Consider the following 444,823-nt stretch of genomic DNA (forward strand, 5'->3'; position numbering starts at 1 on the left):
CGCGGCCTCATCGACGGCGGTTTCCTCGACCCCTACAAGGCACGGGTGCTGCTGCGGTTGCTGCTGGCAACAGGTGAGGGACAGGACGAGATCATCGGCGCTTTCGCGCAGCATCACTGACCTGCGCCGCCTTGGTGGTCAGGTAGTTCTGCTCCGGGGTGCTGGTGGTCCGCCGGGCCGCCGCGGTGAAGTGGGTCGCGGCGGTCTCGTACTCCCCGAGCATCTCGTACAGGTGCCCCCGTACTGCGTCCAGCCGGTAGTGCCCGTCCAGCTTGACGTCCAGCGGGCGCAGCAGCTCCAGCCCTGCCTCCGGGCCGGACACCATCGCCTGGGCGACCGCACGGTTCAGCGTGACCATCGGGTTGCCCGACAGGTCCTCGAGCAGTCCGTAGAGCCCGAGGATCTGCGGCCAGTCTGTGTCCTCCGGCCGGGCCGCCTCGTCATGCAGGGCAGCGATCGCAGCCTGCAGCTGGTACTCCCCCAGTGGCGGCTGGTTGAACGCCTCCACCGCCAGCGTGACCCCTTCGTCGATGAACTCCTTGTTCCACAACGTCCGGTCCTGCTCGGTCAACGGGATCAGCTCGCCCGCCGTGCCGGTCCGGGCCAGCCGCCGGGCGTCGTTGAGCAGCATGAGCGCCAGCAGGGCGGTGACCTGGGCACTGTCGGGCAGTAGCTGATGCACCATCCGAGTGAGCCGGATCGCCTCGCCGGACAGGTCAGTGCGGTGGAGGTCAGCGCCGCTACTCGTGGTGTAGCCCTCGTTGAACACCAGGTAGAGCACGTGCAGCACCTGCGCCAGACGCTCCTCGTCCTGCGACAGCTCGAACGGCAGCCCCTTGAGCTTCTGCTTCGCCCGGCTGATCCGCTGCGCCATCGTTGCCTCAGGCACCAAGTACGCGGTCGCGATCTCCGCCGTCGTCAGGCCGCCGACCGCGCGCAGCGTCAGCGCGATCGCGGAGGCCGCGGTGAGCGCCGGATGGCAGCACAGGAACAGCAACCGCAGCGTGTCGTCGTGCTCCTCGACCTCTTCGGCCGGCACCTCCCGGTGCGCCGCCAGCTCCTCGCGCTTGCGCCGCGCCTGCTCCTGCCGGATCTCGTCGATGAACCGCCGCGACGCCGCCTGGATCAACCACCCGCGCGGATTGTCCGGTACCCCGTCCTGCGGCCAGGTCCGGGCCGCTGCGATTAGCGCCTCCTGCACGGCGTCCTCAGCCGCGGTGAAGTCCCCGGTACGCCGTACCACCGCGCCGAGCACCTGCGGCGTCAGCTCCCGCAACAGGTCCTCGAGTCTGGTCTCCTGGGCAGTCATCTCTCTCCGGATATGCTCGCGGGCATGGCTGGGGACAAGGTACGCGCATTGACGTTCGGCGAGGTCGCTGAAGAGTACGACCGAGTGCGGCCAGGCTATCCAGCAGAGCTGTTCGAGGACGTCCTCGGTTACTCCTCGCCGGCCACGGCACTGGAGATCGGGGCCGGCACCGGCAAGGCGACCCGCGTGTTCGCGTCCCGCGGCCTGCACGTCATCGCCCTGGAACCGGACCCCGGCATGGCCCTCGTGCTGCGGCAGCACGTGGCTGAGCTGCCGGTGACGATCGCCATGGGTTCGCTGGAGTCGTACGAGCCGGAGAAGCCGGTCGATCTCGTTTACAGCGCGCAGGCGTTCCATTGGACGGACCCGGAGACCCGTTGGACCCGCACCGCGGCGGCCCTGCGCCCCGGCGGTTCACTGGCGCTCTTCTGGAACATCGAGAGGCTGGTCGACTCAGAGTTACGCCGGCAGACCGAGACGATCCTGAGCGAGTACGAGTTGAAGTCGCCCGGCGAGTGGCCTGAGTCGGACCAGCCGGAGCCACACGCGGAGATGGTGGAGCTATCCGAGTTCAGCGAGCTCAGGCAGGAGCTCTACCGGTGGGAGCGCACCCTGGCGACGGCTGACTACCTGGCACACCTGGGCACCCAGTCGGCGTACCTGATGCTGGAGGACGAGGAGCGCGACGAACTGCTCGACCGCCTGCGCGCAGTACTGCCTGAGCCGGTCACCCTGGAGATGGCGACCATCCTGTACCTCGCCAAGCGGGTCTAGTCGAGGAGGGCGTCGACGAACTGTTCGGCGTCGAAGGGGGCCAGGTCGTCGGCACCTTCGCCGAGGCCGACCAGCTTGACCGGGACACCGAGCTCACGCTGGACGGCGATCACGATGCCGCCCTTCGCCGTACCGTCCAGCTTGGTCAGCACCAGGCCAGTCACGTTGATCACCTCGGCGAACACCCGCGCCTGGGTCAGCCCGTTCTGCCCGGTGGTGGCGTCGATGACGAGCAGCACCTCGTCCACCTCGGCGGTCTTCTCGATCACCCGCTTGACCTTGCCCAGCTCGTCCATCAGGCCGGTCTTGGTGTGCAGGCGACCGGCAGTGTCGATCAGGACGACGTCGGCGTGCTCCTCGATGCCTTGCTTGACCGCGTCGAACGCGATGCTGGCCGGGTCGCCGCCCTCGGGTCCACGGACCGTACGGGCGCCTACGCGCTCGCCCCAGGTCTGCAGCTGGTCGGCGGCCGCTGCGCGGAACGTGTCAGCCGCGCCTAGTACGACGTGCTTGTCCTCGGCGATCAGCACCCGGGCGAGCCGGCCGACCGTGGTGGTCTTGCCGGTGCCGTTGACGCCGACCATCAGGACGACGGCAGGCTGGTCGTCCGTGCGGTCGACCTTCAGCGAGCGGTCGAGGGTCGGGTCGACGAGCGCGATCAGCTCCTCGCGCAGGATGGTTCGGGCCTGGTCGGCGGTGACGCCCTCGACGCGGACGCGGGTGCGAAGCTTCTCGACCAGCTCCTGGGTCGGTGCGACGCCGACGTCGGCGGTGATCAGGGTGGTCTCGATGTCCTCCCACGCCTCGTCGTCCAGCTTGTCGCGGGACAGCAGCGCGAGCAGGCCCTTGCCCAGCGAGCCCTGGGACCGGGCCAGCCGCGCACGGAGCCGGACGAGCCGGCCCTGCGCTGACTCGGGCTTTTCCAGCGTCCCGGTCGCTGCCCCGGTGGTGGGCTCAGGCAGCTCGGTGTCTTCCAGCGTGCGGGTCGGCGTGTCCCGTGGCTCCTCGGCGTCGTCACCGACCTTGGGCTCGGTCAGCTCCGGGGCCGGCTGTGCGGCGGGCAGTTCCGCCTGGCGGCGCCTGGAGACGACCAGACCGGCCGTACCGGCGACCAGGACGACGGCGATCACGGCGATGATCGCGATCAGGGCCTGGTCGGTGAGCAGGGTGACTAGCTGAGGGGTCGACACGATCACCCATCTTCGCAGACGCACGGACCGATCACGGGAGCGCCAGCACAGGTTGCGTTGCGTGAGGAGCCAGTTCCGGACGGTGGGTCAGCAAGATGACGGTCCGTTGGCCTGCTGCGGCGTACAGGTCGTGGAGCAGTCTGCGGGCCGTCTCCTCGTCCAGGTGCTCGGTGGGCTCGTCCAGGACCAGTACGTCGTGGTTGGCGAGCATCAGCCGGGCGAAGGCGAGTCGCTGTCGCTCGCCGCCGGACAGTCTCGCCCCGTGCTCTCCGACCATGGTGTCGAGGCCGTCGGGGAGGCTGGAGACGAATTCGCCCAGGCGGGCCTGGTAGAGGGCCCGCCAGAGTCGGAGGTCGCTGGCGCCGGGCTGGGCGAGCAGGAGGTTCTCGCGGATGCTCGTGTCGAACACGTGGCTCTCCTGGGTCAGGAGGCCGATCGTCTCCCGCACGTCGTCGCCTCTGAGGTCGGTGAGGCTGACGCCGCCCAGTGCTACCTCACCTTTCGTGGGCTCGAGGAAGCGGAGCAGTACGGAGGCCAGGGTGCTCTTGCCGGAGCCACTCGGGCCGGTCACCACTACTCGGCTCCCGGCGGCGACGGTTAGCGCGACGTCTCGTAGTACGGGGTGGTCGTCGTATCCGGCGTCCAGGTGGCTGATGACGAGGTCGCGGCCCACCGGTAGCCCGGACGGAGCGCTGGGCTCCGTGACCGGGGTAGGGGTGTTGAGGAGGTCCTGCACTCTCACCAGCGAGGCCTTGACCCGAGTAGCGATCTGGGCCGTCGCCGGGATGCCGCCAAGCGCGTCCGCAAGAGCCAGTGGAGTCAGTACAAGCACCGCGAACACCGGCCCCGAGATGTCGGCCCGGCTGCCCAGTACCAGTCCCGCAATGCTCGCCCCGCCGACACACAGCACCAGCAACGCATTCCCCAGCCCCGCACTCCAAGCGGACCGCCGCTCCGCCGCCGCAAGCCGCGCATCCGCCGCCTCGAACTCGGCCAGTACTACCTCAGTCGCGTTGAAAGCCACCACGTCCGCAGCCGTCAGCAACGTCTCAGTCGCCCCAGCCGCAACCTCTCCCCTGTCCGCCGCGATCGCCTGCTCAGCCCGCCGAGCACTACGAGCCGTCACCCAAGGCACCACCAGGCATGCAACCGCCACAGCAACACCCACCGCCGCCCCCGCCACCGGCAGCAACACCACCAACAACCCCACCGTCACCGCAGCGGTCACCGCCGCCACCAACACCGGCAACACCACCCGCAACCACAGGTCCAGCACCGCATCCACATCAAGCACCAACCGAGCCAGCAAGTCCCCCCGACGCACAGCCCCAAGCCCAGCCGGCGCCACCTCCTCCAACCGCCCAGTCATCCGAGCCCGGGTAACCCCCAACACCCGATAGGCCGCATCGTGCGCCGCCAACCGCTCCACATACCGAAAGAAACCCCGCCCCACCCCAAACGCCCGCACAGCCACAATCGCCACCAGCAACACCAGCACCGGAGGCTGAGCCGCCGCCTCCGTAATCAACCACGCAGAGGTAGCCAACAACCCCACAGCCGCCCCAGAAGCCAACACCCCAGCCCCCACAGCCAACCCAAGCCGCCACCGAGCCCCCCGCTCGGGCTTCACCAACCCCACCAAGCTCACTCCCCCACCACCCCGCCACATCCGCTCCGCCAGGCCGCTCATCCCGCCACCCCCGCACGTGATCTGAGGCTCGGCCGAAGGCCGAGCGAGGTCTGGCCTACCTCGACCACCCGATCGGCGGCAGCGAGGAGGGCTGGTCTGTGAGCGACCAGTAGGACTGTGCGACCTGAGCGGCGCAGATGGCTGACTACCTCCGCCTCAGCTTCGGCGTCCAGCCCTGCGGTGGGCTCATCCAGCAACAGGACTGGGGCTTCTGTGACGAGCGCTCTGGCGAGGGCTACCCGGCGGCGCTGGCCGCCCGAGAGTAGTTGGCCGGATTCGCCTACCTGTTGGGTTGGAGCCAGTTCGGCGGCACCTGCGTCGGCTAGTGCGCGTAGTACGTCAGCATCTGTGGCGTCGGGGCGGCCTAGGCGGATGTTGTCGGCGATGGTGCCGGTGCGGAGACCAGGTCGCTGCGGCACCCAAGCGAACTGGCGACGCCAGTGCTCGGGGGTGAACTCGTCGGCGGCGCTACCACCCGCGATGACCATCCCGCGCTCGGGTAGTACGAAGCCAAGCACCGCGGCAAGGACAGTCGACTTGCCGGCGCCACTTGGGCCGGCCAGAGCGACCACCTCGCCTGGCCAGAGGTCCAGGTCGAAGCCATCCAGAGCAGGTTCGTCTCGCCCCGGATACCGCACGGTGACGTCGTGCAGGTGCAGTGGAGTCACCCGCAAGTCCGGTACGTCGGTACGCTCGCCCCTCTCCGGCAGCGGCGTCTCCAGCACCCGGAACACCTCTTCGCTCGCCGCCACCCCATCCGCGCTCGCATGGAAGTGCGCACCCACCTGCCGCAAAGGCAGGTAGGCCTCCGGCGCCAGGATCAGCACCAGCAACGCCGTCTCCAGCCCGAGCTTCCCGTCGATCAGCCGCAGCCCGACACCGACCGCGACGAGCGCCACCGAGATGCTCGCGAGCAGTTCCAGTACGAACGACGACAGGAACGCCAGCCGCAGACTCTTCATCGACGCCACCCGATGCCGGTCCGTCACCTCCCGGACTGCCCGCACCTGCCCCTTCGCCCGCCCGAACAGCTTCAGCGTCGGCAACCCGGCAACAACGTCAGAGAAGTGATGAGCCAATACGGCGAGCGCATGCTGCCGCCGACGACTATGCGCCTGCGTAGCCCACCCAACCAACGCCATGAACACCGGAATGAGCGGCAACGTCACCACCACCGTCCCGGCCGCGATCAGGTCGCCAGTAGCCATCCACCCGACCACTCCGGCCGGCACCGTCGCGGCAAGCACCAACTGCGGGAGGTAGCGCGCGAAGTACGGATCCAGATCGTCCAGACCCTTGGTGAGCAAGGTGGTCAGCGCGCTGCTCCGCTCACCGCTCAACCAAGCCGGCCCCAGCTTCAGCGAGTGTTCCAGCACCTGCCGCCGCAGCGTCGACTTCACCGCAGCCGCCGCCCGCTGAGCCACCACCTCCTGCACCCACACCAGCACCGCCCGGGCGACCACCACCCCCACCAACAACCACGCAACCCGCCCGACCCCGTCGCCCCGCAGCACCACTCCCGCGATCGCATGAGCCAACAACACCGCCTGCACCACGATGAAGAAGCCGGTAGCCACCCCGATTACCACCGACCCGACCAAGAACACCCGAGCAGCCTTGGCCCGCCGCAACAACCGCGGATCCAACGGCTTCACGACACCACGACCGGCTCGACCGTGACCCGCTTCTTGAACACCCAGTAGGTCCACCCCTGATACAGCATCACCAACGGCAGGAAGATCGCCGCGATCACCGTCAAAACCTTCAACGTGTACGGCGTAGAACTGGCATTCGTCACCGTCAGACTCCACGCCGGATCAAGCGTCGAGGGCATCACGTTCGGGAACAAAGCCACGAAGAGTGAGACAACCCCCAAGGCCACGGCGACGGCTGTCCCCAGGAAGGCCCATCCCTCCCGCGCGAGCCGGTTGGCAACCAAGCCGGCGACCAGAGCGGCGGCTGCCAGCGCAGCGACCACCACCGACGCCCCGGTGCCGTACTGCAAATGCGCCCAAGCCAGGAAGCCCACCACCAACACCGCCGCTGCCAGCCCCGTCGCCGCCGCAAACCGGTTCGCGCGCTCTCGTAGGTCGCCGGTGGTTTTCAGGGACAGGAAGATCGCGCCGTGGGCTACGAAGAGGGCGGTGAAGGCCACGCCGCCTAGTAGGGCGAAGGGGTTGAGGAGCGTGCCCAGGTTGCCGACGAACTCGTGGGAGGCGTCCAGGGGCAGGCCCCGGACGAGGTTCGCGAACGCGATGCCCCACAGCAGCGGCAGCACCAACGAGCTGACCGCGATGATCGTGTCCATCCGGCTTCGCCACACCAAGTCGTCTCGTTTGCCGCGGTACTCCAACGCGACCCCGCGCAGGATGAGAGCGACCAGGATGAAGAACAGCGGTAGGTAGAAGGCGCTGAAGAGGGTCGCGTACCACTCGGGGAACGCCGCGAACGTCATCGCGCCGGCGACGATCAGCCAGACCTCGTTGCCGTCCCAGACCGGCCCGATCGTGGTGATCACCGCGCGCCGCTCCGGCTCGTCGCGGCCGAGCACCCGCAACAGGATGCCCACCCCGAAGTCGAAGCCCTCGAGGACGAAGTACCCGATCCAGAGACCCGCGATGACGAGGAACCAGAGCGTCGTGAGTTCCATGAAGACCAACCCCTAGTACGCGAAGGAGAGCGGTTTGGCGGCATCGTCCGGCGCATCATCGGGTGGATCACCCGGCAGCGGCGACGCACCGGCCAGCCCGGCCCGGATCGACTTGAGCATCAGCTTCACCTCGACCACAGCCAGTACGCCGTACAGCGCGGTGAACCCGATCAGCGAGATCAGCACCTCCGACATCGTCGTCCCCGGCGACACCCCGGCCGATGTCGGCAGCAACCCGAACACCAGCCATGGCTGCCGGCCCGTCTCGGTGAACACCCACCCGAAGACATTCGCCAGCAACGGCAGCAGTGGCAACGGCACCGCCAGCCAGAGCAGCAGCCGATGCGGCGCCCGGCCCTTCCGAGTTGCCCAGAGCAACAAGACGGCCAGCCCGGCCGCGGTCATCCCGACCCCGATCATCAGCCGGAAGGTCCAGTACGTGAGCGGCACGTTCGGCTTGTACGAGCCCGGCCCGTACAGCTTCTCGTAGGACTCCTGCAGATTGTTGATGCCCTTGACCTCACCGTCGAAGTGCCCGGTGGCGAGGAAGGAGAGCAGATACGGAACCTTGACCGAGTAAATTTCGCGAGAGCCATCCAAAGTTCCCACGGTAAAGATCGAGAACGAGGCAGGTTTCTCCGACTCGTAGAGCGCCTCGGCCGCGGCCATCTTCATCGGCTGCACCTCGGTCATCACCTTGCCCTGCTGGTCACCACTCAGAGCGACCCCGGCGCCGGCCACGATCAGCATCACGGCACCGAGCCGCAGCGCAGTACGGAAGGCACCGGTATCGACGCCAGGCCGGCGGATCAGGTGCCACAGCGCCACCGCCGCGACGAACGCGCCGCCGACCATGAAGGCCGCGAAGATCGTGTGCGGGTAGGTGACGAGCACGACCTTGTTGGTCAGCACCGCCCCGATGTCGGTCAGCTCGGCGCGGCCGCGCTCGGCGTTGTACCGGAAGCCGACCGGGTTCTGCATCCACGAGTTGGCGGCCAGGATGAAGTACGCCGACAACTGGGTGCCGAGCACCACCATCCAGATGCAGGCCAGGTGTACCTTCTTCGGCAGCCGGTCCCAGCCGAAGATCCACAACCCGATGAAGGTCGACTCGAGGAAGAACGCGAGCAGCCCCTCGAGCGCCAGCGGCGCCCCGAAGACATCGCCGACGAACCGCGAGTAGTCGCTCCAGTTCATCCCGAACTGGAACTCCTGGACCAGCCCGGTGACGACCCCCATCGCGATGTTGATCAGGAACAACTTGCCGTAGAACTTGGTCAGCCGCAGGTACTTCTCCTTGCCGGTCCGGTACCACGCGGTCTGCAGGCCGGCCGTGACGGCGACCAGGGACAGCGTCACCGGGACGAAGAAGAAGTGGTAGACAGTGGTGATCGCGAACTGCCAGCGAGCCAGGTCGAGCGTGTCCATCGGAGCCCTCCCGGGCGATCTACGACGTTACGTAGTAGATGCTAGCGCAGATCTACTACAACGCGTAGTTATACTGGCCACATGTCCGCCGACGACAAGGCTCCCCGCCCCCTTGGAGACCTCGAGCGGCTGGTGATGGAGCAGCTCTGGGCCGCCGACGGCGCGCTCACCGTGCGCGAGGTGCACGAACGGCTGTCAGGGACCCGTGAGCTCGCCTACACCACCGTGATGACCGTGCTGGACCGGCTGGCGAAGAAGCGGCTGACCGAGCGCGAGCGCGACGGCAGGGCCTGGCGCTACAAGGCGGCCGCACCCCGGGAGGAACTGGCCGCCGACCTCATGCGAGACGCACTCGACCGGGCGGGTGACCGGCGCGAGGCCCTGGTCCGGTTCGTCGGACAGGTCAGTGATGAGGAGGCAGCGCTGCTTCGGGACGCGCTGGCCCGGCTGGAGGAGCGGGAGGGGTGACTGCCCCGTTCGTGCTTGCGGCGCTGGCCCTGGTACTGACCGGGCCGGTCCCGGCGTTCATGGCGCGCGCCGGTTGGCCATACCGGATCCCCCGGGCTGCGGTCGTTCTCTGGCAGGCGATCGCGCTAGCCGCAGTACTGGCTGCCTTCGGGGCTGGGATCGCACTGTCGTACTCGACGGCGGGCGAGCCTGGTGAGCCGCGGTTCGATCCGTCGTCCCCACGAGACCTCGCTGCGGCCCTGGTACTCGCTCTAACGGCCCTGGTCGGCATCCGGCTGCTCTGGGCGGTCGGACGCGTCGCTGTCGGCACCAGAGCGCGCAGGAAGCGTCACCGCGACCTGGTCGACGTACTGGCGACACCGGACGGGCTCATCCCGGGCCTGCGGGTCCTGGCCGAGGAGACGCCGCTGGCCTACTGCCTGCCGGCCCTACGAGGCGCCCGGGTCGTCGTATCGGTCGGCGCGCTCGACAGGCTCGACGACGGTGAGTTGCGGGCGGTACTGGCCCACGAGCAAGCGCACCTGCGGGCGCGACACGACCTCGTACTCGAGGCCTTCACCGCACTCCACATGGCGTTCCCCCGCTTCGTCCGGAGCGACGTAGCCCTGGACCAGGCACGCACGCTGGTCGAGTTGCTCGCAGACGACGACGCCCGCCGCCGCAACGGTCCCCTGCCGCTCGCCCGGGCACTGGTCGCTCTAGCGGGCTCCCCAGCACCAGAGGCCGGCCTAGCCGCCGCCAAGTCGTCGACCGTGCTCAGGGTGCAGCGACTGGCCGACCCAGCGCCGAACGCGACCCTGCTGTCGGTCGCCGCCTACACCACGGCCGCACTCCTACTGGTTGTCCCCACCTTCACCGTCGCAGCACCGATCGTGAAGGCCGTCGTCCACGCAGTCAGCTAGCTGCGTACCGAAGCAGGACACCGTTGGTCGCCCACGGCACAGCCTCGATCAGCTCCAGCGAGAACTGCCCACTGGGGAACACGCTCTTACCGCCGCCGAGCACCACAGGGCAGACCCGCAACTGGACCTCATCGACGAGTCCGGCCGTCAGCAAGCTGTGGAAGAGCGAGATGCTCCCCCACAACACGATGTCCTTCCCTTCCTCCGCCTTCAGCGCAGTGACGGCGGCCACGGCATCGGCGACGACCTCACCCGGCTCCCACTCGCCCCAAGGGGCGCTCGAGAGGGTCGACGAAGCGACCACCTTGCGCAGCCCGTTCAGCCGCGGTGCGAGCCGATCTGTTGCCGTCGGCCAGTAATCGACGAAGATCCGGTAGGTGGTCGCACCGAGCAGCATGGTGTCGACGCTCTCGAGCAGCGCCAGGTTGTCATCGTCGGTCTGGCCGGTGACGGTGGAGAAGAAGTCGAGCGAGTCGTCCGGCCCGGCGGCGTACCCGTCGAGCGTGACGAATTCCTGAAAGATGAGACGTCTCATCAGGCCAATCTAGAGGCCGATCTTCTTACCTTCACCTCGGGCGACCGCCAGCAGGACGAGTCCTGACAGGACCAGCAGGATGACCATGGTGAAAACGAACGTCAGCACTGAGCTACTTCTCCCCGTTGTGTTGCGATTCCCGAACCCTCACACCAGGTGGACGTCCCTACCCGCCGAGAAGTTCCCCGAAACCCTTACCGACTTCATCAATTCGCCACTGCAGAGTTCCAGGCGTCACGACGAGCTCGACCCAAGACCATCCCGGTACGTCGGCCGCCCGCCACGTATACGACAACGACTCCCGAGTCGCCTCCATCCGCAGCACTGCCGCCAGCTCCATCTCCGCAGCCGGCCGTGGCGCATAGACCCGGAACGAGTTCGTGTGCGGCGGCTCCGGGAACACCCGGAATCCCGTTCCCTGCAAGGCCTCCGCCAACTCGACAGCCCTCTGGTGGAGGTCACCCATCTGCGGCAGCACCGTCCGCAAACCCTCGCGCGCGGACACGGCGTACGGGAAGAGCGTGTAGACATTCCCACCGAGACGGCGCTGCCAGCGGCGTACCTCTGCGATCACGTCTTCGGGCCCGGCGAGCGCTGCTCCGCTCAAGCCACCCAGTCCCTTGTAGAAGGAGACATAGACGGTAGTGGCGAGTGCAGCGACCTCTGCCAGGCTGTGCTCCAGGTACGGCGTGCTCTCCCAGAGGCGAGCTCCATCCAAATGCAGTGGCACGCCACGCTCCGAGCAAGCCGCAGCGAACACCACCAGCTCGTCCCAGGTCGGCAGTACGAACCCACCGTCGCGCAGCGGCAGCTCCACCGTCACCGCAGCCAGCTTCCCCGGGATGGCGGCCAGCTCATCCGGCCGAGGCTGCCGCGGCTCCGACGTCATCCGCTCCATCCGGAGGTGGTGCACCTCCTCCAGCGCGTTCAACTCATGCAGCAGCAGATGGGACAACCCATGTACTGCGATACGCCGCGTCCCCGCCCGATCCGCGAACACCCGGAGCACGCTCTGCTGGGCGAGGATCCCACTCGGCAGGAAGACCGCAGCCGGCTTGCCGAGCAGCTCAGCAACCTCCTGCTCGAGCAACTCGACCTCGCCGCCGGTGCCGTACCCGTCCCGCTCATCCGAGGTCGCCACGTCCGCCAGCCCCCGCAGCGCGTCGGCGGGCGGGACCCGGCGGCCCGACAGCCAACGGGTGCACTCGGCGGCCGCTGCCTTGCGCCGCGCCTGGAGATCCTCGGATGCATCGGTGGTCGCGTAGTTCACGCTATCCATCCTCCCGGACGAGGCAACCGAATTCAGACCGGTGTGGTGGCTACGTGCTCGCCCTGGACGGTCTTGATCTCCACCGACTTCACCTGGTCGATCGGCACCAGCACGCCACCGCCGAAGCGGCTGCCTTCCTTGGCTGCCTTCTCCGAGATGACCCAGCTGCCGGCCACGTAGGTCTTGCCCGCCTTGTCGGTGACGAGCATCTCGCACTGGTCACCGGCCTTCAGGTTCGTGAGATTGACGTTGATCCAGCTCCAGCCGGCCCGCGGCTCGACAGTGGTCGCCATCTTCACCTTGGTGGCCGCATCGGTCACAGTGACCTGCTTGGAGCCGGCAGGCGTAGTACCGGCGACATCGTCGGTGTCTGCCGTCTGGCGCCCGATCAGTACGCCGCCACCCAGCGCTCCGGCCACCACTACGACCGCAGCAGCGACCAGTAGCCACGGGCCCCGCTTGCGTGACCCGCCAGCAGCATGCTCAGCGACGTGATGCCCAGGAGCTTCAGAGGCCTCGGAGGCGCGCACCTGGCGCAGCGTGCGCTGCAGCAGCAGGTCGCCGTCCTCCGGCGGGCCGTCCAGGAAAGCCTCAGGCGGTACCTCGCCGAGGAACTCCTTCATCTCCTCGAACCCGGCCAGCTCGTCGCGCGCCTCGGCACAGCCGGCCAGGTGCTCGTCGACCTCGCGGATCTCGTCCGGCTCCAGCCCGCCCAGCACGTAGGCGCCGAGCTGCGAGTGATCGTGCTCGCTCATCGGGCCACCTCCGCTTCCGGTCCTGCCATCACCGCGCGCAGTGCTCGGAGGGCGTAATACGATCTCGATTTCACGGTACCCGGCGGTACGCCCAGTTCCTTCGCGGCCTCCGTCACAGACCGGCCGCGGTAGTACAGCTGGACCAGTACTTCGCGATGCTCCGGCGACACCTGGTCGAGGGCGTCCATCACCACCATGGTGTTCACCACCGACTCGGAGTGATCACCCTCCACCGGCGGCCGGTCCTCGACCTCGGCCACCTCGGCGGGCCGGACAGCCCGCGCCCTGGCCCGATCGGTGACCAGGTTGCGCGCCACTGTCAGCAGCCAGCCCCGCACCGACCCCTTGCCGTCCAGCAGGTCGTCAGCGTGCTTCCACGCCCGGACCAGAGTCTCCTGTACGACGTCCTCCGCGGCTGCCCGATCACCGGTCAGCCGGGTCGCGTAAGCCAGCAGGCTGCGGCCGTGTTCGGCGTACAGCGTGCGGATCAGCGCCTCGGCCGTCTCCGGACGGCGGTCCGTGTCGCCCACCGCTGTCCTCCCGGCCTCGATCGACTTGGTCGATCGTACGATAGGGGATCGCGCCGCAGGACCCCATGCGGGGCCCTGCAGTACGCAGCAGTCGGCGGTGGCCATCGTGGTGGAGGTCAGTAGCCGTAGCCCGCGCCGGAGTCCGACGAGGCCTGCGTGGTGATCTTCTTGCCGTCCGCGCCGACGACCCACCAGGTACCACCGAAGGCCTGGCCCTTGGCCTCTCCGGCCTTGGAGTCCTTGGCGTACTCGTACACCGGGTGCCCGGCCAGCGTGACCTGCTTGCTGCCATCGCTGCGCGCTACGGTCCCGACCAGGGAGGCGTCCACGCCGTCGACCTGCGGAGTACCGGACCCGGCCAGCACCGGCGGCCACAGCGCCGCGCAGCCGCCGTCGCAGTTCGACTTCGACGGGTCGGCGGTGTCGTTGTCGAACACGTACAGCGTCCGGCCGGTGCCGTCGACGACGACCTTGCCGAAGTCGCCGACGTCGGCGGTGGCCAGCTTGGCCGCCGCGCCTGCACTGGACGCGTTGTTCGGAGCCGCCGCGGGCTTGTCGTAGCCGCCACCGCACGCGGTGAGGGCGGACAGTCCGAGGACCGTCGTTCCGACGACGATGGCAAAGCGCTTCATGATCCTGCTCCCTTGGATTGTGTGTCTGTTCGACACCATCCACACGGACAGGTGCGCCAACCGGTTCAGCCGGAAAGCCTGGTTATCTTTACGTTATGAGCACTCAGGAGAACCTGCCGGCCGCTGTCCGGCGCGTACTGGCCGCGGTCGACGCCCTCGACGCGGACGCCTTCGTCGCGGCCTTCGCACCGGACGGATTCGTCGACGACTGGGGCCGGCAGTTCCGCGGCCCGGAGCGGATCCGGTCCTGGAGCGACGGCGAGTTCATCGGCAAGTTCGTCACCTTCACCGGCACGGAGGTGTCCACGCCCGGAAACCCGGTCACCGTCGCCACCCAAGTAGGTGGCGACGGCTTCAACGGGCCCTCACACTTCACGTTCGACGTACAAGACGATCAGATCGCGTCGATGACGATCACGGCTTGAAGACGATCTTCCCGGTACGACCGCCCCGCCGGTGGTGGTCGAGTGCCTTGCGGTACTCGGCCACCGGGTAGCTCGCCTCGACCTCGGCGCGGAGCACGCCCTGGGCAACCAGTTCGGCGAGCTCCCCGTACGTCGAGGCGATCTGTTCCGGCGTGGAGTTCTGCAGCCAGTTGACGATCCAGATCCCCCGCAACTTCAGTTGCCGGTAGAGCGAGTCTCGCCGCCCGACCGGTACCGGCTGGCCGGTGACGGACGAGTAGCTGACCACGGTGCCCTCGAACTCCAGCGCCGATCCCAGCGCGCCGACGGTCGCGTCGCCGGCCCCGTCGAGTACCAGCTTGAGCTGCTGCCCACCGAGCTCGGCCTTGATCCGCTCCGCCAGGTCGTTGCCATCGACAACTACCAGGCCGGCGCCCTGGCGGCGGAGCCGATCGGCCGCCTCTTCGCTCCGTACCACGCTGAGCACCTTCAGGCCCGCCCGCTTGGCCAGGGCGAGCGCGTACTGGCCGACGGCCGAGCTGCCCAGGTTCTGCCCGATCCAGTCGCCCGGCTGGAGGTCGACGTACTCGGTGAGCATGAGATGCGCGGTCAACGGATTGATGGCGACCATCGCGAGTTGCTCCGGGTCGCCCTCATCGGTCACCGGTACTACGTTCCGCGCGGCCACCACCACTTGGTCGGCCCAGGTCCCCTGCTCGTAGTTCGGCAGGATGACCACCCGGCGGCCGACCAGCGCCTGGTCGACCGACGCTCCCGCCGCGGTCACCCGGCCGACACCCTCGGTGCCGAGCGCGAACGGCGGCTTGGCCTGGAACCCATAGGTGCCGGCGGCAATCATCAGGTCGACCGGGTTGATCACCGCGGCCTCGATCGCGACCAGCACCTGATCGGCGCCGACGGTCAGGTCAGGATCGGTGACGAGCGTGATGTCCTTGTCGATGTCACCGATCGCGTTCAGAATCAACTGGCTCATAGCTGTTCCCCTCTTGGATTTTTGTCAGCGTTCGAGGTCGAGGACCATCCGGAAGCGGGCAGCGCCGGACATCATCCGGGCGTACGCCTCCGCGGCGTCCTCGATCCCGACCGGCTCGACCATCGGCCGGACGTCGTGGGCGAGGCTGAACGCGAGGTTCTCCTCGTTCTCGAGCGGGGTGCCGGTGAGCGACCCCTCGATGCTCTTGTTGCCGAACAGCAGTTGGACGGTGGGCACCTCGATCGGGTCCGGCGCGGCGCCGACGACGATCAACCGGCCGCCCCGGGCGAGTCCGTCGAGCAGCGGTGACATCGACGCGCCGCTGGAGGCGGTCGGGATGATCACCTTGGCGCCGCCGAGCGCTTGCAGGGCCGCGGCTTGGTCGACGGCGGTGCTGTCGATGTACTCGGTCGCGCCGAGCTTCAGCGCCAATTCACGCTTGTCCCCGCCCCGCGCGACGGCGACGACGCGGAGGCCGAGCTTGGCGGCGTACTGGATGGCCAGGTGGCCGAGTCCGCCGATGCCCTGGACGGCGACCAGATCGCCGGGCCAGAGGCTCGCCTTGCGCAGCGCGTTGTAGACGGTGATACCGGCGCACAGCAGCGGAGCGGCCTCCACGGCGTCGAACTCCTCCGGTACTGCGACCAGCCCGGTCGCCCGAGTCGTCACGTACTCCGCATAGCCGCCGTCGATCGAGTCGCCGAGGATCGCCTGGTCGGTGCAGTAGACGAACTCACCCCGCCGGCAGGACTCGCAGACGCCGCAGTGGCCGCCGAAATACCCGACGCCGACCCGCTGGCCGACGGTCCAGCTGGTGACGCCGGCGCCGAGGGCGTCGACCCGGCCGACCACCTCGTGGCCGGGGATGATCGGCGTACCGGCCTCGTGGTGGTGGTAGAGGTTCTCGACCCCGACGACGTCGCTGTGGCAGATGCCGCAGGCCTCGACGGCGATCCGGACCTGGCCCGGTCCCGGGTCGGTCAGCTCACGCTCGACCAGGCTGAAGACGCCCTCGGTGGCGTGCACAGCGCGGTAGGTGGTCATGATCCTTGCTCCTAAGACGGTCGGTCATCTTGGACTGGTCAAAAGAGAACCCCTCGGCGGTCGAGGGGTTCGGCGTCAGCCCTTGAACAGGCTGCCGAAGGTGATGCCGAAGAAGATCTCGAAAGGCTCTGCCGACTTGAAAGCACGCGCCTGGATCAGCGTCCCCTCCCAGGCGCTCAGCAAGTAGCGCGCCGTTTGATCCGCATTGAGCTCCCGAGGAATGCCGCCGGCCTCCTGCCCCTCGGCGATCGCCCCTGCGAGCAGCCCACTCCAGCGCTCCAACCCGGCCCGTACGCCGGCCCGGATCGGCTCACTGTGGTCGACGATCTCGGCCCCGAAGTTGCCCAGCAGGCACCCACGGGTGATCCCGGAGCTGATCATGTCATCCCGCATGCCCTCGAAATGCGCACGAATCCGCGCCACCGGCTCGACCGAGCTGTCGGCCAGCTCCGTCAGCCGGCCCCCATTCCCGTACCGCTCCAGCGCCACGATCGCCAGCGCTTCCTTGCTCTCGAAGTGGTTGTAGAACGACCCCTTCGGAACCCCGGCCCGATCCGTGATGTCCTTCACCGCCGCCGCGTTGAACCCCCGCTCATGAAACTGAGCCAGCGCCGCCTCGACGATCTCTTCCCGCATACTCCGCCGCGCCATGCCACCAATATGACCGCCCGTCTTAATCATGTCAAGCGGGTACCACCACGATGCTGACGCAGCCCAGCGATCAGATCGCCACGACGGACAACACGTCCTCGAGACCCTTGAAGCCCTTGGCGTTGCGCATGTACAGCGGCAACCCTCTGGTCGAAGCGATGGCGCCGATCATCAGATCCATCCGCCGCGGCCGCGGGTCTCGCCCGGCCGAGATCGCCAATGCAACCAGCGTGCCGTAACGGGCAGCACTCCGGGAGACGATTGGCGTCCAACAAGCCGAGATCGATAAATGCGAGGTGTCCAGCACGCCTGTGTCCAGCGAATCAGTGACGGTCGCGCATCCAAGGGTCACCTGCCGGATCGTCGCCGACCCGGTCGTCGCCGCCGAAGAACTCGTCGGCCTCCTGGCGTAGCAGCCCGGAGTCCACCCGCGGCAACCGCCGATGCCGTGCGACCAACTCTTCGGCGGTCAACCGTCGCCGCGCGAGACAGGCGGCGCTACGCGGGCTCGGCTTCCCGGATCCGCTGGGAGATCACTGCGGAGACGCCGTCGCCTCGCATGGTGACGCCGTAGAGGGCGTCGGCTACCTCCATGGTGCGCTTCTGGTGGGTGATGACCAGGAGCTGGCTGTTCTCGCGGAGCTCTTCGTAGATCTCCAGGAGGCGGCCGAGGTTGGTGTCGTCGAGGGCTGCTTCGACCTCGTCGAGGATGTAGAAGGGCGAGGGGCGGGCCTTGAAGAGGGCGACCAGGAAGGCGACCGCGACCAGGGAGCGCTCACCACCGGACAGCAGCGAGAGGCGCTTGACCTTCTTGCCGGGTGGGCGGGCCTCGACGTCGATACCGGTGTTGAGCATGTCGTCGGGGTCGGTCAGCACGAGCCGGCCCTCACCGCCGGGGAACAGCCGGCTGAAGACATGTTCGAAGGCGACCTCGACGTCGCGGTAGGCCTCGGTGAAGACCTGCTCGACCCGGTCGTCGACCTCCTTGACGATGTCCATCAGGTCGCGACGGGACTTCTTCAGGTCCTCGAGCTGCTCGGCGAGGAAGCGGTGCCGCTCCTCCATCGCGTCGAACTCCTCCAGCGCGAGCGGGTTGATCCGCCCCAGCTGGCCGAGCGCGCGCTCCGCCGTCTTGAGCCGCTTCTGCACCTTGGCCCGGTCGAACGGCTCACCCTCGAGCTCGAGGGTGTTCTCGTCGCCGTCCTTCACCAGCGGCGGTACCAGCTGGTCCGGCCCGTACTCCGCGACCAGCGCCTCCACCTCGGTGCCCAGCTCGCTCAGCGCCTTCTCGTACAGGGCCTCCAAGCGCATCTTCTGCTCGGCCCGGGCCAGCGCGTCGCGGTGGACGGTGTTGGTGAGCTGCTCAAGCTCACTGCTCAGGTTGCGAGTCGCGGACCGGGCCTGGGCCAGCGCAGTCTCCCGCTCGGCCCGTTGAGCCTGGATGGCCGACCGCTCGGTCGCCGCAAGCTTCAGTGAGTTCTCCAGGCGGGCCAGTACGTGACCAGCGGCCAAGTGGACCGCCTGGGCGGCCTGGGACTGCCGGGCCCGCCGGGTCGCCCTGGCGATCGCCCGAGCCCGGGCCTCGCGCTCCTGGCGAGCCGCACGCTCCAGTGAGTCGGCCCGGCCGGACAGGGCCCGCGCACGCTCCTCAGTAGTCCGCAGTGCGAGCCGTGCTTCCATCTCGGCCGCACGGCCGGCCTTCGCCGCTTCGGCGAGCCGGTCACGCTCGGTCGGGTCGGGCTCGTCGCCGTCTTCGTCGCCGTACTGCTCGACGTCGCTGAGTCGCTTCTCCAGGTCAGCGAGGCCGGACAGGTTCTTGTCCCGCTCCTCCGCCGCCGCAGCGATCGCCTCAGCCATCCGCTGGGCCTCACCGCGGGATGCCTTCGCCAGCGACCCGAACTGGGCCAGCTGCTCGGCCACCGCGGCCATCGACGCGTCCGACTCGTGCAGCCGGGCCAGCGCGATCTCGACGGACTCCTTCTGGCTCCCCCGCTCGCGCTCCATCGCGGCCAGCTCGAACCGCAGCCGCTCGCTCCGGGCAGTCGCCTCGGTCAGCTTCTCGGCCGCCTCGTCGACGGCCGACTGCACCTCGATCAGGCTCGGCGCCGCGTCAGACCCGCCGTACGCGAAGTGCGCACCCAGTACGTCGCCCGCGCGGGTGGCGGTCGTGACGTCGGGCAGATGCTGCACCAGCGAGCGCGCAGCCGGTACATCCTCGACGACAGCCACCTTGCGGAGCAGGCGGCGGAGTGCCGGGCGCAATGTCTCGGGGCAGTCGACCACATCGACTGCGTACGTCGCGCCGTACGGCAGCGAGGGCCAGCTGGAGTAGTCGTCAGCCGGGGCGTCTCCGAGGAGCAGCCCGGCGCGGCCGAGGTCGTGCTCCTTGAGGTGCCCGACAGCGTTCAGCGCGGCCTGCGTGTGGGTCACCGCGACGGCGTCGGCCGCCTCGCCCAGCGCTGCGGCGATAGCGGTCTCGTAGCCGGGTCGGACGCTCAGCAGGGCCGCCACGGAGCCCATCAGGCCGGTGATCTGCTCGGAGGCGGCCAGCAAAGCGCCGGCGCCGTCCTTGCGGTTGAGGCCCATCTCCAGGGCGTCCTTGCGGGCGGTCAGCCCGGCGCGCTCCCGCTCGGCGTCGCGCTCCTCGGCGCGGAGCTTGGTGAGGCGCTCGTCCAGCTCGTCCAGGACGCTCTGGGCCGCCTCGTACTCCTCGTCCAGACCGCGCTCACCGGCGTCAAGACCGGCGACCTGGGTCTCCAGGGCGGTGAAGTCGTGCTGCGCCTTGGCAGCCCGCGCCTCGGCCTCGCGCTGGTTGGTGGCGAGCCGGCCGATCTCGGACTCGGCTGCGGCCGCGCGGCTCTTCAGCGCGTTCACCTGGCCGGTCAGCCGGGCCAGGCCCTCGCGGCGGTCAGCGGCAGCCCGGATCAGCGCCGCGATCCGGCGCTCCTCCTCCGCGTGCTGTGCTTCCAACTGCTGCCGGTGCTCGATCGCCTGCTGCAACAGCTCGGAATGCGCCTCGACCTCGGCCTCGATCTGCGCCTCGGTCTCGCGGACCCGGGCCGCTTCCAGCTCGAGCTCTTCGGGGTCGCGCCCGCTGCGGGACTCCTCGGCCTCGTCGTTGAGCGAGCGGATCCGGTCGGCGGCGATCCGGGCGGTGCCCTTGATCTTCTCGCCGAAGCCGGACAGCGAGTACCAGGTGTCCTGGGCGGCCTGCAGGGCCGGCGCGTCGGTACGCAGCGCGTCCTCCAGCTCGGCTTCCATCTCCCGCGCCTCGCGCAGGGCAGCCTCGATCTGGGAACGCTTCTCGGTCAGTGCCGCCTCGTCCTTCAGCTCCGCCTCGAGCGCGGACTGGGCCTGCACGATGTCGTCGGCGAGCAGCCGGGAGCGGCCGTCACGGACCTCGGCCTGGATCGTCACCGCCCGCCGCGCCACCTCCGCCTGGCGCCCGAGCGGCTTCAGCTGGCGACGGATCTCGGCGATCAGGTCGCCGAGGCGGTGCACGTTGCCCTCGGTCGACTCCAGCTTGCGGAGCGCCTTCTCCTTGCGCTTGCGGTGCTTCAGGACGCCGGCGGCCTCCTCGACGAAGCCGCGGCGGCCCTCAGGGGTGGCACGCAGGATCGAGTCGAGCTGTCCCTGGCCGACGATGACGTGCATCTCGCGGCCGATACCGGAGTCGCTGAGCAGTTCCTGGACGTCCAGCAGGCGGCAGTTCTGGCCGTTGATCTGGTAGTCCGAGCCGCCGTTGCGGAACATCGTCCGCGAGATGGTGACCTCGGTGTAGTCGATCGGCAGCGCGCCGTCGGTGTTGTCGATGGTCAGCACCACCTCGGCGCGGCCCAGCGGGGCACGGCCCGAGGTGCCGGCGAAGATGACGTCCTCCATCTTGCCGCCACGCAGCGACTTGACGCCCTGCTCACCCATCACCCAGGCGAGACCGTCGACGACGTTGGACTTGCCGGAACCGTTGGGCCCGACGATGCAGGTGATCCCCGGTTCGAAGTTCATCGTCGTGGCCGACGCGAACGACTTGAAGCCTCGGAGCGTCATGCTCTTGAGGTACAAAGCGATTGCTCCCAACCCGTGAAAGGACAGACGATACCGAAAGGAACCGTCATAACCGCAATCGCGCCACTTGACGCCCTGTGACGCTGCCGCTACCGGGGGAAGTAGTTCCAGTAATCACTGTACCTACAGGACACATGAAACCGGCGGAGGCCCGGACGGGGGCCGCCGCCGTGTGTGGTGCGGTCGGTAAGGGTGGTGCGGCTTCGGTAGGTCAGACCGAAGCAGGCTCGCGCAGAGCCTCGTCTACCGTGAGCAGACGCCCGTCGTGTACGGCTGCGACCAGGTGGTCGTTCTCAGCCTGCAGGCGCATCACGTGCGCCTCCAGATCGGCGACACGCCGGTTGAGCAGACGTACCTGCTCGAGCATGCGCGGGTCAGTGCCTCCAAGGTGCCCTAAAAGAGCCTTGGCCATTGTGCTGTCCTCCGGAAGGGTTCTGGCAGTGGGCGCCCCTGGGGTCCGCGGAGCGCAGAATTGTGTGCCGTCTTTCAGGGTGACACCGGGATCGGGTTGGGTCAACCTGGGCTACTGGAATTAACCATTTCCCGCTCACCACCGGGCGTGTCGCGGTACCGGCTGGCACTTCGGGCAGCGGAACGAGGAACGGTTCATGAACGGTTCGCGACGGATCGGGCGGCCGTCGCGGGGGCACGGCGAATCCTCTTGGCCGTAGACCGCGAGACCCCGCTCGAAATAGCCGGATTCCCCGTTCACGTTGACATACAGGGCATCGAAGCTGGTCCCGCCGACGGCCAGCGCCTCCCCCATCACCGCCTTGGCGTGACCGAGGATTTCCCTTGCCTGCAAGGGTTTCATCGTCTCGGTCGCCTTGGCGTAATGCAGCTTCGCGCGCCACAAAGCCTCGTCCGCATAGATATTCCCGATCCCGCTGACCAGCGTCTGGTCGAGCAACGCCCGTTTCAAACCGGTCTTCTTCCGGCGCAGCGAGCTGACGAAAAGGGTTTCGTCGAACAAAGGATCGAACGGGTCCCGGGCGATGTGCGCGATCTCCGCGGGCAGTTCGGCGCCGCCCTCGGAGTAGGAAAGACCACCGAACATCCGCTGGTCCAGAAAACGGACCTCTCCGCCGTCGTCGGCGAACCGGAAACGGATCCGCAGGTGCTTCTCGTCCGGCGCCCCGACCGGCTGCACCCGGAACTGCCCGCTCATCCCCAGGTGCGCCAGGACGGCGTCCCCGGACTCCAGCGGGAGCCACAGGTACTTCCCGCGCCTGGCCGGGGTCGCGAACGTCTGCCCCTTGAGCAGGGCGGCGAAATCGTCCGGCCCGGCGAGGTGCCGCCGTACCGGCCTCGGATGCAGTACTTCGACGGCGTCGATCGTTCGCCCGGCAGTGAAATCCGTGAGTCCGCGGCGAACGACCTCTACCTCTGGAAGCTCAGGCACCGGTGTCCTGCCTTGGGGAGTCGTGCGATGGCTCCGGTGTCCGGGTGGGTGCATCGCAAGGCGGAGGAAGTCCTCGATGCGGTGTTCATCGTGGACTTCCGACAACGCAGCGAGGTGCCCGCCCGGGCGCCGGAGACGGCGTGCGAATCCCCAAGGCAGGACACTAGGGTTGCTGGGAGGGGTCTGTGCTGTCCGGGTGGGCTGCTCTGAGCGCCTTCCAGGCGGTCTCGGCAGCTTGCTGCTCGGCTTCCTTCTTGCTCCGGCCGATGCCGTGCCCGTAGGTGTCCGACCCGATCCGCACCCGCGCCTCGAAGGTCTTGGCGTGGTCGGGACCGGACTCGGCGATCACGTACTCCGGTACGCCGACCCCCAGCTGGGCCACCAACTCTTGCAGGCTGGTCTTCCAGTCCAGGCCCGCGCCCAGCCGCGCCGACGACTCCATCAGCTCGTCGAACAACGTGTGCACGACCCCGCCGGCCACCTCGAAACCACGATCGAGGTAGACCGCCCCGATCAGTGCCTCGACGCAGTCGGCCAGGATCGACGACTTGTCCCGCCCACCGGTGGCTTCCTCGCCACGGCCGAGCCGAAGGTACTTCCCCAGCTTCAGCTCACGGGCGACGCCCGCCAGCGCGCGCATGTTGACGACCGCCGCGCGCAGCTTGGCGAGCCGGCCCTCGGACAGGTCCGGATGGTTGCGGAACAGCGACTCCGTGACGATGACGCCGAGCACGGAGTCCCCGAGGAACTCCAGCCGCTCATTGGTCGGCAACCCACCGTTCTCGTACGCGAACGAACGGTGGGTGAAGGCGTGCTCCAGTAGTGGGTCAGCCAGCGATACGCCGAGCCGCTGGTTCAGCTCGGCGTAGAGCCCCGATTCGTTGGCAGAGTTCACTGTGAAGGTGGCCGTTTAGCTCTCGACGACCTGGCGACGCTCACCCTTGGCGCCGTACTGGCCGCAGGTGGGGCACACGGTGTGCTGCAGGTGCTTCGCGCGGCAGGCGGGGTTCACGCAGGTGACCAGCGAAGGCGCGGTGGCCTTCCACTGGGCCCGGCGGTTCCGGGTGTTGCTGCGCGACATCTTCCGCTTCGGAACGGCCACGGTTATGACTCCTCGGTTCGGCCGGGGGCTTGCGACCCGGCCGGCTGGCTGGTGACTTGGAAAAGCTTTCAGGAACTGCTGGTACTACTTCTTCTCATCCTGCCCGAGCAGGCCCTGCAGAGCGGTCCAGCGGGGATCGACACCGTCCTCGTGCTTGTGGCCGGGCTCGTCCTCCAGTCGCACCCCACACTCGGGGCACAGACCAAGGCAGTCGTCCGAACACAAGGGCTGGAACGGCAGCGCGAGCACCACCTGGTCCCTCAACGCCGGCTCGAGGTCGATCAGATCGCCCTCCATCCGGCTGGCCTCGTCCGGCTCGGCGTCGCTCTCCGGGTAGACGTACAGCTCCTGGACGTCGGCGAGGAACTCGTCCTCGACATCGACCAGGCACCGCGCGCACTCCCCGACCAGCCGGCCACTGGCCGAACCGGACACGAGCACCCCTTCGACCACCGCTTCCAGTCGCAGATCGAACTGGATCGGGTCGCCTTCGGGAACACCGATCACGTCGATTCCGAGGTCGGCCGGTGCCGGTGCCGTGAAGGAGACTTCGCGCTGGGACCCGGCGCGGCGTGACAGCTCGTGGGTATCGATCACGAGTGGGGACCGCGGGTCCAAGGCGCTCAGGACATCCCTTTCAGGCGTAGGCAGGCAGAATCTCGGTCTCAACAAGACCAGTGGACAACATTACCAACTTCAGTCCGTCTGACCCAATCCGGGGCTCGCTAGAGCGTGGCGAGCAACTTCGCGTGAACGCTGGGCGGCACGAAGTCGGCCACCGGACCGCCGAGTTTCGCAATCTCCTTGACCAGGCTGGAGGAGATGAAAGCGTTCTCCGGCGCGGCCGGCACGAAGAGGGTGTCCACGCCGGACAGCCGCCGGTTCATCTGGGCCATCGGCAGCTCGTAGTCGTAGTCGGACCCGGTCCGCAGCCCCTTGACGATCACACCGGCGTTCTCGGCCCGGCAGTAGTCGACCACCAGCCCGTCGAAGGTGCCGACCCGGACGTTGCCGAACGGCGCGGCGATCTCGGTCAGCATCGCCACCCGGTCCTCGACCGTGAACAGCCGCTGCTTGGACTGGTTCACGCCGGTCGCGACGATCACCTCGTCGAAGGCGGCCGACGCCCGGGCGATCACGTCCAGGTGGCCGTTGGTGGGCGGGTCGAAGGTACCGGGGAACACAGCCCTACTCATGGCGGTGACCGTACCAAAGCCTGGCCTCGCCGTACTTGCGATCCCGCAGCGCGGCGAACCCCGCCGGCCACTCCCATGGCTCACGCTTGCCCCGCTCGACCACGACCACCGCGTCCTCGGCCAGCCACCCGCGCGCCGCCAGTGTGGTCAGGACCTCCTGCAATTCAAGGGTGTCCAGCTTGTACGGCGGGTCGGCGAAGACCAGGTCGATCGGGTCACCCGAATTGGGGCTGGCGGCAACCTTCTCGACCGGCCTGGTCAGCAGCGTCGCACCTGGCATCGACACCACCTTGATGTTCGCGGCGATCACCTCGGCCGCCTGACGATCGGCCTCGACCAGGACGACCCGCTTGGCGCCACGGGACAGCGCCTCCAGGCCGACTGCTCCCGATCCGGCGTACAGGTCGAGGACGTGCAGGCCGTCGAAGCCACCGAATTCGGCTTCCAGCGAGGAGAAAAGCGCCTCCCTGGTGCGATCCGTGGTCGGCCGGGTGCCGTCACCAGGGGGTACGGCGATCCGACGACCGCCCGCTACTCCCCCAACGATCCTGGTCATGGGGCCTCCCGTTCTAGACTGAGGAGCGAAGCGACGAGGGAAGCGACGAGGGAAGAACGGGAGTTCAGCCCCATGACCCGCCGAGCCGGAGGCGAGGCCGAAAGCAGAGTCACGTTTTCTCCAGGTAGTCGGTGGCTTCGGACTCCAGCGCGCTGCGCACGAAGGAACGTAGTACGGGGTACTCCGCGAGCTCGGCGTCGACCGAGATCAGCGAGTTCGCGACGTGCCGGGCGGTCAGGATGATGTCCTCGTCGCGGAGCACGCTGAGCAGTTTGAGGCTGCTCCGGCGACCCGACTGAGCGACCCCGAGCACGTCGCCCTCACGCCTGGTCTCCAGGTCGATCCGGGACAGCTCGAACCCGTCCGTCGTCGCCGCGACCGCCTCCAGCCGTTGCATGGACGCCGAGCCCGGCCAGGTGTAAGTGACCAGCAGGCAGAGCCCCGGCACCTTGCCCCGGCCGACCCGCCCGCGGAGCTGATGCAGCTGCGAGATGCCGAACCGGTCCGCGTCCATCACCACCATCGTCGACGCGTTCGGCACGTCGACGCCGACCTCAATGACGGTGGTCGCGATCAGTACGTCGATCTCGCCGGCCGCGAACCGGGTCATCACCGAGTCCTTCTCGTCGGCCGGCAGCCGCCCGTGCAGGATCTCGACCCGCAACCCGTCCAGCGCCGTCTCGAGCACCTCGGCCACCTGGAGCACCGAGATGGCCGGCCGGGTCTTGGCCTTGGACTCGTTGCGCCCGTCGTCGCCGTCGTTGAGCTCTCCCTGGGCGAAGTCGCCTTCCTCGTCTGCGGCGTTCTTCACGTCGTCGCCGATCCGCGGGCAGACGACATACGCCTGATGGCCCTTGCCGACTTCCTCCCGGACCCGCTGCCAGGCCCGCTCGAGCCAGTCCGGCTTCTGCAGCGCCGGCACCACATTGCTCGCGATCGGCGACCGGCCGGCCGGCAACTCGGTCAGCGTCGACACCGAGAGATCGCCGAAGACCGTCATCGCGACCGTCCGCGGGATCGGGGTCGCCGTCATCACCAGCGTGTGCGGGGTCGCGTCGCCCGACTTCGTGCTCAGTGCTGCCCGCTGCTCGACACCGAACCGGTGCTGCTCGTCGACCACGACCAGCCCGAGATCGGCGAACTGCACCTTGTCCTCGAGCAGCGCGTGCGTACCGACCACGATCCCCGCGGCGCCACTGGCCGCGTCCAGCATCGCCGTACGCCGCGCTGCCGCGTTCAACGACCCCGTCAGGAGCCCCACCCGGGTCGCCTGCTCGGCCCCGCCGAGCATGCCCTGCTCGGCGAGCTCACCGAGCATCTTGGTCAGCGTCTTGTGGTGCTGGGTCGCGAGGACCTCCGTCGGGGCCAGCAGTACCGCCTGGCCGCCGGCGTCGACCACCGAGAGCATCGCCCGGAGCGCCACCACCGTCTTGCCGGAGCCGACCTCACCCTGCAGCAGCCGGTGCATCGGATGCGGCCGGGCGATGTCGGCGAAGATCTCGTCGCAGACCTCGGTCTGCCCGTCGGTCAGCGTGAACGGCAGCCGCTTGTCGAACTCGTCCAGCAGACCGCCCTCGGTGCGCTCTCGTGGCACGGCCTTCAGCGCGTCCGTGACGGCCCGGCGCTGCGCGAGGATCGTCTGCATCACCAGCGCTTCCTCGAACCGGAACCGCTTCTGCGCGACCTCGATGTCCTTCTCGGTCTCCGGCAGGTGCACCTTCTGCAGCGCCTCGCGCAGGCCGATCAGCCGCTCCTTGCGCAGGATCAGCTCGGGGATCGGGTCGTCGACCTCCTCGAGGTTGTCCAGCACGATCTTGATGCTGCGCTCGATCGTCGCGGTCGGCAGCTTCGCGCTGGCCGGGTAGAGCGGCCGGAACGGCTTGGCCCGGCGCTCGATCTCCTCCTCGGTCAGGTCCTCCTCGTCGAGGATCTCGGTGCCGGGGCCCTTGAGCTGCATGGTCTCGCGGAACATCGTCACCTCGCCCCAGAACAGGGCGGCCGTGCCCGCGACCAGTTTGTTCGCCAGCCAGGGCTGGTTGAAGAAGGCCAGCTCGAGGTCGTTGCGGCCGTCGGTGACGACCACCTTGGTGATCGTCTTGTGCCGGCGGAACTTCTGCACGTCGTCGGGGCGGATCTCCTGCTTGGAATCCAGCGAGCGGACGGTGACCTTCTTGACCCGCCCGCTGACCGTCGCCTGGTCGCCGACCTGCAGCTCGTCGAACGGGGTCAGCTCGCCCTTCTTCAGGTACCGCCGCGGGTAGTGCCGCAGCAGCTCCCCGACGGTCTCGATGCCGAGCACCTCGGAGAAACTCTTGGCCGTCTTCGCCCCGACGAAGTCGCGGAGCTTGCGGTCGATGTCGGTCTTCATTCCACCCCGATCAGCAACGGGTACCTTTCCTGTCCTCCGTCGTACACCACGACATCGACATCCCGGCGAATCCGCCGCACGTGCCGCACCACCGCGTCGACCAGCCCGGCCTCCACCTCGCTGCCGGTGACGACCGTCATCAGCTCGCCACCACCGCCCAGGAGCCGGTCGACGACGCCGGTCGCGGCGGTCTCCAGATCGTCGGTGATGAGGCTGAAGTCGCCGTCCACGACGCCGAGCGCGTCGCCGATCCTGCAGGTGCCGGCCATTGTCCACGCGTCCTTGACGGCGATCGTCACCGCGCCGTGTCGTGTCTGACCAGCGGCTGCTGACAGCTGGACCACGGCGTCGTCGAAGCTCCGCTCGGGGTCGTGGACCGCGATGGCCGCTAGTCCTTGCACCTGGGCTCTGGTCGGGATCACTGCTACGCGGATGCCGTCCTGCCGGGCTGCGGCCGCCGCTGCTTCGGCTACTGCGATGGAGTCGCTGTCGTTCGGCAGTATGACGATCTCCGGCGCGCCTGACCGCTCAATAGCCTTCAGCAGCTCACCAGTCGAGCACCTGCGCCCCGGACCACCCCGGACGACCACTGCCCCCGACCCTTCGAACAACTCCGCCAGCCCGTCCCCTGCGGCGACGGCGATCACAGCCCTGTTCGGAACGGGCACCCGGTGAGCCATGTCCGCGAAGTGGGTCACCCTGATCCGGTACGGCCGCCCGATCCCGATCCCAAGCTCAATCGTCGCCCCGACGTCATCCGTGTGCACATGGACGTTCCACAGCTCATCCCCACCAACCACCACCACGGAGTCCCCCAACCCCGCCAACTGCTTCCGGAAGTCGCCGATCTGCTCGTCGGCAGCCTCCAGCAGATACATGACCTCGTACGACGGTCCGTCCGGGTCCAGGTCGGTCCCAGCCGCCCCAGGCAACTCCTGAGGCGCGACCCGAGCCGGTACGCCGCTGGTAGCCGCCGGAGCCCGCCCCGACAGCACCGACTCCATGGCCCCGAGGATGACCACCAACCCGGCCCCACCCGCGTCCACCACACCTGCGCGGCGCAGTACCTCCAACTGCTCAGTCGTCTTGGTCAGCGCGACGCGGGCCGCCGCCACAGCCGCCAGACACACCTCAGCGACGCTCTTCCCCGCATTAGCCGCCTCCAGAGCCGCATCCGCGGCCTTGCGCGCGACAGTCAGCATCGTCCCCTCGACCGGCTGAGCCACCGCGCTGTAGGCCGCATCCGCCGCAAACACCAGGGCATCTGCAAACGCAGCGGCCTCGCTCATCCGAGCATCCGCGAGCACAGCTCGCGTCTCGCCAGCGCGAGCCGCCTCCCCCAATGCGGAGTCCGCCGGATCTGATGGCACGGGCGGAAGGTTTTCCGCCAACCGGAGTCCGCATGCCCGGACCAGCTGGGAGGTGATGACGCCGGAGTTGCCTCGTGCGCCCAGGAGGGCGCCTCGGCCGAAGGCCTGGACTGCTTCGGCGAAGGTTAGGTCGCCGGCCGGGAGGGCGTCGCAGGCGGCTTCCCAGGTGAGGTACAGGTTGGTGCCGGTGTCGCCGTCGGGGACCGGGTAGACGTTGAGTTCGTCGATCTCGGCCCGGGCGCGCCCGAGCTCGGACAGCGCGGTACGGGCCCAAGCTCGCAGTACCGCCGTCGTCAGCACCTCTCCACGCACATCCACGCCCGGAAGGCTAACCGGTCCGGCCCCACGCGGTGGACGTCCTACCATGTGGCGTGCTCTCAACCCTGTTCTCGGTGGCTACCGACAGCTATGACCTGGCGGTCCGCGAGATCCGGGACGAGTTCGGCCCCCGGGTGAGGGTCGAGCGGGTCAGCGGCGACCTCGGCCGGATCACCGAGAACGGCCCCTCGATCGAGGAGCTCGCCGCCGCCTGCAACGACGGGCGGATCGTCTTCGTCCGCCATCTGACCTCCGAGATCGCCGGCTTCGGAGTCAGCGAGGTGCCGCCGGGACACGAACTGGCGGAACTGATCCTGGCCGAGCTGCCGCGCCATCCGCAGGCCCTCGCAGTACAGACGTGGACGGACGGACCAAGCAGCGGCGGCTCGTACTACCACCTGCTCGAGCCTGCGCTGGCCGAGCGCGGGATCGAGGTCAGCCGCGCCGGCCAGGAGCTCGTCGTCTCCTGCTTCGCCTCGAAGAAGCAGGTGCTGATCGGTCTCAACCGCCTCGAGCACAGCCTCTCCGACTGGCCGGGCGGCCGGATGCGGCTGGCCCGCTCGGACGACCGGGTGTCGCGCTCGGAGTTCAAGCTCGAAGAGGCGATCCAGACCTTCGACCTGCAACTCCCCCACGGCGGCAAGGCACTCGACCTGGGCGCCAGCCCCGGCGGCTGGACCCGCATCCTGCGCCGGTACGACCAAGAGGTCTGGTCCGTCGACCCCGGCGACCTGGAGCGCCGGGTCGCCGCCGACCGTGGCGTCCATCACGTAGCCACCACAGCCGGCGAGTTCTTCCGCCGCAACCAGCTCCGCTTCGACGTCGTGGTCAACGACATGCGGATGGACCAGCTCATGAGCGCCCGCGTCATGCTCGACGCCATCCCCCACCTCCGCCGCGGCGCCCTCGCGATCGTCACCCTCAAAGGCGGCGCCCGAAACCCCCTCGACGCCGCCCGCCGGGCCATGGACATCCTGCGCAAGAACTACGACATCCAGACAGCCCGCCAGCTCCACCACAACCGCAACGAACTGACAGTCATCGCCCGAGCCAGGTAGTCGGCTACCCCCGGTCACGCCGCAGTAACTCGGACCGCGACCGGCTGTGGCGCGACGTCCTACTCGCCCGTGCGCCGTTCTTCGCGAAGTACGAGGCAAAGGCCGGCCGGGTCATCCCGGTGACTGTGCTCGAGCACGCCGCGCCTTTGCCCTGACCGGATACAGCAGTAGGCGCCCGGGATGTACCCGGGCGCCTCTGGGGCCCTACACGGAGGACGGCCTGGTGCGGCCGGTCGTACTAGCCGACTACGCGCTGAACCTTGCCCGCCTTGATGCAGGACGTGCAGACCTTCAGCTTCACGGGCGTGCCCTTGATGACCGCGCGGATCGGCTGGATGTTGGGGTTGAAGCGACGGTTCGTGCGCGCCTTGACCCGACGGATCATCGCGCCCTTGCCCAGCCGGGCAACGCTCTTGCCGAACATCGGCTTCTTGTCGCAAATATCGCAAACTTTAGACATGATTCTCCGTGATTAGGGTCGAGACACCGACAGACCATGTTACACAGCTGCTGATGCGTCCACCAATTCGGCATCAGCCCAGGTCAGCGGCTGTCAGCCAGGTCACATCCTGGGCCGACAACTCCACCGACAAGCCGGGCAACGAGGTCCGCGTCTCGCTCAGCTGACGCGGTCCGATCAACGGGAACACCGGGTACGGCTGATGGAGCAGCCAGGCCAGCGCGATCGCCGTCGCACCCACACCATACTTGTCCGCCAGTTCCTCCGCGCGCCGGAGTCGCTCGAAGTTGCCGTCGGAGTAGAAGCAGCGCACCAGCTCCTCGTCCGACCGGTCCTCCGGCTTCGCCCGCCCGGTGAAGAATCCACGCGCCTGACTCGACCACGGGAACAGCGCGACCTGCCGCTCCCGCAGCCACGCCTGCGACTCGTCGTCGCTGACATGGCGGCAGCCGGCCCACGGTACGTCGTACGCCCGCGCCAGACTCAAGTGATTGCTCAGCAACGTGAAGGGCTGCTTCCCCTGAGCCGCCGCGTACGCATTGGCCTCGTCGAACCGGGCCGTCGTCCAGTTCGACCCGCCGTACGCCTTGATCCGACCCGCCTGGAAGTGCGAGTCGAGCACGTCGACGAACTCCCCCACCGGGATCGACTCGTTGTCGCGATGCATCAGGTACAGGTCGACATGGTCGGTCTGCAGCCGCTCCAGCGACTCGAACAGCTGCCGGGTGATCGACTCCGGATCGCAGTACGGCGTGTGCGCGCCCTTCCCGATGACGACGATCTCGTCCCGGTTGCCCCGCGACTTCACCCACTGCCCGAGCAGCTTCTCGCCGCGTCCGCCGCCGTAGATGTACGCCGTGTCGAAGGTCGTCCCACCCCGCTCGACGAAGTCGTCGAACATCGTCGCCGCGTGCGGCAGCGTCAACTGGTTGTCGACGCCCATCACCAGCCGCGACACCTGCTTGCCGAGGCCGGGCACCTCGCCGTACGTCATCGGCGCGTCGTCACGCCGGGCCAGCGGCCGCCCGGTCACCGTCGGGATCAGGATGTCGTCGCGCTCGCTGTCGTACTGCTGCCCGATCAGCTTGCGCCACTCGTCCTGTACTTCGAGATTGCCCAGCGTGTCAGCCCACGACATCTCCGGCGCCTGCCTGGCCTCGATCGCCGCCGCGACCGCATCGGCCTCGGCCGTGTAGATGAACGCGGGCTCGGCGGAGATGTCGCGCGGCTCCTCCCCCACCTTGTGCAGCGTCACGTGGGTGGGCTTGCCGTCGCCGCCGAACCACGGGTCCTCGATCACGAGGTACCCCTCGCTGCCGAGCACCCGCACCCGGTTCTCGTCGTTGAGGCGGACCCCGGTGCTCACCTGAGCAGTCATCCCGCTGTCGAAGAACAGCGTCGCGACCGCCCATTCGTCCACCCCGGTCTCACCGACCTGGCCGACCGCGGTGACCGCCGCCGGATCGGCGTACGGGGCTCCGATGGCCGCGCCGGCGATCAGGCGCGCGTACGAGACCGGGTAGCCGCCGACGTCGAGGATGCCGCCGCCGGCCAGCTCGTTGGCGAAGATCCGGCTCTCGGCGTTGAACGACGCCTGGAACCCGAACGACGCCTGGATCTGGTGCACCTTGCCGACCGCCCCGTCGCGGACCAGCTGGGCGACCAGCTTGGTCTGCGGCAGGCAGCGGTACATGAACGCCTCCATCAAGAAGACGTCGTTGCGGATCGCGGCCTCGATCATCGCCGCCGCCCACGACCGGTTGATCGCGAGCGGCTTCTCGCAGAGCACGTGCTTGCCGGCCTCGGCGGCCTTGATCGCCCACTCCGGGTGCAGCGGGTGCGGAGTGGCGATGTAGACGGCGTCGACGGTGTCGTCGGCGAGCAGTTCGGCGTACGAGGCGTGCCGGTGCGGGATGTCGTACTTGTCGCCGAACGCGTCGGCCGACGCCTGGCTGCGGCTGCCGACCGCGGCCAGCTCGCCGGTCGAGGACGCGGGGATCTGGCCGGCGAACCGGGAGGCGATGTTTCCAGTACCCAGAATTCCCCAGCGGAGTTTGCTGTTCTGCACAGAGGTTCCCCTCATCGAGGTGCGGTCAATAGGGTCAGAACTTCATGGCGCCGGCGGCGATGTCGGCGATGAAGTGGCGTCCTCCGATCAGGAAGACGCCGATCAACGGAATCACACTCATCAGGGCACCCGCCATGACCATGCTGTAATCGGTGCCATAGACGCCGTTCAGTTGCTGCAGCGCGACCTGCAGGGTGAGCTTGTTCGGGTCCGTCATCACGATCAACGGCCACAGATAATCGTTCCAGACGTTGATGAACGTGAAGATGCCCAGGAACGCCAGCCCGGGCCGCAGGACCGGCAGCCCGACGGTCAGGTACTGCCGGAAGAAGCCGGCGCCGTCGACCTTCGCGGCCGAGATCAGCTCGTCGGGGATCGCTCCCTTGGCGTACTGGCGCATCCAGAAGATGCCGAACGCGTTCGCGGCGCCCGGGATGATCAGCGCCTTCAGCGACCCGATCCAGCCGAACTCGGCCAGCGTCACGAACTGCGGGACGAGCGCCAGCTGGGACGGGATCATGAAGGTCGCGAGCAGCAGCCCGAAGAGCAGGTTGCGGCCGGGGAACTCGTACTTCGCGAAGGCGAACGCGGCCAGCGAGTCGAAGAACAGCACCAGCACGGTGACGCCGAGGCTGGCGATCAAGGTGATCAGCATCGAGCCGAAGAAGTCGATGTTGTCGAGCACGTGGCCCATGTTCTCGAACAGGTGCGAGCCGACGAACAGCTTCGGCGGGTAGGTGAAGATGTCGCTCGTGGTGTTCGAGGCCATCACGAGCATCCAGTAGAAGGGGAAGATCGAGACCAGCACGCCGAACATCAAGACGACGTGGCCGACGACGGTACGGACTGTCTCAGTGCGCATCGGTCAGCTCCTTCTCCCGGGCGATCTTGGCGTCGATCCGGCGGGCCGCCCGCTTGGTGATCCGTTCGTCGTCGTTGCCGCCGATCAGCCGCCAGTTGATGATCGAGAACAAGACGATCAGGATGAACAGCGCCCAGCCGATCGCGGCGCCGTAGCCGAACTGGTGCTTGCCGAACGCGCTGTCGTACAGGTACGAGACGATCGTCAGACCGCCGTCACCCGGCCCGCCGATCGCCCCGCTGCTGCCGAACAGCACCTGCGACTCGGTGAAGATCTGCAACCCGCCGATGGTGCTGGTGACCGCGGTGAACAGGATCACCGGTCGCAGCAGCGGCACCGTGATCCGCCAGAACGTCTGCCGTGGTGACGCGCCGTCCATCTTGGCCGCCTCGTAGACATCCGCCGAGATCGCCTGCAGCCCGGCCAGGAAGATGATCGCGTTGTACCCGGTCCAGCGCCACAAGACGATGCTCGCGATCGCCACCTTGATCCCCCACGGCGCGCTCAGCCACTCGATCTTCTGCAGCCCGACCGACTGCAGGAACGCGTTCAGCAGGCCGAAGTTGTTGCTGAAGACGGAGCCGAAGACCATCGTGACGGCGACCACCGAGGTGATGTTCGGGACGAAGTACGCGATCCGGTAGAAGCTGCGGAACCGCGTCGCGTTGTGCAACGCGTTCGCGATCACCAGGGCCAGCAGCAGCATCGGAACGGTCGAGATCACCCAGATGACCAAGGTGTTGGTGATGGACTTCCAGAAGCTCGGATCGGTGAGCAGATAGCTGTACTGCTCCAGCCCGACCCATTTCATCTGGCCGATCCCGTCCCAGGAGTGGAACGACAGCCAGATCGAGAACAGGATCGGGAACGCGCCGAAGACCGCGAACAGGATGAAGAACGGCGACACCGCGGCGTACTGCGGAAGCGCGCGCCGGTACTTGCCCGGCGGCCGGTCCGGCGCTGTCTCCGCCGTGGTGACCGCAGAGGTGCTGATCGCGTTGCTGACCGCCATCTCAGATCGCCCCCGCCCGGGTGAGTTCGCGCTCGACCTGCTTCTGCCCGTCCTTCCACGCCTGGTCGGACGACTTGCCGCCGACCTCGACGTTGACCAGCTCGGCCGCGAGTGGATCGCGGATGATGGTGTCGTACGGGCTGAAGTACGCGCCCGGGTACTTCTTGGCCGACTCGGCGAAGACGTCGACGATCCGCTGGCCGCCGAAGAAGGGGTCGGGCTCGGTCAGTCGCGGGTCGGTGTAGCTCGCGGGCGTGGACGGGAAAAGTACCGGGTCCTTGAACGCCTCGGCCTGGTTCCTGGACGACTCCAGCCAGCTGATGAAGGCGAACGCGGCGGCCGGATCCTTGCAGTACTTCGTGATGGCGAGGAACGACCCACCACGGTTGCCGGCGCCGCCCGGGGTGGCGCACACCCGCCACTGCCCCTTCGTCTTGGGGGCGGCGTTCTTCGGCCCGAGCTGCGCCCACCAGACCGCACCCACGAACGCGACGAGCTTGCCGTTGGTGACGACCGCGTTGGCATCGGTACTGCCCGACTGGGCGTTGGCCGACAGGCCTTCCTTGACCACCCGGACCGACAGGTCCCAGGCCTGCCGGATGTGGTCGCCGTCGCCGATGTACTGACCGTCGGGGGTCATGTAGCGCTTGGTGAGCTGGGCGATCGCGTAGTCGAAGACCGAGGTGATGTTGTCGGTGATCGACGATCCCGGCACGGCCTGCTTGACCTTCTTGCCGAGCTGGATGAAGCCGTCCCAGTCGGGCGCCGCGGCCTGCACGTCAGCCGGTTCGGTGGGTACGCCGGCCTTGGCGAAGATGTCGTGCCGGTAGAACAGCGCGGTCGGGCCGGTGTCCATCGGGTAGGCCATCATCTTGCCCTGCGGGGTGATGCCGAGCTTCCACTTCCAGTCGAGGAAGTCGCCCTTGAGCTTGTCCGCGCCGAGCTCGTTGAGGTCGTGGAACTGGTCCGCGTTCGGGAAGTACGTCGCGACGTCGTCGTTGATCGCCATGATGTCCGGGACCAGCGACTTGCCGGCCAGCGCGGTCAGCACCTTGGTCTTGTAGTCACCGCCGATCCGCGTCATCGAGAGCTGCTTGGAGGTCCCGGGGATGGTCTTCTCGGCCTCGCTGATCAGCGAGTCGTTGACGGAGCCGACCCAGGTCCACATGCTCAGCTGGTCGGCGGCTCCGAGCGAACTTCGTGATCCGCAACCGGTCAGCCCGGCTGCCGCGGCCCCTGTCCCGGCGCCGAGCACCAGGAACTGCCTGCGTGTCACTGTCATGAACCGCCTCACCTGCACCTTCGTCACCGACCGGTTGGGGAGTACTCGTGTTCATTTTCGCCAGAACTTGTCCACAAATGTTCGGACATGCTTAAGGTAAGCGCATACCAACTGAACCGGTCAAGGGCTCGCCCTGAGCCCGCCCACGCCTTGGCCCGCTCAGTCTCGGCCGACCGGGCGGCTGACAGGATGGACGGCATGCCGCTTGCAGAGATCGACACCGTCCTGTTCGACGCCGATGGAGTGATCCAGCGCCCGACCATCGACTGGCGGGGCACCCTGGCCGGCTTCGTCCCACCCGAGGCAGCCGACGAGTTCGTGCTCGATCTGATGGTGTCCGAGCGGCCGTCGATCGCCGGCAAGGGCGACTTCCGGGAGGCGGTGGCCGAAGTACTGGACCGCTGGTCCTCGACTGCCTCGGTGGACGAGGTGATGCAGTTGTGGCACCGGTTCGAGGCCGATCCGGTCGTGGTCGGCTGGATCCAGGAGCTGCGGGCGGCTGGGGTCGGGTGTCATCTCGCTACCAACCAGCAGTCGTACCGGCGGGCGATCATGAACGACGAGCGGCACTACGGCGACTGGTTCGACCAGAGCTTCTACTCCTGCGACCTAGGCCTGGCCAAGCCGGATCCGGCGTACTTCAAGGCGATCCTGACCGCGGTGGACCGGCCGGGTGCGACGACGTTGTTCATCGACGACAACCAGCCCAACATCGACGGCGCCCGCCAGGCTGGGTTGCATGCCGAGCTGTACGACCTCTCCGAAGGCCTCGAGGTGTTGCGCTCGCTGTTGGAGCGCTACGGGCTGACGGTGTCTTCGAGTTCGTGACCACGGCTCAGCGGGCGGCTGGCGAGGAAGAGTGCGGCCAGTAGCGGCAGGGTGATGAGGAAGGCTGTCCGGAGGTCGACCACGCCTGCTAGTGCGGCGAGGACAGCCGGTGCCAGCAGGATGGCGACACCGGATGCTGAGGCGCCAAGTGCGGCAAGTCGGGCAGAGCTGAGTCCGGGGGTGGCGACCAGGGCTGCCAGGGTCACTGGGTAGAGCGGCGCGACGCCTATACCTGCCACGACGAGGCCTGCTGTGACCACTGCCGGAGTACCGAACAAGCTGACCAACAGTGTCCCGGCGACCGCCAGCAGGCCGCCCGGCACGATCGGGGACCAGCCGCGGACATGTACCGGCCCGATGGCCCGCCCTACCGCCATACCGATCGGAAAGGCGCTCCCCAGCAGCGCAGCGCCGGCAATGCTCAGCCCCGAATCCAGCAGCCGAGCCACCGCCCAGATCACAAAGCAAAACTCCACCGCAACCGCCAGCACAACCCGAGCCCAACCCCGCCCCACCTGCACCCACACCCGCCGCTCCAACTGCTGCGGCACCACCGCTACTTGCTGATGAGTCACCCCCGGCCGAGCAATCACAGCCAGCAGCACCAACGGCGGCACCGCCAAGAGCATCGCCAACCGCCCGGTGGACACCACCTTGTCCGCCGCCCCAATAGCCAACGGAGCCAAAATCCCGCACGCGCTGGAGAACGCGTTGACCCTGGTCAGCCGCGCAGCCGCAGTCGGCCCACTCAACAACAACGGCGCAATCAAAATCAGCAACGCCCCACCCAGCCCGACTCCCAATCCCCCCGCGATCGCCACCCCATAGCTAGGCGCCACCGCGATCAACACTCCACCAGCCGCACAGACGACCGCCCCGATCCGCAACACCACCCCGATCGCAAGCACCTTCAGCACGCGCGGCCCCACCACGGCAATCACCAGCAACCCCACCGCGAACGCCGACGACAACAACCCCAACCGCTCAGCCGCCACCCCCAAGTCCCGAGCCAGCACCGCCACACAGGCCCCCAACCCCGCCAGCAAGAACCCCAACGCCGAAAGCGCCACCCCGATCTCAACCCCAGCCGAAACCCCCACCCACCGGCCAGACCAGCCCCGGCCAGATCCCCGCCAACCAGCCCCCTGCTCCTGCTCCTGCTCCTGCTCCTGCTCCTGCTCCTGCTCCTGCTCAACCACACCACCGGCCCCAACCAACCCGCCCACCGCCGAAGTCCCGGCCGGTCCCTGCCGACTCGCGCCACCAGCCCGCCCGGTTTCACCCGTGGACACGGCCGGTGCCGCCTTCACGTCGCGGGCCCCATCTCCGTGGATCGCCGGTGCGCTGGGGGTTGCGTCTTGTTGGCGGGTCACTCCCCTGGCCGGTTCAGCGAGTCGGCCAGTTGGTGCAGATTGTCGAGGCGGAGGTCGCCAGCCAGGCCCTTGAGGGCGGCTGTCATCGCGCCCGCGGCGCGGCCCGCGGCCAGACCGACCTCGGCGTCTTCGACCACCAGGCAGTAGCGCGGATCGATACCGAGCAACTCGGCGGCGCGGAGGTAGCCCTCGGGGTTGGGCTTGCCGTGGGTGATGTCTTCGATGGTGACCAGGAGGGGTGGCTCGATGCCGGCCGCTCCGAGGCGCGCCTTGGCGAGCTGGTGGTCGGCGCTGGTGACGACCGCCCAGGGGAGGCCGAGGCGGTCGAGAACAGCGAGGACCTCGAAGGCTCCAGGGGCCGCTTCGATGTCGGAGAGATCGTCGTACTGGAGCTCCATCTGGCGAAGCGCAGCCGCCGCCCGCGCCGCCCCGTCCAGCTGCGGCAGCATCCGGTCGGCCGTCGACTCCGCCGGCGCGCCGTGCGCCTGCGACAGCACCTCGACCGGATCAACGCCGTACTCCCCCGCCCACGTCGTCCACGCGCGCTCGACAGACGCGTCCGAGGTGACCAAAGTGCCGTCCATGTCGAACAACACGGCCCGCAGTTGCCCCAGCTCCATCGACGCCTCCATTAAACTCGTACTCCGAGCATAAGCCAGGAAGGTCCCATGACGGCAAGAGGCGACGTGAAACCGGCAGCCCGGCGCGGCCAGTGGCAGACGGCCACTGACGTCCTCGCCCTCATCGCACGTCAGCCCGGCATCACCCGCGCAGCCGTGGCCCGCGAGCTCCGCTTGAGCACCAGTTCGACCACCGAGGTCACCGCCCGCCTCCGCGACCTCCACCTACTCACCGAGACCCCTGCCCCGACCCAAGGCCGCGGACGGCCGACGACCGTACTACGCCCGCATCCGCGGGGCCCGGTCGTACTCGCCATGGAACTACGCCAAGCAGGCTGGCGCAGCGCGGCAGCGACCCTCGACGGTGTACTACTCAACCAGCAGTCCACCCGCCACCGCAGCCGCCGGCCGGACGCAGTACTGGCTGCCCTCCGAGCAGGAGTCGACAGCGCCAAGGCCGAGTATGGGGATCGTCTACTAGCGGTCAGCCTGGCCGTAGCGGGCACCGTCCGCGAAGACCACCTCATGCAAGCCCCGACCCTCGGCTGGAACACCATCGACCTGAGCCCAGTAGTAGCGACCACTGAACTCCCCCTGCTCGTCGGCAACGACGCAACCCTCAGCGGCGTCGCCGAAGCACGCACTGGCGCCGCAGCAGGCGCAGGGACCGCTCTGCACCTCATCGTCGAGGTAGGCATCGGCGGCACCCTGATCATCGACGGCAGCCCGGCCAGCGGAGCCACGGGAGCCGGCGGCGAGTACGGACACATCCCCTTCGGCGACCGGCGCCGCACCTGCCCATGCGGCGCCCGCGGCTGCTGGGACCTGGAGATCGACGGACGGGCGCTGGCCGAGCACCTCCACGAGCCCCAACCCGACGACCCCTACAGCTACGCCGAGGCCGTACTCCAACGAACCAACGAAGCACCCGTACGCCGTGCCGTCGCCAAGGTGACCGCTGCGCTCGCTACCGGGATCGCCGGGCTCGTCAACGCCCACGACCCCGAGGTGGTGACGCTGGGCGGCCTGGCCGTCCCTCTCCGAGCTGCCGCCCCCACCGTCTTCGGCACTGCCTACTCGGACGGCCTGATGACCTTCCACCGTGCCAACCCACCCGCAGTGCTCGACTCGACCCACCAGCAAACCGGCGCCCTCCGAGGCGCCGCCGCCGTCGGCCTCGACCAGATCACCACCGAGACCGCCCTCGCCAACTGGGCTGACCGCACAATCCTCTGAAGTCTGATCGGATCAGGCAAGAGTCGAAGAGGATGGATCTACCGTCCCGATGGGCTGGAACGAAAGACTCCAGTCATGAACATCACCCACGGATTCCACGCCACCATGACCGCCCACCCCGGCAAGGCGGACGAGCTGATCGCCGCCCTGCTGACCGCCCCCAGCTTGCCCGATGACGACTGCGTCGTCTTCCTGGTAGGCCGCTCGGCCGGCACCCCCGACGTCGTCCACGTCACCGAAGGCTGGACCACCGAAGAGGCCCACACCCGCTTCTTCAACTCCGCCGAAGCCCAAGCCTTCACCGCCGGCATCCAGCAACTCGTCGCCGATTCGCACTACACCGACGAGATCCCCGTCGGCGGCAAGTCCGCGTTCTGATTCCTCCCTCAAGCCAAAGGACCTGAATGATGACGCTGCCGCGCCCTGCGCTCGACCCCGAACTGAGCGACCTCCTCACCACCATGCCGCTCACCACCACGCTCACTCCCGACCTGCTGGCCCAGATCCGGCAGTATCCGTCGACCCCGCCTGAGACCTTCTACGGCCGCCGTACCGTCCAACGCCGTGAGCTCACCATCCCCACCCCCGACGGCACCCACCTCCCACTCTCAATCTTCAGCCCGGCCGCCAGCGATGCCGCGGCGCCCTGCATCTACTGGCTGCATGGCGGTGGGATGGTGATGGGTGATCGGCTGTCGCAGATCGACATCCCGTTGGAGTGGCTCGAGGAGTTCGGCGCCGTCGTCGTCTCGATCGACTACCGCCTCGCCCCCGAGGCCAACGGCTCAACGCTCGTCGACGACTGCTACCTCGGCCTGCGATGGATCGCCGACCACGCCGACGAACTCGGCATCGACCCAACCCGCATTATCGTCGCCGGCACCAGTGCAGGCGGTGGCCTCGCAGCCGGCATCACCCTGATGGCCCGAGACCACCACGGCCCAGCGATCGCCGCCCAGATTCTCATCTGCCCCATGCTCGACCACCGCAACACCACAGTCTCCAGCCATCAGTACGCCGGCGACCCCGGCATCTGGACCCGCGAGAAGAACCAGTTCGCCTGGCAGTCGGTGCTCGGCCAGGCCACCCCGAACCCCTACCTCTCCCCCGCCCTGGCCGACGACCTCTCCGGCCTCCCCGCCACCTACATCGACGCCGGCACCGCCGAAGTCTTCCGCGACGAAGACGTCACCTACGCAACCCGCATCTGGTCAGCCGGCGGCCAAGCCGCCCTCCACATCTGGCCCGGCGCCTTCCACGGCTTCGACGCCGTCTTCCCCCAGGCCCAGCTGTCACGAGAAGCCCGCCACACCAGAACCACCTGGCTAGCCCGCACCCTGGACCAGCTGTCGCCCGCCCGCAGCGCAGCTCCGCTAGTCAGCTAGCCCCTCAGCCAGCACAACCCAGCCGCCCCCGGACCAGCCCCGCCTGCCCGGCCGGGCCCGGTCGGCTCGAGCGATTCGCTCGGTCCGGTCAGTCCCGCTCGGCCGCGCGCTGGTCCTCGATGTCGCTCGTCTCAGCAGGCGTACCGGACTCGACCTGAGCATCCTCACCGGACTCGCCCTCGACGACGGGATCGGCTTCGGCTGCGTCTTCGGTGACCTCGGGGTCGGGTTTCGGAGCGGGGATGATCGGGGGTTCGAGGACGGCGAGGATCTTGATGATGTCGTGGCGGTGGTGCTGGATCTCGTGGGCGGTGTGGCGGATGATCCAGCCGAGGGTGCGGGGCGCTCGTACCGGGTAGTTGTAGAGGCCGAGCTTGCCGAGCTGCGGCGGCGTCAGCACCCGTGCGGCCGCACCGAACTCACGCGCGAACCGCATCAGCGCGGCCGCCACCTCCATCGGGTCCTGGTCCTCGTACTTCTCCTGCTTGACCCGCCCGGTCCGATCCATCGGCGCGTACACCGGCCGGTCCTCGGCCAGGCACTGCGCGATCCGGAAGCGCTGCGTCTCCAGTACGTCGCGCACGTGGCAGGCGTACTCGATCGCCGACCAGACCTCCGGCTCCGGCCGCACCCGCACGACACCTGGGTCCTTGCTCGCAGCAGCCTTGGTCAACGCCATGCTGCTCTCGGCCGACTGCCGGATCAGCGTCGTCACCGTGCCCTGCAGGTCACCCGTGTCGTAGTTGAAGCCGCATTCGTCGCACAGTCCGTCCACCGGGGGGCGGCTCTTGGTCACTGATCACTCCTGTTTCGAAACTGCCACGCATGGTCCACCGGCCCGATCCCACCACCGAGCGCGAAACCGGCCGCCACCGCCCCACTGATGTAGTCCTTCGCGGCGCCGACCGCAGCCGGTACGTCGTACCCGCGGGCCAGGTACGACGCGATGGTGCTCGCCAGTGTGCACCCGGTCCCATGCGTGTGCCGGTTATCGGCACGCGGAGCACTGAACTCCATCCGTACGCCGTCCCCGTGAAGCACATCAACAGCCAGCGACCCGCTGTCGTGCCCGCCCTTCACCAGCACCCAGGACGCGCCGGCGTCGAGCAGCACCTTCGCCGCCAACTCCCGATCCTCGACACTCCGCAACTCGACCCCGGCCACCGGGCCCAGCTCGGTCAGATTGGGCGTGAGCACGGTCGCCAACGGCACGATCTCCTCCCGCACCGCCACCATCGCGTCCTCCGCCAGCAACGCGTCCCCATGCTTGGACACCGACACCGGATCGACAACCACCGGTACGCCGGCCGGCAACGTCCGCAACAACCCCGCCACCACCCGAACCATCCCCGCGGACGCCAGCATCCCCGTCTTCACCGCGTCCACCCCGATGTCATCCACCACACTCCGGAACTGCCCCACCACCTGCTCAGCCGGCAGCTCCCAAGCCCCCTGCACGCCGATGCTGTTCTGAGCCGTGATCGCAGTAACCACGCTCATCCCATGCACCCCGTTGGCCAGCATCGCCTTGAGGTCAGCCTGAATCCCCGCCCCACCCCCGGAGTCGGACCCGGCAATCGTCAGCACTCTGGGCGGGGCCGCATTCATGGCATCTCCTCGAACAGAACAACACGCAGCCCGCCCGCGCCTCGCGCCGGCAGGCGGCGCGTGGGGTGTGTGCAGCGCACGCTGTGTGCGGTGGTGGCGGGCATTGGCTAGCTCCGGAAGTGGGTGTGGCCGGTGGGGCCGGCGTACGGCTGGCCGTCGACGGTAACTGTGCCGGAGGGGTGGGTCTGGTTGCCTACGGCAACTGCGCCGATGACGGTCCAGGTATCGGGGACGTCGGCTGGTTCGAAAGTGGCGACCAGGGCGTGATCTTCGCCGCCTGTCAGGACGAAGGTCAGGGCGTCGGCGCCGGTCGCCGAGGCGACCGCCTGGAGTGGCTCGGGGATGGTCAACGCGGCTGAGCGGATGTCGATGAGAACCTCGCTGGCCACCGCGATGTGGGTGAGGTCGGCGAGCAGTCCGTCGCTGACGTCGCACATGGAGGAGGCGCCGGCCAGGGCGGCTCGGACGCCTTCGGCGTACGGGGGTGCGGGGCGGCGGTGTGCTTCGACGACCGTTCGAGGGGAACGGAAACCACGGTTGAGGACGGCGAAGCCTGCCTCGGCCCACCCCAGCCGCCCAGCGACAGCGACCTCATCGCCGGGGCGCGCGCCTGAGCGTAGTACCGGAGAGCGGCCGTCCAGCGATCCGAAGGCGGTGACCGAGACGATGATCTTGTCCGACTGCACCGTGTCTCCACCCACGATGCTCACGCCGAGCAGCTCGCACTCGTCACCAAGCCCCTGCTGCAGCTCCAGCGCCCAGGCAGTCGGCAGATCGGCCGGCCCGCCGAAGCCGACCACGATCGAGGTCGGCCGCGCCCCCATCGCCACGATGTCGGCCAGATTCTGCGCGGCGGCCTTGCGCCCCACGTCGTACGCCGACGACCAGTCCTGGCGGAAGTGGCGGCCCTCCACCAGCAGGTCGGTCGTGATCACCATCCGGCCGTCCGGCACGGCCACCACGGCCGCGTCGTCGCCCGGTCCGACCAGGACGTCCTCACCTTGGGGAAGGCTCTTGGTGGCGGCTTCGATGAAGCCGAACTCACCCGTGCTTCCCAACGTCTCTGTCACGTCAACAGACCTCCCATATGCCAGGGGCGAGTCTAGGCGGTACGGTGACCAGGCAACGACGAGTACGCCGGACCCTTGCGCAGTACTGTGGTCCCGACCAGCTGAGGACGACTGAGTGGAGAACGACGTGGTGGTCCAGGCCTACATCCTGATCCAGACCGAGGTCGGCAAGGCGGCCGACGTCGCAGCGCAGATCGCCGAGGTCCAGGGCGTCACCCTGGCCGAGGACGTGACCGGTCCGTACGACGTGATCGTCCGTGCCGAGGCCCGCAACGTCGACGAACTGGGCAAGCTGGTCGTGGCCAAGGTGCAGAACGTGCCCGGTATCACCCGCACGCTGACGTGCCCCGTCGTCCACATCTGACCCCGATCGCCGCCGTACCCGGCCGGCGCGTCCGCCCACGAGTCGCGCTGGCCGCCATCACGGTCGGGCTCACCACGCTGACCGGCTGCTCCCCCGGGCCGGTCGAGATCGCCGTACCGTCACCCGCTCCAGAGGTCGCCGACGCCTGTACTGCGCTCATCCAGGCGATGCCGGCGAAGGTGCTCGACGCCAAACGCCGCAAGGCCGAGCCGGCGAGCGCCCTCACGACGGCATACGGGGACCCGGCGATCGAGGTGACCTGTGGCGTCGCCCCGCCGGCGGGGATGGCGCAGGCCCAGTCCCAGTGCTTCGAGGTCAACGGCGTCGGCTGGTACGCCGAACAGGTCACCAACGGCTACCTCTTCACAACGATCGGCCGCAAGGTCTACCTCGAACTGGCCGTCCCCGACAAGTACGCCCCCGAAGCCAACGCCCTCACCGACGTCTCCGACGCCGTCAAGGCCCACAACACGCTCATCACTCCCTGCACCTGAGCCCGCGCGAAAGTTCCGTGCGAGTGCACGTCCGGTTCCTGTCGAGGGCATCGACGTAACTGGTGAGAGGCACCAGAGTTGGTGCCAGGAGACGGGAGACACCGATGAAATACATGATCCTCACCTACGCCTCGCAGCAGGACTACGACGGCATGGCCGGCAAGGACACCGGCAAACCGGCCTGGACGGGCGAGGACTTCGCCGCGATGGGCGCGTTCATGGAGAAGTTCAACGCCGACCTGGCCGAGTCGGGCGAACTCGTCGAGACGCGTGCGCTCGCCGCGCCCGTGCTGACGAGAAGGCTCGGCTCGAAGGGGGGCGCGTCCGTGGTGACCGACGGCCCGTACGCCGAGACCCAAGAAGTCCTGGCCGGCTACTGGATCGTCGAGTGCGAGAGCTTCGACCGGGCCACCGAGATCGCCGCGCGGCTGGCCGACACCCCCGCGCCGGAGTTCGTCCGGGCCACCGCGTACGCCGATATCCGGCCGATCGCGGAAGGCCAGGAGGACTTGGCCGGCTGATGGCCGAGCCGGTGCCGGAGGAGTTGCTGCGGGAACTGGCGCCGCAGGTCCTGGGGGCGCTCGTCCGGCGGTACGGGCACTTCGACACCGCGGAGGATGCCGTGCAGGAGGCCCTGCTGACGGCCGCGCGCCAGTGGCCGGAGCAGGGCCGCCCGGACAATCCGCGGGCCTGGCTGATCACCGTCGCGTCCCGGCGGCTGACCGACTTGCTCCGGAGCGAGCAGGCGCGGCAGCGGCGGGAGGACACTGTCTCGCAGTGGGTGCTTCCCGATGACTGGCTCGCGCCGCCTGCGGACAAGCCGGTCGAGGCGTCCGACGACACCTTGATCCTGCTCTTCCTCTGTTGCCACCCATCGCTGTCGCCAGCCTCGCAGATCGCGCTCACCCTGCGCGCGGTCGGCGGGCTGACAACGACCGAGATCGCCCGTGCTTTCCTCGTTCCCGAGGCGACGATGACGCGGCGGATCACTCGGGCCAAGCAGAGCGTGAAGAACGCCGGGGCCCGCTTCTCGCTGCCACCGGACCGCGATGAGCGCCTGGAGGCCGTGCTGAAGGTCATCTACCTGATCTTCAACGAGGGCTACGCCAGTACTACGGGGCCGCACCTGCAGCGGGTCGAGTTGGCGGCGGAAGGGATCCGGCTGGCCAGGATGGTGCATGCGTTGCTCCCCGACGACAGCGAGGTGACCGGTCTGCTCGCCCTGATGTTGCTCACCGACGCTCGGCGCCCGGCCAGGACGGGTGCGAACGGCGAGCTGATTCCGATGGCCGAGCAGGACCGCTCGCTCTGGTTCCGCGCCGGTCTTGACGAAGGTGTCGCGCTCATCACTGATGCGCTGCCCCGCGGACCGGTCGGCGCCTATCAGCTGCAGGCTGCGATCGCTGCCGTTCACGGTGAGGCAGCATCTTGGAGCGATACCGACTGGCCGCAGATCGTCGCGCTGTACGAGGTACTGCTCCAGCTGAGTGACAACCCGATGGTCGCGCTGAACCACGTTGTCGCGGTGGCGATGGCACAAGGCCCGGAGCGTGGACTGGAGTTGCTCGGCGAGATCGAGGGCGATGAGCGGATCGCCCACGATCACCGGCTCCATGCCGTGCGGGCGCATCTACTGGAGATGTCGGGCGACACGGTCGGCGCGCGGACGGCGTACGAGCTGGCGGCGACGCTGACCACCAGCGTGCCGCAGCAGCGCTACCTCAACGGGAAGGCCGCCGGAGCCGGTCCGGGGTGACGGTCCAGCCAGCGCGCGGGCGGGTCAGGTCGGCGCGCGGACGTGTTAGGTCGGCGCGCAGTCGCGTCAACGCGGCCCGCGCCTCCTCCCGCGCCGCCTCCGACGTCGGATGCGCGGAGTACCGGGCCTCGCGGTAGAGCCCAGCCAGCACGGCAAGCTCCGGAGCCGAAACACCCTCCACCGCAAGCACTCGCACGGTGAACTCAGCCGGAGTCTCCGCCTCGTCCCGCGGTACTCCGGCCGCTGCCGCGGCATCCTCCAAACCCACCCAGCAAGCGATCACGGCGTCGGCCGGCGTCCCCCGTTCAACCACCCGAAGCCCGCGCTCAACCGCCTCTGCCAGCCGCTCAGCCTTGGTCGGCACGACCTTCTCCGCACGAGTCTTCTTCGAGCGAGGCGCGGTAGCGACCTGGTAGATCAACCGGATCAGCACCAGCACGACCAGCGCCACCACGAGGTAAAGCAACGCGGTCCAGAACGGCCCCCACCACGACTCGATATCGCCACCGGTAGGCGGGCTGACGTCGACCGTCTTGCGTGGCGGATGTGGCTCGAGACTCCACTGGTTCTTCCGCCCGTCGAACGGCCGCACACTGCCGGCCGCCGAAGCAACAACAACCAGCACCAGAACACCCGCCCCCAGTGCCAGTACCCCCGCCAGTACCCCAGCGCCTCGCCCCCGCGGCCTCATCCCCGAAGGCTAGGCACCCCACAGCCCATCTCACCCCGCTACGACCACCACCGACCTGAGGTGTGCCCTTCAGGGCAACCCTCAGCGCAGACCGGTCGGCCTGGTCAGCGCAAGAGCGAGCAAACGATCGACAAGCTCCTTGTAGTCGACACCGGACGCCGCCCACACCTGCGGGAACATGCTCTTCGGCGTGAACCCCGGCATGGTGTTGATCTCGTTGATGATCACCCGCTGGTCCTCGTCGAGGAAGAAGTCGACCCGCGCCAGCCCCTCCGCCTCGATCGCGTCGAAGGCGGTCAGCGCCTGCGCCCGGATCTCGGCCGCGATCGCCTCGGGCAGGTCGGCCGGGATCGACAGCTCAGCGAACTCGTCGCCCTCGGGCAGGTACTTGGTCTCGAAGTCGTAGAACTCGTGCCCACCACCCGAGACCGCGATCTCACCGCACACACTGGCGGTCGGAGACGCACCGTCCAGCCCGCCCAGGACCCCGACCTCGATCTCGCGCGGGTGCTTGGCGGCCGCCTCGACGAGCACCTTCGGGTCATGCGCTCGCGCCTCGGCGACCGCGTCGTCCAGCTCGTCCAGGCTGTTCACCTTGCTGATGCCCAGGCTCGACCCGCCACGGGCCGGCTTCACGAACACCGGATACCCGAGCTTGTCGACGGCCGCACGGCAGGACTCCGGGTCGCGGCTCCAGTCGCGCTCGCGGATCACGACGTACGGCGTGACCTCGAGCCCGGCGGCCGCGAAGACGACCTTCATGTAGTGCTTGTCCATCCCGACGGCGCTGGCGAGCACGCCCGAGCCGACGTACCGGATGTCCGACATCTCCAGCAGGCCCTGGATCGTGCCGTCCTCGCCCCACGGCCCGTGCAGCAGCGGGAAGACGACGTCGACCTCACCGAGCGTGTTCGGCACCTCGCCCGGTTCGTGGACGACCAGTTCGCGGTCCCCGCTGAACACGACGGGCATCGCGGTCACGTCGACCTCGGGCAGCTTGCCGTCGGTGATCGACAGGTGCTCGGGGTCGCCGCTCTCCAGCACCCAGTGGCCGCTGGTGGTGATACCGACCGGTACGACGTCGTACTTGTCCCGGTCGATCACTTGCAGCACGTTGGCCGCGGTGATGCAGGAGATCGCGTGTTCGCTCGACCGCCCGCCGAAGACGACGGCGATCCGGGGCTTGCGTGTTTCGTTCGAGTACTGACTCACCGACTCGACGATAGCGCCAGCTCAGCGGTCCCAGGTGACGGGTAGGGCGGTCACGCCGTACACGAGGGTGTTGTCCTTGTACGTGATCTCCTCGAACGGGACGGCCAGCCGCAGGGTCGGGATGCGGGCGTACAGGCGGGTGTAGACCTCCTGCAGCTCGACCCGGGCAAGTTGTTGCCCAAGGCACTGATGTGCGCCGAAGCCGAAGGCCAGATGGCGGGAGGCCTTGCGGGCCAGGTCGATCCGGTCCGGGTCGGGGAAGATCTTCTCGTCCCGGTTGCCCGACTGGATCGCGGCGATCAGGTACTCGCCGGCCCTGATCGTCTCGTCGCCGATCTCGATGTCCTCCAGCACATGCCGGAACAGGCCGAACTGGATGACGGTCAGGTAGCGCAGCATCTCCTCCACGGCACTGGGCGCAAGCTCAGGGTCGGCGCGCAGGGCGTTGAGCTGCTCGGGGTCGCGGAGCAGGGCGAGGGTGCTCAGGCCGATCATGTTCGCGGTGGTCTCGTGGCCGGCGATCAGCAGGGTGACGGCGAGCGTGACGAGTTCGGGCACGGTCAGCGGCCTGCCCTGCTCCTCGGCCCGGGTGATCAGGCGGGACAGCAGGTCGTCCTCGCGGTTCTCGAGCTTGGCCAGCACGAGGGAGGCCATGTACTCGTTGATCTCGTCGCTGGCCCGCATGATCTCGTCCTCGGGCAGGTCGACGGAGACGAGGATCGCACTCCGGGCCTGGAACTCGCCGCGGTCGGCGTACGGGACACCGAGCAGTTCGCAGATCACCAGCGACGGGATCGGCAGCGCGAACGCCTGCACCAGGTCGACCGGTCCGTCGCTGGCGAGCATGGCGTCGATGTGCTCCTCGACCAGCTCGACGATCCGCGGCCGCAGCGCTTGCACCCGGCGTACGGTGAACTCGCTGGTCAGCAGGCGGCGCAGGTACGCATGCCGCTCACCGTCGGTCTGCAGGATCGACCCCGACTCGACCTCCCGCTCCAGATCGGCCCCCGGTACCACGTGAGCCGACGGCGCGGACCTCGAGCTCAACCGTGCGTCGGGCAGCACTGCGCGCACATCGTCGTACCGGCTGACGAGCCAGGCGTCGACACCGGCGACGGTGGAGACCTTCGTCGGCCCGGCGCTCTCGCGCAGCTTGGCGAAATCGCCGGCCGGATCGAACGGACACCCGCTCGGCCGGGTTGACGGAAAGGACGTCTGGGCTGTCTCGGCAGTGTCGGTCATCGGCAGGATCCTCGCTTGGGGTTTGAACAGCGTGAGAATTTGGTAGTAACTACCATATGACTGCGCTAGTCATTTGAACTCAGCTGTCGGCGTGTTCGGATCCGTTACGCTGCCCGCACGTAACTAGCAAGGGGCACGGGCATGGGGCTTCGGGAGCTGAAGCGGGAACGCACCCGCCGGCTGATCTCGGACAAGGCGTTCGAACTGTTCACCGACCACGGCTTCGGCCGGACGACGGTCGAGCAGATCGCCGCGGCCGCGGAGGTCGGGCCGAGCACGCTCTACCGGTACTACCCGACCAAGGAGACGCTGGTCCTGGAGTTCGTCGAGGACAGCATGTTCGGGGCGCTGAACTGGTTCCGCGAACAGCCCGCCGAGCTGGACCTGCCGGACGGCCTGCAGAGCGTCATCGAGCTCGTGCTCGACCAGTTGGAGCGCAATCCCGACCGGGTCCGGGCCGTGTACGAGCTGGCCGGGCAGACGCCGTCGGTGAGCGCGCACCTGGCCGAGGTGACGTGGCGCTGGCGCAACGAGCTGACCGTGGAGCTGGCCGGGCGGCTTGCCGGCGACTCGGTGGAGTTCACGGCGGCGCTGGCTGCTGGTGCGGTCATGAACATCATCGAGGTCGTCGTGCAGACCTGGGTGGACAACCCGGACGGTACCGAGGTCAAGGACCTGGCGCACGAAGCGATGGGCCTGCTCCGCGGCGGTGGGATCCCGCTGCCTACAGTGCAGCCATGACACCTGACCTGGACCGCTCAACCGACCCAGCCCCGTCGACCGACCCCGCTCAGTCGACTACCCCGGCCCCGTCGACCGACCCGGCCCAGTCGACCACCCCGGCCCCGTCGACCGACCCGGTCCCGTCGACCGAACTGCACTCGTCGACTGTTGTCGTCCACGCCGGCCGCCCTCCGCGGGTGCCGGACGCACCGCTGGGTGAATCGCCGGTTTTCAGCTCGACGTACATCGCCGGTGGAGATCGGGGGTACGGACGGTTCGACAACTCAGCGTGGGCTGCTTTGGAGCAGACGCTCGGGGCGCTCGAGGGTGGGCGCGGTCTGAGCTTCGCCTCCGGTATGGCGGCCGCCGCGGCTGTTTGCGACCTGGTCCCGGTTGGCGGGCGGGTGGTTGCGCCGCAGCACGCTTACAGCGGCGTACTGGCTCTGCTGGACCAGCAGGCGGCTACTGGACGGTTGACCGTCACACGGGTGTCGATCACTGATGCTGCGGCGGTGTCGGCGGCTGTGATCGGGGCGGACCTGCTGTGGATCGAGTCGCCGACCAACCCGGCCATGGAGGTCGCCGACATCCCACTGCTGGCCGCTGCCGGGCGGGCCGCCGGGGCGACGGTCGTCGTCGACAACACCTTCGCCACACCGCTCTTGCAGCAGCCGCTGTCGATGGGTGCCGACATCGTGATGCACTCGGCCACCAAGTTCATCGCTGGGCACTCGGACGTAGTACTAGGAGCTCTAGTCACCGCATCCGACGACCTCTGGACCGCCCTGGAGTCACGCCGCCGAGGCTTGGGCGCGATCCCTGGCCCCATGGAAGCGTTCCTTGCCCTCCGCGGCCTCCGCACCCTGGCCCTGCGCCTGGAGCGAGCCCAATCCAACGCAGCCTTCCTAGCCGAGCGTCTGTTGGAGCACCCCCGAGTAAGCCGAGTCCGCTACCCCGGCCTCCCCGATGACCCCGGCCACGCTCTCGCCTCAACCCAGATGTCCGGCTTCGGCGCCATCCTCGCCATCGAACTCGGCGGCGACGCGGCCTACGCCCAGAAGGTCTGCGAATCCACCACCCTCTGGGTTCACGCCACCAGCCTAGGAGGCGTCGAATCCATGCTCGAACGCCGCCACCGCTGGCCCTCCGAAGCCCCCACCATCCCCCAAGACCTCATCCGCCTCTCAGTAGGCATAGAACACCCCACCGACCTCTGGACCGACCTCTCCCAAGCCCTCGGCTAATCCCCACGCGACCTCCACTTCCGCTCCTCGGTCGCTCCAGTCCGCCCGCTCCCACGGTCCCAGGCCCAAGGCTGCTCATCGCAGCGCGGGCGAGCGGGCACGGAGGTGGTTAGCGCTTCATCACCGACGCTGAGGCGACTGTGATGGCGCAGAGGGCTACGGGGAGGATGAAGGCAAGGTTCAGCGGCATCCAGTGGGCTAGGGCGCCGATGAGGGCGGGGCCGGCTAGGAGGCCTACGTAGCCTAGGCCTACTACCTTTGCCATCAGGGCTCCTGAGGCGCGGGGGTCTAGGTTGCCTGCTGCGGTGAAGAGTTGCGGGACTCCGCCGGAGAGGCCCAGGCCGAAGAGGGCCCAGCCGACCAGGGCTACCGGCACCCAGGGGACCACGATGACAGTCGTGAGACCGATGGCGGCCAGTAGGGCGCCGTAGCGGACGATGGCGGCCGGGCCGACGACAGCGGCGACTCGGTCCGTGCAGAAGCGGCCGACTGTCATGGCGACGGCGAAGGCGCCATACGCGTACGCCGCGGTGCTGGTCGACGTACCGAGGACGTCCCGGAATTGAAGGGCTGCCCAGTCATTGGCGACACCCTCAGCGAGCATCAAAGCGAACGCCAACGCGCCAAGCTTCCAAACCAGCTTGCGCGGTGGCGCAACCCGCTCGGGCTCGTCGGCGGCGGGCGAAGGCTCAGCGGGGGCCTCGATCAGGAAACGTCCGGCCAAGAGCGACACGACGATGACGACCACCCCGGACACGCTCAACGACACAGCAGTCGGTACGTCGGCCTTCAACGCCGCCGCCCCGATCAGCGCCGCAAAAGCGCCACCGATCGACCACATCGCATGGAACGCTGCCATGATCGGCCGCGGATAGGCCCGCTCGACAACCACCGCCTGCGAGTTCATCGCGACATCGATCGACCCGTTCCCGAAGCCGACCGCGAGCAACGCCAGCGCCAGCGTCCACCAGTTGGTCGCAAACCCCGGCGCGAACAACGACACACCGATCAGTACGCCGGCAGCCGGCACCAACCGCCGTTGCCCCAACCGGTCGGCCAGCGGCCCCGCCACCTGCATCCCGATGAACGCCGCGCCACCCAAAACCAACAGCAACAACCCGAGGGTGCTGTGCGAGATCCCGGTCGCGTGCTCGACGTTCGGGATGTGCACGACCCACATCCCGACCGCGAAGCCGTTCAGCCCGAAGTAGATCCAAGTGGCCACCCGGGCCGCACGTGGTGGCGCGGCGGTGACGGTGTCGACGCTCAAGACAGCCCTTCCGAAGGGGAAGCAACCTCAACGAGTACTCCGCGCTGCGCGAGCAACGTGCGGGACTCCTCGGGCGCGGTGGAATCGGTGATGATCAGATCGGGACGGTCGGCCGGGCAGATGTAGGCGAGCGCAGCCCGATCCCATTTGGCGCCGTCTGCCAGCACCATCGATCGCGTGGCCACCGCCATCGCCTGCTGCTTCACCTCGGCATCACCGAGATCGAAGGCGGTCATCCCAGCGTCGAGACTGAACGCACAAGGACTCAGCACGGCAACGTCGAACCGCAACGCCCGCAGTGAAGCCAGCGTGAGCGGCCCGACCATCGCCAACTCCCCCGGCCGGGGCTCACCACCAGGCATCAGCAGCCGCACCCTCGGCGCATCGATCAACTCCTGCGCCACATGCAGCGACAGCGGCATCACCGTCACCGCACGCTCGCGAAGCAGCTTGGCGACCTCGAGCGCCGTCGTACCGCTGTCCAGCACGATCGTCTCGCCATCGCGAAGATGCTCGACCGCGGCCCGCGCGATCGCCTGCTTCGGCCCCAGGTCCGCGGTCACCCGCGCCGCGAACGGCGGCTCGACCCCGGTCGGCATCGCGGCGATCGCACCGCCGTGGACGCGCTTCAGCACACCCTGCGCCGCCAGGTAGTCGAGATCGCGCCGGACCGTCATGTCCGAGGCGCCCGTGGCCGTCACCAGTTCGGCAACGCCGACCCGGGTGCCGGCCCTGAGACGCTCGACGATGACCCGCTGCCGTTCCGTACTCTTCACTGGGTAAAACTATCATCCACTTGTTCATTCAAACAACGAAGATGTTTGAATGGTGGGATCCCGATGTGAGGTTGACGCGCTGATGAGCGAACTCCGCCAGGCCCGGTACGCCGTCGCCGCGGTCTTCTGCGTGCACGGCTCGGTGACGGGGTCGTTCGCGACCCGGGTGCCGTGGATCCAGGACCACGCGTCGGTGAGCCCGGGCCAACTCGGCCTCGCGCTCGCGTTCCCGGCGATCGGCGCCTCGCTGTCGATGCCGCTCGCCGCGCGGATCAGTCACCGCTTCGGCAGCCGCGCCGCCCTGCGCGGGCTGCTGGCTCTCTGGACCCTTGCCCTCGTACTGCCCTCGCTCGCGCCGAACCTCTTGACGCTGTGCGCCGCACTGTTCGTGTACGGGGCCACTGCGGGCATGGCCGACGTAGCGATGAACGCGATCGGCGTCGAGGTCGAGCAGCGGCTCGGCAAGTCGATCATGTCCGGCTTGCACGGCATGTGGAGCGTAGGAACGCTTGTTGGCTCCGGGATCGGCACATTGGCGGCCCACCTCGATGTAAGCGCGCAGGTACACCATGCGGTCGCGGCCGCGGTGCTTACGGTGGCCGGTGCTATCGCATGCCGCTGGGTGCTCAATCTGGTTCCGGCAGAGGACGAGGAGGCGCCACCACGCTTCGCCTTGCCACCCAAGTCCGCATGGTTGATCGGTGCAGTGGGCTTCTGCGCAGTCTTCGCCGAGGGCGCGAGCCTGGACTGGTCTGCGGTCTACCTGCGCGATGTACTGACCACCTCCGCCGGTGTGGCCGCAGCAGCCACCACTGGCTTCGCGCTGACGATGGCCGCCGCCCGGATCGCCGGTGATGCAGTAGTCGACCGCTGGGGCGCAGTACGGACGGTACGAATCAGCGGAGCCGTCGCCACGCTCGGCGGCGTACTAGTGATACTGGCCGGCCACCCACTGGTCGCTATAGCCGGCTTTGGCCTGCTGGGCTTGGGCGTAGCGGTCGTAGTACCGCTCGCGTTCGCTGCAGCCGGTCGTACCGGCCCCAACGCCAGCCAGGCGATCGCCGGAGTCGCCACGGTCACCTACACCGCGGGCCTGATCGCCCCGTCGGTCATCGGCGGCGTTGCCCAAGCCAGCAACCTCACTGTCTCCTTCATCCTGGTGACGCTGCTGGCAACGGGTATCGCCGTCTTCTCCGCCGTACTACGGCCTGCCGGCGTGCGGGACGCTCACCTCGACAGTTGAGACCAGCCCGGTACGGTCCGGGCTCAACATGTGCTCGAACCCACGCCACTGCGCGCTGAGCATGTACAGCGTGGTGCCGTCACGCCCACCGAGCATGCAGGAGAAGGCGCCTCGATCGAGGTCGACCGTCTCGAGCACCTCGCCGCCCTCCCGCACCCGGACGCATCGCTGCGCGGGCACATCGGCGTACCAGACGGCGCCCTCCGCATCGAGGCAGATGCCGTCGGGATGACCGTCGGGGAGGTCGGCCCAGACGCGACGGTTGGCGAGGCTGCCATCAGAAGCGATGTCGAAGGCGGCCAGCCGGCACGCGTGCGACTCGGCGACGATCAGCGTCGAGTCGTCGGCCGTGATCGCCATCCCGTTCCCGAACCTGATGCCGTCAGCAACGGGTCGCGCCTTCCCGTCGGGTGTCACGACGACGACCACGCCGGGCTTGCCAAAGTCGTACCAGCCGCCGTTGACGAAGACGTTGCCGCGGCTGTCGACGACGATCTCGTTGAACAGGTCGGCCAGCCCGCTCAGATCGGCGTACGGGACCAGCTCGTCGCCGCTCTGCCGCAACAGCGTCGCGTCGGCGATCACCAGCAAGGTGCCGTCGGGCGTCCAGTCGATCGAGAACGGGATCGTCTCCGGCGGCACGGTGACGACCACCTCGCGCTCACCGTCGCCGCCGATCGCGAGCACCTCACCGGTCCCCCAGTTCGCCAGCCACAGCCGCCCGTCGTGCCAGCGCGCCGATTCGCCGTACGCGAGGCCGTCCACCAGAATCCTTGTCATATCTCTGGTACGAAATCAGCCGGCTCGTTTCGACATCACCCGCGCCGGGCTGTCACGATCGCGTACTCGTTGGAGACCTTGAAGGCAGCCGGATCCTCGTTGATCTCCTGTACTGCGGCCAGCAACCGCCGCTCCAACCCGGCCTGCAACTGGGCGCCGTCAGGACGCGAAGCCAACGCCTGCGCCGCACTCACCGCCATCGGATGCTGCGCCGACTTCTCCAGGTACACCTCGGCCGAGGTCCCGGTGAGGTTCATCAACCGCCGCTCGACCTCCACCCCGAATCCGTACTTCCCGAACGCCGCCCGCAACGCGTCCTCGTCATGCCAGGCAAGCGGCTTGGGCGCGTCCGGATCAGCCTTGGGAGCGCCGAACACCTCGGCCATGAACTTCCCCGCGGTGTTGTTGATCGCCATCATCGAGCCACCCGGAACCCATGAGGTCACCCGGATCAGCCCGTCCGGCCCCACCACCCGCGTCATCTCCGCGATCGCCGCGTCGGCATCCGGCGCGAAGATCACCGCAAAGACCGACAGCAACAGCTCAGCCCCACCGTCCGCCACCGGAATCGAAGCCGCATCCCCGACAACGAACTCAGCCTGCAACCCCCGCTCGGCAGCTCGCTTCCGCGCCACCTCCACCAGCCGCGCCGCCGGATCAACCCCAGTCACCACCGCACCACGCTCAGCAGCCAGCAGCGCCGCGTTCCCCGTCCCGGTCCCCAGATCGACCACCCGCTTGCCGGCCAACGGCTCCGACATCCCCACCACAACCTCGGAGATCGGCAGCAACGCCTCCCCTGTCGGTTCGTACTGCCCCAAACCCCAGTCGAGCTCCACAGCCCACTCCCTCTACCCCGAAGACTTTGTCGGCTCCAGTAGACCACCACGCCCCGCACCCGCCTCGCACCCGAAACCGGCCTTGCAGTTGACACTGTGTGAAGCCGCAGAGTGAAAGGGCCATGATGAACATCGGAGAATTCGCCCGCCTCGGCGGCATCACCACCCGCATGCTGCGTCACTACGACGCCCTCGGCCTGCTCGTCCCCGCCCACGTCGACCCGCTCACGAGCCGCCGCTCGTACGACCTGGCGCAACTGCCGACACTCAACCGCCTGCTGGCCCTCAAAGGCCTTGGCCTGAGGCTGGACGAGATCGGCCCACTGCTGTCCGAAGGCGTCGACCCAGCTGAGCTACACGGCATGCTCCGCCTACGCGAGGCCGAACTGGAACGTCAGGTACGCCGGCAACGGCACACCCTCGACCGGGTGCGGGCAAGACTCCGACTGATCGACCAGGAGACTCAGTTGACCGTCGAAACCAAGCACCTGGAACCCATCACCCTCGCAGCCCTCTCAGCAGACGCCCTAGACGCCAGCCGCCAGCAAACCGGCGCCGTCGTCCAAACCCTGTTCGACCAGGTCATCGACCGCATGGAAGCCGCCAGCGCAGATCGGACGACACCGATCGCGCGCTACCAATCCCACCCGCCTTCCAACGAGGGCACGAGCACTCGGCCGCAGCCCGACGACGGCACGGGCACCGGCCCGCAGGCCGACGCGGGCGCCCCTGGCGCGGCGGTGCGGGTTGTTGCCGGCTACGCGCTCTCAGGAGACCCAGTGCCCGGCCTCGAGAGCTACACGCTTCCGCCCACCGAGGTTGCCGCAGTCATCCACCGTGGGCCGATGAACGCCATCTCGACCGCGTACCAAGAGCTCGCGCGGTGGGCGGATTCCACCGGGCGAGCTCCTGGGACGTTCAGCTGGCGGGAGTACTACCTCGAAGCCGCCGGCGACGATCAGAGTGACTGGATCATCGAAGTACAGCTGGAAATCTGAGAGAACCTACTTGTCGGTGGCGAAGGCATCGTCGAAGGAGCCTTCGGGCTTGTCGAAGGCCAGCGCGCGGATCGTGTTAACCGCTTCGGCGGCGCCGACCTTGCGCTCCATCCCGGCGTCTTCCCACTCGACGGAGATCGGCCCTTCGTAGCCGATCGAGTTGAGCACCCGGAAGCAGTCCTCCCAGTTCACGTCGCCGTGACCGGTCGAGTAGAAGTCCCAGCCGCGCCGCGGGTCGCCCCACGGCAGGTGCGAGCCGAGCCGCCCGTTGCGTCCGCCGCCGACCCGCATCCGGGTGTCCTTGCAGTCGACGTGGTAGATCCGGTCCTTGAAGTCCCACAGGAACGCGGCCGGGTCGATGTCCTGCCAGACCATGTGGCTCGGGTCCCAGTTCAGCCCGAACGCCTCGCGGTGCCCGATCGCCTCCAGCGTCAGCGTCGTGGTCCAGTAGTCGTACGCGATCTCCGACGGGTGCACCTCGTGCGCGAACCGCACCCCGACCTCGTCGAAGACGTCCAGAATCGGGTTCCACCGATCCGCGAAGTCCTGGTACCCCGCCTCGATCCGCTCGGCCGGTACCGGCGGGAACATCGCGACGTACTGCCAGATCGACGACCCGGTGAAGCCGATCACCGTCTTGACGCCGAGCTTCGCCGCGGCGCGTGCGGTGTTCTTCATGTCCTCGGCCGCCCGCTGCCGGACGCCTTCGGGGTCGCCGTCGCCCCAGACCCGCGACGGCAGGATCGCCTGGTGCCGGAAGTCGATCGGGTCGTCGCAGATCGCCTGGCCGACCAGGTGGTTGGAGATCGCGAAGACCTGCAGCCCGTGCCGCTTCAGGATCTCGTGCCGGCCGGCGATGTAGTTCTCGTCGTCGATCGCCTGCTGGACGTCGAAGTGGTCACCGGAACAGGCGATCTCGACGCCGTCGTATCCCCAGGAGGCGGCCAGGCTGCAGACCTCCTCGAAGGGCAGGTCGGCCCACTGACCGGTGAACAGAGTGATCGGGCGTGGCATGTGCTGGCTCCTTGATGAGCAGTAGTTGTTCAGTTCTCGACTGTGGTCCAGGCGCCGTCCGCGGCAGCGGACCGGAGTACGGCGTCGACGAGGTGCGCGGAGCGGGCGCCCGCAGCGAAGTCGGGCAATCCGTCCGGGTGGTCGCCGTCGAGCGCGGCCGCGTAGGTGTCGGCGACAAACGAGTCGAAGGCGTCTTGGTAGCCCTGCGCGTGCCCGGCCGGCAGCCGGTTGATCCGCGCGGCGGGCGGGCTGAGCGTGTCCGGATCGCGCGTCAGCAACTGACTCGCCGCGCGCCGCCCGACCCACAGCCGATCCGGATCCTCCTGGTCGAAGCCGAAGCTCGACTCGGTCCCGGACACCTCCAGATACAAGCGGTTCTTCCGCCCGGCCGCGACCTGACTGACGACAACCGTCCCGACAACACCGGCCGCGGTACGGAACTGCGCGGTCGCCAGATCTTCGGTCCGTACTTCGGCCCCGCCGCGATTCGCCCGAATCGTCCGGGTCTGCGCACTGACGTCAGCGATCCGGTCACCCGTGACGAACTCGGTCAGATCGCACCAGTGCGAGCCGATGTCCGCGAACGCCCGCGACGGCCCGCCGGCGGCGTCATCCACCCGCCAGTTCTGATCGTTCTCACCCGCCAGCCAGTCCTGCAGGTAACTCCCGTGCAGGCTGGTGATCTGACCGGCCTCGCCCTCGGCGATCCTGGTCCGCAACTCGCGCACCATCGGGTGGTACCGGTAGACAAACGGCACCGTGGCGACCCGGCCGGCCTCCAATGCGGCCGCAAGCAGCCCGGTCGCGTCCTTCGCGGACGTCGCCAGCGGCTTCTCGCAGATCACGTGCTTACCGGCTTCGAGCGCTTGCAAGGTCACCGGCAGGTGCGTGTTGTTCGGCGTACAGACGTGGACGAGATCGATGTCGGCGGCAAGCAGCTCGTCGAGCGTCGCGAACCCGCGCTCGGCGCCGGATGCCTCCGCCGCGGCCTCGGCCCGCTCCGGACTCGATCCGACCGCGCCGACGATCTGCGCGCCCGCGACCAATGCGGACCGCCCGTGCACCCGGCCCATGAACCCGCCACCGACGATCCCGACCCTGAGCTTGCGCGCTGTGGTGGACATGACGGCGACGCTATGTTGAACTTTTGTTCCCCGTCAAGCAAAAGCCTGACGGTCCGCGACGAAAGTGCTGGCGATGAGCGAGTTCGGTCCCGCGCACGGAGTACTGCGGCTGCTGCTCGACGGGCAGCCGCGGACCCGTGCCGAGCTGATCGACCTGAGCGGCCTCGGGCGATCGACGGTCACCGGCCGGCTCGAGGAGCTGGTCGCGGCGGGCTTCGTCGTACCGTCCGGCGAGGCGGCGTCGAGCGGTGGCCGGCCGCCGGCCCGGTTCGCGTTCAACCCGTCGGCCCGGTTGGTGCTCGCGGCCGATGTCGGCGCGACCCACCTCTCGGTGGCGCTGACCGACCTGAGCGGCACGATCCTCGACAGCACCACCACGGTCCTCAACATCGCCGAAGGCCCTGAGACCGTCCTGGCCGCCCTCGCCACCACCGGCCGCGCCCTACTCAAGAACGCCAAGCGCTCGGTCAACGATCTGGCGGGCGTCGGCGTCGGACTGCCCGGCCCGGTCGAGCACAGCACGGGCCGCCCGAACCACCCACCGATCATGCCCGGCTGGGATTCGTACGACGTCGTCGGCCGGCTCACCAAGGAGTTCGGCTGCCCGGTCCTCGTCGACAACGACGTCAACCTGATGGCCCTGGGCGAGCACACCACTCAGTACGCCGATGTCGAACACCTACTGTTCGTGAAGGTCGCCACCGGCATCGGCGCCGGCCTGATCAGCGGCGGCCGGCTCCACCGCGGCGCCCAAGGCGCAGCCGGCGACATCGGCCACATCCAAGCCGCCGGCCACACCGAACTCTGCCGCTGCGGCAACACCGGCTGTCTGGAAGCCGTCGCCTCCGCCGCAGCGATCGCCACCCACCTCAGAGCCTCCGGCCTACGCCCCAAAACCAGTCAACAGGTAGTAGACCTGGTCCGCGCCGGCAACCCCGTCGCCACCCAAGCAGTCCGCCAGGCGGGCAGAGAAATCGGCACCGTCCTGGCCGCCTGCGTCAGCCTCATCAACCCATCGGTCCTGGTGATCGGCGGCTCCCTCTCCCAAGCAGGCGACCACCTCCTGGCCGGCATCCGCGAAACCATCTACGCCAGATCGTTGCCCCTAGCCACCACCCACCTGAAGGTAGTCCCCTCCCACACCGCCCACCAAGCAGCCCTCCACGGAGCCGCCGCCATGCTCCTCCAGCACACGCTGGGCCTGCAGCCCAGAGCTCAGGCGTCAAGCTCCTCCGCCACGTTGAATCGAGCTCCACAAGCCGGGCAACTGCCGGTCCCGAAGACGTAGCGCAGCATCTCGGCCACCTCTACCTGGCCATCGCCGATCGCCAGCTCGCGAAGCCGAACCCCCAGCTCATCCAACCGCCCTCGCCCGTCAACCTCGAGCGAGCCTCGCTCGCCCTCCTCATCGTCAACCAGGGCGGTGAAGAACCCGCGCCCATCGACGACGATCGCCACCTCGACCTCGCAGCCAGGGCAAGCCAGCTCGAACTGCCCGTTCGAGAACCCCCAGGCCAGCTCGTCGCTCCAGCCGGCCATGCCTTCCAGCGCGAGCATCGCCCCGAGCAGATACAAGTAGTCCAGCCGATCGCCAACCGTCCGTCCCAGCTCGGGCGCCTTCGCGAGCAGGAGTGCGATCTCTCCGGCGTACCGCGTCAACACGTCCCCCGCACCGTGAGCCTGCCCTGCACCCTCGACGATCGATGCGCCCAGCATCACCGCGTTGACCGCCTGCTCGGGATCCGCGTCGCCGGCCATGCTCGCCAGCCAGGGCAGAGCGGCGAAGCTGGCTGGGTAGACGGTGCTCTGGTGGCAGAGCCTCGACCACAATTCGTCCCAGTCCTCTTGGCGCTGGTGCGTCGCCACTTGGTCCAGCAAAGCGGGTATGTCGACTGCTGGACCGTAGGCGTGGTGGAGCTTCGACCAGTCAGTCATCCGGCTATCCCCAGCGTTCTGACTTGGCTGAGCGGGAGACGAGGCTGAAGAGCATGTCCTTGGGGGTCATTTCGCCCGCGACCACCTTGGTGACGTGCTCCGCAATCGGCATTTCCACGTCGTGGTGGTGAGCCAGTTCGGTGATGGAGGCGCAGGACTTGACGCCCTCGGCGACCTGACGAGTGGCGCCCGCGATCTCGGCGACAGTCATGCCCTGGCCCAGTTTTTCGCCGAAGGTCCGGTTGCGGGACAGCGGGGACGAGCAGGTGGCTACCAGGTCGCCTAGGCCGGCTAGGCCGGAGAAGGTGTGTTCGTCGGCACCCAGCGCCGTGCCGAGCCGGGCGGTTTCGACGAGGCCCCGGGTGATGACGGAGGCTCGGGCGTTGTCGCCGAAGCCGAGACCTACCGCCATGCCGACGGCCAGGGCGATGACGTTCTTGGTAGCGCCGCCCAGTTCACAACCGATGACGTCGTTGTTCGTGTACGGACGGAAGGTCGGCGAGTGGCAGAGCTTCTGCAGACGGGCGGCGGTGCCTTCGTCGGTGCAGGCGACAACTGCGGCGGCCGGCTGGCCTTCGGCGATCTCGCGGGCGAGGTTCGGGCCGGAGACGACGGCGATCCGCTCGGGACCGGCGCCGGTCAGCTCTGCGATCACCTCGCTCATGCGCTTCGTCGTACCGACCTCGACGCCCTTCATCAGCGAGACCAGCGGTACCGCCGCCGGAAGCACGTCGGCCCAGTCGCGCAGGTTGTCCCGCAGCGACTGCGACGGAACGGCGAGCACGATCGCCTCCGCTCCGTCGGCGGCCTGCGCCGGGTCATGCGTTGCGGTGATGGCGTCCGGGAGTTGCAGGCCCGGCAGGTAGTCGGGGTTCTCGTGCCGCGTGTTGATCGCCTCGCAGAGCGATTCGCGGCGGCCCCAGACGGACACCTGATTGCCGGCCTGGGCCAAGACGATGGCGAAGGCTGTCCCCCAGGACCCCGCACCGAACACCGCAACCTTGGTCATCGACTCTCCCCATCCTCACCGTTGTCATCAGTCGCCTGGGCCTCACCGGTTGCCTTCGGCTCGGCGGCCTTGTGCTTGCGCAGGTCGTAGAGCTCCTTGGGTGGCGTCTCGCCGCGCAGTACGCCGAGCTCGCCGGCCACCCGCTGCATGATCACCTCGGTTGCCTCGTGCAACAGCTCGTTGGTGATCGGCTTGCCCTGGAAAGCGCTCAGATCGACCGGCTCCCCCGCGATCACCCGCATCGTCTTGCGCGGCAGCAACCGGACCCGCAGGCTGCCGTACGACGCGAACACCTCCTGCGCACCCCAGTTCGCGATCGGGATCACCGGACATCCGGTCATCAACGCGATCCGGGCAGCGCCGGTCTTCCCGGTCATCGGCCAATGGTCGGGATCCCGCGTGATCGTGCCCTCGGGATAAACCCCGACGCATTCACCCTTCTCCACCGCGGCCACCGCGGCCCGGAACGCATCCGCCGCCTCGACCGAATCGCGATAGACCGGGATCTGCCCGGCGCTGGTGATGATCCGGCCGGCGATCGGCAGTTTGAACAGCGACGCCTTGCCGAGCAGCCGCGGAATCCGCCGGCATTCCCAGATATAGAGCCCGAGCACGAACGGGTCGAAGTGCGAGATGTGGTTCGTCACGAACACCATGCCACCGGTCCGCGGCACGTTCTCGCGGCCGCGGAAGTCCCGTTTGGTCCAGGTCAGCATGAACGGTTTGACGATGGCCACCACCAGGCCGAACCAGAACCCCCGCCGTGGCCGGGGTACCTCGGTGGTGCGCTGGCCGTTCACTACTGCCTCCTGGTGGCTGTTGTCGCCCTCGGTCATGGGAGAATCCTGCCTGATGGCAGACCTACAGGTCGCTCCCTGGACCCTGGTGATCCCGGTGAAGCGTACGGCGATCGCTAAGAGCCGGCTTGCTTCCGCCTACCCGCAGCACCGTCCAGAGCTCGCTCGTGCCTTCGCAGTCGACACTACTGCGGCCGCACTCGAGTCTCCTCTGGTCCGCGCCGTTCTGGTCGTCACGGATGACCCAGTGGTCGCAGCGGACGTCACGGCGATCGGCGCGCGCGTAGTACCGGACCTGGCGGGTGCAGGGCTCAATGGGGCTCTGGAGCACGGTGCGGCGTTCGCTGCAGCCGAATACCCAGGCGCCGGAGTGGTGGCGCTCTCTGCCGACCTACCAGCTCTCAGGGCTTCCGAGCTGACCGCTGCATTGGCAGCCTGCACAGCAGACCGGTCCTTCGTCATAGACGAACCAGGGACCGGTACTACGATGCTCGCCGCCGCCCCTGGCGTTCCCCTCGACCCCCGCTTCGGTGTGGGCTCCGCACAAGCCCATGAAGGCTCTGGCGCCGTGCCGATCGCGCTGGCCACCATCGGGTCGGTGCGACGCGACGTGGACACAGCAGCGGACCTGGCACACGCAGTACAGCTAGGTGTCGGTCCCCGAACCGCGGACGTGATGTCGCTCGTGATGGGAGCTGCGACAGGCACTGAGGGCCTGGCCTGCTGAAAGGCCGCTACCGTAAAGGCATGCAAGCAACAGTCAGCCGTTACGACGCTGCGACGGCATCCGGCGCAGTGTTGACCGACACCGGCATCGAGCTGCCCTTCGACGCCGAAGCCCTCACCGGTACTCCGGTGCGCCTGCTCCGCCTCGGCCAGCGGGTCCGCCTGACCACCACCGGCACCGGCGCGGGCCTGGCGATCTCCGAGGTCCACTTCATCACTTTGCCGTAGGCAAAAGACGGCGCCGTAAAAGACAGGCAACGGCGAAGGCCGGTCGCCCCTGGTGTAGGGAGACCGGCCTTCGCTAGTACAGCGGGTACTACGAGGTGCTGACGGGTCAGCGGGCGGCAGCGCGCTTCGCCGGAGCCTTCTTGGCGGGGGCCTTCTTGGCCGGCGCCTTCTTGGCAACGGTCTTGGCCGGGGCCTTCTTCGCGACCGGGGCCGTCTTCTTGGCGGCGGCCTTGACCGGGGCCTTCTTGGCCGGGGCCTTCTTCGCAACCGTCTTGGTGGCAACGGCCTTGGCCGGGGCCTTCTTGGCGGCGGCCTTGACCGGAGCGGCCTTCTTGGCCGGCGCAGCCGTCTTGGCGGGCGCGGCCTTGACGGCCGGGGCCGCCTTCGGTGCAACCAGCTTCGGCAGCTTCTTCGCACCGGAGACAACGGCCTTCAGCTCCGCACCGGCGCGGAACTTCGGAACCACGGTCTTCTTGGCGCGCTTGGTCTCGCCGGTCCGCGGGTTGCGGACCATGCGCGCACCGCGCTCGATGGCCTCGAAGGCCCCGAACCCGGTGATGGCGACCTTGCCGCCCTTCTTGGTCAGCTCGCGCTGGACGGTGTCGATCACCGACTCCAGGGCGTGCTGGGCCGAACGGCGATTTCCGTCGAAGTGCACTGCGAGCGCTTCGACCAACTGGCTCTTGTTCACTGTCTTCCCTCCGTGAACTCCTGCGTCGAGCACAGCGCTCGATCTTCCGTGAACGTTATGGACTCTTCGGCGTGTTCACAAACACCAACGCGGCAATTCGGCCTTGTTTCAGGCGATTTGGGCAAAATTTTCCCTGGAATCGCCTCTGACCCGGCTTCCGAATCCCTTCAGAGCAACGAACCGGCATCAGACGGTGACGTCGGCCACAGCGCGAAAGGCTGCCCGCAAAGGGCTCTAAAGCCAGCCGCGGCGCTTGAAGATCAGGTGTAGACCACCACACACCATCGCCATCAGACCGACCGCGAAGGGATAGCCGAACTGCCAGTGCAGCTCCGGCATCGAGTCGAAGTTCATCCCGTAGACGGTGCCGATCAAGGTCGGCGCGAACAGGATCGCTGCCCATGCAGAGATCCGCTTCACCTCTTCGTTCTGGTCGTTGCTGGCGACGGTGAGGCTCTTCATCTCCTCGTTCTGCTGCTGGGCGACCAGGGTCGCGTTCACCGTCAGGATGTCGCGCAGCAGTTCGCGGAACGCGTCCACCCGCTCGACCACCTGGGTGACGTGGTCGGCCACGTCCCGCAGCGAACGTTGCAGTTCCTCATCGACGCCGTACTTGTCGAAACCGGCACGCAGCGAATCCAGCATGCCGACCAGCGGCCGGGTCGCGCGCTGGAACTCGATCACCTCACGGGACAGCTCGTAGATGCGCCGCGACACCTTCGGGTCGCCGCGGAACACCTCGGTCTCGATCTCGTCGATGTCGTTCTCGAGGCCGGCCACCACCGGCGCGTAGCCGTCGACGACCTTGTCCATGATCGCGTAGAGAACAGCCTCGGTACCGCGCCGCAGCAACTCCGGATCGCGTTCGACCCGGCGGCGGACCGCCGCCAGGTTGGGCGCCTCGGCATGCCGGACCGTCACCACGAAGTCCGGGCCGACGAACACGTGCACCTCGCCGAACTCGACCTCCTCGGTCGCGTCCCGGTAACGAGCGGCCTTCAGGACGACGAACAACGTGTCGCCGTAGCGCTCGAGCTTCGGCCGCTGATGGGCCTGGATGGCGTCCTCGATCGCCAGCTCGTGCAGATCGAACTCCTGCGCCAGCGAGGTCAGCTCGCGCCGGTCAGGGCGGTACAGGCCGATCCAGGCAAGGCTTTTCGGCGACTCGTGCAGCACCTGGTACGTGTCGGCCAGAGACTCCGGCGACGCGACCCGCGAGCCGTCGCAGTAGATCGCGCTGTCGACGACGCTGTGCCCTTTGGGCTTCGGGCCGGCCGCAGGCGTGGCCTTCTGCTCCAGGGCAGCGGGCTCGGCGGCGGTACCGGCGTACCGGCGGGCGGCGGCGCGCAGCGACGGGGTGCGGCTGAACGCACGCAGGGTGCGCAGGCGGATGTCGGACATGACAAGTCCTCCAGGTGCGAGGTGTGGGATCGATGGAAGGAACACATCGCCCAGCCCCGCGCCGCAGGTCACCCCGCGCTGGTACGCGACGGGGTGACCTGACCTGTCAGAAGAGGATTCAGCGCCTCAAGGCCGGACGAGATCCGTATGTCTGGAGGGTTCGCTGCTCATGGCGCCCCACCTCCAAGATCTCGTCGTGCCCGTGCTGACAACTTCAGAAGGATAACACCGGAGTTATCGGTATCACTGTGCGATGCGTTACGCCTTGGCAGGCAGGGTGACCGGCTTGAAGGCCGGCCGGGTCGCCTCGTACGCCGTGATGTCGGCCTCGTGGGACAAGGTGATGCCGACGTCGTCGAGCCCGTTCAGCAACCGGTATCGGGTGTAGTCGTCGATCTCGAACGGCGCGGAGACGTCCCCGGCCGAGATCGTCTTGTTCTCCAGGTCGACGGTCACCTTGGTACCGGGGTCCTGCTCGATCGCGACCCAGAGCTGGTCGACGACCTCCTGCTCGACGAGGGCCGCGAGCAACCCGGCCTTGCCCGAGTTGCCCCGGAAGATGTCGCCGAACCGCGAGGCGACGACGACCCGGAACCCGTAGTCCATCAAGGCCCAGACGGCGTGCTCACGCGACGACCCGGTGCCGAAGTCCGGTCCGGCGACGAGCACCGAGACCCCTTCGTACTCGGGCTGGTTCAGGACGAAGGTGGGATCGTTGCGCCAGGCAGCGAACAGCCCGTCCTCGAAGCCGGTCCGGGTGACCCGCTTGAGGTAGACCGCCGGGATGATCTGGTCGGTGTCGACGTTGCTGCGCCGCAGCGGAACCGCGGTGCCGATGTGCTGGGTGAAGGCTTCCATGATTCCTTTGTCCTCAGACGTTCTCGGGTACGGCGATCTCGAGCGGCGGCAGGTCGGCCGGCGCCGCGAGAGTGCCCGTGACGGCGGTTGCGGCGGCGACCAGCGGCGAGACCAGGTGCGTCCGGCCGCCCTTGCCCTGGCGTCCTTCGAAGTTGCGGTTGGAGGTCGAGGCGCTGCGCTCGCCCGGGGCCAGCTGGTCCGGGTTCATCCCCAGGCACATCGAGCAACCCGCTCCACGCCACTCGGCGCCGGCGTTCTTGAAGATCACGTCCAGGCCCTCGGCCTCGGCCTGCAACAGCACCCGGCCCGACCCCGGTACGACGAGCATCCGGGTGCCGTCGGCAACCTTCCGCCCGGCCAGTACGCCGGCCGCCGCGCGCAGGTCCTCGATCCGGCCGTTGGTGCAGGAGCCGAGGAAGACGGTGTCGACGTGTACTTCGCGCAACGGCGTACCGGCGGTGAGGCCCATGTACTCCAGGGCGCGCTCGGCGGCGATCTTCTCGTTCGGCTCGTCGAAGTCGTCCGGCGACGGCACGTTGGCCGACAGCGGAGCGCCCTGGCCCGGGTTGGTGCCCCAGGTGACGAACGGCGCGATGTCCTCGGCGCGCAGCGAGATCTCCTTGTCGAAGGTCGCGTCCTCGTCGGTGGCCAGGCTGTTCCAGTACTCGACCGCGGCTTCCCAGTCGAGGCCCTGCGGCGCGTGCGGCTTGTCCTTCAGGTATTCGTAGGTCGTCTCGTCCGGCGCGATCATGCCGGCCTTGGCGCCCCACTCGATCGACATGTTGCAGATCGTCATCCGGGCTTCCATCGACAGCGCGCGGATCGCTTCGCCGCGGTACTCGACGATGTAGCCCTGGCCGCCGCCGGTGCCGACCTGGGTGATCAGCGCGAGCACCAGGTCCTTGGCCGAGACGCCGTCCGGCAGTACGCCGTCGACGGTGACCGCCATCGTCTTGGGGCGGGCCTGCATCAGCGTCTGGGTGGCGAGCACGTGCTCGACCTCGCTGGTACCGATGCCGAAGGCAATCGCGCCGAAAGCGCCGTGGGTGGAGGTGTGGCTGTCACCGCAGACCACCGTCATACCGGGCTGGGTCAGGCCGAGCTGCGGGCCGATCACGTGCACGACGCCCTGGTCCGGGTCGCCGAGGGTGTGGATCCGGACGCCGAACTCCTTGGCGTTCTTGCGCAGCGTGTCCACCTGGGTCCGCGACGTCAGGTCGGCGATCGGCTTGTCGACGTCGAGCGTCGGCACGTTGTGGTCCTCGGTGGCGATCGTCAGATCGGGCCGGCGAACCTGCCGGCCGGCCAGCCGGAGCCCGTCGAAAGCCTGCGGACTCGTCACCTCGTGCACGAGATGGAGATCGATGTAGAGGAGGTCGGGCTCTCCGTCGGCATGGCGCACGACGTGCGCATCCCAGACCTTTTCCGACAACGTCCTACCCATCAGACACTCCTCCGTGGTTTTGTAATGACTGTTCTCTCGCTCACAGTGCGCCCAGATAGGCGGCACAAGCGACTTGCGTTCCACGATTCGAGACGGCAATATCGTCTCATGGACAACTCTAGCGGAGTCGGCGTTCTCGACAAAGCAGCTCTCGTTCTGTCCGCACTCGAGTCCGGACCGGCGACCCTGGCCGGACTCGTGGCGGCGACGGGACTGGCCCGGCCGACGGCACACAGGCTCGCTGTCGCTCTGGAGCACCACCGGTTGGTGGGTCGCGACATGCAGGGCCGCTTCGTGCTCGGGCCGCGCCTGAGCGAGTTGGCCTCCGCTGCCGGTGAGGACCGACTGCTGGCGACGGCCGGTCCGGTGCTGGCGCGACTGCGCGACATCACTGGTGAGTCGGCGCAGTTGTTCCGCCGCCAGGGTGAGTACAGAGTCTGTGTCGCGGCTGCCGAGCGCCCGTCCGGTCTGCGCGACACCGTGCCGGTCGGTAGCCAGCTGACGATGGCCGCTGGATCCGCCGCTCAAATACTGCTTGCCTGGGAGGACCCGGAGCGCATGCACCGCGGTCTCCACAACGCCACCTTCAATGCAGCCGCTCTGGCCGGCGTACGCCGTCGTGGCTGGGCCCACTCGGTCGGCGAGCGCGAGCAAGGCGTCGCCTCCGTCTCCGCGCCCGTCCGCTCTCCTTCCGGCAAGGTGATCGCAGCCGTGTCCGTCTCCGGCCCGATCGAGCGCCTCTCCCGCCAGCCCGGCCGCATGCACGCCCCCGCCGTGATGGCCGCCGCCGAACGCCTCTCCGAAGCCCTCCGGCGAGCCTCCGAGTAGTCCACCGACACAGCCCTCCACCGCGCTTCCGAGTAGCCCACCGGTACTCCGAACAGCCCGTCGCCTCCCGCGGCGGGCTGTTTTCCCTTCCCCCCGCTCCCCCGAGCCCGCCCGCCCGCCTACCCACCTGCCCACCCACTGCCCACGTGCCCGCCGGCTGCCCACCTGCGCACCCGCCCGCCCGCCCGCGCACCTGCGCACCAGCCCGCCTGCCTGCGCACCTGCCCGCCCGCCTGCCTGCCTGCCGCGCACCATTTCGGGGGTTAACCCCTCAGTTGGTGGGTTGCCTAGCGTGTTTCTGGGGTGGCAACCCACCATCTGAGGGGTTAACCCCTGAGATGGTGGAGGGCGAGGGCGGGGGTTTCGGTTGGGTTCGGTGGGCGTGGGGTGCTTGCTGGTGGGGGTGGGCGGGATCACGATGAGTTGAGGGGGCACTGCTCTTCGGGAGGTACTTGCGATGGTGCGGGACTGGATGACTGTTGGCTGGAAGATGCTGATCGTCCGCGGGGTGATCGGCATCGTGTTCGGGGTGCTGGCGATCGTCTGGCCGATCTCGACGGCGATCGCGCTGGCGTTGCTGTGGGGCTTCTGGGCGTTGATGGACGGGATCGGGTCGCTGACCCAGGCACTTCGACCCGAGGCGAAGGGCAGCCGGCTCTGGCTGATCGTGCTCGGCGTGATCGCGTTGGTCGCGGCCTTCTTCGCCATCTTCAGTCCGGCGGTGACGGCGGTGACGCTGACCTGGATCCTCGGCATCTGGCTGATCGTCCGGGGCGTGTTCGAGGCGGTCGGCGCGTTCACGACCAACCACGTGACACCGAGATGGTTCCTGCTCCTCGGCGCAGCGTTCTCGATCCTGCTGGGAATCCTGTTCGCCGCCAACCCCGGCGCGGGCGCGGTGGGGATCGCGGTCTTCCTCGGAGTGGTCGCGCTGCTGTGGGGCGCCACGTTCCTGGTGGCCGGCCTGTCGATGCGCCGGCTGATGGCGGCCGGCCCCGAGGCCAAGGTGTGACGCTCGCCTCACCGGCGTACCAGGACAAAAACAAGCGCCCCTCACCTGGTGGTGAGGGGCGCTTTCTCTGGTAGCCCCGACGGGATTCGAACCCGCGCTACCGCCTTGAGAGGGCGGCGTGCTAGGCCGCTACACAACGGGGCCAGAGCGCTTGTCAGCCGGTTCCGGAGAGCCGACCAACGAGGATGAACTGTACCTAACTTCCAGCGATACGGTCCAATCGCTGGGGTACTAGGACTCGAACCTAGACTAACTGGACCAGAACCAGTCGGGCTGCCAATTACCCCATACCCCAAAGCTTGTTACTGCGATTGTCAGTGCGTTTCCGCCCTCACAACCTGGCCCGCTGAGCCTATCGCAGCATGCCGCCAGAAACCAAAACGAGTTCAGCGTCCCCAACTGTCACACCCGTCACAGGAGTCGCCGGCCCGGACCGCGATCCGCCACGAGCGAAGTCGCCAGTGGCAATTCGCAGCGGGTGGCCATTCCCTGCTTGCGGGTGAGCAGCAACGCGATCGCACCGAAGGCGGCGAACTTCACCACGTCGACCGCAACGAGCGACCAGGGCGCGTCGGAGGCTCCCAGGCTGTCGCCGACGGTGTTGGTCAAAGCCGCGTAGATGAAGGTGATCACGTTGTTCGCCGCGTGCGCCGCGATCGGCGCCTCCAGCCCGCCGGTACGAACCGCGAGCAGCCCCGCCACCAGCCCGAACGCGAACCGGTCGAGGAACAGCGCCGGGCTCTCCCACGGCCAGATCCCGTGCGCCATCGTGAACAGCACGGTCGTCACCAGTACTGCGACCAGCGAGCTGCGCACCAGCGCGCCGACCGCCTGCAACAGGTAGCCGCGGAAGAAGTACTCCTCCCCCGCCGCCTGGAACGTCGACGTCAGCAACGTCACCGCGATCACGCCGGCCGCGTCGGAGGCGACGCCGTTGGATCCGCTGCCCAGCACGTCGACACTGCCGAGCTCGACGATGCCCAGCATCACCAGCTCGAGCACCACGGCCGCGACGCCGAACACTGCCAGCGGCCGCCAGCGCAGCTTGCCGGTCACCGAGGACAGCAGCCCGGGCGTCTGCTTGTTCAGCCTGGTCGCGACCAGCATCGTCAGCGGGATCAGCACGATCAGCGACAGGTTCGTCGCCAGCAGGCCGAGCCACGACACGGTCCCCTTGGGGTCGGTCCGGATCGACTGCTGGATCGACAGCACCAGCACACTCCAGAACATCCAGCCGACCAGCACGGTCAGTGCCCCGAGGAGCACGAACGCGGACGGCGTGACGTTGTTGCGCAGCAGCCGGTGGTACGGCTGCGGACCGGCGTCCCGGGGGTCGATCGCCGCCCCGGGTCCCGGCGTACCGTCGGCGGCCATCAGTCGGCCGGCAGGCTCGCGCGGGCCTGCTCGATCCGGCGGAGCGAACTCTCCCGCCCGAGCAGTTCCAGCGACTCGAACAACGGCGGCGAGATCCGGCGGCCGGAGATCGCGACCCGGACCGGGCCGAACGCGTTCTTCGGCTTCAGCCCCAGACCCTCGATCAGCGACGCCCGCAACGCGGCCTCGATCGGCTCGGTCTTCCACTCGCCGACCCCGGCCAGCGCCTTGCCGGTCGCCTCCAGCACCGCGCCGGCGTCACCGGTCAGCACCTTCGCGGCCGAATCGGGGTCGATCGAGAAGTCCTGGTCGGAGACGAACAGGAAGCCGAGCATCTCCGGCGCCTCGGAGAACGTGTTCATCCGCTCCTGCACGTGCGGCACAGCCGCGGTCAGCAGCGCGAGTTGCGCATCCGACGGCTCGGCCGGCAGGACGCCCGCCTTCGCCAGGAACGGCACCGCGCGGCCGGCCCAGTCGGCCGGCTCCAGCAGCCGCATGTGCGAGGCGTTGATGGCCTCGCACTTCTTCGGGTCGAACCGGGCCGCGTTCGCGTTCACCTTGCGGATGTCGAACGCCTTGATCATCTCGTCCATGGTGAAGACGTCGCGGTCGTCGGCGATCGACCAGCCCAGCAGGGCCAGGTAGTTCAGCAGTCCCTCGGGCAGGAAGCCGCGCTCCATGTACTCGCCGAGGCCGGCGCCCGGGTCGCGCTTGGACAGCTTCTTGTTGCCCTCGCCCATCACGAACGGCAAGTGCCCGAAGCGCGGCGTCCGGCCGGAGCCGATGCCGATCTCGGCAAGCGCCTCGTACAGGGCGATCTGCCGCGGCGTCGACGGCAGCAGGTCCTCGCCGCGCAGTACGTGGGTGATCTCCATCAGCGCGTCGTCGACCGGGTTCACCAGCGGGTAGAGCGGGTAGCCGTTCGCCCGGACGAGCACGTAGTCGCCCAGGTTCTCCGGCAGGAAGGTGATCTCGCCACGGACCAGGTCGTCGAAGGTGATCGGGCGATCGGGCATCCGCAGCCGTACTACGGGACGCCGGCCCTCCTCGATGTACGCCTGCACCTGCTCGGGCGTCAGCGCGCGGCAGTGACCGTCGTACCCGCTGTGCTGCCCCGCGGTACGTGCGGCCTCGCGGCGCTGGTCGAGCTCCTCCTGCGAGCAGTAGCAGTGGTACGCCCGGCCCGCCGCGAGCAGCTTCGCCACGACGTCGGCGTACGTGTCCATCCGCTCGGACTGCAGGTACGGGCCGAAGTCGCCGCCGACCTCCGGGCCCTCGTCCCAGTTCAGGCCGAGCCAGGTGAGCGAGTCCAGCGTGTACTGCAGCGCCTCTGGGGTGTTGCGGGACTTGTCGGTGTCCTCGATCCGCAGGACGAGCTTGCCGCCGTAGTGGTGCGCGAAGGCCCAGTTGAACAGTGCGCTACGGATGTTGCCGACCGTGAGCAGACCGGTCGGCGACGGTGGGAAGCGCACCCGCACCTGGTTCGGTTCCAAGCCACCGAGGACGTCTTCGTCGGTCGGGGCGGGCCTTTCAGTCACGCACGATCACCTTGTTCGTCAGAGTTCCGAGTCCTTCGACGCTGACCGCGACCTCGTCGCCGGGCAGCATCGGGCCGACACCCGCGGGGGTGCCGGTGAGCACGACGTCGCCGGGCAGCAGCGTCGTGAACGAGGTGATGTAGGCCAGCACCTCGGGGATGTCGAAGATGAACTGCGAGGTCCGGCCGTCCTGCTTCGGCTCGCCGTTCAGCGTGGTGGTGACCCGCAGGTCGGCCACGTCCAGGTCGGTGCTGATCCACGGGCCGAGCGGGCAGAACGTGTCGTACCCCTTCGCCCGCGCCCATTGCCCGTCCGACTTCTGCAGGTCCCGGGCCGTCACGTCGTTGGCGATCGTGTACCCGAAGATGACTTCTTCGGCCCGCTCGCGGGGCAGGTCGCGGCAGATCCGGCCGATCACGATCGCCAGCTCGCCCTCGAAGTGCAGGTCGTTGGTCTGCTCGGGGTAGACGATGCCGTCCCGCGGGCCGACCACGCTGGTGTTCGGCTTGAAGAAGATCAGCGGCTCGGTCGGCACCTCGTTGCCGAGCTCCTCGGCGTGCGCGCGGTAGTTGCGCCCGACGCAGACCACCTTGCTGCGCGGGATCACCGGGGCCAGCAGCCGGACATCGGCCAGTTGCAGCTGCTCGCCGGTGAACTGCACCGGCCGGTAGAGCGGATCCGAGTCGAGCACTGCGACGGTACCGGTGAGCCCCTCGGGGTCGTCGGTCTCGACGATGCCGTACTTCGGCTCGTCATCAACGGAGAATCTGGCGATACGCACGGGCCTGAGCCTACCGTCGTGCCAGGGTGAGACAGTTACACGGTGACGACTGACATCCGGCTGGCCAGGCCCGCGGAGTACGAGGACGTGGGTTCGCTGACCGTGGACGCCTACGACGCGGACGGCTTCATCCCCAAGGGATCCGACTACGGGCTGACCCTGCGCAACGCGGCCGACCGCGCCGCGAAGGCGGAGTTGTGGGTGGCTGTGGACGGTACAGATCTGTTGGGCACGGTGACTTTCTGTGTACCCGGCTCGGTCTACGGCGAGATCGGGCGGGACGGGGAGGGCGAGTTCCGGATGCTCGGCGTCTCCGCTGCGGCCCGTGGGCGCGGCATCGGTACCGCTCTATCTGTGCACTGCGTGGATCGCAGCCGCGAGTTGGGCTTTCACCGTGTCGTCTTGTCGAGCGCCAGCTACATGACCACAGCCCACCGCATGTACGGCCGCCTCGGCTTCACCCGCCTCCCCGAACGCGACTGGTCCCCCCGCCCCGGTGTCGACCTGTACGCCTTCTCCCTGGACCTATGACCGTCGTACTGGACCCTGCTGACTGGCAGCCGCTGCAGGAAGCACATGCAAGTCGGGTGGATGCCTTGCTGGCCGATCACCTGGACCGCCGGCGCCGCGGCGAGAAGCACCCGGTCGAGGACTTCCTCTTCACCTACTACCCCACCCGCCCCAAGCAATTGCGGGTTTGGCACCCCGGCCCCGGCGTCGGCCTGCGCGGCGCCCAGTCCTACGAGGCCAAACGCGGCTACCTGTACGCCGACGACGTCGCGCGACTGGATCCGGCCGAGGTCACGCGGCGCGCCGACAGCATCGCCTGGATCGGAAAGTTGCTGTCAGCAACCGCTTCCCGCCAGCCCCAGTTCGGCTGTTTCGGCCTGCACGAATGGGCCATGGTCTTTCGCTCCGACGAGATCCGCCACGACTGGCCGTTGCGGCTGGGCGCCGAGGGCACCGACCAGGTCGTGAAGTCGAGCAAGATCGCCTGCTCCCATTTCGACGCCTTCCGCTTCTTCACCACCCCGGCCCGGCCGTTGAACATCCTGCAACCAACACGCGAGTCCCAACCCGCCCTCGAGCAGGGCGGCTGCCTCCACGCCAACATGGACCTCTACAAGTGGTCCACCAAACTGATGCCCTTCACCCCCAGCTCTCTGCTACTGGACTGCTTCGAACTGGCCAAGGACATCCGCACCCTCGACATGCGCGCGTCCCCGTATGACTTCGCCACTTTGGGCTACTCCCCCGTCGAGATCGAAACCCCAGCCGGCAAAGCGCAGTACGCAGCGGCCCAACGCACCTTCGCCGACCGCGCCCGCCCACTCCGCCAACAACTCGCAGACCTCTGCGACCAACTGCTTCAGGGCGTGTAGGGCGTCCCGCCGAACAGCGCGTTGAACTTGGTGGCTGTGGACGGCTTGAGCTTGCCGTTGACGCGAAGCAGGGCGGAGTCGAACGTGTAGTCGTACTCCGTGCCCAGCATCGGGATCTCCTTCAGATTCTTCTGGATGTAGGCGGCGCGATCGGTCGCATCCTTCGCCGACGGCCAGATCTCGATCGTCGCCCCACAGTCGGCGCTGGGCTCGTCGCAGGTCAGCGCCGAGTCGTAGAGCACGGCCGCGTCCAGATAACCGGTAGGCCGGCCGATCAAGTTGTTCGGATTCCCGATGCTCGGCCCGGCCTTCTTCCCCGACCTCCACCAGACAGCCTTGACCAGCCCCGCGATCCCATGGAGCGAGTACCTAGACGGCCTTCGACCAACACCGAACCCCAGTACCGGCCTTGGGGACCGAGCGGAGCCGAGCATGAGTGCATCGCAAGCGCAGCAGTGGAACGGCTTCCTCACCGCACTCGACCTCGTCGGCCGGCTCTCCTTTCCCACCGGAAGCTCGGCTAGCAAGCTGGTGTGAGCTCTTGTTCAAGGTTGTTGGATAAGCTTGAATAAGGGTGTGGCCAGGGTTGAGTTGCATCGGTGGCCGGGGCACCCGGATGGGTTCACCCGGGCTGAGCGGCTGGGTGGGTCGTATGAGTTGTATTTTCCGGATCCGTTGGTTGGGCGGGAGTTCGATCTCAGTGATGAGGTGCTGGCTGCGTTGGAGGACGCGGCTGGGGATCTGGGGCGGTTGGATGCGACTGCCGCCGTACTGACGAACAGTGAGGCGTTGGCTCGGTTGTTGTTGCGGGCTGAGGCTGTGGGGTCTTCGCAGATCGAGGGACTGGTGGTGGGGGCTCGGCGGCTGCTCAAGGCTGAGGCGTTGCGGGACAGTGGGCGGCATCATGATGTGACGGCCGAAGAAGTGTTGGGGGCCGTCGACGCGATGGTGTGGGTGACCGAGTCGGTGCGGATCGGGGACAAGCTCGAGGTCGAGCATGTGCTGGAGGCGCATCGGCGGTTGATGGCGCATTCGCCGAATCCGGAGTTCGGGGGTGAGGTGCGTTATCTGCAGAACTGGATCGGTGGGCGATCTCCGGCCGAGGCGTACTACGTGCCGCCGCCGGCGCATCTGGTTCCCGAACTACTCGCGGACCTGATGACCTTCATCCGCGAGTCACCGCTGCCGGTGCTGGCCAAGACCGGCATCGCGCACGCACAGTTCGAGACGATCCATCCCTTTGCCGACGGCAACGGTCGCACTGGGCGCGCACTGATCCACCTGGTACTACGAGCCGAGGGTCTCGTCGAACGCAGCGTGCCTCCGGTGTCGCTATCGCTTGCCACACACGCAACCCAGTACGTCGAAGCGCTCACCGCCTTCCGCCACACCGGCAAGGCGACCAACGCCCGCGCCCGGAGTGCCGCGAACGAATGGCTGCTCATGTTCGCCACCGCCTGCAGTCATGCGACCGCCGAGGCCGCCCGCTTCGAACGCACCGCCGCGGACCTCAAGACCGCCTGGCGCGAGCGAGCCGCCCCGGTCCGCGCCGGCTCGGCCGTCGACCTGCTGATCGAAACCCTGCCCGCGGCCCCCGTCCTCACCCTCGCAGCCGCCGCCGAACTCATCGGCCGCTCCCAACAGGCAGCCAACCAGGCTCTCGCCCGCCTGACCGAGTGCGCAGTACTCCGCGAACTCACCGACGGTCGGCGGAACCGCGTGTACGAGGCGCCCGAACTGATAGACGCCTTCACCCTCCTGGAACGCCGCTTCGCCAGCCCCGCCTCCGACACCCGGGTCGAGTCGCCGAACCGACCGGTCCCGTCCGCCCCGGCGAGACCGGCCGACTGACCTGGTCAACCCCGCTGTCCCGCTCAACCCCAATCTCCTACTCAACCCCACTCTCCCGCTCGTCCCAGGACAAGTCGGGTCGCGGGAAGAGTCTGTCGGCCCCGTCCCCGACGGGGCCGACAACCAACGATCAGCGACATGTCTTTCACCTCCCTCTCACCAGCGCTTCACGCCGGGCGGCTAGCAGATCGCTACCAGTGACACCAGCACCAACACGCTGTCCTGGTTGACTTTCTGGCTCCCGGCGTTGAACAATTCGAACACATGTTCGAGCGTTGGACCAAATCGGGGAGTGTGAGGATCTGTGATGCCGGAGCCGTTCGACTGGGAGATCTTGCAGCGGCCGTCTGCGATGGCGATGGTGCGCGGGCAGCTCGGCTTCAGCTGGATGGTGTTGTCCGGGCGGTTGGCGGCGCTGACCGACGAGGAGTACTTCTGGCGGCCGAGCAGTGAGGCGCTGACCGTCGTCCGCCGGCAGTACGCGGGGCGGTTCAGGTCGCTCGGGTCGGGCGAATGGGTGGCGCAATGGCCGGACGAGCCGGACCATCGCGGACCGCGGACGATCGCCTGGCTGATCGCACACCTGACCGAGACGTTCTTCGAGCGCTGGGAGTGGACCTTCGGCGCGAGCCGACAAGGCCGCGCCGACATCACCCTCCACGGCAACGCCCAGGACGCCGTCGCCTGGCTCACCCACTGGGTCGAAGCCTGGCAAGACTCCATCGCCAACCTCGACGAGGACCAAGCCATGACCGTCGGCCTGAGCCAGGCGACAGAACTGGACGCCGCCGAACCCTTCGGCCACGTGGTCCTGCGCCTCAACCGCGAGCTGATCCACCACGGCTCCGAGATCATGACCCTCCAAGACCTCCATGCCTTGGCGGCCTGACCGCACACCCCCGATCCCTGGTCGTCGAGGCGGAGGCCGCTCCATCCACCGCTCAGGAGCGCGCCTCGGCGACCAGGCCAACCGTCACACCGCCCACCCGATCCGCTCCCAAACCCTCGGGCGGCCAGAGGGTCGGCTGTCAGGAGAGCAGTTTGGTGGCGAGGTCCCAGACCTGGTCGAAGGCGTTGATTTCGGTGGGGTTGAAGCGGTTCTTGGTGACGGCTACCGAGATCCCGGTGGCGGTGTCCGCGTAGGCGGCAGAGCCACCGATGCCGACCATGCCGAAGACAGTCGGTGGAGCAGGGCGCATGCCGAGCTGGCCGATCGTGTAGCCGAGGCCGTACTGCGCCGGGCCGCCGGTCATCTCGTCCAGGCCGGTGGTGGAGAGGGCTGAGATCTCCTGCAGACGGGAAGGCGACAGCAGACGTACGCCATCGACTTCGGACATCAGCGCGGCGTACATGCGAGCCATACCTCGAGCGGTGACCGTCCCCCAGGCCGGGATGTCGGCCATCGTCACGGCGGTGTTGTTGGCCAGAGCCGCATTGGGGAACAGCGATCGCGGGCCCGACTTGAAGAGCGGAAAGTCCGGCGGCAACGAAGCGAACATGGCCGCGCCGGCCGGGTCGTCCTCGAAGTGCGCCACCCGCTTGAGTTCAGAGGCCGGTACGCCGAAGTACAACTCCCCCGCGATCCCCAGCGGCTCGCCAACCAAAGATGCCAGCGCCGAAGAGATCGGTGAGCCGGTCGCTCGTCGGACGACCTCGCCGAGGATGAAGCCGAAGGTGACCGCGTGATACCCCACCCGCTCCCCCGGCACCCACCAAGGCTCCAGCGAAGCGATCACCGAACACATCGCCTCCCAATCGCAGAACCGCGACAACGTCAGATCCGCAGGCACCGCCGGTACGCCGGCCGAGTGCGTCAGCACATGCCGGATCGTCGTCCCCTCCTTGCCATGAGCCCCGAACTCCGGCCACACCGAAGCCACCAATGTGTCGTACGACAACACCCCCTCCTCCACCAGCACATGGACGACGGTCGACGTCACCCCCTTCACCGTCGACGCGGCATAGAACAGCGTGTCCGACGCAACCGGCCGACCGGGAGCGGCCATCCCCGCCACGGCATCCACGATCAACTCGCCCCGGCGATAGACAGCGGCCTGCACGCCGTTCTCCGCACCCGACGCCACCAGACCCTCGATCGCGTCCACAACCTGCTCCTGCAATAACTCGTTCATACCAGCTCCTCGTTGACGACTCCCGGTACCGGGTCGGAGCCGCTGCGCCAAACTTGACATCGCACCCGAGATGCGTTTTTCACACAAGATGTGCGACACGCGGCGCGTCGAGACACTAGATGTGGGGTTCAGCGGGTTAAGGTCACATCACTGGTCGACAGGGGAACCCGGTGGAAATCCGGGGCTGCCCCGCAGCGGTAAGCGGATGAAGCAGTCCCGTGAGCCCGAATACCTGCGACCGGTGCGCGTGCCGCCGGCACGCGCTGTCCGAGACCTCGAGGGCGGGTCGCAGGGCGAGCAAGCGACAGGTCGTGCAACGCCGGTGTACCGCACCGGCGAGGAAGTCCCAGCAACTCGGTGCACCACCGGCCGGTCGGCGCAGCACAGTGGGTCGGTGCGATGGCGCCGCGCCGCGGGTGGCGCCGGGTAGAGCGGGCTGCGCGGCTCTGGTGCGGGAACTCGTCGTGCGCTTCCCCGGGGTCCCGGTCGTCAAGAGACTCGCGTGGAGAGAGCGCTTGTGACCATCGTTTCTGCGGGCAAGGCGGCCCAGGCCGCACCCCCGAACCAGCTCACCGTCGTCCGCCGGGACGGCAACAGCACCGCCTTCGACCCGACCAAGATCTCGGTCGCCCTCAGCAAGGCGTTCCTCGCCGTCGAGGGCAGCGAGGCCGGCGCCAGCCACCGCGTCCGCGACCTGATCGCCGACCTCACCGCCAAGGTGGTCGACGCGCTGACCGGCCGCGGCCGGCACAGCGTGCAGGTCGAGGACATCCAGGACCAGGTCGAGCTGGCGCTGATGCGGGCCGGCGAGCACCAGGTCGCGCGCGCCTATGTCCTGTACCGCGAAGAGCGCGCCAAAGCCCGTACGCCGGAGAACGCGGCCGAGCTGAGCACCAGCGACAGCACGAACAACACACCCGCCCGGCCCGTGATCAACGTCCGCGCCGCCGACGGCAGCACCACTCCCCTGGACGTCGACCGGCTCCGCGTCATCGTCGCCGAGGCAGCGGCGGGCCTCGACGCCGTGGATGCCGAGCTGATCCTCGACGAGACGCTCGGCTCCTGCTACGACGGCATCGCGCAGCATGAGGTCGAGCTCGCCCTGGTGATGGCGGCTCGCGGGTACGTCGAGACGGAACCGGAGTACAGCTACGCCGCTGCACGCCTCCTGCTCGACCAGATCCGTCGCGAGACGCTCGGCCGGGTGCACGGTGAAGCGCGGCAGGCGAGCCAGGCCGACATGGCCACGGCGTACGTCGACTACTTCCCTCAGTACATCCAGACCGGTATCGACGCGGGCCTACTCGACCCCGAGCTGGCCACGTTCGACCTGGCCAAGCTGGCTGCCGCGATCAAGCCCGAGCGCGACCTCAACTTCGCCTTCCTCGGCCTGCAGACCCTGTACGACCGGTACCTGCTGCACATCGACAAAACAAGGTTCGAGCTGCCGCAAGCGTTCTTCCTGCGAGTAGCGATGGGCATCTCGCTGAAGGAGGAGCACCGCGAGGACCGCGCGATCGAGTTCTACGAGCTGCTCAGCTCGATGCGGTTCATGTCGAGCACGCCGACCCTGTTCAACTCCGGTACGACCCGCCCGCAGCTGTCGAGCTGCTTCCTCACCACGGTCGACGACGACCTGTCCGGCATCTTCGCCGGCATCCGCAACAACGCGCTGCTGGCGAAGTACTCGGGTGGTCTGGGCAACGACTGGACCCCGGTCCGCGGGATCGGCGCCAAGATCCGCGGCACCAACGGCGAGTCGCAGGGCGTCGTACCGTTCCTGAAGATCGCCAACGACACCGCCGTCGCGGTCAACCAGGGTGGCAAGCGCAAGGGCGCGGTCTGCGCGTACCTCGAGACCTGGCACATGGACGTCGAGGAGTTCCTCGATCTGCGCAAGAACACCGGTGACGAGCGTCGCCGCACGCACGACATGAACACGGCCAACTGGGTGCCCGACCTGTTCCTGCAGCGGGTCGAATCCGGTGGCGACTGGACGCTGTTCTCGCCCGACGAGGTGCCGGATCTGCACGACCTGTACGGGACAGCGTTCCAGACGGCGTACGAGAGCTACGAGCGCAAGGCCGACCAGGGTGAGATCCGGGTGTTCCGCCGGGTCAAGGCCGTCGACCTGTGGCGCCGGATGCTGACCGTGCTGTTCGAGACCGGTCACCCGTGGATCACCTTCAAGGACGCGTGCAACCTGCGCTCGCCGCAGCAGCACGACGGTGTCGTGCACTCGTCGAACCTGTGCACCGAGATCACCCTGAACACCACCGTCGACGAGACCGCGGTCTGCAACCTGGGATCGGTCAACCTGGTCGCCCACCTGACGGACACCGGTCTCGACGCCGAGCTTCTGAAGCGCACCGTCAAGACGGCCGTCCGGATGCTCGACAACGTGATCGACGTGAACTTCTACACCACACCTGAGTCGGAGCGCGCGAACCAGCGGCACCGCCCGGTCGGCCTCGGCCTGATGGGCTTCGCCGACGCGCTCTTCGCACTGCGCATCCCGTACAGCTCCGACGCCGCCGTCGCGTTCGCCGACAGCTCGATGGAGCAGATCAGCTACCACGCGATCGAGGCGTCGAGCGACCTCGCGGCCGAGCGCGGCCGGTACCAGACGTACGAGGGTTCGCTGTGGAGCCAGGGCATCCTGCCGATCGACTCGCTCGAGCTGCTGCGCCAGGCGCGCAACGGCGATCTGACCGTCGACACGAGCAAGCAGCTCGACTGGGACGCGCTGCGCGGCAAGGTACTCCGCGACGGCATGCGCAACTCCAACGTGCTGGCGATCGCGCCGACCGCGACGATCTCCAACATCTGTGGGGTCAGCCAGTCGATCGAGCCGATCTACCGCAACCTGTTCGTGAAGTCGAACATGTCCGGCGAGTTCACCGTCGCCAACCCGTACCTGGTCGCCGACCTCAAGGCGCGCGGGCTGTGGGACCAGGTGATGGTCTCCGACCTCAAGTACCACGACGGCATCCTGTCCCAGATCGACCGGGTCCCGGCCGACCTGCAGGAGCTGTACGCGACCGCGTTCGAGATGGACCCGCTGTGGCTGGTCAAGGCCGCGTCGCGCCGGCAGAAGTGGCTCGACCAGGCACAGTCGCTCAACCTCTACATGACGGCGCCGTCGGGCAAGGCGCTCGACGAGCTGTACCGGTCGGCCTGGCGGTACGGGCTCAAGACCACGTACTACCTGCGCTCCCAGTCGGCCACGCACGTCGAGAAGTCCACGCTGCAAGGCACGGACGGCCGGCTCAACGCAGTACCAGTCGCGCTACCTGAACCCACAGGTGCCGTTTGCTCAATCGAAGACCCTGACTGCGAGGCCTGCCAGTGACGACCACAGGATTGGGTGAGATCACCCTCGGAGCGGCCCGGATCGACGTCACCGACAAGGCGATGATCAACGCCCGGGCGGACGTGAACCAGCTGCTGCCGCTGAAGTACCAGTGGGCCTGGGACAAGTACCTTGCCGGGTGCAACAACCACTGGATGCCGACCGAGGTCTCGATGCAGGCCGACATCGCGCTGTGGAAGTCGAAGGACGGGTTGACCGAGGACGAGCGGCTGATGCTGAAGCGCAACCTCGGCTTCTTCGCCACCGCGGAGTCGCTGGTCGCGAACAACATCGTGCTCGCGGTCTACCGCCAGCTGACCAACCCCGAGTGCCGGCAGTACCTGCTGCGCCAGGCGTTCGAGGAGGCCGTGCACACGCACACCTTCCAGTACATCTGCACGTCGCTCGGGCTGGACGAGGGCGAGCTGTTCAACATGTACCGCGAGGTGCCGTCGATCTCCGACAAGGACGCGTGGGCGCTCAAGTACACACAGCACTTGGAGGACCCCGACTTCAAGACCGGTACGCCGGAATCGGACACGGACTTCCTGCGCGACCTGATCGCGTTCTACGTGGTCTTCGAGGGCATGTGGTTCTACACCGGGTTCGCGCAGATCCTGTCGCTGGGCCGGCGCAACAAGATGGTCGGCATCGCCGAGCAGTACCAGTACATCCTGCGCGACGAGTCGATCCATCTGAACTTCGGCATCGACTGCATCAACCAGATCAAGCAGGAGAACCCGCACCTGTGGACCCCGCAGTTCCAGGCCGAGGTCCGTCAGATGCTGACCGAGGCATGTGAGCTCGAGGTCGCGTACGGCCGTGCCACCATGCCCAACGGCATGCTCGGCCTCACCGCGGACCTGTGCGAGCAGTACATGCATTTCGTCACCGACCGTCGCGCCGAACAGATCGGCATCGCCCCGATCTTCGGCGAGACCCGCAACCCGTTCGGCTGGATGTCGGAAATGATGGACCTGAAGAAGGAGAAGAACTTCTTCGAATCCCGAGTCATCGAGTACCAATCGGGCGGCGGCCTGAGCTGGGACTGAGCCTCGAGCGTCCGGGGAACCGCCTCCCGTGGTTCCCCGGACCTCCCGGTTTGGCATGCTTGCGGTCCCACACATCGCCCAGTGAGGACCAAAATGCCCAAGCGAACCGCGGCACTCGTCGTTCTCGCGGTGGCCGTAGCCGCCGCGGCCCTGACGATCGTCCTCGACTGGGGTTGGTCCGCCTGGATCGCCACCCTGGCGATCGCTGCCGTCGCGCTGATCGTTGCCACCTGGCGGTCCAGGCCGGTACTGCGAACTGCCGCGGTGGTTGCCGCCGTAGCCGTCGTCGCGGCCGGAATCCTCGTGGTCCGCGTCCCGCCGATCAGATCGGCGGGCTGGGAGTCCGGATCGGACACACGCCTGATCGCGGCGGACGACCAGCTCGCGGTCCTGCTGAACCAGAAGACTCACGCGGTGCAGGGTCGTGCGATCTCCGATGGCCGCGAAGTGTGGAAGAACAGTTTCGGCAGCTCAGGCACGGTCCGGTCGCAGCAGCTGGGAACGGATGCTGTCCTTCTGTATGGCGACAACCAGGCCTCGGTCGTTTCGCTCGCCGATGGCAAGACCCGCTGGCAGCAGGACGTCGGGCAGCAGGAGCCGTTCACCACGAACGGCGATGTCGTCGTGTTCAGCGGCGACAAGACGACGACTGGCGTCGAGGTACAGACCGGCAAGAAACTCTGGACCTACTCCGGTGAGGCGACCGCCGGGTCAGGTGGACAGAGCTCCTACAACCCGAGGCGTTGGGTACCCCGATCCGACTGGATCGTTATCCGCGGTGACTCCGAATCGGCGCCGGTCACCGTGCTCGACGCGCGCACCGGCCAGGTGGCGGCCACCGTACAGGTCAAGAGCAACGACTTCGTTGTCGCCGGCAAGAGCTTCGTCGAGTTCGGCTACACCAAGCTCGGCCGTCGGCTGGCCAAGGGAACTCCGCTCGCGGGCGGGCAACCGTGGCAGACCGAGTTCGGCCGCTCCAACGGCCAGGAGTCGCTGGACGTCGTCGACGGCAAGGCGCGAGCTCTCTACGACACCAAGGCCGTCTACCTCGACCCCGGGAGCGGCACCGTACGCGAGGTCCCCATCGAGGACGACTGGTCCGTGAACTGGTTCAACGGCGGCTTCGGCGGCCGGTACGTCGCGGTCGAGCAGCGCGACCGCGATCGATCGGTCGACGCCTGGGCAGTGGCCGACACGGTCACCGGCAAGCTGGTGAACCTCGCCGGACGCGGACAGACAGTCGATCTGAGCATCGAACAGTTCTCGAACGACACAGCGATCTCACGCACCACCGTGGTCGACGCGGTGGGCGCCAAGAGCGACCGCTACGCCTGGATCACCGACGGCGCCGAACACGGCCGGCTCTCGACCCCCGGGTCCCGCCAGCGCGTCGAGTCCGCCGCCGGCGTCGTCCAGCTAGGCCAACGAATCCTGGTACTCCGCAAGGACTGAAGTAGTCACCTTGATCTGGCTCAGCTGTGGGTTTCGGCCAGCAGGTTCAGTACTTCGGTGGTGGTGCCGGATTCGCCTAGGCGGGGGAAGATCCAGTCGAGGCTGTTGCGGTGAGCGGTCTCGTTGAGGTCGGTCATGGCGTCGGTGGCGAGGGTGATGTTGTAGCCGTGTTCGTAGGCGGCGCGGGCGGTGGATTCGACGCCGATGCTGGTGGCTACGCCGGTGAGGACGATCTGGGTGATGCCCCGGCGGCGAAGGTGGAGGTCGAGGTCGGTGCCGTAGAAGGCGCCCCAGTTGCGCTTCACCACGACGATGTCCTCGGGGTGGCCGGCCAGGTCATCGACGATTTGGGCTGCGTTTTCGGCCGGTGTGCCGCCGGACCGACGGACGCGTTCGGTGCGGCCGGGGAGGCTGTCGGCAGGAGTGGTGTCGACGCGGACCAGTACTACGGGGAGCTGTCTGGCGCGGAAGGCGTTGGCCAGTTCGACCGAACGGGCGACCACCTCGGCGGTGGACAACGGCGTACCGGGGAGTGCGACGACGGCGTTCTGCAGGTCGATGACGACGAGCGCGGTCTTCGGGTCGAGGGTGGTGAGCGCCACGAGAGGCCTTTCAGGTGGGTTGGCCGATCCGGCGGAGGGAGCGGTCCAAGGCGGTGATGAGCAGCAGCAGAGAGCTGGTGATCAGGAGGAAGAACGACAAGTGATGGAGGCCGGTGGTCGAGGCGCCGGTCTTGAAGAAGGTGGCGTTGGCAGCGGCGGCGATGAGCGCGCCGAGGTAGGTGCCAGTACGGAGCAGGCCGGCCGACGAGCCCATCCGGGCCGGATCCGCCTGGTGGTAGAGCGCGTTCTGGTTGGCGAGACCGTTGAGTCCTTGCGGAAAGCCGGCCGTGACGCCGAGGGCGACGAGCAGCCAGAGAGCGCTCCCCGCATCGGCCAGCTGGAGGCCGGCGGCGGCGAGCAGCAAGATGATGCTCCCGGCAACGAGTTTGCCCCGTACCTGGGCCCGCCGGCCCGTGATCGCGGTGATCACGATCGCGGCACCTGACATCGGCAACAGCACCAGCCCGGCCGCGGAGGCGCTCAGCGAGCGCGCCTCCTCCAGCCATTGGGCGAACCCGTACAGGAACGAATAGCTGACCACGAACGACAGCACCTGCCGCGCATACGTCGCCAGCAAAGGCGCGTTGCCGCCCAGCACACGCAAGTCGATGAACGGTTCCAGCGTACGAAGCTCCCGCCGGGAAAAGGCCGCGCCGAAGCCAATCGCCAGCACTGGCAGGTACAAGCGGGACACGGCAGGCAGCATCAAGAAGACCATCAGCGACACCAGCATCGCCGCGAACAACACGATCCCCGCATAGTCCAACCGCTGCCCAGCCCGTACGCCGGTAGCGCGCCGAGGCAGCCAAAACCAACCGAGCAAGACGCAAGCAATCGACAGCGGCACGTTGATCGTGAAGATCAGATGCCAGCCACCCACCCCGATCAGTACGCCGCCGAGCGTCGGGCCGATCACCGCGATCACCTGGTTGGCGATCGACAAGGCGCTCAGCACGCCGGTCGGGCTCTCCTGGCCGGTACGGTCGGCCTCGCTCCGGATCAGCGACATCGAGGCCGGGTACGCCGCCGAAGTACCGAAGCCGAGCAGTACCCGCGAGGCGATCAGGAAGCCGAGATTGGGGGCCAGCGCGCCCATCAGCCCGGCGATCCCAACCAATGCGGTGCCGATCAGGTAGAGCCGGCGCGGTCCGTACGTGTCGACGAGCTTGCCCATCACTGGCTGGCCGACCGCCGTCGCCAGGTACAGGCCCGTGACCAGCCAGGCCGTCTGGGACGGCGGGATGCCGAAAGCAGCGCCGATCGGGATCAGCGCGACCGCCAGCATCGACGAGTTGATCGGGTTGAGGATCGAGCCGAGCATCATCGGCGCGATCAACTTCCGATCGAAACCCGCAGAGCTCACGCCTGGGTCACTTCATCCAACAGTGCGAGCGCCTGGATGATGGTCTGCCGCTGCTCCTCGGTGCACTTCTCCTGCAAGGTCGCGGCCAGCCATTCCTGCCGGACCTGTCGATCGCCCTGCAACCGCTCGACACCCGCCGTGGTCAGCGAGATCAGCTGCTTGCGACCGTCGTCGGGATCGGGGGTCCGCTGGACGAAGCCCAGCTCCACCAGGACCGCGACGGTGGCCGCCATCGACTGCGGGCGGACGCGCTCGGCAGCAGCGAGATCGCTGGCAGAGGCCACGCCGTGCTTGTCGAGCCGGCTCAGCACCGCCTCCTGCGAAGGCGTCAGATCATCGGACGCCGCCAGGGCCCTCAGCCGCCGGCGAAGGCGCCCGAAGGTCACCCGCACCTCGCTGGCCGCGAGCGCGGCGGACTCCGAGATCTCCATGCCTTCGACTCTAAACTCTTCAGTTCAGACTGTCCAGTTCAGCCTGTCTATATTTATTGTTGGCGCGACCAACAATTGCGAGCTATCGTTGGTCGCACCAACAAAGGAGAGCATGATGATCGAGCCGTTCACCATCGACGTACCGCAGGCCGACCTCGACGACCTGACCCAGCGCCTGAAGCACACCCGCTGGCCCGACGAGCTACCCGGCGTGGGCTGGGACTACGGGATCCCGCTCGCCAGAGTGAAGGAGCTGGCCGAGTACTGGGCGACCGGCTTCGAGTGGCGCAAACACGAGGCGCGGCTCAACGAGCTGCCGCAGTACACCACCGAGATCGACGGGCAACGGATTCATTTCGTGCATGTGAGATCAGCCCGAGAAGATGCGTTGCCGCTGATCCTGACCCACGGCTGGCCGGGCTCGTTCCTCGAGTTCGAGCAGCTCATCGAGCCACTCAGCGAGAACTTCCACCTGGTGATCCCCTCCATCCCAGGCTTCGGATTCTCCGGCCCGACGCACGAGAAGGGCTGGGGCGTCCCCCGGGTCGCCGAGGCCTGGGCAGAGCTGATGAACCGCCTCGGCTACGACCGGTACGGTGCCCACGGCGGCGACTTCGGGTCCGGGATCTCCCGCGCGCTGGCCGGCATCGCACCCGACAACGTGGTCGGCGTCCACCTCACCTACTTGCCCGGCCCGCCGCCGGCCGGCGTGACCTTCGACCTCGACGAGGAGGACACCCGGCGGCTGGACCGGATCAAGCAGCTGATCGCCAACCGCCCGGCGTACCAGTCCCTGCAGGCGACCCGTCCGCAGACGATCTCGTACGCCCTGACCGACTCCCCCGTCGGCCAGCTCGCCTGGATCGCCGAGAAGTACACCGAGTGGACCGACCCGGAGTCGGAGATCTCCCCGGACGAGATCCTGACCAACATCTCGCTCTACTGGCTCACCGGCACGGCCGGCTCAGCCGCCAGACTCACCAAGGAAACCGCCGGCATCGCGCCACCGATCTGCAAAGCACCGATCGCCGTCGCGGTAATGCCGCATGACATCACCCTGGCCGTCCGGGCTCACGTCGAGTACTTGTTCGACGTCCACCAATGGACCGAATTCGACCACGGCGGCCATTTCTCCGCCATGGAGGTCCCCGAAGCACTGGCCGCCGACATCACGACCTTCTTCGCAAGCCTCAGCAGTAGCTGACCTCGAGGACGCCGATGATCTTGTCGAGGCGGGCGGCGACCCGGCCGGCGTCGAAGCCGTTGCCTTCGACAACGATGCGCAGGGTGCTGGTCTCCAGGCACAGCTGGAGTTCGCGGACGTCGTACGGGTTGAGCTGGACCGCGATCCGGGCGAGCAGGCCGCGGGTCTCGACCACCTGCGCGGTGAAGGTGGTGAGGATCCGTTCCGGTACTACGTAGCCGACCGGTTCCAGGGTTGCCAGCGTGGTCATCGCACGACCTCCTTGTGACGAAGCAGACCGTAGGTGACGCCGTCGACCAGCGCCTCCCACGAAGCCTCGATGATGTTGTGGCCGACCCCGACGGTGAGCCACGAACCCTCACCGTCAGCCGTCTCGATCAGAACTCTGATCACCGCGTCCGTGCCATGCCCCTGGTCGAGGATGCGGACCTTGTAGTCGACCAGGTCGAACTTGTTGACCACCGGATAGGCGCGCTCGATCGCCGCCCGCAAGGCGTGGTCGAGCGCGTTCACCGGGCCGTTGCCCTCGCCGGTGACGATCTCGCGATCGCCACCGGCGACGAGCTTGACCGTCGCCTCCGAGACCGCTTCACCGTCGGCGCGCGATTCGGTGATCACCCGCCACGACTCGACGTCGAAGAAGCTGACCCGTTCGCCCGCGACCTCTTCGGTCAGCAGCAGCTCGAACGACGCGTCCGCGGCCTCGAACGTGTAGCCGCGCGACTCCATCTCCTTCACCCGGTCCGTCACCCGGCTGACCAGGTCGCGGTCGTTGCCGAGGTCGAAGCCGAGCTCGCGGCCCTTCAGCTCGACGCTCGCCCGGCCGGCCATCTCCGAGACGAGCATCCTCATGTCGTTGCCCACCAGGGCCGGATCCGTGTGCTGGTAGAGATCGGGATCCACCTTGATGGCACTGGCGTGCAGTCCCGCCTTGTGGGCGAAGGCTGACACCCCGACGTACGGCTGCCGGGTCGACGGCGGCACGTTCGTCACTTCGGCGATCGCGTGCGCGATCCGGTACGACTCGGCGAGCCGTCCGGGCGGGAGCAGTTCCATCCCGCGCTTGAGTTCGAGATTGGCCACGACCGCGAGCAGATCGGCGTTGCCGGTCCGCTCGCCGTAGCCGTTGATGGTGCCCTGTACGTGCGTGCAGCCCGCCTCGACCGCGGCGATCGAGTTGGCGACCGCGCAGCCGCCGTCGTTGTGGGCGTGGATGCCCAGGCGGGCGCCGGTGTTCTCGAGGACGTCGCGGACGACGTCCTGCAGTTCGCGCGGAAGCGTTCCACCGTTGGTGTCGCAGAGCGCGACCACGTCGGCGCCGGCCTCGGCCGACACCCGGACCACCTCCAGCGCGTAGGCCCGGTTGGCGCGGTAGCCGTCGAAGAAGTGCTCGGTGTCGAGGAAGACCCGCTGGCCGTGCTCACGCAGGTGCCGGACGGTGTCGGCGATCATCCGCAGGTTCTCGTCGAGGGTCGTCCGCAAGGCCCGCTCGACGTGCGCGTCGTGGCTCTTGGCAACCAACGTGACGACGGCCGCGCCGGACTCGCGGAGGGCGGCGACTTGCTGGTCGTCGGCTGCCGGCGTACCGGGCTTGCAGGTGGCGCCGAACGCGGCGAAGGTCGCGTGCCGCAGGTGCAGCTCGGTCCGCGCCCGCTGGAAGAACTCGGTGTCCTTGGGCACCGCGCCCGGCCAGCCGCCCTCGATGAAGCCCACACCCAGGTCGTCCAGGTGCTGGGCGATGGCGATCTTGTCGGCCACTGACAACGCCAGACCCTCCTGCTGCGCGCCGTCGCGCAGGGTGGTGTCGTAGACGTGGAACTCGTCGGTTGTGCTCACGGAATCGCCTTCCGGTGGGGGCTTCAGGCAAACAAAAAACCTCCCGCAAAGTGCGAGAGGTCTGCGCGCTCAGGTGCTGCTTGGCTGAGCGCGCTAGTCGATAATGATCTGGTAGCTCTTCATGACATTTGGCAGTCTGCCATAGGAATTCCGGCGCGCGGCCGATTGTCTCGAAAAGCGAACATCCAGTACGTCAGCCTGTACTACGTCGCTCACCGGAGTACTGAATTACGCGGTCAGCGACCACCCCGGGTCGTCCCAGGCCGCGTAGAAGTCTTCCCGGCTGAGCGGGCGAAGACCCCATTCGTCGCGGTTCAGCCCTTCCTCGGTGAGCGCTCCGTCCTCGTCCTCGAGCCGCTGCCACCAGTACCGCAAGACGTTGCCGTCCTCGCCGACCTGCAACTGCCGGACGATGACCCACTCACGCTCGTGCCAGACCGCCTCGAACAGCCAGTCCGTGCCGTACTCGTCCGCGCGCGCCCCGAAGGTGCGGGCACCGGTCCCCCGGTCGAGGTCGCGGATCAGCTCCACAGACGCCCGATAGGCCCGCACGGTGTCCGGCTGCCAGCCGCGTTGTTCGGCCAGCTCCGCGTAGTACGCCTCAACCTCATCCGGAAAGCCGCTCATACCCTCGCCTTCGACTGGCTGCCAGTCCTTCGACCCTACCGGGCCGGCCCCGGCCGGGGCCTGAGAGGATCCTGATGAAATCCGCTGGGTCGAGAGGACACGATGAAGCAATCCCCGTTCCGGCTGGCATCGGTTGCCTGCGGCATCGCCGCGCTCCTGGTGCTGGCGCCGACCTGGTTCACCTTCCAGGGATCGCCCGGGCACGAGGCCTACAAGGCCAGTGGCTTCGGGCTGACCGGGGTGATTCCCGGTCAGGATCATTCGCCGACCGGAGGCGCCGGCGTTCTGATGGTGTTCCTCTGCGTGGTGGCCGCGATCGCCCTGCTGGTGATCCCGCCCGACGACAAGGCCGCCATGGTGCTGGCCGTCGCCGGCCTGATCGCCACCGGCGTCATCCTCGCTGATCGGGGCCCCAAGATGGTCGGGGTCTCGGCGACCTGGGCCCCCTACGTCGCTGCAGCCGTCTGGCTGGTCGCGGTCGTCGTCTGCCGCCGGGCGCAGCCGCCCAGCAAGAAGCCCCGGCGACTCTGAGGTTCGCCGGGGCTCCTGCGCTGGCTTTCAGCAGACCTTGGTCATCCAGCCGTGGGTGTCGGTGGCGCGACCGTACTGCAGGTCGAGCAGGGCCGAGCGGACGGCTGCGGTGACCTTGCCACCCTCACCGTCGGCCACCTGGACCTCGCCGCCGTTCCACTTCAGCGAGGCGACCGGGGTGATCACCGCGGCGGTACCGCAGGCGAACACCTCCTGGATCCGGCCGGACGCCGCCCCGTCGCGCCACTCGTCGATCGAGATCTTGCGCTCGGTGACGGTGTAGCCGAGATCCGTGACCAGCTTCAGGATCGAGTCCCTGGTGATGCCCTCGAGGATGGTGCCGGACAGTTCCGGCGTGACGACGGTGCTGTCGTCGAGGACGAAGTACAGGTTCATCCCGCCGAGCTCTTCGACCCACTTCTTCTCGACCGCGTCGAGGAAGGCGACCTGGTCACAGCCCTGCTCGATGGCCTCGGCCTGGGCGAGCAGCGACGAGGCGTAGTTGCCACCCGTCTTGGCTGCGCCCGTACCGCCCGGGGCGGCTCGCGTGTACTCCTCGCTGAGCCAGATCCGGACCGGCTTCACGCCCTTGGCGAAGTACGAGCCGGCCGGTGAGGCGATCGCGCAGTACGTGACCTGGGCCGACGGACGGACGCCGAGGAACGGGTCCGAGCCGAACATGAACGGCCGCAGGTACAGCGAGGTCTCGCCGCCGGTGGGGACCCAGGCCTTGTCGATCTCGATCAGCTTGCGCAGCGAGTCGAGGAAGGCCTCCTCGGGCAGCTCCGGCAGCGCGAGCCGCTTCGCGGAGCGGTTGAACCGCGCCGCGTTCGCCTCGGGCCGGAACATGTGGATCGAGTCGTCAGGGTGCCGGTAGGCCTTCATCCCTTCGAAGATGGTCTGGGCGTAGTGGAACACCGAGGTCGCCGGAGAGAGCTCCAGCGGTCCGAAGGCGGTGATCCTCGCGTCGTGCCAGCCGTTGTCCCGGGTCCAGGTGGCGATCGCCATGTGGTCGGTGAAGTACTGCCCGAACCCTGGGTTCGCCAGGATCTGGGCGCGCTGGTCGTCGCTGGCCGGTTGGGTGTTTGGCTCAACGGTGAACTGCAAATCCGCGCTCATAAGCGCACCGTACCTGTTGAGGAAGTGGTCATGCGAGCCTCCGTTGTCAGCCCGCGGCGCGCTTCGCGATGGCGTCACCGATCTCGGAAGTCGTCCGGGCGGCGCCGGTCCGCTCCTCGATGTCGGCCGTGACGGCCGCCTCGATCGCCGCGGCCGCCTCGGTCAGGCCGAGGTGGTCGCAGAGCAGGGCGGTGGACAGGATCGCTGCCGTCGGGTCCGCCTTCTGCTGGCCGGCGATGTCCGGCGCGGAGCCGTGCACCGGCTCGAACATGCTCGGCGCGGTCTTGTCCGGGTTGATGTTGCCGCTCGCGGCCAGCCCGATGCCACCGCTGATCGCGGCGGCCAGGTCGGTGATGATGTCGCCGAACAGGTTGTCGGTGACGATCACGTCGAAGCGGGCCGGGTCGGTGACCAGGAAGATGGTCGCCGCGTCCACGTGCAGGTAGTCGACGGTGATGTCGGGGAACTCGGTCGCGACCGCGTCGACGGTCCGCTTCCAGAGGTGACCGGCGTACACGAGGACGTTGTTCTTGTGGACGAGCGTGAGCTTCTTGCGCGGCCGCGCCTGCGCCCGGGCGAACGCGTCCCGGACGACCCGCTCCACGCCGTACGCCGTGTTGACGGAGACCTCGGTGGCGATCTCGGCCGGCGTGCCCACCCGGAGCGCGCCGCCGTTGCCGGTGTACGGGCCTTCGGTGCCTTCGCGGACGACGACGAAGTCGACCTCGCCCGGGTTGGCCAGCGGCGAGCCGACACTCGGGTAGACCTTCGACGGGCGCAGGTTCACGTAGTGGTCCAGTGCGAAACGGAGCTTGAGGAGCAGGCCGCGCTCAAGCACCCCGGACGGCACGGTCGGGTCGCCGACCGCGCCGAGCAGGATCGCGTCGTGGCCGCGGATCTCCTCGAGCTCGGCGTCCTGCAGCGTCTCGCCGGTCTCGTGCCAGCGCTTCGCGCCGAGGTCGTACTCCGTGCGCTCGAACGTGACGCCGTAGTTCGCGCTGACCGCGTCGAGGACCTTGAGCGCCTCGGCGGTGACCTCGGGACCGATCCCGTCGCCACCGACAACGGCCAGCTTGAACGACTTGTTGGTGCTCACTTCTTGGGTTCTCCCCCGTTGTCGCGGCGGTTCATGGCCTCTTGGACTGGTTGGGTCTCAGGCGTGCGTGGGGCGGGACGGCGACGGCGGGCAGCCTTGCGCTCGCGTCCGTCGACGACCTTCCAGTTGGCCGGATACATGTCGTACATGCTGCTCTCCCGTTTGGTCTGGTGCTGTCACAAACGGCCGACGACTGGCACTACCGGGCGGGAGGTACGCCGAAACCCGCGCCGGGGAGGTCGGCCTTAGCGGACCCCGGCGCGGCAGCGAATAAGGCGTACCACGAACTGCATGATGGGTCCGAAGATACTCTGGCGTCCGACTATTTCGCCACAATGCGGGCATCCTGTCCCGATATGTGAGATACCAGTGACACAACTGGACCAATGCTGTGCAACTCTCAACCGGTGAGTGCTCCCCCAGAACTGCCGCCGCTGGTTTCAGCGGCCCTCAGCCTGTCCGGACGCCGTGGATTCGTCAGCGCGACGCGCAACGAGACCGGCCGATTGCTCGCCACCCTGGCGGCTTCCCGGACCGGAACGCTCGGCGAGGTCGGTACCGGCTGCGGCGTCGGCTCGGCCTGGCTGCGGCACGGCGCCACCGACGACACCAAGATCGTCACCGCCGAGAGCGATCCGCAGCTGGCCCAGGTGGTCAAGGAACTGTTCGCCGACGACGGCCGGATCGAGGTTCTCTCGGCCGACTGGACCGCCCTGATCGAGCGCGGCCCCTTCTCCCTGCTCTTCGTCGACGCCCGCGAGGCCAAGCTCTCCGCCCGCGACGTGATCGCCGAAGCAGTAGAGCCCGGCGGCTTCGTAGTCCTCGACGACTTCACCCCGTCCGCGGTCTGGCCCCCCATGTACGAAGGCCGGGTCGACACGCTGCGCCAGGAATGGCTCCAGGACAAACGCTTCACCACCGTCGAAATCATGGTCGCCACCGACGCCGCAGTCCTCCTCGCCACCAAGCGGTAGGTACACCTCCGAGGGGCAATACTCCGCCCACGCCGGCTCGTACCTCGCCTGCTCCCCACCCCCCAGCTACTCGTAGAGGTTGCATGATGGGTGCGCTGGACCGCTCATCTGAACTTTGGAGTAGACATGCAGACATCGCTGAAGCTTTCGAACGGCACTGAGATCCCCGCCCTCGGTCTGGGGGTCTGGCAGGTGCCGGACGGGCCGGTCACCGAGCGGGCGGTGGCCGCGGCGCTCGAGGCGGGGTACCGGCTGATCGACACGGCCCAGGCCTATGGGAACGAGTCGAGCGTCGGCCGGGCGATCCGGAGCAGCGGCGTACCGCGGGAGGAGATCTTCCTGACGACGAAGTTCCTTCCCAGCCGCCGCGACCCGCTGGCCGAGATGGAGAAGAGCCTGCAGCGGCTCGACACCGACTACGTCGACCTGTACCTGGTCCACTGGCCCCAGGGCGGCCCGACGGCGGCATGGCCCGGCATGGAAGCCGCCCACGCTGCCGGCCTGGCCAAGGCGATCGGCGTCTCCAACTTCAGCGCCGCCGAACTCGCCGAAGTGTCACGGACTGCCGAGGTCGCACCGATGGCCAACCAGTTCCAGTACAGCCCGTTCCTGGACCGTCGAGCCCTGGTCGACGCCTGTGTAGCCGCAGGCGTAGTCCCCCAGGGCTACAGCCCGCTGGGCACCGGCGAACACCTGGACGACCCGGTCGTAGCCAAAATCGCCTCCACCACCGGTCGCACCGCCGCCCAGGTCCTCATCCGCTGGTCCCTCCAACGAGGCGTCTCAGTAATCCCCAAGTCCTCCACCCCATCCCGCATCCAGGAGAACTTCGGAGCCCTCGACTTCGAACTGGACGAGGACGCGATGTCAGCCCTGGACGCCCTGGACACCACCGGCCACACCCCCGACGCGAAAGCCCCTGGCCAGAAGTGGTGGTCCTGACCGGGCCGACGTTGCCGGCCACGAAGATCGTCAAGGCGGTCCAGATCAGCAGGAATCCGGCCAAGCGTTCGGCGGGCATCGGTTCGCCGAACGCGAAGACGGCCAGCAGGAACTGCACGGTCGGCGTGAGGTACTGCAGTAGTCCGAGGTAGGTCAGCGGGATCCGGCGGACGGCCCCGGCGAAGAACAACAGCGGAATCGCCGTGGCCGGGCCGGCGGCCGCCAGGAGGAGCGACGTCGACCAGCCCGCGTGCCCGAACCCGGCACGTCCGGCGTACTCGAGCCAGACCAGATACCCCACCATGAACGGCAGCATGACCGTCGCCTCGACCGCGAGTCCCTCGACCGCGGGTGTCGCCGCTTTCTTCTTCAGTACGCCGTACGCCGCGAAGCTGAGCGCCAACCCGGCCGCCACCCAAGGCACGCGACCGTAATCGATCGCCAGCCACGCCACTCCAGCAGCCGCCAGACCGAGCGCGAGCCATTGCCCTCGCCGGAGCCGTTCGCGAAACAGAACCACCCCGAACAGGACTGTGATCAGCGGGCTGATGAAGTAGCCGAGCGAGGTCTCCACCACCCGCCCGTGATTCACGCCCCAGATGTAGAGGTACCAGTTGAACGCGATCACCGTCGCGGCAGCGGCCAGGTACCGCAGCGCGGCAGGCCGCTGCCTCAGCGCCCGCCACCAACCGGACTGCGGGCGCAGCCACAGCAGCAACGCGATGAACACGAGGGTCCAGACGAACCGGTGAGCCAGCACCTCCACCGCACCGGCGCCGTCGAGAAGCCGCCAGTAGAGCGGCAGCAGTCCCCAGATCCCGTACGTCGAAGCGCCGTACAGGAGGCCGCGCTTCATTTCAGGACGCGGTACTTGAGGTGGGTGACACCGGGCGCCTCGACGGAGCGGATCTGTTCCAGCCGGACATCCCCGGTGGCGCCGAAGATGCGAGCTCCACCGCCCAGCAGGATCGGTACGACGTGCAGCTCGAGCTCGTCCAGCAGTCCCGCGGCCAGGTACTGCCCGATGATGTCGCCGCCACCCCAGAGCATCACATCCTTCCCGCCGGCGGCCTCCTTCGCCTGGTCGAGGGCCGACTCGATCCCCTCGGTGACGAACCGGTACGTCGTACCCCCGGCCATCTCGACCGGCTCGCGCGGGAAGTGGGTCACCACGAACACGGGGTAGTGGTACGGCGGGTTGTCGCCCCACCAGCCCTTCCAGTCCTCGTCCACCCACGGGCCACCGCCGATCGGGCCGAACATGTTCCGGCCCATCACTGCGGCACCGATGTTCTCCCGCACCTCCTCGGCGACCCGGTCACTCGCGTTGACCTCGCCGCCTTCCTTGTCGTGGCCCTCGCGCCAGCTCGCCAGCGGTACCACCCAGTCGTGCAGCCGCTCGCCACCCTCGCCGAGCGGGTTCTCCACGCTCTGGTTCGGGCCCGCGACAAAACCGTCCAGCGAGATCGAGATGTGGCACCTGAGCTTGCTCATCGTTCCTCCTCGGTTGTGGTTGTGATCCGAGCATGGAGGAGCGGAGAGATGACGTCTAATGCCAATATTCTGGCCGATCCATTGATATTCTCTATCAATGCTCAATCCGGTCCATCTCCAGATCCTGGCCTCGGTGGCGCGCCACGGCTCCGTGACCGAGGCGGCCAAGGAGCTGCACTACTCGCAACCGACGGTGAGCCACCACCTGGCCCGCCTCGAAGCGTCGACCGGCGTCAAGCTCCTGCAGCGGGTCGGCCGAGGGATCCGGCTGACCCCTGAAGGTCGGCTGCTGGCCAACCGGGCCGCCGAGATCATCGGACGGATGGACGCGGCGGCCAACGAGCTGGCGGCGCAGGTCGGGCTACAGGCCGGCAAGGTCCGGCTGGCCGGCAACTCGTCCGTCCTGAGCACGATCGCGCCCAGAGCGGCCGGCATCCTGACCCGGACGTACCCGGGACTCGAGCTGAGCCTGATCGAGCGCCACCCCGTCGAAGCGTTGCAGCTGCTGCGTCACGGCGAGATCGACGTCGCCCTCATCTTCCGGTATGCCGACGCGCCCGCCGAGGACGAAGGGTTTCGCCTGGTCCGCATCGGCGACGATCCGGTCTATCTGATCAGCCAACGCCCGGACGACACTCTGGAGAGCCATCGCGACTCCGCCTGGATCGGCGGCTGCGAGCGATGCCAGGAGGAGCTCGTCACCGTCTGCCGGCGAGCAGGCTTCACGCCACGGATCGGGTCACTCAGCGACGACATGACCGTCGTACAAGCCTTCGTGGCCGCAGGCATCGGCGTCACCACCCTCCCCGGCCTCGCCCTCGAGGCCCACCGCCACCCCGACATCCACGCCACCAAGATCCCCAACCACACCCGCCAACTCCACGCGGCGACCTACGGCGATCCCCCGGACCCCCCAGCCGTCACCGCCCTACTGAAAGCCCTGAAAGCCGCGGCTGGATAGCCGGCCCCGCTCAAGGGCTGTGTCCCGATCGACAGGACATAGTCCTCCCACCACCCGTCCGTCCCGCCTGATCAGCGGCCCGGGTGAGCCAAGACAACGACTATGTCCTGTCGCTCGGGACACTCCCCGCCAACGGGTCCACCTTCCCGCCTGGGCGGTGGGGAGCAGGAGAGGTACGAGCCGGCGTGGGCGGAGTGCTAGCCATCGAAGGAGCATCTACCCGGAGTACCCCGTAAAGCAGGTGGGCCCAGGTGCTCCCGGTGGGAGGACCTGGGCCCTGGCCGGCCGCCATGCGCCTGCGGGCGGCAGGCCGGACCTGTTCACACAGTTTGCCCTTCCCCCGGGGCCCTAAGCGACCCCAGGGGTGTTTTAACTTCTCAGACCTCGAGGTCGACCGCGCGGGCGGTGTCGGCCTGTACTGCGGTCGCGATCTCGTCCAGGACCGCCGTCGGGATGCTGGAGTCGACGCTCAGTGCGACGAGTGCCTTGCCGCCCTTGCGGTCGCGGCTGACCTGCATGCCGGCGATGTTGATCTCGGACTTGCCGAGGATGCCGCCGACCTGGCCGACGATGCCGGGACGGTCCTCGTAGCTCAGGAACGCGAGGTGCGCCGCCAGCTCGACCTCGAGGTCGAAGCCGTCGATCTCGACCAGCCGCTCGGACTGCTTGACGCCGACCAGCGTGCCGGAGACGGACACCTGGCCACCGTCGGCGAGCGTGCCGCGCAGGGTGATCAGGTTGCGGTGCTCCGGGCTGTCGTGGTCGGTGACGAGCCGGACCTCGAGCCCACGCTCGGCCGCGAGCAGCGGCGCGTTCACGTACGACACGTTGTCCTCGACCACATCGGCGAACACGCCCTTCAGCGCCGCCAGCTCGAGCACCTTCACGTCGTACTGCGTGATCTCACCGCGCACCTCGACATCCAGCTGCTGGGCGACGCCACCGGCCAGAGCGGTAAAGATCCGCCCCAACTTCTCAGTCAGCGCGATCCCCGGCCGGACGTCCTCGGCGATGACCCCGCCCTGGACGTTGACCGCGTCCGGCACGAGCTCACCCGACAGCGCCAGCCGCACGGACTTGGCGACGGCGATACCGGCCTTCTCCTGCGCTTCCTCGGTGGAGGCGCCCAGGTGCGGGGTGGCGACGACGTTCTCGAACTCGAACAACGGCGAGTCGGTGCACGGCTCCTTGGCGAAGACATCCAGCCCGGCCGCGGCCACCCGGCCTTCCTTCAAAGCACTGTAGAGAGCGGCCTCGTCGACGATGCCACCGCGGGCGGCGTTGACGATGATCACCTCGGGCTTGACCTTGTGCAGCTGCTCGTCGCCGATCAGCCCGATCGTCTCGGGCGTCTTCGGCAGGTGCACGGAGATGAAGTCGGACGCGGCCAGCAGCTCGTCCAGCGACGCGAGCCGGACACCCATCTGGGCCGCGCGGCCGGCCTGCACGTACGGGTCGTAGGCGATCACGTTCATGCCGAAGGCGGCCAGCCGCTGGGCGACCAGGACGCCGATCTTGCCCAGGCCGACGATGCCGACGGTCTTCTCGAACAGCTCGACGCCGGAGAACTTCGACCGCTTCCACTCGCCGTTCTTCAGCGACAGGTCGGCGGCCGGCACCCGGCGGGCGGCGGCCAGCAGCAGCGCGACGGCGAGCTCGGCGGCGCTGACGATGTTGGAGGTCGGCGCGTTGACGACCATCACGCCGGCCTGGGTGGCGGCCTTCACGTCGACGTTGTCGAGGCCGACGCCGGCGCGGGCGACCACCTTGAGCTTCTTGGCGGCGGCGAGCGCCTCGGCGTCCACCTTGGTGGCGGACCGGATCAAGATGGCGTCGACGTCGGCGATGGCCGGGATCAGCTCGGCGCGGTCGGCGCCGTTCGCGTGCCGGATCTCGAAGTCGGGGCCGAGTGCCTCGACGGTGGCCGGGGACAGTTCTTCGGCGATCAGGACGACGGGCCGTTGAGCGTCAGTCATGAGAGATGTCTCCTGCAGAAGCGGTTGGGGGCTCGAAGAGTCAGAGCACCGCGCTGTGCCCGCTGAACACGATGCTACCTGGTCCCCGATCCGGCCGCCCGGAGGGTCTCATCTCAGTCGCAGGGCTGCGGAGCCCGTACTGCGACCGCCCGGTCGACCAGCAGCCGGCCCTTCTCGCGGACCAACTGGTACCTGTTGTCGAGCCGGTTGCAGCTCTGGCCGAGCGCTCCGACGCTGTTCGGCGAGAACAGCACGCTGTAGTTCACCCGGGCGTTCACCGTCTCCCCCACCTGGGTCACCTCGATGATCCGGGGACCGAACAGGTACGTCGTCTGGTGGTGCTCGGTGTCTTCCGCCAAGGTGAGGCTCTTGGCGAGTCGCGCCGAGTAGAGCGCCCGTAGGCCCACGAAGTCGTGCCGGTTCGTGGTGGTCATGTAGGTGCCGATCAAGGTCTGTACCTCAGCCGCGAGCGGCGTGTTGGCAACGGTCAGCTCGGGCACGATCGCGGCCGACGGTCCGCGCGAGCGGACGCAGGTCCCACCGGGTTCCGGGGTGATGCCGGGTTGGCCCGTACCGGCGTACTGGCGCAGTTTTGCGAGCGGGACGATGGTGGCCTTGGGCACCGTGTCGCCGGTGATCAGGCCGACCACCCGGCCGGAGCGGTCCAGGGCGGGCCCGCCGAGTTTGGTTGCGTTGAGCACCGAGGTCAGCGGTGCCGGGTCCTTCGCCGAGCCGAGCGACAGGACGCTCAGCAGCCCGTTGGCGATGTAGGCGACGACAGCCCGGTCGGCGCCCCGCGGTGGCTCCTTCGACGCCAGCTGAGCCGTCGGGTTGGGGAGCTGGCCGATCATTCGCAGTACCGCGACGCCGTCCGCGCTGCTGCCGAGCACGTTGGCCCGGCGTACGTCACCGGTCGACGTCACCAGCGCGACGGACATCGGCTGCTTGATCGCCGAGGACGCGGTCAGTACCAGCCCGTTGTCGAGCAGTACGCCGCTGGCGATGCCGGTGCCCTCGCAGGTGGTGGCGAGGATCTTGACCACACTAGGACCGGACTTCCGGAGCACCTCGGCCGTGTCCAGGGTCAGGCTGTCCTCGCGGATCAGCCAGCCGGCGCCCGCGCCCAGGACGAGTACGAAGACGATCAGCGGGACGACGAACCGCGGCCGGAACTTCGGCGGCAACGGCGGCTGGGTGGTCACCTCTGGCAACCGCGGCGGCGTCTCGATCGAGGTCAGCGGAGTCAGCACTCCGGCGGGGATGCGCCGAGGCGGCTTCGGCAGCTCACGCCTGCCGCTGTCCATCCGCTACCCCCTGATCACCCGCTCCGGCCCGTTGCGTCACTGATTGTGCCAAAGAAAAAGCCGACGCCCGGCCACCTGGGCGGCCGGGCGTCGGCGTACAGCCAAAGCGGGTCAGCGAGCGGCGCTGCCCTCGACGTAGTCGTCGTCGTGCGACTTGACCCACGCCATCAGACCGCGCAGCTCCTTGCCGACCGCCTCGATCGGGTGCTCGGCGCTCTTCTTGCGGAACTCGGCGAACTCCGGCGCGCCGGCGTCCTGGTCGGCGATGAAGCGGGCCGCGAAGGTGCCGTCGGTGATGTCGCCGAGGACCTCCTTCATCCGCTGCTTCACCGACGCGTCGATGATCCGCGGGCCGGAGACGTAGTCGCCGTACTCGGCGGTGTCGGAGACCGACCAGCGCTGCTTGGCGATGCCGCCTTCGTAGATCAGGTCGACGATCAGCTTGAGCTCGTGCAGGCACTCGAAGTACGCGACCTCGGGCTGGTAGCCGGCCTCGGTCAGCACCTCGAAGCCGGACTGGATCAGCTGCGAGACGCCACCGCAGAGGACCGCCTGCTCACCGAACAGGTCGGTCTCGGTCTCCTCGGTGAAGGTGGTCTTGATACCGCCGGCGCGGAGGCCGCCGATGCCCTTGGCGTAGGACAGCGCGAGGTCCCAGGCCTTGCCGGACGCGTCCTGCTCGACGGCGACGAGCACCGGTACGCCGCGCCCCTCGGAGAACTCACGACGGACCAGGTGGCCGGGGCCCTTCGGCGCGACCATGAAGACGTCGACGCCGGCCGGGGGCTTGATGTAGCCGAACCGGATGTTGAAGCCGTGCCCGAAGACCAGCGCGTCGCCGTCGACCAGGTTCGGCTCGATGGCCTCCTTGTACAGCGACCGCTGCGCCGGGTCCGGGGCGAGCACGACGATCACGTCGGCCTCCTCGCACGCCTCGAACGGGGTGAGCACCCGCAGGCCCTGGGCCTCGGCCTTGGCGCGGCTCTTCGAGCCCTCCGGCAGGCCGACCCGGACGTCGACGCCGGAGTCGCGCAGCGACAGCGCGTGGGCGTGGCCCTGGCTGCCGAAGCCGAGCACGGCCACGTTGCGGCCCTGGATCACCGACAGGTCGGCGTTGTCGTCATAGAACATTTCTGCTGCCACTTGGAGCTCGTCTCCTTGATTTCTTTTGATGAGGGTGTTGGCTCAGGCCTGTCGGGCGGGAGCGGGACGGTGACCCGGCGGCGGGTGCGGCACCGGGTGGGTCGGGTTGGCCGAGGCCGCCGGGGCGGCGCTGCTCGTCGTACCGGCCGGGCGGGCCTGCAGCGTCGGGGATCCGGACGCCACGTGTGGTGGCGGCACCGGGACCGGGCGCAGCGTGCGGTCGGAGATGGAGCGGCTGCCCCGGCCGATCGCGACCATGCCGGACTGGACCAGCTCACGGACGCCGAAGGGTTCCAGCACCCGGAGCATGGCTTCGAGCTTCTCGGGGTTACCGGTGGCCTCGATGGTGATCGCGTCCGGAGCGACGTCCACCACTTTCGCACGGAACAGCTGGACGGTCTCCAGCACCTGCCCGCGGCTGAGGGTGTCCGCCTTGACCTTCACCAGCAGCAGTTCACGCTGCACGGTGGCGGTCGGCTCGAGTTCGACGATCTTGATCACGTTGATCAGCTTGTTCAGCTGCTTGGTGATCTGCTCCAAAGGCTGCTCGTCCACGCTGACCGCGATGGTCATCCGGGAAACCTCTGGGTGCTCGGTCGGGCCAACCGCGAGTGAGTCGATGTTGAATCCGCGGCGCGAGATCAGCGCGGCGACGCGGGCGAGAACACCGTGCTTGTTCTCCACCAGGATCGACAAGGTGTGCTTGGACATTTACAGCTCCTCCCCGTCCCACTGCGGGGCCAGGTCGCGGGCGAACTGGATGTCGTCGTTGCTGCTGCCGGCCGCGACCATCGGCCAGACCATCGCGTCGCGGTGCACGACGAAGTCGACGACGACCGGCTGGTCGGTGACCGACATCGCCTTGTCGATGGTGGCGTCGACCGACTCCTTGTCGGAGCAGCGCAGCCCGACGCCGCCCATCGCCTCGGCCAGCTTGGCGAAGTCCGGGATCCGGGCCGAGTGCAGGTCGGTGTTGGAGTAGCGCTTGTCGTAGAACAGCGTCTGCCACTGCCGGACCATGCCCAGCGACTGGTTGTTGATCACCGCGACCTTGATCGGGATCCCCTCCAGCGCGCAGGTGACGAGCTCCTGGTTCGTCATCTGGAAGCAGCCGTCGCCGTCGATCGCCCAGACGGTCTTGTCCGGCCGGGCCACCTTGGCGCCCATCGCGGCGGGCACGGAGTACCCCATGGTGCCGAGACCACCCGAGTTCAGCCAGTGCATCGGCTTCTCGAACGGCAGGTAGTGCGCGGCCCACATCTGGTGCTGGCCGACGCCGCTGGTGTAGATCGCGTCCGGTCCGGCGATCTGGCCGATCCGCTGGATCACGTACTGCGGTGACAGGCTGCCGTCCTCCGGCTCGTCGAAACCGACCGGGTACTTCGCCCGGACCGCCTCGAGCTGCGCGCGCCAGGTCGAGTAGTCGGGGGTCTTGCCGTTGCTCGCGATCTCGCTGTTCAGCGCCGCGATCAGATCGACGACGACCTCCTTGCAGTCACCCACGATCGGTACGTCGGCGTGCCGGTTCTTGCCGATCTCGGCCGGGTCGATGTCCGCGTGGATCACCTTGGCCTCGGGCGCGAACGAGCTGAGCTTGCCGGTCACCCGGTCATCGAAGCGGGCGCCCAGACAGATCAGCAGATCGGACCGCTGCAGCGCGCCGACGGCGGAGACCGAACCGTGCATGCCGGGCATGCCGAAGTGCAGCTCATGCGTGTCGGGCAGCGCGCCCCGGGCCATCAGCGTGGTGACGACGGGGATGCCGTGCTGCTCGGCCAGTTCCTTCAGCTCGGCGTGTGCCTTGGCACGGATCACGCCTCCGCCGACGTACAGGACCGGCTTCTCGGCGGCGGCGATCAGACGGGCGGCCTCGCGCACCTGCTTGGGGTGTGGGCGGGTCACCGGGCGGTAGCCGGGCAGGGAGAGCTCGGTCGGCCAGCGGAAGTCGACCATCGCCTGCATGGCGTCCTTGGTCACGTCGACCAGGACCGGGCCGGGACGGCCGGTGCTCGCGATGTGGAAGGCCTCGGCGATCGTACTGGCGATCTCGTTCGGGTCGTTGACCAGGAAGTTGTGCTTGGTGATCGGCATCGTGATGCCGCGGATGTCCGCCTCCTGGAAGGCGTCCGTGCCGATCGCGGCGCTGGCCACCTGGCCGGTGATCGCGACCATCGGCACCGAGTCCATGTACGCGTCGGCGATCGGGGTCACCAGGTTGGTCGCGCCCGGACCCGAGGTCGCCATGCAGACGCCGGTCTTGCCGGTCGCCGAGGCGTAGCCCTGGGCCGCGTGGCCGGCGCCCTGCTCGTGACGTACCAGGATGTGGCGGATCTGGGTCGAGTCGAGCATCGGGTCGTACGCCGGGAGGATCGCGCCACCCGGGATGCCGAAGACGGTGTCCACACCGGCATGTTCCAGTGCGCGGATCAGAGCCTGTGCCCCGGTCAGCTGCTCACTCATGGTGCCTTCCCTTGGTCGTCACTGCTGCTTTGCTACTGCCAGACAAAAGAAAACGCCCCCTCCGCCGGGTGGGCTGAAGGGGGCGCGCTCGACTCGAAGGTCGCGTCAGTCGGCGCGCCGCACAAGTACGAGAAGAATCGATCGCATGCAGTCACCTTCGCCGACTCCTCTCGATCCGGTCAAGCCTGGCACTCATCCATCTCAATGGATGAGATGCGTGTCTTACGTTTAAGCCAGTTTAGGAGATGCAGACAGCCCCCTGGGAGGCGGAGGTGACCAGACGCCGGTACTTCCCGAGCACGCCCCTGGTGATCGCGGGCTCTTTCGGGGTCCAGCCCTGGCGGCGTTTCTCGAGTTCTTCGGGCTCGACGTGCAGGTCGAGGGTCCGGTTCTTGACGTCCAGGGTGATCCGGTCGCCGTCGCGGACGAACGCGATCGGGCCGCCGTCGACCGCCTCGGGCGCGACGTGGCCGACGCAGAGCCCCGTCGTACCGCCGGAGAACCGTCCGTCGGTCAGCAGGAGCACGTCCTTGCCGAGACCGGCCCCCTTGATGGCGCCGGTGACGGCGAGCATCTCGCGCATCCCCGGGCCGCCCTTCGGGCCCTCGTAGCGGATCACCACGACGTCGCCGGCCTTGAGCGTGCCGTCTTCCACCGCGTCCATCGCGCCGCGCTCGCCGTCGAACACGCGCGCAGTGCCTTCGAAGACGTCCTCGTCGAAGCCGGCGCTCTTCACCACGGCGCCGTCCGGGGCCAGGCTGCCCTTGAGGATGGTGATCCCGCCGGTGCCGTGGATCGGCTTGTCCAGCGCGCGGATGATCGTGCCGTCGACGTCCGGCGGGGCGATGTCGGCGAGGTTCTCGGCCATCGTCTTGCCGGTCACGGTCAGGCAGTCGCCGTGCAGCAGGCCGGCGTCGAGCAGCGCGCGCATGACGACCGGGATGCCGCCGACGCGGTCGACGTCGGTCATCACGTAGCGGCCGAACGGCTTGAGGTCACCCAGGTGCGGGACCTTGTCGCCGACCCGGTTGAAGTCGTCGAGGGTGAGGTCGACCTCGGCCTCGCGGGCGATCGCGAGCAGGTGAAGGACGGCGTTGGTCGAACCGCCGAGCGCCATCACGACGGCGATCGCGTTCTCGAACGCCTCCTTGGTGAGGATCTGTCGTGCGGTGATCCCCTTGCTGAGCAGATTGACGACAGCCTCGCCAGACCGGCGGGCGAAGCCGTCCCTGCGTCGGTCCACGGCGGGCGGCGCCGCCGAGCCGGGCAGCGACATGCCGAGTGCCTCGGACGCGGAGGCCATCGTGTTGGCGGTGTACATGCCACCGCAGGCGCCCTCGCCCGGGCAGATCGCGCGCTCGACAGCGTCGACCTCGTCTCTCGTGATCAGACCACGCACACACGCGCCGACCGCCTCGAAGGCGTCGATGATCGTGACGTCCTTGTCGCCGAGCTTGCCGGGCATGATCGATCCGGCGTACAGGAAGACTGACGCCAGATCGAGCCGGGCGGCCGCCATCAGCATGCCCGGCAGCGACTTGTCACAGCCTGCCAGCAGTACCGATCCGTCCAGCCGCTCGGCCTCCATCACCGTCTCGACCGAGTCGGCGATGATCTCGCGGCTGACCAGCGAATAGTGCATGCCGACATGGCCCATCGAGATCCCGTCGGACACGCTGATCGTGCCGAACTCGAGCGGATACCCCTGAGCTGCGTGCACGCCGTCCTTGACCGCCTTGGCGAGCCGGTCGAGCGACAGGTTGCAGGGGGTGATCTCGTTCCAGCTCGAGGCGACGCCGATCTGCGGCTTGACCCAGTCGTCGTCACCCATCCCAACAGCCCGCAACATCCCCCGCGAGGCCGTCGCCTCCAGCCCATCGGTGACCGTACGACTCCGCGGCTTGATATCAGGCGTGTTCGACATACCGCTCACTGTAAGAGCGAACCCCGAACAAGACTCCCGACCCCCTCCCCAGTACTACCCCATCTGCTTGGCCACCGCCGTCGCGAAGCCGGCCACGCCTCCGGCCTACGCCCAGCGCACTCCGGTGTACGACAGCGCCGGGTTTGCGGCTTGGCGTAAAGCCCACATTCCGTAGTAAATGAATTACCAAGGGTTGCGAAGGTTGGTAGCTATGTTACACAGTGGCAGCTGTCCACTACCGACCGTGAAGGAGTTTCCATGCTTTCCAAGCTAGCTCCGGTGCTTCTGCTGACCAGCACCTTGCTGTCCCCCGGCGCCGTAACAGCTGCGGCCGCACCTGCCGCCGACACCCGTACTGCGATCGTCGACGCCGCCAACGGTGAGCTCGGGCAGGGCGAGACACCGCCCGGCAGCAACTGCACCCCGTACGGTCCATGCGAGGCCTGGTGCGCGCACTTCGCCACCTGGACCTGGCGGCAGGCCGGCATCAACATCCCCAACTACGGCTTCACCGGCGACATCTACACGTGGGGCCAAGGCAAAGGCCGGGCCCACTCCACCAACACCGGCATGCAGCCCGGCGACATCGTGCTCTACGGCACCGGCCCGCAGAACACCGACACCAGCGTGCACACCGGCGTAGTAGTTGCGGTCGGCAACGGCAAGATCACCACCGTCGAAGGCAACGCCAGCAACGCGGTCCGAAAGTTCGGCCCCTTCGACCCGACCCACGCCAAAGCAGCCGGCCGCCCCGGCAACATCTATGGCTGGGTAGCCGCGCAGTAATCCACCGGCAGCCATCCAACGTGCCTGGATGGCCGCCCGAACACTCAGCCGCCGGCGACGCTGGGGAGGATGAGGAGTTCGTCGCCTTCTGACAGTAAGGTGTCGAGGGCGTTGAGGTCGCGGATGTTGTCGTTGCCGAGGAAGACGTTGACGTGACGGCGTAGAGCGCCTTGGTCGTCGGTCAGGCGGCGGCGTAGAGCGGGATGCTCGGCCTCCAGCGCAGCGAAGACCGAGGCGACGGTCGGCTCGCCGGAGACGTCGACCTCCACCCGTTCCGCTCCCCCGGCGAACGGTCTCAGCACCGTCGGGAGTTTGACCGCGACGGACATCAGCCCACCACCGCCGCGCGCACGGTCAGTACGTCGGGGAGATGCCGCGCCACCTCGATCCACGAGTCCCCCGCATCGGCACTCGCGTAGACGCAGCCGTCGCGCGTACCGACGTAAACCCCGGCCGGGTCCGCCTGATCGACGCACAGTGCGTCTCGTAGTACGGGTGCATAGGACGGGACGTCAGGCAGACCGTTCGTGAGCGCCTCCCACGTCGAGCCGGCATCGCGGGAGCGATAGACCCGGCATTTCGCATCCGTCGGGATCCGGTTGCCGTCGGCAATCAACGGGAAGACGTAGACGGTCGACGGCTCGTGCGGATGCACCACGATCGGGAAGCCGAAGTCCGACGGCAGCCCGTCCGCGATCGACTTCCAGATCGCGCCACCGTCGTCGGAGCGATAGACCCCGTGATGGTTCTGGGCGAACAACCGCTCCGGTACGTCGGGATGCCCCGCAAGCTTGTGCACACACTGACCGAACTCCGGATCCGGGTCAGGCATGAAGTACGCCTTGATCCCGTGATTCGCCGGCTCCCACGACTCGCCGCCGTCCGCGGTCTGGTAGACCCCACCCGTCGACATCGCGACGCTCATCCGTTGTGGATCGGTCGGATGCGGCAGCACGGTATGAATCGCCTGACCGCCGAACCCGGCGCCCCAGTCCTTGCGATGCGGGTGATCCCAGAGCCCGCGCACCAGCTCGAACCGGACGCCGCCGTCGGTCGACCTCCACAACGAGGACGGTTGCGCACCGGCGTACACGACTCCCGGTTGGTCCCCCGGCGCCAGCTGGATCTGCCAGACGCGCTCGAGCGACGCGTCCTCGCCCGCCGGGAACCCGATCGACCCCTCCGGTGGCTCGTCCCACGTCCGGCCGAGGTCGTCGGAGTGGAAGACGGCCGGTCCCCAGTGCTCGCTGGTGCCGCCCGCGAAGAGCCGCGGCCGATCGCCGCGTGTGTCGATGCCGACCGAGTAGATCCCTTGCATCTCGAACATCGGCCCGTCGAGCGTCCACTCGCGGCGCTCGGTGTCGCTGCGGCCGATCCACAGGCCCTTCTTGGTACCGATCAGCAGTACGGTCTCGGACATCGTCGTCCATCTCCATCGGTCTGCGCGGCGGCCCGCGCGGTCGGTCAGCGCAGCGGTGGCAGCCGCGCAACGGTTCAGGTCAGCGCGGCGGCCCCGCGACGACGTTGATCAGCGGTACGCCGGTGACGTACCGCTCGAGTTGAGCGCGTACGAGCCGGGCGACGCGTGGCGCGAAGGCCGTCGAAGCGCCTCCACGATGCGGGTTGATCAGGATGTTCGGCGCCGACCAGAGCGGGTGTCCGGCGGGCAACGGCTCGGGATCGGTCACGTCGACGGCGGCACTGATCCGCTCGGTGGCCAGCTCGGCGAGCAACGCGTCCGTGTCGACCACGACGCCGCGAGCGACGTTGACCAGCAGAGCACCGTCCTTGAGCTGCGCGAGGAACTTGGCGTCGACCATCCCACGCGTCTCGTCGGTCGCCGGCGTCAGCAGCACCACGACATCCGCACGCGGCAGCAGCTCGGGCAGATCCGTGATCGGGTGGACCCCCTCGCGGCCCCGTCGCGCGACCCGGATGATGTCGCACTCGAACCCGTCCAGCCGCCGCTCCAGCGCCTCTCCGATCGAGCCGTACCCGAGGATCAGCACCGTCCGATCGGCGAGCGAGTCGTCCAGCTCCTGATACGACGACGGCCACTCGCCGTGCTCCTGGTTCCTCACCGCCCGCGCCAACCGCCGGTACGACGCCAGGATCAGCCCGACGGCCAGCTCAGCCGTCGACGCGTCGTGCACACCCCGCGCGTTGCACAAGGTGACGCCGTCGCGCAGATGCGGCAGCAGGTTCTCGAATCCCGCCGTCTGGGTCTGGATGACCTTCAGCGCAGGCATCGCGGCGACGACCTCGATCACCTCGGACGAGCCCATATAGCTCGGCACGTAGAACTCGACAGCATCCAGCGCCGGCAGCTCGCCACCGGCGTAGTACTGCGTTTCGACGCCCGCAGGCAGCCCTCCGAGGAACCCGTCCGGGTCCTCCCACGGCAGCAACGCCTTCACCAATTCACCCATGCCCGGCAACCTACTCGCTCCCTCCGACAAGCCGAACCGGCTCGTCCTCCGCCCGCAACGTCGGAGCCGATGCCCGAGTCTCGACATCCCGCTCCCGCACTCCTCCTAGTAGACAGGACCACTGCGCTGAGTGGTCCCAAAGTGCACTCTCGGTGTACCGCGGGTGCACTGAGAATTCCGTGCCGAGGACGTTTTGGAGTCGTACTCTGAACAGGTGCCTACGACATCGGATCTGGCCTCGACTCTCGATCACGATCAGGCCGTAGGGCGGCTGCGGTCGTCCTACCAGCGCATCCCGGCGGGAGCTCCGGTCCGCCTCGCGAAGCGCAGCTCCAACCTGTTCAGGCCCAGAACGACGCTGGAGACCCCTGGCCTCGACGTCTCCGGGCTGACCGGGGTGATCTCGGTCGATCCGGCCGGCCGCACCGCCGACGTCCAGGGCATGTGCACCTACGAGGACCTCGTCGCCGCGACCCTCCCCCACGGCCTGGTGCCGATGGTGGTCCCCCAGTTGCGCACGATCACGCTCGGTGGCGCCGTGACCGGTCTCGGCATCGAGTCCTCGTCGTACCGGGCCGGTCTCCCGCACGAGTCGGTGCTCGAGATGGACATCCTCACCGGCGCCGGTGAGATCGTCACCGCGCGCCCGGACGGCGAGCACGCCGACCTGTTCCGCACCTTCCCCAACTCCTACGGCTCCCTCGGCTATGCGACCCGCCTGCGGATCGAGCTCGACCGCATCTCGCCGTACGTCGCCCTGCGGCACGTGCGGCTCGGCCTGGACGAGCTCGGCCCGGCCATCGAGTCGATCGTTGCCGACGGCACGTATGCGGGCCAGCCGGTGGACTTCGTCGACGGCGTCGCGTTCAGCCCCGACGAGGCGTACCTGACACTGGGGCGAAACAGCGACACCGCCGTACAGGTGAGTGACTACACCGGCCAGCAGATCTTCTACCGGTCGATCCAGCAACGGTCGACCGATGCGCTGACCGCGCACGACTACCTGTGGCGCTGGGACACCGACTGGTTCTGGTGCTCGGCGGCGTTCGGCGCGCAGAACCCTTATATCCGGCGGATCTGGCCGCGCCGGCTGCGGCGCAGCGACGTCTACCACAAGATCATCGGCCTGGAGAACCGCCACCAAGTTGCCGCCCGCATCAATCGCCGGCGCGGCAACCCGGATCGCGAGCGGGTCGTCCAGGACGTCGAGATCCCGGCGTCGCGGCTGGCCGGCTTCCTGCGCTGGTTCGACGCCGAGGTGGGGATGCGACCGGTCTGGCTGTGCCCGCTGCGACTGCGCGGCTCGTCGTCCTGGCCGCTGTATCCGCTCGAGCCTGCGGAGACCTACGTCAACGTGGGCTTCTGGGGCACCGTCGCGATCGCCCCGGGCGCCGCTGACGGCGACGTGAACCGGCGGATCGAGGCGGCCGTCGCCGAGTTCGACGGCCACAAGTCCTTGTACTCCGACGCGTACTACGACCGGGAGACCTTCGACCGGCTCTACAACGTACCGGCCCTCACGCTGGTGAAAGAACGCTACGACCCCGACGCCCGGCTCACCGGGCTCTACGAGAAGGCGGTGACGCGCCGATGACGGCAACGATCCCGACGCAGGTTTCGATCGCAGGAGCGCTCACGGCGGTGGCACCGGACGGACTCCCGTTCCGCTTCACCGCGTACGACGGCAGCGCGACCGGCCCCGAGGACTCCCCGATCCACATGCACCTGGCCACCGAGCGCGGCCTGTCGTATGTGCTGACGGCTCCCGGTGACCTCGGACTCGTTCGCGCCTACGTACAAGGCGATCTGGAGATCGAGGGCATCCATCCGGGCAATCCGTACGACCTGATGAAGATGATGCTCAACCAGGTCCACTTCGAGCGCCCGACCCCGTCGGAGGCGCTGCGCATCGTCCGCGGCCTCGGCTGGAGCCACCTCAAGCCGCCGCCCCCACCGCCACAGGAGCACCTGCCCAAGTGGCGCCGCACCTTCGAGGGCCTCCGCCACTCGAAGAGCCGCGACAAGGCCGCGATCCATCACCACTACGACGTCTCGAACACCTTCTACGAGTACATCCTCGGCCCCTCGATGACGTACACCTGCGCCGTCTACCCCACCGCCGACGCCACCCTGGAAGAAGCCCAGTTCGAAAAGTACGACCTGGTAGCCCGCAAGCTGGACCTCAAACCCGGCCAACGCCTCCTGGACGTAGGCTGCGGCTGGGGCGGCATGGTCCGCCACGCCGCCCGCGAGTACGGCGTGAAGACCCTAGGCGTAACCCTCTCCGCCGCCCAAGCCGAGTGGGCCCAAGCCGCCATCAAGCGCGAAGGCCTCGAGGACCTGGCCGAAGTCCGCTTCTCCGACTACCGAGACGTCACCGAAACCAACTTCGACGCCATCTCCTCAATCGGCCTCACCGAACACATAGGCGTCCGCAACTACCCGTCGTACTTCGGCTTCTTGCTAGACCACCTAAAGCCCGGCGGCCGCCTCCTGAACCACTCCATCACCCGCCCAGACAACCGCTTCCGCCCCACCGGCGCCTTCATAGACCGATACATCTTCCCCGACGGCGAGTTGATCGGCTCCGGCCGCATCATCGCCGACGCCCAAGACGCCGGCTTCGAAGTCCGCCACGAAGAAAACCTCCGAGAGCATTACGCCCTAACCCTCAACGCCTGGTCCAACAACCTGGTAGCTCACTGGGACGAAGCCGTAGCCGAAGTCGGCTACCCCACCGCCAAAGTCTGGGGCCTCTACCTAGCCGCCTGCCAAGTCGGCTTCGAACGCAACAACACCCAACTCCACCAAGTCCTAGCCGTAAAACTAGACGACCAAGCCAACGCCCACTTCCCCTTACGCCCCACCTGGGGAAGCTGACCGTACACAGCACGTCCCCGGCAGATCTGTCTCCGGCCGGGGACGTGCTGTGTCGGATATCTGAAAATCAGGGCCCGCTTACCAGATTTCCGCGAGGTCACCTTCGTGTTTTTCAGATATCGCAGCTTCTTCGACTTCGATGGCGCCGCTGCCGGCCAGATCCGCGAGTCTTTCGTGCAGCTGACCGTAGTTCTTGGATGCCGGAACATCGATAGCCCACAGCAAACCCGAGGAGTCGGTCTCCCAGCTGCACTCGAGTTCGTTCAGCACGGCTGTCAGCGAGGTTCGGCCGATAGCATCCTTGACGATTGCTCTGACCGTGGAATTCCCAGACTTCTCAACGACCCGGTCGAAGACCAGCTCACGCGCCTCGTTGTCCGGCCGCACAAGGATGAGGTCACCGAAGGCGATGCCCCGCACGTAGAACGGAGTGTTTCTCACGTAGACCTCCATCCTGGTGCCGGATTTCTCGGTCCACAAACGCTCGTTGGTTCCCGGCGCCCACCGCTCGGTGTCCGCAGGAATGTCGAACGAGACTTTGTACAGCCGCGGCGATCCTGACACCTCCCCCGCAGCTGAGCTGTCCGAGGAAATCGCGGAGTTCATCGTTTCAGTCCAAGCGGAAGCGGAGGGACTGCGCGGCTCTGGTCGGGATTGGGTCGTTCCAGTGTTCTAGGTAGTTATCGGTGGTGGAGAGGGAGCGGGTTTCCAGTTTGTCTACGTAGACGGTGCCGTGGAGGTGGTCGGTTTCGTGTTGGACGATGCGGGCTTGCCAACCTTCGAAGGGCTTGTGGCGGAGGGTGCCGTCGGGGTCTGTGTAGGTGGCGGTTACGGCGTACGGGCGGTTTACTACGCCGGTGTAGCCGGGCATGCTGAGGCAGCCTTCGTAGAAGCCTCGGCGTTTGTGGCCGTGGGGCTGGTACGACGGGTTGATGGTGGCGAAGAACTCCAAGGGGTAGCGGTGGCGGGCTTCGGCTACCTCTTCGGAGACGGTGGCGGGGTCTTCGAGTACTGCGATGCGGACCGGTACGCCGATCTGCGGGGCAGCCAGGCCCACGCCGGGTGCTGCCAGCATGGTGCGGCGCATCAGGGCGATGAACTCGGTCAGCACCTTGTCGTCGACCTGGCCGTCGAAGGGCTCGGCGGCCTGGCGTAGTACGGGATCCCCCAGAGACACGATCGGGGCAACACCGTCGCGGTGCTGCTCCACCAGCTTCGTGATCTGATCCTTGATGTCGTTCATAGGCGGGCGGCCAACTCCTGAGGCTGTCTGGGTAGCTGCGGCGAGCGGCAGGGCCGCGGTACCGGCGAGCAACGTACGCCTGGTGATACTCACATAGCCCTCCGCTGTCGATTCGCTCGGACATCTATTGGATCAGATCCCGGCTCGGCGGTGTATTTCAGTCCAGAAGGGCTCTCGCCCTGGTTCTCGCGATGTGGCGGGTGCGTTTGGCGCGGGCGTGAGCAGCTAGTTCCAGGAGCGAAGTTGGGTCGGTGAGGGATTCCGCAAGGCGACGTTGGAGCCAGTTCGTGTAGTTGTCGAGGTCCTGAGCGAGGGTGGCGCAGGACGGCGGGGTGCGGAGGAGTCCGTACTCCGTACTGCGCTGGCTCGCGTACGCGCGTTCTGAGGAGGCCAACGTCGCCAGCCAGGTGGGGTGATCAGCCGTCGGGGTGAGGGAGAGCATGTGGACTACGAGGGCCGTGGCCAAGGTGCGGTCGGGCTCGGCGGTGGCGGCTTGGAGGAGGGTTGCGTGGTTTGCGGTGTCCTCGGCGGCAGTTCGGTAGAGCTGCCAGCGGCCGACGTCCGTGGTGAGGTCCGGGGTCAGGCCCGTTGCAGTGAGCAACGTGGTTCTCAGGGAATCCAGGTCGGGCACGGTAGGAGTCTACGAGGGGGCGTGCATAACGTCCTGGAGTTTGTGGCGTTGGAGTGGTCGATACCTTGGGGGCCTGGGGATGGGTTAGGGATGGGTGGTGGGCATGGGTAAGGGTCGCTGGGGTTTGGTGGCGGTTCTGGTGGCTGGGGTGGTTGCTGGGTGTGGTGATGGGGGTGGGGATGCGCGGCCGTCGTTGTCTACTGCCTCGCCTAATGGGCCTACCGGGACGGCGACTGGGAAGGCCGTGACGCTGGCGGTGGCTGGGGTGGTGGCTACTGGGGTGGAGGTGCCTTGGGGGTTGGCGTTCTTGCCGGACAGCAGTGCGTTGGTGACTGAGCGGGATTCGGGGCGGATCAAGCGGGTCACGGGGGCGGGGATCGTGACTGAGGTCGGGACGGTCGCGGGGGTTGATGCGTCGTCCGAGGGTGGGTTGCTGGGGATTGCGGTGGATCCGGGGTATCCGAAGCGGCCTTACATCTACGTGTACTACTCCAGCGGGGATGACAATCGGATCGCTCGGCTGACGTACAGCAACGGTGGGATCAGTGAGCCGACGGTGATTCTGGAGGGGATTCCGCAGGCAGCGATCCACAACGGTGGGCGGTTGCGGTTCGGGCCGGACGGGTTCCTGTACGCCGGTACGGGCGACGGCGCGGATCGGCCGAACTCGCAGGACGATGACTCGCTCGGCGGCAAGATTCTCCGGATCACGACCGACGGGAAAGCTGCGCCGGGGAATCCGGATGGCAGGTTGTGGATCTCCAAGGGGCATCGCAATGTGCAGGGGCTCGCGTTTGGTGGATCGCAGTTGTACGCCGCCGAGTTCGGCCAGGACACCTGGGACGAACTGAACGCGATCACGCCCGGCGCCAACTACGGCTGGCCGGCCGCCGAAGGCGTCAGCAACCTGGACGGGATGGTCGATCCGATCGCCCAGTGGCCGACGAAGGACGCCTCCCCCAGCGGGATCGCCTTCGCCCAGGGCCACATCTTCATGGCGAGCCTCCGGGGTGAGCGCCTCTGGGCGATCCCCGTTGCCGACGGCAAGCGCACGGGCGACCCGGTCGCGTTCTTCACCGGCAAGTACGGCCGCCTGCGCACAGTCGAAGCAGCCCGCGACGGCTCCCTCTGGCTCACCACCTCCAACACCGATGGCCGCGGGGATGCCAAGCCGGGTGACGATCGGATCCTGCGGGTGACGGTCACCCAGTGAGCAGAACGTTTCCGATTGGGCGGACCTGGTACTAGTGGAGGCTCCGGCTAGAGAAGGGAACGGGTGTGCGGGTTCTGGCTCACGACACGGTGATCATCTCGACGGCGACGTATGTGGAGGCACAGGAGACTGTGCGTACTTTGCGCGCCTCGGGCATGGAGCGTGACAGTCTGGCAGTCGTGGGGGCCGGGCTGGTGCTGGCCGAGAGACCCGGTGGCCCGTCGACCGCGGCGCTGACCGCGCGGAGTTCCACGGCCGGGCTCGGGATCGGGTTGCTGGCGGCAGTGTTCGTGACGCTGGTCGCCGACACGAGCCTGACCGGCCTCGTCGTGGTCCTATGGGGTGCCGTGTACGGCGTGATCGTGGGCGCGCTGGCCGGTTTGTTCCGTGGGCTGTTCAGGAACCGTCCGGATGCCGACGCAACCGAGATCGTGCCGGTGCGCTACGAGGTGCGCTGCGCCGCAGCGGACGCTTCGGTGGCGAGAAGGTTGATCGGCATCGACCAGCCGACGCCCACCCGCAAGGCGGCTTGAGCCACCCAGCTATGGGCTGAGGTCCGGCACGATGTGCCGGACCTCAACGCAGAGCTTCAGATGCCGAGCGTGGCGTTCAGGAGTTCGCGGACCTTGGCCGCGTCGGCCTGGCCGCGCATGTCCTTCATGACTGCGCCGATCAGGGCCCCGGCGGCTGCGGGCTTGCCGGAGTTGACCTTCTCGACGACGTCGGGGTTGGCCGCGATGGCCCGGTCGATGGCTTCCTGCAGCGCCGAGTCGTCCGAGACCAGGGCGAGGCCACGGGCCGCGATGATCTCGGTGACGGTGCCTTCGGACTTGACCAGGCCGTCGAAGACCTCACGGGCCAGCTTGTCGTTCAGAGCGCCGGCCTCGACCAACCTCTGTACTTCGGCGATCTCAGCCGGCCCGACACCGAGCGCATCCACGTCCTTGCCGGCCTCGTTGGCAGCACGGGCCAGCTCGCCCAGCCACCACTTCTTCGCGGCAGCAGGAGCGACGCCCAGCGCGACGGTCTGCTCGATCAGCGTCTGCACGCCACCGTTGACGACGTCGCGCATCTCCAGATCCGTGAAGCCCCACTCGGTCTGCAGCCGCAGCCGCTTGACCGGCGGCGCCTCGGGCAGCGTCGCCCGGATCTCCTCGACCCACTCGCGGGCCGGAGCGACCGGCACCAGGTCGGGCTCGGGGAAGTACCGGTAGTCGTCGGCATCCGACTTCTCCCGGCCCGAGGTGGTGACGCCGGTGTCCTCGTGCCAGTGCCGGGTCTCCTGGAGAATCTTGCCCCCGGCAACCAGTACGGCGGCCTGCCGGGTGATCTCGTAGGTGATCGCGCGCTCGACCGAGCGGAACGAGTTCACGTTCTTGGTCTCGGTCCGGGTCCCCAGCTGCGACGACCCCGACGGCTTCAGCGACACGTTGGCGTCACACCGCAGCGACCCCTGGTCCATCCGTACGTCGGAGACGTCCAGCGCCAGCAGCAGATCGCGCAGCATGCTCACGTACGCCCGAGCCACCGCGGCCGCCTTGGCCGGCGGGACCTCGATCGTCTTGGTGACGATCTCGATCAGCGGGATGCCGGCCCGGTTGTAGTCGACCAGCGAGTGCGACGCGCCGTGGATGCGGCCGGTCGCGCCACCCACGTGGGTGGACTTGCCGGTGTCCTCCTCCATGTGCGCGCGCTCGATCTCGATCCGGTAAGTCTCCCCGTCGACGACGACCTCGGTCCACCCGTTGAAGGCGATCGGCTCGTCGTACTGCGAGGTCTGGAAGTTCTTCGGCATGTCCGGGTAGAAGTAGTTCTTCCGGGCGAACCGGCACCACTCGGCGATCTCGCAGTTCAGCGCGAGGCCGATCTTGATCGCGGACTCGACCGCCCGCGCGTTCACCACCGGCAGCGCGCCCGGCAGGCCGAGGCAGACCGGGCAGGTCTGCGTGTTCGGCGGGACGCCGAACTCCGTCGGGCAACCACAGAACATCTTCGACAAGGTGTTCAGCTCGACGTGGACCTCCAGGCCCATCACCGGGTCGAACTGCGCCAAAGCGTCATCGATGGACAGCACGTCAGCAACCACAGTCATCGGGTGACCTCCAGCTCCGGAGCCTTCGACATCAGCACGCCACCCCACTGATCGGCGTACGCCGACTCGAGCGCCGCACCGACCAGGTAACACAGGTCGTCGCGCATCACCGGCGCCATCACGTGGAAGCCGACCGGCAGGCCGTCCTCGTCCGCGAGGCCGACCGGGAACGACGCGGCCGCGTTGCCGGCCAGGTTCGACGGGATCGTGCAGAGGTCGTTCTTGTACATGGCGATCGGGTCGTTCACCCGGTCGCCGATCGCGAACGCGGTGGTCGGCGTCGAGGGCGACACCAGCACGTCGACGTGCTCGTAGGCCGCCGCGAAGTCGCGGGCGATCAGCGTCCGCACCTTCTGCGCCTGGCCGTAGTACGCGTCGTAGTAACCGCTGGACAGCGCGTGGGTGCCGAGCATGATCCGGCGCTTGACCTCGGGACCGAAACCGGCTTCGCGGGTCAGGCTCATCACCTTCTCGGCATCGTTCTCGCCGTCGTCGCCGACCCGCAGGCCGAACCGCATCGCGTCGAACTTGGCCAGGTTGGACGAGGCCTCGCTCGGCAGGATCAGGTAGTACGCCGGCAGCGCGTACTGGAAGTGCGGGCAGGACACCTCGACCACCTCGGCGCCGAGCTTGGTGAGCAGCTCGACCGCCTCGTGGAAGCGGGCCTCGACGCCCGGCTGGTACCCCTCGCCGCCGAGCTCCTTGACCACGCCGATCCGCAGCCCGGTCACGTCACCGCGACGAGCGGCGTCGACCACGGCCGGTACCGGCTGGTTGATCGAGGTGGAGTCCATCGGGTCGTACCCGGCGATCACCTCGTGCAGCAGCGCCGCGTCGAGCGTCGTCCGCGCACACGGGCCAGGCGTGTCGAGGCTGGACGCCAGCGCGATCAGCCCGTACCGCGAGGTGCCGCCGTACGTCGGCTTCACGCCGACCGTGCCGGTGAAGGCAGCGGGCTGCCGGATCGAACCACCGGTGTCGGTGCCGATCGCGAGCGGAGCCTGGTACGCCGAAATCGCCGCCGACGAGCCACCACCCGAACCACCCGGGATCCGGTTGAGGTCCCAGGGGTTGTGGGTCGTCCCGTACGCCGAGTTCTCCGTCGAGGAGCCCATGGCGAACTCGTCCATGTTGGTCTTGCCGAGGATGACGATGCCGGCCGCCTTGAGCCGCTTCACGACCGTCGAGTCGTACGGCGGCCTCCAGCCCTCGAGGATCTTCGAACCCGCCGTGGTCGGGACGCCGTCCTGGGTCAGCACGTCCTTCAGCGCCAGCGGTACGCCGGCGAGCGGACCGAGCTCGTCCCCCGCGGCACGGCGTGCGTCGACATCGGCCGCCTGGGCGAGCGCGCCCTCGGTGTCGACGTGCAGGAACGCGTGCACGGCGCCATCGGTCGCGCCGATCCGGTCCAGGTGCGCCTGGGTGATCTCCACCGACGACGCCTGGCCCGAGCTCATCAGCTCGGACAACTCGACCGCGGTCTTCCGCGTCAGGTCACTCATCACGCCTCCTCGGTCAGAATCCGCGGTACCCGGAAACGCTGCTCCTCGGCCGCCGGGGCGCCGGACAGCGCCTGCTCCGGCGTGAGGCAGGGGACGTTCACGTCGGCGCGCATCACGTTGGTGATCGGCAGGGCGTGGGACGTCGGCGGGATGTCCTCGGCAGCCACTTCACTGACCTGGGCGACCAGGCCGATGATCTGCTCGAGCTGCGGAGCGAGGTGGTCGAGCTCGTCTTCGGTGAGCTCGATCCGCGCCAGCCGCGCCAGATGCGCGACCTCTTCGCGGGTAATCGATGGCATGAAGGATTCCAATGGTCTACAACGAGTTGCCGGCAGCGTGCGGCTCGCACCTACCTCTACGGACGCGCTCATCCTAGTGGGCCGGTATGTCCGATGTATTTCCGGTTTCCACAGGCCCTCTGTTCATCAGATGAGAGGGCCCGGCGTGTCACTTTGTTCCGCTCTGTAACATTGGCCGCGACAGGGCGTAACTTGCGTGGTATTCGGCTGGGAGATGATCGTTCGGTGTTCCTGCTGCGATTGATCATCCCGGACCGTCCCGGTTCGCTGGGCACCGTGGCAACGGCACTCGGCGAGGTGAGCGCCGACATCCACGCGATCGAGATCGTGGAGCACCGGCGCGAGAACGGCACCGCCGTCGACGACATCGTGGTCGACCTCCCACCGGGCGTTCTGCCCGACCGGCTGGTCTCCGCCTGCAACGGCGTCCCCGACGTCGAGGTGATCTGGTTCTCCCGGTACGGCGCCGGCGGCGGCCTGCACATGGACCTCGAAGCCGTCGAGCAGATGACGTCTGCTCCGGCCGAAGCGGTCGACATCCTGGTCGAGCAGGCACCCGCGGTGCTGCACGCCGACTGGGCCGCCTTGCTGGACGGTACGGGCAGCGAGATCAAGGTGGCGCTGGAGACGAGTGCGACGCCGGAGTTCGGCGACCTTGGTGATCAGTGGCTGCCGCTGGAGAAGGCGACGACGCTGACCGCGCCGGACCACAAGGGCCTGGCCGAGTCGGTGCTGGTCGCCGCGCCGCTGGAGTCCAACCGCCGGGTGCTGGTGATCGGCCGTCGTGGTGGACCCGAGTTCCTCGGGTCCGAGGTGGCCCGGTTGAGCTACCTGGCCAACCTCGCCGTCACCATCCGCGCCACCGCCTAAGACCTGGACACAACGACGAAGGCCTCCCGAGCGATCGGGAGGCCTTCGTCGTCGTGTGGGTCAATCAGTTGAACTTGAAGTACCAGAGAGTCCAGGCGCCGGCCAGCAACAGCAGCAGGATCACGCCGATCGCGGCGACGATCACCACCGTCTGGGTGTTGTCGCCGTTACGCTCCGGCAGGTCGAACTGCGTCGGCCCCCACGGACCGCCGCCGTCCACCCGGTACACCGACTCAGGCGGCGGTTTGGCCACCTGAGTCTCCGGCCGCTTCTCCGGGTCGGACTTCATCACACCTCACACGTAGTACGACTCGTACTTGATCCTGATCGACTGCGACGAGTAGTCGTCGTTGCCCGTGCCGGTCTGCTCGATCCGCCAGCCGGCCACATAAGCAGCGTACGGCTTCCCGTCGGTGTGTGCCGCGAGGAAGGTCTTGATCGCCTCCACGTCCGGGCCCTTGAGCACGCCCAGCGCGTCCGCGATGGCGACCGGGATAGCCGCCTTGACCTCGGCGGGGTCGCCCGAGGCCTCGATGTCGAGCGAGCGGATCGCCTTGCTGCTGCCACCGAGCGGGAAGATCCGCTGGGAGCCGGATCGGCCCAGGTCCTTGCGGCAGGCCAGCGTGCACGCGTACTGCTTCGCCTTCAGCGCGGTGGTCATCTGCTCGACGGTGGTCGAGAACTCCTTGGTCGGCAGGTCGAACGACTCCATCCCGGACTTGCGGCCGGAGATCTGCACCGAGTCGCCGTTGTTGAACAGGGTGAAGTCACCCCAGGTGCTGTCGACCTTGGCGTCCTTCTGGCCGGTCTTCACCGCCGCCTGGATCTTCGCCACGTCACTGCCGCCGAAGGTGTCGTTGCCGATCGCCTGCAGCGCCGCGTCGAAGGAGACCGCGGCGTTGTTGACGTTCTCCCGGTTCATCGACCGGATCAGCGTGCTGACGATCGTGCCGTCGGCCTGGAACTGGAAGATCACCTCGGCCTGGCTGACCTCGTCGAACTTGAAGCAGCCGCGGTGCGCACCCTGGGCTCCGTTGAACAGGTCGCTGCACTGGAACCCGGCGCTCTGCAGCTTGTCGGTCGCACCCTGCGCTTGTCCGCCTGCCGCTGACTGGGTCGGCTGCGTGCTCGGGCTCGTTGTCGTGGTCTTGTCGTCGTCGCCGAGGAAGTGAATGCCGAGGAACACGACCAAGGCGATCACGACAAGCCCGATCAGGCTGCCGCCGACCAGCAGCGGCAGCTTGTCCTTGGAGATGCCGCCCCGCTTGCGTCCAGGTCCACCCTGCCAAGGCTGCTGCCCCTGCTGCCACCCACCCTGAGGCTGCTGCTGCCCCCACGGCTGCTGATACCCGGGCTGCTGCCCGTACGGCGGTTGCTGCCCGTACTGCGGGGGCGGACCCTGCGGAGGCTGCTGCCCCCAGCCACCAGGCTGCCCGCCCTGCGGAGGCTGCCCCTGCTGAGGAGGCTGCTGCCCGTACTGCGGCGGCCGCCCCTGCTGCGGAGGCTGCCCCTGCGGGGGCTGTCCGTGCGGAGGCTGACCCTGCTGCGGCCGTGTCGGCGGATACGGCTGACCGCCCTGCGGCGGCTGGCCGGGCTGCTGCCATCCGCCACCACCCTGCGGTGGCTGGCCCTGCCCAGGACGACCACCTTGCGGTCGTCCTCCTTGCTGTCCGCCCGGCTGGCCCCCTGGCTGCCCAGGACCCCACGGTCCCTGTGGCGGCGTCGTCATATCTGCTCCTTAGAAAACCACGTCTAGAAGGTGAAAACTAACAGTCGGACGGATCAGCGGAGCACCTGGATCCGTCGACTCTCAGGCCTCCTCCGGCTCGCGATTCGTCGCCACCGCCGCAGCCGCCTCCGGCCCGTCCGTCAGCAGCACGACGAAGCCCGCCGCATCCAGAATCGGCACCCCCAACTGCACCGCCTTGTCGTACTTCGACCCCGGCGCATCCCCGACCACCACGAACGAGGTCTTCTTGGACACCGACCCAGCCACCTTGCCGCCGCGCGACACGATCGCCTCGGTCGCCTCGTCCCTGCTGTACCCCTCGACCGTGCCCGTCACCACGACAGACTGGCCGGTCAACGTCTGCTCGACCGTCGGCCCGGTCCGCACCTGCCGCAACTCGACGCCGGCTTCCTTCCACTTCCGGACGATCTCCTGATGCCAGTCGATCTCGAACCACTCGATCACCGCGTGCGCGATCGTCGGCCCGACCCCCTCGATCTGCGAGAGCTCCTCCTCCGAGGCAGCCTCGATCGCATCGATGTCGTCGTACGCCGCCGCCAGCGCGGCCGCCGCCGTAGGCCCGACGTGCCGGATCGACAACGCCACCAACCCACGCGACAACTGTTGCGTCTTGGCCTGCTCCAGGTTGGCGAGCAACTTCACAGCGTTGGCCGACAGCGCACCGGCCTTGGTGGTGAAGAACGAACTGCTCGCCAAGTCCTCCTCGGTCAGCGAGAACAGATCCCCTTCATCGGCGATCAACTCGCTGCTGATCAGTGCATCGGCCGCCTTGAAGCCCAGCACCTCGATGTCGAAAGCAGACCGGCCAGCCAGATGGAACAACCGCTCCCGCAACTGCGCAGGACACGATTGGGCGTTGGGGCAACGGATGTCGATGTCGCCTTCCTTCATCGGCCGCAGCGTCGTCCCGCAGGACGGGCACTCGGTCGGCATCCGGAACGGGTACGCGTCCTTGGGCCGCAGCTCCATCACCGGCCCGAGGATCTCGGGGATGACGTCGCCGGCCTTCCGCAGTACGACGGTGTCGCCGATCCACACGCCCTTGCGCTCGACCTCCTGCCCGTTGTGCAGGGTCGCGAACTCGACCGTCGATCCCGCCACCCGGACCGGCTCCATCACGCCGTACGGAGTGACGCGACCGGTACGGCCGACATTCACCTTGATGTCGAGCAGCTTGGTGGTGACCTCCTCCGGCGGGTACTTGTACGCGATCGCCCAGCGCGGAGCACTCGACGTCGAGCCGAGCGCGCGTTGCAGATCGACCTCGTCGACCTTGACCACCACGCCGTCGATCTCGTGGTCGACCGAGTGCCGGTTCTCCCCGTAGTACGCGATGAACTCGTTGACCTCGTCCAGCGTCGTGACCCGGCGGGCGCGGTCGCTGACCGGCAGACCCCACTCCTTCAGCTGGTCGTACGCCTCCGACAGCCGGCCGACGTGATAGCCCTCGACCTTGCCGAGACCGTGGACGACGAAGCGCAGCGGGCGACTCGCCGAGACGCGCGGGTCCTTCTGCCGTAGCGATCCGGCCGCGCTGTTGCGTGGGTTGGAGAACGGGTCCTTGCCTGCCTCAACCAGTTGCGCGTTCAGCTCGGTGAAGTCCTCGACCCGGAAGTAGACCTCACCCCGCACCTCCAAGAAGGCCGGCGGCGAATCGGTGTGCAGCTCGTTCGGGATCGAGTCGATGGTGCGGGCGTTCAGCGTGATGTCCTCGCCGGTCCGCCCGTCGCCGCGGGTGGCGCCGCTGACCAGCCGGCCGTTCTCGTAGACCAGGTCGAGCGCCAGGCCGTCCACCTTGAGCTCGCAGAGGAACCCGCTCTCGTGGATCTGCGCGACGGTGACCTCGCGCTCCAGCCGCTTCGCCCACGCCTCCATCTGTTCGGCGGAGAAGGCGTTGCCCAGGCTCTCCATCCGTTGCGGGTGCTCGACCGCGGTGAACAGCGTCGAGATCGGCACGCCGACCTTCTGCGTCGGCGAGTCCGGCGTCTGCAGCTCGGAGTACTGCGCCTCGATCGCCTGCAGCTCGTGCATCAGCGCGTCGAAGTCTTCGTCGGAGATGGTCGAGGTCGCCATGTAATAGCGGAACCGGTGCTCCTCGATCTCCCGGCTCAGCTCGGCATGCCGCTCCCGCACCTCCGGCGGCGCGGCAGGCTGGTCGGCGGCACTGGTCTCGGGGATCTCCGTACTCATAGACCGAACTTACCGCCAGCCAGGGACATTTCTAGGCCTCTGCGGCGTCTCCGACGACTTGTGCCGTACGACCGAGAAGTTCGAGTCTGGCGCGGGCATCGGACGGTGACGGGGCGCCCGCGAGGCCGCACGCTGGGGTGATCACGACGTCGACCAGAGACTTCTGGGTCAGGCCGATCTCGTGCCAGCGGCGGGTCAGGAGGCCAGCCGCCTGCTCCGGCTTGGGCACAGCTCCAGTAGTCGGTACTACGCCCGCATACAGCGTCGTCCCGTCCTCCACTGCGAAGGCAATCTGCTCCCAGGCGGCATCGGTGAGCAGGGAGACATCTACTGCCACTCCCCCGGCGCCTGCCTTCCGGAACACCTCAATAGGCGGCCGAGCCGCACAGCAGTGGACCACTGTCAGAGCAGGCGCCACAGCCTCGATCACCCGGCTCAGCAGATCCACAGAGCCCGGCCCATCGACAGAGCGATGCTTGCCCCACCCACTGGCAGTAGGAACAGCCCCAGCCAGTACTGCGGGCAGCCCCGGCTCATCAATCTGCACGACAAGCGAGGCCCCCGGCACCCGTCGCCGGAGCTCAGCCACATGCTCCTGCAACCCATAAGCCACCGCCTCGGCCAGGTCGCGCCGAGCGCCGTGGTCGGCCAGCACCTTGTCCCCGCGCGGCAGCTCCACGGTTGCAGCGAGCGTCCACGGCCCGGTCAACTGGACCTTCAGTGGACCCTCATACCCCTCCGCCAGCTCCTCCAGGACATCCAGGTCCTGCTGCAGGAGCGACCTGGCCCGGCGTTGGTCCAGGCTGGCCCGCGGGTCGTTGCCACCCGTCAGCCGCCACCCGGCCGGCTGCAGGTCCAGCGCCAAGGAACCGATGACCCCAGCGGCCCTGCTCACCATGTCGCCGTACGGGCGGGCCGGTAGCTCCGGGAGGAACGGGATGGTCACCCCCTCCAGCACGAACTTCGTCCACTCGCGCATGTCCTCGCCAGGCAGCGAGCCCATCGCAGTGGTCGCCGCTGGGCCGAAGGGACTGCTCACGTGGTGTTCCTGTTCCTTTGGAGATACCTGGTGATGCGGCCGGGTGTCCGCGAAGCAATTGCAGAAGCGCCGGTGCTACGGGTAGGCCGCCTGACCAGCTCGCCGCCGCAGTTCGGGCAGACGTGTTCCATCGCCTCGGAGCATTCCGGGCAGAAGGTGCACTCGTAGCTACAGATCACCGCGTCGGCCGTCGGACCGAGCTGCGCGGCACAGCGCTCGCAGGTCTCCTTCATCCGCAGCACGGGAGCTCACACCTTCTGAGTCGCGCGCTCGACCGAGTCGATGGTGGCTGACCCGATCACCCGGGTGCCGTCGTACAGGACGACCGCCTGGCCGGGTGCGACGGCGTCTGCGGGCTCGTCGAAGGAGACCAGCACCTGGTCGCCCTCGAGCCGTGCGGTGACGGCGATCTCCTCGCCGTGCGCCCGCAGCTGGGCCTTGACGTGCAGGGTCTCCGTGGGGACCGGGCCGCACCAGCGCGGGTTCGACGCGGTCAGGCTCTCGACGGCCAGCTCCGCCCGCGAGCCGACCGTGACGGTCCGCTCGACCGGGGAGATGTCCAGCACGAAACGCGGCTTGCCGTCGGCTGCCGGCGTACCGATCTTGAGGCCCTTGCGCTGGCCGACGGTGAAACCGTGGGTGCCCTTGTGCTCGCCGAGCTTGTTGCCCTGGGCGTCGACGATGTCGCCGGGCGACTCGCCCAGCTGCTTGGCCAGGAAGCCCGGGGTGTTGCCGTCGGCAATGAAGCAGATGTCGTGGCTGTCCGGCTTGGCCGCCACCGACAGGCCGCGCCGCTCGGCCTCGGCCCGGATCTCGGTCTTCGGGGTGTCGCCGAGCGGGAAGAACGCGTGCTTGAGCTGCTCCTGGGTCAGCACCCCGAGCACGTAGGACTGGTCCTTGGCCGGGTCGACCGCGCGGTGCAACTCACGGCCGGCAGCAGTCTCGACGATCTGCGCGTAGTGCCCGGTGGCGACGGCGTCGAAGTCCAGGGCCAGCGCCCGCTCGAGCACTGCGCTGAACTTGACCTTCTCGTTGCAGCGCAGACACGGGTTCGGCGTACGGCCTGCTGCGTACTCCGCGACGAAGGGCTCGACCACATCTGCGTGGAACCGCTCGGCCAGGTCCCAGATGTAGAACGGGATGCCGATCACGTCGGCAGCGCGGCGGGCGTCGCGGGAGTCCTCGATGGTGCAGCAACCCCGTGCACCACTGCGGTACGACTGCGGGTTGCGGCTCAGTGCCAGGTGCACACCGACCACGTCGTGCCCGGCCTCGGCCATCCGCGCCGCAGCGACCGCGGAGTCGACTCCGCCGGACATGGCTGCGAGTACCCGCATCAGTGGTTCCTTCCTACGTTCTGCAATCCGGCGGACATCGCCCGCTCGACAACGGGCCCGATGTTGTCCAGTACGGCGTCCACGTCGGCCCGGCTGGACGTGTGCCCCATGGTGAAGCGCAAGGACCCGCGCGCCCGCTGGTCGTCGTACCCCATCGCCAGCAGCACATGGCTCGGCTCGGCGACGCCGGCGTTGCAGGCGGACCCGGTGGAGACCTCGATGCCCCGCGCGTCGAGCAGGAGGAGCAGCGAGTCGCCCTCACAGTCCTTGAACGACAAGTGTGCGTTACCCGGCAAGCGGCGTACCGGATCACCGGACAGCATCGCGCCCGGGACAGTACTGGTGATGCCCTCGATCAGGGCGTCGCGCAGGGCCGTCAGCCGCGCGCCGTGCTCGGCCTGGTGCTTGACCGCGTGCTCGATCGCCGCCGCGAACCCAGCCGTCGCCGGGGTGTCCAGGGTGCCCGAGCGAACGTCGCGCTCCTGGCCGCCGCCGTGCACGATCGGCGCCAGCTTGGTCTCCTTGTGGACGACCAGCGCGCCGATCCCGAACGGGCCGCCGACCTTGTGAGCACTCACCGTCATCGCGTCGACGCCCAGCTCGGCGAAATCCACCGGCACCTGCCCGACCGCCTGGACGGCGTCGGTGTGCACGGGGATCGCATACGGCTTCGCGAGCGCGGCGACCTCGCGGATCGGCTGCAGCGTGCCGACCTCGTTGTTGGCCATCATCAACGTGACGAAGGACACAGACTCGGGGTCCTTCTCGATCGCCTGCTGGACGTCCTCGGGCCGCACCCGGCCCAGTTCGTCGACCGGCAGCCACTCGATCTCGGCACCCTCGTGCTCCGCGAGCCAGATCGCCGGATCCAGTACTGCGTGATGCTCGATCCCGCTGAGCAGGATCCGCCGCCGACGCGGGTCCTCGGCCAGCCGGGCCCACCACAGCCCCTTGAGCGCGAGGTTGTCCGCCTCCGTACCGCCCGAGGTGAACACCACCTCGCTCGGCTGGGCGCCCAGCGCCTCCGCGATCGTCTCCCGCGACTCCTCGACCGTGCGCCGCGCCGCCCGTCCGGACCCGTGCAACGAGGAGGCGTTCCCGGTTCGTCCGAGGTGGATCGCCATCGCCTCGATCGCCGCGGGCAGCATAGGTGTCGTCGCGGCGTGATCGAGGTAGACCGTCCGACGGCCTGAAGAGGTCATAACACCCTCAAGGGTAAGTCCTGCCCGCTTGTTCCCGAACTGCGCCGTTTATTCCCGGCCAGGCCGGCTATTTTCTGCTCACCCGCCGCGGATCTGCTCCAGCCAGGCGTGATCGGGGTGCAGATGATGGACCATCTCGGCCAGCCAGGTACGTCTGGCCGCTCCGAGCAGCGGGAGCGCGGCGGCCAGATCGGCGCGATCCTTCGGGCGATCGCCCTTGGCCTTGTAGGCGAGCGCCATCTCCGGATTCATGTACCGGATGCCGTCGTCGGCGATCCAGGTCACCTCGTCGAGCGCGTAGTCGAGCGACGGATCCCGGCGGAAGATCCAGCGCCCGTCGCGATCCGGGTTCAGCACCACGTCGTACTTCCAGGGAGCCAGCGCATGCTCGCGCAGCCACACCTGGTCCGCGTTGTCCGGCATCTCCGGCTTGTCGGGTGAGATCGGGAAGATCGCCCGGCTACCTGCCGACCACACGTGGTACCGGCCGTCCGCGTAGTTGACCAGCTCCGGCACGTGCCGTCGCCAGAACGACACGTCCAGATCGTCGTGCGGCCGGGAGACGCCGGTGAACGCCTCGACGGCCCAACCGCCCGCGACCCACCAGTCCAGCCCGAGTCCGCCGAAGAACTCGGCCGCCTCTTCCCTGGTCGCCGGTTCGACCGGGCCGTACAGCCGCTGAAAGGCCAGCTCCTCCGGTTCCAGGCCGTCGGCGTACCAGTACCTCTGCTCCATCGTCCGATCCTGACACCTCGTCGGTCCGGACGAAAACGGGCTCGTCAGTTGTCGGTTGCGACGAATACTCCGGCGGCGGGCGGTCCTAGCGTCGGCACATGGCGACCCTGAGCGAAATCGAGACGTGGCTTCAAGACCGGCTGCCGGCGTTGCTCGCCGAGCACCAGGTCCCCGGTACGGCGGTCGGCGTGCTGTTCGGCGGCGAGGTGATCGACCACGCTGCCGGCGTCCTGAGCAAGGCGACCGGCGTACCGGTCACCCCCGACACGGTGTTCCAGATCGGCTCGATCACGAAGGTCTGGACGACGACGCTGGTCATGCAACTGGTCGACGACGGCTTGGTCGACCTCGACACACCGCTGCGCGACTACCTCCCGGAATTCGTGATCGGCGACGAAACAGCGGCGGCCGTGATCACCGTCCGCCAGCTGCTCAGCCACACGTCCGGGTTCGAGGGCGACATCTTCAACGAGACCGGCAAGGGCGACGACGCGGTCGAGAAGTTCGTCGCCAGCATCGCCGACGTCACCCAGCTCTTCGCGCCCGGCGAGATGTTCTCCTACAACAACGCCGCCTTCGCTGTCCTCGGCCGATTGATCGAGGTACTCCGCGGCAAGCCGTTCGACACGGTCCTGCGCGAGCACCTCTTCACCCCGCTCGGCCTCACCCACGCGGCGACCGACCCGTACGAGGCGATCCTGTACCGCGCCGCGGTCGGCCACATCCGGCCCGCCCCTGACGCCGAACCGGTACCCGCACCGATGTGGGCGATGACGCGAGGGATGGCCCCGGCCGGCGCGATGCTCGCGATGCGGCCACGCGACCTGCTCGCCTTCGCCAAGTTCCACCTCGACTCGGGGACAGCAGCGGACGGTACGCCGGTACTGAGCCCCGCGAGCGTCAAGGCGATGCAGGAGGAGCAAGTCAAGCTGCCGAAGCTCGGGATGATGGGCGACTCGTGGGGGCTCGGCTGGGAGCTGTTCGACTGGGACGGCACGACAGTGATCGGCCATGACGGCGGCACGATCGGACAGAACGCGTTCCTGCGCGTAGTACCGGAGCATGGGCTGGCGGTCACCGTACTGACCAACGGCGGCGACACGATCGAGCTCTACAAGACCGTGGTCGGCCATGTGGTCAAGGAGCTTGCCGGGCTGGACCTGCCCGCGCTGCCCACTCCCCCGGCGACGCCTGTGCCGATCGATGTGGACCGGTTCGCCGGCACCTACAGCTGCGAGGTCGTCGATGTGACTGTGCGGCAGGACGAGGACGGCAAGGTCTGGCTGGACCAGACGCCCAAGGGGATCTTCGCCGAGCTCGGTCCGGCGCCGGACCCGGTCGAACTGGTCGGGCGGAACGAGGAGAGCCTGATCGCGCTGAAGGCCGAGAACGGGGTCCACATTTCTTATGTGTTCGTAGGGAACGAATCGGGCGGTCCGGCCCTCTTCATCCACAGCGGCCGGGCCATCCGCCGCGCCTCAGCCTGATCCCTCTCGGAGGCACCCATGAAATCCGCATTCACCGCTTTGGTGCTGGTCGCCGGCTTGTCCTTGTCCGCTTGCAGTTCGGGCGAGCCGACCACGGCCGGCGTGGGCAAACCGGTCGAGGGACAAACGCTGACCATGGCGCTCGGCTCCGACCCCGGCAACCTCGACCCGCAGTTCACCTCGTTGTCGATCACCAAGCAGGTCGACGCGTTCCTCTACGACTCGCTGATCAACCTCGATCAGAACGGGCAGCAAGTGGCGGGCCTCGCGGAGAAGTGGGAAGGCACGACCACCACGGCGAAGTACACGCTGCGCAAGGGTGTCACCTGTCTGGACGGCAGCCCGCTGACAGCGACCACGGTCGCGGAGAACCTCAACTTCGTCGGCAACCCGGCCAACAAGTCGACCAGGATCGGCGTCTTCGTCCCAGCCGGCGTGAAGGCGGTCGGCGACGATGCTGCCGGCACAGTCACCGTGACGGCCCCTGCCCCGGACGCGTTCCTGGTCCGGAACATCGGCGGCCTGCACATCGTGTGCGCCAAGGGGATGAAGGACCGTTCCCTGCTGAAACAAGGCTCGGACGGCACTGGGATGTACAAGGTCGCCGAGGCCGTGCCTGGTGACCACTACACGTTGACCCGGCGCAAGGAGTACGCGTGGGGGCCGGGCGACTTCAAGGCTGACCAGCCGGGCCTGGCGGACAAGGTGGTGCTCAAGGTCGTCGCCAACGAGACCACCGCGGCCAACCTGCTGATCTCCGGTCAGGTCAACATCGCTGCCATCTCAGGCCCGGACAAGCAGCGGCTGCAGGCGCAGCAACTCTTCAACCGCAGCGCCGGTACTCCGCTCGGCGAGCTCTGGTTCAACCAGAAGCCCGGCCTGCCGACCGCCGATCTGGCCGTCCGTAAAGCACTCACGCAAGCCCTCGACCTGACCCAGCTGGGCAAGGTGATCACTGCTGGCACCGGCAAGCCGACCACCAGCTTCGTCGTCCCTGGCACCGGCCCTTGCAACGACGACACCGTCACCGGCAACATCCCGGGCCATGACCTCGATGCGGCCAAGGCGGCTCTGGACGCGGCCGGCTGGAAGGCGGGTGCGGGCGGGATCCGGGAGAAGGGCGGCACCAAGCTCTCCCTCGTCTTCTACTACCTGACCAACCTCGGACCGACGATCCAGTCCGGTGCCGAGCTGCTGCAGAAGGCCTGGGGTGAGCTCGGTGTCGACGTCTCACTCAAGGCGGTGTCCACCGCGGAGATCAGCACCGTCGTCCTGGCCGGCCAAGGCACCTGGCACGCCGGCCTGATCCCGCTGACGGTCAACCTGCCCAGCCAACTGGTCAGCTTCATGTCCGGCACAGGCCCACCCAACGGCGGCAACTTCGCCTCCATCAAGAACCCCGCGTACGACGCCGCGGTCGCCAAGGCATCCAAGATCGCCGGTTCGGACGGCTGCGCCGACTGGGCAACGGCCGAACGCGCTCTCCTCAAGGAGGTCAACGTGGTCCCGTTCGTGAACTCGACCGTCCCGATCTTCGCCAAGGGCGCCACCTTCGAGCTCAGCGACGGCGTCGCCCCCCAGACCATCCGGATGCTCGGATGACCACAGCCACCAGCGTCCCAGGGGTGGGTTTCACCACCCATCCCTGGGTGCGGTTCGCCGTTCGCCGACTCGGTCGGCTGGTCGGCTCCGTCTTCGTACTGGTCAGCGCGGCCTTTCTGATGATCCATCTGATCCCCGGCGATCCGGTCCGGGGTGCACTCGGCCCCGCGGCGGCGCAGAGCCTCGTTGACGCGCAGCGCGAGTCGCTGGGGCTCAATGACCCGCTCTGGTTGCAGTACGTGCATTACCTGCAGCACCTGTTCACCGGCAACCTCGGTACTTCGATCACTACCGGTCTGCCCGTCTCGGACGTTATCCGGGATCGGCTACCGGCCACTGTCCAGCTCGCCTTTGCTGCCTTCGTGGTGGCGATGCTGATCGCATTGCCTGTCGGGCTGGCGATGGGTGTGCTCACGCGAGCCGGGCGTCGGCCGCGCGCCGAGCTGAGCTTCACCTCGACGACGGTCATCCTGGCTGCGATTCCTGAGTTCCTGCTGGCGGTCGGGCTCGTGTACGTGTTCGCAGTGAAGCTCCACTGGTTGCCGGTGGCCGGGCGCGGGGGCTTCTCGTCCTACGTACTGCCGGTGATCTCGTTGGCCATCGGCCCAGCTGCTGTACTCGCACGCATCTGCCGGGTGGAGCTGCTAGCGGTGCTGCAGACGGACTACCTGCGTACTGCCCGAGCCAAGCGACTCCCTGCAGTTGCTGTCTACGTGCGGCACGCACTGCCCAATGCAGTGACGGCCACCATCACGCTGGGCGGACTGCTGCTCGGTGGGATGGTCGCCGGGACCGTACTGGTCGAGAACGTCTTCGGCTGGCCGGGACTGGGCAGCACGATCGTGTCGTCGATCCTGTCCAAGGACTACCCGCTCGTGCAGGGCGTAGTGCTCGTCTACGGCGCAGGCGTCCTACTGGTCAACCTGATGGTCGACGTGATTCTCGCCCTACTCGACCCCCGATCCACGATCAGGGAGAGCTGATGAGGAAGCGCTGGATCGCAGTACTTCGTACGCCAGTGGGCTTGGGCGCCGGCGTGCTCCTGCTGGCGGTGCTCCTGCTGGCGCTCTTCGCTCCGATCATCTGGTCCCACCAGGCGAGTGCGATCGACACCGAGCACTTGCTGGAAGGGTCCTCGTCAGCGCACTGGCTCGGCACCGACAATCTCGGACGCGACATCTTCTACCGGGTGCTGGTCGCCTCACGGACGTCGACTCTGCTCGCGCTGGCGGCGATCTCCATCGCTGTGCTCACCGGGCTGGCATTGGGTTGTGCGCCGGTGCTGCTCGGGCGGCGGGCCGGCCGGTTGACGACCGCGGTGGTGAACATCGCGGTCGCGTTCCCCGGGCTGCTGCTCGCCCTGTTCTTCGCGGTGATCTTCGGAGTCGGCGCGAAGGGTGCGGTCCTGGCGATCGGCTTCGCGGGAGCGCCGTCCTTCGCGCGGCTGACGCAGACATTGGTCGCGGGGATCGCCGAGCGGGACTTCGTAGCGGCCGCGCGGATCGCCGGAGTCGGGCGATTCCGGATTCTGGTGCGGCACATCCTGCCGAACATCGCCGAGCCGCTGGTGGTGAACGCCACGATCGGCGCGGGCGGTGCATTGCTTGCCTTTGCCGGCTTGTCGTTCCTCGGATTGGGTGTGCAACCACCGGCGTACGACTGGGGACGGCTGATGGGCGAGAGCCTCAACAGCATCTACGTGCATCCGGCTGCGGCGTTGGCTCCCGGGGTCGCGGTCGTCGTCGCCGGGTTGGCTTTCAACCTGTTCGGAGAGGCCGTCGCGAAGTGCTTCGGCGTACCGGTCCTGAAGAGCTTTGCGCCGGTTGTGAAGGGAGCGCTCGAGCGCTTGCCGGAGACACGGCCCGCGGCAGCTGTGGACGACGATGCCGTGCTGGTCGTCGAAGACCTGCACGTGAGCTTCCCCGGCGCGGCTGGGCCGGTGACGCCGGTCCGCGGCATCAGCTTCTCGATCAGCCGGGGCGAGATCGTCGGGGTGGTCGGTGAGTCCGGGTCGGGCAAGAGTCTCACCGCGCTGGCCGTTGCGCAGTTGATCGAGCCGCCTGGGGAAGTACGGGCTGCTGAGTTGTCCTTTCTCGGGGCGCCGTTGCTCGGGCGGTTGGCGGTTCGGAGTACTGCGGCCGCGCGGCGACGGCTGTTGGGGACGTCGTTCGCGATGGTGTTCCAGGACCCGATGACGTCGTTCAACCCGACGAAGCGGATCGGGACGCAGCTCGCCGAGGGTGCTCGCGAGCATCAAGGGCTGACGCGGCGGAGTGCGATGGCGCGGGCGGTTGATCGGCTGCGGGCGGTTCGGATTCCGGAGGCTGAGCGGCGGGCGCGGCAGTACCCGCATGAGTTCTCGGGCGGGATGCGGCAGCGGGCGATGATCGGGATGGGGCTGATGGGCACGCCGGCGCTGATCGTCGCGGATGAGCCGACGACTGCGCTTGACGTGACCGTGCAGCAGCAGGTGCTTCAACTGCTGGAGACGATTCGTGTCGAGGACGACGTCGCGGTGCTGTTGATCAGCCATGACATCACCGTCGTGGCGCAGGTCTGTGATCGCGTGCTGGTGATGTACGCGGGGCGGATCGTGGAGGACCTGCCGGCCGGTGAGTTGGCGGCGGGGGCTCGGCATCCGTATACGCGCGCGTTGCTGGACGCAGTACCGGATCTGGAGACGCCGCTGGACGAGCCGTTGGCGGTGATACCGGGGCGACCGGTGGACCCTTCGGCATTCCCGGCTGGGTGTGCGTTTGCGGCTCGGTGTGAGTTTGCGCAGGACCGATGCCTGGTTGAGGATCCGGCGCTGGTCACCCACGGTCCGGCACACCAGGTGGCCTGCTGGAACCCTCGGGGCTTGGCGACGGGTGCTGGGTCAGGCGCCGGCCCAGCAGCCTGGCAAGCCCGGTATCTGGACGGCGAGTCGATCAAGTCGATGCGGACGGGGCTGCGATGAGCGAACTGCGTTTCGACGGCGTGACGGTCCGCTTCGGCACCGGCCGTCGCACGGTGACCGCCGTCGATGGAGTCGACCTGACGGTGCCCTCCGGCCAGGTGGTCGGGCTCGTCGGTGAGTCCGGTTCGGGCAAGTCAACGCTGGCCCGGGCCGCGGTCGGCCTGACGACACCATCCTCCGGCCAGATCCTCCTCGATGGCGTACCCCTACGCCACCGCCCCGGCCGGCGCCGCCCACTCCAGATGGTCTTCCAGGACCCCTACTCCTCCCTCGACCCGCGCATGACCATCGGCAACACCATCGCCGAAGCCATCCCCCGGCCGTTTCCCGACCGTCACAAAGAAGTTCGTCGCCTACTGGAGCTGGTTGGGCTGGACGGAGAGCGGGCTGATGCGTACCCGGGGGCGTTGTCGGGTGGGCAGCGGCAGCGGGTGGCTATTGCCCGGGCGTTGGCCGGGCAACCGGACGTGATCATCGCGGACGAGATCACCTCGGCGCTGGACGTGTCGATCCAGGGCACCGTGCTCAACCTCGTTCGCTCCCTGCAACGCGAGCTCGAGCTGTCGATGCTGTTCATCTCGCACAATCTCGCGGTCGTCCGCTACGTGAGCGACCTGATCGCCGTGATGTACCTCGGCCGGATCGTGGAATTCGGGCCGGCCGCCGAGGTCCTCGGCAATCCCCAACACGACTACACCAGAGAACTTCTCGCGGCCGTACCCCGCCGCGGTACGACCTCGCTTCCCACGCTTTCAAGGAGGACTTCCTCGTGACCCGACGTCTGCGCATCGACGACCTTTCCGAGTTCGCGGTACCGGAGCAGGCGGCCCTGTCGCCGGACGGCTCCCAGCTCGCCTACGTCCTGCGAACCACCGACCTCAAGGAAGACAAGACGCTGCGGAGCCTGTGGCGAGTGCCGGCGTCCGGTGGCGAGCCGCAACAGCTCACCCGAGGCACCGGCGACAGCACCCCGGTCTGGTCACCGGATGGCTCGCAGTTGGCGTTCCTGCGGGCCAAGGACGGCCCGGCGCAGCTCTGGGTACTACCGGCCGCTGGTGGCGAGCCAGAGCAGCTCACCACGCTTCCGCTGGGAGCAGGCGCAGCGCGGTGGAGTCCGGACGGCACCCGGATCGCCTTCAGCGCACCGGTCGACATAGCCGCGGCTGCGGGCGAGGACGATGAGGCACGCGGTCGCCGCGGCCATGCACCGATCGTGAGCGAGCGCCTCGACTACCAGGCCGACGGAGCCGGCTGGTTACGCACCATGCGCCAGCACGTCCATTTCCTGGAGGTCGGCTCGAAGAAGGTCCGGCAGGCCACCGAGGGCGACTGGCACGCCGGTGATCCCGCCTGGTCGCCCGACGGCACCAAGGTCGCCTTCGGAGCCGGCACTGCGCCCGACGCCGACCTCAACCCGACAGCACCGGCCCATGTGCTCGATGCGACGGATGAGAAGGCCAAGCCTCAGCAGGTCGGGCTAGCGGATGGCCTGGCCGGTCCGGTGCTCTGGACGGCTGATGGCTCGGCACTGCTGATCGTCGGCAACCTGAGTGGGCCGGTGGGACATGCCGGGTTGCTGCGGCTCACCTTGGACGGTGGCGAGCTGGTGAACCTGGCGGCCACTCTCGATCGAAACGTGATGCCGGGCGGTCCGGCGTACCCGGGAGCCCTTCCTTCGTTGAGCTCTGACGGCAGCGCGGTCTACTTCTGCATCCGGGACCGCGGGTGCAGTCACCTGTACTCGGTGCCTGTCGCGGGTGGCACGCCGCAACGCGTGCTGGGCGAGCCGGGGCAGAACGTGTCCGGCCTCAGCATCGCGGGCGACGTGGCGGCCGTCGTGCTGGTCACCGAGACGTCGTACGGCGAGGTCGTCACGCTGGACCTGGCGAGCGGCGAGGCGACTGCGCGGACGTCACACGGGGAGAAGTTCGCTGACGCGGAGCACTTCGCGCGGGTGGAGCGGGAGTTCACCGTCTCGGACGGGACCGTGGTGCCGACCTACCTGATCCGCGATCCTGCGGCGACCGGCGCGCAGCCGCTGCTGCTCGACATCCACGGCGGTCCGCACAACGCGTGGAACGCGGTGGCCGATGAGGTGCACCTGTACCACCAGGAGCTCGCCGCGCGCGGCTGGACGGTGCTGCTGGTGAATCCGCGTGGCAGCGACGGCTATGGCGAGCAGTTCTACAACGGAGTGGTCGGCGGCTGGGGCACCTCGGACGCCAAGGACTTCCTCGAGCCGCTCGACCAACTGGTTGCCGAGGGCATCGCGGATCCGCAACGGCTCGCCGTCGCCGGCTACAGCTACGGCGGCTTCATGACCTGCTACCTCACGAGTCGCGACGACCGCTTCGCGGCGGCTGTCACCGGCGGAGTGGTCAGCGACCTCACCAGCATGGCCGGTACTTCGGACAGCGGCCACTTCCTCAGCGTCTACGAGCTGGAGTCGACGGGCGACGTCAGCGCGATGTCTCCGTTCAGCCAGGTCGACAAGGTGAAGACGCCGACCTTGGTGCTGCACGGTGACGCGGATGTGCGCTGCCCGATCGGCCAGGCGCAACAGTGGCACACGGCGCTGCGCGAGCAGGGGGTGCCGACGCAATTGGTGCTCTACCCGGAAGCGAGCCACCTGTTCATCGTGGAGGGGCGGCCGTCGCACCGGCTCGACTTCAACCGGCGCATCCTCGACTGGGTCGAGCAGTACGCCGGCGACGCGGTCGGGCCTCGGCCTGCCCGGATCGACGCTTCGCATTGGCAGCGCAGGTTGAGCACTTTGGCGGCGAAGCACGGCGTACCGGGTGCCACGCTGGGGATCCTGCGGGGTGACGAGCTGGTGGAGGCGGCTTTCGGCGTGCTGAACAAGAACACCGGCGTCGAGGTGACGACCGATTCGCTGTTCCAGATCGGCTCGATGACGAAGGTCTGGACGGCGACGCTCGCGCTGCAACTCGTCGACGAGGGGCTGCTCGACCTGGACGCGCCGATCATCGAGGTACTGCCCGAGCTGCAACTGGGCGATCCCGACGTCGCCAAGCAGGTGACGATGCGGCAGCTCCTCACCCACACCAGCGGGATCGATGGGGATGTGTTCACCGACACCGGGCGCGGTGACGACTGCTTGGAGAAGTACGTCGACGGGCTGGCCGAGGTCGGCCAGAACCATCCACTGGGCGCTACCTGGTCGTACTGCAACTCCGGCTTCTCGCTGGCGGGTCGGGTGATCGAGAAGCTGACCGGCAAGACCTGGGACCAGGCACTGCGCGAGCGGATCATCGTCCCGCTCAAGCTGGACCACACCGTCACGTTGCCCGAGGAAGCGCTGATGTATCGCGCTGCGGTCGGGCATGAGGGCGAGGGCGGCGAGGAGCCTTCAGTCGCTCCGGTCTGGGGCTTGCCACGATCGCTGGGGCCGGCCGGGTTGGTCACCTCGACTGTTGCGGATGCGTTGGGCTTTGCCCGGCTCCACCTGTCCGGCGGGCTTGCACCGGACGGGACTCGGGTGCTCAGCTCGGAGTCGGTGGCCGCGATGGCTGAGAAGCATGCGGAGCTGCCCGACAAGTACTCGCTCGGCGACTCGTGGGGGCTGGGCTGGATCCGGTTCGACTGGGATGGTCACCGGCTGATCGGGCACGACGGCAACACCATCGGACAGGCCGCGTTCCTGCGGGTGCTGCCGTCCGAGGGGCTGGCGGTGACGCTGCTGACCAACGGCGGCAACACGCGGGATCTGTACGAGGAGCTTTATCGCGAGATCTTCCTCGAACTGGCCGGAGTGGCCATGCCGTCGCCGCTGTCCGCGCCTGCGGAGCCGCCGGTTGTCGACATCCAGAAGCACGTCGGCCGGTACGAGCGCGCCAGTTCTCTGCAGGAGGTGTTCGTGCGCGACGGTGAAGCGGTACTGCGGATGACGCTCACCGGGCCGCTGGCCGCATTGACGCCGGAGCCGTCGCACGAGTTCGTGATGACACCGGTCGACGAGACCGGCGACCTGTTCGTACTCCGGCAGCCGGGGTCGCTGACCTGGATTCCGCTGACGTTCTACTCGTTGCCGACTGGTGAGAAGTACCTGCACTGCGGGGTTCGCGCCACTCCTAAGGTGGGCGGATGATATCACTCGTGGATCAGATGCAGGCTGCGTTGCCGTCGATGCTGGCGGATCTGGAGACGTTGGTGACGTGTGAGTCGCCGTCCTCGGATCTCTCCGCGGTCGCTACTAGTGCCGCAGTGGTGGCGGCGCTCGGGACGGAGCGGCTCGGCGTCGCACCGGAGTACGTGGTGGTCGATGGTGTCAACCATTTGCGTTGGCGGCTCGGCGATGGACCGTCGCGCGTGCTGGTGCTCGCGCATCACGACACGGTGTGGCCTATCGGGTCGCTTGCCACGCATCCGTTCGTGGTTGAGGACGGCGTCCTGCGGGGGCCTGGGTCGTTCGACATGAAGACCGGGTTGGTGATGGCGTTCCATGCGCTGGCCGCGCTGCCTTCGGCGGCCGGCGTGACGTTGCTGGTGACCGGTGACGAAGAGCTGGGGTCGCCGTCGTCACGTGCACTCATCGAGGAAGAGGCGGCAGGCTGTGTTGCCGCTTTGGTGCTCGAGGCGTCGGCGGAAGGTGCGCTGAAGCTCGAGCGCAAGGGCGTCTCCAACTACGAGATCCGGATCGTCGGACGCGCGTCGCATGCCGGGCTCGAGCCTGAGCTCGGGGTCAACGCGAGCATCGAGGCCGCGCACCAGATCCTTGCCGTCAGCAACCTCGGTGACCCTTCGGTTGGCACCACCGTCACGCCCACTCTCCTGACCTCCGGCACCACGCGGAACACCGTGCCCGCTGTGGGCAGCTTCCTGATCGACGTACGGGCGCGCTCGGTCGCCGAGCAACTCCGGGTGGACGCGGCGCTGCATGCCTTGAAGCCGGTACTTCCCGAGGCGACGCTCGAGGTCATCGGCGGCCCGAACCGGCCGCCGCTGGAGCGCAAGATGTCCGAGGATCTCTATCGACAGGCGTCGGACCTTGCTGCCTCACTGGGCCTACCGCCTTTGCGGGACATCTCCGTCGGCGGCGGCTCCGACGGCAACTTCACCGCAGGCGTCGGTACTCCGACCCTCGACGGCCTGGGCGCCGTCGGTGGCGGCGCCCACGCTGACGACGAACACGTGGTCGTCTCCGAGATCGCCCCACGGACCGCCCTGCTAGCCACCCTCCTCGCCCACCTACTGGACAGACCATGACCGCCCCTGAGGTGGAGTCGGTCGTCTCCGAGGCTGTGCGGGACGGGTTGGCCGCGGCTGCTTCGGCCGGGGTGGAAGTTCGGGAACTGCGGGAACTGGCGGACCTCGATGAGGTCTATCGCCTGTACAACTCGATCTGGCGCCCCGACCCGAAGAACCCACCGGTGACCACGGAACTCCTGCGAGCCCTCACCAAAGCAGGCAATTACGTAGGCGGCGCCTACGACGGCAACACCCTCATCGGCGCCTGCGTAGGTTTCTTCGGCGCCCCCGCCGAGGTGACCATGCACAGCCACGTAGCCGGCGTCTCCAGTGCCGCCCGCGGCCGCAACGTCGGCTTCGCCCTGAAACTCCACCAACGAGCCTGGGCCTTGGAGCGCGGCGTCACCGCAATCTCCTGGACCTTCGACCCCCTGATCCGCCGCAACGCCTACTTCAACCTGACGAAGCTGGCCGCCCGCCCCACCGAATACCTCACCAACTTCTACGGCCCCATGGCCGACAGCATCAACAACGCCGACGACTCCGACCGCCTCCTGATCAGCTGGCAACTCGACGCGGACGCCGTCCAAGCAGCCGCCCGCTTGAGCGTTCGCTCCCGGCCGACCTCGGCCGTCGCCGACAGCGGCGGCCACGCGTCCGGCTCCGCCTTTTCCACCCCGAGTGGGCACCTTGCCCAGATGTTGCGGGAGGCAACGGTCTTGCTGACCAGCGGCAGCGACGGGCAACCGGTTGTTGGCGAGTCCCCCGCAGATGGGGGGACGGTGCTGGTCGGCGTACCGGCTGATGTTGAGGGATTGCGTGGAAATGATCCGGGAGCGGCCAAGGAGTGGCGGCTGGTGTTGCGGGAAGTGTTGGGTGGGTTGATGGCGGATGGGGCCCGGGTGACCGGGTTCGATCGGGCTGGGTGGTACGTGGTCGAACGTCCTGGAAAGGGGCTGGTGTGATGAAGCTGACCGGAGTCGAGTTGCGGCGGATCTCGTTGCCGTTGGTGTCGCCGTTCCGGACGTCGTTCGGGACCGAGACGACGCGCGACGCGTTGCTGGTCCGCGTCGTGTCCACCGAGGCGGAGGGATGGGGCGAGTGCGTCGCGATGAGCGGGCCGCTCTACTCATCGGAGTACGTGGACGGCGCGATCGACGTACTGCGACGCTTCTTCGTACCGGCCTTGGGTGCTGTCGAACGCCTATCGGCCGTCGGCGTCGCGCCGGCGCTGGCCAAGTTCCACGGCCACCGGATGGCGAAGGCCGCGCTCGAGACCGCCGTACTGGACGCCGAGCTGCGAGCCGAAGGCCGCCCGCTGGCACGCGAACTCGGCGCGGTCCACGACCGCGTCCCCTGCGGCGTCTCCGTCGGCATCATGAACTCGATCCCCGAACTACTCGACGCAGTCGGCGGCTACCTCGATGAGGGCTACCTACGCATCAAGCTCAAGATCCAACCCGGCTGGGACATCGACCCGGTCGCCGCGGTCCGCGAACGCTTCGGCGACGACATCCTGCTGCAAGTGGACGCCAACACCGCCTACTCGGTCTCCGACGCCCGCCACCTCGCCAGACTCGACCCCTTCAACCTCCTCCTGATCGAGCAACCCCTCGACGAGGAGGACATCCTCGGCCACGCCGAACTCGCCCGCTCGATCAAGACCCCCGTCTGCCTCGACGAATCCATCACCTCAGCCCGCGCAGCCGCCGCCGCGATCACTCTCGGCGCGTGCTCGATCATCAACATCAAACCCGGCCGAGTCGGCGGCTACCTCGAATCCGTCCGCATCCACGACGTCTGCGTAGCTCACGGTATCCCCGTCTGGTGCGGCGGCATGCTCGAAACCGGCCTCGGCCGAGCTGCCAACGTCGCGCTCGCAGCCCTCCCCGGCTTCACCCTCCCCGGCGACACCTCCGCCTCCAGCCGCTACTACCAAACCGACATCACCACCCCGTTCACGCTCGACAACGGCCACCTCCCCGTCCCCACGACCCCCGGCATCGGAATCGACCCCCTCCCCGACCAACTGGCGGCAGTAACCACCTCCACCGAGTGGCTCCCGCTGTAAGTTGTCGGAACGGACTAAATCAGGGGCTGAAATTGTGCACCTGGACGAACTAGGCTGGGTTCCCGGCTTCTAAGTTCGGAAAGGTGCTGCCTTCCGTGACGAATCGACCACGTGCGAGCCTCGGCCGGGTGCTCGACGATCTGGGCGCCACCCTGCTCGAACTCGTCCACGGTGACCCCGACCAGCCGGCCGAGATCGGTGGCGTCGTCATCCACGACCCACTCGACGAGCCGGTGCTCCCCCGCCACGCGCTCGTCCTCGGCGTCGGTCTGCAGGAACCTTCGGTCATCTCCTGGGTACTGCGCGACCTCGGCCGCCAGCAGGCCGCCGGACTCGTCGTCCGCTCCCCGATCGCCCCCGACGAGGCGATCACCAACGCGGTCACCGAGTCCGGCGTCGCCCTGCTCGGTCTCACCCGGGGCGCCTCCTGGGACCAGCTCGCAGTACTCCTGAGATCGCTTCTCGCCGACGGCGACGTCGGAGTGGCCGAGCCGGAAACCCTCGGCGGGATGCCCTCCGGCGACCTCTTCGCCCTCGCCAACGCGGCCGCCGCCCTCCTCGACGCGCCGATCACCATCGAGGACCGCAGCTCCCGCGTCCTCGCCTTCTCCAACCGCCAGGACGAAGCCGACCCCGCCCGGGTCGAGACCGTCCTCGGCCGCCAGGTGCCGCAGCGCTACTCCCGGCTGCTCAACGAGCGAGGCGTATTCCGCGACCTGTACCGAACCGATCAGCCGGTCTACATCCCCCCATTGCCTGTCACCAAAGGCGAAATCACCCTTCCCCGCGTCGCTGTCGCCGTCCGTGCCGGCGACGAGATCCTCGGCTCGATCTGGGCCGCCGTCCGCGACCCGCTCAGCGAGGAACGCACCCAGGCACTCTGCGACGCGGCCAAGCTCGTCGCCCTTCACATGCTCCGCATCCGCGCCGGCGCCGACGTCGAGCGCCGACTCCGCGCCGATCTGGTCAGTACTGCGCTCGAAGGCGGCGCCGGAGCCCGCGATGCGCTCGATCGTCTGGGCCTGACCGACCAGCCTGTCGTAGTACTGGCTCTGGCTGTTCCCGTCTCCGACTCGCTGGTCGGCGAGGCCGGGTTGGCCACCGAGCGGCAGCGGCTGGCCGACGCGTTCGCGATGCATCTCGGTGCCGTCCATCCGCGTTCGGCCGCCGCGCTGGTCGGCGATGTCGCCTACGGGTTGATGCCCGTCCGCGCCGATCGCTCGGATGGCGAGGAGAACGCAGTACGGATCGCCAAGGACTTCCTCGACCGGATCGGCGAACGCGTCACCGCGACGATCGGCGTCGGTCCGGTGGTACGCGAAACCTCCCGTCTCCCCCACGCCCGTGCCGGCGCGGACCGAGCTCTCCGGGTACTCCGAACAGCCCGCGGCTCACAGCGGGTCGCCCGACTGGCCGACGTACACGTCGAATCGCTCCTGCTCGAACTGCGAGACCTCATCGAGGCCCGTGGCGATCAACCGACCGGCCCGATCGCGCGCCTGGTCGCGTACGACCGCGAGCACAACACGAACCTGGTCGAAACCCTGCGAGCCTGGCTGGACGCCTTCGGCGACGTCATCGCCGCGGCCGCCGCCGTCTACGTGCACCCCAACACCTTCCGGTACCGTCTCCGCCGCCTCGCCGAAGTCGGCGCCCTCGACCTCGACGACCCCGAAGCCCGCTTCGCCGCCATGCTCCAACTCCGCGTCGTAAGCCCACCTCGGCCGTCTCGAGGTGCGGCCTCAGCTCGGCTTGCGGAGGACGCCGGTTCGTAGTTGCCAGTGTTCGCCGGCGCGGAGGTGGGAGACGAAGGCCCGTTGCAGCGAGGTCTCTTGGGGCACTCGATCCAGGTCGTCCTCCGTGAGCGGGCCATCGTCAGGTACCGAGAGATGCAGGCCGAGCCGCATCATCTCGCGGTCGCCCTCGCTCGGGTCCTTCATGGGCAGCTGCGGGAGCAGATCGAAGCGCCGCTGGAATCGGATGATGTTGGAGTCCGCGGACAGGTAGTCGGCGAGATCCGGATCGAGAAGCCACGAGTGACAGACGAACGCGGCGACGGGCTCCTCGGGATAACACCGCTCGAACAGCCGTGTCGCCTGGGCAACCGACTCCTCGGACGCCTGCGCATCGAGCCGCCCGGTCGGCGGGATGTGCATCATCAGTACGTGACCTGAAACGCCGTCGCCGATCCCCAGCTGAGCCCGCGTGAACGCATGCCGCCCGATCTCGAAATCCGTCCCCCGGAACCGCAACGGCGGACTCCACAACGGGATCAGCCCCACCCCCGCCCGCCCGAAGATCTGCCGATGCGTACTCATCACCCCACCCAGCGCCGACACCGTCGCCCTGGTCACCGCCTCCGGCACCCCACGCCGCGCATGCACCTCAACCAACCGAGGAACACAAGCCAGCAACGCCCAAGCCCCCGCAAACAACCCCACCGCCGAAGACTCCATCGGCACCGCCGGCCAAGCCTCAAACCCAGTAGACGGAACCGCCATCTCCATCTCCCGCACAACACTCTCCGCCAACGCAGCCGTAACCGCCCACCACTCCGGCTCTCTCACAGCATCCGGCCGAGCCGCCAGCATCTCCTCACGATCCCGCGCACCAACCCCACAAAACTCCATCAACCCAACAGCCTCCTCCCCCGGCAACACCAACCCCGCGTCCACATCCACACCGGCACCCGCGCTCATACCCGCGTCCACATCCGCCACTCCGCTCCCCTTCGTCGAGATCACCGCTCCCTCGACCCCACCACGGGCCGCCCCCGGCCCGCACGACTCCTGTGACCCACCTCACGCCCGACGCCGGCGCGGACGGCAAGCCACCCGGCGGACCCGGGTAGCGCCAGGGCTACCGGAGCCGTAGCGGGCAGGTGATGTCCGACGGCATGACTGGACGGTGTGCTTGAGGGAGTGGATCTCGACGACCCTGCAGAGGTGGGACATGAGGCTTGAGCGAAGCACGCCCGGGCGGCGCGGAGTACTGGCGATGGGCCTAGCCGCCGCGACGGCGCCCTGGGTGACGTCCGCAACGGACGCGGCAGCCGGCGGGACGGCGACACAGGGCCGGGCGGCCCAGGGCACGGCGACGCAGGCTGCGGGAGCGCAGCCGGATGGTCCTGGGATCGCCGAGCTTGCCCATCAGATGGTGGTGGGGCGGATTTCTGCTGTGGAGCTGACTCGGTATTACCTGGAGCGGATTGAGAGGATCGATCGGCGCGGCCCTGGGTTGCGGGCCGTGATTGAGGTCAATCCTGATGCGATGCGCGAGGCGCGGCGGCTGGATGCGGAGCGGCGTACACGTGGGGTTCGTGGTCCGCTTCATGGGTTGCCGATGTTGATGAAGGACCTCTTCGATACAGCGGATCGGATGCACACGACGGCCGGCTCGCTCGCGTTGGAGGGCGGACGGCCAAAGGTGGATTCGGCCGTGGCGGCGAAGCTTCGGGCGGCCGGTGCGGTGTTGCTCGGCAAGACCAACCTGAGTGAGTGGGCCGGCGGCATCTCGATTACCCATCACCCCGGCTGGAGCGCCCGCGGCGGCCAGACGCGCAACCCGTACAAGCTCGACCGATCCCCAAGCGAATCCAGCTCCGGTACGGCGGTAGCGGCCGCCGCGAACCTCTGCGTCGCGGGGATCGGCACTGAGACCAACGGCTCGATCGTCGACCCGGCCGCAGCCAACTCGGTCGTAGGCGTGAAACCCACCGTGGGTCTGATCAGCCGCGCCGGCATGATCCAGGGAGTACCGAGCCAGGACAGCGTCGGCCCCATCGCCCGCACCGTCCGCGACGCCGCGATCGTGCTCGGCACGTTGGTCGGAGTCGACGAGCGGGATCCGGCGACGAAGGCGAGTCGCGGGCACTTGCACCTGGACTACACGCAGTTCCTCGACGACGACGGCTTGCGGGGCGCGCGGATCGGCGTACCGCGTGAGGTGTACTTCGGGTACAGCAGCCACGCCGACGAGATCACCGAGCAAGCGATCGAGGTGATGCGAAAGGCCGGCGCGACAATCGTCGACCCAGCCGACATCCCGACAGCGCAGCAACTCGAGGACACCGAGACCTCGATCGTCGTGCAGGCGTACGAGGCCAAGCGAGCGATCAACCGATACCTGTCCACAACTCCAGGCGACCACCCGCGCAGCCTGCCCGAACTGATCGCCTTCAACCGCGAGCACGCCGACCGCGAGCTGCTCTATGTGCGCCAAGACGGGCTGGAGGCCATCCAGGCGCTCGACTTCTCCGACGCGGAGTACCGCGCGGCCTTGGCCACCAACCACCGGCTGTCCCGCACCGAAGGCATCGACGCCGTACTACGCCAGCACCGCCTCGACGCCCTCGTGATGCCGACCAGCGCACCCCCGGGCAAGATCGACCTCATCAACGGCGACAACTACCTGGGCGGCAGCTCCACCCCCGCCGCACTGGCCGGCTACCCCGCCATCAACGTCCCCGCCGGCTTCGCCTTCGGCCTCCCCGTCGGCATCACCTTCATCGGCACCGCCTGGTCCGAACCAGTACTCCTACGCCTGGCCCACGCCTACGAACAAAAATCCCAAGCCCGCCGCACCCCCACCTACCGCCCCGCCGACATCGGCCTCTAGCCCAACCCACCAACTCGCAAGCCCCAGAACGCCTAGCACCGCACGCTCGCCGGCGGCGCGGACGACTCGCGCCGACGGCGGCGGTGACCGGCTACTGGCTCCGCGCGAGGCGAAGCGGCGGGGTCGCCTCCGACCAGACGCCGCTGGCCGAGCGGGACTGGCAGCAGCCGCGGCACGAGATCGCCGACCCGGTCGAACGAATCAGGTTCGCCAGCGCCACCGGCCTGATCATCAGCAACTCGCGGACGACAGCGCCCGGTCGGCGGGGCCGGACCGGGCGCTGATCACTTCATCTGGTTCAGATGGTTCAGGACTTGCGCTTGGTGACCTCTTCGGTGGTGGCGGGGAGGACCTTGTGGAGGTCGCCCACGACGCCGAAGTCGACCAGCTCGAAGATGGGGGCTTCCTCGTCCTTGTTGATCGCGACGATGGTCTTCGAGGTCTGCATGCCGGCCCGGTGCTGGATGGCGCCGGAGATGCCTGCCGCGATGTAGAGCTGCGGCGACACGGTCTTGCCGGTCTGGCCCACCTGGTAGGCGTGCGGGTACCAACCCGAGTCGACTGCCGCCCGGGAGGCGCCAACCGCTGCGCCCAACGAGTCGGCGAAGGCTTCGATCGGGCTGAAGTCACCACCGGTACCGCGGCCACCGGAGACGATGATCGCGGCCTCGGTCAGCTCCGGGCGGCCAGTGGCCTCGCGGGGCTTGGAGTCGGTGATGCGGGCCGTCTTCGCGCCGTCGGAGATCGTGACGTCGAACTCCTCCACCTCCGGCGAGGTCTCGGCCGCTTCCGGGGTCGCAGCGTTCGGCTTGACCGTGATGATCGGCGTGCCGTGGGTGACCTTGGCCTGGACCGAGTAGTTGCCGGCGAACACGGACTGCGTGGTGACCGGGCCCTCCTGCACGTCCACGGCGTCGGTGATCAGGCCGGAGTCGAGCTTGACCGCCAGGCGGGCGGCGATCTCCTTGCCCTCGGAGTTCGAGGAGATCAGGATCGCGCTGGGCTCGATCTTGGCCGCGACCTGCTGCAGCGCCTCGGCCTTGGGTGCCACCAGGTACTGCGTGAGCTCGGGGTCGGTCAGCGCGATCACCTTGGTCGCGCCGTACTGACCGAGGGCGGGCAGTGCGTCCTGCACGTTGTCGCCGATGAAGACTGCGACGGGCTCGCCGAGGCGGCGTGCGATGGTCAGCAGCTCAGCGGTCGTCTTGCGGACCTTGCCACCGGTGTGGTCGACGAGAACGAGAACGTTCGACATGAGTTTGCTCGCCCCTCAGAGGAACTTGTTGGTGGACAGGAACTCGACGAGCTGGGCAGCGCCGCTGCCGTCCTCGTCGGTGACGATCGTGCCGGCCGACCGCGGCGGGCGGGCGGTCACCTCGGTGACCTCGGTCCACGCCGAGGAGGCGCCGACCTGATCGGGCGAGATCTCCAGGTCGGCCAGCGACCAGGTCTCGACCGGCTTCTTCTTCGCGGCCATGATGCCCTTGAACGACGGGTACCGCGGCTCGCCGGACTGGTCCGACACGGACAGCACGAGCGGCAGCGTGCCCTCGATGGTGTCGCTGGCGGTGTCACCGTCCCGGCGGATCGTCACGGTGTTGCCGTCGACGGCGACCGACGAGCCGAGCGTGACACCGGGCAGCCCGAGCCGCTCGGACACCATCGCCGGCACGACGCCCATCGAGCCGTCGGTCGACGCCATCCCGAAGACGATCAGGTCGGCCTCGAGCTTGCCCAGCGCCTTGGCCAGGATCAGCGAGGTCGCCACGGCGTCGGAGCCGTGGATGCCGTCGTCGTTCACGTGGACGCCGGCGTCGGCGCCCATCTGGAGACCCTTCTTGATGGCGTCGGCAGCCTGCTCCGGCCCGACCGTGAGGATGGTCACCTCACCGTCGCCGGCTTCCTTCACGGTCAGCGCGGTCTCGACGGCGTACTCGTCCAGTTCGGACAGCAGCCCGTCGACCCCGGCGCGATCCACCGTGTTGTCCTCGGAGCGGAAGCGGCGATCCGCCGTGGCATCCGGCACGAACTTCGCGCAGACGACGATCTTCATAGCGTGTGGGACCCCTTCTGGTTAACGGTCTCTCCCAGCCTGCCACGGATGTTACTCGCGAGAAACATATGACGCGTGCGAGTCCCATCACAGTTACAGTCACCTGGTGACCGAGACGTTACCGCTCACCGGTGAGAGAACAGCCCCCGGGATCTGGCATGAGAACTACTGGTTCGCGCGCCACGAGGCTGCCTATCGCTGGATCACGGCGAATTGGCTGACTTCCGAGACCCGCCGCGCCCTCGACGCCGGCTGCGGCGAGGGGTACGGCGCGGACCTGTTGCACCGGGCCGGAGCCAGGCAGGTGTTCGGTCTCGACTATGAAGGTACGACGCTTCGCCACGTCGCCAAGGCTTATCCACAAGTCAATCTGGTGCAGGGCAATCTCGTCCAGACCGCCTTCGCCGACGACGCCTTCGAGTTGCTCGTGTCGCTGCAGACGATCGAGCACCTGTGGGAGCAGCCGCGCTTCATCACGGAGTGCGCGCGGATCACAGCGCCCGGCGCCACGATCGTCCTGAGCACTCCGAACCGGCTGACCTTCCCGAGCGGCAACTGGTATCACACCAGGGAACTCACCGGCCCCGAGTTCGTCGAGCTGGTCGGAGCGGACCTGGAGGTCGTCGAGACGCTCGGCCTCTGGCACGGCGACAAGCTGACCGCGTGGGAGCGGGAGCACGGGTCGTGTGTGGACGCGCAACTCGCGTCGGACCACACCCAGTGGCCGGCCGACCTGGTCCAGCTGGTGAAGGAGACCAGGTACGACGACTTCGTGATCCGGCCGGGCGACCTCGACGACAGCCTCGACCTCATCGTCGTCGCCCGGCCGCAGACCACGTAGGCGGACCAGCCAATACGGGGGCCGCGGCCTGACGGCGTACAGGTCAGGGACGGATGAAGCGTTCGGCGATCTTGCCGATGATCAGGTAGACGAGCGCCGCGATCCCCCAGTTGACGAGCAGGGTGTTCTTCGCAGTCTCGAGCCGGAAGAGGTCCTTGAACGGGCCCACCAGGTCGTGCCCGCGCTCCAGCACCCACTTCACGATCTCGTTGCTCTGGTTGGCCTGGTCTAACGCGGTGAAGAGAGCGCCCAGGGCAAGCAACGCGGCCGCGATGACGGCGATCAGCCAGACCAGCGAGGCCAGCAGGTTCCGGAAGCGCTTGACGCCCGAACCAACCGCGGACAACGCGGCCTTGCCCGAGCCGGAAGAAGACGTCGCGGTCTTCTTGGCCGCGGCGGCGACAGGTTTGACGCCGGTCTTGGGCGTGGTCGCGCCCGGTACTGCGGCAGCGCTCGGCGCGGCGGGTTGCCGGGTGACCGGCTTCGTCACCGCCGTATCGTCCTGAGGCGACTCGGCGGCGGCCTTCTCGCGGGCCTTCTGCTCGGCGACGATCTCGGCCGCCGTCTTCGGTTTCGCGGGCTTCGTCGCGGTCGCGGTGGTACCGCGTGCGCTGGACGCCTCGGCGGACGTTGCGGTCGCGGGAGTCTCCTCAGCCTCCACGTCCGGTGTCACCGCCTTCTCGGCATCGGCGGTCTTGGCCGCCTTGTCGGGTTGAGTACCCACGTCGTCCATCTCCTCAGCCGGGATCGGTTCCTCGTCCGTCACCGGTGCCGGGACCGGCGGTTTCCTGCGTCGGTTGCCCGGTACCGGGCGCGGCGACAGTTTGCGCCGCACCCTCCAGATCGGTGCGGACGGCACGCCGTCCGCTGACTCCAACGTAGCCAGATCCACACCGTCCGTCACATCCGCCACCACGATCGGCACCGGATCGACCGCCCGGTGCCGCGCGTCGGTGATCGAGCCGTCGGCGGCCGCCTGGTCCAGGATGGACCCCTTGTCCGCCTGCTCAGCCACGCTGCGTCTCCTCTTCGGCTACTTCCGGGACATAGTGCACGACTGGCGAGTAACTTGAGAACCCCCTGGTCATATCTGCCTTATCACCAGTTGTCCCGACGCTGTTACCCCTCGCGTCCTCTTCCACTGCAAAAGTCAAAGGATTCTCTGTCGGCGAGCGTTGGCCGGACGCGGCGGACGGCTTCGCCTGGGTCGGGTCGGCCTGCGCCGAGGAGGTGGTTTCCGAGCCTCCGTCTGCACTGGGTGAGCCGAGCGGGCCGGCCTCGCTGGAGCGGCGCGGCTCTGCCGTCGGTGCGGTGTGGCCGGCTTCGCTGGAGGGGCGCGGCTCTGGTGTCGGTGTGGTGTGGCCGGCTTCGCTGGAGGGGCGCGGGGGTGCTGTGGGTGGGGGGTGGCCGGCTTGTAGGCGGGCGGTGGTTTCGGCGTTGGATTTGGCCAGGTCTGCGAGGTAGGCGCGGCGGGGGGCGTCTGCCTCGTAGCGGGTGCGGCGGTCGCGGACCACCTCGGCGGGGACGCCGACGGCTACGGAGTACGCCGGGATGTTGCCTCGGGCAACGCTGTTGGCGCCGATCACCACGCCGCGGCCGATGTCGGCGCCGCGGGTGACGGTGACCTTGGTGGCCAGCCAGCAGTCGGGGCCGATCCGGACCGGTGACTTGACCAGGCCCTGGTCCTTGATCGGGAGGTCGAGGTCCTCGGTCTTGTGGTCGAAGTCGCAGATGTAGGTGCCGTCGGCGATCAAGGTCGACGCGCCGATCTCGATGTCGAGGTAGCAGTTGACAGTGACGTCACGGGCGAAGACGACCTTGTCGCCGATCCGCAGGGTGCCCTCATGGGCACGCAGCCGCGTCTCGTCACCCAGATGCACCCACTGCCCGAGGATCAGCCGCCCGTGCCCGGGCCGCGCGACGATCTCCAGTTTCTTGCCGAGGAAGACGAATCCCTCGGTGACGACATGGCGGTGCCGCAGCTTGAACCAGCCGAAGCGCCAGTAGCGCTTCAGGTAGTACGGCGTCCACGCCCGGTGGCGCACCACCCAGCGCAGATTCGCCGCCGTCAGCAACCGCATCCGTCCAGTATGTACACCGCTACTGGGCGACACCTGTGATGGACACGTTGTAGTAGAGCTCATCGGGTACGACCTGAGACAGAACCTTGTCGACCTTCGACAGTTGCAGCCAGGACTTGTACGCGAACATCCGCCACCCGAATCCGAGCTTCTCCTCCGGTACGGCGGCCTCGAACGTCCTGATCGGCCACCCGACCCAGGCCGCGAGCAACTCCTCGGTCACTGTCCGTACGTCGACAGCGCCGGCGCGCGACGCCATCCGAGCCAGCGTGTCCGGGTCGAACGTGTGCAAGTCGACCACGGCCTCCAACGCAGCCGCCCGCGACGACTCGTCCAGCTCCGACTGCGGCCGGCGCCAATGCGACAGCGCCGGCAGCTTGGTCACATTGGTCGTCGCCCACCACGTGAACCGCGACAGCCGCCGCGCCACGAAGTCGCCGTACCGGGTGGGCTCGCCGCAGATGACGAAGCGGCCGCCCGGCTTGAGCACCCGGAGCATCTCGCGGAACGCCAGCTCGACGTCCGGGATGTGGTGGATCACCGCGTGCCCGATCACCAGGTCGAAGGTGCCGTCGTCGTACGGCAGCTTCTCCGCGTCCGCGACCTTGCCCTCGATCGCGAAGCCGAGCGTGTCCGCGTTGCGCTTGGCCGCCTCGACCATGCCCGGCGACAGGTCGGTGACATGCGCCTCGGCCAGTACGCCGGCCAGCTTCAGGTTCAGCGTGAAGAAGCCGGTGCCGGCGCCGATCTCGAGCGACTTGCCGTACGGCCAGCCGTCGGACCCGGCGACGTCGGTGAACCGGTCGCGGGCGTAGTCGACGCAGCGTTCGTCGTACGAGATCGACCACTTCTCGTCATAGGTCGACGCTTCCCAGTCGTGGTAGAGCACCTGGGCGAGCTTGTTGTCGTTCCACGCGGCCTCGACCTCTTCGGCGGTGGCAGCGGGCTTCGAAGCAGACGTGGTCATCAGATTCCCTTGAACTCGGCCTTGCCGGGGCCGTTCTCGACAAAAGACTTCATCCCGATCGTGCGGTCCTCGGTGGCGAACAGGGCCGCGAACTGCTGCCGCTCGATCTCCAGCCCGGTGTGCAGGTCGACCCCGAGCCCGGCGTCGATCGCCTCCTTGGCCGCGCGCAGCGCCAGCGAGGCCGCCTTGGAGAACTGCGAGGCCCAGGCAACAGCGGCGTCGTACACCTCGGCAGCCGGTACGACCTTGTCGACCAGCCCGATCTGCAGCGACTCGGCCGCGTCCACGAAGCGGCCGGTGAAGATCAGGTCCTTGGCCTTGGACGGCCCGATCAGCCGCGAGAGCCGCTGCGTGCCACCGGCGCCGGGGATGACGCCGAGCAGGATCTCGGGCTGGCCGAGCTTGGCGTCGTCCGCAGCGATCCGGTAGTCCGCGCACAGGGTCAGCTCGCAGCCGCCACCGAGCGCGTAGCCGGTGATCGCCGCGACGGTCGGCTTCGGGATGGCGGCGACCGCGTTCAGCGCGGCCTGCAGCGGACCGGAGCGCTTGACCATGTCGGCGTACGACATGTCAGCCATCTCCTTGATGTCCGCGCCGGCTGCGAAGACCCGCTCGCCGCCGTAGATCACGACGGCCCGCACCGCGTCGTCGGCGGTCGCCGCCAGCGCGGCGTCGCGGATCTCGTCCTGGACCTGCACGTTGAGCGCGTTCATCTTCGGCCGGTCCAGCCGGATCGTGCCGACCCCGTCGGCCACGGTCAGGTTGACGAACTCACCCATCACAGCTCCTCAGTCTCAGCACTACCCGCCGGTCACATCCCCGGGCACGGTACCGGACCACTGCGAATACTCGTACTACCGGGAGGTCCCGGTTACACGTCGACGGGCTGCCCGGCGCTTACCGATCGACGGGCGGCGTCGACGATGCGCAGGGTCCGCAGGCCGACTGCACCGTCCGGCTGCGGGACCACAGCGGGCGTAGTACCGGGCACTGCCTTGCCAGAGGCCCGTACTGCGCTCAGAAACTCGCCAAGCATCATCGAGTCGAGGTCGCCGCCTACTGAGAGGAAGACCTCACCGGAAGCGTCCGTACCGCCCACATGCGACTGGAACGGCGCTATCTCCACCGAGCCCTTCGTACCCGTCACCTGCAGCGTCACACCACCCCAAGTCGGCCCGTTGTCGGGCACGCTCCAGGAGCAGTCGATGGTTGCCAGTAGCCCGTTGTCGTAGGTGATGGTGACCAGGCCGCCGGTCTCCACCTCCACACCCTTGTCCTGGTGCAGCACGTGGTTGGCCACAGCATGGACCCTTACTGCCTCCGCGCCACCGGTCAGCCCGTCGATCAGGTCGGCGCAGTGGACCGTGTGGTCGACCATCGCTCCCCCGCCGGCCAGCTTGGCGTCCGTGAACCACTGCCGCTGGGCATAGGGGATCTTCCCGTTGTTAGTCCCCATAACCGCGAACACGTCGCCCAGACGACCTGCCTCGACCGATGCCCGCAGCCGCCCGTACGACGGCGCGAAGCGCACCGGGTAGGCAGTCATGAGGATCACGCCGGCTGCCTCGCAAGCGGCGAGCATGGCTTGGCCGTCGGCTACCTCTGTCGCCAGTGGCTTCTCGCAGAGCACGTGTGCGCCTATTGCGGCGGCTCGCTCGACCAGGCCGCGGTGCAGCGCATTCTCCGCGGTCACCACGACGGCATCCGGGCCCCAGGCGAATAGCTCGTCGTAGGAGCCGACGTAGGGGATGCCTAGCTTGGCGGCGAAGTCAGCGCCTCGGGGACCAGCGTCGGGGGCGGCCGCGCCATCGGGGTCCGAGGAGAGCACCTCCACGTCGGGCAGTGAGTTGAGCAGCCCGGCGTAGGACGAAGCGTGAGTGTGGGCGAAGGAGGCGATCGCTACCTTCAGGGTCATGCGGGTACTCCTGCCGGGTCGAAGGTAGTCATGTCGACAGTGCGACCAGTCGTCATCGATACGCGGGCCGCCTCGGCCAGGTAGACCGCCGCCGTGCCATCTGCAGCAACCACTCGGGGCGTGGAGCCGTTCTTGAGGGCAGTGGACAGCTCACGCAGCTGGGTCAGGTACGGGCTCTCATAGAGAGTCGACTCGGGGATCAGCAGGTCTCCGCTGTCCGACTCTCCCTGCAGCTCCTCGGCATAGCCGGTCTCCTTATCCGAGGTGTACTCGAGCACGCCAGTGGAGCCGGCAATGGAGAAGCCGGTCCGGAAGGGCGTCCCCGGCACACCCCAGGTCGCCCGCAGGTGGCTGATCGCGCCACCCTCGTGGGTCAGCGTCACGTGGGCCGCTACGTTGACCGGGCTGATGCCGTCCACATTCGGCGGACTCTGTACGGCGTACACGCTGGTCACCTCGCCGCACAGCCAGCGGGCCTGGTCGAGGTCGTGCACCATCAGGTCCATGATGACGCCGCCGGAGCGGGCGACATCGCGGTACCAGCCGGCACCGGCCGGGGAGGACGCCTGCCGGAAGAAGCGGGCGACGGCTACCTTGCCGATCCGCCCCTCGAGGACTGCTTCGTGCGCAGCGACGTACCCCGGGAAGTACCGGACCACATGCGCCGGGTAGATCCGTACGCCTGCCGCAGCCGCCGCTTCGGACAGCTCGTGCGCGTCGCTGGCCCGCAGTGCGAGCGGCTTCTCGCAGATGACGTCGCGGCCGGCCTTGATCGCGGCCAGTGCGATCTCCTTGTGCGTCGCCGAGGGCGTGACGATGTCGACGAAGTCCACCTCGGCCAGCAGGCCGTCGAGCGTCGGGGCGAACTCCAGCCCGTACCGCGCGGCGAGTTCCTCGGCACCGGCGGCCGAGTGCACCAGCACCCGCGCGCCGAGCGCCTGCCAGGCCGTGACGTGAACGTGCGCGATGTTGCCCGCGCCGATCAGCCCGACCGTCAGGTCAGAGTCAGACATGGAGTTCCTTCACTAGGGCCGCGTGGTCGGGAGTAAGTTAATAACACTCCCTGCATATTTGTCAGGACTTGTATCAGGTTTCGCTCCCAGGCAGCGCGGTTTGACCTGTCATGGGCACAATGTGCCGGTGACCGAAGCCACCGCCGCCCCGAATGCGCTCGGCCCATCGCCCGATCCGGACCTCCGGCTGGGCGCGGTGGTCCAGTCCGATGGCACGACCTTCACCGTCTGGGCGCCCGCCGCCGAGCGGGTCGAGTTGGCGCTGATCGACCAGCAAGGGGGCCAGCGCAATCTGGACCTCGCGCACATGGGCGAGTACTGGACCGGGTTCGTCGCCGGGGTCGGGCACGGGCAGCGGTACGGGTACCGGGTGCACGGGCCGTTCGACCCGACGCACGGGCTGCGGTTCAACCCGGCCAAGCTGCTGCTCGACCCGTATGCGCGGGCGGTCGACGGGGAGCTCGACTTCGCCTCGCCGCTGATCTACGACTCCTCGGAGGGCGACTCGGCCGGGCATGTGCCGGTTGGGGTGGTTGTCGCGTCGTCGGAGCCGCCGCCGCCGATCAGCAGGCCGGTTCCGTGGACCGAGACGGTGATTTACGAGCTCCACACCAAGGGGTTCACCAAGCTGCATCCCGACGTACCGGAGCACCAGCGCGGCACGTACGCCGGACTGGCCCACCCGTCGGTCATCTCCTACTTGGTCGACCTAGGGGTCACCTCGGTCGAGTTGCTGCCCATCCACCACTTCCTGACCGAGCCGGCCATCGCGGCGCGCGGGCTGCCCAACTACTGGGGCTACAACACGCTCAACTACTTCGCGCCGCATGCTCCGTTCTCGTCATCCGGGTCGCTGGGTGAGCAGGTTGCCGAGTTCAAGGCAATGGTCGCCGCGTTCCATGCCGCGGGGATCGAGGTGATCCTCGACGTCGTCTACAACCACACGGCCGAGGGTGGCTTCGACGGGCCGACGCTGAGCTTCCGCGGGCTCGACAATCGCGCGTACTACCGGCTGACGCAGGGCGGCACGATGTACGACGTCACCGGGACGGGCAACTCGGTCGACACGTCGCACCCACAGGTCCGCCGGCTGGTGATGGACTCGCTGCGGTACTGGGTCGAGGAGATGGGCGTCGACGGGTTCCGGTTCGACCTGGCGGTGACGCTGATCCGCAACGAGCGCCACGAGGTCGACACGGTCGGGCATCCGTTCCTGGCGGAGGTCGCGGCGGATCCGGTGCTCGGGCGGGTCAAGCTGATCTCCGAGCCGTGGGACGTCGGGAACTTCGGCTATCAGGTCGGCAACTTCGGGACGCCTTGGTCGGAGTGGAACGGGAAGTACCGCGACAGTGTGCGCGACATCTGGCGCACGTCGTCGTACGGCGTACAGGACCTCGCGTACAGGCTGTCCGGATCGAGCGATCTGTACGGCGACGACGGGCGGTACCCGTATGCGTCGATCAACTTCGTCACCGCGCACGACGGATTCACCCTGCGCGACCTGGTGTCCTACGATCACAAGCACAACGAGCTCAACCGCGAGGACAATCGCGACGGGACCGACGACAACCGGTCCTGGAACTGTGGTTTCGAGGGCGAGACGGACGATCCCGGCGTCGTCGCGTTGCGCAAGCGGCAGATGGCGAACCTGATGGCGACGCTGGTGCTGTCGACCGGCGTACCGATGATCACGGCCGGCGACGAGTGCGGGCGGACGCAGCACGGCAACAACAATCCGTACTGCCAGGACAACGAGACCTCCTGGTTCGACTGGTCGCTGCCTGGTGTCTGGTCGGATCATTTCGCGCTGACCAAGAAGCTGCTCGCGTTGCGGGCCGCCCACCCGACCTTGCGCCAGTGGCACTACTTCTCCGGCCAGCCAGTCGTGCCCGGCGGCCGCAAGGACCTCTCCTGGATCGCCCCGCACGGCGGCGAGATGACCGAAGCCGACTGGCACGACGGAAACCTCCGCACCATCGGCATGTTCCTGGCCGGCGACGCCATCCGCGGAACCGATGCCGACGGCAACGTTCCGGTCGACAACTCCTTCCTCCTCGCCCTCAACGCCACCGCCGAAACCCGCGACGTCGTAGTCCCCGACGCCTCCTGGGCACCGGCGTACGAGGTAGTCCTCGACACCAGCTCCAGCGGCGCCACCGAGGTCGTCGCCGGCGCCGTCGTCCCCCTCGCCCCCCGCTGCCTGGTACTACTCCGCGCACTCTGACTCCCCAGGTGGGGCAACTTCTGCGACCATGAGTCGCATGGGGGCCGTACGACGGAACACCATCGTGTTCTCGCTGGTCGGGTTGGCACTAGGGGTCTGCACTCTGGCTCTTGTCCGCCGGTCGCCGGACTTCTCCTTCAGCGGCGGTTCATGGTCGGCCGGAGTCACCGAGTTGCTCGTCGGGTGGACGCTGAGCTGCGCCGGGCTCGCCGCTGCCAGACGGCATCCAACTGCCTCGTTCGGCGCGGCGATCACGGCTGCGGGCTTCGCCTGGTTCTTCCTCGAGTGGAACAACCCCGGGGTGGGTTCGGCGATCGTCTTCACCGTCGGCATGGTCACCTACCTCGCGTGTCCGCCGCTGCTGGCCTATGCCGTCCTCTCGTACCGGGCTGTCCGTACTTCCACTGCGGATCGGTTGGCGGTGGCAACCTTGGCCGCCGGTACGTTCCTAGGGCTCGGTGTGGTTCCGGCTCTGCTCACCGATCCGGCTGCCACTGGGTGTTCGACATGTCCGCGCAATCTCCTTCTCCTCCAGGCCGATGCGTCGGCGGCGGCCACCGTGAACCGGGTAGGCCTCTGGCTCACAGTCGCCGGAGCCATGGCCGCCGCGGTACTGGCCCTTCTGCGACTGGCCCGATCGACGATCGCCATGCGACGGACCACTGCACCGGTAGTCATTCCAGGGATCGCCTACCTGGCACTGATCGCCGCGTGGTGCGTGCATTCCTCCGCAAGGGGCTACCTGAGCAACGGCCCGGTGGATCGACGTCTCTGGTTCGGCCAGGCCGCAGCATTGGTGGCGATGGTCCTCGGCATCGCAGCCGAGTGGATGCGCGCAAGGCGAGCTCGTTCGGCCGTCGCCCGGCTCGTGGTGGATGTGGCCGGCTCCCCGCCGCCCGGCGGTCTCCGCGACGCACTGGCTGGTCTGCTCGGGGATTCATCGCTGCAGGTCCAGTACGAGCTGGTTGACGGGCGCCTGGTCGACGGCCGCGGCCGGCTATCGGTGTCCGGCGCCGGGCAAGCTGTCACGCGGTTGGTCCGACATGGCGAGACGGTGGCGCTGGTCACCCATCGCCCTGGACTGCTGGACGATCCACAACTGGCAGGCGAGATCGCAGGTGCAGCTCGCCTCGCCCTGGATCATGAACGGCTACAGGCCGAGGCCGCGGCCCAGCTGGAAGACCTGCGCTCGTCGAGCGCCCGCTTGGTCGAGGCCGGTGACGCCGAACGTCGCCGGCTGGAACGGGACCTGCACGACGGCGCTCAGCAGCGGCTGATCTCGCTGGCGCTGTCACTGCAGCTGACGGCTCTGCGATCCGAGGACGACTCCGGACGACTCCAGGCAGCGCAGGCACAGGTGAAGAAGGCTTTGAACGAGCTCCGGGAGATCGCTCACGGGCTCTATCCCAACGCACTCGCCGGCGAAGGGCTTGCAGCGGCTCTCGAGACCTTGGCGGAGACACATCCGATCCGGATCGTTCTCGGCCGGCTCCCCGACGGCCGGTTCGATCCCCCGGTCGAGTCGGCCGCGTACTTCGTGGTCGCCGAGGCCTTGAACCGCAGCTTCCAGAGCCGGCTGGCAACCGTACAGGCCGCCCGGGCGAACGGTCGCCTCGTACTGGACATCGAGACGGACGCACAACCGCCCCGCGACCTGACCGACCTCGAGGATCGCGTGGACACGCTGTCCGGGCAGCTGACAGTGAAGCGCCTGCCGTCCGGGGGCACCCACATCCATGCGGAGGTACCGTGCGCGTCGTAGTGGCCGATGACGAGCTTCTGCTGCGGGAAGGTCTGGCCCGCCTGCTCGGCGAGGTCGGCGTAGAGGTGGCCGGAACGGTCGGCGACGCGCCCGCGCTCTTGCGCCTGGTCGCGCTGGATCTGCCCGATGTCGCCATCGTCGACATCAAGATGCCGCCGACGCACACCGAGGAAGGTCTGGTCGCGGCGCTGGCAATCCGCGAACGGCATCCTTCCGTCGGGGTCCTGGTGCTGTCGCACTACCTCGAGTCGCGGTACGCGATGCGCCTGTTCGAGCGGCAGCCGGAGCGGATCGGCTACCTGCTCAAGGACCGGGTCTCCGACATCGCGGTGCTGGTCGACAGTCTGCGGCGGATCGCGGAGGGCGAATGCGTACTCGATCCGACGATCGTGTCCCGCTTGCTGGCCCGCCGGCGCGCACCCACGCCGCTCGACCAGCTGACCGAGCGCGAGCGGGAGGTGCTCGCGCTGATGGGCGAGGGACGCTCCAACCAAGGCATCAGCCAGCTGTTGCGGCTCAGTCTGAAGACCGTCGAATCCCACGTCGGGCACATCTTCCGCAAGCTCGGGCTGCCCGACACCGCGGCCGACCACCGCCGGGTACTCGCGGTTCTGGCCGCCCTCCGGACCGGGGGCCAGCCCTGATTCCACCCGGCGGTGGCTGTGCGACGATCGACGCATGGCCGAGCGGGTCCTGATCGTCGACGATCACGCACCCTTCCGCACGATCGCCCGCGCGCTGCTGACGGCGGAGGGCTTCGAGGTGGTGGGTGAGGCGGGCGATGCCCGGTCCGCGCTGGAAGCGAGCCGCCGGTTGCACCCGACCGTGGTCCTTCTGGACATCCAGCTGCCCGACCTGGACGGCTTCGAGGTGGCCCGCCAGCTGGCCGAGGACCCCGACGGCCCAGCCGTGGTCTTCGTCTCCAGCCGTGACAGCTCGTCGTACCGTCGGCGCCTGGCAGGCAGTACCGCGCGGGGCTTCATCTCCAAGGCGGAGTTGTCGGGAGCCGCAGTGGCTGCCCTGGTCGGCTGAATCATGCAGGACATCGGCCTCGCTGTCGTCGACACGATCGTCGGTACGACGTTGGCGGGTCTCGGCCTGGCCGCCGCTTCGAAGCGTCCGCGGGCGACAGGTCTGCTCATGACGGCTACCGCCATCGCCTGGTTCGCCGGGAACCTGGGCGGTCTCGCCCTGTTCTTACACCGGGGGCCGCTGGTCCACCTTCTCCTCAGCTATCCACGCGGCTGGCCTCGCAGGTGGCCGACGCGGGTCGTCATCGCTTTGGCGTACGTCGATGCGCTGGTCTCCCCGGTCGGGCGGGCGAACGGTGTGACGGTCGCGTTGGCCAGCGTGGTCATCGGGGCAGCGCTGATCGAATATGGCAAGGCACCTCACCGAGAGCGGCGGGCGCGGGGGCTAGCGGCCGCGGCGACTGTCGGGATCATGCTGGTGCTCGGCGTGGGCGCTGGTGCCCGCTTGATCGGATCCTCGATCGACACCACAGTGCTCTGGGCGTACGAGTTGGTGGTCGGAGCGGCCGCGGTTGTTCTGTTCGTTGGCATCCGCCCGGCGCACGCGGCGATCACCGGCCTTGTCGTCGACCTGGGCGAGCCGGAGCGGGCCGGCGTACTGGCAGACAAACTGGGGCAGGCACTCGGTGATCCCTCGCTGGTGTTGGGCTATTGGCTGCCCGAAACGGGTGGGTATGTGGATGAGGCGGGTCGCCCGGTCGCACTGCCCGACGGCGACCCCACCCGCGTACAGACCCCGTTGGTGGCAGACGGCCAGCACATCGGCGTACTCGTGCACGATGCTGCTGTACTCGACGATCCGCAACTGGTCGAATCCGTGGTGTCGCTGGCGCGGATGGCGGCCACAAACGTCCGCCTGCAGGCCGAGGTACGAGCACGCGTCGGCGAGGTCGAGGCGGCCCGCCGCCGCATCGTCGAAGCCGCGGATGCCGAGCGCCGACGGCTGGAGGGCCTTCTCCAGAAGGGCGCGATGCAACGGCTGTCAGAGGTGAGCGGGCTGCTGACGGCCGATGATCCGGCTGAGCTTCGGGCGCATCTCGACTCGTCCCAGGTCCTGCTTCGCGAGTTCGCGCGCGGCATTCACCCCCGGGTGCTGACCGAGTCAGGTCTGGCTGTGGCGCTCGCCGAGCTGGCCGGCACCTGTTTGACTCCGGTCGAACTCGAGGTGATGACTGCTCGGCTCCCCGCGGCCGTCGAGGCGACTGCCTACTTCGTCTGCTCCGAAGCTCTTGCCAACATCGGCAAGTACGCGCAGGCCGGCCGAGCACGGATCGAGGTGGCGCTGACGGATGGCGAGGTCGTCGTCAAGGTCACCGATGACGGGGTCGGTGGCGCTGATCCGGCCAGAGGCACTGGTCTGCGCGGTCTGACCGACCGCGTCCACGCCCTCGGCGGGACATTCCAGGTCGAGAGCCGGCCGGGTGCAGGTACCCGCCTTACTGTGCAGATGCCTTCAGCCGACCCGCCTCCACGGCTTGACCAGGAAGGGCGTCGGTCCCGGACCGAGTGACTCGTCGCGCCGGAAGGTGAGCGTGTCCCGGTAGAGATTCCAGTGGAACCCGAACGTCTCGCCGGTACCGGTGAAGGAGAGCAGGACCGTATCGCCTTGCACTGTGCACGTCCCGGTGGCCGAGCCGCTGCCTCGCTTGGACAACGTGACCTGACCCTCCTTGACGGTGAGGGTGAGGTCGCCCCAGTTGTCGTCGTTGATCTCGCCGGCGTCGTACAGCAGCGGCGATGCGGCCAGCTCCGCTTTGCTGAAGCTCGTCCGGTAGACCCCATCCAGCTTGCTCGCTGCCGCAGCGGCCGGTGGCTTGGTTCCCGCGCAGGTCAGCAACTTGCTCGCCGGCTCGGGCGGCAGGTTCGCCCGCAGATCCTCGATCCGGTCGAGGTTGGCGCGGGTCTTCGGGTCCTGACGCAACCAGGAGTAGACCGGCACGAACGCGTCACGGAGTTGCTGGATCTGAGCACCGCTCGCGGTGACGAACTGCAGCTTTCCCCGACGGCACAGTACGGCCGCCGATTCGGCCTCGACCTTGCGCTGCAGGTCGGCGGACGTTTTGACCGCTGCCTGGGCGGCGCTGCGCAGTACGTCGGCCTGACCGGAGTCCAGCTTCTTGCTATTGGCAACAAGCACGAGCGGCCTGGCCCAGAGGCTGACGTTCCCGGTGATCGTCTTGGCGACGCCGTCATAGTGATTGCCCTGGATGCCGGAGACCTGGTGCTCCGCCCCGTCCATCCCTTCCAGCGGTGCGCCGCCGAACCGGGTCGTCACCGGCTTGGCTCCCAGGGCTCGAACTGCCCGAACTCCTACCTCAGACGCCGAGTAGCCGATTCGCGCACCGCGGAAGTCCGCAGGCCCGAGCAAGTTGCGGGTGATCCCTACCGGCCTGCGGATCGGTCCCGGCAGGATTCCGAGGCCGACGAGACCGAAGGCGCCGACCGATGTGAGCATCTCGGTCGCCAGGTCGCTTGCTGCCACCTGCTGCTCCAACGCGAGACTGTCCACTGCCATCGGCGCGGACAATGCGTCGAAGTCGTTGACGCCACGCGCGTGCCAGGCCCGGGCGGGGACGACAGCGAGATCCACCTCGCCTGACTCGACGGACCGGATGAGATCGGCGTCGGTGGCTTCGACACTCGGCCGGCTGACCAGGTCGAGTTGGATCGACCCGTTGGAGGCGCGGGCCACCTCGTCCACGAGAGGCTGGATCTCCTCCAGGGTCGGTGTCGCCATCGTCAGGGTGACAGCGCCGGTCGGCAGGCTCCCGCCGGCCTTGTCGACCGGTCCACTGCAGCCGACGAAGGCCGCCACGAGAACGAGCGCTGCTGCGGTCGTACGGATCCTGTTCATCGACAGCCCCCCTGTGCTCGAAGCTACCGACTCCTTTCGTCGCGCGAGTCCGGACGCGCACTGACCTCTCGCCTTGCGGCGTCAGGGAGAACCCGGACACCGGCCGGGAGGTCGCCCCGATTCGGAACCGCTCCGTGGCACCTAGCTTCGATCGCAACGGCCGGGAATGCCAGGCCTGAGGCGAGGAGCGAACCATGCCAGCAGGACGAATACTTTCCGCAGCGATCGCACTGGGGATGGCGGTGACCGGGTCCGCTGTCGCCTTTCCAGCTGCAGCTGCCCGGCCGGCAAGTGTGTCTGCACCGCGTTGCGGGGAGACGATCACCACTGACCTCAAGCTGCGCGCTGACCTGATCGACTGCCCCGGTGTGGGTCTCGTGATCGGCGCCGACAACATCACCGTCGATCTCAACGGACACACCATCGACGGGGACAACACCCAGGCCGACTGCCCCAGCGACTCCCCTTGCGACATCGGCGTCTCGAACCTCGCCGGCCATGACGGTGTCATTGTCCGGGGTGGTGTGATCCGCCAGTTCGCAGTTGCCGTGTTCGCCGACGGTGCCGGCCGCATCCGGCTGCGCCAACTGACCGTACGGAACAACTTCGGGGTGGGGATCGTCGTCGTCGACTCCACCGACGCGGTGATCCAGAAGAACCGGGTGACGGGGACCGACGGCACCGCTGTGGTCCTGGTCGGCGTCCGCGGCGGCACGGTCGAGAACAACACCCTCGACCACAACAACCACGGGATCGCCGCCGCCAACGGAAGCTCTCGCATCACGATCGTCCGGAACGTCTTGTCGCAGCAGCGTGGCTCTGCGCTCGACCTCGGCGGCGGCGCGACCGGCAATCGGGTAGAAGGCAACCGATTGACCGACAACGGCGACGGCATCGTCCTGGAGGAGGCCCACGGCAACCTCATCAGCGGCAACCAGGTGACCGGTTCGGGCACCTTCGGCTTCCCGGATACGGCCGGATTCGGGATCGTCATCGATGGCGGCGATCGCAACAAGCTGGTCCGGAACACAGTCACCGGCGGCCGCGGACCGGCCATCTTCGTGGCGACCCTGGACGCACCGACGGCCGCCGAGCACAACATCGTCGCGCGGAACGTCGCCAGCAGCAGGCAGTACGACGGGATCTTCGTGGACGGCAACGCGACCGCGACAGTACTCGAGCGCAACATCACCAACCACAACGGCGGCGACGGCATCCACGTCTACGCGCCGACGACCACGTTGACGCGGAACACCGCCGACTACAACCACGACCTCGGTATCGAGGCCGTGCCCGGTGTCACCGACGGAGGCGGGAACCACGCCGCCCACAACGGCAATCACGCCCAGTGCACCAACGTTGTCTGCTGATCGATCAGCCTCCGGCGCAGTGGGCCCAGCCCGGGCACACTGCGCCGAAACACGGTCGCTGGGTTGTTCATCTTCATCAGGTACCTTCGCTGGTCACCAGCTGTTCACCTCCGGGTCACCTCGTGTGTTCCGGCGCCGAGGTGATGACCAGAGGGGGGCCAATGGCTTTACTAGGTGCTGCCGAAAGGCACTACGAACGTAGTGAGCACGATCACGCGACGCCGATCGGTGTGCTGCATCAGATGGTGGTGCGGTGGGGTGACGCCGACCGGACGACGGCGCGGCGCGCGTTCCGTCGGTGGTGCGACGGGGTTGCCTATGTCGACGTACAGGCGCGGACGTACGCGGAGTACTGGACCCGTCAGAACGAGACAGCGCTCGCCGGCGACGGCCCGCTCTGGGTGGTGCTCGGCGACTCGACCGCCCAGGGCCTCGGGGCGACGACACCCTTGCATGGGTACGTCGGCCAGACGGTCAACGTCCTGAACGGGTCTGGCGGCCGACCGTGGCGCGTGCTCAACCTCTCCCGTGCCGGCGCCCAGGCGGCTCACGTCCTCCACGACCAACTCCCGATGCTCGACAAGCTCGGCATCGAGCCAGACCTGGTGACCTGCGGAATCGGCAGCAACGACATCCTCGGCACCGCACCGAAAGTGGTGCACAGCAACCTGCGCCAACTCATCCAGCGCCTCCCGTCTCCTTCGGTCGTGATGGACCTGCTCCTTCCCAACCGCTTCTGGGGAATCGGCAGCCTCTGCAGCCCGTACGTCGCCGGCATCAACCGCACAATCCATGCCGCCGCTGCCGAACGAGGCCTCCCGGTCGCCGAACTCTCCCGCCACGTCCGCCCACCCTGGCGCGGCAAGCTGGCCCCCGACCTCTTCCACCCCAACGACCTCGGCTACCGCCCCCTCACCAAGGCCCTCCTCGCCGCAATCCCAGCCACCGTCACCCACTGACTAGGTCCTGGCCTCAAGCATTGCCTTCAGGCGGTTGAGGGACTTGGTGCTCTCGCGGCGGACACCGATGGGGATGAGCGCCGCGCGGCCTGGCACCCGGACTCCGCCGGTGAGGGCTACTCGCGTACCGCCGCCTGGTTCTTCAGCGACCGCCATGCCCATCAACAGGAAGCGGCTCTGCAACCAGCACCACCCAGGGCGAATGGTCCCTCGCAGCCGGGCCCGCATGCCGTAGTGGCTGCGAACCTGCAGCTGCACCTGGTCCCCGTCACGCTCGATCCACTCGATCTTCTTCATGTCGGTCTGGAACTCGACGAAGGTCCTGCCGTCGCCCCAGATCAGATCCCACGCGTGGGCAGGCGTGGTGTCGTACACGCGTTCGGTCACCGTGGCGCCGGGGATGCCGGCTGCCAGCGCGCGCAGCCGTCGTACGGAATCCAGCTGAACGTCCGGCCAATCGTCGGTCATGATGCCCATGCCTTTCGGAAACTTGCCCGAGCTCGGTGGAGGCGGGACTTCACCGTTCCTGCCGGTACCGCGAGCAGCGCCGCCGCTTCGCGTTCGTCCAGCCCCTCGAGATCCCGCAGAACGAGTAGTGCGCGATGCTCGGGCGACAACCGTGCCAAGGTGTCGCGGATGTCGACCGCGAGTTGCGGATCACCGCGAGCCGGTACTTCCGCCAGATCGGCGGCGACCTGGCGCTCGTCCTGTTTCGCCACCCGGATCGCCGCGCGGATCGCGATCGCCCGGACCCAGCCGAACAACGCGGCCGGCTCCTGCAGCGTGCCGAGCGACTTGAACACCGCGACCAGCGCCTCCTGGGCCGCGTCCGGCCCGTTGCTCAAGGCGATCGGTGCGCAGATCCGTCCGACGTACGGCGCCAACTGGTCGAGCAGGTCGTGCATGGCGAGCGTGTCACCTCGCTGCGCCGCGCGCACCAACTGCTCGGGTTCATCGATCACTGCACGAACTCTTCCAGCAACGGCGTCACCCGATCCGCACAGTCCAGAGTGAGGGCGTGCCCGCAGCCCGCCAGTGTCCGGACCGTTGCATGTGGCAACAATTTCGCGAAGCGCTGCGCTTGCGCGACCGGCAGCACTGCGTCCTCCTCGCCCCAGATGATCAGCACAGGTTGCCCGGTGCGCGGCAAGGCCGCTTGAGTGACGCGCCAGTCGAGGCCGCGCTCGAGCGCGTACATCGCCCGGACGTTGTCACGATACGTGCCTGGCACCCACATCTGGTCGACAAGCGCCGGAGTCACCAGGTCCTTGTGGACAAAGAGATCCCGGACCGCTGCCTGCACGGCAGACCAGCTGGCACCGAGCTTCGCGAGTAGTTCACCGGCGAGCGGAAACTTCAATGCCTCCCAGCTCGCGGGGTCCGGCTCAGCCAGCCCGGAAGGCGCCAGCACGAGCAGCTTGGACACCCGCTCGGGATGCTGCTGCGCATAGGCGAGCCCCCAGCCACCGCTCCAGGAGTTCCCGCCCAGGACGACCTGGTGCAGGTCGAGCTGGTCCAGGAACTCCCCCAGCGCTCCCGTCATGGCGTCCAGGTCGAAGGCGAACCCATTACCGTGCAGTCGGGTCTCCCCTTGACCGGGGAGGTCCACGACATACACGGCATGGGTCTTCGACAGAGCGTCCAGTTCAGGCTGCCAGGCCGAAGCCGGCGAGGCGCCTGGCGACAGGAGCACGACGGGTGCGCCGGTACCGCGTTGCAAGTAGTGGAACGTTGCCAGCGGCGTTTCGACGTACCGGGAGTCTTTAGATGGCTGGGGGCTCGGCTGGGCCGTTGGCTGATAGCCGTAGGCCAGCAAGCTGACTAGTACTACGCCGAGAACGGGCAGTGGAATGACTAGTCGCTTGAGCCACTTGGCCTGGAGCAATCTGACGTCGATCGCCAGGAGAGCCACGCAGGCCGGTGTGTAGAGCAATAGGTTGAGCCAGTGGAACGCAGTACCGGCGTCTGTCTCGACGAAGGCCCAGGCGACGCCGAGAGTTGCTCGCGCGGCCAGGCCGGCTGCGAGTCCGGCCACTACGACTCTGGCCAGGGCGGACCGGTCAGACCGGAGTACCGCGACTGCCAGGAGCAGGTGGAACGCCGCCAGTGGCAGCACTATGTGGGGAGCGAATGACACTTCCCCACCGATGACCGCTCGGGAGAGTGATCGCTCGTCGGGCGCGGGCCAGGTTGCGCCAGTTGCCCAGTAGACGTGAGCCGCCGCAAGCAGGATGTGTACCGCTGCGGCGAGCTTTCGGATCCCCATCTCGGCCCCTCCTCAGATGTGTGAACATCGAGGAAGAGGAGCCGTTCGGCCGAAACGTTCCCTGCGAGGTGCAGGTTTTTTCAGGCCTCGGGGGTCTTCGGGCCGTCGGCCAGCAAGAGATACAGCGACCGGCGAGCCTCGGAAAGGATCTTGGCTGCCGCTGCGCGCTGTTCGTCCGAGCCGCTGCGGGCTACCTGGCGAGTGGCTGAGTGCAGCTCCTCGAGCAGTCCACGCAGGTCGTTGGCGGGCTCTGCGGTCGCGAAGCCGGCGAAGGGGTCGGCGGAGGTCTCGCGACGCTCCTCGACGTACTGACGGCCGGCGTCGGTCAGCGTGACGAGCTTGCGGCCGGCGTCCGCGGTGACGGTCACCAGGCCCTCGTCTTCCAGCTGGTTGATGGTCGGATAGATCGCACCGGGGCTGGGGGTCCAGCGTCCGCCGCTGCGGTCGGCGATGGCCTGCATCAACTGGTAGCCGTGCATCGGCTCCTCGCCGAGCAGGATCAGGACGGCCGTTCGGACATCGCCGCGAGGGGCGCGTCCGCGGCCTGAGCCGCGTCCCGGGCCCCGACCACCGCGTCCGCGGTGCATCGGCATGCCTTCTCCCATCCGCGGTCCACCGCGGCGGGGGTGTCGGTGACCGCCTCGGCGGCCTCTGATTTCAGTGTTGGGGGTGTTCATGGGTTCCTCCTCGATATTGTTCATGACACTAAAGATATATCGTTACCGTCATGAACGCAAGGCCTGTGGAGAAACGTTGTCCCTGCCCCTGGGGCAAGGTGTTCACTGACGGGCATGGCAGAGGCACGGGAGATCGAGGGCGAGCTGACGATCGGCGAGTTCGGCCGGCGCTCAGGGCTGTCCCACAAGGCATTGCGGCTGTACGACGTATCGGGGCTGCTCGCTCCTAGCCGGATCGCTCCGGGGACCGGCGCCAGGCTGTACTCGACGAGCCAACTCGAGCGGGCCCGGCGGATCAGCGTGATGCGCCAGCTCGACATGCCGCTGGCCACGATCACCGAGGTGCTGTCCGGGTCGGACGAGGACGGGCTGATCCGGCTGGACCGGTGGTGGGCAGCCGAGCAGGCGACCAACCAGGCCCGGCACGCGACTCTGGAGTATCTGCGGGATCGGATGCTCCGGTCGTCCGACGCTGGATCGTCGACCGGTCCGGGGTGGCCGGCTCGCGACGTACTGACGCGTTCGGTGCCCGCGGCCAAGGTGGCGGCCATTCGCGCCGACACCGATCAACAGTCGCTGATCGGCGTGATCGTCTCGTCAACGCTGGAGATCCGGGCGCACCTGGCGCAGGCGGGTGCCGAGCTGACCGGCGGCTCATGGGTGATCTATCACGGCCCGGTGACGCCGGAGAGCGAGGCGACCGTCGAGGTCTGCGTGCCCTTCACCGGCGCGGTCGAGCCAGGCGGGCCGATCGCCATCCGGGTCGAGCCCGCGCGCACCGAGGCCTACTGCACGATCAGCAAGGACGAATGCGCGTATCCGCGGATCATGCTCGCCTACGACCTGCTCGACAACTGGATCCGCCGATCAGGTCGTCCGACGACCGGGGCGGTCCGCGAGATCTACCACCACGACTTCCAGTACGTCGACGGGCCGGCCCTGGTCGTCGACATCGCCCAACCGATCGAAGGAACAGCACGATGAACTACGCGGACCAGACTCCCTACAGCGACCCGGGTGTGCACGCGGGGCTGTTCGACGCACTGCCCTCCGACATCGCCGGACTGACCGCGGTGATCCGGAACCTCGTAATCCACTACCGCGGCGGCGGGATCGAGTTCACCGGAGATCGCTACCAGGAGATCAACCATCGCTGGGTGTCGGCGATGCTGACCACCGACCAACGCCGCAACGGCGCCGCACTGGCCGTGCCACGGCAGCCCTTCGACCGGATCGTCGGGTGCTGCCGCGACTACACCTTGATGACGGTGTCCGCCCTGCGGCACAAGGGGATCCCGGCGCGCAGCCGGATCGGGTTCAGCTCGTACTTCGCCGACGGGTTCAACCACGACCATGTCGTCGTGGAGTACTGGAACGGCGAGCGCTGGGTGATGGTCGACGCTCAGCTCGACCCGGGACCGCACTGGAAGTTCGATCCACAGGACATGGTTCCCGGATGGTTCCGGTCGGCGGCTGAGGTGTGGCTGGGGTATCGCTCGGGCGAGCTGGACGGTGACGACTTCGGGGTGGATCCGGCGCTGCCGATCAAGGGCGGATGGTTCATTCGGAACTATGTCTTCTTCCAACTGGCACACCTGCAAGGTGATGAGCTGTTGCTGTGGGACAGCTGGGGTGCGATGACCGGCTCGCTGGACGGCGCCGATCTGGAGCTGGCGGACGAGATCGCGACGCTGCTGGTCGCGGCCGACAACGGAGACGACGCAGCGTCCGGCGTACTGGCTGCTCGTTACGCGGCGGATCCCCGGCTGCGCCCTGGCGACCAGATCCTGCAACTATCACCGGCCGGCGATCCCCCGGTAACAGTCGACCTCAACCGTCGCGTGGTGGTGCCCTAGCCGCCGCAGCTTGTCGTCCGTGGCGGTGGCGGCTTCAGGCGGAGGTGGTGGTACTTGCCGGCGGGCGTGGGGCCTTGGGGAGCATGGTGATGGCTACGGCGGCGAGGGTCAGGGCTATTGCGATCCAGGTGGTGGCAGGTGGGCGGTGGGCGGTGAAGGTGTCCAGTAGGACGGCGCCCAGGAGTTGGCCTACGACGCTGGCTAGGCCGAAGACGAGTACTCCTACCCGGCGGACGACGGTGGTTGCGATGGCGATGATGGAGACGCCGATGAAGCCGCCGCAGTAGAGCCAGGGTTTGGTTGGGAGTTCGCCAGGGGTGGGGCCGCGGAAGAGGAATTCGATCGGGAGCGCGATGCAGAGCGTGCAGCCGGCGACGGTGAAGTTGACGAGTGCCGCGGCCCACGGTGAGCCGGCGATGGCGCCGACGCGGCCGTTGAGTGCGGACTGCAGAGCGAGCGCCAGGCCTGCGATCACGGGAAGTGCGAGAAGCCAGAGGTTGCTGTCACCTGTCAGTTGGTCGTGACCGGCGATGGCGACGGCGGCGACACCGGTGGTTGCGCCGATGACGCGTGGGGTGGTGATCGCGCGCGGGCCACCTGGTCCGAGTCCGGCGCGATCGACGGCGAGGCTGCCGGCCGACGTACCGCCGACGACGGCGACCACGAAGATGCCGACTCCGAGGGAGCCGACGCTCACGCCTTGGCTGACGACATACAGGGCGCCACCGACCCCGCCGAGACATTGCCACCACCGGAGGCCTTGTACTCGCAGCGCCTCACGGAGTTGACGTAGTGCTCGCCGGCCGCCGCGCGAGGTCGGGACGATCGCCAGCAGGACGAGGATGCCGCTCGCGGTGGAGATCATCGAAGCGACAACCCCGTCACCGAGACTCGCCCCCAGCCCACCATTGAGCCGAGCCTGCACCGCCAGCCCAACCCCACCCACCGCGGCCAACCCAACCATCGGCAACTGCTGAATCTCCCGAACCCTCACCCGAGGGATCCTCCCACCCAGACACGGGGCGGGAGGGATTAGTGGTGGACGCGGTAGCGGATGTGGGTGGCTTCGGGGGTGTCCACGACCTTGAGGATGTCGAGTTCGATTCTGTCGGGGAGGATGTCGAAGAGGCGGCGGCCGTTACCGAAGAGGACTGGGATCTGGTGGATCTGGAGTTCGTCCAGGACACCTGCTTCTAGGGCGGTCTGGGCCGTGTAGGCGCCGTGGACCATCACCCGTCGGTCGCCTGATGCTTTTTTCGCCTGCGCCATCGCACTGGCGATTCCGTCGGTGACGTAGCTGACCTTCGGGTACTTCGCCACCGACGGCGCCGGAGGGCGATGACTGGGCACGAAGATCCGTACGCCGCCGTTCCGCTCACCACCCCAGTGATCGACCTGCTCGACGGTGTTACGCCCGGCGACGATCGCACCGAAGTCACTCATCTCCTCGATCACATCCCGCGCCGGCCCCTCGACATTGCCGAACTCCCCATCCGGCCCGATGAACCAGTCGTGCAACCGCATGAACCCGTCCCCACCCGGATTCGCCGGCGTGTCACCCGGCCCGGCGATGAACCCGTCCAGCGACATCGACATGTACAGAACCGAGTTGCCCATGACCTTCCCCTTCAACTCCCAAGAGCGGCCGATCCGCCCTCTCCCTCATCACACGACCAGCAACCCCGTCAATCGACAGTTGGCTACTCGACTGCCGGGATGGAAGTTGCTAGGCGTCGACCTAGCATCTACCTTTGAGGTATGGGCGAGATGCAGGAAGTGACGTTCACCGATCTGCTGCAACGGCCGACCGAGACCATCGACAAGTTGAAGGCGAGCCGGAGGCGGGCCTTGCTCGTCCACCGGCGAGGCAGTGAGGACGATCTCGTGCTGACCACTGCCTCACGGTCGGCCCAGGACGACCAGTTGGTCGAGGTCGCGACGCGGCTTCTGCGGGCCATCATGAGCGATCCGGTGGTGCGGTCAAGTCATCTGCTGGACCTCGTGCCACAGGTTTTTCCCTGGCTTCGATTCCTGCCGTCCGGCGATCGGATCGAGTTCGTCCGGGAGCTGATCGCAGTGATGGATGCCAGTAGCGACGTCGACTCACCCGCGCCCGTCCTCCAATTGATCACCGAGTGGCGGAACACCGCGCAGATCTACGCGGATCCGGAGCTTCTGGAAGCACTCCGCTCGGAGGTCATCGACGACGCCGGAGCTGTCCCGCCTCCCCCACCCGAGTCGTGAGCCCGGGCAAGAAGAACGACCGGGTCGCTCCACCTGCCGAACCCGGTTGCTGGCTGCTGAGATTTGGTACCACCGAAGCAGCCAAGGGCTGGGAAGACCTGGTTCGGCAGGCGGGAGCCAATCTCTGGGCGGCGTACGAGGCGATCCGGACCGAGCCGACGCCCTTCCCTACGACTACCCGACACCATCGCCTGAAGGGCGAACTCGGCACAGTCGGCGGACTCGAGCAGTGGCAGTACGAGGTGACCGCCGGTGGACGAATCTGGTACGTCGTCGACCCCGGCAGGCGGACGGTGTGGGTCAGATGGGCAGGCACCGGCCACCCCAAGGCGACCGACTAGCTCTTCTTGGGTTGGGTGGCGGTGGCTTTGCGCTGGATTGATTCGGCTAGGTGTTTGATGCGGTGGAGGCGGGCGTCCCAGGCGGCGGTTACCGAGGTTAGTTGGGCTACTGCTCGGGCCAGCTGGGCTTCGTTGACGTGGTAGAGCTTTTCGCGGCCTGCCGAGCGGGCCTGGACCAGGCCTACCCGGTCGAGGACGGTGAGGTGTTTGGCTACCGCCTGGCGGGTGACGGGGAGTTGCTGGCCGAGGGTGGTGGCGGTGCCTTCGCCGGTGGTGAGGAGGAGGTCCAGCATGCGCCGGCGGGTTGGGTCGCCGATGGCGGACCAGAGGTCGTCGTCGACCGTGGTGGGGCTCATGAGTGTGCCTCCAGCGTTGCGACGTACACGGGGAGCCGGGGCAGGAAGTAGTCCCAGCCGGTGGCGTGATCGTTGTACTGCGCTTCCAGTACCGCGGCCTCCCAGCCCATCTCGCGGAAGCCGGTCTCCGTCATCTTCACCAGCGTGCCCTCGCCCGACGGGATCAGGTCGAAGGTGACGAGCAACGAGTTGCCCTCCTTCGCCACGTCGCCGGCCGGATGGGTCCAGCGGAACGAGAACATCCGGGGCGGAGCGGCGTCGACGACGGTGAACTGGACGACTTGGCCGCCCGCAGAGGGGTCGCCGAACACGATCTCCCCCTCAGCACCCGGCGTCGCCTCGTACCGGGCGTCATCCGGCCACCACTCCTTCAGGTGCTCGGGACTGCTCACCACGTCGAAGACGATCTCGGGTGAGGCGCCGACGTAGATCTCGCGTTCGAGCGTTCCGAACTCCATGCCATCCTCCTGCAATCCTTGGTTGCGGATCACCCTAACCCGCGATCACCGCGATATGCAACAGATGGTTGCGCATCGCGGAGACTCCGGCTAGCCTCATGTGCAACCAAGGGTTGCAGATGAGGAGAGATCATGAACAGCACGACGGTTCAGGAAGTATTCGGCGCACTGCTGGATGCGGCCGGTACGGTCGCCGCCGCGGGCGATGCGGTCGTCACGCCGGCCGCCGGCGAGTGGAATGCGGAGCAGGTCCTGGCCCACGTGACGATCGTCAACGCCACCACCATCGCGGCGGCAGCGTCGATTGCCGCAGGCACCGTTCCGGCGTACGACAACCGGATCGCTCACGACCCCTGGACGCTCGAGCACGTCATCGCGGTGACGGGCGGGATCGCAGGACTTCAGGACCGCGTTCGCCGTCAAGGACAAGCCCTCTGCACCTTCTACGACGACGGCTTGAGTGGGGACGAGCTGGACACGATGGTGCCGACGCTGCTCGTGTCGCACGACAAGATCCAGGTCAACCAGCCGCTGCCGCTGCGGGCGCTGCTCGACGGCCTGGTCGACTCCGAGCTTCCAGGGCACACTCGGCAACTGCTGGCGTTGCTCCCGAACAGCACTCACGGTGAACGGGCAGCGTGATATCTCTGAAAAGTGTCCACCAGAGTCGCACTCGTCACCGGCGCCAATCGCGGTATCGGCGACAGCGAGCGGTTGCTGCCGGTGAAGCTGGATGTGAGCGACCCCGATGACGCAAAGAGGGCGGCCGACTGGGCCGCAGAGCAGGTCGGGCAGGTCGATGCGGTGATCAACAATGCGGCGATTCTGTACGACCCAGCCGAACGCGCGATCAGCGAGATGACCGGCGGCGCGCCGGCGTACAACGTCTCCAAGGCCGCACTGAACGCGTTGACGCGACTGCTGGCCGGAGAACTACGCCGCGATCGCATCCTCGTCAACGCGATCTGCCCCGGATGGACCGACACCGACATGGGGCAAGGCGGCCGACCCGTCGGTGACGGCGCCCGGAGCGTGCTCTGGGCCGTCAACCTCCCCGACGACGGCCCCACCGGCGGCTTCTTCCGCGACGGCCGACCACTGCCGTGGTGAACGCCTTGCCGGCAACAAACAACGCGGGCCCCGCCTAGTGAGGTAGGCGGGGCCCGCGTTCAGGTGCTCAGAATTCGGAGCCTGCGGGAAGGTCCGGGGTTTCCGGGTCTTCGGGGTCCGAGGGACCGGCTGCCAGGCCCAGTTCTGCTGGGCTGGCGAGCATCGGGTTCTTCGGGAGGACTCGGACCGTGTAGCCGAAGGGGCCGGTGCGGTCGAGTTTGAGTTCGCCCTCGTAGCGGTGGCGGTTGCCCTCGTACGTTTCGGCCAGCGTCAGCGACACCCGGACCGGGTCGGTGATCTCGTCTTCGGAGTTCACCCGGCCGTGCAGCGCTTCGACATCGATGTCGCCAGGAGTCAGATCGCCAAGGGTTACGAAGGCACGGATGCCAACGGTCGTGCCGAGCTGCGGCACATCGCCGAGGCCCTGCAGTTCGACGTGGTCGACACGGATGGCCGGCCAAGCTGCCCGGACCTGCCGCTTCCACGCCGCCAGCGCGCGAGCGCCCTCGTACGTCGAGTTGAGCCGCCGCGAAGACTCGGCCGCCGGGACGTAAAGCTGCTGGACGTAGTCGCGAACCATCCGCGTCGCCAGCACCTTCGGGCCGAGCTCCTTGATCGTGTGCCGCAGCATCTCGATCCAGCGGCCCGGGATGTCACCGTCGTAGAACCGCGGCGCGACCTGCTTCTCGATCAGGTCGTACAGCGCATGCGCCTCGAGGTCGTCACGACGATCCGTGTCCTCGATCCCCTCGGCCGACGGGATCGCCCAGCCGAAGTCGTCGTCGTACCACTCGTCCCACCAACCGTCGCGGATCGAGAGGTTCAGCGCACCGTTCAGAGCAGCCTTCATGCCGGACGTGCCACACGCCTCGTACGGACGCAGCGGGTTGTTCAGCCAGACATCGCAGCCCGGGTACATCGGCTGCGCCAGCGCGATGTCGTAGTCAGGCACGAAGACGATGCGGTGCCGGACCTCGGGGTCGTCGGCGAAGCGAACCATCTCCTGGATCAGCTTCTTGCCACCCTCATCAGCCGGGTGCGCCTTGCCCGCGATGACGATCTGGATCGGCCGAGTCGGGTGCAGCAGCATCGCCTTCAGCCGCGCGGGGTCGCGGAGCATCAACGTCAGCCGCTTGTACGACGGTACGCGCCGCGCGAACCCCATCGTCAGCACGTCCGGGTCCAGGATCGAATCGACCCAGCCCAGCTCAGCCTCCGAAGCACCGCGGTTCACCCACGACGCGCGGACCCGGGCCCGGGTGTCGTCGATGAAGCGCTGCCGCAGGATCCGCTTGGTCTCCCAGATCTGCGCGTCGGTCGTCTTGTCGAGGCCCTCGAAGATCCCCTCGCCGTCGACCGCGGTGTCCGTGTTGGCATACGTCAACTGGTGGATCTCGCGCGCGACCCAGGTCGGCGCGTGCACGCCGTTGGTGATCGACGTGATCGGCACGTCGGTCGGGTCGAAGCTCGGCCACAGGCCGGCGAACATCCCCCGGCTGACCACACCGTGCAGCTTCGACACGCCATTGGCCCGCTGCGCCAGCCGCAGACCCATGATCGCCATGTTGAAGACCGACGGGTCGCCGTTCTCGAAGTCCTCCGCGCCGAGCGCGAGGATCCGGTCGATCGGCACGCCGTCGCCGAACACGTCCGGCGAGAAGTGCTGCTGGATCAGCTCGACCGGGAACCGGTCGATCCCGGCCGGGACCGGGGTGTGGGTAGTGAAGACGGTGCCGCCGCGGGCCACCTCAAGCGCGGTGTCGAAGTCCAGCGACTGGTCGGTGGCGAGCTCACGGATCCGCTCGACGCCGAGGAAGCCGGCATGGCCCTCGTTGGTGTGGAAGACCTCCGGCGCCGCGTGGCCGGTGACCCGGCAGAACTCACGGACGGCGCGGACGCCACCGACACCCAGCAGGAGCTCCTGCAGCAACCGGTGCTCGGTCGTACCGCCGTACAGCCGGTCGGTGACCTCGCGCTCGGCGGGCTCGTTGTCCTCCATGTCGGCGTCGAGCATCAGCAGCGGCACGCGGCCGACCTGGGCGACCCAGATCTGCGCGCACAGCTTGCGCTCGCCCGGCAGGTTCACGCTGATGGTGGCCGGCGCGTCGCTGGCATCACGCAGCAGGCTGATCGGCAGACCGTCGGGGTCCACCAGCGGGTACCGCTCCTGCTGCCAGCCCTCACGGTTCAGCGACTGACCGAAGTACCCGTGCCGGTAGAGCAGACCGACACCGATCAGCGGTACGCCGAGGTCGCTCGCGGCCTTCAGGTGGTCACCGGCCAGGATGCCGAGACCGCCGGAGTACTGCGGCAGCACATGGGTGATGCCGAACTCCGGGGAGAAGTAGGCCACCGAGCTGACCGGCGAACCGGCCTCGGCCTGGAACCACCGGTCGTCGGTCACATAGCCGTTCAGGTCGGCGACTGCCAGCTCGAGTCGCCGCAGGAAGGCGTGGTCGTTGGCCAGCTCGTCGAGCCGGGCCGCCGGTACCTCACCGAGAAGCCGAACCGGGTCACCACCGGTGCTGCGCCACAGCAGCGGGTCGACGGCCTCGAAGACGTCTTGCGTCTCCGGGTGCCAGACCCAGCGCAGGTTGTTCACCAGGGTGCCGAGACCGGTCAGCGGCTCGGGCAGGACAGGGCGGACGGAGAATCGTCGTATCGCTCGCACCGGGACACCGTACCGGCCCGGAGAGCCGACAGCACCCCCGGGATGCATCGATCTTGCAACGCGAGCAAGAACTTGCAGGACCAGACCACTAACCCCAAAGGTTCACTCTGTATCACCCCGTGAGCAAGTGATCCACAGTTTGATCCAAACCGTGACGCCCGCATGGCGCGTCACTGGTCTGGGAACCGATAGCGTGAGTGTTGTACTTCCCTGTTCCTGCTACTGCGGAAAGCGAAGGTTCGTTAACTCCATGACTGGGCGCATCCCGATCACCGACGTCACCCCGACCGTCGACGCCGGAGCGTATCCGGCCAAGTCGTCGGTGGGCGAGACCTTCACCATCGCGGCCACCGTGTTCCGCGAAGGCCACGACGCGGTGAACGCGAATGTCGTGCTGACGTCACCGTCGGGACAGACAAGACGGATGCTGATGACGCCGGTCGGTCAGGGCACGGACCGCTGGACGGTCGACGTCACCCTGCAGGAGCAGGGAGCGTGGACGTTCGCCATCGAGGGCTGGAGCGATCCGTACGGCACCTGGCGGCACAACGCCGAGATCAAGATCCCGGCCGGGATCGACGTCGACCTGATGTTCGCCGAAGGCGCGGCCTTCTTCGATCGCGCCGCGGCCGGCGTACCGCCTGCGGTACGGGTGGACCGTTCGACGCTGAGTGACGCCGCGCAGGCTCTGGCGAACGGCGCACTGCCGGCCGAGGCGCGACTGGCCGCGGGCATCTCGCCGCAGGTCCGCTCGGCGCTCGGCCGCTACCCCGTACGCGAGCTGATCACCTCCTCCGAGACCTACCCGGTGTGGGTCGATCGCCAGCTCGCCTTGTACGGCAGCTGGTACGAGTTCTTCCCCCGCTCCGAAGGCGCCTACTACGACGACGAGAAGCAGGAGTGGGTGTCGGGCAACTTCAAGACCGCCGCCAAGCGCCTCGACGCCGTCGCCGCGATGGGCTTCGACGTGCTCTACGTCCCGCCGATCCACCCGATCGGCCAGTCGTACCGCAAGGGCCCGAACAACACCCTCGACCCGAAGCCGGGCGACCCCGGCTCCCCCTGGGCGATCGGCAGCTCCGAGGGCGGGCACGACGCGATCCACCCCGAGCTCGGCACCTTCGACGACTTCGACGCGTTCGTCGGCCGGGCCCGCGAGCTCGGCCTCGAGGTCGCCATCGACTTCGCCCTGCAGGCCTCGCCGGACCACCCGTGGGTGACCGAGCACCCGAAGTGGTTCAGCGTCCGCGCCGACGGCTCGATCGCGTACGCCGAGAACCCGCCGAAGAAGTACCAGGACATCTACCCGATCAACTTCGACAACGATCCCGAAGGCATCTACGCCGAGGTCCTGCGGATCCTGAAGCTGTGGATCTCGCACGGCGTCACCGTGTTCCGGGTCGACAACCCGCACACCAAGCCGGTCAACTTCTGGGAGTGGATCCTCGGCGAGATCCGCAAGACCGACCCGGACGTCATCTTCTTGTCCGAGGCGTTCACCCGGCGGCCGATGATGCAGGAGCTGGCCAAGGTCGGCTTCCACCAGTCGTACACGTACTTCACCTGGCGCAACGAGAAGTGGGAGCTCGAGGAGTACCTGGTCGAGCTGACCAAGGAGACCGGCCACTTCCTGCGGCCGAACTTCTTCGTCAACACCCCGGACATCCTGACCGCCTACCTGCAGTACGGCGGCCCCGGCGCGTTCAAGATCCGCGCCGCGATCGCCGCCACCTCGTCGCCGGCCTGGGGCGTGTACGCGGGCTTCGAGCTGTATGAGCACGTCGCGCTGCGGCCGGGCTCCGAGGAGTACCTGGACACCGAGAAGTTCCAGCTCCGCCCCCGCGACTGGGATGCCGCCGCCGCGGAGAACCGCACGCTCGCGCCGTACCTGACCCTGCTCAACAACATCCGTCGTCGCCACCCGGCCCTGCAGCAACTGCGCAACCTCAGCCTGCACCAGGTCGACGACGAGCAGATCATGTGCTTCTCCAAGCGCGTCACCGGCCCCGACGGCCACAGCGACACCGTCATCGTCGTGGTGAACACCGACCCGCACTCGGTCCGAGAGTCCCTCGTCCACCTCGACATGGCCGCGCTCGGCATGCGCCCCGAGGACACCTTCACCGTGTACGACGAGGTCACCGGCGCAACCTGGCGCTGGGGCCAGCAGAACTACGTGAAGCTCGACCCCAACGGCGACCCCTGCCACATCCTCGCCGTCCGCCGCGGCCAGGCCTGATCACCTGACATCATCGCCCTCACACACGTGAAGTGGGGGCGACGATGTCGGTACTGAAGGAAGAGTCAGCGGATGCACGCCGAAGGACAGGCTGGCTGATCCCGGCAGTGGCCTCCGCCGTCGTGGCCAACTACTGGCCGTCGAACGCGGACAACCCGGTGCAGCGGTCGGAGCAGTTGTGGCTGGGCGGTCTCGGATTGGCCGGGGTCGCGGTCGGTTTGCTGTGGCAGTGGTTCAGCCCCCGCGCACTGGCCCCGCGGTTGGCATTCGCCGCCGCTGCCTTCGTCGTGCTCGCGATCCTGATGTTGTTGCCGCTCGGCGGTGACTGGACTCACGACGAGCGGCAGGTGTACCTCGGCTTCGGGGTGATCTCCGGCCTGGTCCTGTCCCATTGGTGGGCCTGGATGCACACCGCCGACGAATGACTAGAGCGGGACGGTTTCCGGGTACTTGAGCCCGGTACCGGTGTTGAGGGCGACGACTTGCTCGCCGGGCTTGATCCAGCCGGACTCGCGGAGCTGGCGGACGGCGGCGAAGTTGGCCGCGCCCTCGGGACAGATGAACGACCCCTCAAGCGAAGCGACCCGGCGCTGGGCGGCGAGGATGTCCGCGTCGTCGACGGCGACCGCACAGCCGTCGGTCTCCGCGATCGCTTGCAGGACGAGGAAGTCGCCGAGTGCCTTGGGCACCGTGATGCCGAAGGCAACCGTGTGGGCATCCGGCCAGGGCTCACTCGACGGTAGGCCCTTCTCCCACGCCTGCACGATCGGCGCGCACCCGGTGGCCTGTACTGCGACCAGCCGCGGCAGCGGCCCGTCGACCCAGCCCAAAGCCTTCAACTCCAAGAGCGCCTTCCAGATCCCGATCAGCCCGACTCCCCCGCCGGTCGGATAGAGAATCACGTCAGGCAGCTTCCACCCGAGCTGCTCGGCGATCTCGAGCCCCATCGTCTTCTTGCCCTCGATCCGGTAGGGCTCCTTCAACGTCGACACATCCTGATAGCCCTCACGAGCAGCCAGCTCCGACCGGATCCAGGCACCCGCGTCACCGATCAACCCGTCGATCAGCTTCAGCTCAGCCCCGACCACCGTCACCTCGCGCCGGCAGATCTCCGGCGCCGCCAGCGGCATGGCGATCAGCGCCTCCATGCCGGCCCGAGCCGCATAGGTCGCCCAAGCCGACCCCGCGTTCCCATTCGTCGGCATAGCGATCTTCCGAACGCCGACCTCCAGAGCCCTCGACACCCCAACAGCAGCACCGCGCGCCTTGAACGTCCCGGTCGGGATCAGCCCCTCGTCCTTCATCAGCAACCGCTCGACGCCCAGCTCCCGCCCATAAGCAGGCAATGGGAGCAGCGGCGTCATCCCCTCCCCCAGGCTGACCACGTTCTCCACGGATCGGACCGGCAGCAGTTCGTGGTACCGCCAAAGATCAGCCGGCCGCGAGGAAACGGAGTCCTTGGTCAACCCGGCGCGCACCTCGTCGAGGTCGTACCGGGCAAGCAGCGGCGATCCACACGTACACAGTCCGATCACCTGATCGGCGTCGTGGATCAGGCCGCACTGAGGACATTCGAGGTGACTCAAACTGGAGAAGCGCACGACTTCAGAGGCTACCCGGCACGCAATCCCGTGATCGCCGGGTTCTGGTGGTCGGTGAGCCGGAAGCCGGTGCCCCGGACCGCGTCGATCGTGACCGTGGTGCCGAGCTCGTCCAGCTTCCGGCGGACCCGCTTCACCAGCGAGTGCACGTCCGCGGTACCGCGCAGATGCCGGTTCCGCCAGACCGCTTGATGCAGTCCCTCGTACGTCCAGACGCGCAGCGGTTCGGTCATCAGCCAGGTGAGCAGATCGTGCTCGAGATCGGTCAGCGGCACCTCTCGGTCCCGCCACTGCGCGACCGACCGGGCCGAGTCGATCGTCAGTACGTCGGCCTCCGGTCCGTCTCGCTCGGTACGCTGGCCAGGCACCTGGCGCGCGGGTGACTCAGCCACCGACTCGGGCTCGGGCGGTTCGGGGTGCTCGGGTGGTACCGGGGGTGAGGGCTGCGCGGGCGTGATCAGCTTGCGCAGCTCGTCCAGGCTGGAGACCAGCAGCAAGGGGGCGACGTCGTCGACGAGCTCCGCCAGCCGGACTCGTTCCTCCAACGAGGCCGCCACTGCGATCAGCAGTGGAAACGGCTCGGTGGCGGAACTGGTCAAGTCGGGGGCGCCGTCGCTCGCGATGGGGACACGGGCGGTGACCATCTGATTACGATGTCAACCTCTGCCTCTAATCGTCAACGCATTGACAAATATTGGCGAAACTTGCCTCGAAGCAGCCAACCGTCTGTCACATTCTGCTCACCAGGTGTGCTTGTTCTGACGTTGGAATGACACATATCGTCCTCGGCAGGCCCGCCGCGTAACACGTGGCGACCTGGGGGGCACGGAGTGTTCGCAGAACCGGTTCACCAAACCACGGCGTCTGTGAAGCCCTGCACCTCTGCACCATGACTCGGGGGAGTCGACTCGGGGTCGTACAAGTGAGGGGCTGCAGAGATGTCACATCAACAGAAGAGGGGGCTCGCCAGATCGCTGGTGAGCGCCCTTGCGGCGGTGGCCGTGATCACCACCGGCCTGGCCGCCTCCGGCCTGGCCCAGGCGGCACCACCTACCAAGCCAACCGGGGCATCCGCCACGCCGGACTCGAAGATCAAGCCTGACCTGCTCTCGAAGCTGGAGGCCAAGGACGCCAAGGAGACGACCGACTTCTGGGTCCGGTTCAGCGACAAGGCCGATCTGACCGCCGCCAGCAAGATCACCGACTGGAACCAGCGCGGTACGGCGGTCGCAGCGGCGCTGAAGAAGACCGCTGCGGAGAGCCAGGCCTCGGTGAAGACCGAGCTGGACGCCCAGCACGTGTCGTACAAGACCTACTGGGCCACCAACGCGATCGTCGTCAAGGGCGGCTCGCTGGCGATGGCGCAGAGCATCGCCGGGCACGCCGAGGTCGAGGGCGTCTACAACCCGGTCAAGTACGAGGTGCCGCCGGTCACCAAGGGCACCCAGCAGATGGAGATCAACGCGGTCGAGTGGGGCATCGCCAACGTCAAGGCCGACCAGGTCTGGGCGCAGTACGGCGACAAGGGCGCCGGCATCACGGTGGCCAGCATCGACACCGGGGTCCAGTACGACCACCCGGCGCTGGTGAACCAGTACCGCGGCAAGCTGGCCAACGGCACCTTCGACCACAACTACAACTGGTTCGACGCGGCCGGCAGCTGCTCGGGCGCTCCGTGTGACAACAACGGCCACGGCACCCACACGATGGGCACGATGGCCGGTGACGACGGAGCCGGCAACCAGATCGGCGTCGCGCCGGGCGTCAAGTGGATCGCCGCCAACGGGTGCTGCCCGAGCGACGAGGCCCTGATCAGCTCCGGGCAGTGGATGCTCGAGCCGACCAACCTCGCGGGTGCGAACCCGGACGCGAGCAAGCGGCCGAACGTCATCAACAACTCGTGGGGCAGCACGCTGCCGTCGAACGACCCGTTCATGGAGGACGTCACGCTCGCGTGGACCGCGTCCGGCATCTTCGGTGTCTTCGCCAACGGCAACAGCGGCTCCGCGTGTAACACCAGCGGGTCCCCTGGCAGCCTGACCAGCAACTACTCGGTCGGCGCCTACGACATCAGCAACAACATCGCCTCGTTCTCCGGCCGCGGTACGGGCCAGAACGGCACGATCAAGCCGAACATCTCGGCCCCGGGCGTCAACGTCCGGTCGAGCCTGCCCGGCAACACCTATGGCTCGTTCAACGGCACTTCGATGGCCACCCCGCACCTCGCGGGCGTCATCGCGCTGCTGTGGTCGGGCGCACCGAGCCTGAAGGGCGACGTCGCGGCCACCCGCGCGCTGCTCAACGGCACGGCGATCGACTCCCCGAACGCGCAGTGTGGCGGTACCGACGCCAACAACAACGTGTTCGGTCAGGGTCGCGTCGACGCGCTCGCGCTGCTCAACGCCGCACCCGTCGGCGACACCGGCACGCTGAACGGCAAGGTCACCGGCACCGGTGGCGCCGGCATCGGCGGCGCGTCCCTCACCATCAAGCAGACCGGTACGCCGGACAAGGTGCTCACCACCTCGGCCGACGGCTCGTACTCGGCCGTGCTGCCCGCCGGTGACTACTCGCTCGCCGTGACCGCCTTCGGTTACGTCGGCCAGACCGGTACGGCGACCATCACGGTCAACACCACCACCACGAAGAACTTCGCCCTGACGGCGGCTCCGACGGTCAGCGTCGGCGGTACCGTCACGGACGGCTCCGGCCACGGCTGGCCGCTGTACGCGAAGGTCAGTGTCCAGGGTGCCGGTGGCGTGTACGACTACACCACCCCGACCAACGGCCGCTACTCCTTCAAGGTGCCCGCCAGCGCGACCTACACGCTGACCGTCGAGTCCCAGATCCCGGGGTACCAGACGACCAGCCTGCCGATCACCGTCGGCGCGGGCAACCTGACCAAGAACGTGGCCGTCCCGGTCCGTTCCGACGCCTGCCTGACCGCACCCGGCTACCGCAACGGCTCCGACGGCGTCTACGAGACGTTCGACGGCCAGACCACCCCGGCCGGCTGGACCGTCGTCGACAACAAGGGCAACGGCCAGACCTGGAAGTTCACCGATGCCGGCAACCGCGGCAACCTGACCGGCGGGACCGGCGGTTTCGCGATCGTCGACAGCGACAAGTACGGCTCGGGTCAGAGCCAGGACACCTCCCTGGTCAGCCCGGTCGTCGATCTGACCGCGGTCACCGCGCCGAAGATCAAGTTCAACCAGGACCTGAACACCTACTCCGACGAGAAGATCGACGTCGACCTGTCGATCGACGGCGGAACCACCTGGGCCACCGTGCTCACCCAGACCGCGGACACCCGCGGCGTCAAGGAGATCGCGATCCCGCAGGCGGCCGGCAAGTCGGCCGTGCAGGTCCGCTTCCACTACTACGACGCCTCCTACGAGTACTGGTGGGAGGTCGACAACGTCCTGATCGGCAGCGCCGTCACCTGTGAGCCGACCGGCGGCGGTCTGGTCGTCGGCAACGTCAAGGACGCCAACACCGGCGGTTACGTGAACGGCGCCGTCGTCACCCGTGACGACAAGCCCAGCGAGACCGCGACCAGCGTCGCCACCCCTGAGGACACCGGCCTGGCCGATGGCTTCTACTGGCTGTACTCCGCGGAGGACGGCACGCACGGCTACACCGTCAAGGCGGGCAACTACACCAGCTCGCAGGCGAACGTCGATGTCGAGGCGGACTGGGTCACCCAGGCCGACTACAGCCTGAAGGCCGGCCGCGTCTCGGTCGCTCCGACGGCCATCGACGCCAGCCTGAGGCTTCCGGGCGGCAAGGTGACCAAGCAGTTCGTGGTCACCAACACCGGCACCGCGAACGTCGACCTGAAGTTCGGCGAGCGCGACGGCGGCTTCACCCTGCAGAACGCGAACGGCAGCACCACCACCAAGACCCAGGTGCTGAACAGCACCGGGGCCCCGCTGCAGCGGCTCGAGGTTCCGACCTCGTTCGGCAACAAGCTGTCCGGCAAGATGGCGGTCAAGCCGGCCGCACCGGGTCCGCTCGCGGCTCCGTGGACCAACATCGCCAACCTCCCGAACGTCGTGATGGACAACCGGGTGGTCAACCTGGACGGCAAGATCTACTCGATCGCGGGTGGCGACGGCAGCGCCTCCACCGGCAACAGCTACGTGTACGACCCGGCCACCCTGGCCTGGACCCCGATCGCCCCGCTTCCGGGCGCCCGTAACGCCGTCACCGTCGGCGCCGTGGGTGGCAAGCTCATCGTCAGCTCCGGCTGGGGCGAGAGTGGACCGGACGCAGCGACCTGGTCGTACGACCCGGCGGCCAACGCCTGGTCCGCCGTGGCCGCCAACCCGACGCCGCGTGCGGCTGCCGGGCAGGCTGTCCTCGACGGCAAGCTGTACGCCGTGGGTGGTTGCACCACCTCGGCGTGTCTCCCGATGTCCAACTCCGTGGTCGCTTACGACGCGGCGTCGAACAGCTGGGCCACGCTGGCCAACTACCCGAAGTCGGTGGCGTTCGCATCCTGCGGCGCGATCGACGGCAAGATCTACTGCTCCGGCGGTAACGACGGCTCGACGTCGCAGAAGTCCAGCTACGTCTACGACCCGGGCGCGGACTCCTGGTCCCCGATCGCCGACTCCCCGGCCGACCACTGGGCGGCGTCCTTCGCCGTCGCCGGTGGCAAGCTGCTCGTCGTCGGCGGTGTCCAGTCCGGTGCCGTCACCAACGCCGGGTTCGCTTTCGACCCGGCGGCCGGTACCTGGGCCGCGCTGCCGAACGCCAACCAGCCCCGCTACCGCGGTGGTGCGGCTTGTGGCTTCTACCGGGTCGGTGGATCGTCCGGCGGGTTCAACCCGACTGTGGAGGGCGAGGTCCTGCCGGGCCTCGAGAACTGCTCCGAGTCGTCGGCCGACGTCAAGTGGCTGAGCCTGGACAAGACCGAGGCCAGCCTGGCCCCGGGTGAGAAGGTCACCGTCAAGGTGGCGCTGAACGCCGCTGTCGACCAGCCGGGCACTTACACGGCCGCGGTCACCATCGGCGAGAACACCCCGTACAGCGTGGACCCGGTCGACGTGAAGCTCACTGTCACGCCGCCGACCACGTGGAGCAAGCTGGCCGGTACCGTCACCGGGGTCGCGACCTCGGGGACCACCGCCCCGCTGCCCGGCGCCACGGTCGAGGTCGACTCGTGGGCGTCGGAGTACACCTTCATCACCGACAAGGACGGCGGCTACGCCTACTGGCTGGACCGCCGCAACAACCCGCTGACGCTGATCGCCGCCAAGGACGGCTACAAGCCGCAGACGCGGACGACCAAGCTGATCAACGGAGAGACCGTCGTCGAGGACTTCGCACTCAAGGCGACGAAGTAGTAGTCAGGTAAAGAAAACCGCCCCCATCCGGGTCACCGGGTGGGGGCGGTTCTTTTGCTGCCTCAAGCCGTTTCCAGCTCGAGGTCTTCCGCAACGTGGCTGTAGGGGCGATCCATCAGCAGGGAGGCTGTGTCTTCGTCGACCTGGAGGCGCTCGGCGATCCCGCGCACGACATCCGACACCATTTGCTCTGCCATATACGTCTAACGCGCGGAAAGCCAATTGGTCACACGGGTTCGTCAGACCGCCGGCAGCAGATGGAACCCGACGCCCCGGACGGCGTGGATGGTGACGGTCGCTCCGAGGCTGGCCAGCTTCTGGCGGAGGCGCTTGACCACCGAGTGGATGTGCGATCCGTGGCCGAGGTGCTCGTTGCCCCAGACCGCGTGGTGCAGGCGCTGGTACGTCCACACCTTGCCCGGCTCCGCCACCAGGCAGTGCAGGAAGTCATGCTCCAACCGGGTCAGTCGTGCCTCCCGATCCTTGTAGCGCACGACCCGCCGGTCCACGTCCAGCTCCAGCGCGTTGTCCTCGGCAGCGGGAGCCACGGTCAGCGGCGTCGGTACCGGCTTTGACGAGATGGGCACGGCTGCCCCGATCTGGGCAGTCACCCCACGCACGCTCATCGCCGGCACGACCGCGGGAGTCAGTACTACGGGCGCCGACTCCGCCGTGGCGGTCAGCTCCAGGAACGCCCGCGCCTGCTCCGCGCTGGACACCAGCAACAACGCGTCGGCACCACCGAGCAGCCGGGCGAGCTGCACCCGCTCGGCGGTGGACGTCGCCACCCCGATGATCAACGACGAGTCCGGCAGCCTCTCCATGGAGCCCCTCCTGTCAAACGCTTGCCGGGGGTCATGCAAGGGACCAGTACTGCGAACCGCGAGGGTTAAGTCAAGGGATTCCCTGCGTCCCCGGATGGCACAAATGCGACCTGTCCGACACCGGCCACGAACGGGCACCGACGGTCTACGCAGCGCCACAAAACACCCGGTCCACCGTCGCTCACAGTCGCGGCCCGGAAACCGGATTGCCGAGCAATACAAAGCGTCCGGGGCCTCTGCAGGACGGTGCAGAGGGCCCCGGACGCGGGATCGCCGACCAACAGACGCAGTCGGATCAGGCGATGGCCGGATGGATCAGAAATCAGCCGACGGTCTTGACCGCGGTGATCAGGGTGCCGTTGCTGGTGTCGCCCGACAGCTCCCAGAAGAAGGCGCCACCAAGGCCCTGGGTGTTCGCGTACTGCATTTTGCTGCGAATGGTGGCGGGCGTGTCATAACCCCACCATTGGCCGTTGCAGAACGCGTACGCCGTACCGCCGACCGTCCCCGTGGACGGGCAGCGGGTCGAGATCAGCTTGTAGTCCTCGATCCCGGCTTCGTACTTGCCCGGCGCGGCGCCAGTGGCACGCCCCCCCGGTGCCGCCTGCGTGACACCTGTCCAGCCGCGGCCGTAGAAGCCGATGCCGAGCAGGATCTTCGAGGACGGGATGCCCTTCGTCTTCAGCTTCTGGATCGCCGCGTCGCCGTAGAAGCCGGCCGTGGGGATCCCGGAGTACGAGGTCAGCGGCGAGTGCGGAGCCGTCGGGCCCTGCGCCGCGAACGCGCCGAAGTAGTCGTACGTCATCGGCATGATCCAGTCGAGCTTCTGCGCCGCCGTCGCGTAGTTGGTGGCGTCGATCTTGCCGCCGGTGGTGCCGTCGGCGGTGATCGCCGCCGTGACGAGCGCGGACGAGCCGAACCGGTTGCGCAGCGCGGTGATGATGTTGTTGAACGCGTTCGGGCCGGACGTGTCGCAGCTCAGGCCGCAGGCGTTCGGGTACTCCCAGTCGATGTCGATGCCGTCGAAGACATCGGCCCAGCGCGGGTCCTCGACCAGGCTGTAGCAGGAGTTCGCGAACGCGGTCGGGTTCTGCGCGGCCTGGGTGAAGCCGCCGGACCAGGTCCAGCCGCCGAACGACCAGACCACCTTGATGTTCGGGAACTCGCGCTTGAGCTTGCGCAGCTGGTTGAAGTTGCCGCGCAGCGCGCCGGTGTCCCAGGTGTCGGCGACGCCGTCCACCGAGCTGGCCGCGTCGTAGAACTTGTCGTTCGCGGCGTACGCGTCACCGATCGTGCAGCGCCCGTTGGTGGTGTTGCCGAAGGCGTAGACGATGTTGGTCAGCTTGGCGGCCGACCCGCTCGTCTTGATGTTCTTGACGTGGTAGTTGCGGTCGTAGACACCCCACTCGGTGAAGTAGCCGACGACCTTCTTGCCGGCGGCAACAGTTTTGGCGCCGTCCTGCAGAGGTGCGACTGCGGTCGGCGCGGCCGTCTCGCGCGGTGTCGCAGCGACCGCGGCCGGTACGACACCAACGGCCAGCAAGGCCACCGCGGCGAGCAGAGTGGGCAGGGGGCGGACTCTCATGTGTTCCTCCAAGGGGGGCGGAAGAGGGACTGAGCGCACTCTATCGAGTACTGGGAGTTAATAAAAGGAGGAACCTGAATAAAAGTGTTCGCCTGTTCACGTAAAACTTTGGCGGGCTGGTATGCGCGCCCGGAGCGGTACGGAGTAGTCTCCTCGCGCACGGTCACCTATGACCGCTCTTGACGGAGGAACAGTGCCCGGACTTGCACGGCGGCGGCCTGGTTTTGTTTGGCTGCTTGCGGCCGTACTCGTTCCTGTCCTGCTCGCCGCGGTGGTGATCAGCATCAAGGCCGGGCCGACCGAGGACGATCTTCGGCAACGGTCGCTGGAGGCACTCGACGCCCGCGGCATCACCGGCGTACGGGTCGACTTCTCCGGACGCGACGCGACGGTCGTCGTACCGGCCGGGGCTGATGCGGCCGAGGCACAGAAGGTGGTCGCGGCCGTCGACGGCGTCCGGACCGCGCACAGCAACCAGCAACTCGTTGCCGACCCGACGAGCGCACCATCAACCGGTACCGCTGAGGAGCCGGCCGGTACGACGTCAGCCGTGCCCTCGGCACCGCCGACCGTCGCGCCCTTCGAGCTCAGCCGGACGGACCAGGCGATCACCGTTCACGCCGTCGTGCGGGATCAGGAGACGAAGGACAAGCTCGTCGCCGAGGTGCAGGCGTTGCTCACCGAGGGCACCGACTTCACCGACCAGATCAGCATCGACGAGAAGACGGCGCTGCCGAACCCGACCGCGCTGTCGGCGCTGCTGCACGCGCTGTCGACCGCGACCGGCGATGCCGCGATCAAGTACGACGGCGACAAGGTGACGTTGAGCGGCAAGGTCGCCGACCAGGCCACCAAGGCGACGGCGGCACGCGCGGCCGCTGCCGCAGTACCGGGTGCCGTGATCGCCAATGAGCTGCAGGTGCCGGCACCGCCGAAGCCGCAGGTGAGCGAGGCTTGCCAGACCTTCGAGGCCCGGCTCGCGCGCTTCAACGCGGAGAACAAGCTCGTTTTCCTGTCCGGCACCGACACCGTGAACGACGCTTCCCGCGCGTCGGTGACCAAAGCGGCGAAACTTCTGCTGAGCTGTGCCAGCTTCGACGTCGAGGTGAGCGGCCACACCGACAACCTCGGCAACCCGGCCACCAGCCTGCCGCTGTCACAGCAGCGCGCGGACGCCGTCAAGACAGCGCTCGTCAAGCTCGGCGTACCCGCCGGGCGGATCACCAGCCGCGGGTACGGGGAGACCCGGCCGGTGGCGTCCAACAGCACTTCCGCCGGCCGGATCGCGAACCGCCGGGTCGAGATCCGAGTTCTCTGACGCTCCTTAGGGGAATCTTCATGAGTTGGCTGATCGCGCAGGTCTGGTTCCTGCTGCTCGCCGCGTTCGTCCTCGGCAGCGCCGCGGCCTGGCTGCTGTACCGCCTGCTGCCGGCCGGCCCGAAGGGTGCACGCTGATGGCCTACCTGTTCCGCCACAACTGGCTGTGGCTCCTACTGGCGTTCCTCATCGGCGCAATCATCACCTGGTTCCTCCTGAACCGCCGCGAACGCCCACCAGTGGAGGCGCCGGCCGAACAAGAAGAACCCGTCGAGGAGAAGACGCTCGTCGCGGCAGGAGTAGCAGCAGGTGCTACTCCTACGCCAGCACCTCAACACTTCGAAGAACCGGTCGCCCTCTACGACCAAACCCTCCACGAACCAGAACCAGAACCCGAGCCGGCGCCTGAGCCCGCACCCGAGCCGGCGCAACCCGCGTTCTCGGTGCGCATGGATGCCGGCGAGCCGACGCTCTTCGACGACGCCGGATCGGCGACAGGTGAAGTACAGGCGAAAGCCGAGCCCGTTCCGCCCGGACGATACGGCGAAGGCTCGGCCGATGCGGTTGCTCACCAGGGGCCGCCTGACGGGTTCACCATCAAGGGCAATGCGCAGTCGATGCTCTTCCACACCCCGGATTCGCCGTACTACGGCCGCACCAAGGCCGAGGTCTGGTTCCGCACCGAAGCCGACGCCGAACGCGCCGGCTTCACCAAGTACGTCCGCAAGCCCCGCAAGTCCGCCCGCCCCACCGACTGACCCTTTCGCGGTAGGGCAAATTAACGACCGAAACCGGTGAAGGCAACGCGTTCCAGATCACGGTTTCGGTGAGGATTAGCGCGATCAGGCCCCCATTTGCTTGTACTGGCAAAGGGCCGTCACACTGAGCTGGACGTCGGCGCGGACCGCCCATCCTGACCCCCGTCGTTGCACATCACCGGACACCTTCGGCGGCCTGACCGTCCCCTTTTGAGAACCCGCGAGCGGGGTAAGGGAAAACAGTGAAGGCCGAAAAAGTGTCCACCCGCGTAGTACCGCTAGGTTTGGACCGAGGGGATGACACCCGATGGAGGTGAGCGTGACCGACATGCTGCCGGAGCAGCACCACGGACTGACGAAGAGTGACCCGCTGTGGTTCAAGCGGGCCGTCTTCTACGAAGTGCTGGTGCGGTCCTTCAAGGACTCGAACGCCGACGGCATCGGCGACTTGCAAGGCCTGACCGAGAAACTCGACTATCTCGAGTGGCTCGGCGTGGATTGTCTGTGGTTACCGCCGTTCTACCCCTCACCTCTGCGTGACGGCGGCTACGACATCTCCGACTACACGAACGTGATGCCCGAGGTCGGCACGATCGCCGACTTCGCCGCGTTCATGGACGCGTGCCACGCGCGCGGCATGCGCGTGATCGTCGACTTCGTGATGAACCACACCTCGGACCAGCACCCCTGGTTCCAGGAGTCCCGCACCAACCCGGACGGCCCGTACGGCGACTTCTACGTCTGGTCCGACAACGACGAGGCCTACTCGGACGCGCGGATCATCTTCGTCGACTCCGAGACCTCCAACTGGACCTGGGACCCGGTCCGCCAGCAGTACTTCTGGCACCGGTTCTACTCCAACCAGCCCGACCTGAACTTCGAGAACCCGGCCGTCGGCGACGCGATGATCGAGGCGCTGAAGTTCTGGCTCGACCTCGGTGTCGACGGTTTCCGGCTGGACGCGGTGCCGTACCTGTTCGAGGAAGAGGGCACCAACTGCGAGAACCTGCCCAGGACGCACGACTTCCTGCGCCGGGTCCGCAAGGAGGTGGACGCGAACTACACCGACCGCGTCCTGCTGTGTGAAGCCAACCAGTGGCCTGGTGACGTGGTCGAGTACTTCGGCGACCGCGAGTCCGGTGGCGACGAGTGCCAGATGGCCTTCCACTTCCCGGTGATGCCGCGGATCTTCATGGGCGTGCGGCGCGAGTCGCGGTTCCCGATCTCGGAGATCCTGGCCCAGACCCCGCAGATCCCCGACACCTGCCAGTGGGGCATCTTCCTGCGCAACCACGACGAGCTGACGCTCGAGATGGTGACCGACGAAGAGCGCGACTACATGTGGGGCGAGTACGCCCAGGACCCGCGGATGAAGGCCAACATCGGCATCCGCAGAAGGCTCGCGCCGTTGCTCGACAACGACGTGAACCGGATGGAGCTGTTCACGGCGATGCTGTTGTCGCTGCCCGGCTCGCCGATCCTGTACTACGGCGACGAGATCGGCATGGGCGACAACATCTGGCTCGGCGACCGCGACGGCGTCCGGACGCCGATGCAGTGGTCCCCCGACCGCAACGCGTCGTTCTCGACGGCCACCCCGGGCAAGCTCAGCCTGCCGGTCATCATGGACCCGGTCTACGGTTTCCAGGCGGTGAACGTCGAGGCCGAGATGGAGAACGCGTCGTCGCTGCTGCACTGGACCCGCAGGATGATCCAGACCCGCAAGCAGCACCCGTGTTTCGGGATGGGTACCTTCACTGACCTAGGCGGTTCCAACCCGAGCGTGCTGTCCTACATCCGCGAGTTCGGCGACGATGTGGTGCTCTGCGTGAACAACCTGTCGCGCTTCCCGCAGCCGATCGAGCTGGATCTGCGGCAGTGGCAAGGAGTGGAGCCGGTCGAGCTGCTGGGCGGGGTGCACTTCCCGACCATCGGTGAACTGCCGTACCTGCTGACGTTGGGCGCGCACGGTTTCTACTGGTTCCGTCTGCCGGTCAACAAGGCTGCTGATCGTGAGGAGAGCTCTTCGTGACTTCCCATCTGGACCAGGTCCAGTCCTTCTGCGCCAACCAGCGATGGTTCGGTGAGAAGGGACACGACGTCCACGTCGATGCGATGGCCACCTCCGCGTGGCTGTCGGACGAGGGCGTCTGGCCCGCGGTCCGGATCGGGTTCGTCTACTGCGCCGGCCCGCCCGGCGCGGAGAACGCAATCCGGGTTTACCAGCTCCCGCTCAGCTACCACCAGGCGCCGGTCGACAACCTCGGCCATGCCCTGATCGGTGACTGGGCGGAGCAGGACCTCGACGACACGAGGGTCTGGGTGTACGACGCGCTGCACGACAAGGAGGCCACGCCGTACTGGCTGGACGCCCTCACCCATGGGCGGCAGCTGGCCGGTCTGGAGTTCCACCCGGTGCACGCGCCGGAGCGGACGACCGTCGTACCGGAGGACGCGCAGTCGCTCGTCCTCACGGTCGAACAGAGCAACACGTCGCTGGTCTTCGGCGACACCGCACTGCTGAAGGTGTTCCGCCGGCTCGAGCCCGGGAGCAATCCCGGGGTCGAGATCGAGTCGGCGCTCACCGAGGCCGGCTCCGACCTGGTACCCGAGGTGCTCGGGTCGGCGCGAGGCTCCTGGCCGCGCGCCGGCGGCGGCACCGACTCCGGTGAGCTGGCGATGATGACGGCGTTCCAGAAGAACGCGACCGACGGCTGGTCGTACGCGACCACCTCGGTCCGGGACCTGTATGCCGAGGCCGACCTGCACGCCGAGGAGGTCGGTGGCGATTTCGCGGGTGAGTCCCAGCGACTCGGCGCGGCCACCGCGCAGGTCCACGCCGAGCTGGCGAAGGCACTCGGCACGGACATCTGGGAGCCGGCTCAAATGGTCGAGCACGCGGACGCGATGCGCCGCCGGCTCGAGAAGGCGATCAAGGCGGTGCCCGAGCTCGCCGAGTTCGGGCCGGGGCTGACCCGGGCGTTCGACGCGCTCGCGGACTCCGGCGTACCGGTGACCGTGCAGCGGATCCATGGCGACTTCCATCTCGGGCAGGTACTGCGCACGATCGACGGCTGGAAGCTGATCGACTTCGAGGGCGAGCCGGCCAAGTCGCTGGTCGAGCGGCGCGCGCTGGACACCCCGATCAAGGACATCGCCGGCATGCTCCGGTCGTTCGACTACGCGGCCCGCTCGCTGCTCGCCGACCACCAGGGCGACCAGCAGATCGCCTATCGCGCGGCCGAGTGGGCCAACCGCAACCGGCGCGCTTTCTGCGACGGCTACGCGGAGATCTCCGGCACCGACCCCCGCGACCAGAACGTCCTGCTGAGCGCGTTCCTGGCCGACAAGGTCATCTACGAAACCCTCTACGAAGCCCGCAACCGGCCGAGCTGGCTACCCATCCCGCTGGCCGCGGCCGCACAACTGAGCGCTACGTAATACCCAATTTTTGACCAAGTAATCTCATCCTGCGAAGAATTACAGAGCGTGGGTGAGTTGTCGCTGTAATACTTGGCGGTATGCCCCCCGAGCCGCAGCTTGAGATCCTCGTGCTCGGACCTCTCGTCGTCAGCCTCGGGGGCGTGCCGCGGCCGGTGGATCGGCCGCTGGAAAGGGCTCTGCTCGTCCGGCTCGCGCTGGCCGACGGGCTGCCGGTGCCGGATCAACGGCTGGCAGCAGATCTGTGGGGAGACGTCGAGCTCGCGCGTCCGACCGAGCGGCTGCGGGTGCTCGCGTCACGGTTGCGTGCGGCAATCGACTCCCCCGAGTCGCTCACCCGCGCCAACGGCGGTTACGCGTTGTCCGCGCGGTTGACCGACCTCGTCGCAGCCCGCGCGGCGGCGGAGCGGATGCACGTCGCAGTACGGGCTGGTGATCATCACGCGGTGCGTGCGGCCGCCGGTAATGCGCTCAGCCAGTGGCGTGGTCAGTCGCTGGCCGACCTCAGGAGCATTCCGTACGCCGCGATCGAAGGGGAGCAGCTCGATTCGTGGCGGGTCGACCTGCAGGTCGAGCGGCTCGACGCCGACCTCGCGCTGGGTGCCGCCGCCGAGGCAGGCCGAGAGTTGGAGGCGCTGGCTGCCGAGAATCCGCTGCATGAGCGGCTGTGGTGCCTGCTCGCGCTCGCGTTGTACCGAACGGGTCGGCAGGCCGATGCGCTGAGTCGCCTCGCCAAGCTCCGGTCCAGGTTGTCGGAGGAGCTCGGCGTCGATCCGGCGCCGGACACCGCAGCGATGGAGTTGCGCCTGCTCCGCCAGGATCCGACCTTGTTGCTCGCACCGCCCGAACCCGCCGTCGTGCATGCCGCACCGGCCGCTCTGCCTGCGCCGGTCCAGCTCCCCTCTCCCCTGACCAGCTTCGTCGGCCGCCAAGGCGAGCTCAATTCCCTGGTACGCCGAATCGCCACGCCCGGCCTCATCACGCTGACCGGAGGCCCCGGCAGCGGCAAGTCGCGACTGACCGCCGAGGCCGCCCGGCTGGTCGCGAACACGGGCCGCTCGGTCCGCTTCGTGGAGCTCGCTCCGCTGCACCGGCAGAGCGCCGTACTGGAGGCCATCACCGGAGACGATGCCGGAGGCAACGATCCGCTGGCCGCGGCTGCCGTGTCGCTGGACGGTGCCGTGCTGGTGCTCGACAACGCCGAGCATGTCGTCGAGCCGGTCGCGGAGATCGTCTCCGGACTGCTCCGGCGGGCGCCCGGGCTGACCGTGGTCGTGACGTCACAACGGCCTTTGCAGCTTGGCGTCGAGGACGTCGTCGCGATGGGTCCGCTGGATGCGGTCGCCGCGGCGCAGCTCTTCACCGAGCGGTGTGCAGCCGATGCTCAAGGGGCGGATCCCGAGCAGGTGGCGGCGATCTGTTCGGCTGTCGATCGGCTGCCGCTGGGGATCGAGCTCGCGGCCGGTCTCACCCGCACGCTGACGGTGCCACAGTTGTCCGATCGGCTCGAGCAGCGGATGCGGTTGCTGGTGGCCGGTTCGCGGGACGCGCAGGCGCGGCACGCGAGCCTGGTGGCGGCGCTGGACTGGAGTCATCAGTTGCTTGGTGACGCGGAGCGCGCAGTACTGCGTCGTGTGGCGATCTTCGCCGGCGGGTTCACGTTGGAGGCGGCCGAGCAGGTCGCGCTCGATCCGCGGGATGTCGCGCCGGCGTTGACGGAGCTGGCCGACCGGAGCCTGCTGACGGTGGAAGCCGTGAACGGGCGGCGATTCCGGCTGCTGGAGACCGTACGGGACTATGCGCTGGCCAAGCTCGAGGACGCGGGCGAGACCGAGGCTGCGCGCAGTGCTGAGCTCGAGTGGGCGATCAACCGGGTCCAGACGATCGGGCAGGACAACGACGATTTCGCGACCGCGGAGTCGATCGCCGAGGTCTTCTCCGAGTGGCCGAACCTGCTCGACACCCTGGACCGGGCCGTCGGCACTTCACGTGAGGTCGTCGGGCTGCGGCTGGCGCTCTTGTTGCACACCCCATGGCTGGTCAGAGGCTGGTACGGCGAAGCTGCCCGGCACTTCGAGGCGTTGTCGGGTGCCGAGGGCGCGACCCAGCCCGAGCGAGTGACCGCGTTGAGCAATCACGCTTTCGTGCTGACGATGCTCGGGCAGTTCGAGCAGGCGGCGGCGTTGCTGACCGAGGCCGAGCAACTCGCCAAGCAGCTGAACGACGACACTCTCACGCTGACCGTCCTCTACTACCGCGGCATCGTCGAGATCGAGCGCGGCCACCTGCGCGATGCACTGGGCCATCTGCTCGCCGGTCAGGAGTTGGCCGCAGCCAGGCCGAGCCAGGAGCGGCGGCTGTCGGCGTTCACTGACGCGCTGGGCACCTTGTACCTCTACACCGGACGGCCTGCCGAGGCGGTCGAGCAGTACGACGTCTGTATCGCCGCCGACCGGGTCTACGGCGACGAACACGGTCTGTCCCGCGGCCTCAGCAACCTGGCCGGCGCCCTCGTCGCGCTCGGCCGGCTACCGGAGGCACTCGATGCGGCGAACGAGTCGGATCACTATGCCCGGCGGCTCGACGACCGGCAGATCCTGCCGCTGAACGACGTGATCCGCGGGTCGGTGGCGCTGGCGAAGGGCTCGATCGAGGACGCGGAGAAGTATCTGCGCTCGGCCGTCGAGTACGCCGTGGCCGACAACAGCGGGATCACGATGGCCCACATCGACCTGGCCGACGTGCTGATCCTCGAAGGCGAGTTGGCGGAGGCGGCCGACCTCCTCGACGCCGTCTTCGCCGAGGCCCCGGCCAACAGCACGCCCTGGCTGGCGGCCCGAGCCGCTGCCACCGCCCTCGCCACCGCCCAAGGCGACCTCCCCCGGGCCCGCGCCCTCCTCACCGAAACCACCACCGACTACACCGCCTCCGGCTTCGGCTGGCCCCGCTACACCGCCCGCTTGGAAGGGCTGCGGAAGACGCTCGCCGGATAGCAGTTGTGTACGTGCTGGTCAGACGGGTACGGGGTGCAGTAGTTCGCGGTTTCATCGGGCAGGATGGGGTTTATGGATTCGAGCAAGAGCGATCAGGTGACGACGCCGATCTCCGAGGCGATGACGGAACCTCCCGCTGAGGTGGCTGAGTCGGCGGTTGTGGAGACGGGCGACCACTCGGTCGCGGGGGCCGGTATGCCGGGGTCGTATCCGGGTCCGGCTACTGACGACGCGGTGCCGGGGAGTCTTCTGGACAAGGCGGTTCCGGTCGAGCGTGGGGTGCTGGAGCGGCTGGTCTCGGGGACGTACCACGATCCGCATCAGGTGCTCGGGCCGCATCTCGGCGACGGTGTGGTGACGCTGCGCGTCCTGCGGCCGTTCGCTTTGAGTGTGACCGCTGTCTTCGACCACGCGAGCGTCGAACTGGAGCACGAGTTCGAAGGTGTCTGGGTCGGCGTGCTCGACGTCGACAAGGTGCCCGACTACCGGCTCGAGGTCACGTACACCGACGGCCCGGCGCTCGAGGTCGACGATCCCTACCGGTACCTGCCGTCGCTCGGCGAGATGGACCTGCACCTGATCGGCGAGGGCCGGCACGAGCAGCTGTGGACCGTGCTCGGCGCCCACGTCCGCCGCTACGACGGCCCGACCGGCACCGTCACCGGTACGTCGTTCGCCGTCTGGGCGCCCAACGCCCAAGGCATCCGGCTGACCGCCGACTTCAACTTCTGGGACGGCCGCGCGCACCCGATGCGCACGATGGGCTCGTCCGGCGTCTGGGAGCTGTTTGTCCCGGGCATCGGCCCCGGTACGCGGTACAAGTTCGACATCTGTGGCCGCGACGGCGTCTGGCGTCAGAAGGCCGACCCGATGGCCAACCTGGCCGAGGTGCCGCCCGCCAACGCGTCGGTCGTGCACGAGTCCACGTACGAGTGGAACGACGCCGCCTGGCTCGACCATCGCGCCGCCTCACAGGCGTACGCGGAGCCGATGAGTGTGTACGAGGTGCACCTCGGCTCGTGGCGCAAGGGCAAGTCGTACCGGGACCTCGCCGACGAACTGGTCGGCTACGTGGTCGAGATGGGCTTCACCCACGTCGAGCTGATGCCGCCGATGGAGCACCCGTTCGGCGGTTCGTGGGGGTACCAGGTCACTTCGTACTTCGCCCCGACCTCGCGCTTCGGCGACCCGGACGACTTCCGCTTCCTGGTCGATTCGTTGCACCAGGCAAACATCGGCGTGATCGTCGACTGGGTGCCGGCGCACTTCCCCAAGGACGCCTGGGCGCTGGCCCGGTTCGACGGCACTCCCCTGTACGAGCACCCGGACCCGCGCCGGGGCGAGCAGCCCGACTGGGGCACGCTGGTCTTCGACTTCGGCCGGCCGCAGGTCCGCAACTTCCTGGTCGCGAACGCGGTCTACTGGGCCGAGGAGTTCCACATCGACGGCCTGCGCGTCGACGCCGTCGCCTCGATGCTCTACCTGGACTACTCGCGCCAGGAAGGTCAGTGGGTGCCGAACCAGTACGGCGGCCGCGAGAACCTCGAGGCGGTCTCGTTCCTGCAGGAGATGAACGCGACGCTGTACAAGCGCGTCCCCGGCGTGATCACCGTCGCCGAGGAGTCGACCTCGTGGCCGGGCGTCACCCGCGCGACCCACCTCGGCGGCCTCGGCTTCGGCTTCAAGTGGAACATGGGCTGGATGAACGACTCGCTCAGCTACCTCGAGCACGAGCCGATCTACCGCCAGTACCACCACCACGAGCTGACGTTCTCGATGATGTACGCGTACTCCGAGAACTTCGTGCTGCCGATCTCGCATGACGAGGTCGTGCACGGCAAGGGGTCGCTGCTGCGCAAGATGCCCGGTGACCGGTGGCAGCAGCTCGCCAACGTGCGGGCCTTCCTGGCGATGCAGTGGGCGCATCCCGGCAAGCAGCTGCTCTTCATGGGGTGCGAGTTCGGCCAGGAGTCGGAGTGGTCCGAGAAGGGCGAGCTCGACTGGTGGCTGCTGGACCACAGCGACCACCGCGGTCTGCAGCAGCTGGTCAAGGATCTGAACGGGAACTACAAGGACACCAAGGCGCTCTGGGGCACCGACCACGTGCCGGAGCGGTTCTCCTGGATCGACGCGAACGACGCCGGCAACAACGTCTTCTCCTTCGTCCGGTACGGCGACGAGGGCCAGCCGACGCTCGCCTGCGTCGCCAACTTCTCGGCGGTGCCGCATCACGGGTACCGGCTCGGGCTGCCGTTCGCGGGTCACTGGCAGGAGTTGGTGAACACGGACGCGGAGGTCTACGGCGGTTCCGGGGTCGGCAACTTCGGCGGCTTCGAGGCCGACGGCGAGGGCTGGCACGGGATGGCGGCCAGCGCGGAGATCTCGGTCCCGCCGCTGGGCACGATCTGGCTGCGGTACGACGGCTGACCGAAAGAAAGCGGGTGAGGTTGCGTCCGCCCCGACGCGACCTCACCCGCCTTCTTAGGTATAGACGCACAAGAGGTCGTAAAAGTTAGCTCGATACCTGAAAATTTCCTGTGAATCGGTCCGGCGGCCGCCATGGTGTGAAATGCGTGCCCGGGCGATCACCAGCCGTGAGAATTTCAGGCATCCTGAGCTCGTTGCCGGTGATGCGTCATCTCGCCGTGCCGGGGGTTCGGTGCTGGGCGGAGGACAACGGGTAGCGTTCACGGGGTGACAGCTGTGCCTGGTGTGCCTCCTCAGCCGACCTTGACCGATGGTGAACTGACCCTGCGGCCGTGGCGGGACGAGGACATCGACGTCGCCCACGGGCTGGCGGACGACGAGATGGTGCGCTGGTTCTCGTCGACCCCGTCACGCTCCGGTTTGGCCGAAGCGGTCGAGCGGTGGCGGGCACAGTACGCCGACGACCGTGCGGTGGTGAACTTCGTCATCGAGCTGGCCGGCGAGTCGGGTCCGGTCGGGACGGTTGAGGTTCGGCGACTCTCGCCTGGTGTCGGTGGGGTGTCGTGGACTACCTACAAGCCGTATCGGGGGCAGCGGGTCGCGCAGCGCGCAGTACGGATGCTGGTGATCTACGCCTTCGGTGAGCTCGGGCTGGATCGGCTGCAGGTCGAGGTCGATCCGGAGAACCGCGCTTCGGCACGCATCGCGATCCGCTCCGGCTTCCGGCGTGAGGGTTTGCTGCGCGGCGGCGCTCTGCTGCAGGGCGAGCGGCGAGACGTCGCCGTCTACGGCCTGCGCCAGGACGACCCGCGCGCCGACACGTTGTCCGGCTGGACCGCCTTGATGGACTCCGTACTTCCGAAGAAGCGCGTGATCGCGCATGTCGTCGTCCGCGACACCGGTGGCCGGGTCCTGCTCTGCAAGGTCAGCTACAAACGCGATCTCGAACTCCCCGGCGGCGTCGTCGAACCGGACGAGGACCCGGCGACGGGTGCCCTGCGCGAGATGCAGGAAGAACTCGGCTTCCAGCTCCCCCTCATCGGAGTCCTGGCCATCGACTGGCTGCCCCGCTGGCAAGGCTGGGGCGACGCGATCGAGATCCTGTACGACGGCGGCACCCACGACCCGTCCCTGCTGGAGTCCCTGACGCCAGACGGCTTCGAGATCCTGGGTGTCGACTGGTACTCCCCCACTGAGCTAGCCGACCTCGTCTCGCCCCTCAACAGCCGGCGCCTACCGTTGGTACTGGCCTCGCCGGATGTCCTGCACAACCTGCGCGACGGACACCCGGTCACAGGGCAGCTCGAAGATCCTCCCGCTTGAGGTTCTCGACGCACCAGGTGTAGTGGCCGTCGGCACCGGTCGGGCTGTAGATGGTGGCCGTGCAGATGGCGTAGGCGGCGCGATACAGATGCATCCGCTCGCGCGAGTGCCCGAGCCCTTCGAACCGATCGAACAGCAGGTCGTCGATCACTCGAGCCTCCGGCCCGTACATGTCAAAGAACCCAGCGGCTGTCGCGGCATCAAAGGTGTTGTCACCTGCCGTCGTGAAGAACCCCCAGTCGAGCAGAGCCACCTGCCGGTCGCCGACCAGGATGTTCGGAGTACAGAGGTCGCCGTGGACTATCTGCGGCTTGTCTGGTTGTACTGCGGCCAGCCCGGCCAACACCTTCCCCAGCAACTCGTCGAATCCGTCGACGTCCTTGGTCAAGTACTCGCTCGATCCAAGCGCCCGCTGCCGCACCAACTCCGCCAGCCTCATGCCCCACTCACCGGCTGCCGGCTCCACTCCGCCCAACAGCGGCAGCGCTGCCGCTGCCGGACCGGCCGTGGTCGTCTCCAGTGCTGTGACGATGTCGACGAACAGCTCTGTTCCTTGCTGCCGGCTCACCGCGCCATTCTCCAGCGCCTGCTGAAGCGGCGTGCCGGTCAACTTCTTCTCGATGCTGACCGCCCGGCCACCGATGTCGTCCACGACAACGATCTCCGGTGTGCGAAACGGCAACCCCTGCTGGCTCAACTCACCGAGAAACGCCTGCAGCGGCCGCACCTCACTCACCGACCGCTCGAACCAGATCTTCCCGGCCAGTCCATCGCCGAGGTCGTAGACAGCACCTTCCATCCCTTGGCCGATCAGTGTGACCGGGGCGGCGGCGCGCTCTTCGAAGTACTGCAACTGCGGCGGCGTCGGGGAGAGACCCATGCCGTCAGTCAAGCACGCCTTCCGCACAGAGGTCGCGTCAATTGGCGGGGAGAGCAGCGCGGTCAGCTCGGCTGGAGAGCGGCTCGGCGGCGGGTCAGGAAGCGGCGCTCGGTGTCGTTGGCGGTCAGGGCGATCGCTTCGTCGTACGCCGCGATGGCTTCGTCGGCGCGATCGAGGCGCGCCAGCACATCGGCGCGGGTCGCTGGAAGGTAGGAGTAGCTCTTCAACGCCGGATCCTTGCCGAGGGCATCCAGTTCTTCGAGGATCGCGGTCAGGTCGGCGCCAGGGACGAAGCTGTGCGCGGCGGCTCGGTTGAGGGCAACGATGGGCGATGGCCAGCGGAGCAGCATAGCGTCGTACATCCGCACCACCTGATGCCAATCGGTCTCCTCCCACGACGGCGCCGTCACATGCAACCCAGCCACAGCCGCCTGCAACGCGAACCGCCCAACCCCTCGCTCCCCGACACCACCGGCCGCCTGAGCGGGACCGCCGGGCTGGGTGCTAGCGGTGGCGCGTTGGAGGGCTGCGGTTGCTCGGGAGACGCCCTCGGCGAGGAGCTTTACGTTCCAGCGGTGGCGGTCCTGGTCGGCCAGGAGGACCAGTTCGCCGTCTTCGCTGACTCGGGCGTCGCCTCTTGCTTGGGTCATTTGGAGAAGGGCCAGGAGGGCTTCTGGTTCTGGTTCGTCGGGCATCAGGCGGACCAGAAGGTGGGCGAGCTCCAGGGCACGGCCGGTCAGGTCGGTGCGGGTCAGTTCGGGGCCGGTGGCTACGTGACCGGCGGTGTAGACGAGTTGGACGACTGTGAGTACGACGTCCAGGCGGTCGGCCAGTTCGTCGTCGGCGGGGATGCGGTACGGGATGCCGGCGGCGGCGATCTTCTTCTTCGCGCGGGTGATCCTGGCAGCGGCCGTCGTCTCGCTGATCAGCAGACCGGCCGCGACCTCGCGCGTGGTCAACCCACAGATCAGGCGCAGGGTCAGCGCGATCTGCGAATCCCGTGCCAGCGCCGGGTGGCAGCAGGTGAACACGAGCCGCAACGGATCAGTCGGCCGCTCGCTGTCCCCCGGCGCCACCGGATCCTCGATCAGCAACGGCAACTTCCGCCGCAGCGTCGTCTCCCGCCGCAACCGATCCAGCGCCAGCCGCCGCGCGACCGTCGTCAACCATCCGGCTGGGTTGTCCGGCACCCCATCGGGCCACGTCCGCAACGCCTGCACGAACGCGTCCTGCGTACAGTCCTCCGCCAGATCCAGATCCCGAGTCAACCGCACAGTAGAAGCAAGCACCGTCGACCAACACGCCCGATGCGCCCGCTCCACCAGCCCCGCAACCTCCCGCGCCGTAGACGCTCCCGCCTCCACCCACTCACCTCCTCCCAGAGAGATCTTTCGAGGCTGGGCACGCCGCCGCGAGATGGCGGCGGCGAACCCAGGCGCGCGTCAGGCCGGTGGGGTGGAGTCTTCGGAGGTGTCCATGACGGGGCGGACCTCGACGTTGCCGGAGGGGCAGATCTTGGCCAGGGCCAGGGCCTGGTCGAGGTCTTTGCACTCGATCAGGTAGAAGCCGCCGAGGGCCTCCTTGGTCTCGATGAACGGGCCGTCGGTGACGATCGGCTCGCCGCCGTCGGATTGCCTGATCGTGCTCGCCGTGGTCGAGCGTTCCAGTGCCGCGCCGCCGAAGATGCTCGCGCCGGCCGCCTCGACCGCCTCACCGAAGGCATTGTGCAGCTTCATCGTCGCCTGCCAGGCCTCCGGCGTGATGTTGTCGTAGAACTCTTCGGAGTCGAACAACAGGAACATGTACTGCGCCATCTCTGGCTCCCTTGTCTCGGGGTTCTCTTGGACATCTTGCTGACGAACGACACCGGAAGGAATCGACAACACCCAGGATGAACTTTTTCGCCTACTGTTGACCATGTACTCAACAGGACCCCAGGAGGAACTCATGGTGCACCTGGACGTACTGATCGTCGGCGCCGGCCTGTCCGGGATCGGCGCCGCCTACCGGCTGCAGACGCAGGCGCCCAGCCACTCGTACGCCATCCTCGAAGGCCGCGACGACCTCGGCGGCACCTGGGACCTCTTCCGGTACCCCGGTGTCCGGTCCGACAGCGACATGTTCACGCTCGGCTTCCCCTTCCACCCGTGGAAGGCGGCGAAGGCGATCGCGGACGGCCCGTCGATCCTCGACTACCTGCACGAGACGGCAGCGACGTACGGGATCGACAAGCACATCCGCTTCGGGCAACAGGTAGTACGGGCGTCCTGGTCGTCGGAGGATGCGCTGTGGACGGTGGAGACGACCAAGGAGTCGTACACCTGCTCCTTCCTCTATGTCTGCAGCGGCTACTACAACTACGACAGCGGGTACGTCGTGGACTTCCCCGGCCTCAAGGACTTCCAGGGCGAGGTCGTGCACCCGCAGCACTGGCCTGAGGATCTCGGCTACACCGGCAAGCGCGTAGTGGTGATCGGCAGCGGCGCAACCGCCGTAACCCTGGTACCGGCCATGGCACCCGCCGCTGCGCACGTGACCATGCTGCAGCGCTCCCCCAGCTACGTCGCCTCACGCCCTGCCGCCGACGCGTTCTCCGACAGACTCCGCGCAGTCCTGCCGGAGAAGCTGGCCCACCACGTCATCCGCGGCAAGAACGTCGCGCTCAGCAGTCTCGTGTACGCCGCCATCCGCCGCTGGCCCGCACATGCGGCCTGGGTGCTCAACAGCACCGCCGCCAAGCAACTCCCCGCGTCCATACCGGCTGACCCGCACTTCACCCCGCAGTACAAGCCCTGGGACCAGCGCTTGTGCCTGGTACCGGACGCGGACCTCTTCCGAGCCCTGCGCGACGGTACTGCGTCAGTGGTGACGGATGAGATCGACACCTTCACCCCTGATGGCATCCGGCTGCGCTCCGGTGAGGAGTTGCCCGCAGACGTCGTGGTGACCGCCACCGGCCTACAGATGGCGGTCCTCGGCAAGATCGAGCTGACTGTCGACGGCAGCCACGTGGATGTTCACGACACCTTCGTCTACAAAGGCATGATGCTGAGCGGCGTACCCAACCTGGCCTGGTGCATCGGCTACACGAACAACTCCTGGACGCTGCGCTCCGACCTGACCTCGCAGTACGTCTGCCGGCTCCTCAACCATCTGGACGCGACCGGCACCACCATCTGCGTCCCAGAGATCGACCCAGCCGAGTACGACGCCCCACCGCGCCCCGTGGTCGACCTGACCTCCGGCTACATCCGCCGAGCCGCCAACATCCTCCCCCGCCAAGGCTCCACCGGCCCCTGGCGCCTCCGCCAGAACTACCCCCGAGACCTGCTAACCCTCCGCTACCGCCACCTCAACGACGGCGCCATGCAGTTCAAACCGACCCGCAAACCGGTCGACTTGACCCGGTAGCGCACGCAGGATGGGCCGGTGGACACGACCGCTGCTCGCTACGAACAACTGACGGAACGCCTGCTGAGTCTGTACCGCGGAGGCAAGCAACGCGAGGCGCTGGACCTGCTCGATGCCCGGGGCCCGGACCTCGCGCCCTGGGCGGCTGAGCTCGCGCACTTCGAGGCGTGCATGCACGGCTCGCTCGGTGATCCGGATGCAGCGCTGGAGGTTCTCCTGCGGGCCAGTGCGGCCGGCGCCTGGTGGCATCACTCGCTGCTGGTCCAGGACGACGATCTCGCGGCACTCCGCGAGGTAGCTGAATTCAAGCAGTTGGTCGAGTTGTCCCAAGGGCGCAAGGTGAACGACAAGCCTGCCTGGACGATCGACCTGCCCGCCGCCGAGGAACCGGTGACGGGTGTGGTCGTCGCACTGCACGGCACCGGCCAGCGCGCGACGCGCGCTGCCAGGGATTGGGCTGCAGTGGTCGGGCTCGGCTACGCGCTGGTCTGCGTCGACTCGTCGCAGCTGATCTCCCCGCAGTTCCGCACCTGGCTCGAGCGCGACCTGGTTGTCCGGGACATCGCTGCCGCCCTGGACGCGCTCCCAGACGAGCTGAGCGGGCTGCCGGTGATCGCGGCCGGCTTCTCCAGTGGTGGGCGTGCCGCCCTCGATTGGGCACTCACTGCTGAGCCGACCGCGGTAGAAGGCGTCATCGTGCTGGCACCCTCGCTCGGGGACCTCCCGGCGACAGCGGCAGGGCCGTTGTCACCGGCAACAATCCTGGTGGGCATCGAGGACCACACACTTCCCGCCATCGACCGGGCCTCGGATCGGCTCGCCACCTTCGGCATCGACATCATCCGCATCCCCGGCCTCGGCCATACCGCCCCTGAGGATCTCGACAGCCGCCTGAAAGCACTGCTCACTGTCCCTACCGACAGGACATAGTCGTTCCCCGACCCTGCCGCCACGCTCAGGATGCGATCGGGATCGGCCGAATCGGCACTATGTCCTGTCGATCGGGACAGTCACCGGTGGCGGTGGGCCGACGTAGCGGGCGGATGGGCGGATGATTTTGGGGTCTTCGGATTGTTCGAGGATGTTGGCGGTCCAGCCGATGACGCGGCTGGTGGCGAAGGTTGGGGTGAACATGGCGCGCGGTAGGTCGCAGAGGGACATCACCACGCCGGCATAGAACTCGACGTTGGCGTAGAGGTTGCGGCCCGGCTTGAGTTCGGCCAGCACTTCGACGATGCGCTGCTCGACCGTCGTGGCGAAGTCGACCAGGTCGCCGCCGAGGCCGCGGGCGATGTCGCGGAGCATGAGCGAGCGCGGGTCCTCGGTGCGATAGACCGCATGGCCGAACCCCATGATGCGGTCCCCCGCCGACACCTTCGCGCGGACCCAGTCGTCGATGCGATCCGGCGTACCGATCTCGTCGAGGCTGGCGAGTGCGCGGTCCGGGGCGCCACCGTGCAGAGGACCGGAGAAGGCGCCGATGGCTCCAGCGACGGCCGATACGACGTCGGCGCCGGTCGAGGCGATCACGCGGGCGGTGAAGGTCGACGCGTTGAACCCGTGGTCGATGGTGGAGATCAGGTAGTGCTCGATCGCCCGCGCCTTGGCCTCAGTCGGCTCCTGGCCTGTCACCAGGTAGAGCCAGTTGGCCGCAGTGGAGAGGTCAGCACGCGGTTCGAGCGGCTCTAGTCCCTCGCGTAGGCGGTACAGGGCCGCGAGGATGGTCGGGGTGACGGCGCAGACGAGCATGGCGTCGGCTTTGCGGCGTACGGGGTCTGCATCCCACACAGGTGGGAGCTCGCGGGCGGCGGCGAGCAGGGAGAGCGCAGTACGGAGCCCAGCGAGCGGGTTGAAGGCTGAACCGGCAGCGGCGATCGCTGGAAGTGCAGCCTGTACTTCGGCCGGCAGCACGCGCAGCGGCGCGATCGTGTCGCTGAAGGTCGCGAGCTCGGCAGCGGTCGGCAGCCGGCCCTCGTACATCAGGAACCAGACGTCCTCGACCGTCTTGGCCCGGGACAGCTCGATCGCCGAGTACTGCCGATAGTGGTAGAAGCCTTCGTCACCACGAACATCGCCGAGCCGGGTCTCGGTGACGACGACATTGCGCAGCCCAGGCGGTACTTCGATCGGTCCTTCGACTGTGATTGACATGATTTCAGCGTTCAAGCGTAATCAACTATTGTCAATGTTGATCCAGTCAACATCAGTGGTCCCGGGAGCGCGCGATGACGCCACAAGGTGACGAGAATTACCTGACCACGGCCGAGGTCGCGCGCCGCTTACAGGTGAAGCCGGAGACGATCTACTCGTACGTGAGCCGCGGCCACCTCACCAGCGTCCGTGCTCGCGGCCGGCGCGGCAGCCTGTTCGCCGCCGACGAGGTCGAGCGGTTGGCGAGCCGCTCGGTCGAGCACCCCGGGGTCGTCGAGCGGATCGAGACCGAGCTCACCCTGCTGAAGGACGATGAGCTCTACTACCGCGGCCACTCGGTGCGCGACCTCGTCGAGGAGCAGTCGGTCGAGTCGGTCGCCAACCTGCTGTGGAACGGGCAGTTGGAGGCAGCCGCCTTCGTCGCGGAGCCGGCCCTCGTCGACCTTGCGCGAGCGAGCGTCGCAGTGGCGCCGGCGACGGCCCGCAAGGTGGATCAGCTGCGGATCGCGGTGGCGGTGCTGGGAGCGGCCGATCCGTTGCGGTTCGATCTGGCCAGGGAGTCGGTGGTCGCGGCGACGCGCGGGCTGCTCGGCGTACTGATCGAGGCACTGCCTGGGCCGACCGGAGAGGGCAGCGTCGGTGATCGGTTGTGGCCGAAGCTCTCGACGCAGCCGGTGAAATCCGGGCTACTCGATGCGGCGTTGATCCTCCTGGCCGACCACGGACTCGCCGTCTCCACGATCGCGGCTCGAGTCGCCGCCAGCTCCAGGGCCAACCTGTACTCCGTGGTGTCGGCCGGACTCGGCGCGCTGGACGGGCAGTACCACGGTGCCGCCCCGACCCTCGCCTACGAATTTCTCGGCCGGGCCCTGCAGGATCCGATCCGGGTCTTGTCCGACCGGCTGCGGTCAGGCGAGCCGATCCCGGGCTTCGGCCACCGGATCTACCAGCAGCGTGACCCCCGCGCGGAGATCCTGTTCGGCCTGATGGCTGATGAACCGATCCTCGAGCAGCTGACCACCATCACCAGCAGAATCCCGACCTTCCCCAACAGCGATCTGGCCATCGCCACGATGATGCATGCCCACGACTTCCACCCCGACGCGGGCGAGGCCCTGTTCGCCATCGCCCGCATCATCGGCTGGACGGCCCACGCCCTGGAGGAGTACGCCGAACCTGGGCTGAGGTTCCGCGCGTTGGGTGTTTACACCGGGCGGGAGGGGGATCTGTGAGTGGCGACCGCGCCGGCGGTGATGTCGAAGGACTGTTCTGAGAGGGTGTAGTCGCGTTGGGCTACGCCGATGAACAGGGCGTCCAGGACCAGCATTTGGGCGTGGCGGGCGGAGAGGCCGCCGGTTCGGAAAGTCACGTCTCGGGCGGCGGCTGTGGTGAGGACCAGTTCGGCTGCTCGGGCCAGGGATGAGCGTGGGTAGTTGGTGATAGCGATCGTCAGGGCGCCTTGATGGCCGGCTCGGCGTAGGGGTTCGAGGACTTCCAGGGTCTCGCCGCTGTGGGAGATGCCGATGGCAACGTCTCCGGCACCCAGCAAGGCGGCGCTGGTCAGGGCGTTGTGGACGTCGCTCCAATTGGTGGCGCCGCGGCCGATTCGATGCAGGCGAAGGCGGAGATCCTCGGCGATGCAGGCCGATCCGCCGACGGCGTAGAGGTCGATGCGGCGGGCGTCCGAGATCGCGTGGACTGCCTTGCCCAGGGCGTCGACGTCGAGTTCGGCGACGGTGTCTTCGAGGGCTCGGGCGTCTGCTTGGAGCAGGGCTCGCAGTACGTGGTCGAGGGAGTCGTCGGGGCCGACCTCGGCGCCGGTTCCCTGTTCCCAGCTGGTGCTGCTACGACCGCTTTCGGCCGCGAGGGCCAGGCGCAGTTCGGCGTACCCGCTGAGTCCGAGCGCCAGGCAGAACCTCGTCACACTCGGCAGCGAGGTGCCGCAACGCGCGGCGAGTTCCCCGATCGTCGACGACGAGACAGCCGCCGGATCACGCAGTACCTCGGTCGCGACCCGGACTTGAGCCGGCGTCAAGGCCGGCAGCAGACCGTGGATCCGGGCTTCGAGACTGGGCGGCGGCGACTCCACAAGACTCATATGAATGATTCTCAGAAGCCCCGCCGCCAGCTGTCAATAATTCACACCGGCCCGATCAGAGCCGATGCAACAACACCTGACCGGTCCGCCATGCATGCACAAGTCGGACTGGAAGCGGTTGCCGCGGCGTGTCTGGGCGGATCGCGCGGGTTATGCGTACGTGGCGGGTCGGTCAGGGGGTCGGTTGGCCGGGTGTTCGGCGGGAGAGGGACTCGATCACCAGGAGGAGGGCGGAGTGGTCCAGGGAGCCGTGGCCTTGGGCGCGGGCGGCTGCCATTAGTTGGGCGGTGACGGCACCTAGGGGGATGGCAGTGCCAGCCGCGCGGGCGGAGTCGATGACTATGCCCAGGTCCTTGTGGTGGAGGTCGATGCGGAAGCCTGGTTCGAAGGTGTGGGCGATCATCCCGGCCGCTTTACGGTCGAGGATTCGGTTGCCCGCGAGGCCGCCGGCCAGTACTTCGACCGCCGGCTCCAGCTCGACCGAGTGGGCCGCGAGGAAGGTCAGCGCCTCGGCAACCAGCCCGATGGTCCCCGCGACAATCAGCTGATTGGCCGCCTTCACCGTCTGCCCCGCCCCGGCCGGACCCACATGGACGATGGTCGACCCCAGTACCTCGAGCACCGGCAACGCAGCCTCGAAGTCCTCCGCAGACCCACCAACCATGATCGACAACGTCCCGTCGATCGCGCCCTGCTCTCCCCCACTCACCGGCGCATCCAGAGCCCGTACGCCGACAGCCCCCGCCTCCGCAGCGACATCACTGGCCGCCGCGGGAGCGATAGAGCTCATGTCAATCAGCAATGCTCCCCGCCCGGCCGAAGCCAGCACCCCATCGTCACCGAGTACCACCGCCAAGACATCCGGCGAATCCGGCAGCATCGTGATGATCACGTCCGCCTCCGCCACCGCCTCGGCGACAGACCCGGCCAACGTCCCCTCGAAGCTCCGCGGACTCCGGTTGTAGGCCCAGACGTCATGCCCGGCCCTCACCAAATTCGTTGCCATCGGCAACCCCATGATGCCCAGCCCGACGAACGCGATCCTCACTGCTCACTCCTGCTCAGTTGTCGTTGAACGTCCACCGACCGGATCACCCGCGCCGCCCGCTCGGCCAAATCCTGCAGATCCCCGCCCGGCAACAGCGCATCCCGCGTCAGGTCCCGACTGATCCCGACCACCGCGGCACCCGCAGACAAGTAGTCGCCGGCCTCGTCGATCCGCACCAAACCGGTAGGCATCAACGCGATATCCGGCAACGGCCCGACCAGCTCGGAGATGTAGTCGACCCCACCCACCGGCCCGACCGGCGAAACCTTCACCGCCTGCACCCCGAGCTCCCACGCCGCCACGATTTCGTTCGGCGTCAACGCCCCCGGGATGAAAGGCACACCCCGAGCAGCCGCCGCAGCCACCAACACCTCAGAGGTCACCTGGCTGACCAGGAACGAAGCCCCCGCATCGATCGCCAGATGCACCTGCTCCAAAGTCCGCACAGTGCCGGCACCGACGAGCAGGTCCGGCAAGGCAGCACGCGCGGCAGCGATCGCCGCAACAGCGCCCGGCGTCGTGAGAGTGAACTCCACCGCCCCGAACCCCGCGTCGGCGAGTACCGCCGACACCTCGAGGAACCGGTCGGCGCCGGCAGCCCGCAGTACGGCGACCACCGGGCGGTCCGACAACTCGTCACTCAGCTGGATCATCATTGCCCCTTCGAAGGCCGAAGCGACGCCAGCGCCGTCCGCACAGCGGCGAGACGACGGTCGGACGCCAATCCGGCGTGATAGATGTGCAGATCGGTCGCACCCGCCGCAAGCAGCGACTGCCAATGCGCCGCCAAAACCTCGGCGTCCGGCGGTACGGGCGGTAGCGCGGTCACATACGCGCCGACCCGATCGCACCCCAGCCGGCGCAGCTCCGAGACTCGGCGCGACCCTGCATCAGTCAGCTCCCAAGCAGGAGCGATGTAGCTGTCGATGCCATCAGCAACCGAGTCCACGACTGCAGCCGGCCCGGTATCCCAGGCAGCAACCGAAGCATGCAAAGAGATCTCCCGTACGCCGGAAGCCCGCGCCTCAGCAACCACCGCATCCCGGAGGTCCCGGACCGCCCGCCGACGCACTTCGAGCACCACCTTCGCCTCCGGCCCCAGCGCGTCGTCCACAGACGAGGCAACCCCAACCCCCGCCCGCACCATCGAGGCCAATCGCTCGACCTCCAAGCCCGCAAAGACATAAGAAGCAGCACAGGCAGAGCAGAAGCAGATCGAGAGCAACGCCTGGTCGACAGCAGACCAGTCGGCGCCAGCGGTCTTCTCGTGCGTCGACTGGTGGCTGAAACCGAGCGGCCCACACGCTTCGAGCACCATCGCCTCGACGCCCGTCAGCCGGGCGACCTCTCCGACCAACACGTGCGCGTAGGCCAGTACGTCATCAGAGGAAGGGCACAGCGCATAGTCATACACGTCGCCAAAGGCGTTGCGGACGCAAACAGCCGGATCGAGCCGCCCAACCGCGGAGTTGTGAGTCAGTACCACCCAAGCCTTCACCGGCAACGAGAGCTGAGCAGCCGCCCGGTTGAACGCATCCTCCCCTGCCCAACCAGCTCCACCAAGCGGCATCAAGGCACCCCAAGCCTCCGGTCGTACCGGGACATACAACGCACTCGACGCCTCGACGACCCGGTGCCGCGGATGCCTCGGAGTCGCGGCACGCACCGAGTGATACGCAGCCGCAAGCACCACCGACGAGGCACCCAACGAAGCCAGCAGCTCAGGCGCCGCGGGATCTCCGTTCACATCCCACGGATAGGCATGGACCGACGCCATCAGAACCTCGGCAGCGTCGGATCGTACGCCGGATCGACCAGCCGCATGTACGCCGTATCGGCGCGCGTGGTCCGCCCCGACTCGACGTACCGCCGACTCAACTCGGCCAGCTTCGCCTCGTTCAACCCAACTCCGAGCCCCGGCCCAGCCGGTACTGCGAGAGCGCCGTCGACGAACTCGAAAGGCGTCGTCACCACGTCGTCCAGGCTGTTCCACGGGTAATGCGTGTCGCACGCATAAGCCAGGTTCGGCGTCGCCGCGGCCACATGCGTCATCGCCGCCAGCGAGATCCCGAGATGCGAGTTCGAGTGCATCGACATGCCCAGACCGAAGGTGTCGCAGATCGCGCCGAGCTCCCGCGTGTGCCGCAGCCCACCCCAGTAGTGGTGATCCGACAGCACGATCTGCACAGCGTTGAGCCGCACCGCTTCGGGCACCGTCTCCGGACTGATCACGCACATGTTGGTTGCCAACGGCATCGACGCGACGGCTGCCACCTCGGCCATCGCCGCGGTCGTCAGCGTCGGATCCTCCAGGTACTCGAGCACGCCGGCCAGCTCGCGAGCGACGTACTTCGAGGTCTCCACCGACCAGGCGCCGTTCGGGTCGATCCGCAACGGCATCCCCGGAAACGCCCCGGCGAGCGCCCGCATCGCGGCGATCTCCTCGTCCGGAGGGAACACCCCACCCTTGAGCTTGAGCGACCGAAACCCGTGCAGATCGATCATCCGCCGGGCCTGGTCGATGATCCCGGCAGGATCCAGAGCCTCGCCCCAGCCGTCGGCAACCGCGTCCGGATGACCAGCCCATTTGTAGAACAAGTAGCCGCTGTACGGGACCTCGGAGCGGACGGCACCGCCGAGCAGGTCGACCACCGGTACGCCGAGCAGTTTGCCCTGGGCGTCGAGGCAGGCGACCTCGATGATGGAGAAGACGGCTCGTTTCTGCAGCGGGGTGACGTCAGGGCCGAGGACCGCGGCGACGATCAGCTCGATCGCGCTGGTGTCGAAGACGCTCTGGCCGATGATCGCCGCGCGGACCAGCTCCAGCCGGTCGAGCACCTCCCGCTCCCCTGAGCCCTCGCCGAGCCCGACCAGCCCGCCGTCGACGACCAGCTGGACGACGGTACGCAGCGCCAGCGGTTCGTGGACGCCGGTGGAGTTGAGCAGGGGTGGGTCCGCGAAAGCCAGTGGCGTGATGATCAGGTCGGAGATCTTCAAGGAATCAGCCCTTCGTCGCACCGGAGGTGATCCCGCGGATCAGCGACCGTTGCATCAGCAGATAGACGATCAGGCTCGGCACCAAGGCGACCAGCGCGCCGGCCAGCAGTACGCCGGGGCCCACCTGGCCGTCGGCACGGAGTACGGACAGAGCGACCGTGAGGGTGTAGTCGGTCGGGTTGTCGGCCGCGATCAGCGGCAGCAGGTACTGGTCCCAGATCATCATGAAGCCGAAGATCGTCGCGACCCCGAGCACCGGCTTGGACAGCGGCAAGACGATCACCCACAGCATCCGCAGCTCGCCGACGCCGTCGAGCCGCGCGGCCTCCTCGATCTCGGCCGGGATCTCCTTCATGAACTCGGTCATGATCAGGATCGTGAAACCCCACAACGCGACCGGAAGGATGACACCGAAGACCGATCCCTTGAGGCTGACCCCGAGCAGCGGCAGCGACGCGATCACCTGCGACAGCGGAACCGCGATCACCTCTTCCGGCAGCATCATCGTCAGCAGGAAGAGCAGCATCACGACGGTCGCGCCCTTGAACTTGCGCCGCGACAACGCATACGCGGCAAGGATCGAGATCGCCAGCTGAAGCAGCAGTCCGCCGCCGACGATGACCAGCGAGTTCGCCAGGTAGTGCCAGACGCCCTTCTCCCCCGCGATCCTCATCGGCAGCAGCGTCGGGTGATTCGGATAGAGGCTGAGCTGGGTCGAGTCCGTCGTCTCGTTGAACGCGCCCGAGACGATGGTCAGGAACGGCGCCGCGAAGATGAACACCACCACGACGCACAGCGCGATCCGCAGCACCTTCGAGACACTCAGCCGGGGCGACCAGCCCAGTGCCGTGTCGAACTGCGACGACATACTCATCTGGTCCTCCTGGTGGCCAGCCGCATTCCGAGCGTCAGCAGGACGGTCACGAGCAACAGCAAAGTCGAGGCCGCCGAGGCGACACCGAGATCGTTGCGCTGAAAGCCCAGCGAGAACACGCGAGTCATCCACACCTCGGTCGAGCCCGCCGGTCCGCCGCCGGTGAGGACGAACACCTCGGTGAAGATCCGCAGGCTCCGGATCGCCGCCAGCGTGAGCAGCACCGAGATGGCCGGCCGCAACCCCGGTACGACGATGTACTGGATCCGTTGCCAGCGGGACACGCCGTCGACGGCGGCAGCCTCGTACAAGGTCCGGTCGATGCCGGTCAGCCCGGCCAGGATGATCACCATGTTGTACGGCGCTGCCGTCCAGATCCCGACGATCATCACCGACACGAGCGCCTGGTCCGGATCGCTGAGGAACCCGAACGGCCCGAGCCTGAACCAGCCGGCGATCTCGTTGATGAACCCGGTCCCGGAAGGGAAGTAGAGGATCCGCCACACCTCGCCGATCACCGCGACGGCCGTCACGACCGGTAGGAAGATCGCCGTTCGCAGCACCCACAGGGTCCGCGACGAGCCCTCCAGCAACAGCGCCAGCAGGAAGCCGAGGAACAACGCGCCCACGGTCTGCCCGATGCCCAGTACCAGCGTGTGCCCGAGGGCGCCGCGGAACCGCGAGTCGGTCAGCACGGTCCTGTAGTTCTCCAGCCCAACCCACTCGTCGCCGAGGAACGGCTGCACCTTGAACAGGCTCATCCGCAGGCCCTCGACCATCGGGATGAACTTGAACGTCAGCGCGAACAGCAAGGCCGGCAGCAAGAGGGCCCACGGCAACCACACTGGACCGCCGAGCAGGCCACGCCGGGCAGCGACCACTGGCCGCGCCCGGCGTCGCAGTACCGGGATCGTCGTCACCCGAGGACGTCCTGCGCCTTGAGCTCGTCGTTGAGCGCCGTGTCGAGCTTCTTCAGCCCGGCGTCGAGATCACTCGTGCAACTCGACATCATCGCGTTGATCGCCTCGCCGGTGGCCTGCCGGATCGGCTGGTATTTGATCGACCAGACGAAGGTCTTGGAGTCGTTCTGATACTGCTTCTGGATCGCGTCCCAGCGCGGATCGTTCAGCACCGTGTGGATGTCGACCGTCTTGTTGACCGGCAGCCGGACCACCGGGTACTTCGATTCGGCCGCCTTCATCCCGATCTCCTGCCCCTCCGGGCTGATCAGGAACGCGGCCAGCTTCTTGGCATCGTCGGACTTCTTCGAGCCCGCCCCGAAGTAGATGTTCTCGCCGTCGCCGAGCGTCGTCGTACCGACCGGGCCCTTCGGCATCGGGACGACCTCGTACTTGTCCTTGCCGAGCTGCTTGTCGTAGCCGCCCATCGCGTACGGGCCGGTCAGGTAGATGCCGGCCTTGCCCTCCTGGAAGAACGGCGCCTCGCTCGTGGTGAGGTTGAGCGATCCGGGGACGACGTTGCCCGGCGTACAGAACTGCTTGCGGATGAACTCCAGCGCGGTCTTGGTCTGCGGCGTGTTCACCACCGACTTGTACTTGCCCTCGCCGGCCGGCGCGATGATGTCACCGCCTGCCTGCCAGATGTAGCTGACGCCCCACCAGCCGATGTAGCCGTTCTTGCTGGAGCCCGGCACCACCATGCCGTACGTGTCGTTCTTGCCGTTGCCGTCGGGATCCTTGGTGGCGAAGGCGGTCGCCAGCGCGGTCAGGTCGTCCCAGGTCCTGGGCTGCGGCAGTCCGAGCTTCTTGCGCCAGTCGACCCTCACCAGGGTGCCGAAGGCTTGCCGGCTGAACGGAACCGCATAGGTCTTGCCGTCGAGTCCCTTGTTCTGGGCCCAGGTCGCGGCGTCGATCGAGTCGCCGCCCTCGATCTGAGAAGCCTCGACCGGCGTCGTGTAGCCCTGCCCCTGATAGGTGCCGAGCAGGCTGGCGTCGTTGATCCACAGGTCGGGCAGCTTCTTCGACGACGCCTTCGTCTGCAGCTGGGTGTCGAACTCGAGCACGCCCTGGTAGTCGACCTTGATCCCGGTCTTCGCGGTGAACGCGGCCAGGATCGCCTTGTACGTCGTGGCGCCCTCCGGCCCGCTCCTGCTCCAGAACTCGAGCGGTTTACTCGCGTCGCTTGCTGAGTCGTCGCCCCCGCAGGCGGTCAGCGAGCCGACCAGGGTCATCGCGGTGAGGGCCGCGAGGGTCCTCGGCGCCGATGTGAGCCTCATGGTCAGTCCCCATCTCTTCGATTCACATTTGTGAATGCTGTTCATACTGGCGTAACAGTTTGAAACGTATTAGTTTGTTCACGGATCTGTCAACGGCCGAAGGAGTGACGAGAGTGCTGATCGCGATCACCGGAGCGGCGGGACTGGTGGGGACGCTGGTCCGGCCCCTGCTGCGCCGCCCGGGCCGCGTCGTCCGGCTGACCGACATCGTCGCGATCGACGAGCTCGGCGACGGCGAGGAGTTCCAGCCGGCGTCGATCACCGATCTGGAGGCGATGACGGCGGCCTTCACCGGCGCGGATCTCGTCATCCACCTCGGCGGCCATTCGGCCGAGCGCCCGTGGGAACAGATCCTCGAGACCAACATCAACGGCGGGTACGTCGTCCTCGAGGCAGCCCATCGGGCCGGCGTACCGCGTGTCCTGCTCGGCAGCTCCCTGCACGCGACCGGCTACGTCGCCGCCCGCGACGCCGCAGCAGCGCCCGTCCTCCAGCCGCGACCCGACACGTACTACGGCGTCGGCAAGGTCGCCCTCGAAGCCCTCGGCAGCCTGTACGCCGATCGCTTCGGTATGACCGTGGTGTCAGCGAGGATCTGTACCGTCGCCGACACGATCGGCACCGGTGGCCGGACGCTGTCGACCTGGCTCTCCCCCGCCGATCTCGCCCGGCTGATCGAGACCGTGTCTGAACTCGACCGGCCTGGGCACCATCTGATCTGGGCGGTCTCGGACAACACCCGCAGCTGGTTCTCACTCGAGGCCGGCAAGGCGATCGGATTCCATCCGCTCGACGACGCCGAGAGCCGGATCGGGCCTGACACCGACGTACGAGAAGATCGCGACGCCCTGCTGGCCGGGGTGTTCGCCGATGCGAACCATCCGCTGGGAGGCACCTGGTGACGACCGAAGAGATCCGGCTGGTCAAGTCGGCCGAGCGCACGCTGCGCATCCTCGAAGTGCTCGGTGACGCGCGCGGGCCGATGTCGGTGACCGAGCTCCACAAACGGACCGGGTACCCGCGCTCCAGCCTGCACCAGCTGCTGCACACGATGATCGCGACCGGCTGGATCGAGTCCACCAACGAAGGCGCGATGGTCGGCATAGGATCCCGCGCGCTTCTGGTCGGTACTGCGTACCTCGACCGCGATCCGGCGCTGCCGCACGCGATCCGCACGCTGGAGGCGATCCGCGAGGACAGCGGCTACACCTGCCACTACGCGCGGCTCGACGGCGCCAGCGTCATCTACCTCGCCACCCGCGAAGCGATCGCTCCGGCCCGGGCGACCAGCCGCGTCGGTCGCCAGTTGCCGGCCCATGCGACGTCACTCGGCAAGGCGTTGCTGTCCGAGCTCACCGCCACGGAGGTCTCGCTGGAGTTGCCGGCCGACCCGCTGCCCGCGTTGACGGTCAACACCGTCGGCACGCATGCGGCGCTGGCCGAGGAGCTGGCCGAGACCCGGCGACGTGGGTACTCCGTCGAGCGCGAACAAAATGTGATGGGGCTGGGCTGCGTCGGCGTACCGGTTCCTTACCGGATTCCGGCCACCGACGCGATCAGTTGCTCGATCCCGATCGCCCGCTGCACCGACAAAGAGGTGCAGCGGGTGGCCGCGATCATCCGCGACCATGTGCAGCGCCTCGCGACGCTGCTGCGATCGGAAGGTATCCGCTAGAAGAGAGCGGCCATCAGCCGGCGACGCGCCTTGACCACGCGCTCGTCGTCGGCGCCGACGACCTCGAACAGCTCCAGCAGGTGCAGGCGAACGGCGTTGCGGTCGTCGCCTGCGGTCACCTGGATCGTCTTGATCAGCCGCGCGAACGCGTCGTCGACGTGACCGCCCATCAGGTCAACGTCGGCGACCAGCATCTGCGCCTCGATGTCCTCGGGGTTGTCCGCGGCGCGCGTCCGCACCTCGGCCGGCACGTCGCGAGTCCGCTTCACCAGCTGGACCCGGGACAGCCCGGCCTTCGCCTCGGCGTCGGCCGGGGTCTCCTTCAGCAACGCCTCGTACGCCGCGATCGCACCGTCCAGATCGCCGGCGGCCACCGCGTTGTCGGCCGCTTCGTACCGCGGGTCCGGCTCCGGCTCGGCGGCCTCGTCGGCGGGGCCGGCCGGTCCGACCGGGTCAGTGCGGCCGGTGATGCCGTTGGCGACCGCGACGGTCAGCAACTGGTCTAGGTACTGCCTGGCTTCCGGCTCGCCGACGGCGCCCTGGAAGAGGGGGACGACCTGACCACGCAGTACGGCGATAACGAGCGGCACCGTCTGGACACCGACCGCCTGGGCCAGCTGCGGGTTCGCGTCGATGTCGATCCGGGTCAGCAGGAACTTGCCGGCGTACTCGGTCGACAGCTGGATCAGGACCGGGCTGAGGGCGAGCGACTGGTCCGAGCGCGGCGACCAGAACTCGACCACCACCGGGACCTGGAGCGAGCGCTCGATCACGTCCGCCTGGAAGGTCGGCTCGGTCACGTTCAGCACGTACGCGCCGCCGGCTCCGGGCGCTCCGCCTGGGGCCCCTGGCGCCCCGGGGGCACCAGGCGCTCCGGGTGCGCCGCCGGGCCGCGCAGGCGGCTTGCGCAGGGACGACAGGTCGATCGCTCCCGGTCGGGAGAAGTTCGGCTGGCTCACCGCTGTCCTCGCATTCCGTGCTCACTGCTTACGTTCATGGCTCTATCCTCCCCGACGCGCCCGAACGGTGTGGCGCTCGGGTGGCCAGCAGCAGCCGGGCCAGGCCGCTGCGGGTGCCGGCGACGGCGATCCGGGTGCCCGGCTGGACCACTTGGTCGAAGGCCGGCGCCCAGTCCCAGGGAGTGCCGGCCTCCAGCCGGGCAAGGACTCGCAGGCCGCCGCTCTCGTCCAGCTCGCCGAGTCGTTTGCCGACCGCAACCGAGTCGCGCTCGACGGTGACCTCGGTGAGCAGCAGGACGCGCCGGCCGGCCGGGACGGTCGTCTGGCTGCGACGGTTCGCCACGGCAGCGGCGATGGCCGGGGCCACCAGCATCGACACCGACCGGCTGTGACCGAGGCCGAGCTGGCGCTCGACCCGCTGGGCCAGGTCGTGGTCGAACATCCGCATCGTGATCCGGGCGTCCGGGTTCAGTTCGTGGACGACCATCGCCGACTCGAGGTTGGTGATGTCGCCGTTGGTGATCGCGAGCACCGACTGGCAGCGGGGAACCCCGGCCGACCTGAGCGTCTCCTCGTTGCTGCTGTCCCCGATGATGACCGGGACGCGCAGGCGGTGCGCCGTCTGTACGCCGGGAGCGTTCTCGTCCTGCTCCACCCCGACGACCGCGACGCCGCGCTCGACCAGGATCTCCAGGACGCGTGCGCCGACCGTACCGAGACCGCAGACGATCACGTGGTTGCGTGGCCGGCCCCGGACGCCGCCGATCACCCGGGACAGCCGGGCGCCGATCAGCGAGTCGACGATCACGGCGGTGAGCAGGGCCATCAAGACGATGCCGGTCAGCTGGACCACGACGGCCGCGATCTTGGCCCAGGGCGAGGCGTTGGAGAAGGTGTTGTCCTCGATCCCGGCCGACGTCACGGCGCCGGCCGCCAGGTAGAGCGCGCGGATCCACTCGACGTTGGCGATCCAGTGGGTCAGCGCAGTCCCGGCGATCACCAGGCCGGCCATCACGGCGGCGATGGTCCGGACCCGCCGGTCGAGGATGTCGCGGGTCGCCACCAGCCAGCCTGCCCGGCGGACGTCCTTGGTCCGCCAGACCGGCCTGACGCCGGTACCGAGGACGATGTCGCCGTCGGGGTCCGAGTCTCCGGTCGGCAGCAGCTCAGGGGTTGCCGATGAGGTGGTGTCGGCCAGCCTCGTGAGGTGCGGATCGCGGATCAGGTCAGCAGGGCCGGCGACCATGCGCCGGCCACCGAGCTCGACCCAGGTCAGCTCGTCGTCCTCGAGTGCGTCCGCGACGAAGGCGGGAGCGGCCAGCGACGGGCCGGAGATGACGACGCAGTCGCCGAGCAGCTCGTGCAGCTGGCCGCCGAGCCGGGGGTTGACCATCTGGATGACGATGCGCAGCTTCGCGTCCATGTCGCGCGCGGTCAACGCGGTGTGGACGTTGCGGACGTCGTCGGCGTCGAGGAGCACCAGGGCCCGCGCGCTGAGGGCCGAGTCGTCCGCGGTGTCGATGCCGGCGCGGCGTAGTACGGACTCGCTGATCACCCGGACGCCCATCACCTGGGCGCCCAGCTCGCCGATCCGCTCGTAGTGCCTCGAGTCGGGATTGACGATCGCGGTCACGTGCTCGCCGGAGCTCACCAGCTCGGTGACCACCCGGAGCATCGTCCGGTCGGAGCCGATGACGACCACCCCACGGTCGTCCACCGATGGTGTGCCGTCCGGCTTGCTGCCACCATTGCCACCACCACCGCCCCGCTTGCGCGGTGGTTTGGCGCCGTTGCCGCCCTGCCCGGCCGCTCCGTCGGGGTCTGCCGCGATCTCCTCAGAAGCGGGCGGGCTCTCGGTACTCGCCCCACTCGATCCGAAGAACGTGACAGATCTCCCCCATCGTGGCCTCCGCACGCGCCGCCTCCAGCATGGGTTCGATCAGACTGCCGGTCCCTCTGGATGCCTCGACCAGCGCCGTTAGCGTACGACGCACCAGGTCCTCGTCGCGTTGCGTCTTGCGCGCCGCGAGCACCCGGCACTGCTCGACCTCGACCTCGTGGCTGACCCGGAGGATCTCCAGCTGGCCGGCCACCGTGTCGGTCTGGGTGTTCACCCCGACGATCTTCTTCTCGCCCTTCTCCAGCTTCTGCTGGTACTCGAAGGCGGCGTCGGCGATCTCGGCCATGAACCAGCCGTCCTCGATCCCGCGCAGGATGCCGCCGGTCATCGTGCCGTCCGGGCTCATCTCCTTGATCCGCTGGAAGATCTCCTCGGCCTCGGCCTCGATCTGGTCGGTGAGCGCCTCGACGTACCAGGAACCGCCGAGCGGGTCGGCGACGTTGGTGACGCCGATCTCCTCCATCAGCACCGACTGGGTGCGCAGGGCGATCTCGGCCGACTGGTCGGTCGGCAGCGCGAGCGTCTCGTCGAGCGCGTTGGTGTGCAGCGAGTTGGTGCCGCCGAGGACCGCGGCCAGCGCCTCGACCGCCGTACGGACGACGTTGAGCGTGGGCTGCTGGGCGGTCAGCGAGACACCGGCGGTCTGGGTGTGGAATCGCAGCCACTGCGCCTTGTCGGTCTTGGCGCCGTAGACGTCACGCATCCAGCGGGCCCAGATCCGGCGGCTGGCACGGAACTTGGCGATCTCCTCGAAGAAGTCCAGGTGGGAGTCGAAGAAGAACGACAGGCCGGAGGCGAACTTGTCGATGTCGAGGCCTCTGGACAGGCCGAGCTCGACGTAGCCGAAACCGTCGGCCAGCGTGTAGGCCAGCTCCTGCGCGGCCGTCGAGCCGGCCTCGCGGATGTGGTAGCCGGACACGCTCAGCGGCTTGTACGCCGGGATGTTGGCGGCGCAGTACTCCATCAGGTCGCCGATCAGGCGCAGATGCGGCTCCGGCGGGAACAGCCACTCCTTCTGCGCGATGTACTCCTTGAAGATGTCGGTCTGCAGCGTGCCGTTGAGCTTGGTGATGTCGGCGCCCTGCCGCTCGGCGGCGACCAGATACATCACGAAGGCCGGTACTGCGGGCCCGGAGATCGTCATCGAGGTGGTGACGTCCTGCAGCGGGATGTCCTTGAACAGCCGCTCCATGTCGATGGCGCTGTCGATCGCGACGCCACAGTGACCGACCTCGCCGAGCGACTTCGGCTCGTCGGAGTCGCGGCCCATCAGGGTCGGCATGTCGAAGGCGACGGACAGGCCGCCACCGCCGGAGTTGAGGATCATCTTGTACCGCGCGTTGGTGTCCTCCGCGTTGCCGAAGCCGGCGAACTGGCGGATCGTCCAGGTGCGGCCGCGGTAGCCGGTGGCGTGCAGACCACGGGTGAACGGGAACTCGCCCGGCCAGCCGATCCGCTCCATCCGCGGGTCGTCGGTGCCTGCGGGCGGGCCGTAGACGGGCTGGACCTCAGTGCCCGAGAGGGTGGTGAAATCGGCCTCGCGGCGCCGCGACGCGTCGTACCGCTGCTGCCATCGGCTCTGCCCGGCGGCAATCTGCTCGGCGTCCATCACGTCCTCCTGGGGTTGGTCTCCCACCCAAAGTACTTGGACGTCCTACTAAATACCACTTCGTGCATAGGTCTTGCATAGGTTCTGGTTCTACTCCGCGAAATCCCCGGCGGTTTGGCGCAGTGGGAGCAGGACCGACCAGAGCATTTTGAGCTGGTCGTCGGTCAGGCCGCTCAGGGCGAAGTCGGCGGCGACGAGGTCCTTGGTGGCGCGCTCCACCAGGTCGCGGCCCTCGTCGGTGATCTCGCAGAGGATCGCGCGGCCGTCGTCGGGGTGCGGCGTCCTGGTGACCAGGCCGGCCGATTCCAGGCGTCGGACGATCGACGTGACCGACGTCGGGTGCACCTGCAGGCGCTCGCCCATCTTGCCCAGCGGCAGCGAGCCGCGCCGGGAGAAGGTCAGCAGTACGAGCGCCTCGAACCGGGCGAACGTCAGGCCGTGCTTCTTGAGGATCTCGTCGAGTTCGGCGATCACGATCTGCTGGGCGCGCATCAGCGACGTGACGGCACGCATCTGCTCGACGGCACCCCAGCGGCGTCCCCACTGCCGGGAGGCCTCGTCGATCGGGTCGAACGGCAACGGTTTCTTCCTCGCCATGCCGTTACGTTAACCGGTCGGCGGCGAGTGTCGGACGAATCTGTCGGTGGTTGATGAGATCGTTCTCTTCATGTCTTTGCCGCCCGAACGCGCCGCCTTCTACCTCGCCTGCCTCCAGGCCGATTCTTCGCGCCTCGCCGAGGTGGGCCGGCTCGGCCTGCCGGCCGAGGTTGCGAGCTGTCCCGGCTGGACGGTCGAGACCGTCCTTCGCCACGTCGCGCAGGTCTACCTCCACAAGATCGAGATCCTCCGCCTGGGCTCTCGCCCGGAGCCGTGGCCGCCCGCGGGGATCGACGATCGCGACGCCCTCGAGCTGTTCGACGAGGCGCGGGCCGCGATAGTCCCCGCCCTGTCGGAGGCCGGCACCGAGCTGGCGACCTGGACCTTCTCGCCCTCGGACAGCACCTCTGCCTTCTGGTACCGCCGGATGGCGCTCGAAACGGCCGTCCACCGCATCGACGGCGAACTCGCCCACGACGTCGTCACCCCGGTCGACCGCGCGCTCGCCCTGGACGGGATCGACGAGATCCTCACCCTGAATCTCGGCGGCCCCTGGTGGGAGGAGGGTGATACCAAGCACCCGGTGGACGCGACCATCAGGATCACCTCCGCCGGTCGCTCCTGGACCACTCGCGTCGATGCGACCAGCGCGACCGTCGTGCCCGACGCCGAAGGCGAGGTGGACGCGGAGGTCTTCGGCGAGCCCGAGGACCTCTTCCTGTGGCTCTGGGGCCGCCGCGATCTGAACATGGAGCAATCCGTCGGCGACGACACCGCCGTACAGGAGTTCCGCGCCCGGGTCGCCGAAGCCAGCGACTAGACGCGACCGATGGCCATCAGGTGATTGGTCATGTCGCGGATGCCTGGGAGGTGGCCGGTTCGGCGTACCAGGGTGAGCGCTGCTTGAAGTAGCGCTTCGTCGGCTGGGACTTGCTCCAGCGCGAAGCCCGCTGCGCCTTCGATCGCGTGCAGCTCTCTTTTGCTGAGGCCGGCCGCTTGGAACTCGGCGTCCAACTCCTCCGCTGTATGGAAGTGCCCAGCAGGAAAGCGACCGCCGGGTGTTGGGGTGCCGGATTCGAGGGTGTTGATCCAGGCTTGTGGATAAGGCCTCGGCGGAGTCTTGCCGAGGCTGACCGCCGCATGGTGGATGAAGCGCGGGATCGCGGCGGCGAAGATCCAGCCGCCCGGTACGACGACGCGCACCGCCTCACTCAGTGCTTGCTGGCGGTCGGTTGCTTTCTGCAGGTGGTACAGCGGGCCGAACAGCAACGCGACGTCGAAGCTGTTGTCGGCGAAGCGCAGATGCCGGGCGTCCCCGACCTCTGCTTGAAAAGTCCCGTGCCGCCGGGCCTTCACCACCTGCTCCTCGACCGGGTCGACGAGGGTGACGTGATGGCCCGCGGCGGCGAGCGGCATCGCGTGGATGCCGGTCGCGCCGCCGATGTCGAGCACCCTGGATCCGGCCGCGATCCTGGTGCCGACGAGTTCCTGAACCCGGACGAACTCGAGTGCGCTCTGCGCAGAGCGGGTGGTCAGACGTGCGTCCTCATCGAAGACACTCGAGTAGTAGCGCTGGATCCCCGCGTCGATCCCGGCCTGATCATCCATGGCCGAGAAGTCTAGGGACTACTGGTCCTGGACGAGCCCGAGGACGTTGCCGTCCTGATCGGTGAACGAGGCAACCAGGCGGCCGCCGCCGACATCGCGCGGCGAGTCCTTCACGGTGCCGCCGGCCGCGGTCACCTCGGCCAGCTTCGCCTCGATGTCGTCCACGTGCCAGTAGGCCAGCTGGCCGTCGGGGCTCTGCGGTCCCTGGGGTACCAGACCAATCTGCTGTCCGGCGGTCTCGAAGCCCACGTAGTACGGCGACTCCACCTGCGGCCGGATCCCCAGCAGCGCGGCGTACAGCTCGGTCGCCTTCGCCAGGTCCGACACCGGGTGCAGCACGGTCTTGATTCCCTGCGTCTCGCTCATCATCACTCCAGATCTAGTGGCTTGTTCCTTGACCACCAACCTAGATCCGCACGGTCGGCAAAGCTTCTTGATTCCTGACCGGCTTGTCAGTCAGTCCGTCACTCGGTCAGTCGTGGTCCGGGTCGTCGGTCCAGTTGCCGCGCTCGGAGTTGAAGATCGACTTGCTCGACGTGCCGGCGACCCGGGTGGAGGTCGTGTGGTGGCTCGGGGCCGTGGTGGTGGTCGTGGTGACCTCCGCCGCGGAGTTCATCCCGATCGGGCCGGTACCGTCGTCGTCGGAATCGTCGTCGTCTCCCTGGACGACATCGACACTGGCGGAGGCTCGCAGGCCGGTGCGCTGGATGACCCGCTGGATCGTCAGGTCACGGTCGTCGGGCCGGCTGACGTACTTGATCTCGCGGAAACCCTGGTCCTGCGCGGCCGACTCGAAGACGAAGTGGCCGTAGCCGAACATCCGGCCGATGATCGGTTTCTGCAGCGTGATGTCGAGGATTCGCGCGATCGGCGTCGTCGCGACGGTCTGCGAGAAGACGCCGCGGATCCGCATCACCCGCATGTTGGTGACGACGAACCGATCTCGATGCTGGGTGAGGAACTGCCAGAACGCGTGCCCGACCAGCACCAGCACGATCACCAGCAGGACCGGCGCACCTCGCGACCAGGCGAGCATCACCACCAGTAGCGCGGTCGCCAGGAACACTTCGAGCATCGGCACCGTGAACACCACCCAGTGGTGCCGCACCTCGTCGATAACGACTTCGCCCTCGTCCGAGATCAGATGGCGCCTCACCTTGGGATCGAAGATCCTGAAGAGGCCTATTCCGGCCATCCACTCACTCCCCTGTCCACGCCGCTGTCGGCCCCGTTACAGCTAAGTGTCCCGCACGAATGCTCGATACGGGACACCTGAGCTGAAGGATCAGTTGAACAGCGCGGACAGGAACGTGATCATGCTCCCGAACGCATCGCCGACGGCCGAGAACGCACCTCCTACAGCATCTGCGGCGTTCTCCGGCTGAGTGAACAGATAGAACGCCGCAAAGGCGATGACCAGCCAGATCAGCAGCTTCTTCGGCATGTCACCACTCCTCGTTCGCAACCAACATGGTCGACTGTGTTTGTATCACGGATAGTCACCAACTGTCACTGACTGAACACAGCCCACCGCACAATGCTCACCAGCTTCAAGATCCATTCTGTAACGGATCAGGGGGCACGGCACCCACCGGCGCGCCGCCGTGAGACGAACGAACCCCAGAACCCCGAATCCACCGGTTACTTGCCCGTTTTCGGATGTGACACAGAGTCGCCAAGTGTGTCAGTGGCAACGAATTCAGCCGTTAGCGGATTGATCGGTTTCCGTCCAGACTCCGGCTAGCCATCGAGGCCCCGGCCCCTACGGGAGCACGAGCCGGCGACGCCGGAGATGGCGCGGCATCAACCCACCACGTCCCACCCGGCCAACTGGCCGACCACTCAGGTGGTCGCACCGCGCGACGTAGGAGAGGCGCGTGGGGGAAACAGCTAGAGGGCGTCCAGGAGTTCGTCGGCTGCGGAGTACGGGTCGGTGTTGCCGTCGGCGACCTTGGCGGCCAGGACGTCCAGGCGGGCGTCGCCGTGGAGGTGGGCGAAGCGGGAGCGCAGGGACGTCATCGCGATCGCCTCGATCTCGTCGCGGGCCCGGGTCCGGCGGCGGTCGGTGAGGACGCCGTTGGTACGCATCCACGCGAGCCGTTCCTCGATCGCGGTCACCACCTCGTCGACACCTTCGTTGCGTGAGGCAACTGTTTTGAGGATCGGCGGGACCCACGCGCCGGGCCCGCGCTCGGCCAGCGCGAGCATCGCGCGCAGGTCGCGGGTGACGTTCTGTACGCCGTCGCGGTCGGCCTTGTTGACGACATAGATGTCGCCGACCTCGAGGATTCCCGCCTTGGCCGCCTGGATGCCGTCCCCCATCCCGGGCGCCAGCAAGATGATCGTCGTATCGGCCATACCGGCGATCTCGACCTCCGACTGACCAACCCCGACCGTCTCCACCAGCACGACATCGAACCCCGCCGCATCAAGCACCCGCAGCGCCTGCGGAGTAGTCCACGCAAGCCCGCCCAGATGCCCACGAGACGCCATCGAGCGGATGAACACCCCGGAGTCGGTCGCGTGATCCTGCATCCGCACCCGATCCCCCAGCAAAGCACCACCGGAGAACGGCGACGACGGATCGACAGCCAGTACGCCGACCCGCTTCCCCGTCGCCCGGTACGCCGACACAAGCGCCGAAGTCGATGTCGACTTACCAACCCCCGGCGACCCGGTGATCCCGATGATGTGCGCCTGCCCAGCATGCGGAGCAAGCGCCGCCATCACGTCACGCAACAGCGGCGACTCGTCCTCCACCAACGAGATAAGCCGTGCGACAGCCCGCGAGTCCCCATCCCGGGCACGCTCCACCAACTCGGCAACCGGGGCAGTCCGTCGCGGCATCAGCATCTCTGTCAGTTCGGGGATAGATCAGACCAAGCTACCTGCAGCCACCCGGCGCTGTCGGTTCAGCTCTGTTGCGGTACTCGGACGATCAGTGCGTCGCCCTGGCCGCCGCCACCACACAGGGCGGCAGCACCGGTACCGCCGCCGCGGCGCTGGAGCTCCAGCGCCAGGTGAAGTACCAAGCGAGCGCCGGACATGCCGATCGGGTGGCCGAGGGCGATGGCGCCGCCGTTGACGTTGACCTTGTCGAGGTCGACGTTCAGCTCGCGAGCGCTGGCGATACCGACAGCCGCGAACGCCTCGTTGATCTCGATCAGGTCCAGTGCGCCCGGCTCGATGCCTTCCTTCGAGCAGGCCTTGACGATCGCGTTCGCCGGCTGGCTCTGCAGCGAGGAGTCCGGCCCGGCCACAGAACCGTGCGCACCGATCTCGGCAAGCCAGGTCAGCCCCAGCTCCTCCGCCTTCGCCTTGCTCATCACGACGACCGCGCAACCACCGTCAGAGATCTGCGACGCCGACCCCGCGGTGATCGTGCCGTCCTTGCCGAACGCCGGCCGCAACCGCGACAGCGTGTCCACGGTCGTGTCGCCGCGCACACCCTCATCGGTGTCGAAGACAACCGGGTCGCCCTTGCGCTGCGGTACCTCCACCGGCACCACCTCGTCGACGAACACCCCGTTCTTCCAGCTCTCCGCCGCCAGCTGATGCGACCGCGCGCTGAACTGGTCCTGCTCCTCACGAGTCAGCTTCAGCCCGGTCTCGTTCGCCTGGTCGGTCAGCGCACCCATCGCCTGATCGGTGAACGCGTCCCACAGACCGTCGAAGGCCATCGAGTCGACCAGCGTCGTGTCGCCGTACTTGAAGCCCTCACGCGACTTCGGCAGCAGATGCGGCGCGTTCGTCATCGACTCCATCCCGCCGGCCACCACCACGTCGTACTCGCCCGCGCGGATCAGCTGGTCGGCCATCGCGATCGCGTTCAGGCCGGACAGGCAGACCTTGTTGATCGTGATCGCCGGCACCGACATCGGGATGCCACCCGCGACGGCGGCCTGGCGAGCGGCGATCTGGCCGGCGCCGGCCTGCAGCACCTGGCCCATGATCACGTACTCGACCTGCTCCGGCGCGACCCCGGCCTTGGCCAGCGCGCCCTTGATCGCGAAGCCGCCGAGCTCGGCGCCGGTGAAGCCCTTGAGGCCACCCAGCAGCCGTCCGATCGGGGTCCGCGCACCGGCGACTATGACAGTTGTGTTCAGCGGGCTGCGAGTGGTGTCAGACATGCGTTCCACGATACCTGCGTGCGCACTGGTACGTGCTTGTCGATCGGGTCACACTCGGTTGGAAACAGCACCCCACTAGGTCAATCTGGGCCCATGGACGTCACCGGAACGCAGACCCTGTTCGAGGCGATCGACCACGTCGGCATCGCCGTCGCGGACTTCGACCAGGCGGTCCGGTTCTACGCCGACACCTTCGGCATGACGGTCGCGCACGAGGAGATCAACGAGGACCAGGGCGTCCGCGAGGCGATGCTCTCGGTGGGAGACAGCGGCTCCTCGATCCAGCTGCTCGCGCCGATCTCGCCCGACTCCCCGATCGCCCGCTTCCTGACCCAGCGCGGCCCCGGCATCCAGCAGCTCGCCTACCGGGTCCGCGACATCGACACCGTCTCGGCCACCCTGCGCGAACGCGGCGCCATCCTCCTGTACGACGAAGCCCGCCGCGGTACTGCGGGATCGCGGGTCAACTTCCTGCACCCGCGCTCCACCGGCGGCGTACTGATCGAGCTCGTCGAACCGGCCTCCTGACCGCCGCCGGGTCACCGTCGGCGGACCGTGCGTGACGAAGGACTCGTCGAGCCGCCGGACGGCCGATTCGGTACTAGTCTGGTGGAGTGCTGATCGACAGCGCCCCAGACCCTGACGCACTAAGCGGTAGTCGATCCGGTTTCCAGCACGATGCCTTCGTCTACGCCGACGACGACGAGTTCGTGCACCGGGCAGCTCCGTTCCTTCGGGACGGCCTGATCGCCGGCGAGGTCGTGCTCGCCGCGCTCCCCGAGGAGCGAATCGCCTTGCTGCGCAAGGAAGTCGGCGACCTCGCCGACGAGGTCACCTTCATCGACATCACCGTGGCCGGCCGCAACCCGGCGCGGATCATCCCGCTGTGGGCCGACATTCTGCGCGAGCACGACGGCCGCCCGATCCGCGCGCTCGGCGAACCGGCGTACCCGGGCCGGAGCGCGGCGGAGTACGCGGAGGCCAAGCTTCACGAGGCCTTGCTCAACGTGGCCTTCGAGCACTCCGGGCCGTTCCGGCTGCGCTGTCCGTACTCCGTGACTCTCGGGCTCGATCCAGCGCCCAACCACCCAGCCTTGGCCTGCCAGCCCGCTCGGGACTGGGACGACGTCGCGCTCACGCTGTTCGGGGCGCCGCTGGCCGGAGTACCGGTGACGGCCGAGCAGCGGGAATTCGGGTTGGCCGAGCTCACCGGCGTACGCCGATGGGCGGCCGACCGGGCGCGTTCGTACGGGCTGCCTGCGGATCGGGTGGACGATCTGGCGCTCGCGCTGCACGAGATCTGCACGAACAGCGTGCGCTTCGGGGGCGGCCGCGGGACGCTGTCGCTGTGGACGCAGGACCGCTCGCTGGTGCTCGACATCGCCGACCGCGGCCGGATCGGCGACCTGCTGGTCGGGCGAGTGATGCCGCCGACCGACAGCCTCGGCGGGCGAGGCGTCTGGCTCGCGAACCAGCTCTGCGACCTGGTCCAGATCCGCTCCGGTGAGACCGGGACCCAGGTCAGGTTGCACGCCCGGCTCGATTGACATCGAAAGCACTCGGGGCGGTAAGACCACTAAACCCAGTGGACTGGAAAAGTGACGGTCGTCTCAACGGCTGCGACGTGCCTCACAGATGCCTGCCAAAGGGGCATACTCGTCGGTAGATTCTCGCTTTCACAGCGGCTCCACCTACCTGGAGGTACGACGTGAAGGACATCCTCGACGCGATCCTGGCCGGCGACACGCCTGCCGAGGAGTTCGGGCGGCTCGAAGTCCCCGAGCACTATCGCGGGATCACCGTGCACGCCGACGAGGCCGGGATGTTCGAGGGGCTGCCGTCCCGCGAGAAGGATCCGCGCAAGAGCCTGCACCTGGACGACGTGCCGACGCCTGAGCTCGGGCCGGGCGAGGCGCTGATCGCGGTGATGGCGAGCGCGATCAACTACAACACGGTCTGGACGTCGATCTTCGAGCCGGTCTCCACCTTCAGCTTCCTCAAGCGGTACGGGAAGCTGTCGCCGCTGACCGCGCGGCACGATCTGCCGTACCACGTGGTCGGCTCCGACCTGGCCGGCGTCGTACTGCGTACCGGGCCGGGCGTGAACGCGTGGAAGCCGGGCGACGAGGTCGTCGCGCACTGCCTGTCGGTCGAGCTGGAGTCGCCGGACGGGCACAACGACACGATGCTCGACTCCGAGCAGCGGATCTGGGGTTTCGAGACCAACTTCGGCGGGCTGGCCGAGCTGGCGCTGGTGAAGTCGAACCAGTTGATGCCGAAGGCCGCTCATCTGACCTGGGAGGAGGCCGCGTCGCCGGGGCTGGTGAACAGTACGGCGTACCGGCAGCTGGTGTCGTCGAACGGCGCGAACATGAAGCAGGGCGATGTCGTCCTGGTCTGGGGCGCGTCCGGCGGGTTGGGGTCGTACGCGACGCAGTTCGCACTGAACGGCGGGGCGATCCCGGTCTGTGTCGTGTCGTCGCCGGAGAAGGCGGAGATCTGCCGGGCGATGGGCGCGGAGCTGATCATCGACCGGTCGGCCGAAGGGTACAAGTTCTGGGCCGACGAGCACACCCAGGACCAGAAGGAATGGAAGCGGCTGGGTGCGCGGATCCGCGAGCTGACCGGTGGCGACGATCCGGACATCGTGTTCGAGCATCCGGGGCGGGAGACGTTCGGCGCGTCGGTCTTCGTCGCGCGCAAGGGCGGCAAGATCGTCACCTGCGCGTCGACGTCGGGTTTCATGCACGAGTACGACAACCGGTACCTGTGGATGAACCTGAAGAGCATCATCGGCTCCCACTTCGCCAACTACCGCGAGGCCTGGGAGGCGAACCGGCTGATCGCCAAGGGGATGATCCACCCGACGCTGAGTCGCGCCTATTCGCTCGAGGAGACCGCGCAGGCGGCGTACGACGTCCACCAGAACCTGCACCAGGGCAAGGTCGGCGTCCTCACCCTCGCACCGTCGGAGGGTCTCGGCGTCAAGAACCAGGAACTCCGCGAGAAGCACCTCACCCAGATCAACCGCTTCCGCAACCGCTGACCGACGGTTGTCCACAGCCCTGGTCCACCCGGTTGGCGCTGGGGGGCCACGTTCTGACAGGCTCTGCTGACAGGGGATTTATCCGAGCCGCCAGAAGGGACTCTTTGGGATGGCTGACGAGTCGAGCCTGCCGTTTTTCGATCGTACTGCGACCGCCGCGGGTGGCTTCCCCGTGGGACGTCGCGGCTACGACAAACAGGCGGTGGACGACTATGTCCGCGCGCTGGAGATGCAGCTCGCCGACGCCCGCGGCCGGCTGGAGGAGGCGCAGGCCAACTCCGCTCCCCTGCAGCGCCAGCTCGACGAGGCCAAGCGGCAGCTCGAGGCCAGCGCCAACCCGTCGTACGCCGGACTCGGCGACCGGGCCGCGCAGATCCTGCGGCTCGCCCAGGACCAGGCGTCCGAGGCGCTCGAAGAGGCTCGTCGTGAGGCCGACGAGCTGCGCAGTACGGCCGCCAAGGAGGCCGCCGCGACCCGGTCGACCGGCGAGCGTGAGGCGCAGGACATCCGGACGGTCGCGCTGAACGAGTCCGACAGCATGCGCCGGACCGCCGAAGGCGACGCCGCCGAGATCCGCCGGACCGCCGAGACCGAGGCCGCGGAGGTGCTCGCGGCTGCCCGGCGCAAGGCCGAGACGCTGCAGCTGACCGCCGAGTCCGAGTCGAGCACGATGAAGAACGGCGCGCTGCACGAGGCGGAGAAGATCCGCACCGCGATCCAGCGCGAGTCGGCCGCCCTGCGCGCGCGGCTCGCCGACGAGCGCGAGCAGCAGGCCAAGGAGCTCGCCGACAAGCACTCCAAGATCGCCGCCGACACCGAGAACCTGACCACCCAGATGCGCGAGGCCGCCGAGGCGTCCGAGCGGCGGGTCGCCGAGGCGACGGAGCAGGCGCGCAAGATCCGCGCGGAGGCGGAGGAGTCCGCCGAGCGCACGCTGTCGCGCGCTCGTCGCGAGGCGGAGCAACTGCTCACGACTGCTCGTACCCGCTCCGAGGCCGAGCTGGCCAACGCGGCTGACGAGGCTGAGCGGTCGCGCACGATCGTGGCCCGCGAGACCGAGCGGCTCGCCAAGCGGCGCGACGGGATCCTGGCTCAGATCGCTGGGCTGAACGACATCGCGAGCAACATCGCGCGGCAGGCTGCTGAGCTGGATTCCGAGACGGCTACGCCGTACAGCAACCCGTTCGCGGCTCCGCCGGTGTCGCCTGCTCCGGCTGCACCAGCAGCGACGGCCGGTGGGGCGAGTGGCAGTCCGTTCGGCACACCGGCGTACGACGAGACGCCCGCGACGTACGTCGGCGGTCCCGAAGAGCCGACGGCGACCTACTCCACCGACTCCGCGCCGGCCGCGTTGGAGCCGGAAGAGGCTGAGCTCGGGCGCGGCGGGAACCCCTTCGCGGGTGGCAACCCGTTCGTCGGGTCGCAAGCCGGTAGCGCGCGGGTCGACGAGACGCGGATCGACAGCAGCCTGCGGGTGGACGCGAGCAGCATCGACGAGCTGCGGGCCGCCGAGAAGAAGCCGCTGCGCGACGAGACCCGGATCGACGAGTTCCGGCTCTCCGATCTGAAGTCCAGCTCCTCATCCTCAGACAATGACGCCGACGCTGACGCCGACGCCGCGGACCTCGACGACGTGAAGGCGACCGGGGACGGCAAAGCCACGAAGGATGAGAAGTGACGCCTGCCGGCGACCAGGATGCGACAGGCAACGCGGACGGCAAGACTCAAGTAACCGAGATCGAGCGGGCCACCCGCGAAGCGAAGGCCGCCGCGGCCGAGGCCGAAGCGGCGGCTGACGACGCCGAGCAGTCCGCCGAGCACTCCGAGACGGCCGCCGAGCAGTCGGAGGACGCCGCCGAGCAAGCCGAAAAAGCTGCCGCAGAAGCGAAAGCGGCGAGTGAGGACGAGCAGAGCCTCGTGGGTGAACTACTGATCGACGAGCGACACCCGTCGGAGGGCATGGGCGCGCCCGGCCCGCCGCTGCGCCGGTCGAACCCGTTCGTGTTCGGCTTCTTCGCGGTCCTCGGCGGCCTGGTCGCGTACGGGCTGTGGCACGCGCTCGGCCAGGCCAAGTCGGTGCTGATCCTGCTCGTCGTGTCGATGTTCATCGCGGTCGGCCTGAACCCGCTGGTCGAGTGGTTCATGCGCCGCGGGCTCAAGCGCGGCCTGGCGGTCGGCGTCGTCTTCTTGCTGATGATCCTCGCGGTCACCGGCGTCGGCTTCGCGATCGTCCCGGTGGTGACCGACCAGATCGACGGGCTGATCAAGAACGCGCCCGATTGGCTCGACCTGCTGACCAAGTCGAAGACGCTGAACAGCCTCAACGACAAGTACCACTTCATCCAGAAGGCCACCGACTACATCCAGGACCCGGCGCTGGCCCAGAAGGCCTTCGGCGGTGTGCTCGGCGTCGGCAAGGTCGTCGCGAACGCGCTGTTCTCCGCGTTCACGATCCTGATCCTGACCCTGTACTTCCTGGCGTCGCTGCCGACGGTGAAGCGCGCGGCGTACAGCCTGGTCCCGGCCAGCCGCCGGAGCCGGTTCTCGATCCTCGGCGACGAGGTGCTCGGCCGGGTCGGCGGTTACGTCAGCGGCCAGTTCCTGGTCGCGCTCTGCGCCGGCTGCTTCATGTTCATCTTCCTGGAGATCGTGGGCCTCGGCCAGTACGCCGTGGCGCTGGCGATCTGCGTGATGTTCACCGCGTTCATCCCGATGGTCGGCGGCCTGATCGGCGTCGTCCTGGTAGCCCTGATCGGCTTCACCGACGGCCTCTGGGTCGGCGTCGCCTGCCTGGCGTACGGCATCATCTACCAGCAGATCGAGAACTACTTCGTCGCGCCGCGCATCATGCGCCGCGCCGTCAACATCCCCGGCGCCGTCACCGTCATCGCAGCCCTCTTCGGCGGCGCCCTCCTAGGCGTGGTCGGCGCCCTGATGGCAATCCCCACCGCCGCCGCCATCCTCCTGATAGTCCGAGAAGTCTGGGTCCGCAAAGCCGACGCCTCCTAACCCCCGCGGAGGAGCGAGCCACTCACCTTCGCGCGTCGGGCCACCACGCCCGCCCGCCGCTCGCGCCCGCTCCTCCACCACCCGCTCGTCGCCAAACCGCCCGTCGGTTAGCCGCGCACCACCCGGGCTTCCCGCCACGGCCAGATAAGCTTCCCGCCCCTCGCATGCGCCGGGCTCATGGCCTCCGCAACCCGCTTGACGAAAGCCAACTGGCTGCGCGCGCACCGATTTGCCCTTGGCGCCACTGGAGCAAGGCGGCACGTGCGAGAGCCACCCCACGCGAAGCACCTAGCAGCGTTGCCCCGAGCCGTGCCGAGCCGCCCCGCGCGGAGCACACGGCAGCGCCGCCCCATCCGCCCCACGCGGAGCACGCGGAGCACGCGGAGCACGCGGAGCACGCGGAGCACGCGACAGCGTTGCCCCATCCGCCCCGCACGGAGCACGCGGCAGCGTTGCCCCATCCGCCCCACGCGGAGCACCCGGCGGCGTTGCCCCATCCGCGCAGATCGGTCTCCAGCCCTCGCACGCGCCGTGTTCATGGCCTCCGCAACCCGCTCAAACGAGCGGCCACCTGTCGAGCCCAACCAATCGCCTCGCCACCATCGGGCTGCACACGCGAGCCACGCGTGTTGCACCGGAATCGGCGACACCCCCGAGTGACGGTGACACGCGGGGACTCCTACGCCCGGTGATGGCATGCGCGGCCGGTTTGTGTGTCGCCTGTGCTGCTGTTCGACTTCGTTCGAGTTCGGGGACACCGAGGTGGGCGCGCGGCGAGGCTAGGGCGGAACACCGGTCGCTCCTACTTGGCCGACCGTGAATCGAGACAGGAAATCAATACGTGATCGCCCTTGGCTGGCACGGCCCACGTCACTCCCCAGATGCTCCCGAGCCCTCCAGCGCACCCCGCACCGGCCCAGACTGCGAAGGCGTGAGCTTCATACCGGTTGCCGAGCCCGCCGAAGCCGGCCCGACCCCCGACATCGCAGACCAACGAGCCAACCGGCCCACTACCGCTCTCCCCACAGAACCCAAATCATCACCCCAACCCCCGAAGCAACTCCCACCACCAAACCCCTACAGCTAACCCCTCCCCCAGGCAGCACCCGGACCACCCCCCACCCGGGTGCTGCCTCCCTCACGATTGCCCCACTGCCGACGTGGCGGAGAGCACGGCCACCGCTGGCGCCCGACGCGGCGCCCGCCCCCAGGCGACCTCTCACGGCGTACAAGCTGAGCGACTCCTCGCAGGAAGCACAAGCCTGGGCGACGCCTCGCGCAGAACACGAGCCGGGTGCCACCTCGCGCAAAGCACAAGCCGGGGCGACGCCTCGCGCAGAACACGAGCCGGGTGCCACCTCGCGCAAAGCACAAGCCGAGGTGACGCCTCGCGCAGAGCACGAGCCGGGTGGCACCTCGCGCAAGCACAAGCCGGGGCGACGCCTCGCGCAGAGCACGAGCCGGGTGCCACCTCGCGCAAAGCACAAGCCGGGGCGACGCCTCGCGCAGAGCACGAGCCGGCGCGACGCCTCGCGCAGAGCACGAGCCGGGTGGCACCTCGCGCAAGGCACGAGCCGGCGCGGTGCCTCCCGCGGAGGACGAGCATGTCTGACACCTCGCCCGGAACACGAAACCGAGGGGGATGCTCGCGCGCAGGATGAGCCTGAGCTACCCCTCGCACGGACGACGAGCCCGGACGACGCCTCGCACGAGCCCGCGTTATGCCTCGTCCGGACGACGCTTCGCAGGTAGCGCAAGCCGGACTGACCGTTCGCGCGGAACACGGGCCGGCGCGACGCCTCGCGCACACGGCGGAGACGCTGGCCGCTTCCACGCGGACCTGGCGTTATCGATGTAGTCGTCGGTGCGAAAAGCAGCCTGCTTTGCGCACCGTGTGGCCTGCGAGCCTGGGGCTCGGTGGCTGGTGGCTGGTGGCTGGATGGCTTGTGACTTGTGGCCTGTGGCCTGTGGCTGGCGGCTTGTGGCTGGCGGCTTGTGGCTGGCGGCTTGTGGCTTGTGGCTTGTGGCTTGTGGCTTGTGGCTGGCGGATTGTGGTGGTGCGGGGTGGGTTAGGTGAGGCGGTGGGTGCCGGTGTGGTCGACGTGGAAGGTGTAGCCGTTGGGGGTGGTCCAGTGGAGTGCTCCGTTGTTGGTGTGGTGGACGGTCCAGTGGCCGTGGGTTTTGACGCGGTGGTGGTACCGCGTTGCGGGGGTGAGGTTGGCAGTACTGGTTTGGCCTGGTGGTCCGTGTGGGTCGTAGGGCTGGATGTGGTCGAGGTCGGTGTGCGGGGTGGTTTCGGTTGTGCCGTAGGGGAATCGTTCGGCGGGCTGGGCGAGTTTGACGCGTTCGCGGATGCGGGTGGGGATTTCGTAGGCGTTGACGTCGAGGTGCTGGTTGAGGTCGATGACGGGTTTGAGGATCACCTGCCGGTGGCCGAGGAGTTCTTTGAGCTGTGCGGCGAGGAGTGATCCGTGGTCTTCGATCCGGATGAGGCCGTCGCCGGTGAGTAGTGCCTGGTCGGTGATGTGGGCGTACAAGACGATGCGTCCGGGCCGGACGGCACCGGGCCAGGTGCTGCCGGCGGCGTTCTTGATCGTGGCGAGCTTGCTGGCCAGTTGGTGCCGCGAGTACGGGTCGATGGCCGCCCTGGTGTCGGCGGTCGGCGAAACGATCGGGCTTGCGAGTTCCTCGCCGATGCTCGGGTGAGGCGCGTGCCGGTCTGGTTCGTCGTCGAACGCGGGCTCGTCCCAGTCGCTGGGCGGCTGTTCGTTCAGTACTGCGGGCAGCTCCGGCTCGCCTCCGGAGGAGTCGGCGGCGCGTTCTGCGGACGATGCTCGGGCCGGACGCGTCTTGTCTCTTGCGGAATCGTCAGCTGGTTGTGCAGCCGATGCTCCGGGCAGCTCCGACTCGTCTGCTAAGTAGTCGTCAAATCGCTGCGCAGCCGATGCACCGGACGGCTCCGACTCGTCCGCGGAATAGTCGTCAACTCGGTGCGCAGCCAACGCACCAGGCAGCTCCGACTCGTCTCCGGAGCAGTCGTCAACTCGCTGCGCAGCACATGCACCAGGCAGCTCCGACTCGTCTACGGAGCAGTCGTTAGCTCGCTGTGCAGCCGATGCACCAGGCAGCTCCGACTCGCCTGCGGAGCAGTCGTTAGCTCGCTGCGCAGCCGATGCTCCGGGCGGCTCCGATTCGTCTGCGGAATAGTTTCTGGCTGGCTTCGCGGTGGATGGTCGGGGTGGGCGGAGGTTATCTCCCGGGGACTTATCTGCAGGCGTGGCGGGCGATGGGCCGGGTGGGTTCGGCTCTGCTTCAGATGTGTGGTCAGCGGGGTCGGTGACAGATCCGTCGGGTGGGTCAGGATCAACTTGCGTGGAACTGGCGGTCCGCCGGTCGGCTGGGGCTTTGGGCAGGTGCGGCTTGACCTCCAGCGAGTTGCCGGTTGGCGAGTCCGGTGCGTTTGGTGGGGTGTGCTCGGTGTCGGAGGGGGCGTGGGGTGGCTTCGGGGCGTCGGTTCGGGGTGGGTTCGGCTCGGCTTCGCCGGTGGTGGGGTGGGTGGCCAGGTAGCGGGCGGCGTTGAGGAGTTCGTAGGCGGCGAGGGGGTCGGCTAGCCAGCCGAGGGCTTTGGCGCGGCGGTCGTTGAGGGGGTCGGGGTCGCCGAGCTGGCGGAGGGCCCAGGCGACGTCGTTGATGCTGGCGTCGATGGCGATGACGTCTCCGGAGGCGGCTTTGACCCAGATGGTTTTGGTGCCGTCGTCGTCGGAGGGCTGGACCCAGACGCCGCGCTGGCGGGCGTGGTCTTCGGCGGCTTGGCGGGCGGCGGCGGGGTCGGCTTCTTTGACGACGGCGTCGACGATTTTCTGCAGGCGGTAGGCCGAGAGGGTGTCGATAACGGCGACGACGCGTTCGTCGACGAGGGCGGCGGCTTCGGCGGAGAGTTTCAGGCAGGCGCGGGCAACGGCTCTGGCGCGCCAGACGATGGCGTCGCCGTTGAGGGTCTTGGCCCAGATCCGGGGCAGGCGGTGGCGCAGGGCGAGGGCTTCGCCGATGTAGGTGGCGGCGGCGCCGCTGGACATTTTGAGTAGGGCGCCGAGTTCGGCGGGGGCGAACTCGGCGATCGGTGGGCAGCCGTCGCCGCCGTGGACGACGAGGCGTTCACCGCTGTGGTTCGGGGTGGTTCGGGCAGTGGGTGGCAGGGTGGCGTGGAGGTCGGCGAAGTGGAGGGTGGCTTGGAGTTTGCCGAGGGCGGCCTGGTTTTCGGCCGTGTCGTATTCGACGGCCGCGTCGAGGGTCGCGGCGGCGTCGTAGCCGACCCATCCATCATCTTCGAACATGCGTTCGATTCTAGTAGATGAATCGGCTTCCGTGAAATCGAGGATGGCTCACTTCCCCTTGTCCACAAGGGTTTCCGGCGCCGAGGGGCGGTCGGCATACGGCCCGGAGATCGCGGCGAGAGGTCGCCTGCCGTGCCCTGGGGGCACGGGTGAGGCGCGGCGCGGTCAGCCGGATGGCCTCGGCAGGGGCGTGGGCTGCCGAGGGTCGGGGCAGTTGGTCAGGTCGGTGCGGAGGGCCAGACCGGAGGTGCCTCGGGGGATGTCGCCTGCTGGGTCAGCGCGGACGGCAGGAACCGCAAGTCGGTTTCACGATCTCGGGGACGACGGCGCCCGGTTGCTGCCGAGCAAGCGGGCGCAGCACGCGTGGGTTCAGCGGGCGCAGCACTCGCGAAGCAGGCGAGCGGCAGCACGCGCTGCCATGGGTGGGTGGGAGCGCGGGGCGTAGCGGGGCGCGTGGGGGAACCACAGTTGCCCGGGATGCTTGGTTAGGCGGGGTGGGGGCGGTGTTTGGCGGCTAGGTGGGCGGCTCTGTGGAGGGAGTCCAGGACGTAGGTGGGGACCTTCAGGCCATTGCGGTGGGCCCAGAGCATTTCTAGTTCGAAGCGGCCTATTTGCTGGGCGTAGCGGGTCAGTTCGTCGTCGGTGGCGGAGACGGCGATGCCCAGGTGGTGCATGACGTCGCCGAACTGGGCCCATTGCTTCTTGGTGTAGGCGCCTACCGGTTCGAAGGTGTAGCGGCGGAGGGTGCGGACGATCCACTTCTGCCACTCGGACATCTCGGACCACAGGCCCTGGGCGGCGATCTTGTAGTAGGCGAAGTGGCCGGGCTCCTGGCGACGGATCGGGGCGACGACCGTCATCGCGACGGCCTTCTCGCCCAGGTCCAGCAGGCCTTGGTAGAGCTTGTTGTACGCGAGGATGGCCGACTGCTCGGTCGCCACACCGGTCAGGTAGTACAGCATCCGGCTGACGTCCTGGATGGCGCTCCAGCGGCCGAGCGCGCCGAGCACCTTGTAGCTGAAGGCCAGCGAGGTGAGGTCGGGCTCGGATTGCGGCAGCCCCGCCAACTGCTGCAACCGGTCCAGCAGGTAGCCGTGATGGGTCTCCTGCGGCAGCCACACGTCGGCGTAGAAGTGCTTGTCCACGGGCGGCGGGTCGGGCAGCAACAGGTTGAGCTCGAGCACGTTCCGCTCGACTTCCAGCTCCACCCGGGACATGTACGTGAGCACAGGACCGAATCGCTCGGCCAGCAGCTCCGGCCGGACCATCGAGTAGTCGGCACTGTCCACCGGGATCGGCGGGTGCTCCTCCGCGAGCCGGTCGACGTGCTCGGCCAGCCGCGCCTCCACCGAGAAGGGCTTCCGCGGCCGACGGCGCCACGGCGGCGTCATCGCGGCGCTCATGGCCGGGCCACCCTGGTCGTCCGCACCTGTCGCGTCGTGCTGTTTTCGCAACCTCTCATGACGATTTTCACCCACCCCCAGGCCTCAGATCACCTTCAGCCGGTCTGACCTCTGGTAAGTACTACCTTACTTTCCAGGGGGTAACATCACCCACTGCCTTTCACCCTGTACTACGTGATCCCCCGCACGTACACTTCCGCAACTCAACGTCAAGGGACCACAGCGATTCGGAGCCGGTCAACCTCCGGATGGGTGCGACTGCTCAGTGCCGGACCAGCCCGCCGACGGCGAACGACGCGAGATGCCCGGTACCAGGCGCCTCCACCGCCAGGCCGACGCCGACGTCGATCACCACCGACCGGCTCAGCCCGGCGATGTCCGGCAGCGGCGTCCATACCGACTCGGCGGTCTCCCCGTTCGGCTCCGGACGCAACGAGCCGCCGGTGATGCGGACTGCATAGAAGACTCCGACGTTCTGGTGAAGCACCCCGTTGGTGCTCTCGGCGGCGGAGATCACTCGCGAGTCGACACCCAGCAGGCGCTCGACGACAGCCGAGCAGCCGGTCTCCTCGGCGACCTCACGGATCACCGCGTCGTACGGATCCTCAGCATGCTCGACCCGCCCGCCGGGCAGCGTCCACCAAGTCCCCTCCCCCTTCGGCGATACATAGCGGGCGAGGAGTACCCGCCCGTCGTCGATGCACACCGCGTACGCCGCCAGCCGGAAACTCATGGCCGCACCCTACTCAGGCAGGGGTGCCCGAGTTGATGTGAAGGACTGCGTCGACATGGTCGAGCAGAGGCTGGTCAAGTGGGAAGTAGCCCCGCTGTGGGTTGATGTCTGTGCGCATCTGGGCAGGCTGGAGTGCAGCGGAAGGCGTGAAACCCCAAGTAGAGAAGGTGCGCTGAAGGCCGCCCTCGTAGGTGTCGGCGGCCGGCTCCATGAGTCCGAGCGTTTCACTCCGACCGAGGCTGCCGGCGATGACCGTGTAGCGCTCGCCCAGCAACTCGGCCACGATCGATCCGGCGGAGTACCAGTCGCGGTTCGGATCGGTCATGCGTTGCACGTGGGCGTTGTGCGCGAAGACCAGCGTCGGGCCGCGCTGCCCTTCGATGCTGCGGATGTCCAGCAGGTTCTGGGCCATGAGGGAATCGCGGGCAGCCATCAACCGCGCGATCCGGACGTCCTGCGAGCCGGGTACAGAGGCCTGCTTGTGGTACCTCAGCAGGCCGATCCCGGTAGTGAGATAGGTACGAGCCCGGTACCAGTCAGCACGCGAGGTGGCCGCGATGCGTTCCGGCGCACGGGCATAGAGCGTGGTGAGCAGATCGTCAGCGATCACGCGCAACTGCAAAGCCGAAGCAGTGTCGCCGAGCGACTGGGCGGGGTCGAGGATCGCCTCATCGCGGCTCCAGGCCTTGTCATCACCGAGCAGACGATCCAGCTCCAGCTCGAGACCCAAGTAGTCGCGCGCATGCTCCAGATAGATCCGCGGGCTCGCAGCGCTCGTGTTCTCCGTCGACGCATCGAAGCCGTGGAAGGAAACCCGCTCGTCGGCCGGCCGACCTGCGTTGTACTCCCGCAGCCAACCCACCAATCGCCGATTGGCCGTCAGCTCACCGAACCGATGCGAGAAGCCCTCAGTCATCACGGTGTCGAGGTCCCCCGCGCCGCCCTGGACGAAGTCGTCGACCAGCAGCCCGCGCACCCGATCGGATTCCAGCGCGATCGACCGGAACCCCTGCTCCACCAGTACCGTGAACAACTCGTTGCGGAGCAGCCCGAAGGCCGGTTCCTGATGTGTCGGCTCGCCGAGTCCCAGCAGCTCGCCGGACGGCGGTAAGAAGTCCTGAATGTCTTTGCTCATGTCATTGAATCTTATCGTTGAAGTTCTCGATGAAGACTTATCAATGAGCCAGCTCCGTACGCATTCCATAAAGTCTCAAATGCGGCGAAAGTTCAAAAATATGCTCGTGCCCGAACACGAGTGACGCGTAGTGTCGGCTGCGACGGGATTCCTGCCGAGGGGGAAAACGTGAGTCAACCTGAGTCTGCTGTTCAGCCCGAGTACCCGGACAACATCGACGCCGCCGTCTTGAAGATCGCCGGCGTCGTGGTGCTCGGGGCCATCATGTCGATTCTCGACATCACCGTGGTCAACGTCGCACTGCCGACCTTCCAGGACGAGTTCGGTTCGCCGGACAGTCCGGTCTCCTACTCCACCGTCGCCTGGACCGTCACGGCGTACACGCTCGCGCTCGCGACCGTGATCCCGCTGACCGGCTGGGCCGCCGACCGGTTCGGCACGAAACGCCTCTACATGATGGCGATCTTCCTCTTCACCGCCGGATCGGCGCTCTGCGCGACGGCGACGAGCATCGACATGCTGATCGGCTTCCGGGTCCTGCAGGGTCTGGGCGGCGGCATGCTGATGCCACTCGGTATGACCATCATGACCAGGGCCGCGGGGCCGCACCGGATGGGGCGGTTGATGGCCATCCTCGGCGTACCGATGCTGCTCGGCCCGATCCTGGGACCGATCCTCGGCGGCTGGCTGATCCAGGTCGCGAGCTGGCACTGGATCTTCCTGATCAACGTGCCGCTCGGCGTGATCGCGCTGATCTACGCCTGGCGCGCGCTGGCCCCGGACGTCGCACACAGGTCGGAGTCCCTGGACATCCTCGGTGTCGTGCTGATGTCCCCCGGGCTCGCGCTGTTCCTGTTCGGTATCTCCTCACTGCCCGCCGAGGGTGGCGACTTCGGCGCCCCGCGGGTCTGGGTGTCGATGCTGATCGGCATCGCGCTGATGCTGGCCTTCGTCTGGCACTCCTTCCGGCCGCAGCATCCGCTGCTCGACCTGAGGCTGTTCCGGGACCGCAACCTCACCGTTTCGATCATCACGATGTTCCTGTTCGCGGCCGCGTTCTTCGGCGGGCTGCTGCTGGTACCGACGTACTTCCAGCAGATCCGTGGCGAGTCGACGCTGCACGCGGGCCTGCTGGTGGCGCCGCAAGGGCTCGGGGCGATGGTGACGATGCCGATCGCCGGACGGCTGGTCGACAAGATCCCGGTCGGCCGGATCGTTCCGGTCGGGCTCGCGCTGATCGTCGTGGGCATGTTCGGTCTGACCCAGATCACCGCCACGACGTCGTACGGGCTGATCATCGCGATGCTGGTCGTGATGGGCTTCGGGATGGGCGGCACGATGATGCCGCTGTTCACCACGGCACTGCGGACGCTGTCCGGGGCCCAGGTCGCGCGCGGCTCGACACTGCTCAACATCAGCCAGCAGATCGCCTCGTCCGTGGGCGTCGCGACGATGTCGGTCGTGCTGACCAACCAGCTCAACGACTCGCCGATCATCCCCGGTACGCAGGGCGCACCCGGCCTGGGCGACGGACTGCGCGAGACCCAGGCGGCGATCCTGTCCAACACCCGACCGGAGATTCTCGGCGCACTCCACGTCGATCCGGCGTCGATCGCCCGCGGTCTGGTCGACGCCGCGTCAGCCTTCGCGCACACCTACTGGGTCGCCTGGGTCCTGGTCACCATCACCTTGATCCCGGCGCTGATGCTTCCCCGCAAACGCCAGGCCTCAGACCTGGTCGAAGAGGGTGCGCCACCCCCGATGATCCACTGACCGTCAGGCCAGGAACGGAGTCACCGCAGCGAGGAAATCGTCGAGGCGTTCGGCATGCACCCAGTGGCCGGCCTCGGCGATTTCCGCGTACTGAACCTGCGGGAAGTAGCGCTTGATGACGTCGCGGTGGTCCTGCTGGACGTAGTCGGACTTGCCGCCGTAGACGAACAGCGTCGGGCCGTCGTACGAACCCTCCTCGTCCTCCGGCCAGCCGGAGATGGCGGGGAGGGCTGCCTCGATGACGGGCAGGTTCGGCTTCCAACGGGCACCCTGGTCGTCGAGGATCAGGTTCTGCAGCAGGAACGCCCGGGTGCCGGGTGAGTCGACGGCGTCGACGAGTTGGGCGTCGACGTCAGCGCGGCGCTGGACGTTGGACAGGTCGGCGTTGCGCATCGCCCGGGCGTACTCGACGAAGGCCGGCGGGTACGTCACCGGAGCCGCGTCGACGACGACCAGGCGCTCGACCACCTCGGGGTGCCGGAGCGCGGTGAGCATCGCGGTCTTGCCGCCCATCGAGTGACCGACCAGGCCGACCGGGCCGACGCCGAGGCCGGTGATCGTCTCGAACACGTCCTGCGCCATCTCCGGATAGCTCATCGTGCCGGTATGCGGCGAGCTGCCGTGGTTGCGCAGATCGAAGGCGTAGACCCGATGCGCCGACGCCAGCCGTCGCGCGGCCGTCATCCAGTTGCGTCCCGATCCGAACAGCCCGTGCATGACGACAACGGGTGACCCGCTCTCGCCGTACGCCGTAACCGGAAGCTTCATCGACAGCCTTTCTCAGCGGTGGCGTTGCCAGCAGGCCTTGTGCCAGTGGCGCCGTTCGTCCAGGGACTGGCCGCCGCCGATGGCGGACAGCAGGCTGGGGGTCTCCGGCCAGACGACCACGTGCGGCGTCGCCGGCGGGATCATCTGGTCGCAGCCGGGGCAACGGTAGGACTTGCCCGCTGCCGAGCCGCTCACGTGGCGGACCATCCAGTCGCCGTCGGAGCGCGATTCCCGCGTCTGGTGCCCACCCATCAGCGGCCGATCGCTGACCGGTCGCGTGTGCTTCGAGGGCTTCTTCTTACGGGACACCATGACGACGCCAAGGGTATCGGCCGACGCCAGCCGTCAGCACAGTGGGCCGCTGGGGTCAACGGACTTGAAATCGGACAGACCTGTCTGTATGTTTCTTGGTATGAGCATCAGCGTGGCGGAGAAGCGGCCGGCGGCCCGGGAGCGGATTCTGGCGACGGCTGATGAGCTGTTCCGGGTCCACGGGCTGCGTGGGGTCGGGATCGATCGGATCATCGCCGAGTCCGGCGTTGCGAAGTCGACGCTGTATGCGCACTTCCCGTCGAAGGACGAGCTGATCGAGGCCTATCTGGTGAAGGCTGACGAGCGGTGGCGCGGGTATCTGCGGCAGGCGGCGATCGCGGCCGGATCCGATCCCAAGGAGCAGCTGGTCGGGCTGTTCGACGCTGTGGACGATGCGTATCGGCGGCATCAGTTGTATGGCTGCCCGTTCATCAACGCGGCGGCGGAGAGCGAGCCTGGTAGCCGGGCGCACGCGGCGACACTGCAGCACAAGAAGGCGGTGCGGGAATGGGTCCGCTTCCTCGCCGAGGGTGCCGGGGCCGATGATCCGGTCGGGCTCGCTACGTCGATCACGTTGCTGATCGACGGCGCGCTGGCCGCCGAGCGGCTCGAGCAGGACCCGGCACTGCCGGCCGCGGCGAAGGCGACCGCTCGGGTTCTCGTCGACGCTGCTTGCCGATAAATCAGACAGACCTGTCCGTTTGGAGAATAGTAATGCGCGCAGTGGTGCTCGAGCAGTTCGGCACTCCCCTGGTACTACGAGATGTAGCCAAACCCACACCCGGACCGGGCGAGGTGCTGGTCCGGGTCGTCGCCAGCGGCGTCAACCCGCTGGACACGAAGATCCGGGCCGGCAAAGCAGCCCACGCCCAAACCCACCTCCCAGCCATCCTCGGCCTCGACGCCTCCGGCGTCATCGAAGCAGTAGGCCCGGAGGCACCCGCCGCAAGCGGCGCCGGGTTCCCCGTCGGTGGCGTGGGCGGGCCAGGCGGTCCCGGATTCGCAGTTGGGGATGAGGTGTTTGGGCTGGTTGGTGGTGTTGGGGATCAGCAGGGGACGTTGGCTGAGTTTGTTGCAGTGGATGCTCGGTTGCTCGCACGGAAGCCGGCTGCCCTCAGCTTCCGGGAGGCGGCGGCGTTGCCGCTCGTGTTCATCACAGCGTGGGAAGCGCTGGTGGATCAGGCGAAGGTTCGTGCGGGGCAGAGGGTGCTGATCCACGGTGGTGCGGGTGGTGTCGGGCAGGTGGCGATTCAGCTGGCCAAGGCCATGGGAGCCGAGGTGTTTGCGACCGGCTCTCCCGGCAGTCGGCGAGCGATTGAGGAGCTCGGCGCCACGAGCATCGACTACACGAGCACGACCGTCGAGGAGTATGTGGTCAAGTACACCGACGGCGCTGGGTTCGACATCGTCTTCGACACTGTTGGCGGCGAGGTGCTCGACAACAGCTTCAAGGCTGCCAGGCGGTATGGCGGGCATGTGGTGAGCGCGCTTGGGTGGGGCACGCACTCGCTCGCACCGCTTTCCTTCCGGTCCGGCACCTACTCGGGCGTCTTCACGCTCCACCCGCTGCTCACCGGGGAAGACCGCGCACATCACGGCGAGATCCTGCGGGAGGCCGCCGCCTTGGCAGAGCGCGGCATGCTGCGGCCGCGCCTGCATGACGGCGACTTCACGCTGGCCACGATCGCCGAAGCCCACGCCGTCGTCGAGCAGGGCCAAGCGGCCGGCAAGGTCGTAGTGGACCTCTAGGCCCGGCAGGGCGCAGGTGGGGTCGGTGCTAGGGCTGGCGGGCCAGGGCGTAGGCGGCTGTGCCTATTAGCTCCATGGAGACCTGGAGGCGTTCCAGAGAGACGTTCTTGGCGATGGTGTCTTCTGGGGAGTGGTAGGGCGGCTCCAATGACGCGGGGGTCAGTTCGCCTCGCCAGGAGAAGTTGGCGGCGGCGATTCCTGCCTCTTGGAACGACTGGTGGTCGCTGGAGCCTCGGAGTACTGGGCCTACCAGTTGCGGGTCGTAGCCGAGGCGTTCGGCCGAGGCTCGTACGGCGGTGGTGGCCGCGTTCGCGAGGCCGTCGAAGGAGAGGAGCCAGTAGACGATCGCGGGGTCCCAGCTCGTCGCCACCATGTCGTTCTGGAACACGGCGCGGTACCGATCGCGCTGACCCTGCGCCAGCTGCTTCACGTGATAGCGCGACCCGAGAATGCCCTGCTCCTCGGAGCCCCAGAAGGCAAAGCGCAGCGTCGCCTCGGTCGGGTACTTGCTCAGCACCCGCGCGATCTCCAGCGTCAGCGCGGTCCCCGATCCGTCGTCGTTGGCGCCGGGCGCCCCGATCACCGAGTCGTAGTGCCCGCTGACCATCACGATCGGCGAGTTGGCGCCGTTGCCGACCCGCTCGCCGATCACGTTGTTCGAGATCAGCCCGCGATGCGCGGCAGTACTGATTGTCAAAGGCAACGACGACACGACAGCCAGCACCTCGCGCAGCAACCGCTTCTGTACCTGAGCGACTCCGACGACCGGCAGCGCAGCACCGGTCAGCCCGGCAGGCGAGAAGGCTGAGGCACGACGTGGAAACACCTGGTCGGCCGGTAGCAGTACGACGGCAACCGCGCCGCGCGCCGCCGCCTCAGCCACAAACGCCGGGCGCGCGGCCGCAGTGTCATCCGCGAGTACCACCGCACCCGCGACATCGGCCGGCCAAACGGGCGCCGCGGCAGGCCCTACATCGCGGGCCGGACCGGTCACGGTGACATCGAGCTTGCCGCCGGGAGCAGCACCGGCTTGCCAACAGATGTCGTCGGGCAGCACGCCACGCGGGTCCCCGATCTGGGCTAGGAACTTGTCCGCGACCGGAAAGGGCTCGTAAGACGTCTGGTAGCCGTAGCTGCGCAACTGCCCGGCCAGGTAGTCGGCAGCACGCTTCTCGCTCGCGGTACCGCCGATCCGCGGGCCGATCTCCTCGGACAGCACCTCGAGATGCCGCAGTGCCCGCTCCGAGGAGAGCCGGCTGACGACGTGCCGGTCGTCGCGATCCAGCGTGGGAGGCCGTACCGCCCCTGGCCGCTGGTCGTCGACACCCCAAGCGGGGACGGCGGTGGCGGCAGCCGCAACTCCGGCGACGGCGCCGAGCAGGCCGCGACGACTCATACCGGTCGATTCGGTCATACAGGGTCCCCTCCACGAGATCGGCCCCGAGACGATCGACCGTAGTCGATACGCTTCGGGGCCGCTCGCCTACGCGGAGTGCCTCAGCTCAACTGCTCAGGCTGCTTTGTTCTGGTCACGCAGTTCGCTGCCGACCTCGTGCATGTGGCCGAGGCCCATCCGGTAGGACTCGACGACACCGGTGCTCAGGTACGGCATCCCGATCTTCGCGCAGTACGCCTCGACCATCGGCTGGGCGAGGCGCAAGTTGGCGCGCGGCATGCTCGGGAACAGGTGGTGCTCGATCTGGTAGTTCAGGCCGCCCATCATCCAGTCGGTGACCAGGCCGCCCTTCACGTTACGAGACGTCAGCACCTGCTTCTCCAGGTGACCCCAGTTCGTGTCGGCGTCCGGCATCTCCATGCCCTTGTGGTTCGGGGCGAAGACGCTGCCCAGGTGCAGGCCGAAGAGGGCGTGGTGCAGCGCGGCGAACGCGATCGCCTTGCCGGGCGACATGATGAGGAACAGCGCACCGAAGTACAGGGTGAGGTGGGCGGCCATCAGGCCGAGCTCGACGCGGGCCTCGTGCTTGTTACGGCGGGCCCAGAGGAAGAGCACGCTCGACACCTTCAGGTTCAGGCCTTCGAGGGTGAGCAGCGGGAAGAAGATCCGCGCCTGATTGCGGGTCAGCCAGCCGTACAGGCCGGTACGGCCCTCGGCCTGCTCCAGCGTCCAGACCAGGATGCCCTCGCCGACATCGGGGTCCTTGTCGGTGTGGTTCGGGTTCGCGTGGTGCCGGTTGTGCTTGTCGTTCCACCAGCCGTACGACATCCCGCAGACGAAGTTGCCGTGCAGCATGCCCAGTACGTCGTGCAGCTTGCGCGAGCTGCCGACCTGCTGGTGGCCGGCGTCATGGCCGAAGAAGGCCGCGCGGGTGGTGAAGATCGCCAGCGGAATCGCGAGCAGCAGTTGCAGCCAGGAGTTGCCGAGCAGGACGACTCCGGCCCAGGTCGCCGCCATCAGCGCCACGTTCAAGGTGATCGCGATCACGTAGGAGGCGGTCCGGCGTTCGAGCAGCCCGGCTTCCTTCACTTCGCGAAGCAACGGCGCGAAGTCGCTGCCCTTCGTGGCTGTTCGTTCGCGGGTAGGGGCGAGCGCAATGGGCTGAGCCATTGAGTCCTCATCTCAGAGCGGTGGGGAGGCCTAGGCGTTCAGCCGCGGGCCAGCGTAGTGCAACCAGCCTGTGCCGCGGACCATCCGAAAGCATGAGTGCTAGTACGTCAGTACGCCGGGGTGCCACCGCCCACCCGACAGTGGGTCTAGCACCACTGAGCCGGACCTGACTCTCGGTCATGATGGTCGGTATGACGATCACACAGCAGGCGCCGAGGGTGCCGATCCGGTTCCCCGCGCTCGCTCAGCCCTTCATCGCGCTCGGGCTGGCGATCCTGGCCGAGATCGGGATCGCGTTCTTCGTTCTCAACGTGGTGGCGGTGCCGCTGATCGCGGTCTGGGTCGGCATCCCGCTGCTGCTGGTCTTCGTACCGTGCGCCCGCTGGTTCGCGAACTGCCACCGGGTGATCTACGCCGGCATCCTCGGCCAGCCGATCCCCAAGCCGTACAAGAAGCCCCCGATGAAGGGGCTGCTGATGTGGCTGCGGACGACGCTGAGCGACCCGGCCACCTGGCGCGACATCGCCTGGCTGCTGGTGAACGCGGTGGTCGGCTTCACCCTGAACCTGCTGTCGGCCGTGCTGTTCCTGGCCTCGATCTTCTACCTGATCTACCCGTTCCTGGTCTGGGTGACGCCCGACGGCGTCTTCACCGAGCCCTTCGGCGGGCTGTTCACCGTCAACGTGGCGACCAGTTTCCTGGTCATCCCGATCGGCCTGATCGCGTTCATGATCTGGCTCGGCGCGGGTGAGCGGCTACTCAAGGCGAGCGCGTACCTCGGCAAGTCGCTGCTCGGCCCGACCGAGAGCGCGCAACTGGCGATCCGGGTCCGCGAGCTGGCCGAGTCCCGCGCCGAGACCGTCGACACCCAGGCGGCCGAGCTGCGCCGGATCGAGCGCGACCTGCACGACGGCGCGCAGGCCCGGCTGGCGGCGCTGAGCATGAACCTCGGGATGGCCGAGGAGATGGTCGCCCGCGACCCCGCTCAGGCTGCGGCCTTGCTCACCGAGGCTCGTGAATCCGCTAGTACTGCGCTCTCCGAGCTGCGCGACCTGGTCCGTGGCATCCACCCGCCCGTCCTGGCCGACCGGGGTCTCGAAGGCGCGGTCAAGGCGCTCGCGCTGAGCCTGCCGTTCAAGGTCGACGTCACGATCGAACTGCCCGGTCGCCCGCCGGCGCCGGTGGAGTCCGCGGCGTACTTCGCGGTCGCCGAAGCGCTGGCCAACACGCTCAAGCACGCGGCGGCGACCACGGCCTGGGTGCAGATCAGCCACGAGCGTGAGCGGCTGCACATCCTGGTCGGCGACGACGGCGTGGGTGGCGCGACGGTGCGACCGGGCGGCGGGTTGTACGGGATCGAGCGGCGGTTGGCCGCCTTCGACGGTACGTTGACCGTGGCCAGCCCGACCGGCGGGCCGACCACCGTGATCATGGAGTTGCCTTGCGAGTCGTCATCGCTGAAGATCACGCCCTCCTCCGGGACGGCCTGATCCGGCTGCTGGAAGCCCACGACTTCGAAGTACTGGAGGCGGTCGACAACGGCCCCCGGCTGGTTCCGGCGCTCGTCGAGCACCGGCCGGACGTGGCCGTCGTCGACGTCCGGCTGCCACCGACCTTCACCGATGAGGGCCTGAAGGCAGCCATCGAGGCGCGCCGGCAGGTACCGGGCCTGCCTGTCCTGGTGCTCTCGCAGTACGTCGAACAGCTCTACGCCCGTGAACTCCTCACCGGGGGCGGCGGCGCGGTCGGCTACCTGCTCAAGGACCGGGTCTCGAACGTGGCCGAATTCCTCGACTCGGTACGCCGGGTGGCGGGCGGCGGTACGGCGATGGACCCGGACGTGATCGGGCAGCTGCTGGCGCGCAACACGCGGGACGAGCCGATCGGACGACTCACGCCGCGCGAGTCCGAAGTACTGGGGCTGATGGCTGAGGGGCGGTCCAACGCGGCGATCGCGGCGGCACTGTTCGTCACCGAGAAGGCCGTGTCGAAGCACACCAACAACATCTTCTCCAAGCTGGATCTGCCGCCGTCGGAGGATGACAACCGCCGGGTGATGGCGGTGCTCACCTACCTGTCCTCGCGCTGACCTGGGCGCGGTGGCGGGGAGCTGTTGCCGGCACTGCGCGTATTGGCAGGTCGAACAGCGGTCCGGGCAGGAAGCGGCGTAGTACGAGGCAGACCGCCACTAGTAGGGCGGTCAGGACTAGCGGCTCGCCGACTGCGACGAGGAACTGGATGTGGGTGTCGGCTGCGTTCATTGGGTCGATCAGGGCGGCATGCAGCAGGGCGAGCAGAGGCATGTGCATGACGTAGATCGGTAGCGTGCGGCTGCCGAGGTGGGTCAGGCCTTTGGTGAGGGTGCGCGAGCGGGTGAGCAGGCCGGCCGCGGTCACGCCGAAGACGATCGCGATTCCGCTGGCCAGTGGCCAGAGGCCTAGCCAGGTCTTGGCGTCGAAGGCTTCGATCAGCACCAGCAGGACGGCGTACGGGCCGCCGATCATTGCCAGGCGGGGCCAGCTGGCCCGGTCGGCCAGGAGCTCCATCAGGGGTTTGCCGTAGAGACCGGCCAGGAAGAAGACGAGGTTCTGGTAGACGGGGCCGCGGTTGCCCGGTACGTCGAGGTAGCCCGACGCGGTGATGGCCGACAACGCGAAGGCGGCCGCCAGGACCAGCGCGGTCGGCACGCGGCGTACCAGCTTGGCGAAGACGAAGTAGAGGGCGAGCGCGGAGAGGTACCAGAGGTTGGACGGGGTGATCGTCAGCTGGGCCAGGAAGTCTCGCGGGCCGGTTGCGCGCTCGGTGTGGAAGTCGGGGACGAAGGCAAGGACGGCGGTGTGGATGCAGAGCCAGAGGGCGTAGAGGTAGAAGAACTTCGCCACCCTCGTGCGAGCCACCACTCGCCACGGACGCTGGACCGCGTTGACGGCGAAGAAACCGGAGATCGCGAAGAACAGCGGCATCCGCAGCGGCAGCAGCTGCTCGCTGAAACTGCCCCAGGCTGCCGGGATCGGGCCCGCGGAACGCCAGTCGATCTGCAGGTAGTGCTTCATGATCACGTGCCACAGCACGACCAGCAGAATGCAGACGCCCTTGGCCACGTCCGCCCAGGCGACCCGGCTCTGCGCCGTGGTCGCCGTTGTCGTTGCCCCCACGTTCGATGCCCCCCGTGTTGTGTGTACTTGGGGTCCACAGCACGCGATGGGTACCTGCGGGGTCAACGAACTGCCCGTCCGGTGTCCCGTTAGCCCGCGAGAAATGCACGAACAGGCTGCGGCGAGGATGTAGAGAAGCCGGCCGCGGCTTCGTCCACGGGTAGCTGCGCCGCTCCGGCGTACCGACTGAAGGGGAGAGTTTCGAGATGACGAAGTTCCTGCTGATCGTGGACTACCAGCCCGGCGTGATCGACACGCCGATGACCGAGTGGGACCCCGAGGACGTCAAGGCGCACATGGCCTACTACACAGCGCTCAACGACGAGCTCCGGGCCAGCGGCGAGCTGGTCGAACACCTCGCCCTCAGCTGGCCGGAGGAGGCCAAGACGGTGATCTCCGACGGCAAGGCCGCACCGGTGATCACCGACGGCCCGTTCGTGGAGTCGAAGGAGATGCTGGCCGGCTTCCAGATGGTCGACGTCGAGTCGCTGGAACGCGCCCTGGAGATCGCCGCCCTCGTCTCCCAGGTGCCAGGGCCCGGCGGCGTCCCGATCCAGCAACCGATCGGCGTCCGCCGGGTGATGGAGGCCGCCGACTTCGAGGAGCTCAACCCGCTGGGCTGACGCTGCTAGAGGCGGATCCGGCGGAGGAACTCCTGGGTGCGGGGTTCGCGGGGATGCTCCAGAACCTCCGCCGGTGGTCTAGCGAACGGTGAATGCTTCCAGATAGACACCGGTCTGTCCGTCGACAACGACGCTCATTTCGTTGTTCACCCGGCCGCCGTTCGCACCACAGGCCGCCGATGCCACCGATGGCGGGGCCAACCCCAGACAGAGCAGGGCGAGCGCGGCTCCCAGGCTGACTCGCTTGACCATGCGGAGCCTCCGCTTCATCTGTTGACTACTAAAAGTAGTCATCTCAACTCATTGCGTCAACTGACGTCGGTAGTGGGTGGGGCTGTGGCCGGTGAGACGGCGGAAGCGGGTGGAGAAGTAGAGGGGGTCGGGGAAGCCGACCTCGGTGGCGATCGCGGCGACGGGGCGGGTGGTCAGTTCCAGGAGGCGGGCCGCGGTGTCGAGGCGGCGGCGTTCTACGAACTGTTGCGGAGTGGTGGCTAGTTGGGTGCGGAAGAGATGGGCGAAGCGAGAGACCGACAGGGTGCTTTCGCGGGCCAGGACGGCGACGGAGAGGTCGGCGCGGAGGTTGCGGTCGATGTACTCGATGGCTCGCAGTAGGCGGTCGTCGATCTGGGCTGCCTTGGGGTTTTGGGTGTCGCACCAGAGGAGGGCGGCTTCGAGGGCGTTGACGCTGAGGAGTTCGCCTTGGGTGAGGACGCTGTCTTGGTGGCGGACCGCCTCGGACAGGGCGTGGGTGATGCGGTCCGCGGCGGCCGGGCTGGGATGGAGTTGAAGGATGCCGGGGGCAACTGATGGCCACTCGAGCAGCGGAAGCCAGTCGGGACGGGGGTGGAAGTGGGCGAAGAGGAAGTGCCAGCGGTCGCCTGCGGTGCCGTAGTCCTGGAGGGTGCCGGGACGGATGAGGGTGGTGACGCCTGGGCCGGCTTGGACGCCGCTGCCGACGTTGCCTCGGCCGTCGAGGGTGTGGAGCAGGAGCCAGTCCGTGGTGCCGCGGCGACGGTAGGTGGCGTAGGTCGGGCCCTCGTCGAACTCGCCGGCCATCAGGCGGCGCACGGTCGGGGTGAAGGAGTCCGGCGTAGCAGGATCTCGAAGGTTCACAGTTCGATAGGGTATCCACAGCTTGGCCCTGCCGGCGGATGCTGGAGACATGACCAGCACAGTTGCAGAGGTGTACGCGCGAGACGGGATCGTCCAGGTCCCTGGCGTGCTCAGTCGGGTCGAGGTCGAGCAGATCAAGGCTGCCTACATGGAACAGGTCGCCGTGGATCACTCGCTGGCGATCGACGACGGGGTGCCTGCGGAGGACCCGCTCGCGCAGTATCCGCGGTTCGTTCATCCGCATCGGCGGACCGAGGTGGAGGCCGGACGGCTGGCCATGGAGTGGATGCTCGACAACCGGATCCTCGATGTGGTCGAGACGCTGATCGGGCCGGCATTGGGGGCTCAGTCGATGTTCTACTTCAAGCCGCCGGGGGCGCGGGGGCAGGCGATGCACCAGGACAACACGTTCCTGCGGGCGCATCCGGAGACGTGCCTCGCCGCTTGGATCGCGATCGACGACGTGGACGCGGAGAACGGCGGGCTGGCGGTGGTACCGGGGTCGCACGAGGTGGAGCTGGTCTGCCCGGAGGAGGCGGATCTGACCGAGTCGTTCACCAATGCCGAAGTACCGATCCCCGAGGGGTTGAGCAAGGTGCAGACCCGGATGAAGGCGGGCGACGTGCTCTTCTTCCACGGCAGCGTCGTGCACGGCTCACGACCGAACACCAGTGCCGATCGCTTCCGGCGGTCACTGATCTTCCACTACATCTCGGAAGAGAGCACGGAGATCGCCGCCTTCTACAACCCACTCGTTCGCCCCGATCGCCGTACCACCGTCATCCCCGAGGCCATCGGCGGAGGCCCCTGCGGCGACTACGCCAACGCCGAGCCGTAAACCGGCCCCCGTGGACGGGCCCCCACTGCGCAACCGACCGACGCGAGGGTCAGTAAGGCGAGCGTGATCAGGAGCACCGCGACGGGCCGCGCCGTCTCGAAGGGGGCCTCGGCCGCTGCGGCGGCCAGGCAACCGGCCAGGGTCAAGGCGAGCAGACCCGTCGCGAGGCTGATCAGCCGGAGGAAGCCCGCGCCGACGGACGGGTTGAACCTTGCCCCGGCGAAACGCACCCCCGGTTGCGGTTGGGGCGCGCGCGATCCCCACTGGTCGAAGACATGTTGCGGTACGTCGATCCGCTCCAGCGCGGCTAATCCCCGCAACAGCGTCTCGCCGCTCAGCGCTTCGTCGTGCGACATCACGAGCGCGGTCCCGGCGATCGTCAGGGTGAAGGGCCGTGCGTCCAGCAACGCTTGCATCGTGCGTGGATGCAGGACGGCCATCAGGTAGCGGGAGTCGTCGCCCAGTACGTCGAAGTTGCGGTTGAACTCGGCGCTCTCCAGCGACAGGTCCGAGCGGACCAAGCCGGTGCCGGGCCGGACCTCCAAGGGCGGAAGGGCAGCCGGCAGGGTCGCAACGAACACGGCCAGCCGCCGGCGTCGGCACAGCACGCCGTGCCACTCCAGCCACCGGACCTCGAACGCCACTCCAGTTGCTGCCTGTACGACGTTGCGCACGACGGCGCGGCCTACTGGCAAGGGCAAGAGCGGAAGCTTGAGCTCACTGGGCGACTCGCGGAAGAGTTGCCAGCCATTGCGGTGGGCAACATCTTGCAACCCGCTTGTAGTTGCCTTCGGCCATGAGTACGCCAGGAGCAGCGCGGCGAGGGCCAGGATCACGAGTACCGGGAGCATCGCGAGCAGGATCACCGGGCCTTCGTGGTACAGGCTCCAGAGCAGTTTCAGGAAGAGGGCGCCGAGCGCCGCGACGGCGAGCCAGCGGGCGAATCGGCCGGCGCCGGCCGAGACGCTGAGGAGCATTGCGGCGGTTGGCAGGACAACGATGACTACCAGCGCCATGGTCGAGCTCCAGCCCGGCCACTCCTCGCCGACCAGGCCCGGCATCATCAACAGACCGAGGCCCGTCCACACCAGGATCAGCAGGTACGCGACACCCAACAGGCTGGTCCCCAGCGACTTGCTCCGCATTCCGCACACTCTGCCACCTGCCGGTGGCAGGAACTCAGCTCGAGTAGTCGCGGAAGCCGCGGCCCGTCTTGCGGCCGAGGTAGCCCGCCGTGACGAGGTGTTCGAGGAGGGGGGCGGGGGCGAAGCCGGGCTCGCGGAACTCGAGATAGAGGGTGCGCTGGATGGCCAGGGAGACGTCGAGGCCTACTACGTCGAGGAGTTCGAAGGGACCCATGGGGAGACGGCAGCCTAGTTTCATGGCGGCGTCGATGTCGTCAACCCCGGCGTAGTGCGCCTCGAGCATCCGGACGGAGTCGTTCAGGTACGGGAAGAGGAGGCCGTTGACGATGAAGCCGGCGCGGTCGCCGCACCGTACGGGGTGCTTGCCTGCGGCAACTGCTACGGCGGCGACGGTGTCGGCGACCTCCGGCGAGGTGCTGACCGTGCTGACCACCTCGACCAGCTTCATCACCGGCGCGGGGTTGAAGAAGTGCAGGCCGACGACGTCCGCGGGGCGCTTGGTCGCCATCGCCAGGTCGATCACCGGCAGGCTGGAGGTCGTCGTCGCCAGGACCGCGCCCGGCTTGCAGATCTCGTCGAAGGTCTCGAACAGGGCCTGCTTGACGCTGAGCTCCTCGACGACCGCCTCGATCACCAGGTCGGCGTCGGCGAGGTCGTCGAGTTTCGCGGTACCGGTGATCCGGGTCAGGGCCGAGTCGCGCTCCTCGGAGGACAGCTTGCCGCGCTGGACGCCCTTCTCCAGCGAGCGTTCGAGCGCGGCGCGGACCCGGTCGACCTTTTCGGTGCCGCGGGCGACGTACAGGACGTCGTACCCGGCCTTGGCGCAGACCTCGATGATGCCGACGGCCATCGTGCCGGAGCCGACGACGCCGACCTTCTGGACCGCGCGGACCGCCGGGGCGCCGCCGGAGGCCGACGGGGTCAGGTCGTCATCGACGACGACCGGCGAGTCGGGCGACTCGTAGGTGTAGAAACCGCGGCCGGTCTTGCGGCCGAGCAGGCCGGCGGTGACCATCTGCTTGAGGATCGGGGCCGGCGCGTGCAGCCGGTTGCGGCCCTGCTTGTACATCGTGTCGAGAATCTCGTACGCCGTATCGAGGCCGATCAGGTCGAGCAGGGCCAGCGGCCCCATCGGGTACCCGCAGCCCAGCCGCATCGCCGCGTCGACGTCCTCGCGGGTGGCGTAGTGCGACTCGACCATCGACACCGCGTGGTTGAGGTAGCCGAACAGCAGCGCGTTGGCGATGAAGCCTGCGCGGTCGGCGGCGACGACGGGGACCTTCTCGAGCTTGCGGGCGAGCGCGATGACGTCGTCGACCACGTCCGGCTCGGTGACGACGGTCTTGATCACCTCGACGAACTCCTGCACGGGTGCGGGGTTGAAGAAGTGCATCCCGACCACGCGGCGCGGGCGCTGGGTGGCGACCGAGATCTCGGTGACGGAGAGGCTGGAGGTGTTGGTGGCCAGGATGGCGTCCTCGCGGACCACCTTGTCGAGCGCGGAGAAGATCTCGCGCTTGAGCTCGAGGCGCTCGATCACGGCCTCGATCACCAGGTCGCAGTCGGCCAGCGCCTCGATCTCGGTGGCGAAGGTGACCCGGTCGAACAGCGCCTGCTGGTCCTCGGGCGACAGCTTGCCGCGCTTCACGGCGCGGTCGGTCGAGTGCTGGATGTGCCCGCGGCCGCGCTCGACCGCCTGCTCATCACGCTCCACGCCGACGACGCTCAGCCCGTGCCGGGCGAACACCTCCGCGATACCGGCCCCCATCGTGCCGAGACCGACCACTCCGACCGTCTTCAGTTCGCGCGCCATGGCTCGAAGTGTGCCAGTCGCCACACTGGTCCGCACATGAGCTGTGTCACGACGGTTGGGAACGTCACACCTCGTCGACCACCAGCGGGGTGCTGAACCACTCCTTGACCAGGCGGTCCGGGTCGGGGGCGGCGGCCAGGGCTTGGGCGATCGAGGCGGGTCTGACGTCTCGTACTGCGAGTTGACGCTCGTCGAGCCAGACGGGTTGGTAGGTGCCGGCCTTCGAGGTTGCCGGGCTGGACAGCTCCTCGCCGGTACCGGTGCCGAATTGGCCGCCGAGTACTTCGGCTCGGTAGTAGTACTGGGTGCTGCCGCGGAAGTTGACCAGCGCGACCAGGCCGTCGACGCGCACGATCAGGCCCAGCTCCTCGTGGGTCTCGCGGACGGCTGCCTCTTGGGGGGTCTCGCCGTCCTCCACTCCGCCGCCGGGGAGGGTGTAGTAGGTCATGCCGTCGCGGACGCGTTCGATGGCGGCCAGGCCGTTGGTGGTGAGGAGGACTACGCCGGCGCGGATCATGTGCGGCGGGCCAATACGTAGTACCAGCCGCTTGTTCTTGCCTGCGCCCATTGCCAGCTGAGAACTGTCCAGCCGGTGGCGGTGAGGAGGGTGCGGAGGGGTTGTTCCTGCCATTTGGTGAAGTGGCGTGGGAGGTCCAGGAAGCGGTTCGACCACTCGTCACCGGTGCCCTCGCTGGTGGTGAAGGCCAGGTATTCGGCTGCCGCGTGGGCCTTGCGGAGGACTTGGGCGAGCTGCTCGGGGGTGAAATGCAGGAAGACGGCGTCGGCGAAGACGAGGTCGTACGGTCCACCGAAGTCGCCGGTCAACGCGTTGAGCCGCTCGGCTTCGTGTCCGTCGGCCCGGATCATCTCCACGAAGGAGCCGGCGGCGTCGGTACGCCGTACGCGATGCCCCCGCCGCTCCAACTCCACCGCATCCCGGCCCGTACCGCTGCCAAGCTCCAGCACGTAGCCACCGCCCGGCAGCTCCGCATCAATCCGGTCGAACAGCTCCACCAACGGTCCGATCGCCTGCTTCGGAATGGAGTCCCGGAACCGCTCGGCGGCCTGTTCGTACGTCGCCAGCGTCACCTCGTTAGGCGTCGGCTGGACGGTCCATCCGTCGCCCTCATGCTCGATCACCGCCGGCAACTCAAGCCCAAGGTCCAGCTCCGGCGCGATCACCACCACAGTCTCCCCACGATGCTGATCCGCAATCTCCCCCACGACCGCCTCAACCGGCCGCCCGTCCGCCTGGGCCGGCAGAAGGGCGTGGGGTACGCCAAGCTCCTCCGCCAGCACGGCGGCCGGCTGCTCCGCCGCCGGCGTCGCATAAACCGCAGCCACCCGCTCCCCCGCCAGCCGCTCCCGCGACCCCGGCGCCAACAGAATCAGCCGAGCCGGGCACATCAGGTTCACAGTCGGGAGCCCCGCGGGTAGATCGGACGAGCGGACATCAGGTTCACGGGCGGACGAAGGCGAGCGCCTGCTCGGCGTACTTGGGCCAGGTGGCGGCGTGTTCCAGGGGGATGACGACCCATTCCTTCATCGGGCGGCCCATGCCCGGGTCGAAGGCTTCGGCGCCGGTCAGCTTGAGGGCTTCCTCGCGGGGTCCGGGTGGGAGTTTGAAGGTCATGGCGTCGCCGAAGAGGCCGGCCAGCATCTTCTTCTCGATCTTCAGGCAGGGCATGCCGAACATGCTGCCTTCGACCACACCCTCATCGGCAAGCCCCTTGGCGACCGCGTCGTACTCCAACCGCGTCTGCAGGCTGATCTTCGGCTTCATGAACCACAGCTTCTCACCCCGCACGGCAGGGCGGCATGGGGTTCGGCGATCGGTTGGACTACGGTGCTTTGTCGTGCGCCTGGTGATTGCTCGTTGCTCAGTGGATTATTCCGGCCGGCTGACGGCCCATCTTCCGATGGCGCCCCGGTTGTTGATGGTGAAGGCTGACGGGTCTGTGCTGATCCACGCCGACGGCGGGTCGTACAAGCCGCTGAACTGGATGTCCCCGCCGTGCAAGCTGACGGAGGAAGAGGGCGTCTGGAGTGTCACCAACAAGGCCGGCGAGGAGTTGCGGATCACCTTCGAGGAGGTGCTGAGCGACTCCTCGTACGAGCTGGGCCTGGATCCCGGGCTGATCAAGGACGGCGTCGAGGCGCACCTGCAGGAGCTGCTGGCCGAGCACGTGCACACCTTCGGCGAGGGATTCACGCTGGTACGCCGGGAGTACCCGACCGCCATCGGCCCCGTCGACCTGCTCTGCCGCGACGCGGACGGCAAGCACGTCGCCGTCGAGATCAAGCGCCGTGGCGAGATCGACGGCGTCGAGCAGCTCACCCGGTACGTCGAACTGCTCAACCGCGACCCGCTGCTGTCTCCCGTCCGGGGCATCTTCGCGGCCCAGCTGATCAAGCCGCAGGCCCAGTTCCTGGCCACCGACCGCGGCCTGGAGTGCGTCACCGTCGACTACGACGCCCTCCGCGGGATGGAATCCGACGTCCTCCGGCTGTTCTGATCCCTCAGCGCTTCGTGAGCGCGATGATGAGAAGGAAGAGCGTGAGCGCGCCAACAAAGGCCACTCCGCCGCGCGCGATAGCGTCTGGTACTGAGGCACCCCCCAGCCATGCCAGCACGCCCGCGATGGTCGCGATGAGCATGGCGGCCATCGCCGACAATGCAATCCAAAGCCACAGTTGGCCACTGTCCGTCATCGAATCTCCTTGAGGCAACATCGGATCGAGGTGCACTGGACGAGAGCGCTGGCTCGAGGCAGTGGAACCAGCTGGAATATTTTGTAAACTTACATCGATTTACACGTACCGTACGGGCAACGCCGGACGTGCGCAAGCATCGAGAGGGGCCGAGTCTTGGTCGATCGCGGCAACAGTCAGCCGACCGATCCGAAGGTGAAGTTCGCAGCCGCCCTCCGCTCGCTTCACCTGGAGGCCGGCAAGCCGAGCGCGCGCGCGATCGCCCTACGCGCCGGAGACATCAGCCATACGAGCGTCAATGACACGCTGACCGGCAAGCGCATACCATCGTGGGCCGTCGTCGAGAAGGTAATCCGCGGACTCGACGGCGACGTTTCTCAATTTCGTGAACTCTGGAAGGCGATGGCAACTTCCGATACAGACGCCCTCCAGTCGCTAAACGGAGCGTACCGACAACAACTTGTACGCCAATTCGGGAATCTGCAGATCTTAGATTTCAATGCTCGCCGGAGCGCACCGATTGAGTCTCTTTATGTTGAAAGAAAGGTCACCGCAGAAGCCTCTGGTGAGACCATCAGCGCCAATGCCGAATGGCTCGAGCGGAACTCCAAGCATGCTGTGATCCTAGGACCGCCCGGCTCAGGGAAGACGGCCTTGACGCATTGGATCACCTATATCCACGCCAAGAACGAGAGTCTCAGAACTCCTTTTCTGATACACCTGAGGGAATTCGCCGGCGACTCTCTGCCACAGCAGTCGATTCTTGAATATCTTACAAACAATATCAACGCGGTATATCAAGTAGATCTGCCCGAAAGACTTATTCTAGAATACTTTGAGAGCGGTTCGGCGCTCGTTATCTTCGATGGCCTGGATGAGATATTAGATCTAAGCGATCGCCACCTGGCAGTGCAGGTTATAGAACTCTTCTCATTCCGATTTCCGCGTTGCTCGATACTGATCACCTCACGGACAGCCGGATATAGCCAGGTACGCCTCGATAACGACATCTTCGACACCTATCACCTGAACGAATTCAGCTCATCGGACGCAGCTTCCTATCTCGAGCGGCGATATCAAGCCCACCCCGGACAGGTCCCACGGTTGTCTTCCGAGCTGCTACTCAGCAACCTCACCCAAGCCGATCACCTGACCGGGAATCCGCTCTTCTTGAGCATGCTCATAAATCTCTACAGCTACACCGGCTCCATTCCCAAGAGAGTCACCGCCGTTTATCGAAACTGGCTCGACCTGGCAGTTTATCAATGGGATAGATCCCGTGGAATTAGGACGCGCAGTAGCCTGCTAGAGCAGCAGCTAGCAAGGCCAGCACTCCAAGACATCGCATTGAGGATGATCAACGGACAACTTCCATCACAATTGACCGCAACATCACTCAGGAATTCACTTGAAAGTCTATTGGAAACAATGACTGATGCACCCACAGCAGAGGCGAGTCTCGAGTTGGTCGAAACTATAACGCAGCGGATAGGGATACTGACCGAGGTTGGCGCCACGGACAGCGGCGAACCTCTGTACGGCTTCAGTCATCGAACAATGCTTGAATACCTGGCCGCTCACAGCCTGGCAAGACACTCCAACTCACCAACCGAACTCGCTGGAGCCCTAGTCGAAAATGCGAAATTAGCGGGCTGGCAACCCGTCGCCGAACTCGCTATTCAGATTTTCGGTGAATCTAGCGAAGACGGCGCTATGAGGACGCTTGCAGCAATGCAAGCTGTCGCCGATAGATTGCCGACCGATGATCAGCGGCACGCTCAGCAACTGATCGACCACCTTTATCAGACCCAACGAAGCTAGCCTCTCGAGTGGCTGAGGGCATGTCGCCGGTGCTCCCCAGATGCTCCAAGCATGGGACCAGCGCCCAAACAGCACTTCGTTGCCAACGTCCTCAGCGACGGCGCTCTGGCAGCTCCTGGTGTTGGATAGATCGACGCCGACTTCCTCGAGGCGATCCAGATGCAATGCTCGACTGGTGGGATTTGCAGAAAAGTGTGCGGAGCCTATGGGCTGTCGACGGCTCAGGTTCTTTCGACAACTCGCCGTGATCGGAGTAGCGTCCACCGGCGTCACTGGTCTGGTTATGTGAAGAGAGCGTAAGGTGTGCCCGATTTCGGGCAGATTCTTGGCTTTGGACCTGTTTTCACTGCACAGTGGACGCGTGATGAGTGAGGCGGCGGATCCCAGCGAAGACCTCGTTGACCAGGTCAGCCGCACCACCGGACTGACGCCGGACGACGCCCGCCGGGTGGTCGCCGACGTCCTGGCCTACTTCACCGAGACGACCGAGCAGTACGTCCGGCGCCGGCACCGCGAGCTGCAGACCTACGGCGCCCGCAACGACGAGATCTTCGCCCGGCTCGGCAGCGAGCTGCGGCACTGGCCGGTCCGCTCACCCGAGCTGTCCGCCCGCCAGTTGCGCCGGATCGTCTACGGCTGATCGTCGCTCAGCAGAACTGAAACCCCACGAAAGGAACACCCTCCCCATGTGCGGAATCGTCGGATACGTCGGCACCAAACCGGCCGCGCCGATCCTGGTGGACGGCCTGGCCCGGCTGGAGTACCGCGGCTACGACTCGGCGGGGGTCGCCGTCGTCGGGTCCAGCGAGCTGAAGGTGCACAAGGACGCCGGCCGGGTCCGTGAGCTGGAGGCCTCGCTGCCCAAGCGGTTCGGCGGCAAGCTCGGCATCGGGCACACCCGCTGGGCCACCCACGGCGGCCCGAGCAAGGACAACGCGCACCCGCACGCCAGCGGCAACGAGCGGATCGCCGTCGTCCACAACGGCATCTTCGACAACGCGGGCGCGCTGCGCCGCCAGCTCGAGGAGGCCGGCGTCAAGCTGCGCTCCGAGACCGACACCGAGGTCCTCGCGCACCTGATCGAGCAGTCCGACGGCGCCACCCTCGAGGAGAAGGTGATGGCCGCGCTGCGCCGGATCGAGGGCACCTACGGCATCGCCGTGGTCGACCTGGACTTCCCCGACCGGATCGTGGTCGCCCGCAACGGCAGCCCGCTGATCCTCGGCATCGGCGACGGCGAGATGCACGTCGCCTCCGACGCCGCCGCGCTGATCCGCTACACCCGCCAGGTCGTCTACCTGGACGACGGCGAGATGGCGACCGTCAAGGCCGACGGCTACCGCACCTTCACCCAGGACGCGTCGCCGACCACCAAGACCGCCAAGACGGTCGAGTGGAGCGCCGACGAGTACGAGCGCGGCCTGCACGAGCACTTCATGATGAAGGAGATCCACGAGCAGCCGGAGGCCGTCCAGCGCGCGCTGCGTGGCCGCCTGGACGAGCGCTTCCACACCGTCCACCTGGGCGGCCTGAACATGGACGCGCGGGAGGCCCGGGAGATCAAGCGGGTCAAGATCCTCGGCTGCGGTTCGGCGTACTACGCCGGCCAGATGGGCGCCCAGTTCATCGAAGAGGTGGCCCGGATCCCCGCCGACGCCGAGCCGGCGTCGGAGTTCCGCTACCGCAACCCGGTGGTCGAGCGCGACACCCTGTACGTCGCGGTCAGCCAGTCCGGCGAGACGCTGGACACCCTGGTCGCCGTCCAGGAGCTCAAGCGCAAGGGCGGCCGGGTGATCGGCCTGGTCAACGCGGTCGGCTCCAGCATCGCCCGCGAGGTCGACGGCGGCGTCTACCTGCACGCCGGCCCGGAGGTCTCGGTCGCGTCGACCAAGGCGCTCACCAACATGGCCGTCGCGTTCGCGATGCTCGGCATCCACCTCGGCCGGATCCGCGACGTCTCCCCCGCCGACGGCCGCCGGCTGATCGAGGGCCTGAAGCGGATCCCCGAGCAGATCCAGGCGATCGTCGACCAGGAGGAGGCGCTCGGCGAGATCGCCGGCCGCCTGTCCAAGCACGAGAGCGTCTTCTTCGTCGGCCGCACCCGCGGCTACCCGGTCGCTCGTGAGGGCGCCCAGAAGCTGAAGGAGATCTCCTACCGGCACGCCGAGGCGTACCAGACCTCCGAGCTGAAGCACGGCCCGCTGGCGCTGATCTCGCCGGACGTGCCGAGCGTCGCGATCGTGCCGAAGGACGAGCTGCTCGACCGCAACATCGGCGCCCTGCACGAGATCGCCGCCCGGTCGGGTCCCCTGTACGTCGTCACCCACCCGGGCGTCGAGGTCCCGGACGGCGCCGCCGCGGTGATCGAGGTGCCGAAGAACGAGCCGGAGCTCGACCCGATCCTGCTCACCATCCCGCTGCAGATCATCGCGTACTACGCCGCGGTCGCCCTCGGCCACGACGTCGACAAGCCGCGCAACCTGGCGAAGTCGGTCACCGTCGAGTAGTCCGCAACCCCAGTGACGCCGGCTGCAGCAACCTGCAGCCGGCGTTTTCTGTCCTCGCCCACGTTGTAGGTTTTGTCGCGGCCCCCGACGCCTGACTTTCAGAGGACATCCCATGCACTGGAAGACGCCCCTGGCCGCGACCGTCACGATCGCCGCTCTCGCCACCTCGCTGACCGCCACCGCGGCTACGCCCGACCAGGCCGGCACCGTCGACCCGGCCGCCTGCTCGCCGGACGCGAGCTTCCGCGGCTTCACCGACAGCCTGGACAAGACCACGTACGACGGCCTGCCGGTGGCCGGTCTGTCCGCGATCAACCTGACGACGCCGGGCCACGCGCTCGCGCTGGTCGACAACGTCACGAACACCCCGGCCCGGGTCTTCGGCCTCCGGATCGGCGACGACCACGGCAAGCCCGAGGCCGCCGTGGACAGCGTCACGGTCCTGCGCCGGCCGGACGGTACGCCGTACAACAACGTGGACTTCGACGGTGAGGGCCTGGTCGCCGAACAGGGCGGCCGGACCATCCTGGCCACCTCCGAGCGCGAGCCGTCGATCCGGCGCTTCCAGTTGTCCGACGGCAAGCAGACCGCCTCGCTGCCGGTACCGCCGCGGTTCCAGGTCGCGCCGGCCGGTGAGGCGCAGGCCAACGGCACCTTCGAGTCGCTCGCGGTCAGCACCAACGGCAAGACCCTGTACGCCGGACTCGAAGACCCACTCACCTCGGACGGCAGCGACGCCGAGGACCGTGGCCGCAACCGGATCCTGCAGTACACGGGCCGGGCCGGTGGCGCCTACGCCGTGGCCGCGCAGTACGCGTACAAGACCGACCCCGGGCTCAGCCTGGTCGAGCTCGCCTACGTGCACAAGGACCAACTCGTCTCGATGGAACGCACCTTCGTGGCCGGCGTCGGCAACACGATCCGCGTCTTCAGCGTTTCGCTGCGCGGGGCCGAGGACGTCACCGATCAGGCGTCGCTCGCGGACGCCCCGGACGCGGTGTTCGTGCACAAGAAGCTGCTCTTCGACCTGGTGAACTGCCCGCCGTCGGGCGCCGTCGCCAAGCAGCCGCAGCCGAACCCGCTGCTGGACAACGTCGAAGGCCTCGCCCTCGGCGGCTTCCTGCCGAGCGGTCGCCGGCAGCTCTACCTGATCTCCGACGACAACTTCGGCCCCAGCCAGATCACCCGGCTGTACTCGCTGGCCGTCGACCTGCACTGAATCGTTGCCCATGGCCACTCTCGCTCGGGTAGCGGGAGTGGCCTGAGGGCGACACAATGCGTTAATGCGCGTCATCGTGGTCGGAGCCGGTGTGATCGGGCTCAGTTGTGCTGTTCGGCTGGCGGAGTCCGGGTACGACGTGGCGGTGTTCGCTCGCGACCTGCCGTTGGAGACGACATCGGCGGTCTCGGCCGCGATCTGGTATCCGTTCCAGTCGGCGGGTGATCGGGTCGCCGGTTGGGCGCGGACGACGTACCGGGAGTTCGCCGAGCTGGCGGAGAGCGAGCCGTCGGTGCGGTTGCGGCACGGCAAGGAGTACCTGCTCGAGCCGACACCGAACCCCGTATGGGCCGATGTGCTCACTGATCTGGAGCGGGTCGGGTCGCCACCGCCCGGTTTCCGCGACGGGTGGTCGTTCACGACGCCGGTCGTGGAGATGCCGCTTTACCTGCGGTACTTGGTCAAACGGCTCGAGGCCGCGGGCGGGACCCTCAACCGGGCCGCGTTCTCGGCCTTGCCCAACACGGCGCCGATCGTCGTGAACTGCACCGGTCTCGGTGCCCGATTGACCGCGCAGGACCCGACCGTCACGCCGGTCCGCGGGCAGGTGTTCACCGTCGAGCAGTTCGGCCTCACCGAGTGGCTGATGGCCGACAACGGCCCGGAAGAGCTTTGCTACGTCGTACCGCGCTCGAACGACGTCGTCGTCGGCGGCACCTCGCAGCCCGGCGACTGGAATCTCGCCGTCGACGACAAGACGGCCGGCTCGATTCTGGACCGGGCCACGGCCCTGGTTCCTCAACTCCGCAAGGCGAGAATCATCAAGCACCGAGTCGGACTGCGCCCCGCCCGCCCATCCGTCCGCTGCGAAAGCGTCCGCACCGGCGACCGCCAGGTAATCCACTGCTACGGCCATGGCGGCTCCGGCATGACCCTGTCGTGGGGCTGCGCCGACGAGGTGCTGGCACTGGTCCAATCCGCTTAGCTGGCCAGCTGGGCGTAGCGGCCGTTGCTTTCGACCAGGCTGGTGTGGGTTCCGGACTCGATTACTCGGCCGTGGTCGATGACGGCCAGCTGGTCGGCGTTGCGGACTGTTGAGAGGCGGTGGGCGATGGTGATCGTCGTACGGCCCTCGGCCAGGCGGTCGAACGCTTGCTGGACTGCGCGTTCGGTCTCGGTGTCGAGGGCGCTGGTGGCCTCGTCCAGGACCAGGACGCGGGGGTTGCGCAGGAGCGTACGGGCGATGGCGATGCGTTGCTTCTCGCCTCCGGAGAAGCGGTAGCCGCGGGAGCCGACCATGGTGTCGTAGCCGTCCGGGAGGCCGGCGATCAGGTCGTGTACTTGAGCAGCGCGGGCCGCGTCCTCGATCTCGGCGTCGGTGGCGTCGGGCTTGGCGTAGCGGAGGTTTTCGCGGACGGTGGTGTGCAGGAGATAGGTCTCTTGGCTGACGACGCCGACCACGCTGGCCAGATCCGCCAGGCGGAGGTCTCGGAGGTCGATGCCGTCGACGGTGACGCGGCCGCTGGTCGGGTCGTAGAGTCGTGCGACCAGCGAGGCGAGAGTGCTCTTGCCCGAGCCGGTCTCGCCGACTAGCGCCAGCGTCGTACCGGCGGGCACGTCCAGGCTGATACCGGCCACTGCGGCCGTTTCGCTGCCTGGGTAGACGAAAGTGACGTCCTCGAAGCGCACGTGGCCGTCGATGCGGGTCGGGTCGATCTCGACGGGGTCGGCCGGGTCGTCCACGTCGATCGGCAGGTCGAGGTACTCGAAGATCCGGGCGAACAAGGCCAGCGAGCTGGTCAGCGCGACGCCGACGTTGAGCAGGCCCATCAGCGGCCGGAACAGCCCGGCCTGCAGGGTGGTGAAGGCGATCAGGGTGCCGATGGACAGCGTTCCGGCGGTCATCGGCAGGCCGGCGCTCAGGTAGATGATCGCCGGGATGGCGGCGAAGATGACGCTCATCGAGGCCATCCGCCAGCGGCCGGCCAGCTCGGAGCGCAGCTCCAGATCGATCAGCCGGGTCGACGACGCGGTGAAGCGCTCGACCAGGGTCGCGGCGGTGCCCATCGTCTTGCTGAGCTGGATACCGCTGATCGACAGGCCTTCCTCGACCGTGACGTTGAGATCGGCGAGTTCGCGCTGGCGCTGCGCGGTGATCTCGCGGCGCATCCGGGCGACCTTGCGGGTCAGGTAGATGGCCGGCGGCATCACGACGAGCGAGATCAGCGAGAGCTGCCACGACAGCGCGAGCATGGCGACGGCGGTGGCGATCGCGGTGGTCAGGTTGGCGGCGATCGAGGTGGCCGTCGAGGTGACGACCGGCTCCATCCCGCCGATGTCGTTGGTGATCCGGGACTGCACCTCGCCGGTGCGGGTCCGGGTGAAGAACGCGATCGACTGGCGCTGCAGGTGGGCGAACACGTCGGTCCGCAGCCGGTGCATGATCTGCTGGCCGACCTTGGTGCTGATCCAGGTCTGGACGACGCCGAGGATCGACGTGACCGCGGCGACGGCGACCATGCCGATCACCAGCCAGATCAGGAGCTGGAGGTTCTGCTGGGGCAGCGCCTCGTCGATGACGGCGCGCAGCAGGAAGGGTGATGCCATCGCCACCACGGACGATGCGACGATGATCGCCGTGACGACGGCCAGGGAGAGTTTGTGGGTGCTGAAGAGCCGGCCGATCCGGGCCAGCGACACCTCGCGGGCCTGCGCTTTCTCGGCGGCTGTGGCTGACTTCCGGCCGCCCTCGGGGCGGCCACGTTGCTGAGTTGCGTAATCCAAGGCGAGCACCGTTCTGTCGGGGTCTTCGGAAATATACTGAGGTTACCTCACTATGAGGGTACAACAGGATTGGTTGGTACGGTATTCCCATGGCCGATGACGACGAGGAGACGCTGCCCGAGACGTTCTGGGCGGTCGCTCATCAGCTGCGGCACCTGCGCAAGGAGACGCTGGCGCCGTGGGACATCGCGCCGTCGCAGGCGCGAGCGCTCGGCGTCCTGATGCGTGGTGGCCCGATGCGGCTCAACGAGCTCTCCGAGCATCTGCGGATCGCCGCGCGGTCGACGACCGAGGTGGTCGACGCGCTGCAGGATCGTGGGCTGGTGGAGCGGCGTCCGGATCCTGCGGATCGGCGGGCGACGCTGGTGGCGCCTACCGGTGAGGGGACGCGGGTGGGCGAGGCGATCCGGGCCTCGCGGGATGCAGAGGCCGAGGCCTACTTCAACATCCTCAGCCCGGAGGAGCGGGTCTCCTTGGCAGGCATTCTCCGCAAGCTCCGCCGGTGAGTTAGACAGCTAGTACCTGGCATAGGAGGTCCAGGGCGCCGTTGTAGGAGTGGTCGGGTGGGGTCCCGTAGCCGACGATGAGGGCTTGGCGGGCGGCTGGATCCGGGGTGAAGCGATACCTGTCCAGAGAGGCGATCAGTAGGCCTTGGCGGCTGGCTCGGGCGACCATGTCCTCCGCTTCACCGGGTACGTCGAGCAGGACGTGCAGGCCGGCTGAGATGCCGGCGAGGGTGACGCCCGGGGCTCGGACGGCGAGTAGCTCGACCAGATGGTCGCGTCTGCGGCGGTAGTGCTGGCGGGTACGGCGTACGTGGCGGTCGTAGTGGCCGGAGGCGATGAACTCGGCTAGTACGAGCTGGTCGAGGGTGGCGGTCAGTAAGTCGGTGGTGCGCTTCACCTCGAGGACCGGGTCCATCAGGTGCTCGGGGAGGACCATCCAGGCGAGTCGGAGCGCTGGGGCGAGGGACTTGCTCGCAGTACCGGTGTAGACGACTCGCTCGGGGTCTAGGGCTTGCAGGGCACCTACTGGCTGGCGGTCGTAGCGGAACTCGCCGTCGTAGTCGTCCTCGATCAGGATTGCATCGGTTTCGCGGGCCCATTCGACTGCTTTGGTACGCCGGTCCGGCGCGAGCGGGACACCGGTGGGCATCTGGTGGGCTGGGGTGAGGAGAGCCGCCCGGCCTTCGAGCAGGTCTGCGCGTACGCCGTACTCGTCGACCGGGACCGGCTTCGGCTCGACACCCCTGGAGCGGATCACGTCCCAGTGCAGGGAGTAGCCGAACTCCTCGACCGACATGGTCTGCGCGCCTTGCAGCCGCAGCACGTCGGTCAGCAGGTTGAGTGCCTGGACATAGCCGGAGCAGATGAGGATGCGCTCCGGATCAGCCCGTACGCCGCGCGCCCGCGCGAGGTAGTCGGCCAGATTCTCCCGCAACTCGACCCTCCCCCGCGGATCCCCGTACCCAAACGCATCGTTGGGCGCAGCCGGCAAAGCTTTACGGGCTGCCGCTAGCCACTCGCTCCTCGGAAAGGTCGACACATCAGGCGACCCCGGCGTCAGGTCATACCGGAATTTCCTTGCCTCCAGCAAGGAAATTCCGGAGGAGGAGGAGGCGGCGCGGCCGGAGGAGGCGGGGTGAGCAAGTGCGGCGGTGGCGGGGCGGCCGTTGGCGTGGGTCGGGAGGATTCGGTCGGCGACGACCGTGCCTGAGCCTTGGCGGGCGGTCAGCCAGCCTTCGGCGACGAGCTGGCCGTAGGCGTCCGCCACGGTGTTGCGGGCGATGCCCAGGTCTTTGGCGAGCTGGCGGGAGGACGGCAGGCGGGTGCCTGGGGTTAGGCGGCCGGTGCGGATCGACTCGTGGAGGGCGTTGACCAGGTCGGCGCGGCCGCGGCGGTTGGCCAGGTCGAGGTGCAGGTCGGCGCCGGTTGCCTCGGTCGCCTCGGTCGGCGAATTGGCCCTCGAATCCTCCATAGAAGTGGACCATACACCTGGGCCGATCCAGCACTAGCGTTGTCCACATGAGCACAAACACACGTCGTCGAGTCAAGTTGGCCAGCCACGCGCCGGAGTTCTACCAGGCGTTGATCGCGCTGGATGAGGTGTCGGCTTTGGGGTTGGACAGCAAGTTGGCGCATCTGGTGCGGATCCGGGCTTCGCAGCTGAACGGGTGCGCCTACTGCCTGGACATGCACACGCTGGACGCGTTGCACGAGGGGGATACGGCGCAGCGGGTCAACGTCGTCGCCACCTGGCGGGAGGCGCGGAAGTTCTACACCGAGCAGGAGCTGGCGGCGCTGGAGCTGACCGAGGCGATCACGCTGATCAGCGTCGACCATGTCCCGGACGACGTCTACGAGATCGCCGCGAACGCCTTCGACGAGAAGGAGCTCGCCCAGTTGATCAGCCTGATCATCATGATCAACGCGTGGAACCGGGTCGGCGTCACCTGCCGCATCGAGCCCGGCCACTACGACCCGAGCTGAGCCCAGATGACCACCACCAGAGGCCGCGGCCAGGCAGACCGGCGTACGGCGGAAGCCTTCCGCGCGTTGCACCACGGGCCCACTCCCCTGGTGCTGCCGAACGCGTGGGATCCGGTCAGCGCCAGAGCCATCGCCGAGGCCGGGTACCCGGCGATCGCCACCAGTAGTGGTGCGGTCGCCCGGGTGCTCGGGTACGACGACGGCCAGCTGACTCCGGTCGCCGAGATGCTCGAGGCAGTCGCGCGGATCGTCCGCGCTGTCGACGTACCGGTGACGGCTGACATGGAGGCCGGGTACGGGCTGGACGCCAAGGAGTTCGCCGAGCGACTGGTGGAGACGGGTGCAGTCGGGTGCAACTTGGAGGACTCCCTGGACGACCAGCTGGTCGATGTGGAGCGGCAGGCCGACTACCTGAGCGCAGTACGGGCTGCTGCGGGCGCAGACCTCGTCATCAATGCACGGGTCGACAGCTTCATCACCAATGGGAGCGTTGATGAAGCTGTCGCCCGGGGCCGCGCCTACCGTCGCGCCGGCGCCGACTGCGTCTACCCGATCGCAGCACCGCTCGACGTCCTGCAGAGGCTAGCTACAGACATCGGCGGCCCGCTCAACGCCCACGCGAAGCCGAACGGCCCGACAGCGGCAGACCTGATCGCACTGGGCGCCACGCGCATCTCCTACGGCACCAGCCTGCACAACTTCACCACCGACGTACTGCGCGAGCTCCTGCCCGAGCTCTGACTACGGGCGGCGCTTGCGGCGCAGCATGCCGGGGTCCCTGCGACCCCGGCCTACGTCTAGCCCGAGGTGCTTCAACCGCAGGTGCATCGCGACGGCGCGAGCACCGCCGCTCTCGAACAGGCCGCGGTACGGCTCGATGGGATCGCCCACCTCCCAGTACGGGACGTTCAACTCGCCGTACCGGATGTAGTGCACCTCTGGCTCGGTACCAGCCGCTATGCGCGCCGCATCCTGCGCACAGACGGGCACCCGCCTGGTACCGCCCTTCGACGGCGTCCAGACGACCTCTGTCGTCGACGGGCCGTGCTGCGGGCTGAAGTAGCACGGCACCCGCCGCTCCGGGACGGGCTTGCCGGCAGCGCGGGCCTGTACGCAAGCAACTGCGTAGCGCCCTTCGGCCAGCAGGTCGACGACCGCACTGATCGATTCCCGGGTATGCAGCCGAGGTGCTGCCCGCTTCGCCTGCTCGTACGCATCCAGGGCCGCCTGGTAGTCGTACCGGGTGTCGGCATCCAACTCGCGGCCCGCGAGCTTCTCGCCGAGACGACTCAGCTGCTCACCGAAGTAGGTGACGTCCTCGTCGGCATGCCTACGGATGCCTTCGAGCTCCGCGGCTGCCTGTCGCCGAGCCGCTCGTCTGGCCCAGGCATACCGGCCGGCCGCGGCGACCCCACCGCCGCCGAGGACGATCAGCAGCCACTCCATACTCGATGTTAGACGCCGAGCAGGGCCTGGATCAGGGCTCGAGCAAGCGCATCGTCTCTGTCCGGCAGGTCTGCCAGGCCTTGGCGTCCGGGTCGATCAGCTCAAAGTGACCGACGTGTTCGAGTTCGGTCAGCTTCACCTGAGCGCCCTTGGCCACGGCGGCATCGCGGTAGCGGCGGCTCTGCTCGATCGGTACCTGTCCGTCGCGCGTGCCATGCACGAGAGCGACCGGGACCTTCAACGGAAGCCGCTCGTACGGCGATGCCAGCTGGTACCGCTTGAGATCCCTCGCGGGCGTCGTACCGAGGAAGGCCGGCACCGCATCCCCGCCGACCTTCTCGTCGTAGGCGTTCACCAGGTCCAGTACTCCGGCCTGCGACACAGCCCCAACCAGTACTACGCGTGGCGTCGCACCCGGCGCCCATTGCGGCAACCCCGACCGGCCCGCGGCCCAGACGGCGAGGTGCCCACCTGCTGAGTGGCCGACGGCGACCACCTTGCTGAGGTCCAATCGCGGCTGGTCGGCCAGCTTGTCGATCGCGGCGGCGACGTCCTCGAAGGTCGCGGGCCAGCCGCCGCCGTTGCCGATCCGGCGGTACTCGATCGCGTAGCCGGCGATGCCTTGCCTGGCGAGGTCTTCGGCCAATGGGGTGGCGAGTTCGCGTCCGTAGCTGCTCATCCAGAAGCCGCCATGGATCACCACCGCAACCGGGACCTTGCCGTCGCCTTCGGGGAGGTAGAGGTCCGCGACCTGGGACTCGTCACCGCCGTACGAGATCGTCATCGGCTCCTTCGCCGACTGGGCGGATTGCGGGTGCGGGCGGTCCGAGCCGCGGCGTGCGAGACCGGCCACGCCGACGGTCGCGGCTACACCGGCGACTCCGGCGGTGCCCGCGAGCAGGAGGTTGCGACGAGTGATCACGGGACGAAATTCGGGGCCGCGGTCGGTACGGATGGGTGATGATGACCGGCATGGCCAGCTATCGCGCGCGTTTCGACGCCACCGTCTCCTTCACGAACGGCGGCGGCCTGCAGGTCCAGGGGTTCCTCGTCGACGTACCGGCTGCGGAGGTGACGCCGGCGCAGGTCGGCGAGCTGTTCCTCGACTCGCTCGGTCTGTTGATGGCCGGCGACGTCGAGCTCACCAACCTGGAGATCGTCGAGGCTGCTCACAAAGGCACCCGCGGCGGCCCGTCCGCCGACGGTCGGCCGAGCGGCGACCGGCCCACGTACGTGGAGCTCAGCCATGTCATCCGCGACGGGATGGTGACCCTGCCGAACCTGCCAGGGCCCGAGTTCGGACTCCAACTGAGCCGGGAGGCGTCGCGCGAGCTTTACGCGCCGGGCACGGAGTTCGAGATCGGCCGGATCTCCATGGTGGCCAACACCGGCACCTACCTCGACAGCCCGAACCACCGCTACCCCGACGGCCACGACCTCACCGGCTACCCACTCGACCGCCTGGTCGACCTGCCCGCCATCGTCGTGCGGGTGGAAGACAGCGGCCGGCTCGGCATCGACGCGGCCGCCCTCGCAACGTACGAGGTCCAAGGCAAAGCGGTCCTCCTGCACACCGGCGACGACGCCCGCTTCGGCACCCCACAGTACGTCGAGAACGCCCACTTCCTCACCCGGGACGGGGCCCAGTGGCTGATCGACAACGGCGTCGCCCTGGTCGGCATCGACGCCGCCAACATCGACGACATGACCGACGGCACCCGCCCCGCCCACACGCTGCTGCTCGGCGCGGGCCTGCCGATCGTCGAACACCTGACCAGCCTGGCACAGCTCCCGCCCACCGGCGCGCTGTTCACCGCGACCCCGCCGCGGATCGAGGGCCTCGCCACCTTCCCCGTCCGCGCCTACGCCAAGTTGCCCTGACAACGGTCCCCGGCTACATGGTGATCACGGTGAACTCGCACCAGTTGGACCACTCTCCTGGTGTTGTGCCGTCGGTTCCGCGGACCCGCCAGGCGTAGCTGGTGCCTTCGGTGAAGGCCTCGTCGGGGATGGTGGTCCCCAGCCACGATCCAGAGGCGCCGGGGCCTTCGGTGGCGGTGGTGCTGACGGTACTGCCGACCACCTTCCATTCGAAGGTGCCGTACACCTGCCCGCCCAGGTTGTCGCTGATCTGCGCCCGCAGCTGGGGTGTCAGGCTGGACATGATCGGCCGGTCCGCGCCGGTGGCGCAGTTGGTCTCCGGTGCGGTCCCCAGGGCGTCCACCGCGATCCTGGTCTGATAGGTGATCGTCACCGACGGCGGGTTGGCCGCCTCCCGCGAGCCGAACCGCTTCCAGCCGTAGTTGTCGGTCTCGCTCGCCGCACTGATCCCGATATTGGTCTTGGTCAGCTGATGTGCCGCCGTGTACTGGAAGGCCGCGGTCACCGGGATCGTCACCCAACCGGCCGCGCAGCCGCTCCCCCACCCCTTGGTCTGGGTCGAGGTGCCGACCTGCTCGTACTGCGCCGGCCGGTTCGTCCAGCGGGCCGTGTTCGTCACGTCGGCCACGCGGTAGGCCACCCAGCCCTTGGCCGTGCAGGAGTACGAGTGGTGTTCCCACAGGCTCAGCGTCGCAGCCTGGATCTGCTTGTCCCACAGCCATTCCTGGTTGTCGAACCGCAGATACGACTTCGCCTTGTTGGCACCGCTGTCGTACGTGCCGATCTTTAACTCGGTCGCGGCCGACTGGTCGGTGGTGTAACTGGACTGGACGAACGCGTCGAAGTTCGGCCCCGCACTCTGCGACGGGTCGATGGTGACCGGGTAGACGGTCCTGGGGTCGGTCAGGAACGCCGCGTCAGGCGTCAACTGCAACGCGTCCTTGCCGAGCCCGACCCGCACCGGCGCCCGCCTGAGGTGTTCACCGGACGCCCGGTCGACGGTCGAGTCCCACATCACGGCGTCCGGCGTGACCCGGCCGCCCGCTTTCCAGGGCATCCTGAGCCGACCAACCTGTACTGCGGCCTGCCGGCTCTTCACCAGCAGGTACTGCTGATAGCCGGTCCTGGTCGCCTCGACGACCAGATCGACCCCCGGCTTCACCTCGCGATAAGTCGCCGTGGCCCCGTTCAGTTCCGGCGCCGGCAACGGACCGGACCAGCCAAGCGCAGAACGGTTGCCTGAGGCACCTATCGCGACGAGCTCGTGATCTCCCGGGCCGGCCGGTCCGGACAGCTTCAGTCCATACGGGTGGGCCTTGGCCGCGACCGAACCATCGGCCTGCCGGACCAGTGACACGTCGACGGGGGTCCAATCGCCGTTCGCGTCGCGCATCCGGACCGGGCCGACGGCGATCGTCGCCTCGACCTGCCCCGATGGCAGCGCGCGGTACTGCGTGGTCTCGGTGGTCTTGCCCGTGATCAGCACGGGCTTACCGGTGCTCCTCGCGAAGGCGACGGCTGCGGCTTCGCCGGATCGCTCCAGCGACGTGGCAGCGGCTCGATCGACGGGTTCGGCGACGGCCGGTTGGGGCAGCAGGCCGGCGACCAGCACCAGGCCGAGGACGGCACCGAGCCGGCGCACTACGGAATCAGGGGACATGCGAATCACCTTTCAGGCAAGAAACCCGGGCGGCCCTGTGCAGGGCCGCCCGGGCGGATCATCGGTTCAACTGGATGAGCTCACGGCTTAGTGCCAGCCGCGGCTCGACGGCGACATCGGTCCCGGACCGGTCGGGGTGATCCACTTCTTGATCTTCGTCCAGACGTAGGTCTTGACGATGCCGAACGCACAGCCCTGTGCGCCCCAGCGGCCGACCTTGAGCGGCAGCCGCTTGTACTTGGCCCAGAAGGACTTCCGCGCCATCGACAGACCGGCGCCCTTGGCACAGGCCACCACGTACTTGTTCTTGACGACCTTGCGCCAGACCCAGCGGACGTACTTGTTCCGCTTGATCTTCTTCTTCAGTGCCTTCCACTTCTTCGCCGCCGCCTTGAGCAGGCACTTCTTGCTCCAGCACGGCCACTTGCCGTCCAGGTCGACCTTGTCGACCGGGTCCGCGCAGGTGTACTCGTAGGCGTTGCAGCCGCCGGCGTAGATCGGGTCGGTCTGCAGGAAGCGTCCGGTGGTCGGGTTGTAGAGCCGGACACCCATCAAGACGATCCCGGACGGCGCGTCGGCGGCCCGCTGCTGCGCGCCGAGCCAGCCGTAGCGCTGCTTGCCGACGGCCTCGGAGTCGCCGAGCCGGCCGTACTCGTCGGCCTGGCTGGTGCTGGACAGTCCTTCCTCTCCACTGTGGATGGTGGCCACGATGTCGCCGGACAGATCGGCGATCTGCCACTCCGGCGCGCCGGAGTCGCTGTCGACGATCGCGGTCATCCCGGCCAGCCCCGGGACGACCCGGGTGAACCGGCTGTCGCCTTCCTGGGTCCAGGCCGGCGAGTCCCCGTCCTCGTCGAAGTGGTTGACGTTCGTCACCACCTCGCCGGTCGAGTTGTCGGTCCAGGACCGGACCCGCTCGCCGGTGACGTCGATGGCGTAGTCCGTGGTGCGGCCGCCCTGGGTGATCGTGTCGACCAGGTCGTCCGCGTGGTAGGTGGCCGTGACGTTCCCGGCCGCGGGTGCTCCGGTGTCGATCGCCGGCACCGTCGTGGTCCGGCCCAGAGCGTCGTAGGCGTAGCCGGCCGTGGTGACCCGGTTCGCCGTGTCGTAGGTCCAGGTACGAGAGGTCGCCGGTGTCGTTGTCTGGCAACTGCCGTCGGCGGCCGGCCCGTACTCCGTACTGGTCGTCCGGTCGGTCGCACTGCTGAACCCGTAGGCCCGGGTCACGCACCGCTCACCGATGGTCTCCTGGACCGAGGTGACCCGGCCGGCCGCGTCCTGCTGGTAGAGCTGACTCGACAAGGTGGACACCCGTCGGGCCGTCTGGCCGTTGGCGGAACCGGTCACCGACTCACTGAACAACGTGCAGTCGCCGGCCGGACAGCCTGGCTTGCTGTAGGTGAGACCGGCCTGTTCGCCGGCTTCGTCGTACCTGGTGTCGACCTTGACCCCGTTCGGCCAGGTCTCGCTGACCAACTGCCCGTCGGCGTTGTGAGTACCCGTGTACGTACCGGTGTTGCTGTCGTTCACCGAGGTGAGCAGGCCGCGGTAGTCGTACCCGTAGATGCGGCTCGCCTTGCCGTCCGAGGTGGTGGCCGGGCGGCCCAGCAGGTCGTACGTCGTGGTGGACAGGTTGCCGTCGGCATCCTTGTAGGAGGTGATCCGGCCGAGGGTGTCGTAGGTCCGGACGACCTCGGCGGTGACGGTACCCCCGGTCACGGACTCCGTCCGGAGGATGTTGCCGGTGAGCGGGTCATAGACGGTGCGCTGGGTCGGTACCGCAGTACCGAGTCCTGCTGCCGCCACCACGGAGACCTCCAGGATCCGGCCCGCGGCGTCGAACTTCGTGGTGCTGGTCCGCAGTGTCCCGGCGCTGGTCTTCTCGATCAGCACCCGCTGCTGGTTGAACATGTCGTACGTCTGCACCTTGACCGGCAGCTCCGGGCCGGTGGCCGGCTGGCCGCCTGGCTGGAGGCGACAGGTCAGGTTGGCCCACTCCGGCCTCAGGTCGCATTCGCTGTAGCCGGATCCGGCAGTGGCCCGGTAGTAGATCGTCTTCTGGGTTGCCGGGGTGTTGGTGGTCGTTCCGCCCGCGACCTGGGTGGTCGAGGTCTCGAGACCGGTGACTGGGTCCAGGGTGGTCCGGACGGTCTGGCCGAGGCCACCGGGGTCAGTGGTCCGTACCGTCGGCATCCGCAGCGTCCAGTTGTAGCCGGTGGTGGTGACCCGGCGATCTGCCTCGACCGCGGTACCGTCCGCGCCCCAGAGCCGAACCTGCGACTCCGTGGTGGTGACCAGGTTGAACGGACCGCCGGTGGCGGGCGCGCCCTGGTCGTAGGTGTTGCGGACGAGTTGCCTGCCCCTGACCGTCGCGCCGGTGCTGAGACGGACCTCTGTCTCAGGTCCCAGCGTGCTCTCCAGCCGTTCTCCGTCCAGCGAGAAGTTGTTCACAGTGGAGTAGGCCTGCGCCAGGGTCTGCTCGGCGGCGTCGTTGTCCGACGCCGACTGGTTCAGGGCCCGGTTGCGGTTCTCCGCGGTCAGTGAGCGCACGGAGTTGCCGAAACCGTCGTACCAGTTGGTGGTGATGCTGCCGCCGGGTGAGGCGCCGTTGATCTCCCGGCCGTTCGCGTCCAGGTAAGTGACGGTCGCCCGCTCCCAGTTCGACGGCAGTGCACCCGTGGCGGGGTTGCCGTCAGGCACCTGGTCAGGCGGGAAGACGGCTGCGGCGTCAGTGGGAGCTTCAGGCTGCCCCCATCGCCTGGTCTGCGCCGGGGACAGGTCATACGGTGCACCTGCGCCGGACAACGGCACCTTGTAGACAACGGTTTCGACGGCAGTACCGGCAGCGAGGGCAGTGCGGGACACCTTGTGCAGGCGGCCGATGCCCGGGTCGTTCGGCACGGTGGTGTAGCTCAGCTGCCAAGGCTCCTGCCCGGCCGGCTTGACGGTCGACAGCACACCGTCGGCCTGGTAGGTGTACGTGTCACCGAGGTGGGTGCTGCCGGAGTCCAGCCGCGGGTCCCAGGCCGAACGCAGCCGGCCGGCGTTGTCGTAGCTGTACCGGCCGACCACGACCGTCCGCAGCGCCGGTGTGGCCAGGTCCGGATCCCATGCGGTGAAGGAGATCTCCTTGACCCGCCCGAGGTAGTCGCCTTCGGTGGTACCGGTCGCTGTGGTCGTCGTGGCGTAGGTGAAGTTCAGTGCCCGGCAGCCGCGGGCCATCGTCGCGCAGTTGACCCCGTCCGGAACCGGTGCCAGCATCCGGATCGGCCGCACGACCTCGACACCGCCGATCGTCACCTTCTCCCAGTTGTAGGTGGTGGTCTGGTTGCTGCCCGGCAGCGTGGTCGCCGTCGGGTAGTACTGGCCGGCAGTCGTGCCGGTGACCCGGCTGAAGGTCACCATCGAGCCCTGCTCGTCGGTGAGCTTGTACGAGTCGGTCGCGCTCGCATAGGTCAGCTTCAGGCTGGCCTGCCCCACCTCGGGGTCGAAGTTCACGCCGTCGCGGGCCGTGAAGCCCACGGTGTCGCCCTCCGGCGTGCCGACCTGGATCAGCGTCCCGAAGACGTCGAGGGAGGTGTACGGCGTCTGCGCCTCGTCCACGACGGCGCCGGAGATCCAGCCGGGGCCGAACATGTTGGAGGAGTCGTTGGCGGCCGACTGCCTGCTGTTGTAGGTCCGGCTGACGGTCAGGTCACTGCCGTAGGAGTCCACCGACACGTCGGTCTCCGACAGGCTGACGTTGCCGGTCAGCAGGTTGACCTCACCCGGGCCGATCTCTTCCGTGGCCGCCGTCGCGAGGTTGCGGTCGAAGGTGAGCTTCACGGCTCCCGACGAAGCCGCCATGCCACCGGTGAAGTTGCCCCGGATCTGGACGGGCCCGTCCCGCGGGATCGACTGGGCGTCGACCGCGGCCAAGGTGGCCTCCAGGTTCCAGTTCAGCTTCGGGAACTGCCCGTTGCCACTGGTCGGCAGCGGCCACGTCACGGCACCACCGCCGGCGGCGACCTGAACGTTGGCGGCCGGAATCGTCACCCAGGCGTCGGTGTCACCGCGACGCCACTGGTAGGTGACACCGGTGGCGGTACTGCGCCCCGTGCCGACGATCGCTGTCTTGGCCGCGCTCACGTCACCGTTCTTCGGCGAGATCACCGCTCCGCCACCGACAGCGAACTCGTACGCCGTCAGCGGCGACCGGTTGCCCGCCTTGTCCCTGGTCCGGACCCACAACGTGTGCGGTCCGTCCGCGGTCGGGGTGATGCTGACGCTGGTGGTCGCCCCCGGGGTGGCAGCGTTGACCGACTCGTTCGGCGGGTTGGTGTCGACGCCGTACTCGTAGGCCACCACGTCGCCGACACCTGCGGCGCCGAAGGTGAAGGTCCCGGCCGTACCGGCTGCACCTGACCACTGACCCACCGGGTAGGTCGTGGACGAGACGGTCGGCGCGCTTGCGGGCGCGACGGTGTCGACCGTGAATTCGCACCAGGCCGACCACGCGCCAGGCGTCGTACCGTCGGTGCCCCGCACTCGCCAGGCGTAGCTGCCGCCCTCGGCGATAGCGCCGCTGGGGATGGCTGTGCCCAGCCAGGCGCCGGATGCGCCGGGCCCTTCGGTGGCGGTGGTGGTGGCTCCGCCGATCGGCTGCCACTCGAAGGTGCCGTACACCGGGGCGCCGAGACCATCGCTGATCTGCGCACGCAACTGCGGCGTACGGGTAGAGATGTATGGACGGGCGGCACCGGTGCCGCAGACCGTGGCCGGGGCGGTGGCCTGCGCGGTCACCGCGGTCTTGGTCTGGTAGGTGACGGTCACCGACGGCGGATTGGCCGCGGCCTCACGGGACGCGAACCGCTTCCAGCCGGCACTGTTGGTGTCGCTGGCCGCCTTGATCCCGATGTTCGTCTTCGCCGCGTGGTTGGTCGCGGTGTACTGGAACGCGGCCGTGACCGGGATCGTCACCCAGCCGGCCCCGCAGGAGCTCGAGAAACCCTTCGTCTGGGTCGAGGTGCCGACCTTCTCCAGCTCGGCCGGCTGTGCTGTCCAGCGCACCGCGCTGGTGACGTCGGCGGTGCGCCACGCCTCCCAGCCGGCCGCCGCACACGAGTAGGAGTGGCTCTCCCACAGGTTCAGGGTGGCGGCCTGGATCTGCTTGTCCCACAGCCATTCCTGGTTGTCGAACCGCAGATACGACTTGGCCTTGTTGCCACCGCCGTCGTAGGTGCCGAGCTTCAGCTCGGTCGCCGCGGACTGGTCGCTCGTGTAGGTGTTCTGCACGAACGCGTCGAAGCTCGCACCCGAGCTCTGCGACGGGTCGATCGTGACTGGGTAGACCGTCTTCGGATCGTTCAGGAAGGCGGCATCCGGCGTGAGCACCAGGGCGTCCTTGGTCCGGCCGAGTCCGATCGAGGCACGGCGAGTGTGTTCGCCGGACGCCTTGTCGACGGTCGAGTCCCACATCAACAGTCCCTGGGCGTTGCCCTGCGCACCCTTGTACGGCATGCGGAGCTGCTTGACCTGGGCCGCAGCGGCCTTGCTCTTCACCAGCAGGTGCTGCTGATAGCCGGTCCGGGTGGCCTCGACGACGAGGTCTACACCAGGCTTCACGTTCCGGTACGTGGCAACGTTGCCCTCTAGTTCGGGGACCGGCAGGGGGCCGGACCAGCCGAGACTGGAACGCTTGCCAGTGGCGCCGAGCGCGGCCAAGTCATGGTCGCCCTTGCCTGCCGGACCGGACAACGTCAGTCCGTACGGATGGGCTCGGGGAGCGACCGAGCCGTCGGCCTGCTGGACCAGCGTCAGGTCGACATCGGTCCACTCCCCCTCCTCATCACGCATCCGGACCGGGCCGGCGGCGATGATCGCCTCGATCTGACCGGACGGCAGTGCGCGGTACTCGGTGGTCTCAGTGGTCTTGCCCGTGATCAGTACCGGCTTGCCCGTCGTCCTCGCGGTGACGATGGCTGATGCCTCGTCAGGACGCTCGAGCGGTAGATCTGCTGCAGCAGCGGGCTGTTCGGCCTCTACTGCCTCGGAGTCGGCGGGAACCTGCAGGACCGCGGCGACCAGCGCCAGACCGACGGTGACGCCGATCCAGCGGGCCGACCGCGGTCCTGGATAGGGACGGAGTAATCGGGACTTCGGGAAAGGGGGCATGGGCGGATGACCTCCTGAAGCGAATTGGTCTGCTCCAGCGTGAGGCCCTACCGCTCCCCCGGACAGGTCACTAGTGGACAACTTCCTCTACTGGCCATGGGGTAGGAGTTAGCGACTCCACAGCCACTTGCTGATCACCGAGCGGTAGCAGCCCTGCCAACCCCATCTCTTCCAGTTCATCTTGAAGCGCAGGCGGAAGCCGTACCGGCCCCTAGCTCCTCTGGTCGACGCCAGGCCGGTGGCACCTTGCACGCAGGCCTTGCCGTACTTCTTGCCGCGCCGGAGCTGCCGGTCCGTCCACTTCTTGAACTTCTTACCGGCGTGCATGATGAAGCAGTCGCCGCACCAACTCCACTTCGACCTCCGCTTGCCGATGCTGAAGCACCACTTCCGGAAACCCAGACAGGTGTATTGCCCGTTCAGGTCGGTCTTGTCGACCGGGTCCGCGCAGGTGTACTCGTAGGCGTTGCAGCTGCCGCCGTAGACCGGGTCGGTCTGCAGGAACCGCCCGGTGACCGGGTTGTAGAGGCGGACCCCCATGAGCACGATCCCGGACGGCGCGTCCGCGGCCCGCTGTTCGGCGCCCAGCCACCCGTACCGCTGTTTGCCGATCGCTTCGGAGTCGCTCAACCCGCCGTACTCCGTCGCTTCGCCCGTGGTCGACAGGCCCTGGTCACCGTCGTGGATGGTCGCGACGATGTCGCCGGACAGGTCGGAGATCTGCCACTCCGCTACGCCGCTGTCGCTGTCCAGTACGGCGCTCATGCCCTTCAGCCCGGCGATCACCCGGGTCCACCGGTCCGGGCCCTCCTGCGTCCAGGCGGGCGAATCGTCGTCGCCGTCGTAGTGGTTGACGTGCGACAGCACCTCACCGGTCGCGTTGTCGGTCCACGACCGAACCCGTTCGCCGGTGACGTCGATGCTGTAGTCGGTGGTCCGGCCGGCCTGGGTGATCGTGTCGACCAGGCTGTCCGCGTGGTACGTCGCCGTGAGGTCTCCACCGGCCGGATTGCCGGTGTCGCTGGCAGGAACCTTCGTGGTCCGCCCCAGGGCGTCGTACTCGTAGCCGGCCGTGGTGACCCGGTTCGCCGTGTCGTAGGTCCACGTCTTGCTTCCTGCGGCGGTCGTCGTCTGGCAAGTACCGTCAGCAGCAGGCCCGTACTCCGTACTGGTGGACCTGTTCGTCGCGACGCTCAGCGAGTAGGTCCGGGTCGTGCACCTCTCGCCTACCGTGTCCTGCACCGAGGAGACCCGTCCCGCCTGGTCGTGGGCGTAGACCTGCGTGGACAAGTTGCTGACCCGCTTCGCCGTCTGGCCGAGACCCGACCTGGTCAGCGACTCACGGAACAAGGTGCAGTCGCTCGCGGCGCAACCTGGCTTGCTGTAGGTGATTCCGGCTTCCTCGCCGGCCTCGTCGTACGAGGTGTCCACCTTGACGCCGTTCGGCCAGGTCTCGGTCACCAGCGTGCCGTCAGCGTTGTAGCCACCGCTGTACGTCCCGCTCTGACTGTCCGCGACCGTGCTGAGCAAGCCACGGAAGTCGTAGCCGTAGGTCCGGGTGGCCTTTCCATCGGCGCTGGTGGCCGCCCTGCTCAGCAGGTCGTACGTAGTGGTCGACAGGTTGCCGTCGGCATCCTTGTACGACGTGAGCCGGCCCAGCGTGTCGTAGGTGCGAACCACCTCGGCAGTGACCGAGCCGCCCACAACGGACTGCGTCCGAAGGTGCTCACCGGTCACTGCGTCGTACACGTTGCGCTGGACAGGCACCGCTGTACCGAGACCACTCACGCTGGTCTCCAGCACCCGCCCGGCCGCGTCGTACGTCGTCGTAGTGGTCCGCAGAGTCGCGGCACTGGTCTTCTCGGTCCGGACCCGCTCCTGGTTGTAGATGTCGTATGTCGTGACCACGGCGGGCAACTCCGGACCAGTGGCCGCTTGGCCGCCGGGCTGGAGGCGGCACGGCAGGTTGGCCCACTCCGGATGCAGGTCGCATTCGGAGAAGCCAGAGCCCGCAGTGGCCCGGTAGTAGATCGTCTTGCGGGTTGCCGGGGTGTTGGTGGTCGTTCCGCCGGCGGCCTGGGTGGTCGAGGTCTCCAGCCCGGTGACCGGGTCGAGCGTCGTACGGACCGTCTGGGCCAGTCCACCTGGGTCGGTGGTGGTCACTGTCGGCTGCCGGAGACTCCAGTTGTAAGCGATGGTCGCGACTCTGCGGTCGGCCTCGACCGTCGTGCCGCCGGCACCCCACACGCGGACCTGCGTCTCGTCCGTGGTCACCACGTTGTACGGGCCACCGCCGGCCGGGGCGCCCTGGTCGTACGTCTTCCGGTTGAGCTGACGGCCTCGGGTGGTCGTCCCGTTGGCGAGGCGGACCTCGGTTTCAGGCTTCAGCGTGGTTTCCAGCCGCACGCCGTCCAGCGAGTAGGTGTTGATCGTGGAGTAACTCTGGGCCAGGGTCTGCTCCGCGACGTCGTTGTCGGACGAGGACTGGTCCAAGGCCCGCTTGCGGTTCTCCGCGGTGAGCGTCCGGACCTCGTTGCCGAAGCCGTCGTACCAGGTCGCAGTGACATTGCCGCCGGGCTTGGCCTCGTTCACCTCGCGGCCGTTGGCATCGAGGTAGCTGACGGTGGCGCGCTCCCAGCTGGAACCGTTCGGGAGCTGGTCGGCCGGGAAGACGGCCGTGGCATCGGTCGGAGCCTCTACTTGCCCCCAGCGCTTGGTCTGCGTCGGCGAAAGGTCGTTGGGGGCACCGGATCCCGACAGTGGGACCTTGTAGACGACGGTCTCGACCGCAGTACCGGCGGCGAGCGCGGAGCGGCTCACCTTCTGCAGCCGCCCGGCCCCTGAGTCGCCCGCGACAGTGGTGTAGCTGAGCTGCCACGGCTCCTTCCCGGCCGGCTTGATGGCGGAGAGCACGCCATCGGACTGGTAGTCGTACGTGTCCTTGCCGCTGGTCCGTGGGTCCGCCGCCGACCGGAGCCGGCCAGTGTTGTCGTAGCTGTACCGGGCCATCGGGATCGTCCGCATGGCCGGTGTCGCCAGGTCAGGATCCCAAGCAGTGAAGGAGATCTCCTTCACCCGGCCCACGTAGTCGCCCCAGGCCGACTCCGTCGTACCGGTAGCCGTCGTCGCGGTGGCGTAGGTGAAGTTCAGTGCCCGGCAGCCACGGGTGACCGTAGTACAGCTGACGCCGTCGGGTACTGGCGCGAGGACCCGGGTCGGCCGCAGGACCTCGACACCTCCGACTGTCACCCGCTCCCAGACGAACGACGTGCTCTGATTGCTGCCCGGCATGGTGGTGACCGTCGGGACGTACTTGCCGGCCGCGGAGCCGGTGACCCGGCCGAACGTGACGACCGTGCCCTGGTCGTCGGTGAGCTTGTAGGTGTCGGTGCTGGAGGCGTAGGTCAGCTTGAGCGTCTCCTGACCGACCTCGGGATCGAAGTTGACGCCATCGCGGGCGGTGAAGCCCACTACGTCGCCATCCGGCGTACCGATCTGGCGGAGCGAGCCGTAGACGTCCAGGGAGGTGTACGGCGTCTCCGCTTCGTCGACGATCGCACTGGAGATCCAGCCGGGACCGAACATGCCCGAGCCGTCGGCCTTCGCGGACTGCCGGCTGTTGTACGTGCGGCCGACCGTCAGGTCGCTGCCGTAGGAGTCGACCGTGACGTCGGTGTCGGAGAGGCTGACGTTGCCGGTCAGCAGGTTGACCTCGCCGGGTCCGATCTCCTCCGCCGCCGCGCTGGCCAGGTTGCGGTCGAAAGTGAGCTTCACCGCTCCGGACGAGGCAGCCGTACCGCCGGTGAAGTTGCCGCGCAGCTGCAGCGGTCCGTCGCGCGGGATCGACTGTGCGTCCGCGGCCGCCAGGGTCGCCTCGATGTTCCAGTTCAGCTTCGGGAACTGGCCGTCGCCCGAGGTCGGGAGCGGCCAACTGACGGCACCGCCACCCGCGGCCAGTTGCACGTGGGCCGCAGGGATGTCCACCCAGGCGTCGGTGTCGCCGCGACGCCACTGGTAGGTCACTCCGGTGGCAGTGGAACGCGCGGCGCCGGTGATGGAGGTCTTGGCCGCGCTGATGTCACCAGCCTTGGGAGTGAGTACCGCGCCGCCGCCGACAGCGAACTGGTACGCGGTCAGCGGAGACCTGTTGCCTGCCCGGTCGCGAGTCCGTACCCAGAGGGTGTGCGGGCCGTCAGCTGTCGGGGTGATCGTGACAGAAGTCGTCGCTCCGGCGGTGGAGGCATTCACCACCTGGTCCGGCGGGTTGGTGTCGACGCCGTACTCGTAGGCCACGGCGTCACCGACTCCGGAGGCGCCGAAGGTGAAGGTGCCGGCTGTGCCCGCACCTCCCGACCACTGGCCGACCGGGTACGTCGTGGACGCGACGGTCGGTGCGGCCGTGGGTGCGATGGTGTCGACGGTGAACTCACACCAGGACGACCACGCGCCGGGCGTCGTACCGTCGGTGCCCTGGACGCGCCAGGCGTAGGTACCGCCCTCGGTGAGAGCGCCCTGGCCGATCGTGGTCGCCAGCCAGGAGCCGGAGGCGCCCGGGCCGACGTTCACGGTCGTGCTGGACCCGCTGATCGGCTTCCACTCGAAGGTGCCGTACACCTGGGCACCGAGTCCGTCGCTGATCTGGGCCCGCAACTGCGGGGTCACGCTGGACAGGTACGGACGGGCTGTGCCGGTCGCGCAGACGGTCTGTGGCGAGGTGGCCTGGGTGTTGACCGCGGTCTTGGTCTGATAGGTGATCGTCACCGACGGCGGGTTGGCCGCAGCCTCCCGGGAGGCGAACCGCTTCCAGCCGTTGTTGTCGGTCTCGCTGGCCGCCTGCAGCCCGATGGTGGTCTTGCTGAGCCGGTTGGTGGCGGTGTACTGGAAGGCAGCGGTGACCGGGATCGTCACCCAGCCGGCGCCACAGGAGGTGGAGAAACCCTTGGTCTGGGTGGAAGTACCGACCTTCTCGTACAGCGCCGGCTGTTTGGTCCAGCGGGCCGTGTTGTCGACGTCGGCCGTGCGCCAGGCTTCCCAGCCGGCCGCGGCGCAGGAGAACGAGTGGTGCTCCCAGAGGCTGAGCGTGGCCGCCTGGATCTGCTTGTCCCACAGCCAGTCCTGATTGTCGAACCGCAGATACGACCTCGCCTTGTTGCCGCCACCGTCGTACGTGCCCAGCTTCAGCTCGGTCGCGGCGGACTGGTCGGAGGTGTAGGTGTTCTGCACGAAGGCGTCGAAGTTGGCGCCCGTGGACTGGGACGGGTCGATGGTCACCGGGTAGACCGTCTTCGGGTCGTTCAGGAACGCGGCGCTCGGTGTGAGGACCAGGGCGTCCTTGGTCCGGCCGAGTCCGATCGGCGCACGGCGGGTGTGCTCGCCGGACGCCTTGTCGACGGTCGAGTCCCACATCAACAGTCCCTGCGCGTTGCCAGGCAGGCCTTTGGACGGCATCCGGAGCTGCTTCACCTGCGCCGCGGCGGCCCGGTTCTTCACCAGCAGATGCTGCTGATAACCCGTCCGGGTCACCGCGACGACCAGATCCACCCCGGGCTTGACCTCCCGGTACGTCGCAGTCGTGCCGGCCAGCTCCGGCGCCGGCAGCGGTCCGGCCCAGCCCAGCGACGACTGCTTGCCTGCGGCCCCCATCGTCACGAGCGGATGGTCACCCTTGCCCGCCACTGCGCCGGACAGGGTCAGATCCTGCGGATGGGCCAACGGCGCGACCGACCCGTCGGGCCGGCGAACCAGCGTCAGGTCGACGTCCATCCAGTCGCCGTCCTCGTCGAGCATCCGGACCGGGCCGGCCGCGACGGTCGCCTCGATCTTGCCCGACGGCAGCGCGCGGTACTGCGTCGTCTCGGTGGTCCGGCCGGAGATGATCACGGGTTCTCCGGTGATCCGGGCCGTCGTCATGGCCGAGGCTTCGTCGGTTCGTTCCAGCGGCGCCTTCGGGGTCTGGTCGGCGAAGGCCTGCGCGCTCGCCTCGGCGGCTGCTCTCATCGCCGCGTCGGCATCAGATGGCTGGACCAGGAACTCGACGACGAGCGCCAGCCCTAGCGCCGCGGCTGTCCAGCGTCCCGATCGAGGAGTTGGATAGCCGCGCAGTAGACGTGATCTTGGATAGGACATCGGGAACCTCCGGGGCGGCGGGGGGATGCTCGGCTCCAGCGTGAGCCTCCCGTCGCCGCCCCGGACAGGTCAGTTGTGGACAACTTCCTGTACTGGCCAATCAGCCCAAGAACACGCTCAGTCGAGCAGGCCGAGGCGTTGGGCGGCGGCGCCGGCGGCGAACCGGGTCGGGGCGTCGACGAACTCCATCACCGTGGAGATGTGCCTGCGGACGGTACGGACGCTGAGGCCGAGATGGCGGGCGATCGCCTCGTCCTTGAGGCCGTGGACCAGGAGGGAGAGGACAGCCCGCTCGGTCGCGCCCAGGTGGTTGGAGGCCGACCCCGACCTTCCCACGCCTGGCAGCACTACCGGTGTGGCGGCCGACCAGAGCTGGTCGTAGTACTGGATGAGGGCTGCAATGAGGACGGCTGAGCGGACCAGCAGGGCACCGGTCGTGCCCGTCGGGACCAGGCCGATGAGGGCGAAATGGTCGTCGACGATCAGCATCCGGGCCGGGAGGCTGTGGGCGGTACGGACCTCGATGCCCGCTTCGGTCGCGGCGCGGACGGCTTCGGCGCCGCGGGGGTCGGCCAGGAACTCCGGCGTACAGAGCTCGCGGAAATGCATCGAGTCGCACTGGCTCGCGAGCGGCGACGGCAGGATCGGCGCGGTCTGATCGGGATCGTGGACGGCGATCGAGCGGTATGTGCACTGGACGGTGTGGATCGAGGTCAGCCAGCGTTCGGCGATCTCGTCGCGGTCGGTCAGCAGTTGCGCGAGCAGCGATGGGACCTCGCTTGCCTGCTTGTCGTGCAACTGACGTTGGTGGTGCAGCTCGGCCGCGGCGACGTACCCCTGGACGAGCCGCTCCTGCTGACGGCCGAGCTCACGCTGGACCTGGGTGAGCAGGCCGGTCGTCGCGATCAGCGGATCGACCGGGCGCAGCGTCTCGGTGCCGTTGAAGCGGTGTGAGTAGGCGAGGTTCCGGGTGATCAGCTCCTGGCCGATCCCGTCGTTGTCCGACCAGGCTCGCTGCCCGACGGTGAGCAGCTCGAGGTAGGCGTCGGCGATCGGTGCGGGAAGCAGTTCCCGGAAGAGTTTCTCGTGTTCGGAAAGTTCTGGCCGGCGACCCAGACTGACGTTCGCAACCACGGCGTTCCCCCAGCACAGTCGGCCGCCTCGCGGCGGCGGCTACTCCCCGAGGCCAATAAACTACCATTGGAGATCGATTTCAGTCAGGATCTTTCCAAAGGCTGCTTACTTTGTGGCGCGGCTGCCCAGTCTGAGCGCGTAGACGAGAGCCCAGTCCTGATCGTTGGCCAACGGGTCGGCTACGTGGGCCGGACGGTTGTTGACGGCGCTGGGATAGACGAACGCGCAGGTGGCTGAGCCGTCCTGGTGGAAGTTGACGAGGTTGGCCTGGAGGATCGCGCGGCCAGCTTCGTCGAGCTGGTCGGCTTCGGCTCGGGTGACGAGGTCGCGTGGCCAGGTGAGGTAGACGGCGGCGCTGAGGATCGACCAGTAGTGCGGGTAGACATCGCCCCACATCCGCAGGAGGCCGAACCAGTAGCCGTCCCAGTGGCGGATAGGGATGTGGCGCAGGCGGACGTCGGGCTGGTCGGCCGCGAAGGCTGTGAGCCATGGCAGGCGGCGGGTCAGTTCGTTGGGGTTGATTGAATCGGGGGCCTCTAGGTGGGCGGCTATCAGGAGTTCCAGGAGTGGGGCGACCATGGATTGTTCGTAGTTGACCTCATGCGGTGGGAGGTCGTCGCCGTGGTCGAGGAAGGCTTGGGCGTGGTTGGCCAGGTGGGTGCGCATTCGGGGGGCGACCTTGGCCAGTTCGCGAAGGAGGGGGCCCAGGTCGAAGGCGAGGAAGTGGGCGCCGCCTAGTTCGTAGTACCGGTCGATGATGCGGATCGCCGTCTCGGTGTCGCCCTGGTTGAGGAAGAAGCGGGCGAACCAGGGGAAGTTGTAGAGCCGGACGCGGCCCTCGTGGAGGCTGTCGTCGGCGACGGTGCCGTCCTCGGAGAGCAGGTACTCCGCGACGAACTGCTGGTAGCCGGCCAGCGCCTCGTCGAGCTCCTCCCGATCACCCCAGCCCCGGTCTCTTGTTGCCTGGAGCAACAACGCGGTGCCGATGCGTTCGCGGGCGTCGGACCAGTCGCGCCAGGCGCCGGAGAGGATGCGCAGGCCGGTCTCGTTGTCGTAGGGGACGAAGGAGAAGCGGCGGCTGGTGCTCAGCTCGACCGGGCGCTGGTGGTCGAGGACGAAGCGGACCCGGCGCTCGACGATGGTGCGGAGGGGCTCGTGGAAGAGGACGTTGATGCGCGAAGTGGCTGCGCCGTCGGTGGCTTCGACGTACTGCGTGCCGGGGGTTTCCGAGGTGATGCTGGTTGGGCCCTTTGCTCGGTCGGCGAGCTGGAGGGTGATCGTCTCGCCGACCTCTGCGGTGAGGGTGGTCGCTTCGATCAGTGGAGTGCGGGTGGCGTGGAAGGCCTCGAGGGTGTCGTGCCAGGCGAGTTGCCAGGTCCAGCGGTGGGATTCGGCGGGCTGGAGGACGAGTTGCGGCTGGCCGCCCATCGCGTGCGGCGCACGGGCGTGGTCGGTGGGGTGGAGGTAGAGGTGGCCGCGGAGGTTGCTCCCGGTGTCGGCGTCGCGGGACTCTACGGAGTACGCCCAGAGCTCGCCTTCGGTGAGTTGCAGCCCGAGGCCGGGGCCGCTGCCGTCCATCGGTTGCGCCCAGACCCAGGAGTCGGCGCCGCCCGTCCAGAGGTGGGCGTGGACTGCTTGGTTGAGGCTTTCGCGGGATGAGCTGTAGAGGTCGCGGTACGGCGTACTGACCCCCAGCGACCCGAGCTCGACGGGCTCGTCGGCGATGTTCCGTACTTCGTAGGTCTCGGTCCAGTGCTCGCCGAACCGGCGGCCGACCCGCAATTCGAGGTCGCCCAGGCGGTACAGGAGATCGATCCCGGTCTGCCGCCAGCGGGTGAAGTCCGGCGCGTCGAACCGATGACTGCCGCTGCTGGAGATCACGAAGCCTTTACCCCAGTACCGCGCCGGGTCGTGCACCGGCCCGTCCACGAGCAGCATCGACTGCTTCCGGACCGGGTGCAGCACCGCCGCCACGGCCCCGTCCTCGGTCAACTCCGCCTGCCCCGCGCCGAAGGCAAAAGTTTCTCGCATCTCTTCAACCTAGCGATGTAGAGAACGTCGCGGCGGCTTCGTCCCTGGGTGTAAGAGCCGAAACCCGAGAGGAAGAAACCCATCATGAACAAGACCGAGATCGCCGAAATCCTCGCCAGGCCCTACTCCCAGGCGCTGCTGAACGGCTCCGAGCCGGCCCGCTTCGCCTACGACGGCCTGGACGGCGACCCGCGGGTGATCCCGATCGGCTTCTGGATGGCGGGCGACCAGCTCCAGATCGCCACCGTCCCGAAGGCGGCCAAGGTCGCCGCACTGCGCAAGAACCCGAAGGTCGCCCTCACCATCGACACCGGCGCCTTCCCCCCGAAGGTCCTGCTGCTCCGCGGCACCGCCGAGGTCGAACTGGTCCAGGGCGTCCCCGAGGGCTACCTGATCGCCGGCCGCAAGGTGATGGCCGACGAGGACCAGTACAACGGCTGGCTCGAAGGCGTGAAGGCCCTGTACGACGAAATGATCGTCATCACCGTCACCCTCACCTGGGCGAAGTTGCTCGACTTCGAAACCACCATCCCGAAGGCCGTCGAAGACCTGATCGCCGCCAAGCAGGCCACCCGGACCGAGCAGCAGAGCTAGAGGTGGTTGGCGTTTCGGATGACGTCCACCACGTTGGACATCATCCCGGTCAGGTCGTAGTCCTTCGGGGTGTAGACAGCGGCTACGCCGGCCGATTGGAGGGATCGGGCGTCGGCGTCTGGGACGATGCCGCCGACGACGACCGGGACGTCTTCGAGACCGGCTTCGCGGAGGCCTTCGACGACCTGGGGGACGAGTTCCATGTGGGAGCCGGAGAGGATCGAGAGGCCAACGCAGTGGACGTCCTCGGCCACGGCGGCGGCGACGATCTGTTCGGGGGTCAGGCGGATGCCCTGGTAGATGACCTCGAAGCCGACGTCACGAGCCCGTACGGCGACCTGTTCGGCGCCGTTCGAGTGGCCGTCGAGGCCGGGCTTGCCGACCAGGAAGCGCAGGCGGCCGCCCAGTTCCTCCGAGGTGGCGGCGACCTTGGCGCGGACGGCGGCGATCGCCTCGCCTCCGCCGGAGACACCGACCGAGCCGGAGACGCCGGTCGGGGCGCGGTACTCGCCGAACATCTCGCGCAGTACTCCTGACCACTCCCCCGTCGTCGCGCCGGCGCGGACGCAGCTGAGGGTGGCTTGCATCAGGTTCTCGGTGCCCTTGGCGGCCTCGCGCAGTCTGGCGAGCGCATCCTCGACCGCCTTGGCGTCGCGGTTGGCGCGCCACTCTTCGAGCGACTTCAGCGCGGCGGCCTCGGCCTGCGGGTCCGCGGTCTGGATCGCGGTGTCGAGATCGGCGGTGAGCGGTGACGGGTCGGTGTTCTCGAACTTGTTGACGCCGACGACGATCTGCTCACCCGACTCGATCCGCTGCCGGCGCTCGGCGTGCGATGCGACCAGCGCCTGCTTGAGGTACCCGCTCTCGACCGCGACGACGGCTCCGCCCATCGCCTGAACGCGGTCGATCTCCTCCTGCGCGCCGGCGACCAGTTCGTCCACCTTCGCCTCGATCACGTGCGAGCCATCGAAGATGTCGTCGTACTCGAGCAGATCGGACTCGTACGCGAGCACCTGCTGCATCCGGAGCGACCACTGCTGATCCCACGGTCGCGGCAGCCCGAGCGCCTCGTTCCACGCGGGCAGCTGGACGGCCCGGGCCCGCGCGTTCTTGGAGAGGGTGACGCCGAGCATCTCGAGCACGATCCGCTGCACGTTGTTCTCGGGCTGGGCCTCGGTCAGGCCGAGCGAGTTCACCTGTACGCCGTACCGCAGCCGCCGCGCCTTGGCGTCCGTCACGCCGTACCGGTTGAGGCAGACCTCGTCCCACAGGCGCACGAACGCGCGCATCTTGCAGGTCTCCTCGATGAACCGCACGCCCGCGTTGACGAAGAACGAGATCCGCTGGACGACATCCCCGAACCGATCGGCCGGTACCTGACCGCCGTCGCGCACGCGGTCCAGTACTGCGATCGCCGTCGACAACGCGAACGCCAACTCCTGCACGGGCGTCGCGCCGGCCTCCTGCAGGTGGTAGCTGCAGATGTTGATCGGATTCCACTTGGGCATGTTCGAGACCGTGTACGCGATCAGGTCGGTACTGAGCCGCAGCGAAGCCTCGGGCGGAAAGGCATACGTGCCGCGAGACAGGTACTCCTTCACGATGTCGTTCTGAGTCGTCCCGGTCAGCTCGTCCGGCAACGCCCCCTGCTCCTGCGCCGCGACCTGGTAGAGCGCGAGCAACCACATCGCGGTCGCGTTGATCGTCATCGACGTGTTCATCTGCGCCAGCGGAATCTGATCGAACAGCCGCCGCACATCGCCCAGATGAGCCACCGGTACGCCGACCTTGCCGACCTCACCCTTCGCGAGCGGGTGATCCGCGTCGTACCCGGTCTGCGTGGGCAGGTCGAAGGCGACCGACAACCCGGTCTGGCCCTTGGCCAGGTTGCGCCGGAACAGCGCGTTCGACTCCGCCGCCGACGAGTGCCCGGCGTACGTCCGCATCACCCACGGCCGATCCTTCTCGGTGCTCATGTACCCGAGAGTAGGACTATGTGCCCTTGTGAGTCCTCTCCTCGTGACTGGTGTCATAAGCGGACTAAGTCACACCCCTGCGGCCTCCTCCATCAGACGCCCCAAACCATCCACTCTGTGCTCCAGCTGAGTGTCCTGCCGCGCCCCGGACACTCACGTCGAGCACAAAGTCGCCCCGCTGGTGGTCAGGGCGAGAGGGCAGTGCTAGGCCGAGATCGGGAGCGGGGTCCGTTCGATGTGGAGGATTCGGTGCAGCCGGGTGGCCGCGAGGATGCGGATCACCGATGGCAGCGGGTGGCGCAGGACCAGTTGGCGGCCGAGGAGCTGGGTCCGGCGATGGGCAGCCACCAGCAGGCCCAGGCCGGTCGCGTCCAGGGCGTCGAGGGATTCGAGGTCGACGACGACGTCGCCTTCGGAGTTGTCGATCAGGTGGTTGAGTTGCTGTCGTACGTCGCCCACCGAGCGGACGTCCAGCAGTCCGGTCAGGTAGATCACGTGGGTCGGTGCGAGCATGTCCGTGCCCTCCGCTCTTCCGGCGGCCCCCGAGAATCGGCCGCGCTTGCAGCGTTGTATTGGTAGAGACTCCCTGGCGACACGGAAGGTTGCCAAGGGTTCGGGACCTTTCATTTAGCGAGACAATGGTGTCCGTGTTCGCTGAGCACTACTTCCTCTTCCCCGTGGTGGCCATCGCGTTCGCGGGCGGCATGGTGCTGCTCACCCGCTGGGCGTTCTCCAAGGCCAAAGGCGGGTCCTTGGTGCGCCGTACTGACTACTCACCGGCCGAAAAGGACAGTTTCGGACTGTTGATCGACGTCCAGACGGTGCAGACGTACAACGAGGCCAGGGTGAAGGTCGCGATGCTGAAGGATTTCGGCATCAAGGCGACCGCGGCGCGGACCAAGGACGACACCAAGTCCGGCGTACGGAAACACGGCTGGAGCGTCTACGTCTGGCCCGCCGACGAGCAGGCCGCCCGAGGATTCCTCAACTCTTTCTGACTCTCCCTGTCATCCGGATCGACCCCCGGCGCGTCATGCACGCGGACGGTCGGCGGGGTCGAGAAGGGTGTCGGGGACATCGGACAAGAACAGGGTGAGCCGGACGGCAGCACCAGCGCTGCCCCGGGGCCGACCGGTCCCGGCCAACCTCCGGCCGACGGCATGAGGAGTTCGATGACGCCCGACCTCGCCCTGGCGACGCTCGCGTTGCCCGGCCGGCCGCTGGTGCCGAGCCGGGTCGCCGCGCTCGTCCCCGACGAGGACGCCCGCATCCTCGAGGCGTCCGCGCGAGAGCCCGACCGGTTCACGCTGATCTTCGACCGGTACTTCCCTCAGGTGCACTCCTACGTCGCCCGCCGGCTGGGGACCGACCTGGCCGACGACCTGGCCGCGGAGACGTTCCTGGTCGCGTTCCGGCAGCGGGCCAAGTTCGACGGGCGCAACGGCGTCGTCCGGGCCTGGCTGTACGGGATCGCCACCAACCTGATCCGGCGGCACCGGCGAGACGAAGTACGGGCCTGGCGGGCGACCGCGAAGCTGCCGCTGCCGACGCCGGCCGGCGGGCACGAGGAACGCGTCACCGCCCAGGTGACCGCGCAGAGCGCGAGCCGCCAGCTCGCCGCCGCACTGGCGAAGGTCTCCGCGAAGGACCGCGAGGTACTGATGCTCGTGGCGCTCGGCGAACTCACCTACGACGAGGTCGCCGCCGCCCTCGGCATCGCCAACGGGACGGTGGCGTCCCGCCTGTCCCGGGCCCGCCGGGTGGTCCGCGAACATCTCGGCCACACCGACCCGACCGCAACTCGTGACGAGGCCTGAGATGAACGAGTTCGACAAGATCCGCAAAGCCTTCCCCGAGCAGCCCGGCCCGTCCGCCGACACGACGAACAAGGCGCGTCGGCGGGTACAGGAGCTGATCCGCGAGGCCGAAACCGCCCGTCGGAGGGATCGCTGGTACGACGCTGCGAAGTCCGGCCGGGTCGGCATGGCGTTGACCGCGACGGCCGCCACCGTGGCGCTGGCCGCGCTCGCGACGCCGCTCATCCTGTCGCCGGGCGCCGGTAGCGGCGATGCGGGACCTGTGCCGGGCACGGTCACGCCGACCAGCCCCAAGCTGATGACGGCCGGCCAGGTGCTGGTCCAGCTCGCGATCAAGCAGGAGATCGACGAGAAGGTCTCCGGCAAGTTCTTCCGGGTCCGCAACCTGCAGATCCGGGGTTCGATCGAGGTCGGCTCACCGAAGTACAAGATCCAGCAGAAGACCATCACCGAGAGCTGGATGCCGATGAGACAGGGCGCCGAGTCCTGGTTCGGCTGGGTCGATCTCGGCGCGTATCCGGCGACCCGCGCGGACGCCGCGAAGTGGCGCGCCCAGGGGTCGCCGACGGCGTGGCCGATGACCGAGACGAACCCGGTCACGATGGCGCCGACCGAGCCTGTGGTCAACAAGATGACCTTCGACGAGGTGCCGCCCGGCTACTACCTCAGCGGGGTGAAGCCGGTCAGCGCCCAGCAGATCCAGGCGCTGCCGACCGACCCGGAGAAGCTGCGCGCGGTGCTCGCGGCGAACCCGGAGCCGGACATGACGGCCGACGACATCAACTACCAGGTGTTCAACGCGGCCGGGCGGTTGCTGTTCGAGATGCCGTCGCCGCCGAAGCTGCGCGGTGCGGCGCTGCGGGTGCTCTCGATGCTGCCGGGCGTGCGGATCAAGGAGAACGTCAAGGATCCGATCGGCCGGACAGGCACCCAGATCAGCATGGACTGGACGAAGCCGGGCCGGCCGTCCAACGGCATGACCAGACTCTGGGACGGCAAGACCGACTTCATCGTCGATCCGGCCACCGGCCGGTTGCTGAGCCAGGAGTACGACGGCTTCAAGGGCGGCGCCATCGTCGTCCTCGAATCCGGCTGGACCGACGAAAAACCCACCCCGCCCTCCCCCGCCATCCGTTAGAACCCTCTCTGATCCGGTGACGGCCCGCCCGGCCGTCGCCGTGCTTCGCCCTGCCCGAAACCGCCCCTTCTCCGTGAGGTGAACTCCCTTGTCCCGATCTCGAAAGCTGGCTGCCGCGACCGTCGTGTCGCTGGTTTTCGCCACTTCCTTGGCGGTTCCTGCCGCCGGTCTCCAGATCCAGCCCAGCGCCGGTACCGACGGAGTCGGCGCTGGGTTGGCGAGCACCGTCCGCCCGCTCACCGTCACCCTCGTCACCGGCGACAAGGTCACCGTGCAGAAGACGGCGACCGGCTACCGCGCCGCCAACGTCCAGCCTGGCTCCGGCCGCGAGGGCATGGCCTTCCACAAGTCCTCCTTCAAGGGCAAGGAACTCGTCGTCCCGCTGGACGCCTTCCCGCTCGTCTCCGCCGGCGTCGTCGACGAGCGCCTGTTCGACGTCAGCCTGCTCGCCACCCTCGGCCTCGACGACAAGTCCTCGCCTCGCCTCCCCCTGCTCGTCCAGTACGCCGCCAACGGCGCCGCCCGGGCCGTCCGCTCCGCCCTCCCCGAGGGCACAATCGTCAAGCGCGAACTGCCGATCATCGACGCGGTGGCGATCGGCCAAGAGCGTTCCCAGGCCACCGATCTGTGGGACAGCTGGCTCAACAGCCCCCAGGCCAAGCACAAGACCGGCCTGGCCGGCACCGTCAAGAAGCTCTGGCTCGACGGCGGTGTCACCCCGAACCTCGACCGCAGCGTCCCCCAGATCGGCGCCCCCGCCGCGTGGAAGGCAGGCTTCACCGGCAAGGGCGTGAAGGTCGCCGTACTCGACTCCGGCTACGACGCGACCCACCCCGACTTCAAGGACCGGGTGATCGCCACCAAGGGATTCGCCCCCGACCAGGACGGCAACGTCGACGAGAACGACGTGGTAGACCGGGTCGGCCACGGCACTCACACCGCCTCGACCGTGGCCGGCACGGGAGCCGCGTCGGGTGGCAAGTACAAGGGCGTTGCCCCCGATGCCGGCCTGATGATCGGCAAGGTCTGCGGCGACCGCAACTGCGAGTCGTCCGCGATGATCGCCGGGATGCAGTGGGCCGCGACGTCCGGCGCGAAGGTCGTCAACATGAGCATCGGCGGCGGGCCGAGCGACGGTACGGACATCCTGTCCGAGACCATCAACGAGCTGACCGCCAGTACCGGCACTCTGTTCGTCGTCTCGGCCGGCAACTTCGGCGCCGCGCAGACCGTGTCCACCCCGGCCGCCGCTGACGCGGCCCTCGCCGTCGCCTCGGTCACCAAGTCCGACACGCACAGCGAGTTCTCCAGCCAGGGCCCGCGCGTCGGCGACCTGTCGGTGAAGCCCGACATCTCCGCGCCCGGCAGCCGGATCGTCGCCGCCCGCGCATCCAACACCCCGTTGGCGCCCTTTGCGATCAATGACTCGTACGCCGAACTGTCCGGTACCTCGATGGCCGCGCCGCACGTCGCCGGCGCCGCCGCCCTCCTCGCCCAGCAGCACCCGGACTGGAAAGCCCCGGAGCTGAAGTCGGCGTTGATGGGCTCGTCGGTCGGACTCGACGGCCAAGGCATCTATACCCAGGGCGCCGGCCGGGTCGATGTCGCGCAGGCGATCAAGCAAGAGGTGCTGGCGATGCCGAGCAACCTCAATCTCGGCCTGCAGACCGCCCCGCACAACGACGACAAACCGGTCACGAAGCCGGTGACGTACGTCAACAAGAGCTCCCGGCCGATCCAGCTCACGCTACGGCTGGATGGCGCCAAGCTGTTCCGCCTCGACCGGTCGACGATCACCGTCCCCGCCAACGGCAGTGCTCAGGTCAATGTCACCGGTCGCACCGATGGCCCCGAGGCCGAGGGCGCGTACGCCGCCTGGCTCGTTGCCAGCGGCAACGGTTCGGCGATCCGGACGACGGTCGGCATCGGCAAGCAGGTGTCGACTTATCCGCACAAGGTGGAGATGACGGACTTCTCCGGTGCGCCGGGGACCAACGACGATCTGCACTCGGCCGGCACGTACCTGGTCGATGTCGAGCGCCAGGAGGGATACATCGTCTCGGCCGGTGAAACCGTCTCGCTGCCGACCGGCCACTACGTCGTCGACGGCTATACGGCGACTCGTCGGGAGAACGCGCCCGGCTGGAAGAACCTGACGTACTTCACCGAGGGCGACCTGGTGATCGGCAAGACCGGACCGGTCGTGCTGGACGGCAGCAAGGCCGCGAAGGTCGGCTACCGCCCGCCGGTCACCGGCGCGACCGTGGCGACCGGCGGGATCGGGATCAATCGCACGCTTCCCGTCGGGCAGTACATCGGCGGCGTCGGCATCGACGGTGACGGCACTCCGAACATCGTTCCCGAGCTGTACGTCGTACCGAACAAGACCGGCGACAAGTCGACTTTCAAGGCCTACTCACACGTGGTGTGGGCCGGGGCACCGGACGGTCCGGTCCCGGGCGTCGGCTCTTTCCTGAACAGCCCGTACCTGTACCACGACGTGGCCGTCTGGCCCGGCCGGATCCCGGCCCACCCGTCGGTGATCACCAAGCCGGGCGACTATGCGCACGTCGACGCGTCGTACGCCGGTGAGCCGGGCTTCTACGCCGACAACTACGGCTACCCGACCGATCCGGCGCCGGCCGCGGACGGTACCCGGCTGCCGTTGTTCGTGTTCACGCCGACGATCAGCATGACGCTGCCGTTCCGGCGGGACGAGTACTACTCGGCGAAGGGGGTGGCGTGGGGCTTCGGCAACCAGGTGTTCAGCTTCGACGAGGAGAACGGCTATGTGTACCGCTCAGTGGTCGAGTCGGAGGCCTACAACCTCAAGGCCGGCCGGACGGCGAAGCTGGCCTGGCAGCGGGGTGTGTTCGGCCCGAGCCTGCCCGACCCGCGGATCGGCAACCCCGGACGGCCGAAGTTGCCGTGGGTGTCCCGCGACGGCGACAGCCTGAGCGTGTACGTCCCGACCTTCTCCGACGGCGTCCCCAACCGGCTCGGCGATGTCAGCAGCGAGTCCGAGCAGACGACGCTCTTCCGCAATGGCCGGCAGATCGGCTCGACGGACTCGATCGCCATCCAGACCTTCGCGTTGCCGGCCGCCCCTGCGACGTACCGGCTGGTGAAGGTGGTCAAGCCGGGTCAGGTCTGGACCAAGCTCTCGACGGAGATCTCGTCCGACTGGACCTTCAGATCCCAGCGGACTCCCGACGGAGCAGACACCGCCCTCCCCCTCCTCAACGTGCGCTACACACCCGCGTTGGACGACCGCAACCGCGCACCCGGCGGCCGGTTCGAGTTCCCGGTCACCGTCCAGACGGCCTTTCTGGCACCTGCCAAGCCGATCGTCTCGCTGCAGGTCTCGGCGTCCTTCGACGACGGCGGCTCGTGGCAGCAGGTGGAAGTACGGCGTACCGGCCCGAACACCTTCAAGGCCGCCCTCACCCAGCCGTCCACCGGCTTCGTCACCCTCCGCGCGACCGCCATCGATGCCGCAGGCAACAAAGTGGTTCAGACCATCAAGCGGGCCTACGAACTCGAGTAGCCCACTCCTGACACCTGGCGGCTCGCGGCTGAGGGGCTCCGGGCCGCCAGGGCTTCGTTGGTGATCTCCAGGCCGGGGAAGCGGCGGCGCATGGCGGCCGCGTAGCGCTCGGCGTAGGCCGCGTCGCCGATGTACTCACCGATCTGGTGCTGACCGAACCACAACCGGACCCGGCGCCGGGACGACAGAACTGTCACCCGGGCGAAGCTACAAGCCCCATCGATCAGTCATGTTTCGGCCGATTACAGCCACAAGTCCTCCCCCAGCCACGCGGAACCAACAGGCGATCCCCCACCACCCCAGGGACAATTCAGTCCATGCTGCTGGTACCGGGGGACCCGTTGAATCCGCGGCGAGTGGATCCGCATTTCGCCAGGGAGGCCGGCGCGGCGCGCGATGCGGGGATCACCGTCGCGCGGATCGATCACGATGCGCTCGGGCGGCCGGACGAGGCGGTGGCCGGGGTACCGGCGGGCGATGACGCGGTCTACCGCGGCTGGATGATGACGGCGGCCGAGTACGACGGCTTCGCCAAGGCGCTCGATGCACGCCGGGTGACGTTGCGGACCACCGGCGAGGAGTACAGGACCGCCCACGAACTGCCCGGCTGGTACGACGCCTTGCTGCCGCTGACCCCTGAGTCGGCCTGGACGGACGGGCCGGATCTCGCCGGCCTCGACGCCGTCTGCGACCGGCTCGGCCGTGGACCCGCCGTACTGCGTGATCATGTGAAGTCGATGAAGCACTACTGGCACGAGGCCGCCTTCATCCCCGAACTGGCGGATCGGGACGCCGTCCGCCGGGTGGCGGAGCGGTTCCTCGAACTGCGGGGCGACTCGTTCACCGGCGGCTTGGTGCTCCGGCGGTTCGAGCAGTTCACCGGCGCCGAGGCACGGACCTGGTGGGTCGGCGGCCGGTGCGTCCTGGTCACGCCCCACCCCGACACCCCGGACGAGCTGCCCAAGGGACTCGATCTGGTCGAGGTCGAGCCGCTGGTCAGCGATCTGGCGCTGCCGTTCGTGACGGTCGACCTGGTACGGCGTACCGACGGCGAGTGGCGGATCGTCGAGCTCGGGGACGGCCAGGTCAGCGATTGGCCGGCGTCCAGGGACCCCGCGGACCTGATGGCGGGGCTGTTCTGAGTCATGCGGGACAATGGTGGGGATGACGCTCACCGAGAAGCTGCCGGGAACCACCGAAGTCGATGCCCTGTACGACGCCTTTGCCACCTGGGTGGGTGAGCAGGGGATTTCGCTGTATCCGGCGCAGGAAGAAGCGTTGATCGAGGTGATGACGGGGTCGAACGTGATCCTGTCGACGCCGACCGGGTCGGGGAAGAGCCTGGTGGCGACCGGGTCGCACTTCGCCGCACTGGCCAACGGGAAGCGGACGTTCTACACGGCCCCGATCAAGGCGCTGGTGTCCGAGAAGTTCTTTGCGTTGTGTGATGTCTTCGGGGCGGACAAGGTCGGGATGCTGACCGGGGACGCGTCCGTCAACGCGAGCGCGCCGATCATCTGCTGTACCGCCGAAGTGCTGGCCAACGTCGCATTGCGCGAGGGCCGGGCCGCCGATGTCGGTCAGGTGGTGATGGACGAGTTCCACTTCTACTCCGAGCCCGATCGCGGCTGGGCGTGGCAGGTACCGCTGCTCGAGCTGCCCGACGCGCAGTTCATCCTGATGTCGGCGACCCTCGGCGATGTCGAGCGGTTCAAGATCGACCTCAACCGGCGGACCGGCCGGCCGACCGCGATCGTCTCGTCGGCCGAGCGACCCGTGCCGCTGGTCTACAAGTACGTCACCTCGCCGCTGCACGAGACGCTCGCCGAGCTCCTGGTCACCCACCAGTCCCCCGTGTACGTCGTCCACTTCACCCAGGCCTCCGCCCTGGAGCGTGCTCAGGCGCTGACCAGCATCAACGTCTGCACGAAGGAGGAGAAGGACAAGATCAAGGAGCTGATCGGGCACTTCCGGTTCAGCCCTGGCTTCGGCAAGACGCTCCAGCGGCTGATCATGCACGGCATCGGCGTCCACCACGCCGGCATGCTGCCGAAGTACCGGCGGTTGGTCGAGCAGCTCGCGCAGGCGGGGTTGCTGAAGGTCATCTGCGGCACCGACACCCTCGGCGTCGGCATCAACGTCCCGATCCGTACCGTCCTGCTGACCGCGCTGAGCAAGTACGACGGCCGCCGCCAGCGCATCCTCAAGGCGCGTGAGTTCCACCAGATCGCCGGTCGCGCGGGCCGCGCCGGGTACGACACCTCCGGCACCGTCGTCGTCCAGGCGCCGGATCACGTGGTGGAGAACGTCCGGCTGATGGCGAAGGCCGGCGACGATCCGAAGAAGCAGCGCCGGGTGCAGCGCAAGAAGCCGCCGGAGGGTTTCGTCACCTGGGGCGAGGACACCTTCGACCGGCTGGTCGCCGCCGACCCCGAGCCGCTGCAGTCGCGGATGCGGGTCAGCCACGCGATGCTGCTGAACGTGATCGCCCGCGACGGCGACGCGTTCGCCAGCATGCGGCACCTGCTGCAGGACAACCACGAGGACTCCAAGGCGCAGCTGCGGCTGATCCGGCGGGCGATCCAGATCTACCGCACGCTGCTCACCGCGGGCGTGGTCGAGCGACTCGACGAGCCCGACGAGAACGGCCGGACGCTGCGGCTGACGGTCGACCTGCAGAAGGACTTCTCGCTGAACCAGCCGCTGTCCACCTTCGCGCTGGCCGCGCTCGATCTGCTCGATCCTGAAGACCCGCTGTATGCCTTGGATGTCGTGTCCGTGGTCGAGGCGACGCTGGAGGACCCGCGGGCGATTCTGATGGCCCAGCTGCACCACGCCAAGGGCGAGGCCGTGCAGGGGATGAAGGCCGACGGGATCGAGTACGAGGAGCGGATGGAGCTGCTCGACGAGATCAGCTGGCCGAAGCCGCTCGAAGAGTTGCTAGAGGCAACCTTGGACATCTACCGGCAGACCCATCCGTGGATCGCCGAGGCCGGGCTGTCGCCGAAGTCCGTCGTGCGGGACATGTTCGAGCGCGCGATGACGTTCGGTGAGTACATCCAGTACTACGCGCTGGCGCGCTCCGAGGGCATCGTCCTGCGCTACCTCAGCGACGCGTACAAGGCGCTCCGCCAGACCGTCCCGCCGGACAAGGTGAACGAGGACCTGACCGACCTGATCGAGTGGCTCGGCGAGGTCGTCCGGCAGACCGACTCCAGCCTGCTCGACGAGTGGGAGGAGCTGACCAACCCGACGACCGAGGAGGTCGTCGTACCGGTCCTCCAAGGCCCGCGCCGAATCACCTTGAACACAAGGGCTTTCCGGGTACTCGTCCGCAACGCCATGTTCCGCCGCGTCGAGCTCGTCGCGATGCACCGCTGGGCCGAACTCGGCCAACTCGACAACGACTCCGGCTGGGACGCAGGACGCTGGGCAGAGGCCGGTACTGCGTACTACGCCGAGCACGACTCGCTACCGACCGGCCCTGCCGCCCGCGGGCCGGCCCTCTTCATCGTCGAGGAGCACCCCGGCTACTGGGAAGTCCAGCAGATCATCGACGACCCAGAGGGCAACCACGACTGGCGAATCACCGCCACCATCGACCTGGACGCCTCCGACGAGGCAGGCGACCTGGTCCTCGAGATGGTCTCCTTCAAGCCCCTCTAATTCCTTACGTCCGAAGAACTGGAGGTACGTCCACTCCACTTCTTCGGACGTAAGAGAATCAGGTGGGCCATTCGACGTCGACCTCTGCGGGGGCCTCGTAGTCCACGCCGGGGACGTCGAAGCCGTAGAGGCGGCGGACCTCCTCGTAGAACCAGACTGTGTCTGCCACCTCGGCGATGTTGTCCTGGGTTGCCTCGTCCCACTTGGTGCGCACGGCTGCTTGGACGTCGTCGGTCAGTTCCCAGCGGTCCAGGCGGATGCGGCCATCCTCATCCAGGTCCAGGGGCTTCTCGCCGGTCAGCTGATCCCAGAGGGAGATCGACTGCTGCATGGGCGTCTGCAGGCCGTCGCCGAGCACCTTGTGGAGCAGGCTCACGTACAGGCCGATGCCGGGGATCGCGGACGACGCCTGGGTGACTGCTGCGCCGTTGACCGAGGTACGGGCGTGTACGCCGTCCCTGCTGCTCAGGTCCCGCGCAGTGGCTTCCAGGTGGGCCTTGGCGGCGCCGATCGAGCCCTGGCGGTAGATCGGGCCAGTGAGCTCGCTGCCGATGTAGGTGAGAGCGACGGTGGTGAACCCGTCCTTGAGCAGCTTGCGCTCCTCCAGCGCGTCCACCCAGCGGCTCCAGTCCTCTCCGCCCATGACTGCGACGGTCTCGGCGATCTCCTCGTCGGTGGCGACCTCGATGCCGACCTCCTGGAGTACTGGCTGGCCGTCGTCGTACGCGAGGCTCTTGGTCTCCGCGGCCTGACCGATCGCCTTGATGGCCGACTGGTACGTCGTATCGGTGCGCGGGTCGACCCGGCGGGGCGCGGCGACGCTGTAGATCAGGTAGTCGACTCCCCCGAACTTCTCCTGCAGCAGGTCGAGCACGTCTGCCTTGGTCGTGTCGGCGAAGGCGTCCGCGTTGATGAAGTGGAACGTGCTGCCGACGGTTTCGGCGTACGCGGCGGTCGCAGCAGTGCGGTACCAGCCCGCGGTCGCCGTACGCCGGGCCGGCGCCTTCTCGAACGAGACCCCGATGCCGTCGATGCCGTAGCGCGCCAGACCGGCGATCGTCGCCGCCAGGCCGTAGCCCGAGCTGGACCCGATCACGAGCGCGACCGGACGCGTCTGCGGCGTCCGCGCCTCGACCTGCTCCGTCAGCCCCCGGACGATCTGCTCGCACCCGGCTGGGTGCGAGTCGAGGAAGAGGAAACCACGGCCGACGGGCTTGATCACGCGCTCAGTCATGCGACCGACCCTAGAGCATTCAGTTCCAGTACAGCTCGGCGTCGTCCGGCTCTACGGTCACGTCGGCGCCCAGGCGGCGCAGGTTGCCCGCGAAGTCGGTGTAGCCGCGGTGGACGTGGTGGGCTGCTGAGACCAATGTCTCGCCCTCGGCCGCGAGGCCGGCGATGACCAACGCAGCACCGGCGCGGATGTCGCTGGCGACGACCGGGGCGCCGGACAGCCGCGGGACACCCCGGACGACGGCGTGGTGGCCGTCCGTCTGGATGTGGGCGCCGAGCCGGGTCAGCTCCTGGGCGAAGGTGAAGCGGCCCTCGAAGAGGTTCTCGGTGACCATCGCGGCGCCGTCGCTGAGCGCGTTCATCGCGATCACGAACGCCTGCAGATCGGTCGCGAACCCCGGGTAGGGCAGCGTGACGACGTCGACCGGCTTCGGGCGGTCGTGCATGACGACGCGGAAGCCCGGATTCAGGATGGTGATCTCGGCGCCGGCCTTGTGCAGCTTGTCCAGTGGGAGCTCGAGGTGCTCGGCGTGACCGTTCGAGATCGTCACGTCACCCTTGGTGATGGCGGCGGCGAACGCCCAGCTGCCGGAGACGATCCGGTCCGGGACGGTCACATGATCGACCGGCTTGAGCAGGCCGTCGACGCCGGTGACCTCGATTCTCGGCGTACCGGCGCCGTCGATCACCGCGCCCATCTCGACCAGCATCGCGGCGATGTCCTGGATCTCGGGCTCGCGGGCCGCGTTCTCGATCACCGTGGTGCCCTTGGCCAGCACCGCGGCCATCATGATCGTCTCGGTCGCGCCGACGCTCGGGAAGTCCAGCCAGACCTCCGCGCCGTGCAGGCCCTGCGGCGCCTCGGCGATCACGAAACCGTGCTCGATATGGACTTTCGCGCCCATCGACTCGAGCCCGGCGACGTGCATGTTGAGCCCGCGGGAGCCGATGTTGTCGCCACCCGGCAGCGCCACCTCGGCGCGGCCACAGCGGCCCAGCAGCGGGCCGAGCACCGAAATCGAGGCGCGGAGCTTGCGGACCAGCTCGTAGTCGCACTGGTAGCCGATCTCGGCCGGTACCGCGATCGTCGCGCTGGCCGAGTCCGCGTCGATCTTCACCGAGCAGCCGAGGGTGTCCAGCAACTGGGCCATGAAGGTGACGTCGAGAATGCTGGGCACCTGCCGCAGCGTCGTCGTACCCTCTGCCAGCAGTGCCGCCGCCATCAGCTTCAGCACGCTGTTCTTCGCGCCCGCCACCTCGACGCTGCCCTCGAGCCGTGCCTCACCTGCGATCCGAAACCGTTCCACCCGCTGACTGTATCGGCTCGTCGTCGCAAGCTTGCGTAGAGTGCCGTGACATGGCTGTGAACTTGACGCGGATCTATACCCGGACCGGAGACGCCGGCGAGACCCGCCTGGGCGACATGAGCAAGGCATCGAAGACCGACCCACGGGTGGTGGCGTACGGCGATGTCGACGAGGCGAACTCCTCGATCGGCGTCGCGATCGCGGCCGGCCACCTGAACAGTTCCCTGGTGCTGCTGCTGACCAGGATCCAGAACGACCTCTTCGACGTCGGCGCCGACCTGTGCAACCCCATCTCCGCGGACCCGGAGTACCCGCCCCTGCGGATCACTCAGGACTACGTCGACCGGCTCGAGGGCTGGTGCGACGAGTACAACAACCGCCTCACCAAACTCCGCTCCTTCATCCTCCCGGGCGGTACGCCGGGTGCCGCGTATCTCAACGTCGCCCGCACGGTCACCCGCCGCGCGGAACGCTCCGCCTGGACCGCCGTCGAGACCCACGGCCCGACGGTCAACCTGCTCGCCATCACGTACCTGAACCGCCTGTCGGACCTGCTGTTCATCCTCGGCCGGGTAGCCAACCTGTCCTCGGGCGGCGACGTCCTCTGGGTCCCGGGCGGAGACCGCGACCCTAAGTAAGGCGCCAGCTCATCGGCATCGTGAGGATGCCGGTGGGTGGGAGGCCTAGGGCCGCGTAGATGGTGCTGGTGAGGCCGTCTGCGGTCCAGGACTTCGCTGTGGCCGCCAGGTCGTCCGTGGACTCCGGCGGGCGCAGGCGGTCGATCAGGGACCGGTGAGGCGCTGCGGTGAGGGTGATGTTGTCCCTGTCGAGGCCTGCGCGGTTGCAGGCCAGTCGCAGAGCGTGCTCGAAGCCGCCGAGCTCGTCGACCAGCTTGCGCTCGTGGGCGTCGGCGCCGGTCCAGACCCGGCCACGGGCCAGGGCTTCCAGGTCTGCGACGGGGAGGCCGCGGTCCTGGGCGGCTTTGGCGACGAAGTCCTCGTAGATGCGGTCCAGGGTCTCTTCGAGGCGCTCCCACTGCTCAGTGGTGAACTCCTCCTGGGCGGAGTACATCCGGGCGTTGGCGCCTTCCGACACAGCCTCTTGGGAGATGCCGATGCGGCCTAGGGCGTCCCGCACCACGCCCTTGCCGGAGAAGACGCCGATGGAGCCGGTGATGGTGCCCGGCTGGGCGACGATGACGTCTGCGGGCATGGCGACGAAGTAGCCGCCTGACGCTGCGACGCTGCCCATGGAGGCGACTACTGGGCGGCCGGTGGCCCGTAGGCGGAGTACCTCGTGACGGATGGCGTCTGAGGCGACGTAGGAGCCGCCTGGGCTGTCTACCCGGAGTACGACGGCCTTGACCTTGTCGTCCTCGGCTACAGCGCGCAGGGCGGCTCCAATGGTGTCCGAGCCCGAGCCGGGGCCGCCGATGGGTCCACCACCCGAATTGCGGCCGACACTGATGCCGCCGCTGATCCGGATCACCGCTACTACAGGCTTCTGCGGCCAGGGGAGATTCTTGCGGACCTCCTGCAGCGTCCTGGGTCCGCGGCGGACGTACCGCTCGGCCAGGAGCGGCGTGGTCTCCCCCAGCCGCTTCTCCAGCTCGTCGTACACATCCGACCGATAGCCGAGCTTGTCGACGAGACCAGCCTCACGTCCGGCGTCCGCTGACAGGGGCGCGTCGTCGACGAGCTCGCGTACCTTCGCAGGCTCCAGCCGGCGCCGTACTGCGATGCCCTCGACGATCTGCTCGTACGCCGACTCCGCCAGCCGCGACGCCATCTCGCGGGCCGGCCCGGACATCTCCTTCTCGGTGAAGGTCTCCACCGCCGACTTGTACTCCCGGCGCCGGCCGAACTGCGGAATCACCCCCGCCTTGTCCAGCGCCCCCTTGATGAAGGTCGCCTGAATGGACACCCCGGTGATCGCCAGATCCCCCGACGGCTGCAGCCAGATCTCGTCGAACGCTGTCGCCAGGTAGTACGGCACCGTCCCGCCGCCGATCTCGCCGAACGACTCGGTCCAGGCGACCGCACCCTTCCCCGACGCCCGGAAGTCCGCCACGGCCTCCCGCAGGTCCTGTACCTGGGCCAGCGACAGCGCCGGCCCGCCCAGATGCGCGACCAGCCCGACCACCTGGTCGTCCTCGGCGCCCTTGCGCAGCGCCCGCACCAGCTCCCGCATGGTCGGCAGGTGCCGGGCCCGGAAAGCGGCCAGCGGCGAAGCAGGCGGAGTCTCCAGGACCCCACGCGTCAGATCCAGTTCCAGCAGAATGCCCGTCATGTATCGACCCTAGACGGACCGATCAACTGAACAGGCCGCGGATGTCGTCGGGGCTGAGCCCGGCGCCGAAGGCGTTGCCCTCGTCCATCACGCTGGCGAACAGGGCCGCCTTGCGGTCCTTGAGCTCCATCACCTTCTGCTCGATGGTGTCCTTCGCGATCAGCCGATAGACCATCACCGACTTGTGCTGGCCGATCCGGTGGATCCGGTCCACCGCCTGCGCCTCGGTCGCCGGGTTCCACCACGGATCGAGCAGGAAGCAGTAGTCCGCCTCGGTCAGGTTCAGCCCGACCCCGCCCGCCTTGAGGCTGATCAGGAACAGCGGCGCAGTACCGTCCTTGAATTTCTTCAGTACCGCGGGCCGATTGCTGGTGCTGCCGTCGAGGTAGCAGTACTCGATCCCTTCCGCGTCCAGCCGCTGCCGGACCAGCTCGAGGAAGCCGGTGAACTGGCTGAAGACCAGGGCACGATGACCGCTGCCGATGATGTCCGGGAGCTGTTCGAGCAGGGCGTCGATCTTCGCGCTGGCCAGCTCGCTGTGCGCCTCGTCGACCAAGCCCGCATGGAGGCTCAGCTGCCGGAGCAAGGTCAGCGACCGGAAGATGGTGAATCGGTTCTTGTCGAAGTCGGCGACCAGGCCGAGGACCTTCTGCCGCTCGCGTTGCAGGTGGGTCTGGTAGATCTTGCGGTGCCGGGGATGGAGCTCCACCTCGAGCACCTGCTCCTGCTTCTCGGGCAGGTCCGCAGCCACCTGCTCCTTGGTCCGGCGCTTGACCAGGGGCTTGATCCGGCGACGCAGCCGGGCCAGGCGGTCGGCGTCGGCATCCTTTTCGATCGGGCGTACGTAGTACCGGTCGAAGTGGGTCGGGCTGGGGAACAGGCCGGGCGACGTGATCGAGAGGAGCGACCAGAGCTCCATCAGGTTGTTCTCCATCGGCGTACCGGTGATGGCCAGTTTGAACGGGGCCGGCAGCCGTCGGCAGCACTGGTAGAGCTTCGACTGATGGTTCTTGGTGAACTGGGCCTCGTCGAGCACCAGGCCGGCCCACGCGCGATCGGCGTACGCGTCGATGTCGAGGCGGAGCAGCGTGTACGACGTCACCACCACGTCGGCGTCGCCGATCGCCTCGTCGAGACGCTGGCCGCGACGGCGCAAGGTGTCGGCGATCGTCACCACCTTCAGGCTCGGCGCGAAGCGCGCCGCCTCGGACGGCCAGTTCGACACGACGCTGGTCGGCGCGACGATCAGGAACGGTCCGGGGTTCTCTCTTTCCTTGGCATGAGCGATCAACGCCAACGCCTGCAATGTTTTGCCGAGCCCCATGTCGTCGGCCAGAATGCCGCCGAGCCCGAACTTCCAGAGGAAGGCCAGCCAGCGGAAACCTTCCAGCTGGTACGGCCGCAGCGCCGCCTCGATCGTCGCCGGCAGCGGGGTCGCGTCGGTCGTGTCCACGGAGCGCAGCGCGGCCAGTTGTTGCTGCCAGCCCTCGGCCTGGTGCTCCGCGACGCCGAGCCGCTCCAGCTCGTCGAAGAAGCTGACCTGGTACCGGCTGATCCTCAGCTGATCGTTGGGGATGTCCTGCAGCGCTTGCGCCTCGTCGATCAGCGCCCGCAACGCCTTCAGCTCCGGCTTCTGCAGGCTGAAGTAGGCGCCACTGGTCAGCAGTACCGACGTCTTGCCGATCGCCAGCGCACGGAAGATGTTGACGAACGGAACCCGCTGGCCCTCGACCATCAGCGTGATCGCGAGATCGAGCCAGTCCGTCTCACCGGGCGGCGCCGAGGTGGTGACGCCGACGGTGACCAGATCGCCGACCTCGCGGTACTTGGCCGGCGTACCGGTCACCTCGACGTCCACCAGCGGGTCCGCGACCAGTTGCGGAAGCAGCTCGGTGCTGAACCGGACCGTGTCGAACTCCTGCAGCGTCTCGGGGAGCAACTCCGGCTGCAGATCGAGGCCGGCGAGGATCTCGCGCTCCTGATCCAGATCGCGGTAGATCTCGCCTGGCCCGGAGGTCTCGGCGACCGGCACTCGCAGCTCGGAGTCGTCGACCCGATAGAGCCAGCTCCAGCGCAGGTCGAGCGCGTGGTCAGCCCCGTACTCCGCCTGCAGACTCAGCTCCGGGCCAGAGATCGTCGGCGGGGCGAACGAGTCGTCGGAGGAGAGCACCTCGGCCACCTGGCGAAGCCTGGGGAAGTACTCAGCCCGAAAGCGGGCGCTGTCGGCCGCCGGGATCCGCAGCTCCTGCCCGGTCAGGGCGACCTGCTGGAGCTCCGGCGGCACCGACCGGGTCAGCTTGGCCAGCCGGAACCGCAACTCCTCCAGATTCGCCGCCGGATTGAGAGCCGACCGGTCGATCCACACCAGCCCGTGGCCCTCGGCGCCGATGAATTCGACGGGCACGACCTCCGGGTCGCCCTCGATCCGGATGACCGGCCTGATCAGCAGGTCACCCGACGAGTCGTTCGTGACGTCCAGACCGAACTCGGCCACGCCGTACGGCTCAAGATCTCCCATCGCCTTCTTGCTGTAGACGAGCCGGACGCCCGCGGCCAGCGCCTGGTCCAGCAACGGCCAGAGCTGCCGGCTGTCGAAGGCCGACAGCTCGATCGTCTTCTCGTCGCCGTGGTAGTACGACCTGGATCGCCGCGAGCTGTACGACGCGTAGAGCTCCTGCAGCGCCTGCGACTGGGCCTTGACCAACTCGCCGTACGGGTTGTCCAGCGTCGTCCAGGTCAGATTGCCCCGGATCCAGCCCTTCTTGCCCTGCCGCACCACCCGGGCGCTGACCATCGGGCTGTCGGAGTTGGACCGGCGCTTGGTCGAGTACTGGGTAGGCGTCAGCAGGGTCAGCTCGATCGCCAGCGGCGCGGAACCCAGTCGGTCGGCGGTGGGCCCCCGACCGACCAGCGACCCCAACGACGACTCCCAGCCGGCAGCTCGCCTGGCCGGACCTGCGGCCGCGGTGGGCTCCGCGGCGGACATGATCGCTTCCAGCGCCAGCGCGGCCACGTGCTTGCAGTCGAACCCGACCTCGCAGCTGCATTCACCGTCGAGGTAGTCCACCTGGCCGTCGTCGGCGAAGGTCAGGTAGATGACGACGTCGTACAGGCTCTCCAGCTCCGCGCGGACCTGGCCGCGGAGCGTACTGGCCGACGAGTCCCACGAGACCGAGCGGACCGCGCCGCCCTGGGCGTAGCCGAGTCCTCTGGCGTAGGCGGCCTCCCCGACCGCGTTCTCCACGACGACCGGGCTGAGGCCGTTCACGATCGCGGCCGGCACCTACAGGTACGTCTGGGTGCTGGGCGGTGCGGATTCCATCCAGGCGAGGACGCCGGTGAGGGCCTCCTCGGTCATCGCGAAGTGCACGGTCCGGTCGCGCAGCTCGGCGTCGACGATGACGTGGCCGGCGTACGTCACGAGCGGCTCGTTGCCCATCGGGCGGCGGGTGGTCACGCCTTCGAGCTGGCGGCGGTTGACGGTCAGCTTCGGCCACCAGGCCAGGCTGAAGACCCGGAACCACTGCAGGTCGTCGCCGACGTAGCGGGCCAGTCCCAGCGCCCAGCCGCGGCCGTGGTCCTTCTCAGCCAGTTGCAGGCTGCAATCGAACGTGCCGCCGTCCCTGGACAACCAGCGACGACGGCACGCGAAAGCGATGATCAGCAGTACGGCAGCAAGGCAACAGACCCCGACCAATTCGAGGACTGTGCTCATAAGTTGCCAACCTCATTCCTGGCGCCCTCGCTGTGGTGACGCCATCCCCGAACCGTACTGAATCCAACTCTTTTCAATTATGGCAGGTGGGTTCAGGACGCCTTCTCGGCGGCCCTCACCCTGGCCTCGGCGAGCCGGACCTGCTCCTGCTCGTCCTCGCTGTCGGTCCCGGTGGCCTGAGCCTGCTCGAGCGCCAGCTTGGCCTCTTCCAGGTCGATGTCGTGCCCCATCTCGGCGTTCTCGGCCAGGATCGAGACCCGGTCGTGCGCCACCGAGATGAAGCCGTCCGGAGCGGCCGCGACGAAGTACTCGTCGTCGACCGTCCGCACCTGGACGGTGCCGCCCTGCAGCAGACCCAGCAGCGGCGCGTGGCCGGGGAGGATACCGATGTCGCCATCGGTGGTACGGGCGATGACGATCTTCGCCTGTCCCTCCCAGACCACCCGTTCGGCCGCGACCAGCGCGACCTCGAGGTGCTTGCCGGACTCGTCAGCCATCAGAGTTCCTTCTGGAGCTCAGCCCAACGCCGCTCGACGTCGTCGAGCGAACCGACGTTGAAGAAGGCCTGCTCGGCGATGTGGTCGCACTCGCCCTCGGTGATCTTCTTGAACGACTCGATGGTGTCCTTCAGCGGCACCGTCGAACCCGGCGTGTTGGTGAACTTCTCCGCCATGTACGTGTTCTGCGAGAGGAACTGCTCGATCCGGCGCGCGCGGGCGACGGTGATCTTGTCCTCTTCGGAGAGCTCGTCGACACCCAGGATGGCGATGATGTCCTGCAGTTCCTTGTTCTTCTGCAGGATCTGCTTCACCCGGACGGCCACGTCGTAGTGCTCCTGGCCGATGTACTGCGGGTCGAGGATCCGCGACGTGGAGGTCAGCGGGTCGACGGCCGGGTACAGACCACGCGACGCGATGTCACGCGACAGCTCGGTGGTCGCGTCCAGGTGCGCGAAGGTGGTGGCCGGCGCCGGGTCGGTGTAGTCGTCGGCGGGCACGTAGATCGCCTGCATCGAGGTGATCGAGTGACCGCGGGTCGACGTGATCCGCTCCTGCAGGATGCCCATCTCGTCGGCCAGGTTCGGCTGGTAACCAACGGCCGACGGCATCCGGCCGAGCAGCGTGGAGACCTCGGAACCGGCCTGGGTGAAGCGGAAGATGTTGTCGATGAAGAGCAGTACGTCCTGCTCCTTCACGTCGCGGAAGTACTCCGCCATCGTCAGCGCGGACAGCGCGACACGCAGCCGGGTGCCCGGCGGCTCGTCCATCTGGCCGAAGACCAGCGCGGTGTCCTTGAAGACGCCCGCGTCTTCCATCTCACCGATCAGGTCGTTGCCCTCACGGGTGCGCTCACCGACGCCGGCGAACACCGAGGTGCCACCGAAGTTGTGCGCGATCCGGTAGATCATCTCCTGGATCATGACGGTCTTGCCGACGCCCGCGCCGCCGAACAGGCCGATCTTGCCGCCCTGCACGTACGGGGTGAGCAGGTCCAGCACCTTGATGCCGGTCTCCAGCATCTCGGTCTTGGACTCGAGCTGGTCGAAGGCCGGCGCCTTGCGGTGGATCGGCCAGCGCTCGGTGATCTCGAACTCGGACTCGTCCTGGTTCAGGCACTTGCCGGTCACCGACCAGACCCGGCCCTTGGTGACGTCGCCGACCGGCACGGAGATCGCCGCGCCGGTGTCACGCACCTCGGCGCCGCGGACCAGGCCGTCGGTGGGCTTCATCGAGATCGCCCGGACGATGTTGTCGCCGACGTGCAGCGCGACCTCGAGGGTGATCGTGGCCGTGACGTCGTTCAAGGTGATGTCCACCTCGAGCGCGTTGTAGATGTCGGGCATCGCGTCCGCGGGGAACTCGATGTCGACGACCGGGCCGATGACCCGGGCGACGCGGCCCACGGCACCTGCCGCGCCGCTGTTGTCCTTCTCGGTAACCGTGGCAGTCATCTCTCTCACTCGCTCCCGGCGTTGGCGTCGGCCAGCGCGTTCGCGCCACCGACGATCTCGCTGATTTCCTGGGTAATGGCCGACTGACGCACCTGGTTGTACTCGCGGGTCAGTCGTTCGATCAGATCCTGCGCGTTGTCCGTGGCGGACTTCATCGCGCGCTGCCGGCTGGCCAGCTCGGACGCCGCCGCCTGCAGCATGCAGAAGTGGATCCGGCTCGCGACGTACTTCGGCAGCAGCCCGTCCAGCACGTCCTCGGCGGACGGCTCGAACTCGTACAGCGGCAGTACGTCCTCGGCGGCCGGCGCCTCCTCGCCCTCGACGACCTCCAGCGGCAGCAGCCGGATGACGTCCGGCTTCTGCGTCAGCATCGAGACGAACCGGGTGAAGACGATGTGGATCTCGTCCACGCCGCCCTCCTCGGTCGGCTTGAGGAAGGCCTCGATCAACGCGTCGGCGATCTCCCGTGCCCGGGCGAACGACGGCGCGTCGGAGTCGCCGCTCCACGACTGCGCGACCTCGCGCTGCCGGAAGGTGTAGTAGGCGATCCCCTTGCGCCCGCTCAGGAACGGGACGATCTCCTTCTCGCTCTCCCGGAGCAGCTGGTTCAGCCGCTCCCCTTCCCGGATGACCGAGGAGGAGTACGCGCCGGCCTGGCCGCGGTCAGAGGTGATCAGGAGAACCGCGGCCCGCTTGGGGTTCGGCTTCTCGGTGGTCAGCGGGTGGTCGACGTTCGAGAACGTCGCCACCGCCGACACCGCTCGGGTGAGCTCACGCGCGTACGGACCGGCCGCCTTGGCGCGCTGCTGCGCCTTGACGATCCGGGACGCAGCGATCAGCTCCATCGCACGGGTGAGCTTCTTGATCGTCGAGACGGAGGCTCGCCGATCCTTCAGCTCACGTTGGGTTGCGGGCATGGACGATCAGCCCCGCTTCTGCTTGGTGATCTGCTCCTGCTCGACGTCCTCGGAGTCCATCGCCGCCGTCTCTTCCTTGCCGACCAGCAGCTGGCCGTCGGAGGTCTGGAAGGTCGGCTTGAACTTCTTCAGCGCGTCGGTGACCGCGTCGGCCGAGTCGTCCTCGAACTTGCCCGACTCGCGGACGGCGTCGAGCACGTTGCTCTCCCGGCGCAGGAAGTCCAGGAACTCACGCTCGAACCGGAGTACGTCGTTGACCGGGACGTCGTCGAACTTGCCGGTGGTACCGGCCCAGATCGAGACGGTCTGGTCCTCGACCGGGTACGGCGAGTACTGCGGCTGGCGCAGCAGCTCCACCAGCCGCTGACCGCGGTCCAACTGGCGGCGCGAGGTGGCGTCGAGGTCGGAGGCGAACATCGCGAACGCCTCCATCGCGCGGAACTGCGCGAGGTCCAGCTTCAGCGAGCCGGAGACCTTCTTCATGCCCTTGACCTGCGCGGCGCCGCCGACTCGCGACACCGAGATGCCGACGTCGATGGCGGGGCGGATGTTGGCGTTGAACAGGTCCGACTGGAGGAAGATCTGGCCGTCGGTGATGGAGATGACGTTGGTCGGGATGAAGGCCGAGACGTCGTTGGCCTTGGTCTCGATCACCGGCAGGCCGGTCATCGAGCCCGCGCCGAGCTCGTCGCTCAGCTTCGCGCAGCGCTCGAGCAGCCGGCTGTGCAGGTAGAAGACGTCACCCGGGTAGGCCTCACGGCCCGGCGGGCGGCGCAGCAGCAGCGACATCGAGCGGTACGCCTCGGCCTGCTTGGTCAGGTCGTCGAAGACGATCAGGACGTGCTTGCCCTGGTACATCCAGTGCTGGCCGATGGCCGAACCGGTGTACGGCGCGACGTACTTGAAGCCGGCCGCGTCGGACGCCGGGGAGGCAACGATGGTGGTGTACTCCATCGCGCCGGCCTCTTCGAGCGCGCCGCGGACGGCGGCGATCGTCGAGCCCTTCTGGCCGATCGCCACGTAGATGCAGCGGACCTGCTTCTTCGGGTCGCCGGACTCCCAGTTGGCCTTCTGGTTGATGATCGTGTCGATCGCGATCGCGGTCTTGCCGGTCTTGCGGTCGCCGATGATCAGCTGACGCTGGCCGCGGCCGATCGGGATCATCCCGTCGATCGCCTTGATGCCGGTCTGCATCGGCTCGCGGACCTCCTGGCGGTCCATCACGCCGGCCGCCTGCAGCTCCAGCGCGCGGGTGCCCTCGAGGCCGGTGATCTCACCGAGGCCGTCGATCGGCTTGCCCAGCGGGTCGACGACGCGACCCAGGTAGCCCTCGCCGACCGGCACGGACAGGACCTGGCCGGTCCGGCGGACCTGCTGGCCCTCTTCGATGCCGCCGAAGTCGCCGAGCACGACGACACCGATGCTGCGGACGTCGAGGTTCAGCGCGATGCCCTGGGTGCCGTCCTCGAAGACGAGCAGTTCGTTCGTCATCGCCGAGGGCAGGCCCTCGACGTGCGCGATGCCGTCACCCGCGTCGATCACGGTGCCGACCTCTTCGCGGGCGGCCTCGTCCGGCGTGTAGTCGCGGACGAACTGATCCAGGGCGTCCCGGATCTCCTCCGGCCTGATCGTGAGCTCAGCCATTATCTTCCGTCCCTGCTTCCTTGACCTTTGCTGGCCTGGTGATGGGCTCTAGAGGCTTGCTGACCACTAGCGCCGATATGTCGTTAGGGGTCAGCCCGCGATGCGCCGTTGCGCCTCGTCGAGCCGGGCCGCGATGGTTCCGTCGATCACTTCGTCACCGATGTCCACCCGGACGCCGCCGACGACGGTCGGGTCGACGATGACGTTCAGCTGGATGTCGCGGCCGTACTGCCGGCCGAGGACCGTCGCGAGCCGGGTGCGGTCGGCCTCGGACAGGTCCGCGGCGACCCGGACGGTCGCGATGCTGGCGCTGCGCCGGGCGGCGGCAGCGACCTGGTACGACCGCATCGAACCCGCGAAGCTGCGGCCCCGGCCGTCCACCGCGCGCTCTGCCAGCCGCACGGTCACGTCGGTCGCCTTGCCCTGCAGCAGCTTGTGGAGCAGCTGCTGGCGGGTGGCCACCGGGATGTTGCGGTCGCTCAGCTTGTCGCTCAGCGCCCGCTCCGCGGTGATGATCCGGTCGAGCCGGAACAGCTCGTCCTCGACGTCGTCCAGCTTGCGCTGGCCGTCGGCGTAGGCCACGTCGGCCTGGACGCTCAGCTCGTCGAGCGAGTCGCCGAGGTCACGGCCGCTGACCCAGCGGCCGGACACCGCGGCGGTGAGGATCTCCAGCGCCTGGGCGGAGATCTTGCCGCCGAGCAACTGCTGGGCCAGACCGGTCCGGGTCGCCGAGGGGCGGGCCGGGTCGGTCAGCGCCCGCCGGAGCGAGCCGTTGCCGTCGAGCAGCTTGGCCACCGAGAACAGTTCGGCGCCGAGGCCTTCGGTGACGGTGACACCCGCCAGGGCCTCCTGGGCCTTGGCGAGTGACTCCCTCGATGTGCCGCGCATCAGCCGTCCGTTCCGACGGCCTGCCGGGCCGACTCCGAGGCTTCGAGATCGGCCAGGAAGCGCTCGACGGTCCGGCGCTGGCGCGCCTCGTCCTCGAGCGACTCGCCGACGATCCGGCCGGCCAGCGTGGTCGCCATGGTGCCGACCTCGCTGCGCAGCGACGCCACGGCCTGGGCCCGCTCGGCGTCGATCTGGGTGCGGGCGTGGTTCACGATGCGCTCGGCCTCGGTGTTGGCCTGCTCACGCATCTCCGCGATGATGAGCGCACCCTGCTCGCGCGCGTCCTCGCGGATCTTCGCAGCTTCCTGCCGGGCTTCCGACAGCTGTGCGTTGTACTTGTCGAGCGCCGCCTTCGCCTCGGCCTGGGCCTGCTTGGCCTCGTTCATCCCGCCTTCGATCGCCGCGGTCCGATCGGCGTAAGCCTTCTCGAACTTCGGTACCACGACCTTGGCGAAGGCGATGGCCAGCAGGATCAGGAAGACGAAGCCGAAGATGATCTCAGCCACGTGCGGCAGCAGCGGGCTGGGGGTCTCCTCAGCGGCCGCTTCTGTCAGCGGGAGAAGTGTCGTCAGCATGTCTCAGTCCTGTCAGTCAGGGGTGGAAGATCAGGCGCCGGTCTTGCCCTTGAAGACGAAGGCGAGCGCGATACCGATGATCGCCAGAACCTCGGTGACGCCGAAGCCGATCCACGCGATCGACTGCAGCTTGCTCTGTGCCTCGGGCTGACGCGCGGTGCCGTTGATGACCGCGGCGAAGATCAGACCGACGCCCACGCCCGGGCCGATCGCGGCGAGGCCGTAGCCGAGGACGGCGATGTCACCGGTGATTGCGAGAGCCATGTTGCTCACCATTGCGGTGTTTCCTTTCGGTACGGATAGGGACTATCCGGGTTTCCGTTACGACGGGTCTGGGTTACAGCTGGGTGGTGATGGTCAGTGCTCGTCGGAGATCGCGCTACCGATGTACTGCGCGGTCAGTACGACGAAGATGTAGGCCTGGATGCACTGGACGAACAACTCCAGGCCGCCGATCGCCAGCGCCATCAGCCAGGTGATGATGCCGACACCGCCGATCGCGATGCTGCCGGAGTGCAGCACCATGTACTCGCCACCGGTGACGAAGACCAGCAGCAGGATGTGGCCGGCGAACATGTTGGCGAACAACCGCAGGCTCAGCGAGATCGGCCGGACCAGGATGTTCGAGATGAACTCGATCGGGATCATCAGCGGCATCAGCCAGATCGGCACACCGGCCGGCATCGTCTGGTGCTTGAAGTAGCCCCACAGGCCCTTCTTCTTGATGCCGACGAAGTTGTAGATGACCCAGCTCATCACCGCGGCCACGTACGCCCAGCCGATGTGGCTGAAGGTCGGGAACTGGAGCAGCGGGATCGTCGCCGCGACGTTGTTCAGCAGGATGAAGTAGAACAGGCCGCACAGGTACGGCACGTACTTCATGTACTCCTGGCTGCCGATCGCGTCGCGAGCCATCGAGTTGCGGACGAAGTTGTAACCCAACTCGCCGGCGAACTGCAGCTTGGACGGCACCACGGCGGCCTTGCGGGACGCACCCCAGTAGAACCAGATGATCACCACCACCGACAGCGCGGCGATCAGCACCGGCTTGGTGAACCAGTCGACGCCGTCGATGATCGGCGGGGTGTCGAAGCTTTGTGGACCGGGTGGGATGAACTCGGTCGGAACGCCGGCGCTCACCGGGTCTCCTCTCGCGTCGTGCTCAAGTCGTTCGCCATAGGGCTAAGGGCAGGGCGGCTCAGGGCAAGGCGGTCAACTACGTCAGACCCGGTAGGGCTCAGGACCGCTGCCGGTACCGGAAGTTCAACAGCAAGATCGTCAGGCCGGCACCGAGCACGATGCCCACCGGAAGTAAGAACTTGGTGCCCAGCCAGCGATCCAACCCGAAGCCGATGCCCCCGTAGACGAGGACCCCGCCGATCAAGTAGGACAGGACCCGCCAGCCATCGCCGGATGTGTTCGGCGTCGGCTTCGGATCCTCGTTCTGGCTCATTGGCACCCGAAAGGTACCAGTCGGCGACACGCCGGGTCACATCGGCCTGAGCGGGGTGTCCAGTGCCATTCGACACACCTTTGATCACAGCTTGGAAACGGCTCTCCGAGGCGTTACCGACTGTGCTCACGGGTTCACCTCGTGGTCGAGGTCGTAGATCGGCACGCGCAGCCGGGACCAGGACCAGATCTCGCCGGCCATCCAGCCCATCACGACCACCATCGCGGTGATTCCGAGGGCGGTCAGGTTCACGTTGCGGGCCAGCGAGTCGGAGTTGATCGCGAGGGCGAGCAGGCCGCCGAAGATCGCGATCCGGCCGGTGTAGGAGGCCATCGCGACGCCGAGCTGCATGGTCGGGCTGGTGTGCCGCGCCGCATGCAGCGCGAGCAGGCCTGCACCGGAGAAGACCAGCACGATCAGCAGGCCGAGCAGTGCGCCCCACAGCCCCTTGGACCCGGCGGCTACGGTCGCGACGGCGGCTGCGTTCACGCCGACGACCACTGCGGCGACCGCGGCGCCGCGCAACATCGCGAGAGCCGGGTGCTTTGTCGCTTGGCCGGCTTCTTTGGGGCTACTTACCTGGGCGGTGTCAGCCTTGGGGGGCATCTGGTGGTTCCGTCCTGCTGGCGACCGGGATTCTTGCCCTCGGTCGTCTGGTGGGCGGGGTCAGGGGTGAAGCTGTTGATTGCTGGTGCTTGTGAAAACTAGCACAAAGTCTTCACGGTCAGCAAAACGAGCGTCCCTGCCGCTGTACACGCACACCTTATCTGTAGGCCACGACACCTACTGGTCTGGTCCCGGTCAGACCTTGGAGAGCGCCCTCCCGGAACGCCTCGGCAGACCGGTGGTCAGCAGGATCGCGGCCACGGCGACGGCGAGCACGAGCAGCGTCGTCCACCACTTCAGTTGCAGCCCGAGAACCACCACGCCGAAGGCGATGAGGAAGGTCCACAGGTACATCAGGAGGACCGCGCGGCGATGCGAGTGACCGCGCTGCATGAGGCGGTGGTGGAGGTGCAGCTTGTCCGCCGCGAAGGGCGAGCGGCCGGCCTTCGTACGCCGGATGTAGGCCAGTGTCAGGTCGAGCGCGGGGATCGCCAGGACCGCGATCGGGAGGATCAACGGGAGCAGCGCGGGCAGCAGGCTGGAGCCGCCGACCTCGTACGGGACGGCGTTGGGGTCCATCTGGCCGGTCAGGCTGATCGTCGAGGCGGCCAGCATCAGACCGATCAGCAGGGCCCCTGAGTCACCCATGAACACTCTTGCCGGGAAGAAGTTGTGGGGCAGGAAGCCCAGGCAGGCACCGGCCAGCGCGACCGTGATCAGGGTCGAGGTGGTGGCGCGGTCGAGGTTCTGCTCGACGTTCAGCAGGTACGAGTAGGTGAAGAAGGCGGCCGCGCCGATCGCGGTGACGCCGGCGGCCAGACCGTCCAGGCCGTCGACGAAGTTCACCGCGTTGGTGGAGACGAGCAGGATGCCGGCGGTCAGCACGGCCAGCTGCGCGGGTGGCGGCGAGAAGATGCCGCCGGGCAGCGGGAGCCAGTACAGCTGGATGCCTTGGACGACCATCACGCCGACCGCCAGGACCTCGCCGGCCAACTTGGTGATCGCGTCCAGTTCGTACAGGTCGTCGACGACGCCGACGGCGCAGATCACCACGCCGCCGATCAGGATCGCCCGGGCGTCGTGGGCGACCTGCAGGCTGTCGCCGAGGAAGGGCAGGCTGGAGGCGACCGCGAAGCCGGCGATCAGGCCGCCGAGGATCGAGATCCCACCGAAGTACGGGATCGGCACCTTGTGCACGTCCCGGGTACGGACCTTGGCCACCGCGCCGTACCGCAACGCGATCTGCCGGGCCACACCGGTCAGCAGAAAGGTCGTGGCCATCGCCACGAACAGGACCAGCAGATACTCACGCACTAGTCCGCAGGCCTCACATCAGCTGTCTTCTCGTCACCGGGCTGGTCATCGATCTTCTCTTTGGACGCCTCGACCGGTGCTTCGGTTGGCTCGTCGGCCGGTGCTTCGGTTGGCTCGTCGGCCGGCTTCTCGTCTTGGACGGTCTCGTCGGCCGGCTTCTCGTCCTGCGGCTGCTCGTCCTGGGGCTTCTCGTCGGGCTCGAGGTCGGTGGTGGCCTCGGGGACTACTTCGCGGATCTGCTGGACGGACATGGCGCCGATCCGGACGATGTGGGGCACGTCGCCGGTCAGGTCGACGATGGTCGACGGCTGGCCGCCGGTGGCGACACCGCCGTCGAGGTAGACGGCGACCGAGTCGAGCAGCTGCGCCTCGGCGTCGTACACATCCAGCGCCGCCGGCTGCCCACTCAAGTTCGCCGAGCTCACCGCGAGCGGTCCGGTGCGGGACAACAGCTCACGCGTGTTCTCGTGGTCGGGCACGCGCAGCGCGACGGTCCCCTGGGTCTCCCCCAGGTCCCACATCAGCGACCCCTGTGCATGGCAGATCACGGTCAGCGGCCCCGGCCAGAACTTCTCGCACAGCTTGCGCCCGGCCTCCGGTACGTCGGTCGCCAGCGCGTCCAGCGACTCGACCACCGAGATCAGCACCGGCGGCGGCATGTCGCGACCGCGGCCCTTGGCGTCCAGCAGCCGTTGCACGGCGTCGGCCTTGAAGGCGTCCGCCGCGATCCCGTAGACGGTGTCGGTCGGCAGGACGACCAGGTCGCCCGCCTCGATCGCGTCCACGGCCGCACGATAGGCCGGGGCCAACTCGTCACCGGTGAAGTCAAAGCGCTCGCTCACGGAGTGAATCGTGCCACTCCGGTGGCTACACGCCCCAATCGGGTTCGCCGCACGCACTCCTGACAATCATCTGTCAGCTTCCCGGCGGGCGACCGGACAGCATGCATAAGATCCCCGCCATGACTGTGACACGCGACTTTCTCGCCGGCCTGCCGAAGGCCGAGCTGCATGTCCACCACGTCGGCTCCGCCTCGCCGCGGATCGTCGCCGAGCTCGCCGCCCGGCATCCGAACTCGGCCGTGCCGGCCGACGCCGCCGCGCTCGCGGAGTACTTCGTCTTCACCGACTTCGCCCGGTTCATCGAGATCTACCTGTCCGTGGTGGACCTGGTCACCACGCCCGAGGACGTCCGGCTGCTCACCTACGAGGTCGCCCGCGAGATGGCCGGCCAGAACATCCGGTACTCCGAGCTCACCGTCACGCCGTACTCGTCGGTCAAACGGGGAATGGCCGCCGAGGCGTTCTGCGAGGCGATCGAGGACGCCAGAACCGCCGCGGAGAAGGAGTTCGGCGTCGTCCTGCGCTGGATCTTCGACATCCCCGGCGAGTCCGGCCTGCCCGCGGCAGCCGAGACGCTGCGGATCGCCACCGAGGTCCGCCCCGACGGCCTGGTCGGCTTCGGCCTCGGCGGCCCGGAGATCGGCGTACCGCGGCCGCAGTTCGCCCCGTACTTCGATGCCGCCCGCGCCGCCGGTCTGCGCAGCGTGCCGCACGCCGGTGAGTCGACCGGCCCGGAGACCATCTGGGACGCCCTGCGGGTACTGAAGGCCGAGCGGATCGGTCACGGAACCTCTGCCCTGCAGGACCCGGCCCTGGTCGACTACCTGGGCGAGCACCGGATCCCGCTCGAGGTCAGCCCGACCTCCAACCTCGCCACCCGCGTCGTCGCGTCGTACGACGAGCACCCGCTGCGCGGCATGGTCGAGGCCGGCCTGGTCGTCACCATCAACTCCGACGACCCGCCGATGTTCGGCACCGACCTGGTCAACGAGTACGCCGTCGCCGCCGACCTACTCAACCTCGACAACCAGGGCGCGGCCGACCTGGCCCGCACCGCCGTCCAGGTCTCCTTCGCCGACGACACCACGAAGACCAAGCTGATCGCGGAGATCGACGAGTACGTGGCCAAGGCGTAGTCACTCGGTTGCCGGTGGCCCTCCTACGCCGCCAGACTGCGCAGTGTGACTGCGGGACTGCGCATTGAGCTGCTCGGCTCGCTGTCCGTCCGGCTGGACGGACAGCTGGTCGAGGTGGGTCCGCTACGCCAGCAGGCGCTCCTCGCTGTGCTGGCCCTGCGTGCCAACCGGACCTGTACTCCGGAAGAGCTCTTCGACGCGGTCTGGGGCGACAAGCCACCGGCAACCGGCCTCAAGGTCCTACCGCCGTACATCTACCGAATCCGCAAAGCGCTGGCCGTCGAGGGCCTGCTGGAGCGGACCAGGGACGGGTACACGCTGCGGGTGACTCCCGACGCAGTCGACGTCAACCGCTTCGATGCAGCAGTGCAAGCCGCCGAGGCTCAGCAGGATGCAGGAGCCTATGCCGAGGCGCTGAATCTCTTCCGCGGTGAGCCACTGAGCGGGCTGCCGGGCCGCTACCTCGCTACCCACCGACAGCGGCTCGTGGAGCGGCGCTACAAGGTCCTGAGCGACCGCATCGACCTCGACCTGGCGAGTGGACGCCACTCGGCGGTCGTGGCCGAGCTAGTGACCGCAGTAGCCGAGCGGCCTCTCGATGAGCGCCTGGCTGGCCAACTGATGCTCGCCTTGTACGCCAGTGGCCGACAAGCAGACGCATTGACGGTCTACAAGCAAGCCAGGGACACCCTGGTCGACCAGCTCGGCGTAGAGCCCGGCCCGGAATTGCGGGCGACCCATCAGCGGATCCTGCGCAACGAGAGCGAAGCACGGCCCGGGCGGGACGAATTGCCCTACCAGGACTCAGCATTCGTCGGGCGCGACACCGAGTTGGCGGCAGTGGTCGCCGCATTGAGTCGGGAGGAACGCACTGCACCGCCGATCGTCACCGTGGACGGTATGGGTGGGGCGGGCAAGACGGCGCTCGCCGTACGGGCTGCGCGTGAGTTGGCTGACGTGTACCCGGATGGGCTGCTGTATTTGCAGTTGCACGGGCATACGCCTGGGCGGGGGGCTCTCGAAGTACGGGCTGCGCTGGAGCATCTGCTCAGCAGCATTGGGGTGAAGCCGGAGCGGATCCCGCGCGAGCTGGACGAGCAGGCCGCGTTGTGGCGGTCCGAGGTCGCCGGGCGGCGGGTACTGATCGTCCTGGATGACACGCCTGACAGCCGGCTCGTCGAGCCATTGTTGCCTGGGGCCCCTAGCTGTGGCGTGTTGATCACCAGCCGCCGGCAACTGATCGGCATCGACGCGGCCCGGCGGGTTCCGCTCGGGGTGCTCGGCGCGGAGGACGCTGCCCGGCTGCTGGTCGAGATCGTCGGCTCCGAGCGTGGCGGTTCGCACGAGGCCGCGCAGGAGTTGGTGGAGCTCTGTGGGTACCTGCCGCTGGCGATCCGGATCGCTGCGGCGCGGCTGCGGCACCGGCCGACCTGGACGGTCGAGCACCTCAACCAGCGGCTGCAAGCACAGGACCGTGGGCTGGACGAGCTCACGGCCGACGGTCGCGGGCTGGTGTCGACGTTCGCGATGTCGTACGAGCAACTGAGCCCTGAGCAGCAACGGATGTTCCGCTACCTCAGCCTGCTCCCCGGCCGGGACGTGGACCGCTATGGCGCGGCCGCACTCGCCGGTGTGGAGCCGTACGACGCCGAGCCGTTGCTGGAGGACCTGCTGGACGCCAGCCTCCTGCTGCAGTCAGCGCCGGACAGGTTCCAGTTCCACGACCTACTGCGCCAGTACGCCGGCAAGCTGAGCCAGCAGGACGCCTTGGCCGATCGTGAGGCCGCCGTCGGCCGCTTGCTCGAGTACTACCTCCAGACATCCCATCGCGCCGTGTCGCTGCTCACGAAGCTCCGCTATGTCGATCTCAGCGAGCGAGACTCAGTCGCCGGTCCTGTGTTGACGACTCCCAAGGAGGGCCGGGCTTGGGGTGATGCGGAAGGCGACAACGTCGTCGCCGCGGTCCAGCGAGTGGCTGACGGCTCCTTCGACGAGCAGAGCTGGATGATCGCCGCAGCGTTCGCTCGCTACTTCCATGAACGGAACCTGGTCCATCAACGGACGACGCTGCTGGAACTCGGCTTGGCTGCGGCTGAACGGCTCGGAGCTTCCGTACCGCAGGCCCGCGTTCTGTTCGTCAAGGCTGTCCTGGAGAGGCCCCAGCGCGGGCCGCTGGCGACGCTGGGCCCGGTCCGGGCCGCTCTGGAGCTGCTGGGCGACGACGATCCCGTGCTACGCATCCAGCTGCTCAGCCTCCTCGGTGAGGCGCTGCGGCTGATCAATCCTGGCGAGGAGGCGGTCGCCGCCCACACCGCGGCGCTCGAGCTCGCCCAGGCGATCGGCAACCGGCCCGCGGCCGCGCACGCGATGGCCGAGCGGGCGATCACCGAGGGCGCCCGGGGCGAGCACCGGCAAGCGCTGGAGTCCTACCGGCTGGCCTTGTCGATGGCGAGGGCCGACGATGACCGGACCTTGCAGCCGCACCTGCTGAACGGCATCGCGGAGTCGTACAACGAACTCGGCCAGCCGCTGCTCGCGATCGAGGCGGTCAAGGAGTCCCAGGCGCTCGCGGCCGAGCTCGGGATGCGCTTCAGCCGGACCGACTCGCTCTGCCAGCTCGGCGCCGCTCACCGTCAGCTCGGCGACTTCGCCCAGGCGATCGAGCTCCAGCAGCAGGCCCTGTCGATCGGCCTCGAAACCGCCAGCGTGTTCGCCACCGACGAGGCCCGGACCCAACTCGGCCGCTCCCACCTCGCCGCCGGCCACCTCGAGCAGAGCAAGCGGTACTTCGAGGCGCTCCTCGAGAGCGCACAAGAAGACCACCGCCGTCTGATCGCGGCCCGGGCCCTAGCCGGCCTAGCCGCCTGCGCCGAGGCCGCCGGAGCCCTATCCGAAGCCGCAAAGCTGCTCGACGCAGCCCTCGAGCGACTCGGCACCATGACACCCCTGCACGCCGCCGAACTCCGGCGCCGCCGAGCAGCCCTCCCCCGCACTGCCTGACCCGCGTCGTCCACGCCCTCCGCCGCGTGGTTTTGTCGGCTCGCCGTGGTTCCCTGGTGCGGTGCGTAGGACGGCTGGGGTTGTAGCGAGCTTGCTGCTGGTGGCGGCGGCCGGCTGCAGCGACAGCAAGGGCGATGCGGGGGCCGGGCCGGTGCTGAAGCCGGTGCCCAAGGTGTCCAGTTCGATGCCTGCGCCGCCGGCTGATGGGGAGTTGCCTCGGGGTGGGCGGGTGATCTTCCCCAAGTACCAGCTGGTGGGGTATGTCGGGTTGCCGGGGTCGCCTGCGTTGGGGCCGTTGGACAAGGACCTGGATGCGAAGGCGGACAAGCTGGAGAAGCTTGCCAAGTCGTACTCCGTCGGGCGTACTCCGTTGCCGGTGCTCGAGCTGATCGTCGTCGTCGCGAGCGGCGGGCCGGGGAAGGACCGCAAGTACCGCAACCGGCTGGCCGACGAGAAGATCGAGCGGTATCTGAAGGTCGCCCGCGAGCACAAGATGCTGCTGTTGCTCGACATCCAGCCGGGCCGGGCGAAGATCCTCGACGAGGTGAAGCGGCAGGAGCGCTGGCTGAAGGAACCCGACGTCGGCCTCGCCTTCGACCCGGAGTGGGCGGTCGGGCCGGGTCAGGTGCCGGGGCGGGTCTTCGGGCATACCAGCGGCGCCGAGCTGGACGGCATCGCGAAGTACCTGTCCGGGCTGGTCGCCCAGAACGATCTACCGGAGAAGGTGTTCGTCTTCCACCAACTGTCCGCGCGGATCGTCAGCAACGAGAAGGCTTTGAAGCAACACCCAGGCGTGGTGACGATCAAGTCGGTCGACGGGATCGGCAGCCGTTCGGCCAAGGAGTCCACCTGGCGCAAGCTCACGCCGCGGATGGCGGCCGGCGTGCATGCGGGCTTCAAGCTCTTCTACCAGGAGGACACCCGGCACGGCCCGCTGATGACACCGGCGCAGGTGATGGCGCTCAAACCCCGCCCGGAGTTCGTCGTCTACGAGTGAACTCTGCGCCCCGTGGCGAAGCGGTGCTTGCCAGTCAGGTCGAGCTGGTCGCGTACCTCGGTGAACAGACCGGTCGCAGCAAAGACGGCCGGCGCGGATTCACCCTGTACGTCGGCATGCTCGCACCCGAACCACCCACCAGGCTTCAGTAGCCGGCCGGCCGTGGCAGCGACGACCTTGATCTCGTCGAGCCCGTCGTCGCCCGACCAGAGCGCCAGCGCCGGGTCATGGTCGCGCACCTCGGCAGTGACGGATTCCCAAGCAGTCAAAGGGATGTACGGCGGGTTGGAGATCACCGCGTCGACCTGGCCATCCAGCTCCGGCAGGCAACCGTCGATGTCGCCTTCATGCAAGGTGGCCCCAGTCCCGGCCAGATTGCGCCGGGCCCAGACGCACGCCTCGGGCGACAGCTCCACGGCATGCACCGTGCTGTCGGGCCGCTCGGTGGCGACGGCTCCGGCAATCGCACCCGAGCCGCTGCAGAGGTCGACCACCAGTGGGTTCTCGACGTCGGCGATGCGGTCGAGGATCCAGCCGACGAGCACCTCGGTCTCGGGGCGCGGTACGAACACCCCTGGTCCTACGGCGAGGTCGCGGTAGCGGAAGGCCGCAGTACCGGTCAGGTGTTGCAGTGGCTCGCGCTGGGCGCGACGGGCGAGCAGGGCGGCGTACTGCGCCTCCTGGTCGGCCGTGGGCTTCACGAGCCCCAGCTGCATCCGCCGTACGCCGGTGACGTGGGCGAGCAGCTCTGCCGCGTCATAGTCGGGGGACGCGACTCCTGCGTCAGCCAGCTGGGCAGTGGCCTCGGCGAGGAGCGTGCGGACACTCACCGGGCTCACTGGCTCTCGACGGCCTCTAGACGAGCGGTGAGGTCCGCCTCGGTCAGTGCCTGGATCACCGGGGCCAGCTCGCCGTTGAGCACCTGGTCCAGGTTGTGCGCCTTGTAGCCGACCCGGTGGTCGGAGAAGCGGTTCTCCGGGAAGTTGTAGGTGCGTACGCGCTCTGAGCGGTCGACCGTACGAATCTGCGACCGGCGGGCGTCGGACGCCTCCTGGTCGGCCGCCTCCTGCGCAGCGGCGAGCAGCCGGGACCGCAGTACCCGCATGGCCTGCTCGCGGTTCTGCAGCTGGGACTTCTCGTTCTGCATCGAGACGACGATGCCGGTCGGGATGTGGGTGATCCGGACCGCCGAGTCGGTGGTGTTGACGCTCTGACCGCCGGGACCGGACGACCGGAACACGTCGATCCGCAGATCGTTCTGGTCGATCTCGACGTCGACGTCCTCGGCCTCGGGCAGCACCAGGACACCGGCCGCGCTGGTGTGGATCCGTCCTTGCGACTCGGTCACCGGCACCCGCTGCACGCGGTGCACGCCACCCTCGAACTTCAGCTTCGCGTACGGCGCTTCGCCGGGCTCGGGCGTGCCCTTCGCCTTCACCGCGACGGTGATCGACTTGTAGCCGCCGAGGTCGGACTCGGCCGAGTCGAGCACCTCGGTCTTCCAGTTCTGCGACTCGGCGTACTTCAGGTACATCTTCAGCAGGTCGCCGGCGAACAGGGCCGACTCGTCGCCGCCCTCTCCCGCCTTGATCTCGAGGATCGCGTCCTTGTCGTCACTCGGGTCGCGCGGCACGAGCAGCACCTGCAGCTTCTCGGCCAGCTCGTCGCGGCGGCGCTCGAGCTTGGTCGCCTCCTCGGCGAAGCTCGCGTCCTCGTGGGCAAGCTCCTTGGCGGCCTCGATGTCATCGGCCGTCTGCAGCCACTCCGCGTACGTCCGCACGACCGGCGCCAGCGCGGCGTACCGCTTGCCGACCTGCCGCGCGACGGCCTGGTCGGAGTGCAGCTCAGGATCCGACATCCGCCGTTCCAGCTCGGCGTACTCCGCCTTCAGCGATTGCACTGCCTCGAACATGCCTGCACTCCTTCCGGGTACGAATCAAGCACCAGCCCACGCAAGGGGGGTGCGGGTGGCGAAGCCCCCGCTCGCGGCGAAGCCGCACAACACGCAAAAGCGAGGTGGCCTGCGCTGTCCGCAGGCACACCTCGCCCAGAGCTTTTGCAGCTACTTCTTCGCGTACCGCTTCTCGAAGCGGGCGACGCGGCCACCGGTGTCGAGAATCTTCTGCTTGCCGGTGTAGAACGGGTGGCACTGCGAGCAGACCTCGGAGCGGATGGTGCCGCTCTCGGCCGTCGAGTGGGTCTCGAACGACGCGCCACAGGTGCAGGTCACCGTGGTCTTCACGTAGTTCGGGTGGATGTCGCTCTTCATGGATCTCCTCGAGTCAAAGGGGCGCCGGGTCGTCCGCTTGGTACGAACGTGAACCGGAACCAACAGACAAGTTTGCCATCTAGTGGCCCAACCTGACGAATCGCCCCGGTATTCCGGGGCGATCCGGTCAGCAAGCGGCTACTGCTAGTTACCGTTGTCCGTCGTGTGACCGTTGCCGGCCGACGGGGTGGTCTTGTTCACCTGGAGCAGGAACTCGATGTTCGACTTGCTCTCCTTGAGCTTGCCGATCAGCAGCTCCAGCGCTGCCTGGCCGTCGAGGGCGGACAGCACCCGGCGGAGCTTCCAGACGACCTGGGTCTCGTCCTTGCTCATCAGCAGTTCCTCGCGGCGGGTACCGGAGGCGACCACGTCGATGGCCGGGAAGATCCGGCGGTCGGCGAACTCGCGACGCAGCCGCAGCTCCATGTTGCCGGTGCCCTTGAACTCCTCGAAGATGACCTCGTCCATCTTGGAGCCGGTCTCGATCAGCGCCGTCGCCAGGATGGTGAGCGAGCCGCCGTCCTCGATGTTGCGGGCCGCGCCGAAGAACCGCTTCGGCGGGTACAGCGCCGACGAGTCGACACCACCGGACAGGATCCGGCCGCTGGCCGGGGCCGCGATGTTGTACGCCCGGCCCAGGCGGGTGATCGAGTCCAGCAGCACGACGACGTCGTGGCCGAGCTCGACGAGCCGCTTGGCCCGCTCGATCGCCAGCTCGGCGACCGTGGTGTGGTCGTCGGCCGGCCGGTCGAAGGTCGAGGCGATGACCTCACCCTTGACCGTGCGCTGCATGTCGGTGACCTCTTCGGGCCGCTCGTCCACCAGCACGACCATCAGGTGTACTTCGGGGTTGTTCGTGGTGATCGCGTTGGCGAGCGCCTGCAGCACCATCGTCTTACCGGCCTTCGGCGGCGAGACGATCAGGCCGCGCTGGCCCTTGCCGATCGGGCTGACGATGTCGACGATCCGGGTGGTCAGGATGCCCGGCTCGGTCTCGAGCCGGAGCCGCTCGGTCGCGTACAGCGGGGTCAGCTTGTTGAAGTCCTGACGCTGCTTGGCGACCTCGGGGTCGGACCCGTTGACGGTGTCGATCCGGACCAGCGGGTTGAACTTCTCCTTGCGCTCGCCGTCCGACGGCTGCTTCACCGCGCCGGTGATCGCGTCACCCTTGCGCAGGCCGTAGCGCTTCACCATCGACAGCGCGACGTACACGTCGTTCGGGCCCGGCAGGTAACCGCTGGTCCGGACGAAGGCGTAGTTGTCGAGCACGTCGAGGATGCCGGCGGCGGGGACGAGCACGTCGTCCTCGCTGATCGTCGGCTCCGGCTCGAAGCGGTCGTTGCGGCCGCGGTTGCGCTGGTTGTCCCGGCCGCCGCGGTCGTTGCGGTCGTTGCGGTCGTTCGTGGGACGGTCGGTGCCGACCCGGTCACGATCGCGGCCCCGGCGGCGACGGCGACGGCCCTCGCCCTCCTCGCCCCGGTCGTTCTGGTTCTGCCGGTCGCGGTTGTTGTCGCGGCCGCCGTCCCGGTTGGCGTCGCGATCGGTGCGCTGACCGTCGCGGTTGCCGTCCCGCTGACCGTCACGGCTCTGCTGGCCATCACGCTGACCGTCACGGGCCTGACCGTCGCGGCCGTCGCGGGACTGGTTGTCCCGGCTGTCGCGGGTCTGGCCGTCACGAGCCTGACCGTCACGGGTCTGGCCGTCACGGGTCTGGCCGTCGCGCTGGTTGTCCCGCGCGTTGTCGCGGCCACGGTTGCGGTCGCGGTTGCCCTCGCCCCGGTCACCGCGGCTGTCGCCACGGTCGGAGCCCTGCTCGGCCGACGGGCTGTCGACCGGCTCACGAGTCTTCTCCGGCGCCTGGACGGCCTCGGCCGTCGCGCCGTTCTGCACCGCGACCGGCGACGACTCGGCCACCTTGTCGACCACCTTGGCGGCGGCGACGGTCTGCTCGGCCGGCTCGGTGCTGGTCTGGGTGGCGGCGGCGCGCGTCCGGCGGCTGCCGGCCCGCTGCGGCGCTTCCTTGGCCGGAGCCTCGGCCTTGACGGCCACGGGCTCCGCGGCGGCCTCGTCCAGGGTCGGCTGGCTCGATCGCGCACGGGATCCGCCCGAGCCGGCGCCCTTCTGGGTCGCCTTGATCGCCTCGATCAGCTGGCCCTTGCGCAGCGCGCCGGTGCCCTTGATGCCGAGCGTCCCGGCGAGCTGCTTGAGCTCGGGGAGCAGCATGCCTTCGAGGCCGCCTCCGGCCTTGCGGCGCCGCGTTCCGGCGGTAGCCGTCGCGTCGGTGCCCGGGGCCGAGGTACCGGCTCCGCTGGAGGCTTCAACAGTTTCTGTCACGTGAGGTCCTTCCCACACGGATGGACGATGTCCTGAGAGGCTCATCGCCCGGAATCATCTCCCGCGACCGACGAAACGGCGACGCGGGGTAACAAGGAGGCGGCTCTCGCTGAATCTGGGTTCCCCCGGAAATCTCCGGCGCAGGCGGCGCAAGTTCTTCTCTGGGAGATCGCCACCTACACCTGGGGTGCCGGGAACAAAGCCCGATGCGGCGAGAGTTCGCCGATCACCTGGAGGGGATCGGGTGATCCGAGACTAGCACCCATCAGGGTCAGTCTGCTGCCTCGAGGTGTTCAACGCGTGTCCGGGATCGTTCATTCCCGCCCTCGGCGAGCAGTTGTTCTGCATCGGCGGACCAGACCTGTACGCCGAGTGGATCGATACCGAGCTCGTACCGGTGCCAGCCGTCGGGTGCCTCCTCCGCTCGCTCGGGTTCGTCGCCCAGCACCAGCACCGTCGGACCGGCGCCGCTGACGACCGCGGCCAGACCGCTTCCGCGGAGCTTGTGCACAAGGGCAAGGCTCTCGGGCATCGCGGGCTGCCGGTACTCCTGGTGCAGCCAGTCTTCGGTCGCCGTCATCAGCAACGAGGGCCGCGAGGTCAACGCTGCAACGAGCAACGCGGCCCGTCCTGCATTCGCAGCTGCATCTGCATGCGGTACCGAGGACGGCAGCAACCCACGAGCTTCCTTGGTCAGAACGCGCGTCGACGGCACGTACGCGACCACCGACAACTCGGTCATCGGCTCCAGCCGGATCGCCCGGCCGGTACCGCCGTCGGTCCACGCGATCGTGAACCCACCCAGCGCACACGCGGCCACGTTGTCCGGGTGCCCTTCGATCTCGTTGGCCAACTCCAGCACGTGATCCCGATCCAACGGCTCCCCCGCCAGCCCGTAAGCCGCCGCGATCCCCCCGACGATCGCCGCCGACGAAGACCCCAGCCCCCGCCCATGCGGAATCCGGTTCTCACACCGCAAGGTGAAGCCGGGCACCGACGCCCCGAGTGCATCCAGGCCGGCGCGGATGGACCGCACCACCAGATGCGACTCGTCCAGAGCGACCTCACCCTCACCGGGCCCGGTCACCTCGACAACCACTCCGTCCCCACCCGGAGTAACCGTCAACTCGTCATACCGAGTCAGAGCCAGCCCAAACGCATCGAACCCAGGGCCCAGGTTTGCGCTAGTGGCTGGTACCCGGACATGAACCGGACCACCGTCGGTCGGGGGCAACTCAAGCCAGCCCTGCTACTCGGGCGACCGCGTCGGTGTCTGCCGGGGTGACTGGGGTCTCCTTGACCGTTGCGTAAGACAGAGCAGTGTCGATGTCTTTGAGGCCGTGGCCGGTGACGGTGATGACGATGGTGGAGCCGCCGTCCAGCCGGCCGGCGGCCTTCGTCGCCAGCAGTCCGGCGACGCCCGCGGCCGAGGCGGGTTCCACGAAGACGCCTTCCCGGGCGGCCAGTTCGCGCTGGGCGGAGAGGATCTGGTCGTCGGTGACTGCCTCGATCCGGCCGCCTGATTCATCTCTGGCAGCTTCGGCGAGCGTCCAGGAGGCGGGGTTGCCGACCCGGATCGCGGTCGCCTGGGTGTCCGGCTTCTCGACGATCCGTCCGGTGACGATCGGCGCGGCGCCTTCCGCCTGGAAACCCCACATCTGCGGCACCTTCGAGGAGATCTTGTCCTTGCGATACTCCTGGTAGCCCTTCCAGTACGCAGCGATGTTGCCCGCGTTCCCAACCGGCAGCAAGTGCAGATCGGGCGCGTCACCAAGCGCGTCACAGACCTCGAACGCCGCGGTCTTCTGGCCTTCCAGCCGGACCGGGTTGACCGAGTTCACCAGCGCGACCGGGTAGTGCTTGCCCAGCTCCCGCACGATCCGCAGGCAGTCGTCGAAGCCACCGTCGATCGACACCAACTTCGCGCCGTGCACGATCGCCTGCGCCAGCTTGCCCTTCGCGATCCGCCCGGCCGGGATCAGCACCAACGGCAGCATCCCGGCACGCACGGCGTACGCCGCGGCTGAAGCCGACGTATTGCCGGTCGAAGCGCACACAACCGCCTTGTCACCCGCCTGTGCCGCCAGCGAGATCGCCACCGTCATGCCGCGGTCCTTGAACGAGCCGGTCGGGTTGTTGCCCTCGACCTTGAGCCAGACCTCGCAATTGGTCTGCTCGCTCAGCCACTGCGCGGCCACCAGCGGCGTACCGCCTTCGCCGAGGGTGACCACCGGAGTGTCCGCCGAGACCGGGAGCCGGTCGCGGTATTCCTCGATCACGCCTCGCCACTGGTGTGGCCGCTGCTTCGTCATCTCTAATCCCCTTCGACCCGCATCACACTGCTGACCTCACGGACGATCTCCATGTCACGCAGGGCTTCCACGGTCGCCGAGAGCGCGGCGTCGGTGGCGGTGTGGGTGACGACGACCAGTTGCGCGTCACCGCCGCGGCCTTCCTGCCGGACGGTCTGGATCGACACGCCGTGGTCGGAGAAGGCCAGTGCCACCGCCGCCAGCACACCGGCCTTGTCGGCCACGTCCAGCGACACGTGATAGCGAGTCCGGGTGGCACCCATCGGACGGGCGGCCCGCTGGGTGTACGACGACTCGCCGACCCCCGGCACACCCTTGAGCCGGTTGCGCGCGGCGGACACCAGATCCCCGAGGACAGCACTGGCCGTCGGGGCGCCGCCGGCACCACGACCATAGAACATCAGCTGGCCGGCCGCTTTGGATTCCACGAAAACGGCGTTGTACGCGTCCCGGACCGAGGCCAGCGGGTGGCTCAGCGGGATCATCGCCGGATAGACCCGGGCACCGACCGAGTCGTTGTCCTCGTCCAGCTCGCAGATCGCCAGGAACTTCACCACGCAGCCCATCTCGCGGGCCGAGGCGATGTCCGTCGCGGACACCTCGGTGATGCCCTCGCGGTGCACGTCGGCGATGGAAACCCTGGTGTGGAAGGCCAAACTCGCCAGCAACGCGGCCTTCGCGGCAGCGTCGAAGCCCTCGATGTCGGCGGTCGGGTCGGCCTCTGCGTATCCCAGCGCCTGGGCCTCCTCGAGCGCTTCGTCGAAGCCGGCGCCGGTGGAGTCCATCTTGTCGAGGATGTAGTTCGTGGTGCCGTTGACGATGCCCATCACCCGGGTCACGTCGTCACCGGCCAGCGACTCGCGCAGCGGCCGCAGGATCGGGATCGCGCCGGCCACCGCGGCTTCGAAGTACAGATCGCGCTCGTACTTCTCCGCGGCGGCGAACAGGGTCGGGCCGTCCTCGGCGAGCAGCGCCTTGTTGGCCGTGACGACGGAGGCGCCGTGCTCGAGCGCGGTGAGGATGAGGCTGCGGGCCGGCTCGATCCCGCCGATCACCTCGATCACCAGGTCCAGGTCACCGCGCGAGACGAGTGCCTGCGCGTCGGTGGTGACCAGGGCCGGGTCGACCGCGATGTCGCGCGCCCGGCCGGCCCGGCGTACGGCGATGCCGGCGATCTCCAGCGGGGCGCCGACCCGGGCGGCGAGGTCGTCGGCCCGCTCGGTCAGGATCCGGACCACCTCGGTGCCGACGACGCCGCATCCGAGCAGCGCCACCTTCAGCGGCCGCTGCCCCGCCCCGGGCTTCTCTTCGAGGGGTTCTGCGTTCTCGGTCATTCGGCCCCCATGTCCAGTGCAAGCATGTCGTCCTCGGTCTCGCGACGAACGACGACCCGCGTCTGCCCGTCCTTGACCGCGATCACCGGTGGCCGCGGTACGTGGTTGTAGTTGCTCGCCATCGACCGGCAGTACGCGCCCGTGCCCGGTACTGCGACCAGGTCGCCCGGCTTGACGTCGGCGGGCATGAACTCGTCCTTCACCACGATGTCGCCCGACTCGCAGTGCTTGCCGACCACGCGAGCCAGCGTCGGCTCGGCCTCGGAGTACCGGTTGGCCAGCGTGCAGGAGTAGTCGGCGTCGTACAGCGCGGTGCGGATGTTGTCGCTCATGCCGCCGTCGACGGAGACGTAGGTGCGGTAGGCATCGGCGTCGAGGGAGACCTCTTTGACCGTGCCGACCGAGTAGACCGTGCACATCGCCGGGCCGACGATCGCGCGGCCGGGCTCGATCGAGACCTTCGGCACGTCGACACCGTGACCGCGGCACTCGTGCTCGACGATCTTGCCCATCTCGGTGGCCAGCTGCGCGGGGTCGGACGGGTCGTCCTGGGTGGTGTACGCGATACCGAAACCGCCACCGAGGTCCAGCTCCGGCATGTCCACGCCGAGCTCGTCGGAAACCCTTGCGTGCAAGGCGATCACCCGCTTGGCGGCGACCTCGAAGCCGGACGAGTCGAAGATCTGCGAGCCGATGTGCGAGTGCAGCCCGAGCAGCTCCAGCTCCGGCGCTTCGTTGATCCGGGCAACGGCTTCGTAGGCCGCGCCCGAGGTGATCGAGAAGCCGAACTTCTGGTCCTCGTGCGCGGTCGCGATGTAGGCGTGGGTGTGCGCCTCGACGCCCGCGGTGACCCGGACCATCACCGGCGCGACCAGGCCGCGCTCCTTGGCCAGCTCGATCAGCCGGCTGATCTCGTGCTCGGAGTCGACGATGATCCGGCCGACGCCGGCCTCGAGCGCGCGGGCCAGCTCCTGCTCGGACTTGTTGTTGCCGTGGAACCCGAGTCGCTTGGGGTCGGCACCGGCCCGCAGCGCGACGGCGAGCTCGCCACCGGAGCAGATGTCGAGGTTGAGCCCCTCCTCCATCACCCAGCGGACAACGGTCGTACAGAGAAAGGCCTTGCCCGCGTAGTAGACGTCGAAGTCCTTGAACCCGAGCTTGAACGCGCGGGCCCGGGACCGGAAGTCGTCCTCGTCCAGCACGTACGCCGGGCTGCCGTGCTCGGCGACCAACTCGCGCAGGTCGACGCCGCCGACCTCGAGCGCGCCTTCGCCGTTCTTCTTGGCCGTCGTCGACCAGAGCGAGGTGACCAGGTCGTTGGGGTCACGCGGTGCGCGCAGCCACGGCGGCGAGTTGTGTCCGAGGTCGGCGTGCAGCGTGCCCGCCTCGTGCGCCCTCACATCCGCTCCGGAGCGCTGACGCCGAGCAGGTCGAGCCCGTTGGCGAGGACGGTCTTGGTGGCGTTGACCAGGGTCAAGCGAGCCTTGTGCACCGGCTCGATCTCCTCGTCGCCGCGCGGAAGCACCCGGCAGACGTCGTAGAACTTGTGGAACGCCGAGGCGGTGTCCTCGAGGTAGCGGGCGACCCGGTGCGGCTCACGCAGCTCGGCGGCCGTCGCGACCACCCGCGGGAAGTCGGCCAGCGCGCGGAGCAGGTCGCCCTCCTTCTCGTGGCTGAGCAGGCCGGGCTCGAACTCGTCCAGCTTGATCCCGAGCTCGTCGGCGTTGCGCAGGATCGAGGCGAGCCGGGCGTGCGCGTACTGCACGTAGTACACCGGGTTCTCGCTGACCTGGCGGGTCATCTCCTCGATGTCCAGGGTCAGCGGGGAGTCGACCGGGTAGCGGCACAGCGTGTACCGCAGCGGGTCGACGCCGCTCTCCTCGACCAGCTCGGCGAGCGTGACGATCGTGCCCGCGCGCTTGGACAGCTTCATCTCCTCACCGTTCTTGAGGATCTTGACGAGCTGACCGATCAGGATCTCGATGTTGTGCTCGGGGTCGTCGCCGGCGCAGGCCGCGATCGCCTTCAGCCGGTTCACGTAGCCGTGATGGTCGGCGCCGAGCAGGTAGATGCAGACCTCGAAGCCGCGCTCGCGCTTGTTCACGTAGTACGCCGCGTCGGAGGCGAAGTAGGTCGGGTCACCGTTGGTCCGGATCAGCACCCGGTCCTTGTCGTCGGTGAAGTCGGTGGTCCGCATCCACAGCGCGTCGTCCGCCTCGTACAGATGCCCCTGCTCGCGGAGCTTCTCGATCGCGTGGCCGACGCCGTCCTGCTCGTGCAGGCTGCGCTCGGACATCCAGACGTCGAACTTGGTCCGGAACTGGGCCAGCTGGTCCTGCTGCTCCTTGAGCTGCCGCTCGTACCCCGCCTCGCGGAACGCGACCGACTGCTCGGCCTCGGGCAGCTCCTTGATCCCCGGCACCTCGGCGACGATCCGGGCGGCCAGGTCATTGATGTACTCCCCGTGATACCCGTCCTCGGGGACCGGTACGCCGTTGGCCGAGGCCATCAGCGAGGCGCCGAACTTGTCCATCTGGGCGCCCCGGTCGTTCACGTAGAACTCACGGGTGACCTTGGCGCCGGCGGCGATCAGCACCCGGGCCAGCGCGTCGCCGACGGCGGCCCAGCGGGTGTGGCCGAGGTGCAGTGGGCCGGTCGGGTTGGCGGAGATGAACTCCAGGTTGATCGGCTGGCCCTTGAGCGAGTCGCTCGACCCGTACGCCGGGCCGGCCTCGACGATCTGCGCCGCGATCTTGCCCTGGGCATCGGCCGCGACCCGGATGTTGATGAAGCCCGGACCGGCGATCTCGACCGCCGTGATGGCGTCGTCGTCCTGCAGCTTGGCCGCCAGCAGCTCGGCCAGCTTGCGCGGGTTGCCGAGGCTGGAGCGCTTGCCCAGCTGCATGGCGATGTTGGTCGCGTAGTCCCCGTGCTCGGGATTCTTGGGCCGCTCCACCTTGAGCTCACCGGGCAGGCCGCCCTCGACCGTCAGCGCGCCGTCGTCGACGAGCGCGGTCAGGGCCAACAGAATCTTCTCAGCGAGCTGTTCCGGAGTCACCGGGCCAGCCTAATGGCCAGCCGCCCAAACCCTTGACTCAGTATCCACAGCCCGGTACGACCGCGCTCCCGGGCGTCCGCTCAGGCGGGTTTGAGACGGAGAACGGCTGTTCTGCCGGAGACGGCGATGGTGGTCACCTTGAGGCTGTTGAGGGTGTAGCTCTGGCCGGGGCCCTGGGCGCTGGTGCTGATGCTGCAGCAGCCGCCGTCGGCGCTGTAGGCGACGGTGCCGTTGCTCACCCGGTCGATCTTCAGAATGCTGGTGAAGCCGAGGGTGCTCCGCTTGACCTGGAGGCGGGTGCCGGTGCGGACGGCGACCTCGCAGCGGGAGTCGGCGCAGGCCTTGTAGTTGGTCCCGTCGGCCGCGGTGGGGACCGGCTTGGTGGGCTTCGGCAGGATCGAAGGCTTGGGGGTGGACGACGGGGTCGCGGGCGGGGTCGGCGTACCGGCGGTGTCTGGCGGTGGGGTGTCGCCGGGGCCGGGCGTGGGCGTGGCCGTGGGGCTTGCGGGCGTGGTGGGTGCTGGGCCGGCCGTGCCGTTGTCGTCCGAGGAACCGCCGCAGCCGGCCAGGGTGAGCGTGGCGGCGACGGTGGCGACGAGCGCGAGCTTGGTGTTCATACCGGCAGTCAACAAGGCCCTAGGGGATCTCAGGGACAGATAGCCGCTTCCTGCCACTCAGGTCAGTGGGTGGCTTCGACCTGGACGACGCTTTCGCGCGGGAGCTTGGTGTCCCACGCGGCCTTCTCGCCGTTGACGGTGACGGTCAGCGAGCCGCAGGCGTCGGCCAGGCAATGGTCGTCGTACCTGAGGCCCCAGAGGGTGAAGAACTGGCTCAGGGTCGGGCGCTCGGCCTTCGTCTTCGCCTCGACCCACAACACGCCGTCGGTACCGTGCGTGTGCACCGCCGCCTGCTCGGCGCGGAGCCGGTCGACGCCGATGTCCGCCGGGATCTCCACCGGCTTGCCGTCGACCGTGACGGACAGCTTGAGCGTGTACGGCGCCGGGCCGCTGAAGTCGAGCGGCAACCGCTCGAACCCGGCCTTGTCGACGTACGAGACCGCATCCCGTGGCGCGCTCCACGGGGGTGCGCTCGTCCTGAGCTCCGCAGGGGCCGGCTTGGCCGGGCCGACCTGGCAGCCGCTCAACGCCGGTACCAGGCTCAGTGTGACGGCCACCACCAGCAGACCCGCTCTCATGGGGAGCAGGGTTTCATGCCGCCTTGATCAGTCCTCCGACGGCATCAGCACCCAGAGCACGATGTAGATCAGGAACTGCGGACCGGGCAGCAGGCAGCTGACCACGAAGATGAGTCGCATCGTGTTCGCGGAGATGCCGAAACGGCGCGCGAGACCGGCACACACACCACCGATCCAACGATTGCTGGACGGCCGGACCAAGGAGCTAGCCATGGGTTCGTTTTCCTTTCGGTACTTGGGGTTACGTCCACTATGACGACTCCAGTACCCACCAGGATCCCGCCACACGGAAGACCCAGGGACCGACCAGGGTCTCCCCCAATGCGAACCCTCACCGAAATTCCTGCTAATGTTCTGCTCGTTCCTGAGCCCCCGTAGCTCAGGGGATAGAGCACCGCCCTCCGGAGGCGGGTGCGCAGGTTCGAATCCTGCCGGGGGCGCGGACGATCTGGGCGATTCATGCTCGCGGAAAGCGCGAGCCTGGATCGCCCGCCGTTTTGTGGGGGCGAAGCCCCCACGCCCCACCCGGCGGGCTCCGCCCCCGGACCCCCACCGTGGCGGGCCAGGTTGCTACTGCTGGAAGCGGTAGGTCTTGCTGTCGGTGGTGATGCAGATGCTTGGGGAGAGGACGATGACGCGGAGGGTGGCGTCGGGTTCGTAGTAGTCGATGCCCTCTACCTCGAAGGTGCCGGTGCAGGCGCTCTGCAAGGGCAGTTGGCCCAGTGAGGTGACTGTGCCGGTGACGTCGGTGGTGCCGACGGGGGCGGAGAGGTCTACCTGGAGCAGGGGCTTGGTGGTGCCGAAGAGGGTGCCGTCGGGGTCGTCGGAGGCGCAGAGGAGTTGGGTTGCGGTGACGAAGTCGCAGCCTTGGATGTCGCGGACCTGGTGGTTCAGGCGGATCGCCGAGGCGTACGGGAGGTTCTGGGCCGGGTTGGTGGCACCGACGCCGGGCATGGGCAGGACCAGGAGGCGGTCCATGGTTCCCCACTCACCAGTGACCATCCAGCGCACGTCCGGAGATACCGCGGAGAAGCTGTTGTTGCTGGCCTCCCACAGTTCCAGGGCGTGCTTGTAGTTGCTCCACTTGCCGGTCGGCGACTGCACCCGGTAGAGCTTCGCGCCGCGGTCGTCACGCTGGTACGGCTCCACGTACCAACCCCCGGCGGCACCGGGGTCGCCGACGTGGTTCCAGCCGCCGACCAGCAGATCGAGTGGGATGGTCGTGGTGCCGGTGTACCGGTACGTCGTGGTGCCACCGCGGGTCACGGTCGCCAGCCCCTGGCCTTCGTCGAGCGGCCGGGCGTTGTCGGAACCGACGATCCGCCAGCCGGTGACGGCGTGGGCTTGCAGCGGAATGAGCAGGGCGGTCAGCGCCGCCGCGAAGAAGATCCCCAGTTTGCGCATTCACTCGTTGTAGCAGCGCCTGCTGTCAGAGTGATGAAATCCCGGTGCCTACCGAACAAATCGGTTGGTGCGGGCGCGCGTAGTGGCTTTGATGGGCTCATGAGTGAGGTGGAGGGGACCTGCGACGCGCGGTTCGAGACCGTGCGGGAGGCGCTGGTCGCGTCTCTGGACGACAAGGACGTCGGTGCTTCGGTCGCCGTCTACCTGGGTGACGAGCTGGTCGTGGATCTGTGGGGCGGGTACTTCGATGAGGCCCGCACCAGGCCCTGGGAGTCCGACACGATCACCTGCGTCTTCTCCACGACGAAGACGATGGCCGCGTTGACGACGCTGATCCTCGCCGACCGTGGGGTGATCGACCTGGACGCGCCGGTCGCGAAGTACTGGCCGGAATTCGGTGCCCTGGGCAAGGACAAGATCCTGGTACGGCACGTGCTGGGCCACACGGCCGGCCTGCCCACCTGGGACAAGCCGGTACGGACCGAGCAGCTCTACGACTGGTCGCTGATGACCAGGCTGCTGGCCGAGCAGGCGCCGAGCGCGCCGCCGGGGGAGGTCGGCGCCTACCACGCGGTGACCCAGGGATTCCTGCTCGGCGAGATCGTCCGGCGGGCAACCAGCCGGACTCTCGCCACCTACTTCGCCGAGGAGGTCGCCGGACCGCTCGGTGCCGACTTCCAGCTGACTGTGCCGCCCGGTGACGACCACCGGGTCTCCCCTGTCATCCCGGCCCCGACCAGAGCACCCGAGATCGTCGCAGCGGGGCCCGGGAACCCGCCGATTCCGGCGGAGACCGCCAACACCGAGGCCTGGCGACGGGCGGATATCCCATCGGCCGGTGGGTTCGGCAACGCGCGGTCGGTCGCTGCTGTCCAGTCGGTGCTGGCCAACGGCGGCGAGGCCCGTGGCGTGCGCTTGCTGTCGAAGGCCGGGTGCGAGCGCGTCCTCGAGGAGCAGTTCTTCGGTGAGGACGAGGTGTTCGGCAGGCGGATGCGTTATGGGATGGGCTACAGCGTGCAGGGCCAGACCTGCAGTTGGGGCGGTTGGGGCGGCTCACTGGTCCTGGTCGACCTCGAGGCCCGGCTGACCGTTGCCTATGTGATGAACCAGATGCTGGAAGAGAGCGCGCTCGGTGACGGCCGTGGCCTAGGCATGGTGTTCGCGGCCTACGAAGGCGCGTACTAGGGAGTCCGGTCCTCGGCCGGCGTACGGCCGAAGGCCTTGTGGTACGTCCGGGTGAAGTGGGCCGGGCTGGTGTAGCCGACCTGGTACGCGACCTCGGCGGCCGTCAGCGGCTGCGTGCGGAGCAGCACCCTGGCCTCCTGCAGCCGTAGCTGCTTCTGGAACTGGATCGGCGTCATCGAGGTCGCGGCCAGGAAGTGCCGGTGGAAGGTCGACGGGCTCATCCCGGCCACCTCGGCCAGGTCGGCCACCAGGATCGGCTCGTTGTGGTGCCGGCGGATCCAGCCGATCGCGTCCGAGATGTGCGAGAGCATGCCGTCTGCCAGCCCGATCTGCTGAACCAGCGCGCCTTGGTCACCGAGGAGCAGCCGCCACAGGATCTCGCGCCGGATACCGGCCCCCAGCACCCGTACGTCGTCCGGCCGGTCGGCGATCCGCAGCAGCCGGACGACAGGATCGAGCAAGTCCGGCGTCGCGTCGCTGACCACCATGCCGCCGTACTGCGGTGGCCGGGCCGGCGTCTCGAGCAGCAGCGGCGCGATGTCCAGCGGGTCGAGCCGGATGCTCACCACGGCGAACGGCTCGTCGGGACTCGCCTTCAGCGCCTGCCCGATCACCGGCAGGTCCAGCGAGGTGACCAGGAACTGCCCGGCGCTGTACTCGTAGGCGACCCCGTTGAGCAGCGTCAGTTTGACGCCTGAGGCAACGATCGCCACCGACGGCTCGGCCACCCCGGCACTCAGCTCGGTCGGCGCATCGACCCGGCTGACCTGTACGCCGTCCAGCAGGTGCCGGCTGTGCCCGCGCTGCCCGACGGCGTGCCGCAGGATCAGCGTCCGGAGCTCTTCGAGCAGGTCCACTCCCCCAGTGTTCCACCGAAGTCGCCAGGATCGCGCAAGCGGGCGCCAGCATCAGGCTCACGCTTCCCCGCCCGCCGGTGGTCTGATCGAAGTATCGACAGAAAGGCATTCCCATGAACCGCAGAATTCTCGGCGGCACCGGCATCTCGGTCAGCGAGCTCAGCCTCGGCGCGATGATGTTCGGCGCGATGGGCAATCCGGACCACGAGGACTCGGTCCGGATCATCCATTCCGCCCTCGACGCCGGCATCAACCTGATCGACACCGCTGACGTCTACTCGGCCGGCGAGTCCGAGGAGATCGTCGGTACGGCGATCCGCGACCGGCGCGACGACGTCGTACTGGCCAGCAAGTTCGGCCTGCCGATGGGCACCGACCCGAACCAGCGCGGCGCCTCCCGCCGGTGGATCATCCAGTCGGTCGAGAACAGCCTGCGCCGGCTCGGCACGGATCACCTCGACCTGTACCAGCTCCACCGGCCGGACCATGACACGGACGTCGCCGAGACGTTGTCCGCGCTGTCCGACCTCGTCCAGGCGGGCAAGATCCGGGCGTTCGGGTCGTCGATGTTCCCGGCCGAGACGATCGTCGAGGCGCAGTGGGCCGCGGAGCGGCGGAGTACGCACCGGTTCCTGACCGAGCAGCTCATGTACTCGATCTTCACCCGGCGCCCGGAGGCATCGGTCTTCCCGGTGACGCAGCGGCACGACCTCGGCGTACTGGTCTTCAGCCCGCTCAATGGCGGCTGGCTGTCGGGCCGGGCGGACCTGACGTCGTCCCACCGGGCGTCGACCCGGCCCAACCACTACGACCCCACCACTGTGACTGGTGCTGCGAAGGCGGCCGCTGTGGGCAAGCTCAGCGCGCTTGCTGCAGAGGCCGGGATGACGCTGCCTCAGCTGGCTATCGCGTTCGCCCGGGCGCACCCGGCGGTGACGTCCGTACTGATCGGCCCGCGCACCCAGGAGCAGCTCGACAGTCTGCTACCGGCAGCTGAGTTCGACCTGTCCGGGGACGTGCTTGACCGGATCGACGAGATCGTCCCGCCCGGCACCGAGCTGGATCCGGCCGACAACTACAACGCCACCCCGCCGGCAATCGAGCACCCCCACCTCCGCCGACGCTGACCCCTCCGCCGAGCTGACGACCTGCGTACGCCGCCGCCGACCTGTCTACGCCCCGGCCGGGGCCAGGATGAGGTCGGAGGAGGTGAGGAGTCCGTTCTTGCTGCGGAACTCCTTCAGGTCGGCGTAGGTCTGGCCGGTGTCGTCGATTGCCTGGTTGCCGGCTAGGTAGAGGGTGAGCAGCTCCAGGGACTTGTCCTTGTGCCGCACGACGAGGACCCGGGCGTTGAGTGTTCCGCCAAGGTCATCAGCCGTCTTCTCAGCTGCCATGCTCGGCGTGCACGAGGTGTCGAAGAACCCGCCGCTGCGCCTGTCCTGTCCATCGTTGCTGCACGGAAAGGCCAGCAGGAGCCGGGACTGCAGCTGATCCGCCGAGTAGTACGCGGCGAAGTTGGCCACCCGGTCCTCGCTGGAGCCGCCGGTGCTGGGGAAGCGGTCGTTCTTGACGCTTGTGGACTTGAGATATTCGCCCAGGAGGTTGGGGGCGGGGTCCGGGGCGTCGCTGGTGGCGCAGCCGGTCGCGGTGAAGGCGAGGGCCGCGAGGGCGAGGGCCAGGAAGCTGTGCCGGAGGTGCATACGCCGAGGCTAGGTTGGGCTGACCGGTGCGCGGACGGGTTGGCCTGATGCTGACATGTGGGTCTTATGAAGGTCTTACCAGTAGTTCTTGAGCTTTGTTCTGGCATGCCACACTCGGCAGCGTGCGGACACTCCTCGGGCGGACGGCAGAGCAGGAACGGCTGAGCGCGCTTGTTGCCGGGATCACCGAGTCCGGTGGCGCCCTGGTGATCCGCGGCGCCGCTGGTATCGGGAAGTCCGCACTGGCCGCCGAGGCCGCCACGCAGGCCAGGGCGGCCGGTGCGAAGGTCCTGTCCGTCACGGGCTCGGAGTCCGAGCAGAACTTCCCGTACGCCGGCCTGCACCAGCTACTGCACCCCGTCCGCAAGGGAATCGACGCACTGCCCGGATCGCAACGCGAAGCCCTCCGAATCGCGCTCTGCCTCGCCGATGGCGACATCCCGGACCTCTACCTGGTCGGAATGGCAGCGCTCAACCTCCTCTCCGACACCGGTACGCCGCTCCTGCTGCTCGCCGAGGATGCTCACTGGCTCGACCAAGCAAGCGCCGACGTACTCGCCTTCGTCGCACGCCGCCTCGACTCAGAGCCGATCGTCCTGCTCGCCACCGTCCGGGACGGCGTCCCCAGCCAACTGGACACCGAACTGCCCTCCCTCCACCTCGAGCCCCTCACCGACGACGTCGCATCCACCCTCCTCGACGAGGTCGCTCCGACGCTCGACCCGTCCGTCCGCAAGCGCCTGCTGTCCGAGGCGGCAGGCAACCCGCTGGCCCTGGCCGAGCTACCCGCCACCATCCAGGCAGACTCGTTGCTCAAGGCCACCTTGCCGCTGAACACCCGGTTGGAGCGCGCCTTCGGCGCCCGGATCTCCACGCTGCCCGCGGACACCCGGATGTGCCTGCTGGTTGCCGCACTCAACGATCGCGGCTCCCTCAGCGAGATGTTCGAAGCCGCAAGCGCCGCGCTCGGCGGCGCGCCGGTAGGCGCCGAGACGCTCACGCCGGCCGCCGAGGCCGGGCTGATCGAAGCCGCGCTAGGCGGAGCCGGGGCGAACGTAGCCGGGGCGAACGTAGCCGGGCGCGGCATCGCTGGGCAGGGCGAGCCCGGCCAGGGCAGCAGCGGGCAAGGCGGAGCCTGGCTGGCCGTGGGTGGGCGGTTGGCGTTTCGGCATCCCTTGATGCGGTCGGCGATCGTTCAGGCGGCAACCGCAGCTGAGCACCGCGCCGCGCATCGAGCGCTGGCGGATGCGCTGCAGAAGGATCCCGAACGGCAGGTCTGGCATCTCGCGGCCGCCGCGACCACGGCTGATGAGGGGATCGCGGGGGTACTGGTTGAGGCGGCTGAGCGGGCTCGGTATCGGGGTGGGGTTGGGGCGGCTATTGCTGGGTTGGAGGAGGCTGCACGGCTGAGTGAGAGTGGTGAGTTGCGCGCTGATCGGTTGCTGCGGGCGGCTGATCTGGGGGTGGAGGCGGGGCGGTCGGATCTGGTGGAGCGGCTGCTTGCCGAGGCCTCCAGGGAGGAGCTGTCGTTCCAGCATCGGGCGCGGGCTACCTGGATCCGGAGCAGTTTCGATGACGGGCTGGTCGACGACACGGCGGGGCCGATCGAGCTGGCGAAGTTGGCGCGGTCGGTTTTTGAGGACGGCGATCTGGATCTGGCGATGCGGATCCTGTGGGGTGCGGGGATGCGGTGCTTCTGGGCTGAGCCCGGCCCGGAGGCCCGCCAGCATCTGCTCGACGTCGCCGACAGTCTCCCGCTCGACGAACACGACCCGCGCCTGATCGCCATCCTCGCCTACGTCGCCCCGATCGAGCGCGGCAAGGCCGTCGCCGCCGGCCTGATGGAACTCGCCGGACAGACCGGAGGCGACCCCGAGGTCGAGCGATTCCTCGGCAGCGCCGCCCTGCAGATCGGCGCCTTCGAGCTGGCCGCCAGGTTCTCCGCCTCCGCCGCAGCCGGTCTACGGGCGCAAGGCCGGCTAGGCCTACTCGCCCGCGCCCTGGCCGTGCACGCCTGCAGCGCCACCCGTCTGGGCAACCTCGACGTCGCACTGCCCGCCGCCGAGGAAGCAGCCCGGCTGGCCAAGGAAACCCACCAAATCTTCATGTACGGCTTCGCACTCTCCGCCCAGGCCGAGATCGCAGCCCTCCGTGGCCTGTACGCCGAAGCCGCCAACCTGATCGCCGAGGCAGAGCAGGTCGCCCTAGCCGCAGGCGCCCGCCCCATCCTCGCCACCGTCCAGCTAGCCCGTGGCCTGTCCGCCCTGGGCGAGGGCCGCCACGCCGACGCCTTCGCCGACCTGCACCGCGTCTTCGACCTCACCGAGCCCTCCTATCAGCTAGCCCTGCGCTGCTACCTGATAGCCGACCTGACCGAGGCAGCGATCCGCTGCGGCCAGGAGGACGCAGCACGCAAGATCATCCAGAGGCTGGAGAAGGATGCCCAGCAGACCGGCTCCCCCTCCCTACACATAGGCCTGCGCTACGCCCGCGCCGCACTGGCCAGCGACGACGACGCAGAGAAGCTATTCCTGGCCGCGCTGGCCGGCGACCTCACCGGCTGGCCCCTGGAGCGCGGGCGACTGCACCTGGCCTTCGGCGAGTGGTTGCGCCGCCACCGCCGAGCAGCGGAGTCCCGCGTCCACCTACGGGCCGCACGCGAGACCTTCGACGCGCTGGGCCTCATCCCCTGGAGCGAGCGAGCCCGCAGCGAGCTACGCGCCGCAGGCGAGACCAGCCCACGCCGTACGCCGGATGCGCGCGAGCAACTCACCCCGCACGAGCTGAGCATCGCCCAACTGGCAGCCGAGGGCCTGACCAACCGCGAGATCGGCCAGCGCCTCTACCTCTCGCACCGAACCGTCAGCACCCACCTGCACCGCATCTTCCCCAAGCTCGGCATCACGTCGCGCGCTGATTTGCCGGCCGTACTGCGGAATTCGCCAGGGTGACGTACACCCGCAGCGTCATCTGACGGGCGCGGCGGACGGTCGGTCCTTCCTAGGTTGTCAGGCGTAAGTGCGCTGACTATCCGTAGGAGACATCCCATGCCCGAACAACCGTCGCGGCGGACCTTCCTCGCCACCTCAGCCGCTGCCGTCACGGTGGCTTCCACAGCAACCCTCTCCAGCACCGAAGCGCTGGCCGGACCCGAAGCAGCAGCAACGGACACCGCCATCCGGAAGTACAGGGTGAACGTGCCCGACTATGTGCTCGCCGACCTGCGTCACCGGATCAAGGCGACCCGCTGGCCCGCCAAGGAGACGGTCGCCGACCAGTCCCAAGGCGTCCAGCTCGCCAAGCTCCAGGAGCTCGTCCACTACTGGGGGACGCGCTACGACTGGCGCAAGGTCGAGCGCAGGCTCAATGCGCAGCCTCAGTTCGTCACCAAGATCGACGGCCTCGACATCCACTTCACCCACATCCGCTCCAAGCACGCGAACGCGCTGCCCCTGATCATCACGCACGGCTGGCCCGGCTCGATCCTCGAGTTGCAGAAGGTGATCGGCCCCCTCACCGACCCCACCTCGTACGGCGGCCGCGCGGCGGACGCGTTCCACCTGGTCATCCCGTCGATGCCCGGCTACGGGTTCTCCGAGCGGCCGACGGCGAAGGGCTGGAACGCGGACCGGATCGGGCTCGCCTGGGACGTACTGATGAAGCGGCTGGGCTACTCGCAGTACGTGTCGCAGGGCGGTGACTGGGGTGCGGTCGTCTCGGACAAGATGGCCCGCCGGGCCTTCCCCGGGCTGCTCGGCATCCACGTCAACATGCCGGCCACCGTGCCGCCGGACGTCGCCAAGGCGCTCAACGACGGTGATCCCGCGCCGGCCGGGCTCGGTCCGGTGGAGAAGAAGGCCTTCGACACGTTGAAGACCTTCTACACGCTGAACACCGGGTACTCCGCGATGATGGCGACCCGCCCGCAGACGCTCGGCTACGGCCTGACCGACTCGCCGGCCGGGCTGGCCGCGTGGATGTACGACAAGTTCGCGCAGTGGACCTACAGCGGCGGCGACCCGGAGCGGTCGCTGACCAAGGACGAGATGCTCGACGACATCACCTTGTACTGGGTCACCAACACGGCCGTGTCCTCGTCGCAGCTCTACCTGGAGAACGGCGAGAACAACTTCAACGCCGTCGACATCTCGATCCCGGCCGCGATCACGGTCTTCCCGGGCGAGATCTACCAGACCCCGCGCAGCTGGGCCGATCAGGCGTACCACAACCTCATCTACTTCAACGAGGTCGACAAGGGCGGCCACTTCGCCGCCTGGGAAGAGCCCGAGCTGTTCAGCCGCGAGATCCGCGCCGCGTTCCGTTCCCTGCGTTGAGAGAGGACTGCTTTTCATGATCAGCAGAAGGACCTTCAGCAAGGTGGTCGGGGCGGGCGCCGCCGCGGCTGCCGTAGTACCGGGCATTGCCAGCGCTGCACCTGTAGCAGTGGGCGGCCTCGGGCGGCTGCGGCACGTGCAGACCGACCTGCTTGACATCGCGTACTACGAGTCCGGCCCGGCCGGTGGACCCGCGGTACTGCTCGGGCATGGCTGGCCCTACAGCCCGTATGCGTTCACGCATGTGGTGCCCGAGCTGGTGCGGGCCGGGTACCGGGTGCTCACGCCGTTCCTGCGGGGACACGGGGAGACGACGTTCCTGTCCGCCGACACCTTCCGCTCCGGGCAGCAGGCAGCGCTCGGGTCGGACTGGATCGCCTTCATGGACGCGCTGCAGATCCCCAAGGCCATCTTTGCCGGGTATGACTGGGGTGGCCGCGGTCTATGCGTCGCAGCGGCCCTTTGGCCGGAGCGCTGCGTCGCACTGGTCTCGGTGAACAGCTACCTGGTCCAGAACCTCGACCCCAAGCTCGCAGTGATCCCTGCGGCTCCGGCGGTCGAGGCGGCCCAGTGGTACTTCGACTACTTCACCACCGAGCGCGGCAAGAACGGCCTGACCCAGAACCGCAAGGAGATCGCCCGGGTCGTCTGGACCAAGAACTCCCCCACCTGGGACTACACCGAGGCCGACCTCGACCGGGCCGCCTCCCTGATGACCAACCCGGACTACGTCGCCGTGGTCCTGCACGTGTACCGCCACCGCCGGCTGACCGAGCCCGGCGACCCCCGGTACGACGCGCTGGAGGCCCAGCTCCGCAAGCAGCCGCCGATCACGGTCCCGGCCGTCACGCTCGACGGCAAAGACGACGGCAACTTTCCATGGACGGATGGGAAACCTTCGGCCTTCCACTTCACGGGTCCCCGGGTGCATCACGTAGTACAGGGTGCTGGGCACAACCTGCCGCAGGAGAAGCCACGTGCGTTCGTGAAGGCGATCCTCGAGGCGGCGCGCCTACACTGATCAAGGTTTGCCGCGTCGTCCGTAGGAGGACCTGAGAATGCCCGATTCACGTACCCAGACGATCGCCTATCCCGCGCCGGGGGCGCGACCGTCGCGGCGTGATCTGGAGCCGCTCGCGCCGCATGTGATCGTGCTGTTCGGGGCGACCGGCGACCTGGCCAAGCGCAAGCTGCTGCCGGGGCTGGCATACCTGCAGCAGTCCCGGTTCGCGCCGGACGTACGGATCATCGGGACCGCGATGGAGGAGCTCAGCTCGGACGAGTTCCGGGCCCGGGCCCGGCTCGCGGTGGACACCTACGGCACGCACAAGATCACCGAGGACGAGTGGGCGCAGTTCTCGGAGCGGCTCGAGTACGTCTCGACCAAGGAGGGCCCGGGCGCGCTCGCCGCCGCCGTCAAGACTGCCGAGACCGTGCTCGGGCCGGACACCTGCCGGCTGCACTACCTGTCGGTACCGCCGAAGGCCGCCCGCTCGGTGATCCAGATGCTGCGCGACGCCGACCTGGTCGACCGGGCCCGGGTGGTGATGGAGAAGCCGTTCGGCGACAACCTGCAGTCGGCGATCGAGCTGAACGACTTCGTCCACGAGACCTTCGACGAGTCGCAGATCTTCCGGATCGACCACTTCCTCGGCAAGGAGGCGGCGCAGAACATCCTCGCCTTCCGGTTCGCCAACGGGCTGTTCGAGCCGATCTGGAACCGCAACTTCATCGACCACATCCAGATCGACATCCCCGAGTCGCTCGGACTGGACCAGCGGGCCACCTTCTACGAGCCGACCGGCGCGTTCAAGGACATGGTCGTCACGCATGTCCTGCAGGTGCTCGCGTTCGTCGCGATGGAGCCGCCGACGGCGCTGGAGCCGCGGGCCATCTCGGAGGAGAAGAACAAGGTCTTCCGCTCGATGCTGCCGATCCAGCCGTCGGACGTGGTCCGCGGCCAGTACGGCGGCTACCGCAGCGAGGAGGGCGTCGCACCGGACTCCGACACCGAGACGTTCATCGCGATGAAGGTCGGGATCGACAACTGGCGCTGGGCCGGGGTGCCGTTCTATCTGCGGACCGGCAAGAAGATGGCCGAGGGGATGCGGATCATCTCGATCGCCTTCAAGGAAGCACCGAAGACCATGTTCCCGTCCGGCTCCGGGGTCGGGTCGCAGGGGCCGGACCACCTGACCTTCGACCTGGCCGACTCGTCGCGGGTGTCGCTGTCCTTCTACGGCAAGCGGCCCGGTCCGGGGATGCGGCTGGAGAAGTTGTCGATGCAGTTCTCGACGCAGGAGACGGAGACCGCGGGCGATGTGCTGGAGGCGTACGAGCGGCTGATCCTCGACGCTATGCGCGGCGACCACACGCTGTTCACGACGGCCGAGGGCATCGAGTCGCTGTGGGAGAACTCGACGCTGCTGCTGGAGGACCCGCCGCCGGTGAAGACGTACGCACCCGGTACCTGGGGGCCGAACGCCATCCACCAGCTGATCGCGCCGCATGCTTGGCGGCTGCCGTTCGAACGCGAGTGGCGCGAGGGCAAGCCCGCGGCTGACGGGGACTAGCCTCCTCCGGCGACGTACTGGTTCCTCGGGCGTCGCATGTTGTCGAGGGCCTCGGTGAGGGCGTCTTCGAGGTAGCTGAGGCGGTTGGTCGACTGCAGCAGGGTCGCACCGCCGGTGACGGCAGCAAGGATCGCGTTGGCCGTCTTCTGTACGTCGATGCGCGGGTCGATCTCCCCTGCGTCCTTCAGCGCTTGGACGCCGGCCGCCAGGTAGGCCGCCCAGGTGTCGGTCAGCCCCTCGACGACCTCACGGGTGGCCGGATCCGCCGTGCCGAGCTGGGTGGTCAGCGCCCGGAGCGGGCAGGCGGCCCGTTGCGCGTCATAGATCTGGATGACGCGACGGCGCCAGGCCTGCCAGTTGCGCCAGGTGGTGAGGTCGGCGAGCTGGGGCAGCTGGTCGGTGATCACCTGCTCCGCTTCGTACCTGACGACGGCGAGCATCAGGTCGGCCTTGCCATCGGGGAAGTAGTGGAAGAGCTGGCTCTTGCTCGTCGCAGTGGCTGCGCAGATGTCATCGAGCCCGACGTTGGCGACCCCACGATCGCGAACAAGCAGCGCGGCGCCCTCGACGATCCGTTGCCGGGTCGCCGCACCTTTGGCCGTCAGCACTCGCTCCATACAACCAACCCTAGTCACGCAGATGGACGGCAGCCGTCTCGGCGTGGCAGTGATCGCCGGCTGATCCGGTCGTGCAGTTCAGAAGCGGGCGGCTGCGGGGATCACCTCACTGCCGATGCGTTCTACGGCTTCTAGGTCGGGGGCTTGCGGGATGCTGCCGATGGCGGCGTCGAAGCCGAGGGCGTGGAGACGGCCCAGCTCGTCGATCAGCTCTTGGGTCTTCTCGCCGTTCGTACCGGCGTCGAGGGTCTGGTAGACGGTCTTGGTGATCTCGGCGTAGTCGCGGCCGACGTCCTCGCAGTGCTGTTTGAGGACGTCGAGCTTGTGCTCGAGCTCGGGGGTGTTGAACAGGTTGCAGGACTGCGCGTACTGCGCGACCAGGCGGAGCGTCTTCTTCTCTCCCCCGCCGCCGACCATGATCGGCGGGTGCGGCTTGCTCAGCGCCTGCGGGACGTTCAGCAGCCGCTCGGCCTGGTAGTGCTTGCCCTCGAACGGCTTGTCCTCGTCGGACCACATCTGCTGCAGGTACTTGAGCGTCTCCTCCAGCCGCTCGAACCGCTCCGCGACCGGCGGGAAGTCGAAGCCGAGCCCGCGGGACTCCTCCTCGTTCCAGCCGGCGCCGATGCCGATCATGGCGCGGCCGCCGGACAGTACGTCGAGGGTCGTCACCGCCTTGGCCAGCAGGCCGGGGTGGCGGTAGTGCACGCCGGTGATCAGCGTGAAGAGTTTGACCCGCTCGGTCTGCGCGGCGAGGAATCCGAGCGTCGTGTAGGCCTCGAGCATGTCGTGATCCGCGGGGCCGACACCGCGGATCTGGAAGAAGTGGTCCATCACGGCCAAGTGGCTGAAGCCGGCCCGATCGGCGGTCTCAGCCACTGCGGCGAGCTCGGCGCCGAGCGCGGCCGCGCCGTTCGGCCAGGTGAAGTCAGGAATCTGCAGACCGATGTCCATCGAGGGTCCTTCCGGGGCGTTTTTCTCCAGCCAACACCCCGGAACGGCCTCATTCAAACGGTCTGCGGCGGGTCAGCCTGCACCGCCGCCCGGTGTCGCGGTGCTGTGGCCGACTGCGCAGAGGGCGAAGGCATAGCCCTGGACGTTGCTCTGGGTGCCGGTGTAGGTCGCCTCGACCTTCCAGCCTTGCGCGAAGTACAAGGGCTCCGAGTCGGAGAAGATCAGACCTTCGCCGCTGTTCGAGTCGCCTGAGTGCCCACCGCTGACCACAACCTGGCCGGCCGGGCAGAGGGCCTCCCAGGAGTGCCGCTCGCCTGGTTTGAAGGCCTGCTTCACCAGTACGGGGGCGGAGACGGTGACGCCGACGCTGTCCGCCGGGTCGCCCTTCGGGCCCTGGTCTCCCTTGTCACCCTTCTCGCCCTTGGCACCGGGAGCGCCGGGCGCACCCGCGGCACCGGGGGTGCCCGGGTCGCCCTTGGGGCCCTGCTGGTTCCAGGAGGTGGGGTTCTCGTAGAAGCGGCAGGAGCCGCCCTTGGCGGGGTCGATCACGCGGAGGTCGCCGAAGTTCTTGTCGACGCAGGCGTGGATCGTGGTCGTCGCGGGTTCGGCGGCCGAGGCCACCAGCATGCCGCCGCCGAGCACCACCAGCGCGCCCACGGCAGCCGCCACCCCGGTCGAGCGGGGCAGTCCCCGTGGCTTGAGCAGAGCGAGTTTGGAAGTCATGATGGCGACCCTAGGAATTCGTGGCCATCGGCAACAGTTCCCTTCACGCCGCATCCAGGGCCGGGCCCCCTTCACCATCGGGCAGCCACCGGGTTGGATGGAGGGATGACTGAGTCTGATCTCGAGGTGGCGGTCGCGGCGGCGGAGGCGGGGGCCGCGGTGGTACGGGCGCAGTACGGTGCCGCGGTCGTCCGGCACGACAAGTCGGCGACGGACTTCGCTACCGACACGGATCTCGCCGCCGAGCAGGAGATTCTCGAGCTGATCCGGCGGGCCAGGCCGCAGGATGCGATCGTGGGCGAGGAGACCGGTGCCAGTGACGACGGTACCGCCCCGAGGCGCTGGCTCGTCGACCCGCTGTGCGGGACGCTCAACTTCGCTGCCAGGACTCCGCTCTTCTCGGTCAACGTCGCCTTGCGGGACGGCCCGGAGACAGCCGTCGCCGCCGTCGCGGATCCGATCGCCGGCGAGACCTTCTGGACCGATGGAGCAACTGCGAGCGTCCGCCGGGAGGGATCCGACCTTCCGATCGCACCCTCGGCGGACTCGCGGCTCGTCGACGTCAACCTCGACCCGATCACCGATGGCGACTTGCTCGGGTCGAGGTTGCTGACCGATCCCGCGTTCCGGCAGGCGTTCGGTCAGCGGGTCCTGTCGACCACCTTGGCCGTCGCCTGGGTGGCGGCGGGCCGGCGCGCCGCGTACGTGACCGACGGAGATCTCCGCGACAGCGTGCACTTCACGGCAGGGCTGGCCTTGTGCCGCGCGGCCGGCTGCATCGTCACCGACCTACGCGGACAACCTCTGCACTCAGGCCTGGGAGTGATCGCCGCCGCCGATGCCGGCACTCACGCGACTCTGCTCGAGATCGTCGCGCGCCACCTTCTCTAGGACTACGGAGCGATCTCGAGGTGGGTGATCAGGCTGGTTTCGGGGTCGAGGGTGAAGCGGTAGATGAGGTCGACCACGCCGCCGGGGAAGTCGCCTTCCAGGTGGTTGGTGGTGACGTAGTGGGTCTCGTCGAGCTTTTCCACGTGGGTCAGCTCGACGGTGTAGGTGTATTCGGTGGCGGCGGTGTCGCGCCAGCGGTGGATCTCGTCGTGGCCGGTGTAGGTGGTTTCTTCGTCGACCACGACGGCGTCGGGGGTGAAGGCCGACAGGAGGTCGTGGGCGTTGGCCCGGTGGGCCGGGTCCGCCTCGCGCAGGTAGGTCACGATCGAGTGCGGGAGGTGCTTCGCGTGGTCGGCGGCGGTCGGGTCGGGCGGGGTGGGGATGGTCATCGGTTGCCTTCCGTGGAGAGGGTGAAGGAGGAGCGGCCGAAGGTCCGGCCGTTGATCTGGAGTTCGAGCGCGTGCTCGCCGGCGTAGTACCGGCGGGTCGAGATCGGCTTGAACGAGTGTTGTCTGGCGATCGTCGCCGACTCCCCCGGCGCGAGCGTCCGGGTGGTGAGCTTGAAGACCTTCGGCGCGAGCGTCCCGTTCGCCTTGACGTGGTGGACGACGTAGTCGATCGCCAGCCGCAACTCGCCGTCGCCGCGGTTGTGCGCACTGAACTCGAAAGCCAGCGACTCCCCCACGGCAACAGCCGGTACTGCGACCAGCGGCCCGTCCACCACCAGCCCCGCAGGTGGCTCAAACCCCAACAACGCAAGGGCTCCCGGGTCAGCCGCCTTGATCAAGGTACGCAACGCATGCCGTACGAGCCGCGTGGTACTCGGCACCGGCGAAGCCAGCCACTCACCGGCGATCGCGACCGCCAGGGCAGGGTCGAGCCGGCTCAGGTCGTTGAGGTGGTTGGCGACCGAGCGGCGGACGTACTCCGATTCGTCGCGCCGCAGCGCCTCGAGGATCGGCCGCGTCACGTCGGGCCGCTCGATCAGCCCGGGCACCCGCTTGGCCCAGGGCAGTCGCGCCCGGGTCCCTTCGCTCGCCAGCCGCCGTACATGCTCATCCGGATGCCGAGTCCACTCGAGTACGACCGCCAGTGTGCGATCCAGCTCCGCCGCCAGGAAGGTCCGCAGCGCGAACTCGCCGGTCAGCCGCGGCGTCAGCGCGGCGATCAAGGCAAGGCCCGCCTCGAGCTCGTCATCAGCGACCGCCCGGACAGCGACCGCCTCGGTGACCGGCCAGATCATCCAGCCGGTGAAGCCGGGATCGTCGAGCGCCGCCCGGAAGATCTTCTCCATCGCCCCGTACTCCGTGGGCAGATCGGCCAGCAAGGCGTCCCGCACCAGCCGGCCGCGCTCACTGAACGCCAGGCCGGCCAACTCGGCAGGTGCCGCGGCCACCGTAGCCAGCTCCAGCGAAGGGGCCGCCCGGCGAAGGCAGGCGCCGAGGGCGACCACAGACGCAGTGCTGAGCATTTCTTCCGCAGTGGGCACGGGGACCTCTCGACGAAGTTACTTTCAAATTAGCAGTAACTGGGCAGGCAGCCAAACCCGGCCTGCCTACTACTGTCGGCGCCATGATGCAGCTGAAGGTCATCGGGGTAGGCGCCGGCGATCCGGACCACGTGACGATGCAGGCCGTGAAGGCACTCACCGCGGTCGACGTGTTCTTCGTCCTCGACAAAGGCGAGGTCAAGCAGGAGTTGGTCGACCTGCGCGAGGAGATCCTGCGACGGCACGCGGGTGACCGCGAGTACCGGGTCGTCTTCGGCCGGGACCCCGAGCGCGACCGCAGCAGCGACGCGTACGTCGAGTCCGTCGACGACTGGCGCCGCCGCCGCGCGGACGTCTGCGCGGACCTGATCGCCAAGGAGCTCGAAGACGGCCAGACCGGCGCCTTCCTCGTCTGGGGCGACCCGTCCTTGTACGACAGCACGCTGGCGATCCTCGACGACATCCTGGCCCGCGGCGAGCTGACCTTCGAGATCGAGGTCATCCCCGGCATCAGCAGCGTCTCCGCCCTCGCGGCCCGGCACCGGGTCGGCCTCAACCAGGTCGGCAAGCCGATCGAGATCACCACCGGACGACGGCTCGCGAAGAGCTGGCCCGATGACGTCGACGACGTCGTGGTGATGCTCGACGCGCAGACCGCCTTCACCCGGCACACCGACCAGGATGCCGACATCTACTGGGGTGCCTACCTCGGCACGCCGGACGAGATCCTGATCGCCGGACCACTGTCCGAGGTGGCCGACGGGATCGTCGAAGCACGTGCGGAAGCGCGCCGGCGCAAGGGCTGGATCATGGACACGTATTTGTTGCGCCGCCGCCAGAAATAATTACCAAAGGTTCTTTAGAAAGTCTAGAGCGCACGCTCTTCTGCTCGCTGTCCCGCGGATCTAGCTTGTTGCTGTCCACCCGCCCCCATGACCTTTGGCGCGCGCCCCCACTGCGCCGGGTCAGGACAGAGGAGTGCCATCGTGAAGATGCCTCGTTTCGTGCGCGTTCTGCCGGTCCTCGCGGCCTTCGGAGTCGTGCTCTCCATGCTCGTCACGGCGCCCGCGGAAGCCCGCGTGCAAGCCCCCACCGCGACGACGGCCTGCAACTACCCGAACTGGGTGGCCGGCGCCAGCTACGTCACCGGGAACGTCGTCAAGTACACCAACGGCCTGTACTACATCGCCGAACACGACAACCCCGGCTACGACCCGACCATCAGCACCTGGTTCTGGGACCCGTTCAGCTGCGATGGCGGCACCACCCCGCCGGCCTGCAACTACCCGAACTGGGTGGCCGGCGCCAACTACGTCACCGGCAACATCGTCAAGTACACCAACGGCCTGTACTACATCGCCGAACACGACAACCCCGGCTACGACCCGACCATCAGCACCTGGTTCTGGGATCCCTACACCTGCAACGGCGGGCCGACGGATCCGCCGCCGACCGGCAGCTTCCCGGTGACCGAGTCGCAGTTCAACTCGATGTTCCCGAGCCGCAACTCGTTCTACACCTACTCCGGTCTGGTCGCCGCGGCCGCAGCCTTCCCCGGCTTCACCACCACCGGCGACGACGCCACCAAGAAGCGTGAGGCCGCTGCCTTCCTGGCCAACGTGAACCACGAGACCGGCGGGCTGGTCTACATCAAGGAGATCAACACCGCGAACTACCCGAACTACTGCCACCCGGAGCTCCCGTACGGCTGCCCGGCCGGCCAGTCGGCGTACTACGGCCGCGGTCCGTTGCAGCTGAGCCACAACTTCAACTACAAGGCCGCCGGCGACTACCTCGGCATCGACCTGCTCGGAAACCCCTACCAGGTCGAGCAGAACGCGACGGTCTCCTGGAAGGCCAGCCTCTGGTACTGGAACACCCAGTCCGGTCCGGGCACGATGACGCCGCACAACGCGATGGTCAACGGCGCCGGCTTCGGCGAGACCATCCGCAGCATCAACGGCTCGATCGAATGCAACGGCGGCAACCCGGGCCAGGTACAGAGCCGAGTGGACGCCTACAACCGCATCACCGGCATCCTCGGGGTCTCCCCCGGCAGCAACCTTTACTGCTGACCCCTAGACCAAAGGTGTAGCCGTAGTGGCCGTGCGGCCGAAGCGGGGTCTGTACGACCTGGCAGAGGCTGCACGGCATGAGGACAACTATTCGCAGGAAGGTGTCGCTGGCAGCAGCCTTCGCGCTGCTGCCGGCCGCACTACTTGTCAACCAGGCCACGGCATCCCAACCCGCAGCCACCCCCGGTCCCGTCGTACGGACCGACAACGGGCAGGTGCGCGGGCTGACGACAGCGACGACCGAGGTGTTCAACGGCATCCCGTACACCGCCCCGCCGGTGCACGCGTTGCGTTGGCGGCCCCCGCAACCCACCCAGCCGTGGACGGGCGTGCGGGACGCGACCAAGCTGTCCAGCGCCTGCCCGCAAGGGGACAACCCGGAAGCGCCTGGCGGCTCCAGCAACGAGGACTGCCTCTACCTGAATGTCACCAGGCCGGCCCAGCAGTCCACGAAGCCGCGTGCGGTGGTCGTCTGGATTCCCGGCGGCGGATTCTTCTCTGGCGCGGGAAATAGCTACGAGGCCTCGAAGATGGCTGCCCGCGGCAACGTCATCGTTGTCACGGTCAACTACCGGCTGGGGATCTTCGGCTTCTTCGGCTACCCGGGGCTGCCCGCCTCCGGCACCTACGGCATCCAGGACCAACAGGCGGCCCTCCGCTGGGTCCAGCGCAACGCCCGGGCCTTCGGCGGCGACCCGCGCAACGTCACCGTGGCGGGCGAGTCCGCCGGTGGCATGAGTGTGTGCGCCCAGCTCACCTCACCGACCTCCACCGGCCTCTTCTCCAAGGCAGTGATGCAGAGCGGCTCCTGCGCCTTCAACTGGGCCGCCAACAGTCAGTACCCGGGGCAGGCGGCTGATTCGCCGTGGGTCTCGCAGAGCACCGTGCAGCAGAACGGTAAGGAGTGGGCGGCCGACAACGCGGCCAAGCTCGGCTGCAAAGCTGGACAACCGAGTCTGGACTGCCTGCGCGCGGCAGACCCCGCAGTACTGGTCGAGGACACGCTGAACTTCACGCAGGTTGCCTACGGCGGTACTGCGGTGTTGCCGCTGAGTCCGGCCAAGGCGATGAAGGCCGGGCTGTTCCACCGGGTGCCCTTACTGTCCGGCAACAACCATGACGAGGCATCGGCGTGGTTGAGCGCATTCAACGGTGGGGTACTCACCGATGCCGACTACCCGCGACTGGTGACCGACATGGTCGGCGTGGCTGATGCCCAGAAGGTGCTGAGGCAGTACCCGCTGTCGAAGTACGGGTCGACAGCTGCTGCTTGGACTGTGGTGACCACTGATCGGATCTGGTCGTGCACGCAGGTCGCCAACGATCAGCAGGCGGCTCGGAAGGTCCCCGTGTACGCGTACGAGTTCGCCGACAAGCATTCGCCGCTCTCCCAGCCGGGACAGGGCGCGGCACACGCTACGGAGTTGCCGTACCTGTTCAGCCTTGGCGGGTACGAGTTCCCGATGACGGATGCGCAGAAGCGGCTGTCGGAGCAGATGATCGACTACTGGACGGCCTTCGCTCGCACCGGCAACCCGAACGGTCCTGACCGGCCGCACTGGGCGCCGGCGGGCAAGAAGGCCGTCACCGGCCTCTCACTCGCGCCGACCGACCAGGGCGGCATCAAGAAGGTCGATCTGCGGGCCGAGCACTACTGCGGCTTCTGGGCCGGTCTAGGCGACTGACGGAGTACGGCGCTCGCGCTGACTGCTGACGAGTTTGGCGATCCAACCGCTCGGGATCAGCGCGAGCAAGCCGTAGAGACGTACCCCCGGCACCAGCGCGAGAAGGAACGCGGCCACCGCGCAGCCGAGGAAGGCGATGGAGCCGACGATCTCGCGGTCGGTGACGGGGTTGTCGTCGGCCTCCAGCTCCTTGTGCCCGTGGACGAGCAGCGTGAGCGCCGTCTGGGTCGCGGCGAGCACGACCAGGGTGCCGGAGTAGAAGGCCGCCGAGAAGGTGTCGCTGGTGAACTGGCCGATGATCTCGGTCGGGAACGGCAGCACCACGATGCAGAGCAGCCAGAGCATGTTCAGCCGGACCAGCATGCCGTTGTAGGCCTTGACGTGCTCGAAGACGCCATGGTGAACCAGCCAGAACCGCCCGATCACCACGAAGCTCAGCAGGAACGACAAGATGGCCGGCTGGTTCTCCTGGATCACCGCGAACGGATCGGCGGCCTGACCGTTGTTCGCTTCCGACTGCGCCTTGGCCACCTCGGTGACGACTTCCACCAGCGGGAGGATCAACAGGGTCACCGCGATCGCGACCACTGCGTCGGTGAAGAGCACCAGCCGGTCGGGGTTCCTCGTCATGCTCACGGGCGACCACGGTAGCGCAGCAGGAGTGTCGTACCGACGAACAGTGCCACGACGACAAAGGCGGACGCGGCAACGAACGCGATGCTGTAGCCGTCCCGCAGTGCGGTGATCGTGGTCGCTCCATCGGCCACCCGTCCAGCGGTGCGCGAGGCGGCCAGCGTTGCGAGTACCGCAGTACCGACTGCTGCGCCTGCTTGCTGGGCTGTGTTGTTGAGTCCGGAGGCCAAGCCTGCGTCACCCGGCTCTGCGCCGGACATGGCGAGCATGATCGCTGCGGGGATACCCACACCGCTACCGACACCCATGAGGAGGAGTGGGACCACCACGTTGGTGAGGTAAGAGCCGTTGACTGGAGCTTGGCTCATCACCAGCAGTGCTGCGAGGAGGGCGGTGAGGCCTACCAACAGGAGCGCGCGGGCGCCGAAGCGAGCGATCAGGCGGGGGCCGATGAACAGGGACATCACTCCACCCAGGACCGGCGCGGGGAGGAAGGCCAGGCCGGTGTGGAGCGAGTCGAAACTCAGTACTCGCTGCAGGTAGAGCGCAGTCATGAACTGGAAGCCGAAGCCGGCTGCGAAGAGTAGGACGACTACCAGGTTGGCAGTGGTCACCTGGCGGTTGCGGAAGATGTGGAGTGAGAGCAGTGGCTCAGCGGCGCGGGCCTGGCGTAGTACGAAGGCGGTGAGGAGGGCTACCGCTGCTGCCGCGAGGACCAGCGTGCGCGGGAGGTCTGCGGTCGGCTCTGCGGTCTGGACGATGGTGTAGACGGACAGTGAGAGGCCTGCGGTGACCAGGACTGCGCCTAGTACGTCGGCGCCTTTGCTGAGGCCCAGGCCACGGCGGCTGTTGAGCAGGCGGGTGGCGACAACCAGGGAGACGATGCCGATGGGCACGTTGATCAGGAAGGACCAGTGCCAGCCGACAGTCTGGGTGATGACTCCGCCGAGGATCAGGCCGATCGAAGCGCCGCCGGCGGAGGTGAAGCCGTAGACGCCCATCGCGCGAGCCTGGTCGGCCGGTGCCGGGTAGAGGCCGACGATCATGCCGAGAATCACCGCGGAGGCCAGGGCGCCGCCGACGCCTTGGAGGAAGCGGCCCGCGATCAGTACTTCGGAACTGGTGGCGACACCGCACAGCAGGGAGGCCGCGGTGAAGACGGCCAGGCCGGCGAGGAAGACCTGCTTGCTGCCGATCAGGTCGCCGATCCGGCCGGCCAGCAGGAGGAGGCCGGCGAAGGCGATCAGGTACGAGTTCATCACCCAGGCGAGGCCGGCCTGGCTGAAGCCGAGGTCGCTCTGGATGGTCGGCAGCGCGACCGTCACGACGGTGGCGTCGAGGATGATCATCAGCTGCATCACGCAGAGCACGGCGAGCGCTCTGGCGCGCCCGGGCTGGGCAGGACTGGTGTGGCTGGTCGGCTCGATCGTCGCGGTCATCGGTCGTCTCCTTGTCAGCAGGGCAGGACAAGTACGACCTTAACAGATAGTTCGGTAGTAGACGATCTTTTAGCGGATCATGTACGCCGACGCGGACGGCGTACCGGTTGCGCCTCGACCGGGGTGGCGAGCGGCCCGCCGACAAGCTCGGCCAAAGCGTCGGCGAACGGCCCGCGCTGCGAGGCGGCGAGGGCGGCGAGCGCTTCACCGTGCACTCTGTCGACGACTTCCTGACCGTCCGCGGCAGCCTTGGCACCCGCGGGGGTGACCGCGATGATCCGGGCACGACGGTCGGTCTCCGACGGCTTGCGCTCGGCGAGACCGGCCTTCTCCAAGGCGTCCACGGTGCCGACCATCGTCGTCTTGTCGAGATAGGCGAGCTCCGCGAGCTGGATCTGGGTCCGCTCCTCCTCGAGCGCGTACACGAGCACGCACTGCATCCGGGGGGTCAACCCGATCTCCGCCAGCGCCGCGGTCAGCTGGGTCTCCAGGACGTGGCCGGCATGGATCAGCATCCCGGTCAGGTCGGGCACGGTGCGCAACGGAGTCTCAGCCATGCGTTCATCCTAGCTCGGGATTATCCGCTGACAGATGGTTCGTCACATCAACTACTTGCCTCCGGCGTCGTCGATCGGCAGAAATGCGACCTGGTGGCCGGGAGCGAGCAGGGTGGCGTGAAATCGCGAGCTTGGCGGCTCCGGCGCGGCTGGACTGGGGCGATGACTGCATTGGATACGCCGTCCGTCAGCACGCGGCCCCGGTGGCTGGGAGTGGGTGCGGTGACGCTGGGGATCTTCCTGATCGTCACCACGGAGATTCTGCCGATCGGGTTGCTGGGCCCGATGGCGGACGAGTTCGGGGTCTCGGCCGGCCGGGCGGGGCTGTTGATGACGGTGCCGGGGTTGGTGGCGGCGGTTGCGGCGCCGGTGATCACGGTCGTGACCGGGCGGCTGGATCGGCGGGTGATGCTCGGTGGGTTGATGGTGTTGTTGGCGGGTGCGGACTTCCTGGCGGCGGGCGCTTCGCAGTACTGGGTGGAGCTGGTTGCGCGGGTGATGGTGGGGATGGTGATCGGCGGGTTCTGGTCGATCGGGGCGGGGCTGGCCGCTCGGTTGGTGCCTGAGCGGTGGGTGGTGCGGGCGACGGCGGTCATTTTCAGTGCGGTGCCGTTTGGGTCCGTGCTGGGCGTACCGGCCGGGACCTTCGTTGGGGAGCGATTCGGGTGGCGGGTGCCATTCGTAGTACTGGGGGTGGCGGCGGTCGGGGTGCTGGCCGTGCTGCTAGCGGTGGTACCGGCGTTGCCGCCGCTGCAGGTGACCAGGGTGGCTGTACTGCGGGATGTGCTCCGCCTGAAGCAGACGAAGCTCGCCCTGGTCGCCACCTGCTTGATCGTCACCGCCCACTTCGGCACCTACACCTATGTGACTCCGTTCTTGCGCGACGTCACCGACACAAGCAACATCAGCCAGCTACTGCTCCTCTACGGCGCAGCAGGTCTGGCCGGCAACTTCCTAGCCGGTACTACGGCCGCCAACCACCTGCGAGCCACCTTCATCACCAGCGCGACCCTCATCGCCGCGGCGACCCTCCTGCTGCCCGTACTCGGCCACACCACCACTGCCGCAGCGGCTCTCCTGGTCATCTGGGGAGTCGGGTACGGCGCAGTACCGGCCTGCTCGATGACGTGGTTCGCGCAGGCGGCTCCTGGTGCCAGGGAGGCCGCCACTGTGCTCTTCACCTCGTCGTTCCAGGCGACTCTGTCCACTGGAGCGCTGCTCGGCGGGCTGGTCGTGGACGCGGGCAGTGTCTCCACCGTGATGCTCTGCGGGGGTCTTGCGGCGCTTCTGATGGTGCTGGTCGTCAGTGCATCTGTGCTAGACAGGCGGTAACCAAAGGGGCCCATCGTGGACCAGTTAACTCTCGGCGTCATCGGCCGTTCCCGCAAAGAGAACGAGCATCGGCTGCCGATCCATCCGCATCATTTCGAACGTATCGACGACGACCTGCGGCAGCGCATCTTCCTCGAGTCCGGGTACGGCGAGAAGTTCGGCATCTCCGACGTGGAGCTGTCCCGGTCCGTAGCCGGCGTCCTTGACCGGGAACAGCTGATCGCCAGGACCGACGTCGTACTACTGCCGAAGCCGCAGCACGAGGACCTGGCCGAGTTCCGCACCGGCCAGACCCTGTGGGGCTGGCCGCACTGCGTCCAGGACGACAAGGTGACCCAGCTCGCGATCGACCGCGAGCTCACCCTGATCGCCTTCGAGGCGATGAACCACTGGACCGACGACGGCCGGTTCAACCTGCACGTCTTCCACAAGAACAACGAGCTGGCCGGCTACTGCTCGGTGCTGCACGCGCTGGAGATGATCGGCTCGACCGGTGACTACGGCCGCCGGCTCAACGCGGTGGTGATCGGCTTCGGCGCGACCGCGCGAGGCGCCGTGACCGCGCTGGCGGCGCACGGGATCCACGACGTCGACGTCCTGACCGGGCGTGGCGTGGCGGCGGTCAGCTCGCCGATCCACTCCGCCCGGATGATCCAGTTCGACCACGAGGACGCCGACGACAGCAACGACCCGCGGCGCAGCCACGCGCTGATCGACGACGACCGGGTGCCGCTGGCCGGCTTCCTGGCCCAGCACGACATCGTCGTGAACTGCGTGCTGCAGGATCCGGACGCGCCGCTGACGTTCCTGATCGAGGAGGACCTGGACCAGTTCGCGCCCGGCAGCCTGATCGTCGACGTCTCCTGCGACCTGGGGATGGGCTTCAGCTGGGCCCGCCCGACCGGCTTCGCCGAGCCCACCTTCACGGTCGGCGAGAACATCACGTACTACGGCGTCGACCACACCCCGTCGTACCTGTGGAACTCGGCCAGCTGGGAGATCAGCGAGGCCCTGCTGCCGTATCTGCGGACAGTGCTCGACGGACCGGAGTCCTGGCACGCCGACACCACGATCGACCGCGCCATCGAGATCGAGGGCGGCCGGATCCGCAATCCGGGCATCCTCTCCTTCCAGCACCGCTCCCCCATCCACCCGCACGCGCACCTCTAGCCGGTACTACGCCCGCGCGGCGGCCTGCTGGAGGGCTGCTGCGCGGGACAACGGGCGGGAAAGTAGCATCACGCCGTGGTGCCTCCTGAGAGAACTGTGCCGGACCGCTGTCCGGGCGTTCTCGCTGTGCACGAGGCGGCCGATGGCGGGCTGGCCCGGGTGCGGCTGCCTGGCGGGGTGCTGAGCGCCTCGCAGCTGCGGGTGCTCGCTGCGGCCGCCGTGGAGCTGGGTGACGGTCACCTGGAGCTCACGTCACGGGCGAACGTACAGATCCGGGCGCTGCAGCCCGGGGCGCCGGTGGAGCTGTCCGAGCGGTTGTACGCGGCGGGGCTGCTCCCGTCGATCACGCACGAGCGGGTGCGGAACATCCTCGCGTCGCCTCTGTCCGGGCTCGACCAGTACAGCCTGTACGACGTACTGCCGCTCGCTGGCGAGCTAGACCGGCTGCTGTGCGCTACGCCGGGGCTCGCCGCCTTGCCTGGTCGCTTCCTGTTCGCGCTGGACGACGGGCGGGGGGACCTGGAGTCCTCCAAGCCAGATGTCGCTGTACGGCTAGTCGATCGCGGACGGGGTGAGTTGCTGCTTGCTGGGGTCGCTACCGGAGTACAGGTAGCGGTTGAGCGGGTGGCCGAGGTCATGGTGGCTGCCGCGGAGGCGTTCCTGGCTGTGCGGGGTGAGCAGGGGTCTGAGGCTTGGCGGCTGGGTGAGCTGGATGATGGGCCGCTGCTCGTTCTGAAGCGGCTTGGTCTTGATGGCAGTCCCGCTGCGGTTCCGGTGGGCGTCAGGCGCGGGCCTGCTGCGGCTGGGGTCTTTGAAGGCGGGGTTGTAGCTACTGTTCCGCTTGGGGTGCTTGGCGCGGAGCAGGCTGAGGCATTGGCCGAGTCTGGGGATGAGGTGCGGGTTACGCCTTGGCGGTCGGTCGTGGTGGTCGGCAATGGGCCGGTGCAGCGGCTGACTGCGGTGGGACTGGTGCTTGAGAAGGCGTCGCCTTGGAACGGGGTTACCTCGTGTGCGGGGCGGCCGGGGTGTGGGAAGGCATTGGGGGATGTTCGGGGGGACGCTCGGCGCGTAGTACCGGGGTGGTCGGGCGGTGGGCGGGTGCACTGGTCCGGGTGTGAGCGGCGGTGCGGGAAGCCCGGTGGAGAGTTTCTGGACGTGGTTGCCCTCGGGGGTGGCGGTTACGCGGTCGATGGGGTCGCGATGGGAGTCGATGAAGTGAGGGCACACAGGTGAGCGAGAAGTACGAGTACGTGGCCGACGGAGCGGAGATCTACCGGCAGTCGTTCGCGACGATCCGGGCCGAGGCGGCGCTGGACGGGTTGCCGGCCGATCTGGCGCAGGTCGCCGTACGGATGATTCATGCCTGCGGGATGACGGATCTGGTGGAGGATCTGGCCTTCTCCGACGGAGTGATCAAGGCCGCGCGCACCGCGCTGCAGGCGGGCGCGCCGATCCTCTGCGACGCGTCGATGGTCGCGGCGGGAGTCACCCGCAAGCGGTTGCCTGCAGCCAACGACGTCGTCTGCACGCTGAGCCATCCGTCGGTCCCCGAGCTCGCCCAGCAGCACGCCACCACCAGGAGTGCCGCCGCGATCGATCTGTGGGCGGACCGGATGGCCGGATCGGTGGTTGCCATCGGCAACGCTCCGACCGCGTTGTTCCGGTTGCTCGAGCTGATCCGCGACGGCGCTCCGCGACCGGCCGCGATCCTCGGGATTCCGGTCGGGTTCATCGGCGCCGCCGAGTCCAAGGACGCCTTGGCCGCCAACGAGCTGGGACTCGAGTACCTGGTCGTCCGCGGCCGCCGGGGTGGCAGCGCGATCACCGCTGCCGCCGTCAACGCGATCGCGAGCGAGGACGAATGACCGGACGGCTCTGGGGCGTCGGGCTCGGCCCGGGCGACCCCGAACTCGTGACCGTGAAGGCCGCCCGGCTGATCGGTGAGGCGGACGTCATCGCCTACCACAGCGCGCGGCACGGCCGGAGCATCGCGCGGTCGGTGGCAGCGCCGTACCTGCGTGACGGTCAGGTCGAAGAGCTGTTGATGTACCCGCTGACGACGGAGACCACTGATCACCCCGGCGGCTATCAGGGCGCCATGGACGACTTCTACGCCGACTGCGCCGCACGGCTCGCGGCGCATCTCGATGCCGGGCGCAACGTCGTAGTACTGGCTGAGGGCGACCCGTTGTTCTACGGGTCCTACATGCACATGCACAAGCGGCTCACTGACCGCTACACGTGCGAGGTGGTGCCTGGGGTGACCTCGGTGAGCGCAGCGGCCGCAGTACTCGGGCGGCCGTTGTGTGAGCGCGACGAGATCCTCACGATCCTCCCCGGCACGCTGCCACCCGAGGTACTGGCCGAGCGGCTGCGTAGTACCGACGCTGCTGCCGTCATGAAGCTCGGTAGGACTTTCACCAACGTACGCGAGGCTTTCGAGCTCGCCGGCCGGGCAGACGAAGCCTGGTACGTCGAACGCGCGACCACCGACGCCCAGCGCACCGCTCCCCTGACAGACGTCGATCCGGACTCAGTGCCGTACTTCTCCCTCGCCCTGCTCCCCAGCCCGATCAACACCCCGGCACCCGAGGCCCTAGCCCCCACGGTGAGTGCAGAGGGCTCAGTGACGGTGGTGGGGCTAGGACCGGCCGGGCCCGAGTGGATGACGCCACAGGTCCGCAATGCGATCGCCGAGGCCGACGACCTGATCGGCTACGGCCCGTACGTCGACCGGCTGCCCGACCGCGCCCGGCAACGCAAGCACGGATCGGACAACAAGGTCGAGTCCGAGCGGGCCGCCTTCGCCCTCGACCTGGCCCGCAAGGGCTCGCGGGTCGTCGTGGTCTCCTCTGGCGACCCAGGGGTGTTCGCGATGGCCAGTGCGGTCACCGAGGTCGCCTCGCAACCGGAGTACGCCGATATCGCCGTCACCGTGCTACCAGGGATGACTGCAGCGCAGGCGGTGGCCAGTCGGGTCGGTGCGCCCCTCGGCCACGACTACTGCGTGTTGTCGCTGTCGGACCGGCTCAAGCCGTGGGAGGTGATCGCTGCACGCCTGAGCGCCGCAGCGGCCGCTGATCTCGCTATTGCGATCTACAACCCGGCCTCGAAGTCCCGCACCTGGCAGGTGGCCGCCACGCGTGATCTGCTACTGGAGCACCGCGCACCGACGACCCCTGTGATCGTCGGCCGCGATGTGGGCGGTGCGAGCGAATCAGTCACTGTCACCACGCTGGCCGAGCTGGACCCGGCAACCGTCGACATGCGGTGCCTACTGCTGATCGGTTCGTCGCAGACCCAGACTGTGCCGCGCCCCGCCGGGCCACTGGTCTTCACTCCCCGCCGCTACCCGCATACAGGAGATAGTTAATTCCTCTGAAGTCCCGCATGAGTCGCCCGGTTCCCGGGTAGGCCCCCGCCGCAGGGCTGACATGTGAGGGGAACGGCAGTGGAGCAGAGCATCCTGGATGGACCTGAGGCCGACACGACGACCCGGCGGTACGAGGAAGCCCGGGCCGCTGCGGCCCGTGCGATGACCAGCGTCACACTGGTCCCCGACAAACCGGCGGCCGAGCAGACCGAGCCGGAGCGGCTGTCCTACCGGGGCTTCAAGTTCGGCGCCGCGTTCTTCGGCTGGCTGATCATGGGCTCGATGCTCGTCCTGCTCACGGCCCTCGTCGGCGGAGCGGCCACCGCCGCCTACTACATTCTGGGCTATACCAAAACCGATCTCGAGGACAACGCCAGCACCGTCGCCATCAGCGCCGCGGCAGCGGTGGTCCTGGTGATCAGCCTTGCCTTCTACATCGGTGGCTACGTCGCGGGCCGGCTGGTCCGGTTCGACGGGATGCGGCAGGGGTTCGGGGTCTGGATGATCACGCTGCTGCTGATCGTGGTCGCCTGCTCGATCGGGGCGTTCCTGAACAGCAACTACGACTACACCGGCCGGATCGACCGTCCCGACGTACCGCTCAGCAACGACAGCCTGCTGACCGGCGGGCTGATCACGGCGGCCGCGCTGCTGATGCTGCCGCTGCTGTTCGCGCTCCTGGGCGGCAAGACCGGTCAGCGCTATCACACCAAGATCGACGATCTCATCGCTTAACGAGTCGGGACGAATACGCGGGGGTACCAGGCAGTCGAGAACGGGGCTGTCGAGGTGAGGAGACGGCGAGATGGTTCAGCAGTACCGGGACGAGGCTGACACCCAGCAGGTTCCGCACAAGCAGTTCACCGAGGACACCGCGGTGGAGCGCCCGACGGCCACCCACCGCGCCGACATCAAGACGTCCACAGCGGCCGAGGTCGACCCGGCGTACCGGGGCTTCAAGTCCGGTGCCGCCTTCTTCGGCTGGCTGATCGCGATCGGCCTGACCGTGCTGCTGACCGGGGTGATCGGCGCGGTCGCGGCCGCGGTCGACTACGCGGTCACCATCGACCGGGCGACGGCCGAGGACAACGCCGGCACCATCGGCATCGTCTCGGCCGGGCTGCTCGTGCTGATGATGGCGATCGCCTACTACAACGGCGGGTACGTCGCCGGCCGGCTCGCCCGCTTCGACGGCGCGCGACAGGGATTCGGCGTCTGGGCGATCGGGTTCATCGTGACGCTGGTCGTCGCCGGGATCGGCGCGCTGGCGGGTTCGCAGTACGACGTCCTGGACCGGCTCGATCTGCCCTCCGTCCCGATCGCGAACGAGGATCTGACCACCGGCAGCGTGATCCTGGCGATCGCCGTCGTGGTGGTCAGCCTGCTGGCCGCAGTCATCGGCGGCAAGGCCGGTCAGCGCTACCACAAGCGGATCGACAACAGCTGGAGCTGAGGTAGCGGGAGTAAGGCGGCCGGCCCGGCTGTTGCACCTGGTGTGAAGAGGACCCAGGTTGCGGTGATCGGGGCCGGCCAGGCCGGGCTGTCGGCGGCGTACCACCTCGTCCGGATGGGGTTCCCCCGATACGACGGGGTGGTGGTGCTAGACCGCAACCCGGCCCCCGGTGGCGCCTGGCAGCACCGGTGGGACTCATTGACGATGCATGACGTGCACGGCATCGCCAACCTTCCGGGGGTCGACGTACCGCCCAGTGCTGGCGTGGAGCGGGCCAACGCGTTCGTACCGCAGTACTTCGCCGACTATGAGGCTCGGTTTGAGCTACCGGTCGTACGGCCGGTGGTCGTGGAGAGCGTGCGGCATGAGGGCGAGCTGTTCGAGCTGAGCACCGACTACGGCGACTACGAGGCCGAGGCGATCGTCAACGCGACCGGTACCTGGAACCGGCCGTTCATCCCCTGGTACCCGGGGATCGAGACGTTCCAGGGGCGGCAACTGCACACTGCCGACTACAACGGCGCGGGCGAGTTCGCTGGGAAGCATGTGCTGGTCGTTGGTGGGGGTGCATCGGCGGTGCAGCTACTGGCGGAGATCTCCGAGGTTGCGACCACCACGTGGGTGACCAGGCGGCCTCCGGAGTGGCGGACGCCGGGTGAGGAGTTCGGGCCGGAGATCGGGCGGCAGATCATCGCCAAGGTCGAGGAGCGCGTCCGGGCCGGGCTGCCGCCGAAGAGCGTGGTCGCGGTGACCGGTTTGCAACTGCGCGAGCAGGAGCAGGCGGCGTACCGGAAGGGTGTCTACACCCGGCTGCCGATGTTCTCCCGGATCACTCCCGACGGCGTGGAGTGGGCCGATGGTCGGGTGGAGCACGTCGACGCGATCCTGTGGGCCACCGGCTTCCGCGCGGACCTGGCGCATCTCGCACCGCTGCATCTGCGCGAACCGTCCGGTGGGATCCGGATGGACGGCACGCACACGGCACTGGAGCCGCGCGTGCACCTGATCGGCTACGGGCCATCGGCCAGCACTATCGGCGGCAACCGCGCAGGCTTCCAGGCCGCGCGGCAGCTACGGGATCTCTTGCAGCCAGTCGCTGCCTAGCCCCTGAGGCGGAACAGCAGTTCGGTCTCCCACTGGTCCATCGGGACCTCTTGGGGGTCGGACTTGTAGACCTCGAGACGGCTGCCCCAGTTGTTGCCGTCGGCGTCCCACTCCAGGCCTTCCTTCTCGGCCCAGGCGAGCAGGTCGCGGGTGACGCCCTCGAGCTCGCCAGGGTCACCGATGTGGGTGACGCTGGCGTACCGGCCGCCGGGCAGCACGCCGCCGACGATCTCGCCCTCGCCGTGATGCCGCTCTTCGACCGGCAGGCCGATCTCCAGCACGAGTCCGTGCTCCATGTCGACCACGGCGTAGCGGAAGAACACGTCGCCGATCGGGTTGATACTGCGGGCCGCGAGCCAGCTGAACAGCTCCGGCGTACGCCGGGCGAAGTCGGCGATCTGGTTCATCGCGATCTTGCCGCGCAGCGCCATGTACGGCTGGTCCTCGCGCTCGACGATCGTGGGTTCCATTCCACTCCTCCAATGCGTCTCCGGTGCAGACTAACCCCTTGCAGGGCACGCCGTTGAGGCGTGTACTGCAAGAGCCAGGGGGTGGGTTCGATGAAGCGTTTGCTGTTGGTCCTTGCGTTGCTGTTGACGTGTATGACGCTGCCTGCGGCAGCTGAGCCGGCTACCTCGATCGGCTATCCGGCGAGTGCGACGGCTACCAGGTACAAGGGGCCGGCCTTCGACACGTGTACTGCGCCGACGGTCGCGCAGATGTCGGCGTGGCTGGCGTCGCCGTACCGCGCGGTGGGGATCTACTTCGGCGGGGTGAATCGCGGGTGCGCGCAGCCGCAGCTCACGGGCAGTTGGGTGAGCACTGTGACGCGGATGGGGTGGCGACTGATCCCTGTGTACATGGGGTATCAGGCGCCATGCACTACCCGGGCCAACGCGGTGAAGCTGACCGTGTCGTCTGCAGCCGCACAGGGGACGGCTCAGGCGGCCGATGCCGCGGCCAAGGCAGCAGCGATCGGGCTGCTGCCGGGTAGTGCGCTCTACGGCGACATGGAGCACTACAACGTCAACGACGCGACCTGCCGGACCGCAGTACTGAAATATCTCTCCGCCTGGACGAAGGAACTGCACCGGCGCGGCTACATCTCCGCGGTGTACGCCCACCAGGACTCCGGCGCCCGCCACCTGGCGGAGGTCTACAACTCGACCATCTACGCACGACCCGACGCGGTGTGGATCGCGCGCTGGAACCAAAGCTCCGCACTGACCGGCTGGCCGCTCATCTCCGACCGCTACTGGTCCGTGGGCCAGCGGGCCAAGCAGTACAACGGCGACCACAACGAGACGTACGGCGGTGTCACCCTCAACATCGACAACGACCGCTTCGACGCACCGGTCGCCTCGACTTGGTACACGTACACGGTCCGGACGAACATCTACGCCTACAGCGGGCCCTCCACCGCTTACCCGAGGCGTGCGACGATCGCGCACAACGCGGCCGTCCGGATCGTGTGCCAGTCCTTCGGCCCCAAGATCGGCACCAGCGCCGTCTGGGACAAGCTGATCGACGGCACCTGGGTCACGGACTACTACGTCCGCACACCCGGCAACCCCGGCTACAGCGCGCCGATCCCGGGCTGCAGCCTCCCGTACCAAACAACTACCGACAACCTGGCCAGGCGCCACGGCCCCGGTACGTCGTACGCCACCTATCCCGGCCTATTGCCGGCCGGCTCGCTGGCCTGGGTCACCTGCCAACGAGCCGGCACGAAGGTCGGCACTACGTCCGTCTGGAACCGCCTGAGCGACGGCAGCTGGGTCACCGACTACTACGTCGCCAACCCAAGCAACACCACCTACAGCGCCCCCATCCGCCGCTGCTAAAACCTACTGAGCCCAGGGCGGCTGGACCGTAGTTCCGTCTGCCATGGTGCCGGTGAAGCCTGCGGTGATGGCGACGTAGAGCTCGGCGTCGGTGTCGCCCAGGTTGCGGACCTGGATCGGGTCTCCGGCCAGCACGACGGCTGAGTCACCGGCCTCGAGCTTCTCGCCGTCCGGTGTGAGCTGGACCGTGCCGGACAGGACCATGAAGACCTCGTCGCGGTCCAGCGTGTGCGGCGCGTCGTTGCGCGGAGCGGTGTCGAGGCGCAAACGCCACGTGCACAGGCCCTTGGAGCCCAGGCTGGGTGCGGCCTGCACGGTGAACCGGGCGCCCGGAAGGTCGAACTGCGGCGCATCGGCCGCGCGGGTGATCGGCATCTCATCCCCCTATTTAGACAAGCTGACTTGTTCAACTCGACTTGTCTATCATGGGTGACATGGCGACGAATGGCAACCCTGATTTCGGCATCCTGCTGCTGCTCGCGGAGCAGGAGTTCGTCCGCGAGCTGCGCGCAGCCACCGCGGAGCTGGGCTTCGACGATCAGGGCCGCTCCGACGGTTTCGTGCTCCGCACCCTCGGGCGCGCGCCGTCGACGATCAGCACCTTGGCGACCCGGCTGGACATCACGAAACAGGGCGCGGCGCAGATCATCGACGACATGGAAGCGCGCGGCTACGTCGAGCGCCACCCCGACCCCACGGACGGCCGAGCGCGGCTGATCCACTTGTCGGAACGCGGCCGCGCAGCGCTCGCGGCGGCTCGACGGTTCCACCAGGCGTACGAACGTCGCCTGCGAAAGACGCATGGCGACGAGGCGATCGACGCCATGCGGAAGGTCTTCACCGCGATGGCCGGCGAGGAGAGCACGACGGATCCGCACTTTCGGCCGCTGATGTTCTAGGGTCCGACCGGTTGGGCTCCGACCGCCAGCCCATCAAACGCCCACCAACCCACCCGACACACCGAGCCGGGCGCCCTTCCCCCGGACGATTGATGGCCTGGCGGTTGGATGCACCGATCCAAGTTCTAGCTGGGGAAGTACGTCGGGAACAGGTCGTTCGTGGGCCAGGTCTTCACGCCGGCGGCGGCGGTCCACATGGCGGCGTCGATGTCGCCGTACGACTTGCCGCTGGCGTCGTCGCGGCGGTTGAACAGCGCCGCCCAGCTCATGCCGTTGTAGGTCCGGACGAGCAGGGTGAACGTGCCGGGGAGGCTGCCGGTGTGCCAGGTGTTGCGGCCGGTGCCGCCCTGGGTCGTCGGGCGGACCTGCCAGCCGAGGCCGTAGTACCAGCCATCCGGGGAGACTCCGGTCTCCGGCTTGGCCCAGACGCTGGCGAGCGAGGTGCTGTTGAGGACGGTCGACGGCGCATCGAACATCTTGGCCCAGCGGACCAGGTCCGGCGCGCTCGCGATCCAGCCGCCGTTGGCGTCATGGATGCGCATGCTGAACGACCCGTACGGCGCGGCGACGACCTTGCCCGTCGTGTCGAGCACCGTCTTCGCCGTGTACTGCGAGTCGTACGGCACCTCGCCCGCGTGCTTGGCGATCGAGTACCCCTGGGCCATCCGGGTGATCTTCAACGGGGTCAGCAACTTCTGCTGCACGTACGTCGCGTACGGCAGCCCACTGACCTTCTCGATCACCCGCCCGGCGAGCAGGTAGCCGTAGTTGGAGTAGGCGACCTTCGTTCCGGGCGCGTTGTCGAGCGGCCGCCCGGCCATGAACTTGATGACGTCGGCGTGGTGCAACTCCATCGGCACGCCGAGCGCCTTCGAGATGGTCGCGTCCATGCCGGTCGGGTCACCCGACACGTCGCGGTCCCAGCCGCCGAGGTGCTGCAGGAGCCGCTTGATCGTGACCGTCTTCAGCCGCGGGTCGACCGTCTGGCCGGCCGGCGGGGTGAAGGTGAGGATCGACGTCACCGGCGTCGTCAGGCTCAGCTTGCCGTCCTGCACCAGCTTGAGGATCGCCGCCGACGTGAACGACTTCGTCAGCGAGGCGACCCGGAACAACGAGGTCGGCTGGACCGCCACGGTCGACTCGGTGCTGTAGCCGCGGGCAAGGACCAGACGGCCCTTGTACGTCACCGCCAACTGGCCGGCCGTGACGCCGCGCGCCTGCATGAAGGTCTTCATCTGGTTGTCGAACCCGGCCAGCGCCGGCACCGCGGTCCCGGTCGCCTTCCACGTCGCGGCGGCGTCGGCGGACCTGATCACCGCCGTCCCGAGAGCCGCTGCCCCTCCGGTAGCGACGACAAGCTTGCCGAGATTGCGGCGTGACAGCTCCACTGACGTGAACTCCTTCAAACACAGGCGGTCGAACGTCAGAACCCTACCGACCTCAGGGTTCGTCGACGACCGATGCGTAGGAGATCACGCCACGCCGGATCTGGTCGGTCACCTGGCGCGCCGTCTTGCGCAGCGGCGTCGGGCCGGCCGCGTCGGCGACCTGCTCGGTGAGGTCGATCAGTTGCTTCACCCAACGGACGAAGTCACCGGCCGCGAGGTCGGACTCGTACAGCACCTCGGCCAGCGACGCGCCCGACGCCCAGCGGAACGCGGCCCAGCAGAAACCGAGATCCATCGAGCGCAGGAAGTCGACCCGCATGTCCCGCTCGAGCGCCGACAGGTCCCGCCAGATGGTGCCCATCTTCTCCAGCGCGTTCCGTACCTCGCCCCGCGGCAATCGCGGTGAGGTCGGCTCGTCCTTGGACCGCGACTCGTACACCAGCGCCGCCAGACAGGCCGCCAGCTCCGGTACGTCGAGATCGTCGAAAACCCCGACCCGCAAGCACTCGGCCGCCACCAGGTCGAGCTCGGTGTAGATCCGCGACAGCCGGTCGCCCGCCTCCGTCGTCTTGTCGCCGTCGAGGTAGTGCAACGCGTCGAGCACCTGGCAGACCCGGTCGAACTGGCGGGCGATCGTGTTCGTCCGCTGCTCGATCTTGCGCTGGACGTCGCGGTTCTCCCGGTCGAGCCGGAAGTACCGCTCGGCCCAGCGGGCGTGGTCCTCGCGATCCGAGCAGCCGTGGCAGGGGTGCGCGCGCAGCTCGGCGCGCATCTGCTGCAGCTCCGGATCATCCGCGTGCGTGACGACATCGCCCCGATGGCTGCGCGACGACGGCGGACCTTCCTCGCCGATCATGTCGGTGCGACCCCGCAGTACGTGGGCGAGCTCGCGGCGCTGTTGCGGGTTGCGGGCGTTGAACTTCTTCGGCACCCGGAGCGTGCTGATCGCCTCGACCGGGGTCGGGAAGTCGATCATCGACAGCTTGCGCACCTGCCGGTCCAGCGTCAGCACGGTCGGCCGCGGTCCTTCGCGCTCGGACCGTACGCCGGCGTTGAGCACCAGCGCCCAGCCCGCGCTGCGGCCGGCCGGGATCCGGATGATGTCGCCGATCCGCAGCTTCTCCAGCGACGCCTGCGCCTCGACCCGGCGATCCAGCTTGCGCGCCTTGGAGCCCGACGACTCGCGGTCACCGATCCGGCGGCGCAGCGCGGCGTACTCGAGGAAGTCGCCGAGGTGGCAGTCGATGGACTCCTTGTACCCCTCCAGCGCCTCCGTGTTGCGCTGCACCTGCCGCGCCAGCCCCACCACGGCCTGGTCGGACTGGAACTGCGCGAACGACAGCTCCAGCATGTCCCGCGCCCGCGACCGCCCGACCTGGCGGACCAGGTTGACGGCCATGTTGTACGACGGGGAGAACGACGACCGCAACGGATACGTACGGGTGGACGCCAGACCGGCGACAGCGCGCGGATCGAACCCCGGCTGCCACAACACGACCGCGTGCCCCTCGACGTCGATGCCACGACGCCCGGCCCGGCCGGTCAGCTGGGTGTACTCCCCCGGCGTGATGTCGACGTGGGCCTCGCCGTTCCACTTGCTCAGCTTCTCCAGCACGACCGTGCGGGCCGGCATGTTGATGCCCAGGGCAAGCGTCTCGGTCGCGAAGACGACCTTGATCAGGCCGCGTGCGAACAGCTCCTCGACGACCTCCTTGAAGGCCGCCAGCATGCCGGCGTGGTGCGCGGCGATCCCACGGCTGAGCGCCTCGCTGAAGTCGTGGTAGCCGAGCACGCCGAGGTCCTCGTCCGGCAGGTCCACCATCCGCTCGGCGAGCACCCGCCTGATCTCGGCCTGCTCACTCGGCTTGGTCAGCCGCAGGCCCGAGCGCAGGCACTGCAGCATCGCGTCCTCGCAGCCCTTGCGGGAGAAGATGAAGTAGATCGCCGGCAGCAGCGCGCCGGCATCCAGCTCCTCGACCACGTCGGACCGGTACGGCGTGAAGTGCGACCGGGCCGGCCGGCTCTTGGGCAGATCCCGGCGACGGCGCGGCTTGCGCGAGTCGTCCTTGAAGATCCGGCTGTCGTCGCGCGCGATCTTCACCAGTTGCGGGTTGACCATGTCCTTGAGATCAGCCGCGCCTGCCTTTGCCGGGTTGCCCGACTTGGACTTGGGCGCTGTGTACTGCGGCCCGTACTGCGCCGCGCCACCGGCGCGCGCAGTCGGCGCCTCACCCGCGAACAGGTCGTGCAGCCGCTTGCCCACCATCACGTGCTGGAACAGCGGCACCGGCCGCTTCTCCTCCAGCACCACCACCGTGTTGCCGCGGACGGTCTCCAGCCAGTCGCCGAACTCCTCCGCGTTGCTCACCGTCGCCGACAGCGACACCACCGACACCGACTCGGGCAGGTGGATGATCACCTCCTCCCAGACCGCGCCACGCGCCCGGTCGGCGAGGTAGTGCACCTCGTCCATCACCACGTACGACAGGCCGAGCAGCGTCTGGGAGGCGGCGTACAGCATGTTGCGCAGCACCTCGGTCGTCATGACGACGATCGGCGCCTCGGAGTTGATCGAGTTGTCACCGGTCAGCAGGCCGACGTTCTCGTGGCCGTAGCGGCGGACGAGATCGCTGTACTTCTGGTTGCTCAGCGCCTTGATCGGGGTGGTGTAGAAGCACTTCTGCCCCCGCTGCAGGGCCAGGTGCACCGCGAACTCGCCGACCAGCGTCTTGCCCGAGCCGGTCGGCGCGGCGACCAGCACCTGATGCCCGTCCTCCAGCGCCGCGCACGCCCGCAACTGGAACTCGTCCAGCTGGAAGTCGTACAGCGAGCGGAACTCCCGCACCGCGGGGTGCTCCTGGTCCGAGCGGAAAACGGCATACTTCTCGGACGGAGTACTCATGCCCCCAATCTATGCGACGCCACCCCCAGAACCCCGCGCTACCCGACCGGCTGGTCCCCGAGTCGATCGCTGAGTCGGCGTCGCACGAAGGCAGCGGCCCGCTCGAGCGCCTCGTCGGCCTCGGGCAGGAAGCCGGTGAAGTACTGGAACACATGCGGCGCTCCGGCGACCACGTCCAGGCTGACGTCCACCTCGGCCTCAGCCGCCCGGACGGCCAGCCGCAGCGAGTCGTCGAGCAGTACCTCGGCCGACCCGACCTGGATCAGCAGCGGTGCCAAACCGGTCAGATCCGCGAACAGCGGGCTGGCCAGCTCGTTCCGCGCGTCCTGGCCGCCGACGTACCAGTCGGCGGACTCGGCCATCTGGGCCCGGCTGAACAGCGGGTCGAAGTCGCCCCGCGAGTCCACGCTTCCGCCACTCAACGAGACGTCGGTCCACGGCGAGTAGAGGACAGCTGCGGCGGGTTGCGGCAGCCCGGCGCTGCGCGCGGCGATCATCAGGGCCAGCGCGAGGCCGCCACCGGCCGAATCGCCTGCCACTACGACCTTCTGACCACTGTCCAGCAATTCCTTGTACGCCGCGAGCGCATCATCAACCGCAGCCGGGAATGGATCCTCCGGTGCGAGCCGATAGTCCAGCGACACGGCCGGTACGCCGGTACTCCGCGCCAACGGCGCCGCAAGGTTGGCCCCCGTCCGCGCCGAGCCGATCGAGTAGCCCCCGCCGTGGAAATAGAGGATGACTCCCTCGCTGTCGGCGCCGTCGACCGCGACATCCAGAGCTGGACGACCCCCGAGCGTGCGGGGACTCAGCGTTACGTCCTCTCCGAGTGGCCGGCTGGCGAACATCTCGTCGAAATCGGCCCGCTGCTGGGCGGGCGTCCGGCCGAGTTCACTCTTCTCGATCAGGCTGCGCGCCTGCTCGCGTTGCTCCCTGCTCATCGTGCACCTCTCCTCGGTGGGCTATGGTCGTGACAACTACATTCCCAGGAAGCTAATTCCCAAGAAGCAGGATTCTTTGGTGACCGACCTCACATCGTTGTTCTCGAACCTGGTCCGGCTGGAGACACGGCTCTACAACGCGCTCGACGCCAGGCTCAAGGCGGAGCATGACCTGCCGCTGGGTCAGTTCGAGTTCCTGCGGTTCATCGCGGCGAGCGGGACGACACGGGTCCAGGATCTGGCACACGAGTTCGCCATCACGGTCGGGGCGACCAGCAAGGGAGTCGACCGGCTCGAGGCGGCCGGCCGTTGCCGGCGTACCGCCAACCCCGAGGACCGCCGCTCCTCGCTGGTCGAAGCGACACCGGCCGGCCTCGAGATCCTCGCCGCAGCGACTCCCACGGTGGAGGCGGAGCTGGTCGCCAGAATCGGTACGGTGCTGCCCGAACAGTCGGTCGAAGACCTGGCCACCCTGTTGTCGACGATCAGCGCTGGACTCGGTGGGTCTCGTAGGCCCACATGACCAGTTCGACCCGGTTCCGGGCGCCGAGTTTGGTCATGATGCTGGTGAGGTGCGTCTTGACCGTGCTGAGGCTGATGTGGAGATCACCGGCGATCTCGGAATTGGTACGGCCCTGGGCGACGGTGAGCAGGATCTGTTCCTCACGACCGGTCAGCGGCTCGACAGGTTGAGCAGGTGGCCGACCGAGTCGCGTATCGGAGAAAGCCGCGAGTAGTCGCGCGGTGATCTTCGGCGCGATCAACGCCTCGCCGTCGGCGGCCGCGTGGATCGCCTGGACCAGGAGTTCGGGGCCGGCGTCCTTGAGCAGGAAGCCACGAGCCCCTGCCTTGAGGGCGCCGTGGACGTACTCGTCGAGGTCGAAGGTGGTGATCACGACGACCGCGATCGGCTCCTCGACGTGCGGTCCGGCGAGCTCGCGGGTCGCCGCGATCCCGTCCATCCCGGGCATCCGGATGTCGAACAGGCACACGTCCGGGCGCAGCCGGCGGGCCAGCTCGACCGCCTCGCGGCCATCGGCGGCCTGACCGACCACCTCGATCCCGGGTTGCGCGGACAGGATCATCGTCAGCCCGGTACGGATGAGTTCCTGATCGTCGGCGACGACTACCCGGATCATCTGGCCGCCTTCGGCAGGACGGCTTCGACGGTCCATCCCCGGTCGGGGCCCGGGCCGGCCTCGAAGGAGCCGCCGAGGAGGGCGGCTCGTTCGGTCATACCGACGAGGCCGTAGCCCACCGGCCCAGCCGAGCCTGCTTCGCCGTCGTCCTGGATGGTCAGCCGCACTTGGTCGACGCTACCCGCCACCCGGACGTCGACGCGGGTCGCGGCGCGGGCATGGCGGACAGCGTTTGTGATCGACTCCTGGGCTATCCGGTAGAGGGCGGCCCCGACAGAGGGACCGAGATCGTCGAGGTCGCCGGACAGTTCGACGTCGACGTGCAGCCGGCTTCCGCGGGCCAGTTGCTCGAGGTCGGCCACGCCCGGCTGCGGGGCCATCGCGGCCGCCTCGTCCTGGCGGAGTCCGGCGACCATGACCCGCATCTCCGCGAGGGTCCGTGAAGCCTCCGTCTCGATGATGGACAAGGCATCCATGGCAGCCGCCGGATCGGACGCGGCGACGATGCGGCCTGCCTGCGCCCGGATGAGGATGGCCGAGACGTGGTGGGCGACGGTGTCGTGCAACTCGCGAGCCAGTTGCTCACGCTCGCGGAGCCTCACCTGGTCCAGCTCACGGACCCGCGACGAGGTCCGGTACCGGACGGCGGCACCGACCGTCGCCGGGAAGAGCAGGAACATGCTCCCGAAGATGGAGTCGACGAGGCCGGTGGGGTCGGCGGCGAGCCCGAGCGCCAAGGCGCCCAGGACGAAGACCAGCCCGATCGCGATCTCCCGGCCGGATCCCCAGCGAAACAAGGAGTACGGGAGCAGGATCACGCAGATCATCATGTACAGCCCGACTGACTCCTTGTCGCTGAGCAAGGTCACCACGTTCAGCAGGATCAGGGTGCCGAACACGCCGGCCACGACGGCGAACGCAGCGGTACGCCGCCACAGCAGCGCGAGCACGACGGCGACCCCGAGCAGGATCGCAACCGGCCGCCACACCAGGTGATCCCGGAAGATCCCTTCGAGGACGGCCGTCGGCAGCAACAGACCGACCAGAACCCAGTCCCGCCAGACACGCCGCGGAGCCTCGGGAGCGCGCGGCTCTGCCCAGAACGAGCGGACCGCGTTTCTCAGCATGACCACACAGTAGACACCCGCGACGTCCCGGGTATCGGCCCAAAGTACGGCGTTGCGCTCAGCCGTCCGGCCGAGTCGACTCCGGCTCTTCTCCCGAGGTGCCCTCGCCCGGATCCCGCGACGCTGAGTCCACTGTCCCTGGGCCGTTGAAGGAGAACCCCGATGATGTCGCACGCGCTGTACAGACTGGGCCGGTACGCCGCCCGCCGGCCGTGGACGGTGATCAGCAGCTGGCTGGTCGTCTCCGTGCTCGTGGTCGCCGCGGCCGGCCTGTTCGGGCAGAAGCTCACGGACTCGATGGGAGCGCCGGGGCTCGACTCGCAGAAGGCCGGCGAGCTGCTCGCCCGGTCCAACGACGCGGGGCTGACCGCGAAGGTGGTGCTCACGCCTGCTGACGATGGCGCGACCTTCTCCGACCCGGGGCCGCGGACAGCTTTAAGCGAGGTCCGGGCGGGCGCCGCCGAGCTGCCCAACGTGCTGGATGCCAGCGAGCCGGCGATCTCGGCGGACGGGCGAGTCGCGGTCATCCGGCTGCAGTACCCGGTACAGGAGAAGCTGGGCCGGGGCGATCTGGAGAACCTCAAGTCGTTCGCTGCTGGGGTTGGTCCCACCCTCCGGGTCGAGTTGGGCGGGGATCTGTTCTTCGTCTTCGAGGCGCCCGAGACCGGTATCGGGGAAGGGCTGGGGTTGCTGGTCGCGATCGTCATCTTGCTGGTGACGTTCGGGTCGGTGATCGCGATGGGATTGCCGATCGGGCTGGCGTTGTTCGGCCTCGGGCTCGGGATCAGTGGGATGTCGCTGGTCACGTACCTGATCGACATTCCCAGCTGGGCGCCGGTGATCGGGAGCATGGTCGGGCTCGGGGTGGGGATCGACTATGCGTTGTTTCTGGTCACGCGGCATCGCGAGTACTTGTCATCAGGGCTGAGCGTCTCGGAATCGGCGGGGCGGGCGGTCGCCACCGCTGGGCAGGCAGTCGTGTTCGCGGGTGGCACGGTGGTGATCGCGATCCTCGGGTTGGCGGTGGCCGGCGTACCGTTCATGACCGCGGGTGGGATCGCGGTCGCGCTCATCGTGCTGATCATGGTCGTTGCCTCGATCACCTTGTTGCCTGCCTTTCTGGGGTTGGCCGGGTCGTGGATCAACCGGCTCGCGGTACGGCGGGTCACCGTGCGGACCGGTGGGTGGGAGCGATGGGCCCGGCATGTGTCTCGTCATGCCATCGCATATCTGGTCAGCGCCGTAGTCGCGTTGCTGGCGCTCGCCGCGCCGGTGCTCGCGCTTCAGGTCGGTACGCCGGATGAGGGCGCGCTCCCAGCGACGCGGACCGAGCGCCGGGCGTACGACCTGGTCGCCGCGGGATTCGGGCCGGGGTTCAACGGGCCGTTGGTGATCGCAGTGGACGTCTCGGCCGATGCCAGTGTGGTCGGGCCGCTGCTCGACGCTGTCAAGGCGGACAAGGGCATCGCCGGGGTCGCTCCGCCTGAGGTGAAGGCCGGGGTCGCGACGCTCGTCGCCTTCCCGACCACCGGGCCGCAGGACGATGCGACGCTGGAGACGGTCAGGCGCCTGCGTACAGACGTCTTTCCGTCCGTACTGCAAAACAGCCCGGCGTCGGCTCATGTCGGCGGTCAGACGGCGAGCTTCGCCGATGTCGGTGCCAAGGTCAACGATCGGCTGCCGCTCTTCGTGGGGGCCGTGATCGTGCTGTCGATCCTGTTGCTGACCGTCGTCTTCCGGTCGGTCGTGGTGCCGCTCAAGGCGGCCGTGATGAATCTGCTCAGCATCGGCGCTTCGTTCGGCGTCATGGTGATGGTGTTCCAGTGGGGTTGGGGCGCGGACCTGATCGGGCTGGAGTCGACGGTGCCGATCGTGCCGTTCATCCCGATGTTCATGTTCGCGATCCTGTTCGGGCTGTCGATGGACTACGAGGTGTTCCTGCTGTCGCGGGTCAGGGAGGAGTATCTGCGCAGCGGCGACAGCGACGGCTCGGTCGTGCACGGGATCGCGACCACCGGGCGGCTGATCACCTCGGCGGCGTTGATCATGGTGTCGGTCTTCCTCGGCTTCGTGCTGAGCAACGACCCGTCCGCGAAGATGTTCGGGCTCGGGCTGGCCGTCGCGATCTTCATCGACGCGACGATCGTCCGGATGCTTCTGGTGCCGGCGGCAATGAAGCTGCTGGGCGCCGCGAACTGGTGGCTCCCGGGCTGGCTCGATCGCTTGCTGCCGGTGCTGGATCGGCCGGACGAAGGAAGCAGCGAGGGTCAACCAGAAGTCGCCGCGGTCGATACCTTCGCCTGATCGCGGTCGGGGGTCGCGGGTTCCTAGTCTGCGGAGATGACTGTTCGAGGGATTCGATGGGCCGCGGCGCTTGCTGCCGGATCAGCTGTCACACTGGGGATCTCCGCACTGCCGGCGGCTTCGGCCGACGTCGTGGTACGGACCGACAAGGGGCTCGTGCGGGGAACCGCCGACGCGAGCACGCGGGTGTTCCAGGGCATCCCGTACGCGGCCAGACCCGAACGGTGGACGCTGCCTCGGCCGGCGGCGGCCTGGACCGGCGTACGGGACGCCTCGAGGCCCGGACCGATGTGCAGCCAGTTGGATGCCGAGGGCAAGGTTGATCCGCGGTCGTCGGAGGACTGCCTGTTCCTGAACGTCACCACGCCGGCCGGTCGCGGGGCCGGCCGGCGTCCCGTCATCGTCTGGTTCCACGGCGGTGGCTGGGCCTCGGGCAACGGTGCCGACTACGAGGCGCGATCGCTCAGCCGGATCGGCGACGCGGTCGTCGTCACGGTCAACTCGCGACTCGGGATCTTCGGCTTCTTCGGCTACCCGGGGCTGACCGACGGCGGGACGTTCGGCCTGGCCGACCAGCAGGCGTCGCTGCGCTGGGTGCGCGCCAACGCCCGTGCGTTCGGCGGCGATCCGGCGAACGTGACGATCATGGGCGAGTCGTCCGGCGGCGCCTCGGTCTGCGCGCAACTGGTCTCGCCGCGCTCGGCCGGGCTGTTCCAGCGAGCCGTCATCGAGAGCGGCTCCTGCCTGCAGCACTGGGCGCCGAACGTGATGGTCCCCGACAACGACGCGATCGAGTACTGGGCACCGCGCTCCGAACTCGCGCGCAACGGCCGGACCACCGGCACCGAGCTCGGCTGCGCGGACCTCGCCTGTCTGCGTGGCACGCCCGATGTCGAGGGATTGCTGAACCACAACGCGTTGTTCGGCACCCCGGCGTACGGGACGCCGATCCTGCCGGTCGACCCACGTCGCGCCCTGAAGGCCGGTCTCGTCCACCGGGTGCCGGTGCTGCAGGGCAACACCCGCGACGAACACCGGTACTTCGCTCGGTTCTTCGAAGACGACGCACCGATGACGGCGGCGGAGTACCGGGCGAATCTCGTCAAGAGCTTCGGCCGGGCGATGGCGGCCCAGATCGAGAAGCGCTATCCGGTACGGGCGTACCCGTCGCCGTTGATCGCGTGGGCGACGGTCACCACGGACAGCAGTTGGGTCTGCCCGACCGCTGAGGCCTCGCGGCTGCTGGCCCGGCGTACGCCGGTCTACAGCTTCTCCTTCGATGATCCGCACGCAGCGGTCCTGGAAGGTACCTTTCCGGTGGGCTACCCGGCAGGGGCGTACCACGGCTCGGAAGTGGCGTACCTGTTCGACTTCGGGCCGGCCGCGCCGATGACGGCCACTCAGCGGGGGCTGTCCGGTCAGATGATTCGCTACTGGACGAACTTCGCCCGGTCCGGCGACCCGAACGGCCCAGGGCTGCCCAGGTGGCCCGCCTTCGCCGGCGGACCGACCACGCAGTCGCTGGCGCCCGGGCGGCTCGGGCAGGTCGACCTCGCCGTAGCGCACAAGTGCTCTACCTGGGGATAGCAGACAGCCCCCGTCGCCCGGGGACACTCGGGCGGCGGGGGCTGTCTCCAGCTGGTCAGGGTCAGCTGATGTGACTCTGCTAGCTGATGTGGAAGGAGTCTCCGTAGACCTTCCAGTCGAGGGGGGTGTTGAGGTTGAGGTTGCCGTTGCGGAGGAACACGCGCTGGGCGGTGTCGACCCGGCTGGTGTCGCTGTGCGCCTCCTCCTGCTTCATCGCCCAGACACGGGCGTCGAGGAAGGCGTTCAGCCAGGTGGTCTCGTTACCGCCCTGGGCCGGCGGCTTGGCCTTGGTCAGGGCGCGCTTGCGGATGCCACCGAAGCTGGTGCCGTCACTGCCGTCGCCGTGCATGACGATCGCGTCGTAGTACATGAACTGGCCGAGCACGCCGACGCCGTCGGACTTGCCCCGGCTGACGGCCGGGTTGAAGTACACCCGGTCGCGCTCGCTGTCCTGCGCGGCCTTGAAGACCGAGTCGTTCGCGGCGGTCTTCCAGTCCCTGGTGTAGTTCGGGTCGAGACCCTCGTGCGAGTCGGTCCCGTCCACGTTCTCCAGCGCCGGCAGGTACTTCTGCAGGACGTTGCCCGGCTTCTTCTGCTTGTACAGCTTGACCAGGTCCAGCATGTCGCCGGTACCGGAGCAGAACCCGATGATGCCGGCCGTGTAGCCGCGGCCGTCGTCGATGTCCTCGATGTACTTGTACTGCGCCTTCCAGTCCAGCGAGGAGTTCTCCGCGCTGGAGACGATCTTCATCGCGATCTCCTTCTTCGCCGGGTCGTCCAGCCCGACTGCCTGCACGCTGCTCTGGGCGTGCGTGGCGGTGGTGCCGTGCTCGAGCAGCGGCGAGGCGTACGCGGTCGCCGGGGCGGCAGCGACGGCGAGGCCCAGCAAGATGCCGGCGAGCCGGCGGGTGCTGCTCTTGGTGTTCGCGGGGGCGTTGAACACGAATCTCCTCCGAGGGGCGTCGAGGGGTGTTTATCTGTTAGGAAGCTTTCCTATCAGACAAATCCGATGACGAACAGAGATCGGTGAGATTCGTTCAGTGATGACGCGAACTTAACCGGTTCGAACGTTGGTTTGACTCAGGCGAACACGGTCAGCGCGCCCGGGGCGACGCCGATGTCGACCGGCAGCGGGCCGAGGATCTCGCCGTCGGCGTACGCCGTGACGCCGGGCGACTCGAGCCGGATCGACCGGCCGCGCAGGGTGTGCACCGCCGGGTGGCCGAGGTGGGAGCCCTTGGACAGCTTCGGGAACATCTGCAGCAGGGTCAGCCGTGACACCGGCTTGATGATCGTGACGTCGAGCAGCCCGTCGTCGATCCCGGCGCCGGCGCAGATCTGCAGTCCCCCGCCGTACGTCGGACCGGTGCCGACGGCCACCAGCATCGCATCGGTCTCCAGCACCTCGCCGTCGACGGTCACGACGTACGAGATCGGCGTGAAGGTGCGCAGCTCGGCGAAGGTGGCCAGCGTGTAGCGGGCGTTGCCCTTCGGCCACGTCATCGCGTTGGCGCGCTTGTTCACCAACGAGTCGAAGCCGCCCGCCACGACGGTGGTGATGTACTCGTCCTTGGCCGTCGCCAGGTCGACCGCCCGGGTCTGTCCCCTGACGATCAGCGCGGCCGCGGCCTTCGGATCCTTCAGCGGTACGCCGATGCCGCGGGCGAAGTCATTGCCGGTACCGGCCGGGATCACGCCGAACGGCATGCCCGACTTGGCCAGCACCTGGGCGCCGAGATGGATCGTGCCGTCGCCGCCGACCAGCGCCACGCCGTCAGCACCGGAGGCGATCACCTCGGCGCTGATCCGGCCGACGTCCTCGGCGCAGGTGGTCGTGTACTCGTCGACGGTCAGGCCGCCGGCCTCCAGCTCCGCGCGGACCACCGGGGCGACCCGTGCGCCCAGCCCTCTGCCGCTGGTGGGGTTGACCACCAGCGCGATCTTGCGGGTCATCAGTCGGCCAGCAGTTCTTCGGCCTGGCGGGCCTTGCGTTTGTCGAGCACCCGGGTGATCACCTCGGCGATGAAGAACAGCAGGCACATCGGGATCGCCAGCAGACACATCGTGAACGGGTCACCGCTCGGGGTCGCGACCGCCGCGAAGATGAAGATGACCAGGATGATGTACGGCCGGAACTTGCCCAGCACCGAGGACGGCACCACGCCGAGCATGTTCAGCAGGACGACGATCAGCGGGATCAGGAAGGCGATACCGAAGACCAGCATCGTCCGGATCACGAAGTCCAGGTAGTGCGGCAGCTCGACCAGGTTCTGGATCTGCTCGGGGGTGAAGCTGATCAGGATCGCGATGCCCTTGGGCAGCGTCCAGTACGCGACTGCCATACCGCCCGCGAACAGCGGGGCGGCGATCGCCGCGAACAGCACCGCCCACTTCTTCTCGTTGCGGTGCAGCCCGGGCGCGATGAACGCCCACAACTGGAACAGCCAGATCGGACCGGCGGCGACGACGCCCATCAGCGCGGAGATCTTGATCCGGAAGGTCAGCGGATCACCGACGCCGGGAAACGTCAGCAGCGGCTTGGGCTGGTCGTTCTTCAGCGCCAGCTCCGTGATGCTGGTCCTGAACGGGTGCGTCAGGAACCTGAACGCCTCGTCGTAGAAGAACCAGGCCGCCACCGTCCCGATGACGATCGCGAGCACGCTGATGAGCAGCCGGTTGCGCAGCTCGATGATGTGCTCGCGGAGGGTCATCCGACCCTCTTCGTCCTTCGGGCGACGCTCTTTCCGTCGTCCGATCCTCACCGTTGTCACAGGTGGAGCGCGCGGCTCAGTTGGCCGTGTGGGTCGGCGGCAAGCCGTCGCCCGGGGCCTGGCCGTTCGGCTGCTGGCTGGGGGCCTGCACCGGCGGGTTGACCGGCTGGGTCGGCGCCTGGGTGCCCTCGGTCAGCTCACCCTCCTTCTTGCGGGACGACGGGCCGACCTCCTCTTCCCAGATCTTCTTCGACTTGCCGAGCTGCTTCACCAGCGCCGGCAGCTTGGCCGACCCGAACAGCAGCACGACGATCGCGAGAATGACGAGCCACTCAGCGCCCTGAGGCATTCCGAGATACGCAACCATGACGAAACTCCCTACCGACTTCTACTTGTGGCTCAACCGTGAGCGCCGATACTACGCCCGAGCTTGTGCGTCCTCGGCGGTCCGGGCGGACCTCGCCTGAGACTGCGCGTCCTCGAGCTTGGACTGGGCGGTTACCAACTCACGTGTCAGTGCCTTGGCCTGACCCCACAGCTTCCGAGCGAGCAGCACGAGGACCAGGATCCACACCGCCACCACGCCCAGGAAGAGCAAGAGCCAATACATGCCCAAGAGCCTATCCGGTTCCCGGTCACGACCCTTCCCCGCAGCCCGTCGCGGTGGACAACGGTGTCGGAACGTGATGGTAAGAACAGGGGAAGCAGAGACCTCAGGGGGCGTTTTGATGGAACGGATTTCGGTGGCGGAGCGGCGGGCCCGGCTCGGGCGGCGGCACCGGCTGGCAGGGTCGGCGCAGGCGGGGGATCCGGTGGAGGCGGCTCGGTCGATGGTGGTGCTGCACGGGACGGATCCGGCGACCGTTCACCTGTCGATCGCCGCGCGGGTGCCGGGTAGCGAGGTGGCAGGGACCGAGCGGGCGCTGTACGACGATCGGACCTTGATCCGGATGCTGGGGATGCGGCGAACGGTGTTCGTCGTACCGACGGCGTTCGCTCCCGTAGTACAGGCTGCTTGTACTGACGACATCGCGGAGAAGCAGCGGAAACTGCTCGTCAAGCATCTGGCCGAGGCGGGGATCGCGGCCGATGCCGAGGCGTGCGCCAAGTGGTTGCGGTCGGTCGAGGAGTCGACGGCTACTGCCCTCGCGCTGCGCGGATCGGCGACGGCTTCGGAGTTGTCGGCCGATGAGCCGCGCTTGCGCAGCCGGCTAGTGATGGCGCCTGGCAAGTCGTACGCCGCGCAGCCGTACGTGACGAGCCGAGTCCTCTTCCAACTCTCCGCCGAGGGCCGGATCGTCCGCGGCCGCCCGCTCGGCACCTGGCTGAGCGGCCAGCACCAGTGGTCCCCGGTCGAGAACTGGCTCCCCGACGGCTTCGGCGACAAGCAACCGGCCGACGAAGCCCGGGCGACTCTTGCGCGCGCCTGGCTGACCTCCTTCGGCCCCGGCACCGTAGAAGACCTCCAGTGGTGGGCCGGCTGGACCCTAGGCCAGACTCGCAAGGCCCTAACCACAGTCGAAGCAGTAGAGGTCGACCTGGACGGCTCCACCGGCTACGTACTCCCCGGCGACGAGGCGCCATCACCGGAGCCAGAGCCCTGGGTAGCGTTCCTCCCCGCCCTGGACCCCACCCCCATGGGCTGGAAAGACCGCTCCTGGTACCTGGGCGACCACAAATCCCGAATGTTCGACACCACCGGCAACATCGGCCCCTCCGTCTGGGCCAACGGCCGCATAGTCGGCGGCTGGAGCCAACCAGAATCCGGCGACGTCCGCTACCAACTACTCGACGACGTAGACCACGAAACAGCTACCGCTATCGAATCCGAAGCCCACCGCTGGACCCAATGGCTAGCCGGCGTCCGAATCACTCCCCGCGGCCGCCGCCCCTCACCGCTGGAGGACGAACTCTCGAAACGCTGAGGTGCCTACTGGAGTTGGTCGTCGTAGGCGGAGAGGGCGTCTCGGGCGGTGGCAGCTATTTGTTTGCCCAGGTCTTGGGGGTCCAGGACTGTGGCGGTGCCGCCTAGGCGGAGGATGAGGCGCTGGAGCCAGGCGGTGTCGGCTACTCGGAGTTTCACGGTCAGGGAGTTGCCGGCGGTTTCTTCGACGGACTCCATCGGGTAGTACTCGGCGACCCAGCGTGCGGGGGGCTCGAGCTTGACCGTGGCGAGTAGGTCTTGCTCTGAGGGCTGGAACATACCGTTGGAGAGGTCGCGGGGAGTCGCCTCGGGTGGAGGCTCGCTGGGGAGGTCCAGGAGCTTGGCCGCGGCGATTCGGTCGAGGCGGAAGAGGCGGACGTCCTCCGCCAGGCGGCACCACGCCTCGAGGTAGCTGCGGCCTTCGGAGACCACCAGACGCATGGGATCGACGTCTCGCTCGGTGGTCTCGTCGCGAGACGGTACGTCGTACGTGAGGTGCATGCGTCGCTTGCCGGCCAGCGCCCGGTTGACCAGGTCGGCGATCTCCGGCGCAGCGGGCTCGACGTGGACGTGGGCAGCGGAGCCCTCGATCGCAGCAGCCCCCTCCCCCGCGGCCGTCTCCAGCTTCGCGATGGCCCGGTCGACGGCGTCGCGGTCATTGCCGGCTGTCACATCGCGCAGGGTGCGCAGCGCGGTCAGCAAGGCGAGCGCCTCGTCGGCCGCCAGCCGCAGCGGGCGCGCCAGATAGTCGGCGTTGTTGAGGTGGATCACCCCGTCGCCCTCGGCCGCGTCGATGTCGATCTCGATCAGATCGCCCATCTGGGCGCCGGGCAGACCGCAGAACCACAGCACCTTCAGGTCCGCGATGATCTGCTTCGGCCGTACGCCGAACTCCGCCGCGACGTCGTCCACCCGGGCGCCGTCGTTCTCACGCAGGTAGGGCACCAGTGCGAGCAGCCGCTGTACCTGGTCACGCGCATTGCTCATGCCGCGACCTCGCTGCGGTTGTCGGTTGGGCGGCTCATACGGCCACCCCGGCGACGGTACGCAGGCGTCGCAGTACGCCGTCCAGCACGTCGCCCGGCCCTTCGACCACGGCATCCGGCCCGAGGGACGCGATCTCCTCGGCGAGGACCTCGGAGTCGGCGTACGGGACGTGCAGCAGGTCCCAGCCCTCCTCGTACGGCTCGATCGCGTTCGCGCGTCGACGCAGGCTCACGGCCGAGCCGGTGCGCGCCCGGACCTTCGCCTCCGACGTCGGCCGTGGCGGCGCGAGCTCGCTGACCAGCGAGCGGATGTCGGTGCCCTCGGGCACGGTGAACGCGTTCGGCGGGCCGACCGTCTTGACGTTGCCGCCGATCCGCGACATCCGGAACATCCGGGTCGCCTGACGGTCGCGATCGCGACCCACGACGTACCAGCGGCCGTGCCAGGAGACGATCCCCCATGGCTCGAGCGTGCGGGTGGTCGGCGCCGAACCACCGCTGCGAGTGTGCTCGAACCGTACGGCGGTGCGGCTCACGACGGCCGACCACAGCGGGTCGAAGGCCGGCTCGGAGGCGCCGACGTGCGGCTCGATCGCGCTCAGCGCGGACTGGTCGGTCTGGATCCCGGCGGCCTTCAGCTTGAGTACGGCCGACGTGGTCGCCTCGGCCAGGCTGGCGTGCTGCCAGACCCGCGCGGCGACCCCCAGTACGGCGGCCTCGTCCGGCTCCAGGTGCACTTCGGGCAGCTCGAAGACGTCCCGGCGGATCCGGTAGCCGACGTCGTCGGAGAAGAACTTGTCGATGGTGCCCATCTCGATCGGGATGCCCAGATCGCGCAACTCGTCCTTGTCGCGCTCGAACATCTTCTCGAAGGCGTCGTCGGTCTGCCCGGCGTACCCCTCGACGACCTCGCGGATCCGCTCCTTGGTCACGTAGGTGCGCGCGACCAGCAGGCAGATCACCACATTGAGCAGCCGCTCACTCTTCCGCGCCGACACCCGACCACCTTACGGGGTGTTCGGCGCGAACATGTGTTCTAACCTTCGACGGCACCGGAAAAGATTCTTCGTGACCCCGGCCGCTGCCAGAGTTTCGCCATGAGAAGAACCTCCGCCGGGTTCGCCGTGCTGGCTCTCGCGTCGACCGCCCTCCTGCAGGTGCAGTCCGCAGCCGCCGCCGAAGCCTGTTCCGACTCGTACCTGACCCCGCTGGCGTCCTGGGAGCGGTCCCCGATCACCGCGGCCGATCCGTCCGGCCGCTACCAGGTGGCCCAACTGGGCGACCGGACCGGCCGGCTCGGTGTCGGCATCTGGCGCAACGGTGTCGCCGAGACGATGATCCCGCTGCTCGACGGCTACATCGAGCCGCTCGACGTGAATGTGCGGGCCGAGGTCGTGGGGTTCGGCTACGCCAGCGGCGAATCGGTGGGCGCCTGGCGGGCTCGCGGGACGCAGCGCACCACGCTCCCGCTGCCGGCCGGCGCCGACTCCGCCAAAGCGGTGGCGATCAACGCTGCCGGCGAGGTGGCCGGTGTGATCACCACCGCCTCGGGCAGCCAGGGGGTCGTGTGGTCGCCCAGCAACGAGCCGCGGGCACTGCCGGTGCCCGACGGGCTCACCTCGGCGGAAGCCAAGGACATCGACGATGACGGCACGGTCGTCGGGTTCGCCGGCAAACAGGACCAGTTCGGCATGCTCACCCGTCAGCCGGTCGTCTGGCCGGCCGATGGCGGCTACCGGCTACTGCCTGCCACGGATCAGGCCTACACCTGGCCGTCCGCGGTCCGCAACGGCATCGCCATCGGCGAGGACGGCCAGTCCGTCGCCAGCTGGAACCTGGCCACGGACACCGAGACGCTCATAGCGGCGACCGAGGCCAGGGCCGGCGATGTGAACGCCGGCGGCGACTTCACGATCACCAGGACGCCGTCCGCAGCCCCGGCGGTCACCGACTTCATCCGGCGTGGCCAGCCTGTTCGCGCGGCCGGTCCTGGCTATGCCATCGGCCTGTCGGACTCGGGCCGGGTCTACTACGAGGATCACCACGTCTTCGACTGCGGCTCCTGACTACTACAGTCACCGTGTGATGCGGTGGCGTGAAGGAATCGTTAGTGGGCTCGGGCGGAGCTGGACCGGGGCGCAGGAGCTGACTGTGGTGGTCGGTGACCGGGATGTGCGGTCACTGGCCTACCCAGACCTGGTCGGCTCCCCTGTCGTCGGCGACCGAGTACTGCTCAATGTGGGCGCTCTCGACCGAGGCCTGGGCACCGGCGGCTATGCACTGGTCGTCGCCATCCCCGACCGGCTCCCATCTGACCCGCCCGAGACCGGGCACCTGGTCAAGGCCCGCTACACGCCACTGCAGTCCATGGTGCTCGGTGCGGACGAGCAGGACTCGCCCGACCACGCAGTACTACGAGATGCCGACGACCTCTTCGGTACGCCGGTCGTGGTGGCTGACCTCCACTCGGCGCTGCCCGCAGTACTGGCCGGCGTGTTCGAGGCCCGACCCGGTACTCGCGTGGTCTACGTGATGACGGATGGCGGGGCCTTGCCGCTGGCGTTCTCACGGACTGTCTCGGCGCTGCGGGATGCCGGATGGCTTGGCGGGACTGTGACGGTCGGGCAGGCGTATGGCGGCGACCGGGAGGCAGTGACCGTTCATACCGGGTTGCTGACCGCAGTACACGTGCTGGCGGCCGAAGTGGTCGTACTGACGCAGGGGCCTGGCAACCTCGGCACTGGTACTCGCTGGGGCTTCTCCGGAGTGCAGTCGGGTGAGGCGGTCAATGCGGTCGGCACGCTTGGCGGGCGGGCCGTGGCGTCGCTGCGCATCTCGGAGGCCGACCCGCGACCACGGCATCGGGGCATCTCGCACCACAGCCTCACGGCGTACGGGCGGGTGGCGCTGCAGCCGGCGGACGTCGTAGTACCGGATCTGGACGGAGAATTCGGCGACGCCGTCAGGGACGCGGCCGAACCCCTCAAGGGCCGGCACCGGGTCGTACGGGTCTCTGTGGACGGCTTGTACGACGCCCTGGCGGCCGCCCCGGTCAAGCTGTCGACGATGGGCCGGGACCTGGACGCAGACCGCGCCTACTTCGAAGCGGCCGCTGCAGCCGGGCGCCACGCCGCGGGGCTGGTGGACATACCACCACCCGGGTCGGGGTCTCAGTACTCCTGAAACCCCGGGCCATGGCCGCCAGAGTGGAAGCATGGCAACCACGCAGCGCGACCTCACGATTCACGACACCGTCCGGATGGAACCGCCGGTCCCGGTGCGGGCCGCGACGGCCGCGTGGTTCCTGGCGGTCGGCGCAGGTGTCGCCGAGTCGGTCCTGGGCGTGATCGGCGCGCTCGACGGCTCGATGGCGTGGCCGGCGCTGGTCGCCCAGATCGCGTTCCGCGCCATCGTCTACGGCGGGGTGTTCGTCGTGATCGACAGGTACTTCCGGCTCGGCCGCAACTGGTCCCGCCATCTCCTGGCGGTCCTGCTCGGCGTGATCGGCATGGCGACCCTGATCGTCGGCCCGATCCACTGGCTGGTCAGCAACGGCGACTTCGACGCGATCGACGTCAGCGCGGACTTCGTCGCCTTCGCGATGATCCGCAGCATCCACGTGATGGCGGTCATCACCGGAGTCGTCCTGATGTACCAGCCGGACGCGAACCGCTGGTTCAAACGCTCCTGACGCAAAAGGATGGGGGTGGGGTGGTGGTACCGAAGTACCGCCGCCCCACCCCCATCACTGCTACTACAGGTACCACACGTCCGCGCTGACGAAGACCGGGTACTCGGAAGTGCAGAACTTGCGGGATGTCTTGTTCTTGGCGGCCACAGGGCCCAGCCAGCTGTCCTCGTCGTTGTTGAACGCGCCCTTCTTACAGGTCAGCAGAACCTGGTGGGATCGGTCCGTACAAAGAGATTCGCCACCCGGGTACGGCGATCCGGCGATCCGGCGGGCCGTACAACCGGTCACCGTGGCGTTCGCCGGCGCGGCGACCCCGACCGTCAGCACACCGATCGAGAGGGCACCGACCATGCCCAGGACTGACAGTTTGTTGCGCATATGCGTACTCCGATTCAGCGAGCGGACTGCATCCGGATTCTTTCTGCGGTGGCAGGCGAATCCGCGATGGTTGACGCTAGCTAGCAACTTCTGGCCGGGACAATGATTCTGCACGTTGCTGCAACTCTTCGCAGTCGGGCGGTCACCGTCGCGATTTCCTCGACCTGCGACGAAACAAGGCCGCCGCCCGGTGGGCGACGGCCTTGCCTTGGGTGTTGAGGTGGAGCTACTGCTGCTTCGGCGCCGGGAAGGCGTTGAGGATGTCGAGGATGGCGATCGCCGGAGGGCTGGTGACCTTGCCCTTCTCGTCCTTGCCGGCAGGGAGCTCGACCAGGACGCGGCTGCCGACCGGCATACCAGCGAGGCCGTCCAGTGCGCCGGCCTGGCCGTTCGGGCCGGGGCCGACCTGGAGCTTGTCGGTCGGGAGGCCGGGCTGGGCCGGTCCGGTCTGCGAGGCCGGCTGCGGGTCCCAGGTGCTCGCCTGCTTCTTGCCGGCGTAGTCGTAGACGACGTAGCGGCCGATCAGCTGGCTGCCCTTCTCGATCGGCTTGCCCTTGCCGGTGGCGATGACGACCGGCTTGCCGGGCTTGGCCGGAGCCTTCGTGCCCTTCGGGACGACCAGCGTCGGCGCCGCGTTGAGCTCGCCGGTGACCTTGAACGGCGTCGCCGGAGCGGCGACCGGGTCGGCGTCGAGCTTGGTGTCGTTGCCGGCCACGCCGACCAGGTCGACGACGAAGATCAGCGTGTCGTCACCCTTGATCCCGGCCTGCTCGTTGCCGGTCTCCTTGTAGCCCTTGTCGGACGGGATCGACATCAGCACCCGGCTGCCGATCTTCTTGCCGACCAGTGCCTCGTCCCAGCCGGCGATCACGCCGCCGATCCCGATCGGGAACGACGAGGGCGCGCCCCGGTCGTAGGAGTTGTCGAAGACCTTGCCGTCGCGCCAGATCTGGCCGAGGTAGTTCGCGGTGAGCAGCTCACCCTTCTTGACCTCGGGGCCGTCGCCCTCCTTGAGGACCTCGGTCTGCAGGGTCTTGTCCGGATCCCCGTCCTTGTGGGTGACGGTCGGCTTCTTGCCGAACTCCTCGGTCGCCTTGATCCCGATCTTGCCGAAGTCGCCTCCGGACCCGGCCTTGGAATCATCGGAACCGCAGGCGGCCAGGGATGTCCCCAGCGCCAGCACCGCGACCAGACTCAACAACTTGCGCACGAACGAGCACCTCGAAATCTCACGGCACGGCCCTGCCGTCGGCGGGCCCGCCTGGATATACGGCCAGATGAACTCGCCCACCCTAGCCTGCGCGGACAAGCCGCAGACCAGGCACCTCAGTCACCGTTCGGTCACGTCACGCAGCGTCGCGAACTGCTGTCCAGCAGACTCCCAGCGGCCTCACAGGTTGCCCGAGTACGCCGTACAGCCAGCTCACATGCTCGCGATGAGCTTCTCGACGCGCTCGTCGTGCCCCCACCACAGCCTCTTCTTTTACATACTCGCAATGAGTTTTTCCACGCGCTCGTCGTGGGACTTGAACGGGTCCTTGCACAGCACGGTCCGTTGGGCCTGGTCGTTGAGCTTCAGGTGCACCCAGTCGACGGTGAAGTCACGGCGGCGCTCCTGCGCCCGCTTGATGAACTCACCGCGCAACCGCGCGCGGGTCGTCTGCGGCGGCACCGACTTGGCCTCGAAGACCCGCAGGTCGTCGACCACCCGGGTGACGGCGCCCTTGCGCTCGAGCAGGTAGTACAGGCCCCGGGGCCGGTGGATGTCGTGGTAAGCCAGGTCGAGCTGGGCGACCCGCGGGCTGGCCAGGCCGAGGTTGTTCTGCTGGCGGTACCGCTCGATCAGCCGGTACTTGATCACCCAGTCGATCTCGCGCTCGATCCCGGACAGGTCGCCGGACTCGATCGCCTTGAGGCAGCGCTCCCACAGGTTCAGCGCCCGCTCGACGGCCGGGGTGCCCAGCTCGCGGCGGTCGACGAAGTCGCGGGCCTTGGTCAGGTACTCGCCCTGGATGTCGAGGGCGCTCGCCTCGCGGCCGTTGGCCAGCCGGACCTCGCGCCGCCCGGTCATGTCGTGGCTGATCTCGCGGATCGCCCGGATCGGGTTGTCCAGGGTGAGGTCGCGCATCACGATGCCGGCCTCGATCATCCGCAGCACCAGGTCGGTGCTGGCCACCTTGAGCAGCATCGTGGTCTCGGACATGTTCGAGTCGCCGACGATCACGTGCAGCCGGCGGAACCGCTCGGCGTCCGCGTGCGGTTCGTCGCGGGTGTTGATGATCGGGCGGGACCGCGTCGTCGCGCTGGAGACGCCCTCCCAGATGTGCTCGGCGCGCTGGCTCACGGAGTACACCGCGCCGCGCGGCGTCTGCAGCACCTTGCCGGCGCCGCAGATCAGCTGCCTGGTGACCAGGAACGGGATCAGCACATCGGCGAGCTTGGCGAAGTCACCGTGCCGGCTGACCAGGTAGTTCTCGTGGCAGCCGTAGCTGTTGCCGGCCGAGTCGGTGTTGTTCTTGAACAGGTAGACGTCGCCGAAGATGCCCTCGTCGTGCAGCCGCTTCTGCGCGTCGACGAGCAGCCCTTCGAGGATCCGCTCCCCTGCCTTGTCGTGCGCGATCAGGTCGGTGACCGAGTCGCACTCGCCGGTCGCGTACTCCGGGTGGGAGCCCACGTCGAGGTAGAGCCGCGCCCCGTTGCGGAGGAAGACGTTGCTGCTCCGCCCCCAGGACACGACGCGCCGAAACAAGTACCGGGCCACCTCATCGGGGGTCAGTCGGCGCTGACCGCGAAAAGTGCAGGTGACTCCGTACTCGTTCTCCAGGCCGAAGATTCGCCGGTTCACAGTCCCCACCCTACGACCCCGTTCCGACAATCGGGTCGCGTCTCAGGCGCGCCGTCACCGCTTCGTTGCCCCGCAACCTTCCACGCCACAGGCGCATCAAGCCTCTTGAGACCTGAACTCACCAACGAACCTGGGGGCATCGATGTGGATTCGCAGGACTTTGCAGGGCGTTGCCGCACTGGCAGGCCTGACCATGCTGGGCGCCGCGCTGGTACCGGCCACCGCTCATGCGCAATCCGCAGCAACCGTCTGCGGGCTGGGGCTCAGCACGGTGACGGCAGGGGGTGACCACAAGGAGTTCTCGGTCAAGGCCACCAAGCCGCCGACGGCTGGGGCGCCCATCGTTGGCCCAGCCGGTCTGTACCCGGATGGCAAGGCCAGGCTGGCCAGTTCGGTCGGGTACGAGCCCGTAGTACCGGCTGGGCTGCAGGTGGGAGGCCATCTGGTGCTCGGTAGCGACATGTACTACTCGAGCTATTGGACCGACGGTGCAGGCGACGTCGTGCCTGGCACGGTCAACCTGACCAAGGTGGGCGGTGGCTGGGGCGTCGACTACGTGTACTTCGAGCAGTCGCACTACACCGAGGGGTTCAACTACTCCCGCTCCGCCTACTACGCCCTGCGCGACAGCGGCCAGCTCATCCGCTGGACCGGCGGCTGGCACAACCGCCAGACCACGACCACGCTGCCGGCCGGGATCAAGACTATGACGCTGATCAGCCAGACCCGGACGTACGACAGCTTCCTGACCACGACGGCGGCCGGTGGGCTCTACACGGTCCGAGTGCCCACCACCTCGCCGCTGAAGCCGGTTGTGAAGCTCGTCCGGGGTAGTACCTGGCAGGGGTTCGAGACGCTGGTGTCGGAGAAGTGTGGGTCGCAGGGGACGCTGCTGCTCGGCATCGACAAGGACACCAAGACCGGCTACCTGTACGCCGTCGGCCATGCGAAGGGGACGGCCACTGTCATCCAGGGGCTGGGCAAGGTCACCGGCACCTTCTCCGACGCCTTCTACTCCCGCCAGTTCCTCGACACCCCGGAAGCGGGCAACTTGAACGGCGAGTGAGGCCGGACCGCCGCCACACACCAAGGCGCTAGCTGGTGGCGGAACAGAGGCGCCCTACGCCCGGTGCTCGGGAGTAGGGCGCCTTTGGTGTTTGGTGGCGGTTCGGGGTGTCGTCAGAGGTCGACTAGGTCGAGGAGTTGGCCCAGTTCCTTGGCATCGAGTTCGCGGAGTTCGCCGGTGTGGAGGTTGCCGCGGCGGACCGGGCCGATCGCGGTGCGGGTGAGGCGCTTGACCGGGTGGCCGATGGCGTCGAACATCCGGCGGACGATGCGGTTGCGGCCCTCGTGCAAGGTCATCTGGATCAGCGTGCGGCCCTTGACGCTGGTCATCTCGCGGACGGTGTCGGCCTGGGCGAAGCCGTCGTCCAGCGTGAGGCCGTCGGTGAGCCGGCGTAGTACCTGCGGCTTGACGTTGCCCTCCACCTCGGCGACGTAGGTCTTGGAGACCTCGTACGACGGGTGCGCGAGCCGGTGCGCGAACTCACCGTGGTTGGTGAGCAGCAGCAGGCCTTCGGTGTCGGTGTCGAGCCGGCCGATGTGGAACAACCGCTCAGGGCGGTCGTGCACGTAGTCGGCGACGCACGGACGGCCTTGCGGGTCGGACATCGTGGTGACGACGCCGCGCGGCTTGTTGAGGACCAGGTAGACGTGTGCGGTGATCGGCGGAATCCGTACGCCGTCCACGCGGATCACCGAGACGGCCGGGTCGACCCGGGTACCGAACTCGGTCACCACCTGGCCGTCCACCTCGACCCTGCGTTGCTCGATCAGGATCTCCGAACCACGCCGGCTGGCGATCCCCGCCTGCGCCAGCGCCTTCTGCAACCGGATCCCCGACTCCCCACTCTCGGAGACGCCGTCACCCTGATCCTGCTCGTCAGTCATTCAACCCACTCTTACTAGCACCACTACCACCCGAACCGGGCCCACCCACAGTCTCGTCCCCCGCGCCAACCGCAGCAGACCCAGCCCCCTCAACAGCGGATTCGTCAGCCGCATCCACCTCGTCAGCAGCCCCGATTCCGCCGGCCAGTCCAGCCCCGTCCCGGTCCTCGTCAAGGTCGCTCTGCTCATCGGCCCCAACGCCGTCCGGCGCACCTTCACCGCCCGACTCGTCCGCTACGTCCCCGCCCGACTGGTCTCCGCCCGTCGCCCCGACCTCATCAACCAGCTCACCGCCGCTTGCGGCATCCTCAGCGAAGGTTCGCTCAGCGTCACCTTCGTCGATCGCCCCAGCCGCGCCGCCTCCGTCGACCTCGTCAGCAAGCTCATCGCCGGCCATCTCCGCTCCATCAGCAGCGCCAGCCGACTCATCGTCCAGCTCCACCTCACCAGCCCCGGCTTCACCAATCAACTCCGCCTCGTCGCCCCGTCCGGCTTGCTCGACCAGCTCAGCATCGTCGTCCGCCTCGGAATCGCCTGCAACGTCCTCGGCGGCGAGGCCCTCGGCATCGCCCCCGTCGACCTCGTCACCAGCAGCCCCCGCTCCGTCGACAGCGTCAGCGTCGTCAGCGAACCCGTCAGGCTCGACCTCACCAACGCCGGCTTCACCAAGCGGTTCCGCCTTCACGACCGACTCGTCGTCGAGCGACTCGTCCCGCTCGGTGTCGGCTTCGTCGGCCGGGCCGCTTTGGTCGGCTGGCTCGGCATCGTCGCCAAGCTCGACGTCGCTTGCGGCGTCCTCGGCGGATGCGCGGTCGGCGTCAGCTTCGTCGGTTGGCTCGGACTCTGCTGGGGCGGCGGTCGGCTCGTCGTCGGAGTCGTCCTCTGCGTCGTTCTCGATGGGGAGCTGGGCGGGTGGGGCCAGGTCGTTTTCGAGGGGGGTGTTGTCGTCTTCGGGGGTGTCCTCGGAGGTGGTGGGGTCGGCGGTGGCTGCTGATTGGGCGGCCAACTCCTCCTCCATGTCGTCCATCTCAGGGAGGTACGGGGCCAGTTCGGGGAGGTCGTCGAGGGACTGCATGCCCATGCGTTCGAGGAAGTACGAGGTGGTGCGGTAGAGGGTGGACTGCGACTCGGTGTCGGGGCCGGCTTCCTCGAGGAGGCCGCGGCTGATCAGGGTGCGCATGACGCCGTCGACGTTGACGCCGCGGATGGCGGAGACTCGTGCGCGGCTGACCGGTTGCTTGTACGCGACCACCGCCAGCGTCTCGAGCGCCGCCTGGGTGAGGCGCGCCTGCTGACCCTCCAGCACGTACCCCTCGACGTACTGCGCGGTGTCCTCCCGGGTGTAGTACCGCCACCCGCCACCGACCTCACGCAGGTCGAACCCGCGCCCCTGCTCGGTGTACTCCTCCGACAGCCCGACCAGCGCCGCCGACACGTCGGCAACCGTACGTCCCACCGTCTTCGCCATCGCCAGCACCGGCAACGGCTCGTCCGACACCATCAGAATCGCTTCCAGCGCCCGCCGCATGGTGACGTCATCGATGGCATCCTCACCCACCACCACGTCATCCAGCACCTCATCCAGCAACGCCCCAACATCCCCCTCAACAGGCACGCCGTCGGCGGCAGCCTCCTCGGCCGGCCCACCCTCAGCAGACGCAGAGTCGGCCGGCCCACCCTCAGCGGACACGGAGCCGGCCAGCGCACCCTCAGCGGACGCAGGGTCGGCCGGTGCATCCTCGGCGGACGCAGGGTCGGCCGGTGCATCCTCGGCGGACGCAGGGTCGGCCGGTGCATCCTCGGCGGACGCGGGGTCGGCCGGTGCATCCTCGGCGGACGTGGGGTCGGCTGGTGCTTCGTCGGTGGGCTCGTCGGCGGACGGGGTGTCCGTGGGCGGTTCGGCTGGGGTGGGATCTTCTTCGGGGTGGGTGTCGGTTTCGGTGGTGGTGACGGAGTCCAGGGCGTCGGCTGTGGCGGCGTCGGCGGGGGCCTGGAGGTCGGTCGGGGTCTGGTTGTCGGTCACTGGTCCACCGTCTCGTGCTGCTCGGGCCCGGAACCGGGCTCGGTGTCTGGCTCAGGTACAGGCTGATGCTGGTCCACGGGCTCCGGGCGGGCGTCGTCACCGGACCCGGACTCACCGGACCCGGACTCACCGGACCCGGACTCACCGGACCCGGACTCACCGGACCCGGACTCACCGGACCCGGGCTCGTCGGAGTCGGGCTCGTCGGGCTCGGTGAGTACTTCGCCGGGCTCTAGGAAGTCGGTTTCGTCGGGGACGATCGGGGCTTCGCCGTCTTCGTCGACCGGCGCTGGTACCTCGTCGAACTCGTCGCCGACAGCGATGTCGCCCTCGTCCGTACCGGTCCACACGATCGTCAACTCCCCCAGCGGCGTCTCCTGATCGAAGGTGACCGCCGCCTCGCGGAACAACTCCAGCAGCGCCAGGAACCGGCATACCGTCGTCACCGTGTCCGGCGAGTCCGCCACCATCATCCGGAACGTCATACTGCGCTGCCGCCGCAACCAGTCAATGATCACCACAGCCTGCTCGCGCACCGTGACGGCCGGCGCGTGCAAGTGCGCCAGCGACACACCCTCCGGTACTACGGCCGCCTTCGGCGCCAACGCCCGCGCAGCCAGCGCCGCCAACCCGGCCGGGTCAACCCCCAACAACACCTCAGGCAGCAGATCGGCGAACCGAGCCTCCATCCCCACCGCCCGGGGGAAGCGCTTGGCCTCCTCAGCCATCCGCAACTGCATCAACGCCGCGATCTGCTTGAACGCCCGGTACTGCAACAGCCGCGCGAACAGCAGATCCCGCGCCTCCAGCAGCGCCAGATCCTCCGCGTCCTCGACATCGCCCTGCGGCAGCAACCGGGCCGCCTTCAGATCCAGCAATGTCGCCGCGATCAGCAGGAACTCCGATGCCTGGTCCAGATCCCACTCCGAGCCCAGCGCCTTGATGTGCGCGATGAACTCGTCCGTGATCACCGACAACGCGATCTCGGTGATGTCGAGCTTGTGCTTGCTGATCAGCTGCAGCAGCAGGTCGAACGGACCCTCGAAGTTGACCAGGTGAACATTGAAGCCCGTGCCGGACTCCACCACCGGCGACTCCGGATCAGGCACCCCCGGCAGGTCGATCGGTGGCTCCGGGGACTCCACGGCAGGCGTGGAGGCCTCGGGAGCCACGGCGTCGCTCATCGCCGGCTCACTCCGGAGCCGCGGCCCGAAGCCGCTGCACCAGCACGGAGTCCGGTCCGTGATCGACGAAATCGGCCAGCAGCACGTCGATCGCCTCCCGGACGATCCGGCCGCGATCGGCGGTCAAGCCGTGCTCGGCCCGCAACGCGAGCCGAGTCTGTTCAAGTCCGAGCAGCTCTTCTTCCGTCACGTACACGGTGATCTTCGTGTCGTGCCGGATCCGTCCACTGGACTTGCGGTCCTCGACCACGGCCGTGCGGCCGCGTCCGTTCGGACCGGGGCGGTCGTCGGCCAGCGACGATCCGTCAGTGGTGGTGCGCTTCTCGGGTCTGGTCTGCTTGGGTGCCGCGCCCCCGAAGAGCTCACTGGCACCTGGCAGGCTTACCCGGCGGGACAACGCGCGAGCACCTCCTTGGCAAGGTCGCGGTACTGGGTAGCCGCAGATGAGGACGGCGCGTACGTCGTGATCGGTTCGCCGACGACCGTGGTCTCGGGGAACTTGACGGTACGCCGGATGACGGTGTGGAAGACCCGCTCGTCGAAGGCCTGGACGACCCGGTCGAGCACCTCCCGGGCGTGCGTGGTGCGGCCGTCGAACATGGTGCCGAGGATGCCGACGATCTCCAGCTTCGGGTTCAGCCGGTCCTGCACCTTGCCGATCGTGTCGGTCAGCATCGCCAGTCCACGGAGCGCGAAGAACTCGCACTCCAGCGGCACGACGATGCCGTTCGACGCGGTCAGCGCGTTCACGGTGAGCAGACCCAGCGACGGCGCGCAGTCGATCAGGATCACGTCGTACAGCGGGATGATCGGCTCCAGCACCCGCGACAGCGTGTACTCCCGGGCGACCTCCTGGACCAGCTGCACCTCGGCCGCGGACAGGTCGATGTTGGCCGGCAGCAGGTCGAGGTTCGGCACCTTGGTGGCCTGGATCACCTCGTCCGGGGTGATGTCGCGCTGCATCAGCAGGTTGTAGACCGAGATCTCCAGGTCGTGCGGCTGCACGCCGAGGCCGATCGAGGCCGAGCCCTGCGGGTCGAAGTCGATCAGCAGCACCTTGCGCCCGGTCTCGGCGATCGCGGCGCCCAGGTTGATGGTCGTCGTGGTCTTGCCGACGCCACCCTTCTGGTTGCACATCGCGATCACCTGCGCGGGGCCGCGCCGGGTCGGCGGCAGGACGTCCGGCAGGTCGGGCAGCGGACGTCCGGTCGGCCCGATCTTGCCCCTCGCGCCGTTCGCGTCATTCACAGGGTGCATGTCCTCCGCGGTGAGCTTGGCCGTCGGCCGGGGCATCTCCGCATAGTTGCTGGGTGGTGTGACAGTGCGGTGCGGCACCGGGGCGGGTGTCTGTGCAGGTGTCACGGGGGGCGTGGCGGGCGCCGGGTCAGGAGTCGACGACATCGGTTCCGTCGACGACGACAGGTGCTGGGTGCCCGGGAATGTCGACTCGTTCATGACTCGTCAAACCTTTCAACCGATACGGGCGATCCCAGCGACTGTAAGCGTGCATTCAAGCACTCTCAACCAGCCACTCCGCAGCGGGGTCGGCCGACCTTCCAGGCAGAGTCGATCACTCCGCCAGAGTGACCGACCGTGACGGAATGATCGCACACCGCTCCTGCTTCTCGCGCATCGGGGTCCCGGCGAGTTTCAGTGCTCACCGAGCCAGTCGAGCACGACGGTGGTGAGCAGCCGGGGCGCGGCGAGATGAACGTCATGCCCGACGTTCTCCAGCTCGAGCAGGCGGCTCCGCGGGATCGCGTCTGCCAGCTCACGGACGGCTGCGGGCGGACAGTACGGGTCGCTCGAGCCGATAACCAGCAGTACCGCGCAGGTGATCGCACCAGCCCGGGACAAGCTGATGTCGCCACCGACAGCTGCAATGGCCTGCAGTGCGCCACCCCAGCCAGCTGCCATCGCCCGGGCCCGGTCGGGACCGTAGGCCTCAGCCAGGTACGCCGCCAGGGGCAGCAACTGCTCAGTCGGCTCGTCCAGCAGCCGCATCAGCGGGCCGAACCCGTCGACCGGCTTCACGACCTGGCCCGCGGCTCCCCAGGCCACTACCGACAGTGCCCGGTCAGGGGCGAGCGCAGCCATCAGCAGCGCCGTCTCCCCGCCGTCGCTGAAGCCGACCAGGTGTGCGGCGCCGACGCCGAGTTGGTCGAGTAGTGCCAGGTACGCCCGAGCGTCCTGGGAGTAGAAGTCGGCGGTGTACGTCCGGGGCTCCGAGCGGCCGCAACCGGGCAGGTCGGCAGCGATGACCCGGAATCCGTCCGCTAGCGCCTGCCGGAGCGGGTTGAGGTCGGTGATACTGCCGCCCCAGCCGGGGAGCAGCAGGACGACATCACCTCGGCCGTGGTCTTCGTAGTACACGGGTGAGTCTCTCTCGGCTGTTGTAGGTGGAGAACCAACCCAGGATGAGCCAGGCCAGGACTGCGAGGCCCCAGCCCGTCAGGGGATGGCCGAAGACTGCGATGGCGGCTGTGGCGAGCAGGCTGGGTGCTAGCCAGCCCAGGTACCAGGAGAGGGGCGCCTTGCCTGCGAGGCCGGCGAAGAGGCTGGTGAGGAAGTAGAGCGCCAGGCCGCCGAAGAGGTACCAGCGGTCCTTGTCGTGGACATGGTGGGCCGCATCCGGGATCAGTGCGCCGAAGCCGGTCGCGATGGCCACGATCGAGGCAGTGACGCCTAGGTGAGCCGGGAGGGATTGCCACGGCTCGAGTGGCGCAGTGGTCCGGGGTGCAGGGGTGAAGCCGTAGAGGGTGGTCAACTGCCAGAGCATGACCAGCACCAGGAAGGCAGCGAGGGAGGCAGCGATCACCGCATAGGTCCAGGCCTCCTCGGTGTTGGAGGCCACCACCTGGGCCAGCGCCTCGCCGAGCACGATGATGACGAACAGCCCGAGCCGCTCGTCCAGGTGTCCGCGCTCCACCTGCGCTACGGAGATGTACGTCGTCGGCACGGTCGGCAACTGATCCGGGGTGACGCCGCGCTCGATCATCCGGGCCAGTCTGCGTTGCTGCTGCCGGTCCTGCTGCTCCTGCCGCTGGCGGGCGCGCTCCGTCATCTCCTCGACCGCATGCGGGTTGCTGGCGCCGAGCATCGAGAAGGCGATGTCCACTGCAATCGCGAACCCCCACAGCCAGTACGCGACCGAATGCGACACGAAGATCGAGACCACCCAGGGTGTGGCCATCAGGCTCTGGGTAGCCGGCCAGAACGCGACCACCTGCCCGTCCCGAGCTGCAGACCTAGACGCGATCACCCGGCAGAGGATGAAGGCGACGACGAAGACAGCAGTCCGCCCCTTCAGCTCCTCATGCTCACCAGGAACCAGCTCCGGCCACACCCCCGGCACAGTCGCCGCCATGACGGCGATACCGAGCATGGTCCGCAATACCGCGCGCCGCCGAGTCCGCTCCCCCGCCACGTTCGCGTAGATGCTGGTGGTAGTCCAGACGCTCCAGATCGCGTAGTACATCGCAGCACAAGCAGCCACCTGCCCAACACTGTCCGCCCCATGCAACCGATGCGAAATCTGCGCAGCAGCCGCCACCACCGTCAGATCGAAGAACAACTCCAACCAACTGGCATGCCGCTCGTCCGCCGTCTTCTGCTCTGCCACGCGCCTAGTTAAGAGGAAGACAGGGCTCTCGGGTGGGAGGTTGCGTAGACCTCGCGGAGTTTGTCGACGGTGACCAGGGTGTAGACCTGGGTGGTGGTGACGGATGCGTGGCCGAGGAGTTCCTGGACGACTCGTACGTCGGCGCCGCCGTCCAGTAGGTGGGTGGCGAAGGAGTGGCGCAAGGTGTGTGGCGAGATGTCCTTGGCGATGCCGGCTCGCTCTGCCGCGCGGCGTAGTACGGTCCAGGCGCTTTGGCGGGACAGGCGACCGCCGCGGGCGTTGAGGAAGAGGGCATGCGACCCACGACCCCGCTGCACGAGGTCAGGCCGGCCACGGACCTGGTACGCCGAAATCGCATCGCGCGCATAACGCCCGACCGGTACGACCCGCTCCTTGCTGCCCTTGCCTCGCAGCAGCACCGTGCCGGTCTCGAGGTCGACCTCATCCACATCCAGCCCGACAGCCTCCGAGATGCGTGCACCCGTCCCGTACAGGAACTCCAGCAGCGCAGCGTCCCGCGTAGCCAGTACTGCAGGCTCCGCCTCCGCCCCTGCCGCGGCAGCGAGGATGCGGGTGACCTCATCGACGGACAGTGCCTTGGGCAACCGTTGCGGAGGAGCAGGTGGCTTCACTGCGGCCGCAGGGTCGACAGCGGTCAGCCCCTCGCGCAGCAGGAACTTGTGGAAGCCACGGACGGCCACGACCGTCCGCCCAGCACTTGACGCGGTCAGTGGCGGGTTGTCGGCGTCCCCCTCGCGCAGGCGCATCAGGAACTCGCTGATGACCGCCTCGGAGATCCGGCCGAGACTGTCGATCTCCACGCCCGCCAGGTAGGCGTCGTACCGGCGCAGGTCGCGGCGGTACGACGCCAGGGTGTTGGCGGCCAGCCCGCGCTCGACCGTCAGGTGGTCGAGGTACGAGCTGACCGCACGGGTGATCTCCCGGCTCAGACGAGCACCTCGTCGAGCTTCAGCTGCGGCAGGTCGTGCGCGTCGGCGACCGGGCCGTAGGTGACGTGGCCGTCGTGCGTGTTGAGGCCGAGCGCGAGGCTGTGGTCGGCCTTGAGGGCCTCCCGCCAACCCAGGTTCGCCAGGTCCACGGCGTACGGCAGCGTCACGTTGGTGAGCGCGTACGTCGAGGTGTTCGGCACCGCGCCCGGCATGTTCGCCACGCAGTAGAACAGCGAGTTGTGGACTTTGTAGACCGGGTCCGCGTGCGTGGTCGGGTGCGAGTCCTCGAAGCAGCCGCCCTGGTCGATCGCGATGTCGACGAGCACGCTGCCCGGCTTCATCCGCGAGACCAGCTCGTTGCTGATCAGCTTCGGCGCCTTCGCGCCGGTGACCAGCACGGCCCCGATCACCAGGTCGGCCTGGAGGACAGCCTTCTCGATCTCGAACGCGTTCGACGCGACCGTGCGCAGGTGGCCCTGGTAGGTCGTGTCAGCGTCCCGCAGCCGCTGGATGTTGCGGTCGAACAGCTGCACCTCGGCCTGCATGCCGAGCGCGATCGCCGCCGCGTTCATGCCCGCGACACCGGCGCCGATGATGACGACCCGGGCCGCGTGCACGCCGGAGACACCACCCATCAGGACGCCACGGCCGCCGCCGTTGGCCATCAGGTGGTACGAGCCGGCCTGCGGCGCCAGACGGCCCGCTACCTCGCTCATCGGGGCCAGCAGCGGCAGTGAACCGTCGGGGAGCTGGACCGTCTCGTAGGCGATCGCGGTGGTCCCGGACTCGATCAGCGCGGTCGTGGTCTCGCGGCTGGCGGCCAGGTGCAGGTAGGTGAACAGCACCTGGTCCCTACGCATCCGGTGGTACTCCTCCGCCACCGGCTCCTTGACCTTCAGCACCAGCTCGGCCTCGGCCCAGACGTCATCGGCAGTGGGGACGATCCGGGCGCCCGCCGCGACGAATTCCTCATCGGGGAGCAGCGAACCGGTACCGGCCCCCTGCTCGATCAGAACCTCGTGCCCGAAGCGCGCGAACTCGTGCACGCCGGCCGGGGTGATCGCCACCCGGTACTCGTGGTTCTTGACTTCCTTCGGTACTCCGACCTTCACAACTTGCCCTTCTTCCGTATCCAGGTGACGACTCGGCCGGTTGCGTCCGAGTCGCCGGCGGCCCACCTCGCTGTGGTCCGCGGCCCGGGCGTTTCGAGGGGTTGGGAACGCCAGGTCGCTGCCGAGTGTAAGCCCGCCGGGTTCATACCACTCGACCGGTTGGTCTTAGTGATGAACGACGCGCGGTGGCCGCGCGTGGCAGTCCGGTTAAATCTTTACCGCGCTCTTTCGAAGCTCTGCTTTTCTTAACCCGTTCAGCTACTTCCCGGTACCCGATCGGGAAACCCGTAGGCTTGGACCTGCCATCGTTGCCAGGTGAGGAGAACCAGGCTGGGGACGACGGCCCGCCCGAGTCGCCTGTGTTTGAGACGTACTGACGAGAGGAGCACGACGTGGCGGTCGATCTGGGACGATTCGGGGTCTGGCACCAAGCGCACAAGTGGGGACCTGAGCTCGCTGCCGGGGTCGAGCAGGCGGGCTACGGCACGCTCTGGCTCGGTGGCTCCCCGACGGAGGACCTGCGGGACGCCGAGGTGCTACTCGCCTCCACCACCAATGCGGTGGTCGGCACCAGCATCGTGAACATGTGGAAGGCGGACCCGGCCGTGCTGGCGGAGTCCTACCACCGGCTCGAGAGCGAGCACCCCGGACGGTTCGTGCTGGGCATCGGGATCGGGCACCGAGAGCACACGGGCGAGTACAAGACGCCCTACGAGACCATCGTCGACTACCTGGACGCGCTGGACGACGGCAAGGTCCCGGTGGACCGGCGAGTGCTTGCCGCGCTCGGCCCGCGAGTGCTGAAGGTCTCCGCTGAGCGGACCGCCGGTGCAGTCCCGTACCTGACCACCCCCGAGCACACCCGGCAGGCCCGGGAGACGCTCGGCGGCGGTGTACTGCTCGCGCCCGAGCAGAAGGTGGTGCTGGAGACCGACGACGACCTCGCCCGGGCGGTTGCTCGCGACTACCTGGCGACCTACCTCAAGCTGAGCAACTACACGAGCAATCTCAAGCGACTCGGCTTCAGCGACCACGACCTGGCCGACGGCGGCAGCGACGACCTGGTCGACGCACTGGTGCTGCACGGGACCGCAGTGGAGATCGCTGAGGGCCTCAAGGCACACCTGGATGCCGGTGCCGACCAGGTCGTCATCCAGCAACTCGGCAAGGAAGGCCCCGACCTGCTGCCGGGCTACGAGGCGCTGGCGACCGTACTGATCTAACGCAGGGTGAAGTCGGCGAAGTCGAAGCCGGGCGAGACGATGCAGGAGACCAGTACGGGCTGATCTCCTGCCGGCCGCGCAGCTTGCCAAGCACCCGCCGGTACTACGGCCTGCGGGTGCTGGCCGGCCTTCACATCCGGCCCGAGCGTGATCGGGTCCGGCTCGCCCGGATCCTCACCGGTGCCGCCGAGCTCCAGCGTCAGCGGCCCACCGCTGTGCCAGAGCCAGATCTCGGCCGACCGCACCCGGTGCCAGCGCGACTCCTCCCCCGGCGCCAGCAGGAAGTAGATGGCGGTGGCGCTGGCCCGCTCCCCGTCGTACCCGTCGGGCTGGAAGGACACCTCTGACCGCCACGTCTCCCGGAACCACCCACCCTCCGGATGCCGCTCCAACCCCAGGACCTCAGCCAGCTCAGGAATTGACATGCTCCGACCGTAGCCTTCGGGCATGAACGAGTACCCAAGCGACTATCACCGCCGGCTCCCGTACGGCGAACGCATGGCTGCCGATCCCCTGCTGGGCGGCCCGTTCTTCCCGTTCGAGGGCGATCTCCAAGTAGTTCCACTCGCCGACCCGGTACTCCCCGAGCCACCACGCGCCGGCGAGCCCGGCGGCACCCCCTGCCCGACCTGCGTGGACCCGGAGAAGGATGCGATCTGGGCTGACCACCAGTGGGTGCTGAAGGCCTTCCAGCCCACCGGACTGCCGATGGTTGCCTTGATGGTGCCCCGCGAGCACTTCCGGCTGGACAACCTGCCTGACGAGCTGACCGCGACACTAGGCCCGATGATCCAGCGGACGGCCGGCGCCATCCGCCAGATCCCCGGCGTAGGCCGCACCCACTTCAACCGCTGGGGCGACGGCAGCGAACACTTCCACGTCTGGTTCCTGGCCAGGCCGCTCGGCATGATGCAACTCCGCGGCGCCATGATCGCCGCCTGGGACGACCTGCTCCCATCCATCCCGGCCGACGAGTTCCAGGCCAACGCCCGCACAGTGGCGGCCGCCCTCGCCGAGCGGTCAGGTGCTCCGCTCGGCAAGGGCGTCTAGCGCCTAGAGGTGCCGCTGGGCCCATTGCGCGAGCAGCGGGTAGAGGGCTGGTGCTGTGCGATGGAGGTTGAGGACGTGGCCTGTGTTGGGCACGACCAGTGCTTGGAGGTCGGCGTTCGGCGCGTAGTACGGGCGCTCGCCGGCCAGCAGGGTGGCTGAGCTGGAGCAGTCGGAGCCACCAGCGCCCGTGTCGCAGATCAGGCGGTCATGGCGGCCGACGACGACCAGTACGGGGACTTTGATCTTGCGGTTGAGTAGGACCGAGCCGAACTCCGGGTCGGTCGGAAAGACGTCGGGCTCGGGGTTGGCCTCGTCGCGAGCCACCACCTGGTCGGCCGCGGCCGGGCCGTAGTAGAACCAGCTCCGGCGCACGCCAGGGCGCAATGCTCCGTACCCGTCGTCCAGCCGGCGCCCCGCCAGCAACGGGTGCTGCGTAGCCGGGATGTAGTCGGCGCCGAGCTGCTCGAAGGCCGACCAGTTGGGTGTACTCGATTCGCCGGTCAGGATCAGACCGTCCACGTCGGCCGGATGGTGGACCGCGATCATCCGGGCGACCGTGGATCCGAGCGAGTTGCCGACCAGGACGATCCGCTGGTGGCGGAACGCCCGTAGTACCTGGTGAATCGTGAAGGTTTGGCTGTCCGGCGCGAAGGCCGTGCTCGGCGGCGCGGAGCTCTTCCCCGTCCCGATCCGGTCGAGTGCGAGGGTCGCGTACCCCGCCCGATTCATCGCCTCTACGTACGACGGTCCGCGCGGGTCACCCCGCCAACTCCAGTAGGTCCGGTCATACCCGCCGCCCGGGAGCAGCACCTGCAGCACGCCACGATCCCGCCCCCGCGGCCGGCACAGAGTCCCCGCGATCTTCGCGGTCAACGGCTCCCCCGCACTCATCGCCACCGGCACCTCGACCGACCTGCACCGCGCCCCGGACGCTACCGCTGTCCCAGGCACCATCCCCAGCACCAGCCCTGCCGCAGCACCCACCGCAAACCACTTCTTCCCCAGCATCCGGCCCCTCTCGACCATCGATTCCGAACATTCTCGTGCACCATACGGGAATGCCGGTCCGCCTTACAGTCGGGGAATGATCAACGGAGCGCACGTCATCATCTACAGCCAGGACGCCGAGGCCGACCGGGCCTTCCTGCGCGACGCCCTCGACTATCCGCATGTCGACGCCGGGCACGGCTGGCTGATCTTCAAACTGCCGCCGGCCGAGGTCGCCGTCCATCCGGCAGAAGGCAGCGGCTCGCACGAACTGTTCCTGATGTGCGACGACCTCGCCGAGACGATCGCCGACCTGGAGTCCCGCGGGGTGGAGTTCCCCGACCCGCCGGAGGAAGCGCGCTGGGGCATCCTCACCACGATCCGCCTCCCCGGCGGCGGCGATCTCGGCCTGTACCAGCCGCACCACGAACCCGCCTACGACCTCTGATCGGGAGGTAGCGCTCCGGGGTCGGACTGTCGCGGATAGTGGGCCGATCCCTTGACGGTGGTCGGCCGCTCGGGTATTTCTTGCTGACAACGATGTCACGCCGCCCGTGAATCGACGTCGAAGGTGGGGAACCCCTTGAAGAAATCCGCCCTGCGCCGCCGCGCGTCCGTAGTACTGGCTGGGTCTTTGATCGCAGCCGTCTCGCTGACAACCTCAGCACTCGCCGGGCCTAGTCCGGCGCCACCAAGCCCTGGTCCAGGCAAGAAGGCTCAGCCGACCACGGCCACCCCTGACACCGCTCCACCCGGCCTGCGCGCTCCCAACGTCATCGGGTCGTCGCGGATCACCGCAAGCTCGCTGGACCCGACGGACCATGTCGACCCGCTCATAGGCACCACCAACGCGGGCAATGTCTTCCCCGGCGCGGTCACTCCGCAGGGGATGTTCTCCTTCAGCCCGGAGACGACCAGGGGCAACGCGTACCGCACCGCAGCGCCTGGTGGTTACCTGTACTCCGCCATGAAGATCCGCGGCTTCAGCCTGACCCACATGTCGGGCACTGGGTGCGCCGGCGGCTCCGGCGACATCCCGATCTTCCCGTACGCCGGTGAGGTCACCACCTCTCCCCAATCGGACGCGACGGACGCCACCTACGCCAGCACGTTCTCCCACGCCAATGAGGTGGCCAAGCCCGGCTACTACAAAGTGGGACTCGACTCGGGCATCACTACCGAATTGGCAGCGACACCGCGCACCGGCTCGGCCAAGTTCACCTTCCCGGCCGACAAGGCCTCGTCGCTGCTCTTCCGGACCTCCAACTCCGAGGTGGGCAGCAGCGACGCCCGGATCTCGATCGACCCGGCCACCCGGACCATCACCGGCTCGGTGACTGCCGGCAACTTCTGCGGCTACCTGGCGTCGGTCGGACGGCACAGCTACTACACACTGCACTTCGTCGCCCAGTTCGACCAGCCCTTCGCCAAGACGGGTACCTGGAAGGACACCACCGTCAGCCCGGGCAGCACGAGCGCCCAGGGCGGTACGACGTACGGGCCGAACGGCTGGATGCCCGCCAACAAGGGCTCCGGCGGGTACGTCGGCTTCGACGCCAAGACGGTCAACATGCGCATCGGTATCTCCTACGTGAGCAAGGAGAACGCGCAGGCCAACCTGACGGCGGAGAACCCGACCGGCACGGCCCTGGAGGCCACAGCGGCTCAGGCGAAGCAAGCCTGGCGCGACCAGCTCAACAAGATCCAGGTCGACGGCGGAACGCCCGCAGCGCGCACCACCTTCTACACCGCGCTGTACCACGCACTGCTGCACCCGAACCTCTTCAGCGACGTCAACGGCGAGTACTGGGGCTTCGACCAGCAGAAGCACCGGGTCAAGGGCGTGCAGCAAGCGCAGTACGCGACCTTCTCCGGCTGGGATGTCTACCGGTCGCAGGTCCAGCTGCTGACTCTGATCGAGCCGCGCAAGGCCGGGGACATCGCCCAGTCGCTGCTCAACCAGGCCAACCAGAACGGCGGCATCTGGGACCGCTGGACGCACGCCTCCGGCAGTACTGCGGTAATGACCGGTGACCCGGCCGCCCCTGCAGTGGCAGGCATCTACGCGTTCGGTGGTACCAACTTCGACGCCCGCGACGCGCTGAAGTCGCTGGTGAAGGCTGCGACCGTACCGACCGCCAAGGACCTCAGCTCCGCAGGCAAGCCGGTCATGTCGATCGGCCAGCGCCCGTCGCTCGACAAGTACCTGGCGCTGCACTACATCCCCACCAAGTCGAACGCGTGGGGCGGAGCGGTCGAGACGCTCGAGGACACCACTGCGGACTTCGCGATCGCACAGCTGGCGTTGAAGACCAATGACAGCAAGACGTACGACCAGTTCCTCAAGCGGTCGCAGTACTGGCAGAACGTGTTCAACCCGGACAACGGCGGCTACATCCAGAACCGCGACGAGAACGGCGCCTGGCCGGGCTTCGAGCCGGCGACCGGTGACGGGTTCGCCGAGGGCAGCAGCGCGCAGTACACCTGGATGATCCCGCACAACCGCGCCGGGCTGTTCGACGCGATGGGTGGGCAGGCGAAGGCCAGCCAGCGGCTCGACGCGTTCTTCAAGGATCCGAACGGCAACTGGGCGCTGACCCACTCGGGTGACCTGCACGCCGAGATGGACAACGAGCCGTCGATCAACACGCCCTGGATCTACAACTACACAGGCCAGCCGTACAAGACGCAGGAGACGCTGCGGCAGGCGATGACGCAGCTGTGGAACACCACCACCGGAGGCATCCCCGGCAACGACGACCTCGGCGCCATGTCGTCCTGGTACGTGTGGACCGCACTAGGCCTCTACCCCGACGTACCGAGTCGCGCGGACCTGCAGGTGGGCGCACCGACGTTCACCCACGCGATCATCCACCGCGACCACGGCAAGTCGATCGAGATCACCGCACCCGAGGCGCCGGCGCAGTACGTCCAGAGCCTGAGCGTCAACGGCGAGAACTCGAGCAAGGCGTGGCTGGACGAGGACTTCGTCAAGCACGGCGGCACACTCGACTTCCACCTCGGTACTACGCCCAACACTGTCTGGGGTAGCGCCGCCAAGGACGCACCCCGCTCGTGGCGTACCGGTGAGATCCCTTACCAGACCTCTACCGACACCAGCCGGCTAGTGGTCGCTCCCGGGTCCACTAGCGGCCCAGTGGCCATCACTGCTCACCGGCTGAACGGCAACGCGAGCAGCGTCAAGTACACCGTGACAACGCCGGCCGGACTCACCGCGTCACCTGCAAGTGGCACATTCACCGTGGACCCAGTCAGTGGCGTTGGCAGTGCACCAGTGACCATCTCAGCGGCCGCAGGCACTCCGGACGGCCGCTACTCGGTCACTGTGGCCCTTCAAGCAGCAGACGGCACCGCCCTGCCCCGGCTGGGCTTCACGGTCGTTGTCGGCGAGCCGAACTCCTTCTCCGTACTCCGGGAAGGTGTAGCGGCCTCTGACGACGCAGGCGACCACAACGAGGCCGACTACGACGGTGGTGGCGTCAGCTACTCCCGCCAGGCACTCGCCGCGGCCGGACTCGTCCCGGGCGCCACGGTCACCAAGGAGGGCCTGACGTTCACCTGGCCCGCAGTACCGGCTGGTGATCCCGACAACGTGCCGGCGGACGGGCAGCTGCTCAATCTGAGTGTCCCGGCGGGTGCTACCAAGCTGTCCTTCGTCGGCAGCGCGGTGAACGGCAACCAGCAGACGACCGCCACGCTCACGTACTCCGACGGCAGCACGGCACCGATCGACCTGTCGTTCAGCGACTGGACCCTCGGTGGGGGCGGCGACACGATCCACTACGGCAACCTGATCGTCGCGACCACGCCGTACCGCAACGAAGCAGGCGGCGGCAAGGACAACGTCACCACCCACATCTTCGCCACCGCGCCGTTCACCTTCCCGGCAGGCAAGACACCGGTTAGCGTGACGCTGCCGAAGAACCGCGACCTGCGGATCTTCACGCTGGCCACCGGCTGATCCCGAACGCCCTGAAGGAGAACGATCGATGAGAGCCACCAGAGTCATCGCCGGCGCGGCGCTGACCATCGTGGGCCTGCTGGCCCCGACCACCACCGCGCTGGCCCAGCCCGCGGCCTCTGCTGCACCTACAGCGGTCACCACGTCGACCACCGGCCCGTGCGGCTACACGGCAACTCCGGACGACCCGTCGCCCCGGCCGGTGTCGTTGCCGCCGGACCCCCAGCACACGCCGGACAAGGGCATCGTCAAGGTGCTGCTGGCCACCAACCAGGGCCCGATGCTGCTGTCATTGGACCGGGCCAAGGCGCCCTGTACGGTGCAGAGCTTCCTACACCTGGCCAAGAGCCGCTTCTACGACTTCACCACCTGCCACCGGCTCACCCTCTACGACACCCTCAAGGTGCTCCAGTGCGGCGACCCGACCGGCACCGGTGAACGCGGCCCCGGCTACTCGTACAAGGACGAGCTCCCGACCGACCTGCCGCCGTGGCCCGGCGACACCACGGGCACCCGCAAGGTCTACGCCCGCGGCACCCTGGCGATGGCCAACGCCGGCCCGGACACCAACGGAAGCCAGTTCTTCCTGGTCTTCGCCGACTCCCGCCTCCGCCCCAACTACACCGTCTTCGGCTCGGTGGACCGCCTCGGTCTCAAGGCCCTCGACCGGGTAGCCGCCGCCGGCGTCAAGCCCACCCCGGAAGACCCGGCACCGGTAGACGGCACCCCCAACCGCAAAACCGACATCCTCCGGGCTCTCCGGTTGAGTTTCTGAACAACAGCTACTGACGCGGCCGCCGGGACTCCCCTCGGCGGCCGCGTTCTAGTTGACGGTCAGCGTGGGTGCGAGCGCCCGGAGGAAGTCCTCGGCATCAAAGATCGCGCCGGCTGAAGCGACGCCGGTGGTCCGAGTGCGGCCGGTCAGGATGCGGTCGACCGCTTCTACGGCCAGTGGGGCTGTGATGGCGTAGATGTCTTGGCCGTGGGCGGTCAGGCGGCGCTCTGCGTTGCCTGCGCGGACTCGGACGTCCACTACGAAGGTCTGGTCCGAGCGGCCCTCGGTGTCGATCGCTACCGGCTCAGGCGTGTCCTCGTTGAACAGGTCCTTCGCAGCCTCGACGGACATGTAGGTACGAACCAGCGGGATCGCCAGGTGACTCGGGACGGTCACTACGTCGGCCATGGTGAACTCGGCGATCACCTGGCGCAGACCCAGCGGCTCCGGGAAGTTCCACGCCTCCTGCACCGCCTCGTCATCGTGGTGCTGCAGCCGACCATCGCTGAATCGCAGACGGCGGCCTCCGCGACGATCGTGGGACACGGCACCAGCGTTGCGAGTGCCTGGGGTGGGGTGCCAGCTGGTCAGGCCGTAGGCGATGTGGGCCTCGTCGGCGCTGGTCCAGTCGCCCATGGCTGCTGAGACGAGCAGGTCGCCCAGGCCTCCGTAGAAGGCCATCGCCGGTACTACGGGAACGCCGGCTGCCTTTGCTGCTTCTGAGTAGTCGGCGAACATGTCCGTGTTCGCCTCGATCTCTGCCGCGACGTCGACGTACGGGATGCCCGCACGCAAAGCGGCCTCGACCACTGGCCCTGCTGTCACGGCGAAGGGGCCGGCGGCGTTGATGACTGCGGCGGCGCCGTCGAGCGCGCGGTCCAGCGACTCCGGGTCGTCCGCCGTCGCCGGGCGGACGGCCAGGCCGTCGTACTCCTTGGCCAGTACTTCGAGCCGCCCGGCATCACGTCCGGACAGGATCGGGACGAAGCCGCGCTGAACCAGCTCCGCGACGATGAAGCGGCCGGTGTGACCGGTCGCGCCGTAGACCACCACTGTGTTCTGCATGCCTCCACTCTGGCCGGGGTCGGACCCAATCAGTGAGAGTCCGAAACGACATCATGCGTACACTTTCGGACATGCACACGATCGCGATCGCGACGGCCGGGCACCTGCTGCATTTCGAGCTGGCAGTGGCCTACGAGATCTTCCGGACGCCACCGGAGGAGCTGACGCGCGAGGATTGGTACGACGTACAGCTCTGCGGCCCAGGCCTCGTCGACATCGGGCCATTCAGCCTCGCCCCGGAGTACGGGCTGGAGCAGCTCGCGACCGCCGACACAGTGCTCGTACCGGCTTGCGCTGACGTCGATGTACCGCCCCCGGCCGACCTGGTCGACGCCATCCGCGCAGCCCACGACGCAGGCGCCCGCATCGCGTCCCTCTGCACCGGGGCCTTCGCACTCGGCGCCGCCGGCCTACTGGACGGCCGCCGGGCCACCACCCACTGGGCGCACACAGCAGAGCTCACTACTCGCCACCCCGAGGCCACTGTCGACCCTGACGTCCTCTACACCGACAACGGCAGCGTCCTCACCGCAGCAGGCAAGGCAGCCGCGGTCGACCTCTGCATCCACCTGATCCACCTGGACCACGGCGCCATCATCGCCAACACGGTCGCCCGCCGCCTGGTCATGCCACCCCATCGCCCCGGCGGCCAGGCCCAGTTCGTAGCCACCCCCATGCAGCCCTCCGGCGATCACCACCTGGCCGGCGTGATCGCCTGGGCGCAGCAACGCCTCGATCAGCCGCTGACGGTCACCGACCTGGCCAAGCAAGCCAGCATGAGCACCCGCAACCTGGGTCGCCAGTTCCACGCGGTCACCGGCCAAACCCCACTCCAGTGGCTCCTGACTCAACGCGTACGCCGTGCTCAGGAGCTCCTGGAGTCCACCACCGACAGCATCGACTCAGTGGCCACGGCTACCGGGATGGGCACGGCCACAACGCTTCGCCGCCAGTTCAAGCGGGTAGTAGGCGTCCCACCGGACACCTACCGCCGCACCTTCCGCACCCCGGCCTGAAGCCCTACTGGTCCTTGGCAGGCCAGGGAGAGTCAGCCGGACGCAGGTTGTCGAACCCAGGCCCGTTGAGCGCCGCCCAAGCAGACAACGCCCCCATCACCAGGATGGGATTGTGGAGATCCCCGGCCAGCACTGCGCCGACGACATCGACCAGCGGAGCCCACACGGTCTCCATGTCGGCTTCCTCGTGAAGCCGGTCATAAGTCTCCGGCGCCTCCGACAGCTCACGCGCCAGGAAGATGCGCACCGCCTCGTTGGTCAGCCCGGGGGACGTGAAGGCATCCACCAGCACCCGCCAGTCAGCAGCCTTGGTGGCCGCCTCTTCCCACAGCTCCCGCTCGGCCCCAAGCTGATACGCCTCACCGGCGACGTCCAGTAGCCCAGCCGGTGGCTCCAGCAGCCGGTAGCCGACCGGATGCCGGTACTGACGCACCAGCAGCATGCGGTTGTCATGGTCCAGCGCCACCACCCCAACAGCACCGGGGTGGACAACCACGTCGCGGGTGAAGGTCTCACCACCGCCCGGCGGGACGATCTGGTCGCGCCGGACCGAGATCACCCGACCGGTGGAGTGCACTACCTCCGACGACGAGACCTCCCACGACTCCTGCGCGTCGGCCAGGCCTGCGCCGAAGCGGAGTACAGGGTGGTCGGTGGTCACGCCTTGGCCGTCTCTACGACCGCAGGCTTGGATCCCTTGGACTTGGGAGTGGGCTTTGCAGTCAGGTCCTCCACCGGCAGGCGCGACTCGCGCTGGCGGACCAGGGCAGCAGCGATCAGGCCGGAGAACAGCGGGTGAGGCTTGGTCGGGCGCGAGCGGAGCTCCGGGTGAGCCTGGGTCGCCACGAAGTACGGGTGCTTCGCGCGGTCCAGCTCGATGAACTCGACCAATTCGTGGTCCGGGGACAGGCCGCTGAAGATCAGGCCGGCCGTCTCGAGCTTGTCGCGGTAAGCGTTGTTTACCTCGTAGCGGTGCCGGTGCCGCTCCTGGATCGACGGAGCGCCGTACAGGCTGCGGACGATCGAGCCTTCGGTCAGGTTCGCCGGGTAGAGGCCGAGGCGCATGGTGCCGCCGAGATCGCCCGTGCCGTCGACGATGTGCTTCTGCTCTTCCATCGTCGCGACGACCGGCTGCTCCGCGTCGGGGTCGAACTCCGTCGAGTTCGCCTCGGTCAGTCCGGCCAGGTCCCGAGCCACTTCGATCACCATGCACTGCAGGCCGAGACACAGTCCGAGGATCGGTACGCCGTGCTCGCGGGCGTACCGGATCGCGCCGATCTTGCCCTCGATGCCACGGACGCCGAAGCCACCCGGGATGCAGACCGCGTCGACGTCACCGAGCAGCCGCTGGGCACCCTCGGGCGTGGCGCAGTCGTCGGAGGGGACCCAGCGCAGGTTGACCTTGGCGTCGTTGTCGAAGCCGCCGGCCCGCAACGCCTCGGCGACCGACAGGTAGGCGTCCGGCAGGTCGATGTACTTGCCGACCAGCGCGACCGTGACCTGGTCGGCGGGGTTGTGGACGACCTTCAGCAGCTCGTCCCAGCGGGTCCAGTCGACATCGCGGAACGGTAGGTTGAGGCGGCGGACGACGAACGCGTCCAGCCCCTCGGAGTGCAGCACCTTGGGAATGTCGTAGATGCTCGGCGCGTCCGCCGCGGCCACCACGGCCTCGACGTCGACGTCGCACATCAGCGAGATCTTCCGCTTGACGCTGTCCGGGATCGGCCGGTCGGCCCGGCAGACGATGGCGTCCGGCTGGATACCGATCGAGCGCAGTGCCGCGACCGAGTGCTGGGTCGGCTTGGTCTTCAGCTCGCCGGCCGGCGCCATGTAGGGCACCAGCGAGATGTGCAGGAAGAAGACGTTGTCGCGGCCGACGTCGTGCCGGACCTGGCGGGCGGCCTCGAGGAACGGCAGCGACTCGATGTCGCCGACGGTGCCGCCGATCTCGTGCAGCACCACGTCGACGTCCGGGCCGGCCATCGCCAGCATCCGGTCCTTGATCTCGTTGGTGATGTGCGGGATCACCTGGACGGTGTCGCCCAGGTACTCGCCGCGGCGTTCCTTCGCGATCACCGACGAGTAGACCTGGCCGGTGGTGACGTTGGCGACCTGGGACAGGTCCCGGTCGAGGAACCGCTCGTAGTGCCCGATGTCCAGGTCGGTCTCGGCGCCGTCGTTGGTGACGAACACCTCGCCGTGCTGGAACGGGTTCATCGTGCCGGGATCCACATTGAGATAGGGATCCAGCTTCTGCATGGTGACCCGGATACCCCGCGCCGTCAGCAGGCTGCCGAGGCTTGACGCAGTCAGCCCCTTGCCGAGACTGGAGGCGACGCCACCGGTGACGAATACGTGCTTGGTCTGCTGCCCGAACGAAGCTCTGTCCACGGGCTTTAAGGCTACCTCTTGTCAGCCAGTGGTCGCGACGAGACCCGCGTAGATGTCGAGCAGATTCTTTGCAACCTCGTCTTCGTCCGGCCACTCCGCGGCTAATTTCAGGCCATCTGTCCGCATAGCGGCCGCCTTGTCCGGATCAGAAAAAACTTCCTGTACCGCCGCGGCGAGTCCCGCTGCATCCCCGGCCGCGGCCAGCAGCGCAGCGTCGCCCACCAACTCCGGTACGCCGCCCACCGCCGTCGCCACCACCGGTACGCCTGCCAGGATTGCCTCCTGGAGCACCAGCGCCCGCGCCTCCCAGTGCGAGGTCAGCAAGAACACGTCAGCGGCCCCCAGCAGGTCAGCCACGTCGCTCCGGTGCCCAAGTAGTCGCACCGGGAGCCCCTCGGCGTCGATCCGTGCCTGCAGGTTCTCCTTGAGCGGCCCATCCCCCACCACCGCGAAAACAACGTCTGGGCGCTCAGACGCCACCGCTGCCGCCACCGACAACAGGGTCGGGTAATCCTTCTGCGGAGCCAGCCGCCCCACCGAGAGCACCAGTGGCCCGTCCCCAAGCCCGAGAGACTCGCGGACCTCGGCAGCCGGCGTACGGGCCTCTGGTAACGCGGGAGCCGCTACCGGCGCCAACTCCACCTTCCGGGCGCCCAGCGACTTGGCTAGCTCCACGAGGTCGCTAGACGCTCCTAGAGTCAGGTCGGCTCCTCGAGCAACCAGTCGTTGCCCGAGCCGCATGACGAGGCCGCGCGGTCCAGTGGTCAGGATGGCGTTGTGCCAGGTCACCACGAGCGGCCGGAGATTCGCCCGGTCGCGCAGGGCAGCCGTACCGGCCCGGTAGCCATGGGCGTGGATCACGTCGCAACCACGCAACCCAGCGGCCTGTACTACGACAGTCGCGTCGCCGAAGTCGAAGTGCTCGGCAGTACCGGGTGGGGCGCAGACGACAACCTCATGGCCGGCCTCGAGGAAGCGCGGCACCAGTGAGGCGACGTGCTGCCCGATCCCACCCCGGGACTCCGCCAGCAGCAGGCCGATCCTCATGACGTCTCCTCCACAACGGTTGGCACACCCCGGCGCAGGAGCGCTCGGGCGTCCGGACGATCCAGAGCGACCGCGACCGCGGCGTACACGATCACGACCGCCAGGCCGGAGAGTATCGAGAACACCAGCGCACTACCCCAGCCGCCGTCACTAGCCGGCAGCGCGACGAGCCACCCGGCCGCACCGGCCAGTGCTGCGCCGACGAGCGCGGCAAGCGTCGCGCGGGACAGCCCACCGAGCACACCAGGTCCAGCCAGCCGCCGCAAGACCACGAGCAATACGACGGCCCCTGCGACCATACCGATCGACATAGCAGCCGCTAGTGCTCCTACAGCCTCAGAACCGTCCCACTGCAGCGTTAGCAGGATCCCGGCGATCGCAACGATCAGCCAGGCTCCCCCGGTCACTACTGCGACCTGGCGTCCGGCGTGACGCGCATAGAGCACCCGGCCGACATGCATCAGTACTGCGAAGCCGATGATCGCGGGGGCGAAGGCGACGAGTCCTGCGCCGAGTGAGGTGGCCTGGGCCTCCTGCACCTGTCCGTCGTTGTAGGCGAAGATGCGGGCGACCGGGACCGCAGTACCGACCAGCAGTGCGGCACCGGCTCCCCCGGCGAGCATGACGGCTCGCGTCGAGGTGGAGGCGTAGAGGTCGAAGGTGGCTGAGCCTGACTCGTAGGCAGCCGCCAGGCGCGGGAAGACCGCAGTGGTGATCGGTACGGCCAGTACTGCGTAGGGCAGGAGGTAGACCGCGTTGGCCCACGTGTAGACGGCAATGCTTCCTGCTGCGCCTCGATGGTTGGCCAGGTAGGTCGTGACGACGAAGGCCAGCTGCTGGGCGACCAGCACGGCAAGACCTGCGGCGGCGAGCTTGCGTAGTACCGGGCCGACGCCGGGGTCCAGGCGCAGGGTCGGTTTGATCGGCAGGCGCAGGAAGAGCATCGGGACCAGGACAGTGAGGGCTAGGGCAAGCACGCCGGCAGTGGTGCCCCAGGCAAGCAAGTCGGCTGCGCTCTGCGAGGCCTTGTCTGCAGTGGGAGCCATGGCGGCGAAGGCGAAGTAGGTGGCGACCACTACGAGGCTGGAGATGAGTGGGGCTACCGCACCGGCGGCAAAACGCTTGTGGGATTGGAGAACCGCTGTTGCGACCACAGTGATCGCATAGCCGAAGACCTGGGGCACGAAGATCAGCAGCATGCGCGTGGCGGTGGAACCGGAGCCGCCGCACTCGGGGCCGGCGTCGAGCATCGCGGAGGTGTAGCGCGAAGCGAAAAGCCAAGCCAGCAAGGCGAAAGGCGTCAGCAGTACGAGCGACCAGGTCAGCAGCGCACCGATGATCCGCCCTTGCGCTGCCCGATCGCCTCGAGCAACCGGCCCGGCCAGTACCGGGATGACCGCACCGGCAAGCGCTCCGCCAACGACGATTTCGAAAACCACATTGGGGAGCTGGTTGGCCGTCGCGTAGGCGTCGGCGAGGCAGCCGGCGCCAACGGTCTTGGAGAAAACCAGCCAACGGCCGAACCCGACAACGCGCGCGAGCACGGTGACACCGGCAACCAACAGCGCGGCTTGCGCAATCCGCGCACCTGGGCGACTCGCTCCGCCCGAACCGGCGGGCTCGGCCGGGCGATCCGGTCCGCCTGTGCTCACCGGGGGCGTCGGCCCCACTGGTCGAACTTGTCGAGGACGGGGGTGTTCGCGATCACTTTGGTGAAGCTGACCTTTTCGCTGGCCAGGTTGAGCGCGACGACCGCACCGAGCGCGAGCACCTTCAGCGGACGCGGCAGGGCGGACGCGAGCGCAGTACCGGTGATCGCGCCGAGCCCGTTGGCCCCACAGTCACCGAGCATCGAGCGCTCGCCGAGGTCCGACGGCGCGGAAGCAACAGCGGCTCCGACGACTGCGCCGGCAGGTCCACCAGCCACAAGAGCGACCGGAGCGCTGACCGCGGCGATGCCCTTCAACGCCCGGCCGGGGCGCAGATCCAGCAGGTTCGCGAGGTTCGCAGTACCGGCGATCAAGGCGCCATCGGCAACGACCTCGACCACCGCGCCGAAGCCCTTCGACCGACGAGGCAGCAACGCAGCCGCAGCAAGACCGGCCGCGCCGACCCCGAGGATCTTCACGGCCCCACTGGTCACCTCGCCGCGGCGCAATGCGGTCAGATGCCCACGGAACCCCTTGGTTTCGGTCGCTCCGGCAAGATCGTCGTACGCACCGACAGCACCCGAAACCGAGCCGGCCAGCAAAGCAGCCGCCTTCACGCGACCGTCTGACCGGCTAGCAGCGACTCCGGCCAACGCGCCGAGCACCGCGATCGGGCCCTCCAGCAACGTGACCGTCTCGCCGCGATGGTTGGTTCGCTCGAACGGCGCCCGGCTCTCCTTCGGCAGCTTCGCCGCGGCGCGCTCCAGCCCAGCCGTCGCGGCAGCGGAGATCACCGCACCCAACAGACCCATCTCAGTTGCCCTTCACCTGGTCAGCCGACGGCGCGACGCCGTTCTTCGCATCGATCCCGCCGTACTGCCCGGCCTTGCCGCCGGCCTGCTCGGCCAGCGCGAACACGACCGTCATCTGCCCGCTCGGCAGGTTCGCGACGTCGACCGTCGACAGCGCCTTGGTCGCGTCGGCGTTGCTCCGCAGCGCCTTGAGGAACCCACCGTTCTGCGCGGACTCCGGCATCCCGGCGACCACCACACCCGCGCTGGCGGTGTCGAGCCCCTCGGCGAAGTCCACTGCCTCGTTGTACGACGAGTTGTCCGGCGCCGGCGTCGGCGGCTTGGCGGCCACCACGACGATCAGACTGCCGCGGTCCTTCGGCGTCGGCTTGAGCGACACCAGCTTCGCGCTGCTCAGCCCGTTGATGATCTTGACCGCCTCGGTGTCGACCGTCTTGGCCTCTTCCTTGGCGGCCACCCCGCGGGCCAGGATCATCCCGGCGCGCTGGTAGGTGTTGCTCTCGGTCGGGAACTGCAGGTCGCTGGTGACCAGGTCGTTGACCAGCGGCTCGACCAGCTGGCGCTGTCCGGGGTCGAACAGCTTGCTGTCCAGCGAGACCTTGGTGGTGACCTGGCCGCCGGCCTTCTCGATCGCGGCCTGGATCGCGTCCGTCATGTCGCTGTCCGCGTTCGGCATCGTGACCACCACGATCCGCTTGCCGATCAGCTTGCCGGTCGTCAGGTTCGAGGTCACCTTGGCGATGTAGTCGTCGCGGTACTTGTCCAGCGCCTTGGTCTGCAGCAGCTGCTCGCGCTGGTCCTCGACGGTGGCCCGGTCCTTGTTGGCCTGGGCCTGGACCAGGTCGCTGCCGGTGCCCTTGAGCGGTCCGGCGCCTAGCACCACACCGGCGCCGAGGGCGAAGAAGATCGCCACGATGGAGACGATGTGGTAGCGAAAGTCGATCACGTGAACAGCTCCCGGATCCAATAGACGAAGTCGTTCCAGCGCGCCCGCAGGATCGACCAGACCACGTCGTCGGCGCCGATGGCGACCATCGCCACGCCGAGCGCGAACAGGCCGGCCGCGATCAGCGCGACCACCTGCAGGGTCGAAACGCGGCTTCGGTAGAGCCGGCCGACGCCCTTGGCGTCCACCAGCTTCGCACCTACTCGCAGCCGGGTGATGAAGGTGCTCGCCATGCCGGAGCGTCCCTTGTCGAGGAACTCCACCAGCGAGTTGTGGGTGCCGACCGCGACGATCAGCGAGGCACCCTTCGAATCGGCCAGCAGCATCGCGACGTCCTCGCTGGTGCCGGTGGCCGGGAACTCGATCGACTCGACGCCGAGCCGTTCCAGCCGTTCCGATCCCGGCGCGTGGCCGTTGCGGTACGCGTGCACGACGACCTCCGCGCCGCACTTGAGCGTCTCGTCCTTGACCGAGTCCATGTCGCCGACGATCAGGTCGGGGACGTAGCCGTTCTCCACCAGGGCGTCCGCGCCACCGTCGACACCGATCAGGACCGGCCGGTACTCCCGGATGTACGGCCGCAGGGCCACCAGGTCCTCGCGGTAGTCGTAGCCCCGGACCACGATCAGCACATGCTTGCCGTCCATCGCCGTGTGCACGTCCGGTACGCCGATGCCGTCCAGCAGCAGGTCGCGCTCCTGGCGCAAGTACTCCAGGGTGTTCGCCGTGAACGCCTCGAGCTGGGTCGACAGGCCCGCGCGGGCGTCGTCCATCAACTGGGCGACGGACGCGCTGTCCTGGACCACGCCCTTCGCGACGACTTCCTCACCCCGGTACAGGATGCCGTCGTTCAGCCGGACCCGCTCGCCCTCGTGCAGGACCGAGAAGACCTCGCGGCCGATCCCGTCGACCAGCGGGACGCCGGCCTCGACCAGGATCTCTGGACCGAGGTTCGGGTAGCGCCCGGAGATCGAGTCGGCCACGTTGACGACCGCGGCGACCTTGCAGTCCACCAGGGCCTCGGCGCTGACCCGGTCCAGGTCGACGTGGTCGATGACCGCGATCTCGCCCGGCTTGAGCCGTTTGGTGAGATTCTTGGTACGGCGATCCAGCCGGACCACCCCGGCGGTCCCGGGCAGTTCAGGTGGGCGTGCTCGACGCAGACTGGGCAGCTTCATCGCTTACTCATCCTGCCATGTCAAGAGCCTTCCGCCCGCCTTTTCAGCCGGTGCCCCGGTGACGGTGCGTTAAATCATCCTTTTGAACCAGTCTTCTTCTTCGGCTTCTTGTGCCTTTCGGCCGCCAGAGCGAGCAGTTCTTCGGCGTGCGCCTGGGCCGCGTCGGAGTGCTCCAGACCGGCCATCATCCGGGAGAGCTCCTTCAGCCGGGCGTCGTCGTCGAGCGCGACCAGACCACTCGTGGTGACCGATCCGTCGTCGCTCTTCAGCACCACAGCGTGACGATCCGCGAAGGCGGCCACCTGCGGGAGGTGGGTCACCACGATGACCTGTGCCTTCTCCGCCAGCCGCGCGAGCCGCTTGCCGACCTCGACCGCGGCCCGGCCGCCGATCCCGGCGTCGATCTCGTCGAACACCAGCGTCGGCACGGGGTGCGTGTCCGACAGGATCACCTCGAGCGCCAGCATCACCCGCGACAACTCACCGCCCGAGGCCGCCTTCTGCAGCGGGCGGGCCGGGCTCCCCGGGTTCGCCGCGAAGCAGAACTCGATCTCGTCGGCGCCATAGGGCCCGGGCGCCGTCTCGTGGATCTCGACGGTCAGGGTCGCGTGCGGCATCGCCAGCCCGCTCAGCTCCTCGGACACGGCGACGCCCAGCCGGGCCGCCGCCTCGCGGCGCGCAGTACTGACCTGGTCGCCGAGGTCCTTCAGCTGGGCACGCAGCTCGGCCAGCTCGGCGGTGAGCTGCTCGACGCGCTCGTCGCTGCCGTCCAGCTCGGCCAGCCGCGCGGCGGACCGCTTCGCCCACTCCAGCACCTCGTCGACTGTGCCCTCTTCGCCACCATGCTTACGAACAAGCGTCGTCAGCAACGAACGTCGTTCGCTCACCACCGAGAGCCGGGCCGGATCGGTGTCCACATCCGACGCGTACGACGAAAGCTCGCCGGCCAGGTCAGCCGCCAGGTACCCGAGCTCGCTCGCGCGATCGGCCAGTTCGGCCAGCTTCGCGTCGTGCTCGCGCTCGCCATCCAGCGCCTGCTTCGCCAGAGCAAGCAGGCCGAGCACGTCGGCCGGGCGCGTCGAGTCCAGGTCCTCGGACGCGAGCGCCTCGGCGGCGGTCGTGGCCGCAGTACGAAGGCCGTCGGCGTACGCGAGGCGCTCCTCCTCGGCCGCGAGCTCGACATCCTCGCCCGGCAACGGCTCCGCCTTGGCGATCTCGTTGAGCCCGAAGCGCAGCAGATCCGCCTCGGCCAGCCGGTCGCGCTCGCGCGTCGTCAGCTCGGTCAGCTCGGTCTCGATCTCCCGATGCCGCCGGTACGCCGTGCTGTACTCCCCCAGCGGAACCAGGACCGGCTTCCCCGCAAAGGTATCGAGCGTCTCGCGCTGCCGGGCCGGCTGCAGCAACCGCCATTGGTCCGCCTGCCCGTGGATCGCGACCAGGTCGCCGGACACCTCGGCCAGCACCGACACCGGCACCGAAGCGCCGCCGAGGAACGCCCGCGAGCGACCCTCCGACGACAACTCGCGCGCGATCAGCAACTCGTCGTCGTCCAGCTCGCCGCCACGGTCCTCGGCCTGCTGCACGATCGACTTCGGTACTTTGCTCGCCCGACCCTCGACCCGCGCCCGCCGGACGCCGTGCCGGACCAGGCCGCTGTCGGCGCGACCGCCGAGCAGCATGTTCACGCCCGTCACGACCATCGTCTTACCGGCGCCGGTCTCGCCGGTGACTGCCGTGAACCCCGGATCGAGCTCCAGCGTGGCGTCCTCGATCACGCCCAAGCCCGTGATGCGGATCTCCGAGAGCATGGTCTAGTTCTCCTCTGATGTACTGCTGTTGCGGTCGCGCTCGGCGCGTCCGCGCCAGCCGAGCACCGGTAGATCGAACTTGGCGACGAGCCGGTCGGTGAAGGACGCCTCGTGCGCCCTCGCCAGCCGGACCGGCGTCCTGCCCCGCCTCACCACGATGCGCGCGCCGGGCGGCACCTCGACCATCCGCCGCCCGTCGCACCACAGCACTCCGCGCCCGTGCCAGGCCGCGATCAGCTCGATCGACAGCTGCGACGTCGGCGCCACCACGATCGGCCGCGAGAACAACGCGTGCGCGCTGAGCGGCACCATCAAGATCGCCTCGACCTCGGGCCAGACGATCGGCCCGCCCGCCGAGAACGCGTACGCCGTACTGCCGGTCGGCGTCGCGACCACGACCCCGTCACAGCCCCACCGCGACAGCGGCCGGCCGTCGACCTCGACCATCACCTCGAGCATCTTCTCCCGGGCGGCCTTCTCGACGCTGGCCTCGTTGAGCGCCCAGGTGTCGAAGATCAGCTCGTCGTCGTGCCACACGTCGACCGCCAGCGTCATCCGCTCCTCGACCGTGTACGTGCGATCGACGACCACGTCGACGATCCGCTCCAGGTCGTCGCGCTCGGCCTCGGCCAGGAACCCGACATGGCCGAGGTTGACGCCGAGCACCGGCGTACCGTGCGGGCGGGCGAGTTCGGCGCCGCGCAGGATCGAGCCGTCGCCGCCGAGCACGATGATCAGCTCGACGTCCTGGGCCGCCTTCTCCGGGTCCTCGGCGATCTCGACCGGTTCGAGCTTCATCGCCTCGAACTCTTCGGACAGCAGCCGGACCACCAGGCCGGCGCCGGTCAGCAGGCGGTGCGCCTCGCGGGCCACCTCCACGGCCAGGTCGCGACCGGTGTGCGTCACCAACAGCACGCGCCGGGGCTCCGGCTCGACCACGGGGACCTGCCCTTCGACTGTCGACGCAGCGGTCACTGCGGGCCGCTCTCGATAGCGGTCCGGAGCATCGTCTCATCGAGCGGCGGCGCCGTACGGCGTATCCACAGGAAGTATTCGACATTTCCTGACGGACCCGGCAACGGACTGGCCGCGACACCGGCCACGCCCCAGCCGAGATCGGCCGCTTTCCGGGCCACGCCGCGGACCGCGTCGGCGCGCAGCACCGGGTCCCGGACCACGCCGCCCTTGCCCAGCCGCTCCTTGCCGACCTCGAACTGCGGCTTCACCATCAGTACCAGGTCGCCGTCGGGCTTGACCACGGTGAGCAGGGCCGGCATCACGATCGTCAGCGAGATGAAACTGAGGTCGCTGACGACGAGGTCGACCGGCTCGCCGCCGATGTCCTCCAGAGTCAGTGTGCGGACGTTGGTCCGATCCATCACGGTCACGCGCTCGTCCGTCTGCAACGCCCAGACGAGCTGCCCGTAGCCGACATCCACGGCGATCACACTCGCCGCGCCGTTCCTCAGCAGCACATCGGTGAATCCACCGGTCGATGCCCCTGCATCCAGGCACCGCCGATCCTTCACCTGTACTTCGCTGAACGCCTCCAACGCACCGACAAGCTTGTGCGCACCGCGACTCGCATACCCCGGATCGTCGGTCTCAGACGTGTCGACCAAGATCGCCGCATCCGCGCCGACTCCCGTCGCCGGCTTGGTCGCCACCGTCCCCGCGACCTTCACCTTGCCGGCCAGCACCAACTCACTGGCCTGCTCCCGCGACCGAGCCAGCCCACGCCGCACCAACTCAGCATCCAGCCGGGACCGTTTCACGCCCTTAGCCATCGGTCCCCGCGATCACTCAACCCCGGTCGCCATACTCGGCGTCCGCCTCCACCAGAGCACTCTGCAGCCGCTCATGCAGCTCCGCATAAACCTCCGCATGCTCCCCCACCGCCAACTCCCCCAACCCCTCCAGCCGCTCCACCACATCCTCAACCAACGGATGCACCTCATCGTCCCCCCGCTCCTCGCCAGCCGCCTGCACAACAGCCGCCGGAGCAGCAGGCCGAGCACCCGCAGGCCCAGGCACAGGAGTCCCCGGCCGCGGATACGCCGCACCAGGCACCGGAGCCGCCGGCCGCGAGAACGGCTGCCCAGGCACCCCCGGACGAGGAGCGGCCTCCCCAGCCACAGCATCCGGCCCCGGCAAACCCGAGCCAGACGAAGGCACGGCCGGTCGTGGGAAACCCTCGCCAGGTGGGGTAGGCCGAGCAAAACCTTGCCCAGGCACCGGAGCCGCCGGCCGCGGGTACGCCGGACCAGGTGCCGGAGCAGCAGGCCGCGGGGGCGGCTGCTCAGACGCAGCAGGTAATACGGGCCCATTCGAAGCCGGCTCCTCAGCCACAGCATCCGGCTCCGGCAAACCCGAGCCAGACGAAGATGCGGCCGGTTGTGCGAGGCCCGCGCTGGGCGAAGGTACTGGGGCAGTGTGGTGCTCAGCCGGCTCGTACGACTGGGTCGGCTCGTCGTATGAGTCGTCTGGGCCGTCGTCCACGTACGAGTGCTGGGTCGGCTCCTCGAGTGAGGCCTCGAAGGCCTGCTCGGTGTCTTCGACCGGGTCCGGGTCCGGATCGGGTTCCGGGGTTGGGTCGCCGTAGACGGTGAAGCCTGCCAGCAAGGGGTCCGTGTGGGGACGCCCTTGGAGGGTTGGGTTGACCCAAGCAGTACGGGACTCCGGCGCCGGCTCGGTGTCGTAGTCGGGGTGGGACTGTTCGTCGGGCTCGGCGTCGTGGCCGGGCTCGACGTCGGGGTCGACTGCCGGAGGGAACTGCTCGCCGGGGTGGTCGGTCACGTCACGCCTTCTTCGCCGGGGCCTTCTTGGCCGTCTTCTTGACCGCAGCCTTCTTCGCCGGCGCCGCCGACGTCTTCTTGGCCGCGGCCTTCTTGACCGCCGGCGCCTTCACCGCGGACTTCTTCGCGGCAGACTTCTTCGCTGCCGGCCTGGACGCGGACGACGACGCAGGAGCCGACGCGGGAGCAGGAGCCGACGCAGCAGCGGCGGCGACCAGCGCGTCGTTCGCCTCGGCGAGCTCGCGCTCCAGCCCGTCGAGGCGCCGGCTCAGCGCAGCGACCTCCTCGGACCGTACGAACCCGAGCCGCGCAACAGCACCCTCGACCTCGTTCGCCACGATCGCCTGCAGCAGTTGCCGGTTGCTCTTGCTGGTAGCAACGATCTCCTCGGCCAGGTCGCTCACCTTGGTGGTCACGCCGGCCGTCAGCGCGTCCGCGCCGGTCTGCTGCAACAGCGCCTTCGCGGCCTGCTGCGCACGCTGCTTCGTCACCTCGGTCAGGCCGTTCGCCAGCTGTACGTAGCCGCGCAATGCATCCATCACCATGAGAAACCTCCGTACTCGTCTGTCCTGGCGCCGTCGCCCCGGTCAGGCTCAGTTGCCAGCCACGGTATCGCGCCGAGCCCGCAATACCAGCCCGCCTCCGCCCATACCGAGCGTTACTTGTCCAGCCCGACCCGATGCAGCGCCTCGCCGATCTTGATCGACCCCAGCTCCGGCGCCGGCTTCGGCAACGGCCGCCGCCCGCGCGCAGCGCTCTTCGCCGCCGTCTTCGCAACCGGCTTGGCCGGTGCGTCCACCGCCGCCCAGACAGCCGAGAGGATCGCCCGCAACCCGTCGTACGGCTTGCCCTCACCGGTCACAGCCACTGCGCCGTCAACAACCGAAGCCGTCCAGCCTTCACAGCTGTGCTTCGCGCCGTCGACCGTCACCCCAGGATGCTTCTCCCGCAAAGCCCCCAGCCCGGCCCCGATGTACGTCGGCCGCTCGTTCTTCGGCGCCGCAGCCAGGTCATAAGCATCATGTACGCCGGTAGCGACCCAAAGACTCGCGATCCCGACGTTGTGCGCCCCGGCGATGTCCGAGTCGAGCCGATCCCCGATCATCAACGGCCGCTCAGCCTTCAACCGCTCGATACTCGTCTCGAGCAGCGGCGCCTCCGGCTTGCCGGCCACGATCGGATCCACCTCGACCGCCGCCCGCACCGCCTGGACCAGCGTCCCGTTGCCCGGCGCCTTGCCACCCGCGGTCGGAATCGTCAGATCGAGATTCGTCGCGTACCACTTCGCGCCCTCGTTGATCGCATGCGCACCGTCCGCGAGCATCACCCAGTTCACGTCGGGATGAAACCCCTGTACGACGGCCACCGGGTTCGCGTCGCTGCTCCGGACCGGCTTCAGCTCGTACTCCTCCAGCGCCGCGATCAGCCCCTCGCCACCGACCACGAGCACCGGCGACCCCTTCGGGAACTCCTTCGCGATCAGCTTCGCCGCCGCCTGCGCCGACGTGACGACGTCCTCGCCGATCACGTCCAGCCCGAACGACGCCAGGTGCTCGGCGACCACGGAGGCCGGCCGGCTCGCGTTGTTGGTGATGTACCCGATCCGCATACCCTCCGCGGCCGCTTTGCGCAGGTTCTCCGGCGCGTCCGGCACGGGGTCGGGACCGACGTAGACCACCCCGTCGAGATCGAGGAGCGCAACGTCGTACCGGCCGGCGAGCGGTTCGTCACAAGCCGACAGTGGGGCGGGCGATTCCTGTGTCCTGGTCATGCTTCCCCCCGTACGATCACGGCCATGTCAGAAGCGTCCGCAAACGTCCTGCGGCTCGACCCGCTGCGGGCCTGGCGGTTCGTCGCGGGCAAGGTGAGCGCGCTCGGCGCGGTGACCTCGCCACCGTACGACGTACTGGAACCCGCCATCGTCCGGCGGCTGACTGACTCTGATCTCCACAACATGGTGAGACTCATCCTTCCACGCGATCCCGAGCTGGGCCCCGGCCGGTACGACGAGCCCGCGCGGAGGCTGTCCACGTGGCAGCGCGAGGGCGTGGTGATCCAGGACCACCGGCCAGCTCTTTACGTGTACGAGCAGCAGTTCCAGGGCGCCGTACTGTGTGGGCTGGTCGGCTCACTCGCGCTCGACCCGGCCCGCCGGGTGGTACTGCCGCACGAGGATGTCATGCCGCAGTGGGTCGACGACCGGTTCGAGCTGATGGAGGCGACGGACGCGGATCTGGAGCCGATCCTGCTCGCGTACGGCGGTGGTGGGGCGGCCAGTGACGCCGTCGACGACGCCCGCTCGGGTGAACCCTGGCTGGTCGCCGACACCGAGAACGGGGCCCATCACCGGATCTGGCGGATCGACGACCCGGTCATCCTGGCCAAGATCGCCGACGAACTGGCGACGCACGAGGCGTTGATCGCCGACGGGCATCACCGCTACGCGGCGTACCTGGAGCGCAACCGGCGCGAGCCTGACCGCGACGGCACCGATGTCGGCCTGGCCATGCTGGTCGACAACGACCGGCACCCGCTGACGCTGGACCCGATCCACCGCGTCGTACCGGGGCTCACCCTGGACCTGGTGTCTTCCCGTACGCCGAGTGGCTGGCAGGTGCTGCCTGGTCGCGTGGAGGGCGTACCGGACCGCATAGCGATCACTGACGGGACGTCTTGGGTGACGCTGCAGTCCACTGAGGGGCAGGTGACTCCTACAGTCGCTCTGCTGCATCGCGAACTGCTACCGGCGTGGGGAGTGCCTGCGGACGAGATCACCTTCCACCACGCGCTGGCGGACGCAGTAGCCCTCGCTGGGCCGCAGCAGGCCGCTGTGGAGCTTGTGGCGCCCCGGATGGACCAGGTGCTGCACTCAGCCGCGCGTGGCGCCGTACTGCCCCAGAAGGCGACCTCATTCGGCCCCAAGCCACGCGTGGGGCTCCTCTTCCGGATGCTCAGCTAGTAGCTCAGGCCTGGTCGTTCATGGCCGGTGGTACTGGTTGAGGAACTCCTCCCGCAGCGGCTTGCGCGCCGCCCGGTGCCGCTCCGTCAGCCGCCCAAGCGTGAACGAAAGCTCCGCATCACCCTGAGCAGCCGCATCCTGCGCGAGCCTCGTCAGCGCATCCGCCGCCGCACAGTGGTCCTGATGCTGCCCTAGCAACTCCTGGAACCTAGCCGCCTGTACTGCGATGTCTCGCGCCTCGTCACCAAGCACCGACGCGCTCGTATCCGCGGCATACCGGACCCGCTTGGCCAGCAACCGCACCTCATGCCAGTCATCATCCGGCGACCACGGCTTCAGCAACTCAGCCGACGCTTCAAACTTCCGCCGGGCAGCCTTCAGCAGCTTCGGCAACACCTGACCACTGGTCTTCTCAGCCAACCCGCTGAGCTCAGGCGCAGCCGCGACCACCTGCAATTCCCTGACCAGCAAGGCGGTCCGCTCCCCCAAAACCACCTCAGCCGACTGCCCTGACGCCCGCTCCAACCCGGCAGTCAACGTCCCCAGAATCGTCGCCACATGCTCCGCGTCGTCCTCGCTGGTCACCCCGTCGCGCACCAACTCGGCGATCACTTCAAGATCCCGAGCCTCCCCGCAACTATTGGCCAACCAAGCCAACTCAACCCGCAGCTTCTCCCCCCAATCCCCCGCGATCACCTTCCTGAACAACTTCAAATCACTCCGCAACCGCCGGCACGAAACCCGCACCTGATGAATCGCGTCCTCCTCCCCGCGCTCCACCATCCGCACGGCCTTCCCCAACCGCCGACCCCCCTTCTCAACAGCCCGCCCCACCAACTCCCCCACCAACAACCCACCGCCGTCCCCGACAGCCCCGTCCACCGCAACACCCACCCCAGCCCCACTCGCCCCCACCACCGGCTCCCCTACCGCCGCCCCAGCCTCACTCCCAGCACCCGCCTCACCAGCCACAGAAGCCCCCACTGCGCTCGGTGCCCCAGCGCCAGCAGCATCCGCCACACCCTCAACTGTCGCGACGCCAACCGAGGGAGCCCCCACCGCAGCCAATGCCTCAGCACCATCCGCCACACCCTCAGCAGTCGCCACCCCGCCCACAGGAGCCCCCACTACAACCTCGGCACCGCCATCCGGCGAATCCCCTCCACCGTCAGCCTCAACCCCAGAAGCACCCGCAATCCCAGCGCCGACGGCCAACGAATCGGCGTCACCCACTCCGCTGTCCGGGCCGGCATCCACCCGCGCCCCGGGCGCGACGTCGGCAGCCGACGGGTGCGCTTCCACTTCGAGCGCCGCATCGGCAGCTGGCGGGTGTCCTACCGGGTCGGGCGCCACGTCAGCGGACGACGGGTGCGCTGCCAGGCCGGGCGCCGCGCCAGCGGACGACGAGTGTCCTGCCAGGCCGGGCGCCGCGCCAGCGGACGACGAGTGTCCTGCCAGGTCGGGCGCCACATCAGCGGACGACGGGTGCGCTGCCGGGGCGGGTGACAGGTCGGCGGCTGACGCGCTTGTTGCTGGCTTGGCGTTCGTTGCGCCGGAGGGCACCGCCGCGGGGGTTGGGGGACCTGTTTCAGCGTCGGCTGTCATCGGGCCATTCTCGTCGGTCCGTGACCCCCACGCCCCGCCACGCCGACCACCCCCGGACAAGGCGAACGGCCCGGGCAGGCAGCGGATTTCTCCACCACCTACCCGGGCCGTTCACCAACTACATCCAGCTACTACTCCGCCGACTTCCCGCCGGCCTTCTCGCCCTCGGCGTCGTCACCCGCAGCCTCATCACCCGCGGATCCGCCATCCTCAGCGTCGTCCTCACCAGACTCATCGTCGTCATCCGAATCGTCGTCCCCGTCCGAGTCATCGGAGTCGGCCGCGTCCTCCGCGTCCTCGTCCGAGTCGTCGGAGTCTGAGTCGTCCGCATCAGCGTCGTCATCCTCGTCGGAGTCGGAGTCGGAGTCGGCGTCGTCCGCGTCCTCATCCGAGTCGTCGGAGTCTGAGTCGTCCGCATCAGCGTCGTCATCCTCGTCGGAGTCGGAGTCGGAGTCGGCGTCGTCCGCGTCCTCATCCGAGTCGTCCTCGTCGTCGGACTCGAGGTCGTCGTCCGCGTCGTCTGCGGAGTCGTCGCTGTCCGATGCGGCGTCGTCGGAGTCGTCCTCGTCCGCGTCGTCTGCGTTGGAGTCGTCGCTGTCGGACGCCACGTCACCGTCGGCGTCGTCTGCGTCTTCGGCTTCGTCGAAGACCTCGATGATTACCTCGTCTTCGTCGTCCTCGTCGAGGTCGGTGAAGGTGAGGCCTTCGAGTTCGGCGGCGCGTTCGGCGGCTCCGGTGGAGCCGTCCTGGTCGGAGCCGGCAGCACGGTGGAACCAGGTGAGGGCTTCGTCCGTACGACCTGCCTCGGCCAGCGCATCGGCGTACGCGTACCGCAGCCGCGGCAACCACTCGGCGCGAGTCCGCTTGGTGAGCTCAGGAATGTCGAGGACCTGGATCGCCGCAGCCGTCTGGCCCATGTCGCGCCGGGCTCCGGCCGCCACGATCAGCATCTCGATCTGCGAACCCTCCTCCAGCGTCAGCACGGCCTTCTCCTGCGACAACGCCAGCGCCTTCTCCGGGTGGCCGAGCGCACGCTCGCAGTCGGCCATCGCCGGCAGCACCTCGTGGTTGCCGGTCATCCGCCGTACCGCGCGGAACTCGGTCAGCGCCTCCGCGTAATGCTCAGACAGGTACGCCGTGATCGCCACAGCCTCCCGTACTCCGCCCAGCCGCGCCGCCAGCCGTCGAGCCGTCTTGGCGTGCAGGTAGGCGAGATCCGGGTCGTCCTCCAGGAACCGGCCGGACGCCACCAGGTGCTGCGCGACCAGGTCCGCGAGGCTACGCGGCAACGACCGAAGCTCGGCCTTCATCCCCTTGTCGAGCTCCGCACCGGTGATCCCGGCCGGAATGACCGGGTCGTCCTTACGCGGACCGACCCTCTCCTCGTCCTCACGCCCTACGCCCCGACCGCCACGCTCACGATCGGTACGCCCGCGGCCGCCACGCTCTTCACGGCGCGGCCCGTTGCGGTCGTCCCGACGCGGTCCACGATCATTGCGGGGAGCCGCGTCCTGGTATCCGGTCCGCTCGTCCCGACGCGGCACAGCCCCCGTCCGGTCGTCGCCACGAGGCCCAGTACGAGCGCCGCCCTTGAAGCCGGTCGGTCGCCCATCCCGAGGAGGCCCAGACCGAGCCCCACCCTGATACCCACCACTACGCGGCGCAGAACGCTCATCGCGCCCACCCCGGTCATCTCGCCGAGGCGCGGAACGCTCGTCGCGGCTGTACCCACCACGGTCCTCACGAGGCGCACCACGGTCAGCCCCACCACGCGACCCCGACCGGTCGTCCCGGCCGTATCCGCCACGGTCGTCGCGGTTGTACCCACCGCGGTCAGCCGCACGCGGTGCGGACCGGTCGTCCCGGCTGTACCCACCGCGGTCACCACGGTTGTCACCACGCGGCGCAGAGCGGTCATCACGGTTGTAACCGCCACGGTCGTCACGCTGGGGAGCGCTGCGCTCGTCGCGGCTGTACCCACCACGGCTGTCGCCGCCGCGGTCGTCACGACGCGGAGCAGAACGGTCATCGCGGTTGTAGCCGCCACGGTCGTCGCGGTTGTAGCCACCACGGTCGTCACGCTGAGGGGCGCTGCGCTCGTCGCGGCTGTAGCCACCGCGGTCGCCGCCGCGCGGGGCGGAGCGGCCATCGGAGCCTAGGGGTGAACGGTCGTCACGCCGGGGCGCGCCGCGGTCGTCGCGACGCGGTCCGCGGTCGTCGCGGTCAGAGAGCTGTCCCTTGAACGGGTCGCGTCCCGGGTCGCCCTTGTCGTCCCAGCGCGTGTTCCGCTTCGGAGCCGGCTTGTCATCCCGCCGAGCCCCACCGGTACGCGGCGCTCCGCGCCCACCACCGGAAGCACTCCAAGACCCACCCGAAGCACCGCCTCGAGCACCGCTACCAGAACCGCCGGACGAGCTACCACCGTATCCACCGCCAGAACCGCCACGGGAACCACCGGAGGAGCTGCCGCCGTAGCCGCCGGAACCGCCACGGGGCGCGCCGGAAGACGAGCCTCCGCGCGGGGCGCCGCTGGAGCCGCCACGGGGGGCGCCTGAGGAGCTGCCGCCGCGGGGACCGCCGGACGAGGCGCCACGTGGGCCGCCAGATGAGGCGCCGCGAGGGCCGCCAGAGGAACCGCCGCGGGGGGCGGAGCTTGAGCCGCCTGAGCGGCCGCCGGTGTTTCCGCCGCCGGCACGACCCGATCCGCCGGACGAACCACGGCCGGAGCGATCGCCCGGACCAGAGCGGGGGTTGCGAGGTGGCGTAGCCACGGTGACTCCTATCGGTCGTACGAGGTGAAAACGGCGCTCAGACAAAAGTACAGGCACAAACATTAAGGGCCACCCGAGTGGGTGGCCCTTAACAGTGTGAATGTCCGGCGACGTCCTACTCTCCCACGACCTACCGGTCGCAGTACCATCGGCGCTGTCAGGCTTAACTTCCAGGTTCGGAATGGAGACTGGGTGTTTCCCTGAAATATCAACCAACCACACTTCAGCCACTCACCGTTCCCACCTGGGAACGAGTGTTGCTGGGGGTTGACCGTATTTCGGGAACCGTATAGCGGACGCATTCATCTTCGCAGCAGTATCTGTCACACCAAAGTGTGGTGTTGAGACAAGCCCTCGGCCTATTAGTACCAGTCAGCTCCACACCTTACGGCGCTTCCACTTCTGGCCTATCAACCCAGTGGTCTAGTCTACTGGGGGCCTTACCCGATTAACTCGGTGGGAGACCTCATCTTGAAGCGTGCTTCCCGCTTAGATGCTTTCAGCGGTTATCACTCCCGAACGTAGCCAACCAGCCGTGCTCCTGGCGGAACAACTGGCACACCAGAGGTTCGTCCACCCCGGTCCTCTCGTACTAGGGGCAGCCCTTCTCAAGTCTCCTGCGCGCGCAGCGGATAGGGACCGAACTGTCTCACGACGTTCTAAACCCAGCTCGCGTGCCGCTTTAATGGGCGAACAGCCCAACCCTTGGGACCTACTCCAGCCCCAGGATGCGACGAGCCGACATCGAGGTGCCAAACGGGGAAGATCAGCCTGTTATCCCCGGGGTACCTTTTATCCGTTGAGCGACGGTGCTCCCACATGCCACCGCCGGATCACTAGTTCCGACTTTCGTCCCTGCTCGACATGTCTGTCTCACAGTCAAGCTCCCTTGTGCACTTACACTCGACACCTGATTGCCAACCAGGCTGAGGGAACCTTTGAGCGCCTCCGTTACCTTTTAGGAGGCGACCGCCCCAGTCAAACTACCCACCAGGCACTGTCCCTGATCCAGATAATGGACCTAAGTTAGACAGCCAGAACAACCAGAGTGGTATTTCAACGATGACTCCACCCGAACTGGCGTCCGAGCTTCACAGTCTCCCACCTATCCTACACAAGTTGTACCGACCACCAATACCAAGTTGTAGTAAAGGTCCCGGGGTCTTTCCGTCCTGCTGCGCGTAACGAGCATCTTTACTCGTAATGCAATTTCGCCGAGTCCATGGTTGAGACAGCGCCCAAGTCGTTACGCCATTCGTGCAGGTCGGAACTTACCCGACAAGGAATTTCGCTACCTTAGGATGGTTATAGTTACCACCGCCGTTTACTGGCGCTTAAGTTCAAAGCTTCGCCGGCCTAAACCAGCTAACCTGTCCCCTTAACGTTCCAGCACCGGGCAGGCGTCAGTCCGTATACATCGAATTACTTCTTCGCACGGACCTGTGTTTTTAGTAAACAGTCGCTTGGGCCTGGTCTCTGCGGCCATCAACGCTTCCCACAGCAAGTGCGGTAACGTATCCGGCCCCCCTTCTCCCGAAGTTACGGGGGCATTTTGCCGAGTTCCTTAACCATGGTTCACTCGATCGCCTTGGTATTCTCTACCTGATCACCTGTGTCGGTTTGGGGTACGGGCGGCTCTAACACTCACTACGAAGTTTTTCTCGGCAGCATGGGATCATCCACTTCCCCTGAACGGGTCCGCCTCGGTTCTCAGGCTATGTGAGACACGGATTTGCCTATGCCTCGCCCTACCACCTTGCCCGCGGATCAGCTTGCGCCTACCATCGCCGCGGATGGACTGCCCTCCTGCGTCACTCCTTAGTGCACCTAATACCA

Annotated in this window: 400 protein-coding genes, 3 tRNA genes, 2 rRNA genes, 1 pseudogene and 1 riboswitch (1 of these 407 cut by a window edge); of the genes and pseudogenes, 152 read left to right on the forward strand and 254 right to left on the reverse strand. The window is 68.0% G+C overall.

Going from position 1 to position 444,823, the window contains the following annotated elements; genetic code table 11:
* Positions 1-120: the 3' portion of an asparaginase gene (locus ABD768_RS16680; protein ID WP_343963468.1), read on the forward strand. The gene continues 864 nt to the left of window position 1, outside the view; only the last 120 of its 984 coding nucleotides appear in the window; the start codon falls outside the window, past its left edge; it ends in the stop codon at positions 118-120.
* Here the strand turns inward: ABD768_RS16680 and ABD768_RS16685 are convergent.
* A complete protein-coding gene (locus ABD768_RS16685) occupies positions 92-1,309 on the reverse strand; it encodes an RNA polymerase sigma factor (protein WP_344841489.1) in 1,218 nt (405 codons plus the stop codon). The genes ABD768_RS16680 and ABD768_RS16685 overlap by 29 nt on opposite strands.
* A 24-nt stretch (positions 1,310-1,333) precedes the next feature.
* On the opposite strand from ABD768_RS16685, the gene ABD768_RS16690 reads away from it, so the two are divergent.
* Positions 1,334-2,083, forward strand: a complete 750-nt coding sequence (locus ABD768_RS16690; protein ID WP_344841491.1) for a class I SAM-dependent methyltransferase — start codon at positions 1,334-1,336, stop codon at positions 2,081-2,083.
* Here the strand turns inward: ABD768_RS16690 and ftsY are convergent.
* From ftsY to ABD768_RS16715, 5 genes are read right to left on the reverse strand one after another with little or no spacing between them, the layout of a single operon-like run.
* Positions 2,080-3,273: a signal recognition particle-docking protein FtsY gene (gene ftsY, locus ABD768_RS16695; RefSeq protein WP_344841493.1), complete on the reverse strand. Its 1,194-nt coding sequence runs from the start codon at positions 3,271-3,273 to the stop codon at positions 2,080-2,082. The two genes, ABD768_RS16690 and ftsY, sit on opposite strands and share 4 nt — an antisense overlap.
* 31 nt (positions 3,274-3,304) lie before the next feature.
* A complete protein-coding gene (gene cydC / locus ABD768_RS16700; protein WP_344841496.1) occupies positions 3,305-4,963 on the reverse strand; it encodes a thiol reductant ABC exporter subunit CydC in 1,659 nt (552 codons plus the stop codon).
* The gene (gene cydD / locus ABD768_RS16705) at positions 4,960-6,618 is read right to left on the reverse strand and encodes a thiol reductant ABC exporter subunit CydD (protein ID WP_344841498.1); all 1,659 of its coding nucleotides are present in this window, start codon (positions 6,616-6,618) and stop codon (positions 4,960-4,962) included. The genes cydC and cydD overlap by 4 nt, the downstream gene beginning before the upstream one ends.
* Complete coding sequence (gene cydB / locus ABD768_RS16710; protein ID WP_343963483.1) at positions 6,615-7,613, reverse strand: cytochrome d ubiquinol oxidase subunit II; 999 nt, start codon at positions 7,611-7,613, stop codon at positions 6,615-6,617. Before cydB ends, cydD begins: the two co-directional genes overlap by 4 nt.
* Before the next feature lie 12 nt (positions 7,614-7,625).
* Positions 7,626-9,041, reverse strand: a complete 1,416-nt coding sequence (locus ABD768_RS16715; RefSeq protein WP_343963485.1) for a cytochrome ubiquinol oxidase subunit I — start codon at positions 9,039-9,041, stop codon at positions 7,626-7,628.
* A gap of 81 nt (positions 9,042-9,122) precedes the next feature.
* Between ABD768_RS16715 and ABD768_RS16720 the strand changes: the two genes are divergently transcribed.
* Both ABD768_RS16720 and ABD768_RS16725 read left to right on the forward strand, forming a co-directional pair.
* Positions 9,123-9,509, forward strand: a complete 387-nt coding sequence (locus ABD768_RS16720; RefSeq protein WP_344841501.1) for a BlaI/MecI/CopY family transcriptional regulator — start codon at positions 9,123-9,125, stop codon at positions 9,507-9,509.
* Positions 9,506-10,411, forward strand: a complete 906-nt coding sequence (locus tag ABD768_RS16725; protein WP_344841503.1) for a M56 family metallopeptidase — start codon at positions 9,506-9,508, stop codon at positions 10,409-10,411. Before ABD768_RS16720 ends, ABD768_RS16725 begins: the two co-directional genes overlap by 4 nt.
* Here the strand turns inward: ABD768_RS16725 and ABD768_RS16730 are convergent.
* The 5 genes from ABD768_RS16730 to ABD768_RS16750 all read right to left on the reverse strand — a co-directional run bounded on the left by ABD768_RS16730 (position 10,404) and on the right by ABD768_RS16750 (position 14,133).
* Complete coding sequence (locus ABD768_RS16730) at positions 10,404-10,946, reverse strand: dihydrofolate reductase family protein (RefSeq protein WP_344841505.1); 543 nt, start codon at positions 10,944-10,946, stop codon at positions 10,404-10,406. The two genes, ABD768_RS16725 and ABD768_RS16730, sit on opposite strands and share 8 nt — an antisense overlap.
* 166 nt (positions 10,947-11,112) lie before the next feature.
* Complete coding sequence (locus tag ABD768_RS16735; RefSeq protein ID WP_344841507.1) at positions 11,113-12,216, reverse strand: threonine aldolase family protein; 1,104 nt, start codon at positions 12,214-12,216, stop codon at positions 11,113-11,115.
* Positions 12,217-12,248: 32 nt separating this feature from the next.
* Complete coding sequence (locus ABD768_RS16740) at positions 12,249-12,971, reverse strand: anti-sigma factor family protein (RefSeq protein ID WP_343963495.1); 723 nt, start codon at positions 12,969-12,971, stop codon at positions 12,249-12,251.
* The gene (locus tag ABD768_RS16745) at positions 12,968-13,501 is read right to left on the reverse strand and encodes a sigma-70 family RNA polymerase sigma factor (RefSeq protein WP_343963497.1); all 534 of its coding nucleotides are present in this window, start codon (positions 13,499-13,501) and stop codon (positions 12,968-12,970) included. Before ABD768_RS16745 ends, ABD768_RS16740 begins: the two co-directional genes overlap by 4 nt.
* Before the next feature lie 116 nt (positions 13,502-13,617).
* Positions 13,618-14,133 (reverse strand): COG4315 family predicted lipoprotein, encoded by a 516-nt coding sequence (locus ABD768_RS16750; protein ID WP_344841509.1) that lies wholly within the window; start codon positions 14,131-14,133, stop codon positions 13,618-13,620.
* Positions 14,134-14,228: 95 nt separating this feature from the next.
* Between ABD768_RS16750 and ABD768_RS16755 the strand changes: the two genes are divergently transcribed.
* Positions 14,229-14,558, forward strand: coding sequence for a nuclear transport factor 2 family protein (locus ABD768_RS16755; protein ID WP_343963501.1), 330 nt, complete (start codon positions 14,229-14,231; stop codon positions 14,556-14,558).
* On the opposite strand, the gene ABD768_RS16760 is transcribed toward ABD768_RS16755, so the two are convergent.
* From ABD768_RS16760 to ABD768_RS16825, 14 genes are all read right to left on the reverse strand, one after another.
* Positions 14,548-15,531 (reverse strand): zinc-dependent alcohol dehydrogenase family protein, encoded by a 984-nt coding sequence (locus ABD768_RS16760; protein WP_344841512.1) that lies wholly within the window; start codon positions 15,529-15,531, stop codon positions 14,548-14,550. The two genes, ABD768_RS16755 and ABD768_RS16760, sit on opposite strands and share 11 nt — an antisense overlap.
* Positions 15,532-15,555: 24 nt before the next feature.
* On the reverse strand, positions 15,556-16,575 hold the full coding sequence (locus ABD768_RS16765; RefSeq protein ID WP_344841513.1) for an alcohol dehydrogenase catalytic domain-containing protein: 1,020 nt from the start codon (positions 16,573-16,575) through the stop codon (positions 15,556-15,558).
* 75 nt (positions 16,576-16,650) lie between these two features.
* Entirely contained in the window at positions 16,651-17,226 is a 576-nt protein-coding gene (locus ABD768_RS16770; RefSeq protein WP_344841515.1) for a TetR/AcrR family transcriptional regulator, read from the reverse strand.
* Positions 17,227-17,296: 70 nt separating this feature from the next.
* The gene (locus ABD768_RS16775) at positions 17,297-17,446 is read right to left on the reverse strand and encodes a PIN domain-containing protein (RefSeq protein WP_344841517.1); all 150 of its coding nucleotides are present in this window, start codon (positions 17,444-17,446) and stop codon (positions 17,297-17,299) included.
* A 278-nt stretch (positions 17,447-17,724) separates the two neighbouring features.
* On the reverse strand, positions 17,725-21,273 hold the full coding sequence (gene smc / locus ABD768_RS16780) for a chromosome segregation protein SMC (RefSeq protein WP_425552028.1): 3,549 nt from the start codon (positions 21,271-21,273) through the stop codon (positions 17,725-17,727).
* Between the two features lie 229 nt (positions 21,274-21,502).
* A complete protein-coding gene (locus ABD768_RS16785; RefSeq protein WP_328326390.1) occupies positions 21,503-21,658 on the reverse strand; it encodes a hypothetical protein in 156 nt (51 codons plus the stop codon).
* A 180-nt stretch (positions 21,659-21,838) separates the two neighbouring features.
* The gene (mutM, locus tag ABD768_RS16790) at positions 21,839-22,693 is read right to left on the reverse strand and encodes a bifunctional DNA-formamidopyrimidine glycosylase/DNA-(apurinic or apyrimidinic site) lyase (RefSeq protein WP_344841520.1); all 855 of its coding nucleotides are present in this window, start codon (positions 22,691-22,693) and stop codon (positions 21,839-21,841) included.
* Between the two features lie 163 nt (positions 22,694-22,856).
* Positions 22,857-23,588 (reverse strand): ribonuclease III, encoded by a 732-nt coding sequence (rnc, locus tag ABD768_RS16795; RefSeq protein WP_343963517.1) that lies wholly within the window; start codon positions 23,586-23,588, stop codon positions 22,857-22,859.
* Between the two features lie 15 nt (positions 23,589-23,603).
* On the reverse strand, positions 23,604-23,795 hold the full coding sequence (gene rpmF / locus ABD768_RS16800; RefSeq protein ID WP_270137530.1) for a 50S ribosomal protein L32: 192 nt from the start codon (positions 23,793-23,795) through the stop codon (positions 23,604-23,606).
* Positions 23,796-23,879: 84 nt separating this feature from the next.
* On the reverse strand, positions 23,880-24,392 hold the full coding sequence (locus ABD768_RS16805; RefSeq protein ID WP_343963521.1) for a YceD family protein: 513 nt from the start codon (positions 24,390-24,392) through the stop codon (positions 23,880-23,882).
* Between the two features lie 128 nt (positions 24,393-24,520).
* Positions 24,521-24,991 carry a pantetheine-phosphate adenylyltransferase gene (coaD, locus tag ABD768_RS16810; RefSeq protein WP_343963523.1) on the reverse strand — a complete coding sequence of 157 codons (471 nt, stop codon included), beginning with the start codon at positions 24,989-24,991 and terminating at the stop codon, positions 24,521-24,523.
* Positions 24,984-25,547 carry a 16S rRNA (guanine(966)-N(2))-methyltransferase RsmD gene (gene rsmD / locus ABD768_RS16815; RefSeq protein ID WP_344841524.1) on the reverse strand — a complete coding sequence of 188 codons (564 nt, stop codon included), beginning with the start codon at positions 25,545-25,547 and terminating at the stop codon, positions 24,984-24,986. Before rsmD ends, coaD begins: the two co-directional genes overlap by 8 nt.
* A gap of 109 nt (positions 25,548-25,656) precedes the next feature.
* Entirely contained in the window at positions 25,657-27,915 is a 2,259-nt protein-coding gene (gene recG / locus ABD768_RS16820) for an ATP-dependent DNA helicase RecG (RefSeq protein ID WP_344841525.1), read from the reverse strand.
* Positions 27,912-29,603: a DAK2 domain-containing protein gene (locus ABD768_RS16825; protein ID WP_343963529.1), complete on the reverse strand. Its 1,692-nt coding sequence runs from the start codon at positions 29,601-29,603 to the stop codon at positions 27,912-27,914. Before ABD768_RS16825 ends, recG begins: the two co-directional genes overlap by 4 nt.
* A 53-nt stretch (positions 29,604-29,656) precedes the next feature.
* Here ABD768_RS16825 and ABD768_RS16830 point away from each other — a divergent pair, with 53 nt between their 5' ends.
* Entirely contained in the window at positions 29,657-30,661 is a 1,005-nt protein-coding gene (locus ABD768_RS16830; RefSeq protein WP_344841528.1) for an SAM-dependent methyltransferase, read from the forward strand.
* A gap of 238 nt (positions 30,662-30,899) precedes the next feature.
* On the opposite strand, the gene rpmB is transcribed toward ABD768_RS16830, so the two are convergent.
* From rpmB to ABD768_RS16855, 5 genes are all read right to left on the reverse strand, one after another.
* Positions 30,900-31,121 carry a 50S ribosomal protein L28 gene (gene rpmB / locus ABD768_RS16835; protein WP_328326414.1) on the reverse strand — a complete coding sequence of 74 codons (222 nt, stop codon included), beginning with the start codon at positions 31,119-31,121 and terminating at the stop codon, positions 30,900-30,902.
* Between the two features lie 73 nt (positions 31,122-31,194).
* On the reverse strand, positions 31,195-33,204 hold the full coding sequence (locus ABD768_RS16840; RefSeq protein WP_343963534.1) for an aldo/keto reductase: 2,010 nt from the start codon (positions 33,202-33,204) through the stop codon (positions 31,195-31,197).
* A gap of 19 nt (positions 33,205-33,223) precedes the next feature.
* Complete coding sequence (locus tag ABD768_RS16845; RefSeq protein WP_343963536.1) at positions 33,224-34,051, reverse strand: carbohydrate ABC transporter permease; 828 nt, start codon at positions 34,049-34,051, stop codon at positions 33,224-33,226.
* Positions 34,041-35,063, reverse strand: coding sequence for a carbohydrate ABC transporter permease (locus ABD768_RS16850; protein WP_343963538.1), 1,023 nt, complete (start codon positions 35,061-35,063; stop codon positions 34,041-34,043). The genes ABD768_RS16845 and ABD768_RS16850 overlap by 11 nt, the downstream gene beginning before the upstream one ends.
* A 1-nt stretch (position 35,064) precedes the next feature.
* Positions 35,065-36,345: an ABC transporter substrate-binding protein gene (locus tag ABD768_RS16855; protein ID WP_344841531.1), complete on the reverse strand. Its 1,281-nt coding sequence runs from the start codon at positions 36,343-36,345 to the stop codon at positions 35,065-35,067.
* A gap of 198 nt (positions 36,346-36,543) precedes the next feature.
* Between ABD768_RS16855 and ABD768_RS16860 the strand changes: the two genes are divergently transcribed.
* Complete coding sequence (locus ABD768_RS16860; RefSeq protein ID WP_344841533.1) at positions 36,544-37,173, forward strand: HAD family hydrolase; 630 nt, start codon at positions 36,544-36,546, stop codon at positions 37,171-37,173.
* Here ABD768_RS16860 and ABD768_RS16865 read toward each other — a convergent pair.
* Both ABD768_RS16865 and ABD768_RS16870 read right to left on the reverse strand, forming a co-directional pair.
* Positions 37,143-38,465, reverse strand: a complete 1,323-nt coding sequence (locus tag ABD768_RS16865) for an MFS transporter (RefSeq protein ID WP_344841535.1) — start codon at positions 38,463-38,465, stop codon at positions 37,143-37,145. The two genes, ABD768_RS16860 and ABD768_RS16865, sit on opposite strands and share 31 nt — an antisense overlap.
* 77 nt (positions 38,466-38,542) lie before the next feature.
* Positions 38,543-39,166, reverse strand: a complete 624-nt coding sequence (locus ABD768_RS16870; RefSeq protein ID WP_344841537.1) for an HAD-IA family hydrolase — start codon at positions 39,164-39,166, stop codon at positions 38,543-38,545.
* Positions 39,167-39,214: 48 nt separating this feature from the next.
* Between ABD768_RS16870 and ABD768_RS16875 the strand changes: the two genes are divergently transcribed.
* The 3 genes from ABD768_RS16875 (at position 39,215) to ABD768_RS16885 (ending at position 41,787) form a co-directional block, all read left to right on the forward strand.
* Entirely contained in the window at positions 39,215-40,402 is a 1,188-nt protein-coding gene (locus tag ABD768_RS16875) for an ROK family transcriptional regulator (RefSeq protein WP_344841539.1), read from the forward strand.
* Between the two features lie 75 nt (positions 40,403-40,477).
* Positions 40,478-40,780, forward strand: a complete 303-nt coding sequence (locus tag ABD768_RS16880) for a putative quinol monooxygenase (protein ID WP_344841541.1) — start codon at positions 40,478-40,480, stop codon at positions 40,778-40,780.
* A gap of 29 nt (positions 40,781-40,809) precedes the next feature.
* Positions 40,810-41,787, forward strand: coding sequence for an alpha/beta hydrolase (locus ABD768_RS16885; protein WP_344841543.1), 978 nt, complete (start codon positions 40,810-40,812; stop codon positions 41,785-41,787).
* 88 nt (positions 41,788-41,875) lie between these two features.
* On the opposite strand, the gene ABD768_RS16890 is transcribed toward ABD768_RS16885, so the two are convergent.
* The 3 genes from ABD768_RS16890 to ABD768_RS16900 form a co-directional block, all read right to left on the reverse strand.
* Entirely contained in the window at positions 41,876-42,583 is a 708-nt protein-coding gene (locus tag ABD768_RS16890) for a DinB family protein (protein WP_343963552.1), read from the reverse strand.
* A complete protein-coding gene (thiD, locus tag ABD768_RS16895; RefSeq protein WP_343963554.1) occupies positions 42,580-43,395 on the reverse strand; it encodes a bifunctional hydroxymethylpyrimidine kinase/phosphomethylpyrimidine kinase in 816 nt (271 codons plus the stop codon). Before thiD ends, ABD768_RS16890 begins: the two co-directional genes overlap by 4 nt.
* Positions 43,396-43,502: 107 nt before the next feature.
* Positions 43,503-44,465, reverse strand: coding sequence for a thiamine-phosphate kinase (locus ABD768_RS16900; RefSeq protein ID WP_344841545.1), 963 nt, complete (start codon positions 44,463-44,465; stop codon positions 43,503-43,505).
* Positions 44,466-44,592: 127 nt separating this feature from the next.
* Here ABD768_RS16900 and ABD768_RS16905 point away from each other — a divergent pair, with 127 nt between their 5' ends.
* From ABD768_RS16905 to ABD768_RS16920, 4 genes are all read left to right on the forward strand, one after another.
* Positions 44,593-44,829, forward strand: coding sequence for an Lrp/AsnC family transcriptional regulator (locus ABD768_RS16905; protein ID WP_026163142.1), 237 nt, complete (start codon positions 44,593-44,595; stop codon positions 44,827-44,829).
* A complete protein-coding gene (locus ABD768_RS16910; protein ID WP_343963558.1) occupies positions 44,808-45,323 on the forward strand; it encodes a DUF3515 domain-containing protein in 516 nt (171 codons plus the stop codon). Before ABD768_RS16905 ends, ABD768_RS16910 begins: the two co-directional genes overlap by 22 nt.
* Before the next feature lie 104 nt (positions 45,324-45,427).
* On the forward strand, positions 45,428-45,844 hold the full coding sequence (locus ABD768_RS16915) for a YciI family protein (protein WP_344841547.1): 417 nt from the start codon (positions 45,428-45,430) through the stop codon (positions 45,842-45,844).
* Positions 45,844-47,079: an RNA polymerase sigma factor gene (locus ABD768_RS16920; protein ID WP_344841549.1), complete on the forward strand. Its 1,236-nt coding sequence runs from the start codon at positions 45,844-45,846 to the stop codon at positions 47,077-47,079. The genes ABD768_RS16915 and ABD768_RS16920 overlap by 1 nt, the downstream gene beginning before the upstream one ends.
* On the opposite strand, the gene ABD768_RS16925 is transcribed toward ABD768_RS16920, so the two are convergent.
* The 3 genes from ABD768_RS16925 to ABD768_RS16935 form a co-directional block, all read right to left on the reverse strand.
* A complete protein-coding gene (locus ABD768_RS16925) occupies positions 47,045-47,770 on the reverse strand; it encodes a DUF4129 domain-containing protein (RefSeq protein ID WP_344841551.1) in 726 nt (241 codons plus the stop codon). The genes ABD768_RS16920 and ABD768_RS16925 overlap by 35 nt on opposite strands.
* Before the next feature lie 81 nt (positions 47,771-47,851).
* The gene (locus ABD768_RS16930) at positions 47,852-48,982 is read right to left on the reverse strand and encodes a D-alanine--D-alanine ligase family protein (protein WP_344841553.1); all 1,131 of its coding nucleotides are present in this window, start codon (positions 48,980-48,982) and stop codon (positions 47,852-47,854) included.
* 21 nt (positions 48,983-49,003) lie between these two features.
* Positions 49,004-50,224, reverse strand: a complete 1,221-nt coding sequence (locus ABD768_RS16935) for a cytochrome P450 (RefSeq protein WP_344841555.1) — start codon at positions 50,222-50,224, stop codon at positions 49,004-49,006.
* A gap of 141 nt (positions 50,225-50,365) precedes the next feature.
* Here ABD768_RS16935 and ABD768_RS16940 point away from each other — a divergent pair, with 141 nt between their 5' ends.
* Positions 50,366-50,965: a TetR/AcrR family transcriptional regulator gene (locus tag ABD768_RS16940; RefSeq protein WP_343963571.1), complete on the forward strand. Its 600-nt coding sequence runs from the start codon at positions 50,366-50,368 to the stop codon at positions 50,963-50,965.
* A gap of 194 nt (positions 50,966-51,159) precedes the next feature.
* Entirely contained in the window at positions 51,160-52,191 is a 1,032-nt protein-coding gene (locus ABD768_RS16945) for a trans-sulfuration enzyme family protein (RefSeq protein WP_344842158.1), read from the forward strand.
* Between the two features lie 109 nt (positions 52,192-52,300).
* Here ABD768_RS16945 and ABD768_RS16950 read toward each other — a convergent pair whose 3' ends face one another.
* Together ABD768_RS16950 and ABD768_RS16955 are read right to left on the reverse strand one after the other, a co-directional pair.
* Positions 52,301-53,461 carry an MFS transporter gene (locus tag ABD768_RS16950; protein ID WP_343963573.1) on the reverse strand — a complete coding sequence of 387 codons (1,161 nt, stop codon included), beginning with the start codon at positions 53,459-53,461 and terminating at the stop codon, positions 52,301-52,303.
* Complete coding sequence (locus ABD768_RS16955; RefSeq protein WP_343963575.1) at positions 53,458-54,237, reverse strand: DeoR/GlpR family DNA-binding transcription regulator; 780 nt, start codon at positions 54,235-54,237, stop codon at positions 53,458-53,460. The genes ABD768_RS16950 and ABD768_RS16955 overlap by 4 nt, the downstream gene beginning before the upstream one ends.
* Positions 54,238-54,319: 82 nt before the next feature.
* On the opposite strand from ABD768_RS16955, the gene ABD768_RS16960 reads away from it, so the two are divergent.
* Entirely contained in the window at positions 54,320-55,480 is a 1,161-nt protein-coding gene (locus ABD768_RS16960; RefSeq protein ID WP_344841558.1) for an MFS transporter, read from the forward strand.
* On the opposite strand, the gene ABD768_RS16965 is transcribed toward ABD768_RS16960, so the two are convergent.
* Positions 55,439-56,245, reverse strand: coding sequence for an SMP-30/gluconolactonase/LRE family protein (locus tag ABD768_RS16965; protein ID WP_343963579.1), 807 nt, complete (start codon positions 56,243-56,245; stop codon positions 55,439-55,441). The two genes, ABD768_RS16960 and ABD768_RS16965, sit on opposite strands and share 42 nt — an antisense overlap.
* Before the next feature lie 50 nt (positions 56,246-56,295).
* Complete coding sequence (locus tag ABD768_RS16970) at positions 56,296-57,099, reverse strand: class I SAM-dependent methyltransferase (RefSeq protein ID WP_344841561.1); 804 nt, start codon at positions 57,097-57,099, stop codon at positions 56,296-56,298.
* Positions 57,100-57,224: 125 nt separating this feature from the next.
* Between ABD768_RS16970 and ABD768_RS16975 the strand changes: the two genes are divergently transcribed.
* Positions 57,225-58,097, forward strand: coding sequence for a MerR family transcriptional regulator (locus ABD768_RS16975; protein WP_344841563.1), 873 nt, complete (start codon positions 57,225-57,227; stop codon positions 58,095-58,097).
* A 6-nt stretch (positions 58,098-58,103) separates the two neighbouring features.
* Here the strand turns inward: ABD768_RS16975 and ABD768_RS16980 are convergent, their stop codons facing one another.
* On the reverse strand, positions 58,104-59,111 hold the full coding sequence (locus tag ABD768_RS16980) for a sugar phosphate isomerase/epimerase family protein (RefSeq protein WP_343963587.1): 1,008 nt from the start codon (positions 59,109-59,111) through the stop codon (positions 58,104-58,106).
* A gap of 29 nt (positions 59,112-59,140) precedes the next feature.
* On the reverse strand, positions 59,141-60,235 hold the full coding sequence (locus ABD768_RS16985) for a Gfo/Idh/MocA family protein (protein ID WP_344841565.1): 1,095 nt from the start codon (positions 60,233-60,235) through the stop codon (positions 59,141-59,143).
* A 73-nt stretch (positions 60,236-60,308) separates the two neighbouring features.
* On the opposite strand from ABD768_RS16985, the gene ABD768_RS16990 reads away from it, so the two are divergent.
* Complete coding sequence (locus tag ABD768_RS16990) at positions 60,309-61,523, forward strand: ROK family transcriptional regulator (RefSeq protein ID WP_344841567.1); 1,215 nt, start codon at positions 60,309-60,311, stop codon at positions 61,521-61,523.
* Here ABD768_RS16990 and ABD768_RS16995 read toward each other — a convergent pair.
* The 3 genes from ABD768_RS16995 to ABD768_RS17005 are packed head-to-tail and all read right to left on the reverse strand — an operon-like array spanning position 61,451 to position 64,015.
* Positions 61,451-62,170, reverse strand: a complete 720-nt coding sequence (locus ABD768_RS16995) for a hypothetical protein (RefSeq protein ID WP_344841569.1) — start codon at positions 62,168-62,170, stop codon at positions 61,451-61,453. The genes ABD768_RS16990 and ABD768_RS16995 overlap by 73 nt on opposite strands.
* Positions 62,171-62,174: 4 nt before the next feature.
* On the reverse strand, positions 62,175-63,179 hold the full coding sequence (locus ABD768_RS17000; protein ID WP_344841571.1) for an NAD(P)H-dependent glycerol-3-phosphate dehydrogenase: 1,005 nt from the start codon (positions 63,177-63,179) through the stop codon (positions 62,175-62,177).
* Entirely contained in the window at positions 63,176-64,015 is an 840-nt protein-coding gene (locus tag ABD768_RS17005; protein ID WP_344841573.1) for a lysophospholipid acyltransferase family protein, read from the reverse strand. The genes ABD768_RS17000 and ABD768_RS17005 overlap by 4 nt, the downstream gene beginning before the upstream one ends.
* A gap of 16 nt (positions 64,016-64,031) precedes the next feature.
* Between ABD768_RS17005 and cofC the strand changes: the two genes are divergently transcribed.
* Positions 64,032-64,703 (forward strand): 2-phospho-L-lactate guanylyltransferase, encoded by a 672-nt coding sequence (cofC, locus tag ABD768_RS17010; protein WP_344841575.1) that lies wholly within the window; start codon positions 64,032-64,034, stop codon positions 64,701-64,703.
* Positions 64,704-64,723: 20 nt separating this feature from the next.
* Positions 64,724-64,930, forward strand: coding sequence for a hypothetical protein (locus ABD768_RS17015; RefSeq protein WP_343963600.1), 207 nt, complete (start codon positions 64,724-64,726; stop codon positions 64,928-64,930).
* Positions 64,931-65,036: 106 nt separating this feature from the next.
* Here the strand turns inward: ABD768_RS17015 and ABD768_RS17020 are convergent, their stop codons facing one another.
* The 4 genes from ABD768_RS17020 to leuC all read right to left on the reverse strand — a co-directional run bounded on the left by ABD768_RS17020 (position 65,037) and on the right by leuC (position 69,324).
* The gene (locus tag ABD768_RS17020) at positions 65,037-65,621 is read right to left on the reverse strand and encodes an HU family DNA-binding protein (protein WP_343963602.1); all 585 of its coding nucleotides are present in this window, start codon (positions 65,619-65,621) and stop codon (positions 65,037-65,039) included.
* A 234-nt stretch (positions 65,622-65,855) separates the two neighbouring features.
* The gene (gene corA, locus ABD768_RS17025; RefSeq protein WP_344841578.1) at positions 65,856-67,022 is read right to left on the reverse strand and encodes a magnesium/cobalt transporter CorA; all 1,167 of its coding nucleotides are present in this window, start codon (positions 67,020-67,022) and stop codon (positions 65,856-65,858) included.
* A gap of 258 nt (positions 67,023-67,280) precedes the next feature.
* Positions 67,281-67,880 (reverse strand): 3-isopropylmalate dehydratase small subunit, encoded by a 600-nt coding sequence (gene leuD, locus ABD768_RS17030; protein WP_344841580.1) that lies wholly within the window; start codon positions 67,878-67,880, stop codon positions 67,281-67,283.
* A gap of 13 nt (positions 67,881-67,893) precedes the next feature.
* Complete coding sequence (gene leuC / locus ABD768_RS17035) at positions 67,894-69,324, reverse strand: 3-isopropylmalate dehydratase large subunit (RefSeq protein ID WP_344841582.1); 1,431 nt, start codon at positions 69,322-69,324, stop codon at positions 67,894-67,896.
* A gap of 108 nt (positions 69,325-69,432) precedes the next feature.
* Here leuC and ABD768_RS17040 point away from each other — a divergent pair, with 108 nt between their 5' ends.
* Positions 69,433-70,152: an IclR family transcriptional regulator gene (locus tag ABD768_RS17040; RefSeq protein ID WP_012922430.1), complete on the forward strand. Its 720-nt coding sequence runs from the start codon at positions 69,433-69,435 to the stop codon at positions 70,150-70,152.
* A gap of 472 nt (positions 70,153-70,624) precedes the next feature.
* The gene (locus ABD768_RS17045; RefSeq protein ID WP_343963610.1) at positions 70,625-71,164 is read left to right on the forward strand and encodes an HdeD family acid-resistance protein; all 540 of its coding nucleotides are present in this window, start codon (positions 70,625-70,627) and stop codon (positions 71,162-71,164) included.
* Positions 71,165-71,232: 68 nt separating this feature from the next.
* Here the strand turns inward: ABD768_RS17045 and ABD768_RS17050 are convergent.
* The 5 genes from ABD768_RS17050 to ABD768_RS17070 all read right to left on the reverse strand — a co-directional run bounded on the left by ABD768_RS17050 (position 71,233) and on the right by ABD768_RS17070 (position 74,857).
* Positions 71,233-71,308: transfer RNA gene (locus ABD768_RS17050), tRNA-Glu, on the reverse strand.
* A gap of 79 nt (positions 71,309-71,387) precedes the next feature.
* A tRNA-Gln gene (locus tag ABD768_RS17055) sits at positions 71,388-71,459 on the reverse strand.
* Positions 71,460-71,575: 116 nt separating this feature from the next.
* On the reverse strand, positions 71,576-72,538 hold the full coding sequence (locus ABD768_RS17060) for a CPBP family intramembrane glutamic endopeptidase (protein ID WP_344841585.1): 963 nt from the start codon (positions 72,536-72,538) through the stop codon (positions 71,576-71,578).
* A complete protein-coding gene (gltX, locus tag ABD768_RS17065; protein ID WP_344841588.1) occupies positions 72,538-74,076 on the reverse strand; it encodes a glutamate--tRNA ligase in 1,539 nt (512 codons plus the stop codon). Before gltX ends, ABD768_RS17060 begins: the two co-directional genes overlap by 1 nt.
* Positions 74,069-74,857 carry a fumarylacetoacetate hydrolase family protein gene (locus ABD768_RS17070; RefSeq protein WP_343963619.1) on the reverse strand — a complete coding sequence of 263 codons (789 nt, stop codon included), beginning with the start codon at positions 74,855-74,857 and terminating at the stop codon, positions 74,069-74,071. Before ABD768_RS17070 ends, gltX begins: the two co-directional genes overlap by 8 nt.
* A gap of 42 nt (positions 74,858-74,899) precedes the next feature.
* Between ABD768_RS17070 and ABD768_RS17075 the strand changes: the two genes are divergently transcribed.
* Together ABD768_RS17075 and ABD768_RS17080 are read left to right on the forward strand one after the other, a co-directional pair.
* Complete coding sequence (locus ABD768_RS17075) at positions 74,900-75,388, forward strand: GNAT family N-acetyltransferase (protein WP_344841590.1); 489 nt, start codon at positions 74,900-74,902, stop codon at positions 75,386-75,388.
* A complete protein-coding gene (locus ABD768_RS17080; RefSeq protein ID WP_344841592.1) occupies positions 75,385-76,239 on the forward strand; it encodes a 3-methyladenine DNA glycosylase in 855 nt (284 codons plus the stop codon). Before ABD768_RS17075 ends, ABD768_RS17080 begins: the two co-directional genes overlap by 4 nt.
* Here ABD768_RS17080 and ABD768_RS17085 read toward each other — a convergent pair.
* The gene (locus tag ABD768_RS17085) at positions 76,227-76,517 is read right to left on the reverse strand and encodes a hypothetical protein (protein WP_344841594.1); all 291 of its coding nucleotides are present in this window, start codon (positions 76,515-76,517) and stop codon (positions 76,227-76,229) included. The genes ABD768_RS17080 and ABD768_RS17085 overlap by 13 nt on opposite strands.
* Positions 76,518-76,815: 298 nt before the next feature.
* Between ABD768_RS17085 and ABD768_RS17090 the strand changes: the two genes are divergently transcribed.
* The gene (locus tag ABD768_RS17090; protein ID WP_344841596.1) at positions 76,816-78,090 is read left to right on the forward strand and encodes a Fic family protein; all 1,275 of its coding nucleotides are present in this window, start codon (positions 76,816-76,818) and stop codon (positions 78,088-78,090) included.
* Positions 78,091-78,397: 307 nt separating this feature from the next.
* Positions 78,398-78,979: a DinB family protein gene (locus tag ABD768_RS17095; protein WP_344841598.1), complete on the forward strand. Its 582-nt coding sequence runs from the start codon at positions 78,398-78,400 to the stop codon at positions 78,977-78,979.
* Between the two features lie 139 nt (positions 78,980-79,118).
* Here the strand turns inward: ABD768_RS17095 and ABD768_RS17100 are convergent, their stop codons facing one another.
* The gene (locus ABD768_RS17100) at positions 79,119-80,222 is read right to left on the reverse strand and encodes a serine hydrolase domain-containing protein (RefSeq protein ID WP_344841600.1); all 1,104 of its coding nucleotides are present in this window, start codon (positions 80,220-80,222) and stop codon (positions 79,119-79,121) included.
* Between the two features lie 116 nt (positions 80,223-80,338).
* A riboswitch (cobalamin riboswitch) is annotated at positions 80,339-80,476 on the forward strand.
* 263 nt (positions 80,477-80,739) lie between these two features.
* Between ABD768_RS17100 and ABD768_RS17105 the strand changes: the two genes are divergently transcribed.
* From ABD768_RS17105 to ABD768_RS17115, 3 genes are all read left to right on the forward strand, one after another.
* Positions 80,740-83,574 carry a ribonucleoside-diphosphate reductase subunit alpha gene (locus ABD768_RS17105; RefSeq protein ID WP_344841602.1) on the forward strand — a complete coding sequence of 945 codons (2,835 nt, stop codon included), beginning with the start codon at positions 80,740-80,742 and terminating at the stop codon, positions 83,572-83,574.
* Entirely contained in the window at positions 83,571-84,626 is a 1,056-nt protein-coding gene (locus tag ABD768_RS17110) for a ribonucleotide-diphosphate reductase subunit beta (protein ID WP_425552031.1), read from the forward strand. Before ABD768_RS17105 ends, ABD768_RS17110 begins: the two co-directional genes overlap by 4 nt.
* A 93-nt stretch (positions 84,627-84,719) precedes the next feature.
* A complete protein-coding gene (locus tag ABD768_RS17115) occupies positions 84,720-86,078 on the forward strand; it encodes an outer membrane protein assembly factor BamB family protein (protein WP_344841603.1) in 1,359 nt (452 codons plus the stop codon).
* Positions 86,079-86,098: 20 nt separating this feature from the next.
* On the opposite strand, the gene ABD768_RS17120 is transcribed toward ABD768_RS17115, so the two are convergent.
* From ABD768_RS17120 to ABD768_RS17130, 3 genes are read right to left on the reverse strand one after another with little or no spacing between them, the layout of a single operon-like run.
* A complete protein-coding gene (locus ABD768_RS17120; protein WP_344841605.1) occupies positions 86,099-86,680 on the reverse strand; it encodes an isochorismatase family protein in 582 nt (193 codons plus the stop codon).
* 10 nt (positions 86,681-86,690) lie between these two features.
* Complete coding sequence (locus tag ABD768_RS17125; RefSeq protein WP_344841607.1) at positions 86,691-88,043, reverse strand: MFS transporter; 1,353 nt, start codon at positions 88,041-88,043, stop codon at positions 86,691-86,693.
* Positions 88,040-88,474, reverse strand: coding sequence for a MarR family winged helix-turn-helix transcriptional regulator (locus ABD768_RS17130; protein WP_343963641.1), 435 nt, complete (start codon positions 88,472-88,474; stop codon positions 88,040-88,042). Before ABD768_RS17130 ends, ABD768_RS17125 begins: the two co-directional genes overlap by 4 nt.
* A gap of 115 nt (positions 88,475-88,589) precedes the next feature.
* Between ABD768_RS17130 and ABD768_RS17135 the strand changes: the two genes are divergently transcribed.
* Positions 88,590-89,678 (forward strand): epoxide hydrolase family protein, encoded by a 1,089-nt coding sequence (locus ABD768_RS17135; protein ID WP_344841608.1) that lies wholly within the window; start codon positions 88,590-88,592, stop codon positions 89,676-89,678.
* Here the strand turns inward: ABD768_RS17135 and ABD768_RS17140 are convergent.
* The 3 genes from ABD768_RS17140 to ABD768_RS17150 all read right to left on the reverse strand — a co-directional run bounded on the left by ABD768_RS17140 (position 89,665) and on the right by ABD768_RS17150 (position 92,141).
* Complete coding sequence (locus ABD768_RS17140) at positions 89,665-89,928, reverse strand: hypothetical protein (RefSeq protein WP_343963645.1); 264 nt, start codon at positions 89,926-89,928, stop codon at positions 89,665-89,667. The two genes, ABD768_RS17135 and ABD768_RS17140, sit on opposite strands and share 14 nt — an antisense overlap.
* Positions 89,925-91,514 carry a citramalate synthase gene (gene cimA / locus ABD768_RS17145; RefSeq protein WP_343963647.1) on the reverse strand — a complete coding sequence of 530 codons (1,590 nt, stop codon included), beginning with the start codon at positions 91,512-91,514 and terminating at the stop codon, positions 89,925-89,927. Before cimA ends, ABD768_RS17140 begins: the two co-directional genes overlap by 4 nt.
* Positions 91,515-91,742: 228 nt before the next feature.
* Positions 91,743-92,141, reverse strand: a complete 399-nt coding sequence (locus tag ABD768_RS17150) for a hypothetical protein (protein WP_344841610.1) — start codon at positions 92,139-92,141, stop codon at positions 91,743-91,745.
* Positions 92,142-92,243: 102 nt separating this feature from the next.
* Here ABD768_RS17150 and ABD768_RS17155 point away from each other — a divergent pair, with 102 nt between their 5' ends.
* Complete coding sequence (locus tag ABD768_RS17155) at positions 92,244-92,672, forward strand: hypothetical protein (RefSeq protein ID WP_344841613.1); 429 nt, start codon at positions 92,244-92,246, stop codon at positions 92,670-92,672.
* A gap of 27 nt (positions 92,673-92,699) precedes the next feature.
* Here the strand turns inward: ABD768_RS17155 and ABD768_RS17160 are convergent, their stop codons facing one another.
* The 3 genes from ABD768_RS17160 to ABD768_RS17170 are packed head-to-tail and all read right to left on the reverse strand — an operon-like array spanning position 92,700 to position 95,036.
* Complete coding sequence (locus ABD768_RS17160) at positions 92,700-93,791, reverse strand: branched-chain amino acid aminotransferase (protein WP_343963656.1); 1,092 nt, start codon at positions 93,789-93,791, stop codon at positions 92,700-92,702.
* A 46-nt stretch (positions 93,792-93,837) separates the two neighbouring features.
* Positions 93,838-94,887, reverse strand: a complete 1,050-nt coding sequence (locus ABD768_RS17165) for a 3-isopropylmalate dehydrogenase (protein ID WP_344841615.1) — start codon at positions 94,885-94,887, stop codon at positions 93,838-93,840.
* Complete coding sequence (locus tag ABD768_RS17170) at positions 94,884-95,036, reverse strand: hypothetical protein (RefSeq protein ID WP_343963662.1); 153 nt, start codon at positions 95,034-95,036, stop codon at positions 94,884-94,886. The genes ABD768_RS17165 and ABD768_RS17170 overlap by 4 nt, the downstream gene beginning before the upstream one ends.
* Before the next feature lie 258 nt (positions 95,037-95,294).
* Here ABD768_RS17170 and ABD768_RS17175 point away from each other — a divergent pair, with 258 nt between their 5' ends.
* Together ABD768_RS17175 and ABD768_RS17180 are read left to right on the forward strand one after the other, a co-directional pair.
* Complete coding sequence (locus ABD768_RS17175; protein WP_328326545.1) at positions 95,295-95,861, forward strand: O-methyltransferase; 567 nt, start codon at positions 95,295-95,297, stop codon at positions 95,859-95,861.
* Between the two features lie 126 nt (positions 95,862-95,987).
* On the forward strand, positions 95,988-96,803 hold the full coding sequence (locus ABD768_RS17180) for an aldo/keto reductase (protein WP_344841618.1): 816 nt from the start codon (positions 95,988-95,990) through the stop codon (positions 96,801-96,803).
* A gap of 103 nt (positions 96,804-96,906) precedes the next feature.
* Here ABD768_RS17180 and rarD read toward each other — a convergent pair.
* Both rarD and ABD768_RS17190 read right to left on the reverse strand, forming a co-directional pair.
* Positions 96,907-97,659, reverse strand: a pseudogene (gene rarD, locus ABD768_RS17185) (EamA family transporter RarD); the annotation flags it as partial.
* Positions 97,656-98,297, reverse strand: coding sequence for a dihydrofolate reductase family protein (locus ABD768_RS17190; protein WP_344841620.1), 642 nt, complete (start codon positions 98,295-98,297; stop codon positions 97,656-97,658). The pseudogene rarD and the gene ABD768_RS17190, both read right to left, overlap by 4 nt.
* A 97-nt stretch (positions 98,298-98,394) precedes the next feature.
* On the opposite strand from ABD768_RS17190, the gene ABD768_RS17195 reads away from it, so the two are divergent.
* Entirely contained in the window at positions 98,395-99,258 is an 864-nt protein-coding gene (locus ABD768_RS17195) for a LysR family transcriptional regulator (RefSeq protein ID WP_344841622.1), read from the forward strand.
* Between the two features lie 377 nt (positions 99,259-99,635).
* Here ABD768_RS17195 and serA read toward each other — a convergent pair whose 3' ends face one another.
* From serA to ilvD, 6 genes are all read right to left on the reverse strand, one after another.
* The gene (serA, locus tag ABD768_RS17200) at positions 99,636-101,234 is read right to left on the reverse strand and encodes a phosphoglycerate dehydrogenase (RefSeq protein ID WP_343963673.1); all 1,599 of its coding nucleotides are present in this window, start codon (positions 101,232-101,234) and stop codon (positions 99,636-99,638) included.
* A 113-nt stretch (positions 101,235-101,347) separates the two neighbouring features.
* Positions 101,348-102,538, reverse strand: a complete 1,191-nt coding sequence (locus ABD768_RS17205) for a S1 family peptidase (protein WP_344841624.1) — start codon at positions 102,536-102,538, stop codon at positions 101,348-101,350.
* A 111-nt stretch (positions 102,539-102,649) separates the two neighbouring features.
* Positions 102,650-103,669, reverse strand: a complete 1,020-nt coding sequence (gene ilvC, locus ABD768_RS17210) for a ketol-acid reductoisomerase (RefSeq protein WP_343964223.1) — start codon at positions 103,667-103,669, stop codon at positions 102,650-102,652.
* Positions 103,670-103,723: 54 nt separating this feature from the next.
* Entirely contained in the window at positions 103,724-104,392 is a 669-nt protein-coding gene (gene ilvN, locus ABD768_RS17215; protein ID WP_425558431.1) for an acetolactate synthase small subunit, read from the reverse strand.
* Positions 104,393-106,141 (reverse strand): acetolactate synthase large subunit, encoded by a 1,749-nt coding sequence (locus ABD768_RS17220; RefSeq protein WP_343963677.1) that lies wholly within the window; start codon positions 106,139-106,141, stop codon positions 104,393-104,395.
* A 238-nt stretch (positions 106,142-106,379) separates the two neighbouring features.
* Positions 106,380-108,065: a dihydroxy-acid dehydratase gene (gene ilvD, locus ABD768_RS17225; RefSeq protein ID WP_344841626.1), complete on the reverse strand. Its 1,686-nt coding sequence runs from the start codon at positions 108,063-108,065 to the stop codon at positions 106,380-106,382.
* Positions 108,066-108,323: 258 nt separating this feature from the next.
* On the opposite strand from ilvD, the gene ABD768_RS17230 reads away from it, so the two are divergent.
* Positions 108,324-108,851 (forward strand): CHAP domain-containing protein, encoded by a 528-nt coding sequence (locus ABD768_RS17230; RefSeq protein WP_344841628.1) that lies wholly within the window; start codon positions 108,324-108,326, stop codon positions 108,849-108,851.
* A 44-nt stretch (positions 108,852-108,895) separates the two neighbouring features.
* Here the strand turns inward: ABD768_RS17230 and ABD768_RS17235 are convergent, their stop codons facing one another.
* The 3 genes from ABD768_RS17235 to ABD768_RS17245 form a co-directional block, all read right to left on the reverse strand.
* Complete coding sequence (locus tag ABD768_RS17235) at positions 108,896-109,180, reverse strand: ubiquitin-like small modifier protein 1 (protein WP_344841630.1); 285 nt, start codon at positions 109,178-109,180, stop codon at positions 108,896-108,898.
* Positions 109,180-110,271 (reverse strand): WD40/YVTN/BNR-like repeat-containing protein, encoded by a 1,092-nt coding sequence (locus ABD768_RS17240; protein ID WP_344841632.1) that lies wholly within the window; start codon positions 110,269-110,271, stop codon positions 109,180-109,182. Before ABD768_RS17240 ends, ABD768_RS17235 begins: the two co-directional genes overlap by 1 nt.
* Before the next feature lie 79 nt (positions 110,272-110,350).
* On the reverse strand, positions 110,351-111,280 hold the full coding sequence (locus ABD768_RS17245; protein ID WP_344841634.1) for a 2-hydroxyacid dehydrogenase: 930 nt from the start codon (positions 111,278-111,280) through the stop codon (positions 110,351-110,353).
* A 214-nt stretch (positions 111,281-111,494) separates the two neighbouring features.
* Between ABD768_RS17245 and ABD768_RS17250 the strand changes: the two genes are divergently transcribed.
* The gene (locus ABD768_RS17250) at positions 111,495-112,874 is read left to right on the forward strand and encodes an FAD-binding oxidoreductase (protein WP_344841636.1); all 1,380 of its coding nucleotides are present in this window, start codon (positions 111,495-111,497) and stop codon (positions 112,872-112,874) included.
* A complete protein-coding gene (locus ABD768_RS17255; RefSeq protein WP_343963691.1) occupies positions 112,871-114,160 on the forward strand; it encodes a class I SAM-dependent methyltransferase in 1,290 nt (429 codons plus the stop codon). Before ABD768_RS17250 ends, ABD768_RS17255 begins: the two co-directional genes overlap by 4 nt.
* A gap of 78 nt (positions 114,161-114,238) precedes the next feature.
* Here ABD768_RS17255 and ABD768_RS17260 read toward each other — a convergent pair whose 3' ends face one another.
* From ABD768_RS17260 to ABD768_RS17270, 3 genes are all read right to left on the reverse strand, one after another.
* On the reverse strand, positions 114,239-114,766 hold the full coding sequence (locus ABD768_RS17260; protein ID WP_344841639.1) for a DUF4265 domain-containing protein: 528 nt from the start codon (positions 114,764-114,766) through the stop codon (positions 114,239-114,241).
* 4 nt (positions 114,767-114,770) lie between these two features.
* Positions 114,771-115,496, reverse strand: coding sequence for a peptide deformylase (locus ABD768_RS17265; RefSeq protein ID WP_344841641.1), 726 nt, complete (start codon positions 115,494-115,496; stop codon positions 114,771-114,773).
* A gap of 64 nt (positions 115,497-115,560) precedes the next feature.
* Complete coding sequence (locus tag ABD768_RS17270) at positions 115,561-116,034, reverse strand: hypothetical protein (protein WP_344841642.1); 474 nt, start codon at positions 116,032-116,034, stop codon at positions 115,561-115,563.
* Between the two features lie 103 nt (positions 116,035-116,137).
* Between ABD768_RS17270 and ABD768_RS17275 the strand changes: the two genes are divergently transcribed.
* Complete coding sequence (locus ABD768_RS17275) at positions 116,138-117,247, forward strand: PQQ-dependent sugar dehydrogenase (RefSeq protein WP_344841643.1); 1,110 nt, start codon at positions 116,138-116,140, stop codon at positions 117,245-117,247.
* Positions 117,248-117,312: 65 nt separating this feature from the next.
* Positions 117,313-117,780, forward strand: coding sequence for a general stress protein (locus ABD768_RS17280; protein ID WP_344841644.1), 468 nt, complete (start codon positions 117,313-117,315; stop codon positions 117,778-117,780).
* 56 nt (positions 117,781-117,836) lie between these two features.
* Here the strand turns inward: ABD768_RS17280 and gatB are convergent, their stop codons facing one another.
* From gatB to gatC, 3 genes are read right to left on the reverse strand one after another with little or no spacing between them, the layout of a single operon-like run.
* Complete coding sequence (gatB, locus tag ABD768_RS17285; protein ID WP_344841646.1) at positions 117,837-119,339, reverse strand: Asp-tRNA(Asn)/Glu-tRNA(Gln) amidotransferase subunit GatB; 1,503 nt, start codon at positions 119,337-119,339, stop codon at positions 117,837-117,839.
* On the reverse strand, positions 119,336-120,841 hold the full coding sequence (gatA, locus tag ABD768_RS17290) for an Asp-tRNA(Asn)/Glu-tRNA(Gln) amidotransferase subunit GatA (RefSeq protein ID WP_344841648.1): 1,506 nt from the start codon (positions 120,839-120,841) through the stop codon (positions 119,336-119,338). The genes gatB and gatA overlap by 4 nt, the downstream gene beginning before the upstream one ends.
* Complete coding sequence (gatC, locus tag ABD768_RS17295; RefSeq protein WP_425552043.1) at positions 120,841-121,176, reverse strand: Asp-tRNA(Asn)/Glu-tRNA(Gln) amidotransferase subunit GatC; 336 nt, start codon at positions 121,174-121,176, stop codon at positions 120,841-120,843. Before gatC ends, gatA begins: the two co-directional genes overlap by 1 nt.
* Positions 121,177-121,365: 189 nt before the next feature.
* Between gatC and ABD768_RS17300 the strand changes: the two genes are divergently transcribed.
* Positions 121,366-122,010: an amino acid-binding protein gene (locus ABD768_RS17300; RefSeq protein ID WP_343963711.1), complete on the forward strand. Its 645-nt coding sequence runs from the start codon at positions 121,366-121,368 to the stop codon at positions 122,008-122,010.
* 64 nt (positions 122,011-122,074) lie between these two features.
* On the opposite strand, the gene ABD768_RS17305 is transcribed toward ABD768_RS17300, so the two are convergent.
* From ABD768_RS17305 to ABD768_RS17340, 8 genes are all read right to left on the reverse strand, one after another.
* Positions 122,075-122,299, reverse strand: coding sequence for a hypothetical protein (locus tag ABD768_RS17305; RefSeq protein ID WP_343963713.1), 225 nt, complete (start codon positions 122,297-122,299; stop codon positions 122,075-122,077).
* A 6-nt stretch (positions 122,300-122,305) separates the two neighbouring features.
* Positions 122,306-123,739 carry a hypothetical protein gene (locus ABD768_RS17310; RefSeq protein WP_344841649.1) on the reverse strand — a complete coding sequence of 478 codons (1,434 nt, stop codon included), beginning with the start codon at positions 123,737-123,739 and terminating at the stop codon, positions 122,306-122,308.
* An 81-nt stretch (positions 123,740-123,820) separates the two neighbouring features.
* Entirely contained in the window at positions 123,821-125,950 is a 2,130-nt protein-coding gene (ligA, locus tag ABD768_RS17315) for an NAD-dependent DNA ligase LigA (RefSeq protein ID WP_343963717.1), read from the reverse strand.
* 31 nt (positions 125,951-125,981) lie between these two features.
* Positions 125,982-126,989: a uroporphyrinogen decarboxylase/cobalamine-independent methonine synthase family protein gene (locus ABD768_RS17320; RefSeq protein ID WP_344841651.1), complete on the reverse strand. Its 1,008-nt coding sequence runs from the start codon at positions 126,987-126,989 to the stop codon at positions 125,982-125,984.
* Positions 126,986-127,222, reverse strand: coding sequence for a DUF1272 domain-containing protein (locus ABD768_RS17325; RefSeq protein ID WP_344842162.1), 237 nt, complete (start codon positions 127,220-127,222; stop codon positions 126,986-126,988). The genes ABD768_RS17320 and ABD768_RS17325 overlap by 4 nt, the downstream gene beginning before the upstream one ends.
* A 15-nt stretch (positions 127,223-127,237) precedes the next feature.
* A complete protein-coding gene (gene mnmA / locus ABD768_RS17330; RefSeq protein WP_343963720.1) occupies positions 127,238-128,326 on the reverse strand; it encodes a tRNA 2-thiouridine(34) synthase MnmA in 1,089 nt (362 codons plus the stop codon).
* Positions 128,326-129,528 carry a cysteine desulfurase family protein gene (locus ABD768_RS17335; RefSeq protein ID WP_344841653.1) on the reverse strand — a complete coding sequence of 401 codons (1,203 nt, stop codon included), beginning with the start codon at positions 129,526-129,528 and terminating at the stop codon, positions 128,326-128,328. Before ABD768_RS17335 ends, mnmA begins: the two co-directional genes overlap by 1 nt.
* Positions 129,529-129,606: 78 nt before the next feature.
* Positions 129,607-130,263: a nucleotidyltransferase domain-containing protein gene (locus ABD768_RS17340; RefSeq protein ID WP_344841655.1), complete on the reverse strand. Its 657-nt coding sequence runs from the start codon at positions 130,261-130,263 to the stop codon at positions 129,607-129,609.
* Positions 130,264-130,361: 98 nt separating this feature from the next.
* Here ABD768_RS17340 and ABD768_RS17345 point away from each other — a divergent pair, with 98 nt between their 5' ends.
* The 10 genes from ABD768_RS17345 (at position 130,362) to ABD768_RS17390 (ending at position 145,365) form a co-directional block, all read left to right on the forward strand.
* Positions 130,362-131,750 carry a serine hydrolase domain-containing protein gene (locus tag ABD768_RS17345; RefSeq protein WP_344841657.1) on the forward strand — a complete coding sequence of 463 codons (1,389 nt, stop codon included), beginning with the start codon at positions 130,362-130,364 and terminating at the stop codon, positions 131,748-131,750.
* Positions 131,751-131,768: 18 nt separating this feature from the next.
* Positions 131,769-133,352, forward strand: coding sequence for an ABC transporter substrate-binding protein (locus ABD768_RS17350; RefSeq protein ID WP_344841659.1), 1,584 nt, complete (start codon positions 131,769-131,771; stop codon positions 133,350-133,352).
* The gene (locus tag ABD768_RS17355) at positions 133,349-134,335 is read left to right on the forward strand and encodes an ABC transporter permease (protein WP_344841660.1); all 987 of its coding nucleotides are present in this window, start codon (positions 133,349-133,351) and stop codon (positions 134,333-134,335) included. Before ABD768_RS17350 ends, ABD768_RS17355 begins: the two co-directional genes overlap by 4 nt.
* Positions 134,335-136,311: a dipeptide/oligopeptide/nickel ABC transporter permease/ATP-binding protein gene (locus ABD768_RS17360; protein ID WP_344841662.1), complete on the forward strand. Its 1,977-nt coding sequence runs from the start codon at positions 134,335-134,337 to the stop codon at positions 136,309-136,311. Before ABD768_RS17355 ends, ABD768_RS17360 begins: the two co-directional genes overlap by 1 nt.
* Entirely contained in the window at positions 136,308-137,084 is a 777-nt protein-coding gene (locus tag ABD768_RS17365) for an ABC transporter ATP-binding protein (protein ID WP_344841664.1), read from the forward strand. Before ABD768_RS17360 ends, ABD768_RS17365 begins: the two co-directional genes overlap by 4 nt.
* Positions 137,081-140,419, forward strand: a complete 3,339-nt coding sequence (locus tag ABD768_RS17370; RefSeq protein WP_344841666.1) for an LpqB family beta-propeller domain-containing protein — start codon at positions 137,081-137,083, stop codon at positions 140,417-140,419. Before ABD768_RS17365 ends, ABD768_RS17370 begins: the two co-directional genes overlap by 4 nt.
* Positions 140,416-141,537, forward strand: coding sequence for a M20 family metallopeptidase (locus tag ABD768_RS17375; RefSeq protein ID WP_344841668.1), 1,122 nt, complete (start codon positions 140,416-140,418; stop codon positions 141,535-141,537). The genes ABD768_RS17370 and ABD768_RS17375 overlap by 4 nt, the downstream gene beginning before the upstream one ends.
* A complete protein-coding gene (locus ABD768_RS17380) occupies positions 141,534-142,484 on the forward strand; it encodes a GNAT family N-acetyltransferase (protein ID WP_344841670.1) in 951 nt (316 codons plus the stop codon). The genes ABD768_RS17375 and ABD768_RS17380 overlap by 4 nt, the downstream gene beginning before the upstream one ends.
* Positions 142,484-143,590: an o-succinylbenzoate synthase gene (menC, locus tag ABD768_RS17385; protein WP_344841673.1), complete on the forward strand. Its 1,107-nt coding sequence runs from the start codon at positions 142,484-142,486 to the stop codon at positions 143,588-143,590. The genes ABD768_RS17380 and menC overlap by 1 nt, the downstream gene beginning before the upstream one ends.
* 95 nt (positions 143,591-143,685) lie before the next feature.
* Complete coding sequence (locus ABD768_RS17390) at positions 143,686-145,365, forward strand: PucR family transcriptional regulator (protein WP_343963743.1); 1,680 nt, start codon at positions 143,686-143,688, stop codon at positions 145,363-145,365.
* On the opposite strand, the gene ABD768_RS17395 is transcribed toward ABD768_RS17390, so the two are convergent.
* The gene (locus tag ABD768_RS17395; protein WP_344841675.1) at positions 145,333-146,334 is read right to left on the reverse strand and encodes an acyltransferase domain-containing protein; all 1,002 of its coding nucleotides are present in this window, start codon (positions 146,332-146,334) and stop codon (positions 145,333-145,335) included. The two genes, ABD768_RS17390 and ABD768_RS17395, sit on opposite strands and share 33 nt — an antisense overlap.
* A gap of 208 nt (positions 146,335-146,542) precedes the next feature.
* Here ABD768_RS17395 and ABD768_RS17400 point away from each other — a divergent pair, with 208 nt between their 5' ends.
* Both ABD768_RS17400 and ABD768_RS17405 read left to right on the forward strand, forming a co-directional pair.
* Positions 146,543-148,207 carry an amidase gene (locus ABD768_RS17400; RefSeq protein ID WP_344841677.1) on the forward strand — a complete coding sequence of 555 codons (1,665 nt, stop codon included), beginning with the start codon at positions 146,543-146,545 and terminating at the stop codon, positions 148,205-148,207.
* A gap of 83 nt (positions 148,208-148,290) precedes the next feature.
* Entirely contained in the window at positions 148,291-148,491 is a 201-nt protein-coding gene (locus tag ABD768_RS17405) for a hypothetical protein (RefSeq protein WP_344841680.1), read from the forward strand.
* Between the two features lie 23 nt (positions 148,492-148,514).
* Here ABD768_RS17405 and ABD768_RS17410 read toward each other — a convergent pair whose 3' ends face one another.
* A complete protein-coding gene (locus ABD768_RS17410; protein ID WP_343963751.1) occupies positions 148,515-149,462 on the reverse strand; it encodes an electron transfer flavoprotein subunit alpha/FixB family protein in 948 nt (315 codons plus the stop codon).
* A gap of 15 nt (positions 149,463-149,477) precedes the next feature.
* Positions 149,478-150,260, reverse strand: a complete 783-nt coding sequence (locus ABD768_RS17415; protein WP_344841684.1) for an electron transfer flavoprotein subunit beta/FixA family protein — start codon at positions 150,258-150,260, stop codon at positions 149,478-149,480.
* Between the two features lie 106 nt (positions 150,261-150,366).
* Between ABD768_RS17415 and ABD768_RS17420 the strand changes: the two genes are divergently transcribed.
* On the forward strand, positions 150,367-151,101 hold the full coding sequence (locus tag ABD768_RS17420; protein ID WP_344841686.1) for a class I SAM-dependent methyltransferase: 735 nt from the start codon (positions 150,367-150,369) through the stop codon (positions 151,099-151,101).
* A 43-nt stretch (positions 151,102-151,144) separates the two neighbouring features.
* Here the strand turns inward: ABD768_RS17420 and ABD768_RS17425 are convergent, their stop codons facing one another.
* The 6 genes from ABD768_RS17425 to ABD768_RS17450 all read right to left on the reverse strand — a co-directional run bounded on the left by ABD768_RS17425 (position 151,145) and on the right by ABD768_RS17450 (position 157,077).
* Positions 151,145-152,116, reverse strand: coding sequence for a hypothetical protein (locus tag ABD768_RS17425; protein ID WP_343963757.1), 972 nt, complete (start codon positions 152,114-152,116; stop codon positions 151,145-151,147).
* On the reverse strand, positions 152,109-153,182 hold the full coding sequence (locus ABD768_RS17430; RefSeq protein ID WP_344841689.1) for an acyltransferase: 1,074 nt from the start codon (positions 153,180-153,182) through the stop codon (positions 152,109-152,111). The genes ABD768_RS17425 and ABD768_RS17430 overlap by 8 nt, the downstream gene beginning before the upstream one ends.
* A gap of 19 nt (positions 153,183-153,201) precedes the next feature.
* Complete coding sequence (locus ABD768_RS17435; RefSeq protein ID WP_344841692.1) at positions 153,202-154,149, reverse strand: class I SAM-dependent methyltransferase; 948 nt, start codon at positions 154,147-154,149, stop codon at positions 153,202-153,204.
* On the reverse strand, positions 154,149-154,928 hold the full coding sequence (locus ABD768_RS17440) for an enoyl-CoA hydratase/isomerase family protein (RefSeq protein WP_343963763.1): 780 nt from the start codon (positions 154,926-154,928) through the stop codon (positions 154,149-154,151). Before ABD768_RS17440 ends, ABD768_RS17435 begins: the two co-directional genes overlap by 1 nt.
* Positions 154,929-155,020: 92 nt before the next feature.
* The gene (locus ABD768_RS17445) at positions 155,021-156,064 is read right to left on the reverse strand and encodes a Gfo/Idh/MocA family protein (protein WP_344841695.1); all 1,044 of its coding nucleotides are present in this window, start codon (positions 156,062-156,064) and stop codon (positions 155,021-155,023) included.
* A complete protein-coding gene (locus tag ABD768_RS17450) occupies positions 156,061-157,077 on the reverse strand; it encodes a Gfo/Idh/MocA family protein (RefSeq protein ID WP_344841698.1) in 1,017 nt (338 codons plus the stop codon). Before ABD768_RS17450 ends, ABD768_RS17445 begins: the two co-directional genes overlap by 4 nt.
* 127 nt (positions 157,078-157,204) lie before the next feature.
* Between ABD768_RS17450 and glgX the strand changes: the two genes are divergently transcribed.
* The 5 genes from glgX to ABD768_RS17475 are packed head-to-tail and all read left to right on the forward strand — an operon-like array spanning position 157,205 to position 163,604.
* Positions 157,205-159,301: a glycogen debranching protein GlgX gene (gene glgX / locus ABD768_RS17455; RefSeq protein WP_344841700.1), complete on the forward strand. Its 2,097-nt coding sequence runs from the start codon at positions 157,205-157,207 to the stop codon at positions 159,299-159,301.
* Positions 159,302-159,338: 37 nt separating this feature from the next.
* Complete coding sequence (locus ABD768_RS17460) at positions 159,339-161,063, forward strand: sensor histidine kinase (protein WP_344841702.1); 1,725 nt, start codon at positions 159,339-159,341, stop codon at positions 161,061-161,063.
* Positions 161,051-161,707 carry a response regulator transcription factor gene (locus ABD768_RS17465; protein WP_344841704.1) on the forward strand — a complete coding sequence of 219 codons (657 nt, stop codon included), beginning with the start codon at positions 161,051-161,053 and terminating at the stop codon, positions 161,705-161,707. The genes ABD768_RS17460 and ABD768_RS17465 overlap by 13 nt, the downstream gene beginning before the upstream one ends.
* Positions 161,708-161,741: 34 nt before the next feature.
* Positions 161,742-162,095, forward strand: coding sequence for a LytR/AlgR family response regulator transcription factor (locus ABD768_RS17470; protein WP_344841706.1), 354 nt, complete (start codon positions 161,742-161,744; stop codon positions 162,093-162,095).
* Positions 162,096-162,098: 3 nt separating this feature from the next.
* The gene (locus tag ABD768_RS17475) at positions 162,099-163,604 is read left to right on the forward strand and encodes a sensor histidine kinase (RefSeq protein ID WP_344841708.1); all 1,506 of its coding nucleotides are present in this window, start codon (positions 162,099-162,101) and stop codon (positions 163,602-163,604) included.
* Here the strand turns inward: ABD768_RS17475 and ABD768_RS17480 are convergent.
* Positions 163,548-164,948: a TRAP transporter substrate-binding protein gene (locus tag ABD768_RS17480; RefSeq protein ID WP_344841711.1), complete on the reverse strand. Its 1,401-nt coding sequence runs from the start codon at positions 164,946-164,948 to the stop codon at positions 163,548-163,550. The genes ABD768_RS17475 and ABD768_RS17480 overlap by 57 nt on opposite strands.
* Positions 164,949-165,241: 293 nt before the next feature.
* Between ABD768_RS17480 and ABD768_RS17485 the strand changes: the two genes are divergently transcribed.
* A complete protein-coding gene (locus ABD768_RS17485) occupies positions 165,242-166,318 on the forward strand; it encodes a right-handed parallel beta-helix repeat-containing protein (protein WP_344841713.1) in 1,077 nt (358 codons plus the stop codon).
* A gap of 161 nt (positions 166,319-166,479) precedes the next feature.
* A complete protein-coding gene (locus ABD768_RS17490; protein ID WP_344841716.1) occupies positions 166,480-167,277 on the forward strand; it encodes an SGNH/GDSL hydrolase family protein in 798 nt (265 codons plus the stop codon).
* Here ABD768_RS17490 and ABD768_RS17495 read toward each other — a convergent pair whose 3' ends face one another.
* From ABD768_RS17495 to ABD768_RS17510, 4 genes are all read right to left on the reverse strand, one after another.
* Positions 167,278-167,745 (reverse strand): SRPBCC family protein, encoded by a 468-nt coding sequence (locus ABD768_RS17495; RefSeq protein ID WP_343963773.1) that lies wholly within the window; start codon positions 167,743-167,745, stop codon positions 167,278-167,280.
* Positions 167,742-168,239, reverse strand: coding sequence for an RNA polymerase sigma factor (locus tag ABD768_RS17500; protein ID WP_343963774.1), 498 nt, complete (start codon positions 168,237-168,239; stop codon positions 167,742-167,744). The genes ABD768_RS17495 and ABD768_RS17500 overlap by 4 nt, the downstream gene beginning before the upstream one ends.
* Positions 168,236-169,543, reverse strand: a complete 1,308-nt coding sequence (locus tag ABD768_RS17505) for an alpha/beta fold hydrolase (protein WP_344841720.1) — start codon at positions 169,541-169,543, stop codon at positions 168,236-168,238. The genes ABD768_RS17500 and ABD768_RS17505 overlap by 4 nt, the downstream gene beginning before the upstream one ends.
* Positions 169,544-169,623: 80 nt before the next feature.
* Positions 169,624-170,136, reverse strand: a complete 513-nt coding sequence (locus ABD768_RS17510) for a PadR family transcriptional regulator (RefSeq protein ID WP_343963777.1) — start codon at positions 170,134-170,136, stop codon at positions 169,624-169,626.
* Between the two features lie 198 nt (positions 170,137-170,334).
* Here ABD768_RS17510 and ABD768_RS17515 point away from each other — a divergent pair, with 198 nt between their 5' ends.
* Together ABD768_RS17515 and ABD768_RS17520 are read left to right on the forward strand one after the other, a co-directional pair.
* On the forward strand, positions 170,335-171,204 hold the full coding sequence (locus ABD768_RS17515) for a MerR family transcriptional regulator (protein ID WP_344841724.1): 870 nt from the start codon (positions 170,335-170,337) through the stop codon (positions 171,202-171,204).
* Entirely contained in the window at positions 171,201-172,076 is an 876-nt protein-coding gene (locus ABD768_RS17520) for a transglutaminase-like domain-containing protein (protein ID WP_344841727.1), read from the forward strand. Before ABD768_RS17515 ends, ABD768_RS17520 begins: the two co-directional genes overlap by 4 nt.
* 34 nt (positions 172,077-172,110) lie before the next feature.
* Here the strand turns inward: ABD768_RS17520 and ABD768_RS17525 are convergent, their stop codons facing one another.
* Together ABD768_RS17525 and ABD768_RS17530 are read right to left on the reverse strand one after the other, a co-directional pair.
* Positions 172,111-173,070 (reverse strand): DMT family transporter, encoded by a 960-nt coding sequence (locus ABD768_RS17525; protein WP_344841730.1) that lies wholly within the window; start codon positions 173,068-173,070, stop codon positions 172,111-172,113.
* A gap of 38 nt (positions 173,071-173,108) precedes the next feature.
* Complete coding sequence (locus ABD768_RS17530) at positions 173,109-173,693, reverse strand: dihydrofolate reductase family protein (protein ID WP_344841733.1); 585 nt, start codon at positions 173,691-173,693, stop codon at positions 173,109-173,111.
* 141 nt (positions 173,694-173,834) lie between these two features.
* Here ABD768_RS17530 and ABD768_RS17535 point away from each other — a divergent pair, with 141 nt between their 5' ends.
* Complete coding sequence (locus ABD768_RS17535; protein ID WP_344841735.1) at positions 173,835-174,320, forward strand: hypothetical protein; 486 nt, start codon at positions 173,835-173,837, stop codon at positions 174,318-174,320.
* Positions 174,317-174,661 carry a hypothetical protein gene (locus tag ABD768_RS17540; RefSeq protein WP_344841738.1) on the forward strand — a complete coding sequence of 115 codons (345 nt, stop codon included), beginning with the start codon at positions 174,317-174,319 and terminating at the stop codon, positions 174,659-174,661. The genes ABD768_RS17535 and ABD768_RS17540 overlap by 4 nt, the downstream gene beginning before the upstream one ends.
* Here ABD768_RS17540 and ABD768_RS17545 read toward each other — a convergent pair.
* A complete protein-coding gene (locus ABD768_RS17545; protein ID WP_344841740.1) occupies positions 174,658-175,017 on the reverse strand; it encodes an ArsR/SmtB family transcription factor in 360 nt (119 codons plus the stop codon). The genes ABD768_RS17540 and ABD768_RS17545 overlap by 4 nt on opposite strands.
* A complete protein-coding gene (locus ABD768_RS17550; RefSeq protein WP_343963789.1) occupies positions 175,014-175,475 on the reverse strand; it encodes an SRPBCC family protein in 462 nt (153 codons plus the stop codon). The genes ABD768_RS17545 and ABD768_RS17550 overlap by 4 nt, the downstream gene beginning before the upstream one ends.
* A 132-nt stretch (positions 175,476-175,607) precedes the next feature.
* Between ABD768_RS17550 and ABD768_RS17555 the strand changes: the two genes are divergently transcribed.
* Positions 175,608-176,117 carry a hypothetical protein gene (locus ABD768_RS17555; protein ID WP_344841743.1) on the forward strand — a complete coding sequence of 170 codons (510 nt, stop codon included), beginning with the start codon at positions 175,608-175,610 and terminating at the stop codon, positions 176,115-176,117.
* A gap of 12 nt (positions 176,118-176,129) precedes the next feature.
* A complete protein-coding gene (locus ABD768_RS17560; RefSeq protein ID WP_344841746.1) occupies positions 176,130-176,585 on the forward strand; it encodes an SDR family NAD(P)-dependent oxidoreductase in 456 nt (151 codons plus the stop codon).
* A 67-nt stretch (positions 176,586-176,652) separates the two neighbouring features.
* On the opposite strand, the gene glgP is transcribed toward ABD768_RS17560, so the two are convergent.
* Entirely contained in the window at positions 176,653-179,256 is a 2,604-nt protein-coding gene (gene glgP, locus ABD768_RS17565) for an alpha-glucan family phosphorylase (RefSeq protein WP_344841748.1), read from the reverse strand.
* A gap of 250 nt (positions 179,257-179,506) precedes the next feature.
* On the opposite strand from glgP, the gene ABD768_RS17570 reads away from it, so the two are divergent.
* Complete coding sequence (locus tag ABD768_RS17570) at positions 179,507-181,495, forward strand: alpha-1,4-glucan--maltose-1-phosphate maltosyltransferase (RefSeq protein WP_343963797.1); 1,989 nt, start codon at positions 179,507-179,509, stop codon at positions 181,493-181,495.
* A gap of 44 nt (positions 181,496-181,539) precedes the next feature.
* On the forward strand, positions 181,540-181,920 hold the full coding sequence (locus tag ABD768_RS17575) for a hypothetical protein (RefSeq protein WP_344841750.1): 381 nt from the start codon (positions 181,540-181,542) through the stop codon (positions 181,918-181,920).
* On the opposite strand, the gene ABD768_RS17580 is transcribed toward ABD768_RS17575, so the two are convergent.
* Positions 181,921-183,096, reverse strand: coding sequence for a threonine synthase (locus ABD768_RS17580; protein ID WP_344841753.1), 1,176 nt, complete (start codon positions 183,094-183,096; stop codon positions 181,921-181,923).
* An 11-nt stretch (positions 183,097-183,107) separates the two neighbouring features.
* The gene (locus ABD768_RS17585; protein WP_344841755.1) at positions 183,108-183,740 is read right to left on the reverse strand and encodes a winged helix-turn-helix domain-containing protein; all 633 of its coding nucleotides are present in this window, start codon (positions 183,738-183,740) and stop codon (positions 183,108-183,110) included.
* Positions 183,741-184,073: 333 nt separating this feature from the next.
* Between ABD768_RS17585 and ABD768_RS17590 the strand changes: the two genes are divergently transcribed.
* Positions 184,074-188,450 (forward strand): S8 family serine peptidase, encoded by a 4,377-nt coding sequence (locus ABD768_RS17590; protein ID WP_344841757.1) that lies wholly within the window; start codon positions 184,074-184,076, stop codon positions 188,448-188,450.
* A gap of 62 nt (positions 188,451-188,512) precedes the next feature.
* Here ABD768_RS17590 and ABD768_RS17595 read toward each other — a convergent pair whose 3' ends face one another.
* From ABD768_RS17595 to ABD768_RS17605, 3 genes are all read right to left on the reverse strand, one after another.
* Positions 188,513-188,635: a hypothetical protein gene (locus ABD768_RS17595; protein ID WP_344841760.1), complete on the reverse strand. Its 123-nt coding sequence runs from the start codon at positions 188,633-188,635 to the stop codon at positions 188,513-188,515.
* Between the two features lie 54 nt (positions 188,636-188,689).
* Positions 188,690-189,274: a winged helix-turn-helix domain-containing protein gene (locus ABD768_RS17600; protein WP_343963809.1), complete on the reverse strand. Its 585-nt coding sequence runs from the start codon at positions 189,272-189,274 to the stop codon at positions 188,690-188,692.
* Between the two features lie 322 nt (positions 189,275-189,596).
* A complete protein-coding gene (locus ABD768_RS17605) occupies positions 189,597-190,859 on the reverse strand; it encodes a glycoside hydrolase family 18 protein (protein WP_344841762.1) in 1,263 nt (420 codons plus the stop codon).
* A gap of 193 nt (positions 190,860-191,052) precedes the next feature.
* Between ABD768_RS17605 and arfA the strand changes: the two genes are divergently transcribed.
* From arfA to ABD768_RS17640, 7 genes are all read left to right on the forward strand, one after another.
* Positions 191,053-192,177 carry a channel-forming protein ArfA/OmpATb gene (gene arfA / locus ABD768_RS17610; protein WP_344841765.1) on the forward strand — a complete coding sequence of 375 codons (1,125 nt, stop codon included), beginning with the start codon at positions 191,053-191,055 and terminating at the stop codon, positions 192,175-192,177.
* 136 nt (positions 192,178-192,313) lie between these two features.
* Positions 192,314-192,934, forward strand: coding sequence for a sunset domain-containing protein (locus ABD768_RS43125; RefSeq protein WP_425558432.1), 621 nt, complete (start codon positions 192,314-192,316; stop codon positions 192,932-192,934).
* A 307-nt stretch (positions 192,935-193,241) separates the two neighbouring features.
* Positions 193,242-194,966, forward strand: coding sequence for a maltose alpha-D-glucosyltransferase (gene treS, locus ABD768_RS17620; protein WP_425552036.1), 1,725 nt, complete (start codon positions 193,242-193,244; stop codon positions 194,964-194,966).
* The gene (locus tag ABD768_RS17625; protein ID WP_343963815.1) at positions 194,963-196,375 is read left to right on the forward strand and encodes a maltokinase N-terminal cap-like domain-containing protein; all 1,413 of its coding nucleotides are present in this window, start codon (positions 194,963-194,965) and stop codon (positions 196,373-196,375) included. The genes treS and ABD768_RS17625 overlap by 4 nt, the downstream gene beginning before the upstream one ends.
* Positions 196,376-196,455: 80 nt before the next feature.
* Positions 196,456-199,368, forward strand: coding sequence for an ATP-binding protein (locus tag ABD768_RS17630; RefSeq protein WP_344841767.1), 2,913 nt, complete (start codon positions 196,456-196,458; stop codon positions 199,366-199,368).
* A 72-nt stretch (positions 199,369-199,440) separates the two neighbouring features.
* A complete protein-coding gene (glgB, locus tag ABD768_RS17635; protein WP_425552037.1) occupies positions 199,441-201,795 on the forward strand; it encodes a 1,4-alpha-glucan branching protein GlgB in 2,355 nt (784 codons plus the stop codon).
* 267 nt (positions 201,796-202,062) lie between these two features.
* On the forward strand, positions 202,063-203,118 hold the full coding sequence (locus ABD768_RS17640) for an NUDIX hydrolase (RefSeq protein ID WP_344841769.1): 1,056 nt from the start codon (positions 202,063-202,065) through the stop codon (positions 203,116-203,118).
* Here the strand turns inward: ABD768_RS17640 and ABD768_RS17645 are convergent.
* From ABD768_RS17645 to ABD768_RS17655, 3 genes are all read right to left on the reverse strand, one after another.
* Positions 203,087-203,998, reverse strand: coding sequence for a phosphotransferase family protein (locus tag ABD768_RS17645; protein WP_344841770.1), 912 nt, complete (start codon positions 203,996-203,998; stop codon positions 203,087-203,089). The genes ABD768_RS17640 and ABD768_RS17645 overlap by 32 nt on opposite strands.
* A gap of 62 nt (positions 203,999-204,060) precedes the next feature.
* Positions 204,061-205,362: an RNA polymerase sigma factor gene (locus ABD768_RS17650; RefSeq protein ID WP_344841772.1), complete on the reverse strand. Its 1,302-nt coding sequence runs from the start codon at positions 205,360-205,362 to the stop codon at positions 204,061-204,063.
* 78 nt (positions 205,363-205,440) lie between these two features.
* Positions 205,441-205,812, reverse strand: a complete 372-nt coding sequence (locus ABD768_RS17655; RefSeq protein ID WP_344841773.1) for a YciI family protein — start codon at positions 205,810-205,812, stop codon at positions 205,441-205,443.
* Between the two features lie 133 nt (positions 205,813-205,945).
* Between ABD768_RS17655 and ABD768_RS17660 the strand changes: the two genes are divergently transcribed.
* Positions 205,946-207,409, forward strand: a complete 1,464-nt coding sequence (locus ABD768_RS17660) for a flavin-containing monooxygenase (protein ID WP_344841775.1) — start codon at positions 205,946-205,948, stop codon at positions 207,407-207,409.
* An 18-nt stretch (positions 207,410-207,427) separates the two neighbouring features.
* Entirely contained in the window at positions 207,428-208,339 is a 912-nt protein-coding gene (locus tag ABD768_RS17665; protein ID WP_344841777.1) for an alpha/beta hydrolase, read from the forward strand.
* Positions 208,340-208,396: 57 nt separating this feature from the next.
* On the opposite strand, the gene ABD768_RS17670 is transcribed toward ABD768_RS17665, so the two are convergent.
* A complete protein-coding gene (locus ABD768_RS17670) occupies positions 208,397-209,560 on the reverse strand; it encodes a citrate/2-methylcitrate synthase (protein ID WP_344841779.1) in 1,164 nt (387 codons plus the stop codon).
* A 74-nt stretch (positions 209,561-209,634) separates the two neighbouring features.
* Between ABD768_RS17670 and ABD768_RS17675 the strand changes: the two genes are divergently transcribed.
* Positions 209,635-210,792, forward strand: coding sequence for a citrate/2-methylcitrate synthase (locus ABD768_RS17675; protein WP_344841781.1), 1,158 nt, complete (start codon positions 209,635-209,637; stop codon positions 210,790-210,792).
* Here the strand turns inward: ABD768_RS17675 and ABD768_RS17680 are convergent.
* The 8 genes from ABD768_RS17680 to ABD768_RS17715 form a co-directional block, all read right to left on the reverse strand.
* On the reverse strand, positions 210,765-211,658 hold the full coding sequence (locus ABD768_RS17680; RefSeq protein WP_344841782.1) for a MurR/RpiR family transcriptional regulator: 894 nt from the start codon (positions 211,656-211,658) through the stop codon (positions 210,765-210,767). The genes ABD768_RS17675 and ABD768_RS17680 overlap by 28 nt on opposite strands.
* Positions 211,659-211,830: 172 nt before the next feature.
* Positions 211,831-212,706 carry a 2-hydroxy-3-oxopropionate reductase gene (locus tag ABD768_RS17685; RefSeq protein WP_344841785.1) on the reverse strand — a complete coding sequence of 292 codons (876 nt, stop codon included), beginning with the start codon at positions 212,704-212,706 and terminating at the stop codon, positions 211,831-211,833.
* Entirely contained in the window at positions 212,703-213,359 is a 657-nt protein-coding gene (locus ABD768_RS17690) for a bifunctional 4-hydroxy-2-oxoglutarate aldolase/2-dehydro-3-deoxy-phosphogluconate aldolase (RefSeq protein ID WP_344841788.1), read from the reverse strand. The genes ABD768_RS17685 and ABD768_RS17690 overlap by 4 nt, the downstream gene beginning before the upstream one ends.
* Positions 213,359-214,483 (reverse strand): hypothetical protein, encoded by a 1,125-nt coding sequence (locus ABD768_RS17695; protein ID WP_344841790.1) that lies wholly within the window; start codon positions 214,481-214,483, stop codon positions 213,359-213,361. Before ABD768_RS17695 ends, ABD768_RS17690 begins: the two co-directional genes overlap by 1 nt.
* A complete protein-coding gene (locus ABD768_RS17700) occupies positions 214,483-215,703 on the reverse strand; it encodes an enolase C-terminal domain-like protein (RefSeq protein WP_344841793.1) in 1,221 nt (406 codons plus the stop codon). Before ABD768_RS17700 ends, ABD768_RS17695 begins: the two co-directional genes overlap by 1 nt.
* A gap of 4 nt (positions 215,704-215,707) precedes the next feature.
* The gene (locus ABD768_RS17705) at positions 215,708-216,577 is read right to left on the reverse strand and encodes a carbohydrate ABC transporter permease (RefSeq protein ID WP_344841796.1); all 870 of its coding nucleotides are present in this window, start codon (positions 216,575-216,577) and stop codon (positions 215,708-215,710) included.
* On the reverse strand, positions 216,574-217,497 hold the full coding sequence (locus tag ABD768_RS17710) for a carbohydrate ABC transporter permease (RefSeq protein ID WP_344841798.1): 924 nt from the start codon (positions 217,495-217,497) through the stop codon (positions 216,574-216,576). Before ABD768_RS17710 ends, ABD768_RS17705 begins: the two co-directional genes overlap by 4 nt.
* Positions 217,494-218,813, reverse strand: a complete 1,320-nt coding sequence (locus ABD768_RS17715; protein WP_344841801.1) for an ABC transporter substrate-binding protein — start codon at positions 218,811-218,813, stop codon at positions 217,494-217,496. The genes ABD768_RS17710 and ABD768_RS17715 overlap by 4 nt, the downstream gene beginning before the upstream one ends.
* A 113-nt stretch (positions 218,814-218,926) precedes the next feature.
* On the opposite strand from ABD768_RS17715, the gene ABD768_RS17720 reads away from it, so the two are divergent.
* Both ABD768_RS17720 and ABD768_RS17725 read left to right on the forward strand, forming a co-directional pair.
* A complete protein-coding gene (locus ABD768_RS17720; protein WP_343963852.1) occupies positions 218,927-219,715 on the forward strand; it encodes an NAD-dependent epimerase/dehydratase family protein in 789 nt (262 codons plus the stop codon).
* Positions 219,712-220,488 carry an IclR family transcriptional regulator gene (locus ABD768_RS17725; protein ID WP_343963854.1) on the forward strand — a complete coding sequence of 259 codons (777 nt, stop codon included), beginning with the start codon at positions 219,712-219,714 and terminating at the stop codon, positions 220,486-220,488. The genes ABD768_RS17720 and ABD768_RS17725 overlap by 4 nt, the downstream gene beginning before the upstream one ends.
* Here ABD768_RS17725 and ABD768_RS17730 read toward each other — a convergent pair.
* From ABD768_RS17730 to ABD768_RS17745, 4 genes are all read right to left on the reverse strand, one after another.
* The gene (locus ABD768_RS17730) at positions 220,485-221,447 is read right to left on the reverse strand and encodes a tetratricopeptide repeat protein (RefSeq protein ID WP_343963856.1); all 963 of its coding nucleotides are present in this window, start codon (positions 221,445-221,447) and stop codon (positions 220,485-220,487) included. The genes ABD768_RS17725 and ABD768_RS17730 overlap by 4 nt on opposite strands.
* A gap of 34 nt (positions 221,448-221,481) precedes the next feature.
* On the reverse strand, positions 221,482-223,362 hold the full coding sequence (locus tag ABD768_RS17735; protein ID WP_344841805.1) for an NAD-binding protein: 1,881 nt from the start codon (positions 223,360-223,362) through the stop codon (positions 221,482-221,484).
* Positions 223,283-224,956 carry a coenzyme B12-dependent isobutyryl-CoA mutase large subunit gene (gene icmA / locus ABD768_RS17740; RefSeq protein WP_343963860.1) on the reverse strand — a complete coding sequence of 558 codons (1,674 nt, stop codon included), beginning with the start codon at positions 224,954-224,956 and terminating at the stop codon, positions 223,283-223,285. The genes ABD768_RS17735 and icmA overlap by 80 nt, the downstream gene beginning before the upstream one ends.
* A gap of 90 nt (positions 224,957-225,046) precedes the next feature.
* Positions 225,047-225,553, reverse strand: coding sequence for a MarR family winged helix-turn-helix transcriptional regulator (locus ABD768_RS17745; RefSeq protein WP_343963861.1), 507 nt, complete (start codon positions 225,551-225,553; stop codon positions 225,047-225,049).
* 70 nt (positions 225,554-225,623) lie between these two features.
* Between ABD768_RS17745 and ABD768_RS17750 the strand changes: the two genes are divergently transcribed.
* A complete protein-coding gene (locus tag ABD768_RS17750; RefSeq protein WP_344841809.1) occupies positions 225,624-226,373 on the forward strand; it encodes a maleylpyruvate isomerase family mycothiol-dependent enzyme in 750 nt (249 codons plus the stop codon).
* Here the strand turns inward: ABD768_RS17750 and ABD768_RS17755 are convergent.
* From ABD768_RS17755 to ABD768_RS17780, 6 genes are all read right to left on the reverse strand, one after another.
* Positions 226,370-227,161, reverse strand: coding sequence for a class I SAM-dependent methyltransferase (locus ABD768_RS17755; protein ID WP_344841811.1), 792 nt, complete (start codon positions 227,159-227,161; stop codon positions 226,370-226,372). The two genes, ABD768_RS17750 and ABD768_RS17755, sit on opposite strands and share 4 nt — an antisense overlap.
* Positions 227,162-227,179: 18 nt before the next feature.
* Positions 227,180-227,527: a VOC family protein gene (locus ABD768_RS17760; protein ID WP_343963867.1), complete on the reverse strand. Its 348-nt coding sequence runs from the start codon at positions 227,525-227,527 to the stop codon at positions 227,180-227,182.
* 106 nt (positions 227,528-227,633) lie between these two features.
* Complete coding sequence (locus tag ABD768_RS17765) at positions 227,634-228,317, reverse strand: PH domain-containing protein (protein ID WP_343963869.1); 684 nt, start codon at positions 228,315-228,317, stop codon at positions 227,634-227,636.
* A gap of 129 nt (positions 228,318-228,446) precedes the next feature.
* A complete protein-coding gene (locus ABD768_RS17770) occupies positions 228,447-228,605 on the reverse strand; it encodes a hypothetical protein (RefSeq protein WP_343963871.1) in 159 nt (52 codons plus the stop codon).
* Positions 228,606-229,051: 446 nt separating this feature from the next.
* Positions 229,052-230,008 (reverse strand): methylmalonyl Co-A mutase-associated GTPase MeaB, encoded by a 957-nt coding sequence (gene meaB, locus ABD768_RS17775; RefSeq protein ID WP_344841814.1) that lies wholly within the window; start codon positions 230,006-230,008, stop codon positions 229,052-229,054.
* Positions 230,009-230,073: 65 nt separating this feature from the next.
* Positions 230,074-231,291 (reverse strand): acetyl-CoA C-acetyltransferase, encoded by a 1,218-nt coding sequence (locus tag ABD768_RS17780; protein ID WP_344841817.1) that lies wholly within the window; start codon positions 231,289-231,291, stop codon positions 230,074-230,076.
* 93 nt (positions 231,292-231,384) lie between these two features.
* Here ABD768_RS17780 and mce point away from each other — a divergent pair, with 93 nt between their 5' ends.
* The 5 genes from mce to ABD768_RS17805 all read left to right on the forward strand — a co-directional run bounded on the left by mce (position 231,385) and on the right by ABD768_RS17805 (position 237,346).
* Positions 231,385-231,819, forward strand: a complete 435-nt coding sequence (mce, locus tag ABD768_RS17785; RefSeq protein ID WP_344841820.1) for a methylmalonyl-CoA epimerase — start codon at positions 231,385-231,387, stop codon at positions 231,817-231,819.
* Between the two features lie 86 nt (positions 231,820-231,905).
* Positions 231,906-232,838 (forward strand): anti-sigma factor RsbA family regulatory protein, encoded by a 933-nt coding sequence (locus ABD768_RS17790; protein ID WP_344841823.1) that lies wholly within the window; start codon positions 231,906-231,908, stop codon positions 232,836-232,838.
* Between the two features lie 161 nt (positions 232,839-232,999).
* Positions 233,000-234,337 carry a crotonyl-CoA carboxylase/reductase gene (gene ccrA, locus ABD768_RS17795; RefSeq protein WP_343963881.1) on the forward strand — a complete coding sequence of 446 codons (1,338 nt, stop codon included), beginning with the start codon at positions 233,000-233,002 and terminating at the stop codon, positions 234,335-234,337.
* A 109-nt stretch (positions 234,338-234,446) separates the two neighbouring features.
* Positions 234,447-236,015 carry a coiled-coil domain-containing protein gene (locus tag ABD768_RS17800; protein WP_344841827.1) on the forward strand — a complete coding sequence of 523 codons (1,569 nt, stop codon included), beginning with the start codon at positions 234,447-234,449 and terminating at the stop codon, positions 236,013-236,015.
* Entirely contained in the window at positions 236,012-237,346 is a 1,335-nt protein-coding gene (locus tag ABD768_RS17805; protein ID WP_343963885.1) for an AI-2E family transporter, read from the forward strand. The genes ABD768_RS17800 and ABD768_RS17805 overlap by 4 nt, the downstream gene beginning before the upstream one ends.
* Before the next feature lie 2,069 nt (positions 237,347-239,415).
* Here ABD768_RS17805 and ABD768_RS17810 read toward each other — a convergent pair.
* From ABD768_RS17810 to ABD768_RS17825, 4 genes are all read right to left on the reverse strand, one after another.
* Entirely contained in the window at positions 239,416-241,680 is a 2,265-nt protein-coding gene (locus tag ABD768_RS17810; RefSeq protein WP_344841830.1) for an HNH endonuclease signature motif containing protein, read from the reverse strand.
* A gap of 485 nt (positions 241,681-242,165) precedes the next feature.
* The gene (locus tag ABD768_RS17815) at positions 242,166-243,083 is read right to left on the reverse strand and encodes a GTP-binding protein LepA (RefSeq protein WP_344841833.1); all 918 of its coding nucleotides are present in this window, start codon (positions 243,081-243,083) and stop codon (positions 242,166-242,168) included.
* A gap of 262 nt (positions 243,084-243,345) precedes the next feature.
* A complete protein-coding gene (locus ABD768_RS17820; RefSeq protein ID WP_344841835.1) occupies positions 243,346-243,816 on the reverse strand; it encodes an NUDIX hydrolase in 471 nt (156 codons plus the stop codon).
* A 13-nt stretch (positions 243,817-243,829) separates the two neighbouring features.
* Positions 243,830-244,951, reverse strand: a complete 1,122-nt coding sequence (locus tag ABD768_RS17825) for an erythromycin esterase family protein (protein ID WP_344841838.1) — start codon at positions 244,949-244,951, stop codon at positions 243,830-243,832.
* Positions 244,952-245,119: 168 nt separating this feature from the next.
* On the opposite strand from ABD768_RS17825, the gene ABD768_RS17830 reads away from it, so the two are divergent.
* Positions 245,120-246,724, forward strand: coding sequence for a DHA2 family efflux MFS transporter permease subunit (locus ABD768_RS17830; protein WP_343963897.1), 1,605 nt, complete (start codon positions 245,120-245,122; stop codon positions 246,722-246,724).
* A 3-nt stretch (positions 246,725-246,727) separates the two neighbouring features.
* Here the strand turns inward: ABD768_RS17830 and ABD768_RS17835 are convergent, their stop codons facing one another.
* Both ABD768_RS17835 and ABD768_RS17840 read right to left on the reverse strand, forming a co-directional pair.
* Positions 246,728-247,492 carry an alpha/beta fold hydrolase gene (locus tag ABD768_RS17835; RefSeq protein ID WP_344841841.1) on the reverse strand — a complete coding sequence of 255 codons (765 nt, stop codon included), beginning with the start codon at positions 247,490-247,492 and terminating at the stop codon, positions 246,728-246,730.
* 12 nt (positions 247,493-247,504) lie between these two features.
* On the reverse strand, positions 247,505-247,804 hold the full coding sequence (locus ABD768_RS17840) for a hypothetical protein (RefSeq protein ID WP_343963901.1): 300 nt from the start codon (positions 247,802-247,804) through the stop codon (positions 247,505-247,507).
* A 100-nt stretch (positions 247,805-247,904) separates the two neighbouring features.
* On the opposite strand from ABD768_RS17840, the gene ABD768_RS17845 reads away from it, so the two are divergent.
* Positions 247,905-248,486: a TetR/AcrR family transcriptional regulator gene (locus ABD768_RS17845; protein WP_344841843.1), complete on the forward strand. Its 582-nt coding sequence runs from the start codon at positions 247,905-247,907 to the stop codon at positions 248,484-248,486.
* A gap of 32 nt (positions 248,487-248,518) precedes the next feature.
* The gene (locus ABD768_RS17850; protein ID WP_344841846.1) at positions 248,519-249,553 is read left to right on the forward strand and encodes a zinc-dependent alcohol dehydrogenase family protein; all 1,035 of its coding nucleotides are present in this window, start codon (positions 248,519-248,521) and stop codon (positions 249,551-249,553) included.
* Between the two features lie 28 nt (positions 249,554-249,581).
* Here the strand turns inward: ABD768_RS17850 and ABD768_RS17855 are convergent, their stop codons facing one another.
* Both ABD768_RS17855 and ABD768_RS17860 read right to left on the reverse strand, forming a co-directional pair.
* The gene (locus tag ABD768_RS17855; RefSeq protein ID WP_344841849.1) at positions 249,582-250,967 is read right to left on the reverse strand and encodes a M20/M25/M40 family metallo-hydrolase; all 1,386 of its coding nucleotides are present in this window, start codon (positions 250,965-250,967) and stop codon (positions 249,582-249,584) included.
* A gap of 96 nt (positions 250,968-251,063) precedes the next feature.
* A complete protein-coding gene (locus ABD768_RS17860) occupies positions 251,064-252,119 on the reverse strand; it encodes a fatty acid desaturase family protein (RefSeq protein ID WP_344841852.1) in 1,056 nt (351 codons plus the stop codon).
* Between the two features lie 191 nt (positions 252,120-252,310).
* On the opposite strand from ABD768_RS17860, the gene ABD768_RS17865 reads away from it, so the two are divergent.
* Positions 252,311-253,609 carry a sensor histidine kinase gene (locus tag ABD768_RS17865; protein WP_344841855.1) on the forward strand — a complete coding sequence of 433 codons (1,299 nt, stop codon included), beginning with the start codon at positions 252,311-252,313 and terminating at the stop codon, positions 253,607-253,609.
* Complete coding sequence (locus ABD768_RS17870; RefSeq protein ID WP_343963913.1) at positions 253,561-254,208, forward strand: response regulator; 648 nt, start codon at positions 253,561-253,563, stop codon at positions 254,206-254,208. The genes ABD768_RS17865 and ABD768_RS17870 overlap by 49 nt, the downstream gene beginning before the upstream one ends.
* Here the strand turns inward: ABD768_RS17870 and ABD768_RS17875 are convergent.
* A complete protein-coding gene (locus tag ABD768_RS17875; RefSeq protein ID WP_344841859.1) occupies positions 254,186-255,274 on the reverse strand; it encodes an acyltransferase family protein in 1,089 nt (362 codons plus the stop codon). The two genes, ABD768_RS17870 and ABD768_RS17875, sit on opposite strands and share 23 nt — an antisense overlap.
* 206 nt (positions 255,275-255,480) lie before the next feature.
* Between ABD768_RS17875 and ABD768_RS17880 the strand changes: the two genes are divergently transcribed.
* Positions 255,481-255,897: a YciI family protein gene (locus ABD768_RS17880; RefSeq protein ID WP_343963917.1), complete on the forward strand. Its 417-nt coding sequence runs from the start codon at positions 255,481-255,483 to the stop codon at positions 255,895-255,897.
* Between the two features lie 78 nt (positions 255,898-255,975).
* Here ABD768_RS17880 and ABD768_RS17885 read toward each other — a convergent pair whose 3' ends face one another.
* Positions 255,976-256,149 (reverse strand): hypothetical protein, encoded by a 174-nt coding sequence (locus ABD768_RS17885; RefSeq protein WP_344841863.1) that lies wholly within the window; start codon positions 256,147-256,149, stop codon positions 255,976-255,978.
* 48 nt (positions 256,150-256,197) lie between these two features.
* Complete coding sequence (locus tag ABD768_RS17890) at positions 256,198-257,010, reverse strand: helix-turn-helix domain-containing protein (RefSeq protein ID WP_344841865.1); 813 nt, start codon at positions 257,008-257,010, stop codon at positions 256,198-256,200.
* A 49-nt stretch (positions 257,011-257,059) separates the two neighbouring features.
* On the opposite strand from ABD768_RS17890, the gene ABD768_RS17895 reads away from it, so the two are divergent.
* Positions 257,060-257,848 (forward strand): phytanoyl-CoA dioxygenase family protein, encoded by a 789-nt coding sequence (locus ABD768_RS17895; protein WP_344841867.1) that lies wholly within the window; start codon positions 257,060-257,062, stop codon positions 257,846-257,848.
* On the opposite strand, the gene ABD768_RS17900 is transcribed toward ABD768_RS17895, so the two are convergent.
* From ABD768_RS17900 to ABD768_RS17920, 5 genes are all read right to left on the reverse strand, one after another.
* Complete coding sequence (locus ABD768_RS17900) at positions 257,827-258,993, reverse strand: hypothetical protein (protein ID WP_344841870.1); 1,167 nt, start codon at positions 258,991-258,993, stop codon at positions 257,827-257,829. The two genes, ABD768_RS17895 and ABD768_RS17900, sit on opposite strands and share 22 nt — an antisense overlap.
* A 34-nt stretch (positions 258,994-259,027) precedes the next feature.
* Complete coding sequence (locus ABD768_RS17905; RefSeq protein WP_344841873.1) at positions 259,028-260,806, reverse strand: 3-hydroxyacyl-CoA dehydrogenase family protein; 1,779 nt, start codon at positions 260,804-260,806, stop codon at positions 259,028-259,030.
* Positions 260,807-260,870: 64 nt separating this feature from the next.
* A complete protein-coding gene (locus tag ABD768_RS17910) occupies positions 260,871-261,374 on the reverse strand; it encodes an NUDIX hydrolase (protein WP_343963935.1) in 504 nt (167 codons plus the stop codon).
* A complete protein-coding gene (locus ABD768_RS17915; protein WP_344841877.1) occupies positions 261,320-262,213 on the reverse strand; it encodes a class I SAM-dependent methyltransferase in 894 nt (297 codons plus the stop codon). The genes ABD768_RS17910 and ABD768_RS17915 overlap by 55 nt, the downstream gene beginning before the upstream one ends.
* Before the next feature lie 52 nt (positions 262,214-262,265).
* The gene (locus tag ABD768_RS17920) at positions 262,266-262,589 is read right to left on the reverse strand and encodes a hypothetical protein (protein ID WP_344841880.1); all 324 of its coding nucleotides are present in this window, start codon (positions 262,587-262,589) and stop codon (positions 262,266-262,268) included.
* Positions 262,590-262,662: 73 nt separating this feature from the next.
* Here ABD768_RS17920 and nucS point away from each other — a divergent pair, with 73 nt between their 5' ends.
* Positions 262,663-263,322 carry an endonuclease NucS gene (nucS, locus tag ABD768_RS17925; RefSeq protein ID WP_343963941.1) on the forward strand — a complete coding sequence of 220 codons (660 nt, stop codon included), beginning with the start codon at positions 262,663-262,665 and terminating at the stop codon, positions 263,320-263,322.
* A 4-nt stretch (positions 263,323-263,326) separates the two neighbouring features.
* Here nucS and ABD768_RS17930 read toward each other — a convergent pair whose 3' ends face one another.
* On the reverse strand, positions 263,327-263,518 hold the full coding sequence (locus ABD768_RS17930) for a hypothetical protein (protein ID WP_344841883.1): 192 nt from the start codon (positions 263,516-263,518) through the stop codon (positions 263,327-263,329).
* A 156-nt stretch (positions 263,519-263,674) separates the two neighbouring features.
* Between ABD768_RS17930 and ABD768_RS17935 the strand changes: the two genes are divergently transcribed.
* The 5 genes from ABD768_RS17935 (at position 263,675) to ABD768_RS17955 (ending at position 270,050) form a co-directional block, all read left to right on the forward strand.
* Positions 263,675-265,339: an NACHT domain-containing protein gene (locus ABD768_RS17935; protein ID WP_344841886.1), complete on the forward strand. Its 1,665-nt coding sequence runs from the start codon at positions 263,675-263,677 to the stop codon at positions 265,337-265,339.
* A 364-nt stretch (positions 265,340-265,703) separates the two neighbouring features.
* Positions 265,704-265,979: a hypothetical protein gene (locus ABD768_RS17940; protein WP_328335311.1), complete on the forward strand. Its 276-nt coding sequence runs from the start codon at positions 265,704-265,706 to the stop codon at positions 265,977-265,979.
* A gap of 46 nt (positions 265,980-266,025) precedes the next feature.
* A complete protein-coding gene (glmS, locus tag ABD768_RS17945) occupies positions 266,026-267,846 on the forward strand; it encodes a glutamine--fructose-6-phosphate transaminase (isomerizing) (protein WP_343963945.1) in 1,821 nt (606 codons plus the stop codon).
* A 112-nt stretch (positions 267,847-267,958) separates the two neighbouring features.
* Positions 267,959-269,065, forward strand: coding sequence for an esterase-like activity of phytase family protein (locus ABD768_RS17950; RefSeq protein ID WP_344841890.1), 1,107 nt, complete (start codon positions 267,959-267,961; stop codon positions 269,063-269,065).
* A gap of 64 nt (positions 269,066-269,129) precedes the next feature.
* On the forward strand, positions 269,130-270,050 hold the full coding sequence (locus ABD768_RS17955; protein WP_344841893.1) for an FAD-dependent oxidoreductase: 921 nt from the start codon (positions 269,130-269,132) through the stop codon (positions 270,048-270,050).
* Here the strand turns inward: ABD768_RS17955 and ABD768_RS17960 are convergent.
* Positions 270,047-271,849: an ABC transporter ATP-binding protein gene (locus ABD768_RS17960; RefSeq protein WP_344841895.1), complete on the reverse strand. Its 1,803-nt coding sequence runs from the start codon at positions 271,847-271,849 to the stop codon at positions 270,047-270,049. The two genes, ABD768_RS17955 and ABD768_RS17960, sit on opposite strands and share 4 nt — an antisense overlap.
* An 89-nt stretch (positions 271,850-271,938) precedes the next feature.
* Here ABD768_RS17960 and ABD768_RS17965 point away from each other — a divergent pair, with 89 nt between their 5' ends.
* Entirely contained in the window at positions 271,939-272,355 is a 417-nt protein-coding gene (locus ABD768_RS17965; protein ID WP_343963953.1) for a MarR family winged helix-turn-helix transcriptional regulator, read from the forward strand.
* Position 272,356: 1 nt separating this feature from the next.
* On the opposite strand, the gene pdxR is transcribed toward ABD768_RS17965, so the two are convergent.
* A complete protein-coding gene (gene pdxR / locus ABD768_RS17970; protein ID WP_344841898.1) occupies positions 272,357-273,826 on the reverse strand; it encodes a MocR-like pyridoxine biosynthesis transcription factor PdxR in 1,470 nt (489 codons plus the stop codon).
* Between the two features lie 47 nt (positions 273,827-273,873).
* Between pdxR and ABD768_RS17975 the strand changes: the two genes are divergently transcribed.
* Both ABD768_RS17975 and ABD768_RS17980 read left to right on the forward strand, forming a co-directional pair.
* The gene (locus ABD768_RS17975; RefSeq protein WP_343963957.1) at positions 273,874-274,338 is read left to right on the forward strand and encodes a carboxymuconolactone decarboxylase family protein; all 465 of its coding nucleotides are present in this window, start codon (positions 273,874-273,876) and stop codon (positions 274,336-274,338) included.
* A 6-nt stretch (positions 274,339-274,344) separates the two neighbouring features.
* Positions 274,345-275,079, forward strand: coding sequence for an isocitrate lyase/PEP mutase family protein (locus ABD768_RS17980; RefSeq protein ID WP_343963958.1), 735 nt, complete (start codon positions 274,345-274,347; stop codon positions 275,077-275,079).
* On the opposite strand, the gene ABD768_RS17985 is transcribed toward ABD768_RS17980, so the two are convergent.
* Both ABD768_RS17985 and ABD768_RS17990 read right to left on the reverse strand, forming a co-directional pair.
* Entirely contained in the window at positions 275,080-275,784 is a 705-nt protein-coding gene (locus ABD768_RS17985) for a hypothetical protein (protein ID WP_344841901.1), read from the reverse strand.
* Positions 275,785-275,815: 31 nt separating this feature from the next.
* On the reverse strand, positions 275,816-276,706 hold the full coding sequence (locus ABD768_RS17990) for an alpha/beta hydrolase family protein (protein WP_344841902.1): 891 nt from the start codon (positions 276,704-276,706) through the stop codon (positions 275,816-275,818).
* A gap of 50 nt (positions 276,707-276,756) precedes the next feature.
* Between ABD768_RS17990 and ABD768_RS17995 the strand changes: the two genes are divergently transcribed.
* Positions 276,757-277,665: a cyclase family protein gene (locus tag ABD768_RS17995; RefSeq protein WP_344841905.1), complete on the forward strand. Its 909-nt coding sequence runs from the start codon at positions 276,757-276,759 to the stop codon at positions 277,663-277,665.
* Between the two features lie 13 nt (positions 277,666-277,678).
* Here ABD768_RS17995 and ABD768_RS18000 read toward each other — a convergent pair whose 3' ends face one another.
* From ABD768_RS18000 to ABD768_RS18020, 5 genes are all read right to left on the reverse strand, one after another.
* Positions 277,679-279,325, reverse strand: coding sequence for a DNRLRE domain-containing protein (locus ABD768_RS18000; RefSeq protein WP_344841908.1), 1,647 nt, complete (start codon positions 279,323-279,325; stop codon positions 277,679-277,681).
* An 87-nt stretch (positions 279,326-279,412) separates the two neighbouring features.
* Complete coding sequence (locus ABD768_RS18005) at positions 279,413-285,478, reverse strand: DNRLRE domain-containing protein (RefSeq protein WP_344841912.1); 6,066 nt, start codon at positions 285,476-285,478, stop codon at positions 279,413-279,415.
* A 108-nt stretch (positions 285,479-285,586) separates the two neighbouring features.
* Positions 285,587-291,604 (reverse strand): DNRLRE domain-containing protein, encoded by a 6,018-nt coding sequence (locus tag ABD768_RS18010; RefSeq protein ID WP_344841915.1) that lies wholly within the window; start codon positions 291,602-291,604, stop codon positions 285,587-285,589.
* Between the two features lie 117 nt (positions 291,605-291,721).
* Complete coding sequence (locus ABD768_RS18015) at positions 291,722-292,738, reverse strand: helix-turn-helix transcriptional regulator (protein WP_344841917.1); 1,017 nt, start codon at positions 292,736-292,738, stop codon at positions 291,722-291,724.
* A gap of 105 nt (positions 292,739-292,843) precedes the next feature.
* A complete protein-coding gene (locus ABD768_RS18020) occupies positions 292,844-294,769 on the reverse strand; it encodes a hypothetical protein (protein WP_344841919.1) in 1,926 nt (641 codons plus the stop codon).
* Between the two features lie 84 nt (positions 294,770-294,853).
* Between ABD768_RS18020 and ABD768_RS18025 the strand changes: the two genes are divergently transcribed.
* Positions 294,854-295,363, forward strand: a complete 510-nt coding sequence (locus ABD768_RS18025; RefSeq protein WP_344841922.1) for a pyridoxamine 5'-phosphate oxidase family protein — start codon at positions 294,854-294,856, stop codon at positions 295,361-295,363.
* On the opposite strand, the gene ABD768_RS18030 is transcribed toward ABD768_RS18025, so the two are convergent.
* Both ABD768_RS18030 and ABD768_RS18035 read right to left on the reverse strand, forming a co-directional pair.
* On the reverse strand, positions 295,360-297,339 hold the full coding sequence (locus ABD768_RS18030; protein ID WP_343963978.1) for a protein meaA: 1,980 nt from the start codon (positions 297,337-297,339) through the stop codon (positions 295,360-295,362). The genes ABD768_RS18025 and ABD768_RS18030 overlap by 4 nt on opposite strands.
* A gap of 204 nt (positions 297,340-297,543) precedes the next feature.
* Positions 297,544-297,852 (reverse strand): STAS domain-containing protein, encoded by a 309-nt coding sequence (locus ABD768_RS18035; RefSeq protein ID WP_343963980.1) that lies wholly within the window; start codon positions 297,850-297,852, stop codon positions 297,544-297,546.
* A 125-nt stretch (positions 297,853-297,977) separates the two neighbouring features.
* Between ABD768_RS18035 and ABD768_RS18040 the strand changes: the two genes are divergently transcribed.
* The 4 genes from ABD768_RS18040 (at position 297,978) to ABD768_RS18055 (ending at position 303,841) form a co-directional block, all read left to right on the forward strand.
* Entirely contained in the window at positions 297,978-298,337 is a 360-nt protein-coding gene (locus ABD768_RS18040) for a hypothetical protein (RefSeq protein ID WP_343963982.1), read from the forward strand.
* Positions 298,338-298,511: 174 nt separating this feature from the next.
* Complete coding sequence (locus ABD768_RS18045; protein WP_343963984.1) at positions 298,512-299,156, forward strand: RNA polymerase sigma factor; 645 nt, start codon at positions 298,512-298,514, stop codon at positions 299,154-299,156.
* Position 299,157: 1 nt separating this feature from the next.
* The gene (locus ABD768_RS18050) at positions 299,158-300,294 is read left to right on the forward strand and encodes a CU044_5270 family protein (RefSeq protein WP_344841926.1); all 1,137 of its coding nucleotides are present in this window, start codon (positions 299,158-299,160) and stop codon (positions 300,292-300,294) included.
* A gap of 88 nt (positions 300,295-300,382) precedes the next feature.
* A complete protein-coding gene (locus tag ABD768_RS18055; RefSeq protein WP_344841929.1) occupies positions 300,383-303,841 on the forward strand; it encodes a S8 family serine peptidase in 3,459 nt (1,152 codons plus the stop codon).
* Here the strand turns inward: ABD768_RS18055 and ABD768_RS18060 are convergent.
* Positions 303,826-304,038, reverse strand: a complete 213-nt coding sequence (locus ABD768_RS18060; protein ID WP_343963990.1) for a hypothetical protein — start codon at positions 304,036-304,038, stop codon at positions 303,826-303,828. The genes ABD768_RS18055 and ABD768_RS18060 overlap by 16 nt on opposite strands.
* A gap of 120 nt (positions 304,039-304,158) precedes the next feature.
* Here ABD768_RS18060 and ABD768_RS18065 point away from each other — a divergent pair, with 120 nt between their 5' ends.
* Positions 304,159-304,983, forward strand: coding sequence for an ATP-grasp domain-containing protein (locus ABD768_RS18065; RefSeq protein ID WP_343963992.1), 825 nt, complete (start codon positions 304,159-304,161; stop codon positions 304,981-304,983).
* A 22-nt stretch (positions 304,984-305,005) separates the two neighbouring features.
* Entirely contained in the window at positions 305,006-307,507 is a 2,502-nt protein-coding gene (locus ABD768_RS18070) for a DEAD/DEAH box helicase (protein ID WP_343963994.1), read from the forward strand.
* A 58-nt stretch (positions 307,508-307,565) separates the two neighbouring features.
* On the opposite strand, the gene fabV is transcribed toward ABD768_RS18070, so the two are convergent.
* Positions 307,566-308,741, reverse strand: a complete 1,176-nt coding sequence (gene fabV / locus ABD768_RS18075; RefSeq protein ID WP_343963996.1) for an enoyl-[acyl-carrier-protein] reductase FabV — start codon at positions 308,739-308,741, stop codon at positions 307,566-307,568.
* A 19-nt stretch (positions 308,742-308,760) separates the two neighbouring features.
* Positions 308,761-310,047, reverse strand: a complete 1,287-nt coding sequence (gene murA, locus ABD768_RS18080) for a UDP-N-acetylglucosamine 1-carboxyvinyltransferase (protein WP_344841935.1) — start codon at positions 310,045-310,047, stop codon at positions 308,761-308,763.
* Between the two features lie 50 nt (positions 310,048-310,097).
* Between murA and ABD768_RS18085 the strand changes: the two genes are divergently transcribed.
* A complete protein-coding gene (locus tag ABD768_RS18085; protein ID WP_343964000.1) occupies positions 310,098-310,685 on the forward strand; it encodes a cob(I)yrinic acid a,c-diamide adenosyltransferase in 588 nt (195 codons plus the stop codon).
* Here ABD768_RS18085 and sppA read toward each other — a convergent pair.
* The 15 genes from sppA to ABD768_RS18160 all read right to left on the reverse strand — a co-directional run bounded on the left by sppA (position 310,678) and on the right by ABD768_RS18160 (position 326,241).
* A complete protein-coding gene (gene sppA / locus ABD768_RS18090; protein WP_344841937.1) occupies positions 310,678-312,336 on the reverse strand; it encodes a signal peptide peptidase SppA in 1,659 nt (552 codons plus the stop codon). The genes ABD768_RS18085 and sppA overlap by 8 nt on opposite strands.
* 22 nt (positions 312,337-312,358) lie before the next feature.
* Positions 312,359-315,619: a DEAD/DEAH box helicase gene (locus ABD768_RS18095; RefSeq protein WP_344841940.1), complete on the reverse strand. Its 3,261-nt coding sequence runs from the start codon at positions 315,617-315,619 to the stop codon at positions 312,359-312,361.
* On the reverse strand, positions 315,620-316,051 hold the full coding sequence (locus tag ABD768_RS18100) for a DUF2550 domain-containing protein (protein WP_328326862.1): 432 nt from the start codon (positions 316,049-316,051) through the stop codon (positions 315,620-315,622).
* Between the two features lie 92 nt (positions 316,052-316,143).
* Positions 316,144-316,548, reverse strand: coding sequence for a F0F1 ATP synthase subunit epsilon (locus ABD768_RS18105; protein WP_343964008.1), 405 nt, complete (start codon positions 316,546-316,548; stop codon positions 316,144-316,146).
* Positions 316,548-318,002, reverse strand: coding sequence for a F0F1 ATP synthase subunit beta (gene atpD, locus ABD768_RS18110; RefSeq protein ID WP_343964010.1), 1,455 nt, complete (start codon positions 318,000-318,002; stop codon positions 316,548-316,550). The genes ABD768_RS18105 and atpD overlap by 1 nt, the downstream gene beginning before the upstream one ends.
* A gap of 5 nt (positions 318,003-318,007) precedes the next feature.
* The gene (locus ABD768_RS18115) at positions 318,008-318,919 is read right to left on the reverse strand and encodes a F0F1 ATP synthase subunit gamma (protein WP_328326868.1); all 912 of its coding nucleotides are present in this window, start codon (positions 318,917-318,919) and stop codon (positions 318,008-318,010) included.
* 6 nt (positions 318,920-318,925) lie between these two features.
* Entirely contained in the window at positions 318,926-320,563 is a 1,638-nt protein-coding gene (gene atpA / locus ABD768_RS18120) for a F0F1 ATP synthase subunit alpha (protein WP_343964012.1), read from the reverse strand.
* 90 nt (positions 320,564-320,653) lie between these two features.
* On the reverse strand, positions 320,654-321,451 hold the full coding sequence (locus ABD768_RS18125; RefSeq protein WP_343964014.1) for a F0F1 ATP synthase subunit delta: 798 nt from the start codon (positions 321,449-321,451) through the stop codon (positions 320,654-320,656).
* Positions 321,451-322,026 carry a F0F1 ATP synthase subunit B gene (locus tag ABD768_RS18130; RefSeq protein WP_343964016.1) on the reverse strand — a complete coding sequence of 192 codons (576 nt, stop codon included), beginning with the start codon at positions 322,024-322,026 and terminating at the stop codon, positions 321,451-321,453. The genes ABD768_RS18125 and ABD768_RS18130 overlap by 1 nt, the downstream gene beginning before the upstream one ends.
* A gap of 30 nt (positions 322,027-322,056) precedes the next feature.
* A complete protein-coding gene (gene atpE / locus ABD768_RS18135; protein WP_343964018.1) occupies positions 322,057-322,290 on the reverse strand; it encodes an ATP synthase F0 subunit C in 234 nt (77 codons plus the stop codon).
* Between the two features lie 93 nt (positions 322,291-322,383).
* Positions 322,384-323,166 carry a F0F1 ATP synthase subunit A gene (atpB, locus tag ABD768_RS18140; RefSeq protein WP_343964020.1) on the reverse strand — a complete coding sequence of 261 codons (783 nt, stop codon included), beginning with the start codon at positions 323,164-323,166 and terminating at the stop codon, positions 322,384-322,386.
* Between the two features lie 97 nt (positions 323,167-323,263).
* Positions 323,264-323,479, reverse strand: a complete 216-nt coding sequence (locus ABD768_RS18145) for an AtpZ/AtpI family protein (RefSeq protein ID WP_343964022.1) — start codon at positions 323,477-323,479, stop codon at positions 323,264-323,266.
* Positions 323,480-323,605: 126 nt separating this feature from the next.
* Positions 323,606-324,085: a Cg1360 family ATP-synthase-associated protein gene (locus ABD768_RS18150; protein WP_343964024.1), complete on the reverse strand. Its 480-nt coding sequence runs from the start codon at positions 324,083-324,085 to the stop codon at positions 323,606-323,608.
* Positions 324,086-324,280: 195 nt separating this feature from the next.
* The gene (locus ABD768_RS18155) at positions 324,281-325,399 is read right to left on the reverse strand and encodes a glycosyltransferase family 4 protein (RefSeq protein ID WP_343964026.1); all 1,119 of its coding nucleotides are present in this window, start codon (positions 325,397-325,399) and stop codon (positions 324,281-324,283) included.
* Positions 325,399-326,241 carry an L-threonylcarbamoyladenylate synthase gene (locus ABD768_RS18160; RefSeq protein WP_344841949.1) on the reverse strand — a complete coding sequence of 281 codons (843 nt, stop codon included), beginning with the start codon at positions 326,239-326,241 and terminating at the stop codon, positions 325,399-325,401. The genes ABD768_RS18155 and ABD768_RS18160 overlap by 1 nt, the downstream gene beginning before the upstream one ends.
* Positions 326,242-326,360: 119 nt before the next feature.
* Between ABD768_RS18160 and ABD768_RS18165 the strand changes: the two genes are divergently transcribed.
* The 3 genes from ABD768_RS18165 (at position 326,361) to ABD768_RS18175 (ending at position 331,374) form a co-directional block, all read left to right on the forward strand.
* Complete coding sequence (locus ABD768_RS18165) at positions 326,361-327,377, forward strand: adenosine deaminase (protein ID WP_344841952.1); 1,017 nt, start codon at positions 326,361-326,363, stop codon at positions 327,375-327,377.
* A 45-nt stretch (positions 327,378-327,422) separates the two neighbouring features.
* Entirely contained in the window at positions 327,423-330,377 is a 2,955-nt protein-coding gene (locus ABD768_RS18170) for an AfsR/SARP family transcriptional regulator (protein ID WP_344841954.1), read from the forward strand.
* A 61-nt stretch (positions 330,378-330,438) separates the two neighbouring features.
* Entirely contained in the window at positions 330,439-331,374 is a 936-nt protein-coding gene (locus ABD768_RS18175) for a hypothetical protein (RefSeq protein WP_344841957.1), read from the forward strand.
* Here the strand turns inward: ABD768_RS18175 and prmC are convergent.
* The 12 genes from prmC to ABD768_RS18235 all read right to left on the reverse strand — a co-directional run bounded on the left by prmC (position 331,365) and on the right by ABD768_RS18235 (position 344,089).
* Positions 331,365-332,204, reverse strand: coding sequence for a peptide chain release factor N(5)-glutamine methyltransferase (prmC, locus tag ABD768_RS18180; RefSeq protein WP_328326891.1), 840 nt, complete (start codon positions 332,202-332,204; stop codon positions 331,365-331,367). The two genes, ABD768_RS18175 and prmC, sit on opposite strands and share 10 nt — an antisense overlap.
* A gap of 5 nt (positions 332,205-332,209) precedes the next feature.
* On the reverse strand, positions 332,210-333,286 hold the full coding sequence (prfA, locus tag ABD768_RS18185) for a peptide chain release factor 1 (RefSeq protein WP_344841960.1): 1,077 nt from the start codon (positions 333,284-333,286) through the stop codon (positions 332,210-332,212).
* Between the two features lie 150 nt (positions 333,287-333,436).
* Positions 333,437-333,643, reverse strand: a complete 207-nt coding sequence (gene rpmE, locus ABD768_RS18190) for a 50S ribosomal protein L31 (protein WP_343964038.1) — start codon at positions 333,641-333,643, stop codon at positions 333,437-333,439.
* A 144-nt stretch (positions 333,644-333,787) separates the two neighbouring features.
* Entirely contained in the window at positions 333,788-335,977 is a 2,190-nt protein-coding gene (gene rho, locus ABD768_RS18195) for a transcription termination factor Rho (RefSeq protein WP_344841963.1), read from the reverse strand.
* Between the two features lie 271 nt (positions 335,978-336,248).
* The gene (gene thrB, locus ABD768_RS18200) at positions 336,249-337,211 is read right to left on the reverse strand and encodes a homoserine kinase (protein WP_343964042.1); all 963 of its coding nucleotides are present in this window, start codon (positions 337,209-337,211) and stop codon (positions 336,249-336,251) included.
* A gap of 1 nt (position 337,212) precedes the next feature.
* Positions 337,213-338,289, reverse strand: a complete 1,077-nt coding sequence (gene thrC / locus ABD768_RS18205) for a threonine synthase (RefSeq protein WP_343964044.1) — start codon at positions 338,287-338,289, stop codon at positions 337,213-337,215.
* A 2-nt stretch (positions 338,290-338,291) separates the two neighbouring features.
* Positions 338,292-339,623: a homoserine dehydrogenase gene (locus ABD768_RS18210; protein WP_343964046.1), complete on the reverse strand. Its 1,332-nt coding sequence runs from the start codon at positions 339,621-339,623 to the stop codon at positions 338,292-338,294.
* A complete protein-coding gene (lysA, locus tag ABD768_RS18215; protein ID WP_344841968.1) occupies positions 339,620-341,023 on the reverse strand; it encodes a diaminopimelate decarboxylase in 1,404 nt (467 codons plus the stop codon). Before lysA ends, ABD768_RS18210 begins: the two co-directional genes overlap by 4 nt.
* On the reverse strand, positions 341,020-342,681 hold the full coding sequence (argS, locus tag ABD768_RS18220) for an arginine--tRNA ligase (protein WP_344841971.1): 1,662 nt from the start codon (positions 342,679-342,681) through the stop codon (positions 341,020-341,022). Before argS ends, lysA begins: the two co-directional genes overlap by 4 nt.
* A gap of 80 nt (positions 342,682-342,761) precedes the next feature.
* Positions 342,762-343,298, reverse strand: coding sequence for a hypothetical protein (locus ABD768_RS18225; protein WP_344841974.1), 537 nt, complete (start codon positions 343,296-343,298; stop codon positions 342,762-342,764).
* Positions 343,299-343,360: 62 nt separating this feature from the next.
* Entirely contained in the window at positions 343,361-343,876 is a 516-nt protein-coding gene (locus tag ABD768_RS18230; RefSeq protein WP_344841977.1) for a hypothetical protein, read from the reverse strand.
* Between the two features lie 27 nt (positions 343,877-343,903).
* A complete protein-coding gene (locus ABD768_RS18235; protein WP_343964054.1) occupies positions 343,904-344,089 on the reverse strand; it encodes a PspC domain-containing protein in 186 nt (61 codons plus the stop codon).
* Between the two features lie 155 nt (positions 344,090-344,244).
* On the opposite strand from ABD768_RS18235, the gene ABD768_RS18240 reads away from it, so the two are divergent.
* Positions 344,245-344,316, forward strand: a tRNA-Arg gene (locus ABD768_RS18240).
* A gap of 130 nt (positions 344,317-344,446) precedes the next feature.
* On the opposite strand, the gene ABD768_RS18245 is transcribed toward ABD768_RS18240, so the two are convergent.
* Positions 344,447-345,280 carry a hypothetical protein gene (locus tag ABD768_RS18245; RefSeq protein WP_344841980.1) on the reverse strand — a complete coding sequence of 278 codons (834 nt, stop codon included), beginning with the start codon at positions 345,278-345,280 and terminating at the stop codon, positions 344,447-344,449.
* 99 nt (positions 345,281-345,379) lie between these two features.
* On the opposite strand from ABD768_RS18245, the gene ABD768_RS18250 reads away from it, so the two are divergent.
* A complete protein-coding gene (locus ABD768_RS18250) occupies positions 345,380-346,465 on the forward strand; it encodes a serine hydrolase domain-containing protein (RefSeq protein WP_343964058.1) in 1,086 nt (361 codons plus the stop codon).
* On the opposite strand, the gene ABD768_RS18255 is transcribed toward ABD768_RS18250, so the two are convergent.
* Positions 346,462-347,322, reverse strand: coding sequence for an AraC family transcriptional regulator (locus ABD768_RS18255; RefSeq protein ID WP_343964060.1), 861 nt, complete (start codon positions 347,320-347,322; stop codon positions 346,462-346,464). The two genes, ABD768_RS18250 and ABD768_RS18255, sit on opposite strands and share 4 nt — an antisense overlap.
* A 113-nt stretch (positions 347,323-347,435) precedes the next feature.
* On the opposite strand from ABD768_RS18255, the gene ABD768_RS18260 reads away from it, so the two are divergent.
* On the forward strand, positions 347,436-348,449 hold the full coding sequence (locus ABD768_RS18260; protein ID WP_344841983.1) for an aldo/keto reductase: 1,014 nt from the start codon (positions 347,436-347,438) through the stop codon (positions 348,447-348,449).
* A 45-nt stretch (positions 348,450-348,494) separates the two neighbouring features.
* Here the strand turns inward: ABD768_RS18260 and ABD768_RS18265 are convergent, their stop codons facing one another.
* Positions 348,495-349,022: a hypothetical protein gene (locus ABD768_RS18265; RefSeq protein WP_344841986.1), complete on the reverse strand. Its 528-nt coding sequence runs from the start codon at positions 349,020-349,022 to the stop codon at positions 348,495-348,497.
* A 122-nt stretch (positions 349,023-349,144) separates the two neighbouring features.
* On the opposite strand from ABD768_RS18265, the gene ABD768_RS18270 reads away from it, so the two are divergent.
* The 4 genes from ABD768_RS18270 (at position 349,145) to zwf (ending at position 355,929) form a co-directional block, all read left to right on the forward strand.
* Positions 349,145-351,973: a helix-turn-helix transcriptional regulator gene (locus tag ABD768_RS18270; RefSeq protein ID WP_344841988.1), complete on the forward strand. Its 2,829-nt coding sequence runs from the start codon at positions 349,145-349,147 to the stop codon at positions 351,971-351,973.
* Between the two features lie 96 nt (positions 351,974-352,069).
* Positions 352,070-353,356 (forward strand): epoxide hydrolase family protein, encoded by a 1,287-nt coding sequence (locus ABD768_RS18275; protein WP_344841991.1) that lies wholly within the window; start codon positions 352,070-352,072, stop codon positions 353,354-353,356.
* Between the two features lie 16 nt (positions 353,357-353,372).
* Positions 353,373-354,377 carry an alpha/beta fold hydrolase gene (locus ABD768_RS18280; protein WP_344841994.1) on the forward strand — a complete coding sequence of 335 codons (1,005 nt, stop codon included), beginning with the start codon at positions 353,373-353,375 and terminating at the stop codon, positions 354,375-354,377.
* 37 nt (positions 354,378-354,414) lie between these two features.
* Positions 354,415-355,929: a glucose-6-phosphate dehydrogenase gene (gene zwf, locus ABD768_RS18285; protein ID WP_343964070.1), complete on the forward strand. Its 1,515-nt coding sequence runs from the start codon at positions 354,415-354,417 to the stop codon at positions 355,927-355,929.
* Here the strand turns inward: zwf and ABD768_RS18290 are convergent.
* The 3 genes from ABD768_RS18290 to ABD768_RS18300 form a co-directional block, all read right to left on the reverse strand.
* Positions 355,926-356,546, reverse strand: coding sequence for a TetR/AcrR family transcriptional regulator (locus tag ABD768_RS18290; RefSeq protein ID WP_344841997.1), 621 nt, complete (start codon positions 356,544-356,546; stop codon positions 355,926-355,928). The genes zwf and ABD768_RS18290 overlap by 4 nt on opposite strands.
* A 78-nt stretch (positions 356,547-356,624) precedes the next feature.
* Complete coding sequence (locus ABD768_RS18295; RefSeq protein WP_344842000.1) at positions 356,625-357,497, reverse strand: LLM class F420-dependent oxidoreductase; 873 nt, start codon at positions 357,495-357,497, stop codon at positions 356,625-356,627.
* A gap of 72 nt (positions 357,498-357,569) precedes the next feature.
* Positions 357,570-358,220, reverse strand: coding sequence for a hypothetical protein (locus tag ABD768_RS18300; RefSeq protein WP_343964075.1), 651 nt, complete (start codon positions 358,218-358,220; stop codon positions 357,570-357,572).
* A 105-nt stretch (positions 358,221-358,325) separates the two neighbouring features.
* Here ABD768_RS18300 and ABD768_RS18305 point away from each other — a divergent pair, with 105 nt between their 5' ends.
* Positions 358,326-359,111: an inositol monophosphatase family protein gene (locus tag ABD768_RS18305; RefSeq protein WP_343964077.1), complete on the forward strand. Its 786-nt coding sequence runs from the start codon at positions 358,326-358,328 to the stop codon at positions 359,109-359,111.
* Positions 359,112-359,113: 2 nt separating this feature from the next.
* Here ABD768_RS18305 and ABD768_RS18310 read toward each other — a convergent pair whose 3' ends face one another.
* Positions 359,114-359,500 carry a nuclear transport factor 2 family protein gene (locus tag ABD768_RS18310; RefSeq protein WP_343964079.1) on the reverse strand — a complete coding sequence of 129 codons (387 nt, stop codon included), beginning with the start codon at positions 359,498-359,500 and terminating at the stop codon, positions 359,114-359,116.
* Positions 359,497-360,600, reverse strand: a complete 1,104-nt coding sequence (locus ABD768_RS18315) for a DNA alkylation repair protein (RefSeq protein ID WP_344842004.1) — start codon at positions 360,598-360,600, stop codon at positions 359,497-359,499. Before ABD768_RS18315 ends, ABD768_RS18310 begins: the two co-directional genes overlap by 4 nt.
* An 83-nt stretch (positions 360,601-360,683) precedes the next feature.
* On the opposite strand from ABD768_RS18315, the gene cobF reads away from it, so the two are divergent.
* The 3 genes from cobF to ABD768_RS18330 all read left to right on the forward strand — a co-directional run bounded on the left by cobF (position 360,684) and on the right by ABD768_RS18330 (position 364,360).
* The gene (cobF, locus tag ABD768_RS18320; RefSeq protein WP_344842007.1) at positions 360,684-361,445 is read left to right on the forward strand and encodes a precorrin-6A synthase (deacetylating); all 762 of its coding nucleotides are present in this window, start codon (positions 360,684-360,686) and stop codon (positions 361,443-361,445) included.
* Positions 361,446-361,592: 147 nt separating this feature from the next.
* A complete protein-coding gene (locus ABD768_RS18325; protein ID WP_344842165.1) occupies positions 361,593-362,675 on the forward strand; it encodes a chitinase in 1,083 nt (360 codons plus the stop codon).
* Between the two features lie 77 nt (positions 362,676-362,752).
* Complete coding sequence (locus ABD768_RS18330) at positions 362,753-364,360, forward strand: carboxylesterase/lipase family protein (RefSeq protein ID WP_344842010.1); 1,608 nt, start codon at positions 362,753-362,755, stop codon at positions 364,358-364,360.
* On the opposite strand, the gene ABD768_RS18335 is transcribed toward ABD768_RS18330, so the two are convergent.
* The 3 genes from ABD768_RS18335 to ABD768_RS18345 form a co-directional block, all read right to left on the reverse strand.
* Positions 364,349-364,990, reverse strand: coding sequence for a TMEM175 family protein (locus ABD768_RS18335; protein ID WP_343964233.1), 642 nt, complete (start codon positions 364,988-364,990; stop codon positions 364,349-364,351). The two genes, ABD768_RS18330 and ABD768_RS18335, sit on opposite strands and share 12 nt — an antisense overlap.
* Before the next feature lie 2 nt (positions 364,991-364,992).
* Positions 364,993-366,432 carry an MFS transporter gene (locus ABD768_RS18340; RefSeq protein ID WP_344842014.1) on the reverse strand — a complete coding sequence of 480 codons (1,440 nt, stop codon included), beginning with the start codon at positions 366,430-366,432 and terminating at the stop codon, positions 364,993-364,995.
* 77 nt (positions 366,433-366,509) lie between these two features.
* On the reverse strand, positions 366,510-366,989 hold the full coding sequence (locus tag ABD768_RS18345; protein ID WP_343964089.1) for a MarR family winged helix-turn-helix transcriptional regulator: 480 nt from the start codon (positions 366,987-366,989) through the stop codon (positions 366,510-366,512).
* A 162-nt stretch (positions 366,990-367,151) separates the two neighbouring features.
* Here ABD768_RS18345 and ABD768_RS18350 point away from each other — a divergent pair, with 162 nt between their 5' ends.
* The 8 genes from ABD768_RS18350 to ABD768_RS18385 all read left to right on the forward strand — a co-directional run bounded on the left by ABD768_RS18350 (position 367,152) and on the right by ABD768_RS18385 (position 375,421).
* The gene (locus ABD768_RS18350; RefSeq protein ID WP_344842018.1) at positions 367,152-368,321 is read left to right on the forward strand and encodes an MFS transporter; all 1,170 of its coding nucleotides are present in this window, start codon (positions 367,152-367,154) and stop codon (positions 368,319-368,321) included.
* Between the two features lie 15 nt (positions 368,322-368,336).
* Positions 368,337-369,491: a N(5)-(carboxyethyl)ornithine synthase gene (locus ABD768_RS18355; RefSeq protein WP_343964093.1), complete on the forward strand. Its 1,155-nt coding sequence runs from the start codon at positions 368,337-368,339 to the stop codon at positions 369,489-369,491.
* 75 nt (positions 369,492-369,566) lie between these two features.
* Positions 369,567-370,724, forward strand: coding sequence for a precorrin-3B synthase (locus tag ABD768_RS18360; protein WP_344842021.1), 1,158 nt, complete (start codon positions 369,567-369,569; stop codon positions 370,722-370,724).
* On the forward strand, positions 370,721-371,356 hold the full coding sequence (locus ABD768_RS18365; protein WP_344842023.1) for a precorrin-8X methylmutase: 636 nt from the start codon (positions 370,721-370,723) through the stop codon (positions 371,354-371,356). The genes ABD768_RS18360 and ABD768_RS18365 overlap by 4 nt, the downstream gene beginning before the upstream one ends.
* Complete coding sequence (locus ABD768_RS18370; protein ID WP_343964099.1) at positions 371,353-372,864, forward strand: precorrin-2 C(20)-methyltransferase; 1,512 nt, start codon at positions 371,353-371,355, stop codon at positions 372,862-372,864. Before ABD768_RS18365 ends, ABD768_RS18370 begins: the two co-directional genes overlap by 4 nt.
* A 78-nt stretch (positions 372,865-372,942) precedes the next feature.
* Positions 372,943-373,599 (forward strand): hypothetical protein, encoded by a 657-nt coding sequence (locus ABD768_RS18375; RefSeq protein WP_344842027.1) that lies wholly within the window; start codon positions 372,943-372,945, stop codon positions 373,597-373,599.
* 70 nt (positions 373,600-373,669) lie between these two features.
* Entirely contained in the window at positions 373,670-374,317 is a 648-nt protein-coding gene (locus ABD768_RS18380) for a hypothetical protein (protein WP_344842029.1), read from the forward strand.
* A gap of 42 nt (positions 374,318-374,359) precedes the next feature.
* Positions 374,360-375,421 carry an FAD-dependent oxidoreductase gene (locus ABD768_RS18385; RefSeq protein WP_344842032.1) on the forward strand — a complete coding sequence of 354 codons (1,062 nt, stop codon included), beginning with the start codon at positions 374,360-374,362 and terminating at the stop codon, positions 375,419-375,421.
* On the opposite strand, the gene ABD768_RS18390 is transcribed toward ABD768_RS18385, so the two are convergent.
* Positions 375,418-375,891 (reverse strand): GyrI-like domain-containing protein, encoded by a 474-nt coding sequence (locus ABD768_RS18390; RefSeq protein WP_344842036.1) that lies wholly within the window; start codon positions 375,889-375,891, stop codon positions 375,418-375,420. The genes ABD768_RS18385 and ABD768_RS18390 overlap by 4 nt on opposite strands.
* 90 nt (positions 375,892-375,981) lie before the next feature.
* Between ABD768_RS18390 and ABD768_RS18395 the strand changes: the two genes are divergently transcribed.
* Positions 375,982-377,265, forward strand: a complete 1,284-nt coding sequence (locus tag ABD768_RS18395; protein WP_343964109.1) for a glycoside hydrolase domain-containing protein — start codon at positions 375,982-375,984, stop codon at positions 377,263-377,265.
* Between the two features lie 3 nt (positions 377,266-377,268).
* On the opposite strand, the gene ABD768_RS18400 is transcribed toward ABD768_RS18395, so the two are convergent.
* Positions 377,269-377,640: a cupin domain-containing protein gene (locus ABD768_RS18400; RefSeq protein ID WP_344842038.1), complete on the reverse strand. Its 372-nt coding sequence runs from the start codon at positions 377,638-377,640 to the stop codon at positions 377,269-377,271.
* A 59-nt stretch (positions 377,641-377,699) separates the two neighbouring features.
* Here ABD768_RS18400 and ABD768_RS18405 point away from each other — a divergent pair, with 59 nt between their 5' ends.
* A complete protein-coding gene (locus ABD768_RS18405) occupies positions 377,700-378,164 on the forward strand; it encodes a MarR family winged helix-turn-helix transcriptional regulator (RefSeq protein ID WP_344842041.1) in 465 nt (154 codons plus the stop codon).
* Between the two features lie 125 nt (positions 378,165-378,289).
* Here the strand turns inward: ABD768_RS18405 and ABD768_RS18410 are convergent, their stop codons facing one another.
* The 3 genes from ABD768_RS18410 to ABD768_RS18420 are packed head-to-tail and all read right to left on the reverse strand — an operon-like array spanning position 378,290 to position 383,395.
* Positions 378,290-379,552 carry a serine hydrolase domain-containing protein gene (locus ABD768_RS18410; RefSeq protein ID WP_343964115.1) on the reverse strand — a complete coding sequence of 421 codons (1,263 nt, stop codon included), beginning with the start codon at positions 379,550-379,552 and terminating at the stop codon, positions 378,290-378,292.
* A 52-nt stretch (positions 379,553-379,604) separates the two neighbouring features.
* Positions 379,605-382,454 carry a DEAD/DEAH box helicase gene (locus ABD768_RS18415; protein WP_344842045.1) on the reverse strand — a complete coding sequence of 950 codons (2,850 nt, stop codon included), beginning with the start codon at positions 382,452-382,454 and terminating at the stop codon, positions 379,605-379,607.
* A 38-nt stretch (positions 382,455-382,492) separates the two neighbouring features.
* Positions 382,493-383,395 (reverse strand): alpha/beta hydrolase, encoded by a 903-nt coding sequence (locus ABD768_RS18420; RefSeq protein WP_344842048.1) that lies wholly within the window; start codon positions 383,393-383,395, stop codon positions 382,493-382,495.
* A 79-nt stretch (positions 383,396-383,474) separates the two neighbouring features.
* On the opposite strand from ABD768_RS18420, the gene ABD768_RS18425 reads away from it, so the two are divergent.
* Positions 383,475-383,918, forward strand: a complete 444-nt coding sequence (locus tag ABD768_RS18425; RefSeq protein ID WP_344842051.1) for a MarR family winged helix-turn-helix transcriptional regulator — start codon at positions 383,475-383,477, stop codon at positions 383,916-383,918.
* Here the strand turns inward: ABD768_RS18425 and ABD768_RS18430 are convergent.
* Complete coding sequence (locus ABD768_RS18430; RefSeq protein ID WP_344842054.1) at positions 383,881-384,534, reverse strand: response regulator; 654 nt, start codon at positions 384,532-384,534, stop codon at positions 383,881-383,883. The two genes, ABD768_RS18425 and ABD768_RS18430, sit on opposite strands and share 38 nt — an antisense overlap.
* Positions 384,531-385,661: a sensor histidine kinase gene (locus ABD768_RS18435; protein WP_343964125.1), complete on the reverse strand. Its 1,131-nt coding sequence runs from the start codon at positions 385,659-385,661 to the stop codon at positions 384,531-384,533. Before ABD768_RS18435 ends, ABD768_RS18430 begins: the two co-directional genes overlap by 4 nt.
* A gap of 162 nt (positions 385,662-385,823) precedes the next feature.
* Between ABD768_RS18435 and ABD768_RS18440 the strand changes: the two genes are divergently transcribed.
* Together ABD768_RS18440 and ABD768_RS18445 are read left to right on the forward strand one after the other, a co-directional pair.
* A complete protein-coding gene (locus ABD768_RS18440) occupies positions 385,824-387,965 on the forward strand; it encodes an MMPL family transporter (protein WP_344842058.1) in 2,142 nt (713 codons plus the stop codon).
* Positions 387,966-388,001: 36 nt separating this feature from the next.
* Positions 388,002-389,552: a carboxylesterase/lipase family protein gene (locus ABD768_RS18445; RefSeq protein WP_344842061.1), complete on the forward strand. Its 1,551-nt coding sequence runs from the start codon at positions 388,002-388,004 to the stop codon at positions 389,550-389,552.
* A gap of 79 nt (positions 389,553-389,631) precedes the next feature.
* Here ABD768_RS18445 and ABD768_RS18450 read toward each other — a convergent pair whose 3' ends face one another.
* The 5 genes from ABD768_RS18450 to ABD768_RS18470 all read right to left on the reverse strand — a co-directional run bounded on the left by ABD768_RS18450 (position 389,632) and on the right by ABD768_RS18470 (position 392,873).
* Positions 389,632-390,495, reverse strand: coding sequence for a chitosanase (locus ABD768_RS18450; protein WP_343964131.1), 864 nt, complete (start codon positions 390,493-390,495; stop codon positions 389,632-389,634).
* 137 nt (positions 390,496-390,632) lie between these two features.
* Positions 390,633-391,505, reverse strand: a complete 873-nt coding sequence (locus ABD768_RS18455) for a diacylglycerol/lipid kinase family protein (RefSeq protein WP_344842064.1) — start codon at positions 391,503-391,505, stop codon at positions 390,633-390,635.
* Complete coding sequence (gene tatC, locus ABD768_RS18460) at positions 391,505-392,263, reverse strand: twin-arginine translocase subunit TatC (RefSeq protein ID WP_343964135.1); 759 nt, start codon at positions 392,261-392,263, stop codon at positions 391,505-391,507. The genes ABD768_RS18455 and tatC overlap by 1 nt, the downstream gene beginning before the upstream one ends.
* A 76-nt stretch (positions 392,264-392,339) precedes the next feature.
* Positions 392,340-392,630: a twin-arginine translocase TatA/TatE family subunit gene (locus tag ABD768_RS18465; RefSeq protein WP_343964137.1), complete on the reverse strand. Its 291-nt coding sequence runs from the start codon at positions 392,628-392,630 to the stop codon at positions 392,340-392,342.
* Between the two features lie 51 nt (positions 392,631-392,681).
* The gene (locus ABD768_RS18470; protein ID WP_343964139.1) at positions 392,682-392,873 is read right to left on the reverse strand and encodes a hypothetical protein; all 192 of its coding nucleotides are present in this window, start codon (positions 392,871-392,873) and stop codon (positions 392,682-392,684) included.
* A 118-nt stretch (positions 392,874-392,991) separates the two neighbouring features.
* Here ABD768_RS18470 and ABD768_RS18475 point away from each other — a divergent pair, with 118 nt between their 5' ends.
* Positions 392,992-394,188 (forward strand): winged helix DNA-binding domain-containing protein, encoded by a 1,197-nt coding sequence (locus tag ABD768_RS18475; protein WP_344842069.1) that lies wholly within the window; start codon positions 392,992-392,994, stop codon positions 394,186-394,188.
* Between the two features lie 5 nt (positions 394,189-394,193).
* Here ABD768_RS18475 and ABD768_RS18480 read toward each other — a convergent pair whose 3' ends face one another.
* Positions 394,194-395,174, reverse strand: a complete 981-nt coding sequence (locus tag ABD768_RS18480; protein ID WP_343964143.1) for a helix-turn-helix transcriptional regulator — start codon at positions 395,172-395,174, stop codon at positions 394,194-394,196.
* A 34-nt stretch (positions 395,175-395,208) separates the two neighbouring features.
* Entirely contained in the window at positions 395,209-396,171 is a 963-nt protein-coding gene (locus ABD768_RS18485; RefSeq protein ID WP_343964145.1) for a helix-turn-helix transcriptional regulator, read from the reverse strand.
* A 99-nt stretch (positions 396,172-396,270) separates the two neighbouring features.
* Between ABD768_RS18485 and ABD768_RS18490 the strand changes: the two genes are divergently transcribed.
* The 3 genes from ABD768_RS18490 to ABD768_RS18500 are packed head-to-tail and all read left to right on the forward strand — an operon-like array spanning position 396,271 to position 398,864.
* Complete coding sequence (locus ABD768_RS18490; protein ID WP_344842074.1) at positions 396,271-397,239, forward strand: hypothetical protein; 969 nt, start codon at positions 396,271-396,273, stop codon at positions 397,237-397,239.
* A gap of 19 nt (positions 397,240-397,258) precedes the next feature.
* The gene (locus ABD768_RS18495) at positions 397,259-398,356 is read left to right on the forward strand and encodes a DUF3866 family protein (RefSeq protein ID WP_344842169.1); all 1,098 of its coding nucleotides are present in this window, start codon (positions 397,259-397,261) and stop codon (positions 398,354-398,356) included.
* 31 nt (positions 398,357-398,387) lie between these two features.
* Positions 398,388-398,864, forward strand: a complete 477-nt coding sequence (locus tag ABD768_RS18500; protein ID WP_344842077.1) for a hypothetical protein — start codon at positions 398,388-398,390, stop codon at positions 398,862-398,864.
* A gap of 63 nt (positions 398,865-398,927) precedes the next feature.
* Here ABD768_RS18500 and ABD768_RS18505 read toward each other — a convergent pair whose 3' ends face one another.
* The 3 genes from ABD768_RS18505 to pafA all read right to left on the reverse strand — a co-directional run bounded on the left by ABD768_RS18505 (position 398,928) and on the right by pafA (position 402,087).
* On the reverse strand, positions 398,928-399,242 hold the full coding sequence (locus ABD768_RS18505; protein ID WP_344842080.1) for a hypothetical protein: 315 nt from the start codon (positions 399,240-399,242) through the stop codon (positions 398,928-398,930).
* A gap of 226 nt (positions 399,243-399,468) precedes the next feature.
* A complete protein-coding gene (locus ABD768_RS18510) occupies positions 399,469-400,452 on the reverse strand; it encodes an FKBP-type peptidyl-prolyl cis-trans isomerase (protein ID WP_343964151.1) in 984 nt (327 codons plus the stop codon).
* Positions 400,453-400,725: 273 nt separating this feature from the next.
* The gene (gene pafA, locus ABD768_RS18515; RefSeq protein ID WP_020386528.1) at positions 400,726-402,087 is read right to left on the reverse strand and encodes a Pup--protein ligase; all 1,362 of its coding nucleotides are present in this window, start codon (positions 402,085-402,087) and stop codon (positions 400,726-400,728) included.
* A gap of 142 nt (positions 402,088-402,229) precedes the next feature.
* Here pafA and ABD768_RS18520 point away from each other — a divergent pair, with 142 nt between their 5' ends.
* Positions 402,230-403,153 (forward strand): hypothetical protein, encoded by a 924-nt coding sequence (locus ABD768_RS18520; RefSeq protein WP_344842085.1) that lies wholly within the window; start codon positions 402,230-402,232, stop codon positions 403,151-403,153.
* Between the two features lie 113 nt (positions 403,154-403,266).
* Here the strand turns inward: ABD768_RS18520 and ABD768_RS18525 are convergent, their stop codons facing one another.
* From ABD768_RS18525 to ald, 9 genes are all read right to left on the reverse strand, one after another.
* Positions 403,267-404,037, reverse strand: coding sequence for a pseudouridine synthase (locus tag ABD768_RS18525; RefSeq protein ID WP_343964156.1), 771 nt, complete (start codon positions 404,035-404,037; stop codon positions 403,267-403,269).
* Positions 404,030-406,060 carry an SMC-Scp complex subunit ScpB gene (gene scpB, locus ABD768_RS18530; protein WP_344842088.1) on the reverse strand — a complete coding sequence of 677 codons (2,031 nt, stop codon included), beginning with the start codon at positions 406,058-406,060 and terminating at the stop codon, positions 404,030-404,032. Before scpB ends, ABD768_RS18525 begins: the two co-directional genes overlap by 8 nt.
* Positions 406,057-407,244: a segregation and condensation protein A gene (locus ABD768_RS18535; protein ID WP_344842091.1), complete on the reverse strand. Its 1,188-nt coding sequence runs from the start codon at positions 407,242-407,244 to the stop codon at positions 406,057-406,059. Before ABD768_RS18535 ends, scpB begins: the two co-directional genes overlap by 4 nt.
* 7 nt (positions 407,245-407,251) lie before the next feature.
* Positions 407,252-407,641 carry a hypothetical protein gene (locus ABD768_RS18540; protein WP_164599735.1) on the reverse strand — a complete coding sequence of 130 codons (390 nt, stop codon included), beginning with the start codon at positions 407,639-407,641 and terminating at the stop codon, positions 407,252-407,254.
* A complete protein-coding gene (locus ABD768_RS18545; RefSeq protein WP_328335319.1) occupies positions 407,626-408,501 on the reverse strand; it encodes a ParA family protein in 876 nt (291 codons plus the stop codon). Before ABD768_RS18545 ends, ABD768_RS18540 begins: the two co-directional genes overlap by 16 nt.
* A gap of 393 nt (positions 408,502-408,894) precedes the next feature.
* Positions 408,895-409,617: an alpha/beta fold hydrolase gene (locus ABD768_RS18550; RefSeq protein WP_344842094.1), complete on the reverse strand. Its 723-nt coding sequence runs from the start codon at positions 409,615-409,617 to the stop codon at positions 408,895-408,897.
* Complete coding sequence (locus ABD768_RS18555; protein ID WP_344842096.1) at positions 409,589-410,866, reverse strand: low temperature requirement protein A; 1,278 nt, start codon at positions 410,864-410,866, stop codon at positions 409,589-409,591. Before ABD768_RS18555 ends, ABD768_RS18550 begins: the two co-directional genes overlap by 29 nt.
* An 8-nt stretch (positions 410,867-410,874) precedes the next feature.
* A complete protein-coding gene (gene xerD, locus ABD768_RS18560) occupies positions 410,875-411,816 on the reverse strand; it encodes a site-specific tyrosine recombinase XerD (RefSeq protein WP_343964237.1) in 942 nt (313 codons plus the stop codon).
* Entirely contained in the window at positions 411,813-412,928 is a 1,116-nt protein-coding gene (gene ald, locus ABD768_RS18565) for an alanine dehydrogenase (protein ID WP_343964167.1), read from the reverse strand. The genes xerD and ald overlap by 4 nt, the downstream gene beginning before the upstream one ends.
* A 392-nt stretch (positions 412,929-413,320) precedes the next feature.
* Here ald and ABD768_RS18570 point away from each other — a divergent pair, with 392 nt between their 5' ends.
* Positions 413,321-414,151: an LLM class F420-dependent oxidoreductase gene (locus tag ABD768_RS18570; RefSeq protein ID WP_344842100.1), complete on the forward strand. Its 831-nt coding sequence runs from the start codon at positions 413,321-413,323 to the stop codon at positions 414,149-414,151.
* On the opposite strand, the gene ABD768_RS18575 is transcribed toward ABD768_RS18570, so the two are convergent.
* Positions 414,148-414,576, reverse strand: a complete 429-nt coding sequence (locus tag ABD768_RS18575) for a cupin domain-containing protein (protein ID WP_344842103.1) — start codon at positions 414,574-414,576, stop codon at positions 414,148-414,150. The two genes, ABD768_RS18570 and ABD768_RS18575, sit on opposite strands and share 4 nt — an antisense overlap.
* 22 nt (positions 414,577-414,598) lie before the next feature.
* On the opposite strand from ABD768_RS18575, the gene ABD768_RS18580 reads away from it, so the two are divergent.
* Positions 414,599-415,201 carry an HIT family protein gene (locus tag ABD768_RS18580; protein WP_343964172.1) on the forward strand — a complete coding sequence of 201 codons (603 nt, stop codon included), beginning with the start codon at positions 414,599-414,601 and terminating at the stop codon, positions 415,199-415,201.
* Between the two features lie 3 nt (positions 415,202-415,204).
* On the opposite strand, the gene ABD768_RS18585 is transcribed toward ABD768_RS18580, so the two are convergent.
* Positions 415,205-416,227 (reverse strand): alpha/beta fold hydrolase, encoded by a 1,023-nt coding sequence (locus ABD768_RS18585; RefSeq protein WP_344842106.1) that lies wholly within the window; start codon positions 416,225-416,227, stop codon positions 415,205-415,207.
* Between the two features lie 58 nt (positions 416,228-416,285).
* Between ABD768_RS18585 and ABD768_RS18590 the strand changes: the two genes are divergently transcribed.
* From ABD768_RS18590 to ABD768_RS18600, 3 genes are all read left to right on the forward strand, one after another.
* Complete coding sequence (locus ABD768_RS18590) at positions 416,286-416,636, forward strand: VOC family protein (protein ID WP_344842109.1); 351 nt, start codon at positions 416,286-416,288, stop codon at positions 416,634-416,636.
* A 135-nt stretch (positions 416,637-416,771) separates the two neighbouring features.
* Positions 416,772-420,170, forward strand: a complete 3,399-nt coding sequence (locus tag ABD768_RS18595; protein ID WP_344842112.1) for a GH92 family glycosyl hydrolase — start codon at positions 416,772-416,774, stop codon at positions 420,168-420,170.
* A 28-nt stretch (positions 420,171-420,198) separates the two neighbouring features.
* Positions 420,199-420,945, forward strand: a complete 747-nt coding sequence (locus ABD768_RS18600) for a peptidylprolyl isomerase (protein WP_343964180.1) — start codon at positions 420,199-420,201, stop codon at positions 420,943-420,945.
* A gap of 48 nt (positions 420,946-420,993) precedes the next feature.
* On the opposite strand, the gene ABD768_RS18605 is transcribed toward ABD768_RS18600, so the two are convergent.
* Positions 420,994-422,010, reverse strand: coding sequence for a saccharopine dehydrogenase family protein (locus ABD768_RS18605; protein WP_344842116.1), 1,017 nt, complete (start codon positions 422,008-422,010; stop codon positions 420,994-420,996).
* A 71-nt stretch (positions 422,011-422,081) separates the two neighbouring features.
* On the opposite strand from ABD768_RS18605, the gene ABD768_RS18610 reads away from it, so the two are divergent.
* Positions 422,082-423,026, forward strand: a complete 945-nt coding sequence (locus tag ABD768_RS18610) for a helix-turn-helix domain-containing protein (protein WP_344842119.1) — start codon at positions 422,082-422,084, stop codon at positions 423,024-423,026.
* Between the two features lie 4 nt (positions 423,027-423,030).
* Here ABD768_RS18610 and ABD768_RS18615 read toward each other — a convergent pair whose 3' ends face one another.
* The 13 genes from ABD768_RS18615 to ABD768_RS18675 form a co-directional block, all read right to left on the reverse strand.
* A complete protein-coding gene (locus tag ABD768_RS18615) occupies positions 423,031-423,687 on the reverse strand; it encodes an NUDIX domain-containing protein (protein WP_344842121.1) in 657 nt (218 codons plus the stop codon).
* Positions 423,684-425,417: a CTP synthase gene (gene pyrG / locus ABD768_RS18620; protein ID WP_343964188.1), complete on the reverse strand. Its 1,734-nt coding sequence runs from the start codon at positions 425,415-425,417 to the stop codon at positions 423,684-423,686. Before pyrG ends, ABD768_RS18615 begins: the two co-directional genes overlap by 4 nt.
* A gap of 21 nt (positions 425,418-425,438) precedes the next feature.
* Positions 425,439-426,464 carry a glycosyltransferase family 4 protein gene (locus tag ABD768_RS18625; RefSeq protein WP_343964190.1) on the reverse strand — a complete coding sequence of 342 codons (1,026 nt, stop codon included), beginning with the start codon at positions 426,462-426,464 and terminating at the stop codon, positions 425,439-425,441.
* Positions 426,461-428,008 (reverse strand): murein biosynthesis integral membrane protein MurJ, encoded by a 1,548-nt coding sequence (murJ, locus tag ABD768_RS18630; protein WP_344842127.1) that lies wholly within the window; start codon positions 428,006-428,008, stop codon positions 426,461-426,463. Before murJ ends, ABD768_RS18625 begins: the two co-directional genes overlap by 4 nt.
* Positions 428,009-428,112: 104 nt before the next feature.
* Entirely contained in the window at positions 428,113-428,925 is an 813-nt protein-coding gene (locus tag ABD768_RS18635; protein ID WP_344842129.1) for a hypothetical protein, read from the reverse strand.
* 1 nt (position 428,926) lies between these two features.
* On the reverse strand, positions 428,927-429,871 hold the full coding sequence (locus ABD768_RS18640; RefSeq protein WP_344842132.1) for a copper transporter: 945 nt from the start codon (positions 429,869-429,871) through the stop codon (positions 428,927-428,929).
* Positions 429,868-431,049, reverse strand: coding sequence for a putative cytokinetic ring protein SteA (steA, locus tag ABD768_RS18645; RefSeq protein WP_343964198.1), 1,182 nt, complete (start codon positions 431,047-431,049; stop codon positions 429,868-429,870). The genes ABD768_RS18640 and steA overlap by 4 nt, the downstream gene beginning before the upstream one ends.
* A 74-nt stretch (positions 431,050-431,123) precedes the next feature.
* Complete coding sequence (gene recN, locus ABD768_RS18650; RefSeq protein WP_344842135.1) at positions 431,124-432,857, reverse strand: DNA repair protein RecN; 1,734 nt, start codon at positions 432,855-432,857, stop codon at positions 431,124-431,126.
* 3 nt (positions 432,858-432,860) lie between these two features.
* The gene (locus ABD768_RS18655; protein ID WP_343964202.1) at positions 432,861-433,832 is read right to left on the reverse strand and encodes an NAD kinase; all 972 of its coding nucleotides are present in this window, start codon (positions 433,830-433,832) and stop codon (positions 432,861-432,863) included.
* Complete coding sequence (locus ABD768_RS18660; protein WP_343964204.1) at positions 433,829-434,644, reverse strand: TlyA family RNA methyltransferase; 816 nt, start codon at positions 434,642-434,644, stop codon at positions 433,829-433,831. The genes ABD768_RS18655 and ABD768_RS18660 overlap by 4 nt, the downstream gene beginning before the upstream one ends.
* 16 nt (positions 434,645-434,660) lie before the next feature.
* Complete coding sequence (locus ABD768_RS18665; RefSeq protein WP_344842140.1) at positions 434,661-435,653, reverse strand: hypothetical protein; 993 nt, start codon at positions 435,651-435,653, stop codon at positions 434,661-434,663.
* Between the two features lies 1 nt (position 435,654).
* A complete protein-coding gene (locus ABD768_RS18670; RefSeq protein WP_344842143.1) occupies positions 435,655-436,197 on the reverse strand; it encodes a phasin family protein in 543 nt (180 codons plus the stop codon).
* A 113-nt stretch (positions 436,198-436,310) separates the two neighbouring features.
* Positions 436,311-437,423 carry an HAD-IIA family hydrolase gene (locus ABD768_RS18675; protein WP_343964210.1) on the reverse strand — a complete coding sequence of 371 codons (1,113 nt, stop codon included), beginning with the start codon at positions 437,421-437,423 and terminating at the stop codon, positions 436,311-436,313.
* A 24-nt stretch (positions 437,424-437,447) separates the two neighbouring features.
* Here ABD768_RS18675 and ABD768_RS18680 point away from each other — a divergent pair, with 24 nt between their 5' ends.
* Positions 437,448-438,611: a DUF1015 domain-containing protein gene (locus tag ABD768_RS18680; protein ID WP_344842147.1), complete on the forward strand. Its 1,164-nt coding sequence runs from the start codon at positions 437,448-437,450 to the stop codon at positions 438,609-438,611.
* 18 nt (positions 438,612-438,629) lie between these two features.
* On the opposite strand, the gene ABD768_RS18685 is transcribed toward ABD768_RS18680, so the two are convergent.
* The 5 genes from ABD768_RS18685 to ABD768_RS18705 all read right to left on the reverse strand — a co-directional run.
* Positions 438,630-440,216, reverse strand: coding sequence for a CHAD domain-containing protein (locus tag ABD768_RS18685; RefSeq protein WP_344842149.1), 1,587 nt, complete (start codon positions 440,214-440,216; stop codon positions 438,630-438,632).
* A 131-nt stretch (positions 440,217-440,347) separates the two neighbouring features.
* On the reverse strand, positions 440,348-441,505 hold the full coding sequence (locus ABD768_RS18690) for a tetratricopeptide repeat protein (protein WP_344842151.1): 1,158 nt from the start codon (positions 441,503-441,505) through the stop codon (positions 440,348-440,350).
* A 107-nt stretch (positions 441,506-441,612) separates the two neighbouring features.
* Complete coding sequence (locus ABD768_RS18695) at positions 441,613-442,245, reverse strand: hypothetical protein (protein WP_344842153.1); 633 nt, start codon at positions 442,243-442,245, stop codon at positions 441,613-441,615.
* A gap of 844 nt (positions 442,246-443,089) precedes the next feature.
* Positions 443,090-443,208 (reverse strand): 5S ribosomal RNA (gene rrf, locus ABD768_RS18700).
* A 121-nt stretch (positions 443,209-443,329) separates the two neighbouring features.
* A 23S ribosomal RNA gene (locus ABD768_RS18705) occupies positions 443,330-444,823 on the reverse strand; the annotation flags it as partial.

Source organism: Kribbella ginsengisoli (assembly GCF_039537185.1).
GTDB classification, from domain to species: domain Bacteria; phylum Actinomycetota; class Actinomycetes; order Propionibacteriales; family Kribbellaceae; genus Kribbella; species Kribbella koreensis.

Coding starts and splice junctions, on each gene's coding strand:
- ABD768_RS16685 (WP_344841489.1), bottom strand. CDS start 1,309: ATGACTGCCCAGGAGACCAGACTCGAGGACCTGTTGCGGGAGCTGACG.
- ABD768_RS16690 (WP_344841491.1), top strand. CDS start 1,334: ATGGCTGGGGACAAGGTACGCGCATTGACGTTCGGCGAGGTCGCTGAA.
- cydC (WP_344841496.1), bottom strand. CDS start 4,963: ATGAGCGGCCTGGCGGAGCGGATGTGGCGGGGTGGTGGGGGAGTGAGC.
- cydB (WP_343963483.1), bottom strand. CDS start 7,613: ATGGAACTCACGACGCTCTGGTTCCTCGTCATCGCGGGTCTCTGGATC.
- ABD768_RS16715 (WP_343963485.1), bottom strand. CDS start 9,041: ATGGACACGCTCGACCTGGCTCGCTGGCAGTTCGCGATCACCACTGTC.
- ABD768_RS16720 (WP_344841501.1), top strand. CDS start 9,123: ATGTCCGCCGACGACAAGGCTCCCCGCCCCCTTGGAGACCTCGAGCGG.
- ABD768_RS16730 (WP_344841505.1), bottom strand. CDS start 10,946: ATGAGACGTCTCATCTTTCAGGAATTCGTCACGCTCGACGGGTACGCC.
- ABD768_RS16740 (WP_343963495.1), bottom strand. CDS start 12,971: ATGAGCGAGCACGATCACTCGCAGCTCGGCGCCTACGTGCTGGGCGGG.
- ABD768_RS16750 (WP_344841509.1), bottom strand. CDS start 14,133: ATGAAGCGCTTTGCCATCGTCGTCGGAACGACGGTCCTCGGACTGTCC.
- ABD768_RS16755 (WP_343963501.1), top strand. CDS start 14,229: ATGAGCACTCAGGAGAACCTGCCGGCCGCTGTCCGGCGCGTACTGGCC.
- ABD768_RS16760 (WP_344841512.1), bottom strand. CDS start 15,531: ATGAGCCAGTTGATTCTGAACGCGATCGGTGACATCGACAAGGACATC.
- ABD768_RS16765 (WP_344841513.1), bottom strand. CDS start 16,575: ATGACCACCTACCGCGCTGTGCACGCCACCGAGGGCGTCTTCAGCCTG.
- ABD768_RS16770 (WP_344841515.1), bottom strand. CDS start 17,226: ATGGCGCGGCGGAGTATGCGGGAAGAGATCGTCGAGGCGGCGCTGGCT.
- smc (WP_425552028.1), bottom strand. CDS start 21,273: ATGACGCTCCGAGGCTTCAAGTCGTTCGCGTCGGCCACGACGATGAAC.
- ABD768_RS16785 (WP_328326390.1), bottom strand. CDS start 21,658: ATGCTCGAGCAGGTACGTCTGCTCAACCGGCGTGTCGCCGATCTGGAG.
- coaD (WP_343963523.1), bottom strand. CDS start 24,991: ATGAGTAGGGCTGTGTTCCCCGGTACCTTCGACCCGCCCACCAACGGC.
- rsmD (WP_344841524.1), bottom strand. CDS start 25,547: ATGACCAGGATCGTTGGGGGAGTAGCGGGCGGTCGTCGGATCGCCGTA.
- recG (WP_344841525.1), bottom strand. CDS start 27,915: ATGAAGACCGACATCGACCGCAAGCTCCGCGACTTCGTCGGGGCGAAG.
- rpmB (WP_328326414.1), bottom strand. CDS start 31,121: ATGTCTAAAGTTTGCGATATTTGCGACAAGAAGCCGATGTTCGGCAAG.
- ABD768_RS16840 (WP_343963534.1), bottom strand. CDS start 33,204: ATGAGGGGAACCTCTGTGCAGAACAGCAAACTCCGCTGGGGAATTCTG.
- ABD768_RS16845 (WP_343963536.1), bottom strand. CDS start 34,051: ATGCGCACTGAGACAGTCCGTACCGTCGTCGGCCACGTCGTCTTGATG.
- ABD768_RS16850 (WP_343963538.1), bottom strand. CDS start 35,063: ATGGCGGTCAGCAACGCGATCAGCACCTCTGCGGTCACCACGGCGGAG.
- ABD768_RS16855 (WP_344841531.1), bottom strand. CDS start 36,345: ATGACAGTGACACGCAGGCAGTTCCTGGTGCTCGGCGCCGGGACAGGG.
- ABD768_RS16860 (WP_344841533.1), top strand. CDS start 36,544: ATGCCGCTTGCAGAGATCGACACCGTCCTGTTCGACGCCGATGGAGTG.
- ABD768_RS16870 (WP_344841537.1), bottom strand. CDS start 39,166: ATGGAGCTGGGGCAACTGCGGGCCGTGTTGTTCGACATGGACGGCACT.
- ABD768_RS16875 (WP_344841539.1), top strand. CDS start 39,215: ATGACGGCAAGAGGCGACGTGAAACCGGCAGCCCGGCGCGGCCAGTGG.
- ABD768_RS16880 (WP_344841541.1), top strand. CDS start 40,478: ATGAACATCACCCACGGATTCCACGCCACCATGACCGCCCACCCCGGC.
- ABD768_RS16885 (WP_344841543.1), top strand. CDS start 40,810: ATGACGCTGCCGCGCCCTGCGCTCGACCCCGAACTGAGCGACCTCCTC.
- thiD (WP_343963554.1), bottom strand. CDS start 43,395: ATGAATGCGGCCCCGCCCAGAGTGCTGACGATTGCCGGGTCCGACTCC.
- ABD768_RS16915 (WP_344841547.1), top strand. CDS start 45,428: ATGAAATACATGATCCTCACCTACGCCTCGCAGCAGGACTACGACGGC.
- ABD768_RS16920 (WP_344841549.1), top strand. CDS start 45,844: ATGGCCGAGCCGGTGCCGGAGGAGTTGCTGCGGGAACTGGCGCCGCAG.
- ABD768_RS16925 (WP_344841551.1), bottom strand. CDS start 47,770: ATGAGGCCGCGGGGGCGAGGCGCTGGGGTACTGGCGGGGGTACTGGCA.
- ABD768_RS16935 (WP_344841555.1), bottom strand. CDS start 50,224: ATGACCGACACTGCCGAGACAGCCCAGACGTCCTTTCCGTCAACCCGG.
- ABD768_RS16940 (WP_343963571.1), top strand. CDS start 50,366: ATGGGGCTTCGGGAGCTGAAGCGGGAACGCACCCGCCGGCTGATCTCG.
- ABD768_RS16960 (WP_344841558.1), top strand. CDS start 54,320: ATGAGCGAACTCCGCCAGGCCCGGTACGCCGTCGCCGCGGTCTTCTGC.
- ABD768_RS16975 (WP_344841563.1), top strand. CDS start 57,225: ATGAACATCGGAGAATTCGCCCGCCTCGGCGGCATCACCACCCGCATG.
- ABD768_RS16980 (WP_343963587.1), bottom strand. CDS start 59,111: ATGCCACGCCCGATCACTCTGTTCACCGGTCAGTGGGCCGACCTGCCC.
- ABD768_RS16985 (WP_344841565.1), bottom strand. CDS start 60,235: ATGTCCACCACAGCGCGCAAGCTCAGGGTCGGGATCGTCGGTGGCGGG.
- ABD768_RS16990 (WP_344841567.1), top strand. CDS start 60,309: ATGAGCGAGTTCGGTCCCGCGCACGGAGTACTGCGGCTGCTGCTCGAC.
- ABD768_RS16995 (WP_344841569.1), bottom strand. CDS start 62,170: ATGACTGACTGGTCGAAGCTCCACCACGCCTACGGTCCAGCAGTCGAC.
- ABD768_RS17000 (WP_344841571.1), bottom strand. CDS start 63,179: ATGACCAAGGTTGCGGTGTTCGGTGCGGGGTCCTGGGGGACAGCCTTC.
- ABD768_RS17005 (WP_344841573.1), bottom strand. CDS start 64,015: ATGACCGAGGGCGACAACAGCCACCAGGAGGCAGTAGTGAACGGCCAG.
- cofC (WP_344841575.1), top strand. CDS start 64,032: ATGGCAGACCTACAGGTCGCTCCCTGGACCCTGGTGATCCCGGTGAAG.
- ABD768_RS17015 (WP_343963600.1), top strand. CDS start 64,724: ATGCAAGCAACAGTCAGCCGTTACGACGCTGCGACGGCATCCGGCGCA.
- corA (WP_344841578.1), bottom strand. CDS start 67,022: ATGTCCGACATCCGCCTGCGCACCCTGCGTGCGTTCAGCCGCACCCCG.
- leuD (WP_344841580.1), bottom strand. CDS start 67,880: ATGGAAGCCTTCACCCAGCACATCGGCACCGCGGTTCCGCTGCGGCGC.
- leuC (WP_344841582.1), bottom strand. CDS start 69,324: ATGGGTAGGACGTTGTCGGAAAAGGTCTGGGATGCGCACGTCGTGCGC.
- ABD768_RS17040 (WP_012922430.1), top strand. CDS start 69,433: ATGGACAACTCTAGCGGAGTCGGCGTTCTCGACAAAGCAGCTCTCGTT.
- ABD768_RS17045 (WP_343963610.1), top strand. CDS start 70,625: ATGACTGTTGGCTGGAAGATGCTGATCGTCCGCGGGGTGATCGGCATC.
- ABD768_RS17060 (WP_344841585.1), bottom strand. CDS start 72,538: ATGGCCGCCGACGGTACGCCGGGACCCGGGGCGGCGATCGACCCCCGG.
- ABD768_RS17080 (WP_344841592.1), top strand. CDS start 75,385: ATGACCGTCGTACTGGACCCTGCTGACTGGCAGCCGCTGCAGGAAGCA.
- ABD768_RS17095 (WP_344841598.1), top strand. CDS start 78,398: ATGCCGGAGCCGTTCGACTGGGAGATCTTGCAGCGGCCGTCTGCGATG.
- ABD768_RS17100 (WP_344841600.1), bottom strand. CDS start 80,222: ATGAACGAGTTATTGCAGGAGCAGGTTGTGGACGCGATCGAGGGTCTG.
- ABD768_RS17115 (WP_344841603.1), top strand. CDS start 84,720: ATGCCCAAGCGAACCGCGGCACTCGTCGTTCTCGCGGTGGCCGTAGCC.
- ABD768_RS17130 (WP_343963641.1), bottom strand. CDS start 88,474: ATGGAGATCTCGGAGTCCGCCGCGCTCGCGGCCAGCGAGGTGCGGGTG.
- ABD768_RS17135 (WP_344841608.1), top strand. CDS start 88,590: ATGATCGAGCCGTTCACCATCGACGTACCGCAGGCCGACCTCGACGAC.
- ABD768_RS17140 (WP_343963645.1), bottom strand. CDS start 89,928: ATGACCACGCTGGCAACCCTGGAACCGGTCGGCTACGTAGTACCGGAA.
- ABD768_RS17150 (WP_344841610.1), bottom strand. CDS start 92,141: ATGAGCGGCTTTCCGGATGAGGTTGAGGCGTACTACGCGGAGCTGGCC.
- ABD768_RS17155 (WP_344841613.1), top strand. CDS start 92,244: ATGAAGCAATCCCCGTTCCGGCTGGCATCGGTTGCCTGCGGCATCGCC.
- ABD768_RS17160 (WP_343963656.1), bottom strand. CDS start 93,791: ATGAGCGCGGATTTGCAGTTCACCGTTGAGCCAAACACCCAACCGGCC.
- ABD768_RS17170 (WP_343963662.1), bottom strand. CDS start 95,036: ATGTACGACATGTATCCGGCCAACTGGAAGGTCGTCGACGGACGCGAG.
- ABD768_RS17180 (WP_344841618.1), top strand. CDS start 95,988: ATGCAGACATCGCTGAAGCTTTCGAACGGCACTGAGATCCCCGCCCTC.
- ABD768_RS17190 (WP_344841620.1), bottom strand. CDS start 98,297: ATGAGCAAGCTCAGGTGCCACATCTCGATCTCGCTGGACGGTTTTGTC.
- ABD768_RS17195 (WP_344841622.1), top strand. CDS start 98,395: ATGCTCAATCCGGTCCATCTCCAGATCCTGGCCTCGGTGGCGCGCCAC.
- serA (WP_343963673.1), bottom strand. CDS start 101,234: ATGACTGACGCTCAACGGCCCGTCGTCCTGATCGCCGAAGAACTGTCC.
- ABD768_RS17205 (WP_344841624.1), bottom strand. CDS start 102,538: ATGGACAGCGGCAGGCGTGAGCTGCCGAAGCCGCCTCGGCGCATCCCC.
- ilvC (WP_343964223.1), bottom strand. CDS start 103,669: ATGTTCTATGACGACAACGCCGACCTGTCGGTGATCCAGGGCCGCAAC.
- ilvN (WP_425558431.1), bottom strand. CDS start 104,392: ATGTCCAAGCACACCTTGTCGATCCTGGTGGAGAACAAGCACGGTGTT.
- ABD768_RS17220 (WP_343963677.1), bottom strand. CDS start 106,141: ATGAGTGAGCAGCTGACCGGGGCACAGGCTCTGATCCGCGCACTGGAA.
- ilvD (WP_344841626.1), bottom strand. CDS start 108,065: ATGTCGAACACGCCTGATATCAAGCCGCGGAGTCGTACGGTCACCGAT.
- ABD768_RS17230 (WP_344841628.1), top strand. CDS start 108,324: ATGCTTTCCAAGCTAGCTCCGGTGCTTCTGCTGACCAGCACCTTGCTG.
- ABD768_RS17235 (WP_344841630.1), bottom strand. CDS start 109,180: ATGTCCGTCGCGGTCAAACTCCCGACGGTGCTGAGACCGTTCGCCGGG.
- ABD768_RS17240 (WP_344841632.1), bottom strand. CDS start 110,271: ATGTCCGAGACCGTACTGCTGATCGGTACCAAGAAGGGCCTGTGGATC.
- ABD768_RS17245 (WP_344841634.1), bottom strand. CDS start 111,280: ATGGGTGAATTGGTGAAGGCGTTGCTGCCGTGGGAGGACCCGGACGGG.
- ABD768_RS17255 (WP_343963691.1), top strand. CDS start 112,871: ATGACGGCAACGATCCCGACGCAGGTTTCGATCGCAGGAGCGCTCACG.
- ABD768_RS17260 (WP_344841639.1), bottom strand. CDS start 114,766: ATGAACTCCGCGATTTCCTCGGACAGCTCAGCTGCGGGGGAGGTGTCA.
- ABD768_RS17275 (WP_344841643.1), top strand. CDS start 116,138: ATGGGTAAGGGTCGCTGGGGTTTGGTGGCGGTTCTGGTGGCTGGGGTG.
- gatB (WP_344841646.1), bottom strand. CDS start 119,339: ATGACTGTGGTTGCTGACGTGCTGTCCATCGATGACGCTTTGGCGCAG.
- gatA (WP_344841648.1), bottom strand. CDS start 120,841: ATGAGTGACCTGACGCGGAAGACCGCGGTCGAGTTGTCCGAGCTGATG.
- ABD768_RS17305 (WP_343963713.1), bottom strand. CDS start 122,299: ATGAAGTCCGACCCGGAGAAGCGGCCGGAGACTCAGGTGGCCAAACCG.
- ABD768_RS17310 (WP_344841649.1), bottom strand. CDS start 123,739: ATGACGACGCCGCCACAGGGACCGTGGGGTCCTGGGCAGCCAGGGGGC.
- ligA (WP_343963717.1), bottom strand. CDS start 125,950: ATGAGTACGGAGATCCCCGAGACCAGTGCCGCCGACCAGCCTGCCGCG.
- ABD768_RS17325 (WP_344842162.1), bottom strand. CDS start 127,222: ATGAAGGAGACCTGCGAGCGCTGTGCCGCGCAGCTCGGTCCGACGGCC.
- mnmA (WP_343963720.1), bottom strand. CDS start 128,326: ATGCGGGTACTCGCAGCCATGTCCGGCGGAGTCGACTCCGCGGTCGCT.
- ABD768_RS17335 (WP_344841653.1), bottom strand. CDS start 129,528: ATGACCTCTTCAGGCCGTCGGACGGTCTACCTCGATCACGCCGCGACG.
- ABD768_RS17340 (WP_344841655.1), bottom strand. CDS start 130,263: ATGGAGCAGAGGTACTGGTACGCCGACGGCCTGGAACCGGAGGAGCTG.
- ABD768_RS17345 (WP_344841657.1), top strand. CDS start 130,362: ATGGCGACCCTGAGCGAAATCGAGACGTGGCTTCAAGACCGGCTGCCG.
- ABD768_RS17350 (WP_344841659.1), top strand. CDS start 131,769: ATGAAATCCGCATTCACCGCTTTGGTGCTGGTCGCCGGCTTGTCCTTG.
- ABD768_RS17355 (WP_344841660.1), top strand. CDS start 133,349: ATGACCACAGCCACCAGCGTCCCAGGGGTGGGTTTCACCACCCATCCC.
- ABD768_RS17360 (WP_344841662.1), top strand. CDS start 134,335: ATGAGGAAGCGCTGGATCGCAGTACTTCGTACGCCAGTGGGCTTGGGC.
- ABD768_RS17365 (WP_344841664.1), top strand. CDS start 136,308: ATGAGCGAACTGCGTTTCGACGGCGTGACGGTCCGCTTCGGCACCGGC.
- ABD768_RS17375 (WP_344841668.1), top strand. CDS start 140,416: ATGATATCACTCGTGGATCAGATGCAGGCTGCGTTGCCGTCGATGCTG.
- ABD768_RS17380 (WP_344841670.1), top strand. CDS start 141,534: ATGACCGCCCCTGAGGTGGAGTCGGTCGTCTCCGAGGCTGTGCGGGAC.
- menC (WP_344841673.1), top strand. CDS start 142,484: ATGAAGCTGACCGGAGTCGAGTTGCGGCGGATCTCGTTGCCGTTGGTG.
- ABD768_RS17400 (WP_344841677.1), top strand. CDS start 146,543: ATGAGGCTTGAGCGAAGCACGCCCGGGCGGCGCGGAGTACTGGCGATG.
- ABD768_RS17410 (WP_343963751.1), bottom strand. CDS start 149,462: ATGTCGAACGTTCTCGTTCTCGTCGACCACACCGGTGGCAAGGTCCGC.
- ABD768_RS17415 (WP_344841684.1), bottom strand. CDS start 150,260: ATGAAGATCGTCGTCTGCGCGAAGTTCGTGCCGGATGCCACGGCGGAT.
- ABD768_RS17430 (WP_344841689.1), bottom strand. CDS start 153,182: ATGCGGTTGCTGACGGCGGCGAATCTGCGCTGGGTGGTGCGCCACCGG.
- ABD768_RS17435 (WP_344841692.1), bottom strand. CDS start 154,149: ATGACCACGTCTGCTTCGAAGCCCGCTGCCACCGCCGAAGAGGTCGAG.
- ABD768_RS17440 (WP_343963763.1), bottom strand. CDS start 154,928: ATGGGTGAGTTCGTCAACCTGACCGTGGCCGACGGGGTCGGCACGATC.
- ABD768_RS17445 (WP_344841695.1), bottom strand. CDS start 156,064: ATGACCCTGAAGGTAGCGATCGCCTCCTTCGCCCACACTCACGCTTCG.
- ABD768_RS17450 (WP_344841698.1), bottom strand. CDS start 157,077: ATGTCTGACTCTGACCTGACGGTCGGGCTGATCGGCGCGGGCAACATC.
- ABD768_RS17460 (WP_344841702.1), top strand. CDS start 159,339: ATGGGGGCCGTACGACGGAACACCATCGTGTTCTCGCTGGTCGGGTTG.
- ABD768_RS17470 (WP_344841706.1), top strand. CDS start 161,742: ATGGCCGAGCGGGTCCTGATCGTCGACGATCACGCACCCTTCCGCACG.
- ABD768_RS17475 (WP_344841708.1), top strand. CDS start 162,099: ATGCAGGACATCGGCCTCGCTGTCGTCGACACGATCGTCGGTACGACG.
- ABD768_RS17480 (WP_344841711.1), bottom strand. CDS start 164,948: ATGAACAGGATCCGTACGACCGCAGCAGCGCTCGTTCTCGTGGCGGCC.
- ABD768_RS17490 (WP_344841716.1), top strand. CDS start 166,480: ATGGCTTTACTAGGTGCTGCCGAAAGGCACTACGAACGTAGTGAGCAC.
- ABD768_RS17495 (WP_343963773.1), bottom strand. CDS start 167,745: ATGACCGACGATTGGCCGGACGTTCAGCTGGATTCCGTACGACGGCTG.
- ABD768_RS17505 (WP_344841720.1), bottom strand. CDS start 169,543: ATGGGGATCCGAAAGCTCGCCGCAGCGGTACACATCCTGCTTGCGGCG.
- ABD768_RS17510 (WP_343963777.1), bottom strand. CDS start 170,136: ATGCCGATGCACCGCGGACGCGGTGGTCGGGGCCCGGGACGCGGCTCA.
- ABD768_RS17515 (WP_344841724.1), top strand. CDS start 170,335: ATGGCAGAGGCACGGGAGATCGAGGGCGAGCTGACGATCGGCGAGTTC.
- ABD768_RS17520 (WP_344841727.1), top strand. CDS start 171,201: ATGAACTACGCGGACCAGACTCCCTACAGCGACCCGGGTGTGCACGCG.
- ABD768_RS17530 (WP_344841733.1), bottom strand. CDS start 173,693: ATGGGCAACTCGGTTCTGTACATGTCGATGTCGCTGGACGGGTTCATC.
- ABD768_RS17535 (WP_344841735.1), top strand. CDS start 173,835: ATGGGCGAGATGCAGGAAGTGACGTTCACCGATCTGCTGCAACGGCCG.
- ABD768_RS17545 (WP_344841740.1), bottom strand. CDS start 175,017: ATGAGCCCCACCACGGTCGACGACGACCTCTGGTCCGCCATCGGCGAC.
- ABD768_RS17550 (WP_343963789.1), bottom strand. CDS start 175,475: ATGGAGTTCGGAACGCTCGAACGCGAGATCTACGTCGGCGCCTCACCC.
- ABD768_RS17555 (WP_344841743.1), top strand. CDS start 175,608: ATGAACAGCACGACGGTTCAGGAAGTATTCGGCGCACTGCTGGATGCG.
- ABD768_RS17570 (WP_343963797.1), top strand. CDS start 179,507: ATGACTGGGCGCATCCCGATCACCGACGTCACCCCGACCGTCGACGCC.
- ABD768_RS17575 (WP_344841750.1), top strand. CDS start 181,540: ATGTCGGTACTGAAGGAAGAGTCAGCGGATGCACGCCGAAGGACAGGC.
- ABD768_RS17585 (WP_344841755.1), bottom strand. CDS start 183,740: ATGGTCACCGCCCGTGTCCCCATCGCGAGCGACGGCGCCCCCGACTTG.
- ABD768_RS17595 (WP_344841760.1), bottom strand. CDS start 188,635: ATGGTGTCGGATGTCGTGCGCGGGATCGCCGAGCGCCTCCAGGTCGAC.
- ABD768_RS17600 (WP_343963809.1), bottom strand. CDS start 189,274: ATGGAGAGGCTGCCGGACTCGTCGTTGATCATCGGGGTGGCGACGTCC.
- ABD768_RS17605 (WP_344841762.1), bottom strand. CDS start 190,859: ATGAGAGTCCGCCCCCTGCCCACTCTGCTCGCCGCGGTGGCCTTGCTG.
- ABD768_RS43125 (WP_425558432.1), top strand. CDS start 192,314: ATGGCCTACCTGTTCCGCCACAACTGGCTGTGGCTCCTACTGGCGTTC.
- treS (WP_425552036.1), top strand. CDS start 193,242: ATGGAGGTGAGCGTGACCGACATGCTGCCGGAGCAGCACCACGGACTG.
- ABD768_RS17630 (WP_344841767.1), top strand. CDS start 196,456: ATGCCCCCCGAGCCGCAGCTTGAGATCCTCGTGCTCGGACCTCTCGTC.
- glgB (WP_425552037.1), top strand. CDS start 199,441: ATGGATTCGAGCAAGAGCGATCAGGTGACGACGCCGATCTCCGAGGCG.
- ABD768_RS17645 (WP_344841770.1), bottom strand. CDS start 203,998: ATGGGTCTCTCCCCGACGCCGCCGCAGTTGCAGTACTTCGAAGAGCGC.
- ABD768_RS17655 (WP_344841773.1), bottom strand. CDS start 205,812: ATGGCGCAGTACATGTTCCTGTTGTTCGACTCCGAAGAGTTCTACGAC.
- ABD768_RS17660 (WP_344841775.1), top strand. CDS start 205,946: ATGGTGCACCTGGACGTACTGATCGTCGGCGCCGGCCTGTCCGGGATC.
- ABD768_RS17670 (WP_344841779.1), bottom strand. CDS start 209,560: ATGTCAATCACAGTCGAAGGACCGATCGAAGTACCGCCTGGGCTGCGC.
- ABD768_RS17675 (WP_344841781.1), top strand. CDS start 209,635: ATGACGCCACAAGGTGACGAGAATTACCTGACCACGGCCGAGGTCGCG.
- ABD768_RS17680 (WP_344841782.1), bottom strand. CDS start 211,658: ATGAGTCTTGTGGAGTCGCCGCCGCCCAGTCTCGAAGCCCGGATCCAC.
- ABD768_RS17690 (WP_344841788.1), bottom strand. CDS start 213,359: ATGATCCAGCTGAGTGACGAGTTGTCGGACCGCCCGGTGGTCGCCGTA.
- ABD768_RS17695 (WP_344841790.1), bottom strand. CDS start 214,483: ATGGCGTCGGTCCATGCCTATCCGTGGGATGTGAACGGAGATCCCGCG.
- ABD768_RS17705 (WP_344841796.1), bottom strand. CDS start 216,577: ATGAGTATGTCGTCGCAGTTCGACACGGCACTGGGCTGGTCGCCCCGG.
- ABD768_RS17715 (WP_344841801.1), bottom strand. CDS start 218,813: ATGAGGCTCACATCGGCGCCGAGGACCCTCGCGGCCCTCACCGCGATG.
- icmA (WP_343963860.1), bottom strand. CDS start 224,956: ATGGACGCCGAGCAGATTGCCGCCGGGCAGAGCCGATGGCAGCAGCGG.
- ABD768_RS17745 (WP_343963861.1), bottom strand. CDS start 225,553: ATGGCGAGGAAGAAACCGTTGCCGTTCGACCCGATCGACGAGGCCTCC.
- ABD768_RS17750 (WP_344841809.1), top strand. CDS start 225,624: ATGTCTTTGCCGCCCGAACGCGCCGCCTTCTACCTCGCCTGCCTCCAG.
- ABD768_RS17755 (WP_344841811.1), bottom strand. CDS start 227,161: ATGGATGATCAGGCCGGGATCGACGCGGGGATCCAGCGCTACTACTCG.
- ABD768_RS17760 (WP_343963867.1), bottom strand. CDS start 227,527: ATGAGCGAGACGCAGGGAATCAAGACCGTGCTGCACCCGGTGTCGGAC.
- ABD768_RS17770 (WP_343963871.1), bottom strand. CDS start 228,605: ATGCCGAAGAAGCTGCTGATCTGGCTGGTCATCGCCTTTGCGGCGTTC.
- meaB (WP_344841814.1), bottom strand. CDS start 230,008: ATGCCGCGACGGACTGCCCCGGTTGCCGAGTTGGTGGAGCGTGCCCGG.
- ABD768_RS17780 (WP_344841817.1), bottom strand. CDS start 231,291: ATGTCTGACACCACTCGCAGCCCGCTGAACACAACTGTCATAGTCGCC.
- mce (WP_344841820.1), top strand. CDS start 231,385: ATGGACGTCACCGGAACGCAGACCCTGTTCGAGGCGATCGACCACGTC.
- ABD768_RS17800 (WP_344841827.1), top strand. CDS start 234,447: ATGGCTGACGAGTCGAGCCTGCCGTTTTTCGATCGTACTGCGACCGCC.
- ABD768_RS17810 (WP_344841830.1), bottom strand. CDS start 241,680: ATGTTCGAAGATGATGGATGGGTCGGCTACGACGCCGCCGCGACCCTC.
- ABD768_RS17815 (WP_344841833.1), bottom strand. CDS start 243,083: ATGAGCGCCGCGATGACGCCGCCGTGGCGCCGTCGGCCGCGGAAGCCC.
- ABD768_RS17820 (WP_344841835.1), bottom strand. CDS start 243,816: ATGAGTTTCCGGCTGGCGGCGTACGCGGTGTGCATCGACGACGGGCGG.
- ABD768_RS17825 (WP_344841838.1), bottom strand. CDS start 244,951: ATGAGCAAAGACATTCAGGACTTCTTACCGCCGTCCGGCGAGCTGCTG.
- ABD768_RS17835 (WP_344841841.1), bottom strand. CDS start 247,492: ATGAAGCTTCCGGTTACGGCGTACGGCGAGAGCGGGTCACCCGTTGTC.
- ABD768_RS17840 (WP_343963901.1), bottom strand. CDS start 247,804: ATGGTGTCCCGTAAGAAGAAGCCCTCGAAGCACACGCGACCGGTCAGC.
- ABD768_RS17845 (WP_344841843.1), top strand. CDS start 247,905: ATGAGCATCAGCGTGGCGGAGAAGCGGCCGGCGGCCCGGGAGCGGATT.
- ABD768_RS17850 (WP_344841846.1), top strand. CDS start 248,519: ATGCGCGCAGTGGTGCTCGAGCAGTTCGGCACTCCCCTGGTACTACGA.
- ABD768_RS17855 (WP_344841849.1), bottom strand. CDS start 250,967: ATGACCGAATCGACCGGTATGAGTCGTCGCGGCCTGCTCGGCGCCGTC.
- ABD768_RS17860 (WP_344841852.1), bottom strand. CDS start 252,119: ATGGCTCAGCCCATTGCGCTCGCCCCTACCCGCGAACGAACAGCCACG.
- ABD768_RS17865 (WP_344841855.1), top strand. CDS start 252,311: ATGACGATCACACAGCAGGCGCCGAGGGTGCCGATCCGGTTCCCCGCG.
- ABD768_RS17880 (WP_343963917.1), top strand. CDS start 255,481: ATGACGAAGTTCCTGCTGATCGTGGACTACCAGCCCGGCGTGATCGAC.
- ABD768_RS17885 (WP_344841863.1), bottom strand. CDS start 256,149: ATGGTCAAGCGAGTCAGCCTGGGAGCCGCGCTCGCCCTGCTCTGTCTG.
- ABD768_RS17895 (WP_344841867.1), top strand. CDS start 257,060: ATGACCAGCACAGTTGCAGAGGTGTACGCGCGAGACGGGATCGTCCAG.
- ABD768_RS17900 (WP_344841870.1), bottom strand. CDS start 258,993: ATGCGGAGCAAGTCGCTGGGGACCAGCCTGTTGGGTGTCGCGTACCTG.
- ABD768_RS17905 (WP_344841873.1), bottom strand. CDS start 260,806: ATGGCGCGCGAACTGAAGACGGTCGGAGTGGTCGGTCTCGGCACGATG.
- ABD768_RS17910 (WP_343963935.1), bottom strand. CDS start 261,374: ATGGGCGCAGGCAAGAACAAGCGGCTGGTACTACGTATTGGCCCGCCG.
- ABD768_RS17915 (WP_344841877.1), bottom strand. CDS start 262,213: ATGTGCCCGGCTCGGCTGATTCTGTTGGCGCCGGGGTCGCGGGAGCGG.
- ABD768_RS17920 (WP_344841880.1), bottom strand. CDS start 262,589: ATGAAGCCGAAGATCAGCCTGCAGACGCGGTTGGAGTACGACGCGGTC.
- ABD768_RS17930 (WP_344841883.1), bottom strand. CDS start 263,518: ATGACGGACAGTGGCCAACTGTGGCTTTGGATTGCATTGTCGGCGATG.
- ABD768_RS17940 (WP_328335311.1), top strand. CDS start 265,704: ATGAGTGAGGCGGCGGATCCCAGCGAAGACCTCGTTGACCAGGTCAGC.
- glmS (WP_343963945.1), top strand. CDS start 266,026: ATGTGCGGAATCGTCGGATACGTCGGCACCAAACCGGCCGCGCCGATC.
- ABD768_RS17950 (WP_344841890.1), top strand. CDS start 267,959: ATGCACTGGAAGACGCCCCTGGCCGCGACCGTCACGATCGCCGCTCTC.
- ABD768_RS17955 (WP_344841893.1), top strand. CDS start 269,130: ATGCGCGTCATCGTGGTCGGAGCCGGTGTGATCGGGCTCAGTTGTGCT.
- ABD768_RS17965 (WP_343963953.1), top strand. CDS start 271,939: ATGGCCGATGACGACGAGGAGACGCTGCCCGAGACGTTCTGGGCGGTC.
- pdxR (WP_344841898.1), bottom strand. CDS start 273,826: ATGGAGGATTCGAGGGCCAATTCGCCGACCGAGGCGACCGAGGCAACC.
- ABD768_RS17975 (WP_343963957.1), top strand. CDS start 273,874: ATGAGCACAAACACACGTCGTCGAGTCAAGTTGGCCAGCCACGCGCCG.
- ABD768_RS17980 (WP_343963958.1), top strand. CDS start 274,345: ATGACCACCACCAGAGGCCGCGGCCAGGCAGACCGGCGTACGGCGGAA.
- ABD768_RS17985 (WP_344841901.1), bottom strand. CDS start 275,784: ATGGAGTGGCTGCTGATCGTCCTCGGCGGCGGTGGGGTCGCCGCGGCC.
- ABD768_RS17995 (WP_344841905.1), top strand. CDS start 276,757: ATGGCCAGCTATCGCGCGCGTTTCGACGCCACCGTCTCCTTCACGAAC.
- ABD768_RS18000 (WP_344841908.1), bottom strand. CDS start 279,325: ATGTCCCCTGATTCCGTAGTGCGCCGGCTCGGTGCCGTCCTCGGCCTG.
- ABD768_RS18005 (WP_344841912.1), bottom strand. CDS start 285,478: ATGCCCCCTTTCCCGAAGTCCCGATTACTCCGTCCCTATCCAGGACCG.
- ABD768_RS18010 (WP_344841915.1), bottom strand. CDS start 291,604: ATGTCCTATCCAAGATCACGTCTACTGCGCGGCTATCCAACTCCTCGA.
- ABD768_RS18020 (WP_344841919.1), bottom strand. CDS start 294,769: ATGCGAGAAACTTTTGCCTTCGGCGCGGGGCAGGCGGAGTTGACCGAG.
- ABD768_RS18025 (WP_344841922.1), top strand. CDS start 294,854: ATGAACAAGACCGAGATCGCCGAAATCCTCGCCAGGCCCTACTCCCAG.
- ABD768_RS18030 (WP_343963978.1), bottom strand. CDS start 297,339: ATGAGCACCGAGAAGGATCGGCCGTGGGTGATGCGGACGTACGCCGGG.
- ABD768_RS18035 (WP_343963980.1), bottom strand. CDS start 297,852: ATGCTCGCACCGACCCACGTGATCTACCTGACCGGACTGCTGGACGTC.
- ABD768_RS18040 (WP_343963982.1), top strand. CDS start 297,978: ATGGTGTCCGTGTTCGCTGAGCACTACTTCCTCTTCCCCGTGGTGGCC.
- ABD768_RS18045 (WP_343963984.1), top strand. CDS start 298,512: ATGACGCCCGACCTCGCCCTGGCGACGCTCGCGTTGCCCGGCCGGCCG.
- ABD768_RS18050 (WP_344841926.1), top strand. CDS start 299,158: ATGAACGAGTTCGACAAGATCCGCAAAGCCTTCCCCGAGCAGCCCGGC.
- ABD768_RS18065 (WP_343963992.1), top strand. CDS start 304,159: ATGCTGCTGGTACCGGGGGACCCGTTGAATCCGCGGCGAGTGGATCCG.
- ABD768_RS18070 (WP_343963994.1), top strand. CDS start 305,006: ATGACGCTCACCGAGAAGCTGCCGGGAACCACCGAAGTCGATGCCCTG.
- fabV (WP_343963996.1), bottom strand. CDS start 308,741: ATGACTGAGCGCGTGATCAAGCCCGTCGGCCGTGGTTTCCTCTTCCTC.
- ABD768_RS18085 (WP_343964000.1), top strand. CDS start 310,098: ATGGCTGTGAACTTGACGCGGATCTATACCCGGACCGGAGACGCCGGC.
- sppA (WP_344841937.1), bottom strand. CDS start 312,336: ATGACGGGCATTCTGCTGGAACTGGATCTGACGCGTGGGGTCCTGGAG.
- ABD768_RS18100 (WP_328326862.1), bottom strand. CDS start 316,051: ATGAGCACAGTCCTCGAATTGGTCGGGGTCTGTTGCCTTGCTGCCGTA.
- ABD768_RS18105 (WP_343964008.1), bottom strand. CDS start 316,548: ATGGCTGACGAGTCCGGCAAGCACCTCGAGGTCGCGCTGGTCGCGGCC.
- atpD (WP_343964010.1), bottom strand. CDS start 318,002: ATGACTGCCACGGTTACCGAGAAGGACAACAGCGGCGCGGCAGGTGCC.
- ABD768_RS18115 (WP_328326868.1), bottom strand. CDS start 318,919: ATGCCCGCAACCCAACGTGAGCTGAAGGATCGGCGAGCCTCCGTCTCG.
- atpA (WP_343964012.1), bottom strand. CDS start 320,563: ATGGCTGAGCTCACGATCAGGCCGGAGGAGATCCGGGACGCCCTGGAT.
- ABD768_RS18125 (WP_343964014.1), bottom strand. CDS start 321,451: ATGCGCGGCACATCGAGGGAGTCACTCGCCAAGGCCCAGGAGGCCCTG.
- ABD768_RS18130 (WP_343964016.1), bottom strand. CDS start 322,026: ATGCTGACGACACTTCTCCCGCTGACAGAAGCGGCCGCTGAGGAGACC.
- atpE (WP_343964018.1), bottom strand. CDS start 322,290: ATGGCTCTCGCAATCACCGGTGACATCGCCGTCCTCGGCTACGGCCTC.
- ABD768_RS18145 (WP_343964022.1), bottom strand. CDS start 323,479: ATGAGCCAGAACGAGGATCCGAAGCCGACGCCGAACACATCCGGCGAT.
- ABD768_RS18150 (WP_343964024.1), bottom strand. CDS start 324,085: ATGCCCCCCAAGGCTGACACCGCCCAGGTAAGTAGCCCCAAAGAAGCC.
- ABD768_RS18165 (WP_344841952.1), top strand. CDS start 326,361: ATGACTGTGACACGCGACTTTCTCGCCGGCCTGCCGAAGGCCGAGCTG.
- prfA (WP_344841960.1), bottom strand. CDS start 333,286: ATGTTCGAGGCAGTGCAATCGCTGAAGGCGGAGTACGCCGAGCTGGAA.
- rpmE (WP_343964038.1), bottom strand. CDS start 333,643: ATGAAGAGCGACATCCACCCGAACTACGTGAAGACCACGGTGACCTGC.
- thrC (WP_343964044.1), bottom strand. CDS start 338,289: ATGACGAAGCAGCGGCCACACCAGTGGCGAGGCGTGATCGAGGAATAC.
- ABD768_RS18210 (WP_343964046.1), bottom strand. CDS start 339,623: ATGACCGAGAACGCAGAACCCCTCGAAGAGAAGCCCGGGGCGGGGCAG.
- ABD768_RS18225 (WP_344841974.1), bottom strand. CDS start 343,298: ATGAACACCAAGCTCGCGCTCGTCGCCACCGTCGCCGCCACGCTCACC.
- ABD768_RS18230 (WP_344841977.1), bottom strand. CDS start 343,876: ATGAGAGCGGGTCTGCTGGTGGTGGCCGTCACACTGAGCCTGGTACCG.
- ABD768_RS18235 (WP_343964054.1), bottom strand. CDS start 344,089: ATGGCTAGCTCCTTGGTCCGGCCGTCCAGCAATCGTTGGATCGGTGGT.
- ABD768_RS18245 (WP_344841980.1), bottom strand. CDS start 345,280: ATGCGCAAACTGGGGATCTTCTTCGCGGCGGCGCTGACCGCCCTGCTC.
- ABD768_RS18250 (WP_343964058.1), top strand. CDS start 345,380: ATGAGTGAGGTGGAGGGGACCTGCGACGCGCGGTTCGAGACCGTGCGG.
- ABD768_RS18260 (WP_344841983.1), top strand. CDS start 347,436: ATGAACCGCAGAATTCTCGGCGGCACCGGCATCTCGGTCAGCGAGCTC.
- ABD768_RS18265 (WP_344841986.1), bottom strand. CDS start 349,022: ATGCACCTCCGGCACAGCTTCCTGGCCCTCGCCCTCGCGGCCCTCGCC.
- ABD768_RS18275 (WP_344841991.1), top strand. CDS start 352,070: ATGCCCGAACAACCGTCGCGGCGGACCTTCCTCGCCACCTCAGCCGCT.
- ABD768_RS18280 (WP_344841994.1), top strand. CDS start 353,373: ATGATCAGCAGAAGGACCTTCAGCAAGGTGGTCGGGGCGGGCGCCGCC.
- zwf (WP_343964070.1), top strand. CDS start 354,415: ATGCCCGATTCACGTACCCAGACGATCGCCTATCCCGCGCCGGGGGCG.
- ABD768_RS18290 (WP_344841997.1), bottom strand. CDS start 356,546: ATGGAGCGAGTGCTGACGGCCAAAGGTGCGGCGACCCGGCAACGGATC.
- ABD768_RS18295 (WP_344842000.1), bottom strand. CDS start 357,497: ATGGACATCGGTCTGCAGATTCCTGACTTCACCTGGCCGAACGGCGCG.
- ABD768_RS18300 (WP_343964075.1), bottom strand. CDS start 358,220: ATGACTTCCAAACTCGCTCTGCTCAAGCCACGGGGACTGCCCCGCTCG.
- ABD768_RS18305 (WP_343964077.1), top strand. CDS start 358,326: ATGACTGAGTCTGATCTCGAGGTGGCGGTCGCGGCGGCGGAGGCGGGG.
- ABD768_RS18310 (WP_343964079.1), bottom strand. CDS start 359,500: ATGACCATCCCCACCCCGCCCGACCCGACCGCCGCCGACCACGCGAAG.
- cobF (WP_344842007.1), top strand. CDS start 360,684: ATGATGCAGCTGAAGGTCATCGGGGTAGGCGCCGGCGATCCGGACCAC.
- ABD768_RS18325 (WP_344842165.1), top strand. CDS start 361,593: ATGCCTCGTTTCGTGCGCGTTCTGCCGGTCCTCGCGGCCTTCGGAGTC.
- ABD768_RS18330 (WP_344842010.1), top strand. CDS start 362,753: ATGAGGACAACTATTCGCAGGAAGGTGTCGCTGGCAGCAGCCTTCGCG.
- ABD768_RS18335 (WP_343964233.1), bottom strand. CDS start 364,990: ATGACGAGGAACCCCGACCGGCTGGTGCTCTTCACCGACGCAGTGGTC.
- ABD768_RS18340 (WP_344842014.1), bottom strand. CDS start 366,432: ATGACCGCGACGATCGAGCCGACCAGCCACACCAGTCCTGCCCAGCCC.
- ABD768_RS18345 (WP_343964089.1), bottom strand. CDS start 366,989: ATGGCTGAGACTCCGTTGCGCACCGTGCCCGACCTGACCGGGATGCTG.
- ABD768_RS18350 (WP_344842018.1), top strand. CDS start 367,152: ATGACTGCATTGGATACGCCGTCCGTCAGCACGCGGCCCCGGTGGCTG.
- ABD768_RS18370 (WP_343964099.1), top strand. CDS start 371,353: ATGACCGGACGGCTCTGGGGCGTCGGGCTCGGCCCGGGCGACCCCGAA.
- ABD768_RS18380 (WP_344842029.1), top strand. CDS start 373,670: ATGGTTCAGCAGTACCGGGACGAGGCTGACACCCAGCAGGTTCCGCAC.
- ABD768_RS18390 (WP_344842036.1), bottom strand. CDS start 375,891: ATGGAACCCACGATCGTCGAGCGCGAGGACCAGCCGTACATGGCGCTG.
- ABD768_RS18395 (WP_343964109.1), top strand. CDS start 375,982: ATGAAGCGTTTGCTGTTGGTCCTTGCGTTGCTGTTGACGTGTATGACG.
- ABD768_RS18400 (WP_344842038.1), bottom strand. CDS start 377,640: ATGCCGATCACCCGCGCGGCCGATGCGCCGCAGTTCGACCTTCCGGGC.
- ABD768_RS18405 (WP_344842041.1), top strand. CDS start 377,700: ATGGCGACGAATGGCAACCCTGATTTCGGCATCCTGCTGCTGCTCGCG.
- ABD768_RS18415 (WP_344842045.1), bottom strand. CDS start 382,454: ATGAGTACTCCGTCCGAGAAGTATGCCGTTTTCCGCTCGGACCAGGAG.
- ABD768_RS18420 (WP_344842048.1), bottom strand. CDS start 383,395: ATGAGCAGGGAGCAACGCGAGCAGGCGCGCAGCCTGATCGAGAAGAGT.
- ABD768_RS18430 (WP_344842054.1), bottom strand. CDS start 384,534: ATGATCCGGGTAGTCGTCGCCGACGATCAGGAACTCATCCGTACCGGG.
- ABD768_RS18435 (WP_343964125.1), bottom strand. CDS start 385,661: ATGCTGAGAAACGCGGTCCGCTCGTTCTGGGCAGAGCCGCGCGCTCCC.
- ABD768_RS18440 (WP_344842058.1), top strand. CDS start 385,824: ATGATGTCGCACGCGCTGTACAGACTGGGCCGGTACGCCGCCCGCCGG.
- ABD768_RS18445 (WP_344842061.1), top strand. CDS start 388,002: ATGACTGTTCGAGGGATTCGATGGGCCGCGGCGCTTGCTGCCGGATCA.
- ABD768_RS18455 (WP_344842064.1), bottom strand. CDS start 391,505: ATGACCCGCAAGATCGCGCTGGTGGTCAACCCCACCAGCGGCAGAGGG.
- tatC (WP_343964135.1), bottom strand. CDS start 392,263: ATGACCCTCCGCGAGCACATCATCGAGCTGCGCAACCGGCTGCTCATC.
- ABD768_RS18465 (WP_343964137.1), bottom strand. CDS start 392,630: ATGGTTGCGTATCTCGGAATGCCTCAGGGCGCTGAGTGGCTCGTCATT.
- ABD768_RS18470 (WP_343964139.1), bottom strand. CDS start 392,873: ATGTATTGGCTCTTGCTCTTCCTGGGCGTGGTGGCGGTGTGGATCCTG.
- ABD768_RS18475 (WP_344842069.1), top strand. CDS start 392,992: ATGGAACGGATTTCGGTGGCGGAGCGGCGGGCCCGGCTCGGGCGGCGG.
- ABD768_RS18480 (WP_343964143.1), bottom strand. CDS start 395,174: ATGAGCAATGCGCGTGACCAGGTACAGCGGCTGCTCGCACTGGTGCCC.
- ABD768_RS18490 (WP_344842074.1), top strand. CDS start 396,271: ATGAGAAGAACCTCCGCCGGGTTCGCCGTGCTGGCTCTCGCGTCGACC.
- ABD768_RS18495 (WP_344842169.1), top strand. CDS start 397,259: ATGCGGTGGCGTGAAGGAATCGTTAGTGGGCTCGGGCGGAGCTGGACC.
- ABD768_RS18500 (WP_344842077.1), top strand. CDS start 398,388: ATGGCAACCACGCAGCGCGACCTCACGATTCACGACACCGTCCGGATG.
- ABD768_RS18505 (WP_344842080.1), bottom strand. CDS start 399,242: ATGCGCAACAAACTGTCAGTCCTGGGCATGGTCGGTGCCCTCTCGATC.
- ABD768_RS18520 (WP_344842085.1), top strand. CDS start 402,230: ATGTGGATTCGCAGGACTTTGCAGGGCGTTGCCGCACTGGCAGGCCTG.
- ABD768_RS18525 (WP_343964156.1), bottom strand. CDS start 404,037: ATGACTGACGAGCAGGATCAGGGTGACGGCGTCTCCGAGAGTGGGGAG.
- ABD768_RS18535 (WP_344842091.1), bottom strand. CDS start 407,244: ATGAGCGACGCCGTGGCTCCCGAGGCCTCCACGCCTGCCGTGGAGTCC.
- ABD768_RS18545 (WP_328335319.1), bottom strand. CDS start 408,501: ATGCACCCTGTGAATGACGCGAACGGCGCGAGGGGCAAGATCGGGCCG.
- ABD768_RS18575 (WP_344842103.1), bottom strand. CDS start 414,576: ATGTCAATTCCTGAGCTGGCTGAGGTCCTGGGGTTGGAGCGGCATCCG.
- ABD768_RS18580 (WP_343964172.1), top strand. CDS start 414,599: ATGAACGAGTACCCAAGCGACTATCACCGCCGGCTCCCGTACGGCGAA.
- ABD768_RS18585 (WP_344842106.1), bottom strand. CDS start 416,227: ATGGTCGAGAGGGGCCGGATGCTGGGGAAGAAGTGGTTTGCGGTGGGT.
- ABD768_RS18590 (WP_344842109.1), top strand. CDS start 416,286: ATGATCAACGGAGCGCACGTCATCATCTACAGCCAGGACGCCGAGGCC.
- ABD768_RS18600 (WP_343964180.1), top strand. CDS start 420,199: ATGAGAGCCACCAGAGTCATCGCCGGCGCGGCGCTGACCATCGTGGGC.
- ABD768_RS18605 (WP_344842116.1), bottom strand. CDS start 422,010: ATGCAGAACACAGTGGTGGTCTACGGCGCGACCGGTCACACCGGCCGC.
- ABD768_RS18610 (WP_344842119.1), top strand. CDS start 422,082: ATGCACACGATCGCGATCGCGACGGCCGGGCACCTGCTGCATTTCGAG.
- ABD768_RS18625 (WP_343964190.1), bottom strand. CDS start 426,464: ATGAGGATCGGCCTGCTGCTGGCGGAGTCCCGGGGTGGGATCGGGCAG.
- ABD768_RS18635 (WP_344842129.1), bottom strand. CDS start 428,925: ATGGGTCTGTTGGGTGCGGTGATCTCCGCTGCCGCGACGGCTGGGCTG.
- steA (WP_343964198.1), bottom strand. CDS start 431,049: ATGAAGCTGCCCAGTCTGCGTCGAGCACGCCCACCTGAACTGCCCGGG.
- recN (WP_344842135.1), bottom strand. CDS start 432,857: ATGCTCTCGGAGATCCGCATCACGGGCTTGGGCGTGATCGAGGACGCC.
- ABD768_RS18660 (WP_343964204.1), bottom strand. CDS start 434,644: ATGGCTAAGGGCGTGAAACGGTCCCGGCTGGATGCTGAGTTGGTGCGG.
- ABD768_RS18670 (WP_344842143.1), bottom strand. CDS start 436,197: ATGGTGATGGATGCATTGCGCGGCTACGTACAGCTGGCGAACGGCCTG.
- ABD768_RS18675 (WP_343964210.1), bottom strand. CDS start 437,423: ATGACCAGGACACAGGAATCGCCCGCCCCACTGTCGGCTTGTGACGAA.
- ABD768_RS18680 (WP_344842147.1), top strand. CDS start 437,448: ATGTCAGAAGCGTCCGCAAACGTCCTGCGGCTCGACCCGCTGCGGGCC.
- ABD768_RS18685 (WP_344842149.1), bottom strand. CDS start 440,216: ATGACAGCCGACGCTGAAACAGGTCCCCCAACCCCCGCGGCGGTGCCC.
- ABD768_RS18695 (WP_344842153.1), bottom strand. CDS start 442,245: ATGACCGTTCTGCTCCGCGTCGTGACGACCGCGGCGGCGACAGCCGTG.